Raw genomic sequence first — 447995 nt, forward strand, 5'->3', positions numbered from 1 at the left:
ACTACTACACCGGACGAATCCTGGAGATGGATGGCGGGTTGCGGATGTAATACCGCCACAAAAACCAGTGTGGGAGCGGGCTTGCTCGCTCCCACACCGGCTCGCCTATTGTCAATCGTCGCTGACAGTGATGTTCGGCATCGCCGGTGCAGCGGCCTCCTGCAACACGATCCGTGCGCCCACATGACGGGCCAATTCCTGATAGACCATGGCGATCTGGCTGTCCGGCTCGGCGATCACCGTCGGCTTGCCGTCGTCGGCCTGCTCGCGGATCAGCATCGACAACGGAAGCGAAGCCAGCAATTCGACGCCGTACTGAGTCGCCAGCTTCTCCCCGCCGCCTTCGCCGAACAGATGTTCAGCGTGCCCACAGTTCGAACAGATGTGTACCGCCATGTTTTCCACCACGCCCAACACCGGGATGTTCACCTTGCGGAACATCTCCACACCCTTGCGAGCATCCAGCAGGGCCAGGTCCTGGGGAGTGGTGACGATCACTGCGCCGGCCACCGGGACTTTCTGCGCCAGGGTCAGTTGGATATCCCCAGTGCCGGGCGGCATGTCGATCACCAGGTAATCCAGGTCGCCCCAAGCGGTTTGCGTCACCAGTTGCAGCAAGGCGCCGGACACCATCGGCCCGCGCCAGACCATCGGCGTGTTGTCGTCGGTCAGGAAGGCCATGGACATGACCTCCACGCCATGGGACTGGATCGGCACGAACCATTTCTGGTCCTTGACCTGCGGCCGGGTGCCTTCGGCAATGCCAAACATGATGCCCTGGCTCGGACCGTAGATGTCCGCATCGAGCATCCCGACCTTGGCCCCTTCACGGGCCAGGGCCAGGGCCAGGTTGGCGGCGGTGGTGGACTTGCCCACGCCGCCCTTGCCCGAGGCCACGGCAATCACATTCTTGACGTTCGCCAACCCCGGCACCTGCGCCTGGGCCTTGTGGGGGACGATCACGCTGGTGACATCGACCTTGGCGGTGCTCACACCGTCCAGGGCCTCGATAGCCATTTGCAGCATCTGCGCCCAACCGCTCTTGAACAGATCGGCAGCGTAGCCGATTTCCAGCTGGACACTGACACGATCACCCTGGATGTCGATACCGCGCACGCATCCGGCGCTGACCGGGTCCTGGTTCAGGTAGGGGTCGGTGTATTGGCGAAGGACGGCTTCCACCGTTGCGCGATTGACGGCGCTCATGGGCAACTCCGATAGCAGGACTGGAAAAACAGGTCGCTATCCTAGACCCGATTACCGATTTGTGAATACTTTTGTGGTGAGGGATTTAGCGAAACGTCGCACCGCCCCGCTGGGGTGCGAAGCAGCCCCTTGAATCTGCCAACCCGGTGTGCCTGCCCATTCGAGTCGACTGACTTGGGGGCGCTTCGCACCCCGGCGGGGATAAATCCCCTCGCCACAGTTCACACTTTAGCCACCCCGAAACCGGCCCGAAGGATGAAAAAAAGCCGCCGCCGCTTTATAGTGGCCGACCTCCGTTTCATCAAGTAGCCGAGCCCCATGTCCGAGCCACGCAAGATCCTCGTCACCAGCGCCCTGCCCTACGCCAATGGTTCGATTCACCTCGGCCATATGCTGGAGTACATCCAGACCGATATGTGGGTGCGCTTCCAGAAACATCGCGGCAACCAATGCATTTATGTCTGCGCCGACGACGCCCACGGTTCGGCCATCATGTTGCGCGCGGAAAAGGAAGGCATCACCCCGGAGCAACTGATCGCCAACGTCCAGGCCGAACACAGCGCCGACTTTGCCGAATTCCTGGTGGACTTCGACAATTTCCACTCCACTCACGCCGAAGAAAACCGTGAGCTGTCGAGCCAGATCTACCTGAAGCTGCGTGACGCCGGGCACATTGCCACCCGTTCGATCACCCAGTATTTCGACCCCGAAAAGAAAATGTTCCTCGCCGACCGTTTCATCAAGGGCACCTGCCCGAAATGCGGCACCGAGGACCAGTACGGCGACAACTGCGAAAAATGCGGCGCGACCTACGCACCCACCGATCTGAAGGACCCGAAATCGGCGATCTCCGGCGCTACCCCGGTGCTCAAGGACTCCCAGCACTTCTTCTTCAAGCTGCCGGACTTCCAGCAGATGCTGCAGACCTGGACCCGCAGCGGCACCTTGCAGGACGCCGTCGCCAACAAGATCGCCGAATGGCTCGACGCTGGCCTGCAGCAGTGGGACATCTCCCGCGATGCGCCGTATTTCGGCTTCGAGATCCCCGACGAGCCGGGCAAATACTTCTACGTCTGGCTGGACGCGCCCATCGGTTACATGGCCAGCTTCAAGAACCTCTGCAACCGCACGCCGGAACTGGACTTCGACGCGTTCTGGGGCAAGGACTCCACCGCCGAGCTGTACCACTTCATTGGCAAGGACATCGTCAACTTCCACGCCCTGTTCTGGCCCGCAATGCTCGAAGGTGCCGGCTTCCGCAAGCCGACCGGCATCAATGTCCACGGCTACCTGACCGTCAACGGTCAGAAAATGTCCAAGTCCCGCGGCACATTCATCAAGGCCCGCACCTACCTCGATCACCTGTCGCCGGAATACCTGCGCTACTACTACGCGGCCAAGCTTGGCCGTGGCGTCGACGACCTGGACCTGAACCTCGAGGACTTCGTGCAGAAGGTCAACTCGGACCTGGTGGGCAAGGTCGTCAACATTGCCAGCCGTTGTGCCGGCTTTATCCACAAGGGCAACGCCGGTGTGCTGGTAGCGGGTAATGCGGCACCGGAACTGACCGACGCGTTCCTGGCCGCAGCACCAAGCATCGCCGAAGCCTACGAGTCCCGCGACTTTGCTCGTGCCATGCGCGAGACCATGGCCCTGGCCGACCGTGCCAATGCCTGGATCGCCGATAAGGCGCCGTGGTCGCTGAACAAACAGGAAGGCAAGCAGGACGAGGTCCAGGCGATCTGCGCACTGGGCGTCAACCTGTTCCGCCAACTGGTGATTTTCCTCAAGCCGGTGCTGCCGCTGCTGGCCGCCGATGCCGAGGCGTTCCTGAACGTCGCGCCGCTGACCTGGAACGATCACCAGACCCTGTTGAGCAACCATCAGTTGAACGAGTTCAAGCCACTGATGACCCGCATCGATGCCGCCAAGGTGCAAGCCATGACCGACGCCTCCAAGGAAGACCTGGCTGCCAGCCAGACCGACACCGGCGCTGCAACCGGCAACGGCGAACTGGTCAAGGACCCGCTGTCGCCGGAAATCGAGTTCGACGCGTTTGCCGCCGTTGACCTGCGCGTAGCGCTGATCGTCAAGGCCGAGGCCGTCGAGGGCGCCGACAAGCTGCTGCGCCTGACCCTGGACATCGGTGATGAGCAACGCAACGTGTTCTCCGGCATCAAGAGCGCCTACCCGGACCCGGCCAAGCTCGAAGGCCGGTTGACGATGATGATCGCCAACCTCAAGCCTCGCAAGATGCGCTTCGGCATCTCTGAAGGCATGGTGATGGCGGCGGGCCCAGGCGGAGAGGAAATCTATCTGCTGAGCCCCGACAGCGGCGCCAAGCCGGGTCAGCGGATCAAATAAGACGACTGCGCGCCGTACCGATCCCACAGACGCTGTGCCAGCGGCTGTGGGATTTTCATATCTGGCCTGCCGGATAATGCCTAATCTTGTAACAGGTCCTTTTGTCGCCTAATACATCATGTCCGACATCCTTCTCACATTGCTCGGCACTGCCCTGATCAACAACCTGGTGTTGCATTGGCCACTGGGCGTCGATTCGCTGTTGAAGGCAGGCGGAAGACGGCAGGTCCATGCCCTGGGCCTGGCCTCGACATGCCTGATGCTGATGGTCGGCACCCTGGGTTATCTGATCGACCACTGGTTGCTGATCCCGGCTAACCTGACATCGTTGCGCCTGTTCGCCTGGCTGCCCTTGAGCATCCTGCTGATCAGGCCTTTGCTGCGTCTGCTGGCGCGTTGGCAGCCAGCATTGCCATTCGAAGGGTTGTGGCCACTGTTGCTTGGCAATGCCGGCATACTGGGTGTCACACTGATCAATAGCCTGGACGACCAGGGGTTGGCCCACGCCATCGCCTTGAGCCTGGGTGCCGGGCTGGGCTTCTGGCTGGTGCTGAGCCTGTTCGACGATTTGCGCCAGCGCACGCTCGATAACGATATTCCCCTGCCCTTTCGAGGCCTGCCTGTTCAGTTGATTGCCGCCGGGTTGATGGCGGTGGCGTTCCTTGGATTACGCGGGCTGGTCAAAACATGAATCTGATTCAACGCATCGACGCCCTGTTACCGCAAACCCAATGCGGCAAGTGCGGTCATCCGGGGTGCAAGCCCTATGCAGAAGGCATCGCCAAGGGCGAGCCGATCAACAAGTGCCCACCCGGTGCAAGCGAAACCATCGCCGCCCTGGCCGACCTGTTGAAAATACCGATACTGGAGCTGGATACCAGCCGGGGCTCGGCCCCTGCGCAAATGGCCTTTATCCGTGAGGCCGAATGCATCGGCTGCACCAAGTGCATCCAGGCCTGCCCGGTGGACGCGATTGTCGGCGCGGCAAAGCTGATGCACACCGTCCTCATCGACGAATGCACGGGCTGTGATCTTTGCGTGGCCCCCTGCCCGGTCGACTGCATTGAAATGCGACCCTTGCCGATGACCACCGTGCTGCCGATTGTCGGAGGCCTGGCCTTCAGTCCCGAGGAACAACAGGCACGTACGGCCAAGCGCAACCATGCCCGACGGCGCTTCGAACAACGCAATGCGCGCTTGCATCGTGAAGAAGAACAGCGTCAGGCCCAGCGCCTGGCCCGAACCCAGCACGCCGCCAAAAGCCAAGCTCAACCCCAGGAGCTCGATCCGGTGCAAACCGCACTGGAGCGAGTACGCGCGCAAAAAGCCGCCAGTGCCGATGCCGCGCTTAAAAAGGCCAAGGTCGACCTGGCCATGAGCCGGGCACAATTGAACAAATCCTTGAAAGCATTCGGCCATCCGCCGACCTTTGAGCAGCAATCGCAATTGATTCTGCTGCAACGCCAATACGAAGCGGCGGAGCAGGCCTTGGCGCAGCTGGAAAACACCGCGCCGTCCATCGCACCCGCCCCCGTGCCGTCGCAGGACGCTGAATTGAAACGTGCGAAGATCCAGCTGGCGATGCGGCGCGCCGAACTCAGCAAAGCCCGGGCGGCGCAAGCCTCGGACGCAGAGGTACAGGCGTTGGAACAAGCGGTAAGAATCGCCGAACGTCAGGTCGACGCCCATGTCACTTCCTGAGGCCCCGGATGAGCGCCTACGGCAAGCGATGATGCGCGTGCTGTTGGCCACGTTGCCCGGCGTGCTGGCACTGATGTGGTTTTATGGCTGGGGCGTATTACTCAACCTGTTGCTGTCCGGGATCACCGCGTTGGCAGTCGAAGCACTGGTGCTGCGCTTGCGGCATCGACCGCTCAAACCCGAGCTGAACGACGGCAGCGCGCTGGTCAGCGCCACGTTGCTGGCCCTGGCGTTGCCGGCCTACTGTCCATGGTGGCTGACGGTTACTGCGGCCGCTTGCGCCTTGTTGTTCGGCAAGCATCTCTGGGGCGGCGTCGGCAACAATCCGTTCAACCCGGCCATGCTCGGTTACGCCCTGGTGCTGGTGGCGTTTCCCGCCCACATGAGCCAATGGCCGTTGCCCCACGGCGTCGGCTTGCTTGAAAGCCTGCAACAGGTGTCAGGCATTCATTCCACACCCGATGCCTGGGCCGGCGCGACAGCGCTGGACAGCCTGCGCATCAACAACAGCCTGACTATTGACGAGTTGTTCGCCAGCAATCCGGCGTTCGGACGTTTCGGCGGGCGCGGGGCCGAGTGGATCAACCTGGCGTTCCTGGCGGGCGGCCTGTTTCTGCTGCAGCAACGTGTATTCAGCTGGCACGCGCCGGTGGGGATGCTAGCCGGCCTGTTCACCATCAGCCTGTTGTGCTGGAACGGCTCCGGCTCGGACTCTCATGGTTCACCGCTGTTTCATCTGCTGACGGGGGCGACCCTGCTGGGAGCGTTTTTCATCGTGACCGAACCGGTTTCAGGGCCCAAGGCACCGCATGCGCGCCTGCTGTTCGGCGCAGGCGTGGGTTTGCTGGTCTACCTGATCCGTATCTGGGGCGGCTACCCGGACGGCGTAGCGTTTGCGGTGTTGTTGATGAACCTCGGGGTGCCGGCGCTGGAGCGTTTCGTCGAAGCCCGGCAAGGACGGCAAGCGCCATGAGAAACCCCGGCGGCCTCGCCCTCCTGGCGCTGTTGACCGCTCTGGGTCTCGGCGCCACTTATCTCACGCAAATCGGCACTGCCGAGCGTATTGAGGTCCAGCAACAGACCCTCGCGAACAGAACGCTGCTCGAGGTGTTGCCGACCAACCTTTACGACAACCAGCCATTGTCACAACCGGTTCTGACAGACCCGGTCCCACTGGCCCATAGCACCCTGCTGGACGGTTACCTCGCGACCCGTAACGGCCAGCCCGCTGCCGTGCTGTTACGCAGTCAGGCGTTGGGCTACGAAGGCAGCATCGAACTACTGATCGCCATCGACCCGTTGGGTCGCCTGCTGGGCGTGAAAACCCTGCGCCAGGCCGAAACGCCGGGCCTGGGCGCGGCAATTGCCGGTTGGCCGAACGCCTGGTTGCAGAGTTTCAACGGCAAATCCCGTGAGGCCCCCAGCGACAGCGGCTGGGCCTTGAAAAAGGACCAGGGGCAATTCGATCAACTGGCCGGCGCGACGGTGACATCCCGGGCAGTGCTCCAGGCCGTTCACGATGCGCTGCGCTATTTCGACGAACACAAGGCATCCTTGACCAGAGGCGTTGCCCATGAATAAACAGTCACTGACCCACGGCCTTCTGCTCGTGCCTTTGGTTGGCGCCAGCAATTCATTGGTCAATGCGCTGGGCCTATGGGTGGCGTGGACGTTGATCAGCGGCGGCCATGGCTTGGCGATGGGCCTTGTGCGGCCGCGCCTGAGCGCTCATCAGCGCTTACTGACGTCCATCGTCCTGGCCGCTACCTTGACCGCCTGCGCCAGCCTCGCCGCGCAGGCCTGGCTGCTGGAATGGTACCGGCCGCTGGACCTTTACGTCGGCTGGATAGCCTTGAGCTGTGTGGCGCTGGAACACGACCGCTCTTTCATCGAGTCACGCTGGCCAGGCTATATCATGCTGGCAGGGCTGTTCGGCCTGTTGATGATCGGCTTGGGCGCCCTGCGCGAACTGATCGGCAACGGCACGCCTCTGGCCGTGCTGGCCCCGGGAGGATTCCTGCTGCTCGGCCTGTTGCTGGCGGCGCACCAGGCTTGGAGGCCTGCCAAAACCCAATCAACTCTTGAGGAAACGCCGCGCCCATGAACGCCGCAAAACGCCTGGAAATATTTCGTCGCTTTCACGAAGACAACCCCGAACCGAAAACCGAGCTGGCCTATTCCTCACCGTTCGAGCTGTTGATCGCGGTGATCCTCTCGGCACAGTCCACCGATGTCGGCGTCAACAAAGCCACGGCCAAGCTGTTTCCGGTGGCCAACACTCCAGAGACGATCCATGCCTTGGGCGTCGAGGGGCTATCGGAGTACATCAAGACCATCGGCCTGTTCAACAGCAAGGCAAAAAACGTGATCGAAACCTGCCGCCTGCTGATCGAGCGCCATGGCAGCGTCGTTCCCCAGACCCGCGAAGCGCTGGAAGCCCTTCCCGGGGTTGGCCGCAAGACCGCCAACGTGGTGCTCAATACCGCATTCCGCCAGTTGACCATGGCAGTGGATACCCACATCTTCCGCGTCAGCAACCGGACCGGCCTGGCGCCGGGCAAGAACGTGGTGGAAGTGGAGAAGAAACTGATGAAGTTCGTACCCAAGGAGTATCTTCTCGACTCCCATCACTGGCTGATCCTGCATGGGCGCTACGTTTGCCTGGCTCGCAAGCCCCGCTGCGGCAGTTGCCGGATCGAAGACTTGTGCGAATACAAGGACAAGACCTCTGACGATTGAGGCGTTATTGCTTTTATCGATCCATCGATTGAAAAAATCTTTTTTACCCGCCCGTGGTTTATCGATATAAGGAGCCCCAAAGGCAGTCTTAGCCTGGAGTCGAACCCATGAGTACTGGCAAAGAACAATTGGATGTAGAAGACGATTTCATCGCTGTTGAAACCGAAGACACCGAACCGGTGGTGGAAGTGCCCAAGACCAATCTGAGCAAGCGCCGCACCATCGACAACCTGCTGGAAGAGCGTCGCCTGCAAAAGCAGCTGGCCGATTACGATTTTGACCTCTGACACGTAAAAGCCTCCCTGGTGGAGGCTTTTTACTGAGTACGCGTGACCGAGACCTCACACCAACCCGTTACGCTGCGCCAGTTCGATCAGGTCGACCAGCGAACGGGCATTGAGCTTCAACAACAAACGGGTCTTGTAAGTACTGACGGTCTTGTTGCTCAAAAACATCCCATCCGCAATTTCCTTGTTGGTTTTTCCGCGAGCCAGTTGCTGCAGTACCATCATTTCTCGTCCGGACAAGCGATCCACCATATCGGATTCGCTGGCATTGCCAAGACTCGAACGCACAGTGTGCAACGCCTGGTTGGGAAAGTAGCTGTAGCCGGAGAGGACTGCTTTTATTGCACTCAACAGTTCAGTGAGATCCTGTTGCTTGCAGACATATCCGGCCGCCCCCGTCTGCATGCATCGCATCGAAAAATGCCCGGGTGCCTGGGAAGTCAGTACCAACACTTTCAACGGCGAGGGGTTGGCAGTCAGACGCGCTATGACCTCCAGCCCATCCAGTTTCGGAATTCCAATATCCAGGATGACAATATCAGGCGCTTGTTCCCGGGCAAGTTGTAACGCATCGACGCCGTTATCCGTTTCGGCAATAACTTCATAACCATGACGCTCCATCAGTAAACGTACAGCAAGACGAATGACGGGATGATCATCGACGATCAGCACTTTATTCATGGGCAAATCCAACTTCGCTGTTCGAATTTTTAGAGCAGGCACAATAGCCTAGTCATTTCTACCTTGGCATGCCGCGCCCCCTGGCCGCCCACACCGAAAGACGCAACCTACAGGCAACACAGAAAATTCCTACAAATTCCCGTGGAAATAATGTGCCATGAGTGGGTCAGCAGAACGCGGACTGCGCTTTCATGGCTCCCGCAGCTCTATGAATAGCGCGACTTTATCCTTGTGTAACCGTCCTTAGTACATATGCATAGAGACTCGGCCGCTCATGAAAAGTAACTGAATTATTTATCCATAAATGGCATTTTCTCCCACCCATCCAGCAGAATTCATATAAAAGAACAGAACCCTCAAATAGCAATCACAACAAGACAGCCAGCCCCTTATAGACTCAAACTCATTGAACCCTGTAATCCATTAAACCTTACCCCACTTAAACTATCGAACTGGACCACGCATGAGCGTTTACCATGAACAAGCCGTTGAAAACCATTGCAAACCCCATGACTCTCATAGCCATATTCGCAACCTTATCCGAAACCTCCGCGGCGATTTCCTTGCCGTTCCTGGATGATCAGGATCGTAAATATTATTTGTGGTTCCTGATCAGCTTTCCTTTTTATCTCCTGCTTCTTTTTTTCGTCACGCTCAACTTCAACTATCGCTCGTTGTATTCCCCTTCAGACTTTCGCAAGAACAAACACTTCGTCAAGACCATGGATGACCCGACGTGCCGCGGTAAACGCGCGTTCCGTCATCCCTACAAGATAAAGAAATGGCGGGTGCGCCGTCAGCGGGCAAAGCACGACCCACGGCGTGTGATTCTTCTCGTGTGCTCCCCTTCGGAACGACTGATCGAAGTCAATCGGGCAACAGGGTCAAAACAGGCTATGGAGCACGCAGAGAGCGTCGTGTACGTCATGTACAACCAACGACAGGACCGGCGTTGTGCCGGACGGATGAAGATCAGGAGAAAGCGCCACAGCAGAACGCAGCACAGGCAGGAAAAGCAAAAAAAACGGCCTGCTCAAGGCAGGCCGCTTTCACATCGGCAGGATCAGAACAGCTTGCGACCCTTGTTCGCCGCAATGCGCATGCGCAAGGCGTTGAGCTTGATGAACCCGGCCGCATCGGCCTGGTTGTAGGCGCCACCGTCTTCTTCGAAGGTCGCGATATTGGCATCGAACAGCGAATCGTCGGACTTGCGTCCGGTCACGATCACGTTGCCCTTGTACAGCTTCAGGCGTACGACACCGTTCACATTGACCTGGGAGGCGTCGATCATCTGTTGCAGCATCAGGCGCTCAGGGCTCCACCAGTAGCCGGTGTAGATCAGGCTGGCGTACTTGGGCATCAGCTCGTCCTTGAGGTGCGCCACTTCGCGGTCCAGCGTGATCGATTCGATTGCCCGGTGAGCGCGCAGCATGATGGTGCCGCCTGGGGTTTCATAGCAACCACGGGACTTCATGCCGACATAACGGTTCTCGACGATGTCCAGGCGACCGATGCCGTGTTCGCCACCAATGCGGTTCAGGGTCGCCAGCACGGTGGCCGGGCTCATTTCCACGCCGTCCAGTGCGACGATATCGCCGTTGCGATAGGTCAGCTCCAGGTATTGCGGGGTATCCGGGGCCTTTTCCGGGGAAACGGTCCAGCGCCACATGTCTTCTTCGTGCTCGGTCCAGGTGTCTTCCAGCACGCCACCTTCATAGGAGATGTGCAGCAGGTTGGCATCCATCGAGTACGGGGATTTCTTCTTGCCGTGACGCTCGATCGGGATCGCATGCTTCTCGGCGTAATCCATCAGTTTTTCGCGGGACAGCAAGTCCCATTCGCGCCACGGAGCAATGACTTTCACGCCGGGCTTGAGGGCATAGGCGCCCAGTTCGAAACGCACCTGGTCGTTGCCTTTGCCGGTAGCGCCATGGGAAATGGCGTCGGCGCCGGTTTCGTTGGCGATTTCGATCAGGCGCTTGGCAATCAGCGGACGGGCGATGGACGTACCGAGCAGGTACTCGCCTTCGTAAACGGTATTGGCACGGAACATCGGAAACACGAAGTCGCGGACGAACTCTTCGCGCAGGTCATCGATGTAGATCTCTTTGACGCCCATGGCCTGAGCCTTGGCGCGTGCAGGCTCGACTTCTTCGCCCTGCCCCAGGTCAGCGGTGAAGGTCACCACTTCGCAGTTATAAGTGTCCTGCAGCCACTTGAGGATCACCGAAGTGTCCAGGCCGCCGGAATACGCCAGAACGACCTTGTTTACGTCCGCCATGCCATCACTCCACGGGTTGTACGGAAAGCCGTGAAGTCTAACGTCCGGCGCAGATAATTTACAGAGGCGCGACAGCTTATGACGACGAAGCGACAGATTATGTCGACCGCGCGACGACAGCGCTTCAGGATGTCCGTGCGGTCGCAGCCGCGGCGGGCTTACCTGGAGCTGGAGCTGGAGCTGGAGCTGGAGCCGGTGCCTTGGCCGGAGCCGCAGCGGGGGCCGCCGGCTGCGGCGCCGGCGTTTCGGTGGGAGCAACGCGGGACAACTGCACCACGACCCGGCGGTTCCTGGCCCGATTGGCGGCGCTGGTGTTGGGCACCAGGGGATAACGCTCGCCATGGAAGCGCACGGTGATCTGCGACTCCTGGAAGCCATTGGCCTTGAAGAAATCCATGACCGCCAGCGCTCGGCGGCGCGACAGTTCACGATTGGTCAACCGGTTGCCACTATTATCGGAATGGCCATCGAGTTCGACGTGATTGACGCTCGGGTCAGCCTTGATGAAATCGAGCATCACCTGCAGTTGAGCCTTGGCCCGTGCATCGAGGTCGGTCCCTTCGCCAGGAAAGCCGATCTGGGTCTGCTTCACCTGCTCGAAGTTTTTTGGCAACAATTTCGCCACGCAGCCCTGGTAGTCACTGAACGCCTTGTTGAAGTGCACGGGCAGCAGCCGGACTTCCGACACATGCCCATCCCCGGTGTTGCGACGCACCACCGGGCTACGCCCCTCCATCAAACCGCTGATCAAGCGACCCGCCTGGATCTGGGAGCTGTCGAACAGCACATCGCCACTGCCGATCCTGACCGATCCCAGGTTGATGTCGCCCCGCCCCGGTTGCCACGGTGCAGCCGCCGCCAGCAGGGTAGCCGACCCGCCCCCCATCATCGGGTTATAGGCCTTGAGGCGGAATGTCGCCTGCTCGCCCGCCCGACGCACGAATTCGCCGCTGCCGAAATCGGTGATCGGCTGGCTCAGCCGGCACTCGAACTTGTCGCCTTCAACCGTCCACTCAATGCTCTCCAGACGGGTCTGGAAAGTGAGCGCCATGGCAGGAAGGCTGGCAAACACACTGAGCAAGGCTAGATAACGCTGGCGCACGGGAGGCTCCACTGGCTTTTATACGAAATTCGATACTCGCTGAGAGTATGACGCCGGCCCGAGACACTGCACGGATTCGGTTCATACCTGAAGGGGCTATCGGTAACTTGCGGCAAAACTTGATAGCGGGTGCCTGTATCGGTCTTTTCCGGTAGCATTCCCCAGAGTTTGACCCGCCTGGAAGCCCCCCAATGTCCGACCGCCTGACCCTGCTGCGTCCCGACGACTGGCATATTCATCTTCGCGATGGTGCTGTGTTGACCCATACCGTCGCCGATGTCGCGCGCACCTTCGGGCGCGCAATCATCATGCCTAACCTGGTTCCCCCGGTGCGCAATGCCAGCGAGGCCGACGGCTATCGCCAGCGTATCCTTGCCGCCCGCCCGGCCGGCAGCCGCTTCGAACCGCTGATGGTGCTGTACCTCACCGACCGTACCCAGCCCGAAGAAATCCGCGATGCCAAGGCCAGCGGCTTCGTCCATGCCGCCAAGCTGTACCCTGCCGGCGCCACGACGAACTCGGACTCCGGTGTCACCAGCATCGACAAGATATTTCCGGCGCTGGAGGCCATGGCCGAAGTCGGCATGCCCTTGCTGATCCACGGTGAAGTCACCCGCGGCGACGTCGACGTATTCGACCGCGAGAAGATCTTCATCGACGAGCACATGCGCCGCGTCGTGGAGCGCTTCCCGACACTCAAGGTCGTGTTCGAACACATCACCACCGGCGACGCCGTGCAGTTCGTCAACGAGGCCCCGGCCAACGTTGGCGCAACCATCACCGCGCATCACCTGCTGTACAACCGCAACCACATGCTGGTGGGCGGGATCCGGCCGCATTTCTATTGCCTGCCGATCCTCAAGCGCAACACACATCAGGAAGCCCTGCTCGACGCCGCCACCAGCGGCAGCGCCAAGTTTTTCCTCGGCACGGACTCGGCGCCCCACGCCCGCCATGCCAAGGAAGTGGCCTGCGGTTGCGCCGGTTGCTATACCGCCTATGCCGCCATCGAGATGTACGCCGAGGCATTCGAACAACGCAATGCGCTGGACAAGCTCGAAGGCTTCGCCAGCCTCCATGGCCCACGCTTCTATGGCCTGCCGATGAACACCGATCGTATTACCCTGGTCCGCGACGAATGGACCGCCCCCGCCAGCCTGCCCTTTGGCGAGCAGACTGTCATCCCGCTGCGCGCCGGTGAAAAACTGCGCTGGCGCCTGCTGGAGGAAAGCGCGTGAGTGAAGAGCATTTCGATGACGAACTGGACGGCAACGGCGGTTCAAGCGGCCCTCGCCACCCCATGGCTGCGCGGTTCCGCGGTTACCTGCCGGTCGTGGTCGACGTAGAGACTGGCGGTTTCAACTCTGCCACCGATGCGTTGCTGGAAATTGCCGCGACCACCATCGGCATGGACGAAAAAGGCTTTGTGTTCCCCGACCACACCTATTTCTTTCGCGTAGAACCCTTCGAAGGCGCCAACATCGAAGCCGCGGCCCTGGAATTTACCGGGATCAAACTCGATCACCCATTGCGCATGGCCGTCAGCGAAGAAACGGCTCTGACCGATATCTTCCGCGGCGTGCGCAAGGCGCTGAAGGCCAACGGTTGCAAACGCGCAATCCTGGTCGGCCATAACAGCAGCTTCGACCTCGGTTTCCTCAACGCGGCCGTCGCGCGCCTGGACATGAAGCGCAACCCGTTCCACCCGTTCTCCAGCTTCGATACCGCAACCCTGGCCGGCCTTGCGTATGGCCAGACCGTGCTGGCCAAGGCCTGCCAGGCTGCCGACATCGACTTCGACGGCCGCGAAGCCCACTCGGCCCGCTACGACACCGAGAAGACCGCCGAGCTGTTTTGCGGGATCGTCAATCGCTGGAAGGAGATGGGTGGCTGGCAGGATTTCGACGATTGAAATAGGCCCCTGTGGCGAGGGATGTATCTGTGGCGAGGGGATTTATCCCCTCACCACAAGTACTGCGTTTCAGTTTGAAACGCCCATAAAAAAACCGGCCCATCGAGAGCCGGTTTTTTTATGCCTAGTTCGCTTACAGTTTGTCGCTGTGCTCGCCCAGGTAAGCGGCAACGCCTTCAGGCGAGGCGGTCATACCCTTGTCGCCTTTTTTCCAGTTGGCAGGGCAGACTTCGCCGTGCTCTTCGTGGAATTGCAGGGCGTCGACCAGGCGGATCAGCTCTTCCATGTTACGACCCAGTGGCAGGTCGTTGACGATCTGCGAACGGACCACGCCTTTGTCGTCGATCAGGAATGCACCACGGAATGCCACGCCGCCTTCGGACTCGACGTCATAGGCTTTGGCGATTTCGTGCTTCATGTCGGCAGCCATGGTGTATTTCACCTGGCCGATACCGCCATTGTTGATCGGCGTGTTGCGCCAGGCGTTGTGGGTGAAGTGGGAGTCGATGGAAACGGCAACCACTTCAACGTTACGAGCCTTGAAGTCGTCCATGCGGTGGTCCAGAGCGATCAGCTCGGACGGGCAGACGAAGGTGAAGTCCAGCGGATAGAAGAACACCAGGCCGTATTTGCCTTTGATGGCCGAGGACAGGGTGAAGCTGTCGACGATTTCGCCGTTGCCAAGAACGGCAGGAACGGTGAAGTCAGGGGCTTGCTTGCCTACGAGTACGCTCATTGGATATCTCCTGGTGTAATAACGTGAAAAACTAAGATTCGCGTCAGCCTGTCACCCTCCGGCGACAACCCTGTGACACGAACCCGCTTCGCAAGGACCGACCATCATACACCGGGCATTTGGGCTGTCCTCAACGGTTTTTTGGCGTTATCGAAAAATCGCCAGAGTGCCACTAAAAAACCGTTCGTCAGCCCAAGGCTGCTCCAGCCCAGACACTTCAGAAACCACTTTGACAATCATTCTCGTTAACATTAAGATCCGTCTCAATTGAGTCACAACCAGCGACGGTTCTCACTTATGTATGTATGCCTCTGCACTGGCGTCACTGACGGGCAAATCCGCGAAGCGATCTATGAAGGTTGCTGCAGCTATCGTGAAGTCCGCCAGGCTACCGGCGTAGCCAGCCAATGCGGCAAATGCGCCTGCCTGGCCAAGGAAGTGGTGCGTGAAACCCTCGCCAAAGCGCAAACGGCCCAGGCGTCGATCCCCTTCCCCGTGGAATTCAGCGCCGCTTAATAACCAGCTTTTCAAAAGAACCGGACTCAGTGTCCGGTTTTTTTATGCCTGTAAATCAATTGCTTAGCTTCAAGACGCGGAACACAAACATTCTTATTCCGATTAATTTTCATTTATTATTCAATAACTTAGGTTTGACACCCGTCAGTACGCGGCTCAAACTCTGCCCCATATACAGCTACTACAGGGCAGGCCTCACCATGAAAGGCGACGTTACAGTCATCCAGCATCTCAACAAGATCCTCGCCAATGAACTGGTCGCAATCAACCAGTACTTCCTGCACGCACGCATGTACGAAGACTGGGGCCTGAACAAGCTGGGCAAGCACGAGTACCACGAGTCCATCGACGAGATGAAACACGCGGATAAACTGATCAAGCGCATCCTGTTCCTCGAAGGCCTGCCGAACGTCCAGGACCTGGGCAAACTGCACATCGGCGAACACACCCGGGAAATGCTCGAGTGCGACCTGCGTATCGAACGCACCGGCCACACCGATCTGAAGGCCGCCATTGCCCACTGCGAAAGCGTTGGCGACTTCGGCAGCCGTGAACTGCTGGAAGACATCCTCGAGTCCGAGGAAGAGCACATCGACTGGCTGGAAACCCAACTGGGCCTGATCGACAAAGTCGGTCTCGAGAACTACCTGCAATCGCAGATGGGCGAAGAATAATTTCGCCGAAGAGGAGCCACTAAAAAGCCCCGCCCTCTGACGAGAGGCGGGGCTTTTTATTGCCTGGCGACCCAGGCAGCACCGAATATCTACTGTGGGAGCGAGCCTGCTCGCGATTGCGGTGTATCAGCCGCCATCACTGTATCTGACCCGCCGCAATCGCGAGCAGGCTCGCTCCCACAAGATCCCTGTTCAACCACAGCGTGTGTGGCGAACATGAGGATCAGGCTTCGGTCTTGCTCTCTGCCGCTTTTACGACGGCATTCTTGATCGTGGTTTGCAGCGAGCCGTCAGCGGCCATCTCGGTCATGATGTCGCTACCACCGATCAGCTCACCACCCACCCACAGTTGCGGGAAGGTTGGCCAGTTGGCGTACTTCGGCAGGTTGGCACGGATTTCCGGGTTCTGCAGGATGTCCACGTAGGCGAACTTCTCGCCACATGCCATCACCGCCTGAGCGGCCTTGGCCGAGAAACCGCACTGCGGCGCATTCGGCGAGCCTTTCATGTAGAGCAGGACGGTGTTGTTGGCAATCTGGTCTTTGATCGTTTCGATGATATCCATGGAGCACCTCGGCTTAAACTTCGCGACTCAAGTCGTCGACACGGTGGCGCATTGTAACGGAAAGCCGAGCAAGGTGCTCGGTCTCCTCCAGAGACAAATTCACGCAGCCGCCACCGTCACCGGCACGCCATTGAGCGCCGCATTGCCGGACAACTCGTCCAGCTGCCGCTCATCGGTCAGGTCATTGGCGCTGGAGCCCGGCTGTTCGCTGGCAATGCCCATCTGCACACCCGGCCGGGCATGCCCCCAACCGTGGGGCAGGCTGACCACGCCTTTCATCATGTCCGGGCTGCCCTGCACTTCGACTTCGATCACCCCCACCCGTGAACTGACCTTTACTCGTTGCCCATCGCTCAGGCCACGACTGGCCAGGTCATCCGGGTGCATCAGCAATTGGTGACGCGGCTTGCCCTTCACCAGTCGATGGAAGTTATGCATCCAGGAATTGTTACTGCGCACATGCCGACGGCCAATCATCAGCAGCTCATCCGACTTGGGTGCAGGCGACGTGGAGAAACGCCCGATGTCGGCGAGAATCACCGCGGGGGCGGCTTGTATCCTTTGGTTTTCGGTCTTCAGCCGCGGTGCCAGGTTAGGCTTGAGCGCTCCCAGGTCGAGGCCATGGGGATGGTCAAACAGCGTCGCCAGGGACAGCTTGTGCGGCGAGGCATCCCCGTAAGCGCCCGCCCGCAAGCCAACGTCGATCATCTGCGCAGGTGGCATGGTCGGCTTGAGCTCCTTGCCGGTCCTCGCGGCGAAGGCCTTGGCCAGGCCGACGAAAATCTCCCAATCGTGCAGTGCGCCCTCGGGCTTGGGCAGGATGGCCCGGTTGAAACGGGTTACGTTGCGCACCGCGAACAGGTTGAACGTGGTGTCGTAATGGTCATTTTCCAGGGCGGAGGTCGAGGGCAGGATCAGGTCGGCGTAGCGTGTGGTTTCATTGATATACAGATCGACGCTGACCATGAACTCCAGCCCATCCAGTGCCTGCTCCAATTGCCGTCCGTTGGGCGTCGACAGCACCGGATTGCCGGCCACGGTGACCAATGCCCGGATCTGGCCTTCGCCCTCGGTGAGCATTTCCTCGGCCAGGGTCGACACCGGCAGTTCGCCGGCGTACTCGGGCCGCCCGGATACACGGCTTTGCCAGCGGTTGAAATGCCCGCCCGAGGTACTGGCGACCAGATCCACCGCCGGTTCGGTGCACAACGCCCCGCCAACCCGGTCCAGGTTGCCGGTCACGAGGTTGATTACTTGGATCAGCCAATGGCACAGCGTGCCGAAAGCCTGGGTCGATACCCCCATCCGTCCATAGCAGACTGCCGACGATGCGGCCGCGAAGTCCCGCGCCAACTGACGAATCTGCAAGGCAGGCACCCCACAGAGCGGGCTCATCGCCTCGGCGGTGAAGGTTGCGACAGCCTGGCGCACGTCCTCAAGGCCATCCACCGGCAGGTGACTGTCACGGGTCAGGCCTTCACTGAACAACGTGTTGAGCAGGCCGAACAGCAGCGCGGCGTCACCACCGGGACGCACGAAGAGATGCTGGCTTGCCATGGCCGCCGTTTCGCTGCGACGCGGATCGACCACCACTACTTTGCCGCCGCGGGCCTGTATCGCCTTGAGGCGCTTTTCGACGTCCGGCACGGTCATGATGCTGCCATTGGACGCCAACGGGTTGCCGCCCAGGATCAACATGAAGTCGGTGTGGTCGATGTCCGGTATCGGCAACAGCAAGCCGTGGCCGTACATCAGGTGGCTGGTCAGGTGATGGGGCAACTGGTCCACCGACGTCGCCGAGAAACGGCTACGGGTCTTCAGCAAGCCCAGGAAATAGTTGCTGTGGGTCGTCAGCCCATAGTTATGCACGCTGGGGTTGCCCTGATAGACCGCCACCGCATTCTGGCCGTGGCGCTCCTGAATGGCCGCCAGGCGTTCAGCGACCAATGCGAACGCTTCATCCCAGGCGATGGGCTGCCATTCGCTGCCAATTCGCTGCATGGGTTGACGCAAGCGATCCGGGTCGTTCTGGATATCCTGCAGGGCCACCGCCTTGGGGCAGATGTGGCCACGGCTGAAGCTGTCCAACGGATCGCCCTTGATCGAGGTGATCGCCAGGCCCTGGCCTTCGGTTTCGGTGGTTTCCAGGGTCAAGCCACAGATGGCTTCACACAGATGGCACGCACGGTGATGAAGAGTCTTGGTCATGGCCAGTCTCTGTTTTATTCGTGGCGGGCACTTTCGGCCGCGGGAACAAAACTATGGCGTGTGATCCACGTCTTTGCCAGCGAGGTTCGTCCTGTGAATTGCCGGGCATCAGGCGTACCGATGAAGTGGCATCACTGCTCGGGAGGGGGCGCCAACAGCTGGATCTCTTCGACGGTTTGCACCTGTTCCTGAGCGATGGGCGTGCCCGTCAATTCACCGATCAATCGCCAATGCTCATCGAGCCCGCCGCTGATGGTGGCCATGCGATCGATCATTCGGCGACCGGCCGCCTTGATGACTTCATCGTCGCTGCGCAACAACTCGAATGACATGGACGTCACCGAAGCGGTGAGGTGAGTCAGGGAGCGTGCCGTCAGCCCCAGCAGCTCCATCAGTTGTTGCTCTTTCGAATCCATTTCGAGGCTCCTGCGTCTAGGGATTCATTTATAACCCAGCCCCTTGCATTAGGAAATGCTTCACACTCGTCAACAGACAGGCGAATCATGAAATGACAAGTTACAAACCGACCACTGCAATGCCAGGCCCGTCCTGGCTGGTTGCCAAGCTGCGCAACGCCAGTGTACAAATGGGTCGCTGCTGTCAGGAAACCGGCTTCAAACATGTCATCCAGCCTAGTGGCCTGCGTGGCTGATTCAAGTTCAGACCGCTAGTGATGACCCCGCTGAAATCCCCAAACACCGTAGCCCTATTGGTAAGACGCGACATTTAATGTCAATATCGCGCCTTCCCCTATTTTCGTCGCCCCGTGCGGCTTTTGCCGCAGGTCTCGCCCGTTTTTCCTTAAACAAGGCTTTGAGCATCTGCGGTCCGTTACAAAAAGGTAGTCAATCATGAGCGCAAGGCACTTTCTCTCCCTGATGGATCTCACGCCCGATGAGTTGCTCGGCGTGATCCGTCGAGGCGTGGAGCTCAAAGACCTGCGTAACCGCGGCGTACTGTTCGAGCCCCTGAAGAACCGCGTACTGGGAATGATTTTCGAGAAATCATCGACCCGTACCCGTATTTCGTTCGAAGCCGGCATGATCCAGCTCGGCGGCCAGGCGATCTTCCTATCGCCCCGCGACACCCAGCTGGGCCGAGGCGAACCAATCGCTGACTGCGCCATCGTCATGTCAAGCATGCTCGACGTGATGATGATCCGTACCTTTGCCCACAGCACCCTGACCGAATTCGCCGCCCACTCCCGTGTGCCGGTGATCAATGGCCTGTCCGATGACCTGCACCCCTGCCAGTTGCTGGCCGACATGCAGACGTTCCTTGAACACCGTGGCTCGATACAGGGCAAGACCGTGGCCTGGATCGGCGACGGCAACAACATGTGCAACAGCTATATAGAAGCTGCGATGCAATTCGACTTCCAGTTGCGCATCGCCTGCCCCGAGGGCTACGACCCCAACGCCGAACTGGTCGCCAAGGCCGGAGACCGGGTGGCCATCGTCCGCGATCCGAAGCTGGCCGTGGCCGGCGCGCATCTGGTGAGCACGGACGTCTGGACCTCCATGGGCCAGGAAGAGGAAACGGCCAAGCGCCTCAAGCTGTTCGCACCGCTTCAGGTCAACCGGGCCCTGCTCGACCTGGCGGATGCCGACGTGCTGTTCATGCATTGCCTGCCGGCCCACCGTGGCGAGGAGATCAGCTTCGACCTGCTGGACGACCCGCGCTCGGTCGCCTGGGATCAGGCCGAGAATCGTCTCCATGCGCAGAAGGCCCTGCTCGAGTTCCTTGTCGAGCCGGCGTATCACCACGCATGAGTCATTCCCTGCTGTTGAGTCTGCACAACCTGGCTTGTGGTTACTTGGACCAGCGGGTGGTGCAGAATCTCAACCTGCACCTCAATGCCGGCGATATCGGCTGCCTGCTCGGCTCATCCGGGTGCGGCAAAACCACGACACTGCGGGCCATTGCCGGCTTCGAGCCGGTATACGAAGGTGAAATCCAGCTGGCCGGGGAAACCCTTTCCCGCGCCGGCTTCACCTTGGCCCCGGAAAAACGCCGTATCGGCATGGTATTCCAGGACTACGCGCTGTTTCCCCACCTGAGTGTGGCCGAGAACATCGCCTTCGGCATCCGCAAGCATCCGGACAAGGATCGCGTGGTGGAGGAAATGCTGGAGCTGGTCAACCTGAAGAACCTGGGCAAACGCTTTCCCCACGAACTGTCCGGCGGCCAGCAACAGCGTGTGGCACTGGCCCGTGCACTGGCACCGGAGCCCCAACTGCTGTTGCTCGACGAACCGTTCTCCAACCTCGACGGAGAGCTGCGTCGCAAGCTCAGTCATGAGGTGCGGGACATCCTCAAGGCGCGCGGCACCAGTGCAATTCTGGTCACCCATGACCAGGAAGAAGCCTTCGCCGTGAGCGACCATGTCGGCGTGTTCAAGGACGGTCGGCTGGAACAGTGGGACACACCCTACAACCTGTACCACGAACCGCTGACGCCCTTCGTCGCCAGTTTCATCGGCCAGGGCTATTTCATCCGTGGCCGGCTCGAAAGCCCGGAGTCGGTGCAGACCGAGCTGGGAATCCTGCGCGGCAACCGGGCTTATACCTGGCCCGTCGGCGGCGCGGTGGATGTGCTGTTGCGGCCTGACGATATCGTCTACGCACCGGACAGCCCTCTCACCGCTCAAATTGTCGGCAAAACGTTCCTGGGTGCTTCGACCTTGTACCGCCTTCAATTGCCAACGGGGGCGCAGCTGGAGTCGATCTTCCCGAGCCATGCCGATCATCAGGTCGGCGCCACTGTCGGTATCCGCGTTTCGGCTGAACACCTGGTGCTGTTCCAGGCCTCGGGAAGCACGGCCGCGCACATACCCCCGGTGGAAAGCGGAGTGCGGCGGTACAGCGCGGCTCATTGAGCCTTGGGGCAAAATATTTCCCCCCATTGCGCTCTGGTTCTTGATTGTGGGAGCGAGCCTGCTCGCGATAGCGGCCTGACAGCCGGCCAGGCTCTCCCGGCTGTACTCAATCCAGATCAGCCCAGCAACAACGTCCCACTGGCCACCAACATCGCATCCCCACCAATCTTCACCCGCTCCCCCTCCAGCCGACAGAACAGTGCCCCTCCCCTGGTCGAGCACTGATAAGCCGTCAACCCCAGCTTGCTCAGGCGTTTGGACCAGTACGGAACCAGGCTGCAATGGGTCGATCCGGTCACCGGATCCTCGTTGATACCAATCGCTGGCGCAAAGTAACGCGAGACAAAGTCATGCCGGCTACCCGGCGCGGTCACGATAGCGCCGGGCCACGGCAGTTTGGCCAGGGCCGCCATGTCCGGCTTGCAATCGAGCACTGCTTGCTCCGACTCCAGCACCACCAGCAGCACACTGGATGCCAGAACGTCCACCGCCTCGACACCCAGGGCACTCTGCACGGCCAGGGAGGCGCCCAGTTCGCTGGGTACCATGGCCGGAAAATCCAGCCACAACCGGTTACCTTCGCGACTGACGCTCAAGGGGCCGGATTTGCAGATGAAGTCCAGCCGCTGGGCAGTCTCATGATAGACCTCGAACAGCACATGAGCGCTTGCCAGCGTGGCGTGTCCGCACAACGGGACTTCGGTGGTGGGGGTGAACCAACGGATGTGCCAATACTGACCTTCGCGCACCAGGAAAGCGGTTTCAGCCAGGTTATGTTCGGCTGCAATCTTCTGCATCAAGTCATCGGCCAGCCAGGCATCAAGCCGATAGACTATCGCCGGATTACCGCCAAACGGTCGGTCGCTGAACGCATCGACTTGATGAAACGCGAGCTGCATGGCCTTCTCCTTGTAAGGATCCTTGTTGAAGCTTGAGCATGAGGCGCCTTGACACCGTCGCGCCAGTGACAGATCAAGTGAATTTTCACCCTACAGCGTAGGGCAATATCTGCTAATGGCCTGTGCGGCTAACTTGAGTGCGCAATTCAGCCAGACAAGCCATTAGCCAGAGGATCAGGCGCGACCGATATCGGCGAACGCCGCCCCGGTATGCTCCGCCAACACCCCGGGCGCCAGCTCCACCTCCAACCCCCGCCGCCCTGCGCTGACATAGATGCTGGCGAATGGCTGAGCGGAATTGTCGATGAAGGTGCGCAAGCGCTTCTTCTGTCCCAACGGACTGATACCGCCCAACAGATAACCCGTGGAGCGTTGCGCAGCCGCCGGGTCGGCCATCTCGACTTTTTTCACACCGGCGGCATGGGCCAGCGCTTTCAGATCCAGGCTGCCCGCAACGGGCACCACCGCCACCAGCAATTCACCTTTCTCACTGGCGGCCAGCAATGTCTTGAACACCTGTGCTGGATTCAACCCCAGCTTTTCCGCCGCCTCCAGGCCATAGGAGGCGGCCTTGGGATCGTGGTCGTAACTGTGGATACGATGCTCGGCGCGCACTTTTTTAAGCAGATCCAATGCGGGGGTCATGACCGCTCCTGAAGAAATCAGAAAAGAGTGGGCCGGGATTCTAAGTCATACTTCACGAATAGTTGAAAATATGACCAGAGGTTCACTTTCAATCTTTGACAGCAGCGTTTCTTGTCTATATTTTTTCGAAAGTGAAAGCCAGAACGCATGTCTCGAGTACCATCCGAGACCAGAATTACGTCCCAAGGCAATCGATATGACCGACATTCAGAACAAGAACTACATCATTGCCCTCGACCAGGGCACGACCAGCTCGCGCGCGATCATCTTCGACCGTGACGCCAATGTGGTCTGCACCGCCCAACGCGAATTCGCCCAGCATTATCCCCAGGCCGGGTGGGTCGAGCATGACCCGATGGAAATCTTCGCCACCCAGAGCGCGGTCATGGTCGAAGCCCTGGCCCAGGCCGGCCTGCATCATGATCAGGTTGCCGCCATCGGTATCACCAACCAGCGTGAAACCACGGTTGTCTGGGACAAGACCACCGGCCGTCCGGTCTATAACGCCATCGTCTGGCAATGTCGGCGCAGCACCGAAATCTGCGAACAGCTCAAGCGCGACGGCCACGAACCCTACATCAGCGAGACCACCGGCCTGGTTACCGACCCGTACTTCTCCGGCACCAAGCTCAAGTGGATCCTGGACACCGTAGAAGGCAGTCGTGAGCGGGCGCGCAACGGTGAACTGCTATTCGGCACCGTTGATAGCTGGCTGATCTGGAAATTTACCGGCGGCAAGGTCCACGTCACCGACTACACCAACGCCTCGCGCACCATGCTTTTCAACATCCACTCCCTGGAGTGGGACGCGAAGATGCTCGACATTCTCGACATCCCCCGGGAAATGTTGCCGGAAGTGAAGTCATCCTCGGAAATCTACGGCCGCACCAAGAGCGGCATCGCCATCGGCGGTATCGCCGGCGACCAGCAGGCCGCCCTCTTCGGCCAGATGTGCGTGGAGCCCGGCCAGGCGAAAAACACCTACGGCACCGGTTGCTTCCTGCTGATGAATACCGGGGACAAGGCAGTCAAATCCAATCACGGCATGCTCACCACCATCGCCTGCGGCCCCCGCGGAGAAGTGGCCTATGCCCTGGAAGGTGCCGTATTCAATGGTGGCTCCACGGTGCAATGGCTGCGCGACGAGCTGAAAATCGTCAACGACGCCCTCGATACCGAGTACTTCGCCAACAAGGTCAAGGACAGCAACGGCGTGTACCTCGTGCCCGCCTTCACCGGCCTCGGCGCGCCGTACTGGGACCCCTATGCCCGTGGCGCACTGTTCGGCCTGACGCGCGGCGTACGGGTCGATCACATCATTCGCGCGGCGCTGGAGTCGATTGCCTATCAGACTCGCGACGTGCTCGACGCCATGCAACAGGATTCAGGGGAGCGCCTCAAGGCCTTGCGCGTTGACGGCGGCGCGGTGGCGAACAACTTCCTGATGCAGTTCCAGGCCGACATCCTCGGCACCCAGGTCGAGCGCCCGAAAATGCGCGAGACCACGGCCTTGGGCGCCGCCTACCTGGCGGGCCTGGCGTGCGGCTTCTGGGGCAGCCTGGAAGAACTGCGCGGCAAAGCGGTGATCGAGCGCCGGTTCGAGCCGCAACTGGACGAACAGGCGAAGGAAAAACTTTACGCCGGCTGGAAAAAAGCCATCAGCCGCACCCGCGATTGGGAATCTCACGAAGACGCCGAATAGCCTGAAACCGGCATGAAGAAGGAGTGAAACTGGTCGGGAGTGGATTCCTGCGGCATCATGGGCAAATTTTGCATGGCAGCCCAAAGGAAGTCCCATGAATCTGCCTCCCCGTCAGCAGCAAATCCTCGAACTGGTCCGTGAACGTGGCTATGTCAGCATCGAGGAAATGGCTCAGTTGTTCGTTGTCACCCCGCAAACCATCCGCCGTGATATCAATCAGCTGGCCGAGGTGAATCTGCTGCGTCGCTACCACGGTGGCGCCGCCTATGATTCGAGCGTTGAAAACACCGCCTATGCCATGCGCGCCGATCAGATGCGTGATGAGAAACAACGCATTGCCGAAGCCATCGCCGCCCAGATCCCCGATCATGCGTCGCTGTTCATCAACATCGGCACCACCACCGAATCCATCGCCCGGGCGCTGCTCAACCACAACCAGCTGAAAATCATCACCAACAACCTGCACGTGGCTTCGATCCTCAGCGCCAAGGACGACTTCGAAGTGTTGATCGCCGGTGGCAACGTGCGCCGCGACGGCGGCGTGGTTGGCCAGGCCAGCGTCGATTTCATCAACCAGTTCAAGGTCGATTTCGCCCTGGTGGGTATCAGCGGGATCGACGAAGACGGCAGCCTGCTGGACTTCGATTACCAGGAAGTGCGCGTCTCCCAGGCGATCATCGCCAACGCCCGGCAAGTGCTGCTGGCGGCGGACTCCAGCAAGTTCGGGCGCAATGCCATGGTCCGCCTGGGACCCATCACCCTGATTGACTGTCTGGTAACCGACCAGCAACCGGTGCCGGCCTTGGTGCAGTTGCTGAGCCAGCACAAGATTCGCTTGGAAGTGGTTTAGAGGCAGCTTCAAGCTACAAGCTTTCAGCTTCAAGAGATCGCAGGCTTCGCCAGCTCCTACACCATCCCGTAGGATCTGGCGAAGCCTGCGATCTTTTTATGTTCGAAAATTTTCCTTTCGGCCATTCTCGATGAGTTTTTTCAATCGAAGTCGACTAGCTGTTGCCGTGTTAATGGGCTAGTATTTTCGCAAATGAACATTAATGTTCGAATTCAAATGTTACGAAAAGAGCCCGAGGCCAGCCGATGCCCACCTCCACGTTGCCTACGCCCCCGATCGCCGAAATCTACGACATCGCCGTCATTGGTGGCGGTATCAATGGCGTAGGGATTGCCGCGGACGCTGCCGGTCGCGGTCTTTCGGTATTCCTTTGCGAAAAGGACGACTTGGCCAGCCATACCTCCTCGGCCAGCAGCAAGCTGATCCACGGTGGGCTGCGCTACCTCGAACATTACGAGTTCCGCCTGGTGCGTGAAGCATTGGCCGAGCGCGAGGTGCTGCTGGCCAAGGCCCCGCACATCGTCAAGCAGATGCGCTTCGTACTGCCCCACCGCCCGCATCTGCGCCCGGCCTGGATGATCCGTGCCGGCCTGTTCCTCTACGATCACCTGGGCAAGCGCGAACAACTCGCCGGCTCCAAGAGCTTGAAATTCGGTACCGACAGCGCTCTGAAAAGCGAGATCACCAAGGGCTTCGAATACTCCGATTGCTGGGTCGACGATGCACGGCTGGTGGTGCTCAACGCCATGACGGCGCGGGAAAAAGGCGCGCACGTCCACACCCGGACCCGTTGCGTGAACGCCCGCCGCAGCAACGGGCTGTGGCATTTGCACCTGGAACGCGCCGACGGCAGCCTGTTTTCGATCCGTGCCAAGGCACTGGTGAATGCGGCCGGCCCATGGGTCGCCAAGTTCATTCGCGATGACCTGAAGATGGAATCGCCCTACGGCATTCGCCTGATCCAGGGCAGTCATGTGATCGTGCCGAAACTCTACGAGGGCGAACACGCGCACATCCTTCAGAATGAAGACCAGCGCATCGTGTTCACCATTCCTTACCTGAACCAGTTCACCCTGATCGGCACGACCGACCGCGAATACACCGGTGATCCGGCCAAGGTGGCGATTACCGACGGCGAAACCGATTATCTGTTGAATGTGGTCAATGCTCACTTCAAGAAACAGATCAGCCGTGACGACATCCTGCACAGTTATTCCGGTGTGCGTCCGCTGTGCAATGACGAGTCCGACAACCCATCGGCCGTGACCCGTGACTACACCCTGGCGCTTTCCGGTAGCGGCAAAGAGGCGCCCTTGCTGTCGGTGTTCGGCGGCAAGCTGACCACCTACCGCAAACTGGCTGAATCGGCCATGGCGCAACTGGCCCCCTACTTCCCCCAGATGCGGCCGAGCTGGACCGCCGACGCCCCGTTGCCCGGTGGCGAAAACATGACCACCCCGCAGGCACTCTGCTCGGCGATCCGCGACAAGTACGACTGGGTACCCACCGACCTCGCGCGCCGTTGGGCCACCACCTACGGCAGCCGTACCTGGCGCATGCTCGAAGGCGTGCACAACCTGAGCGACCTGGGCGAGCTCATCGGTGCCGGCCTCTATACCCGGGAAGTCGACTACCTGTGCAGCGACGAATGGGCCGTCGATGCCCGGGACATCCTGTGGCGCCGCAGCAAGCTGGGTCTGTTCACCACCCCTGCCGAACAGGAAAAGCTGCAGCAATACCTGGACAAAGTCGCACACAACCGCCGCAAGATCGAAGCGGCCTGATCGATAGCCTGCCCGACCGAAGCCCCTGAATCCTCCGATTCAGGGGCTTTTTACTGTCTGAAATCTCGCCACCGGCCCTGTGCGAGTCTGCTCGCGATAGCGGTGTGTCTGAATCAACAGAGGCTAGATGTGCCATCGCTATCGCGAGCAGGCTCGCTCCCACAGGGGTCGATGTGGACTCAAGGCATTCGGTTTTCCGAACGCGACCCTGCAGTCGATTCGGTTAACCGGATAATTCGCTCATAAAAAACCTGAAATAAAACGTTAATGTACTTATAAAACAATAAGTTACCACTGCTCGACTGGCCTGGCACGGGTCATGCTCTACACTCGTCGAGACGAATGTCTGGACGCCAACACAGCAGGAGCAGACAGGCATTCGAAGTACTCAGGGCCGAACCGGCTGAAATAAAAAAAACAATGTCGAGGAAACATCGATGCGTATCGTTCCCCATCTCCTGGGCGCAGCCGTTGCTGTCGCTCTGATCAGCACCCCAGCTTTCGCCGCCGAACTGACCGGCACGCTGAAAAAGATCAAAGAGTCCGGCGTCATCACGCTCGGGCATCGCGACGCTTCCATTCCGTTCTCCTACATCGCGGACGCTTCCGGCAAACCGGTCGGCTATTCCCACGACATCCAGTTGAAAGTCGTCGAAGCCCTGAAAAAAGACCTGGACATGCCCGACCTGCAGGTCAAGTACAACCTGGTCACTTCGCAAACCCGTATCCCGCTGGTACAGAACGGCACCGTGGACCTGGAATGCGGATCCACCACCAACAACGTCGAGCGTCAGCAGCAGGTTGACTTCTCCGTTGGCATCTTCGAGATCGGCACACGCCTGCTCGCCAAGAAAGATTCCAAGTACAAGGATTTCGGCGATCTGAAAGGCAAGAACGTCGTGACCACCGCAGGCACCACCTCCGAGCGCATCCTCAAGTCGATGAACGCCGACAAGCAGATGGGCATGAACGTGATTTCCGCCAAGGACCACGGCGAGTCCTTCCAGATGCTGGAATCGGGTCGTGCCGTCGCGTTCATGATGGACGACGCCCTGCTGGCCGGCGAAGCGGCCAAGGCCAAGAAGGCCTCCGACTGGGAAGTGACCGGTACGCCACAGTCCTACGAAATCTACGGCTGCATGATGCGCAAAGGCGACGAGCCGTTCAAAAAGGCAGTGGATGACGCCATCAAGGCCACCTATGCGTCGGGCGAGATCAACAAGATCTACGACAAATGGTTCACCCAGCCGATCCCACCAAAAAACCTGAACCTGAACTTCCCGATGAGCGACGAGCTCAAGGCACTGATCGCCAACCCGACCGACAAAGCGGCTGACGACAAGAAGTCCTGATTTTTCTGACTAACCTTATCTCCTGAAGGGGCCCGGCCCTTTCAGGGGATGGTCACTCCCAGCTGACAATAAGGAAACACTCGAACCGGTGGCTGTCGAGCCGGACGGGTGTGCCTGGCCTTCAAGGTCGGGCGGGAACGGAGCTTCCCCAGACGGGCATCTGTACATCGAACGATCCGAGGGGAGACCCTAATGAATTACAACTGGGACTGGGGCGTGTTCTTCAAGTCCACCGGCGTGGGCAGCGAGACTTATCTCGACTGGTACATCGCCGGCCTGGGCTGGACCATCGCCATCGCCGTCGTGGCCTGGATCATCGCCCTGCTGCTGGGCTCGATCCTGGGCGTGATGCGCACCGTACCGAACCGGCTGGTGTCGGGTATCGCCACCTGCTACGTCGAGCTTTTCCGTAACGTGCCGTTATTGGTGCAGCTATTTATCTGGTACTTCCTGGTGCCCGACCTGCTGCCGGAGAACCTGCAGGAGTGGTACAAGCAGGACCTGAACCCGACCACCTCGGCCTACCTGAGCGTCGTCGTGTGCCTGGGCCTGTTCACCGCCGCCCGTGTCTGCGAACAGGTGCGCACCGGTATCCAGGCACTGCCACGTGGCCAGGAGTCTGCCGCCCGGGCCATGGGCTTCAAGCTGCCACAAATCTACTGGAATGTGCTGCTGCCCCAGGCCTACCGGATCATCATTCCGCCACTCACCTCGGAATTCCTCAACGTCTTCAAGAACTCCTCCGTAGCCTCGCTGATCGGCCTGATGGAACTGCTCGCGCAGACCAAGCAGACCGCCGAGTTCTCGGCCAACCTGTTCGAAGCCTTCACCTTGGCGACACTGATCTATTTCACCCTGAACATGAGCCTGATGTTGCTCATGCGCATGATCGAGAAAAAAGTCGCGGTGCCCGGCCTCATTTCCGTGGGGGGTAAATAATGGAATTCGATTTCAGTGGCGTCGTTCCGGCGATTCCCGGCCTGTGGAACGGCATGGTGATGACCCTCAAGCTGATGGTCCTGGGCGTGATTGGCGGGATCGTCCTGGGCACGATCCTGGCGTTGATGCGCCTGTCCCATAACAAGTTGCTGTCCAACATTGCCGGCGCCTACGTCAACTACTTCCGCTCGATCCCGCTGCTGCTGGTGATCACCTGGTTCTACCTGGCGGTGCCGTTCGTGCTGCGCTGGATCACCGGCGAAGACACGCCAATCGGCGCGTTCGGCTCCTGCGTCGTGGCGTTCATGATGTTCGAAGCGGCGTACTTCTGCGAAATCGTGCGGGCCGGCGTGCAGTCGATCCCCAAGGGCCAGATGGGCGCCGCCCAGGCGCTGGGCATGAATTATGGCCAGACCATGCGCCTGATCATCCTGCCCCAGGCGTTTCGCAAGATGACCCCGCTGCTGCTGCAGCAGAGCATCATCCTGTTTCAGGACACCTCGCTGGTCTACACCGTCGGCCTGGTGGACTTCCTCAATGCTTCGCGAGCCAATGGCGACATCATCGGCCGCTCCAATGAGTTCCTGATCGTCGCAGGTCTCGTGTACTTCACAATCAGCTTTGCCGCCTCGCTGCTGGTCAAGCGTCTGCAAAAAAGGTTCGCCGTATGATCTCTATCAAGAACATCAACAAGTGGTATGGGGACTTCCAGGTACTGACCAATTGCAGCACCGAGGTCAGCAAAGGTGAAGTGGTGGTGGTGTGCGGTCCGTCGGGTTCGGGCAAGTCCACCCTGATCAAGTGCGTGAACGCCCTGGAGCCGTTCCAGAAAGGCGACATCGTGGTCGACGGCACCTCCATCGCCGACCCGAAGACCAACCTGCCGAAACTGCGTTCGCGGGTGGGCATGGTGTTCCAGCACTTCGAACTGTTCCCGCACCTGACCATCACCGAGAACCTGACCATCGCGCAGATCAAGGTGCTGGGCCGCAGCAAGGAAGAGGCCACCAAAAAAGGTCTGCAATTGCTCGATCGGGTCGGTCTCTCGGCCCATGCCCACAAGCATCCGGGCCAGCTCTCCGGCGGCCAGCAGCAGCGCGTGGCGATTGCCCGCGCACTGGCGATGGACCCGGTGGTGATGCTGTTCGACGAACCGACCTCGGCCCTCGACCCGGAAATGGTCAACGAAGTGCTGGACGTGATGGTGCAACTGGCCCACGAAGGCATGACCATGATGTGCGTGACCCACGAAATGGGCTTCGCCCGCAAGGTAGCGAACCGGGTGATCTTCATGGATCAGGGCCAGATCATCGAAGACTGCCCGAAGGAGGAGTTCTTCGGCGACATCAGCGCCCGCTCCGAACGTGCGCAGCACTTCCTTGAGAAAATCCTGCAGCACTGACAGCTCAGCCCACTCTCCTGTGGGAGCGAGCCTGCTCGCGAAAACGGACTGACATTCAACATCGACGTTGATTGTACCGGCCTCATCGCGAGCAGACTCGCTCCCACAAGGAGCCGGGTGTTGGTTTGTAGATTTGTGTTGTGGTTGACCCAAGGCTTCTGTGATGAAATGCGACCCCACCCTCTATCGCGCGACGCCGCCATCACTTGCCGTGAAACCCCGCCTGATCCGCCATCTGTTCCTGCCGCCGTTGATCATCGCGCTGATGATCGGCCTGGGTTACCTTGGTTTCTGGATCAGCGAGCACTACGGCATTCGCAGCCTCGCCGAGAATGGCGAGCGCCAGTTGGAGCTGCACGCCCGCGCGGTGGAAAGCGAGATCAGCAAGTACACCTACCTGCCCAGCCTGCTGGAGCTTGAATCCAGCGTCTCGCAACTGCTCGACGATCCGACACCGGAACATCGCAAAACCGTCAACGAATACCTCGAAGGCCTGAACCGCCGCAGCCGCAGCCGGGCCATCTACATAATGGACACCACCGGCCGGGTCATGGCCACCAGCAACTGGCGCGACGTCGACAGCTACCTGGGCGAAGACTTGTCCTTCCGCGCCTACTTCCAGAATGCCGTACGCGGCCAACCGGGACGCTTCTACGGCATCGGCAGTACCAACGGCGAGCCGGGCTATTACCTGGCCCATGGTCTCGAACAACAGGGCAAGATCATCGGCGTGGCTGTGGTCAAGGTAAGGCTCGAAGCCATGGAGGAGCGTTGGCAGCGGGCGCGCCTGGAGGCTTTCGTCAGTGACGAGAATGGCATCATCATCCTCTCCAGCGACCCGGCACGACGACTCAAGTCCGTGCGTCCGTTGAGTGATGACACCAAGGAACGCCTGGCCCGCAGCCTGCAGTATTATTGGTTCCCGCTGAACGAACTGATCCCCCTGGCCCGGGAGCGGTTGAGCGAAGGCATGGAAAAACTGACCTTCCCGGCCAACACCGAAGTGGCCGCCGAAAAACAGGCCATCAGTTACCTCTCGCAGACCCGGCCCCTGAACGACACGCCGTGGAACTTCACCCTGCTGACCCCTCTGGAAGACCTGCGACGCCAGTCGATCAACCAAGGCATTCTGGTGGCCGTGGCCTTCGCCCTGGTGGCGTTCCTGCTGATCGCCTGGAACGAACGGCGCAAGGTCATCGCCACCCGCCTCGCCGCACGCGAAGCCTTGCAGGAAGCCAACAGCCAGCTCGAGCGTCGGATTACCGAACGCACCACCGACCTGCGGGCCAGCAACGATCGGCTCAAGAGCCAGATCCGCGAACGCCGGCAGGCCGAAGAAACGTTGCGCCGGGCCCAGGACGAACTGGTACAGGCCGGCAAACTGGCAGCCATCGGGCAGATGTCCACCAGCATCGCCCACGAGCTAAACCAGCCGCTGGCCGCGCTGCGCACCTTGTCCGGCAACACCGTGCGCTTCCTGGAACGCGGCCAGCTGGATACCGCCAGCGCCAACCTCAAGACCATCAACGAACTGATCGATCGCATGGGTCGGATCACCGCCAGCCTGCGTTCCTTCGCCCGGCGCGGGGACGACAAGGGCCGGGCCAGCCTCGGCAAGGCCGTCGAGGCCGCCCTGCAACTGCTGGCCGGTCGCCTTGAAAGCCAGGGTATCCAGGTGCATGCCGGCTTCGATGACATCCAGGTGCAGATCGACCAGACACGCCTGGAGCAGATCCTGGTGAACCTGATCGGTAATGCCCTGGACGCCATGCAGAATCGACCCGAGCCACGGCTGTGGCTCGAAGGCCAGGCCCAGGATGGAAAATATCGCCTGCGGGTTCGGGACAATGGCCACGGCATCGACCCGGAAACGCGCAAGCATCTGTTCGAGCCTTTCTTCACCACCAAGCCCGGCGAACAAGGCCTGGGCCTGGGCCTGACGCTCTCGGCGAGCCTGGCCGCCGCCGCTGGCGGGCACCTGGATGTCGAGCACCCGGATGGCGGTGGCAGCACCTTTGTCCTCAGTTTACCGTTGGTAAGCCCTTTATCTGCCGAGCCGCTATGAACAACGACCTGAGCGTACTGATCGTCGAAGACGATCCCCATGTCCTGCTGGGCTGCCAGCAGGCCCTGGCCCTGGAAGACATTCCCTGCGTCGGCGTGGGCAGCGCCGAAGAAGCCCTGGAGCGGGTCGGCGATGACTTTGCCGGCATCGTCATCAGCGACATCCGTCTGCCGGGCATCGATGGACTGGAGCTGCTGACCCGCCTCAAGGCACGGGACCGCAGTCTGCCGGTGGTGCTGATCACCGGTCACGGCGACATCTCCATGGCGGTGGACGCGATGCAGAAAGGCGCCTACGACTTCATGGAGAAACCCTTCTCCCCCGAGCGCCTGGTGGACGTCGCCCGCCGCGCCCTGGAAAAACGCAGTCTGGCCCGAGAGGTGACTTCGCTGCGCCGGCAACTGGCCCAACGCGACTCCCTGGAGGGCAGGATCATCGGTCGCTCGCCGGCCATGCAGCATTTGCGGGAGTTGATCGCCAATGTCGCTGACACATCGGCCAACGTGCTGATCGAAGGCGAAACCGGTACCGGCAAGGAACTGGTCGCCCGTTGCCTGCATGATTTCAGCCGACGTCATGACAAACAGTTCGTCGCGCTTAACTGCGGCGGCTTGCCAGAGAACCTGTTCGAAAGCGAGATTTTCGGCCATGAGGCCAATGCCTTCACTGGTGCCGGCAAGCGGCGGATCGGCAAGATCGAGCATGCCGACGGCGGCACGCTGTTTCTCGATGAAGTGGAAAGCATGCCCCTGTCCTTGCAGATCAAGTTGTTGCGCGTGCTGCAGGAACGCACCCTCGAACGGCTGGGCTCGAACCAGAGCGTGGCCGTGGATTGCCGGGTAATCGCCGCCACCAAGTCCGACCTGGATGAACTGGGTCGGACCGGACAGTTTCGCAGCGACCTGTATTACCGTCTCAACGTGGTGACCCTGGAACTGCCACCACTGCGCGAACGGCGGGAAGACATCCTGCAGCTGTTCGAGCATTTTCTTCAGCAATCGTCCCTGCGCTTCGACCGTACGGCGCCGGAGCTGGACAACCAGACCCTGTCCAATCTGATGAGCCACGACTGGCCAGGCAACGTGCGGGAGCTGCGCAACGTCGCCGAACGCTTCGCCCTCGGCCTGCCGGCCTTCAAGAAATCCGGGGCCAGCGGCGGCAGCCAGGGCCTGGCCTTCGCCGAAGCGGTGGAAGCCTTCGAGCGCAACCTGCTGGTCGACGCCCTGCAACGCAGCGGTGGCAACCTGACCCAGGCCAGCCTGGAGCTGGGGATGGCCAAGACCACGCTGTTCGACAAAGTCAAAAAATACGGCCTGAGCCATTAATCGGGGACGATGAAACTGTGGACCTGATTTTCAAGGCGGCACTTGGCGCGGCCGTGGTGGTGATCCTGGCGATGCTCGCCAAGACTCGAAACTACTACATCGCCGGTCTGGTGCCGTTGTTTCCCACCTTCGCCCTGATCGCCCATTACATCGTCGGCAAGGGCCGCTCGGTAGATGACCTGAAGACCACCATCGTATTTGGCATGTGGTCGATCATTCCCTACTTCGTTTATCTGGCGACGTTGTACATCATGGTCGACCGCATGCGCCTCGAGGCTTCGCTGGCCGTGGCGGCCGTGGCCTGGCTGATGGCGGCAACGGTGCTGGTCAGTGTCTGGGTGAGGGTGCACGGCTGAATGTTGACGGCACCCTGTGGGAGCGAGCTTGCTCGCGATCGCGCCGGATCAGTAGCCGACGGTGAACCGCGTGCCTGAGAACTGCGGTGCTTCCACTTCATCGATCATCGCAATGGCGTAGTCGGCAAAGCTGATCCAGCTGCGCCCGGCGGCGTCAAACATCAGATGATCCTTGCCTAGCCGAAACTGGCCGGTGCGTGCGGTTTCCACGAACTCCGCCGAGGGCGAGAGGAAGGTCCAGTCCAGGTCCTGCTCCTTGCGCAGCACGTCCAGGAACAAAGCACCGGCAGTGGCTTCGGCAAGGTATTCCTCTGGAAAACCATCGCTGTCGATCACCCGGCTATTGTCCGGCAACAGCAGCGAGCCTGCGCCGCCCACCACCAGTAACCGCTTGACCCCGGCGGCCTTCAGCGGAGCGACAATCTTGTCGGCCGATACGGTGGCAAAGTGGGCAGCGCTGATCACGACATCGTGACCGTCGACTGCGGCAGTCAACGCCTCGCTGTCCAGTACGTCCAGTTGCTTGCAGGTCACCCCGGTCCTTTCCCCGATTTTCGCGGTATTACGGGCGATGGCCGTCACACTGTGACCGCGACGCAGGGCCTCTTCCAACAGTTGGCTGCCGGCACGACCGGTAGCACCGATGATTGCGATTTTGCTCATGGTGTTCTCCTGTGATTAACGATGTTTGAAAATGCTGTTGTGAATACAAAGCCTGTGGGAGCAAAGCTTGCTCGCGATACAGACGCCGCGATTTTCAGAAAGACCGTATCAAATTCATCGCGGGCAAGCCTTGCTCCCACAGACCTTGCTCCTGCATAACAAGAACAAGTCCCTCACCACTTCATCTCCCCCTTCGCCACCTTGGCACTGAGCGCCAGGGAGCTGTCTTCACCCAGGTTGGGATAACGTTGTTTCATGGCCGCGATCAGCGCAGCGGAATCCTTGGCGCGAGCGGTCTCTTCGTCGAACGCCTTGATGTACCCGGCGGTGAAGGTGACCGCGGCCAGGGAGCGGGCACTCTCGCCCAGGTAATGCCCCGGGATCACGGTGCTCGGTTGCAACCTCTCAATACCGGCCAGGGTCGCCAGCCAATCCTTATGGGATTGCGGCGTCTGGGTGTCGGCCATCCAGACGTGAATGTTCTCGGCCACCACCACACCGCCGACCACCGCCTTGATCGAAGGAATCCACAGGAAACTGCGGTCCGGTTGTGGACCGTCGAGGCCGACGATCTGCAAGCGCTGGCCTTCCAGCATCAGGCTGTCGCCCTTGAGCACTTGGGGCACGACAGCCTTGGCCGGCGCGTCGGCCTTCAGGATCGGCCCCCAGTATTTAAGCTTGCCGTCGACGGTCTGCTTGATGTGCTCGACGGTCGGTGCAGACGCCAGCACCTTGGCTTCAGGGAACGCAGCGGTCAGGGTTTCCAGGCCGAAATAGTAGTCCGGGTCGCCATGGCTGATATAAATCGCGGTCAATTGTTTGCCGCTGGCGCGGATTTTCTGCACCACCTGTTCAGCCTGGGACTTGCCGAACTGGGCATCCACCAGAATCGCCTCCTTTGCGCCGCTGACCAGCACCGAGGTCACCGGGAAAACCGCCGCCTCGCCAGGATTGTAGACGTCCAACGTAAGGTCGGCGGCCCAGGTGTGGACGGTGAAGACCAGGCCGGCGGTTGCCAGCAACAGGCGCTTGAATGGGGTGATTGCGGTCATGCTGTGCTCCGTTGTCCATGGGCCCGAGGGCAATGGAACGGAGCTTAGTCATCCGGTTCGTTCCAAAAAATGCGATGCTACGACATAGTTTGTTTCTGAAAGCGGGCAAATCATGGATCGTCTACAAGCAATGCGGGTGTTTGTCGCCGTGGTGGACCTGGGCAGCCAGTCGGCAGCGGCCGAGTATCTGGACCTGTCGCGGCCGGTGGTTTCGCGGTATCTGGCGGAGCTGGAGGATTGGGTCGGTGCCCGGCTGATGCATCGCACCACCCGCAAACTGAGCCTGACGGCCGCAGGCATAGAGACACTGCCGCGCTGCCGACAGATGCTTGAGCTGTCCAGCGACATGCAGGCGGCTGTCAGCGCGCCAGACGACGCCCCGCGGGGCATATTGCGCATCAGCGCCAGCACCTCGTTCGGCCAGGCCCAACTGGCAGCGGCGATCGCCGAGTATGTCAGCCGGTATCCGGGGGTGAGCGTCGACCTGCAAATGCTGGATCGCACCGTGAACCTGGTGGACGAGCGTATCGACCTGGCGATCCGCATGAGCAACGACCTGGACCCCAGCCTGATCGCCCGGCGCCTCACCGTCTGCCGCTCGGTGATCTGTGCCTCGCCCGGTTACCTGCGCGAATACCCGGCTCCGCAACGGGTCGAGGATCTGAGCCTGCACAATTGCCTGACCCACTCCTACGTGGGCAAGAGCCTCTGGCATTTCGAGCAGGACGGCGAGCAGGTCTCGGTGCCGGTGCAGGGTAATATCAGCGGCAACGACGCCAGCACCTTGCTACGGGCGACCATGGCCGGTGCCGGCGTGGCGATGCTGCCCAGCTACCAGGCCGGCGCCCATATCAAGAGCGGCGAACTGACCCGCCTGCTGGCCCACGCCGAACCCCGGCAGATGAACATGTACGCGGTGTACGCATCACGTCGGCACATGCCTTCAGCGCTGCGCAGCCTGGTGGATTTCCTGGTGGAGAGGTTTCCCGAGACGCCGGAGTGGGATGTGGGGTTGTAAAAAATACTTCCTCACCACTGTCCCTGTGGGAGCGAGCCTGCTCGCGATGGCGGAGTATCAGTCAACATTTGCGCAACTGACACATCGCCATCGCGAGCAGGCTCGCTCCTCACTGGGGCAATACGCCTCTCAAGTCGTGCACCTGGATTCCACCAACAGCCCGCCCCAAGGCATACTTGCCACCCTCCGCATTCCAGAATCCGAAACCGCCCCATGCGTATCCACGTCAGTTTCATCGACCGCGTCGGCATCACCCAGGAAGTCCTGGCGCTGCTGGGTGGGCGCAATCTCAATCTGGATGCGGTGGAGATGGTGCCGCCCAACGTCTACATCGACGCCCCGACCCTCAGCCCGCAGGTGCTGGACGAGCTGCGTGAGGCGCTGTTCAGCGTGCGGGGAGTGCAAGCGGTCACCGTGGTGGACATCCTGCCGGGCCAGCGTCGGCACCTGCAGCTCGATGCCCTCCTGGCGGCCATGACCGATCCAGTGCTGGCCCTCGACAGCGCCGGCAACGTGTTGCTCGCCAACCCTGCGCTGATCGCCCTGTACGGTCGGGAACCGGCCGGCGAAAGCGTGGCCGAGCTGTTCGGGGACGAGGCGCTGCTGGGCACCTTGCTGGAGAACGGCTTTCGCTTGCCGCTGCGGGAAATCACCCTCAATGGCCAGACCTGGCTGCTGGACGCCACGCCCATCACCGACGCCGGTGCGCTGCTCACGCTGTATCAGCCGAACCGCATTGGCGAACGTTTATCGGCGCTGCACCACGACCATGCCGAAGGTTTTGATGCGCTGCTCGGCGACTCCCCGGCGATCCGCACCCTCAAGGCTCGGGCGCAACGGGTTGCGGCGCTGGATGCACCACTGCTGATCCAGGGCGAAACCGGCACCGGCAAGGAGCTGGTGGCGCGGGCCTGCCATGCCATCAGCGCGCGCTATGGCGCACCGTTCCTGGCTCTGAACTGCGCCGCGCTACCGGAGAACCTGGCCGAAAGCGAACTGTTCGGCTACGCCCCCGGCGCCTTTACCGGCGCACAACGGGGGGGTAAACCAGGACTGATGGAACTGGCGAACCAGGGCACGGTGTTCCTGGACGAAATCGGTGAGATGTCGCCGTATCTGCAAGCCAAGCTGCTGCGTTTCCTCAATGACGGCAGCTTCCGCCGGGTCGGCGGCGACCGGGAAATCAAGGTCAACGTGCGGATCCTCAGCGCGACCCATCGCAACCTGGAGAAAATGGTCAACGAAGGTTCGTTCCGCGAAGACTTGTTCTATCGCCTGAACGTGCTCAACGTCGAGGTCCCGCCATTGCGTGAGCGCGGCCAGGACATCCTGCTGCTGGCCCGGCATTTCATGCAGCAGGCCTGCGCGCAGATTCAGCGCCCGGTCTGTCGCCTGGCCCCCGGCACCTATCCGGCGCTGCTGGGCAACCGCTGGCCCGGCAACGTGCGACAACTGCAAAACGTGATCTTCCGCGCCGCCGCCATCTGCGAGAGCAGCCTGGTGGACATCGGCGACCTCGACATCGCCGGCACCTCTGTCGCGCGACAAGGCGATGTGGACGTCGAAAGCCTGGAGCAAGCCGTGGAAGCCTTCGAGAAACACCTGCTCGAAAGCCTCTACGTCAACTACCCGTCCACACGCCAACTCGCCAGCCGCCTGCAAACGTCCCATACGGCGATCGCCCACCGGTTGCGCAAGTACGGGATTCCCAACAAGCCATAGGGGCTCTGGAAGGACCTCTGTGGGAGCGAGCCTGCTCGCGATAGCGGCGTGCCAGCTACAGAAATATTGGCTGATACTCCGCCATCGCGAGCAGGCTCGCTCCCACAGGGCCTGCCTCGACCAATAATCAGCTCAAAAGCGACCTCTATCTGTACTGAAAGCGCTACAGTGGAACGATATCGCTACAGGTAGCGGTAAACTGCGTCGGATAAGGCTTTGATCCCACAATCATTTTTTCCAAGCACGGAGCTGTAGCGATTTCGCTACAGAGGCAGTCGCCCAAGTCGTGCCGAATCCCCTCAAATCATTGATCCATAAGCACTTATTGATATTGGCCGCATTCTTGCTATGGGTATTAACCATATGGCCGGGCACCGTCCCGCGCCTTTCTACGTAACCAGACGATCTGGCCCCAGGAGTTCCCATGAGCGAGTTGCGTTTCACTGAAGATCACGAATGGCTGCGCGCCGAAGCCGATGGCAGCGTCACGGTCGGCATCACCGCCTTTGCGCAGAACGCTTTAGGCGATGTGGTCTATGTTCAGTTACCGGAACTGCAAACCTATGCCAAGGGTGACGAAGCCTCTACCGTGGAATCGGTGAAGGCCGCCAGCGGTGTCTACATGCCGCTGGACGGTGAAGTGCTGGAGGTCAACCCGGCCTTGGAAAGCAATCCTGAACTGGTCAACGAAGATCCGCTGGGCGAAGGCTGGTTTTTCCGTTTCAAGCCAGCCAATGCCGCTGAAGTTGGCCAACTGCTGGATCAGGACGCCTATGACCGTCTGATCAAAGCCAACGCCGAAGCCTGAGGAGCGCCACATGACCGTTAATCTGGGCACCGCCAACGAATTCATCGCCCGTCATATCGGCCCGCGGGCCAGCGACGAGCAAGCCATGCTCGAACGCCTGGGCTACGACTCCCTGGAAGCCCTGAGCGCCAGCGTCATCCCTGAAAGCATCAAGGGGACCAGCGTGCTGGAGATGGGCGACGGCCAGAGCGAAGCAGACGCCCTGGCCTCGATCAAGGCCATTGCCGCCAAGAACCAACTGTTCAAGACCTACATCGGCCAGGGTTACTACAACTGCCACACGCCGGCACCGATCCTGCGCAACCTGTTGGAAAATCCGGCCTGGTACACCGCCTACACCCCATACCAGCCGGAAATCTCCCAAGGCCGTCTCGAAGCACTGCTGAATTTCCAGACCCTGATCAGCGACCTTACCGGCCTGCCGATCGCCAACGCCTCGTTGCTGGACGAAGCCACCGCCGCCGCCGAGGCCATGACCTTCTGCAAGCGCCTGAGCAAGAACAAGGGCAGCAATGCCTTCTTCGCCTCGCGCCACTGCCACCCACAGACCCTCGACGTGCTGCGCACCCGTGCAGAGCCCCTGGGCATCGACGTGGTGGTCGGCGACGAACGCGAGCTGACCGATGCCAGCCCGTTCTTCGGCGTGCTGCTGCAATACCCGGCCAGCAACGGCGACCTGTTCGACTACCGCGAACTGACCGAGCGCTTCCACGGGGCCAACGCCCTGGTGGCGGTCGCGGCTGATCTGCTGGCCCTGACCCTGCTGACCCCGCCGGGCGAATTCGGCGCCGATGTCGCCATCGGCAGTGCCCAACGCTTCGGCGTACCGCTGGGTTTCGGCGGCCCGCACGCAGCGTATTTCTCCACTAAGGATGCCTTCAAGCGCGACATGCCAGGCCGCCTGGTCGGGGTGTCCGTGGACCGTTTCGGCAAGCCGGCCCTGCGCCTGGCGATGCAGACCCGCGAGCAACACATCCGCCGCGAGAAAGCCACGAGCAACATCTGCACCGCCCAGGTACTGCTGGCGAACATCGCCAGCATGTACGCCGTGTACCACGGTCCCAGGGGCCTGGTGCAAATCGCCAACCGCATCCATCACTTGACCGCGATTCTCGCCAAGGGCCTGGGCGCGTTGGGCGTGAGCGTCGAACAGGACAGTTTCTTCGACACCCTGACCCTGCACACCGGCGCGCAAACCGCAGCCCTGCACGACCAGGCCCGCGCCCAGCGCATCAACCTGCGCGTGGTGGACACTGAACGCCTGGGCCTGTCCCTGGACGAAACCACCTGCCAGGCCGATATCGAAACCCTGTGGGCGCTTCTGGCCAGCGACAAGCCCCTGCCGGACTTCGCCGCCCTGGCCGCCAGCGTGCAGAGCCGCATCCCCGCTGAGCTGGTGCGCCAGTCGCCGGTGCTCAGCCACCCGGTGTTCAACCGCTACCACTCCGAAACCGAGCTGATGCGCTACCTGCGCAAGCTCGCCGACAAGGACCTGGCCCTGGATCGCACCATGATCCCGCTGGGTTCCTGCACCATGAAACTCAACGCCGCCAGCGAAATGATCCCGGTGACCTGGGCCGAATTCGGCGCCCTGCACCCATTCGCCCCGGCCGAGCAGAGCGCCGGTTACCAGCAGTTGACCGATGAACTGGAAGCCATGCTTTGCGCCGCCACCGGCTACGACGCGGTGTCGCTGCAACCCAACGCTGGTTCCCAGGGTGAGTACGCCGGCCTGCTGGCGATCCGCGCCTATCACCAGAGCCGTGGCGAAGACCGTCGCGACATCTGCCTGATCCCTTCGTCGGCCCATGGCACCAACCCGGCCACCGCCAACATGGCCGGCATGCGCGTGGTGGTCACCGCATGCGATGTCCGTGGCAACGTCGACATCGAAGACCTGCGGGCCAAGGCCATCGAGCACCGCGAACACCTCGCCGCGCTGATGATCACCTACCCGTCGACCCACGGCGTGTTCGAGGAAGGCATCCGCGAAATCTGCGGCATCGTCCATGACAACGGCGGCCAGGTGTACATCGACGGCGCCAACATGAACGCCATGGTCGGCCTCTGTGCGCCGGGCAAATTCGGCGGTGACGTGTCGCACCTGAACCTGCACAAGACGTTCTGTATCCCCCACGGCGGTGGCGGCCCGGGCGTCGGCCCGATTGGCGTCAAGTCGCACCTGGCACCTTTCCTGCCGGGCCACGCCAACATGACGCGCAAGGAAGGCGCAGTGTGTGCGGCGCCATTCGGCAGCGCCAGCATCCTGCCGATCACCTGGATGTACATCCGCATGATGGGTGGCGCAGGCCTCAAGCGCGCCTCGCAATTGGCGATCCTGAATGCCAACTACATCGCCCGTCGCCTGGAAGAGCACTACCCGGTGCTCTACACCGGCAGCAACGGCCTGGTGGCCCACGAGTGCATCCTCGACCTGCGCCCACTCAAGGACAGCAGCGGCATCAGCGTCGACGACGTGGCCAAGCGCCTGATCGACTTCGGCTTCCACGCCCCGACCATGTCGTTCCCGGTAGCCGGCACGTTGATGATCGAGCCGACCGAAAGCGAATCCAGGGAAGAACTGGATCGCTTCTGCGACGCCATGATCTGCATCCGCGAAGAAATCCGCGCGGTGGAAAACGGCAGCCTGGACAAGGACGACAACCCGCTGAAAAACGCCCCGCACACCGCGGCGGAAATCGTCGGTGAGTGGACCCACCCTTACAGCCGCGAACAAGCGGTGTACCCGGTCGCGTCGTTGATCGAAAGCAAATACTGGCCACCAGTGGGCCGGGTCGACAACGTGTTCGGCGACCGCAACCTGGTCTGCGCCTGCCCGTCGATCGAAAGCTACGCTTGACTTGTAGGGGGGCGGGCTCGCCCGTCCCCCTCAACCGCCGCATCCCCCCTTGTGGGAGCGAGCCTGCTCGCGATGGCGGTGTGACAGCCAATGCAGATGTTGACTGACACTCCGTCATCGCGAGCAGGCTCGCTCCCACAGGGATCACTCTCAATCTTTCGATCTCCATAAAAAGAAACCGGAGAAACACCATGTCGTTAAGCGTGTTCGACCTGTTCAAGATCGGTATCGGCCCTTCCAGTTCCCACACGGTCGGCCCGATGCGTGCCGCTGCCCGTTTCGTCGAAGGGCTGCGTCGTGATGACCTGCTTGAGACCGTTGCCAGTGTCAGGGTCGAGCTGTACGGCTCTCTCGGCGCCACGGGCAAGGGCCATGGCAGTGACAAAGCCGTGCTGCTGGGCCTGGAGGGCGAACACCCGGACACCGTGGACACCGAAACGGTGAACGCCCGTCTGCAGGAGATTCGCAGCAACGGTCGCTTGAACCTGCTGGGCCAACACCCCATCGAATTCAATGAAAAACTGCACTTGGCGATGATTCGCAAACCGCTGCCCTTCCATCCCAATGGCATGATCTTCCGCGCCTTCGACGGTGCCGGCCTGCAAGTGCGCAGTCGCGAGTACTATTCGGTGGGTGGTGGCTTCGTCGTCGATGAAGACGCCGCCGGGGCCGACCGTATCGTCGAAGACGCCACGGTCCTGACCTTTCCATTCAAAAGCGCCAAGGATCTGCTGGGCCATTGCAGCACCTATGGTCTGTCCATCAGCCAGGTGATGCTGACCAATGAAAGCGCCTGGCGCCCCGAAGCTGAAACCCGCGCCGGCCTGCTGAAGATCTGGCAGGTGATGCAAGATTGCGTGGCGGCCGGGTGCCGCAACGAAGGGATCCTGCCGGGCGGGCTGAAGGTCAAGCGACGGGCAGCGGCACTGCACCGTCAATTGTGCAAAAACCCCGAAGCGGCGTTGCGCGACCCGCTGTCGGTGCTGGACTGGGTGAACCTGTATGCCCTGGCCGTCAACGAAGAGAACGCCTTTGGCGGGCGCGTCGTCACCGCGCCCACCAACGGCGCGGCGGGAATCATCCCGGCCGTGCTGCATTACTACATGCGCTTCATCCCCGGGGCCAGCGAGGACGGTGTGGTGCGGTTCCTGCTGACCGCCGCCGCCATTGGCATCCTGTACAAGGAAAATGCCTCCATCTCTGGTGCCGAGGTCGGTTGCCAGGGTGAAGTCGGCGTCGCCTGCTCCATGGCCGCCGGTGCCTTGTGCGAAGTCCTGGGCGGCACGGTGCAGCAAGTGGAAAACGCCGCCGAAATCGGCATGGAACACAACCTTGGCCTGACCTGCGACCCGATCGGCGGCCTGGTGCAGGTGCCCTGCATCGAACGCAACGCCATGGGCTCGGTGAAAGCCATCAACGCGGTGCGCATGGCCATGCGCGGCGACGGGCATCATTTCGTCTCCCTCGATAAAGTCATCCGCACCATGCGCCAGACCGGCGCCGACATGAAAAGCAAATACAAGGAGACCGCCCGCGGCGGTCTGGCGGTCAACATCATCGAATGCTGATACGCGTCTCTCTTCAATTTTCCAGGAGCTGATATGTCCACCGAACAACTGCTGAAGACCCCGCTGCATGCCCTGCACCTAGAACTCGGCGCCCGCATGGTGCCGTTCGCCGGCTACGACATGCCGGTGCAGTACCCATTGGGGGTCATGAAAGAGCATCAGCACACCCGCGACCAGGCCGGGCTGTTCGACGTGTCCCACATGGGTCAGATCCGCCTGACCGGTGCAAGTGCCGCCCAGGCCTTGGAAACCCTGGTGCCGGTGGACATCATCGACCTGCCGGTGGGCATGCAACGCTACGCCATGTTCACCAATGACAATGGCGGCATTCTCGACGACCTGATGGTGGCCAACCTGGGCAACGACGAGTTGTTCCTGGTGGTCAACGCAGCGTGCAAGGACCAGGATCTGGCCCATCTGCGCGCCCGCATCGGGGGCCAGTGCGACATCGAGCCGCTGTTCGAGGCCCGCGCCCTGCTCGCCCTGCAAGGGCCGGCCGCCGTCACCGTGCTGGCTCGCCTGGCACCGGACGTGGCGAAAATGACCTTCATGCAGTTCCAGCGTGTCACGCTGCTGGGTGTGGACTGCTTTGTCAGCCGTTCGGGCTACACCGGTGAAGACGGTTTCGAGATCTCCGTGCCCGCAGCCGACGCGGAAAAACTCGCCCGCGCCCTGCTGGCGGAACCGGAAGTGGCCGCCATCGGCCTCGGCGCCCGTGACTCCCTGCGCCTGGAAGCCGGTCTGTGCCTCTACGGCCACGACATGAACACCGACACCACTCCGATCGAAGCCAGCTTGCTGTGGGCCATTTCCAAGGTCCGCCGCGCCGACGGTGCCCGCGCAGGCGGCTTCCCGGGCGCCGAAACCGTGTTCGCCCAGCAACAGAATGGCGTGAGCCGTAAACGCGTCGGCCTGCTGCCTCAGGAGCGCACCCCGGTGCGCGAAGGTGCGGAAATCGTCAACGAGGCAGGCGAGATCATCGGTACGGTGTGCAGCGGCGGCTTCGGTCCGACCCTGGGCGGTCCTTTGGCGATGGGTTATCTGGACACCGCCTATATCGCCCTGGAAACCCCCGTCTGGGCCATTGTTCGTGGGAAAAAGGTGCCTTTGCTTGTAAGCAAAATGCCATTCGTTGCACAACGCTACTACCGCGGTTGATTGACTGTTTCTATAAGTAACGCGATTGCGTTATACGTGCACTAATGTGTAACGCAACCGCCATAAAAAGGTGCATTTACTTCCTATTGAATGGTGTTTATAGCGCTGCCAAACAATTGAACTAGCCTATCGATTAAGCCCAGGCCAGCGAAACGCGTAAATGGCGCAGAGCTGAGGAAAACCGGGCCCTTCAGAGGGGGTTGTTTTTTCATTCGTAGTTGGCGTAGAGTTTGGTCACTGTGTTTGCATGGGTCGCTTGGAATCGTGACCTGGGCAGTAGCCTATGAAGTTCGCTACATCCCGTTCGACGTCTCTTACTTTCCTGCAACCCAGCCCCAGTACTCTTTCAAGTGAAAGAGGCTGTCATCAATTTAAGCGTCAAAGGAAATAAGAAAATGGCTGAGCGTCAGAGCGGTACCGTCAAGTGGTTCAACGACGAAAAGGGTTTTGGTTTTATCACTCCTGAAAGCGGTCCGGATCTGTTCGTACATTTCCGTGCCATCCAGGGCAACGGCTTCAAGAGCCTGAAAGAAGGCCAGAAAGTCACCTTCGTTGCCGTGCAGGGCCAGAAAGGCATGCAGGCTGACGAGGTTGTTGCCGAAGCCTAAGCTTTCGCAACCCCAAAAGCCCCTGATTGATATCAGGGGCTTTTTTATGAGCGTAAATCCGTAGAATGGGCTTCTTTTTGCTCCGAGGCCGTCATGCCGAAACACCTGCTCACCCCTCAGGGCGACTTCCCTCCCGTCGGCCTGGGTCGTCGCCTGGCGGCGATGTTCTATGACTTTCTGCTGTGCACGGCGTTGCTGATCGTCACCAGCGGCGTCTACAAGATGATCCAGATGGGGATCATCGGTGAAGAGAAAATGCGCACCCTCACCGAAGCCGGCGCACTGGATGGCGACCCCTTGCTGTCCACCGTGCTGCTGTTCGTGCTGTTCGGTTTCTTCGCCAAGTTCTGGACCCACAATGGCCAGACCCTGGGCATGCAGGTGTGGGGCATCCGCGTACAGAACGCCGATGGCACGGCCATCAGCCTGTGGCAGGCGCTGTTGCGCTTCGTGGTGTCGATTGCCTCATGGCTGCCGGTGGGGCTGGGCTTTCTCTGGTCGTTGTTCGACAAACGCAAGCGCGGCTGGCATGACATCTACTCGGACACGCAGTTGGTACGGGTTCCCAAGAAGACCAAGTGATTCACACGTCTCGTTCCCACGCTCTGCGTGGGAATGCAGCCAAGGACGCTCCGCCTCCCAGAGCCGAACGCGGAACGTCCGTAGAGACATTCCCACGCGGAGCGTGGGAGCGAACATCAGGACTCAGGCGTTACCCGCCAGCTTCATCCGCGCCGCCTGGGTGAAGTCCAGCATGCGCTTGAGCGGGCGAATGGCCTGAGGGATCAACGCCGGGTCGACGAAGATCTCATTGGTGCCTTCCTGCAAGCTCTTGAGGGTGCGTTCCAGGGTATTCATCGCCATCCACGGGCAGTGGGCGCAGCTGCGGCAAGCTGCGCCGTTGCCGGCGGTAGGAGCTTCGATGAAGACTTTGTCCGGGCACAGCTGCTGCATTTTGTAGAAAATACCGCGGTCGGTGGCAACGATCAGCGTCTTGTTCGGCAGGCTCTGGGCCGCAGCGATCAGTTGGCTGGTGGAGCCCACGGCGTCCGCCAGTTCAATCACCGAGGTCGGTGACTCCGGGTGCACCAGGATCGCGGCGTCCGGGTACAGGGCCTTCATGTCCTCCAGTTGCTTGGACTTGAACTCCTCGTGGACGATGCAGGCGCCGTCCCAGAGCAGCATGTCGGCGCCGGTCTTGCGCTGGATATAAGTGCCCAGGTGCTTGTCCGGCCCCCATATGATCGTCTCGCCGTTGTCCATCAGACTCTCGACGATTTCCAGCGCACAGCTGGACGTTACCACCCAGTCGGCCCGGGCCTTGACCGCCGCCGATGTGTTGGCATACACCACCACGGTGCGCTCCGGGTGCTGATCGCAGAACGCCGAGAACTCGTCCACCGGGCAACCGAGGTCCAGGGAGCAGGTGGCTTCCAGGGTCGGCATCAGCACGCGTTTTTCAGGATTGAGGATCTTGGCGGTTTCGCCCATGAACCGGACCCCGGCCACCACCACGGTCTTGGCCGGATGAGCGTTGCCGAAGCGGGCCATTTCCAGGGAGTCGGACACACAGCCCCCGGTCTCTTCGGCCAGTGCCTGGATGATCGGGTCGCAGTAGAAGTGCGCGACCAGTACCGCGTCCTGAGCCTTGAGCTCGGCGGCGATGGCGGCGCGGTACCAGGCCTCTTGCTCGGCACTCAGCGGCTTGGGCTGCTTGGCGTCGAGGTGAGCCTGGACCAGGAGACGTTCGGAAATTTGCGTCATGTTCGCAAGACCTGCAGGCGCGTTTAGCGCGAAAGTCGAGTATACACCCCGGCTCCGGACCACTCGGGTACCGCCGGGAAAGTGGGTATCAATCAGGCACGGGATAGCGTGAAGCCGGCAAGGCTACAGAATATCCCGCAGATGCAAAAGATCATTCTGATCGGTGCCTGTCCGGTACGCTCCAGTGCCATTCAAACACAGCGTCGCGGGGAAGCGGATACCCAAACCAAGCTGACTGAAATGTAATCACCTGCCCCGCTTGCCTGTGTCATCTTTGCTTCACACCTGCAAGGGGACCGCCCCTGTGCATGTCGTGATTCGACGGATGGACTTTTATCGATGCAAACAAAAACTTCCCGACGCACCTTCGTAAAGGGCCTCACCGCTGGCGGCATCCTGGGAGGTCTGGGCCTGTGGCGCGCCCCCGTCTGGGCGCTGACCGGCCCAGGCCAGCCCACCGTGTTGAGCGGCACCGATTTCGACCTGTTCATTGGCGAAAGCCCGGTCAACTTCACCGGTCATCCCCGTATCGCCCAGACCATCAACGGCGGCATTCCCGGCCCGCTGCTGCGCTGGCGTGAAGGCGACACCGTGAGCCTGCGGGTACGCAATCGCTTGAAGGACACCACGTCCATCCACTGGCACGGCATCCTCCTGCCGGCCAACATGGACGGCGTGCCAGGGTTGAGCTTCAAAGGCATCGAACCCGACGGCCAGTACGTCTACCAATTCAAGGTCCGCCAGAATGGCACGTACTGGTACCACAGCCATTCCGGGCTCCAGGAGCAATCCGGGGTGTATGGCCCGCTGGTCATCGACGCCCGGGAACCCGAACCCTTCCAGTACGAACGGGACTACGTGGTGATGCTCACCGATTGGACCGACGAAGACCCCGCCGACGTCATCCGCAAACTCAAGAAACAGTCGGATTACTACAACTACAACAAACGCACCGTCGGCGACTTCATCGACGATGTCGCCAGCAAGGGCTGGGGAGCCACCGTGGCCGATCGCAAGATGTGGGCCGAGATGAAAATGAACCCCACCGACCTGGCGGACGTCAGCGGCGCGACCTACACCTACCTGATGAACGGCCAGGCGCCAGACATGAACTGGACCGGCCTGTTCAAGCCCGGCGAGCGGATTCGCCTGCGCTTCATCAACGGCTCGTCCATGACCTACTTCGATGTGCGCATCCCCGGCCTGAAAATGACGGTCGTCGCCTCCGATGGCCAGTACGTCAATCCGGTGTCAGTGGATGAGTTCCGTATCGCCGTGGCCGAAACCTATGACGTCATCATCGAGCCGACCGAGCAGGCCTATACCCTGTTTGCCCAGTCGATGGACCGCACCGGGTATGCCCGCGGCACCCTGGCGACCCGAGCCGGACTCTCGGCCCCGGTCCCACCGCTTGATCCGCGACCGCTGGTGACCATGGACGATATGGGCATGGGCGGCATGGACCATGGATCGATGCAAGACATGGATCAAAGCGAAATGTCGACCATGGATCAGGGTGACATGCCGATGATGGACCACGGCGCCATGCCAGGTATGGGCAACATGCCGTCCCATCCGCCGTCGGAGCAAGACAACCCACTGGTGGACATGCAAGCCATGAGCGTCAAGCCCAAGCTCGACGACCCCGGCATGGGCCTGCGCAACAATGGTCGCAAGGTGCTGACCTACTCGGACCTGCGCAGCACCTTCCCCGACCCGGACGGCCGCGAACCGGGTCGCACCATTGAATTGCACCTGACCGGACACATGGAGAAATTCGTCTGGTCATTCAATGGCGTGAAGTTCTCCGACGCCGAGCCGCTGCTGTTCAAGTACGGCGAACGGCTGCGCATCGTGCTGATCAACGACACCATGATGTCTCACCCCATCCATCTGCATGGCATGTGGAGTGATCTGGAGGACGAAAACGGTCAGTTCATGGTGCGCAAGCACACCCTCGACGTGCCGCCCGGCTCCAGGCGCAGCTACCGGGTCACCGCCGATGCCCTCGGACGCTGGGCGTATCACTGTCACCTGCTCTTCCACATGGAAATGGGCATGTTTCGTGAAATCCGGGTACAGGAATGAGGAGCCCGACCATGACCCGCTACATTCACTCTCCCCTCCTGTCGATGATGATCATGGCCGGCCTGACACAAGGCATGGCCACGCCTGCCTGGGCAGCCGGCAACGCTATGCCAGGCATGGATCACAGCCAGATGCAGGGCATGGAGCAGGGCCAGATGCAAGGAATGGATTCGATGCAGGACATGCAGTCGATGGAGCCACCCACGACCACCAGCCGCACGCCGATCCCCGAACTGACCGCCGCCGATCGCGCGGCGGTCTATGAGGACCACGGCGGTCATATGATGCAGGACAGCGCTCTCAATTCATTCTTTCTGATCAATCAGTTGGAGTGGCAGGACGCCGATGATGGCAGCGCCCTGAGTTGGGACGCCTCCGGCTGGATCGGCGGCGACATCGACCGGTTGTGGCTGCGCACCGAAGGCGAACGTACCAACGGCAAGACCGAAGAAGCCGAGTTCCAGGCCCTTTGGGGCCATGCCATCAGCCCTTGGTGGGACGTGGTGGCCGGCGTGCGCCAGGACTTCAAGCCGGACGAACCGCAAACCTGGGCTGCCTTGGGCATCCAAGGCATGGCGCTGTACAACTTCGAAACCCAGGCCACAGCCTACCTCGGTGAGAACGGCCAGAGCGCTGTACGCCTGGAAGGCGACTACGACATCCTGTTGACCAACCGCCTGGTCCTGCAGCCCACCGCCGAAGCCAACTTCCATGGCAAGAACGATCCGGCCCGCGCGGTAGGTTCAGGGTTAACGAACACCGAGTTGGGCTTGCGGCTGCGTTATGAAATCCGTCGCGAATTCGCCCCCTACATCGGTGTCACCTGGAACCGCGTCTATGGCAATACCGCAGACTACGCCCGTGAAGAAGGCGATGACCTTAGCGAAGCACGCCTGGTCCTGGGTGTTCGTATGTGGTTCTGACGATTGCGTCCCCCTTTCCATCCCTCTAAAAACTAGAAAACCGTTGTAGGAGTCCTTGCATGTCATTCATCAAAAACGCCGTGATCACCGTCGCGTTATCCACCGGGCTGCTGAGCAGCAGCCTGGTCCAGGCACACCCCAAGCTGCTGTCCTCCACCCCGGCCGAGGGTATGCAGGGACCGGCACCGGCGAAAATCGAGCTGCACTTTTCCGAGAGCCTGATGACCAAGTTCTCCGGCGCCAAGCTGCTGATGACCGAAATGCCCGGCATGTCAGCCCATTCGCCAATGGCCATGCCGGCCAAGGTGTCGGGCAGCGAAGATCCCAAGACCATGGTCATCATTCCGAGTACCCCGCTCACGCCGGGCACCTATCAGGTCCAATGGCGCGCGGTGTCGTCCGATACTCACCCGATCACCGGCAACGTCACGTTCAAGGTGAAGTGAGTTGAGCGACTCGGTCGACATGGATCTGATCAATATTGCTCTACGCCTGGCCCTGTATCTGGACCTGATGCTGTTGTTCGGACTCGCGGCTTTCGGCCTTTATGGTCTGCGAGACGAGGAACGAAAATCGGGCGAGGTGCTGCCTTTCGCAAGACTCCTGGCGAGCACGGCCATCATCGGCGTGCTGCTGTCCATCGCCGGCATGCTGTGCATGGTCTGGGCCATGAGCGGCGTTACGGACTGGGCCGAGTTACAGCCACACGTTGAAATGATGGTGTTGGAGACTGACATGGGCTCGAGCTGGAGCCTGCGGATCCTGGCATTGATGCTGATCATTGTCGCCGCGACGCAAAGCAGGCGCTGGCCGAGCGCCAGCCTGTGGCTGGGCACGCTGGCCGCAGGCGTGGCCCTTGCGACACTGGCCTGGGCTGGCCATGGGGCAATGGACGAAGGCGAACGGCGGAACTGGCACTTCATTGCTGACTTTTTGCACCTGTGGGCAGCGGGTGCCTGGGTCGGCGCCCTGGCGGCGTTTGTACTGCTGCTTGGCAAGGCCGAACACCGATTGTCGGTGCTGTCCCGGACCCTGATCGGCTTTGAAAACGCCGGGGCCGTGATCGTGCTGATCATCAGCGTGACCGGCGTGATGAACTACCTGTTCATTGTCGGTCCGAGCATCGACGGGCTGTTCGACAGCACCTACGGTCAGTTGCTGACACTTAAACTCGTCCTGTTTGGAGCCATGCTGGTGTTTGCCGCACTGAACCGTTTTCACCTGAGCCCGCAGCTGGAACAGGCCAGGCGAACCGGCGAACACAGTGTGGCCGTGAGAGCGTTGCGGCGCAGCATGATCCTTGAGTTCTCTGTAGCGGCGGTCATCCTGGCTTTGGTGGCCTGGTTGGGTACGTTGAGTCCGGCCATGGAATAGCAGGTGTGGGAGTATGCAAATTCTGCGTACGCCCCGAATCCGATGTGGGAGCAAGCCTGCTCGCGATAGCGGTGGGTCTGCTTGCGGCGATGTTGACTGTGCCGCCGTCTTCGCGGGCAAGCCCGGCTCCCACAGGGTCTGCTGGCGCGGGCAAATACTGCATACACCCGGAATCCATGTGGGAGCGAGCCTGCTCGCGATAGCGGTGGATCTGCTTGCGGCGATGTTGACTGTGCCGCCGTCTTCGCGGGCAAGCCCGGCTCCCACAGGAGCAGGTGGCGCTGCAAATGCTGCGTACGCCCCGAATCCAATGTGGGAGCGAGCCTGCTCGCGATAGCGGTGGGTCAGCTTGCGGCAATCTTGGCTTTACCGCCGCCATCGCGAGCAGGCTCGCTCCCACAAGGTTGATGGGCATTTAATCTTTCAATATCGCTGCCCAGTTTTCAGTTTGCCTCTACCCTCGCTTCCCGGCCTAAATGGCATTTTTATAAGCCAAGGCTTCGTTATGGAAAACGTTCGAACTTCAAGCACCCACGCCGTCTGGCTGATGGTCAGTGTGGTGTTGGTGGCGCTGAACCTGCGACCTTCGATGGCGGCGGTCGGACCGCTGTTGTCAGCCATCCGTGGCGAGGTGCCGTTGAGTTTCAGCACCGCGTCATTGTTGACCATGCTGCCGGTCATGGCGATGGGGCTGGCGATGTTCCTGGGCATGCGCATTGCCCTGCGCATCGGTGAACACCGCACCATCGTGCTCTCGCTGTTGATCATCGGCATCGCCACGGCGTCGCGCCTGTATCTGGACAGCGCCGCCGAGCTGATTATCAGTGCCGTGGTGGCCGGGGTCGGGATCGCGCTGATTCAGGCGGTGATGCCGGCGCTGATCAAATCGCGGTTCAGCGACAACGTTTCGCTATTCATGGGGCTGTATGTCACCTCGATCATGGGTGGAGCAGCACTGGCGGCGTCATTTTCACCCTTCGTCCTGACACAGACCGGCAGCTGGCGTATCGGCCTGGCGATCTGGGCGGTGCTGGCGTTGGTTGCCCTCGGTTGCTGGTATGCCCAGCGCGCGGCCGTCACACCGTTGCCCGACGCCCCGAGCCGGAACAAGGAATCGTTCTTCGCCAATGGCCGGGCCTGGCTACTGGCGATTTTCTTCGGCCTTGGCACGGCGTCTTACACCTGTGTGTTGGCCTGGCTGGCGCCGTACTACGTGGAAAAAGGCTGGAGCGAGCAGCACGCGGGCCTGTTGCTGGGGTTCCTGACGGCGATGGAAGTACTGTCCGGGCTCGTCACCCCGGCCATTGCCAACCGCAGCCAGGACAAGCGCATGGTGCTGGCTGTCCTGCTGGCCCTGATCATAGCGGGTTTCTGCGGCCTGATCTTGAGCCCGGACCGCTTCAGCCTGCTGTGGCCCTGCCTGCTGGGGCTGGGTATCGGCGGCCTGTTCCCGATGAGCCTGATCGTATCCCTCGACCACCTGGACAACCCACGCCGGGCCGGTGGCCTGACGGCGTTCGTGCAAGGCATCGGCTATCTGATCGCTGGGCTTTCACCCTTGATCGCCGGGATGATCCGCGATCAATTGGGCAGCTTCGAATGGGCCTGGTGGTCGCTCACTGCGGTCATGGCACTGATGATCCTGATGGTGTTGCGCTTCAATCCCAAGCAGTACGCGCGGCACATCAGCTAGCGGAACCAGTCGCGTCGCTGAAAAAAGGGCCGCAATGAAAGCGGCCCTGTCTTTATCCCCCCATCCATGACGGCCGACGGATTTGCCCATCATGACGTTCCAGTTCTCGAACACAGGAATAAGACCTTGATGAAACACGTCGGTTTTGCAGCCGCTCACTGGGGCATGCTTATCTGGGCAATGCTGATCACCTCGTCGTTCTTCGCAGCGGCTCAGGTCAGCCAATCGATCGATCCGATTCTGCTCACGGGCTTGCGGCTGCTGTTTTCGGCCTTGTTGTTCTTGCCGCTGTTACTGCTGAAAAACACCTCGCCCATCACCGCCAAAGGGTTGCTGGCCCACGCAGTGCTTGGCCTGTTGCTGGCGACCTACTTTGGTTCGCTGTTCGAGGCGTTGCGCTACACCTCGGCGGTCAATACCGCAACGCTGTACACACTGGTGCCATTGATGACCTTGTTCTTCGAGGTGTTCCTGCTGCCCAGTCCAAACCTCAAGACCCGCTTGCTGCCCATGCTGATCGCGGCGGCCGGCGCCGTGTTGCTGACGCTCAAGGGTACAACTCCGGGGCAGATGCCTGCGCTCTATCCGGTGATGGTCTTCGGTGCCGGTTGCGTGGCGATGGCCTTGTACTCGCCCCTTAGTCAACGGTTCAAGGCCAAGGCGCTCAAGGGGCGAGATCCGGTGGCGATGACGTTCTGGAACATGCTGTTCGGTTCGCTGTTTCTCTTGGTGTTCTGCCTGTTCAGCGGCGGCTGGCGCAGCGGCCTGCAATTGTCGATGCTGGACATCGGCTGGCTGGTGTACCTGGCCCTGTTCGGTACCCTCGCCACGTTCTGGCTGTTGCACCGGGCCATCGGGGTAATCGCACCGTCCACGGTCATTTCCTACGTATACCTCAACACGCTGTTCGTGACGCTGCTCAACTGGTTCTGGCTCAGGCAACAACCGATGGTGCTCGAAATCATCGGTGCCGGACTGGTAGGCGGGGGGATGCTGGCGCTGGTGATTTCAAGCCGTAACGCCAGAACTGTTACAGCTTGAAATCATCCCAGGCTTTGTACGAAGCGGTGCGCTACACGTATACAACCTCTAGTGCGACGCCGAACGAGGTGAAACAGGGCTCCAGCGCTCCAGCTCCCGCTCAAGGAAAGCCGCTACCGCCAGCAATCGTTCCTCCTGCCAATGTGGCCCGACAATCTGGATGCCGATGGGCATTCCAGTGGCTGCATCGGTGCCGGCGCGGATCACCACCGCCGGTGACCCGCTGAGACTGAACGGGAATACGAAGGCATAGCGGTTGCGATCCTCCAGGGATTCTCCATGATGGAACGCTACGTCTGGAAACACCGGACAGATGAACAGGTCGTGTTGCTTGAAGAACTTCGCCAACTGATAGCGGAAGGTGTCGATCGCGATCCAGTCACGCTTGACTTCATCCACGGTCAACTCCGTGGCTTCGCTCATGTCCAGCAACTTCGCGATGGCCGGGGTAAAACGGCGCTTGTTCATTGACTCGAATAGCTGTCGCCAGCCACGCCCGGCGTCGCCCCCGGTAATGAACACCCGCCACAGCACATCACAGGCCTCCTCAAGCATTGGCGGTGCCACCGGACTCACCTGCGCCACCACCTGACTCAGGCATCGTTCAACCTGCTGCAAGACCTCGTTCACCGCCGCGCTGACGGGCGTGCGGTCCGACTCCGAAAACAGTGCGACCCGCAGGCTGGCCAACGGCTCACTTTCGACAAACGGCACGTCGACGGTGTCCGGATCCTGTCCGTCGGCACCGCTGATCAGCGGTCCGAGCAGCGCCAGGTCATCGACATAGCGCCCCATCACGCCAAAAGCCGAGGTCAGATGGAATAGCCCGGAGCGGTCGTTGGGATACTGGCCAGTCAACGGCACCCGGCCCTGGGTCAGTTTCAAACCGCAAATGCCATTGAAGTGCGCGGGTATCCGCACACTGCCACAAGCATCGGAGGCCAGCCCGGCGGGCGAACAGCCGGCGGCGATCGCGGCCGCTTCACCGCCGCTGCTGCCGCCGGCGGAGCGTTGCAAATCATGGGGGTTGAGAGTGCGGCCGTAGATCAGGTTCTCGGTCTCGAAGGCCATGCACAGTTCAGGCACATTGCTGATACCCAGGATGATCGCCCCGGCCTGGCGAAGCCGGGCGACGGCCGTCGCGTCCTGCTGGCTGACGTCGCCCAGCAATTCCTCCAGTCCCCGGGACATCCTGAATCCCTGCACGTGGAGGACGTCCTTGATGGTGATGGGAATACCATGCAGCGGACCACTGATCTGACCGATGCGCGCCATCTCGTCAGCTTCGCGGGCCTGGCGCCGCAATTCCTCCACAGGCGCCAGTTGGATCAGTGCATTGATCTGCCGGTTACGCTCGGCGATCCGCTGCAGATAAAACTCCAGCAACGTGACGCTGGTCAGCACGCCACGTCGCAACAGACCGGCCATTTCCCGCAGGGTCAGCGAATCAGGGTTGAACATGCTCACGACGCCTCCTTGCTGCGCAACCATTTATTGGGCAACTGATACATGTTGCGTACCACCAGGGAGAACGCCTTGACCGCCAGCACCGGGCGCCGGTTGATAGCTTCGAGGGCCTCTTCGATCATCGTCAGGATATGGCGCAACGCATCGGGCGAGATGTTCAGCGGCGGATAGAAGCGCAGCACCGGCCGCTCGGCCTTCTCATTCATCGAGTGCCCGGCATGAATGCCGCGCTTGCTCAGTTCCATACTCATCAGGGCTTCATAGACCGAGCCACGCAAGCGCAGCCCCGTCATCAGGCCCACCCCGGGGACGTCCTCCACAATGTGCGGATAGCGCAGCGCCAGGCGTTGAAGGCCATGGCGCAGCAAACCGCCATTGATCCGTGACTGCTCCACCAGGTTGTTCTGCTCGATGTAATCGATGGCCGCAAGCGCGGAGGCGCACGCCACCGGGTGCCCGCCGTTGGTCCGCGTGTCAGGCTCGATGTCACTGAGCGGGTACTGGGTCGCCAGGCGCTTGCTGTACATGGCGCAGGCGAACGAGGTGTAGCCGCCGGTCAGGCCCTTGGAGAGGATCATGATGTCGGGCACTACGTCGTCATATTGCACCGCGAACCATTTGCCACAACGACCGAAACCGGTCTGGATTTCATCCGCCACCAACAGGGTGCCGGTGGCATCGCACAAGGCCCGCAAATTGGCCATGTAGCCCACCGGGGGCACCTGCAAGTGTGCGCCGCCGAGGATCGGTTCGACATATACCGCACACACCCCTTCGCCCACAGCCTGTTGCAGGGCAGCAAAATCACCGTAGGGCACATGGGTCACATCGGGTGCTGCAATGCCATAGCTGCGGTGATTCTGTCGTTGCCCCAGTATGCTCATCGCCGCCAGAGTCTTGCCGTGGTAGGAACCGCTCATCACCACGATCCCGCGACGGCGCGGCTGGATGCGCAACGCATAGCGCAGGCTCTGCTCGATGGCCTCAGCCCCCGAGACCATGTACTGCACGTCCCCCCACTCCCCCGGCACCAGTTGGCACAGACGTTCGGTCAATTTGTCCTGGAGCGGATGACGCCGCCCCTCCGGTACCCAGGCCATCTGGTTCAGTTGCGCCTGTACCTGCTCGCGGACCATAGGGTTGCGGTGGCCGACGATGAACACGCCGTAGCTGCACGCACAGTCGATAAAGCGCTTGCCAGTGTGGTCAGTAACGTGAATGCCATCGGCCTGTTGCTCGACGCTGGTCTTGCCCAAGCGGTAGAGCTTGGCCGCCGAGGCGCTCCAGTACCGCTGGCAATCATCCAGCAGTTGTTCATGCGGCCTGAGTAAGGACATGGCTTAAGGTCTCCTTGATGATGTTGGCAGCACGTTGGATATGTTCGGGGCGGGCGGTAATGGGGCAGCGCAGGAGCAGTTCGCGACCACGGGGCGCACTGACGTAGACACCTTGCCGGTAAAGGGCCTCGCACAGCACGCTCGGCTGCAGATCATCGGCCAGTGGCAGGCCGACCCAGCCGCCCTCGGCCACGGCGCCGAACGACGCCAGGGTCTGCGCCAGTCGCTGACCGTTCTCCAGGCATTGGCGGGGCGAGTCGTTGGCCTGCACATAATCCAGCGCGGCCAAGGCCGCCACGCAGGCCATCGGATTACCGGCCGTGGTGCTGCCATGCTTGGCCGGGCTGCTGCGTCCATAGACCTGCCAGGCCATGCGCTCGCTGCAGGTATAGGTGCCGATGGGAATCGCACTGCCCCCCAGCGCGCCACCAAGCACGACAATGTCCGGGACACAACGATAACGCTGGAAACCAAACAGCGAGCCCAGGCTGCCCAGGCAGGTCTGGGTGTCTACCGCGATCACCGGTACCGAGGCTTGCGCCGCATGGGCATGCAAGCGCTCGACCAGGGCCGGTTCAAGCAATTGCAATCGACCGTTCGCATCGACGCGGGTACTGCTATGGCAGACCGCGAAGCAATCACTCCACTCCACCAAATCCAGGTCTGCGAGATGACGAACTGCCACGCGCTTGAAGCCCAGGAAATGTTGCACGTCCAGGTCGCCTTGCGTGGCATTGAGGCAACGCCCGTAGGTCAGCGAGCCATACTCACCACCCTGGATAAACACGATGGTGTTGCCCTTCGGCTTGAGCCCCTTGCATAACTTCAAGGCGCCTTCGAATGCTTCGTCGCCGGAACTGCACACATAGGAACTGACCAATGGCTCTGGCAACAGCTCGGCCAGACGGCGGCACAAGGCAATCAGCGGCTCGGACATCAATACCCGGTTGGACAGCCCCATGATCTGCGCCTGACGGGTGACCGCGTCGATCACCGCTGGCACCTGGAAGCCGAACCCGCCGGTCAGGTCGATGATCTGCCGGCCATCGCCATCGAGGTAGGTCTCGTACTGCCCGCCAATAATGTATTTATCGCTTTTCATGGAACCCTCTCAACGGTAGCTCAGGGCATTGAAAATGCGTCGACGCTCATCGACGATGGTTTCACGACCGTGCATGACCCTACGGTTATCAATCATCACCACATCGTGGTCACGCCAACCCACCGGAACGGTGTACTGGGCAGAGATTTCGGCGATTTCGGCGAGGAACTCGGCGGGAATCACCTGACCGTCCACCGTATCGATCACTGGCGCCTCGTAGTTGAATGAAGGCCCCAGGATGCTGTTGGCAAACGCCGGGCGCTGGCTGAACGCGGAGGTGAGGATCGCCGACGTGCTGAAGGCGTAGTGCATCGAGTCATCAGCCGGGTTGAAGGAAATCTGCGTCTGCGGGTCATCACCGATGATCTGCAACAGATCCTCAATGACCACGGCCGCCGGATCCGACAAAGTCGGCGAATAATGGCAAACCAACCGGCGCCACTTTTCCCCCGCCACGGTACGGCTGTAGCGAATAGGGTTGTTTTCGAAAAAGCTGCGGCAGCCCGGGGACAGTCTCGCCAGTACCTTCTCGCCGTCGCAGATCGTGGTTTGCGAACCCTTGCGCGGCGCTTCCTGGCAATAGAACCAAGTCATGTCCGGCCAGAACGGCGAGTTGCCATTCTCGCAATGCAGGCCAACCGCCTGATGCCCGGCATCTACCAGCTGTGCGGCACCACCGACCATGACCCGCGCCGGATCCAGGCTCAGCCTGGAACTGTTCTGCTTGACGTAGGTGCTGAACATCTCGGCGTTGTGGATGCAGTTGCGAAACAGCACGACACCGTAGTGTCCCAGCAGCTCGTACAACTCGGCCTTGCCCAGACTGGCGAAGTGGTGCGACTCGACGATGGAGACGTCAGGGTTTTCAAAGTGAAAGGCAGGTGTGCTCATTGGATGCGTTCCCTTGCAGAGTGGAAAAAACAGTGGCGATATCGGCACGTTTCGGTCGGCCGGTGACGGTGTAGAGCTGCTCGATCAACGGATCATCCTTGCTCAACAACCAGAGCCGGTTCGGTCGTTCGATATCGGAGAAGCGGCCAGTCGACCAGCTCACCAGTTCATCGCTGGCCGGTGCCGATTCGACGCACAGCAACGCCACGAGACCGTGCTGCTCATCGAAGAACACCGCGGCGTCGTTCACGCCCGGGTATTTGCGATATTCCAGCTCGACCTGCTCGGGGCTGACATTGCGGCCGTTGGGCAGGCAGATCACGTTCTTCTTGCGGCCGTGCACGTAGAGGTAGCCGTCCTCGTCGAGCATCCCCAGGTCGCCGGTGTCCATCCAGCCGTCGCCGGACATGGAACACGCGCTGGGGTCCGTCCCCGAATAGCCGCTGAACAGTGAGCTGCTCTTGACCTCGATGGTCTGATCAGCGCCGATCCGCACCTGCACATGGGGAAGCGGCTTGCCGACACTGCCCAGGCGCTGCTCTTCGAAGGTGTTCATGCTGACCACCGACGCGTTTTCCGACAGCCCGTAGCCCTGGTACACCTCGATGCCTTGCTCTGCCAGATCATGCAGGGCATCAATACTCACCGCCGCGCCGCCGCAGGTGATGTGAGCGCCGGACTTCAGGTAACTCGCCAGCCGCTCCCCCGCCTCGCCGCCTTCATTCAACTGCTCCAGAAAGCGATTGATCATGACTGGCGGTACCGTCAGCGCCGTTGGCTGAACGTGCAGGATCCAGTCGACCAGACGTTGCGGCGAAGCCCCGGGTTCGCCGAGCAATGCTTCGCTCGGTGGCAGGAAATGCACGGTCCCGCCGGCCAGGAGCGGCAGGTACGCGGCGGTCACCTGCTCGAGCAGCAGGCTCAACGGTACCAGCGACAGATACCGACGATGGGCATTGGCCGGCATGCGTTCGCGCAGCGACGTCAGCACCGCGCCAACCGCCTGATTGCTCAAGCGCACGCCTTTCGGCCGGCTGGTGGTGCCTGAGGTGTGAATGATCTTGCAGATCCAGTTACCCGCATCGTCCGGAGTGTGCAACAGGGGTTGCTCGACCACCGGCTCGCCAAGGCGGCGCAGGCGACTGTCGGGAAAGTTCAGCTTCCAGCGTTGCGCCAGTGTTCGCTGCCCTGCGGCATCCACCAGGAATCCGTCGCAACGCTCGGCCAGATGCTCGGCCTGGGATTGACTGAACGCCAGCGGCAACGGGAGCGCGGTAATCCCTGCAAACAGGCAGGCCAGATCGGCCACCAGCCAGTCGCTGCTGTTGCGCGTCGCGATCCCCAACACCACTTGATCGCCGTGGGCTGGAGTGGCAAAACGTTGTTGCAGCTCAGCAGCCAGATTAAACACCCGGTGCTCCAGTTCGCCGTAGGTCAGCGCCACAGGCTCGGTACCCGACGCCCAGTCAACCGCGCAGACCGCCTGGCGATTGACCTGCAATGCCTGTTTCAACTGGTTGATAAAACTACCGCTCATGGCTGCGCCCTCGCCAACGACTCACCGGGCAACTGTGTGAACGAGGTGTTGAGAGTCGTGGCGGCGAAACGCGAGCGCTTCGGATCGACCCGAATGAAACCGGTAACAGGCTTCTTGGCGTAATAGGTGCCCCAATTCTTGCCGCCTTCATCAGCCAGACGAGTGGGGTCTGCGGTCAACAGCGGCTCGAAATCTATCTGGCAACTTTCCATCATTTGCCGGACCCGAGGAGTAACAGTGCACAACAAGTAATGCCCGCCCATGCACCAGGACAACAGCGGAATCATATTAACGAGAATCATTCCCGCCGTTAGGTGATGGGAAATCAGATTGCCGATCTCGACAATGTTCGAACGCTCGATGGTTTTCTCGAAACGTTGGGACAGGATCTCTTCAATCGGTTGTGTCAGGTATTGCTCGGAAAAGAGAATGCGGTGATCCCCAAAAGTAATCCCGGCACACGCGAGTATGCGATCTTGCTGATCCTGAGTGACCGCAAAGTATTGTGGATTCGGTTCTACCGAAGCCGCATAAGAACTGCGAAACTTGTCTTTTACTACCTCAGTAGCCTGTACCCATAATGGCGTTTTAGTTTCCGCGACACGTATTTGCATTTCGTCCTCCTCCGTCCCTGTGCAGGATGTCTATAAAAGCGAGGCGAGCATATTTAAGAAAAATCCTACAAGCCATTTAAAAAATAAATTGCTTCCGCTAATATATAAATAAACGTCTTTGTCATAAAAATCAGAGACGCTAGCCCATGGATTGCGCCAAGAAGGATCTTATGCTCAATAGTAATTTGCTTAGAAAGCTGGACATGCAAGACTTGATGGTGTTCGTCGCAGTGTACGAGCAGAGCAGTGTCACCGAGGTCTCCGAGGCCCTCTGCGTCAGCCAGTCCACCGTGAGCTATTGCCTGAAGAAGCTGCGCACCAGCTTCGAAGATGAATTATTCATTAACACCCGCAGTGGCATGCGCCCTACTAACAAGGCCACTGCGATGTACAGTCATATTGTAAAGATTCTTCAAAGCATCAATATCTGTCATTCCGGCATTCAAACCTTCGACCCCACACAGAAAGAAATAACATTCAATATTTGCGCACCGGAATATTTTGAATTATTGATTTTGCCAACATTGGTAAAGCGTTTTATTGGCAGCCAATTCCCAGTCATCATCAACATAACCAAATTCCATAAAGATATTCCCGTTGACGAACTGACGGATGGTCGTTTCGATCTGGCAATTTGTTTTGGCCCCAACTTTCATCGCAGCGCCAAAGGCTTGCGCTCGCAAGTATTACTGGAAGATGAATTGGTCTGCGTAGTCGATAGAAACGTCGACTTGCCGGACGAGGCACTCAGCCTGGAGACATTTGTAGCGTGCCAGCATGTTTTCCCGACCCCTTGGACATCCGATACCAACATGATCGACGGTTGGTTGGCCCGACAGGGCTATAGCCGGCAGATCGTCGCCCGGGCCAACAGCTACGTGGCAGCGCTCAATATGGTCACCGGGACCGACTTCGTGCTGACCCTGCCCCGACGCATTCAGGCGCTGACCTGTGACGAGACCAGGTTCAGCCATCGCAAGCCACCGGCCGGGTTGCCGAACTTTACGCTGGATATGATGTGGTGCGAGAAACCGGGCCAGGACAACGCCAACGTCTGGTTTCGCGAGCAGATCGTGAAGGTCTGCGCCGAGGACGGCTTGCTCTGAGTCACCCGGGGACCACTCGCATCCTCGCGTGGTTCCCGGACTTGCCGGCCTGGAAGTTTTCTACAGGCAAAAAAAAAATCCGGAAATCCTCACTTTCGTGGGCCTTCCAGACTTTTAAAACAGCAAAAATGGTGGGTCGTGTGGGATTCGAACCTACGACCAATTGGTTAAAAGCCAACTGCTCTACCAACTGAGCTAACGACCCGCTGTGTGGTGGCGCGTATAATACTGATTTCTAAGGACTATTCAACACCTAATTTGAAAAAAATCAAAAATAAGGGGTTGGATCGCTTACGCCCGCCGCCGCAAAGCCTTCGGCACGCAGGCGGCAGCTGTCGCATTTGCCACAGGCACGGCCCTGATCATCAGCCTGATAGCAGGAAACGGTCAGTCCATAGTTCACGCCAAGCTTCACACCAGCTCTGACGATATCGGCCTTGCTGAGATTCTGCAGCGGCGCCTGGATGCGGAAACCTTGCCCTTCCACGCCGGCCTTGGTCGCCAGGTTGGCCATGCGTTCGAAGGCCTCGACGAACTCAGGGCGGCAGTCCGGGTAGCCGGAATAATCCACCGCATTGACGCCGATGAAAATGTCACGGGCTTCCAGCACTTCGGCCCAACCCAGTGCCAGGGACAGGAATACTGTGTTACGCGCCGGCACATAGGTCACCGGTATGCCTTCACTCGGAGCTTCGGGCACAGCGATAGAGCTGTCGGTCAGGGCCGAACCACCGATGCCATTGAGGTTCAGGCCAATCACCTTGTGCTCCACCACGCCCAAGTCCCGAGCCACCCGCTCTGCCGCGTACAGTTCAGCACGATGGCGCTGGCCGTAATCGAAACTCATGGTGTAGCAGCGATAACCTTCGGCACGGGCCATGGCCACGACCGTGGCCGAATCCAGGCCGCCGGACAACAGGATGACCGCTCGTTTTTCTGCAGTGTTCGTCTGTTCAGTCATATCAGCGCCCCGGCTCGTCATTCCAAAGATATTTGTGCAGCTGCAATTGCAGGCGCACCGGCAGGTTATCCGCCACTACCCAGTCCGCCAGATCCCGCGCGTTCAAGTCGTGATGACTTGGCGACACCAGTACCTCACCGGCCCGCTGGTCGAGTCCATACTGGATCAGCTTGGACACGGCCCAGTCATAATCTTCCCGTGAACAAATAACGAACTTGACCTGATCATTGGGCGTGAGCAGTTCAATGTTCTCGTAGCGGTTACGATGCGCTTCCTTGGATCCCGGGGTTTTCAGGTCCACGACGCGACTGACACGCGGGTCGACGGCCGAGATATCCAGGGCGCCGCTGGTCTCCAGCGAGACCTCGTAACCGGCATCACACAGCTGTTTGAGCAAGGGAATGGCGTTGGGTTGTGCCAGCGGTTCGCCGCCCGTGACACAGACGTAGCGTGGGCGATAGCTGGCCACTTGCTCAAGGATGTCGTCGAGGGTTCGCAGGGTGCCGCCGCTGAAGGCGTAGGCACTGTCGCAGTATTGGCAACGCAACGGGCAACCGGTGAGGCGCACAAATACTGTGGGCAGCCCGGCCGTTCGCGTTTCACCCTGCAACGAGTAAAAAACTTCGGTGATTCTCAATGTGTCTTGCATAGTCGCCACGGGCGTAACAGCTAAACAGGCCGTCCGCCTCCGTCAGGCACTTCAAGGAACCCCGCCATCGCACAGGCTCCAAAAAGCGTATTTCAGAAAAAGGGCGTGAATTCTAACGAAAAAACCCGCGACAGGCGCGGGTTTCTTCGTTACGGGGTCAAACCGCCTTACATGCGCTGCAGATCACGCTGGGCCAACTGGGCGGCAGACGTGCCCGGATATTGGGAGACCACCTGCTGCAGGATGCCCTTGACCTTGTCGGTATGACCAAGGCGGCGCTCCACGTCAGCCAGTTTATACAATGAATCCGGCACCTTGGCATGCTTGGGATACAACTGGGAAACCTTGGCGAATGCCTGGCCGGCGCCCTGCAGGTCACCCTTGGCCAGGTTCACTTCACCCAACCAGTATTGGGCATTGCCCGCGTACTGGCTGTTGGGGTATTTGCGCAGGAAAGCGGCAAAAGCCTGGCTGGCCTTGTCGAAATCCTTGGCCTTGATCAGGTCGAAGGCAGCATCGTAATAGAGCTTTTCCTTCGCCGGATCAGCCGGTTCGCCACCGGCGGCAGGGGCTGGAGCACCCGCGCCTGCAGCGGCACCGGGGGCGTTCAAGTCGCCACCGGCAGGAGAATTCTCAGGAGTCGCGGCAGGTGCTGCACCGCTTCCTATGCGCCGATCAAGATCCTGGTAACGCTCCAGGTTTTCCTGCTTCATGCGCGATACTTCGTTTTGCAGAACTTCAATCGCGCCTTGTTGGCGTGACAGTTGATCCTGCATTTGCTGCAGTTGGTTGAACAGCTCGCCCTGTGCCGAGACAGGGGCCGAAACCCCTCCCCCGGCATAGGCGCCGTTCGTACCGTAACCTGCAGGCGGATAGCTGCTCCCGCTATTGTTATAGCCGGTGTCGTTATCGACCACAGGAACCGCAGCCCACACCGCAAGCGGTGCGAGACTGAGAGCCAGAACAGTTACAGCACGACGGCACGTTCGCATGACGAATCAGTTCTTACGCAGTTCGACGCGACGGTTTTGAGCCCAGGACTGCTCGTCGTTGCCGGTAGCAACTGGACGCTCTTCGCCGTAGGAAACCAGTTCCAGCTGAGCTGGGGAAACACCTTGCAGTACCAGGTAGCGTTGAACGGCTTTCGCACGACGCTCGCCCAGTGCCATGTTGTACTCACGAGTACCACGTTCGTCGGTGTTGCCTTCCAGAACAACGCGAGCGCCGTTTGCTTTCAGGTCTTTGGCGTGAACGTCCAGAGCGCGCATGGCTTCTGGCTTCAGGTCCGAGCTGTCGTATTCGAAGTAGAAGGTGGTGATTGCGCGCAGAGCAGCTTCTTCGCTCATGGAGCCGTCAACTGCACCAGTGTTGGCGCCGTAACCAGCGTTCGGATCAACAGCGCCTTCACCGGCGTTGTCGCCGCCTTTGGACGAGCAACCTACAGCTACAGCCATGGCCAGAGCCAGCGCAGCAAATTTACCAAACTTCAGCATTTCCATCGTGAAACTCCTAATGAACCCCAGTGTGTTAAGTAAAGCGTATTGCGCCGCGTCAGTTCAGGTAAGGGGACCAGGACGGTTCTCTGACTTCGCCTTGAGCGGTAGGAAGCGGGAGCCTCACGCGTCCATTAATGGACACGAGCATCAAGACTCCCCGGCCCTGCTGGCGGGTGGCGTAGATTACCATGGTGCCGTTGGGCGCAACAGTGGGTGACTCGTCCAGAGTGCTATCAGTGAGGATTTTTACGCTGCCGCGCTGAATATCCTGGGCTGCCACCTTGAAATTGGTGAAACCGTCCTGGCGATGGATCATCACCAGGGTCTTCTCGTCCGCCGACAGTTTAGGGTTGGCGTTGTAGTTACCGATGAAGGTCACGCGCTCGGCACCGCCGCCACTGGCACTGGTCTTGTAGATCTGCGGCTTGCCGCCACGGTCGGAGGTGAAGTAGATGGTCGAGCCATCCTTGCCCCAGAACGGTTCGGTGTTAATGCCCGGACCGTTGGTGACACGGGAGATCGAACGCGAAGCCAGGTTCATCACATAGATGTCCGGATTACCGTCCTTGGACAGTACGAACGCCAGGCGGTTACCGTCCGGCGACCAGGCTGGCGCGCCGTTCAGGCCTTCGAAGTTGGTGATCTGCTCGCGGCGACCGGTATCGATGTGCTGCACGAAAATGCGCGGACGCTTCTGCTCGAACGACACGTAGGCGATGCGCTTGCCGTCGGGAGCGAAACGCGGCGACAGGATCGGCTCGCGCGATTGCAGCAGGGTGACCGCCCGGGCGCCATCGTAGTCGGAGCGCTGCAGGGTGTAGCGAGTGTTTTTCTCGGAGAACCGCTCGGCCGTCACGTAGAGCATGCGAGTGGAGAATGCACCCTTGATGCCGGTGAGTTTCTCGAACGACTGGTCAGAGATGTAGTGCGCCATGTCACGCAGTTGGTCAGTGCTGCCCGACACACTGCCGGTCAGTACCTGCTGCTCGGTGGCGACGTTGAACAGCGCGTATTGCACCTGCAGGCGGCCGCCGGCCGGAACGATGCTGCCGACCATGATGTACTGCGCGCCCAGTGCCTTCCAGTCACGGTAGATGACTTCGCTGGCCTGGGTGGGCAGGCTGATCATGTTCTGCTTCGGAATCGGCGCGTAATAACCCGAGTTGCGCAAGTCATTGCCGATGATTTCCGCCATGTCGTCCGGCAGTACGGTTCCGCCCTGCCAGCCGAACGGTACGACGGCGATCGGAGTCGCCCGATCGCTGCCGCTGGTGACCAGAATGTTCTTTTCCTCTGCCACCGCTATCCCTGCCAGGCAGCAGATAACGACAAGCATTCCTCGAAGAAGGTTTCTCACAAGGCTAGATCCTCAGGTGTGAATGTCATCTTGAATGAACGATAGGGAGCAAAATCGCTCGGTTTCATTCCTTGCATTTCCGTCAATCGTCCGATGTTCTTGACCGCCGCGACTGCCGAAGCGTCGAACGGACCATCGCCGCTGGACTTGGACACCGTGACCGAGGTCACCGTACCGTCAGGCAACATACCGATCTGCAATACAACCGTCATACCCTGGCGCGCCGATGGCGGACGAGCCCAGCCCTCTGCCGCCCGGGCACGAATCAGATCATCGAAGCTACCGGCGACTTCATCGCCTTGCTCATCGGCCAAGGCCTGCTGGCGCTGCGGCGTGTCGGAAAGCAGATCTGCCAAGGCCTGAGCCTTTTTCTCTTCGGCAGACTTGCGCGCTGCATCCTGGGCCTTTTTCTTGGCGGCATCGGCGGCGGCTTTCTTCTTCGCATCTTCAGCGACTTTCTTCTTCGCCTCGTCAGCTTCAGCTTTCTTCTTGGCGTCTTCGGCCGCTTTCTTCTTCGCGTCCTCGACAATCTTCTTCTTGGCCTCTTCGGCGGCCGCTTTCTTGGCCTCTTCCTCAGCGGCTTTCTTGGCTTCCTCTTCGGCTTTCTTCTTGGCTATATCAGCCAATTGTTTCTCTTCTGCCTTCTTGGCCTCGGCTTTTTTCGCCTCATCGGCTTTCTTGGCCTCGTCAGCTTTTTTCGCCTCGTCGGCCTTCTTGGCTTCTTCGGCCTTTTGAGCAGCTTCCTCTTTCTTTTGTTCCGCCGCCTTTATCGCTTCCTGCTCAACCTTCTTCTGCTCCATCTGCTCGACCTCAGTCTGCCGAGCAGCGGACTTCTTCGCCTCGCCGGCCAGCTTCTGGTTGGTCTGCGTAGTGGCTTGGCTCTTCGACTTGAGCTGGTAAAGGGTCGCCTGCACGATCGGCTTGGCCGGCGGCAGTTCCGGCGTCATGGCAAAACTGACGAACAGCATGCCGAACACCAGCACGTGCAGGCCGATTGCCAGGACGCTGGGCCAGAAGTAGCTTTCCGAGGCGGACGGCTCTCGCTGTTGCTGCATCAGGGCGCCTCGGTGATCAAGCCAACATTACCGACCCCGGCTTTCTGCAGACCGCCCATCGCGCCCATCACGGCACCGTAGTCGACGGTCTTGTCACCGCGAATGAAGACCTGGGTACGTTTGCCGGCGTCATTGCCGACACGAATGATCTTGGTCACCGCATCGGTCATCTGGGGCAGGGTCATGGCCCGGTCCTGCTGCTTTTCGGTGTCGACTTCGCTGCCAAGGTTCCAGTAGTAGGTCTTGTCAGCCTTGATCGAAATGGTCAGGACTTGGGTGTTGTTGTCCTGCGGCAAGGCTTCGCTGGAAACCTTGGGCAGATCCACCTTCACGCCCTGATTGAGCATCGGCGCGGTTACCATGAAGATGACCAGCAGTACCAGCATCACGTCGATGTAGGGCACCACGTTCATCTCGGCAACCGGCTTGCGCTTGTTTCGGGCTCGAGCGATTAAAGCCATCGGGAAATACCTGCTTATTCTTCGCTGGTGTGCACTTTGCGGTGCAGGATCGCCTGGAATTCATCGGCGAAGGTGTAGTAACGGCTGATCAGCGTCTCGCTGCGGGCAGCGAAGCGGTTGTAGGCGATAACGGCCGGGATGGCCGCGAACAGGCCAATGGCGGTGGCGACCAGGGCCTCGGCGATACCCGGGGCTACGGTGGCCAGGGTGGCCTGCTGGGCGGAGGCCAGCCCACGGAAGGAGTTCATGATCCCCCATACGGTACCGAACAGGCCGATGTACGGGCTGACCGAACCGACGGTGGCCAGGAACGGCAGGCTCTGCTCGAGCTTTTCTTCCTCGCGGGAAATGGCCACGCGCATGGCACGTGCCACACCTTCCATCACTGCTTCAGGGTCGACGCCCGGCTGCTGGCGCAAACGGGAAAACTCCTTGAAACCGGCACGGAAGATCTGCTCCACCCCCGAATCCGGATCCGGGTTGCTGCCCGCCTGGCGGTAAAGCTTGGACAGGTCGATACCCGACCAGAAGCGCTCTTCAAAGCTCTCCAGGGCACGGCGACCGGCGCGCAGCAGGTTGCTGCGCTGAAAAATCATGATCCATGAGGTCACCGATGCGGCTACCAGGGTCAGCATTACCAGTTGCACCACGACGCTGGCATTGCTGACCAGGCTCCACATGGAGGTATGGTCGACGACGTTAGCTTCCACGCTTTATCTCCTGCTCTGAGTGTGTACCCGCGCCGCTCACGCCGGCAAAGGCCGTGCGTAGAGCTTCGGGAATGGCCCGGGGTTTCAAACTATGGGTGCGCACACAGGCCACCAAAAACTGCCCTTCACAGAGCAGCGCATTATCCGTAGCCCGCCTGACCTGCTGCTTGAAACGCAGGCTGACACGGTTCAATTCAATGACATCGGCACTTACCAGAAGCTCGTCGTCCAGTCGCGCCGGCGCGTGGTAGCGCGCTTCGCTGGAATGCACGACGAATAACAGGTCCTCCCCTGCCAGCGCGGATTGGGCGAAACCCAGTTCCCGCAGCCGTTCGGTTCGAGCCCGTTCCATAAACTTGAGGTAATTGACGTAGTAAACGATGCCGCCAGCATCGGTGTCCTCGTAATAAACGCGACAGCGATGTGCGAACGACTCCAGCCCGTTTTGCGCGCGCATACTCTAGTGCTTACTCCTCGGGTTGCCAATCGGCGGCAACGGTTTTTTCATTCTCGAGTGCATAGACGCTCCGGACGTCGTCTGGGACAGCACAATCCGGAAAAAAGTCGCCGCACAGAAGTCGTTCAATCGTCCACGGCATCGATGAATTCGTCTACCACCGGCATCTCGCCCATTCGTGTCGGGATGTTTAAGCCGAAGTGCAGGTAAGCATGGCGCGTCACCACCCGTCCGCGAGGGGTGCGCATGATGTAGCCCTGCTGGATCAGATACGGCTCCAGTACATCCTCGATAGTGTGGCGCTCTTCGCTGATGGCCGCGGCCAGGCTGTCCACGCCCACCGGGCCACCGTCGAACTTCTCGATCATGGTCAGCAGCAGGCGCCGGTCCTGGTGGTCGAAGCCACGCTCGTCGATATCCAACAGGTTCAACGCCAGGTCGGCAATCGGCTTGGTGATGTGACCCTTGGCCCGGACCTCGGCAAAATCCCGGACCCGGCGCAGCAAGCGGTTGGCGATCCGCGGCGTACCCCGGGCCCGACGCGCCACTTCAAACGCGCCATCCGGGTCCAGCGGCAATCCGAGGATGCCCGCCGAACGGCTGACGATCGTGGCCAGGTCCGCGTTGCTGTAGAACTCCAGGCGCTGGACGATACCGAAACGGTCGCGCAGCGGGTTGGTGAGCATGCCGGCACGGGTGGTGGCGCCCACCAGGGTGAAGGGCGGCAGATCCAGCTTGATGGAACGCGCCGCCGGACCTTCGCCAATCATGATGTCGAGCTGGAAATCTTCCATGGCCGGATACAGCACTTCCTCGACAATCGGCGACAGCCGATGGATTTCGTCGATGAACAGCACGTCATGGGGTTCGAGATTGGTCAACAATGCCGCCAGGTCGCCCGGACGCTCAAGGACCGGACCGGATGTACTCTTGATCGACACGCCCATTTCCTGGGCAATGATGTTGGCCAGGGTGGTCTTGCCCAGGCCCGGCGGGCCGAAGATCAAGGTGTGGTCCAGCGACTCGCTACGCCCCCGGGCCGCCTGGATGAACAACTCCATCTGCTCGCGCACGGTCGGCTGGCCGATGTAATCGGCCAGGCTGACGGGGCGAATCGCACGGTCCTGGACTTCCTCGCGGTCACGGGGCGCACCCGTGGCGGCGATCAGACGGTCAGCTTCAATCACTTAGATCATTCCCTTCAGGGCACGACGAATCATGTCTTCAGTACTCAAGCCTTTTTCCTTGATGGCGGAAATCGCCTTGCTGGCTTCCTGCGGCTTGTAGCCCAGGGAAATCAGCGCAGTGACCGCGTCGTTCTCGGCACTGGCCGCCGGCACCGGCGCATCCGGCTGGTTCGGCACCAGCGCGAACATGGCTGGCACCGCTTCCCAGGCCTTGAAGCGGTCCTTGAGTTCCACCAGCAGGCGTTCGGCGGTTTTCTTGCCGACACCTGGCACCTTGGTCAGGGCCGAGGTGTCCTGGGATTGCACGCAACGCACCAGTTCGTCGACTTCCAGGCTCGACATCAAGGCCAGGGCCAGTTTCGGGCCGACGCCATTGAGGCGGATCAACTCACGGAAGAAATCCCGCTCACGCTTGCCGACAAAGCCATAGAGTAACTGCGCATCCTCGCGCACGACCAAATGGGTGTGCAACGTCAGCGGCTCACCGACCGACGGCAAGCGATACAGCGTAGTCATGGGCACTTCCAGCTCATAGCCAAGACCATTTACATCCAGAATCAGATGCGGCGGCTGTTTTTCCGCCAGAGTGCCGCGCAAGCGTCCAATCACGTTTCAGATCCTTGGGCGTTGGCCAGCCGCTGGCTGGCGAATAAGAGCCCGGGCATGAAGGCCGACGACACAGGCGCTACAGACTCGGGCTGATGAATGAGTGCGCTGATGCTATCAGAGACGCAGGCGCCCGCCACGACTGCGTGCGGTTCCCAGGCCGTGAGGCAACAGGCTTGAGCGGGTATGGGCATGGCAAATGGCAATGGCCAAGGCGTCGGAGGCGTCAATCTGCGGCTTGCTGACCAGCTTCAACAGGTGCATCACCATCATTTGCACCTGCTCCTTGTTTGCCGCCCCCGTTCCGACGACCGCCTGCTTGACCTGGGTCGCGGTGTACTCGGCGATCTCCAGGCTTTCCTCGGCACCGGCAACAATCGCCGCGCCACGGGCCTGTCCCAGCTTCAAGGCAGAATCGGCGTTGCGCGCCATGAACACCTTTTCGATGCCCATGGTGACCGGACCGTAGGTCTGGATGACTTCGCGCACGCCGCGATAAACGATCTGCAGGCGCTCATGCAACTCACCTGCCCCGGTGCGGATGCAGCCGGACGCGACATACACACAGCCGCGTCCGGTGTCGCGAACCACGCCGTAGCCGGTAATGCGCGAACCGGGGTCGATGCCAAGGATTAAAGTCATAACGCCTGCGGCTTGAAGATGGAATTATTTGAACCTGTGGGAGCGAGCCTGCTCGCGATGGCGATCCTCCTGCAACTTTTTTGCAAACTGGACGACCGCTATCGCGAGCAGGCTCGCTCCCACATTCAGAACGGCGACGACGAGTCAGCCCAGCTGTTCGGCCACTGACTCCGGAATATCGGCATTGGAATAGACGTTTTGCACGTCATCCAGGTCCTCGAGCATGTCGATCAGCTTGAGCACTTTCTCGGCGCCTTCAAGATCCAGTTCGGCGCTGGTGGTCGGCTGCATGACGATTTCCGCGTCGGCCGGCTTGAACCCGGCCGCTTCCAGGGCGTTGCGCACGGCATAGAAACTGGCGAACGACGTGAACACGTCGAACGAGCCGTCTTCATGGCCAACCACGTCATCGGCGTCGGCTTCCAGGGCGGCTTCCGTCAGGGCATCTTCATCCAGGCCCGGCGCGAAGCTGATCTGCCCCTTGCGCTCGAACAGATAAGCCACCGAACCGTCGGTGCCGAGGTTGCCACCGCATTTGCTGAAGGCGTGACGCACGGCCGCCGCGGTGCGGTTACGGTTGTCGGTCATGCATTCGACCATCACCGCCACGCCACCCGGGCCATACCCTTCGTAGGTCAGCTCTTCAACGTTGTCGGCCTCGGTCGCACCAGCGCCACGGGCAATGGCCCGGTCAATGATGTCGCGGCTCATGTTGGCGCCGAGCGCCTTGTCCAGAGCCAGGCGCAGACGCGGGTTGGACCCCGGATCGCCGCCACCCTGGCGGGCCGCGACCGTCAGTTCACGGATCCACTTGGTAAAGATCTTGCCCCTCTTGGCATCCTGACGTTCTTTGCGGTGCTTGATGTTCGCCCACTTGGAATGACCTGCCATAACTCGCTCCGGTTCTTCTTGAAACGTTGCCCGCCCTGCGCTCGCGCAGTGGCAGACAAGCAGAAATATCGACACCAACGAAAAGGCGCATCCGAAGATGCGCCTTCAGGTGTCAGCCTTACTCAGCCTTTGGCTGTTCACGCAGACGGATATGCAGCTCGCGCAGCGCCTTGGCATCCACCGCCCCCGGAGCCTGGGTCATGACATCGGCCGCGCTCTGGGTTTTCGGGAATGCGATCACCTCACGAATCGACTGGGCGCCGGTCATCAGCATCACCAGGCGATCCAGACCGAAGGCCAGGCCACCGTGGGGTGGTGCACCGAACTTCAGGGCGTCGAGCAGGAAGCCGAATTTCTCTTCCTGTTCCGCTTCGTCGATGCCCAGCAGGCGGAACACCGCCTGTTGCATGTCCTTGCGGTGGATACGGATCGAACCGCCACCCAGCTCGGTACCGTTCAGGACCATGTCGTAGGCCCGCGACAAAGCGGTAGCCGGGTTGGCTTCCAGCTCTTGCGGCGTGCATTTCGGCGCGGTGAACGGGTGATGCAGGGCGGTGAAGCTGCCATCGTCGTTCTCTTCGAACATCGGGAAGTCAACGACCCACAACGGCGCCCATTCGCAAGTCAGCAGCTCGAGATCGTGACCGACCTTGATCCGCAACGCACCCAGGGCTTCGCTGACGATCTTGGCCTTGTCGGCGCCGAAGAACACGATGTCGCCATCGACCGCGCCGACGCGATCGAGGATCACATTCAGGTTGGCCTCAGGGATATTCTTGACGATTGGCGATTGCAGGCCTTCGACGCCTTTGGCGCGCTCGTTGACCTTGATGTACGCCAGGCCCTTGGCACCGTAGATGCCGACAAACTTGGTGTAGTCGTCGATCTTGCTGCGCGGCATGCTCGCCGCACCCGGCACACGCAAGGCGGCTACGCGGCATTTCGGATCGTTGGCCGGACCGCTGAAAACCTTGAATTCGACGTCCTTGAGCTGGTCGGCCACGTCCACCAGTTCCAGCGGGATACGCAGGTCCGGCTTGTCGGAACCGTAGCGGCGCATGGCCTCGTCCCAGGTCATGTGCGGGAAATCACCGAATTCCAGACCCAGCACTTCCTTGAACAGGTTGCGGATCATGCCTTCGGTCAGGCCCATGATGTCTTTTTCGTCGAGGAAGCTGGTCTCGATGTCGATCTGAGTGAACTCAGGCTGACGGTCGGCACGCAGGTCTTCATCGCGGAAGCACTTGGCGATCTGGTAGTAACGGTCGAAGCCGGCCACCATCAGCAGTTGCTTGAACAGCTGCGGCGATTGCGGCAGGGCGAAGAAGCTGCCGGGGTGGGTACGGCTCGGCACCAGGTAGTCGCGGGCGCCTTCCGGCGTGGCGCGGGTCAGGATCGGCGTCTCGACGTCGAGGAAGCCGTTCTCGTCCAGGTAGCGACGGATGCTGGTGGTCATGCGCGAACGCAGGCGCAGCTTCTCGGCCATTTCCGGACGACGCAGGTCGATGAAGCGATAGCGCAGGCGGGTTTCTTCGCCCACGTCGGAAAACTCGTTGAGCGGGAACGGCGGGGTTTCCGCTTCGTTGAGCACTTCCAGCTCATGGCCCAGCACTTCGATCATGCCGGACGCCATGTTGGCATTGCCGGCACCGGCCGGACGCAGGCGCACCTTGCCGGTGATCTTGACCACGTATTCGCTGCGCACGCGGTCGGCGGTGGCGAAGGTTTCAGCACGGTCCGGATCGAACACCACCTGGGCCAGGCCTTCACGATCACGGATATCGAGGAAAATCACCCCGCCATGGTCACGGCGACGATGGACCCATCCGCAAAGAGTAACTTCCTGACCTTCCAGGCTTTCGTTCAGTTGGCCGCAATAATGGCTGCGCATCATGGTAGTGGTTTCACTTCTCGTAATTCGACATTCGGTTGGAGGCCCTGCCCATGCAAGAACCCGCACGTATTCATCTCAGTCAGCTTTGTCGCCACCGGCGAGGTTCTTCTTGGCGCCGGTCTTGAAGTCGGTTTCATACCAGCCCGTACCGCCGAGGCGGAAGCCCGGCATGGACAGCATTTTTTTCAGTTCCGGCGCCTGGCAGGCAGGGCAGTCGACCAGCGGTGCTTCGCTGATCTTTTGGATGGCTTCCATCTGATGACCACAGGAAGCACATTGATAGTCGTACATCGGCATGGATTGTCTCGGCGATCAGGTTAATCGCGCAAAAGCTGGGCTTTGCGGCAAAGAGCGGGATTATATCCATTAAATGCAGCCTGTGCAGCCGTAGGGGCGTTCTCCATTCGTTTCCCATGTAATGGGGAAACGAATCTGGAAGCCCCCAAGGCTGCCCAAGACACCTAGCGGCCCCGCCGAGTCACTGCGGGGTCTCACGCCAGTGACGCTGCACGACCTCCATACCGGCCTCTTTCAAACTGTGCACCACGCAGACAACACGCACCAGACCGCTGAAATTGCGGACCCCGCCATGGCGCAAGTGCACCTCCCTGTCGACATGGGACAACAGCGTGTTGATGGAACAGTTGTTGAGCTGGGCCATGTCACCGAGAATTTCCCAATAGACCCGTTCCAGCCGAAGACAGGTGGCGAACCCGTTCAAACGGATGGATCGGGACAAGGGCCGGGCCAGCTGCATATCGAACCCACTGACGAACGGGTCGATAGCGATGGACTGCGCCCCCTCCCTCGGTTCTTTTCCTTGAATCATACCGTCGACACTCCTTTGCCATACGAACCTCTCAGTCAGGACAACTGGTGCCCTATGGAAGCTCAACGGAGTTGCCAGATCCAGATGACTTCTTGACCGGCAACGTAGGACAAGCCAACAGCAGACGGACGATGAATTACTCCGTCCTACACACGATGGGTTACACCAACAGCAGGCGCACTACTCATCGGAAAGCCCGATACAAGGAACCAACGACTGCGACATACGGGCGATGACGGTCACAGACCCCACCATCGCCCGCCAGAGGCTTACCGTTCGTCCAGCAGAGAGCGCAGCATCCACGCGGTCTTTTCGTGAACCTGCATGCGCTGAGTCAGCAGGTCGGCGGTCGGTTCATCGCTGACCTTGTCCAGCAGGGGGAAGATGCCACGAGCCGTACGCGTCACCGCTTCCTGACCGTCGACCAGTTGCCGGATCATGTCTTCGGCACTGGGCACACCCTCCTCTTCCTTGATGGAAGACAAGCGTGCATACACCGAATAAGCACCTGGCGCGGGAAAGCCGAGCGCACGAATGCGCTCGGCAATCAGATCCACCGCCAGCGCCAGTTCATTGTATTGCTCCTCGAACATCAGGTGCAGGGTCCGAAACATCGGCCCTGTGACGTTCCAGTGAAAGTTGTGGGTCTTGAGATACAACACGTAAGTGTCCGACAACAGACGTGAAAGCCCGTCGACGATGGACTTGCGATCTTCTTCACTGATTCCGATATCAATTGCCATGTTGGTTGATCTCCTGACGGTGATGAATTCCACAGCGTAGCGGGTGTTGTCGCCAGTAGCCTGCGACAAATCGCCAGCCCTCCTGAACCGACAAGCCAGGACGCCGGACGGTTCCGCTGCCAGAAGGATAAGCGCCCCCTTCTGTGGGAGCGAGCCCGCTCGCGATGGCGGTCTGTCAGTTGCTGAAGGTATTGCTGATCCGCCGCCATCGCGATCAGGCGTGCAGCTCTCCGGCCGACGAACAGCGCGGCACGCACCTGTTACGAGTTTGAGAAGGCCCCGGCTTTGCTGTTAAATAGGCAGTGTGTCGCTACGCCTATTTTCCCGGGTGTGGCGCATAGGCTGATTCGGGTACGTGTCCAGCGCCTCTCATTGTTCTGAAGCGAACCGTCCCCGACCAGCTCTTCCTTGTGATCCGTCTTAACCGTGAGCCAATCAAAATGTTGAAAATCGTCCACTTGCTAATGGGCGCAGCTGCCCTGCTGCTGTCCTTCATCCCTAGCCTGGGTTCCGAAGCAACACCTTACCTGCAACATCCCGATGCGCTTTACCTGGCCTTCTTCGGCCTGCTCAACCTGACCCTCGCACCTGTCATTCCTTACTGGCACAAAGGACCTCGTCATCAACTGCAAAACCTGGTCAGCGTACTGCTGGTGCTGGCCGTCGCCCTGCAAACCCTGAGCCTGCTGGCTCCGATGCCGGAAATCGGCGGTCAACCGGCCGTCCTGTTCAGTCTCACAGCGGCGCTGCTGGCCGTGGCACTGCACCTGGCCGTCAGCTTCTACAAGAAGTCGTCGCCGTCTGCCGCGCCCCAGAACTACGACATGTCCAACCGCGATACCGGCACTGTGAAGTGGTTCAACACCTCCAAGGGCTTCGGCTTTATCTCCCGCGACTCCGGCGATGACATTTTCGTGCATTTCCGGGCCATCCGCGGCGAAGGTCATCGCGTATTGGTCGAAGGCCAGCGCGTGGAGTTTTCCGTGATGCACCGCGACAAAGGCCTGCAAGCCGAAGACGTCATCGCCGCACTGCCGCGACGCTGATCCCAGGCATGAAAAAAACCGCGAGCAGCCAGGCTGCATCGCGGTTTTTTTTATGACTTGTCGCAGGCTGATCAGTAATGTGGGGGCGGCGCCTCTTCCTCGACGGATTCAAACTGCCCAGCCATTTCCTCCTGCCGCTTGAGCAATGCCGTCATCTGCAGCTGCAAACGCTCGACGACTCGCTGCTGCTCCACCAACACATCATTCAACGCCTGGATGGTGTCATCCTGAAATGCCAGGCGAGTTTCCAGATCGGTAACACGCGCCTCAAGATCCACGGTTCAACCCTCCATAAACTTGAAATCATCGGTCAGGGCCATCCGCAACCGCTCGCGAATGGCCGTCACCTGCTGTTCATTATAAGGCCGGGCCGGGTGCTTGCCCCAGACCGGCGACGGCCAGGCCGCATCCTCATGCCTGCGCACGATGACATGCATGTGTAACTGGCTGACGACGTTACCCAACGCCGCAACGTTCAATTTGTCGGCGTCAAAGGAGTCCTTGAGAATTTCGGCCAGCGCGGTGGTCTCTTTCCACAGCTGGCGTTGATCAACGTCATCGAGCTGAAACAACTCACTGATATCTTCCCGTCTTGGTACAAGAATGAACCACGGGTAATTCGAATCATTGGACAACAGCAACCGGCACAGCGGGAAATCGCCAATGGGCAGTGTGTCCTGTTGCAGTCGTGGATCTAAAACAAACACTGCCGGTACTCCTGGCTCGTTATGGGGGCTGCCCGGATTGGGCGCTTATCAGGTATTCGCAGCATACCCGCGAATAGGCGAACGTTCACTGCATACCCTTCCAGGCTTGACTGCCATGCCTGTTTTCGGGACCGATCTTCTTGAGGGCGGGCGGTTGGCGCACCCATTTGGCGCACCGGCCGCCCCGGAATCCGCGAGCAGCAGCCTCGGAATTCTTCGAAACACCAGCCTCGGGCGATTGACGAAGTTTTTTTTGCACCAAAACTGCACAAAGCGTCTACGCTAAATGCACGAAGCATCCGGGATTTACCCACCGACAGGGTGAACCGGTAACGTTTTTTGTTGTCGCGGGCTGTTTACAGGTTTCAAACACGATAGCGGTACAGCAGTCAACCCTATTTAAAACAAGGCCTTTGGGCCCCGGTTTCATGAGGTTTCACCGCGTCAAACAGAAGAGTGTGAAAAAAATGTGAACAAAATTCGGGTTTGTGCATGCTTGTTGCATTCCTCCCGGACATCGCCTTCAGGGAATCGTCGGAACGAAAACCTGCTGGCTTAAGAATAAAGTGGCAAGGTTGCCCTCAGGAGCTTCAAGCGCAGTAACGAAGGACTCTTTACGCCGACGCCGAAGAAAGACAAGCAACATTCAAGTTGCGAAACCCGATTGCGTCGGAGCAGCCCCATTACGACATGGATCGAGCCATTGGCGACATGGTCGTAAAGAAGCTGAAAGGTTGGATGGGCAAGTATCGCCAATAGGGTCGGCGTGATATAAGTTTGCGCCGGCACAAAAAGAAAGAGCCGCCCAGATAAAAAACAGGTGGGACGGCAGTACTCTTCTAAAAACCAAAGGAGCAAATCACGATGCGCGTGATGAAGTGGAGCATGATCGCACTGGCTGTATCGGCCAGCGTTTCGCAGTTCGCAGTGGCGTCTTCCCAGGACGAGTCCAAGGGCTTTTTTGAAGATCAGAGCCTGAAAGTTCTGACCCGTGCCCTGTACATGAACCGTGACTTCAAGAACAACCCCAGTACCGCTCAAAGCTATCGTGAAGAGAGCGGTCTTGCCGCTCGCGCGACTTACGAGTCCGGCTTCACCCAAGGTACTGTTGGTTTCGGTATAGACGCTCTGGCCAATGGCATGGTCAAACTGGACAGCGGCCGTGGCCGCACCGGTAATGGCATGTTCGGTTCCGATAGCGACGGCCGTCCGGAAGACACCCAATCCATCGCTGGCGGCGCGGTCAAGTTCCGTCTGTCCGACACTGTCCTGAAATATGGTAGCCAGTACGTTGCCAGCCCTGTCCTCTCCACTGACGACAGCCGCTTGCTGCCAGAAGTTGCTACTGGCACTTTGATCACCAGTAAGGAAATCAAAGGTCTGGAACTGAGCGCTGGTCACTTCACCGCGATCAGCGGGCAGAACCACATGGGTCACGACAGCATCAATGGCACCGGCCTGAAGTCCGCTGACATTGCTGGCGCAACCTACCAGTTCACTGACAATTTTGTAGCAGGTGTAGCGGCTTCCGACGTTGAAGACAACTACAAGAAGAAATACCTCAACCTGAACTACACTCTGCCGATCAACGAAGATCAGTCCCTTAACTTCGACTTCAACGGCTACGACAGCAAAGACCAAGGTCAGAAACTCAGCGGTGACGTTGATAACCGTATTTGGTCGCTCGCAGCAGCTTATAGCATTGGTGCTCATAAATTTACCCTGGCTCACCAGCGCTCCACCGGTTCCAGCGGTTATGTCTATGGCGCTGACGGTAACGGCACCATTTTCCTCGCCAACTCCATCCAGTACTCCGACTTCAACGGCGAAGACGAGCGTTCCTGGCAGGCTCGCTACGACCTGAACATGAAAACCTATGGCGTTCCTGGCCTGAGCTTCATGACCCGTTACGTCAAGGGTGACAACATTTCCACTGGTGCCGACGAAGGTAAAGAGCACGAGCTGGATTTCGAAACCAAGTACGTTATGCAAAGCGGACCAGCGAAAGACCTGTCTTTCCGTCTGCGTAGTGCGTTCTATCGTGCCAACACTTCTTACAACGGTATCAATGGCAACGACAACAACGACTTCCGCGTTATTGTCGAATATCCACTGAGCATCTTGTAATTCAGTGCTGAGTTGATAGCTACACCGCAATAAACAAAAACCGCTCACCTGATCCAGGTGAGCGGTTTTTTTATGCGCCCGATAAAAACAGGCAACGCAACCTCATAAATAGCAAGCTAACTAAATACAGCTTGACCCCAGCGACAGGTTATATCCGAGCTCGTTATCGCGCCGTCTCTTCCTGAACAACCCGAATCACCCGCTGCGGAAACGGAATATCAATACCCGCCGCTTTCAACCGGTCACGGGATTGTTCGTTGAACATGAACATTACATCCCAGTAGTCCGCCGTCTTGACCCATACCCGCAAAGACACCGTGATCGAACTGTCACCGAGTGTGGAAATCACAGCTTGAGGAGCCGGGTCGCTAAGCACCCGCTCATCCTTCGCCAGATCCAGCAACACCTGCCGGGCTTCTTGCAGATCTGCCTGGTAATCCACCCCCACATCGAACACCACTTTGCGGGTCGGCTGACGATTGGTGTTGGTGATGATGCCGTTCGACAGGTTGCCGTTAGGCACGATCACCGTCTTGTTGTCACCGGTGCGCAGCACGGTATGGAAGATCTGGATACTGTCTACCGTGCCGGCGACACCTTGGGCTTCGATCCAGTCACCGATACGGAAGGGACGGAACAGCAGGATCAGCACGCCGCCGGCGAAGTTTGCCAGGCTGCCCTGCAATGCCAAGCCGATTGCCAAGCTCGCCGCACCGATGGCGGCGACGAACGAGGTGGTTTCCACGCCGATCATCGAGGCAACGCTAATCGCCAACAGTATCTTCAGGATGACATTGACCAGGGTACTGATAAACCCTTGCAGCGCCAGGTCAGCATTACGCAGGGCCAGCAGCGCACCCAGTTTTTTCGTGACCTTGTTGATCAACCACCAGCCGATGGCCAGGGTGATGACCGCCAGCAGCACTCGGCTGCCGTACTCCATGACCATTGGTATCGCGGCCTGGGAGGTTTTGATCAAATGATCCACTTCTGCATTCAAGTCCATTCGACTCTCCTTATTACCATAAGCACGAATGTGGCGAGGGAGCCTGCCCCCTCACCACCTTATTCCTGAACAGCCTGACGTCCTGTCAGTCGCGGAAGTTATTGAACTGTAGCGGCATACCGAATTCCTTGGCGCGCAGTGCCGCGATGGCTTCCTGCAGGTCGTCGCGCTTCTTGCCGGTAACCCGCACCTGCTCGCCCTGGATGGCAGCCTGTACCTTGAGCTTGGCATCCTTGATATGAGCGACAATCTTCTTTGCCAGCTCCTTGTCGATGCCTTCCTTGAGCACCGCTTCCTGTTTCATCACCTTGCCCGAGGCATAGGCATCCTTGATCTCAAGGCATTGCACATCGATCTTGCGCTTGACCAACGCAAGCTTGAGGATTTCGATCATCGCCTCGAGCTGGAACTCGGCTTCGGCGGTCAGGTTGACGGTCAGGTCCTTCTCCTTGAACTCGAAGCTGCCCTTGCCCTTGAGGTCATAACGACGGTCGAGTTCCTTGATGGCGTTTTCAACCGCGTTGGTGGCTTCGTGCTTGTCCAGTTCGGATACCACGTCGAATGAAGGCATGTAGAGTTCTCCAATAAAAAAGGCGCCCCCGTGATAAAGGCGCGCGCTTGGCTTGTGGTTAAAATCGCGCTCATTATAACGAGTCTTTTCCAGCCGATACTGTGAGCCCCCAAGATGCCCGCACCAAACCGAGTAAAAAGCTGATGCCTACCACCTGGCATGTCCTGGGGGCCGGCAGTCTCGGCACATTATGGGCCGCGCGCCTGGCTCGGGCCGGTCTGCCGGTGCGGCTGGTGCTGCGCGATGAAGGCCGGTTGCAGGACTATCGGAGCGCCGGAGGCCTGACATTGGTGGAACAGGGCCAGCCGCAGTGCTACCCGGTACCGGGCGAAACAGCTGACGCTCCCGAGCCGATCAGGCGCCTGCTGCTGGCCTGCAAGGCCTATGACGCGGAAGCGGCGGTGGCCTCCGTGGCCCATCGCCTGGACGCCGACTCGGAACTGATCCTGTTGCAAAATGGCCTCGGCAGCCAGGACGCGGTGGCGAACCGCGCGCCCCAGGCCCGATGCATCAGCGCCTCCAGCACCGAAGGTGCGTTCCGCGACGGTGACTGGCGCGTGGTGTTCGCCGGTCACGGCTACACCTGGCTGGGTGACCCCGCCCATCCCGTGGCGCCGTTCTGGTTGGACGACCTGAGCGCCGCCGGCATCCCCCACGAATGGAGCGCGGACATCCTCACCCGGCTCTGGCGAAAACTGGCGCTCAACTGCGCGATCAACCCGCTGACCGTGCTTTATCACTGCAAGAATGGCGGCTTGCAGGAGCATCGCTGCGAAGTGGCAACGCTGTGCGCGGAACTCACCGATCTGCTCGAACGCTGCGGCCAGCCCGCTGCGGCTGAAGACTTGCAGCCGGAAGTCGAACGGGTAATCCAGGCCACGGCGGCCAACTATTCCTCGATGCACCAGGATGTCGCCAACAAGCGTCGCACCGAAATCAGCTACCTGCTCGGCCACGCCTGCAAGGTCGCCCGGCGGCACGAGCTGGCGGTACCGCACCTGGAGCAACTGCGCCAGCGGCTGATCGGTCACTTGAACAACCTCGGATTGCCCAGCGACTGAGCAGCGGCTACGCTGGCCTCGTGTTCCTTTTCAGCGACGAATCTGATGCCATTGCGCCAGCGCCTTGAAAACCTGCCAGTCGGCCAGAAACTATTGGCCGCCCTGCTGGTGTTGTTGACCACCGTGTTACTGGTCGCCAACCTGACCTTTATCAGCGCCGCCTATTACATTTCCCAGGAAAGCATGGCCCCCCAGGCCCTGCAGACCATCGGTCGGCTGATCGCCAATCCGAGCCTGATCTCCGATGCCCTGCAATCGCCGCAAAGCGCCAAGCGCCTGCTCGACGAACTCAACAGCTACGCCCCGCTGCGGGCGGCGGCGCTGTATGACGGCGAGGGCGAGCGCCTGGCGCAACTGCAACAGGGTGCGAAGCTCAAGCTGCCGGATCACTTCAGTAGCGTGCAGGCCTGGCAGGCCGGTGAGTTTCGCAGTAACCAGGTCATTACCCTTCCCCGCCCCGGTACGGCGCCAGGCCACCTGCTACTGGTCGCCAGCAGTGAACTTCCAGCGGCGTTCTACACCGGCACCCTGACCGCCAGCCTCGGCATCCTGATTTTCAGCGTGCTGCTGTGGCTGGTCATTGCCCAGCAGATCAAACGCCTGATCACCCGGCCGATTCATCAACTGGAAGAACTGTCACGCCAGGTCACCCGTGAGGAAAATTATTCCCTGCGCGCCGCCCGCGGCAACCACGACGAAATCGGCAGCCTGGCCGAGGCCTTCAACACCATGCTGTCACGGATCGAGGCCCGAGAGCAGCAGCTCAAGCGTGCCCGGGACGACTCCCAGGCGGCCTATGATCAGGCTCAGGGCCTGGCGGAAGAGACCCGGCACACCAACCGCAAACTGGAGCTCGAAGTCCAGGTGCGCAGCAAGATCGAGAAAAAGCTCACCGGCTTCCAGAACTATCTCAACAGTATCATCGACTCCATGCCGTCGGCCCTGATCGCCCTCGACGAGCAGCTCTACGTCACCCAATGGAACCAGGAGGCCAGCGCCCTTTCCGGCACCCGGTTGGACGAGGCCCTGAACCAGCCGATCTTCCTTGCGTTCGAACCCCTCAAGCCGTACCTGCCGCAGCTCAAGCAAACGGTCGAGCAGCACACGGTGGCCAAGATCGAACGCGTCACCTGGACCAAGGACGATGAAGCGCGGCACTACGCCCTGACCTTCTACCCGCTGATGGGGGGCGCCGGGCGCGGGGTGGTGATCAGGATCGATGACATCACCCAGCGCCTGTCGCTGGAAGAAATGATGGTGCAGTCGGAAAAAATGCTCTCGGTCGGCGGCCTCGCGGCGGGCATGGCCCATGAGATCAACAATCCACTGGGAGCGATCCTGCACAACGTGCAGAACATCCGTCGACGCCTGTCACCGGAACTGCCCAAGAACCTGGAACAGGCCGAGCAGCTTGGCATCGAGCTGCAGGTGGTCAATCAATACCTCCAGGGCCGGGACATCCCGCGGTTGCTCGATGGCATCCAGCAGGCCGGCACCCGGGCGGCAAAAATCGTTACCCACATGCTCAGTTTCAGCCGTCGCAGCACCCGACAAATGGCGCCCTGCGACCTGCCGGCCCTGATCGACCAGGCGGTGGAGATCGCCGGCAACGACTTCGACCTGGCGATCGGCTTCGATTTCAAGGGCCAGGCGATCATCCGTCAGTTCGACCCGAACCTGGGCCCGGTACCCGGCACAGCAAACGAATTGGAGCAGGTGCTGCTCAACCTGCTCAAGAATGCTGCCCAGGCCATCCATCAACGCCAGGACGACAGCGAGCCCGGCCGGATTATCCTGCGTACGCGACTGAACCCACCGTGGGCGGAAATCCAGGTCGAGGACAACGGCATCGGCATGAGCGAGAACGTGCGCAAACGCACCTTCGAGCCCTTCTTCACTACCAAGGAAATCGGCCAGGGCACGGGCCTGGGGCTGTCGGTGTCGTATTTCATCATCACCAACAATCACAAGGGCCAGATGGAAGTGCAGTCGGCGCCGGGCCAAGGCACCTGCTTTACCTTGCGCCTGCCCCTGGCGGGCATTTCGATGATGCCCCAAGAACACAAGCAACTGGAGCGCTGAGCATGGGCTTTCGCCTGTCGAAGATTTACACCCGCACCGGCGACAAGGGTGAAACCGGGTTGGGCGATGGTCGTCGTGTGGCTAAGGACCACCCGCGGGTCGAGGCCATCGGCGAAGTCGATAGCCTGAACAGCCAACTGGGATTGCTGCTGGCGGGGCTCGCCGATGAGGCGAGCCGATACCCGGCGCTAAGGGAGATCATCGAAGTGTTGGCGCCCTGTCAGCATCGATTGTTCGACCTCGGCGGAGAACTGGCGATGCCGGCCTATCAGGCACTGACCACAGAGGAAGTCGAGCGACTGGAAGCGGCGATCGATCTGTGGAATGAGGAGCTGGGGCCGCTGGAGAACTTCATCCTGCCCGGCGGCTCGATTCTGGTGGCCCAGGCCCACGTCTGCCGTAGCCTGGCCCGTGGCGCCGAACGCCGTTGCCAGCAATTGAACGCCGTCGAGCCGCTGGCCGGGCCAGGATTGGCCTATATCAATCGGTTATCGGATCTGTTGTTCGTGGCGGCACGGCTGATTGCCCGGCACCAGGGGGTGGCGGAGGTGCTTTGGGTGGCGGCGGCCAAGCCTGGGGAGTGATCCGTCGTCTGTGAGGACGCCATCGCGAGCAGGCTCGCTCCCATAGCTGATCGCAGGTTGAATGCGATCCCCTGTGGGAGCGAGCCTGCTCGCGATGGCGTCAGCGTTTACACCACAGAATCAAGCCTCTGGCCAGAACGCCCGAATCCCCGCCACACCTTGCGCTCCAGCCTCCCAGGCCTTCTGCCGTTCGGCAGGCCCCACCCCGCCCAACAGATACACCGGCCGGTTGAAGCCCTCGATCAGCCGCACAGCCTCCGCCCAACCCAATGGCTGGGCCTCGGGGTGAGTCTGGGTTGGTTGCACGGGCGAAAGCGTCACGAAGTCCACATCCATCTGCTGCGCCAGGGAGAGCTCCTCGGCGCTGTGGCAGGATGCCGCCAGCCAGCGGTCCTTGCCAAACGGGCGACCGGCCGCCGCATGCTTGCGCAGTTGCGCGGCGGTGACGTGCCAACCGGCGGAAGGAAAGTCCCCCAGCCATTCGAACGGTCCCTTGAGCATCAACTGAGCCTTGCCGGCACACAAACCCACCGCATCTACCGCCAGATCACGGTACTGCGGATCGTAGCCATTGGGCGCCCGCAACTGGACCAGCTTGATTCCGCCCGCGATAGCCTTTTGCATGCCCCGTAACAGGGCCGGTGTTTCAAGGCCTTCCGGGGTGATCAGGTAGTCGCCGGGCAAACGAGCCGCGGCAACGATCGGCTGGTTGGCTGCCGGAAACTCATGATTGGCAAGATCGCGTGCCGTGACCCAGGCCAGCGGTTGCCCTTCGGCACCATGGGGTTCGCCGGAGAACGCCGAGACTTCCCAGACATCCAGCAAGACCTGCTTGTCCGGGTAATCGTGACGCACCTTGATCAACGGCCGAGCGGCGTCGACCATAATCCCCAGCTCCTCATGAAGCTCCCGGGCAAGAGCCGTCTCGACGGACTCGCCAGCTTCAACCTTGCCACCGGGAAATTCCCAAAGGCCACCCTGGTGCTGGGTATCGGCACGCCGGGCGATGAGGATCTTGCCGGCGGCGTCACGAATGACCGCCGCCGCTACGTGTACTCGTTTCACCGCGCTGTTTCCTCCAGACCGGCCTGTTGCCACGCCTTGAACGCCGGCCATTGGTAAAGGGTTTCAACATAGGCCGCATCGACCTCTGGCAGTTCCACCTGATAGGTACGCAGGCGCACGGCGACCGGCGCAAAAAACGCGTCCGCCAGGCTCAGGGAGCCAAACAGGTACGGACCGGCTTCAGTCGCCACGGCACGGCACTCAGCCCACAACGCCACCATCCGCTCGACTTCCAACTGGACATCAGCCGGTACGGGCGACAGCGGCGCGTCATGGGCCAGGTCAAATGGCATGTTGCTGCGCAGTGCAAAGAAACCACTGTGCATTTGCGCACAAGCCGAACGCGCCTGTGCCCGGGCGAACACATCCTTGGGCCAAAGGCCGGCGTCGGGAAACTGTTCGGCCAGGTACTCGGCAATCGCCAGGGAGTCGGCGATGACCCCCTTTTCGGTCTGGAGCAGCGGGACCTTGGCGGTGGCCGAATACTTGAGCAGTTTCTCCCGGGTGTCGGGTTGAAAGAGCCTGACCAGCTCTTCGGTGTACTTCGCACCGGTCAAGTCCAGGGCCAGCGCGGCGCGCAGGGACCAGGAGGATATTCTCTTGTCGCCGATGATCAGGTGCAGGCTCATGTCTGGAGTCCTTTCTTGTGGTTATTCAGAAATAGTACAGGTCTGTTCCGACGCCATCGCGAGCAGGCTCGCTCCCACAAGGATATCTGCAGGCTGGCATAAGCCTGTTTCCAGCACAAATCCCCTGTGGGAGCGAGCCTGCTCGCGACAGCGCAACTCGGCCCCAAGCCTTGTTAAGTCCGGTACTCGGCGTTGATCTTCACATACTCATGGGACAGGTCGGTGGTCCAGATCGTCTCGCTGCAATCACCACGCCCCAGTTCGATGCGGATGGTGATTTCTTCCTGTTGCATCACCGCCGCCCCTTGGGCTTCGGTATAGGTTGCGGCGCGGGCGCCTTTGCTTGCGATGCAGACTTCGCCGAGAAACACGTCGATCTTGCTCACGTCCAGGTCCGGCACGCCGGCACGGCCGACGGCAGCGAGGATCCGGCCCCAGTTCGGGTCCGAGGCGAACAGCGCGGTCTTGATCAGCGGCGAGTGCGCCACGGTGTAGCCGACATCCAGGCACTCCTGATGATTGCCGCCACCGTTGACCTGCACGGTCACGAACTTGGTCGCACCTTCGCCGTCACGGACGATGGCCTGGGCCACTTCCATGCACACCTCGAACACCGCCTGCTTCAGGGCCGCAAAGAGCGGGCCGCTGGCTTCGGTGATTTCCGGAAGGTTGGCCTTGCCGGTGGCGATCAGCATGCAGCAGTCGTTGGTCGACGTATCGCCGTCGATGGTGATGCGGTTGAACGATTTGTTGGCGCCGTCGAGCATCAGGTCCTGCAGCACCTGGCGGGAAACTTTGGCGTCAGTCGCGATGTAGCCGAGCATGGTCGCCATGTTCGGCCGGATCATGCCGGCGCCCTTGCTGATGCCGGTGACAGTGACCGTCACGCCGTCGTGCTGGAACTGACGGCTCGCGCCCTTGGGCAGGGTGTCGGTGGTCATGATGCCGGTGGCGGCGGCGGCCCAGTTGTTTTCCGACAGATCATCGAGGGCGGCCTGCAGCGCCCCTTCGATCTTCTCGACCGGCAGCGGCTCACCGATCACCCCTGTGGAGTACGGCAGCACCTGGGCGGCATCGACACCGGTCAACTCGGCCAGCTTGGCGCAGGTGCGCTCGGCGGCGGCCAGGCCCGGAGCTCCGGTGCCAGCGTTGGCATTGCCAGTGTTGGTCAACAGGTAGCGCACCGCCCCCTGGACACGTTGCTTGGCCAGGATGACCGGTGCTGCGCAAAAGGCGTTGAGGGTGAACACGCCGGCAACCGTCGAACCTTCGGCACAACGCATGACCACCACGTCCTTGCGCCCGGGGCGCTTGATGCCCGCCGAGGCGATACCGAGTTCAAAACCGGCAACCGGGTGCAACGTTGGCAACGGACCAAGACCAACAGCCATGAATGCGCTCCTCAATAAATGTATGTCTGAATCAAATGGCAAAACGCCGCGACAGAGGTGGCCTGTCGCGGCGCGGGTCGTTCAGCGTTTGAGACGGGCGTTACTGGATCTGCCCGTGGCAATGCTTGTATTTCTTGCCCGAACCGCAATAACACAGCTCATTACGGCCCAGCTTCTGCTCGTTGCGCACCGGCGCGGTCGCCAGGGCGACATCCACATCGCTCCCTTCTTCCTGGGCCTGGGACACTTCCAGGCCTGGGGCCTCGGCGTGTTCGAACTGCATGCGTGCGGCCAGGGCCTCGGCTTCCTGACGCAGTCGGGCTTCCTCTTCGGCCGGGTCTTCGCGACGAACCTGAACGTGGGACAGCACGCGGATCGAGTCGCGCTTGATCGAATCCAGCAGCTCGGAGAACAAGGTGAAGGACTCACGCTTGTATTCCTGCTTCGGGTTCTTCTGGGCGTAACCGCGCAAATGGATACCGTGACGCAGGTGATCCATGGTCGACAGGTGGTCTTTCCACAGGTCGTCCAGTACCCGCAGCACGATCTGCTTCTCGAAGGAGCGCAGCGCTTCGGCACCGGCCTGATCTTCCTTCTCGTTGTACGCGGCAATCAGTTCGGCCAGCAGTTTCTCGCGCAGGGTTTCTTCGTACAGGTGGTCGTCTTCGTCGAGCCATTGCTGGATCGGCAACGACACGCCAAAGTCGCTGCGCAATGCAGCTTCCAGGCCCGCGATGTCCCACTGCTCCGGCAGCGACTGCGGTGGAATATGGGAGCTGACGGTTGCATCGAGCACTTCCTGGCGGAAGTCGGCGATGGTGTCGCCGATGTTGTCGGCAGCCAACAAACTGTTACGCATGTGATAGATCACTTTACGCTGTTCGTTGTTGACGTCGTCGAACTCGAGCAATTGCTTGCGGATATCGAAGTTGCGCCCCTCGACCTTGCGCTGGGCCTTCTCGATGGCGTTCGTCACCATGCGGTGTTCGATTGCTTCGCCTGGCTGCATGCCCAGGGCCTTCATGAAGTTTTTCACCCGGTCAGAGGCGAAGATACGCATCAGGCTGTCTTCCAGGGACAGGTAGAAGCGGCTGGAACCGGCGTCACCCTGGCGACCGGCACGGCCACGCAACTGGTTGTCGATACGGCGCGACTCATGACGCTCGGAAGCGATCACCTGCAGACCACCGGACTCAAGCACCTGCTGGTGACGCTTCTGCCAGTCGGCCTTGATCTGCGCGATCTGCTCAGGTGTCGGGTTGTCCAGGGAAGCAACTTCCACTTCCCAGTTGCCGCCCAGCAGGATGTCGGTACCACGCCCGGCCATGTTGGTGGCGATGGTCAGCGCCCCCGGGCGACCGGCCTGGGCGATGATCTCGGCTTCCTTCTCGTGGAACTTGGCGTTGAGAACCTTGTGCTCGATACCTTCCTTGTTGAGCAATGCGGACATGTGCTCGGAGGTTTCGATGGTGGCGGTACCCACCAGGATCGGACGCCCCTGGGCCATGCCGTCCTTGATGTCGTTGATGATCGCCGCGTACTTCTCTTCGGCGGTCAGGAACACCAGGTCGTTGTAGTCTTTACGCGCCAGCGGCTTGTTCGTCGGGATCACCACCACTTGCAGACCATAGATCTGGTGGAACTCGAACGCTTCGGTGTCGGCGGTACCGGTCATGCCGGACAGCTTGTTGTACAGGCGGAAGTAGTTCTGGAAGGTGGTCGAGGCCAGTGTCTGGCTCTCGGCCTGGATGTTCAGGCCTTCCTTGGCTTCGATGGCCTGGTGCAGGCCTTCGGACAGGCGACGGCCCGGCATGGTACGACCGGTGTGCTCGTCGACCAGCACGACCTGGCCGTCCTGCACAATGTATTCGACGTTGCGATGGAAGAGCTTATGGGCACGCAGACCGGCATAGACGTGGGTCAGCAGGCCCAGGTTATGAGCCGAATACAGGCTTTCGCCTTCGGCCAGCAGGCCGACGCGGGTCAGCACTTCCTCGATGTATTGGTGGCCGGCTTCGTTGAGTTCGACCTGACGGGTCTTCTCGTCAACGGTGAAGTGACCCTCCTGGGTCACTTCGCCTTCGACTTCCTCGACGTGCAGCTTAAGCTGCGGGATCAGTTTGTTGATCTCCATGTACAGCTTGGAGCTGTCCTCGGCCTGACCGGAAATGATCAGCGGGGTACGGGCTTCGTCGATGAGGATGGAGTCGACTTCGTCGATGACCGCGAAATTGAGCTCACGCTGGAATTTTTCTTCCAGGCTGAATGCCATGTTGTCGCGCAGGTAGTCGAAACCGAATTCGTTGTTGGTGCCGTAGGTGATGTCGGCAGCATAGGCGGCACGCTTCTCTTCCGGCGGCTGGAACGGCGTGACCACGCCGACGGTCAGCCCGAGGAATTCATACAGCGGGCGCATCCAGTTGGCGTCGCGGCGGGCCAGGTAGTCGTTGACCGTCACCACGTGCACGCCCTTGCCGGACAGCGCGTTGAGGTAGACGCCCAGGGTCGCCACCAGGGTCTTGCCTTCACCAGTGCGCATTTCGGCAATCTTGCCTTCGTGCAAGGTCATGCCGCCGATCAACTGGACGTCGAAGTGGCGCATGCCCATGACCCGCTTGCCGGCTTCGCGGGCCACCGCAAAGGCTTCGGGCAGGAGCTGGTCGAGGGTTTCCCCCTTGGCGATGCGGTCCTTGAATTCGGCAGTCTTGGCGCGTAACTGATCGTCCGAAAGGGCCACCATTTGCTCTTCGAAGGCATTGACGATCTGTACCGTCTTGAGCATGCGCTTGACTTCACGCTCGTTCTTGCTTCCAAAGAGTTTCTTTAACAAAGGCGCAAACATATCGGCAGGATCTTCCACACTAAAGGGATGGAGGGCGGCCCCGTGAGTCGCCCGTGCAGCCCTCATGGCCGCATGCGAACGAGCATTCTACCCGGAAACGATGGTGAGGAAAGTGGCGTTATTCCACGATGCTGGCACAGCGCTGTGACGGGGCCTTCCTAAAATAAGGGCTTTTACGCGAAGATCAACCCACAAAGCGCATAAGTTCCCTCTGTTTGTGTCAGCAAACGGCTATCGACCGGCAGGGTCGAGGCTTACCCGGCGCTTTCTGCTACCATGGCGCCTCTGTCACTCGCGGTATTCGTTCATGGCCTTCCGCCCCCTCCCAGCCAAGGCTCCAGCCGTTCTGTTGCGCGAAGCCAAACCGCTGAAAGCCATCTTCGGCCACGCCAAGCGCCTGGGTCATCTGCAACGCCTGCTGGACAGCCAGTTGCAACCCGCCGCGCGCGAACACTGCCACGTGGCGTCCTGGCGCGAAGGCAGCTTGCTGTTGATCGTTACGGATGGCCATTGGGCCACGCGCCTGCGCTACCAGCAGAAGCGCCTGTTGCGTCAATTGCAGGCGTTCGAAGAGTTTGCCAGCCTGACGCGGATTCTCTTCAAGGTACAGCCACCCACCGTACAGGTCGGGGCCAAGGGGCATACCCTGGACCTGTCCACCGACGCCGCCGAAACCATCCAGGCCACCGCGGACGGCATCAGCGACCCGAGCCTGCGGGCAGCGCTGGAGCGGTTGGCGGCCCATGCCAGGGCCAAGCCCTGACCTGAGTATCTCTGTTGGATATAAGGCCCTCTTCGCGAGCAAGCCCGCTCCCACAACTTACCGAGTTTCGTCAGGAAGAATGCGGTCATTGTGGGAGCGGGCTTGCTCGCGAAGGAAGCGACTCGGTTCTTGAGCTACCGCCGCTTGTTGCCTCCCAGCAACGACCCCATCAACCCCCGCACCAACTGCCGCCCCAATTGATTGGCCGCCTGGCGCATCGCCGATTTCAATGCCTGGCCCGCCGCCGTGCCGAGAGACTCCCCGGCCTTTTCGGTAAAGCTCGGCTCCCCGGCCGCCGGTTTGCCTGACACCACCTCGGTCTGCGGCTCCAGGCCCTTGCGTCCCATCAGCACTTCATAGGCCGATTCGCGATCTATGGGTTTATCGTAGCGCCCCTGCAACGGCGAACGGGCGATCAATCCGGCGCGCTCGGCCTCGGTCAGCGGCCCGATACGCGATTGCGGTGGCGCCACCAACACGCGCCGGACCATCTCCGGCGTACCTTTTTCCTGCAAGGTGCCCACCAGGGCCTCGCCGATGCCCAGCTCGGTAAGCACCGTCAAGGCATCGAACTGCGGGTTCGGACGGAAGCCGTCCGCCACCGCCCGCAGGGACTTCTGCTCCTTGGTGGTAAAGGCCCGCAGGCCATGCTGGATGCGCAATCCCAACTGTGCCAGGACGTCGTCTGGCAAGTCGCCCGGCGATTGCGTGACAAAGTAGACCCCGACGCCTTTGGAGCGGATCAGGCGCACCACTTGCTCCAACCGCTCCTGCAACGCCTTCGGCGTACCGGCGAACAGCAGATGCGCCTCATCGAAGAACAGCGCCAGCAACGGTTTGTCCGCATCACCACGTTCGGGCAATTGCTCGAACAGCTCGGCCAGCAGCCACAGCAGGAACGTCGCGTAGACCTTGGGCGATTCGTGGACCAGACGACTGGCGTCCAGCAAGTGAATGCGGCCGCGACCGTCGCTGTCCGGCTGCAGGATGTCTTCGAGCTGCAAGGCCGGTTCGCCGAACAAAGCATCGCCCCCCTGCTGTTCCAGGGTGGACAAGCGCCGCAACAGCGCCTGGCTGGAACCGGTGGTCATCAGGGCCGCATCGTCCCCCAATAGCGCCGGGTTGTCCTTGAGGTGGTTGAGCAGGGCCTTCAGATCCTTGAGATCCAGCAATAGCAGGCCTTCCCGATCCGCCACCTTGAACGCGGCGTATAGCGCCGCCTGCTGGCTGTCAGTCAGCTCCAGCAGGCTGCCGAGCAGCAACGGCCCCATCTCGCTCAGGGTGGTGCGCAACGGATGACCGGACTGGCCGTGAACGTCCCACAGGGTCACCGGATAGGCCCGAGGCTCATGCTTGAGCCAAGGCATGCCGGCAATACGCTCGGCGACTTTGCCCTGGGGGTTTCCGGCGGCGCCGAGTCCACACAGGTCGCCCTTGATGTCCGCCGCGAACACCGCCACGCCGGCATCGCTGAAGGCTTCGGCCAGGCGCTGCAGAGTGACGGTCTTGCCGGTTCCCGTGGCGCCTGCTATCAGGCCATGACGGTTCGCCAGGCGCATGGCCTGCTCAATGGGCTGGCCGGCGAGGTCGGCCCCGATAACGAGTTGCAGAGAGTCAGGCATGTGGTCACCTGTGATTAATTTTTGATCGAGTATGGCCGATATAAAAAGCAACAGACTTCACTGAAAACACGGTCGGATAATTCCCCAGGGAGGGAAGGAAATATCAGAACTTTCAATACGGCGCCTTTTTTCGAACTTTTCATATAAAAGCACGCCCAGAGCTATAAGACTCCGCGGAACCCCGAACCATGAACAAAAACCTGCGTTTCAGCCACAAAATCCTGATTGCCGCCGCTCTGATTGTCATAGCAGCCTTCGCTTCATTCACCGCCTACAACGATTACCTGCAACGCAACGCCATTCGCGACGACCTGGACAGCTACCTGCATGAAATGAGCGACGTCACGGCGAGCAACATTCAGACCTGGCTGAGCGGCCGTATTCTGCTGATCGAAAACCTGGCCCAGAACATCGCCGCCACTCCAGATCAGGCCAGCGTCACCCGTCTGCTGGAACAGAAAGCTCTGACCTCCACCTTCATGGCATCCTACCTGGGCGATGCCAAGGGCAGCTTCATCATACGCCCCGACGCGAAGATGCCCGATGGCTTCGATCCCCGGGTACGTCCCTGGTACAAAGGCGCCGAAAGCAGCGGCACCGCTACCCTGACCGAACCCTACATCGATGCCGCCAGCGGCGGACTGATCATATCCATCGCCAGCGCATCCAGAAACAATGGGCAAAGTGTCGGCGTGGTAGGTGGCGACCTTAGCCTGCAAACCATCATCGATAACCTCAAGACCGTGGATTTCGACGGCATGGGCTACGCCTACCTGGTCAGCGCCGACGGCAAGATCCTGGTACACCCCGACAAAGCCCTGGTCATGAAGACCCTGAACGATGCCTATCCACACAACACGCCGAAGATCAGCGACCAGATCAGCGAAGTCGAGGTCGACGGCCATACGCGCATCGTCACCTTTACCCCGATCAAGGGCTTGCCCTCGGTGAATTGGTACGTTGGTGTGTCGGTCGACAAGGATCAGGCCTACTCGATGCTCAGCAATTTCCGAACCTCGGCGGTGATCGCCACCGTCATTGCCGTGGTCTTCATCATCGCGCTGCTGAGCATGCTGATTCGTCTCCTGATCCAGCCATTGCATGTCATGACCCGGGCCATGGAGGACATCGCCGACGGCGAGGGCGACCTGACCAAACGCCTGACGATCCAGAACCAGGACGAATTCGGCATCCTGGGCACCGCATTCAATCGCTTCGTAGAGCGGATCCATGGATCGATCCGGGAAGTGTCTTCCGCCACCGAGCATGTCAACGAAGTCGCCTTGCGCGTGGTGAGCGCTTCGAACTCGTCGATGGTCAACTCCGACGAACAGTCCAGCCGAACCAACAGCGTCGCCGCAGCCATCAACCAATTGGGTGCCGCAGCCCAGGAAATCGCCCGCAATGCGGCCCAGGCCTCCCATCAAGCCAGCGATGCCCGAGGCCTGGCGGAAGACGGCCAGCAAGTGGTGGACCGCAGCATTGCCGCAATGAACCGGCTGTCCGATCTGCTGAGTACCTCAAGCAGCAACATCGAATCGCTGAACAGCAAAACCGTGAACATCGGCCAGATCCTGGAAGTGATCACCAGCATTTCCCAGCAAACCAACCTGCTGGCCCTCAACGCCGCGATCGAAGCAGCCCGGGCAGGTGAGGCCGGGCGCGGATTTGCCGTAGTGGCCGATGAGGTGCGCAACCTGGCCCATCGCACCCAGGAATCGGCGCAACAGGTGCAGACCATGATCGAGGAATTGCAGGTCGGCGCGAGGGCGTCGGTCACGACCATGAATGACAGCCAGCGTCACAGTCAGGAGAGCGTGGAGATCGCCAACCAGGCCGGAGAACGGCTGAACAGCGTGACCCAGCGCATAGGTGAAATCGACGGCATGAACCAGTCGGTGGCCACGGCCACGGAGGAACAAACGGCCGTGGTGGAGTCGATCAACGTGGACATCACCGAGATCAACACCTTGAACCAGGAAGGCGTGGAAAACCTGCAATCCACCTTGCGCGCATGCTCCGATCTTGAGCGGCAGGCGGCGCGGCTCAAACAGTTGGTAGGCAGTTTCCGTATCTAACGCACTAAAAGGCTGCTGCGGCCGCCCCCAATCCCCTGAGGGAGCGGGCTTGCTCGCGAAAGCGGTGGGTCAGTTTGAAGTGATGCCGGATGCGAAGCCGCCATCGCGAGCAGGCTCGCTCCCACCCTGGATTTACCGTGGACACACACACGCTCCGGCCCGCCCCAATCCCCTGTGGGAGCGGGCCTGCCCGCGTTGAAGGCCGATCAGGCAAGTAACATTCCACTGCCTCCACCCCACCACAACCCAACCGAACATCTATTCTTCAGGAAGGTCAACTCAGGAGAACACAGACCGGAGGGATGTTCATCGTGCATATAGCGGACATAACCATGTTCTACGCCCCTGCCAGCGGAGGCGTGCGCACTTATCTGGATGCCAAGCACCGTCGTCTGGGGGATCGGCCCGGTATCCGTCACAGTCTGCTGATTCCCGGCGCGCATTTGAGCGAGCAGGACGGGATCTACAAGGTGCCTGCCCCTGCTCTGCCCTTCGGCAAGGGCTACCGCTTCCCACTTCGCCTCGCACCCTGGCGCAACGCCCTGCGCGATCTGCAACCGGATCTGATAGAAGTCGGCGATCCCTACCTCACCGCCTGGGCCGCACTGGACGCCCGGCGCCAGCTGGACGTACCCGTGATCGGGTTCTATCACTCCGACCTGCCCTTGCTGGTGAGCAATCGTATGGGCAATTGGTTCACCCCCAACATCGAAGCCTACGTCAGCAAGTTGTACGGCAACTTCGACCGGGTCCTGGCACCGAGCCAGGTCATGGCCGACAAGCTGGCCGGATTGGGTGTGCGCAACGTCCATGTGCAGCCTTTGGGCGTGGACCTGCAGATGTTCAACCCCGGTGCCCGCGACCCGGAATTGCGCGCCGAGCTTGGCATTGCTGAAAACACACGCCTGTTGATCTTCGCCGGACGTGGTTCCAAGGAAAAGAATCTGCCGGTGTTGCTCAAATGCATGAAGCGCTTGGGCGAGCGCTACCACCTGCTGCTGGTGGGCTCGTCAATGCCCGCCATCGTGCCGGACAATGTCACCGTGATCGATGCGTTCCGCCCGGCGCCGCAAGTCGCCCGCTTGATGGCCAGCGCCGACGCCTTGCTGCATGCGGGCGATCAGGAAACCTTCGGCCTGGTGATCCTCGAAGCGATGGCCAGCGGCATTCCGGTAGTGGCGGTCGCGGCCGGCGCGTTCACCGAGATCGTCCACGAAGACTGCGGTCTGCTGTGCACGCCGAACAATCCACAGGCCATGGCCAATGCCGTGCGACAGCTCTTCTCTGAAGGTTGCCAGCGCCGCGGCCTGCTGGCCCGTCGTCATGTGGAGCGCCAGTATGCCTGGGACTCGGTGGTCAACAGCCTGCTGGGGCATTATTACGCCGTGCTAGGTGAACAGATGCCGCTACAGGCCAATGCTTGAGACGAGGTGCGTGCCAATGAATCACTCGCCCAGCGTTTTACTGGTGCTGCACGACGTGGCACCGCAAACCTGGCCCGACTACCAGCCCTTCGTCGAAGCCGTCGACGCCCTCGGTCATGTACCGATGACCTGGCTAGTAGTGCCGGACTTCCATCACACCAACGCGCTGGACGATCACCCCGGCTTCCGGCGCCTGCTCGACAGCCGGGTCGAGCGCGGCGACGAGTTGGTGCTCCACGGCTATTACCATTGTGACGACGCCCCCCCTCCCCTCCATCCCCGGGATTGGTTCATGCGCCGGGTCTACACCCATGAAGGCGAGTTCTACCAGTTGACCGAAGATGCTGCTCTCGCCCGCCTGCGCGCCGGTATCGAAACCTTTGAACGTTACCAGTGGCCGCTGGAAGGCTTCGTAGCCCCGGCCTGGCTGATGAGCGAAGGTACCCGCCGGGCCTTGTGCCAGTTGCCCTTGAGCTATACCAGCGATACCCAGCACCTTTATCGCCTGCCGGATTTCGCCCCCATCGACGCCCCGGGGCTGGTCTGGAGCGCCCGCAGCGCCTGGCGCCGTGGCTTGTCGAAGGTCATCAACGATCAACGCGAACAACGCTGGCGAAAGGAACAGGTGATTCGCCTGGGCTTGCATCCGGTAGACATGCGCCATCGGTTTTCCCGGGACTATTGGTTGCGGACCCTTGAGCGCCTGCTCGACGACGGCCGCGCACCGATGACCAAGTCCGGGTGGCTGGCCGGCCAGGGCCTGCGGCTCAGCCGCGCCGCATGAAACGGGCGCTCTGGCTGGCTGCGGCGCTGCTCACGGCGTTGTTGGTGCCGCTGCTGGTAGGTGGCGGGGAAATGTGGTCACGGGTACAGCGCTTTCCCATGACTCTGCTATTGAGCATGCTGTGCATGATCGGGCTGTGCTGGGCGCTGAACTCCGTGCGCCTGCGCCTGCTGCTGGGGGAGCAACGTGGATGCATCGGCGGACTCAAGAGCATCGGCGTGGTGATGTCCACCGAGTTCGCCATGTGCGCCACACCCGGCGGCAGCGGCGGGCCGTTGACGCTGATGGCCCTGCTGGCCCGCAACGGCGTGCGCCCGGCCCACGCCAGCGCGGTGTTCGCCATGGATCAGTTGAGCGACCTGCTGTTCTTCCTCTGCGCCCTGGTGGGCATCCTGCTGTATGCGCTGTTCCAGAATCTCAGCCAGCGCATGGAATGGATGCTGGCACTGAGCGCGTTATCGCTGTTTGGCGGGCTGATCGGCTGTGCCCTGGTGGCTCGCTACCATCGCCGGCTGATCCTGCTGGGCGCCAGGCTGCTGCGACACCTGCGCGTGAAAGCCACTACCCGGCGCCGCTGGGGGCGCAAGATCCTGAATTTTCTGGCGGCGTTTACCACGACGCTGAAGCTGCCACGACAGACACTCTTCCAGGTCTTCGGCCTGACGTGCCTGCATTGGGCCCTGCGTTATAGCGTGCTGTACCTGGCGCTGAAAGGACTGGGAGCGGATCTGCAATGGGCCTGGAGTTTCCTGGTCCAGATGCTGTCCCTCAGCGCGGGACAATTCAGTCTTCTGCCCGGCGGCGCCGGGGCGGCTGAGGTGACCTCGGCCGCATTGTTGGCGCCTATGGTTGGCAAGTCCACCGCAGCGGCGGCGATTCTGATCTGGCGGGCGGTGACCTATTACTTTTATCTGGTAGCTGGCGGGCCGGTATTCTTCCTGATGGTCGGGCGTCCGTTGATCAGGAAGCTGATGAAGCCGAGACAGGCTTGAAGCGGTCGAAGCCTAATCGGGATCGTCCTGGGGATGGGTCTGTTTCCACAGTTCGGCGGCGTCGGGAAACTCTGTGCCGTCCTCCGGGCCCAGTTCTTCGGGATCGTAGCGGCTCAGACAGCCCTCACCGAGGGTGGCTGGGGCTTTGGAGGTGGCTTTGTCCAGTGGATCGGTCATGGCGTGCCTCATAAGAGCCCGACAGGCTAATGCCCGTCAGTTAAAGATCAAGCGGCATCCACTGTGGGAGCCGAGCTTGCTCGCGATGGCGGCGGACCAGCAACATCTTGGTCGACTGACATACCACCATCGCGAGCAAGCTCGGCTCCCACCGGGTTGTGACATATTCCAGCCGGTTGCCCGGCAGGCCCGGAGGTCAGAACACCACAGTCTTGTTGCCGTGCACCAGCACACGGTCTTCGAGGTGATAACGCAAGCCTCGAGCCAGCACCATTTTCTCCACGTCACGGCCGAAACGCACCATGTCTTCGATGCTGTCGCTGTGGCTGACGCGTACCACGTCCTGTTCGATGATCGGGCCGGCGTCAAGCTCTTCAGTCACGTAGTGGCAAGTGGCGCCGATCAGCTTCACACCCCGCATCGAAGCCTGGTGGTATGGCTTGGCACCGACGAACGACGGCAGGAAGCTGTGGTGGATGTTGATCACCTTATGAGCGTATTCGCTGCACAAGGCCGGCGGCAGTATCTGCATGTAACGGGCGAGGACCACCACTTCGGCGTCGTGCTGCTTGACCAGCCGCGAGACTTCAGCGAAGGCCGGCTGCTTGTCCTGCGGGTTGACCGGTACGTGGTAGTACGGAATGCCGTGCCACTCCACCATGCTGCGCAAGTCGTCATGGTTGGAAATCACGCAGGCGATGTCGCAGTCGAGCTCATCGCTGTGCCAGCGGTGCAACAGGTCTGCCAGGCAATGGGACTCACGGCTGGCCATCAGCACCACGCGTTTTTTCTGCGCGGTATCAGTGATGCGCCAGTCCATCGCAAACTCTTCGGCGATCGGCGCGAAAGCCTCGCGAAACGCTTCGATGCCAAAGGGTAGCGAGTCCGCACGGATCTCGTGACGCATGAAAAACCAGCCGCTCTGATTGTCCGAGTGATGGCTTGCTTCAGTGATCCAACCGTTATGGGACGCCAGAAAGTTACTGACTTTAGCAACGATACCGACGCGGTCCGGGCAAGCAATCACCAGCCGAAAAGTGCGCATTAGAGAACTCCAGAACTTCGCAAAGGCGGCCATTCTAGCCATTGCGCAGCAAAACTGCAGTATTGATGACAGGACGAGCCCCTACGGACAGCGAGCGGGGCGGGTCCGGGGACAGGGCTTATATTGTGAACGGATGTGAAAGCCCGTAAGGGTATTTAACTGCAAGGCCATTTTTTGTGGCCTGACACTAAGTAATTAAATAAAAGCCTGCTTAAATGTTTACTTGATGAAACTGTCTGATTACTATTGCCACACTGTCTCCTTGTCCGCAGTGCCCTACATAAGGTAGTCCCCATGTCCTTGATCACTGAATACAACGCTACAAAACAAGCCATTGAAGAACTGCAACAGCGTCTGGCCGACCTGTCCAAAGACGATAAACTGCAAAAAGAATTGGAATTCGAAGGCAAACTGCGCACTCTGATGGGTGAATACTCCAAATCCCTGCGCGATATCACTGCCCTGCTGGATCCAGAAGCCAAATCGGGTAAAGCACCTCGTGGTGGCGCCGTGAAAACTACCGGCACCAAACGCGCTCGCAAAGTTAAGCAATACAAAAACCCGCACAACGGCGAAGTCATCGAAACCAAAGGTGGCAACCACAAGACTCTCAAAGAGTGGAAAGCCAAGTGGGGCGGCGACGTCGTTGAAGGCTGGGCAACCCTGCTGGGCTAAGCCTCGTCGGGTTTCAGCGTTCTCTACGCACAAAAAAACGCCAGCTATATGCTGGCGTTTTTCATGCCTGCGGTTTCTTCATTCACCGCCGCTCAAAGGCTTAAACGTTTGCGCAGTTGCTGGCTGTAACCTTGCCACTGCGTGAGCACCTCCCGCTGCAATGGCGTGGAAAGCGCCAGCCATTCGCCCATTGCCTCATCAAAACTTTCCAGGGTATTGGGCGCCCCCCATTGCGGTGATGACAGGCGTTGCTGACAGAACAGCCTCCAGCGCCCCTGCTCTTCGGGATTCAAGGTGTCTGGGAAGTTACGTGCGCGATATCGGAACAATAATTCCGGCAAACGTTCATCATCGAAAGGCCAGTGCTCTTGCGCCAAATCAGCCGGGTCCGCCATGCGCACTTGTTCACATAAACGGCGATCGCGATCACCGAGGAAGCCTGTGTATAACTGTTGCTCGGGGTCCTCGCTGGCAGTGAAATCCTCGCGACCATAAATAGCCTGAAGTTTATCCTGCCAAACTTGCTGGGCATTACTTAGCTGCAACGCCCGTTGCTGCAGTCCATCCATGTCCAATTGCAGCCGCTGCCGATCCTCGGCACGCAGCACCGATAGCGGCGCGACCACCGGACATTTGTTGATATGAATGAGTTTGAGAGGCACGGGCAACTCTCCCTCGAGCAGTTCGTCGCGGCGGGTATACAGACGTTGCCGCAAGATGTCCGCGTCATGGTCCAGCAACCCCTGGTGATCGAGGTGCAGGTCGCAGACAATCAGCGCATTGCGGTTCTTCGGATGCCAGGCCAGTGGCAAAACCACGCCAATGTAGTTTCGAGCTGCCGAGAAACGCCCGGACACATGCACCATTGGCTGCAACAGACGGATCTGGTCCATCACTTTCTGCTTGCTGCGCAACTGGAACAGCCAGTCGTAGAGCCTGGGCTGCTTCTGGCGGATGAGGCGTGCCAGGGCAATCGTAGCGCGCACGTCCGACAACGCATCGTGAGCCTGACCATGGTCGATGCCATTGGCGGCGGTCAGGCGCTCGAGCTTGAGAGTGACCCGGCCATCCTCTTGCGGCCAGGCAATACCATCGGGGCGCAGCGCGTAAGCCGCACGGACCAGGTCGATCAAGTCCCAGCGGCTGTTGCCACCCTGCCATTCCCGCGCATACGGGTCGAAAAAATTCCGATAAAGGCTGTAGCGGGTCATTTCATCGTCGAAACGCAGGGTGTTGTACCCGGCGCCGCAGGTACCGGGCGCGGCCAGTTGCAGGTGGACGCGGGTCATGAAATCGGCTTCGCTCAGGCCTTTTTCAGCCAGGCAGGCCGGGGTAATGCCTGTAATCGCACAAGCCGCAGGATGGGGCAGGATGTCATCGCTCGGCCGGCAATACAGGTTCACCGGTTCGTCGATTTCATTGAGCTCGAAATCGGTACGGATGCCCGCCACCTGCAAGGGCCGGTCGCAACGGGGATCGATGCCGGTGGTTTCGTAGTCGTACCAGAAGATGGAGGTCACGGGCTGTTCCTGAGCAAAAGACTGACGAAGTCTAGGGGGTCCCACCCGGCTTCGGCCAGGGGTCGACGGATTGAATCACGTCACGATCCATAAAATGACATACACAGTTGTATCGTTTGCCCGCACGAAGGCTGCTAGCATCTGCCGGGATTGAATGTTCGAACCGGCCCATCACTCAGGTTGCCCATGCTCGAGACTCCAGCACTGCAAAGGACCGCGACGCTGCCCCCGCCACTGGACACGCGGTATCAGGTCGAGACGCCCGAAGGCATCGACCTGCCACTGCGCCCGGCGGGGTTGATGCCCCGCGCTCTGGCTTTTGCCATCGACCTGGGGATACGGGGGCTGATCCTGGGCTTTCTGTTCGGCATCCTCGCATTTTTCGGTGACCTGGGTATCGGCCTCGGTTCCATCCTGCTGTTCGTCGTCAGCTGGTGGTACATGGTGCTGTTCGAGGTACTGCACCAGGGGTGCTCTCCCGGCAAGCAAATGATGGGATTGCGGGTGGTCCAGGACGACGGCCGTCCCATCGGCTGGTCCGCTTCGCTGATCCGCAACCTGCTGCGTTTCGTCGACATGCTGCCCTTCGGCTACACCTTCGGGGCGATCAGTTGTCTGCAGCATCCGGCGTTCAAACGCCTGGGCGACCTGGCGGCCGGCACGCTGGTGGTGTATCGCGAGCAACCGGTCAAGCGCCCTGCCTTGCCATCGGCACTGCCGGTACGCCCGCCCTTTGCCCTGAGCCTGAACGAGCAACGCGCGGTGCTGGGTTTCGCTGAGCGTCAGGCCGAACTTTCCCAGGCCAGGGTCAACGAACTGGCGGCCATCCTGGCGGCACCACTGAACGTCCAGCCACCGCGAGCCGTGGCCGAGCTCAATGGCATCGCCCGCGGCCTGCTGGGGCCGACATGAAGCAAAGCCTGTTCGAGAGCCGTCACCAAGGGGAATGGGAACAGCTGTCCCGGCAGCTCGATCAGCTGGAGCGCAGCCGCAATGTGCCCCAGTGCAGCGATTTTCCCCAGGCCTACCGTCGGCTCTGCCAGCATCTGGCATTGGCCCAGGCGCGGGGCTACAGCAGCCTGCTGGTCGACGCCCTGCAACAGCTTGCGCTGCGCGGTCACCAGCAGCTCTACCGTGACCGCAGCCGGCCATCGGCCAGCCTTTCAGCGTTCATCCTGGCCGGTTTTCCCCGGCTGGTCCGTGAACAATGGCGGTTCGTGCTGGCTGCCAGCCTGATGTTCCTGGGGAGCCTGGCCGGCATCGGGTTGCTGGTCTATCTGTTTCCGGACCTCGTCTACAGCGTGCTGGATGCCGAAGAGATCAGCCAGATCCGCAGCATGTACGACCCGAGCGCCGGCCATCTGGGACGCTCGATCGAACGGGCGGCCAGCGAAGACTGGGCCATGTTCGGCTACTACATCATGCACAACATCGGCATCGCTTTTCAGACGTTTGCCAGCGGCATGATGTTTGGCCTGGGCAGCGCGTTCTTCCTTTTTTTCAACGGCCTGACCATCGGCGCGGTCGCCGGGCACCTGACCCAGATCGGTTCCGGAGGCACGTTCTGGTCGTTCGTGATCGGGCATGGCGCCTTCGAACTCACCGCGATCACCCTCGCCGGTGCCGCAGGCCTGCAACTGGGTTGGGCATTGATCGCGCCGGGACGCCTCACCCGGGGCGAAGCCCTGCGGCTCGCCGCGGGCAAAAGCGTGTCGATGATCGGCGGGGTCATGCTGCTCCTGTTTCTCGCCGCGTTCATCGAAGCGTATTGGTCCTCCAGCACCGTGACACCCGTCGTCAAATATACGGTCGGCGCATTGCTGTGGCTGCTGGTGTTCAGTTACCTGCTGTTTGCCGGACGGATACGCCATGCGGCTGAGTGATGCCTCCGTCGTCATCCGTCCGCGTACCGCCTGGGAAGCCATGGACCTGGGCGTGTTGATGAGCCAGCAGCACCGACGGCTGCTGATGACCAGCTGGGCCATTATCACCCTGCCGATCTACACGCTGCTGTGCCTGCTGTTATGGGACTCACCATCCCTGGTCTTGTTGGTGTTCTGGTGGTTGAAACCGGCCTTCGACCGCTTACCACTGCACATTCTGTCCAAGGCGCTGTTTGGCGAAACGCCAACCCTGAAGCAGGCCCTGCGCCAGTGGCCGGCATTGCTCAAGCCGCAGTTGTTCGCCAGCCTGACCTGGCGGCGACTGAGCCTGAGTCGCAGCTTCCTGATGCCGGTGGTGCAACTCGAAGGACTCGCCGGGAATGCGCGAGCGCTGCGCCTGCAAGTACTACAGCAACGCAACGGACGCGCGGCGCGGTGGCTGACCGTGATCGGCATGCACCTGGAAACCGTCCTGTGGTTCGGCCTGATGGCCCTGTTCTATCTGTTCGTACCGCAACAGGTCGAACTGGACTGGGATTGGCAGAAGCTGGTCACGACGACCGAGCACGACTGGTTGTGGTTCGAGCACCTGGTCAACGTCCTGTATCCCCTGCTGCTGATCGTCTGGGAGCCGGTGTACGTCGCCTGCGGTTTCAGCCTCTACCTGAACCGGCGCACGATCCTCGAGGCCTGGGACATCGAACTGGTGTTCCGGAGACTGCGCCAGCGCCTGAGCAGCGCAGTCCCTGTGCTGATGCTGCTGGCGCTGCTCCTGCTGCCGCCGGCGCCCCCGGCCTGGGCCGACGAAGACAGCATCGCCCCCGACAGCCCGCGGTTGCTCAACCAGCCCCTCACCAGCGAGGCCTCCAGAGACAGCATCAAGGCGATCCTCGAAGCCCCACCGTTCAAGAACCCGCAAACGGTCACCCGCTATCGTTTCGGCGAGGACACCACCGAACCCACCGAAGCCAAGGAAACGCCGGGCTGGTTCAAGGCCTTGCTCCAATGGTTGGGTCGCCAGCACTACGAAGCGGCCGCCGCACTGATCCAGGTCCTGCTCTGGGCCGCTCTGGCAGGGGCGATTGCCTGGCTGGTCTGGCGCTATCGTGAAAACTTCCAGGCCCTGGGTCGACGCCAACCGATAAAACGGCCGGCCGTGGAACGACCGGCACCGCCCCGGATGTTCGGCCTGGATATTCGCGAAGAGAGCCTGCCAGACGATGTGGCGACCCGCGTCGAGCAGTTATGGAGCACTGATCCCCGTGACGCCCTGGGGCTGCTGTATCGGGCGTTGCTCAGCCGGCTGCATCATCAGTTCGGCGTCGCCTTGAAACCGGCCGATACCGAAGGCCAGGTGCTGCAGCGCGTCGAACAGCTCCGGCACGAAGACCTGCTGGCGTTCAGCAGGAACCTGACCCTGCACTGGCAGAGCGTTGCCTACGGGCATCGCACTCCGCCCCCGGATCTGCAACAGCAATTGTGCGACGGCTGGCGCGGCTTGTTCGAGACGGGAGCCTCCCGATGAACCGCCGCGCAGGATGGCTGGCCGCGATACTGATTGTCGTCGCGCTGGTGGGGGCACTGGTCATGTACCTCTACCGGAGCGCGGTGCCCTATCAGGAAACTGTCGATTACGGCCCCTCCCCCGAGGCCCAGGCCAACCCCTACCTGGCAGCCGAACATTTCCTGCGCCAGCAGGGCCTGGAGGTCGAGCACGCCAACAACCTGGACGTCCTGCCTGACCTCGAACCTCATCAGCACACCCTGTTGCTGCTGGGCGAACGGACGAACATGACGCCCCGGCAGGTCGACCAGTTGATGAACTGGACCCGTGCCGGTGGCCGCCTGCTGTTTGTTGCCGAAGCCTTGTGGGATGACAGCACCGCAAGCAGCGGCGACCTGCTGCTGGACCGCGTGCAACTGCGCCAGATCTTGAGCAAGGACCTCAAGGAGCCCCCCCCAGAGCTGATCAAGGAGCCCTACCCCAAGCTGACCAAGTTGTACCTGGAAGACGAAGAGGCACCCGCCTACGTCGGCTTCGACACCGACTTTCATCTCGAAGACCCGAAGAACCTCGCCCAGGCCTGGGCCAATAGCGCGCTGTCGACCCACATGATGCAACTGAACCACGGCCAGGGCTCGATCACGGTGATCACCGACGCCGAGCTGTGGAAGAACGATCAGATCGAACAGTACGACAACGCCTGGCTGCTCTGGTACCTGAGCGCCGATAGCACCGTCACGTTGCTGTTCAATATCGACCACGACAGCCTGCTGACCCTGCTGCTGCGTTACTTTCCCCAGGCACTGGTGGCGCTGGCGGCCCTGATTGCCCTTTGGCTCTGGCGCTCGGCGATCCGCCACGGCCCGCTGCAACAACCGGCCTCCAAGGCCCGGCGCCAGCTGGAAGAACATGTGCAGGCCAGCGCCGGGTTCCAGCTGCGGCACAACGGCCGGCAGCATCTGCTGCAAACCTTGCAACAGGACGTGCTGCGTCGGGCGCGGCATCGTCATCCCGGCTTCGAACAACTGGCCGTCGCCGAACAGTGGCAAGTGCTCGCACGGCTCAGCCGCCAATCCACGCGGGCCATCAGCCAGGCCTTGAGCCCCCGGCCGAAACAGCGCATGTCCAGCGCCGAGTTCTGCCGCCAGGTCGCCCATCTGCAAACCCTCAGGAATGCCTTATGAAATGGAAGACGCGAACGCCGACCTGGCGACGCAAAAAAAGCGTATCAATGCGCAGTTTTTGTATTACAGAACCCTTGTAAACACTGGTAGAAAAGGCAATTCACGGCTAGAGTCACCTCATGATTTGCAACTTCACGCCAGAGGTGAGGGCATGAAACTTGAGGATCGCATGATCCGCTCGATTAAGCAGCGCGCAGGCTTGGTAGTCCTGCGCGCTGACTTTTCCAAGATGGGGAGTGACTCTCAGGTCGGACGAGTGCTGGCTCGCTTTGTGGAGGATGGAATGCTCATCCGCGTGAGCAAAGGAGCGTTCGCCAAGACCCGCATCAACAAGTTCACCGGCAAGCCGACCCCAGCTGGAACATTGGAAATGATCGCGGCAGAGCTTTTCCGCAAGCTCAAGATTTCTGTGGAACCAAGCTCGCTCGTTTCGGAATACAACAGCGGCAAATCGACCCAGCTCCCTATGGGCGCGACTGTCAACACTGGACGTCGACGCATTTCGCGGAAAGTGACGGTAGGAAACAGCACCTTAACTTATGAAAAAAATTCCCGACGAGCTGAAGTCTGATATCGAGGATGCCGCCACGGCAGGACTGCTGGGAAACCTACCCGCTGTCGTAGCTGAAAAAGACCAGCACATCACCGACACATTGCGCGTTCTGGCTCAAATTCAGATCACGCACATTGCGCGACAGATAGATCGCCGGAAAGGTGATACCAAGCCCGCGTCAATCATGCTGGCTACACAATTGATCTTCGCGGGGGGTACCTGTCTTTCGAAAGCGTATGGAGATGTGTCTGGCGTGCTTCGCCCCCAACTCAAGCTTGAACTGATTCACAGACCACCGATGCTGGCCGCAGAGACACGCGAAATGGGGTATATGCTTGACCAGTTTGTCCCTCGTGAAGCACCCAACCGCTTTTCCATGACATGTATCACGGTCGCAGAGACGCTCGCTGAGAAAGTGCTGTCACTGCTGCGCCGCTGTGCCTGGCATTGGGATGGAAATCAACGCGGTGAATTTGATACTGCCTTGGTTCGCCACGTCTACGATGTCTGGCGTATCGCAGGAAGCCAGCCTGATGCTATGGAGGCTGCCTGCCAAATTTTTGGAGCTCTGGTCCAAAAGGATGTGGAGGAGTTCAAGGGACAGCATCCGGAATTCGACCAGGCTCCCTATAGGGTACTTCGACGAAGTCTGGTTTCTGCTGCAACCGACGAAGGGCTGAAGGCGAATTTCGAACAGCGTCTGAAGCCCTTGCTTTACGCCGCAGATAAGCCGGATTTCCAGACTTGTTATGTCGTTTTCGCAGCTGTCGCAGAGCGGCTGCTGAATCATGCCGCTTGAACAAAATGGTCAAGGAATGCCGACAGCGATGTAGAGACAAAAAACGCTAAAGCTGCGGTACAAAAAATCATGTTAGAAGGGCTCGGAACGTATGACTGAACAGAACGAACCTGCCGGCAGCCAGGCCCATGCCGCCCAACAGCGCCAGCGCGCCAGTCAGTTGGCCCAGGCCATCCGCACCGAATTGCACAAGGCAGTGGTCGGCCAGGCTGCGGTGATCGACGATGTGCTCACGGCGTTGATCGCCGGTGGTCACGTACTGCTCGAAGGCGTTCCGGGGTTGGGCAAGACACTGCTGGTGCGAGCCCTGGCCCGTTGCTTCAATGGCGAGTTCGCGCGCATTCAGTTCACCCCCGACCTGATGCCCAGCGATGTCACGGGGCATGCGGTCTACGACTTGCAGACCGAGCAGTTCAACTTGCGCAAGGGGCCGGTGTTTACCAACCTTCTGTTGGCGGACGAGATCAACCGCGCGCCGGCCAAGACCCAGGCCGCGTTGCTCGAAGCCATGCAGGAACGCCAGGTGACCCTCGAAGGCCGTGCCTTGTCCATCGCCCAGCCTTTCATGGTGCTGGCCACCCAGAACCCCATCGAACAGGAAGGCACCTACCCGCTGCCGGAAGCCGAGCTCGACCGTTTCATGCTCAAGGTGCGCATGGACTACCCCGACGCCGAACAGGAGATGAACATGGTGCGCCAGGTCAGCCGCTCGACCCGCGCCGACATGCTCGATGTCCAACCTTTGCGGACGGTGTTGCAGGCCAAGGACGTGCAAGCGCTGCAACGCATCGCCAGCGACCTGCCGATGGACGACCAGGTGCTCGACTATGCGGTGAGATTGGCTCGCACCACCCGCAGCTGGCCGGGGCTGAGCCTGGGTGCCGGGCCACGGGCCTCGATCGCGCTGGTGCGTTGCGCCCGGGCACGGGCGTTGCTGCGTGGCGGCGAGTTCGTGGTGCCGGATGACATCAAGGGCTGCGCCCTGGCCGTGTTGCGTCACCGGGTACGCTTGGCGCCCGAGCTGGACATCGAAGGGCTCTCGGTGGATCAGGTCTTGGCACAACTGCTGGACCAAGTACCGGCGCCGCGGTTGTGATGATGGATCTCCTGATGACGCCGCATTCTGTGGCAAGGGGATTTATCCCCGCTGGGCTGCACAGCAGCCCACTGGTTCTGCCTGGTACACCGCAAGGGGCTGCTTCGCAGCCAGCGGGGATAAATCCCCTCGCCACAATGGACCTGCTCAAGAGCATGCACCCATGAAGCCCTCCCGCCTGCTGCTGATCTGGCTGGCAGTCCTGCTGGTCCTGGGCGTGGTGCTGGGCACGTTGCAAGCGTTGGGCATCGTCGTGCCATCGGTGCTCGTGTCGATCAACTGGGGGTTGCAACTGGCCCTGCTGGTCCTGGCGATCCTCGACGCCGTGCGCCTCAAGCGCCTGCCATCGCCGCGCGTGCAGCGGCAAATGCCCGCAAGCCTGGCACTGGGTCGCTGGAGCGAAGTGCGCCTGGGGATTGCCCACGATTTTTCCCGGCTGCTCAACGTCCAGGTCTTCGATCATGTACCGGACGGCCTGGATCTCGAACACCTCCCCCTGTCGGTCGAGCTTCAACCCGACCAGCGCAGCCAGGTCGGTTACCGCCTGCGGCCCCTCAAGCGCGGCCATTTCATCTTCGAACACTGCGAAATCAGTCTACCCAGCCCATTGGGGCTGTGGACCGGCAAACGCCTGCTGGAGGCGGTCGATGAGATCCGCGTCTATCCCGATTTCGCCAGGCTCTACGACGGTCAGTTGCTGGTGGTGGACAACTGGCTCAACCAGCTCGGCGTGCGCCAGCGCCAACGGCGGGGCCAGGGGATGGAGTTCCATCAACTGCGCGAATTCCGCGAGGGCGACAGCCTGCGCCAGATCGACTGGAAGGCCACCGCCCGCCACCGCGCACCGATCGCCCGGGAATACGAGGACGAGCGCGACCAGCAGATCATCTTCATGCTCGATTGCGGCCGGCGCATGCGCAGCCAGGACGATGAGCTGTCGCATTTCGATCACGCCCTCAACGCCTGCCTGCTGCTCAGCTACACCGCGTTGCGCCAGGGTGACGCCGTGGGCCTGAGCACCTTCGCCAGCGATCCACCCCGCTACCTCGCCCCGGCCAAAGGCCAGGGCCAACTCAACGTGTTGCTCAACACCGTGTACGACCTCGACAGCAGCCAACGTCCCGCCGATTACCAGGCCGCCGTCAACGAGCTGCTGACCCGCCAGAAACGCCGGGCCCTGGTGGTGTTGGTGACCAATCTGCGGGATGAGGATGACGAAGACCTGCTGACGGCGGTCAAACGGCTGGGCCAGCAACATCGGGTACTGGTGGCGAGCCTGCGCGAAGAAGCGCTCGATCGGCTGCGCCAGACACCGGTGCAGACCTTGCCAGAGGCGCTGGCCTATTGCGGGACGGTGGAGTATTTGAATGCGCGGGCCGAGCTGCATGAGCGGATGAGCGCCCATGGTATTTCGGTACTGCAAGCCCGGCCCGGGGAGCTGGGGGCCGAGCTGGTGACGCTGTACCTGGGGTGGAAAAAAGCGGGGAATCTGTAAATTAATGTTCCACCTTGAAAGGCAACCACCGTGGTGGCAAATAGGAGTCGAGGCTGCGGAACTCCAACTCAAACTCACCGTAAGCCGCTGTCTTGGGGATAATGGACCAGGACAAGGGAGCGCCCGTCACCGGCAGTTGTTCGAACAGCGCTGGATCGAACCGTAACCCCAGAGCCTCCGGTGGAACCCCATACAAAGTGACACTCGTCTCGTTGATCAAGTTGCTATCTTTTCTGACCCTCAACTCCAGAATGCTGGTACTTGTATCCTTGATCACCATTCTCCAATTGGCCAGGTCGTCCATGTTGATCGGACGTTCGTCTAGCCGAAGCGTAAATTCCTGCACCCAGGTATCTTCCGTTGCCGATATCCTGGACTCCAACCACTCCGCCTCCCACCCCAGTGCCCCCCGCACGGACGCACTCAATGAATATCGCCCTATCCTCGGCGGTAACTCAAAGGTAATCCGCGCCTTGCCATTCGCATCGGTAACGACCGGCTCCAGCACAACGCCCTTGTAGAACCAGTGCACCCGCACGCCTTGAACCGGCTCACCGCTGGCCGCACTGACCACCGTGGCCTCGGCGCTGACTTCGTCCCCCGCAAGCCCCTCGAGGTCAGCACCGGTCAGGCTTTGAATCACGCAAGCCTCATGGACGAGATACTCAAACGATACAACCTCGGTCCCGCCGACTGCGCTGGCCGTCACGGTGCCCGGCCCGTCAACCGTCGCCACGAAACTGAAGCGTGCGACACCATAGAAGTTGGTGAACGTGATCGTGTCCTCCATGGCCGCGTCCGTGCCGCGCCAGGACACCTGTACATGTCGGGCCGGTTGACCGGTCAGTGCGTTGGTCAGGGTGATTTCAAAGGACAATGTTTCGCCCCAGTCGACCACCGTCGGGTCCTGATGCGTGGCCGCCAGGACATCCACCGGAATATGGCTGCCGAGGGAAAAAGCATTCAGCGGCGAGCGCGCCAGCAGCCGCGAGGCCGACAGTTGTAAATAGAACGCCGCATCGGTCCGGTCACCGGCCGAAAGACTCACCGGCAGGCCATCGACGGTCAATGGCCGGGGAAACCCTAACCCTACCGGTCCGAAATTCATGGCCGTATCCAGTTCATGAGCACCGCGGATCCCCAGCGTCAGCATCTGATCGAGCAACGGGCTACCCTCTGCGACCGAAAGCGTCAAGTCGAGCCTCTCCGACCGTCGAGGGAAGAAGGTCTGTTCGCCCCAACGCTGCGCGGCCCCCGGACCACCCTGTACGTTCAGGTCAAGCCAAGGATCCTCTGCATACGCGTGCACGGTGAACGTGTGCTCGACTTCGCTCGCGTCATAGGGATTGCTGACCAATGCCTGGACCTCACTGCCACCGGCTACCGTCGGCCGGTAATCGCGTTGGGCGATACCGTCGGCGCCACTCTCGGAGGTTTCACCATCGTGCCACTCCACCAAAACATCGTTGGCCGGCCTGCCCGTGAAGGCCGACACATACCGCAGGGCCAGTCGTGCGCTTTCGTTCTTGCTCAGGACCGGGTCCGTCGCGACCTCGTAAGGCGTGCCGATCACCACTTTGTTGTGGGCCAGATTAAGCCCAAAGGGCGGCGGCTGAGTGAAGGCACCAACGCCCAGGACTTCAGCGGCCCAGCTACGGGCGGCGACTTCGGTGCCAGCGCTGAAATCACACTGGTAGCGAATGCCCCCCGCCGTCATCGGCGCCGACTCAGTCAAAGGCGGGGTGATGTTCCACCCTGACGGCAGGCCTGGCGCCACAGTGGTTTCAAACAACAACCCATGCAACCCGCTCAGGTCATCCACAGGCTGGAGGGTCAGGTCGTGGATGGCACCGATGCAGGGGTACAGATCGATGGCGGCGGCCCAGGTTCTTGGTGCCTGGTCGAACATCAGCGTCATCGTCGGGGCCAGGTCCTGGGGCAGCAATCGGAATGCCAGGTCGAGCGGTTCCAGGTCAGCCGATATCACCTGCAAATCAAACACACCGCTGGAATCGGCCTCCAGCGCTTGCACGGCCCAGCTCACCCCGGCGGCGGTAACCGGGGTCGGGGTATCCATGCCGGTGATGACAATGGCACGGGCGCTCGCCGGATCGCGCCACCTCAGGGAAACCTCCTTGCCGAGCAAAGGACTGCCGGTCGTCACCGTGAGATGGAATTGAGCGTTCTGCCCCATGCGACACACCACACCCGCCCCCACCCGATCGACCGCGACGTCACCCAGTTTGAAACTCGCCGTTTTCCACGCGCTGGTCGCCAGTGTCTGGATGATGAAGTCATGCTCCGGCACCTGCCCGGTTTCACGGGGGTTGACCCGTGCATTGAGGGTGTATTGCCCGTGCACCGAAGGTCGGTCAATCACGCTGGCCCAGCCGTCCACACCGGACCAGGTCCGCTGGAGCCCCTGGGCGCTATCCCACTCCACGGGCACGCCGGTCACAGGCTGGTCCCCCTGGCTCAGCACCTGCACCATGCACCAGACATAATCGTTCTCATCGACCACCGGGACCCGGTTGGCTTCACGCACCAGGCCAATCTTGAGAGTGTGGCGCGCCAGGGACATGGCGTTGTTGACGGTAGGTTTCAGCAAACCGGCGGCGCCCAATCGCAAGCTGAAATCGCCGTCGATGCGGTCATCGCAGTCCAGCCGCCATCTCAGCGGGTTACTGTTGCCCGAGACCGGCTGCAATAGCGCCGGAGAAACCGTCACCCCCAACTCTTCAGGGGCTTTCCCATCCCATTCCAACCATACAGACCGGTTGCGCAGCGGGCTGTCGTCGGCAAGCAACACTTCCAACTGATACGACGCACCGCGATCGGGATAGCCGGTTTTTTCACCCCAAGGCGCAGCCTCCATGTTCGGAAACGCCACGCGGACATCGTTCATCGGATCCGTGGCGTGGGCCGTCACACTGAAGGTGTGCAGCGCGTTGCCTTCGGCATGGAAAGGGCTCTCGACGCTGGCCTTGACTGAAAGCGTGCCGGCGGTCTCGGGGGCAAAGTCGAACCAGGCATAGCCGCCGTTGTCGGTTTCACCGCGAAACAGCACGGTATCCCCCAGCATCCAGGACACTTCCCGTTGAGGCATGGGCAGGTCGAGGTAATACGACTTCACCTGAACGCCCAACCTGACCGATTGTTGATGCTCGATCACCGGTTGATGAGCCGGGTTCAGATGGCTTTCGACGACCAACCGATGGTGCCCCAGGGACACCGCAATCGGGTACGTCTCGGCGTGGTACTTGCTGTAGATGGACAGGTTGAACAACTGGGTTTCATCGCTGACCGGCACCGGACAGTCCACTTGCCAGGTGTCTTCGAGCAGTTGGTTTTCACCCCATCCGGGTGTAATCACCACCGCATCCAGTGGATTGTCCTGGCTCCACAGCAACGCCTCGGTTCCCGTCCAGGGGCTGTCCGGCGCGGGCCGGAAGGACAGCTGGTGACTCTTCGCGCCGGTTGCCCCATGGCACAGGTAAAGCAGGGGCTCCCCGGTCGGGGTAAACACCTGGCCGTCATTGACAATCTGGGCCAGGACCAGTGGAGCCAGTTCGAGGTGAAAATCGATCCGGGCGACAATCACGTCCAGGCGCGTGGTGGCTTCAGACGGGCTGAGGATGACGAACTCGAAGAGATCATCGCTCTCGATATCGAACTCGATCGGCGCAGTCACCGGCGTCAGGCTCAGTGCCTGGGTTTCAGGATCGGCCCCCGGGTTGTCCGAGGGTGTCAGCGCGATCTCCAGACTGTCCTCGGTGCCGCGCCGACGCAGGCTGAAAACCCCGGCCACTGTAGAGCGGTTGTCGTACAGGAAGCTCAAACGGTAGCGCGCCCCTGCCGATTGCGGTACCGGCGCAGGCACGATCTGGGCGATCCCTCCTCCGCCGTAAAGGGACATGTAGTAGATGGATTGCCCCTCCCATTCGCCTGATTTCCTATCGTGCCTCTCGGGCACGCCGGCATTGTTCCAGTGGTTATAGCCCAGATCGAAATGTCCGTTGGGGAGCACATTGGTCTTGGTGTTGACCGGTTCTCTGTTCATCTTTGCCCCCCCTTGAGCGTTGCGCTTTCGGCGGCTCTGACTTTGCCCTGGACGTACCGGGAAAACGCCGGGGCGCCCACCTTGGCGGTGTAGCGAACCTTCACGATGATGTCGTTCAAGGCCGCCAGTTGGTCCTTCTGGCGGTCCCACTCCTGGAACCAGGGGAAGGACAGCGTCCAGCGAGACACGGCGCCGGTGTTCTCGAAGATATTGCGCAGGCCCTCTTCGGGTCTCAACGCCGCCACGCCGAAATCATCCAGGCCGATGGAAATGGCCATCTGTTCACCGCTGCTGATATTGAGCAGCACATCGGCCGGCGCCAGACTGCTGTCGCCATACAGATAATCCAGCGACTCAAGGGACGCCTTGATGGCTGTTTCGCTGCCAATCTGCGTCAGCGTCGCACAGACGTTTTCAAAGGGGCCGAGCAACGTCGGCAGGGTCACGTCCACGGCGTTGATCTGGCGGCAGTAATGGTCGTGGTAATCCCGGTCGAACAGCAGTTGCGACAGTTTGAAGTTCAACGTGCCGTTGGTGATCAACCCTTCCCGCGCCTCGTCCCAGCTGGAGTAATCCGCCTGCCGGTCGCTGTTGTCATCGAACAATTGACGCAGGGATACGGTCTTGACGATTTCCAGGCGCCGTTCGTACCGCAGCAAATGATCGGCCTCCATGCGTAGCAGATCGAGGCGCAACGAGTCGCCGGCAGTCAGGCCGTAATAGTTATCCAGCCACGCATCGGTGCGGATGTGGCTGAGGCCGAATTCGGCGGTTTCCAGTTGCAGCGCGCTCTGGGCACTCAGGCAAAGGCTGACGACCTGGTCGTAGGCCTGGTAGTGCAAGGTCTTGCATTGCCCCAGGTGCCAGCGATATAGCTCGACGCGGGTGGCTCGGGTGAGCAAGAAGTCATAGAGTGCCTGGGCCTGGGCATTCATCTTGACGATTTGATCCAGATTGGCCTCGGCGGCCAACACCGCGTGTTTCTGCGCGTTGATCTGTTCGTCGATCATCGCCAGCTCCGCTGTGGCCTGGTCTCGCGCCAACCCCCAGTCTTCGCGTCGCCGCCGATAGCTTTCGGAGGTCGCGTCCTTCTCGGCATCGCTGCGCACGACCTCTGCCCCGACCTGGAACCCGTAAGCCAGGGCTCTTGGAGCACTGCCGAACTGATGGCCGCCGTTGGCCAGGCCGAACACATTGGGAAAGGCATCGATGACAGCGCCCGCCACTTGCATCGAGGTGCTCAGCGCCGTCAACAATTTAACGCTGTCGAGGGCCTCCATAACCTTGTATTCACTGCTGGAAATATTCTCGCTGTACAGCTTCGTGTAGTGGGCTTGCCGCTCCGCGGTCAAGGTGCGACTGCTGTTCAACGCAGCCAGCGTGTCCCGTAGTTGTTCAAGATTTTCTTCCTGCACGGTCCGGACGAAGGTACTCAACTCGGTCAGGTGGCGCTGTTGCAACAACTCTTGCTCGCCCCGGTCCTGTTGTTCCAGCAAGCGCATCACCTGGTTGCCGCACTCCTGCAGATATTGGGTCGCCCGCAGGGCCGTATCGAACAGCGTGCGCCAGCGAAACGCCGCAACCCGCAAAGGCCCGCCCATGGGCCGCACAGGGCCGACACCGCCGGCAGCCAGGTTGTTGAGCAGATCCGAAGGGTTGATCGTGCTGAACAACTCGATGGACAGCGGTTTGCCGTCGATGGTCAGGTTATGGCGCAGGTTGTACATGCGCTGGGCCGGTAACTCATAGAGCTGCAACACGCGCTGGCTCACCGGCAGGCGGAAACGCTCCACGCCGACAACGCCGGGATCTTCAAAAAAATGGCTCCTGACCGGCAGCGATCCCGGATCCAGCAGCAGATCCTGCTCGAACGCCCTGAGCGCGGCACTGTCTTCGAGTTCCTCGACCAGTTCCGTCAACGTGGCAGGCGTCCATTGACTGAGGGTGTGCATGTCCGGCGTGGTGCCCATCAGGTTCTTGGCGCGCAGGTATTGCAGCTTGGCGGCGGCCAGACTGTCCCGTGTCAGTTGCCGGTACAACCAGTCGCCCCAGGCCACGAGGTTGGCGACATAGTCCAGAAAAATCAGCATCTGGTAGTGCCGGGGGGTGGAATAGGCAATCGCGTCAGGGTCGGTCGGGTTGTCGGCTTCGCAGCCCACGTCCCCCTCGCTACCAGACACATTCAACGGCCGGCAACGCCAATAGCGTGGCTTCGGATCCGCCCGCTCGGCCTGTGTGTCAGCGATCGCCTGGGGATCGAAGATGAAGTGCAGCCATTGTTGGGCTTCGACGAAGCGCTCCTCGTCCTTGAGCCGGGTCGCCACCAGGTGAGGCAGGTGAAAAAACAGTTCCCAGAAGAACAACCCGTTGGCACCGTCGAACGGGCCGTTGGGTTCGTTCGAATCGTCGGGCAGCGGCGGCTCGTCGGGAAACTGGGTGTCCCAATCGAGCACGGCATCGATCGACACATTGGCGCGTGTCACCAGCTCAGCGCCGATCAGGGTGTTCAGGCGCGCGTACTTGAGCGCCAGCCCCGAGTCATTGAGGTGCAGGAATTGCCCCCCCCGCGAATCGGTCTTGTGCACGGCGGGCAGGCTGGGGTCGGTGGGAACGCCCTTCAGGTCCAGGGTGAAGGTCTTCTGGCCAAAGTCGCGAGGAGGCTCGCCAATGTTCTCCGGACCTTTGAGGATGAACGTTGCCGTCAAGTTGGCGAAGTTTTCCCGTTCGATCCCATGCCACGCAAAGGACCAGCCGCCGTTGTCCGAGTGGGTCTCGACAACGTCGGGGTCGTCATCTCCCGAGGGGTATAGCAGCGACAGGGTGAATGCCATTGGCTCGCCTGTCTTGCCGGGCGTCAACAGGGCGCAGTGCGCCTGGTAATACAAGTGCTGTTTGCCCCCTACCGTTCTCACAACCACTTTGAGGGTGAAGTTTTCCACCAGGGGATCGGCGCCACTCGACACCGTTTCCGTCATTTTGGAAAAGCCTTCGGGGGCCACTCGCTGTTGAAGGGTCTCGGGCTTGGAGAAGCGGACCATGGCCAGGTGGTCCATGAGCGGCTTTTCGTCGGCCACCTTGCGAAACAGTGCGTCGCGTGTTTCGTAAATCTCCACCGGCCGAGGTCGCGTCCCTATAAAGGCCGGCGGTGTGCGCGCATTGGTCAAGTGCACCGCCAACCGCCCCTTGGGGTACAACGGGTCCACGTCGTCGCGCAACATCACCGCCACCAGCCGACATCCCGGGCTGACGTCCTCGTTGAACGCCGACAGATTCAGCCGTATCGGCGGTGACCACTTTCCGTCCAGCGTGATGAAGGCCACCTTCAGCTCAAGCTCGTAGGGCTTTTGCAGGCCGCCGTCGCCATCGAACAAGGCCGGGCGCCATTCGGCCCAGACCAGGCACAAGCGTCCCCCCCAAAAGACCAGGCGGCTGTCGAGCACCTGCGCATCGGCGGGGATATCGACCGGTTGCCACTCGCTCCATGCCGCCGGGTTGATCGTCCCGGTGTCGGCGTCCAGCTGCACGTCGGCCTTGCGCCAGAAGTAACGGTAGGGGGCGATCCGTTCCCGGCCCACCAGGTAATAGTCGGCACGGCGGGCATCGGGCCCATCGACATAGCCGTTGAGCACATCCAGGTTGCACACTTCTTCAAAGGCGCGCAGGTATTGCTGCACGCCCGACTGCACCGAGTCGGTGGTCAGCCGGGTCTGGTTGAGGTTGTTCTCCAGCGTCCTGAATAGGCTGGTCTTGCGGATGCGCGCATAGGGGGTGATGTAGTCTTCGGGCATGCACTTGAGCAACTGGCTGGCGGCCCACAGCGGATACTGGCTGGCGATGTCCCATTCTTTCAGGTCCTTGCGGTCGAACTCCCGCTGGGTGTAGCCGGGCTCCAGCTTCTGGTAGACGGCGTGGATGTACTGCTGGAAACAACTGACCGCCTCGGCGACCCAGGTCGTCTTGACCTGATGGTTGTCCAGGGGGTCGGTGCGCAGCCACTCCAGCAGATCGTCGGCGGTCTTGATCGGTGGGTACCCCTTGCCGGCGTCATGGTCTTCGATTTCCTTGATACCCAAGGCACATTCGATCAACGCGTCGCGGCGCAGGGCGGTTGCCCGGGTGATGTCTTGCGTAGCCATTGCCCTCTCCTGTGAGTTGGGTATCGTCGCCATCCGGACAAGCTCCGTGGCGCTGGGTGGAGCGTTGTTTCAGGGGACGAATTTGATGGGGCGGAAGCCCAAATCGATGCTGCCCCTCCTGACTATCGGCTCTTCAATCTCCAGCGGTGTCGCGCTGGTGAACGTCACCTCGGTTATCCCCTCGGCATTGGTCTTGCCTGCAACGGGGAGAAGCGGATCGAGATTCCAGGTCACCGCCTCATGGGCAGCCGGGTTGCCATGTTTGTCGTACATGAGCGCCCGCAGCGTGACGTCAACGCCGACTTTTGCCTCCTGGATGATGAAATCGCCCTGCGGACGCGCCAGTTCGAAACTGGACGGATCATTGCCCAGGGTGATCGTCGCCGCTGGCTGCGGCTCGCGGGCGTCGAGCCGGTAACTGATCACGTCGCGCCCCATAGCATGACCAGCATGCACCGTGACGGTGGCCTGCCCCTGCTCATTGGTGGTGGACTTCTGCGGTTCGACACGGCACAGCGCCGCCCCCCAATACACATTGACGTGCATCTGGGGCTCCTGCCCAAGGGTCACCGTGACGGTCAGTTGCGTGGTTTCATTGCTGTTGGCAACCAGTTCGGTAGTACCCACCGTGCTTTGGACCTCGACCCGATCACCGGCGGCGTGGAGGCCGTACAAGGGTGACGTCCGGTCGGGGTCCGCCAACCGGGCCGTGACCTGATCGGCCAAGTCCCGGTAGGCGCTGAAGGACGCGTCGGGTAGCAACATGCCCATTTTCAATGTGGTCGACGCATCGAGGGTGCTCTGGAGCGAGAACTCACGCAGGCGTGTGAACAGGTCCAGGTGTTGCAGGCTGCGGATGTAACCCTGCCCGCCGTTGACACGCTTTGCGCAGGCGAGCACTTCCTCGGCACTCCAGCCGAAGAGTTCGGCCAGCAGCTCGGCGGCATGGGCCTGTACCAGCCGGAGGCCGTCGCTGGATAGGTCACCGGGCAGTTCATTGACCCGCTGCAGGTAATCGAGCAGCTGTGATTCGGGCTCCTCGCTGAGCGCGACGGCGCGGTTGTAGATTGTCAGGTAGTACAAAGCGCTGGGCGTTAAGGGAGCGCTGGCGGGTGCATTTTCAACGCCATCGCCGATGACGAGGTAAAGGGTCAGGAATTCCGCACTCAGTTTCAGCGTCTTCACGACCTCGCTGCGACCGATAAAACCGTTGAGCATGCCGAGGAACGGATCGCCGGGCTCATCCTCCTCACCGGCGCTTGACGGAACATCCGCCGTTGAGCGTCCCGCCACATAGACCAGCACCTCTTGCACCGTGCTGCCCGCCCAAGTCAGCACCGGCAACGCCAGGGGCGGGGCCAGTTCGCCAAACACCGCCAGGCTTTCCTGAACCACGCCACGCTGGCCGGCACGGCTGCTCAGCAACACTGCGACGATCTGTTCGACGGTCTGTGGATCGTCTTTACCGAGCACTCGCCGCACCACGCGCGCGACCACTTCCCGAGCATAATCCTCGTAAGCCGGGTCGGCGGATTCGCTGCGGTGAATGACCACCCCCTGCTCATCGACCAGCTCCAGCAACTGTTGGGTCCATTGCCGGTCGTTGGACAACGGCGAAACACCGCCCATGCGCAACGCGGCCTCGGTAAACAGCGCGGGCGCGAGCTGCGAACGGATCTGATCGAACAGCCGGGCCTGTGCCTCCGCAGGTTCGGTGGGCGCAAGCACGGGCTTGACGCGCGCCAGGGTCCAGGCCACGTCCAGGTTATGGTTGGCGCACCAGCGCACCCACCCCTCCAGGCACTGGATCTGGGTCAAGGCGTCCGGTGACTCCGAATCAGCGCGGGCATTGATCGCCGGCGAGCCCAGCAGCGCAGCGAGCCCGGCTTCGCCGCTCAACCGGTTGAAGATTTCCACCGCCACATTCGGCGCGATCCCTAACAACTGCGGCAGCCTGGCCATGCGGTAGAACGCGGACAACACCGACCGGCTCCGCTTGAGCGCCGTCAGGCCCTGGGCGCTGGCGATCAACGGGGCCAGGTTGAAATAGGTCGCCAGGTCGATGTTCAGGCCACCGCAGATCTGCGCGACAGTCAATGCGTCGGCCTCGGTCTGCGGCACCAGCGCGAACGCACCATCGTCCATCCGCAATGCCGGTGTGGACAGCACGTCGCGGTTGAACACCCGATCGAATTGCGACAGCTCGGTGCCCCGTCCGAAAATCGAAATGTCGCCAACGAACGCTGCGAATTCTTCCGCCGAGCAGCGGTAGTCTTCCCGCAACATCTGAAACAGTCCCAGGGCCCGAACAGTGCTGCTCGTCATCCAGTAATCGGGCGGTTCCGTGGCTGACGTGCCACCCACCCGTGCCTCGGGATTCAGCTCGGCAGCGATGATCGCTGTCAGCAGTGCATCGGTTTCATGGCTGGGCAATTGCAACGCGTTGTCCAGTCGGATCTTGCGGTTGAGCCGATCGATTCTGTCATTGAAGGTCACGTCTTCAATGAGCCCGATGATTCTATTGGTGCTGGCATCGCCGCCATAGGTGATGCTCATCGAGTCATCCGCCAACCCATTGTTGACGAACACCGAACCCGAATGTCCGGGGGTAATCACTGTATCGAGTATCAGCACATGGTCGGACAGCGAAGGGGCAAACGACTCGACCGAGAGCAAGGCCTCCAGTCCACGCTGAGTCAGTTTGGTCCGCTGGTTGAAAAACGCCGTCTGGTTCAGGTTCTGCGGCTCAATGCCTCGCGCCCCGAAGTTCTCCTTGAACCAGTCATCGGTGTCCCCCTCGGGGAAAAGCGACTCTTCCACCATGAGCTGCCGCAACACCGGGCTGAGCCGGGCCGCCTGGGTCAGGGCTGCGCCGCTGTTGCCCCCCCAGGGCAGCGCCCGCAGGAAATAGGGAAACGCTGGATCGCACAGCTGCACGACACGGCCAATGGACAGTTTCAGATCCCGGGTCCACTCATCCAGCGTGACCCACGGGTGGTGATAAGGCAGCCCGTTGGGGTAGCGTCGGCGACTCAGCATCTCATCCAGATCGACGCCCTCACTGAGGGAGTCTTCGATGGACTTTTCCAGCACGGCGCTGACCACCTCGACCGATGACACCACCCGATATGTCGTCACCGGGTCGACGCGCAGCAGTCCCAGGTCCTTGCGGCGCAGAGCGAGCGCGTAAGCATTCTCGTTTTCGGAAGGGATGAGGCGGCGCTCGGACCAGTGCTTGAGCCACACCGCATAGGCCACGGGCGAATGGATGGCTTCGATCGCGTCCGCCGGGCATTTATTACTGAAGTTGGGCTTGAACAGCTCTTCATAGGTGGGCCCCGGGACCAACGCCAGCAGGCCTTGGCGCAGGTGAGAAGGAAGCGGCTCCTGACGGGTCAGTTGATCTTCGATGAAGCCGCGCAGCACCCACGTTGCCAAGCCGTTGAGGCGCAAAGTAAGCGCCTGGGCAGCTTCGGGTTCCAGCCCGTACTCGTTCACCAGCCCGGATGCCCCTTTGCGTGCCAGGGCACACACCGAGCCACCCGCCGCGAAATACTGCCCAAGGTCGGACAGAGGCTCGGACTGTCGCCCCGCCAGGAGCTGTTCGCAAAAACGACTGGCGATTTGCGCCGGAGAATCTTTCATCGCAGTGCTCCGTTTCAAGTATTGAAGACGAAGTGGCTACAGCTCCTGGGCCACGTCAAAACGCGGGCTTTCTCCCCAGTCCGAGCCGGCCTGCCACGCCTTCACCCAGTGCGGGCCTGGCGTCAATGGCTCCCGGGGCGAGCCTGCCCAAGTGCCGTCGGCCACCGCAAGGTCCGGGGCGATCACCTGCCGGGCATCGAACCAGTGCGACACCTCAACGCGCCTGCCGCTCTCACCGGTGCCTTCGAAGAACGCCGTACCCGCGAACCACTGCCCCGCTTCCGGCGTCGTGAACGTCGGTGCCCGGGACAGCAACAGCACCTCATGGGTCGCGCTCCACCCGGAGCTGTACCCGTCGCATTCCTGCTGCACGATCAATGAATGAGGACCGGCTGGGCGCTCGATAGCCAGGGGCATCGACCAGGTCCGGTTCGCCTGCACCTGCACCCTGCCCAACACCGTGTCGGGTGCATCGCTCCAGGCCACTTCGACCCAGTCGCCGGTGTAGCCATGCCCGGAAATCGTCACCGTTGCACCGAGGTGCTGCTGCAGCGCCGGCGACTCGATGACCGGGATGGCCGGCACGGCGGTGAAGGCATGGTCGGGACTGAAATCGGAGTCCTTGTCCTTGAAGAACTGCTTGGCCCGCAGCGTATAGGTGCCCACCGGCAAGTGCGCGTCATAGAACCAGTAGCCATCGTTGCCCCTGGCCCGGACCGTCGCCAACGGCTCGTCCGCCCCGTCGAGCCACAACTCGACGGTGGCCGTGTCCAGCCCGGACACTTTGCGGGCATAGCCATCAATGACCGAAACCCGGGCAATGGCATCGCCCGGCTGGGGATGGTCGATGGTGGGCGGAAACAGGATCACCTTGAAGCTGACGGGCTCGCTGGCCTCGGAAGGAAACTCGCCGTACTGCTGGACCGCGTAAACCTTGTGATCGTCAAACGCAAGATCCTCGGTAATGGGCACCGACCATGCGTTGCCGGTGACCTCGGCTTCGCCGAGAAGGGTTTCTGATACAAAATCAAACACGCGCATCAAAGCCCCAGGGATACCACCCGTGCCCTGGATGATCGGGTTGTGTTCCACCTCTTCATCATTCACCGGTGAGGTGATGACCGGCCGCAACACGACGACCTCGAACGGTTGGGACACCTCATCCGAGGTCTGGCCGCCGAAGGACTGCGTGACCCTGGCGGTATAAGTGCCGGGCATGAAGGGCTCCTGCCGAGTGAAGCTCCAAGTGGCACCGCTCACTTGCGCGGCATAGGGGGAGTTCGGGTCCCCATCGAACTGAAGCTGCACCTGCGCACCATTCAGGCAGGTGCCGGAGAAGCGTGGGGTCAGGCCGTCCTGGCGAACCTCCACGGTGGGGACCGGGGCCCGGATGACGAATTGCCTTGAAGTGGGCTCGGAAGAGAGGTTATTGAACAACTGCCGGGCTTCGACGGAGTAAGTCCCCGGATTCCAGGCTTCGGTCGCAGCGCTTGACCACCTGTTGTTGGCAACCTCGACAGTCGGCACGGCAGGCGTCGATTCGCCCACCCGCAGCACCTCGATCTGCGCCGCAGGTTGTCCCGTCCAACTGTGACCGATACCGGAAAACACAGGTTTGCGGTCCCCGCCAACCTGAACCTCCAAGGTCGGCGTCGGCACAGGTATCGTGACCGTGAGCCTGTCGCTCCAATCCGAATGAATCCAGGCGGAACCGTCGGGGAGTTTTTGCCGGATATCCACCGAGTAGCTTCCCGGCGGCTGATCGGACCATTCCACCGCCCACTGGCCGCCACTGACGCCAGTGCTGACCTGCGGGTCGTTAACGCCGGTTTTATGAACATCCACTGTTGCGCCGGCGTGGCCGGCGCCGGAAAATCTCGCCGTGCCGGGCCTGGGGTAGGTGACTTGGATATCAAGCAGTTTCGGCGGTTTTATCTTGAACGCTCTAGGCGAACTACGACCCGAGTCCTTCCCGTTCAATGTTTGCAAGGCAGCCAGCGAGGTAGGCCCCGCCGCCACGGTCACGTCTGCACTCCAACTACCATTGTCCTGCGTGACCAGCGTGTGACCCACACTGGTTTCCGACGGATCGCGATAGACTGTCACCGTTGCACCTTTGAGTGCGTTGTTACCGCTGAGGTTAAAGGTTTGTGCCTGAATACTATTGGCGGCAGGACCTGTGATGGCCGGCGGGCGCAATACGGTATAGGTCACGGGTTCGGAAATAACGCTGGGGAAACCCGCCAACTCAAAGATTGCCACTACCGCGATAGAGCCTTCCGGGAGTACTGCATCAATAGCCGCTTCCCAAGTGTCGTTCGCAGTCACCGTCACTTCGGGCGTCAATTGAAAACCCTGATTGTCGCTCATGACCACTTTGACTTTACTTCCAGGGGCGCCAAAGCCCTTGAACTTGTCCCCAATGCCTAGAACAGCATTGGCGGCGGGTGCGGTGATGTAAGCCAGATAGATGTCTTGACTGGCTGCACGTTCGGACTCTTTGAGGCTGCCGGCCATCTTCTGATAGGCGTCCAGCGTCATGTGCCGCCCGTCTGCCGAAAGGCTGACCAGGGCTTGCCAGGTTCCGTTTACCGTCGTTATCTGTGCAACGTGGTGGACAGGGTCGATACTGGTTCGTACAAACACCGTCCCCCCGTTAAATATGCCCCCCGCCCCATAAACATAAAACCTTCGGGCGCTGACATTTCTGATTGGGGTTATAGAGGGCTTGGGAATGACATACTCTACTCGCGCTTGCGCCGTCATGTTCTTGTCGGTCGTGTCAGCTCTGTCATATATAAAGTTAAAATCTATGATTGCATGATCGACATTCCCAGCCACGGAGCGACTATGCACAAAACTGTGCCATTGTCCGTCTTGGGTCGCCCTTTTTTCTAACTCATCCCAACCAGTATCACCTGCTGAAACCAGCCCTATTTTAATGTTCCCGGAAGTCCGACCGTTGTCAGCGGCTCTAAATCGTATGGTTTCTACAGTGAACGTTTTGCCATTCCCAGACCATATGGCGTTAAGTTCCAGTTCAGCCCAATAAGCCGCACCACTACTGGCCCTTAAGGTTCTCACTGCGCGGGTTTCACCAGCGTCGGTGAGCCCGTCGGCAATGTTATCGTCGGGCTTACCTGTGGACTCGCCCTGCTCGACACCGTCATCACTTTGCATGACTACTCGCTCAACTATAAGAAAGTTTTCGGTTGGCAACATCGCCTAGGCGCTTGAGCCAGTAGATGACAGGCGTGCTCACGCCAGCACCTTGCTTTGATAGTCCCGACGAGCGACGGGAGTGAAATGCAGTGAACAAAACCGCTACGATGATGGATAGGAAACTTTTTTCTGTCCCGTCATGTTTACATCGGCCGAAGGAAATGCCTGATCATATATCCAGTTAAAATGTATGTCTGCGAAGTTTGCATTCCCTTCGACCGCAAGCGTTTTAACAAAACTGTGCCATGCACCATCCTGAATACCACTATCCGTTAAGGGATGCCACCCGGTATTGCCTCTTGAAACGAGCCCCAGCTTGATATTGCCCTTTGAGCGCCCATTGCTTTTCGCTATGTAGCTGAGAGTTTTAACAGAGAACAGTGAACCATCCGAGTTCCAGGAGTATTCCAACTTGAGTTCCGCCCAGTACTCACCTATTTGTGCTTTTATTGAAGTCTCCGTGTTCTTGCCACTCTCATTCATTTTAGTTTCCATGACCGCCTCCGTGATGCTAGGGACATCGACAGGCAACATCATCGATGATGCTTTTGAACGCAGTTAACGACGAGGCGATCTACTTGCACACCTGTCAGCTCTGACAGTGCCGACAGGCGGCTCGCACCGGGTGTAGGTAAAGATCCGGCTGACTACAGCACCTTGCGCAACGGACTACAGATCCGCCAGAATCCGCCGGCTTGTGTGCCTTGGCTGTGCCCCGTAACTTGATTCGTGTCGCTGATATCCAGCGGTCGGGTTTAGTCGCCCGGTGGTATAGAACGATGTGCACAAGCTTCATCCAGTCGGGTTCCCCTATCCCCGCACTTGATGGTGGCTGTTCGCAGGGCGCCCTCGGGCGCGCCGGGCTTCGTTTTTCCACCGGTCGACTAACCTGCGTCCAGCCGCCACCCCCTCGTTTAGTCGCGAACAGGGGTGCCAGCCCCAATCATGGAAAAACGATTGTGATCAAACCAACACCCAATCCCCCGCACACCGACCCACTGTCCGCCCACGAAACCCTCGACCCCGCCAAGCTCGACCAGGCCGCCCAACGAGCCCTCGACTACTACCTCAAGCCCGACAACGGCCAGCCCGACCCGAAAACCGCCAAGCACCTGGATTACTTCATCGTCGCCCCCGACGCCGATCCCGAAGGCATGCTCGCGCACACCTACGAAACCTTCTGCTCGGTCAGCACGCTGATTCTGGATTTATCGGAAGATCTGGAAGGTGCCCCGCGCAACCTGGCCCTGGCGATTCACCAGATGGGCGAGATGGGGGTGTTGTTGCTGGAGAGGCTGCTGGACGGCGAAGAGAAGATCCAGCGCTGAAGACCGTGAGGTCGCGACGCTCGAATGCCCTGTGAAGCACAGGGTTGATGCAGGACCTGTGGGAGCGAGCCTGCTCGCGAAGACGGCGGCATATTCAATATTAATGTGACTGGCCGACCGCTATCGCGAGCAGGCTCGCTCCCACAGGGGATCGGGCTCAGCCTGATCTTGTCCCTCTCCCGTCACTGGCTTGAAGTAAACCTGCAAAAAAGTCAGGCGGCCTCAAGCCGAAGCCGGCAAGGAGTGGAAACTGAAATATTGCTGCAGCGCGCTGACCAGTTGTCCGTATTCCGGCGGCGCTTCGTGCAAGCTGAAACCGGCGTCGAAATGCTGTGGTGTCACGTCTTCATGGCACCACAGGCAAGTGGCTTTCAGCTTGATGTCTTTCTGCGGCCCCTCATCGGCGGGGACCTTAAGGTGCAGCTCAAAATCTGCGCCGACCATCAACGGCAACGTGCTGATCAGCATCAGGCCATGTTCAGAAACGTTTCCCAGATAACCAATAAGCCTGTCGTTGACGCCGTTGAACACTTTCAAGAAGCACGGCAGATCCTGCCGATCAATTCGACGTTTTTTGTACATGTTTCGTATCGCTTTTCCCAGCCCTCAACAAGGGCCTACCCAATGCTTCGGAACGAGCCCAAGCGAGCCCGCTCTCCCCGATCCCGGTGCCAGACGCTTGCAAGCGTCTTGAGCCTGTTCCTGCCGGTCACAGGTGTTGCCTCGACATTAGAGATCTTGCTCTAGCCACGAGTTGTACAAATATAGCTCAAGCAGGGACGGAAGCCAGTCCGCAACGTTGCCGGCCATCCGCCGGGGAATATCCCTCGGCGGCTGTGCCGCGGTGACGATCAGAACGCGGTCGGGCGGATCGCCGAGGCACTGCGGGTCGGGTAATGCCCCAGGCTTTCGAGGGTTTCGAGCCGGGCACGGGCGCGGAAGGCATATTCGCTGGTGGGGTATTGCGCGATGATGAACTGATAGGTCTGCGCCGCGTCGACGAACAGTTTCTGCCGCTCCAGGCACTGGCCCCGCAGCATCGAGACTTCCGGCTGCATATAGCGACGGGCCCGGCTGGCGCGGTCGACCTGGGACAGTTCGAGCATCACCTGGTCGCAATTGCCACGGTCGTAGGCCTTGTAGGCCAGATTCATGTGATGGTTCATCGACCACCGGGTGCAGCCCGTGATGCTCAGGGCCAGGGCAATAAAAAGCACGAATCGCATGGGAAGGTTCTCCTGTCTTGAGCGCTGTATCGGCCTACCCTTAGAAATCTTCAACTCTATATGACGCCGGGCTCGCTCTTGTGGCGAGGGGATTTATCCCCTCGCCACAGATGAATTCTCATGGCCACAAGAGTGATCCAGGCCAAAGAGGCGTGAAAATCTTCGGGAATGTTCACTTCGAAAAAGAAACGAATAAGTAGTGCATATGAACAATGACTACACCCAAAGACCATAGTAGCCTTCGCTGGCGCTTGAACTTGAGGAGTCTTGCATGTCCGTCCGTCGCACCAAAATCGTCGCTACCCTTGGCCCGGCCAGTAATTCGCCGGAAGTTCTCGAACAGCTGATTCTGGCTGGCCTGGACGTTGCCCGCCTGAACTTTTCCCACGGTACTCCCGATGAGCACAAGGCTCGTGCCAAGCTGGTGCGCGACCTCGCCGCCAAGCACGGCCGCTTCGTAGCCCTGCTGGGTGACCTGCAAGGCCCCAAGATCCGTATTGCCAAATTCGCCAACAAGCGTATCGAGTTGAAGATCGGTGACACCTTCACCTTCTCCACCAGCCATCCGCTGACCGAAGGCAACCAGCAAGTGGTCGGCATCGACTACCCGGACCTGGTCAAGGACTGCGGCGTGGGCGACGAGCTGCTGCTCGATGATGGTCGCGTGGTGATGCGCGTCGACACCGCCACCGCCACCGAACTGGTCTGCACCGTGACCATTGGCGGTCCGCTGTCGGACCATAAAGGCATCAACCGTCGCGGCGGCGGCCTGACGGCACCGGCCCTGACTGAAAAAGACAAGGCCGACATCAAGCTGGCCGCGGAAATGGAAGTCGACTACCTGGCAGTGTCCTTCCCCCGTGACGCCGCCGACATGGAATACGCCCGTCAACTGCGCGACGAAGCCGGCGGCACCGCCTGGCTGGTGGCGAAGATCGAACGCGCCGAAGCCGTGGCCGACGACGAAACCCTCGACGGCCTGATCAAGGCCTCCGACGCCGTGATGGTGGCCCGTGGCGACCTCGGCGTGGAAATCGGCGACGCCGAGCTGGTGGGCATCCAGAAGAAGATCATCCTGCATGCACGCCGCCACAATAAGGCGGTGATCGTAGCGACCCAGATGATGGAGTCGATGATCCAGAACCCGATGCCGACCCGCGCCGAAGTGTCCGACGTAGCCAACGCCGTGCTCGACTACACCGACGCCGTGATGCTCTCGGCCGAAAGTGCCGCCGGCCAATACCCCCTCGAAGCGGTGCAGGCCATGGCACGCATCTGCATGGGCGCGGAAAAACACCCGACCGGCAAGACCTCCAGCCATCGCATCGGCAAGACCTTCGAGCGCTGCGACGAGAGCATCGCCCTGGCGACGATGTACACCGCCAACCACTTCCCGGGCGTAAAGGCGATCATCGCCCTGACCGAAAGTGGCTACACGCCGCTGATCATGTCGCGCATCCGTTCTTCGGTGCCGATCTACGCGTTCTCCCCGCATCGCGAAACCCAGGCCCGTGTCGCCATGTTCCGTGGCGTCTACACCGTGCCGTTCGATCCGGCCGCCCTGCAACCGGGCGAAGTCAGCCAGGCGGCGGTGGACGAGTTGGTCAAGCGCGGCGTGGTGCAGACCGGTGACTGGGTCATCCTGACCAAGGGCGACAGCTACCACACCATCGGCGGCACCAACGGGATGAAAATCCTGCACGTCGGCGACCCGATGGTCTGAGTGCCCCGCTGAAAGACAAAAGCCCTGCCATGTGAATGGCGGGGCTTTTTTTGCTTTGCCTGGACGGACGCCATCGCGAGCAGGCTCGCTCCCACAGTGGATCAGCGATGTACGCAACATTGGCATACACCACCAGACCCTGTGGGAGCGAGCCTGCTCGCGATGGCGGTGGCTCAGCCCCCGCCGTCCTCACGGGTAAGGAACACATCCGCCAGCAACTGATTGCGCGGCAAGCCGGCCAGGTAGAGGCGTTTGGCGAAGGCTTCGACCCGCTCGGGATGGCCGCAGGCCAAGGCCTGGGTTTGTCGGGAAGCCAGCCGCAGTTGCGCCAGCGCTGAAGGTGCCTCCAGCGAGGTCAGCAACTGGACGCTGAGTTGGGGGTACTTGGCGGCCAGCGCCGCCAGGGGTTTGCCCAGGTAATGCCCGCTGGCGTCATGGGCGACATGCACAAGATGAATCGGCCCCCGATGTTGCTGGCGCAGGGCTTCGCGCAAGATGCCGAACAACGGCCCCAGCCCGGTACCGGCGGCCAACAGCCACAGCGGCCTGTCGTGCCAGGCGGGATCGTAATGCAACGCACCGCCGCGCAGTTCACCCAGGCGGATCGGGTCCCCCACATTCAGGGATCGAGCCCGGTCGATAAATTGCCCGGGCTGGCGGCAATCGAGGTGAAACTCCAGGAAACGGTCCTCCTCAGGCAGGCTCGCCAGGGAATAGGGCCGGGCGACGTCGCCGAGCCACAACACCAGGTGCTGCCCGGCCTGGTAGCGCAACGCCCGTTCAGGGGTGACGCGCAAACGCAGCACGTCGGGGCCCAACCAGTCCGCCGCCACCACCTGGGCAGCCTGACCGTCACGTTGCGGATCGAACGTATGGATCTGCACATCTTCGACCACCTGGCATTGGCAGGCCAGCCGCCAGCCCTGATCGCGCTGTGTCGGGCTCAAGGCATCGGGCCGAGCGTCGCGCACATCGCCGCCGGAGCATTGCACCAGGCAGGCGTGACAACTGCCGGCGCGACAACTGTAGGGCACAGGCACCCCGGACTGATTCAACGCGTCCAGCAAGTTACTGCCCGGCGCGACCGTCCATTGCCGGCCGGCGACCGTCAGTTCAGGCATCGACATTCTCCCAGGCGGCGGCACACCGATTACGGCCGTCTCGCTTGGCACGGTACAAGGCCTGGTCGGCACGTTGCAATGCGCTGTCCAGGTCATCGTCCATCTCCAACAGCGTCATGCCCGCCGACAGGCTGAGAGCTCCCACTCGCAAACCGGTCAACTCGACGGCGGCAAACGCCAGGCGCAACCGCTCGCAACAAGCGGTCAGGCGCACGGGGTCACAGGCGGGCAGGAGCATGACGAATTCTTCGCCGCCATAGCGCGCCAGCACGTCGCCTTCGCGCAGGCAGGCCGTGGCAACGCTGGCGAAAGCCTGAAGCACCTGATCGCCGGCAGCATGGCCGTGCAGGTCGTTGATGCGCTTGAAATGGTCAAGATCGATCAAGGCCAGGCCATGGGCCATGTCCGGCTTGAGGGTGTTGAGTTCACGGGACGCCAGGCGCAGGAAATGCCGGCGATTGAACAGGCCGGTCAGTTCATCGGTCGCCACCAGGTCTTCAAGCTGGCGCATCATGCCGCGCAGGGTGTCCTGGTGCGCCTGCAAGGCAAACCGCCGTTGACGCATGCGTTGGCGCGACGTCTGGACATAGCGGGCGTAAAGCACCAGCCAGACCAGCACGATAAACAGCACGCACACCTGCAAGCCGGCCAGCGTGGGGTCGGAAAGCCGGAAAAACCAGGCGTCCCAAAGGGTGAGGCCGGTGAAACTGAAGAACACCAGCATCGCGCAACGCACAAAAGCCCGGCGGGACAGGTGGAACAGCCCGAACAGCAGGATCAGTACATAGAACACCAGGAACAGGCCCCGGGCCTGGTCCAGATGTCCCATCATCCAGGTCTGCCAGCCCAGGCCGATCAGGACTTGCGCTTCGGTGAGACTGGGGTCGGCAAAACGCAGGTTGCGACCACTGATAAACACTGCGAACAAGGCACCCTGACACAGCACCACCAAGGCGCTGCCGATGATGACGCCGCGTAACGAGTCGAGGTAATGCCCACTGAAAAATGCCAGCCACAACAATACCAGCGCCAGCGCGTATGTCGCGGCCGCCAGGGCGAAGCGTTTGAGCAGGAGACGTTGAATGGCGTTATGGGTCAATCGTTGACTCACCATGGGAAAGGAAACTGACAGGAGGCGTCCTACGCTACAGGCCAGACGCCACTTTAGTGGCGTGTAGGACAAATGACCATTCAATTCTGGAGCAGAAAAATGGCGTCAAAGCAATGGCCTATATTGACGCAGTGTTTCTTGCTCGACGTACCCCCTTGTGCTGAGGGATTTATCTGTGGCGAGGGGATTTATCCCCGCTGGGGCGCGAAGCGGCCCTAAATGATAGGTACACATTAACCTGACACACCGCAGCAGCAGCTTTTAGGTCTGCTTCGCAGCCCAGCGGGGATAAATCCCCTCGCCACAGGGGCTGCTTGCTCCCACAGGATGCCCGCCTGCGATATACTGCCGCGCCTTTTTAGCGTCGCGCCAGCATGCCCGGCGTGTCTTAAGAGGTGCCGCCCGTCGACCGATGCACCCAAACGAGCGGTACCTTATTGAATGTTCCCGTCTTAGAGAGGAGCGCGACTCATGACCGTGATCAAGCAAGACGACCTGATTCAGAGCGTTGCCGACGCCCTGCAGTTCATTTCCTATTACCACCCCGTGGACTTCATCCAGGCGATGCACGAAGCCTACCTGCGCGAAGAGTCGCCAGCGGCCCGTGACTCCATGGCGCAGATCCTGATCAACTCGCGCATGTGCGCCACCGGCCATCGGCCGATCTGTCAGGACACCGGCATCGTGACCGTGTTCGTACGAGTGGGCATGGACGTGCGCTGGGACGGTGCGACCATGAGCCTGGACGACATGATCAACGAAGGCGTGCGTCGCGCCTACAATCTGCCGGAAAACGTCTTGCGCGCTTCCATCCTCGCCGACCCGGCGGGTGCACGCAAAAACACCAAGGACAACACCCCTGCGGTCATCCACTACTCCATCGTCCCGGGCAACACCGTGGAAGTGGATGTGGCGGCCAAGGGCGGCGGCTCCGAGAACAAGTCGAAAATGGCCATGCTCAACCCGTCCGACTCCATCGTCGACTGGGTACTCAAGACCGTTCCGACCATGGGTGCCGGCTGGTGCCCACCGGGCATGCTCGGCATCGGCATCGGCGGCACCGCCGAGAAAGCCGCGGTCATGGCCAAGGAAGTGCTGATGGAATCCATCGACATTCATGAGCTCAAGGCCCGCGGTCCGCAGAACCGTATCGAAGAGATGCGCCTGGAGCTGTTCGAGAAGGTCAACCAACTGGGCATCGGTGCCCAGGGCCTGGGTGGCCTGACCACCGTGCTCGACGTGAAGATCATGGATTACCCGACCCACGCCGCCTCCCTGCCGGTGTGCATGATCCCCAACTGCGCCGCCACCCGTCACGCCCACTTCGTGCTGGACGGCACAGGCCCGGCTGAGCTGCAAGCGCCACCGCTGGATGCCTACCCGGAAATCGTCTGGGAAGCCGGCCCGTCGGCTCGTCGCGTGAACCTCGACACCCTGACCCCGGAAGAAGTGCAGAGCTGGAAGCCGGGCGAAACCGTACTGCTCAACGGCAAGATGCTCACCGGTCGCGACGCAGCGCACAAGCGCATGGTCGAGATGCTGAACAAGGGTGAAACCCTGCCGGTAGACCTCAAGGGTCGCTTCATCTATTACGTCGGCCCGGTCGACCCGGTAGGCGACGAAGTGGTTGGCCCAGCCGGTCCGACCACCGCCACGCGGATGGACAAGTTCACCCGCCAGATCCTCGAACAGACCGGCCTGCTGGGCATGATCGGTAAATCCGAGCGCGGCCCGACCGCTATCGAAGCGATCAAAGACAACAAGGCCGTCTACCTGATGGCCGTTGGCGGTGCCGCGTACCTGGTGGCTCAAGCGATCCGTAAATCCAAGGTCCTGGCATTCGCCGAACTGGGCATGGAAGCGATCTACGAGTTCGACGTCAAGGACATGCCGGTGACCGTTGCGGTCGACAGCCAGGGCGAGTCGGTGCACATCACCGGCCCGGCCATCTGGCAGAAGAAGATCAGTGACAGCCTGGCGGTAGAAGTGCAGTAACGCGCACTTTCGCACCGTAGAAAGGCCGGTGGGCGACAAGCCCACCGGCCTTTTTTTGTTGTGCTGGAACGCCTACCACTTATCGGCCTGCCCACGCACCTGTCGGATCTGACAGGTTACCCATCGGTCATCTCTTGGCATCCTCATGTTCAGCCGGGTATTCCCTGACATTGCCTAACGAGAAGATCCCCCGATGGCAGAACAAGCGCCCCTCCAGATTGTGCCCCCCACCATTGCCAACAGCGCATCCATTGCCACGATGGGCAGCCGGATCGGCCCTGTCGGCACGCAGGGGGCGGCCTCTTTCGAATTGCCCTTGCCTCTTTCCAGCGCCCGCCATCTGACACCGGCCCTGGCGTTGCACTACAACAGCCAGAGTGGCAACGGCACCTTCGGCATCGGCATGCAGTTGTCCCTCGCCAGCATCGCTCGCCGCACCAGCGAGGGCGTTCCGCACTATAGCGATGACGATGTGATGATCGACGCCGACGGGGTTGAGCGCTGGCCCGAGTTCAACGACGGCGTACCGGTCATTCGTACACTCCCAGGTCCCGGTAGCCGGGCCTGCTCGGTGGTGCGCTATTACCCCAGAATCGAAAGCGCATTCGATGTGTATGAGCTCTGGAGCCCCGACGATGGCCAGGCGCCGTTCTGGCGGGTCCAGGGCAGCAACGGCCATCTGTATTGCTACGGCAACAGCGAAGCGTCGCGCATCGCCGCCCCCGTTGCCGACACCGATCCGCAAGAGCCCGCCCGCATCGCCGAATGGTTGTTGCTCGAAGAACTTGGCCCGTCAGGCGAGCACATCTTCTATGAATACGAAGCCGATCCCGGCCCGTTCGACGGGCCCCATGACTATCGCGCCCAGCGCTACCTGCGACGGGTGTGCTACGGCAACGCCACGGCCAGCGACAGCTTCTACTGTTTCGAAGAGGACGATCCGACAAGCAGACACTGGCACTTCCATCTGCTGTTCGACTATGGACAGCGCACTCTCGATCTTGCGCAGAAACCGGCGTGGCACGTTCCTGAAGGAACCCCATGGCTACTGCGCAGCGACCCGATCCACGGCTACCGGTACGGCTTCGAAATCGGCACGCGGCGCCTGTGCCAGCAGGTACTGATGTTCCACCACTTCCCCGCCGAAGCGGGCACCGAACCGGCGCTGGTCACCCGCTTGGTGCTGGAGTACAGCGCCACCGCACTGGACTACAACTTGCTGACCGCTGCCCATTATCACGACTGGGACGCCGCAGGCCGGGTCGAATACCGTCCTCCCGTCGAACTGCACTACAACGGTTTCGAGCTCAATCCGGCACCAGAGCCGTTCTGTGAATTGCAGACGATGCCCGCCGCTGAAGACGGCAGGCACTATCACTGTGTCGACCTGTATGGCGAGGGCGTTCCGGGTTTCCTGTGTCGCTACACCCATGGCTGGTATTACCGTGAACCGGAACGCGGCGAGGACGACGACAAAATCACCTACGGTCCATGGTCACGCCTGGAGAACATGCCGGTGGCCGCCGACAACCCGACGGTGTTGCAAGTGCTGACCGACCTGACGGGCAGGGGGCGCCTCAATTGGCTCATCATCCAGCCCGGCATGAGCGGTTTCTACACCCTCAACCCGGACCGCAGTTGGTCCACTTTCACGGACTTCAAGCGTTTCCCGACGGAGTTCCTGCACCCGTCCGCGCAATTGGGCGATCTGAACGGTGACGGTTTGCGCTCCCTGGCCATGATCGGTCCCAAGAGTGTGCGGCTGTACGCCAACCTCCGCGAGGAAGGGTTTGCCCCGGGGGTGAATGTACCCCATGAACCGGACAGCGCCCTGCCCTTGTTCAGCGACCTGCACAGCGAGGTGGTGATGTTCGGTAATTTGCTGGGCAGCGACAGTACCGATCTGTGTCGCATCCGCTGCAACGAGATCAAGTGCTGGCCGAGCCTGGGCCGCGGGCGTTTCGGCGAAGGCTTTGTCATGAGTGCCCTGCCCTTCAGTTACAGCCAGTTCGACGCCGACCGGGTCCGCATCGCCGACCTGGACGGGTCCGGAGCATCGGCGCTGATCTACCTCAAGAGCGAGTGCTTCGAGATCTACCTCAACCGCGGCGGCAATGGTCTTGAACAGGCACCTGTGCAGGTGCCATGGCCCGAAGGCGTGCGGTACGACAATCTGTGCCAGGTTACCCTGGCCGACCTGCAGGGCCTGGGTTGCGCCAGCCTGATCCTGAGCAAGCCGCACATGACGCCCGACATGAAGCCCGGGCACTGGCGCTATGACTTCGTCGCGGCCCGCCCCTATCTGCTCAAGGCCATGAACAACAACATGGGTTGCAGCAGCACCCTGACCTATCGCAGCAGTGCGCAGTACTGGCTGGATGAAAAGCAGCAACGCCTGGCCAACCAGGAACCGCCAACGTGCTATCTGCCCCTGGCCCTGCCGCTGGTGGCGCACCAACAACAACTCGACGAAATCACCGGTAATTGCCTGACCCAACACTTCACTTACCTCGAAGGCGACTATGACAGCCACCACCGGGAGTTCAGGGGCTTCGGCCGGCTGTACCAGGTCGACAGCGAAGTGCCCGAAGGCCAGACGCCAACCGGCTTCACCGCACCGGTGCTGGTCAAGACCTGGTTTCACACCGGCCGCACCGTCGATCAACCCCTCAAGGACTGTTTCGCTGGCGACACCGATGCGGTGCCGCTGGGCCCGACACTGCTGACCCGTTTCCATGAAAGCGACGAAGCCAACGAGATCATCAGCCCCGACCCGGATACCGCGCGGGAAATGGCCTATGCCCTGGGCGGCCATGTACTGCGCACCGAAACCCACCCCGCCGAACCGACCGACACCGTCGGGCCTTACACCGTGACCCAACAGCGCTACCTGCTGCGCCATCCCCATGTCCACCACAAGAGCCTGCTGGTGCTGGAACTGGAGACGATCACCTGTCAATACGACGGCTTTATCGACGACCCGCAAATCCAGCACGCCCTCAACCTGAAGTGGAACCAGTTCGGCCAGCTTATCCACGGTTTCCTCGTCCACTACGCCCGACGCCTCACCGCCTTCGACCCACCGCCCTTCGACGATGATGACGAGAACGGCTGGTGGCGCGACGCCCATGACGACCAGCAACAGGTATTCCACATCGTCGAGAAACGCGCCGAGCATCTGCACCTGATCGATGACGACAGGCTGCGCCAGCGGCTGGGCCTGCCATGGCGCTCCAGGGCCAACGGGTTGCAACGTTCAAAAGGTGAGCTGCCGTTGGGGCTCAACCCCCGGCAGGTCAGCTATGAAAGCTTCATCGAACATCAGGACTCAGCGCAATGGAACGCCGCCCGGCAATTGATCGCGCTCCAGGAACAGAACTACCTGTTGGACGAACACGACGACATTGCCTTCCAGGCACTGCGCGGCCCACTGGAGGTGGCCGAATTCGACAAGCATGCGCTGCAAGCCTATGACGACCTGCCTCCCCCCTTCGACATTCGCGAGCAGTTGGAAACCATCGGCTTTGAGCCCATGAAGCTGTTTCTACCGGACGACCCGGATGAGGACGACCGCGAAAATCTCTGGTCCAGGAAAGTCGGGTTTGCGACCTACGAACCCCTCGGAGGTTTTTTCCAACTGACGACCCTGCAAGAAACCCAAAGCCACGGGGTGACCACCGTCGAACACGACCCTTACCACTTGATGACCACCGCCGTGATCTTGCCGGACGGTTGTACGACCCGGGTCGAGTACGATTACCACGCGTTATTGCCGCGCAAGATCGTCGATGCCAATGACAATATCCAGCAGGCCCTCCACGGTCCGGCGGGCGCTCCGCTGGGCGTGACCTTTCATGGCACCGAGAGCGGCGCTCCGGCAGGCTTCGACGATATTGTCACCTACCAACCGCCCGCAGACCTGACACCAGGTCATGCCATCGACCATCCGGAACTCACCCTGGGCCGGATCGCCAGTGCCGTACGCATCGACACGCTCAGTTGGATGGGGTCGCTCGATCTCGCCCTGGTACTTCCCGCGCAGCGTGACGAGTGGATCAGCGAGCGCTACCTGCTGCCCGATGGCCACATCCGTGCCTCGACGCGCACCCGCCTGGCACATCTGACCGAACGCAGCGCCGCCCAGGAACTCCTGCGGGTGCTGATACAGGCAGCGCCCCGGGAGCCGGTCCACAGCGTCATGCTGAACGCCGATCGTTACCCGGACGATCCGTTGCAACAGATCCGCATCACCATCAATGCCGTCGACGGATTCGGTCGTGCCCTGCAAAGCAAACAGCGGGTGGAACCCGGGCAAGCCTATGCTGTGGCCGAAGACGGTTCGCTGGTGTTGCAGGACGGGCAGCCGCTCCAGCACCTGGCCGAACGGCGCTGGCGTGTGAGCGAGCGGGTCGAGTACGACAACAAGGGTTTGGTGACGCGGGTCTACCGGCCCTATTTCGCCGATGCCTGGCGCTACATCAACGACGCTTCGCTGCGCGTACATGGTTATCACGACCAGCAGTTCTACGATCCGCCAGGGCGCCTGGTCAAGGTCATCAACGCCAAGGGACACGAAGCCTGGCATGTCTATCATCCCTGGTACCAATGCGACTTCGATTACAACGATACGGATCCAGGGGTCTGAAACATGCGCAGGCAAGCCACGCCATGAGCACTGTGTACTCGCGTACACCAGATCTGATCGTCGTCGATGGTCGTGGCCTGCCGGCGCGGCAGATCGTTTATTTGCGCAACCAGGTCTCGACCCCGGCCAGGGCACTGATATCCCGACGCCGCCACGACGCCGCCGGCCGACTCGTCGAGCAATGGGATGCACGCCTGTTCGAGAATGCGCCCAAACCCAACCAGGCCACCCGCCATGCCATGAACGGGCATCCTTTACGCACCGACAGCGTCGATGCGGGTTGGCGCCTGGTTCTACCGGGCCTGGCGGGTGAGGTCCTGCAGCGCTGGGACGAACGCGGCAGCCACTGGCGCACGCGGCACGATGGGCAACTGCGGCCAGTAGTACTGGAGGAGAACGGCCAAGCCGATGTGGATACCTTCACCTATGGCGACAGTACGGCGGATGCCGGTCACAACCTGCGCGGGCGCTTGTTCGAACAGACCGACCCTTCGGGCAGCCTGCACCTGGACAGCTACGGCCTGCTCGGCCGACCGCTGCGCGAAACACGCATGTTCGAGGATGGCAAAGCCTTTACCAGCCGCTACCTCTACGATCCGCTGGGCGCCGTCCTGGAGCAGACCGACGCCGGCCTGCATCGCAAACGATGGCGCTACGACCTGGCCGGACAGCTTGCACAGGCCCAATTGCAACTCGTGGGGCAGGCCGAATGGCTTCCGATCCTGGAGAGTGCGCACTACAACGCCGCAGGGCAGATTATCGAACAGCGGATCAGCAATGGCACGGTCAGCCACTGGCGCTACGATCCAGCCGATGCGCGCTTGCAGCGTCAATGGACGCTGAGTGACCAGGTGACCCTGCAGGATTTCGAATACGCGTATGACCCGGCAGGTAACATCATTCATATCCTCGATCAGGCCTTCAGGCCCAGTCATTTCGCCAACCAGCGGGTCGACGGCCATCGCGGCTTCAGCTATGACTCGCTGTATCGCCTGCTCAGCGCCAGTGGGTACGACGATGGCCCGCCATCGGACAATCCCGCCCTCCCGCAGCCGACCGACCCCAATGACCGGCGCAACTACGTACAAACCTACGAATATGATCATGGCGGCAATCTGGTCAAACTCCACCATGCACGCGACGGCGCCAGCCACACCCGCCAGATGTTCATCGACCCGCACAGCAACCGGGGCACGCGCTGGGAGCCGGGTGATCCCGCGCCGTCGTTCGATGCGCTGTACGACCGTCATGGCAACCTCCAGGCACTGCAACCCGGCCGGGACCTGGAATGGAACGCCCGTGACCAGCTGACGACCGTAACACTGGTCAAGCGTGACGCCGCCCCCGACGACGAAGAACTCTACCACTACAGCCAGGGGCTGCGGGTCTATAAACGCCACGACGCCTACGCCGGAACCACCCGTCATTTCCACGCGGTGCATTACCTGCCTGATCTGGAAATCCGCACGCGCGACTCAGGCGAGGAGTTGCACGTCATCCTGATCGCCGCCGGGCCCGTCAACGTACGCTGCCTGCACTGGGTTACCGGCAAGCCGGTCGGGATTGCCGACGACCAACTGCGCTACAGCCTGCAGGATCATCTGGGTTCGAGCCTGATGGAACTTGACCAGCAAGCCCGGTTGATCAGCCACGAAGGCTATTACCCGTTCGGCGCGACGGCATGGATGAGCGCACGATCGGCACTGGAAGTCGGGTACAAGACCCAGCGCTATTCGGGTCGCGAAATGGACGTCGGCGGTTTGTATGCCTACAACGAACGGTACTACGCACCGTGGCTGCAGCGCTGGATTGCCGCCGATCCGGCGGGAGATGTGGATGGGTTGAATCTGTATGCGTTCCTGGGCAACAACCCATTGTGCTATGTGGACAGCGGAACGAACAGAATCCAGTGGCAGATCCTGAACTATTCGGATTTCATTTCGGAACTCGGGAAGGAATCCGCAACGGCGCTGGCGCAGATCGACAACATCATCCACAAGACGAACATCGGTAAGGAGATGTTGAAAAACCTGGCGGGTGAAACCCTCGGTGCCGTGGTCGGTTTTTCAGGTGGCTACGTAGGAGCGGAAGGGTTGGGTTCAGTGGTTCCATTGCTCAATGAAATCCCTTACGCCGTTGGCCTCACCGGTGGAAATATAGGCGCCGATATCGCTGAGGTGACAGCCGAAACCAGCCTCCCGACGGCCCGCCTGTTGCGGCCGCTCATCCCGCAGACGTCGACCATGTCGATCAAGGCAATCGATAGCCGGTTAGGGCTCGCTCGGGACGACTCCATGGGCGCCTCGGTCCAGGAGTTTTCGAGTTTTTTCCTGAATCGAGTCGTAGGCTCGGTGGTACCCGGCATCAATCTGCTGAAACTGGGCGTTCGGGCACAGGAAGCCGAGGACATCAAGATGGGGCTGACCCCCATGAAAATCCAGAAGATCGATGCCATGCTCGCTGAATGGAAAAGCACCGTGGAACAGCGTTGGCGTGCGACGGACGCCTCTTTCAAAACCCTGGGTCAATCGGTGGTCTATCCAGGCGACTTGTTGCCCAACGTCAACTACATGACACCACGGCAAGCCCTGGCACCGATCCACCATTCGGTCCTGCAGAGAAAAACCCAGGTCACGCTGGACTACATCGATCGGGCGCAAACAGGCATGACCTGGTACAAAGAGATGAGCACCACGGACAATCAGTACCTGTTGAAGCAGTCCCGTACCAAGGGCACAAAAGGATGACGCAATGGGCCGGTTTGCCCCGGTGACCTGTCAGACCTGACAGGTTCGGCGCTGTCTTTTCATGGGTATATTGCCCTCTCAGTACCCGACCTCGATTAAGGATCGAAACGACGCATCCCTGGAGGCCGTCGACCGATGAGCTCCGTCCATTACCGTACTCCAAACGTCGTTGCCATCGACGGGCGCGGCTTGCCGGCACGGCAGACTGTCTATTTGCGCAGTGAGGTTGCAACCTCCGCCACCGCATTGATATCCCGCCAGCGCTATAACGCCGCCGGCCACCTGCTGGAGCAGTGGGACCCACGTCTTTTCGGCCAGGCGCCCAAAGCCAACCAGGCCAGCCTGTACACCCTGACAGGCAACTCGTTACGCTCCGACAGCGTCGATGCCGGGTGGCGCCTGGTATTACCGGGCCTGGCAGGTGAGATCCTGCAACTGTGGAATGAACGCGGCAATAATTGGCGCATCACTTACGACCCTCGATTGCGCCCGCTGCTCCTTGAGGAGCACAGCCAGGCAGAGCCCGAAACCGATACTTTCATCTACGCCGACGCCACGGCAGACGCTGATCATAACCGGCGCGGAGAATTACTTGAGCAGATCGACCCATCGGGGGTCGTGCTGTTGGACAGTTATGGCCTGTCGGGCGAGTCCTTGCGTCAGGTACGCCGCTTTGCCGACGCCACTGACTACATCACCGAGCTGACCTACGACGCCCTCGGTACACCGATAGGCCGGGCCGACGCCGGCGGCCACCGGCAGTCTCTGCAACTGGACATCTGCGGGCAGCTCAAACGGGTGGACTTGCAACTCAAGGGGCATGCTCGCGCGCAACAGATTCTGCTGGACGCCCACTACAACGCGGCCGGCCAGGTCGAGCGGCAGGACACTGCCAATGGGGTAATCACGCGCTGGACCTATGACCCGGCCAACGATCTGCTGAGCACCGTGAAGACTGGAAAACCCGACGCAGCCTTGTGCCAGAACCTTGCCTACTTCTACGACCCCGTGGGCAACGTGTTGCGCATCGATGACCTCAGCGTTGCCACTGTGTACTGCGCCAACCAGCGCGTGGACGGGCATCGCGACTTCACCTACGACTCGCTCTACCGCTTGGCCAGCGCCAGTGGCCTGGAGGGGGACATACCGCATCTGCAACCCGGGCTCCCACAACCGCTCATTCCCATCGACCCTGGACGTCGCTTCAACTACACCCAATTCTATGACTACGACACCGGTAACAATCTGACCCGTCTGCGTCATGTTCGTACAGGCAACAATCACACCCAGACGCTACGGATTTCCCCCCACAGCAACCGGGGAGTACGCTGGGCCGAAGGCGACCCTGAGCCGGTTTTCGAGACGTTGTTCGATGCTCATGGTAACCAGCTGCATTTACAACGCGGCGCACAGCCTTTGGTGTGGGATGCCCGCGACCAACTCAGTAAGGTCACACTGCTTAAACGCGACAACGGTTTGTCCGACGATGAGGAAACATACCTCTATAGCCAGGGTGAACGGGTCAGCAAGACCCGCACCCGCGCAGGCACTCGCCACGAGACACGCTACCTGCCAGGCCTTGAAATCCGCCTGGCCCCCAACGGCGAAGAACTGCACGTAATCACCTGTCTGTTGACCCACGGCCAGGTCCGTTGCCTGCACTGGGAAACCGGTCAACCCAGCGGTATCGAAGCCGATCAACTGCGCTACAGCCTCGATGACCACCTGGGTTCCAGTGCGCTGGAACTGGACCGCAACGCCGCACTGATCAGCCTGGAGCACTACTATCCTTTCGGCGGAACGGCCTGGTACGCCGCCCGCTCCGAGGTGGAAGCCGGTTACAAGACGCTCCGCTATTCAGGTCAGGAGATGGACGCCAGCGGTCTGTATTATTACGGCGCACGCTATTACGCGCCGTGGCTGCAACGCTGGGTCAGTTCGGATCCGGCGGGAGACCTGGATGGATTGAATCTTTATGGGTTCGTCGGGAACAACCCGATCATCTTCACCGATTTCAGCGGACTGATGCTGGAGACGCCCGCCCAGCGAGATGCCAGGAAAGCCCTGGCCGCGACTCAATTGCAGCGCTGGAAGACTCTTTCCCGACTGAACAGGGAGGTCGAGAAATTCATTTACATCATGAAACTGACAGCACGCAGGGCCAGCGAAGCGCAATCCCAACTGGCCAACCATCGCTCGGCGGCGGACCACGCCCAATCCGCCGCGCTACGTATCGGCGCTCACGTGGGCGCCCAGGTCGTCAGCTATGGCATGGGCGTGGCGGTGGGAATCGGGAGCGCGGCGTTGGGCAGTGCCGCAGGTCCCCCGGGCGTCATCATGGGTGCCGCGTTGGGGTTCGTGACCAGCAAAGCCGTGAGCGTTGGCCTGGACTACGCCCTGGAAAGGCTGAGCCTGAGCTCGGCTGTGAATTTCAAATCCCGCAAGCTGGACCCTGACCGAATCGTGAGGAAAGGCGAATACAGGACCATGGACTTTTCCTCCTACGCACAGATCAAAGCCCGGCACCTGATCGAAGCGACGTATGCCCCGACCCAAAAAAACGTCTTGAAGTTGGGTAAGGAAGCGACGGTCACCGGCACCAAGGCAGCCCTGAAAGCCACGGGAAATACTGCCGCCAACGAAATCGGAGCGGTGGTCAACGCCGTCGCAGGCACGATTGAAATCATTCATGAAATCGGCAAGGAGAGCCAGACCCTTTCCGAAGAAAAGCTGACCCGGGCAGATACATACATCAACGACATGATCAACGTACTGAACCTGCAAATGGACTATGTCGATACTTTATTCGACGAGGCGGGGGTTGAAGCGATCGATACCTACCGGCCATTGAGCAAGATGTTCGGCCCTTCCAACGGCATCACACGGCGAGGCCTGCGCAGGGAAATGGAGGCCACCATTGGCCAACTGAGGCAGACACAAAAAGCGCTTCGATAACCCGGCACCGGGCGCATTACGACACGCGGGCGGCATGCTATGGTGCCTGTCCCGTCCGCCCTTGAAGCGCTCACATGCTCGCAATGCCTCGCCCCTTGCGTCTTTCCGTTGCCATTGTGCTGATCCTCGCCGGTGCCGTCGGCGCCGCCACACTGGCCGTGCGCCATGCCGAGCGCCAGGCGCTGGAGGAAGATGCCAGCCGTGCGAACCAGCAACTGGCGTTGTACGCCAACTCCCTGCATACCCTGATCGATCGCTATCGCGCCCTGCCCGCCGTCCTGGCCCTGGACCCGGAGTTGCGGTCGGCCCTGGCAGGACCGGTCAGTGCGACGCAACAGAAGGCGCTGAATCGCAAACTGGAGAAAATCAACGATACCGCGCATTCCTCGACCCTGGAGTTGCTCGACCGCACCGGCCTGGCCGTGGCGGCCAGCAACTGGCGCCTGCCCAGCAGTTACGTCGGGCACAACTATGGCTTCCGGCCCTATTTCCTCCAGACCCGGACCCAGGGCACCGGGCGTTTCTATGCGGTGGGTGTGACCAGCGGCATTCCGGGTTATTTCCTGTCCAGCGCGGTGATCGGGGACAACGGCGAGTTTCTGGGGGCGATGGTGGTGAAGCTCGAATTTCCGGAGCTTGAACGTGAATGGCGCCAGGGCAGCGACACCCTGTTGGTCAGCGATGGCCGGGGCATCGTGTTCATCGCCAACCGGCCAGGCTGGCGCTATCGCCATCTGCAACCCCTGACCGACAGCGACCGTGCCGAGCTCAAGGCCACCCGCCAATACGACAAGCAACCTCTGCAACCCTTGGGCTACGAAGCGTTGCGGCGTTTTGACGACCACAGTCAGTTGGCCCGGGTCGATGCCCCTGATGGCCCGGCGGACTACCTGTGGGAGTCCCTGCCCCTGACGGCCGAAGGTTGGACCCTGCATTTGCTGCGGCGCCCGCAGATCGCTTTCGAAGATCGCCGCAACGCCGGGCTCGCCGCCGCCGGATCATGGCTGGCGCTGGTGTTCCTGCTGCTGTTCCTCAACCAGCGCTGGCGCCTGGCCAAGCTGCGTCAACGCAGCCGCGCAGAGCTCGAACGCCTGGTGGAGGAGCGGACCCGGGAGTTGCGTACCGCCCAGGAAGGACTGGTGCAGTCGGCCAAACTGGCGGCGCTGGGGCAGATGTCGGCGGCCCTGGCCCATGAAATCAACCAGCCGCTGACTGCCCAGCGCATGCAATTGGCAACCCTGCGCCTGCTGCTGGATCACGGCCGGGTCGACGATGCCTACAAGGCGCTCAAACCGGTGGACGACATGCTGACCCGCATGGCCGCTCTCACCGGTCACCTGAAAACGTTTGCCCGCAAGAGTCCCAGCGGCCTGCGCGAACGCCTGGACCTGGCGGCGGTGGTGGATCAGGCCCTGCAACTGCTGGACGCTCGCCTGCGGGACGAACAGGTCAGTACCGTGTTGCACCTGACCCGTCCGGCGTGGGTACGTGGCGATGCGATCCGCCTCGAACAGGTACTGATCAACCTGTTGCGCAATGCCCTCGATGCCATGGCCGGCCAACCCCTGAAACAGCTGGAAGTACGCCTGGAAGCCGATGAGCTACTGTGGCGCCTGACGGTCAGTGACAGCGGCACCGGGATTGCCGAGGAACACCTGGCCCAGGTCTTTGATCCGTTCTTTACCACCAAGGCGGTGGGCGATGGCCTGGGCCTGGGATTGGCGGTTTCGTTTGCCATCATCCATGAGTCCGGCGGGCGACTGACGGCAGACAATCACAAAGGTGGCGCCGTATTCTGCGTGGCGTTGCCCATCGATCAGGAGACCCGCTTGCATGCTTGACTCTGTAATGGTCGTCGATGACGAAGGCACTATCCGCAGTGCCGTCGAACAATGGCTGAGTCTGTCGGGTTTCCAGGTGCAGTTGTTCAGCCGCGCCGAGGAATGCCTGGCGGCATTGCCGGCGCATTATCCGGGGGTGATCCTCAGCGACGTGCGCATGCCCGGGCTCAGCGGCCTGGAGCTGCTGGCCGAAGTGCGCCGGCGCGACGCGGATCTGCCGGTGATCCTGCTGACCGGCCACGGCGACGTGCCGATGGCCGTGGAAGCCATGCGCGATGGGGCCTACGACTTCCTGGAGAAACCCTTCAGTCCCGAAGCCCTGCTGGGCAGCCTGCGCCGCGCCCTGGACAAGCGCTCGCTGGTGCTGGAGAACCGCCGGCTGCATGAACAGGCCGACGCCAGGGCCCGACTCGACGGGACGCTGCTAGGGGTTTCCCGGGCGCTGCAAAACCTGCGACGCCAGGTATTGGACCTGGCGGCCCTGCCGGTCAATGTATTGATCCGCGGCGAAACCGGCAGCGGCAAGGAACTGGTCGCCCGGTGCCTGCACGACTTCGGCCCCCGGGCGGACAAACCCTTCGTGGCATTGAATTGCGCCGCCATCCCCGAAGCGCTGTTCGAGGCGGAACTGTTCGGCCATGAAAGCGGGGCCTTTACCGGCGCCCAGGGCAAGCGCATCGGCAAGCTCGAGTATGCCCATGGCGGCACGCTGTTTCTCGATGAAATCGAGAGCATGCCCCTGGCCCAGCAGGTCAAGCTCCTACGGGTCTTGCAGGAGCAGAAACTCGAACGCCTGGGCTCCAACCAGAGCATTGCGGTGGACCTGCGCATCATCGCCGCGACCAAACCCGACCTGCTGGACGAAGCCCGGGCCGGGCGCTTTCGCGAAGACCTGGCTTATCGCCTGAACATCGCCGAACTGCGCCTGCCGCCGTTGCGTGAACGGCGCGAGGACATCCCCTTGCTATTCGAGCATTTCACCCACAACGCCGCCGAACGCCTGGGCCGCCCTGCCGCACCGTTGAGCGGCCCGCAATTGAGTCATCTGCTGAGCCACGACTGGCCGGGCAACGTGCGCGAACTGGCGAACGTCGCCGAGCGCCAGTTGCTGGGGCTGGATCATTCCCACACGCTGGAGACGGACCCCGGCCAGTCCCTCGCCGCCCAGCAAGAAGCCTTCGAAGCCCAGTGCCTGCGCGCTGCCCTGATGCGACACAAAGGCGATGTGAAAGCCGTGCTCGAAGAACTGCAACTGCCACGCCGCACCTTCAACGAAAAGATGCAGCGGCATGGGTTGAGTCGGGAAATGTTTTTGCAGGGCAACTGAGAGTTGTGCCGCCTGTATTGGCCCCATCGCGAGCAGGCTCGCTCCCACAGGGGATTAGGGCCGGATGCAGCTTGTTTGTCCACTGAAGATCCAGTGTGGGAGCGAGCCTGCTCGCGATGGCGGCTTCGCACTCACCCTCACTCGAACTGACCCAGCGCTTTCGCGAGCAAGCCCGCTCCCACAGGGGATTGGGGTCGCATGCAGCCTGTTTGTCCACTGAAGATCCAGTGTGGGAGCGAGCCTGCTCGCGAAGAGGCCAGTCCATGCACCGCCGAATCAGCGGATTCCCGCTTACCCTCCATCCAGGATAGGCGGATTTCCGCTCAACCCCATACGTCAAACCCCTCTAGACCGGCCCTGCGCCACATGGCACAGCTCCTGCTATAGCCCATTCAGGCTGCGTTCCTACGCGCTCCACAAAAACAATTAAACGAAGGATCCTTCAATGGATAACTCCAACGCCCTGCCCCTCGGGTCGGCTGCCGTGCCCGCCCGTGAAAGAACCACCGCCAGCCGGATCAAATCGATCTTCAGCGGTTCGGTCGGCAACATGGTCGAGTGGTATGACTGGTACGTCTACGCCGCTTTCTCGTTGTACTTCGCCAAAGTCTTCTTCCCCAAGGGTGACACCACTGCCCAATTGCTCAACACCGCCGCGATTTTCGCCGTGGGCTTCCTGATGCGTCCGATCGGCGGATGGTTGATGGGACTCTACGCCGACCGCGCCGGCCGCAAGCGGGCGTTGATGGCCTCGGTCTACCTGATGTGCTTTGGCTCGCTGATCATCGCCCTGAGCCCAGGTTATGAAACCATCGGTGTCGGTGCACCGATCCTGCTGGTCTTCGCCCGTTTGCTCCAAGGCCTGTCGGTGGGCGGCGAGTACGGCACGTCGGCGACCTACCTGAGCGAGATGGCGACCAAGGAACGTCGCGGCTTCTTCTCCAGCTTCCAATACGTGACCCTGATCTCCGGCCAGCTCATCGCCCTCGGCGTGCTGATCGTATTGCAGCAGTTCCTCACCAGCGAACAGTTGTACGCCTGGGGCTGGCGCGTTCCGTTTGCCATTGGTGCCTTGTGTGCGATCGTGGCGCTGTACCTGCGTCGTGGCATGGAAGAAACCGAGTCGTTTACCAAGAAGGAGAAGGCCAAGGAAAGCGCCATGCGCACCTTGATGCGCCATCCGAAGGAATTGATGACCGTGGTCGGCCTGACCATGGGTGGCACCCTGGCGTTCTACACTTACACCACCTACATGCAGAAATACCTGGTGAACACCGTCGGCATGAGCATTTCCGACTCCACCACGATTTCCGCCGCCACGCTGTTCCTGTTCATGTGCCTGCAACCGGTGATCGGCAGCCTGTCGGACAAGATCGGACGCCGGCCGATCCTGATTGCCTTCGGCATTCTGGGGACGCTGTGCACCGTACCGATCCTTACCGCATTGCATAACATCCAGACCTGGTGGGGAGCATTTTTCCTGATCATGGCCGCGCTGATCATCGTCAGCGGCTACACCTCGATCAACGCCGTGGTAAAAGCCGAGTTGTTCCCCACCGAAATCCGCGCCTTGGGTGTAGGTCTGCCGTATGCGCTGACCGTGTCGATCTTCGGCGGTACGGCTGAATACATTGCACTGTGGTTCAAGAGCATTGGCATGGAGACGGGCTACTACTGGTACGTGACGGCGTGCATCGCGGTTTCGTTGCTGGTGTACATCACCATGAAAGACACCCGCAAGCATTCGCGGATCGTGACGGACTGATGGGGTATCGGCAGTCACTGCTTGGGTGACTGTTATGGACTCATCGCGAGCAGGCTCGGTCCCACAGGATTTACATTGAAGCTGTGGGAGCGAGCCTGCTCGCGATAGGGGCAACTAGGTATCAACCCGACTCGGCAGCAGCCCCCTGCCTGCCATAGCGACTCTGCGCATACGCCGCCCCGGCGATCATCACAACCAGAATTCCCGCCAACACCGCCGACGAACCGACGGTGCCAATGTCCAGGCCGCCCTGTTCATGGGATTTGGTCATCAGGTCACCCAGCGTTGCCCCCAACGGAGGGGTCAGCACGAACGCGATCCAGAACAACACCATTGTCGAAATTCTGGTGAAGCACTTGAGCAGCACGACCAGGGCAATGGTCGAGCCGATCAGTAACGCAGCGCCGCCAAACCCCAGGCCCGAATCATCCGCCAGGTAGTCGGAAAGCTCCAGTGTGAGGCGACCGGCCTTGATTACAGGCCCTGGCAAGGCTGGCGTTGCGGCGGTGAAAAACAGGTCGGGAGTACATGAAAAATCTGTCGCATCCGTCCGACATCGAATTAATCGACGATTAATGCTGGCCTGGCATCCTCATCTCACTTGAATCGATACGTTCACGGCCTTTGCCGAGGTTTGTAAAGCCATGGGATGCGCAAGTCTTAATATCGAATTAATCGATTCGATTTAGCATTATTTTGCGCTTTTTAATCAAATTTGCATGAGTAGAATTAAACCCATGCAAGACACACCCCCTCAACGATTTGGAGATACGACCATGAAAACCAAACTGATCCTTGCCCTGACCCTGTCGGTACTCGCTGCCAATACCTTCGCCGCTGACGGTTTCAACCGTACCGGTTCAGCTGTTGCCGCTGATGGTTATGAGCGCACCGGTGCTGCCACCGTTGCTGCAGATGGCTTCGACCGTACCAACGGCGCCACTGTTGCTGCAGACGGCTTCGACCGTACCAACGGCGCCACTGTTGCTGCAGACGGCTTCGACCGTACCAACGGCGCCACTGTTGCTGCAGACGGCTTCGACCGTACCAACGGCGCCACTGTTGCTGCAGACGGCTTCGACCGTACCAACGGCGCCACTGTTGCTGAAGATGGCTTCGACCGTACCAACGGCGCCGCTGTTGCTGAAGACGGCTTCGATCGTACCGGTGGCGCCACTGTTGCTGAAGACGGCTTCGATCGTACCGGTGGTGCCCTCATCAGCTGATCCCCCAAAGGCGTCCTCACAGCCCGGCTTCGGCCGGGCTTAGTCATTAAAGCCCCTGGTAATCGCCATCTCTGTGCAAAAGACCTCCTTCAAAGCCCTGCGGTACTGACAAAACCGATACGGCTCGGCACTATTCTTCGAGTCCCACCCAAACCCAGGATTTGAGCACTTCCATGCCCGACGATATCTACTACTACGAACCCGCCAACGGCCATGGCCTGCCCCACGATCCGTTCAACGCCATTGTCGGCCCACGTCCTATCGGCTGGATCTCTTCCCAGGACGCCGAAGGCCGCCTGAACCTGGCACCCTACAGTTTCTTCAATGCCTTCAATTACGTCCCGCCGATCATTGGTTTTTCCAGTGTCGGGCGCAAAGACAGCCTGAACAACATCGAACAGACTGGCGAATTCGCCTGGAACCTGGCCACACGCCCGCTGGCCGAACAAATGAACCAGAGCTGCGCCATGGTCGCGCCCGAGGTCAACGAATTCGAACTGGCGGGGTTGACGCCAGCGACATCACAGGTGATCCAGGTGCCGCGGGTGGCCGAAAGCCCGGTGTCCTTCGAATGCAAGGTCACCCAGATCATTCAGTTGCAGCGAGCGGACAAGGGGTTGGTGCCGAGCTGGCTGATCCTCGGCGAAGTGGTTGCGGTGCATATTGCCAAGTGGCTATTGAAGGACGGGGTCTACGACACAGCCGCCGCCGAACCGATCTTGCGCGGTGGCGGACCGGCGGATTACTTCCAGTTGGGGCCTGAGGCGCTGTTCAAGATGCATCGCCCAAAGTAAGAACGTGCACAAGCTTCTGTGGCGAGGGGATAAATCCTTCCGCCACAGAAAGCTTTATTGGCTGAGAGGGTCATCACCAGACCAACCCACCCTCTTCGTCGACGCCCTTCAGACGTGTCACATGCACAGCGGCAGCTTCATCGGCTTTGGCAGCGGTTTCGAACGTCTGCTCCTCGAGTATCTTGTGGAAGCGCGGAGCCCCGGAGCCACCGATGGCTTTGGTCGCAATGGCTGCATGGTAGCCACCGCCCTCCCGAGGAACGACCGCAGAGACAGCTTCAAAGGTTTCAAACGCTTTACGTGCCATGTTTTTTGCGCATCCTGGCGATGAGAAATGGAGAGTTATTAAACCTTCATCCAGCCAGTTTGTGTACCGTCGCCAGTGGCGCCTGGGCTGCGGACACTTCCCTGAAGGTGTGGAAATCCAGACTGCTTACCACCAGCTCCTGCACCAGCTCAGCGAAAATCCCCATGGCCGGGGAGTTGAAGTACGCATCCATCGCCTGCTGATCGACCCAAAGCCCGGACATCAGCCACAAATCGTCGTCGCATTGCGATTGTTGCAACGCAAAGTGCAGGCAACCAGGGGCTTGGCGCGAAGGCGCGATGAGTTTACTCAGTCGTACGCCCAATAAGTTGGAGCTTCCGGCGCGGGCCCGCACAAAAGCCATGTGACTGACGGGGATCTGTGTAGACATGTTCAACCCTCCCAGGTCATCCATTGTGCAGCCGGGAACAGCTGCGACAGGATTGAAGGTTAAGCGCCGCGATGCCAGGTTCGTTAGTCGATTTCTGCCGACGCCTTGCACAATCCTGCGTAAAAGTAGTTTGCAAAGCCGAAGCGCCCCGACAGGAACCGGACATTTTGAAACGAAAGATTTCAAGCAAGTTTCGGCAGCGTTGCAACAATCCGGCGCGATGGCCAGGCAGGATCAGGCAAGCTTTCAACAGGATGTGACTACCACGACGCCTTGCACAAACATAAGCTTTGCCCATCGCTTCTATTATCCGAGGATCCTGGCATGTCGCCGCTCGACCACGCCCACGTCCCCCTGGACCCGCATCTGGAACAACAGCGCGCCGAACTGGCGTCGATCATCGACCGCAATACCCGTGAAGACGGCAGCTACGCTACCGCCATCGGCTCATTGAATCTGTCTCGCCACAGCAAGCCCCATAAATTTGCACCGGTGCTGGCGCAGCCGGCGTTGTGCATCATGGCCCAGGGCAGCAAACAGGTACGACTGGCGGACGAACTGTTCAATTACGACCCGCTTCATTACCTGGTGGTCTCGGTTTCGATGCCGTTGAGCGGATGCATCGCCGACGTTTCGCCTGAACACCCGATCCTGGCTGTGCGCCTGGACATCGACCCGGCGGAAATTACCGCGCTGATCGCCGATGCCGGCCCGCTGGGCGTGCCGACCCGCCCAGCCGGTCGTGGCCTGTATGTCGAACGCCTGGACACGTCGATGCTAGACGCAGTGCTGCGTCTGGTGCGCCTGCTGGACCACCCCAAGGACATCACCATGCTCGCGCCCCTGGTGCGACGGGAAATCCTGTACCGACTGCTGCGCAGTCCACAGGGCTACCGGCTGTACGAAATCGCCATTGCCAACAGCCAGAGCCATCGCATCGGCCAGGCGATCAAATGGCTCAACGGTCACTTCGAACAGCCGCTGCGCATCGACGAACTGGCCCGGGAAGTGAACCTCAGCGTCTCGACCCTGCATCACCGTTTCAAAGCCATGACCGCCATGAGCCCGCTGCAATATCAGAAACAGTTGCGCCTGCAGGAAGCCCGGCGGCTGATGCTGGCCGAGGGGCTGGAAGCTTCGGCGGCAGGGTATCGAGTGGGTTATGAAAGCCCTTCGCAGTTCAGCCGCGAGTACAGCCGACTGTTTGGCGCACCGCCGTTGCGGGATCTGGCGCGGTTGCGGTTGACGGTTTGATTGGGCTTTTGCATTGGCTGTGCCGGCTTCATCGCGAGCAGGCTCGCTCCCACAGGGGGGACGCATTCCAATGTGGGGAGCCTGCTCGCGATGGGGCCAGACCAAGCCCCCACTTTTCCAGATCAAGCCTCCAGCAACCGACACGCATCTGCCGGCAGGGTCACCGACACCGCGTGCCCGATGCCCAGGTCCATTCCCTGGCAAGGCGTACTCAGCGCAGTGAATGAAACCCCGGAACACTCCACCGTGGTCTCGATGGTCGCGCCAATGTCACGCACGAATGTCACCTTGCCCAGCAAGCGGTTACCCGCCGTGGCCTGGGGAGTAGACAGCTGCACGTCTTCCGGGCGCACCAGCAACTTGATCTTCTCGCCAACAATCGGGCTACGGCTGGCCGGTACGTCCAGCACATCCCCGCCCGGCAGGCCGACACGCCCGCTGCCCAGCGTGGTCGCAGGAAAAATATTACCCGAGCCGATGAAGTCGGCGACGAACTCATTGGCTGGATGCCGATAGATCTCGATCGGCGTCCCCACCTGCTGCACCCGGTGCTCGCCCAGCACCACCACGATATCGGCCATGGTCATGGCCTCGCGCTGGTCGTGGGTCACCAGGATGGTGGTGATGTTCAGCCGCTGTTGCAGCTGGCGGATTTCCACCTGCATCGACTCACGCAGCTTGGCGTCGAGGGCAGACAGCGGTTCGTCCAACAGCAGGATTTTTGGCCGTGCGGCAATCGCCCGGGCAATTGCCACGCGCTGACGCTGGCCACCAGACAGTTTCGCCACGGGCCGGTCGATCATGGCCTGGAGCTGAATCAGCTCCAGCAGCTCCACCACCCGCGCCTGCTGCTCGGCCTTGCCCACGCCGCGCAGTTTCAGTGGATAGGCGATGTTCTCGCCGACGGTCATGTGGGGAAACAACGCCAGCGATTGAAAGACCATGCCGAAGTTGCGCAGGTGCGCCGGGGTATGACCGATGTCATCGCCATCCAGGCGGATCTCACCGCCGCTAAGGCTTTCCAGGCCGGCGATCATCCGCAGCAGCGTGGTCTTGCCGCAGCCCGAAGGCCCGAGAAAACAGACCAGCTTGCCTTCCGGCAAATGCAGGTTCACATCCTTTACCGCGCAAGCCGAGCCGTAATGTTTCTCGACGTTTTCCAGTATCAGTCCAGTCATGTCTTCACCTCGAAATCAAAAGGAAACGCCGCCCTCGCCCACCAGCTTCTCCAAGGCCCAGATCAGCACGAAGTCGATCAGCACGATGAGCACGGCAAACGAAAAAACAGTGGGGTCAAGCGACGACACGGTGCGGCTGTACATCCAGATCGGCACGGTCATGACGTCGACGGTGTAGAGAAAATAGGTCACGGTGAATTCGTTGAACGAGACAATAAATGCCAGAAGCATTCCGGCGAGGATGCCCGACTTCATCAACGGCACCACCACATCGACGATGGCCCGCTGCGGTGAGGCCCCGAGCATCCGCGCGGCTTCCTCGACTTCGCTACCGATGCCGAGCATGGCGGCGGTGCAGTTCTTCACCACGAACGGCAAGGCAAGGATGACGTGGGCAATGACCAGCCTTGAGGTGGTCATCTGAAATGGCAGGCTGTCGAACACCAACAGCAAAGCCAGACCCAGCACCACCATGGGGAACACCAACGGCAGCGACATCAATTGTAGCGCCACGGCCTTGCCCCGGAACTCACAACGGGTCAGTGCATAGGCCGCCGGCACCGCGATCAGCGTGGCGAAGATCATGGTCAGGCACGCCACCAGCAAGCTGGTGCCCATGGCCTGGCCCAGGCTCAGTACATCGCTGGTATCCGGGGAGACGAAGGTCTGCCAGGCGGCCCGATACCATTGCAGGCTGTAGCTGCTTGGCGGGAAGTCCAGGTTCGCCGCGCCGCTGAAGGACATGACGATCATGGTCAGGATCGGCAATACCGCCAGCAACAGAATGAGACCCGACAGCAGCCCCGCGATCCGACCGGTTTCACCGGGCAACAGCGACTGGCGTTTTTTACTCAACGCGCTCATTGAGAAGCCTCCAGCATCCGCCGACGGCGGCCGGTGAAATATTCGGACAGGGTCATGATCAGCAGCGTGGTGACGATCAACACCACCCCCGCGGCGGATGCGGCCGGCCAGTTCATCAACGGGGCAATCTGGTCATGGACCATCACTGCCAGCATCGGCACCCGTCTCCCGCCCAACAACAGCGGTACGACGAAGCTGCTGGCGTTGTAGGCGAACACCAGGGTCGCGCCGGTGATGATGCCGGGCAGGCTCATGGGCAACACCACTTGGCGAAACACCTGGAAGCGGCTGGCGCCGAGGGTGGCGGCCGCCTCCTCATAGCTGCGGGCCACCCCGCGCATGGCGCTGGCGATGGGCAATACGGCCAGGGGGAATGCGGTCTGGACCAAGCCCATCAGCACGCCGTTCTGGTTGTACAGCAACATGATCGGTCGCTTGATCAGGCCCAGGCCCATGAGCGCCTGGTTGAGCATGCCGGCCGGGCCGAGGATCACCAGCCAGCCGTAGCTTTGCAGCAGCAGGTTGACCAGCAGCGGCAACAGCACCGCCGCCAGGAACACCCGCCGCAGCAATGGCGAGGCCAGGCGCGACATGGTGTAAGCCACAGGGATCGCCAACAGCACGGCGATCACCGCGCTGATCAGTGCCAGGCGTAAGGTCAGCAACAGGGACTTGAGGTAATAGGGCTCCAGCAATTGCCCATAACTGGCAAGGCTGAACCCACTCCACTCCGCGCCCTTGGTGCCGACGCTCATGCGCAGTACCAACAGACTGGCGGCAATCAACACGCCCAGAAACAGCATCGACGGCGACAGGAAAAACCACGCCCGCGTCGTGGGCGAAATACTCCGGCTGGAACGCATTGGCGCAACGCTCTGCGGATGAGTTAACGGTTGGTGTTCCATGGCAAGGTCTCGTCAGTGGAAAACGACAGCACAAACACAACTTTTCGGTGGGAGCGGGCTTGCTCGCGAAGGCGCCGGCACAGCCACCATCTCCCTCAACTGACCCACCGCTATCGCGAGCAGGCTCGCTCCCACACTGGATCGCGGGTAGCCTACAGATCCCGCATCCCCCTATTCCCCTGTGGGAGCGAGCCTGCTCGCGATGACGCCGGCACAGCCACCATCTCCCTCAGCTGACCCACCGCTATCGCGAGCAGGTTCGCTCCCAAACTTGGATGTCGAGCGGGCCCGGCATCCAGTTCAGGAAGAGAAAATTTCCGTGTACCGGCGGATCCACTGGTCGTGCACCGTCGCCAGGAAGGCGTTGTCGTGCATGATCGCTTTGTCGGCGATTTGCTCCGGGGTGAGGATGTACGGGCTCTTGCGCGCTTCGGCGGAGATGATGGCCTTGGCGTTGACCGGGCCGTTGAAGATGTCTTCGGCCATCTTGCCCTGCACCAGCGGGTCGAGGGAGTGGTCGATGAAGGCGTAGGCCAGGTCGGTGTCGCCCGGGCGGTTCTTGGGCATGACCGAGAGCATCAGGTCAGTGTAGAAGCCTTCCTTCATACCGAACGTTGCTCCCAGACCATAGGCCGGGTCGCGGATCTGCTTGGGGAAAAACGCCGGCGCATATAAACCGCCCATGTCCAGGGAACCGGTACGGAACAGTTCGGCGATCTGGTTCGGGTTTTCGCCCAGGGTCACCACCCGTTCCTTGAGCTCGGCGAGTTTCTTGAAGCCCGGTTCGATGTTGTGTTCGTCACCGCCGGCCAGCTTGGCGGCGATGATGATCAGGTCCATGGCCTCGGTCCAGTTCGGCGGCGGCAAGAAGATATTCGGCGCCAGGTCCGCGTCCCAAAGCGCGGCGTAACTGTCCGGTGTCTGTTGCAAGGTGCGGGTGCTGTAGACCAGGCTGTTGCACCACAACAGATAACCGATGCCATGACCACCGGCACCGGTGCGGTAATGCTCCGGCACGTCCACCAGATTGGGGATGCGGTTCAGGTCCGGCTTTTCCAACAGACCCGCCGCAGCCAGTCCCTCGGCGCCGACGCCGGCCAGGGTGATGATGTCGTACTGCGGCCGGTCGCCACCGGCCTTGAGTTTGGCGACCATTTCCGAGGTGCTGCCGGTGCGGTCGGCGATGACCTTGGCCCCGGTCTTGGCCTCGAAGGTTGCGGCGATGTTACGCAGCGCAGCCAGCCCGGTGTCGTCGGACCAGGTCAGCAGACGCAGGGTCTTGCCGACGAACCGTGTATCGCTGGCCCGGGCGCTGATGAAAGGCACGCTCATGGCGGCGGCCGCGACCGACACTACGCTTGCGGTCTTGATGAATTGACGTCTGTTCAGATCATGCTTGCCCATGGAGGACTCCCTTTGTTTTTCTAAGTATGAGGTGGCTGAAAACCGTTGCGCCCTAGCGGTTCGAGATCGATCAAAGCCCGATGCTGCAAGGAGTTTGTCGTTGTCGAAGGCCATCCTGGGGTTGCACAAAATCCCTGACTATCGAAAAAAACTCATTGAAGCCATGTCCCTGGCGCATGCCTTTTTTCGAGGCATGCGCGACCCGATAACGTGCTGTCAGACCGCCCGGATCACATGCTTGATTTCCTGGAATGCCGCCAATCCCCAGGGTCCCAACTCGCGGCCCAGACTGCTCTGCTTGTAGCCACCCCACGCCGCCTGGGGAAAGATCACCTGGGGCGCGTTGATCCACACCAGGCCCGCCTGCAAAGCGTTGGCGACCTGCTCGGCAGCGTCGAGATCACGGCTGACCACGCTGGCCACCAGGCCGAAACGGCTGTCATTGGCAAGCGCAATGGCCTGTTCCACGCCGCTGAAACGGCGCACGCACAGCACCGGTCCAAAAATCTCCTCGCACCACAGCGCACTGTCTGGGGGCACGTCGGTGAAGATCGTCGGCTGAAGAAAAAAGCCTCGCGACAGATGCGTCGGGCGCTGGCCGCCGCACACCAGCGTCGCACCCGCGCTCACGCCCCGGTCGATATGCCCCAGCACCCGTTGGTATTGCGCCTGATTGACCAACGCGCCCATTTCCACGTCCGGATCGAACGGATCGGCCACGCGAATCGCCTCGGCGCGGATCTTGAGCCGCTGCAGGAAGTCATCGGCCAGCTCATCAGCGACCAGCACCCGGCTGGTGGCCGAGCACATCTGTCCGGCATTGAAGAAGCCGCCACCACAGGCCAACTCCACGGCCAGTTCCAGATCAGCATCGGCCAACACCAGCAGAGACGATTTGCCGCCCAGCTCCAGGCTCACGCCCTTCACCGTTTCCGCCGCCCGTTGCATCACCTGCACACCCACCGCGTTGCTGCCGGTGAAGGAAATCTTCGCCACCCGCGGATCGGCGGCCAACGGCGCCCCCACGGCCAGGCCAGTCCCACAGATCAGGTTGAAGACCCCATCGGGCAAGCCGCAGTCAGCGATGATCGAGGCCAGCTCCAGCTCCGGCAACGGCGTGACCTCAGAGGGTTTGAGCACCACGCAGCAGCCGGCGGCCAGGGCCGGTGCGAGTTTCCAGGCGGTGGTGACCATCGGGAAATTCCACGGCACGATCAAGCCGACCACACCGCAAGGTTCGCGACGCAGGCGCGCGCTGAAATCATCGCTGGGCAAGGCCAGCGAACTGTCCTGCCGGATGTCCAAGCCTTCGGCCAGCTCGGCGTAATATTCGAAGGTCGCCACCACATCATCGACATCGATGGCTGCCTCGAACAGCGGCTTGCCGTTGTTGCGCGATTGCAATTGCATCAACTGCGCGCGACCGGCCTGCACGCCAGCGGCGATACGACGCAGGATCGCGCCGCGCTCGGCCCCCGTGGTTTTCGACCATGGGCCAAAGGCCTGGGTCGCGGCGTCCAGGGCTTGATCGACCGCGCGTTCATCACCGCCATGAACAGTGGTCAGCAATGCCTCGGTCGCCGGGTTGATCACCCGTAAATACTGCTCACCGCGAAACCACTGGCCGTTGATGTACAGCCCTTCCAATGCTGTGGGAAGAGTCATTGCGACACCCCGCTCATCCAACGCGCCTGATCGATTTCGATCAGCGTCGGACCTTGCCGGTCGCTGGCCGCGAGCAGTGCGGTATGCAGTTGCGCCACATCATCGACGGTTTCGGCAGCGCAGCCCAAGGCTTTGGCGACACCGATGAAGTCCGGGGTATAGATGTCCACGCCCACCGGTTCGATGGCGCGGTTGACCATGTATTTCTTGATCTCTTCGTAGCCTTGGTTATTCCACAGCAGCACAATCACCGGCACCCGCGCTTCCACGGCGCTGGCCAGCTCCGGCAGGGTGAATTGCAGGCCACCGTCACCGATCAGGCACACCACCGGGGGGCGACCATGGCCCTGGTTCTTGCCGCCAAGCCAGGCGCCAATCGCCGCCGGCAACGCATAGCCGAGGGTGCCGTAGCCGGTGGACGAGTTGAACCAGCGCCGCGGACGCTCCGGGTTGAACGTCAGGTTGCCGGTGTACACCGGTTGGGTGGAGTCGCCGACGAAGACCGCCTCAGGCAGCGTTTGCAGAACGCTGTCGAGAAAAGCGCTCTGGGCGCGGACCGCAGCGTCCCAACTGCCTTCCAGCTCGGCACGCAACCGGGTAGCACGAACAGCGCCCCAATCGTTGCTGCGCTCGGCCAAAGGTTGCCGGTTCAACTCATCGAGCAAGGCCCCGGCGGCGGTGCGGGCATCGGCCACCAGCGCCAGGCGCGGCGGATAGTTGCGCACGGTCTGGTCCGGGTCGATGTCGATGCGCAGCAGCGCACCAGGGAGCTCGAAGCCCCCGGCAAAAGTGATGTCGTAGTCGGTTTCGGCCAGCTCGGTGCCGATGGCCAGCACCACATCCGCTTCGGCCACCAATGTGCGGGTGGCCACCAGGCTCTGGGTAGAGCCGATCAACAAGGGATGACGGGACGGCAGCAAGCCCTTGGCATTGATGGTCAACGCCACCGGTGCGCCCAGACGTTCGGCCAGTTCGGTCAATTCGGCGGCGGCGTCGATGGCGCCACCGCCGGCCAGGATCAGTGGCCGTCTGGCCGAGGCCAGCATCGCCGTCATCTGTTTCACCGCACCCGGCGCAGCGCCGGCGCGATCGACGCTCACGGGCATACTGGCGAGCAAGGCATCGGCGTCTTCGACCAGCACGTCCAAGGGGATTTCGATGTGCACCGGCCGCGGCCGCCCGGCCTGGAACACGGCGAAGGCCCGGGCCAGAACGCTGGGCAATTCAGCCGCGGACATCAGCGTGTGGGAAAACGCCGCGACACCGCCCACCAGCGCAGCCTGATTCGGCAACTCATGCAACTTGCCGCGTCCGCCACCCAGCTGGCTGCGCGACTGGACGCTGGAGATCACCAGCATCGGGATCGAATCGGCGTAGGCCTGGCCCATGGCGGTGGTGATATTGGTCATGCCAGGGCCGGTGATGATGAAACACACGCCGGGTTTACCGCTGACGCGCGCGTAACCGTCGGCCATGAAGCCTGCGCCCTGTTCATGGCGCGGCGTCACGTGGCGAATGCTTGACCGGGCCAGCCCGCGATACAGCTCGACGGTGTGCACGCCGGGAATGCCGAACACCTGCTCCACGCCATAGCCTTCGAGTAACTTGACCAATACTTCGCCGCACGTTGCCATTGCCACTGCCCTTCTTTCTTGTCTTGGAATGGGCTCATTGAACGGTCAGGCCATAGCGGCAACAATGGATAAAAAGTCATACTAGCCATGTCCTCACGTCATGGCTTGGATCCAAATGAAACGACTCCCTCCGCTTCCAGCGCTGCACACGTTTCTGATCACGGCCCAATGCTGCAACTTCACCCGGGCCGCCGAACAGTTGCACATTACCCAGGGCGCGGTGAGTCGGCAGATCGCCGGATTGGAGGATCATCTGGGCTACGCGCTGTTCCAGCGCCAGGCCCGCGGCCTGACCCTCACACCTGAAGGGACGGCGTGGTTGCCACAGGTGCAGCAGGTGTTCCGCTTGATCGGCGACGCGGTGGAGCAGATCGGTGAGAAGCGCCAGACCCTGCAACTCAAGGCGCCGACCTGTGTGATGCGCTGGCTGCTGCCGCGCTTATTGCAATGGCAGAAGGAACGGCCGGATGTGCCGGTGGAGCTGACCACCACGGTCAGGCATGGCGTGGACTTCCAGCGCGAGGCCTTCGACGCAGCCGTGGTCTACGGCCCGCCACCCGACACCTCATTGGCGTGTCTGCATCTGTTCGATGAACAGCTGACGCCGGTTTGCTCCCGATCGGTACTGGACGGCCCCGTGCCGCTGCATGAACCCGCCGACCTGCAGCAACACCTGCTGTTGCATCCCACCCGCGATGCGCGCGACTGGACTGCCTGGCTGGATGCCGCCGAGATTCACGTGAGCAATGTCAGCAAGGGCCAGCATTTCGAAACCCTGGATCTGGCGATGTCCATGGCCTCACAGGGCACGGGCGTGGCGATAGGCGACTGGTCGCTGATCGGCGATGACCTGAGCGCCGGGCGGCTGGTGATGCCGTTCGAGCTGAAGGTCAGGACCGGGTTGGGTTATTACCTGGTGCTCCCGCGCAAGGCCCAGGCGTCGGAGCCGTTGCAGGAGTTGATGGGGTGGTTGGTGGAGCAGGCCCGGTCGCGGTGAAATCCTGCAGATACTCCTTTGTGGCGAAGGGATTTATCCCCTCGCCACAGGAGATCGCTACAACGTTCGAATCCTCTATCAGAGCAGATTCGGCGCCTGTACCGGTTCGACCTGCGCCCAGTGCGAGGTGTCTTCGCGATGCTCTTGCAGATAGGGCAACACCGCTCCCAGCAGCGGCTCCTTGAAAGCCTCCTGGAAACGATGGGCCAGGCCCGGGATCAACTTCAACTGACTGCCGCGGATATGCGCCGCCAGATGGACGCCGTGCATCACCGGCAATAACGGGTCGGCGGTGCCATGAACCACCAGGGTCGGCACCCGCAATTGATTGAGCAACTCGACCCGGCTCGGCTCGGCCATGATCGCCATGATCTGGCGTTGCACACCTTCGGGGTTGAACGCCCGATCATAGGCGACAGCAGCCTGATGCAGCAGCGCCTGGCGATCATCGATCACCATGGGGCTACCCAGGGCGGCCAGCAGGTCAGCCTGTTGCTCCAGCGCTACCTCACGATTCGGCGCACTGCGTCGGGACAGCAAGCGCACCAGCGTTTCGCTAGGCGCCGGCAAGCCGGCGGCACTGGAGCTGGTCATGATCAGGGTCAGGCTTTCGACCCGCTGCGGCGCCATCGCGGCCATGTGCTGGGCGATCATGCCCCCCATGCTCGCCCCCAGCAGATGAAAATTCTGCACGTGCAACGCGTCCATCAGCCCCAGGCCATCATTGGCCATGTCTGTGAGGGAGTAAGGCGCGTCAACCGTCAAGCCCAGTTTGTAGCGAAGCGCTTCGAAAGTCAGGTTGGCGCTGCCCGGCGCCTGCCGCCAGGTGGACAAGCCCACGTCCCGGTTGTCGTAGCGGATCACCCGAAAGCCCTGTTCGCACAGGGCAACCACCACTTCATCCGGCCAATGGATCAATTGCCCACCCAGCCCCATCACCAGCAACAAAGCAGGATCGGAGGCACGGCCAATGCTCTGGTAGGCCAGGCTCACCTGATCCAGATCGACCCGTTGGGTCGGAACGTTGACCTCACAGCGAGACGCCGCAATCGACGGCAGGCCGAACAACAGGACGGCCAGGAAAATAAACACACGCATGAAGAAACACCAAAACGCAGAGCCCCAGTAGAGCGTGAGTCTGATGAAGTTTGTTCAAGCGCGCTGCCACAGTTGCGTGACAGTTTGATGAAGATTACCGAGTGGTTCCTGCGGTGTGAGTTTTCTGTGGGAGCAAAGCTTGCTCGCGATGGGGCCAAGTCAGCCAACAATGATACTGGCTGGTCCGCCGCCATCGCGAGCAAGCTTTGCTCCCACAAGTTTCCTCAGCGCTCACAGGTACAGCCAAGCTCCGCAGTTACTCAGGCTAGCTGCCCCCGCAACTGTCGCGCCGCCGCCACCATGTTCACCAGCGCCGCTTCGGTTTCCGGCCACGCCCGGGTCTTCAGGCCGCAGTCGGGGTTGATCCACAGGTGCCCGGCGGGAATCCGCTTCACGGCCTTGTTCATCAAGCCGACCATCTCGGCGGTGTCCGGCACCCGCGGCGAGTGGATGTCGTAGATGCCCGGGCCGATATCGTTCGGGTAGTCGAACGCTTCGAAAGCCTCCAGCAATTCCATGTCCGAACGCGAGGTTTCAATAGTGATGACGTCGGCGTCCATGGCAGCGATGGCCTGGATCACGTCATTGAATTCGCTGTAGCACATGTGGGTATGGATCTGGGTTTCGTCACGCACACCCGATGCGCTCAAGCGGAAGGCTTCCACCGCCCAATCCAGGTATTCCTGCCATTGCCCGCGCCGCAACGGCAGACCTTCGCGGAACGCGGCCTCGTCGATCTGCACGATGCTGATCCCGGCCGCTTCCAGATCCACCACCTCGTCACGCAGGGCCAGGGCCAGTTGCTGTGCCTGGACCCGACGCGGCACGTCCTCGCGGGGAAACGACCACATCAGCATGGTCACGGGGCCGGTGAGCATGCCCTTCATGACCTTGTCGGTCAGGCTTTGCGCGTAGCGGATCCAGTCGACGGTCATGGCTTTCGGCCGGCTGATGTCGCCGTAGATGATCGCCGGTTTCACACATCGCGAACCGTAGCTCTGCACCCAGCCGAAACGGGTGAAGGCGTAGCCGTCCAGTTGCTCGGCGAAATACTCCACCATGTCGTTGCGCTCGGCTTCTCCATGGACCAGCACATCCAGACCGAGGCGCTCCTGGATCTGCACGGCGTGGCGAATTTCGGTGTGCATGGCGTCCTGATAGTCGTTGGCCGATAGTTTGCCCTGCTTGTAGGCCTGACGCGCCAGACGAATCGCCGGGGTTTGCGGGAAAGAGCCGATGGTGGTCGTTGGAAACGCCGGCAATTTCAGGCGTGCCCGCTGCTGTTCGATGCGCTGGGCAAACGGCGAACGTCGTTGGCTGTCCTGCGGCTTGATGGCCGCCAGACGCGCCTGGACCTCGGGCTTGTGGATACGCGTCGAGGCGGCGCGGCTCGCCTGCATCTCACGGCTGGTGGCCAACGCCTGTTGCACACCGGGGGCTTGCGGATCGTTCAATGCGTCACGCAACACCGCCACTTCGCCGCACTTCTGCACCGCGAAGGCCAACCAGCTCTTGAGCTCCGGGTCCAGTCGGTCTTCACGCTCCAGGTCCACCGGACTGTGCAGCAACGAGCATGACGTGCTGACCCAGAGGTTGTCACCAAAACGCTCCTGGGCCGGCCGCAACTGCGCCAGGGCCTGTTCCAGCTCGCAGCGCCAGACGTTACGGCCATTGACCAGGCCCACCGAGAGGATCTTGTAGGTCGGGAGGCGGTCCAAGACCTGGCCCAGTTGCTCCGGCGCACGCACTGCATCGATGTGCAAGCCGTCCACCGGCAGGCTCACGGCCAGGCCGAGATTGTCTTGCAGGCCACTGAAATAAGTCGCTACCAACTTCTTCAGCGGCGAATACTGGAGGATGTGATAGGCCCGCTCGAAGGCACTGCGCCAGGCCACAGGCAGGTCAAGGGTGAGGATCGGCTCGTCGATCTGCACCCATTCCACGCCTTGGGCCTTCAAGCGATTGAGGATTTCACCATAGACCGGCAGCAGGCGTTCCAGCAGGTCAAGCTTGTCGAAATCCTGTCCCTTGGCCTTGCCCAGCCACAGATAAGTCAGCGGACCGATGACCACCGGTTTGACCCGGTGCCCCAAGGCATGAGCCTCGTCCACTTCATCGAACAGTTGTTCCCAGCTCAAGGCGAAGGTCTGGTCGACGGAAAACTCCGGGACCAGGTAGTGGTAGTTGGTGTCGAACCACTTGGTCAGCTCCTGGGCATGTTGCGTCTGACCGTGGTGGGCATCGCAGCAGGCCGGCGTGGCGCCACGGGCCATGGCGAACAGGGTGTCCAGGGTCGGCCGGCCCTGAGGGTTCAGCGTGTTGTGAAATCGCGCAGGAACCGCGCCCAGGGTCAGCGTGTGGCCGAGTACCTGGTCGTACCAGGCGAAATCCCCCACCGGCAGCAGGTCGATCCCGGCGTCTTTCTGCAATTGCCAGTGCCGGGCCCGCAGTTCACGGCCGACGCTCTGCAACGCAGCCGGCGCCAGGTCGCCTTTCCAATAGGCTTCGAGGGCTTTTTTCAGTTCGCGGTCGGCGCCGATGCGGGGAAAACCGAGGGTGTGGGCCAGGGCCATGGTAAGAGTCCTCCTGTAAAAGATGACGCCATTGTCGACAGTCGACCCTACATGAGACAAACTCAACCTTTTCGTGTTGATCACAAGTTTTACTCATGGAGCAATTCCGGTGCTTGAACTCCGCCACCTCAAGACCCTGCACGCCCTGCGCGAAGCCGACAGCCTGGTAGAAGCAGCCGAACGCCTGCACCTGACCCAGTCCGCTCTTTCCCACCAGTTCAAAGAACTGGAGGAACGCCTGGGGATGCAGTTATTCGTGCGCAAGACCAAACCGGTGCGGTTCACCAGCGCCGGCCTGCGCTTGTTGCAACTGGCCGACGCCACCCTGCCATTGCTGCGCAGCGCCGAGCGAGACATTGCCCGGCTGGCCGGTGGCACCGCCGGCCGTTTGCACATGGCCATCGAATGCCACAGCTGTTTCCAGTGGCTGATGCCCACCATCGACCAGTTCCGCGATGCCTGGCCGGAAGTCGAACTGGACCTGGCCTCGGGCTTTGCTTTCGCCCCGCTGCCGGCCCTGGCCCGTGGCGACCTGGATCTGGTGGTGACGTCCGACCCACTGGAACTGGCGGGTATCACCTACGTGCCGCTGTTCACTTACGAAGCAATGCTCGCCGTGGCCAACCAGCATCGGCTGGCGGGCAAACCGTATATCGTGCCCGAAGACCTGCTCAGCGAAACCCTGATCACCTACCCAGTGGAACGGGATCGACTGGACATCTTCACCCGCTTCCTCGAGCCGGCCGACATCGAACCAGCCCAGGTCCGCACGTCCGAGCTGACGGTGATGATGATGCAACTGGTGGCCAGCGGCCGTGGCGTCTGCGGCATGCCCCACTGGGCTCTGCATGAATACAGTTCACGGGGTTACGTGAAGGCCAAGCGGCTGGGGGAGAAAGGCCTGTTCGCCACGCTGTACGCGGCGGTTCGCACCGACATGCTCGATGCACCGTACATGCGCGACTTCCTCTTGACGGCCAAGGACACTTCGTTTTCCACGTTGGATGGGGTCAGTGCCGTTCGGTGATACCGGGGCGCCGCTATCGCGAGCAGGCTCGCTCCCACAGGGGCTGCGTTGGCCTCACTGTCTGTATGCACACACATCCAAATGTGGGAGCGAGCCTGCTCGCGATGGCGCCTCAGAGCTCGCGCCACATATGGATCTTGTCGAAATACTCGTCATCCACCCGTATCGCCATCGGCTCCAGGCCGTAGAGCACGAAACCGCAGCGTTGGTAGAGCTTGAGCGCCGGATCGTTACCCGCGGTGACGGTCAATTGCACCAGGTGCAGGAAGGTATGGCGACGGGCTTCGTCAAGCGCGGCCTCCAGCAGTTGCTGGCCAAGCCCATGGTGACGATGGGCATCGACGACGTACATGCCAAACAACGTCGCCTTGTGTCGGGCTTTCTGCCGGGGTTCGAGGGCCAGGCCGACGATACCGGCCAGTTCATCCTCGACGAATGCCCCCAGCACCACATCGAACCGGCTGGTCAGGCGAGACTCCCACCAGTTCATGGGCATCGTCGCCCGCTCGCTGACGCTGGAGGTGAAAGCCTGCGGATGCAACCCATAGGCCTGGAGCATCAGCTCGCGATAAGCCGGTGCATCGCCGGCCCGCAGCCGCCGGATGCTCATGCGGCCCGCCGTTGCTCAAGCATCAGCCGCAGCGCCAGCGCGCCCAGCACAAAACCCATGAAATAACGCTGCAGCGCCAGCCAGGTGGGGTTATGAACGAACCACGAAGCAATGCCGGCAGCGAACAGTGCAATCAGCAGGTTGACGCTGAAACTGACGCTGATCTGGGTCAGCCCGAGGATCAGGCTCTGGGTGAACAGCGACCCATGCTCCGGGCTGATGAACTGGGGAAATACCGACAGGTAGAACACCGCGATCTTCGGATTCAGGGCACTGGTGAGAAAGCCCATGGTGATCAGCTTGCGCGTCGAGTCCGCGGGCAACGACTGTGCCTGGAACGGCGAACGCGCACCTGGTTTTACGGCCTGCCAGGCCAGCCACAACAGGTACAGCGCACCGACCCACTTCAGGATTTCATAGGCCATGGGCACGGCCAGGAAAACCGCTGTCAGCCCCGCCGCGGCCGCCAACACGTGCACAAAGAACCCCGCCACCACCCCCAGCAAGGAAATCACGCCGGCCTTACGGCCCTGGCAGATCGAACGGGAAATCAGATAGATCATGTTCGGGCCGGGCGTGAGGACCATCAGTAACGCGGCAGCGGCAAAAACCAGCAGGTCCGGCAAGGGAATCATGTGTCAATCCTTGAGGCTTGGGTTCGAAAGGTCTGTAGTCCGATAAAACGGCAGAATCACCTCACCTGTCAACGGAGCCAGCGGCAACCCGCCGTCACCGGCCGGGTCGATCCAGCGAACCTCTTCAATTTCGGCAGCGGGGAGAACCGCGGTGTCGATGGTCAACAGAAACACCTCAGCCTGGACAACAAAGCCCGGCTCGTTGGCGGCCGGCGCGCTGAACGGGCCCAGGTAGCGAGCCTGTGCCGGATCGATTGTCAGCCCCAGCTCTTCTTCCAGCTCCCGGGCCAGGGCCTGGACCGGTTGCTCATGGGGCTCGATCTTGCCGCCCGGCTGCATGAAGGCCCGCGTACCGCGCTTGCGCACCAGCAGGGTTCGACCGTCCGGCCCGATCAGCAGGGCGGCGGCGATGTGGATGAGGGGAGTGGTCATGGATGATCGGCCTTGGCGGAAAAATGCCGGGGGAGATTACAGACCACAGAGGCTGGAGCAAAGCCTGCCCCACTTGCACAGGCAACACCAATCCCTGTGGAAGCGAGCCTGCTCGCGAAGGCGGTGTGTCAGTCAACTGCTCAACAGCTGATACGCCGCTTTCGCGAGCAGGCTCGCTCCCACAGGGGGATTCGAGTCGCCAGTCAGGCTTGGATCACCCCAACATCGGCTTCGGCGCCGAAGGATCCAATTCTTCCTCGGGGATCTTGACGAATACGCTGTACCGGGCTCCTTCCATCGCTTCGAAGGCGATGAGTTTCTCCACCAACGGGCCGCTCAACACTTTGCCGGCATTTAGCAACAGCATGCCATTGTCGGCGTTTAGGTTACGGGCCAGGAGCATGCCGGCCGCCAGTTCACGGGTGGACATGACCTTCACCGTCGGGTCGGACAGGGTCACGTCCTCCAGGTATTCGGCACAGGCCTTGATGAAGTCCTCCACCATCCCGGGATCGTACAGCTTGCCGGCATAATTGCGGATGTAGACCAACGCCTCGTCGCTATTCATCTGCCGCTCGAGGATCAGCCCGCGTTGCAGTTCGATGAAATCCACCGCCAGTTTCAACAGCCGCGAGCCGAAGGGGATCGCCTCGCCCTTGAGGTGATCCGGGAAGCCGCTGCCGTCCCAGCGCTCCTGGTGATGAAGAATGATGCGCGCCGCGTCTTTCATCGGATCCAGGGTCATCAACAACGATTCGCTCTGCTTCGGATAGGCCCGGTACAGCTCGAGTTCGTGATGGTGCAGCATGTCTGCCGGCGTGGTCATCATGTTATCGGTCCAGCTCAGCTTGCCGATATTGTAGAGCGCGGCGGCCATGGTCAGGTCGCGGTCGGTGGACTCGTCGAGAAAGTGCAGCCGACTGTAGACCCGGATCAGCTCGATGATCTGCCGGTTGGTCTGTTTGGCCTTGGGCAGGCGCAGGTTGGCAATCAGCGAGAACACCTCGGTGCCGGTCACATAGCTGCGCTTGAGCTCCTCATAGGCCAGATCGAGCATGTCGGCGGTCTGCTGCAGCTCGGCGGTACGTGACGCCACGCGCTTTTCCAGGGTGGCGTTGAGGGTCTTGAGTTGCTGGTTCTGCTCGCGGTTCAGCGCTTCGAGGCGCTGGCGTTCGCTTTCGGAATGCTGGTGGGCCAAGGCCTGGCGCAGGGCCTGCACCAGCTCGTCATCGTTCCAGGGCTTGCTGAGGTAGCGGTAGAGCTGCCCCTCGTTGATGGCCTTGGTCATCATGTCCACGTCGGCATAGCCGGTGAGCAGGATACGCAGGGTCGATGGATAGAGCTTGCGGATTTGTGCCAGCAGCGTCGCACCGTCCATATTGGGCATGCGCGCGTCGGTCATCACCAGGTCGACCGGCCGCTCCTTGAGGATTTCCAAGGCCTTGGCACCGCTATCGGCCAGCAGGATTTCATAGGGTTGGCTACGCAACAACCGACGCAGGCTGTTGAGAATCGACTCTTCGTCATCGACCAACAGCACCGTCGGCTTCGTAACCGGAACGCCCGGCGACTGATCTTCCATCATTACCCCCTCCTATAAGACGAAAACCGTTCTACCTTACCCCCACATGACAGGCTAGTAGATTGCATGAATTTCAGCACGATTTGCCACTACTGACCGAGCGCATCCCGATCAGACGACTATGCTGTACCCCATGAAGGGCCAAGTACCGGCCAGAATACTCATGCCAGCGAAAGGGATATCAGATGTACCCACGGTTCTGTAGTCAGCATCACCTCGGTGCACGGCCATGAGCCTGCCCCTGGAGAGAGCCAATCGGCGGATCCTGATCGTCGACGACACCCTGACGATCCATGAAGATTTTCGAAAGATCCTCAGTCCCCAGGCACTCGCCGAAGACTATCTGAGCAGTGCCGAAGAGGCCCTGTTCGGCGCGCCGGTTGCGGTCACCACTCAGAGTTTCGTGCTCGACTCGGCGTTCCAGGGCATGGAAGCCCTGAACAAGGTCGAGACAGCGCTGGCCCAGGGGCAGCCCTATGCCATGGCCTTCATCGACATGCGCATGCCCCCTGGCTGGGACGGCCTGGAAACCATCGAAAGGCTGTGGCGCGCCGACCCCAAGCTGCAAGTCGCGCTGTGCACCGCTTACTCGGATTACTCCTGGGAAGACATCGCTGAGCGCCTGGAGCTGGGCGACCGCCTGCTCATCCTGAAAAAGCCCTTCGACGCCATCGAGATTCGCCAGATGGCCAGCACCCTGACCGTCAAATGGCAGATGACCGAAGACGCGGCGCTGAAGATGGATATGCTCGAACAGGCGGTGGAGAAGCGCACCCGGGAACTGGCCGACGCCAACATCATTGTGCAGAACAGCCCGACCATCCTTTATCGCCTGCGCGGCGAACCGCCCTTCCCGTTGATGTACATTTCTCACAACATCACCAAGTTCGGCCATGTCGCGGCGCAACTGGTCAACTCACCGGAATGGGCGCAAGCGCTGATCCACCCCGACGACCAGGCCAAGATCGACCAGGCCATGGTTCGCGTGCTGGATCGCGATACGGCGGGGGCTTCCATCGAGTTCCGCATGCTCACCGGCGACGGCGCGTTCCGCTGGGTGGAGAACCGTTATATCCCGGTACGCAACGAGCAGGGCCAACTGCTGGAGGTGGAGGGCATCATCCTCGACATCACCGAGCGCAAGGTGGCCGAGGAAAAAATCGCCCTGCTGGCCCGTACCGACGGCCTCACCGGGCTGGCCAACCGCGCCACGGTGATCGAGCGCCTGCACCAGGCCTTCGCCGCGGCTCGCCGGGGGGCAGCACCGTTTGCGATGTTCTACCTGGACCTGGACCATTTCAAGCGGATCAACGACACCCTGGGCCATCCCATCGGCGACCTGCTGTTGCAGGAGGTCTCCACGCGCATCAAGGGCTGTACCCGGGAAAACGACGTGGTCGCGCGCCTGGGCGGTGACGAGTTCGCAATCCTGCAACTGGATGTCCACGAACCGACCCAGTGCGCCGCTCTGGCCGCCAAGATCCGCGATACCTTGATGGCGCCCTACTCCCTGGACGGCAACGATGTGCGGATCTCCGTAAGCATCGGCATCGCGCTGTACACCCCCCAGAGCCAGAGTGCCGACAGCCTGATGGCCCAGTCCGATATGGCCCTGTATCGCTCCAAGGAAAAAGGCCGCAACCAGTACCACTTCCATAACGAGGAGATCAACCAGGAGGTGACGGACCGGGTCACCCTGACCAACGACCTGCGTCAGGCCATCGAGAACCACGAATTGCACCTGCATTACCTGCCGGAAGTCGACCTCGGCACCGGAAAAATCCTGGGTATGGGTGTGCAGGTACGCTGGAAGCACCCCGAGCGCGGCTGGCTGGAGCCGTCGGTGTTCATGCCGGCGGCCGAAAAAACCGGGCTCATCATTGCCCTCGGGCATTGGGTACTGGATCAGGCCTGCCAACAGATGCGCCAGTGGCGCGACCAGGGCATGGCGCCCCCGGTGATTGCCATCGACCTGTCCCTGGCCCAGCTCAAGACCGGGCCGGAGCTGATCTACGATGTCCTGCGTACCACGGCCCGCTGGGAGCTGGCCCCCTGGGACCTGCGTTTCGATGTCACCGAAGCCACCCTCGCCCAGACCAAGTGGACCCACAACGACGTACTGCCGCGCCTGTGTGAACTGGGGGTACAGGTGGCCATCGATGATTTCGGCACCGAATATTCCTCATTCGATTACCTCAAGACCTATCGGGTCAATCACCTCAAGCTCGCCCAGCGCCTGCTCGACAGCGCCAACGACGACCCTGACAACGCCATGACCTTGCGCGCGATCATCAACTTTGCCCGGGACGTGGGCATCGGCATCATCGCCGAGGGCGTCGAGACCCAGGAACAGCGCACCACACTGATGTCCACCGGCGGAGAGATGCAAGCCCAGGGGCACTACTTCAGCACGGTGGTGGACAGCGGCCAGGCCGCCGCGCTGCTCAAGGCCGGCACCATCATTCCCGTGGAGGATCACTGGACCCGGCCGGCGAGCCAGCTATCGGAGAGCAACCCATGAACCCCATGTCGGTACCTGCCAACCGGCGGATCCTGGTGGTGGACGATACACCGGCCATCCATCAGGACTTCCGCAAGATCCTCAGCCCCGGCAGCGGCAGCGATGATTCGCTGGACGATACCGAGAGCCTGTTGTTCGGAACGCCCCAGGTCAACCGACTGCAATTCCAGATCGACTCGGCCTATCAGGGCGAAGAAGCCCTGGAGCTGGTCAAGCGCGCCCAGGCCGAAGGCCAGCCCTATGCGCTGGTGTTCGCCGACATGCGCATGCCGCCGGGCTGGGACGGCCTGCAGACCATCGAGCGTTTGTGGCAAGCCGACCCGCGGCTGCAAATCGCCTTGTGCACAGCCTTCTCGGATTACACCTGGGAAACCATGTCCGAACGCATCGAGTTCGACGATCAACTGCTGATCCTGAAAAAACCCTTCGACACTCTGGAGATCCGCCAGATGGCCAGTGCCATGACCTGGAAATGGCAGCTGGCCCAGGATGCGGCGAGAAAAATGCGCAGCCTGGAGCGCACGATCGAGGAGCGGGTCCAGGAATTGCTCAAGGTGTCCCACTTGCTGCAATACGACGTGCTCACCGAGCTGCCCAACAGCATGCTGCTGGGTGATCGCCTGACCCAGGCCATGGCCCAGTGCCGGCGCCATGACCGGCAACTGGCAGTGATGTTCATCGGCCTGGATCGCTTCAAGCGCATCAACAATGCCCTCGGTCATCCGGTGGGCGACGAGATGCTCAAACGCGTGGCCCGCACGCTGGCGACGGTGGTGCGTGAATCCGACTCGGTGTTTCGCTACGGTTCCGATGAATTCGTGGTGGTGCTGGGAGACATCACCGACCCGCAACAGATCAAGGGCGTGGCGGAAAAACTGCTGGCGGCCATCAACTCGCCCCAACCCATCGATGGCCATGACCTGACCGTCACCGCGAGCCTGGGTGTGAGCGTGTACCCGGCCGACGGTTTCGACGCCGTGGCGCTGATCAAGAAAGCCGAGACGGCGATGCGCAACGTCAAGGAAACCGGCCCCAACGACTACCGTTTTTTCACCGAAGACATGAACCGCCGGGCCCGACAGCAACAGACCATCGAATCCGGTTTGCGGCTGGCCTTGCAACGCAAGGAGTTCGTGCTGCACTACCAGCCCAAGCTGGACTTGCGCAGCGGCAAAGTAGTCGGCGTCGAGGCACTGGTGCGCTGGAACCGGCCGGGTCACGGGCTGGTTCCACCATCGGACTTCATCCCGGTGGCCGAGGACAGCGGGCTGATCGTGCCGCTAAGCCAATGGGTACTCCAGGAAGCCTGCCAGCAGGCCTGCGCCTGGCAGGCCCAGGGCATGCGGCCGCTGTACCTGTCGGTCAACGTCTCGGCCATCGATTTTCGTCAACGCGGTTTCGTCGAAGGTATCGCCCGCACCCTCAAGGAAACGGGACTGGATCCGACACAGTTAGAACTGGAGATCACCGAAAGCGTGCTGATGCAGAACATCGATACCACCGTCGCCATCCTCAAGGCCATCAAGCAACAGGGGATCCGGCTGGCCATCGACGACTTCGGCACTGGCTATTCGAGCTTGAGCTACCTGCAGAAATTTCCGGTGGATGTGCTGAAGATCGACCAATCGTTCGTCGGTGACCTGAGCATCGACAGCAATGACGCCAAGCTGGTGAGCACCATCATCAACCTTGGCAAGGGCCTGAACCTGCACATCATCGCCGAAGGCGTAGAAACCCGCGCGCAACTGGAGTTCCTCAAGGTCCACCAGTGCGAGGAGGCCCAGGGGTACTACTTCAGCAAGGCGGTCGAGCCGCAAGCCTTTGTCCAGTGGATGGTCGAGTGGGAACGACATCCGAATCCGTTTTCGTGAAATACCCCTCAACCAAGAGATTCAAGGAAGCATCCGATGGCGTCATCTGGACTCTTAATCGCTCTCGGCCTGCTCGTGGGCTTGGGCGTGGCTGCTCACGCCGCACCACTGGACGAGCCACTCAAACCGCTGCCCCCCGTTCCGGCCCTGGACCCCAAGCGCGTCCAGTTGGGCCAACGGCTGTTCTTTGATCCCCGGCTGTCGGTCAACAACACCCTGTCCTGCGCCAGTTGCCATCGCCTGGACAAGGGCGGGGCCGACGACAAACGGCTTTCCATGGGTTTTGATGGCAAGCCGGTGGAGGTCAATACCCCTACCGTGTTCAATGCCAGCCTGAACTTCCACCAGTTCTGGGATGGCCGTGTCGATACCCTGGAAGACCAGGTGCACGCCGTGGTGACCAGCCCTACGGAAATGGGCAATACCTGGGAAGCGGTGGTCAAGCGCATCGCCGATGACCCGGGTTATGCCAAGGACTTCGCCAACGCCTATCCCGACGGCGTCACCGAACCGAATATCCAGGGCGCGCTGGCGGATTTCGAGCGCACGCTGCTGACGCCCAACTCGCGCTTCGACCAGTATCTGCTGGGCAACACCGACATCCTCACCCCCCGGGAAAAGTTCGGCTACCAACGTTTCAAGGAATACGGCTGCATCGCTTGCCACCAAGGCGTGAACATCGGCGGCAACATGTTCCAGAAGTTCGGCGTCATGGGTGACTACATCGGAGATCGGGGCAACCCCACCCGGGTCGATGAGGGTCGTTTCAACATCACCGGCGAAGAAGACGACCGTCAGGTCTTCAAGGTTCCCAGCCTGCGTAACGTGGCCGTTACCGCACCGTATTTCCACGACGGTTCCGCACCGACCCTCGAGCGTGCGGTGGAGGTGATGTTCAAATACCAGTTGGGTCGTGAACCCTTGAAGAACGACACGGAGCTGATCGTCGAATTCCTCAAGACCCTGACCGGAGAATACGAGGGCAAGCCGTTATGACTGCCCTTCGTCGCTTCGGCCTGTTCTTCATCGGCGCGCTGCTCGCCTCGGTCCTGCTGTTCATGTACGTCAATTCGAGTGCGCAGCAGGCGGCCTCGTACATTGAGTCCCGGGACCTGATCCGCCTGCTCAAGCAGCAGGACGCTATCTGGGACAACGAGGTACTCAAATCCCGGATCGCCTTGAGCCACAACTACGACCCGCTGGTTTCCCCGCTGCACGAAATGACGCGCCTGTGGCAACGCCTCGATGCCATTGAGTCGGAGCCGGGTCGCCGTGCGCCCTCGCTCTGGGAAACCCAGCGCGACGAATACCTCAAGGCCATCAAGGAAAAGACCCGCCTGGTGGAACAGTTCAAGTCCCACAACGCGGTGCTGCGCAATTCCCTGGCGTTCCTGCCCACCGCCGAAGACGATATCCAGGCCGAGTTCGCCCGGCTGTCCGACGAGGACAAACTGCAGCTGCAAAGTGTTGCCATCGACACCTACGACCTGTTGCTCAGCAGCATGGAGTTCTCTCAGCTCACCACCCGTGAAATTGCCGCCGAGGTACTGCTTGGCCTGAACCGCCTGGATGTCAACAAGGAGCGCCTGCCGGTGGGCCTGCATGACTCTATCGATATCTTGAGCCGGCACATCGCCCTGATCCTGCGCGAACAACCACGGGTCAATGAGTTGCTGGAGGGCATCGACGCCGTTCCTGTCTCCGACCATCTGGACACCATTACCCGCATGATCGATGAGGCCCAGGAAGTGGCCGCCGACACGTACCAACGCAATCATGTGTACCTGCTGGTGTTCGCCACTCTCCTGGTATTGATATTGATCTGGCTGGCCATCCGGCTGATACGCAGCGTTGCCGAGATCAAGCGCGTCAACAACGCCCTGCAAACCGCCAACGACGAACTGGAACAACGGGTCGAAGAGCGCACCCGCCAGCTCAAGGATACCCAGAGCGAATTGATGGACACCGCCCGCCAGGCCGGCATGGCGGAAATCGCCACCAATGTGCTGCATAACGTCGGTAACGTGCTCAACAGCGTGAACATCTCCGCCGACCTGGTCAGCCGCAAGTTGCGCGGCAGCAAGGCCCAGGGACTGGGCAAGGCGATGAGCCTGATCAACGAGCATCCCCATGACCTGGGGCATTTCCTCACCGAGGACGAGAAAGGCAAGCTGCTGCCCGGTTATCTCAATCAGCTGGTGGACGCCATGGCAGTCGAGCAGCAGAGCCTGATCGATGAGTTGGCCCAGTTGAGCAAGAGCGTGGACCACATCAAGGACATCGTCTCCACGCAGCAATCCTACGCCGGGGCCAACAGCGTGATGGAACCGCTGGTGATCAGCGAACTGCTTGAAGATGCCCTGCGCATGAACTCCGGTGCCCTGACCCGACACCATGTGACGGTGATCAAGGAATACGGTAACGTGCCTCGGATCATGGGCGACAAGCACCGGCTACTGCTGATCCTGATCAACCTGATCAGCAACGCCAAATACGCCATGGCCGGAGTCTCGAATCATGCGCGGAACATGACACTGAGTGCGGCGGTCGTAAATGACGAGATGTTGCAGATCAGTGTCAAGGACGAGGGCGAAGGTATCCCGGAAGAAAACATGACACGAATCTTTGCCCACGGTTTTACCACGCGCAAGGAAGGCCACGGGTTCGGCCTGCACAGCTGTGCAACGGCCGCCATCGAAATGAACGGCCGCCTCACCGCCCACAGTGAGGGACCCGGCAAGGGGGCGACGTTTGTACTGCACGTGCCCCTGAAACTCGCGGAAGACGATTCATGAACAATTTAAGTAACCGGCGCATCCTGTTGATCGACGATACGCCCGCCATTCATGAGGATTTTCGCAAAATTCTCACCCCCGAAGACGACAGCAACGCCGACCTGCAGGACATGGAAAGCGCGCTGTTCGGCGAGGCACCGAAACCGGCCGGCACGGTGTTCGAGCTCGACTCGGCTTACGGCGGCCAGGAAGGCCTGAGCAAACTGCAGGAGGCGCTTGCAAAGAGCCGTCCGTATGCCCTGGCTTTCGTCGACATGCGCATGCCCGAGGGCTGGGACGGCGCCAAGACCATAGAAGAACTGTGGAAGCGCGATCCGCAGTTGCAGGTGGTGGTCTGCACGGCCTATTCGGATTATTCCTGGGATGAACTGCTCGACCGCCTGAACGGCCACGACCGCCTGCTGATCCTGAAAAAGCCCTTCGACAACATCGAAGTCCTGCAGATGGCCAACACCCTGACCACCAAGTGGGAGATGACCTCCCGCGCGCAACTGAAAATGAACAAACTCGAAGAACTGGTGCAGCAACGCACCCAGGCCTTCAAACAAGCCAGCACCTTGCTGCAGATGGAAATCGACGAGCGCAAGATGCTGGAAACCCAGTTGGTGCAATCGGAAAAGCTCGCCTCACTGGGTCAGTTGGCAGCCGGGGTGGCCCACGAAATCAACAACCCCATCGGTTTCATTTCCTCCAACCTGGGCGCGCTGGACGGCTACTTCAGCAAGCTGGAGGAAATGCTCCTGGCCTATGGCAATGCCGAAGAAGCCATCGCTTCGCCGGAGCTGGTGATGTACTTGACCAAGCTGCGCGAGCAAGTGGAGCTGGATTTCCTTGTCGAGGACATTCCACTGCTGATCAAGGAGTCCAAGGATGGCATCGCTCGGGTCGGACAGATCGTCAAGGACCTGAAGGACTTCTCCCGCGTGGACTCCAACCAGGAATGGCAGATGGCGAACCTGCAGCAGGGCTTGGATTCGACGCTGAACATCGTGGCCAACGAAATCAAGTACAAGGCCGACGTGATCAAGGAGTACAGCCCACTGCCAGAAGTCGAATGCCTGCCGTCGCAAATCAATCAGGTGATCATGAACCTGATCGTCAACGCCGCCCAGGCCATCGGTCCCGAACGCGGCACCATCACCTTGCGCAACGGCGTCGACGGCGACACCGTGTGGATCGAAGTCGCCGACAACGGCTCGGGCATCGAACCGGAAACCCTGCAAAAAATCTTCGACCCGTTCTTTACCACCAAACCCATCGGCCAGGGCACGGGGCTTGGACTGTCGTTGTCCTATGGCATCGTGAAGAAGCACAACGGCGAGATCACCGTGCGCAGCGAAGTGGGGGTGGGGACGACGTTCCGGGTCGAGTTGCCGGTGCGGCAGATGAAGTTGGCGGGGTGACCCAGATTTATCTGTGAAAGAGCCCCTGTGGCGAGGGGATTCATCCCTGCGCCACATGAATCCCCTCGCCACAGATAAATCCCTGAGCACATGAAATCCTCTCATCACCGGTTGCCCAGCGTTTCGCCACCAGCGCAGAATGGCCCTCCGCCCCTACCCCAAGGAAACCGCATGAGCCTGTCGCTACTGAGCCGTTACGCCTTCTTTGCCGGCTGTGTACTGTTCACCCTCGCCAGCCTGCCGTTCCTCGCGCATGACTGGCTCTGGCCGATCGCACTGGTGACAGGCCTGCTGAGCCTGCTGGGGCTGTTCGACCTGCTGCAAAGCCGCCATGCCGTGCGGCGCAACTATCCGATCCTGGGCAATATCCGCTACCTGGTCGAAGGCATTCGCCCGGAGATCCGCCAGTACCTGCTCGAATCCGACAGCGATGCCCTGCCCTTCTCCCGCGCCCAGCGCTCACTGGTGTATTCCCGGGCCAAGAACGAAAGCGCCGACAAACCCTTCGGTACCTTGATCGACGTTTACCAGGCCGGTTTCGAATTCATCGGCCACTCCATGCGCCCGGCCCCGTTGAGCGACCCCGGCAGTTTTCGCGTAACGGTCGGTGGCCCGCAATGCACCCAGCCTTACTCCGCCTCGGTGTTCAACATTTCCGCCATGAGCTTCGGTTCCCTGAGTGCCAATGCTATCCGGGCGTTGAACCAGGGGGCGAAACTCGGCAACTTCGCTCACGATACCGGTGAAGGCAGCATCAGCCCCTACCACCGTGAACACGGCGGCGACCTGACCTGGGAACTGGGTAGCGGCTACTTCGGCTGTCGCACCCCGGACGGCCACTTCGACCCGGAGCGTTTCGCCACCCAGGCCCGGAACCCACAGGTGCGGATGATTGAAATCAAGATGAGCCAGGGCGCCAAACCCGGCCACGGCGGGATTCTGCCCAAGCACAAGGTCACCCGGGAAATCGCCGAAACCCGCGGCATCCGCATGGGCGAGGATTGCGTATCGCCGTCATCCCACAGCGCATTTTCCACGCCCATCGAGTTGATGCAGTTCGTACAGCAGTTGCGTGAGTTGTCCGGTGGAAAACCGGTAGGCTTCAAGTTCTGCCTGGGTCATCCATGGGAATTCATGGGAATCGCCAAGGCCATGCTGGAAACCGGCATCCTGCCCGATTTCATCGTAGTGGACGGCAAGGAAGGCGGTACGGGCGCCGCACCAGTCGAGTTCACCGATCACATCGGCGCGCCGTTGCGCGAGGGCCTGCTGTTCGTTCATAACACCCTGGTGGGCCTGAACCTGCGGGACAAGATCAAGCTCGGTGCCAGTGGCAAGATCGTCAGCGCCTTCGACATCGCCAGCGTACTGGCCATCGGTGCCGACTGGGCCAACTCTGCACGGGGCTTCATGTTCGCCATCGGCTGCATCCAATCGCAAAGCTGCCACACCAACAAATGCCCCACCGGCGTCGCCACCCAGGACACTTTGCGCCAGCGCGCCCTGGTCGTCCCGGACAAGGCCCAGCGGGTCTACAGCTTCCACCGCAACACCCTCAAGGCCCTGGCGGAAATGCTCGCCGCCGCGGGCCTCGAACACCCATCGCAGTTGCAACCCAAACACTTGGTCCGGCGGATGTCCGCGACCGAGATCAAGCTGTTCTCCCAACTGCATGTGTTTCTCAAGCCGGGGGAGTTGCTGACGGGCGAGGTCAATGGCGCGTTTTATTCGCGAATGTGGCAGATGGCGCGGGCGGACAGTTTCGAGCCTTTGGAAACGGAGGTTGCGTAACCGTTAACGAAGGGCGCAAGAGCCCCGATCAGCCGAGGTTCTGGCTCTCTTCACCTGTCAACTCTGACAGTAGACGGCCACGCCCCTGCAATTGAACATTCCCTCAGACGTTCAATTGCAGGGAAGATCCTATGTTGACGCGCCGCGATCTCGTGAGCTTCGCCTCGCTCTGTGCAGCATTGGCCTCGTTGCCCACGCCTATCCCTGCGTTTGCCCGCGACGTGAAGTCCGACGCCCCGGCTCCCTTCAGCTTTGACACATTGATCCTGCTCGCCGAAGCAATGGCGCTCAAACCCTATGTCAAGTCCACCGCCATCCCCGAGCAGTTGCTGTCGAACATTGATTACGAGGCGCTGGAGAAGATTCGATTCGACAGCACACGTGCGCTTTTTGCCCACGGGCCCGGCCTGTACCCAATCACCTTCTTCCATCTGGGAGAGTTCTTTCGTATTCCGGTCAAAATGCATGTCGTCGCCGACGGCGTCGCCCATGAAATCCCTTACGACAAATCGCTCTTCGAGATGCCCGCCGACAGCCCGGCCCAGGCGCTGGCCTCCAATATAGGATTTGCTGGCTTGCGTCTTCAGGAAAGCCGTTTGGACAAGCAAAAGGATCTTGATTGGAAGCAGAACGATTGGGCGGCGTTCGTCGGAGCCTCCTATTTTCGGGCCATTGGAGAGCAGTACCAATACGGCCTTTCAGCGCGGGGAATAGCACTGAATGTCGCGCAGGCGGGCATGGCCGAAGAATTCCCTGGCTTTACCCAATTCTGGATCGAGACACCCACCGACGACCGACAAGCCAACATGACGCTGTATGGGTTGCTTGAAGGGCCCAGTCTGTGTGGCGCCTATCGCTTTGTGTTGAGCCGCGCCAAGGGTGTGCTGATGGACGTCGAGGCCGCGCTGTTTCTACGCCAGAATATCGACCGCTTCGGCATCGCGCCGTTGACTTCAATGTATTGGTTCGGCGAAGCGACCAAGGCCGCCGCTCTCGACTGGCGTCCTGAAGTACACGACTCTGACGGATTGGCGCTATGGACAGGAGCGGGTGAACATATCTGGCGACCGCTTAACAACCCCTCACGCACCATGGCCTGCGCATTTTCCGATAATAATCCCCGAGGTTTCGGGCTGCTCCAGCGAGACCGCTCTTTCGACCATTACTTGGACGGGGTGCACTATGAACGCCGTCCCAGCTTGTGGGTCGAGCCATTGGGGGACTGGGGCAACGGCAGCGTACAGTTGGTGGAAATCCCCACCGACGATGAGATCCACGACAACATCGTCGCAATGTGGGTCCCCAAAGAGCCCGCCGAGGCCGGTAATCAATACCGTTTCAAATATCGGCTGCATTGGCTGTCCGAAGAACCCTATCCCTCCAGCCTCGCACGCTGCGTGGCTACGCGCCTGGGCAATGGAGGCCTGGCAGGCCGGCCGCGCCCCAAGGGCGTACGCAAGTTCTTCGTCGAATTCTCAGGCGCTCCGCTGGAAAAACTCGCCCCAAGCGAGAAGCCCGAAGCCGTGCTCTGGGCCTCCAGAGGGACGTTTTCGAATATTTTCTCGGGAATAGTCCCAGACGGACAAGCCGATCGCTGGTACGCGCAATTCGATTTAAGTGTCGAGCCTGGCGAGCCGGTCGAAATGCGCCTGTATCTGAGCCTCAAAGGCGAGACGCTTACCGAAACCTGGCTTTACCAGTACCACACGGCCGAGCTTCCATCAGCCGCGAAGAAGACGTATCCGGTGCCCACCTGACGTAGCCTGCGAAGGGTCCGACACCATGAACCATCTTTTTACTGCCACCCTGGCTGGTACACTGTTTGCCATGATCGGACTTGAACTCACAGGCAGCGATAACGACCTGGATAGAAATGAGAGGGTCTTTATCGAACAATTGATCAGGCAAATGACGCTCGAAGAAAAAGCCGCTCAACTGACCCAACTGGGCATGCAACTCACGGCCACTGGCCCGATGATCGACACCAAAGCCCAACACGCCCCTGACGTCGCGGCGGTTGGCTCAGTGCTCGGAGTGTATGGGGCGGAAAACACCCGCAAAGTACAGCAGCAGGCTGTGCAAGGCTCGCGCCTGCATATTCCCTTGTTGTTTTCCTTCGACGTGATCCATGGGTTTCGCACCGTCTTTCCCGTGCCGCTGGCCGAGGCATCGGCTACGTGGTTTCTCCAAGGTCAAGCTCGCTCCAGGGGAAACAGAAACCGTAGGGTTCACGCTCGATCAGGACGACTTCGCGTCACTCGATACCGATTTTCTACCGGTTGTCGAATCCGGGACATTCACGGTTTACGTCGGAGGTAGCTCCGCCACTGATAACCAGGCCAGTTTCGAAGTGACGTCAGGGGCAAGCCTGAACAAACAACGCTCGGCCATTCCACGGTTGTTGCGCGAGACGTCATTGCGTTAGCGCTCGATCATTCGAAATCGAGCGAGGCTACCGTCAAGTCTGACAATGGCCTCGCCAGATCTATCGCATCACTGGACCGAACTCACCGAACCTTGAGCCTCACCCGTAGGCTGCAACTTGAAAGTGTGGAACAGCACCGTCAGCAGCACCAGAAACGCCGGTCCTACATACAGCGCCACCCGTGTATCCGGGAAGTACGCCATCAGTCCCACCACCAGCACCAGAAAGGCCAGGGCCAGGTACGAGCTGACCGGATACAGCCACATGCGGTACTTCAGGGCGGCACGCTCGGAAGCGCTCAGGCCTTTGCGGAACTTGAGCTGGGCCAGCAGGATCATCACCCAGGTCCAGATAGCACCGAAGGTGGCGATGGAGGTTACCCAGACGAAGACTTTTTCCGGCACCAGGTAATTGAGCAACACGCCCAGCAGCAACGCGGCAATGGACAACAGCAATGCGCGGCGCGGTACACCGTTGGCCGAGGTGGTGGCGAAACCGGCCGGGGCCTGGCCGTTCTGCGCCAGGCTGTAGAGCATCCGCCCGGTGCTGAAGATGCCGCCGTTGCAGGACGACAGCGCAGCGGTGATCACCACGAAGTTGATGATGCCGGCGGCGGTCTTGATGCCCAGGCGCTCGAACGTCATCACGAAGGGGCTGCCCTGGGTGCCGATCTCGTTCCAAGGATAGATCGACAGGATCACGAACAACGCGCCGACATAGAACAGCAGGATCCGCCAGAACACCGAACCGATGGCGTTGGGAATGGTTTTCTGCGGGTTCTTCGCCTCACCGGCGGTCAGGCCGATCATCTCCACGCCCAGGTAGGCGAACATCACCATCTGCAGAGACATCAGTACACCCTGTACCCCATTGGGCAGGAACCCGTCGTGGGTCCAGAGATTGGAAATGCCCAGCGCCACGCCATCATTGCCGAACCCGAAGGCAATAATGCCCACGCCGCCAATGACCATGGCGATGATGGTCACGATCTTGATCAGGGCAAACCAGAATTCAAACTCCCCGAAGGCCTTGACCGCGATCAGGTTGATCGTACCCATGCTGAGCAGTGCGGCCAGGGCCCAGATCCAGCGGGGCACATCGGGGAACCAGATGCCCATGTACACCGCCACCGCGGTGATTTCCGCCACGCAGGTCACCAGCCACAGGAACCAATAGTTCCAGCCGGTCAGGAAACCGGCCAGCGGGCCGAGGTAATCCTGGGCATAACGGCTGAACGAACCGGCCACCGGATTGTGCACAGCCATCTCGCCGAGGGCGCGCATGATCACCAGGATCGCCAGGCCACCGATGATGTAGGACAGCATGATCGCAGGGCCGGCCATTTCGATGGCCTTGGCCGAACCGAGGAACAACCCGACACCGATGCAGGCGCCAAGCGCCATCAAGCGGATATGCCGTTCACCGAGTTCACGTTTGAGCGGACCGCCCTGAGCGGTCTCGCCAGGGGGCAGAGGATTGCCGACAGGCATAGGGATACAACTCCGTTTTGTTATTGGATTAGCCACCGGGTTCCAAGGCCACAGGCCGATGGGCCGTGCAGTATAAAAAGCCGAGGATAGAGAGTTTCACTGTAAAACCTTGGAAATTCAGGGATAAGCCACAGCAAAAGTTGGGTTTTTGGAGATGCATTGACCGGAATTACAGGGGATTTAAGAGCACCGCCCTCTGTGGCGAGGGGATTTATCCCCGCTGGGCTGCACAGCAGCCCCAAAGCAGCAGACTCAATTCTGCCTGATACACCGAGTAGTCTGGTTTTAGGGCCGCTTCGCAGCCCAGCGGGGATAACCCCCTCGCCACAGAGGTACTACACAGTCATCGGAATCTTCGCTCACACGTCTCAGCGTCTCGGAAATACCTACATGGCTAGGCTGCATTGACACCCTCTTCAAAGGAAGCAAGGAATGCATCCACGCCCCAATTCCCATCGCTTGCGCCGAGGTCGCTGTTCGGAGCAAGGGCGCGGCTACCTGGTAACGGCTGTCATTCATCGACGACGTCCAATATTCGCTGACTGGAAAGTTGGAAGATTGTTAGTAGCTGAATTTAAACGAGCCCATGACTCGGGCCAGGTCAACTCCTTGGCCTGGGTGGTGATGCCGGATCATTTCCATTGGCTGGTTCAAATCAACAATACCCCTCTGAGTCGAGTCATTGGTGCCACCAAAGCTCGATGCACACACAGCGTCAACAGTCGGACCGGGGCGTCCGGCCCGCTCTGGCAAAGCGGCTTCCACGACCATGCACTCCGCGACAATAAAGACATCCAGCCCTTCGCCCGCTACATCATTGCCAACCCGGTTCGCGCAGGGCTGGTAAGCCGAATTGGCGATTACCCGCTCTGGGATGCCATCTGGCTCTGAAGCTGTGGCGAGGGGATTTATCCCCGCTGGGGCGCGTAGCGGCCCTAAAACAGTCGACCGGATCTGCCTGATGTACCGAGGTAGTCTGGTTTTAGGGCCGCTGCGCAGCCCAGCGGGGATAAATCCCCTCGCCACAGGGGACTACGCAGATTTCGGAATTTTCGCTCATACGTCTCAGTGTCGTGGAAACACCTACATGGCTAGGCTGCATTGACACCCCCTTCAAAGGAAGCAAGGAATGCATCCACGCCCCAATTCCCATCGCTTGCGCCGAGGTCGCTGTTCGGAGCAAGGGCGCGGCTACCTGGTAACGGCTGTCATTCATCGACGACGTCCAATATTCGCTGACTGGAAAGTTGGAAGATTGTTAGTAGCTGAATTTAAACGAGCCCATGACTCGGGCCAGGTCAACTCCTTGGCCTGGGTGGTGATGCCGGATCATTTCCATTGGCTGGTTCAAATCAACAATACCCCTCTGAGTCGAGTCATTGGTGCCACCAAAGCTCGATGCACACACAGCGTCAACAGTCGGACCGGGGCGTCCGGCCCGCTCTGGCAAAGCGGCTTCCACGACCATGCACTCCGCGACAATAAAGACATCCAGCCCTTCGCCCGCTACATCATTGCCAACCCGGTTCGCGCAGGGCTGGTAAGCCGAATTGGCGATTACCCGCTCTGGGATGCCATCTGGCTCTGAAGCTGTGGCGAGGGGATTTATCCCCGCTGGGGCGCGTAGCGGCCCTAAAACAGTCGACCGGATCTGCCTGATGTACCGAGGTAGTCTGGTTTTAGGGCCGCTGCGCAGCCCAGCGGGGATAAATCCCCTCGCCACAGGGTTGCATGGTGCCTACAGGATTTCAGGGTGCCGGCCTGCCCACAATTTCCCTCCCCCACGCAAACCACCGTCTAAGCTTCAAGCAAGTCCGATCAATCTGCGTGAATGGATCAGTCGACTATGGGCGCTCTATGGCAAACCGATTCGAACAAACCTGTGGTCCCGACTGAACGTATGGAAGAAGCGCCTATACCCCAAAAAAAACGCCGCGCGCGGCATGGCTGGCGGGCGTTCTGGTTACTACTGCTGATTATTGTCGTGGTGGTCGGGCTCGCGGCAGCCAAGGAAATGCGTACCTCCAGGTTCCAGGCCAGGGAGATCAGCAAATACGCTGCCTCCCTGAGCTATTCGCTGCTACCGGGGCCCAGCGATGCCATCGTCTACCCCGGTGCCGGCCCATTCGACCGACGGTTGGGCTACAGCTCGCTGGGGGAGTTCCTGCCGCGACTGCTCAAGCGCAACTACGTGATCCAGGCCCAGACACGGTTTTCGCCGGCCTTGATGGACTACGTCGGAAAAGGCCTGTTCGTGCCCTACCCGGAAAAGATCCAGGCCGGCCTGACCATCACCGATTGCCGCGCCGCGCCGCTGTATCAGTTCAAGTACCCACAACAGCTGTATGCCAGTTTCGACGTCATCCCCCCCGTGGTCGTGCAGAGCTTGCTGTTCATCGAGAACCGCTTCCTGCTCGATCCCCGCCAGCCCCAGGCCAACCCGGCGGTGGACTGGCCGCGCTTCGGCATGGCGGCGTGGTCGCAGGTGGCCAAGCTGTTGAACCTGCCGGGACAGTCGGCCGGGGGCAGCACCCTGGCGACGCAACTGGAAAAGTACCGCCACTCTCCCGATGGCCTGACCGTCTCGGGGGGAGAAAAAATCCGCCAGATGATTTCCGCCAGCGTGCGCGCCTATCGGGCCGGTCCGCAGACCCTCGAGGCGCGGCAACGGATCGTGCGTGACTACCTCAACAGCGTGCCGCTTTCCGCCGTACCAGGGCATGGAGAGGTCCACGGCATGGCTGAAGGTCTGCGGGTCTGGTACGGCGCCGACTTCAACCGGGCCAATGAGCAGTTGTTCAGCACCGCCACCGATCCACGGAGCCTGGCGGAAAAGGGGCTGGCGCTGAGGGAGATGCTGTCGTTGATGATCGCTCAGCGCCGCCCGTCCCACTACTTGTCCAGGGGCCATGACGAACTGGCAAGCCTGACGGACAGCCACATCCGGCTGCTGACCCAGAATGGTGTGATCGACGGCGCCCTGGCCGATGCCGCCCTGGCAAGCAAAGTCAGTTATCGCGACTGGGTGCAACAACCGACGATCCAGCCCAACGAAACCAACAAAGGCATCAGCGCCGCCCGCGGTCGGCTCGCCACGTTGCTCAACCGTCCCTTGTACGACCTCGATCGTCTGGACCTGTCCGCCACCAGCACCTTGCAGAACGACCTGCAGACCCAAGCCACCGAGTACCTCAAGCGCCTGGCCGACCCGGCTTTCGCGACCGAGATCGGTCTGATGGGAGAACGCCTGCTCACCCCCACCAGCACCACCCAGGTGCGCTACAGCTTTACCCTGCTGGAACTGACCCCGGACGGTTCACGCGTGCGGGTGCAGACCGACAGCACCGACCAGCCTTTCGACATCAACGAAGGCAGCAAACTCGAACTCGGTTCCACCGCCAAGCTGCGGGTGCTCACCACCTATTTGCAGATCATTGCCGAGTTGCACGACCGCTATGGCGCTGAAACCCCGGCGACTCTGAAAAAAGTCGATGTCGCCGAACAGGATCGCCTGTCCCGCTGGGCTGTCGACTACCTGATCCAGAACAGCGACCGCAGCCTGTCGAAGATGCTTGAGGCGGCGTTGGATCGTACGTATTCCGCCAGCCCTGGCGAGGCATTTTTTACCGGCGGCGGGCTGCACACCTTCCACAACTTCCGCAGCGAAGACAATGGCCGCAACCCCAGCTTGCGTGATGCCCTGCGGGAGTCGATCAACCTGCCCTTCATCCGCCTGATGCGTGATCTGGTGCGCTACGCCACGTATGCTGGCCCCAACAATAGCGCCGAATTGCTCAAGGACGACAGTAACCCGCGGCGCCAGGAATACCTGGCCCAATTCGCTGACCGCGAAGGCACCTCGTTCCTGCTCAGGTTCTGGAAGAAGTATCAGAAGAAGGACACCAGCCAGCGCCTCGAAACCTTTCTCGACAGCATGCACCCCACCGCGATCCGCCTGGCCGCCGTGCATCGCTATTTCTTCCCCAACGACAGCCAGGACAGTTTCAACCGCTTCGTGCGCTCGCACCTCAAATCGGTCAAGAGCAACGAAAAGCTCACCGATGAACGCCTGGAACGGCTCTACCAGAGCTACGGTCCCGGCGCCTACGACCTGCCGGACCAGGGCTTTATCGCCAAGGTCCACCCGCTCGATCTATGGTTGATGGGGTACCTGCTGAACAACCCCGACGCCAAGTTCAGCCAGATCGTCAAGGCGAGTGAGTTCGAACGCCAGGAAGTCTACAGTTGGTTGTTCAAGAGTCGGCACAAGAGCGCCCGCGACAGTCGAATACGCACTATGCTCGAGATCGAAGCGTTCCTGGATATCCACCAGCGCTGGCAGAAAGTCGGCTATCCGTTCGACCATCTCGTGCCCTCGCTGGCCACGGCTATCGGCAGCTCCGGCGACCGCCCTGCCGCACTGGCGGAGCTGGTGGGCACCATTCTCAACGACGGCATCCGCCAACCGGTACTACGAGTCGACAGCCTGCACTTTGCCGTCGATACCCCCTACGAAACCCAACTGGTCAATGATCCGGATAAAGGCAAGCGCGTGATGCCGGCTGAAGTTGCCCTCGCCCTGCGCGGTGCGTTGTCCCAGGTGGTGGATGCCGGCACCGCGAAACGGGTGGCCGGCAGTTTCAAACTGGCCGACGGTACGCCGCTGGCCATGGGCGGCAAGACCGGCACCGGCGACAACCGCATCGAAGCCATCGGCGCCGGTGGACGAGTGATCAGCTCCAAGGCGATCAACCGCACGGCCACCTTCGTGTTCTACATCGGCGACAGCCATTTCGGCACCCTCACCGCCTATGTACCCGGGGCCTCGGCGCAGAATTTCAAGTTCACCTCAGCCTTGCCGGTGCAGGTGCTCAAAGGGATGGCGCCGTTTCTCACGCCCTACTTGCAGCCGGGCAGCCATACCCAGTGCACGCCGTTGGTGGCGCGCCAGGGAGCCTCGTCGCCAGGGTAGAACTACCGGATCACCCGCGGTACCGCGTCGAAGATCACCGTGAAGTCGGCGTTGAACAGGCCTGTCTGGTCGGGGAGCGGTATGGTCGAGGCATAGATGACCATCTCTGCCTGCGTACCTGGGGTGGACGTGGGGTCATCCACCACCTCTTGGGGCGTGGAAGTCAGGGTGACGTTGTTGAACCGGACAAGCAGAGGAATGGCGCTGCTACCGTTGGTCAGCGCCGGCTGACCAGCCGGGAGATAGGCATGCACCGAACCGTCGGTGTTCTTCACGTCGAAGGTCTGGCGTACCGGGGTCAGTTGACTCTTCACCGGGTCCCAATACATGACCTCATCCTTGCCGAACTCCGGATCCCTGGGCTGCACATGGAACTGCTGGGTCGGAATGTTCGCCGTGATGTGAATCGACGAGCGTGCATCATCCGCCGCCTGCGCCGGCGAAGCACTCAGGGCAACGGCGCCCAGGGCCATTGCAGCTACCTTTTTATTGAACATGCCAAATACCTTTTTTAGCTGTGAGCAACAGAGATGGGTCAAGCAGAGATCCGCGGTACCGCGTCATAGATCACGGTGAAGTCGCCGGTGTAGAAGCCTGGCCGGCGCTGGACCGGCATGGCATCGGCACGGATCGTCATCTCGACCTGGGTACCGGGCGTGGAGGACGCATCGTCCACGACTTCCCGAGGCAAGCCATCCAGACGGACTTTGTTGAACCGGACCCTCAACGGGATTCTGGTATTGCCGTTGGACAGGAACGCCGCGCCGCCCTCGATGTAGGCGTGGATCGAACCTTCAGTGTGCTTCACGTCGAAGATCTGGCGCAAAATGCCCAGGTCATCGTTCAGCGGGTTGTAATGCATGACCTCGTGCTTGCCGAACTCTGGATCCCGTGGCTGGACATGGAACTGCTGGGTTGGAATGTTCGCCTTGATATGAATGGCGGACCGCGCATCATCGGCCCCGAGCGCCAGCGAAGGACTCAGGGTCGCGGCGCCCAGGGCCATGACGGAGACAAATTGCTTGAACATGCTTGCTACCTTTTTTCATCGTTATTGTTAAAGAAGCGTCCATGCCACTACTGCTAACCCGTGGCGAGGGAGCCTGTTCCCTCACCGCAAAGGTTCTCTACTGACTCAATGTGTTCCGTTCGCCCTACGGCGCCGTGGCGTCGAACACCATGTGTACCGTGCCGTAGTAGTCGCCAGGCTTGTAGTCGTCATCGGGCTTGATGGCGGCGATTTCCAGCGGCACCTGTCGGCCCGGCCGTGCCTCGGTGGCCGAGACCACCTGGGCGGAATCCAGGGTCAGTTCGACGCCGTTGAAGCGCACGCGCAAGTCGATGCGATCAAGGCCATTGGACAGATAAGCCTCCTCCCCGAGGCGCGCGCCAATGGAGCCGTTGCTGTTCTTCACCTCGTAAATGGCCCGCAACGGGCTCAGGTCCGAGGTGATGGTGCTGAACGGCAGGCGCTGTTCCCGCTGGACCAACTGCGGGTCGAGGGGCAACACATAAAAGTCGGCCGTCGGGATGGTCACGTAGAGTTCGAAGGTTTCCCTCTCGACAGCCCCCCAGGCCGAAGTCCAGGGCATCAGCAAGGCCATCAATGCGAGGGGCCGTAGCCGTGTCTTGATCATTTTGATTTACCTCTTGCGTCAATGACGGTTCAGCGACGGTCTCCGTCAGCTCTTGATCTCGACGTTCCGGGTCTTGCTGCCTTCGATCAGGGTGAAGCGATATTCACGCCCCGCTTCCTTGTCGAACGAAAACGTCCGGCCGGTCATGACGTGATGCTTGGTGGTCGGGCGGCATTCGTTCTCTTTCTTTGCTTCGCAGTCCTTGAACTCATCGATCACCACCACGCTGTTGCCGTTGTTGCGCAGCACGTAGCGATTGGTGTTGTTATCGATCACAGTGTCGAAGCGCGTGTCCTTGGGCCGCACGAAGAACACCGTGCCGTAACCCGCCAGTACTTTGACCCCGGCCCCCACGCGCTCTTTTTTATAGGCTTCGCGCTCTTCCGCGCTGACGGCGAATTCGTCTTCCGCTTCCGGCACCACCGGTACGAAGCGCACACGGAAGTAGCGCTCCTTGTCGCGGTTGCCCATGAACAGCAACCGCGTGCCCTGCACACCGTTGGCCGGCACGATCAGGCGCGCCGGGCTGGCCATCAGGCCATCCCTGGCCTGGGCACTGGCCTGGTTCTGCAAGGGCACCTCACTGTAGGTGCCGTCCTCGTTGTAGATGATTTCCAGGATGTTCACCTTGACGAAAGCCGTCGACGTCCCGCCGTTGAACACCCGCTTCATGTACGTGGTCTTGTTGCCGTCCAGGTAGTCGTAGACCACCCCGACACCGATCTGCGGACCGGCCTCGGCCACGCCGCAGAACAGGGAAAAGCCAACCCATGCCCATAGATGTTTCATCACTTGCTTAACCTCATGCATTGAACGCAACTCACTGAAATATTCTGGCCAGCAGGCCACTAGACTTCCGAATCCCAGATCACCGTGACGCTGCCGGTGTAGGCCTTGGCGCCACTGTCCAGCATCTCCTCGACGCTGCCCCGGGCGACTTCGAAGTGCAGCATTCCCAGCCTGCGATCGACGTAAAAACCCGGCTGGAACAGCTCGGTGCCGCTGCCGTCAAGCCGCAGCGGACGTTGGTCGACCGGTTGCCCGCCGGCGTCGGTCAGGCCTTCGGGCAGCGTCACCTTGATGTCCACCGGCACGGCATGGCCGGTGCCGGTTTCCGAGATCGCGCAGGTATTGCCGCTGACGTGCTGGCATTCGAGCCTCATCTTGAAACGAGACGAGGCCGAGATATGGAAGCGCTGGTCGCGAAACAGCCGCGTCGGTTTGCTCCCGCTGTTCAACCAGGCTTGCCAGCCCTCCTGGGGCACCAGTTCCACACGGTTGCCGCCGGGGGGTACCTCGACCTTGAGGGTGTGCTCGACATCGAGTTTGAAATTGAGAGTGATCACCGATTCATTGGGGATCATCAGGTCACCGAAGTCGAAGTCCTGCCCCGGACCGATGCCATAGACCAGAGAGCCGGTGTATTGGCCGGACGACATCTTCAACGGGTTGGGGGTGCGCAGTTCGTAGGCGAAGTTCATGGAGGTGTACTCCATGCCTGGGATCAGGTAACGGGCCCTTTTGGCACAGCTCCCTTCGACCGGTGTTTTCCAGAAGAAGGAATAGGCACGGTCGTTCAAGCTCGATTGGCTGCTGGACCGACAAGGTGCAGGGGCATACTTCCAGGTGGAGCCCCACAACATCGCATGAGCGGTCCCCATGTCCACTCCCCCTCCGACCAGGTCGATCACGCTGACCGGCAGGAAATACATCGAGCCAATGCCGGCGACGCGCACCTGGACGATTTCAGTCTCGCCTGTGCCGGTATGAGTGACCTGCGCCAGACGCCAATTGGCAGGCACATGGAATATCGCCCCTTGCCGCAGATCCGCATGATTGGCCTGGATGGGCGCATTGGAATACGAGTTGATGTTCCACTGAAGGCTGTACATGCTCTCCCTGTCACAGTCTGCCGGGTAAAAGGCGCAGTACCCTGAGACCGGCGTGGTATTTCGAAAGCTATTCTCGTGGGGCTTCGAAGGATCGGGCCTGAAGACTGCGGTGATCTCCTTGCTCACGGCATGGGCCGTCGATGCGCCGGCCAATAACATCACCGAAACCACACTACGCACTGCTACTGGTAGACCTTTCATCAATCCGTCACCTTCCTTTCGCCTCAGGCTGGCCAATCCAGGCCCTTTAAACTTCCGAATCCCAGATCACCGTGACATCGCCGGCGTAATGCGTGGCGCCGGTATCGAGCATCGCTTCGACACTGCTGCGGTCCACTTCGAAATGCAGCATCCCGAGCCGGCGATCGACGTATAAGCCGGGCTGGAACAACTCGGTGCCACTGCCATCGCGCAACAACCGGCGTCGGTTGACCGGTTGCCCCGCGCCGTCCGTCACGCCATCGGGCAGGGTCACGCCGACGTTCACCTGCACCGTGTGGCCGGTATCGGTTTCGGCAATCGCACAGGTGTTGCCGCTGATGTATTGGCATTCGAGCGCCATCTTGAAACGGGATGAGGCGGAGATATGGAAGCGCTGGTCACGGAACAGGCGCGTTGGCTTGCGTCCGCTGTTGAGCCAGGCTTGCCAGCCTTCCTGAGGCACCAACTCCACGCGATTGCCACCGGGAGGAACTTCGACCTTGAGGGTGTGCTCGACAGTCAGCTTGAAATCGAACGTGAGTATCGGATCGGAGGGGATCATGATATCGCCCATGTCCAGATCCTGGCCCGGCCCAATGCTGTAGGTCAAAGAACCCGTGTACAAACCACTCGACATTTTCAAGGGGTTCGGAGTGCGCAGTTCGTAGGCAAAGTCCAGATAGTCGTAAACCAGGCTGGGGATCAGAAAACTACTCTTTTTGGAGCAAGCCGCTTCGACTCGGGTCTTCCAGAAAAACCGGTAAGTCGTCGCGTTCAGACCTCCGTGACCGGTGTATCCGCAAGGTGAAGGGGGGTTCACCCAACTGTGCCCATAACCGCCCCATAACCGGTTGTGTGCCAGCGTAAGGTCTATGCTTGGATTACCTATCAGTTCGAGCACGTTCATCGGAAGACGGTATCTCGAACCGATTCCCGAAAAGCGCACTTCAACGGTTTCAATTTCACCCGTGCCGGCATGAGTCACCTGGGCGGTACGCCAGTTGGCGGGCACCTTGAACGTCGCCCCTTGCCGGTAGTCAGTGTGATTCGCCTGAATAGGGCCGACCGAATTGAAGCGGATAGGCAACTGAATACTGAATATCTTGGTGGCCGCGCAATCCGCCGGATAGAAGGTGCAATAGCCACTGACCGGGGTGGTATTGGTAAATTGATTCAGGTTTGGCTTCGAAGCATCGGGCCTGAATATCGCGCTGATATTCTGGTTCACGGCATTGGCAGCAGGCACGCAGGCAAGCAACAGCATCGAGACCACGCTGCTCACGGCTACCGATAAGAATTTCATTTATACAACCTCATACGTCAAAGCAAATCCCTGCAAGTTTTTGGGAGAAAATTTCACAGTGGGAGCAAGGCTTGCCCGCGATGCAGGCGCCTCGGTCTTCACGCGAACGGCGTTATCGTTCATCGCGGGCAAGCCTTGCTCCCACAACTCATGAACGCTGCTTCGCCGGGTCGGCCGCGGCCAGTGAGCTATCAGCCAGGCTGTCCGGCGTGCAACGCAGGTCGCCGATCATCAATACATCGCCTTCGTTACTGGCGTTTTCCGGGTCGAGACGGAAGCGGCAGAACAGCTGGTTGTCGTAGCGCACTTCCAGGGTCGGGGATGCGGCATTCATCTCCATGGAGAAGAATCCGTCCGCTTCGCTGACACCGCGGCTGGCGTGATTGATCACGTGATGGCCCCTGAGCGGTTGCCCCTGTTCGTCCAGCAGTCGGCCGAGCACCGTCACGGTTTTCAGCACGCTGACCTTGCGGTAGTCCACGCCGCCCTTGTTCAGGTGATAACGGGTGCGTGCCGGCTCGATGCTCGCCGCCGGTGGATGCACGCCCTCGAAGTCGAAGGTCACCATGCTGTTGCGGTAGGCGGTGATCGGCACGAAGTTACGGCCCGGGTGCAATGTGGTGCTGCCGCCGGTCAAGTCGTCGGCGCGCAGGATGATGTTGTCCAGGTCGGTTTCCACGTCGACGATCATCCCCGCGCCACGGCCCTGGGGCACACCGGTGAAGACGGCTTTCTGGCCGCCGACGGCCACGGTGCTGCTCAGGTTCAGGCCGCCCGTGAGATTGTCGTTATAGGACGAACGCTGGAGGAAACCGTCGCCATAGAGCGATTCGGTGCTGAAACTGGCGATGCCGGACAGGCCCACGCCATAGGTGTCGGTCAGCGCCGTGCCGGAGACGCTCTGCAGCACATGATCCTGGAGGTCACGGCGATAGGTCAGCGACGCGTTGTTGTCCCGGTCCCCCTCGCAGGAGGTGCGGGTGCCGATGCTGCCCGACCAATACTCGCCCGGCCCGCCCAGTGCCACGCTGAAGCTCAGGTCCACGCCGCGATTGCGACGGTCGCTGGTGCTCGAGGTGCCGGGACGATCGAACACCGACAACCGCCAGTTGGCATCGCTGCCACGCAACTTGCCGCGCTGGGTCCAGCCCAGGTCCAGGCCCGCGCCCTGGACATTGCCTTCGCTATAGGCCAGGCGTCCGTTGACGGAAGATTTGTTGCTCAAACGGTGGTTGACCGACAGCGATGAGTTGCTGGTCTGGCCGACGAACACATTGCGTTGCCGAATGCGAGTGCCGTCCGGCAGGGTTTCGTAAGTGTTGCGGGTGTCCAGCCAGCTGCGGTTATGACTGGCGACGAGGCTGCCTTGGCCATAACTGTACAGGGCCTGTACGTCCATGCCGTTGCCGTACTGTTCGGTCTGGTAGACGTTGGCGTACAGGCTGGTGTGAGAGGCCAGCGTCCAGTCTATCGACGTGCCGACCTGTAGCTTGTCCTGCACCTGGCGGGCGGAACCACCGACGATGACCCGCGGGTGCAGCAGGTAGTTGACGCCAAATCCCGCGGTGGTGAACCCCGACGGCTGTTCTTCCCAGTTGCTCCAGAGCCGGGTTTCGCGACCGGCGAACAGGTTGTAGCGCCAGCGCTCCTCGGTGCTGTTCCAATTGTTTGGTTTGTAGACCAGTTCCTGGCTGGTGGCGGTGGTTTGCCCATCCTCGATCAGCCGCACTTCCACTTCATAGATACCGCCGGGCAACGGGCGAGTGTCCAGGCTCTGCAAGCCTGCGCTGACGGCCTGGGTATTGATCAGCAGGCCGCTGCGATAAATCTCCACCGAAGCCTGGCGGCTCGCGGTGACGTAAATGGGGTAGACGCTGGGCTTGGGGTTTTCGACCACCAGGCTGTCGGAGCTGCCGTACATCACGCCCAATGCGGTGTCAGGGTTGGCACCGAACGAACGGATCTGACGGTTCAAGCCATCGGAGCTGGGGGTGAAATAACCCAGTCGAAAAAAATGGCCTTCCAACTCACGTTGGGTAAAGAGCTCATGGACGGCGTGGTAGATCTTGTCGTCCGGCCCACCCAGGCGGGAAAGCTGGAGGTCCAGGGACTGGCTCCAGTTGCCCACGCTGGAACTGGCGTTGATGCCATAGCGGCCACCGGTTTCCTGTTCCTGGCCACCATTGATATTGAGTTGGTTATTGAAGATCAGGCCAAGGCTGCCGCCTTGGGGCTGGTCGTGATAGCGCAGTGCTTCGGTACTGCGCTCGACATCCCGGGTGAGGATCGACACCAGTGAATTTTCAAGACTGTAGTGCACCGCCAGCAGCCCGGCGGTGCAGTTCTTTTCACAGGCACCTAACAGTTGTCCCTGTTTGAGTGTCTGCTCCCATTGGTCCCGCTCGGCGGCTTTGATCGTGCTGTCGTGGGTGTCGGTGAATTCAAGCAGGGTAATGCGATCATCCCGCGTCAAGACCACCATGGCTTCACCGAGATACTGTTGATTGAGCTCAATACGAACAGCCAATGGCACGTCAAAGAAGTGGGCTTCAAACTCCGCCGGCAGGCCCTTGGCCTGGGACAGCAGGCTTGTCGGTGTCGTACCGGGGGCAGTCGGCGCGGCCAATGCACTCGCGCACAACAACAGCGCGAGCGCACCCGCGATGGGTGTCATCGGTAACATCAACGGACTCTCATAATCAGCGAGCTTTCGGTGTGTTTCAGGTTCAGGCCGACCGGCTGGGGAGAACCGGCCGGCCTGCTGCCGGCGAGGTGAGGCTCACCGGGCAACGAATGGCCTTACGGGCGCGGCACGGCGTCGAAGATGACGGTCATGTCGGCGGTGTACAGGCCGTTCTGGGTAGCGAGCGGCTTGGCCGGAACGATGGTCATCTCGGCCTGGGTACCCGGGGTGGAAGTTGCGTCATCGACCACTTCCTGGGACAGGGCGGTCAGGGTGACGCCATTGAAGGTCGTGGTCAGGGCGATGGCATCGCTGCCGTTGTACAGCGAAGCCGGGCCGCCTTCGATATAGGCATTGACGGAACCGTCGGTGTTCTTCACGTCATAGGTCTGACGCAGCGAAGTCAGGGTACCGCTGACCGTGTTGTAGGACATGGTTTCGTCCTTACCCCAGTTCCCGTCACGTGGCTGCACATGAAACTGCATGGTCGGGATATTCGCGGTGATGTGGATGGACGAACGTGCGTCATCGGCAGCGAAGGCCAGCGAAGAACTCAGGGCCGCGGCGGTCAGAGAAGCGACGGTTACGATTTTCATGAGCATTGTTAACACCTGTTCATAGCAATAAAGAGAGAAGGGCCGAAGTTGCACATCAATACAGCTTGGCGTGCCCCTTCAACGCCGGTGCATGATCGTCGCTCTTTAATTAAAAATAAGCAGGAAAGTTCGCAGCTTCATGTAGTAAATCGCACACGCAAAACAAAGAAAAATACGCATTTCTTGATAAGGCGTGACTTCGAATGTAAGAGCTTTCCGACACTCTCACTAGTTGCGATTAAAACCTCCCAACGCCCATCCGGTTTCGTCCCGCATCCATAAGGGATTCAGGTAAGGTCTTGTTTCACTTCAAGTATGACGCAGCTGAGATATATCTTTTAACAAAGATATATCTATAGTCGAAGATATATCTACAGTCAAAGATATATCTCGGTTCTATTTATGCAGAACAGAGAGCAGATAGATGACAGTTCCTTATTGCCCCCCCACTCGCGAACAAGACCATTGCGATGGCTTCGAACGACGCCCGCCCAGTCGTGAGCGCGGTGGGCGCGGTCCTCGGGTGTTCGCTGCCGGTGACCTGAAGTTGCTGCTGTTGGCACTGATCGCCGAAAAGCCTTGTCACGGCTATGAGCTGATTCGCCAGATCGAGGCCATGTTCGACGGCGCCTACACCCCGAGTCCCGGCGTGATCTATCCCACCCTGACCCACCTGGAAATGAGTAAGATGGTCAGCGGAGACGCCGAGGGCGGGAAAAAATGTTACAGCGCAACCGACGTCGGACGTCTATTCCTTCACGACCAGGCCGAGGCACTGGAGGGTGTGCGGATGCGCGTTGAAGCCAGCAAGCGCATCCTGCGCGAGCAGGATCGACCGGCTGAAATCCACGAAGCGGTGGGTAATCTGCGGCGTGCCCTGCAGAGACACCAGGATCGCTGGAGTCCGGAAGAAATCCTGCGGATACGCGACCTGCTCAACGACACCGCCAAAGCCATCATTGACGGCCCCGCCCGTCCCCCTGTTTCGGAGTCAAGCGATGACTGAAATCGATCCAAACACCATTCACCGTGTCAGCCACGAGATCAAGCGTCGTCGCCTGCAAGTACTGCGGGTGGTGGACCTGACACCGCGCATGCGCCGCATCACCGTCGGTGGGCCGGAACTGGCCGGGTTTGTCAGCCTGGGCACGGATGATCATGTGAAACTGTTTTTCCCCCAGAACGCCGGGGAACGGGCCGCCCTGGAAACTTTCGATCCCAGCGCCGGCAAGGCCCAGGGCACACTGCCGGAAATGCGCGACTACACCCCACGCCGCTATGACCTGGAGACCCTGGAGCTGGATCTCGATTTCGTGCTCCATGGCGACGGCCCCGCCTCGACCTGGGCGGCCCAGGCTGAGCCTGGGCAGTACCTCAACATCGGTGGGCCAAGGGGCTCGATGATCGTGCCGGACATTTTCGACAGTTACCTGCTGATCGGTGACGAAACCGCCCTGCCCGCCATCGCTCGTCGCCTCGAGGGCCTGGCACCCAACCGGCGTGCGTTGGTGGTCGTGGAAGTGGAAAACGGTGCCGAACAACAAGTGCTGCATAGCTCCGCGCAGGTCCACGTGATCTGGGTGCTGCGCGAAGGTCGCCACGACAGCCTGCTGACCACCGTCCGTCAACTGGAAGTACCTGGCGGCAAGCTGTACGCCTGGGTCGCCACCGAAAGCAAGGTGTCTCGGCAGATTCGCAAGGTGTTGCTGGAGGAGAAAGGGTTGGACCAGAACTTCGTAAAAGCGGTGGGTTATTGGAAGGCGGATGGTAGCGAGGAGGAATAATCCTCTGACAAACCCGGCCTGCCGCAGCAAGGCAGATTTATCTGTGGCGAGGGGATTTATCCCCGCTGGGCTGCGAAGCATCCCTAAACCCAGTCAACTCGGGGTGTCAGGTAGATTGAGACTTCAGTGATGGGGGCCGCTACGCAACCCAACGGGGATAAATCCCCTCGCCACAGTTCCTAGTCGCCCTTGAGAAATTTGTTAAACAGGTGCCCCGCCCCATGCTTTTCCTGATCGCCTACATCGCCAGCGTCGTGCTGATCAATTACGCCTTTTCCGCCGCACCGCACTTGGACATCATCTGGTCGGCCTGGGGTGGCCTGGTATTCATCCTGCGGGACATGGTGCAGACCCGGTTCGGCCATGGCGCCATCGCGGCAATGCTGGCGGCGCTGGTGTTGTCTTATGTCACCTCGGACCCGACCATCGCCCTGGCCAGCGCCACGGCGTTCGCGGTATCCGAGTGCATCGACTGGCTGGTGTTCACGGTCACCAAGCGTCCGTTGCATGATCGGTTGTGGATCAGCTCGGCGCTGAGCATTCCCCTCGATACCTTCATCTTCTTCGGCCTGATCGATGCCCTGACCCCACCGGTGGTGATCACCGCACTGGCCTCGAAATTCGCCGGGGTCACCGCTGTCTGGCTGATCATGGCCTGGCGTTTGCGCAAACAGGCCGTCGTCGGCTGAAGCCAAACCACGTGGTTCATGTAAAATGCCGCGCTTTCTCCCTATGGGAAGCTCGCCCGGCGCGCGACCCTCGATGATCCGCTCCTGTTTGAGGACCTTCAGATGACCCGTATCGGAACTCCCTTGTCGCCCAGCGCGACCCGCGTTTTGTTGTGTGGCAGCGGTGAGCTGGGCAAGGAAGTGGTAATCGAATTGCAGCGCCTGGGCGTGGAAGTGATCGCCGTGGATCGCTACGCCAATGCACCGGCCATGCAAGTAGCCCATCGTAGCCATGTGATCAATATGCTCGACGGTGCCGCCCTGCGTGCGGTAATCGAGGCCGAGAAGCCGCATTTCATCGTGCCGGAAATCGAAGCCATCGCTACCGCCACCCTGGTGGAACTGGAAGCCGAAGGCTTCACCGTGATCCCCACCGCCCGTGCCGCGCAACTGACCATGAACCGCGAAGGCATCCGTCGCCTGGCCGCCGAAGAGCTGGGCCTGCCGACCTCGCCGTACTTCTTCGCCGACACCGTGGAAGATTACCGCAAGGCCGTTGAAAGCCTGGGCTTCCCGTGTGTGGTCAAGCCGGTGATGAGCTCGTCGGGCAAGGGCCAGAGCCTGCTGCGCAGCAGCGATGACGTACAGAAAGCCTGGGACTACGCCCAGGAAGGCGGCCGCGCTGGCAAGGGCCGGGTCATCATTGAAGGCTTTATCGACTTCGACTACGAAATCACCTTGCTGACCGTGCGTCATGTCGGCGGTACCACCTTCTGTGCGCCGGTCGGTCACCGCCAGGAAAAAGGCGATTATCAGGAATCCTGGCAGCCCCAGGCCATGAGCCCGGCAGCGCTGGCCGAATCCGAGCGCGTCGCCAGGGCGGTGACCGAAGCCCTGGGAGGCCGTGGAATGTTCGGCGTCGAGCTGTTCATCAAGGGCGATCAGGTGTGGTTCAGCGAGGTTTCTCCGCGCCCTCACGACACCGGACTGGTGACATTGATTTCCCAGGACCTGTCGCAGTTCGCTCTGCACGCTCGCGCGATTCTCGGCCTGCCGATCCCGCTGATCCGTCAGTTCGGTCCATCGGCGTCGGCTGTGATCCTGGTGGAAGGCCAGTCGACCCAGACCGCTTTCGCCAACCTTGGCGTCGCCCTGAGCGAACCGGACACCGCGCTGCGTCTGTTTGGCAAACCGGAAGTCAACGGCCAACGCCGCCTGGGCGTTGCCCTGGCCCGCGACGAGTCCATCGAAGCCGCTCGTGCCAAGGCGACCCGGGCTTCCCAGGCGGTGAAGATCGAACTCTAAAATCCTGACTGGCGCTGTGCCCTGTGGGAGCAAGGCTTGCCCGCGATGAAGGCGATGCGGTCTTCTTGAAACCCAGTTGTCTGTATCGCGAGCAAGCTTTGCTCCCACAGGCTTTGCTCCCATAGGAAGCTTTTCTTCTACAGTGCCGGTTAAAAGAAAAAGGCGACACCCGCAAGGGTGTCGCCTTTTTCATGAGCGCAGGTTGGGCTTAATCCGGCAGTTTGTACGCGATGACATAGTCACCCTGCTTGGTACCCAGGGAACCATGACCGCCAGCAACCACCAGCACATATTGCTTGCCGTCCTTGCCGGTGTAGGTCATCGGCGTGGTCTGGGCGCCGGCGGGCAGGCGACCTTCCCACAGTTGCTTGCCGTTTTTCACGTCATAGGCACGCAGGTACTGGTCCAGGGTACCGCTCAGGAACGCCACGCCACCGGCGGTGGTGAACGTGCCGCCCAGGCTCGGTACGCCCATGCTCAGCGGAATCGGCACTGGCGAGCTGTCACGCACGGTGCCGTTCTTGTGTTTCCACAGGGTTTTGTTGTTGGTCAGGTCGACAGCGGCCACATAACCCCAGGCCGGAGCCTGGCAGGGCAGGCCCATAGGCGAGAGCAGCGCTTCGAGGATCACGCCATAGGGCGCGCCCTTGTTCGGCTGCACGCCTTCGGTTTCGCTCTTGCGTCCCGGGCCACCGGCCACTTCGGCCGCCGGTACCAGCTTCGACTTGAACGCCATGTAGCTCGGGTTGACGAAAGCGATCTGGCGCATCGGGTCAACCGAGATACCGCCCCAGTCGAACACCCCGAAGTTACCCGGGTAAACGATGGAACCCTGCAGCGACGGCGGCGTGTACATGCCGTCGTAGCGCAGCGACTTGAAGTCGATCCGGCAGAGCATCTGGTCAAACGGGGTCACGCCCCACATGTCGCGTTCCTTGAGGACCGGCGGCACGAAGTTCAGGTCGGACATCGGCTGGGTCGGCGAGGTGTGGTCACCTTCCACTGCGCCTTGCGGCACCGGGATCTCCTTGATAGGAATGATCGGCTGACCGTTGCTGCGGTCCAGCACGTAGATGCTGCCCTGCTTGGTCGAGGCCAGTACCGCCGGTTTCACGCCGTCAGCGGTCTTCATGTCCATCAGGGTCGGTTGACCGCCGACGTCCATGTCCCACAGGTCGTGATGAGTGAACTGGAAGTACCAGCGCACCTTGCCGGTGGCGATGTCCAGCGCGGTCAGGCCGGCAGAGTATTTTTCCGATTCCGGGGTACGCAGGCCACCGAACTGGTCGGGGGTCTGGTTGCCCATCGGCAGGTAGAGCATGCCGAGTTTTTCGTCGACGCTGAACATGGACCACATGTTCGGCGAATTGCGGGTGTAGGTCTGGCCCTCGGCAATCGGCGTGGTGTCGTCCGGCTTGCCGCTGTCCCAGTTCCACACCAGCTTGCCGGTGTGCACGTCGTAGGCGCGGATAACGCCGCTAGGCTCATCAGTGGAAACGTTGTCGGTGACGTGGCCGCCGATCACCACCAGGTTCTGGGTGACTGCCGGAGGCGAGGTGGAGTAGTAACCACCCGCGGTGAAGCCACCGATGTTGGCGCTCAGGTCGACCTGGCCTTTGTCACCGAAGTCTTCGCACATCTTGCCGGTGTCGGCATTGAGGGCGATCAGGCGGGTGTCGGCAGTCGGCAGGAAAATCCGGCGCGGGCATACCATGCTGACCGGCGTGGTACTGGCAGTACCGGTGGGGCTCTGCTCGGCAGAGGCGTACACGGCGTCATCGTGATAGCTCACGCCACGGCAGGTCATGTGTGCCCAACCCTTGAAGTTTTCCGCCTTCTGCGTGGAAAGCTTCGGATCGAAACGCCAGATTTCCTTACCGGTTTCAGGCTCCAGGGCAATCACCTGGCTGTGGGGGGTGCACACGTAGAGCATGCCGTTGACTTTCAGCGGAGTGTTTTCAGCGGTGGTCTCGCCCGGGTCGTTCGGCCCCGGCAAGTCGCCAGTACGATAGGTCCAGGCCGGCACCAGCTTGCTGACGTTCTGCGGCGTGATTTGCGCCAACGGCGAATAACGATCGCCATGGGCGCTACGGCCATAGGAGTTCCAGTCGCCGTCGGCCATTGCCGGTGCGGTGTTGGCCATGCCCGCTACGTTGTCGCGATCCAACTGCCCCTTGATTTCACCCGGATTGGTGAACTGGCTGGCAAGCGCCGCGACACCGGCGATAACCACAGCGGCACCCAATGCGCGGGTGCCCATGGGGGACGCGTCGGCGGTCAGCAGCGGACGGCGGAACCACGGCAACAACATGACGATGCCCAGGGCGAACAACATTGCCAGGCGCGGCACCAGTTGCCACCAATCCAGGCCCACTTCCCACAGTGCCCATACCGTACTGGCGAATAGCACCAGCGCGTACAGGCCCAGGGCCGCACGGCGGGCCATGATCAGCAGCACACCGGTCAGTGCCAGGCCGATACCGGCCAGCAGGTAGTACCACGAACCGCCAAGCGTGCTCAGCTTGACCCCGCCGGCCAACAGGGCCAGGCCCATCAATAGAAGCAGAATGCCGAGCAGGCTCGGTAGCAGACGGCCTCGATTCAAAGCACCTTCAGTGCTCATAGTGTGATTCTCCGTGATATTTAAGGAGTCCCGCGCAAGTAGTCACTTTAGATGACGATCTTGCGGAGGCATGGTTCAGTAAAAAGCTGACCCGCTATCAGCAGCCTCTTGTGGGAGCGAGCCTGCTCGCGATTGCGGTGGATCACCCAACACGCCTGTTGAATGTGACGCCGCAATCGCGAGCAGGCTCGCTCCCACATGAGGTTGCAGGGCAAGACAGCGCTATCTTTTAAAATCCTGATACGTCAGGAGAACCGTTTCAGCAAGGGGGCGCAAGAATAATGTCCTGCTACCAATAGAGAAAGCGCTTTTACCGACATGAATCTTTTCGAATCCGGTAACAGTGTTACCACTAGACTTCCAACCCATGGGCGCCTCGGATAAGGTGCGCGGCACATTCCTTTCACGCAAATACCTCCATGACCGAACAGCACAACAACCCCCTGCACGGCGTGACGCTGGAGCAGATCCTCAACGCCCTGGTGCAGCACTACGAATGGTCGGGCTTGGCCGAGCGCATCGATATCCGTTGTTTCAAGAGCGACCCGAGCATCAAGTCGAGCCTGACCTTCCTGCGCAAGACGCCATGGGCACGGGAGAAAGTCGAGCGGTTGTATATCAAGTTGATGCGTACCAAGCGGCCGGTCTGAATCATGAGCATTCGACAGCGCTTCGTATCGGTGGCAGCGCTGCTGGGCTGGGCGGGATTGAGCATCCAGCTGTATCTGATTCTGTTGGGGCGCTGGGAACTGGGCGCGAGCCTGCTGGGCGGCCTGATGAATGCCTTCAGTTTCTTCACGGTGCTGACCAACACCCTGGTGGCCGTGGTATTGACGTGCGAAGTGACCCGACGCGAATCGGCCGCACGACGCTGGTTCCTGCGGCCCGCCGTCAGCAGCGGTATCGCCGTGAGCATCGCCCTGGTCTGCCTGGCCTATAACCTGTTGCTGCGTCATCTGTGGCAACCCGAAGGCTGGCAGTTCCTAGCCGATGAGTTATTGCACGACGTAATGCCGCTGCTGTTCATCACCTATTGGTGGCGGTGCGTGCCCAAAGGCACCCTGCATCTCTGGCACATCGGGCTTTGGGTGATTTACCCCATGGTGTATTTCGCCCATGTCCTGTTGCGGGGGAGTTTTCTGGGAGCGTACCCCTACCCTTTCATCGACGTGGCAACGCTGGGTTATCCACAGGTGTTCATCAATGCCGGGGAGATATTGCTGGGGTTTATCGGGATCGCGCTGGGGGTGGTGGGATTGGATCGGTGGATGGGGCAACGGTATTAGAAGACTGCCACGTGGCGAGGGGATTTATCCCCTCGCCACAGAGGACTTGTACTCAAGACCTTCCCGACAACATCCACACCAACCCACTGGCCTTTGCCCGCTCGTGACATAAGGCCAATACGCTACGCCGTTCATCGTTGTCCATGCTGCGCCAACGAGTGATCTCGGACACGGTGCGCTGGCAGCCGGTGCAGACGTCGTCATCGTCCAGCGAGCAGATATTCACGCAGGGCGAAGGCACCGGACGTTCGGAGGTGTTCATGATTCCTGCTCTGCCAGGTCGCGGGCGTAGCGCTGTGCGTTGTGGACGTAATGCGCCGCGCTGGCCTCGAGCATTTTCTTCTGAGCCTCGGTCAATTCCCGCACGACCTTGCCAGGTGAGCCCATCACCAGCGAACCGTCAGGGATTTCCTTGTTTTCGCCGATCAACGCGTTGGCGCCAATGATGCAGTTCTTGCCGATCTTCGCGCCGTTGAGAATCACCGCATTGATGCCGATGAGGCTGTAATCCCCCACGGTGCAGCCGTGTAGCATGGCGTTATGGCCAATGGTCACGCCGGTACCTATGGTCAGTGGAAAGCCCATGTCGGTGTGCATCACCGTGCCGTCCTGCACGTTGCTGTCCTTGCCGATCAGGATCAACTCATTATCGCCGCGCAGCACGGCGTTGAACCAGACACTGGCGCCTTCTTCGAGGCGGACCTTGCCCACCAGCGTGGCGTTGGGCGCAACCCAGCTCTGTGGGTGGGTTTCGACACGGGCATCGCCCAAGCGGTATTTCATGAAGATCCTCGGGCTCAGGTATTGATGAAGCTTCTGGGTGGTTTGTGCAGATCAATGCCGGCGTCGAACAGCAGGTTCACCAACTCGACAATCATGATCGCCGTCAGGCCCCATATCTTGTACTCGCCAAAACGGTAGCTGGGCACGTACCAACTGCAGCCCTGGTAGTCGATGCGATGGGTGTGTTCGCGGGGATCCCTGCGGAAAAATTCCAACGGCACATTGAATACCGCGGCGATCTCGGCATCGTTGGCCTGATACTCGACGAAATCCGGAATCACTCCGACATAAGGCGTGACCTTGATGCCATGCAGCGAAATCAACGGGCTGAGGGGACCGATCACTTCCACCAGGCCGGGGGGCAGGCCGATTTCCTCTTCGGCTTCGCGCAGGGCGGTGAAGATCAGATCCGGGTCCTCCGGGTCGCGTCGCCCGCCGGGAAAGGCCACTTCGCCACCATGGGTCGAAAGCCCGCTGGCGCGCAAGGTCAGTACCAGCTCCGGCTCGCCACTGCGAGTGATCGGCACCAGCACCGCGGCTTCAGGGAAACGTCGGTCGGCCTGCAGGTCACGCGGAGTATGGTTGCTTACTCGATGCAGTAGCTCGTCCAGCATGAGACTTCTCGATTTATTCGCTACCTTGCATCATGCACCAATCGTTGAAGCGGCCCAACCCCCGGACCGCGTCGTGTCGCGAAACGACAACTTGCCGACACCCGCCTCGCACGCCAAGATAGGCGCAGCATTCAGGAACCCAAGCATGAAATTCTGCAGCCAGTGCGGTAACCCGGTGACCCAGCGCATACCCGAAGGCGACTCGCGCCTGCGCTTTGTCTGCGACACCTGCCACACCATCCACTACCAGAACCCCAATATCGTGGCCGGTTGCATACCGACCTGGGGCAGCAAAGTCCTGCTGTGCCGACGCGCCATCGAGCCGCGACGCGGTTATTGGACCCTGCCGGCGGGCTTCATGGAAAACGGGGAAACCGTCGAGCAGGCCGCCGAGCGCGAAACCGCCGAGGAAGCCTGCGCCCGGGTGCGAAATTTAAGCATCTATACGTTGATCGACGTACCGCACATCAGCCAGGTCCATGTATTCTTCCGCGCCGAGCTGGTGGACGAGGATTTCTCCGCCGGCCCCGAGAGCCTGGAAGTGAAGCTGTTCGAAGAAGCGGACATTCCCTGGGACGAACTGGCTTTTCGCACAGTGGGCCGTACCCTGGAATATTTTTATGCTGACCGACGAACCGAGCATTACCCGGTGCGATCCGAATCGATCCCGCCACTGGCTCAGCCTGCCAAGACCTGAAAAAACCATATCGTCACGACACTTCTAGGGATATTTCAATGCGCTGGTTGTTTGTGCTGTTCTGCTTGTCGTTCGCTGCTGCGTCCCAGGCTTCTGCGGTGGGAACCTACGACGGCAAGCCCATCGAAAAAGTGCTGGTGCTCAAATCCGCCCATCAGTTGCAATTGATCAGCGACGGCAAGCCGCTCAAGACCTACCGTATCTCTCTCGGCAGGGGCGCCAAGAAAGGCCCCAAGCTGATCGAGGGCGACAAACGCACCCCTGAAGGTTTCTACTGGATTGACTGGCGCAAGGTCAGCGATCGTTTCAACCTGTCGATGCACATTTCCTACCCCAACATCAGCGACGCCGCTCGCGCCCGACGCGAAGGCGTGGAGCCTGGGAGCATGATCATGATCCACGGCACGCCTGATTCCGAAGAAACCCCTGAACAGCTGTTCCACACCCTGGACTGGACCAATGGCTGCATTGCCATGCGCAACGTCGACATGCGCGAAGTCTGGAACCTGGTGCCGGATGGCACGATGATCGAGATCCGGCCGTAGCGTCTGTCTCTTATGCGGCAAGCGCTTGTTGAGGCATGGAGCCTTGTTGCGACATGAAAGCTTTTGTGGCGAGGGGATTCATCCCCGCTGGGCTGCGCAGCGGCCCTAAAGCCAAACAACCCGGTGCGTCAGGCAGATTGAGTCGCTTGCTTTGGGGGCCGCTGCGCGCCCCAGCGGGGATAAATCCCCTCGCCACAGGGGGGCCTCCACACATCTGTGAACACCCCCCCTGTGGGAGCGAGCCTGCTCGCGATGGCGCCGGCCCTTACGCCATCAAGCCCGTAGCTCCACCTGATCCAGCGCCTTGTCCGCCAACAGCGCGCCCAACTCAATCATCTGCGCCCCCCCCCCAGCGCCACATGCCGCCGCGAGCCGTCGAGGTCAAAGGCCAGGTCGCTGAGCATGGCATTGGCCGAAGCCAGGGTTTCGCTGAGGTTGGCTAGCAGGACTTCGGTGTCGACAGCATCGGTCACGGTGAACAACTGCAGGGAGGGCTTGGGTTCTGACGAGTTGTCCTCGGGTTTGAGGTAATGGTCCAGCGCACGATCAGCGGCTTCTTGCAGCTTTTCGGGGGCGTAGTCGCCGTAGGGGAAATTGGATGCGGGTTTGTCATTTTTCAAAGGGGAAACTCCTTGAATTAATGGAGCCCAGGACAAATCGTCCGGGCCTGTGCCCTGTGATTCTTCGGACGGTCAAACCCGGTCGCTGAATTGGCAGCGACACCCACAGGCTAGAGCCACCGCTTCCGAGGGACAACCTGAAAAACTTGTCGGAAACTTCGGTGCGTCTGACAGACGGCGCGATAGATCGCTGATGATTTCGCACAACAAAAACCCGGCTTGAGCCGGGTTCTTAAAGAAAATATCGGAGTTCAAACAAGGCCCGCGCGCTGTTCCGCCTCGTAGTGTCGGGTTTGAAAGGGCATGAGTGTCTGGACCTTCAAACCAAGCCCTTCACTCAACCCCCAGGAAAGGGCGAGCTCATCGCGGCGTTTACGAAGTGCAACGGCAGCCTGTGAAGTCACTTCCTGCTTCGGGGCCAAACGCCAGAACAACTCAAGCGCCTGAAAGACTTCCGAGACTCGGCTATCCGTTACGCACGAAAAACGGGTGAACCGCTCGAGCAAATAACCTGCGCGTCGAACCTCGATCTCATCAGAATGTTGACTCAGAAAAACCTGGGCTGCGCTTATCAAGTCCGAATGGGAATACCAGACCGCTTTGGCTGCACGCTCGAGCGCAGCGTCATTTGCGTGATTCAACGGGCTCTTGACCAATGTGTCCAAAGCGGATGAGAGGACGTGGCAGTTAGCGGGCTTCGTCATCTGGGTTCTCCAGATAGTCTTGCAAAATATGGGTCAAAACAGAGGTTGGAGGCTCTTTGTTGCCAACATATACATCAATCGCCTGCAATGCCAGTCGACGCAGCTCGGCGGTCAATATAAAGCCAGCCCTTAGCAGCGCCATGATATCGCCGACATCCTGATCCGTCGCTCTGCCCAGTTTTGAAATTGCAATATCGACAGGAGCAGCAATGCGAACATGTAGAGGAGATTCTACTGGGAACTCTTCAAGGGGAAGACTACGGACCCAATAGTCCTCATGGATCGGACCAAAGCTCGTGTTGTACTGGAGGTCGTAGTTCAGCTCCATTAATCGGCCAGACCTCTGGTCGACAAACTGCTCTGGAACCTCTGCGAGCAAAGCTCGGAGATGGAAGCCTTCTGGCAGGCTGGCCTCATGAATTTCAGCGTCGACATCAGTGGAAACACGATGATTCGTATAAAGGTGCACCGCACATCCTCCGAACACGATGACTTTGACTGCCCCAGGCTTTGCATTTTCAAACGTCAGTTCCGCTTCGACGGACTTGAACATTGAAACCAAAGCCTGCCCCAGTGCGGTTTTCGTATTCAGGCGGGGGGTGACCATATCCGGCAATTCCATATTGACCTCAGATGCTGATGTTGTTCTTCAGGATGCGAAGCTGCCACTGGTCGGTGAGTGATTGCATACATCCGAAATTGGGGGAGTCATTTCCGGGAGGACCATGAATTCTGGAAGCTAGAGCCACCGCTTCCGAGGGACAACCTGAAAAACTTGTCGGAAACTTCGGTGCGTCTGACAGACGGCGCGATAGATCGCTGATGATTTCAATCGCCTGCAAATGCCAGTAGGTGTGTATCCGTTTCTTCCGTAACGGCCACTGGCGGTTCCGCCCTTACGGCGGGTCACTTTTGGAAGAGCGCCAAAAGTAACCAAAAGCCCTTTGCCCCCACCACTGGGCACCTCGCTTACGCTCGGTGTTCCCTCACTCCGGCATTGCTCCGTGGGCCCGCCGCGAACGGCCATCCATGGCCCAGCGCGACTAACCCGGCTTCCATGCCGGGTTGCCCACTACGTAACGCCTGCGTTCGGCCCTTGTGGTTAACGGGGCGTCTAGGATCAAAAGCCAAAGCCAAAGACCAAAGCGAGGCGGCCTAGTGGCCGGCCTGACTTTTCCGGCTGTACCTGAATCCACTTGTGGGAGCAAAGCTTGCTCGCGAAGGCGACCTATCTTTTTCCGCTGTCCCCGATCAATTGTGGGAGCGAGCCTGCTCGCGATAGCGGTGGGTCAGTTTGAAAAGTGCTGCATGAACCGACGCCATCGCGAGCAGGCTCGCTCCCACAGGGGAACGCGTACGCTCAAAAAGCAGGTCGGCGGCAAGGCCGCCTTGCTTTCGCTTTGCTTTTGCTTTTGATCTTCAGGCCCCGTTAACCACGCTGGCCGAACGCAGGTATTGCGTAGTGGGTACCCCGGCATGGATGCCGGGGTAGCCGCGCTGGGCCATGGATGGCCCTTCGCGGCGGGCCCACGGAGCAATGCCGGAGTGAGGGAACACCTCGCCTTGGCGAGGTGCCGAGTGGTGGGGCACAGACCTTTTGGTTACTTTTGGCTGGGCCGGCATTCCGGGCGTTTGCCAAAAGTAACCCGCTGTAAGAGCGGAACCATAAGTCGCCGTTACCGAAGAAATGGATATACACACCATCCAACTCTCCCTCAAAACAACCGCCGGTCGGCAGAAAAAATCAGACCCAAGTCCGGTACGCAAATACCACTTCCCCGAGAGACACCCTCAGCAGCTACGGTCTCCTCCCGCCAAAACCACTCAAAGTAATACCACTTGAAATCCATTCATCAAAAGACCACCGTCATACCCACAGAACCATGAGCAACTCTCATTGACGTGGTATTCAAGTGGTATTAATTTCCAGCCCATCACCGAGCGACAACACCCCCAACAACCGCATCGGACACCCCATGAACGACATCCTTGCCCTGCGCCCCGACGACACCCAAGCCACACCGCTCTACCTGCAACTGGCCCGCAACCTGGAAGCCGCAATACACGCAGGCCAATGGAAAGCCGAACAAGCGATGCCGTCCGAACGCAGCTTGAGCGAACAACTGGGCATTTCCCGAGTCACCGCCCGCAAAGCACTGGAAGTGTTGTTCGAGCAAGGCCTGATCCGCCGCAACCAAGGCTCGGGCACGTTCATCACCCCGCGCCTGGAACAACCGCTGTCACGCCTCAGCGGCTTCAGCGAGATGTTGCGGCTCAAGGGTTTCGTGCCCGGCTCCCAGTGGCTGGAACGGGAAATCACCCCGCCCACCCACGAAGAACTGATCCGCCTGGGCCTGTCGCCCACCGACAAGGTCGCGCGGCTCAAGCGCCTGCGCAAGGCCGACGACACAGTCATGGCCATCGAAATGAGCACCCTGCCCGCCGCCATCATTCCCAAGCCCCAGGCCATTGGTGCTTCGCTCTACGAGTTTCTCGACAGCATCGGCAAACCGGTGGTGCGCGCCCTGCAGCACATCCAGGCCATCAACGCTTCGGACGAATTCGCCGCCCTGGTGGGCATCGCCCCCGGCACCGCCATGTTGTTGATGACACGGGTCGGCTACCTGGAAGACAACACCCCCATCGAAGTCACCGACACCTACTGCCGCAACGATTACTACGACTTTGTCGCCGAGCTCCGGCGCTAGCAGCACTGCCTCCCCAGACATCAGAGACTGCCTATGTCCGAAGACAACATCCTCACCGCCCATGGCTGGGTTCGCGGCCGCCTGATCCACGCCCACGGCAAGCTCGTGTCCGTCGAAGGCCAGCCTTGCGATCCGGCTGACAATGACCTGCCTTACCTGCTGCCCGGTTTCATCGACCTGCATGTCCATGGCGGTGGCGGCAAGGACATCATGGAGGGCGCCCCGGCGTTCGACACCATCGCCCGCACCCATGTGCGCTTTGGCACCACGTCGCTGCTGGCGACCACCATGACCGCACCGGGCGAAGAGATCACCCGCGTACTCCAGGCCCTCGGCGAGTTCTGTGAGCAACGGCAGAATGGCAGTGCCCGGGTACTCGGCGTACATCTGGAAGGCCCCTACATCAACCCCGGCAAATTGGGCGCGCAACCGAATTTCGCCCACACCGCGTTGATGGCCGAGGTGGAAGCCTACCTGGCCCTGGCGCCGATCCGGGTGATCACCATCGCCCCTGAAATTGCCGGCCACGATGCGCTGATCCGCTCCCTCAGTGCCCGGGGCGTGCGCATGCAGATCGGCCACACCCTGGGCAGCTACGAAGAAGGCGTCGCCGCGCTGGCCGCCGGCGCCAGCAGTTTCACCCATCTGTACAACGCCATGAGCCCGCTGCATCACCGCGAACCGGGGATTGTCGGCGCGGCGCTGGCCCACGCCCGTTATGCCGAGCTGATCCCGGACCTTCTGCACGTGCATCCGGGCGCCATGCGCGTGGCCCTGCGCTCGATCCCGTGCCTGTATTGCGTCACCGACTCCACCGCGGCCGCCGGCATGCCCGACGGCGAATACAAGCTGGGCAGCCATACCGTGACCAAATGCCTGGGTGGCGTGCGGCTGGCCGATGGCACCCTGGCGGGCAGCACCCTGACCATGGACCAGGCCCTGCGTAACCTGGTGAAAATCGGCCTGTCCATCGCCGAAGCCTCGCAACGCCTGTCCCAATTTCCTGCCGACTACCTCGGCCTGCCTGAGCGTGGACGCCTGCAACCGGGCGCCTGGGCCGACTGCGTGCGCCTTGACCGTTCCCTGACCCTGACCGACGTGATGGTCGAAGGAGAAGCCATTGACCTCCAAAATGCTTGAAGAGGCCCTCGCCGCCAGCGAAGCCGTCGAACGCCAGTTGCAGCAACTGGACCCGGCCCTGCAGGAAATCGCCGGACGCCTGCGCCGTCAGCCGCCGCAAGTGGCGATGACCATTGCCCGCGGCAGTTCCGACCACGCCGCCAGCTACTTCGCCTACCTGACCATGCAGCAATTGGGCTTGCCGGTGGCGTCGCTGCCGATGTCGGTGGTGACCATGCAGCAGGCGCCGCTCAAGGTCAGCGGTCAGGTAGCGTTCGGTTTTTCCCAGTCGGGACAGAGCCCGGACCTGGTGAACAGCCTGCGGCTGTTGCGCAGGCGCGGCGCCCTGAGCGTGGCCCTGGTCAATGCGCTCGACTCGCCCCTGGAAGCGGCGTGTGAGTTCAGCGTGCCGCTGTGTGCCGGCGTCGAAAGCAGCGTCGCCGCCACCAAGAGTTTCATCGCCACCCTCAGCGCCAGCGCACGGCTGGTGGCCCAGTGGAAGGACGATGCCCAATTGCTGGAGGCCGGAAACGTCCTGCCCGAAGGTTTGCGCGAGGCCGCCCGTCAGGATTGGAGTGTTGCCGTCGAGGCTCTGCGCACCTGCCAGCGGTTGATGGTGATCGGCCGTGGCGCCGGGTTCGCCATCGCCCAGGAAGCGGCGCTCAAGTTCAAGGAAACCTCGGCGATCCAGGCCGAAGCCTTCAGCAGCGCCGAGGTTCGCCACGGGCCGATGGCGCTGATTGATGAGAACTACCCGCTGTTGGTCTTCGCACCTCGCGGTGCCGAACAGTCCGGCGTGTTGAGCCTGGCCGCCGACATGCGCCAGCGCGGCGCCCGGGTCTTGCTGGCGGCGCCCGATGACATCGCCGAACGCGACCTGCCCCTGACTCGCGCCGAGCACCCGGCACTGGATCCGATCCTGGCGATCCAGAGCTTTTATGGAATGGCCGCTCACCTTGCCGTGGCCCGGGGGCTGAACCCTGACCAACCGCGGCACCTGAGCAAAGTCACCCGTACGCACTGACTAATGACAGCCTGATGAGAGCGCGCCATGCCCAACAATAATAAAGAGTTGACCCTCAGCGCCCCGCTCAGCGGCCCGGTGCTCACCCTCGCCAATGTCCCGGACGCCGTGTTCGCCAGCGGTGCCATGGGCGACGGGATCGCCATCGATCCGCTGAACGACACCCTCTACGCGCCCTGCGACGGCGAAGTGATCCATGTCGCCCGTACCAGCCACGCCGTGACCCTGCGGGCCGACAACGGCGCCGAACTGCTGCTGCACCTGGGGCTGGACACCGTCGAGCTGCGTGGCGACGGTTTTTCCATGCTGGTCAAGGAAGGCGCCCGGGTCAGCAACGGCCAGCCATTGCTGCGTTATGACGTGGACAAAGTGGCACGACACTGCAAGAGCCTGGTCAGCCTGTTGATCATCACCAATGGCGAGCACTTCCAGGCGCGCCCCGTCACCCTCAGGGGCGTGAAAGTCGGCGAGCCGCTGCTGCATATCGTCGCCATGGCTACAGGCGTTTCGACCGACGAACATCCGGACGCCGGCATCGAGGTCTTCGGCCAGATCCGCATCGCCCACCGCGGCGGCCTGCACGCACGCCCCGCGGCGCTGGTACGCCAGACCGCCCAGGTTTTCAACAGTCGCTCGCAGTTGCACTTCGGCGGCAAGTCGGCCTCCTGCGACAGCCTGATGGGGATGATGGGCCTTGCCATCACCGAGCAGGCAGAAGTGCAGGTCAGTTGCCGAGGCAACGATGCCGAAGCAGCACTGCAAGCGTTGCTGACGACCCTGTCCACTGCATTGACCGAAGAAGCCCACGCCGCAGCGCCTGCACTCAAACCCCATGCTCGTCCTGCCGAAGACGGCGTGCTGTACGGCGTATGCGCCGCCCCCGGCCTTGCGACGGGACCGCTGGTTCGGCTGAATGGCATTCAGTTGCCCGAGGATGCGGGCGGCCACGACGTCGAAGATCAGCGGCAGCAACTGAGCCGTGCCTTGGCCGACGTCAGCCGTGACATCCACCGGACCCTGGACCACGCCAGGGCCCGGCGCAGCAGCGACGAAGAAGCGATTTTCAGCGCCCATCTGGCGCTGCTGGAAGACCCGGCCCTGCTGGATGCCGCTCATTTGTGCATCGACCAGGGCAGCGCCGCGGCCCACGCCTGGAGCCAGTCCATAGACGCGCAATGTCGGGTACTGGAGCAACTGGGCAGTACGCTGCTGGCCGAGCGCGCCAACGATCTGCGTGACCTGCGCCAGCGGGTACTGCGGGCACTGCTGGGAGAAGCGTGGCAATTCGACGTGCCTGCCGGCGCGATTGTCGCCGCACAGGAACTGACGCCATCGGACCTGCTGCAACTCCGCACCCAAGGCGTGGCCGGCCTGTGCATGGTCGAGGGTGGCGCCACTTCCCACGTGGCTATCCTGGCCCGAGGTAAAGGGATGCCGTGCCTGGTAGCGTTGGGCGCTGCACTGTTGGAACAGGAACAGGGCCAGTCGGTGGTGCTGGACGCCGACGAAGGCCGGCTCGAACTGCGCCCCACCGCCGAGCGCATGACCCAGGTGCAACAGACACACGCTCAGCGAGCCGCTCGCCGCGCTCAACAACAAGCCCTGGCCCACACACTGGCCCGCACCGTTGATGGCGTAAGTGTCGAAGTGGCGGCCAACGTCGCCTCCAGCGCCGATGCGGCCGAGGCCCTGGCTAACGGCGCTGACGGTGTCGGGCTGCTGCGTACCGAATTCCTGTTCGTCGACCGTCACACAGCCCCGGACGAAGCAGAACAGCGTCAAAGCTACCAAGCCGTGCTCGATGCCATGGGCGATAAGCCGGTGATCATCCGCACCATCGATGTCGGCGGCGACAAACAACTGGACTACCTGCCGCTGCCGACCGAAGCCAACCCGGTGCTGGGCCTGCGGGGTATTCGCCTGGCCCAGGTGCGACCGGAACTGCTGGACCAGCAACTGCGAGCCTTGCTGCAAACCCGTCCGCTGCACCGTTGCCGGATCCTGTTGCCGATGGTTACCGAAGTCGACGAACTGCTGAACATCCGCCAGCGCCTTGATGCATTGGCCAGTGAACTGGGCCTGAGCGAACGGCCGCAACTGGGGGTGATGATCGAAGTGCCGGCGGCCGCCTTGCTGGCCGAACAACTGGCAGAGCACGCGGACTTCCTGTCCATCGGCACCAACGACCTTTCGCAGTACACCCTCGCCATGGACCGCGACCATGCCGGCCTCGCCGCCCGGGTCGATGCCCTGCACCCGGCGCTGCTGCGACTGATCGCCCAGGCTTGCGCCGGCGCGGCCCGGCATGGGCGCTGGATCGGCGTGTGCGGCGCCCTGGCCTCCGATCCTCTGGCGACGCCGGTGCTGGTGGGGCTGGGCGTGCGCGAACTGTCGGTCAGCCCGGCGCAGATCGGCGAGATCAAGGCGCGGGTACGCGACCTTGATGCCGTCAAGTGCGCCTGCCTCAGCGCCGAATTGCTGGGCCTGGGCAGTGCCGCTGCCGTGCGCCAGGCCTGTCATCAACACTGGCCCCTGGGCTGAGTACGTCGAAGAACAATAAGGGAGATCCGCCATGTACCAGCATTTCATCGAAGGATTGCAACGTCTCGGCCGGGCGCTGATGCTGCCCATCGCCATCCTGCCCATCGCCGGCCTGTTGCTGCGCCTGGGCGACACCGATCTTCTGAACATCGCCATCATCCATGATGCCGGGCAAGCCATTTTCACCAACCTGGCGATGATCTTCGCCATTGGCATCGCCGTGGGCTTCGCCCGGGACAATAACGGCACGGCGGGGCTGGCCGGGGCCATCGGTTACCTGGTGATGATCGCCACGCTGAAGGTGCTCGACGCCAGCATCAACATGGGCATGCTCGCCGGGATCATCAGTGGCCTGCTCGCGGGGGCACTGTACAACCGATTCAAGGACATCAAGCTGCCGGAGTATCTGGCGTTCTTCGGCGGCCGGCGCTTCGTGCCGATTGTCACCGGCTTCAGCGCGGTGGGCCTGGGACTGGTGTTCGGCCTGGTCTGGCCACCGATCCAGCAAGGCATCAACAGCTTCGGCGCGCTGTTGATGGAAAGCGGCAGCCTGGGAGCGTTCGTGTTCGGGGTGTTCAACCGGTTGCTGATCGTCACCGGCCTGCACCACATCCTCAATAACATGGCCTGGTTCATCTTCGGCAGCTTCACCGACCCGCACACCGGTGCGGTGGTGACCGGCGACCTGACCCGTTATTTTGCCGGCGACCCCAACGGCGGCCAGTTCATGACAGGCATGTTCCCCGTGATGCTCTTCGGCCTGCCCGCCGCCTGCCTGGCGATGTACCGCAACGCCCTGCCCCAGCGGCGCAAAGTCATGGGCGGGATCCTGCTATCCATGGCGCTGACATCGTTTCTCACCGGGGTCACCGAACCGGTGGAATTCGCCTTCATGTTCCTCGCGCCGCTGCTGTTCCTGTTGCATGCCTTGCTCACCGGGCTGTCGATGGCGATCACCGACTGGCTGAACATCCGCCTGGGCTTTACCTTCTCCGGCGGCTTCATCGACATGGTCCTGGGCTGGGGCAGATCGAACAATGGTTGGCTGGTGGTGCCGGTGGGCCTGGCCTATGCGGTGATCTACTACACCGTGTTCGACTTCTGCATCCGCCGCTTCGACCTGAAGACTCCGGGCCGTGAAGACGTCCCGAGCGCAGACAAACCGGTCATTGCCCAGAATGAACGGGCCGGGGCTTACATCGCGGCACTCGGCGGCGCCGACAACCTGATTACCGTCGGCGCCTGTACCACGCGCCTGCGACTGGACATGGTCGACCGCAGCAAGGCCTCCGATGCGCAACTCAAGGCCTTGGGCGCCATGGCCGTGGTGCGTCCCGGCAACGGCGGCAGCTTACAGGTGGTGGTTGGGCCGATGGCCGACAGCATTGCCGATGAAATCCGCCTGGGCTTGCCGATGACACGCTCAGTCGACAGGCCGTTGAGTGAACCGGTACAGGCCGAGCCGGCCACGATCAGCGCGGAGCAGGCCGGGCAATGGCTGGACGCACTGGGCGGCAAAGACAATGTACTGGCATTGGAATGCGTCGCCCATACGCGGCTACGGGTGCAGCTCGAAGATGCCCGGCGGCTATCCGAGGCTGATCTGAGGGTTCTGGGTTGCCAGGGTGTCAGCCAGATGGAGAGCGGCATCTGGCATGTACTGGTGGGCAATCGGGCTAATGCAATGAGCGAAGCACTAAGGGTGATGCTGAACAACCGCAAAACCTGTGTGCAGTCCCTCTAGCAATCTTCACTGGAGCAGTTTGTTACACGATTGGATCCAAAAATACGACTGACAGACTTTCCGTCACCTATTCTTTGAGTTCACACGGCGGACCGAGGCGCGCCCCAGCGGCGCCCTCTCGCCGCAATCGATAAGCAAACCTGTCACGTCGAAGAATAGGTAGTCATGACGTATGTGATTCGACTGGCTCCTCGTTCCAGCTGAGGCATCCAATCATGACTCGAAAAGACACGTTTATACGGGCGACGACTGTCGCGGTCGTACTGGCAGCTACTTGGCAGCCTGGCCCTCATGGGTGGGCAGCGACCCAAGGCAGTCAAGATCCGGAAACAGAGCCCTGGTACGAAGCCTGGCTTCAGGTCACGGCGAATCCGGAGGTGGATATCCGCAAGACCACGCCATCGTTGCGCTGGCGTACCGACATGGACACGCTCTACCGGGGAGATACAACGGGCCAGGGACTCAGTGCTTTCCAGGACGGGCTGCTGCCCAAAGCCGCGGGCATCCCCGAGAACGAATGGATATACAACTGGTACAACCATGCGGGCGGCTCCGCCGGGACGGTGTTCAGCAGCACAACCCGCAGTCAGTTCATCGCCCAGCACTACGCCAGCGAGTGGGTGTACGAGTTCAAGGCTCCCCATGGAATCGATCAGGAGCAATCAGGAGGTCCGTTCCCTCGCGAGGAGGAAATCAGCTATCCGGGTGGGGTCAAGGGGTACTTCATCAGCAAGGCCTGCAAGGCAACCAACCTGGCCAACTGCGTGACAAACCCGGACTACCGTGAACCCACCGGCCACGAGACGATGCAGCAGGTTGCGGCAATTGCCATCGACTGGGCTCGTCTGGAGCCTCCAGAGGGGCTGGCCTGGGTAACGACCAAGAAGTCCCTCTGGGCCGTCGGCTCTACGATAATCAACCCCGTGCAAGGTGCGGATGCACTGAGCCAGGGCCTGCAGGCCTGGAACGCTCTTGCGCCGAATCTGAGACTGGCCACCCAGCCGGAGTCTCCCTTGGCTCAATCGGTCGTCGTAGCGTTTAGCGACTATGGCGAAGCCAAGCTCTGGGCCACCGAGCAAGCCTCGAACGGCGGCTGGGTATATGAAGTCAGGCCCAACACCGTGGCGGTGGATCTATCAGGCCGAACCACCGGCGCACGTGAGGGCGCCTACGCATTCATCGGTGGCATCAAGGGCGGATTGTTGATGAATGCTCGGCGGTTCGAGAAAGGTGTGAGCGAACCGGTCGAGTGCATCGGTATCGAGAAAGAGGTTTGTCGCCTGGAGCGTCGGCATCAGTAGAGGCGATGGACTGGGTCGATGCCGGGGTCTGGAGCTGCGTTGTCTGACCGGGCCCTTCGCGAGCAAGCTAGCTCCCGCAGGGTATGCTGGGAACAGCACGAATCCCTTGTGGGAGCGAGCCTGCTCGCGAAGAGGCCGTCGCTGACTGCAACAAACCGTCCACCCAATAAAAAACCCGCTGAATCAATCAGCGGGTTTCTCATTTCCACGGGCAGAGGATCAGAAACCCTCCAACCGCCACACCTCATACGCCGGTGTCTCGTAGGGATGGCTCTGTTTCAAGGCCTCCACCACTACGCGAATCAACTCATCGGCCACCACAAGCTCCACCTTCCATTCTTCGACCTGCTCGACCTGCCCCGCTTCGCCCATGAACGGCTGGCTGCCGTCCAAGGGGCGAAACTGGCCCAGGCCCAGCACTTGCCAGGCGCAGTGGTCATAGTCGCCGATCCGTCCGCCACCGGCAGCGAATACGGCGCTTTTGACCTCTTCCACATGGCTGGCCGGGACAAAGAAGCAGAGCTTGTACACGCCTTTAGTTCACCCAGACGCGAGCGTTGCGGAACATGCGCATCCAGGGCGCGTCTTCGTTCCAGTCATCCGAACGCCACGAGTTCTGCACCGCGCGGAATACGCGCTCAGGGTGCGGCATCATGATCGTCACACGACCGTCGCGGCTGGTCAGGCCGGTGATTCCGCGCGGCGAGCCGTTCGGGTTGGCCGGATAGGTTTCGGTGACCTTGCCGTGGTTGTCGACGAACCGCAGCGACACGCAACCGGACAGGTCGGCTTCGAGCAACGCTTCTTCGCTTTCGAATTCCGCATGCCCTTCACCGTGGGCGATGGCGATCGGCATGCGCGAACCAGCCATGCCCTGCAGGAAGATCGAGTTCGACTCCTGCACCTGGACCATCGCCACGCGAGCTTCGAACTGCTCGGAACGGTTGCGCACGAAGTGCGGCCAGAACTCACTGCCCGGGATCAGCTCGTGCAGGTTGGACATCATCTGGCAACCGTTGCACACGCCGAGGGTGAAGCTGTCGGTGCGTTCGAAGAAGCCCTGGAACGCGTCGCGAGCGCGGCTGTTGAACAGCGCCGACTTGGCCCAGCCTTCACCGGCACCCAGCACGTCGCCGTAGGAGAAGCCGCCACAGGCCACCATGCCCTTGAAGTCGTTCAGGTCGACACGACCGGCCAGGATGTCACTCATGTGCACGTCGATCGCGTTGAAGCCGGCGCGGTCGAACGCCGCCGCCATTTCCACCTGGCCGTTGACGCCCTGCTCACGCAGTACCGCCACTTGCGGACGAATGCCTTTCTTGATGTAAGGCGCGGCCACATCCAGATTGACGTCGTAGCTGAGCTTGGCGCTCAGGCCCGGGTTGTCTTCTTCCAGCAGTACGTCGAATTCCTGATCGGCGCAATCGGCGTTATCCCGCAGGCGCTGGATCTGGTAGCTGGTTTCAGCCCACTGACGCTGCAACAGGCGACGCTGGCCTTCGAAGACGGTATCGCCATTGAAGGTGATGTTGACGTGGGCGTTGTTGATCGGCTGGCCGATCACCGAGACGCAATCGGCCAGGCCTGCCGCGCTGAACTGGGCGAGGATGTCCGGGGTAGCGTCCTGGCGAACCTGGATCACCGCACCCAGTTCTTCGTTGAACAGGATGGCCGGAATTTCGGCAGCGGATTCCGCCACGCTGTCGAGGGTCAGGCTCAGGCCGCAATGACCGGCGAAGGCCATTTCCATTACGGTGGTCAGCAGGCCGCCATCGGAACGGTCGTGGTAGGCCAGCAGGTGGCCGTCGGCATTGAGGCCCTGGATGACGGCGAAGAACGCCTTCAGGTCTTCGGCATCGTCAACGTCCGGCGCTTGCTTGCCGAGCTTGCCATGCACCTGGGCCAGGATCGAGGCGCCCATGCGGTTCTGACCACGACCCAGGTCGATCAGGATCAGATCGGTGGTGCCCTTGTCCATGCGCAGTTGCGGGGTCAGGGTCTGGCGGATGTCAGTGACCGGGGCGAAACCGGTCACAATCAGCGACAGCGGCGAGGTCACACTCTTGTCCACGCCGTCTTCGTTCCAGCGCGTGGCCATGGACATGGAATCCTTGCCCACCGGAATGGTGATGCCCAGTTCCGGGCACAGCTCCATGCCGACAGCCTTGACGGTGTCGTACAGCCGAGCGTCTTCACCCGGGTGCCCGGCGGCGGACATCCAGTTGGCCGACAGTTTGATGTCGGAAATCTTGCCGATGCGCGAGGCCGCGAGGTTGGTCAGCGCCTCACCGATCGCCATGCGGCCCGACGCCGGAGCGTCCAGCAGGGCCAACGGCGTGCGCTCGCCCATGGCCATGGCTTCACCGGTGTAGACGTCGAAACTGGTGGCGGTCACAGCGACGTCAGCCACCGGCACCTGCCATGGGCCGACCATCTGGTCACGGGCCACGAGGCCGGTGATGGTGCGGTCACCGATGGTGATCAGGAAGCTCTTGCTCGCCACGGCCGGGTGGTGCAGGACGCGCTCGATGGAATCGGCGATGTCGAGGGTGGACGGATCGAAATCGTCGCCCAGCTCAGTTTCGCGAACGGCCGAACGGTGCATGCGCGGGGCCTTGCCCAGCAGCACTTCCAGTGGCATGTCCACCGGGCTGTTGCCGAAGTGACTGTCGGTGACGGTCAGTTGCGGCTCGGCAGTGGCTTCGCCGACCACGGCGAACGGGCAGCGCTCACGCTCGCAGATGGCCTGGAAGCGCTCGAAGTCGGCCGGGCCGACTGCCAGGACGTAACGTTCCTGGGACTCGTTGCTCCAGATTTCATGCGGGGCCATGCCCGGCTCGTCGTTCGGAATGTTGCGCAGCTCGAAGCGGCCACCACGGCCACCGTCGTTGACCAGCTCCGGGAAGGCGTTGGACAGGCCGCCCGCGCCCACGTCGTGGATGAAGCTGATCGGGTTCTTGTCACCCAACTGCCAGCAACGGTCGATGACTTCCTGGCAACGGCGTTCCATTTCCGGGTTTTCCCGCTGCACCGAGGCGAAATCCAGGTCCGCCGAGCTGGTGCCGGTGGCCATGGAGGAAGCAGCGCCGCCGCCCAGGCCGATCAGCATCGCCGGGCCGCCGAGGACGATCAGCTTGGAACCGACCACGATCTCGCCTTTTTGCACGTGTTCGGCGCGAATGTTGCCCATGCCGCCAGCGAGCATGATCGGCTTGTGGTAGCCGCGCACTTCTTCGCCACGGGGGGTGGTGATGGATTGTTCGAAGGTACGGAAGTAGCCGGTCAGGGCCGGACGGCCGAATTCGTTGTTGAACGCAGCGCCACCCAGCGGGCCTTCGATCATGATGTCGAGGGCGTTGACGATGCGCTCAGGCTTGCCGTACGGCTTTTCCCACGGTTGTTCGAAGCCCGGGATCTGCAGGTTCGACACGGTGAAACCGGTCAGGCCGGCCTTGGGCTTGGCGCCGCGACCGGTTGCACCTTCGTCGCGGATCTCGCCACCGGAACCGGTGGACGCGCCAGGGAACGGCGCAATCGCGGTCGGATGGTTGTGGGTCTCGACCTTCATCAGGATGTGCACCGGCTCCTGGACCGCACCGTACTGGCGGGTCTCGGGATTCGGGAAGAAGCGGCCGGCAACGCTGCCGACGATCACCGAAGCGTTGTCCTTGTAAGCAGACAGAACGCCTTCGCTGTGCATCTGGTAGGTGTTCTTGATCATGCCGAACAGGCTTTTTTCCTGGCTCTGGCCGTCAATGTCCCAACTGGCGTTGAAGATCTTGTGACGGCAGTGCTCGGAGTTGGCCTGGGCAAACATCATCAGTTCGATGTCATGGGGGTTGCGCTTCAATCCCTGGAAGGCGTTGACCAGGTAATCGATCTCGTCTTCGGCCAGGGCCAGGCCCAGTTCGGCGTTGGCTTTTTCCAGCGCGGCACGGCCGCCGCCCAGCACGTCGATGGCAGTCAGTGGCTTGGGCTCGGCGTGGCTGAACAGGCCGGCGGCCTGCTCCAGGTTGCCCAGCACGACCTGGGTCATGCGGTCATGCAGGCTGTCGGCGATCAGTTGGGCCTCGGCCTCGCTGAACTCACCGGCGACATAAAAGGCAATGCCGCGCTCCAGGCGCTGGATTTTCCCCAGACCGCAATTACGGGCAATGTCGCTGGCCTTGCTCGACCACGGCGAAATGGTGCCGAAGCGCGGCAGCACCAGGAACAGGCGACCGGCCGGCTCCTGGACGGGAACGCTGGGACCGTATTTCAGAAGGCGCGCGAGCACCTGCTGTTCGTCGCCGGTCAAACCGCCGGTGACTTCGGCGAAGTGAGCGAATTCAGCATACAAGCCACTGACAGCCGAAACCTTCTGGCTCAGTTGCTCAAGGAGTTTGCTGTGGCGAAAGGCAGAAAGGGCAGGAGCGCCGCGCAGGATCAACATCTTCGGGACAGCCTCGGGAAGGGGGTGTGCTTTGAGGCCGTGCATTCTAGCCTAAACCGTCGGCAACGGCACCCGAAACGGCATCCGCGATACGGGCCGAATGTCGGTCTTTGCGTCGAAACCCTTGTTGAACGTCTGTTCCGGTGTTCGTTTCGAGATTTTTTTAATCGACCCAAAACCCGCCGCACGCCAGCCGGCTTGTGTTGCAGACATGTTTTGCAACCGCTAGCAGACTGGCCTTTCGCTGTCGAGATATGGCGGTAAGGGCCGTTTGCGTATACTGCGCAGATGTTTTCCCCAATGGCTTTGCGTCCGCGGTACGCCAAATGGCTGATCGCAACCGGACTCTTCCTGGTGCTCAGTGGCTGTGTTGAGAAACCCAACACACTGGAGCGCGTAAAGGAGGATGGCGTGCTGCGGGTGGTTACCCGAAACAGCCCTGCCACCTACTTTGAGGATCGCAACGGTGAAACCGGCTTCGAATACGAGCTGGTGAAGCGTTTCGCCGACGATTTGGGCGTGGAACTGAAAATCGAGACTGCCGACAACCTCGACGACCTGTTCAGCCAGATCGGCAAACCCAACGGCCCGGTGCTGGCGGCCGCAGGCCTGGTCAGCAGCGAGGCACGCAAGAAACAGGTGCGGTTCTCCCACTCCTACCTGGAGGTCACCCCGCAGGTCATCTACCGCAACGGCCAGTCACGCCCCACGGACGCGGCAGCCCTGGCGGGCAAGAAGATCATGGTGCTCAAGGGCAGCACCCACGCCGAGCAACTGGCGCAACTGAAACAGCAGTATCCGGGCATCGAATACGAGGAATCCGACGCCGTTGAAGTGGTCGACCTGTTGCGCATGGTCGATGAGGGCCAGATCGACCTGACCCTGGTGGATTCCAACGAAGTGGCGATGAACCAGGTGTACTTCCCCAACGTCCGCGTGGCCTTCGACCTGGGCGATGCCCGCAGTCAGAGCTGGGCGGTGGCCCCTGGAGAAGACAACAGCCTGCTCAACGAAATCAACGCCTACCTCGACAAAGTGCAGAAGAACGGCACCCTGCAACGCCTGAAAGACCGCTATTACGGACACGTCGATGTTCTCGGATACATGGGCGCCACCACCTTCGCCCAGCATTTGCAGCAACGGCTGCCCAAGTATGAGCAACACTTCAAGGCCTACGCCAAGCGGGAAAAAGTCGATTGGCGCCTGCTGGCCGCCATCGGCTATCAGGAATCGCTATGGCAACCGGCGGTCACGTCCAAGACCGGTGTGCGCGGCCTGATGATGCTGACCCAGAACACCGCCCAGGCCATGGGCGTGTCCAACCGCCTGGACCCGAAGCAAAGCATCATGGGAGGCGCCAAGTACCTGGCCTACATGAAGGAGCAACTCGACGAGAGCATCCAGGAGCCGGACCGTACCTGGTTCGCCCTCGCCGCCTATAACGTCGGTAGCGGTCATCTGGACGACGCCCGCAAGCTGGCGGCCAAGGAAGGGTTGAACCCGAACAAGTGGCTGGACGTGAAGAAGATCCTGCCGCGCCTGTCCCAGAAACAGTGGTACAGCAAGACCCGCTACGGCTACGCCCGGGGCGGCGAGCCGGTGCATTTCGTGGCGAACATCCGCCGCTACTACGACATCCTGACCTGGGTCACGCAGCCGCAGCTCGAAGGCAACCAGGTGGCCGAAGGCAACCTGCATGTGCCGGGCGTCGACAAGAGCAAGCCGAACCAGGAAACCCCGCCGCTCTGACGGCCCCACACAAACCCTGATGCGGTGATGAACCTGTGGCGAGGGGATTTATCCCCGTTGGGCTGCGCAGCAGCCTTAAAACCTGGCGCCTCGGTGTGCCAGATAGACGGGGTAGAACGCTTTGGGGCTGCTACGCAGCCCAGCGGGGATAAATCCCCTCGCCACAATGGATCGCACCCGTATCGAGTTGTGTGCTGATATCAGGCTTTTGCGGCCGCCAGGATCAGCGCCTTCATCTCCGCCACCGCCGACTTGAACCCGACAAACAAGGCATGGGCCACCAGCGCATGGCCGATGTTCAGCTCGTTGATGCCTTTGATGGCCGCCACGGCTTCGACGTTGTGGTAGTGCAGGCCATGGCCGGCGTTGACGATCAGGCCCTGTGCCAGGCCGAACGCGACACCGTCAGCCACTCGTTGCAGCTCATCGGCCACATCCGTGGGGGTTTCGGCATCCGCGTAGCGGCCGGTGTGCAGCTCAATGGCCGGGGCACCGACCCGCTTGGAGGCCTCGATCTGCCGCTCGTCGGCGTCGATGAACAACGACACTTCGGCGCCGGTTTTCGACAGCCGCTCCACTGCCGCCCGGATCCGCGCTTCCTGCCCCGCCACGTCCAGGCCGCCTTCGGTGGTCAGCTCCTGACGCGTTTCCGGTACCAGGCAAATGTGCGCCGGGCGGATACGCTCGGCGAATGCCAGCATTTCTTCGGTCACGCCCATCTCGAAATTCATACGGGTCTGCAATACGTCCTTGAGCAGCAGCACATCGCGTTCCTGGATATGGCGACGGTCCTCACGCAGGTGCACGGTGATGCCGTCGGCGCCCGCCTCTTCGGCGTCCAGTGCAGCCTTGACCGGATCCGGATAGCGGGTACCGCGGGCCTGGCGCAGGGTGGCGACATGGTCGATGTTCACGCCGAGAAGAATGCGATTGCTGGTGCTCACGAAAAGCGCTCCTTGAATGGACAGAGATTCGGCCCACAGCATACGGGTTGATCAGGGCTTGCGAAACAGCTCGCGACTGACCAGCGGCTTGCCACCCAGATGAACCGCCAAAGCCTGGCGCATCAGACGCTTGGCCGCGGACAAAGCGCCGGGCGCGCTCCAGTCGGCCTCGGCCATGGCCAGCAGCTCGACGCCGTTGAACAGACCGGGTTGCAGCAGATAGACGCGCTCCAGGCCGGCATCAACCTGCAAGCGGTAAAGGCCATCGGCGGCAATGGGCGCGCCGTTCAGGTCGGCGTCTAGAGCGAACCCGTAGCCCAGGTCATCCAGCAACCGCCACTCGAAGGATCGCAGCAGCGGCTCCAGCGGCCGGCCTTCGGCCAGGGCCAGCAGTGTCGCGGCGTAGTGATCGAAGACGGCAGGATGCGGGTCTTCGGCGGGCAACAGGCGGATCAGCAACTCATTGAGGTACAGGCCGCTGAACAACGCCTCGCCGTTGAGCCAGGCCGAGACTCCGTTGCTTTCCATGCGCCCGACATTCTTGAGCTCGCCCCGCCCCCGGAATTCGACCTCCAGGGGCACGAACGGCCGCGCCAGCGTTCCGGCCTTGCCCCGCGCGCCCCGTAACACCGCCCGCAGACGCCCTTGCGGCGTGAGGAAATCCACCAGAGCACTGCTTTCGCGGTATGCGCGCGAATGCAGGACGTAGGCGACTTGGGCGATGGGATGGGTGGGGGACATGGAGGTCGCAGTTCTCAATAAGGAAACGCAGTATTACCAACAACCAGAAACCACTGTGGGAGCGAGCCTGCTGGGAGCAAGGCTTGCCCGCGATGAACACAACGCGGTCTTCTTGAAACCGAGTCGCTTGTATCGCGAGCAAGCTTTGCTCCCACCAAGCCCGCTCCCACACAGTCCGTGGTGTACTGCCGGACGGATTACAAGTCGCCGTAACCCAGCGAACGCAGTGCCCGCTCATCATCCGACCAGCCACCCTTCACCTTTACCCACAGGTTGAGCATGATCTTGGAGTCGAACAACAACTCCATGTCCTTGCGCGCCTCGGTGCCGATGCGCTTGATGCGCTCGCCCTTGTCGCCAATGATGATTTTCTTCTGGCCGTCACGTTCGACGAGGATCAGCGCGTGGATGTGCAGGGTCTTGCCCTGTTGCTTGAACTCTTCGATTTCCACGGTGATCTGGTACGGCAGCTCGGCGCCCAGCTGGCGCATGATTTTCTCGCGCACCAGTTCCGCGGCGAGGAAACGGCTGCTGCGATCGGTAATCTGGTCTTCAGGGAAGAAGTGATCGTTTTCTGGCAGATGTTCGGCAATCACCCGCTCCAGCGCGTCCAGGTTATGGCCGTGCTGGGCCGAGATCGGGATGATCTGGGCGTTGGGCAGCTGTTCCTGCAACCAGGTCAGGTGCGGCATCAGCTCAGCTTTGTCCTCGATACGGTCGGTCTTGTTCAGCGCCACTATCAGCGGGCCGGTCACGTACTGGACGCGTTCGAGGACCATCTGGTCTTCTTCGGTCCACTTGGTACGGTCGACCACGAAGATCACCACGTCGACGTCTTTCAACGCTGCCGAAGCGGTCTTGTTCATGTAGCGGTTCAGGGCCTTTTCGCCCCCCTTGTGCATGCCCGGGGTATCGACGTAGATCGCCTGCACGTCGCCCTCGGTCTTGATACCCAGCATATTGTGGCGGGTGGTCTGGGGCTTGCGCGAGGTGATCGCCAGTTTCTGGCCCAGGATATGGTTCAGCAATGTGGACTTGCCCACGTTCGGCCGGCCAACGATGGCGACATAGCCGCAACGGGTAACGGTTGTATCAGTCATTGCCATTCTCCACGCCCAGGGCGATCAATGCTGCGGCGGCCGCCACCTGCTCGGCGATACGGCGGCTCACGCCCTGGCCACGGCTTTTTTCATTCAATAGGACCACTTCGCATTCGACGAAGAAGGTTCGGCAGTGCGGCTCGCCCTGGATGTCCACGACTTCGTAGCGCGGCAGCTCGCAACTGCGCGATTGCAGGAACTCCTGCAAACGGGTTTTCGGATCCTTGTTGGTGTCGACCAGCGTCAGGCTGTCGATTTCGGAGGTCAGCCAGGCCAGCACGCGCTCGCGAGCCTTTTCCATGCCCGAATCCAGGTAGATCGCACCAATCAGAGCTTCCAGGGCGTCGGCCAGAATCGACTCGCGCCGAAAACCGCCGCTTTTCAACTCGCCGGAGCCCAGGCGCAGGTAGTCGCCCAAATCGAAACCACGAGCCAGCACGGCCAGGGTCTCACCTTTTACCAGCCGCGCGCGCAAACGCGACAACTGGCCTTCGCGGGCCAGCGGGAAGCGCTCGAACAGTGCCTCGCCAGCGACGAAGTTGAGGATGGCATCACCGAGGAATTCCAGGCGTTCGTTATTACGCCCGGCAAAACTGCGGTGAGTGAGGGCCAGGAGCATCAGCTCCGGGTCCTTGAAGTTGTAGCCGAGCTGGCGCTCGAGGCGGCTTAGAGAAACGCTCACGGTTTACCCACGCTGAGTTCGTGGCTGGATTCCACCGCCAGGTCGGCAAGACGCCGTTGGCTTGGGACAATTAACGCTGTGTTCAAAAATGAAGTCCTGACTAACGTTGGCGCCTTGTACAGGCTCCAGAAATGCATTCGGCGCTGTGTTCAACAGCGCCGTGTGTTTACTTGATCAGGCCAACCCGCGAGAAATTCGGCAGGTGTCCGAGTTTGGGTTCCGGCCAGCTCATCCAGACCGCAAAGGCCTTGCCGACGATATTCCGGTCGGGGACCATGCCCAGCATGTCCTTGGGAATGTTCGGATCATCCCAGTAACGGCTGTCGTTGGAGTTGTCGCGGTTGTCGCCCATCATGAAATAGTGCCCGGCCGGCACGGTCCACGAATGGTCCGGCGTGGCGCGGTAGCGGCTCATTTCCTTGCGAATCAGATGCTCGACCTCGCCGAGTTTCTCCTGGTAGAGCTCGGCGCTGCCCAGGGTGCCTGGCTCGGAGCCGAGCAGTTGTTCGGCCACCAGTTCGCCATTCACGTACAAACGCTTGTCGACGGTGTAGCGAATCTTGTCGCCGGGCAAGCCGACCACGCGCTTGATGTAGTTGACGCTAGGGTCGCTGGGAAAGCGGAACACCATCACGTCGCCGCGCTGTGGATCACCCACCTCGATGATTTTCTTGTCGATCACCGGCAGGCGGATCCCGTAGGAGAACTTGTTCACCAGGATGAAATCGCCCACGTCCAGTGTCGGCTTCATCGAGCCGGACGGGATCTGGAACGGCTCCACCAGGAACGAACGCAGCACCAGCACAATGAACAGCACGGGAAAGAACGACTTGCCGTACTCGACCAGCAACGGCTCCTTGTTGAGCTTCTCGACCACCACACCATCGGGCTGGCTGACGCTGCCCTGATAAGAGGCGATAGCCGCCCGGCGCCGAGGCGCCAGGAACAACAGATCAATCAACGCCAACAGACCGCAGACAAACACGGCGATAACCAGCAACAGCGGGAAATTTAGCGACATAGGACCTAACTATCCAACCTGAGCACCGCAAGGAAGGCTTCCTGTGGAATTTCCACATTACCGACCTGCTTCATGCGTTTTTTACCGGCCTTCTGCTTTTCCAACAGCTTGCGCTTACGGCTGACGTCGCCGCCGTAGCATTTGGCCAATACGTTCTTTCTGAGTGCCTTGACGGTTGTACGCGCCACAATCTGCCCGCCAATGGCGGCCTGGATTGCCACGTCGAACATCTGCCGCGGAATCAGTTCCTTCATCTTCTCGGTCAACGCACGACCTTTGTAGTGCGCGTTGTCACGGTGCACGATCAATGCCAGGGCATCGACCTTCTCACCGTTGATCAGCACATCCAGCTTCACCAGATTAGCCGATTGGTAACGATCGAAATGATAGTCCAGCGAAGCATAGCCGCGACTGGTGGATTTCAGGCGATCGAAGAAGTCCAGCACCACTTCGTTCATCGGCAGGTCGTAGGTCACCTGGACCTGCGAGCCGAGGAACAGCATGTCATGTTGCACGCCGCGCTTCTCGATGCACAGGGTAATGACGTTGCCCAGGTGCTCCTGAGGCACAAGGATGTTGGCCCGCACGATCGGTTCGCGCATGTCTTCGATGGCCGACAGGTCTGGCAGCTTGGACGGGTTGTCGACGTAGATGGTTTCACCGTTCTTGAGCAGCAGCTCGAAGATTACCGTCGGCGCCGTGGTGATCAGGTCCAGGTCGTACTCGCGCTCCAGGCGCTCCTGGATGATTTCCATGTGCAGCATGCCCAGGAACCCGCAACGGAAGCCGAAGCCCAGGGCGTCGGAGCTTTCCGGGGTGTATTGCAGCGACGAGTCGTTCAGGGTCAGCTTCTGCAGGGCTTCGCGAAAATCCTCGAAATCGTCGGAGCTGACCGGGAACAGGCCGGCATAGACCTGGGGCTGGATACGTTTGAAACCTGGCAGCACATCGACGTCCGGTGTGGAGCTCAGGGTCAGGGTGTCACCGACCGGCGCCCCGTGGATGTCCTTGATGCCAGCGATGATGAAGCCCACTTCACCGGCCTTGAGGTCGGCGGTGGCGGTGTGTTTCGGATTGAATACACCGACGCTGTCCACCAGATGGACCTTGCCAGTGGACTTGACCAGGATCTTGTCGCCCTTCTTCACGCGGCCGTGACGCACGCGAACCAGGGACACCACACCCAGGTAGTTGTCGAACCAGGAGTCGATGATCAACGCCTGCAGCGGATCCTCGATGTTGCCGGTCGGCGCGGGAATCGTGGTCACCAGGCGCTCGAGCACTTCATCCACGCCCAGGCCGGTCTTGGCACTGCAGGTGACCGCGTCGGTAGCGTCGATGCCGATGATCTTCTCGATCTCATCCTTGACGCGTTCCGGCTCGGCCTGGGGCAGGTCGATCTTGTTCAGGACCGGCATGACTTCCAGGCCCTGTTCGATGGCCGTGTAGCAGTTGGCAACCGATTGAGCCTCGACACCCTGGCCGGCATCGACCACCAGCAACGCACCTTCACAGGCCGCCAGCGAGCGGCTGACTTCATAGGTGAAGTCGACGTGGCCCGGGGTATCAATGAAGTTCAGCTGATAAGTGACGCCGTCTTTGGCCTTGTAATAGAGAGTGACGCTGTGGGCCTTGATGGTAATCCCGCGTTCACGCTCGAGGTCCATGGAGTCCAGGACCTGGGCTTCCATCTCACGCTCGGTCAGGCCACCGCACATCTGGATGAAGCGATCAGCCAGCGTCGACTTGCCATGGTCAATGTGGGCGATGATGGAGAAATTGCGGATATGACTCAAATCACTCACGGATCAACACTCAAAAAGGCTGCAGGCAAGGCCCGCCGAAAAATAGCCGGGAATTGTACCTGATACAGCGCGCAAGCGTCACGTTCGCCTGTCGAGGATTGATGTCGCGAACATTATCATGGCAATGGGTTTATCTGTGGCGAGGGGATTTAGCGAAACGTCGCACCGCCCCGCTGGGCTGCAAAGCAGTCCCAAAACCAGGCGACGCCGGCGTGTCAGACAGATAAGGGCGACTGCTTAGGGGCTGCCTGCGCAGCCCAGCGGGGCGGTGCGACGTTTCGATAAATCCCCTCGCCACAGAGCCCCTGGGATCACCCAGCCCGGCGCAGCAGCCAGAGCCCAGCCAACGCACAGACACCCGCCGGCACCAGCACCGCGAACAGGGGCGAGAAACCGAACACCAGGCTCGATGGCCCCAGCAGATCCTGGGCAATGCGGAAGGTGAAGCCCACCAGCACGCCGGTAAACACCCGCTGACCGAGGGTTACCGAACGCAGCGGACCAAAGATGAAGGAGATGGCCATCAGCACCAGGGCGGCAGTGACCAGCGGCTGCAATACCTTGACCCAAAAAGCCAGCCAGTAGCGGCCGTTGTTCAGGCCCTGATCGGCCAGGTAGTGGATATACCCCCACAGACCGGTAATCGACAGGGATTCCGGTGCCATGACTACCGTGCTGAGCAACTGCGGGCTGATCGCCACGTCCCAACGCTCCTGCGGGGTCGCGACCACCTCGGTGTTCTTTTCATGGAACAGGGTGGTGGTGACACCGCTCAATTGCCAATGATCCTCGACAAACTGGGCGCGCTTGGCAAAGCTCGACGAAAGCATGTGACGTTGCTCGTCGAAGCGATACCGGGTCACGCCATAGAGGATTCCGTTGGGCTGGACCGAGTTGATGTGGATGAATTCGTCACCCTGGCGGTGCCACAGACCATGCTTGGCGCTTTGTGCATCGCCACCACCCTGGGCCAGGGAACGGTTGGCCTGGGCAGTGTTCTCGGTGGCCGGGGCAATGTACTCGCCGATCAGGACTCCAACCAGCATCAGCACCAGCATCGGTTTCATCACCGCCCAGACGATCCGACCGACGGAAACCCCGGCAGCACGCATGATGGTCAGTTCACTGTTGCTGGCCAGGCTGCCCAGGCCGATCAGGCAACCGATAAGCGCCGCCATCGGCAGCATGTCGTACAGGCGCCTTGGCGCGGTCAGCAATACATAGCTCGCCACGTCCGTCAGGGTATAGGTATCACTGACGTCACTCATTTCATCGATGAAGGCAAACAGGGTCGCCAGGCCAAGGATGATCCCCAGCACCGCGAGGATTGCCATGAACACGCTGCTGCCGATGTAGCGATCGAGTTTAACCACGGACCACCTCCAGCGCGCTGCGACGGCTCGCCAGCTTCAGGCGAAGCGGCTCCCAGTAGAGCAGCCCCAGGCCGATGGCCAGGAAAATCGCATGCACCCACCACAGGCCCAATGCCGGCGGGATCTTGCCTTTCTCCAGGGCACTGCGGGCGGAAATCAGGATGGTCAGGTAAGCCATATAAAGGAGAATCGCCGGGAGCAGCTTGAGGAAACGACCCTGGCGCGGATTGACCCGGGCCAGCGGAACCGCCATCAGGGTCACGATAAATACCAGCAACGGCAGCGACAGGCGCCATTGCAGCTCGGTGCGCGCACGGATGTCATCGCTGCCCAGCAGGGTCGCGGTTGGCATCGCGTCGCGGTCAGTGACCTCCTCGCTGGCCTCGGGCTTGGGCAGTAGCACGCCGTAGGTGTCGTACTTGATGGCCCGGTAGTCGGCCTGCCCCGGCTTGCCGTCATAGCGATAGCCGTTTTCGAGGATCAGGTAGCGGTTGCCGTCGGGATTGATCTCCTGGCGCCCCTTCTCGGCCACCAGCACGGAAATACCGCGATCCTTCTGACTGCTGGACGACAGGTTCTTTTGCGTGATGAAGACGCCGCCAAGGTTGACCCGGTCATCCGAAAGCTGCTCGGTGTAGGTGACGCGCGTACCGTCGCGAAGAGCCTGGAAGCGCCCCGGCACCAGGGTATCGAACTCGGTCAGGGCGTCCTGCTGGTTGATCAGCAACTGGAACTGGTTAGCGCCCTGGGGCGCCAGGCTCAGGCTCAGCCAGGCGACCACCAATGCCACCAGCGTCGCCGGGAACAGGGTAATGCGAAACAGACGTTGCTGGCTCATGCCGGTGGCCGACAGGACCGTCATTTCGCTGTCCAGGTACAGGCGACCATAGGCCAGCAAGATGCCGAGGAACAAGCCCAGCGGCAGGATCAGTTGCAGGAAACCTGGCAGGCGGAAACCCATGATCAGGAACAGGGAGCCTGGATCCAGCGCGCCGGAAGCGGCCTGGGCGAGGTACTTGATGAAGCGCCCGCTCATGATGATGACCAGCAGCACGGCACTGACCGCGCTCAGGGTCAGCAGGACTTCGCGGGATAGATATCGAAAAACGATCAAACCAGACACTCCAGGATTGTCAGGCTAGGGGCCAAACAAGCAATCGAGCCACTCGCCATCACGAGCCGCCGAAAAAAGAGCCGCATTATCCTGTGATTGGAGGCGCCTGTCACTTCGCGCGCTTTAAACCGGTGGCTGAAGCCGCAAAGATAGCTGCCCCAAGGGTTGTCAGCTTCGGGGCCCGGGGTTCAAACTGCGGCCTTTGTCGCCGGCGCGATACCGTTCACGTTGCTTCACTCAAGACGCGTGGCGCCCGACATCTTGACCATTTATTCAGGGATCCGGACATGGAACTGGTTGTAAAAAGCGTTAGCCCAGAAACGTTGAAAACCGCCACCCTGGTGGTTGCCGTCGGCGAAGCCCGCAAGCTCGGCGTCGTCGCCTCCCAGCTCGACGCCCTGTGCGGCGGCGCCATAAGTGCCGTGCTCAAGCGCGGCGACCTCGCCGGCAAGGTCGGCCAAAGCCTGTTGCTGCACAACCTGCCCAACCTCAAGGCCGAGCGCGTGCTGCTGGTGGGTGTGGGCAAGGATGCGGAACTGGGCGACCGTCCGTTTCGCAAGATCATCGCTGGCGTGCTGGGCACCCTCAAGGGCCTGGGTGGCAGCGATGCCGCACTGGCGCTGGATGAACTGGTGGTCAAGGGCCGCGACAGCTACGGCAAGACCCGCCTGCTGGCCGAAACCCTGGTGGACGGCGAATACCAGTTCGACCAGTTCAAGAGTCAGAAGGCCGAACCCCGCGCCCTGAAAAAAATCACCTTGCTGACCATCAAGGCCGCCCAGGCTGAAGTCCAGCGCGCCGTGACCCACGCCACCGCCATCGCCAACGGCATGGCCTTCACCCGCGACCTGGGCAACCTGCCGCCGAACATCTGCCACCCGACTTTCCTCGGCGAACAGGCCAAGGCCCTGGGCAAGCAATTCAAGGGCCTGAAGGTCGAAGTCTTCGACGAGAAGAAAATCAAGGACCTGGGCATGGGCTCCTTCTATTCCGTCGGCCAGGGCAGCGCCCAGCCGCCACGCCTGATCGTCATGCAATACAACGGCGGCAAGAAGTCCGAGAAGCCTTACGCGCTGGTGGGCAAGGGCATCACCTTCGACACCGGTGGCATCAGCCTCAAGCCCGGTGCCGGCATGGATGAAATGAAATACGACATGGGCGGCGCTGCCAGCGTGTTCGGCACCCTGCGCGCCGTACTCGAGCTGCAACTGCCGATCAACCTGGTGTGCATCCTCGCCTGCGCCGAGAACATGCCTAGCGGAACGGCGTCGCGCCCGGGCGACATCGTCACGACGATGAGCGGCCAGACCGTGGAAATCCTCAACACCGACGCCGAAGGCCGCCTGGTGCTGTGCGATGCCCTCACCTACTCGGAACGCTTCAAGCCGCAGGCGGTGATCGACATCGCAACCCTGACCGGCGCTTGCGTCGTTGCCCTTGGCGCCCATACCTCCGGTCTGCTGGGCAACAACGACGAACTGATCGGGCAATTGCTCAGCGCCGGTCAGCAAGCCGATGACCGCGCCTGGCAGTTGCCACTGTTCGACGAGTATCAGGAGCAACTGGACAGCCCGTTCGCTGATATTGCCAACATTGGCGGCCCGAAGGCCGGTACCATCACTGCGGCATGTTTCCTGTCACGCTTCACCAAGAACCTGAACTGGGCGCACCTGGACATCGCCGGTACGGCATGGACCAGTGGTGGCAAGGATAAAGGTGCCACCGGTCGTCCGGTTCCACTGCTGACCCAATACCTGCTGGACCGTGCCAAGGCCTGACACCAATGACTGCCGATGGCACCGTCTGCGGACGGTGTCATCGGTGGCTCAGGAACTGCAATGACCAAAGTCGACTTCTATATCCTGCCCAGCGCCGATCCGTCGGCCCGGCTGGATTTCGCCTGCAAGCTCACTGAAAAAGCCTGGCGCATGGGCCATCGCATCTACCTGCATTGCAGCGATGCCGCCCAGCGCGAAGCACTTGACGCACGCCTGTGGGCCTTCAAGGGCGAAAGCTTCGTACCCCATGGCCCGGCCGAAAGCGAACCCGAAGGACTGATCGTGCTGGGGCTGGGAGAAGACTGCGGCCAACACCAGGACCTGCTGGTCAACCTCGATCTGAAAGTGCCGGCCTTTGCTTCGCGTTTCGCCCGTGTGGCGGAAGTGGTGGTGGAGGATCCGGCCATCCGGCAAGCCGCGCGGGAGAGTTTCCGTTTCTACCGCGAACAGGGCTATCCTCTGCAAGACCACCGTTTACAGCGACTCTGAGCCTACGATGGACACTCCAAAACCACCGCAAAAGCCTCCTCACCTGCTGGATGACCTTGAGTCGATCCGCCAGTTGCTCGGCGACGACACCCTGCAACCGCCATTGCTGACCGACACGGTCGTGCATGAGCCCGTGCATGAAGAACAGATCCCCCTGCTGTTCGAGCCGATCACCGGACAGCCCGAGCCCAGGCCGGCGCCCAAGACAGAGCCCAAGGGCCCCGACGCCCTGCTGCACCTGGACAGCGAATTGCGCGCTGCCGCGCAGTTGATCATGCAGGACGTCATCGACGACTTCGCCCCGCACATCGAGACCGAGATCAGGCGCCGGCTGGATGCCAGGATGGAACGGCTGCTGAGCCAGTACGAGTAATTTTCCTGCCTCACAGCGAACACCTTGTGGGAGCCGAGCTTGCTCGCGATGGCGGCGGCACATCCAGCATTGGATGCAACTGACCCGCCGCCATCGCGAGCAAGCTCGGCCCCCACAAGGTTCAACGGTGTCCACAAACTCTGCGCCCGGCGCCTCCCGCCAGTGGCTTGCATCTGCCCCGCCCGCTATACTTCCCGGCTTTTCCTGAATAAATGCCAATAGGGTCCCGCCGCGCATGGATAAGACCTACCAGCCGCACGCCATTGAAACTTCCTGGTACAACACCTGGGAGTCCGAGAATTATTTCGCTCCGCAAGGCGCGGGCGATTCCTACACCATCATGATCCCGCCGCCGAACGTCACCGGCAGCCTGCACATGGGCCACGGCTTCAATAATGCGATCATGGACGCCCTGATCCGCTTCCGACGCATGCAGGGTCGCAACACCTTGTGGCAGCCGGGCACCGACCACGCCGGTATCGCCACTCAAATGCTGGTGGAACGCCGCCTCGAAGCCCAGGGCCAGAATCGCCACGACCTGGGCCGCGAGAAATTTCTCGAAAAAGTCTGGGAATGGAAAGACGAGTCCGGTGGCAACATCAGCCGTCAGATCCGTCGCCTCGGCTCGTCCGTGGACTGGAGCCGCGAGCGCTTCACCATGGACGATGGCCTCTCGGAAGCGGTGAAGGAAGCCTTCGTGCGTCTGCATGAAGATGGCCTGATCTACCGCGGCAAGCGCCTGGTCAACTGGGACACCAAGCTGCACACCGCCATTTCCGACCTCGAAGTGGAAAACCATGACGAGAAAGGTTTCCTGTGGAACCTGAAGTACCCGTTGGCCGACGGCGCCAAGACCGCCGAAGGCAAGGGCTACCTGATCGTCGCCACCACCCGGCCGGAAACAATGCTGGGCGACTCGGCCGTGGCGGTGAACCCGAACGACGAGCGCTACAAGGCCCTGATCGGCAAGTTCGTGGAATTGCCCCTTGTCGGTCGCCGCATTCCTATCATCGGTGACGATTATTGCGACCCCGAATTCGGCACCGGCTGCGTGAAAATCACCCCGGCCCACGATTTCAATGACTACGAAGTCGGCAAACGCCACAACCTGCCGCTGCTGAACATTTTCGACAAGAATGCCAATGTCCTGCCGGCAGCCCAGGTGTTCAACCTCGACGGCACCCTGAACGACAGTATCGACGGCCAGATTCCCGCCGAATACGCCGGTCTCGACCGCTTCGAGGCGCGCAGGCAGATCGTTGCCGCGTTCGACGCCGCCGACCTGCTGGTCAGCGTCGACGATCACGCCCTGAAAGTACCGAAAGGCGACCGCTCCGGCACCGTCATCGAGCCGTGGCTGACCGACCAATGGTACGTTTCCACCAAGCCGCTGGCCGAGCCGGCGATTGCCGCCGTAGAAGACGGCCGCATCCAGTTCGTGCCCAAGCAATACGAGAACATGTACTTTTCGTGGATGCGCGACATCCAGGACTGGTGCATCAGCCGCCAGTTGTGGTGGGGCCATCGCATTCCAGCCTGGTACGACGAATCGGGCAAGGTCTACGTCGGTCGCGACGAGGCCGAAGTCCGCGCCAAGCACAACCTCGGCCCCGACGTTGCGCTGCAGCAGGACAACGACGTACTCGACACCTGGTTCAGCTCGGGCCTGTGGACCTTCTCGACCCTCGGCTGGCCGCAACAGACCGAGTTCCTGAAGAAATTCCACTCCACCGACGTGCTGGTCACCGGTTTCGACATCATTTTCTTCTGGGTCGCCCGGATGATCATGCTGACCATGCACTTGATCAAGAACCCCGACGGCACGCCGCAGGTTCCGTTCAAGACCGTCTACGTCCACGGCCTGGTACGCGATGGCCAGGGCCAGAAGATGTCCAAGTCCAAGGGCAACGTCCTTGACCCGCTGGACATCATCGACGGCATCGATCTGGAAACCCTGGTGCAGAAACGCACCTCCGGGCTGATGCAGCCAAAACTGGCGAAGAAGATCGAGAAAGCCACCCGCGAAGAATTCGCCGATGGCATCGCCAGCTACGGCACCGACGCCCTGCGCTTCACCTTCTGCTCGCTGGCGTCCACCGGTCGCGACATCAAGTTCGACATGGGCCGCGTCGAAGGCTACCGCAACTTCTGCAACAAGATCTGGAACGCAGCTCGCTATGTGCTGGACAAGGGTGAAGACTGCGGCCAGAACGGCGAAGCCTTTGAGCTGACCCTGGCGGACCGCTGGATCATTTCGCAGCTGCAACGCACCGAGGCAGAAGTGACCCGCCAACTGGACCAATTCCGCTTCGACCTGGCCGCGCAAGCCTTGTACGAGTTCATCTGGAACCAGTATTGCGACTGGTACCTGGAGCTGTCCAAGCCAGTGCTGTGGGACGACAACGCACCGGTCGAACGCCAGCGCGGCACCCGTCGGACCCTGGTCCGGGTATTGGAAGTGGCCCTGCGCCTGGCGCACCCGTTCATGCCATTCATCACCGAGGAAATCTGGCAGCGCATCGCCCCGCTGGCAGGCGCCCAAGGCAAGACGATCATGCTGCAGCCGTGGCCGGTGGCCAACGAAAGCCGCATCGATCCGGCGGCCGAAGACGACATCGAATGGCTCAAGACCTTCATGCTCGGCCTGCGCAACATCCGCGCCGAGATGAACATCGGCCCGGGCAAGCCGCTGACCCTGTTCCTGAAGAACGCCAACGCCGAAGATCTGCGCCGCCTCAACGAAAACGAAGCGCTGCTCAAGAAACTGGCGAAGCTTGAATCAGTGACGATCCTGGCTGCCGGCGAAGAAGCGCCGCTGTCCGCTACCGCCCTGGTTGGCGAGATGGAAGTACTGGTGCCGATGGCCGGCCTGATCGACAAGGCAGCCGAACTGGCGCGCCTGGACAAGGAAATCCTGCGTCTCAAAGGCGAAGTGCAGCGAGTGGGTGGCAAGCTGTCCAATGCCGGTTTCGTCGACAAGGCTCCGGCCGAGGTCATCGAGAAGGAGCGGGCCAAACTGGCCGAGGCGGAGCAGGCCTTGGGCAAACTGGCCGAACAGCATGCGCGGATTGCCAGTCTGTAACGGCATATCGCAATGAAAAAGGGAGGCCCGCAACGGCCTCCCTTTTTCATGCCCACTCCCAAGCCCGCTCCCACATTTAATCGGCGCAAGCCTCAAGACGGTGCGGGATGTGGGACAATACCCGCCACTTTTTGAGCCACCCCCGAATCGACCCGCCCATGACCGCGCCTCGCACCCACAGACCCGCACGCCAGAAGCCCAAACCAGCCGCCGAAACCAAGGCCGTAGCGCCGCGAGAGAAAGCCAGCCTGCACCCGCGCAATCGCCACCAGGGCCGTTACGACTTCCCGGCATTGATCAAGAGCACGCCGGAGCTGGCCAGGTTCGTGATCATCAACCCCTATGGCAAGGAAAGCATCGACTTCGCCAGCCCTGAAGCTGTACGGGTGTTCAACCGGGCGCTGCTCAAATCCTTCTACGGCATTGCCCACTGGGACATCCCGGCCGACTACCTGTGTCCGCCGGTACCGGGTCGCGCGGACTATGTGCACTTCCTCGCCGACCTGCTCGCCAGCCATAACGAAGGGGAAATCCCTCGGGGGGCAGCGGTGAAGGTGCTGGACGTCGGCACCGGCGCCAACTGCGTATATCCGTTGATCGGCTACAGCGACTACCGCTGGCACTTCCTGGGTTCGGAGATCGACCCAACGGCTATCGCCTCGGCCAAGGCCATCGTCCAGGCCAACGGGTTGACGAAGGCTATCCAATTGCGCCAGCAAACCAATCGCAAGCAGATCCTGCTGGGCCTTCTCGATGACGCCGAGCAGTTCGACCTGACGATGTGTAATCCGCCGTTCCACGCCTCCCTGGAGGAAGCCACCCGCGGCAGTCAGCGTAAATGGCGCGCCCTGGGCAAGGCTGATCCGAAGCGCAAGTTGCCGGTCCTGAATTTTGGCGGTCAGGCCGCCGAACTTTGGTGCGAGGGTGGAGAAGTCCGCTTCGTAACCCAAATGATTGGTGAAAGCGCGCAGTTGGCCCGGCAGGTCCTGTGGTTCAGCACCCTGGTGTCGAAGGTCTCGAACCTGCCGCCGATTCAAGCCGCACTGAAAAAGGCCGGCGCGATGCACAGCCAGGTGGTGGAGATGTCCCAGGGACAAAAGCAGAGCCGCTTCGTGGCCTGGACCTTCCACACGGAGGCACAACAGCAGGCCTGGCGTCAGGCGCGATGGATTCGCAAGGACTGAATGGGCTGCATTGCGCCGTCCCTCTTATTCAAGACAACAAAAAACCGTGCCCGGACTGCTCCGCCGCACGGTTTTTTTTCAAGCGTCTTACTTGGCGTTGATCGAATCAACCAGGCCTTTGGCCGGAACCAGCTTGACGACTTTCTTTGCAGCGATTTCGATGGCAGCGCCAGTCGAAGGGTTGCGGCCGGTACGGGCAGGACGCTCGGTGACTTTCAGCTTGCCGATACCTGGCAAGGTGATTTCGCCGCCGCTTTCCAGCTGGTCGGCAACGATTTGGCCCAACTGGTCCAGAGCGTTACGCGCGGTGGTTTTCGGCGCGTCGATGGCTTCAGCGATGTCAGCGATCAGTTGGTCTTTGGTAAGAGCCATGTAGTGTTCCTTCCCTATCAAATTCATATGGATTGCAGAGTGCAGTGTCAGCCATCGAGCCCGATCTCTTCGGACCGGACACCCTCGGTCATCACCACGACGGGTCGGGGTAATAGATGCCGAAATCCGGGTTTGGTTCGACCTGACAAATGCTGAATGCATGCTTAACGCAGTGCCTTCGCGTAAGACCGGGCAAAACTAGCACAACGCCTGTGAAATATCCGCCCTTAGCTACCCATTTGGTCAGCTTTATTGCGCTAATTCGGTAAAAAAATGCATATGGGCCGTCGGACGGCTCCGAAATCCCCTTCGCAGCGCTCCAAAACCAGTGATTGCGGTACACTGGGCGCTTTTCGGGGGAGCGTGCCCTCCTCTCTTTCATCAGCCGAGAAGCCCATGCCGATCCGTCATTGCATCGTCCACCTGATCGACAAAAAACCCGACGGCACCCCTGCTGTGCTCCATGCCCGGGACTCCGAACTGGCAGAGTCCACGGCCATCGAAAACATGCTTGCCGATCTCAACGAGAGCTACAACGCCAAACAAGGCAAGGCCTGGGGGTTCTTTCATGCCGAGTCCGGGGCACATCCGTTCAGCGGCTGGCTGAAGGAATACCTGGACGGCGGCAAGGATTTCACCGCATTCAGTCGCGTGGCAGTGGAACACCTGCAAAAGCTGATGGAAGAGTCCAACCTCTCGGTGGGCGGCCATGTGCTGTTCGCCCATTATCAACAGGGCATGACCGACTACCTGGCCATCGCCCTGCTGCACCACAGCGAAGGCGTGGCGGTCACCGATGAGCTGGACGTCACCCCGTCCCGGCACCTGGACCTGGGCCAGTTGCACCTGGCGGCACGGATAAATGTGTCGGAATGGCAGAACAACAAGCAGTCCAGGCAATATATTTCCTTCATCAAGGGCAAGAACGGCAAGAAGGTCTCGGAGTATTTCCGCGACTTCATCGGCTGCCAGGAAGGCGTCGACGGCCCCGGCGAAACCCGCACGCTGCTCAAGGCCTTCAGCGACTTCGTCGAAAGCGAAGACCTGCCGGAAGACGATGCCCGGGAAAAGACCAAGACCCTGGTCGATTACGCCAGCAGCCAGGCGAAGCTCGGCGAACCCATGGGCCTGGAAGAACTGTCCGAACTGATCGACGAAGACCGCCCGAAAGCCTTCTATGATCACATCCGCAACAAGGACTATGGCCTGTCGCCGGAAATCCCGGCTGATAAACGCACCCTCAACCAGTTCCGCCGCTTCACCGGCCGGGCGGAAGGTTTGTCCATCAGCTTCGAAGCGCACCTGCTGGGTTCCAAGATCGAATATGACGAAGAAGCCGGTACGTTGATCATCAAGGGATTGCCGACGTCTCTGACTGACCAGCTCAAGCGGCGCAATTGATGCTCGGCGGGGTCCTGAGGAAGTTCCTGCCGATTTTGCTGGTGGTGGTGGCGTACCAGAACTGGGGCAAGATCGAGCGGCTGTTCAACCCATCGCAAATGGTCTCGCAGCAGATCCGCAGCCATGCCCGCGTTACGCTGTATGCCACCGACTGGTGCGGCTACTGCAAGGCAACGCGACGGTTCCTGGATGAGAAAGGCGTACCGTATCGCGAGTTCGATATCGAGAAAGACCCCGAAGCGCGCAAGGCCTATGAGGCGCTGGGTGGTCGGGGAATTCCGATCCTGGACGTGAATGGCACGTTGATTCGCGGGTATGAGCCCGAGACTATCCTCAAGGCCTTATCTGCGACATAGCTCTCTGCGAATCTATCCTCCCCAATCGCGAGCACGCTCGCTCCCACACCGGATCGGCGATGAATATAAATCCTGTGATCGCCGCAAACTGACTGTGGGAGCGGGCTTGCCCGCGAAGGCGTCGGTACATTCGGTATCGACATAGGCTGATACACCGCTTTCGCGAGCAAGCCCGCTCCCACCGGTTATGGGTTGCCTAGCAGGCCTCTATCCGAAATCCAAACCGCGGAAAGTGCACATGCACCACACCGCCGCGTTCGTCCTCACGGCGCAGGATCAATTCTTCGCGCCCGGCAAACAGCAACTCCCCCGCCACCGGATCAACGCCATAGTCAGTCGCGGCGACGCTCACCTGCTGCTCTTTTGCAAACCCGCTCGACTCATCGAATGGCTCATCCGGCAACGCAGCCGGCGTAGCGTTGCGGGCCGCTTCCAAGGCCTCTTCGGAACTCATCGCGCTCGATGCACCATGGCCGAAAGCCAACACCCGCGCCAGCCAGGCCGAGACGGCCGGATACGCGTCCACCAGTGGCGAAGTCACCGGCGTGCCCTTGAGAAACCATAGTGGGTGAGCCATGGCGAAGTCGGCAATCGACGGTTCCCCCAACAGGAAGTCGCCATCTTCGCGCTGCAACTGCTGCTCAAGGCGCGCCATGATCGTCGGCCACTGATGCCTGGCCTGCTCGGCAGCCAAACGCGTGGCGGCGCCGCCACTGAACAGCCCGGCGCGGTCGGCAATGAATGCTTTGATCGCCTCAGGCGACAACTTGGCGAAACGCACGGCCATCGACTCTGGCTGGAACACCAGGCTCACCCCATGCTGGAATACCACCGAATCGGCCCAGGCCGCAAAGGATGCAGCGATCATTTCCCGACCTTCGGGAAACAGCGCCGGCGTGGCCTTTTCCTGCTCCAGCCGCCGAGCAATCAGGGCCGTGTCGCAGTAGATGTCCGCGCCGATCTGCAACACCGGCGTCTTACGGTAGCCGCCCGTCAACGCCGTCAGGTCGGGCTTGGGCATCATCGGCGGGATGTGGACCGAGCGCCAGGACAAGCCTTTGAAACCCAGCAACAGGCGGGCTTTTTCGGCGAAGGGAGACGTCGGGTAATGATGAAGGATCAGCTCTGACATGAGATTTGCCAATGCAGGGAGGAAGTGCGCAAGCTTAGCGCGCCATGGACGTACGGCCTACCCACCTGATGAGGGCTCATCAGTGTGATGGATGATGCGGCGCCCCACTCGCCACCAGACATTCCTTGGCGCTTTTGCGCAGCTTTTTGATCAACCGCTCCTGGCGCAAGGCCTCGCCCTTGTCACGGCAGGCCTCGGTATAGACCAGTGCCACCGCCGGGCTGGAAAGAAAGAAACGTGCGCCCTTGCCACTCTGGTGCTTGGCGAAACGGCGCACCGGATCATCGCTGATGCCACAGTACAACGCGCCGTTGGCGGCCCGCACCAGGTAGACGAACCAGGGCTTGCCCGGCTCGGTTGCAACCTCCGCAGGCAGGTCGGCAGTGTTGTTGGCAGTCGTCACGAAATGTTCAACAGAAATGGGAATCAGGTCGCGATCTTATCAGCGACTGCCCTGAAACGCCCGAAGCCCTTTGAGCGCCTGAGCCCTGACCGCATTGCGCACCAGCGGCGTCCAGCCCAGCAGCAGGCCCTTGGTCCCCAAGGCCTGACGAGACCAGCGCCACAGATCGAAGCTGTCGTGATGCTCGCAGATCTTGCCATCGCGAAACACGAAGCGAGCCTGGATGTCATTGACCACAACGTTGCCGGTCTGGCTGAACAGGTAAGTCGCCACCCAATGCGCGCCACCGGAACGCTCATCGCTGCGCACGTTATCGAAGGTCAGGGAGAAGTCCTTGGCGCGGGTGGTGAGCATGCGCCACATATCACCGGCATCACGCCCGCGCAGCTCGCCAAACGCCGGGTCGCTGAAAACCACGTCGTCGGTGTAGCAGGCGCTCATGGCTTCGGCATCCAGGCGCTGGAAAGCCTGGTAGAACCGGTTGATCAGGGCGTTGTGGGCATCACTCATGGGCGGACTCCGAAAAGCGTTTCAATAGACTCTCCACAATAATCCGCCACTGTCGAGAACACTATCGTCATTCGCCATGAAAATAACATCAGCGAAGGTTGGTGATTTTCTCGCTGCGGACCCCGACGTACAACGCCCGGCCGGCGCCGATACCGGCGATGATCGCGCCCAGACCGATCAAGCCGAAGATCCAGCCCAGGGCTTGCCATCCGCCGGTCCAGTCATGCACCACACCCACTGCGAAAGGCCCCAGGGAGGCCAGGGTATAACCGAAGCCCTGGGCCATGCCGGAGAGGTTCGCGGCCACATGGGCGTCCCGTGAACGCAGCACGATCAGCGTGAGCGCCAGGCTGAACGTCGCCCCCTGCCCCAACCCCAGCAGGATCGCCCAACCCCACAAACCATCGAGGGGAGCATAGAGGCAACCGAACAACCCACCGAGGGTCATGACCATGACGATCACGATGGCCGGGCGCTGATCCTTGCCGCGGGTCGCCAGCCAAGGCGCCGCCAGGGAGCTGATCAACTGCACGATGACCGAACCCGACAACACCAGGCCGGCCTGGGTCGGGGTCAAGCCACGGCCGATGAGGATCGATGGCAGCCAACCGAACACGATGTAGGCCAGGGACGATTGCAACCCCATGTACAAGGTCACTTGCCAGGCCAGTGGATCGCGCAACAACCCGCGAACCCGATATGCCGCCTGGTGGACGCCTTGTTTCTGAGCGGTCTGCGGCAACCAGAACACGACAGCCAGCAAAGCCGGAACCGCCCAGAACCCAAGCCCCAGGGCCCAGCTATGGTTCAGCCGCTCGCTCAATGGCACCGTTGCACCGGCGGCCATTGCCGCGCCCAGGCACAAGGCCATGGTATAGACACCGGTCATGGCACCGGCCTGCCGGGCGAAGTCACGCTTGACGATACCCGGCAACAGCACCCCGATCACACCGATGCTCGCACCGGCCAGGACACTGCCAGCGAACAGACCAACCTGGCCGAACGAACTGCGCAGCACAATCCCGCCGGCAAGCGTCAGCAGGATCCCCAGCACCACGCGCTCGGCGCCGAAGCGCCGCGCCAGCACGGGCGCCAGTGGCGCGAACAGGCCAAGGCACAGCACCGGCAACGTGGTCAGCAAACCGGCCTGGGCGGCCGACAGGCCGAGGTTCGTCGAAACCTCGCCGAGCAGCGGCGCCATACTCGACAGCGCCGGACGCAGGTTCAATGCGACCAGGATCAACCCAAGCAGCAACAACCAGGGCCGGCACGGCAGCGGGTGGGCCTGCGGGGTCTGTTCGTCGTCGGCTTCAGCGTCGATCAGTAGTTCTTCGAGCTCGGCGGCGCGCTTTGGCGCTTGCGAGGATGGAGCGTCAAGCAGATCGCGGGACATGGAAAAACTCGGATTCAGGGTTCATTGATCAATTGTCGACAGAGGGCCTTGGCCCGCTGCGAATCTTGCTGCTCGACGGCTTCGAGAATTTCGGTATGCAGGTCGAACACGTGTTGATGGCGCGGGGCGATGTTGAGGCTCTGGCGCAGTTGCGCAGCGATCACGCTGGAAAAGTAGCGATACAACTCACTGAGCGCCGGGTTGTGCGCGGCGTCTACCAGGCGGCGATGGAACACAAGGTCGCAGGCGATGTACTGCTCCAGGTCGCCGTGATAATGCGCGCCGCTGGCGCTTAGCGCCTGGTGCAAGGCCTGCAGGTCTTCGTCGGTACGCCGCATCGCCGCCAGGCCGATGGCCTCGACTTCCAGGATGTGCCGGGTTTCCCGAGCCTGTTCCAGCGAACAGCGGGACAACACCTTGAGGGTATCCAGTGGATCGACCAGCGCCCGTACATAGCTGCCGTCGCCCTGGCGGACCTCGATCAATCCGGAAAATGCCAGTACGCGCATGGCCTCACGCACGGTATTGCGGCTGATCCCCAGCTCGGCCACCAGTTCCGGCTCGGTGGGCAGTCGCTGCCCCACAGGCCACTGGCCGTCGCTGATACGCCGACGCATCTGCTCAAGCGCCTGATCGACCAATGATCGACGGATTATTGGAGAAGTTTCTGTCATTAGAAGCGCCCTTTCATCCAATCATAGGATGAATTTTCTGACATGTTAGTCAGCTTCTTGTAGGACGGCAACCGCCTACGGTCAGTGGAGGGAAATGAAGAAAAATTTTTCGACTAGTCAAATTACCCTTTTAGGGTAATTATGGAAGCAGAGGTCCAAGGTTTCTTATGGAGAAGAACACACCTCATTACGCGCTGGCGGTGATACAGGCGGATGTCAGGCGGCTCGGGGGGAATGCGTTCACCAGCACGGCAAAAAGCAACGCATGGGCGCTCGGCCTGACGCTTTCAGATATGCAGGAGGTCATTTCCGGACTCCAGCGAAAGCAATTCCATAAATCGATGACCACCTATAACGATCATCGGCTCTGGCACGACGTCTATCACGCCAATACACATGGTCTGGAGATTTACATCAAGGTGACCTACCGCCCGAGCGGAGGTGCACCGGTAATCTCCTTCAAGGAGAAGAACGCATGAAAACCCAGCAATGCTTCAGCTGTGGCGCCCCGGAGGGGATGTTGCACTTCGAAGGACGTGGCGAAACCCTGAGCGTCAAGGGCCTGGAACGCCGAGTCGATGATCTGTCAGGTTGGGAATGCCGGATATGCGGGGAGGTCGAGCTTGATGCCCATTGCTCGGAAGGCCATGCAAAGGTGGGTGATGAGTTGGTCAACGCCGCCAGGCAGATGATCGGCGAGGAAATGAAACGCATCCGCCGCAAACTGCACCTCACGCAAAAAGAAGTCGTATCGCTTTTGTCAGGCGGAGGGCATAACGCGATTTCCCGCTACGAGCGCGGCGAGATATTGCCGCCAAAACCATTGATACTGCTGATGCGCTTGCTTGACCTCTACCCCCATCTGCTCGCAGATGCACGGAGCCTGGCGGAAGGAGCGGACTTGAGGCAATTCAAGACCCGTGTACACAAAGAGCTCGAAACCCTCACGGCGTCCTGAATACCAGGCACTAAAAAATAAACCCGGAACACAGTCCGGGTTTATTTCATTACCTGGCGTCGATCAATGCAGGATCTGGCTCAGGAACAGTTTGGTGCGGTCGTTCTGCGGGTTGTCGAAGAAGTCGTTCGGTGCCGCCTGCTCGACGATTTCACCCTTGTCCATGAAGATCACGCGGTTGGCCACGGTGCGGGCGAAGCCCATCTCGTGGGTTACGCACAACATGGTCATGCCGTCTTCGGCCAGGCCGATCATGGTGTCGAGTACTTCCTTCACCATTTCCGGGTCGAGAGCCGAGGTCGGCTCGTCGAACAGCATGATCTTCGGCTTCATGCACAGGGCACGAGCAATGGCCACACGCTGCTGCTGACCGCCGGAGAGCTGGCCCGGGTACTTGTGCGCCTGCTCTGGAATGCGCACGCGCTCCAGATAGTGCATAGCGATTTCCTCGGCCTTGCGCTTGGGCATCTTGCGCACCCACATCGGCGCCAGGGTGCAGTTCTGCAGGATGGTCAGGTGCGGGAACAGGTTGAAGTGCTGGAACACCATGCCGACTTCACGGCGGATCGCTTCGATCTGCTTGAGGTCGTTGGTCAGCTCCACGCCATCGACCACGATGCGGCCTTGCTGGTGCTCCTCCAAACGGTTCAGGCAACGGATGGTGGTGGACTTGCCGGAGCCCGACGGGCCGCACAGCACGATACGCTCGCCCTGCTTGACGTTCAGGTTGATGTCTTTCAACACGTGGAACTGGCCGTACCACTTGTTGACGCCCTGCATCTGAATAATGCCTTCAGGGCTCACAGGCTGTTTTATTGCTTCGCTCATTACAGAACTCCTAACGCTTGTGGCCAGTGTCGAGCTTGCGTTCCAGATGCATGGAATAGCGCGACATACCAAAACAGAAAATCCAGAACACCAGGGCGGCGAACACGTAGCCTTCGGTGGCCATGCCCAGCCATTTCGGGTCGGCGGCAGCTTGTTTCACGCTGTTGAGCAGGTCGAACAGGCCGATGATGATCACCAGGCTCGTGTCCTTGAACAACGCAATGAAGGTGTTGACGATACCCGGGATCACCAGCTTCAGGGCTTGCGGCAGAATCACCAGGCCCATGCTGCGCCAGTAACCCAGGCCCATCGCCGCAGCCGCTTCGTATTGCCCCTTTGGAATGGCTTGCAAACCGCCGCGTACCACTTCGGCAACATAGGCCGACTGGAACAGGATCACCCCGATGAGCGCTCGCAGCAGCTTGTCGAAGTTCATACCTTCAGGCAGGAACAGCGGCAGCATCACCGACGACATGAACAGCACCGTGATCAACGGCACGCCACGCCAGAACTCGATGAAAGTCACGCAGACCACGCGGATCGCCGGCATGTCCGACCGCCGGCCCAAGGCCAGGACGATGCCCAACGGCAGCGCGCCGGCAATGCCGACGGTGGCGATCACCAGGGTCAGCATCAGGCCGCCCCATTGGCTGGTCGCCACGTTTTTCAAGCCGAAGACGCCGCCGTGCAGCAGGATGTAGGCAATGATCGGGTACAGAACGAGAAAGCCGAGACCGTAGATCGCCTTGCGCGGGAAGCGCGAGATGAACAGCGGCGCCGCGCCGAGCACTGCCAGCCACACGGTCAGGTCTACGCGCCAGCGCAGGTCCGTCGGGTAGTAGCCGTACATGAACTGACCGAAACGCTGCTGGATGAACACCCAGCAGGCGCCGTCCTTGGTGCAGTCGGCGCGGGTAGTACCTACCCAGTTCGCATCCAGGATCGCCCAATGCAGCAGCGGTGGGATAATCAGGTAGATCAAGTAGAACGCAAACAGGGTCAGCAGCGTGTTGATCCAGCTGGAGAACATGTTGGCGCGCATCCACGCCACCACACCGATGCTACTGCTCGGAGGGGGCATGTCGGGTTTGAAAGTATGGGATGTCATGCGCGTTTCCTCACCGCTCGATCAGCGCAATGCGCTTGTTGTACCAGTTCATCAGCAGGGAAATGCTGATACTGATTGCCAGGTACACACTCATGGTGATCGCGATCACCTCGATGGCCTGGCCGGTCTGGTTCAACACCGTGCCGGCGAACAGCGACACCATTTCCGGGTAACCGATACCGGCCGCCAGGGAGGAGTTTTTCGCCAGGTTCAGGTATTGGCTGGTCAACGGCGGAATGATCACGCGCAAGGCCTGCGGGATGATTACCTTGCGCAGGGTCGGACCGTTGCGCAGCCCCAGGGAACGGGCTGCCTCGGTCTGGCCGTGGCTGACCGACTTGATGCCCGAGCGCACGATCTCGGCGATGAACGCCGCCGTGTACACGGTCAAGGCCAGGGTCAACGCCAGAAACTCCGGGATCAATACCCAGCCACCGACAAAGTTGAAACCGGCCAGTTGTGGCATTTCCCAATGCACCGGCGAATCAAACAGCAAGACGCACAATGCCGGGATCCCCAGGAACAGCGCCAGGCCCACCCAGAACTTGTGGAACGGCTCGCCAGTGGCTTCGAAACGCTTGTTCGCCCAGCGGGTCATCAGCACGATAGCAACGATTGCCAGCACCACACTGACCACGAACGGCCAGAACCCGTCGGCAATCTGCGCGGCCGGCATGTTCAGGCCCCGGCTACTGACATAGAAAGTGTCGCTGAAGTTATAGGCGGCCCGCGGCCCTGGCATGGTCAGGAAGACGGCGAAGTACCAGAACAGGATCTGCAGCAGCGGCGGGATGTTACGGAAAACCTCCACGTAAACGGTCGCCAGCTTGGAGATGATCCAGTTCTGCGACAAGCGCGCGACACCGATGATGAAGCCGAGGATAGTCGCCAGGATCACCCCGATGAAGGTCACCAGCAACGTGTTTAGCAAACCGATGACAAAGACGCGGGCATAGCTGTCCGCTTCAGTGTAATCGATCAGATGTTGAGCGATGCCGAACCCGGCACTGCGTTCCAGGAAGTCGAAACCGGACGTGATGCCCCGATGCTGGAGATTGGTCTGTGTATTGTCGAACAGGAACCAGCCCAGCGCGATAACCGTCACGACAGTGACGATCTGAAATACCCACGCACGCACTTTTGGATCGCTGAGGCCGAGCCTCTGCTTTGGTGCGCCGATTGAATTTTGCATGAAGTGCCCCGCAAAGAATGGAACAGAACATCACCCGGTGGTTGGCCCACCGGGTGACAGAACCATCAGCGCACTGGTGGTGCGTATTGGATGCCGCCAGCGTTCCACAGCGCATTCAGGCCGCGGTCGATTTCCAGCGGGGTGCCTTTGCCGAGGTTGCGCTCGAACATTTCACCGTAGTTGCCGACTTGCTTGACGATCTGCACAACCCAGTTCTTCGGCAGTTTCAGGTCCTTGCCGTATTCACCGTCAGCGCCGAGCATACGAGCGACGTCCGGGTTCTTGGTGGACTTGGCTTCGGCCTCGACGTTCTTCGAGGTCACGCCAGCTTCTTCAGCGTTGAGCATTGCGTAGCCAGTCCAGCGCACAATCGCCAGCCACTCATCGTCGCCATTGCGAACGACCGGGCCCAGTGGTTCCTTGGAAATGGTTTCCGGCAGAACCACGTAGTCTTTCGGCGAAGCCAGCTTGCTGCGCTGGGCGAACAGCTGGGATTTGTCGGAGGTCAGTACGTCGCAACGACCGGATTCCAGCGACTTGGCGCTCTCATCGGAGGTATCGAACGTGATCGGGGTGTACTTCAGGCCATTGGCACGGAAGTAGTCAGACACGTTCAGTTCGGTAGTGGTACCGGCCTGGATGCAGATGGTCGCGCCGTCCAGTTCCTTGGCGCTCTTGACACCCAGCTTGTTGTTTACCAGGAAACCGATGCCGTCGTAGTAGGTGATGAAGCCCGGAAACTTCAGGCCCATGCCCGCGTCACGGGAACTGGTCATGGTGGTGTTGCGCGAGAGCACATCGATTTCGCCGGACTGCAGCGCAGTGAAGCGCTCCTTGGCGTTCAACTGGCTGAACTTGACCTTGGTCGCATCGCCGAATACCGCGGCGGCAACGGCACGGCAGAAGTCAGCGTCGATACCGACGATCTTGCCGGTCGAATCAGGCACCGAGAAACCCGGCAGACCATCACTTACGCCGCACTGTACAAAACCTTTCTTCTGCACTGCGTCCAGGGTTGCACCCGCTTGCGCGAACCCGCTGACGCCGAGCACAGCAGCTGCGGTCACGACAGCCAGGGTGGATTTCAGTAACTTCATTCAAACCTCCAGTTTTGCTCTTGTTGTGTCGGAGCTTGAGTCCTGTCGCACCCTTTTGGGGCATTGCCGACCCTTGTTGGCTTTTTTTAGGGTCAACCGACGTCTGGACCTTCGCTATGAGTCTATTAATGAGGACGGTGCACTATTGGCGGCCATACCCACTTCTCACCAATCGGCCGAACGGGCTGTAGCCCTTCACGTTCGCGAAGCCCGTAGCGGCTATTGGCGAACATCCATCACCGGATTTCTGATATCCCATGCGTCGCGTCGAGCTGATAGTGTTACCGCGCAGCGTAAGATTCATCACTCGAGTATCCTCAAAGCAAAGCCCGTACCAGACCGCCGCGCTGGGCCTTTGAGAAATACGTCAAGACATAAAGTTGTAATTTTGCGACATCTAATTAACTGAGGAACCGGGCACGCACCGTAATCACGCACTGATTGAGCGCGCCCGCACAGATTTGGAGCACAGCCATGACCGACCCCCTGATTCTTGAGCCAAATAGCACCGCAAACGCATGTGTTATATGGCTTCACGGCCTGGGCGCCGATCGTTACGACTTTCTGCCGGTAGCCGAAATGTTGCAGCAAAGCCTGCACTCCACGCGTTTCGTTCTACCCCAGGCACCGACCCAGCCAGTAACGATCAACGGCGGTTACGCCATGCCCAGTTGGTATGACATCCGTGCATTGAGCCCGGCGCGCGCCATTGACGAGCAGCAACTTGAGGTGTCGGCAAAACGGGTCATGGACTTGATCGAAAGCCAGCGAGCCAGCGGAATAGACGCTTCGCGGATTTTCCTGGCCGGCTTTTCCCAAGGCGGTGCGGTGGTCTATCACACGGCTTTCGTGAAGTGGCAGGGGCCGTTGGGTGGTGTGATCGCGCTGTCGACCTATGCGCCGACGTTCGGTGACGAACTGCAATTATCCGCCAGCCAGCAGCGCATTCCGGTCCTGGCGCTGCACGGGCAATACGACGAAGTGGTACTCAATCCCATGGGCCGGACTGCAAAAGAGTATTTAAAGCAGCATGGTGTCACCGTGACATGGCAGGAATACCCAATGGGCCACGAAGTGTTACCCGAGGAGATTCGCGACATCGGCACCTGGCTGGCAGAACGGTTGCGCTGAATCGCCACGTCAGGCCTTTGACGAACACACTACGCCGCGCCCGTTTCTTGCATTACACTGGCCGGCGTACATTCCTTAACCAATCGATGAGATGACCGTGCTCAAAGCACTCAAGAAGATGTTCGGTAAGAGCGAGGCCGAGCAGCTCGCGCCTGGCCCCAGCGCCCCTGCCCAAGGCCCGAGCCGTACCGAAGCGCCACAACAATCGCGCCACCCCGCACCTGTTGCGCAGACGAAAAAAGAGCCGGTGACCTCGCCTGCCTCCGCTCCTGCGCCGGACAAGCCGCGCAATGAAGCCCCCAAGCCGCGCCGCGAACGTGCACAGAAACCTCCGGTCGTCGCCTGGAAGCTCGAGGACTTCGTCGTAGAGCCCCAGGAAGGCAAGACCCGCTTCCACGATTTCAAGCTGGCCCCGGAACTGATGCACGCCATCCAGGACCTGGGGTTCCCGTATTGCACGCCGATCCAGGCTCAGGTTCTGGGTTACACCCTCGCCGGCAAGGACGCTATCGGTCGCGCCCAGACCGGTACCGGCAAGACCGCCGCGTTTCTGATCTCCATCATCACCCAGCTGCTGCAGACCCCACCGCCCAAAGAGCGCTACATGGGCGAGCCGAGGGCACTGATCATCGCGCCTACCCGCGAGCTGGTTGTGCAGATCGCCAAGGACGCCGCCGACCTGACCAAATACACCGGCCTTAATGTCATGACGTTCGTCGGCGGCATGGACTTCGACAAGCAGCTCAAACACCTCGAAGCCCGCCATTGCGACATCCTGGTGGCTACACCCGGCCGCCTGCTGGACTTCAACCAGCGCGGCGACGTGCACCTGGATATGGTTGAGGTCATGGTGCTGGACGAGGCCGACCGCATGCTCGACATGGGTTTCATCCCGCAAGTGCGCCAGATCATTCGCCAGACTCCGCCGAAAAGCGAACGCCAGACCCTGCTGTTCTCCGCCACCTTCACCGAGGACGTAATGAACCTGGCCCGACAATGGACCACCGATCCGGCCGTCGTCGAGATCGAAGCCGAGAACGTCGCCAGTGAAAACGTCGAACAACATATCTACGCCGTAGCCGGTGCCGACAAGTACAAGCTGCTCTACAACCTGGTCAATGACAACGGCTGGGAACGGGTGATGGTGTTCGCCAACCGCAAGGACGAAGTACGGCGCATCGAAGAACGCCTGGTGCGCGACGGCGTCAATGCGGCCCAGTTGTCAGGCGATGTGCCCCAGCACAAGCGCATCAAGACGCTCGAAGGCTTTCGCGAAGGCAAGATTCGCGTGCTGGTGGCAACCGATGTGGCCGGTCGCGGTATTCACATTGACGGCATCAGCCATGTGATCAACTTCACCCTGCCCGAAGTGCCGGACGACTACGTGCACCGCATCGGCCGTACCGGCCGTGCAGGTGCCGAGGGCGTGTCCATCAGCTTCGCCGGCGAAGACGACTCTTATCAGTTGCCGTCCATCGAGGCGCTGCTGGGCCGCAAGATCAGCTGCGAAATGCCGCCAACCCACCTGCTGCGGCCAGTTGAGCGTAAACGTCACTGACAGTCGCCGCCCCCCCGAAAGCGCAGCCCTCGATGGCTGCGTTTTTTTTTGCCCGGGATATTGCTCGAATAAACTAAAAGTCCATAATAGACAAATTAGTTTAAATGACACCGTCCGGAGTCCCGATGTCCAGTACGCCTCATGTGATGACCCAAGCCCAGGCTCGCGCACTGCTTGGGCAAATCGATGTGCCGCAAATCCTGCGCAAACTGTTTCGCGACCTGGCGACCGGACAGGCGGTGCAGCCGGCCCAGCAATGGGTAGAATTTCCCCAGGGCGCCGGGGACTTCATCAATTATCTGGGCGTGCTGGCTGAGGATCAGGTCTATGGCATCAAGACCTCACCCTACATCGTGCGCGAGCAGGGTCCGCTGGTCACCGCCTGGACCTTGCTGATGTCGATGCGCACCGGTCAGCCGCTGTTGTTGTGCGATGCCGCCGAACTGACGACTGCTCGCACCGCAGCCACCACGGCCGTCGCCGTCGATGCCCTCGCCCACCCCCAGTCCCGGCGCCTCGCCGTTATCGGCAGCGGTGCGGTAGCGCGGGCGCATGTGCATTACGCCAAGGGTTTGCGGGACTGGAATAACATCAGCCTCTACTCGCCGGGCCTACAGAGCAAGACGGCACAGGATCGTGCACTGATCACCGGCCTGGATTCGCGCCTGGAGATTACCGACAGCCTTGCGGCGGCGGTGCATGACGCCGACGTGGTGATGCTCTGCACCTCGTCCGCCAAAACAGTGCTCGAACCGAAGATGCTGGACAAACCGGCGCTGATCACCTCAATCAGCACCAACGCGCCACGCGCCCATGAAGTGCCACCCAACAGCCTCAATGATATGGACGTGTACTGCGACTATCGTCAGACCACCCCAGGTTCGGCAGGCGAGATGCTGATCGCTGCCGAACAGCATGGCTGGGAGCCGTCGAGCATCATCGGTGACTTGCCTGGATTGCTCAGCGGACAGGTTGCGCGACCGACTCTTGAGCGCCACGTTTTCTTCCGCTCCATCGGCCTGGGGCTGGAAGATGTGGCGTTGGCGAATGCGCTTTACCAACTCCGCAACTGATACACCACACTCCCCTGCGGGAGCGAGCCTGTGGGAGCCGAGCTTGCTCGCGATGAACGAAAACACGGTCAATGGATCGAGGCGTCTTCATCGCGAGCAAGCTCGGCTCCCACACAGGCACGCTCCCACAGGGATCTGCGTATACCTCGGGATCGCGCTTCACAGGAGAGTTTCATGACCTCAGCAGATTTCATCATCATCGGCGGCGGCATTGCCGGTGCCTCCACCGGCTACTGGCTGGCCCCCCACGGCCGAGTCATTGTGCTCGAACGCGAATCCCATCCGGCCTATCACTCCACCGGCCGTTCGGCGGCGCTGTACACCGCCGCCTATGGCACCCCGCAGGTACGGGCATTGACCCAGGCCAGCCGCGATTTCTTCGACACACCGCCGGCCGGCTTCTGCGAACATCCCCTGCTCACGCCCCGAGGCGAAATGACTGTGGACTTCACCGGTGATCCGGCCGAGTTGAACAATCAATACCTCAGCGCCAAGGCCACCGTACCGCAGATGCAGTTGCTCAGCGCCGAAGAAGCCTGCGTGCGGGTGCCGATCCTTCGCCGGGAAAAAGTCCACGGGGCCATCTATGACCCCACGGCCGCCGACATCGACACGGATGCGCTGCACCAGGGCTACCTGCGCGGTATCCGCCGCAACGACGGTGAAGTGCATACCGACAGCGAGGTCCTGGACCTGATTCGCGACAACCATGGACAGTGGCAGGTGCGAACGGCCAACCGGACCTTCACCGCGCCGATTCTGATCAACGCGGCCGGTGCCTGGGCCGACCAGGTTGCGCAACTGGCCGGCGCCCGGACGCTGGGCCTGCAACCCAAGCGGCGCGCGGCTTTCATCTTCGCCGGCCCCGAAGGCCTGGACACCCATGACTGGCCGATGCTGGTGAGCCTCGACGAATCTTTCTACATGAAGCCGGATGCCGGCATGCTCCTGGGTTCGCCGGCCAATGCCGATCCGGTGGAGCCACATGATGTACAACCGGAAGAACTGGATATCGCCCTGGGGATCTACCAGATCGAAGAAGCCACCACCCTGAGCATTCGCCGCCCGACCCGCACTTGGGCCGGGTTGCGCAGCTTTGTCAACGACGGTGATCTGGTGTCCGGTTTCGACCCACAGTTACCCGGATTCTTCTGGGTCGCCGCCCAGGGCGGCTATGGCATCCAGACCTCTCCGGCGATGGGCCAGGCCAGCGCAGCGCTGGTACGCGGCGAACCACTGCCCGAAGCCCTGGCTCGCTTCGGCCTGAACAGTGCAATGCTGTCGCCGGAGCGACTTGACTGACCTTCCTGGAAGGTGACGCATCGTCACGATTGCGGCACACTCCCTGCGCCCCTGCTTCACGGGGCGCCGACGCTGCCTGGAGCCCTGTCATGACTGCCCCGCAACCCGATCCGGCAATGGACAATTTCCACACCATCGCCGACGCCATCGCCACGCTGTTCTACCCTCACGCCGAAGTGGTGCTGCACGACCTGCGCACACAGAAAGTCGACTACATCGCCAACAACCTCTCCAAGCGCGAGATCGGTGATGACTCGTCCCTGGAGGACATGCTCAGCGAGGACGTCAGCGAACGGAACATCGGTCCGTATGAAAAACTGAACTGGGACGGCCAGAAGATCCGCAGCCTCAGCAGCGTCCTGCGCGATGTCGAAGGTCGGCCGCTGGCAGTGCTGTGCATCAACCTGAATATTTCACTGTTTGAAAATGCCAAGGCCGCGCTGGACCTGTTCCTGTCGCCGGGCAAGTTGATTCCACAGCCGGACTCCCTGTTTCGCGATGACTGGCAGGAGCGCATCAACACCTTCCTGCATGCCTGGATGCGCGAGCGCCAATTGAGCCTGAACCTGCTGACCCGCGACCATAAACGCGAACTGGTGCTGGCGCTGCACGCCGAAGGCGCCTTCAAGGGCAAGAGCGCCTCCAACTACGTCGCCAATGTGCTGAACATGGGGCGGGCGACGGTGTACAAACACTTGAAGGAATTGAAGGGCTGAGGTTGCGTCGCCTGGACTGACGCCATCGCGAGCAGGCTCGCTCCCACAGGTTCGCACGGATCAAAATGTGGGAGCGAGCCTGCTCGCGATGGCAATCATTCAGTCACCATAGATATCCGACTTGAAATACTTGGCCTGAATCTTCTGATATTCACCGTTGGCCCGAATGCCGTCGATGGCCTTGTTCAGATCCGCCACCAACTGGGTATTGCCTTTGCGCACCGCAATACCAGCTCCTTCCCCAACATATTTCGGGTCCTTGAGTTCAGGACCGACAAACCCGTAGCCCTTGCCCCGGGGCATCGACAGGAAATCCTCCAGCGGGATGGTGTCGGCAAAAATCGCGTCCAGGCGGCCGGATGCCAGGTCCATGTAGATTTCTTCGTTGTTGCTGTAGCGCTTGACGATCACGCCTTTGGGTTCGAGGACTTCGGTGGCGTAGCGGTCGGTGGTGGTCGCACGCTGCACACCCACGGTCTTGCCCTTCAGGCTGGCGTACTGGTCATCCACCACGGCCCCCTCCTTCATGACCAGCCGCGAAGAAGTGAAGTAGTACTTGTGGGTGAAATCCACCGACTTCTTGCGTTCCTCGGTTATGGTCATGGACGACAGCGCCATGTCGATCTTCTTCACCTTCAACGACGGAATCAGTCCGTCGAACTCACCTTCGACCCATTCGCACTTGACCTTCATCTGCATGCACAACGCATTGCCGATGTCGTAGTCGAAACCCTCGATCTTCCCTTCCGAGGTCTTGGAAGCAAATGGCGGATAGGCCGCTTCGATGCCGATGCGCAGGGTCTTCTCTGCGGCGAACAGGCTGCCGGAGGCCAGCAGGCTCAGGGCCAGGCCAGTGACAAGGGGGAATTTCTTCATGATTGTTCTCTCGCGGGTTGTTGTTGGTTTGGCAGAGAAAAAACAGGCGTGACTAATTATGTACTTATAAATCCATACTGGACTTTAATGTACACATCGTCAATTGAAGAAATGATGGAAAGCTGATGGCCCCATCGCGAGCAGGCTCGCTCCCACAAAGGAGCGGCTGCACAGATCCGATGTGGAAGCGAGCCTGCTCGCGATGGCGGACTATCAGCTAACGAAGAAAGGTCTACTGTTTCCAGCGATCCGCCGCCGCATGATCACTGTCCCGCCCCTCGACCCAGCGCGGGCCATCCGCGGTGTTCTCCTTTTTCCAGAACGGAGCACGGGTCTTGAGGTAGTCCATGACAAAGGCGCAGGCGTCGAATGCCGCCTGGCGATGGGCGCTGGCGGCCGCGACGAAAACGATGGGCTCGCCCGGTTCCAGGGCACCGATGCGGTGCAGCACTTCCAGCTTCAGCAGTGGCCAGCGCTGCTGCGCCTCGACGGCAATCTTGCCCAGGGCTTTCTCGGTCATGCCCGGGTAGTGCTCCAGGAACATCCCGGACACATCCAGGCCGTCATTGAAGTCCCGCACGTAGCCGACAAAACTCACCACCGCGCCCACGCCGACATTGGCCGCGTGCATTGCGTTGACTTCGGCACCCGGATCGAACGGGTCGGCCTGTACACGAATCGCCATGAGTCAGCCTCCGGTCACCGTGGGGAAGAACGCGACTTCGTCACCATCCACCAGCGGTTCATCAAGCTGGCACAACTCTTCGTTGCGGGCGCACATCAGGTTCTGCTCGCTCAACACGTCGAAGCCCTGGCGATCCGCCAACAGCGCGCGAACGTCGTCGACCTTAGTGAATTTACCATCGACGCTCAAAGCGTCCATGCCCACGGCCTCGCGGTAACGGGCAAAGAACTTCACATGGATTTTCATGACGCGTCCGCCTGGAAATGACCACTCTTGCCGCCGAGCTTTTCCAGCACCCGCACCCCTTCAATGGTCATGCCCCGGTCCACGGCCTTGCACATGTCATAGATGGTCAGCGCGGCGACACTGGCGGCGGTCAGGGCTTCCATCTCCACCCCTGTCTGTCCCGAGAGCTTGCAACGGGCAACGATGCGCACCCGATCCTCCCCTTCGGCATTGAGCTCGACCTTGACGCCGGTGAGCATCAGCGGATGACAGAGCGGAATCAGATCGCTGGTTTTTTTCGCCGCCTGGATGCCGGCAATGCGTGCGACGGCGAACACATCGCCCTTGGGGTGACCGCCGCTGACGATCATCTGCAGCGTAGCAGGCAACATACGCACAAAAGCTTCGGCGGTGGCCTCACGGAACGTCACGGCCTTGTCGGTCACGTCGACCATGTTGGCGCGACCTTGGGAATCGAGATGGGTCAGCACGAGGTTACTCCTGATCAGGAGCGTCGATTGTAAACCCGTGAGTCAAATTCCGGCACGCCTGATTGTCGCACCTGCTCTTTCCTATGAGAGCCGGCTCGCTGAACTCGCTGAAGTAGAGCTTGCTGTGGGAGCAAGGCTTGCCCGCGATGAAGTTGATGCGGTCTGTCAGAAATCGCGGTGTCTTTATCGCGAGCAAGCCTTGCTCCCACAGCAGGCTCGCTCACAGGGTTATTTGTCGTGTTCAGGAACCGGGCGACCACAAGGTCGCCCGGCTTCATCAAGGGTTACAGATGGGATTCGGCGTATTCGGCCAGGATCGAGCGCGGTACGCCCTGCAGCGTGATGTGGACCCCGTTGGGGAAGTCCTTGAAGCGTTCGGTCAGGTAGGTCAGCCCGGAACTGGTCGCGGACAGGTAAGGGGTATCGATCTGCGCCAGGTTACCCAGGCACACCACTTTGGAACCGGCGCCGGCACGGGTGATGATGGTTTTCATCTGGTGCGGGGTGAGGTTCTGGCATTCGTCGATCAGGATCAGGCTCTGCTGGAAGCTGCGGCCCCGGATGTAGTTGAGGGATTTGAACTGCAACGGCACCTTGCTGAGGATGTAGTCGACGCTGCCATGGGTGCTCTCGTCATCCATATGCAAGGCTTCGAGGTTGTCGGTAATGGCCCCCAGCCAGGGCTCCATCTTTTCCGCTTCGGTGCCGGGCAGGAAGCCGATTTCCTGGTCCAGGCCCTGCACGCTGCGTGTGGCGATAATGCGCCGGTAACGCTTGCTGACCATGGTCTGCTCGATGGCGGCAGCCAAGGCCAGGATGGTCTTGCCGGAACCGGCCGCGCCGGACAGGTTGACCAGGTGGATATCCGGGTCGAGCAAGGCGAACAGGGCCAGGCTCTGGTAGATGTCACGGGGCTTCAGGCCCCAGGCTTCCTGATGCAGCAAGGGCTCCTGATGCAAATCGAGAATCAGCAGCTTGTCCTCTTCGATCTCCTTGATCCAGCCGACAAACCCTTGTTCGTCGATGATGAACTCATTGATGTGCACCGCCGGCAGGTTGTCGATCAGTTGCACCTGGTGCCAGGTGCGACCATGGTCCTGGCGGGTATCGACCTTGCTCACACGGTCCCAGAAGGAGCCGGTCATGGTGTGGTAGCCGTTGGGCAACAGCGACACGTCGTCGACCAATTGGTCGGTGCTGTAATCCTCCGCTGCAATCCCGCAGGCTCGGGCCTTGAGACGCATGTTGATGTCTTTGGTCACCAGCACCACAGCACGATCCTGGTTGCGCGCGTGCAGGTCGATCAACTGGTTGATGATGATGTTGTCGTTCAGGTGTTCGGGCAGTACAAGGTTGGGTTCGGTGCGCTTGCTCATCAGGATCGAGAGCAGGCCCTTGGGGCCGCCTTTGCCACGCTGGATCGGCACACCCAGCTCGACATCTTCGGGAGACGCATCCCCCAGGGTCTTGTCGATCAGGCGGATCGCCTGCCGGCATTCGGCCGCGACGCTGTGATGGCCGCTCTTGAGCTTATCCAGCTCCTCGAGCACGGTCATCGGAATGGCAACGTGGTGTTCTTCGAAATTCAGCAGTGCGTTTGGATCGTGGATCAATACGTTGGTATCGAGTACATAGAGGATTGGCTGGTTGGAGGAAGGGCTACGTCCGTGGTCATCCATACTCGGTCACCTTTGTGGGGGCCATTCGACGCAATACCATGACAGTGCTGCGCCTCGAGGTAGCCACCGAATTCACCCGCGAGGATTCAGGTGAACTGCACACAAACTGGGTCTTGGAAGACGCCACCTGTGTTGCAGGTTTCGGCGGTCTGACTTCTTGATACTCCAAAACCCATGACAGGAAAAAGCACTTTGACGCTTTTTTGAAGTTTATTTTTCAGAGTGACGAAAAGCCCTTGGCGTACCGCCGCTACGCCGTTAAAGTCGGAAGTCGGGTCGTCATGAATGCGCACCGCTTTTTTTCCTTTTCCCCAGTATTTCCGGGCCTTTGCGGTTTCAGCGAAAGGCCTCCTGACAATCCTCCCAACCGATTCCACTTTGCGCCGTCTGCGTGACGAGCCAGGGCATTGCTGTCTTCACCGCGTCCTGCTTGGCGTTGAAGTTGATCACTCCGTGGCGCCACAGCAGCATCAAGGTCAGCGCGCGCTGGGCACTCTGCTCGGGCTTGAGCCGATTGCTGCCATCCTGGGGATCGATATCCCACAATGCCACTTGCAGGCCCTGTTGCCTGAAAAATGCTTCAGCATCGCCACGTCGCTGGCCCTGGGGGGGACGGAACAGCGGCACATAATTCTCTGGCAGCTTGCTCTTGACCAGATCGACGCTGCGCCGTATCGAATCCTGCCAGTCCCTCCAATAGCTATGGGAGCGGAACTCCCAGCCCTGAACACCCACGCACTGTTCTGAATACAACGACTGGAGGTCGTTGGCGGACTCCTCCACCAGCCGCGCCTGGATGTCCTTGCCCAGCACGAAAAAGGTGCCGTTCATGTTCGACTTGCGCAAGTAATCCGTCAGCCACCCGGTGTTGTCTGGCACAACGTTGGCACCACTGTCGAAGGTCAGCAGGAACAGCCGGTCAGGCATGTCCTCGCCGTTGCGCTCGTAATCACCGAAACGTTCGATTTCGCTGGTGGTTTGCGGAAAAAGCGCGGCTTTTCGCAGCAACTCATCCCGGTACTGGGTATGAAAAATCTCGCTCGGCCCGGCCCATTTGAAATAGAACGAGTCTTCATCAAGGTGGAATCGGCGCGCCTCCTCACGCAAGGTCGCCATGTTCTCCACCAGGTAGCAGAAAGAAGCGTCCTGGTCACAGCTCTGCTGGGCGAAGTTGTAGCTGGTCAGTAATCTCTGCCACAACCGGGTACGCAGGGCGGTGATCGCCGCCATGTTCACCGAGCGCAGTCCCAGGTACTGCTTGAGAGCGATTTCGTCCATGGCATCGGTATCCAACAACACCCGGGCGAACATCAGGATCTCGGCCCGCGAAGCGACGTCGAACAGGGTCGGGCTGGTGAGTTGTTCCGGCCAGGTGCTGCGGTCCAGGGTGGCGATGTCGTTGGGCGCGGCAATGGCAGTGAGGCTCAAGAGCCAGACCGATAACACAAGCACGATACGCAAAAGGGATGTCTCCATAACGAAACCCGCGCGGCATCATAGCTGATCCGAATGGAAGCAAGGCCCGGGAGCTTTGTGTGGCAAGGGAATTCAGCGACACCGGAACTCTGAACCCGGAACCCTGTAGGAGCTGGCGAAGCCTGCGATCTTTTGATCTTTATCGTTCGCTCTCGACTCAATGGACAGGGGAAGATCGCAGCCTCGTTGCACTCGGCAGCTCCTACGCCGCATTCGCTCTAGGGCCACCACCGATCACCTATTACCCCGATAGCTGGAGTCCACCCGGACAACCCCCTAGAATCGCCGCACCCTTAGAAGGAGACGATTCATGCTGATGGTGATTTCCCCCGCCAAGACCCTCGATTACGAAACGCCGCCGGCCACCGAACGCTTTACCCTGCCACAGTACCTGGACCATTCCCAGGAACTGGTCGAGCAATTGCGTGAATTCTCGCCGACACAGATCAGCGAATTGATGCACGTCTCCGACAAGATCGGCGGCCTCAATGCTGCGCGATTCGGCAGCTGGACCCCGGCGTTCAGCCCGGCCAATGCAAAGCAGGCCTTACTGGCCTTCAAGGGTGACGTGTATACGGGCCTGGATGCACAGAGCTTCAGCGAAGCCGACTTCGACCAGGCCCAACGGCATCTGCGCATGCTCTCCGGTCTTTACGGCCTGCTGCGGCCGCTGGACCTGATGCAGCCCTATCGTCTGGAAATGGGCACCAGGTTGGCGAATGCCCGGGGCAAGGATCTCTATGCATTCTGGGGCAGCCGTATCAGTGAATGGCTGAACGAAGCCCTGGCCGACCAAGGCGATGACGTGCTGTTGAACCTGGCTTCCAACGAGTACTTCTCGGCGGTCAAACGCAGTGCCTTGAACGCGCGCATCATCGATACCGAATTCAAGGACCTGAAGAACGGCCAGTACAAGATCATCAGTTTCTACGCTAAAAAAGCCCGCGGCTTGATGAGCCGGTTTGTCATCCAGGAGCGCATCAACGATCCGGCACTGCTCAAACAGTTCGACGTGCAAGGCTATCGTTACAGCGCCGAACAGTCCTCACCGCAGAGACTGATTTTCCTGCGCGACCACGCCCCACAATAACGCAGCACTGCCTCCGGGCCCCTGATCAGGGGCCTCGATCAGCCCCACGCAGGTCATTGTACTTCCCCATTCGAATCGCCACTTTATTGGCGTCAATATTTAAAGCCCGTCCTGGGCTAACTATTCTTTCACTCGACAATTGTCAGTTTTTTCCGTAGTGGCACAGAAAATTTTCAACAGTAGTGGCAAAAAAGTATCTAGGCCTCTTAACTCCCCGTAACTAAAGGGCGAAATCGCAAGTGCTATCAATATGAAAGCAGTGCCATCTCGACTCATATTTCAAAAAATTTCAGAAATCGCGATGAGCGGACTGGAACTATGTCCAAATGCACGGCTCATACCACCCGTAACGATTCTCGCCGAGCGTGTACGAGATAACTTACAAAGGACGTCGACCAAAGTAACCAAGTTGTCACAGCAACTAAGCGAAACGGTCGCCCTTATAGACCCAAGATGAAAAGGACAGGAGATAAGGCAGCATCACTATCCCCTACAAGGCCAAGGCTGCGCCCCTACAACGTGCTCACCTGAGCACACAAGCTTCTGATTTTGTGGGCTTTTTGCCAGAAATCAGAAGTGAACGACCTTTGCACGAATGTTCTGGATAACGAGGACTGGCTGCATAACAGGGCAGGTCATAACAAGAAGGCCGCACTGCGCACAACTTGAGTGCAATTATTTAGACACTCGGAACTTAGTATGCCTGCACACGGCACTGTGGCGCCTGCATTCCACACTTCCGAGTGCACTATGACCGCTGAACACTATTAACTCCGGCCATTTAATGGCGTGAAAAACAGAGGTAAATGCGATGCGCATTAGCATATTTGGTTTGGGTTACGTCGGTGCAGTATGTGCCGGTTGCCTGTCTGCACGGGGCCATGATGTGGTTGGCGTGGATGTCGCCAAAGACAAGATCGATATGATCAACGCCGGCAAATCGCCTATTGTTGAACCGGGTCTTGGGGAGTTGCTGGCTCAAGGCATTCAAACAGCTCGCCTGCGTGGTACGACCAACTTCGCGGAAGCCATTCGCGATACAGACCTGTCGATGATTTGCGTCGGTACACCGAGCAAAAAGAACGGTGATCTGGAACTGAACTACATCGAGGCCGTCTGCCGCGAGATCGGTTTTGTCCTGCGCGAAAAGACCACCCGCCACACCATCGTGGTGCGCAGCACCGTATTGCCAGGCACCGTGGCAAACGTTGTCATCCCGATCCTCGAAGACTGCTCCGGCAAAAAGGCCGGTGTCGATTTCGGCGTCGCGGTCAACCCTGAATTCCTGCGTGAAAGCACCGCGATCAAGGACTACGACCAGCCACCGATGACCGTCATCGGCGAGTTCGACAAGGCCTCCGGCGACGTTCTGCAATCGCTGTACGAAGAACTCGATGCGCCGATCATCCGCAAGGACATCGCAGTCGCCGAGATGATCAAGTACACCTGCAACGTGTGGCACGCCACCAAGGTGACCTTCGCCAACGAGATCGGCAACATCGCCAAGGCGGTGGGCGTCGATGGCCGTGAAGTAATGGACGTGGTGTGCCAGGACAAGGCCCTGAATCTGTCCCAGTACTACATGCGCCCAGGTTTCGCCTTCGGTGGCTCGTGCCTGCCCAAGGACGTACGCGCCCTGACCTATCGCGCCAGCTCCCTGGACGTAGAGGCGCCGCTGCTCAACTCGCTGATGCGCAGCAACGAATCCCAGGTGCAGAACGCCTTCGACATCGTCTCCAGCCACGAAAAACGCAAAGTCGCCCTGCTGGGCCTGAGCTTCAAGGCCGGTACCGACGACCTGCGCGAAAGCCCACTGGTAGAACTGGCGGAGATGCTGATTGGCAAGGGCTACGACCTGCGCATCTACGACAGCAACGTCGAATACGCCCGTGTCCACGGCGCGAACAAGGACTACATCGAGTCGAAGATTCCTCACGTCTCGTCCTTGCTCAACTCCGACTTCGACTCGGTCATCGACAACTCCGACATCATCATCCTCGGCAACCGCGACGAGAAGTTCCGCGCGCTGACCGAAAACGTACCGGAAGGCAAGCAGGTCATCGACCTGGTCGGCTTCATGTCCAAGGCCACCAACCCGAGTGGCCGGACCGAAGGCATCTGCTGGTAAGTCTGTTTGCCGGCCGGGGCATGCCCCGGCCGGCCTTTCGCCTGCCTTAACCCATCGGGCCGCCCACAAGGCCCGCCCGAGATAGAGACGGATGCAGATTATGCACAGGCTAAAGCACGGCCTGCTTCAGGCCGCCGGTTGGCTGTTTTACTTGAGTTTATTGATGGGCATCGCCATGGCGCTGCCCACGTCCACGTTCGACTCCGAATCCAAGGATTTCATCTTCCTGATCGGCGCCGTGGGCATCTGGCGTTACTCCATGGGAGCAACGCATTTCGTGCGCGGCATGATCTTCCTGTACATCGTCTACCCACACCTGCGCCGCAAGGTCCGCAAGTTGGGCAAGGCGGCGGATCCGTCCCACGTGTACCTGATGGTCACCAGCTTCCGGATCGACGCGCTGACCACTGCCCAGGTGTACGGTTCGGTGATTCGCGAGGCCATCGAATGCGGGCTGCCCACCACCGTGGTCTGCTCCATCGTGGAAATGTCCGACGAACTGCTGGTCAAGAGCCTCTGGGCCCGCATGAACCCGCCTGAGCGGGTCAAGCTGGACTTCGTGCGCATCCCGGGCACCGGCAAGCGTGATGGCTTGGCCTACGGTTTCCGCGCCATCTCCCGCCACCTGCCGGATGATCGCGCCGTGGTCGCCGTGATCGATGGCGACACCGTGCTCGCCGAAGGCGTCGTGCGCAAGACCGTGCCGTGGTTCCAGCTGTTCGGCAACGTCGGCGGCCTGACCACCAACGAGTTCTGCGAAGTGCGTGGCGGTTACATCATGGCCGAGTGGCACAAGCTGCGTTTCGCCCAGCGTCACATCAACATGTGCTCCATGGCCCTGTCCAAGCGCGTACTGACCATGACCGGTCGCATGTCGGTGTTCCGCGCCACCGTGGTAACCAACCCGGACTTCATCGCCGACGTGGAAAGCGACTCGCTGCAACACTGGCGCCTGGGTCGCTTCAAGTTCCTTACCGGTGATGACAAGTCGAGTTGGTTCAGCCTGATGCGCCTGGGCTACGACACTTTCTACGTACCCGATGCAGCGATCAACACCGTTGAACACCCGCCGGAAAAAAGCTTCATCAAGGCCAGTCGCAAGCTGATGTTCCGCTGGTACGGCAACAATCTGCGGCAGAACTCCCGGGCACTGGGGCTGGGCTTGAAACGTCTGGGCCTGTTTACCTCGGTGGTGCTGTTCGACCAGCGAGTGTCGATGTGGACTTCGCTGCTGGGCCTGACGGTGGCGCTGATTGCCAGCTTCAAGTACGGCACCGCGTTCATCCTGGTGTACCTGCTGTGGATCGGCATCACCCGATTGATCCTGACCCTGTTGCTGTCGTGCTCCGGACACCGGATCGGCCCCGCTTACCCGGCGATTCTCTATTACAACCAGATCGTCGGCGCGATGGTGAAGATCTATGTGTTTTTCCGCCTCGATCAGCAGTCCTGGACCCGACAGCCCACTTCTCTTACCCGTGATCTCGCCAGCTTTCAACGTTGGTTCAACACCTGGTCGTCTCGGACCATGACCTTCTCTGCCGGCAGTATTTTCGTCGCCGTGCTGTTGACGATGGTCTGACCGAACTCGCCTGAATTAACTAGGAAATCGCCCCTATGAACACCGCCGTGAATGTCAACGTAGTGCATGAATCCGAAGCCCAGCGCCAACACGCCCGGGTGAAAATCCCGGCCAAGCTGCGCTTCTTCGGTCCCGACCGCACCCCCATGGAAGTCAAGGTCCTGGACCTGTCCGCCGGCGGCCTGAGCTTCAACGCCGGCCAGATGCCGCTCAAGGTGGGTGAGGCCTACAAGGGTCGCCTGCAATTCGTCATCGACAACCTTGGCCTGGCCATGGACGTGGAATTGCAGATCCGCTCCCACGAGCGCCAGACCGGCCGCACCGGTTGCCAGTTCCAGAACCTGGAACCTCGGGATATCTCGACACTGCGTCATATCATCACCTCGCATCTGGCCGGCGACATCGTCGGCGTCGGCGATGTGCTGGCGACCCTGCAACGCGACAACTTCACCAAGGCGCGCAAGCAGAAGGATGAAAGCAGCGGCATGAGCGCCCTGGGTCGCCTGCGGGCCGTGACCTTCAGCCTGGGCGTGTTCATCGTCGGCCTGGCAGCATTCGGGTTCATCTTCAAGTCGGTGTACGGCATGTACTTCGTCAGCCACGCCCAGGCAGGCCTGGTGAACGTACCGGGCATGGCGATCACCATGCCGCGCGACGGCACCGTGCAGAGCCTGGTCAAGCCTGACGGCGTGGCCGCCAAAGGCGCCCCGCTAGCGACCTTCAGCACCAGCATGCTCGACGTGCTCAAGGGCCACCTGGACGACAACCAACTGCAACCGGCCAAGGTCGAAGAGTTGTTCGGCAAGCAGATGACCGGCACCCTGACCTCCCCTTGCGATTGCATCGTGGCCCAGCAATTGGTCGCCAACGGTCAATACGCCAGCAAGGGCGACGTGATCTTCCAACTGGTTCCGCGCGGTACCGAAGCCAACGTGGAAGCACGCTTCTCCTATCGCCAGTTCGGCGAAGTGCGTCCAGGCACCTCGGTGAACTTCCAGGTCGCCGGCGAAGACGTCACCCGCACCGGCAAGATCATCAGCAGCACCAGCCTGAAAAGCGAAGACCTGTCGTCGGATATCCGTGTGCTGATCAAGCCCGACGAGCCTCTGGACAGCGCCCTGGCCGGTCGTCCCGTGGAAGTCAACAGCGACCGTGGTCCGAACCTGAACTGGCTGATCGACAAAGCCATGGCTGTCGGTAAGTAAGCGGAGGACTGCCCGTGACGACTCCACAAAACAACAACGCGCTGCACTCCCTGTGGGAGCGAGCCTGCTCGCGATGGGATCGCAGCGATGTATCTGAAGGACCGCAGCGCCTGCTTCGCGAGCAGGCTCGCTCCCACAAAGGGACGCTGTGTGCCATTGCACTGGCCGTCAGCCTGGCCGGTTGCGCCGGCCTGCCCGACCAGCGCCTGGCCAATGAGGCCCTCAAGCGTGGTGACACGGCGCTGGCGCAGCAGAACTATCAGCAACTGGCCGACCTTGGCTACAGCGAGGCTCAGGTGGGTCTGGCCGACATCCAGGTGGACAGCCGCGACCCCGAGCAGATGAAAAAGGCCGAGGCCACCTACCGCGCCGCCGCTGACATCTCGCCACGGGCCCAGGCCCGCCTGGGTCGCCTGCTGGTGGCCAAACCGGGTTCCACCGAGGCTGAAAAGCACGAAGCCGAAGGCCTGTTGAAAAAAGCCTTCGCCAGCGGTGAAGGCAATACCCTGATCCCGCTGGCAATGCTGTACCTGCAATACCCCCACAGCTTCCCGAACATCAACGCCCAACAGCAGATCAGCCAGTGGCGCAGCGCCGGCTACCCGGAAGCGGGCCTGGCGCAGATTCTGCTCTATCGCACCCAGGGCACCTACGATCAGCACCTGGACGAAGTCGAGAAGGTCTGCAAGGCCGCATTGGCCACCACCGATATCTGCTATGTCGAACTGGCCACTGTCTACCAAAAACGCGGCCAGCCGGAACAGCAGGCCGAACTGCTCAAGCAGATGCAGGCCGGTCACAGTCGTGGCGTGGTGTCAGCCCAGCGAGTGGACAGTGTTGCCCGTGTCCTGGCCGATGCCAGTCTGGGCAAGACTGATGAGAAGACCGCTCAGTCCCTGCTCGAAGACATCGCCCCCGGCTACCCGGCTGCCTGGGTCAGCCTGGCGCAGTTGCTCTACGACTTTCCCGAACTGGGCGACGTCGACAAGATGATGCAATACCTGGAAAACGGCCGCGCCGCCGACCAGCCTCGCGCCGAGCTGTTGCTGGGCAAGCTGTACTACGAAGGCAAATGGGTACCGGCCGACGCCAAGGTCGCCGAGGCACATTTCCAGAAAGCCGTCGGCCGCGAAGTAGCCGCCGATTACTACCTTGGCCAGATCTATCGCCGAGGCTACCTGGGCCGGGTGTATTCGCAAAAAGCCCTGGACCATCTGCTCAAGGCCGCCCGTAACGGCCAGAACAGCGCCGACTTCGCCATTGCCCAATTGTTTTCCCAAGGCAAGGGTACCAAGCCCAATCCGGTCAACGCCTATGTGTTCAGCCAGTTGGCCAAGGTCCAGAACACCCCGCAAGCCATCGAGCTTGCCCAGACTCTCGAAGCACAACTACCGCCGGAGCAGCTTGCCCAAGCCAAACGCCTGCTACAACAAGAGCAGGCCATTCGTGGCGTCATGAGCCCCGATACGCTGGAACTGCAAGCCCTGAAAGAAGATAACGGCGAGGAACAACTATGAAGCCTTTGAAGCTCAATCCTTTTGTGCAGGCCGGAATTGGCCTGACATTCGCACTGATGTGGTCCTGCCCGACCCTGGCGGCCCTGACCGAAAGCAAGAATTTCGGCCTGGAAGTGAAGATCACCGGCCAATCCGAAGACGACCGTGACCTGGGCACCCAGAGCGGTGGCGACGTCAATGGGGTGGGCCTGGACCTGCGTCCCTGGGTCTATGGCGAAAGCGGTAACTGGAGCGCCTACGCCATGGCCCAGGCCGTAACCTCCACTGATGTCATCGAGACCGACACCCTGCAACAGTCCGATGGCACCACCCAGCAGACTGACAGCGGCGATCGCGAAGCCAAGAAAAATTACCTGGCCATGCGTGAGTTCTGGATTGGCTACAGCGGCCTCACCCCTTATCCGGGCGAGCAGTTGAAGTTCGGGCGCCAGCGCCTGCGCAACGACGACGGCCAATGGCGCGACACCAACATCGAAGCCCTGAACTGGACCTTCGACACCACGTTGCTGCGGGCCAACCTCGGCGTCGCCGAACGTTTCAGCGAATATCGCACCGACCTCAAGGAACTGTCGCCCAAGGACAAGGACCGCCTGCACGTCTATGGCGATGTGGCTTACCAGTGGATGCCAGGTCAATGGGCCGGTATCCGTGCCCATCACACCCATGACAACGGCAGCCTCGACTACCCGACCCCGGGCGAACCCACCGACACCCTGGACAAGACCCAGAACGGCGACTTGACCTGGCTCGGTCTGGAAGCCAACAGCGACGCCTACAACTGGCGCAACACCAACACCGTCAACTACTGGGCCAGCCTTACCGGCATGACCGGCGACAGCGACACCGTCAATCCCCTCAACGCCGACGGCACACGTCCTGCGCAAGCCAAGCGCAGCGACGACCTGAACGGCTGGGCCACTGACTTGGGTATCCGGCTGCGCCTCGATCCGCAATGGCAAGTCGGTGCAGCCTATGCCCGCGCCAGCGACGAGTACCAACAGAACGGCCTGCAGAGCAACCGCTCGAACTTCACCGGCACCCGCTCGCGTGTCCACCGTTTCGGCGAGGCGTTCCGTGGCGAGATGGCCAACACCCAGAGCGCCAGCCTGTTCGGCTCCTGGCAGTTGCGCGATGAATACGACGCCAGCCTGGTGTACCACAAGTTCTGGCGTGTGGACGGCAACAAGCCGGTGGGCAGCAACGGCATCAACGCCGTACAGAACAACACCGACGACGTGACCGGCGCCATCCTCTCCACCTCGACCCTGCCGCTGCGTGACGGCGACAAGGACCTGGGCCAGGAGGTCGACCTGGTGGTCACCAAGTACTTCAAGCAAGGACTGCTGCCGGCCGCACTGAGCCAGTCCATCGACGAACCCTCGGCGCTGGTGCGCTTGCGTGGCGGCGTGTTCAAGCCAGGCGATGCCTACGGCAAAGACGTCGACTCGTACATGCATCGCGCCTTTGTCGACGTGATCTGGCGCTTCTGATGCGAATGGCCATGGGAGTGCCCGAAATGAACCGCTACCTCAGGAACAGCCAGGCGATGAAAGGTTCGATCAGCCTGTTGGTCGCAGCGATGCTGCTGGCCGGCTCGCCGGCGTTCGCCAACGTTGAACCGGCGGTCAAGCCGGGCAACGTGGTCAAGGAACTGCAACGAGCCAAGACCTACACCGTCAACAGCGCACCGACCGCGCCGCTGGAACTGGCCAAGCCGACCTTGCCCGACCTCAAAGGCTTCACCGCCGAAGCGGTCGCGGCCAAGATCGTGCGAACCAAGCCCGGCAAGATCAGCGTGCGCCGGATGATGCAGGAAAACGCCTTGAAGGACTTCATCGGCGGTGACAACAAGATGGCCGAGTGGGTGGTGCGCCAGCACGGCATCCCGCAGGCCATCTTCATCGATGACGGCTACATGAACTTCAAGGATCTGGCCAAGAAGCTGCCCAAGTACATCATCGAAACCTCGCCGGGCGTCTACCTGGCGAAGATTCCGATCGTGGTCGGCCAGAAAGGCATCCTGGAAATCGACAAACAGACCCAGGAACTGCGCCTGTCCCAGGAGGGCGGCTCGTTCCTGGTCAACGATGGCCGGATGTTCATCCGCGACACCAAGGTCACCGGCTGGCGTGAGAAGGACAACGGCCCCGCCACGTTCCGTTCGCCCAAGGAGTTCCGTCCGTTCCTGCTAGCGTGGGGCGGCACCGAGACCTACATCGTCAACACCAAGATGGCCAGCTTCGGCTACTCCAACAGTAAGTCGTACGGGGTGAGTATTTCCCAGTACACGCCGAACATGGCCAAGGTCCTCAAGCGCCCGGAACCGACCGGCTGGATCATCGGTTCCGAGTTCTCGGACATGTGGTACGGGTTCTACTGCTACGAGACCCGCGACTTTGTGGTCAAGGGCAACACCTACAAGGACAACATCGTCTACGGCATCGACCCCCACGACCGCTCCCATCGGCTGATCATCGCCGACAATACCGTCCACGGGACGAAGAAGAAGCACGGGATCATCATTTCCCGTGAGGTCAACGACAGCTTCATCTTCAACAACCGCAGCTACGACAACAAGCTCTCGGGCCTGGTGATCGACCGTAACAGCGTCAACAACATCATTGCCTACAACGAGATTTACAAGAACCACACCGACGGCATCACCCTTTACGAGAGCGCCGACAATCTGTTGTGGGACAACAAAGTGATCAGCAACCAGCGCCACGGCATCCGGATTCGTAACAGCGTAAACATCCGCCTCTACGAGAACATATCCATGGCCAACGGCCTGACCGGTATCTACGGCCACATCAAGGACCTGTCCAACACCGACCGGGACATCAAGCTCGACCCGTTCGACGCCGAGGTTTCGCTGATCGTGGTCGGTGGCGAACTGGTCGCCAACGGCAGTGGCCCGCTGTCCATCGACTCCCCCCTGAGCGTCGAGCTGTATCGCGTATCCATGCTCGCGCCGACCAAATCCAGCGGCATCAGCTTCAGCGGGATCCTGGGCGAGCGCCAGGATGAAATTCTCGACCTGCTGGTGCGCCAGCAGAAAGCCGTGCTGATCGACCCTGTCGAACGCCAGACCGAATTGCGGGACTGAGGATGACCTTTATGAACCCACAGATGATCAAACTCCTGGGCCTGTCTGCCCTGACTGCCGGCATTCTCGCCGCTGCAAGCGGCGCGCGCGCCGACGAAATCAAGGCGCCTGTCTTCACCGCAGAACCCTGCTGCAACCTGTGCCCCGCCGCTCATGATGCAAAGAACTACACCACGCGTTACCAGCAGAACTTCACCACGTTGGTACAGGCCCAGGGCGACTGGCTGTTCCGTACCCAGGAAGATCTGCGCACCGAATTCAATACCACGCCGGCCGGCTACAAGCGCATGCAACAGTTGCACGATGCGTTCAAGAAGAAAGGCGTCGAACTGGTCCTCGTTTACCAGCCGACCCGGGGCCTGGTGAATCGCAACAAGCTCAACCCCCAGGAAAAGGCCAGCTTCGACTACGAAAAAGCCCTGACCAACTACAAGGCCATGCTCGGCCGCTTCGCGCAGATGGGCTACGTGGTGCCGGACCTGTCGCCATTGACCAACGAAAGCCTGCCCGAAACCCTGCCGGCCCACGACTTCTACTTCCGTGGCGACCAGCACTGGACGCCATACGGGGCCCAGCGCACGGCGAAGATAGTCGCAGAGAAGGTCAAGCAGATCCCGGCCTTCGCCGACATTCCCAAGCGCGAATTCGAGACCAAGAGGTCCGGCCGCATGGGCAAGACCGGTACCCTGCATAACATGGCCGGGCAACTGTGCGGCACCAGCTACGCCATCCAGTACATGGACCAGTTCACCACCGAGCCTAAGGGCGAGGCTGGTGACGGCGATCTGTTCGGTGATTCCGGCAACCCGCAGATCACCCTCGTGGGTACCAGTCACAGCGGCAAGAACTACAACTTTGCCGGTTTCCTGGAGGAAGCCATCGGCGCCGACATCCTCAACGTGGCTTTTCCCGGCGGCGGTTTCGAAGGCTCAATGCTCCAATACCTGGGCAGTGAAGACTTCCAGAAGAGCCCACCGAAAATCCTGATCTGGGAATTCTCGCCGCTGTATCGCCTGGACCAGGAAACCATCTATCGCCAAATGATGGCGCTGCTGGACGACAACGGTTGTGAAGGCAAACCGGCACTGATGAGCAGCAAGACAGCCCTCAAGCCGGGCAAGAACGAATTGATGGTCAATAGCAAGAACATGGATCTGCGTAACGGCAGTCACCAGGTCGATATCCGTTTCGCCGATACCTCGGTGAAAACGTTGCAAGCCACCCTCTGGTACATGAATGGGCGCCACGAGGACATCAAGATCGAAAAACCGAACACCGCGGAAACCGATGGGCGTTTCGCTTTCCAGTTGCGCACCGATGGGGACTGGGCTTCGCAGAACCTGCTGGCCGTTGAAGTCCAGGGCCCCGAAGCCGGTACAGCGCCACAGCAAGTCGAAGCGAAAGTCTGCAAACGCAATGTCTCTCCGCAAGCCGAACAAACGGCTCAAATCGGACAATGAGGTCTCGCTTTATGACCAGGAACATGCGCAATCGAACGTTGAAGACGCTGCTGGCGCCGTCCCTGCTGACCCTGGCGATGTTCGCCGGGGCCACCCAGGCCGCGGCCCCGCTGCGCCCGCCGCAGGGTTACTTCGCACCGATCGAAAAGACCAAGGCCGGCGACTCCGCCCGAGGCTGCGATGCCGTGCCGGCGCCTTATACCGGCCCCCTGCAGTTTCGCAGCAAATACGAGGGCTCCGACAAAGCCCGTGCGACGTTGAACGTGCGATCGGAAAAAGCCTTTCGCGACAGCACCGCCGACATCACCAAGATCGAACGCGGCGTCAGCAAGCAAGTGATGCAGTTCATGCGTGACGGCCGTCCTGAGCAGTTGGAATGCACCCTGAACTGGCTGACAACCTGGGCCAAGGCCGATGCGCTGATGTCCAAGGACTTCAACCACACCGGCAAGTCCATGCGCAAATGGGCCCTGGGCAGCATGGCTTCGGCCTATGTACGCCTGAAGTTCTCCGACTCGCATCCGTTGGCGAACCATCAGGAGCAGGCGCAACTGATCGAGAGCTGGTTCAGCAAGATGGCCGATCAGGTGGTCAGCGATTGGGACAACCTGCCGCTGGACAAGACCAACAACCACTCTTACTGGGCCGCCTGGTCGGTGATGGCCACCTCGGTCGCGACCAACCGCCGCGATCTGTTCGACTGGGCCGTCAAGGAATACAAGGTCGGCGTCAACCAGATCGACGCCGACGGTTTCCTGCCCAACGAACTCAAGCGCAAGCAAAGGGCCCTGTCCTATCACAACTACGCCCTGCCGCCATTGGCGATGATCGCCAGTTTCGCCCAGGTCAATGGTGTGGATCTGCGCCAGGAAAATAACGGCGCCCTCAAGCGCCTGGGTGACCGGGTGCTGGCCGGGGTGAAAGACCCGGACATCTTCGAGGAGAAGAACGGCGAAGAACAGGACATGAAGGATCTGAAAATCGATTCGAAATTCGCCTGGCTCGAACCGTTCTGCAGCCTATACGCCTGCTCCGGGGATGTGCTGGAGCGCAAGCATGAAATGCAACCATTCAAGACTTTCCGCCTCGGCGGGGACTTGACCAAGGTGTATGACCCGGCCAGCGAAAAAGGTAGCAAAGGAAGCTGATTCACCGCTGATCGTTCCCACGCTCTGCGTGGGAATGCAGCCGGGGGCGCTCTGCGTCCCGAAAAGCCGAACGCGGAGCGTCCGTAGAGGCATTCCCACGCAGAGCGTGGGAACGATCATCACCGCCCTTTTTCATGGGGGGGTTTGGGGGGGCTCTGGCCCTTGACTGTTGATTCAACATGGAGAGATCGGGATGGTATTTTCATCCAACGTGTTCCTGTTCCTGTTCCTGCCGATCTTTCTCGGCTTGTACTACTTGAGTGGGCAACGCTATCGCAACCTGCTGCTGCTGATCGCCAGCTACGTGTTCTATGCCTGGTGGCGGGTGGACTTCCTGGCGCTGTTCGCCGCCGTGACCCTGTGGAACTACTGGATCGGCCTGAAAGTCGGTGCCGCCGGCGTGCGCACAAAGCCGGCCCAGCGCTGGCTGTTGCTCGGCGTGGCGGTGGACCTGTGCATTCTGGGCTACTTCAAGTACGCCAACTTCGGGGTCGACAGCCTCAACGCGATCATGACCAGCTTCGGTCTCGAACCTTTCATCCTGACCCACGTGCTGTTGCCGATCGGGATCTCGTTCTACATCTTCGAGTCCATCAGCTACATCATCGACGTCTACCGCGGTGACACCCCGGCGACCCGCAACCTGATCGACTTCGCAGCGTTCGTGGCGATCTTCCCGCACCTGATCGCCGGCCCCGTGCTGCGTTTCCGGGACCTGGCCGACCAGTTCAACAACCGCACCCACACCCTGGACAAGTTCTCCGAAGGCTGCACGCGCTTCATGCAAGGCTTCATCAAGAAAGTGTTCATCGCCGACACCCTGGCGGTGGTGGCCGACCATTGCTTCGCCCTGCAGAACCCGACCACCGGCGATGCCTGGCTCGGTGCCCTGGCCTACACCGCGCAGCTGTACTTCGACTTCTCCGGCTACAGCGACATGGCCATCGGCCTGGGCCTGATGATGGGCTTCCGTTTCATGGAAAACTTCAAGCAGCCCTACATCAGCCAGTCCATCACCGAGTTCTGGCGGCGCTGGCACATCAGCCTGTCGACCTGGCTGCGCGATTACCTCTACATCACCCTGGGCGGTAACCGCAAAGGCACGCTGATGACCTATCGCAACCTGTTCCTGACCATGCTGCTCGGTGGTCTGTGGCACGGCGCGAACATCACCTACGTGATCTGGGGCGCCTGGCATGGTATCTGGCTGGCCATCGAGAAGGCCGTGGGCATCAACACCACGCCACGCAGCCTCAACCCGATCCGGTGGGCACTGACCTTCCTGCTGGTGGTCATGGGCTGGGTGATCTTCCGTGCCGAGAACCTGCATGTGGCCGGTCGTATGTACGGCGCCATGTTCAGCTTCGGTGACTGGTCGCTGTCGGAACTGACCCGCGCCAACCTCACCGGCCTGCAGATCGCCACGCTGGTGGTGGCCTACATCACCCTCGCCTTTTTCGGCCTGCGTGACTTCTACACCAATCGTCCGCCGGTCAAGACCAAGCCGGAGGTCAACACCGAGGCCAACGGCCCGGCCACTGCACAACCGGGGCTGATCAAGGCCGTACCGGGCGACAACCCGGCACAGATCCACGAGCCGGGCTACACCGTGGGCGTCGAGGCCCAGGTGCAACCGGCCTACTGGGTCGCGGACTGGCCGCGCTATGTCATGCGTGCGTTGGTGCTGCTGCTGTTCATCGCTTCGATTCTCAAACTCTCGGCGCAAAGCTTCTCGCCGTTCCTTTACTTCCAGTTCTGAGGGATCTGAACATGACCCGCTCATTACGCATCTTTTACATCGCACTGTTCCTGCTGATCCTCGCGGTCCTGGGCCTGTGGTCGATGCGCAGTTTCTTCGGTTTCAGTACCAACCCCGATGCCACCGTGCTCAACGGGCGCTGGACCAAGGCCGTCGAAACCCACTACGACGACGAGTTCCCGATCAAGCGCCTGGGCACCAACATCTGGGCCGCGCTGGACTACAAGCTGTTCAACGAGGGCCGCAAAGGCGTGGTCCTCGGCCGTGACCAGTGGCTGTACAGCGACGAAGAGTTCAACCCGATCGTCAACGAAGAGCTGAACCTGCAAGGCAACTATGCGCTGGTCGAAGGCGTACGCCAGAAACTCAAGGAACAGGGCATCACTCTGGTGATGGCAATCGTGCCGGCCAAGGCGCGGCTATATCCGGAGCACTTGGGTGAAGTGAAACCAGCGAGCATTCACGCCAATCTCTATAAGGACTTCCATGCCCGTGTGGCAGCCGACAAGATCCTCGCCCCCGACCTGCTCGGCCCGCTGCAACAGGCCAAGCAAAGCGGCCAGCAAGTATTCCTGCGCACCGACACCCACTGGACCCCGGAAGGCGCCCAGGTCGCAGCCGAAAACATTGCCAAGGCCATTGCCGAGCGTGCGCCCCTGAACGGCGAGCCACAACGTTTCGTCACCGAGCCTGTGGAAAAAATCACCCACAAGGGTGACCTGCGCCAGTTCCTGCCCCTGGACCCGCTGTTCGAAAACCTGATGCCGGCCCAGGAGCCGCTGGTCAAACGCGTCACCCGCGAAGCCGACGACCAGCCGGTCGGCGACGACGCGCTGTTTGCCGACGCCCAGGTTCCCGTGGCCCTGATCGGCACCAGCTACAGCGCCAATCCCAACTGGAACTTCGTCGGTGCACTCAAGCAAGCCCTGCACAGCGACGTCGTGAACTACGCCGAAGACGGCCATGGCCCGATTCTGCCGATGCTCAGCTACCTCAAGAGCGACGCTTTCAAGAACAGCCCTCCGCAAGTGCTGATCTGGGAGTTTCCTGAACGTTATCTGCCCGTGAACAACGAAATCGGCGACGCCGACCCGCAGTGGGTCGCAGAGCTCAAACAAGCCGGTGTGCGCCAACAGAACGTTGCCGCCAACACTCAATCCGAGACGCCCGACCGGGCGCAAAACTGAAAGAGAGGTCCACCATGACTTTCAACACTACTCCTCGCCGTCTCGCCGCTCGTTCCTTCAAGGCCGTTGCCCTGGTTGCCAGCATGAGCGCCCTTTCCTTCACCGCCTTTGCCGGTGATTCGGCCCTGTACGGCCCAGTCGCGCCAAAAGGCTCGAGCTTCGTGCGTGTCTACAACGCCAGCAACAGCGAAGTCAGCGCCACCGTCGGCAGCACCAACCTCAACGACGTAGCCCCATTGGCCAGCAGTGACTTCAGCTTCATGCCCGGTGGCGACTACAGCGCCAAGGTGGGCAGCCAGACCGTTCCGGTTAAACTGGCTCCCGATCACTACTACACCCTGGTCAACAACGCGAGCGGCCAGCCGCAACTGATCGAAGAACCACCGTTCAAGAACAAGCAGAAATCCCTGGTGCGTGTGCAGAACCTCACCGACAAGGCACTGACCCTCAAGACCGCCGACGGCAAGACCGAAGTGGTGCCGAACGTCGCGGCCAAGGGCCGTGGCGAGCGTGAAATCAATCCGGTGAAAGTCAGCCTGGCGCTGTTCGAGGGCGACAAGAAAGTCGGCGACCTCAAGCCCGTGGCCCTGGAGCGTGGCGAAGCGGCCGTGCTGTACGTCACCGGCTCCGGAAGCAGCTTGTCGCCGGTCTGGGTAAAGCGTCCAGTGTCGACCCGCTGACAGATTCACTCGACTGACGCTTACACCTGCGTGGGAGCGAGCCTGCTCGCGATTGCGGTATGACATTCAACATTGATGTCGATTGATACTCAGCTTTCGCGAGCAAGCCTGCTCCCACACTGAACCGAGGCGTCATTCGGGTACGGAACAAAAACAAGAGTGAAACGACAGAACGCAGTAGCTCTATAACCATTACGCTTCAAAGGAGTAACACACATGATTCCGGTGATCTTGTCAGGTGGTAGCGGCTCACGTCTTTGGCCGCTTTCGCGCAAGCAGTTCCCTAAACAGTTCCTGGCCCTGACCGGCGAACACACCCTGTTCCAGCAGACCCTCGAACGCCTGGTGTTCGAAGGCATGGATACGCCGATTGTGGTCTGCAACAAAGACCACCGTTTCATCGTCAATGAGCAGTTGAACGGTCGCAATCTGGAAGCCCAGCGTATCCTGATGGAACCGTTCGGCCGCAACACCGCGCCAGCGGTGGCGCTGACCGCGATGATGCTGGTCAACGAAGGTCGCGACGAGTTGATGCTGGTGTTGCCGGCCGACCACGTGATCGAAGACCAGAAAGCCCTGCAACGTGCCCTGGCCCTGGCCACCGTGGCCGCCGAGCGTGGCGAAATGGTGCTGTTCGGCGTACCGGCCACCAAACCGGAAACCGGCTACGGCTACATCAAGTCGACCAACGATGCGCTGCTGCCTGAAGGTGTGAGCCGTGTATCGCATTTCGTCGAAAAACCCGATGTCAAGCGCGCCACCGAGTTCGTCGACGCCGGTGGTTACTTCTGGAACAGCGGCATGTTCCTGTTCCGCGCCAGCCGTTTCCTCGAAGAGCTGAAAAAGCACGATCCGGATATCTACGACACCTGCCTGCTGACCCTGGAACGCAGTGAACAGACAGCGGACACCATCACCTTCGACGAAGCCACCTTCGCCTGCTGCCCGGACAACTCCATCGATTACGCCGTGATGGAAAAGACCCAGCGCGCCTGCGTGGTGCCGCTGTCGGCAGGCTGGAGCGATGTCGGCTGCTGGGCGTCGCTGTGGGAAGTCAACCCCAAGGATGCCGATGGCAACGTCACCAAGGGCGACGTGGTGGTCCAGGACAGCCGCAACTGCATGATCCATGGCAACGGCAAACTGGTGTCGGTGATCGGCCTGGAAAACATCGTGGTGGTCGAAACCAAGGACGCCATGATGATTGCCCACAAGGACAAGGTCCAAGACGTCAAGAAAATGGTCAACACCCTCAATGCCCGGGGTCGCACCGAAACCCAGAACCACTGCGAAGTCTATCGTCCGTGGGGCTCTTATGACTCGGTGGACATGGGCGGGCGCTTCCAGGTCAAGCACATCTCGGTCAAGCCGGGTGCGTGTCTGTCCTTGCAGATGCACCACCACCGCGCCGAACACTGGATCGTGGTCAGTGGCACCGCCGAAGTGACCTGCGACGAGAACGTGTTCCTGCTCACCGAAAACCAGTCGACCTACATCCCGATCGCGTCGGTTCACCGCCTGCGCAACCCGGGCAAGATCCCGCTGGAAATCATTGAAGTGCAGTCCGGCAGCTACCTGGGCGAAGACGACATCGAGCGCTTCGAAGACATCTACGGTCGCTCAACCCCGATCGAACGCGGCGTGTCGGTGAAAACCATCGCGCAGTAACGATCAGCAAGACAAGAAGCCCCCATCCAGCCCACTGCGTCCCCTATCCGCAGCGGGTTGGGTGGGGGCTTTTTAGTTGCTGCATTCGTATCTCTGATACTTATCTGGATTTTGAACGGGGCAACATTCTCGCTTTTATCACATATCGATGCGCCGTTCCGAATCGTTCTGCATTATTCATATAGGACTTTCCTTTGGGAATGTAATGCAGGGAAACTATTTGAATTTTGTTATACAGCGGAAACGTCACTTCGCCCTCAGACGCATACAGTCCCTCAGACACACCCGCATGTCCAGGTTCCAGCTGGAAGTGCCACATTATTGATTTACCGGAAACGTACCCCATCCCTGGATCTTTTGCCGTGGACATTATCAGTGGAGAATGGATCTCCAGGTTCATTGTTTTTTCTATCGCGCTGTCACCGCCCTTTTTTGCAAAGGTCGCAAGCCATGGATAGCTATTCAGTATGGCCGGCGAGTCTCCGCGAAAAACCTCCTTCACCTCTGCGCGACGATATCCAGACCATTGTGCATCTATTTCCCCAAGCACACCTTGAACCTCCAAGGCCTTTTCATGATCTATGTTTCTGGCGGGTGGAATCATATTACGCCCGATATCACGCCATGCATTCACGAACGTTGCCATATCAGCAATCGAACTGTAGTGCTCAATATTCAGTTTCTGAAGCGCTATTGAGAATGAAGAGTAGTAAGGGTATTCACCTCCCTGTTGTTTATACAATGCCGGATCTTTTTCAATGACCCACTTTTTTTTGATGAGTTGCTGGGGACCAGGCCCAGGAGGAAGCGGCGGACCGCCCATGGACGGAGGCGGCGGGGGCGGCGGTGAGCCGGAAGGACGCATGGGGGGCGGAGGGGGCGCAGCACCGGTGGGTATCCTGCCATCGGTGTCGGACAGCGTGATCGGGTTGTTGCGAACCATCCGATAGAAATTCAGCCCATCGATCGACCATGCCGGATCCGGACTGGCCCAGCGCTGCAACCACGGTACATAGAAACGATAGCCGTAATAGTAAAGCCCCGTCGCATCCCGCTCCTTGCCCGAATAGCGGACCGTCTTGTAGCTGACCTCGATCACATCGTCACCAGCCAGAAATGCAGTCTCACCGAAGGGGTAGAAGTGCTCCTGGCTGATGATTCGTCCATCACGGTCAAGCTCCAGGCCGATCGAGCCCAAGTGCTCGGAAAAACCGTATCGATAGCGGTCATTGGTTCCTGAAGGCGGCGTGCTTTCCCAGTGCAAGACCCGCACGCTGCCGAGCCCGCCCTGGGCGATGATGACTTGCAGTGATTCCCCGGTGCCGCTGTCGGCGCGCAGTTCCAGTCCCGGCAGATAACGCACCTCGGCGGCCAGGATCCGGGCTCCGCTATGCAGCGTACGAAGCTTGCGCACCCGCTGACCGCCGCCATCGTAGATATAGGTCTCGCTGTCATTGAACCCCGACTCTCGCTTGATCGGCGTGACCGAGCACAGCTGGTTGCGCAGGTCCCAGGCCAGGGTCCGACTGCTCTCCAACACCAGGCAGTTACCCCGCGCATCGAACGCCGCAGCGATCTCCTCCTCTGTCGGCGGCACCCCGTTACGGTACGGCAGGCAACGATTGCTGTAGCGCGCCGCGCGCAACTGACGACCATGGTTCTGCGTCCCGACATGGGTCAGTTCCAGCAGATTGCCGCTGTCGTCGTAGCGATAGGTTTGTCGGTAGTTGCTGAACGCGGCCGGGTCGAGCCGGCCCACAGGTCCTTGACTCTGAGCACCCGCCTCCCATCCGCTGGCCTCGATCAATTGATAGAGGCTGTCGTAACGGAAACGACTGACCGGGTCGATACGCTGATTGGCGAAGTAGCGCACCGGCAGGGCCTTGTCCTCGACCCCCAGTACGTTGCCCATGGGGTCGTAGGCGTAGATCAGGTGTTGCAAAGACTGGCCGGCCCGCCGGACATGGCGCTCCATCAGCCATCCGTCTTCAGGGGCATAAGTGAGCGTGGTCTGCACGTCGTTGCCGGCCATTTCCCGTTCGATCCGACCTTCGGCGTTGTAGTCGATCTCGCTCACCAGCGATTGCCATTGGCCCTGGCCCTGCAGCAGCAATTGGCTGCTGGACAACCGGCCCTCACGGGTCAACGCCTGGCGCTGACGGTTGCCCCTGGCGTCGACCTGCTCCAGCACATCGCCCAGCGGACCAAGACGCCACGTCGACAAAGCGCCGTCACCAGGCTCAAGCAGGGATTCGCGATCAGCTTCCGATGCCGGCCAGTCCGGCATGACCCCGTCCAGGCTGAAACGTCGGCTCAGGGCCAGGCTCTGGCCAGTCAGGGCAAAGGACTCCAGCGACAAGGTGCCCGCCGGGTCATCGTGGCGCATCAATTGTCCGTACTGATTGAAGGCCTGTAGGCCGTGGCTTGGAGCGCCATATTGCATACGCTCGACGCAGGTGCGCGGTTGCCCCCCAGCATGCTCGAACACCGCCACCGGACGGAGCAAGTCGTCGAAGGCCACGTCCCGCTGCGTGCCCCGGCCATCCCAGCCCCGCAGGCTTTCTCTGGCGAGCCCGGGCAGGTCGAGCTGCCGGCCCGCATCGACACTGTTCGCAAGCAGCACGGCGCCGGACAGCGCATACACCGTCGAAAGATTGGCCGGGGTCGCCCCATCGTCCTGTTGCAGGGCCCACAGTCGCGGGTCCCATTGCTTGACCGCGCGTCCGGCCAGGTCGAAAAGGCTGCGGTTGACCCGCGATTGCGCGGGCTCTCGCTCGAGCGTGCGGCAGTAATCGACCGAACGGACCGGCAGGAACCTTGGATCCACCGCAATCAGCCTCGGCGTACCGTGATCCATGCTCATGCCCCAGGCCTCCTGATAGTCGTACGGTCTGGCCGACATCTAACAAGGGGCAATCCCTGGTGACTACTGTCAGAGATAACAGTGACGACCGATGGAGCGGAATGGATGAGATAGGCATCGCTCGTCCCCTTCGGTAGGATGGAATGACGGTAACGGAGGCTTCGAACATGCTTATCGGCGTCTTGCTGGTCATTACCTGGCTGATCCTGCTGCTGCGCTATCCGGCCAAGGCGCTGCCGGTGTCCCTGGCAGCGTTCGTCGGCCTGGGGCTGGTCGCCGCCTGGGTGGTCTGGCAGGAAAACCGTGAAACCCGGCAACTGGCGCGCCTGGAGCTGCGCATCACCTATGCTCCCGAACGCTGCCCGGCCGATCGCCCGCTGTTGCTGAACATGAACAACGGCAACGACGTCCCCTTGGTTGAACTGCGCTGGCGAATCGCGGCCTACGCCCCCGGCGATACCATCAACCTGGCCGACACGCCCTACAGCGCACCGCGCTATCGGGGACCTGGTCAATTGCAGGCGGGCAAGGACTGGCAGGATTGCCTGCCCCTGCCCCCCCTGCGACCCGGCTACCGTCCGCAGACCCTGGAGTTTCGCGCTGAGCGATTGCAGGGTAGTTTCTCCGACTGATTTCTTTCTTCCTCCGCCTTTTTCCGCACAAGGAACGCGCCATGCCCGTTGCGTTGATTACCGGATGTTCCAGCGGCATCGGCCGCGCCCTCGCCGAGGCCTTCAAGGTCGCCGGGTATCAGGTCTGGGCCAGTGCCCGCAAAGCTGAGGACGTGGCCCAACTCAGCGTCGCCGGGTTCACCGCGGTGCAACTGGACGTGAACGATGGTCCGGCCCTGGAGCAATTGAGCGAACGGATCAACCAGCAGCACGGCGGCCTCGAAGTGCTGATAAACAACGCCGGCTACGGCGCCATGGGTCCACTGCTGGACGGTGGCGTACCGGCGATGCAACGTCAGTTCGAAACCAACGTGTTCGCCATCGTCGGCGTGACCCGGGCGCTGTTTCCGGTACTGCGCCGGGCCAAGGGTCTGGTGGTGAATATCGGCAGCGTGTCCGGTGTGCTGGTGACACCCTTTGCCGGCGCTTATTGCGCCTCGAAGGCCGCGGTGCATGCCTTGAGCGATGCGCTGCGCATGGAACTGGCGCCCTTCGGCATCCGCGTGATGGAGGTGCAGCCCGGCGCCATTGCCTCGAGCTTTGCGAAGAACGCCGGACATGAAGCCGAACGATTGCTCCACGAACAATCGCCCTGGTGGCCCCTGCGCGATGGTATCCGCGCCCGGGCCAAAGCGTCCCAGGACAACCCCACACCCGCCAGCGAATTCGCCGCCGGGCTGCTCAAGGCCGTGCAACAACCCAGACCACCCCGTCTGCTGCGCCTGGGCAATGGAAGCCGGGCGCTACCGTTGATGGCGGGATTACTGCCCAAAGGGATGCTGGAGAAAGGCCTGATGAAGCGATTCGGGCTCGGTCGGTCGCTTTAATCGAAACGGCATGGTTCCGGCGAAGCCCATCGACAACTGACCCACCGCCATCGCGAGCAAGCTCGGCTCCCACAGAGATTGGCGGCGAACACCAGTCTCTCGCACATGCAGGACGCATTGTGGGAGCAAGGCTTGCCCGCGATGACGGAGGCACTGGCAACCTCTCCTGCAACTGACCCACCGCTTCGCGAGCAGGCTCGCTCACACAGAGATTGGCGGCGAACACCAGTCTCTCGCACATGCAGGACGCATTGTGGGAGCAAGGCTTGCCCGCGATGACGGAGGCACTGGCAACCTCTCCTGCAACTGACCCACCGCTTCGCGAGCAGGCTCGCTCCCACGGAGATTGGCGGCGAACACTAGTCTCTCGCACATGCAGGAAGCATTGTGGGAGCAAGGCTTGCCCGCGATGACGGCGGCACTGGCAACCTCTCCTGCAACTGACCCACCGCTTCGCGAGCAGGCTCGTTCCCACAGAGATTGGCGGTGAACACCAGTCTCTCGCACATGCAGGAAGCATTGTGGGAGCAAGGCTTGCCCGCGATGACGGAGGCACTGGCAACCTCTCCTGCAACTGACCCACCGCTTCGCGAGCAGGCTCGCTCACACAGAGATTGGCGGTGAACACTAGTCTCTCGCACATGCAGGACGCATTGTGGGAGCAAGGCTTGCCCGCGATGACGGCGGCACTGGCAACCTCTCCTGCAACTGACCCACCGCTTCGCGAGCAGGCTCGCTCCCACGGAGATTGGCGGTGAACACTAGTCTCTCGCACATGCAGGACGCATTGTGGGAGCAAGGCTTGCCCGCGATGACGGCGGCACTGGCAACCTCTCCTGCAACTGACCCACCGCTTCGCGAGCAGGCTCGCTCCCACGGAGATTGGCGGCGAACACTAGTCTCTCGCACATGCAGGACGCATTGTGGGAGCAAGGCTTGCCCGCGATGACGGAGGCACTGGCAACCTCTCCTGCAACTGACCCACCGCTTCGCGAGCAGGCTCGCTCCCACAGAGATTGGCGGCGAACACTAGTCTCTCGCACATGCAGGAAGCATTGTGGGAGCAAGGCTTGCCCGCGATGACGGCGGCACTGGCAACCGCTCCTGCAACTGACCCATCGCCATCGCGAGCAAGCTCGGCTCCCACAGAGATTGGCGGCGAACACTAGTCTCTCGCACATGCAGGAAGCATTGTGGGAGCAAGGCTTGCCCGCGATGACGGCGGCACTGGCAACCTCTCCTGCAACTGACCCACCGCTTCGCGAGCAGGCTCGTTCCCACAGAGATTGGCGGTGAACACCAGTCTCTCGCACATGCAGGAAGCATTGTGGGAGCAAGGCTTGCCCGCGATGACGGAGGCACTGGCAACCTCTCCTGCAACTGACCCACCGCCATCGCGAGCAAGCTCGGCTCCCACAGAGATTGGCGGTGAACACTAGTCTCTCGCACATGCAGGAAGCATTGTGGGAGCAAGGCTTGCCCGCGATGACGACGGCACTGGCAACCTCTCCTGCAACTGACCCACCGCCATCGCGAGCAGGCTCGCACACAGGGATTTGTGGCGTTCTCAGGCCCTCAGTTGCCGGCCCGGGGCTCGACCACCACCGTACAGGTCATCCCCGCCGCCAGCAGCACGCTGTCAGGCACTTCGTCGAGATGAATCCTTACCGGCACCCGCTGGGCCAGGCGGACCCAGTTGAAGGTCGGGTTCACCTCGGCGATCAACTCGCGACTGACCGGATTGTCACGGTCGTAGATCCCGCGGGAGATGCTTTCCACATGTCCCTTCAGCACCTCGCCACTCATCAACTGCAACTGCGCCGAGTCGCCGATCCGCACCTTGGGTAGCTTGGTTTCCTCGAAGAAGCCATACACCCAGAACGAATTCATATCGACCACCGCCATCTTCGCCTCGCCGATGCGCGCATAGTCGCCACGGTGCACGTTGAGGTTAGTGACATAGCCATCCACGGCAGCGCGAACCTCAGTGCGCGACTGGTTCAATTCAGCCGCCTCCAGTTGCGCTTGGGCTTGCTGGTAATCAGCCAGGGCCGAGTCGGCGATGTTGCTGGCGTCGTCGCGGTTTTCCCGGGAAATCACCAGGCTGTCCAGGTCGGCGCGCCGATGGGCATTGACCTTGCGCATTTCCCATGTCGCCTTGCGCGATGCCACCAGGGATTGCGCCTGCTTGACCGCGATACGGTAATGCTCGGGATCGATGCGCATCAGCAGGTCGCCCTTTTTCACCTGCTGGTTGTCATGCACTGGCACCTCCACCACCTCGCCACTGACATCGGCGGCGACGTTGATGATGTCGGCGCGTACCCGACCATCGCGGGTCCAGGGTGTATTCATGTAATGAACCCACAATGCACGACCGATCCACAGCGCAAGGGCCAGCACCAGCAGCGTCGCAAGCAGACTGAAAAACTTTTTCATTGCATCGATCTCAACGGTATACCGTCAGTGCCAGGGCACCGAACAGACAGGTAAACAGACTCAGGCGCAACAGCGCCGGGTGCCAGAAAAAGCGATACAGGTCCAGCCCCGACAAGAAACGATCCAGGGCCCAGGCCAACGCTGCGGCGAGGAAAAACATCAAGGTCAAAGTGGGCATGTACACGCCATGGAAGGCGATTTCACGAGGCATGTTGACGGTCCTGGGGCAGCGCAGCGGCGAAGGCCACCACGGGCGATTGCGGATCCAGCAGCGAAGTGCGGATGAAATGCAGGTAGCTCTTCACCCGACGCAGGGCCGAGGTATCGAAATGCGGGGCGAAGGGTTCGTCGGTGGCCTGCACGCGGCAGATGGCCTGGTCTACCGCCACCAGGGCACGCTCCAGATTGCTCTGGCTCGGCTGGCGGAACAGCCGCACCAGGGCTCGTCCCATCACGCGGATGGCCTGGCGCCACGGCTGGCTCTCGGCGTAGGCCGGGTGCACCGGCAGGATCGCCTGCTCCTTGCGCAACTCGATAATCCCATGACCGACCTCCAGCACCACGAACATCCAACGCAAAAGCTCCCGTTGCACAGCAGGTTGTCCCGCCGCCAGGCCATAGGCCTGATGCAACAGGTCGCGGGTGCGACTCTCGAAGCCCGATGCCAGCCCCTTGAGTCTGCCGCTGATGGCAAATACCACTTGCTCGCGCAGATCCTGTTCGAGCCGGCGCCACAGCCAGCGACTGTTGGGCGGCAGGATAATCGCCCCGGCGGCGGCGCACACCAGCATGCCGAGGATCATCGCCAGGTAATCGTTGATAAAGGTGTAGGGGTTGTACACCGTCAGGTTGTCGGGCACCGACCCCGTACAGAAAAAGATCAGCAATCCAAGCCCAACCCCGGCGTATTGCGGCCGCGAACTGAGAAACGAGCCGAACATGATCACCGGCGCCAGCATCACGCAGAGCAGCGGGAAACCATCGATCAGCGGGAAGATGAAAAACATCTCGACGAAGCCGACCAGCGCCCCGAGCAACGTGCCGCACGCCATCTGGAAGGCCATGCGCTTGGGGTTCGGCGTGGCGGCCGACAAGCCCACCGTGGCGGCGGCGATCATCGTCATGGTTGCGCCGCTCGGCCAGGCCGTGGCGACCCAATAGCTGCCCAGCACCAGCAGAATGAAGCCAGCGCGCAACCCCGAAGCCGCGGCGGCCAGCCAGTTGGTCTGCGATAGGAACGGCTCGTCCCAGTGTTCACGTTCGTGACGGTGTTCGGCCAGGGACGCATGGGTCAGGGCGTAACCGTGCAGATCATCGACGAAGCGATAGAGCAGTTCGTAGGCGGTGTGGAAATCCAGCCACTGCGCGTTGCTCGGTTCTGTCTCCTGGAACGCGGCCCGCAACTCACGCACCTGTGCAGGCAAGTCAGCCTTGAAGCGGGCCAAGGCCTGGGCCAGCCGCGCCGCGTCCATATCGGTCAAGGCCCGTGCGCTGAAGCCGTCCAGCAATTCGGCGAGGTTCTGCAGACCGGGCTTGATGGCGTCCACCACATGATCGATGGCGCCGGCGCGCAAGCGCTGGAGCAACTGGTGCAAGGCATTGAAGCGCGTGGTGATGCCCATGAACTCACTGTTCAGGCGGCTGAGCCGGCCGTTGCGTCGGCGCATGTGTGGGTCTTCGAATACCGTCACGCTACGCAGGCTCTCCAGGCCCACCGCTTCGGCAATGAAACGCACGTTGGCGGCTTCGAATGCATCCCGCTGGCTACGCCCGCGCAAACCATCAGTGACGAACAGTGCAAACACCCCAAAGCGCTGGTACAAGGCGTTGCGCATGGCCGCGCTGGCGGTTTGCGGCACAATAGCGGCACTGACCAGCGTGGCACAGAGAATACCCAGGGAAATCTCCAGCACCCGCCAGAGTGCCGCCATGAACGCCCCCTCCGGATGGGCCAGGGCCGGCAGGCCGATCATTGCCGCGGTGTAGCCGGCCAACACAAAGCCGTAGGCCCGGAAGTTGCGATGACGCGCCGCGCCCGCCGTGCAGACACCAACCCAGAGGGTCAGGCAGCCAAGAAACCATTCGGTGTTCTGGGCGAACAGCGCGATCAGCGCCACCATCACTGCCGAACCGGCCAATGTGCCGAGAAAGCGGTAGAAGCTCTTGGCGAACACCTGACCACTCTGCGGCTGCATGACGATGAACACAGTGATCATGGCCGTGCGCGGTTGCGGCAGCTCCAGGCGCATTGCCAGCCACAACGTCAGGAACGCAGCAAACAGCACCTTGAAGATGTAAACCCAGGTCACCCCATCGCTGCGGGCCCAGTCGAAGAAGCCACGGCGCCATTCGAGGCGATAGAGCCAGCGTAAGGGAATCATTAAAGGGGTCATGTGCAAGCAATCACCACGGTGCGTATGCAGGATCAGGCGCGGCGTCACCGCCGGCATCCAGCCCACCGCCCAGGGCCGTCACCAGATCGGCATGGGCACCGAGGCGGGCAGCCTCCACCCGCTGTTGCACCTGTTGCTGCTTGAACAACAGGCTCTGGGCGTTGAGCACATTGAGGTAATCCGTCAGCCCGCGCTGGAACGCCACCAACGCAATATCGTAGGTGCGTTGCGCGGCGGCCACGGACTCGGCAGCGAAAGCCTGCTGCTTGTCCATGGACTCGCGACGGATCAATTGGTCGGAAATGCCTTTGAGCGCGTTCACCAGTGTCTGGTTGTAGTGCGCCACGGCGGCATCATAGCCGGCCGCCGCCTCGCCCAGCTGCGAGCGCAGGCGCCCCCCGTCGAAGATCGGCAGCGTGATGGCCGGCCCGACGCTGTAGGTCAGTTTCTTGCCCGTCAGGAATTCCAGCGCACCGCCGCCCGTGGCCATGTAGCCCAGGCCTCCCACCAGATCCACATTGGGATAGAAACCGGCCCTGGCCACATCGATGCCCCTTGCCTGAGCCGCCACTTGCCAGCGACCGGCAACCACATCCGGTCGCTGGCCCAGCAGCTCGGCGGGCAACGCCGACGGCAGCTTCAAGGGTGCACCCAGGGCCAGGGCCGGTCGCTGCAGATCCGCGCCCTCTCCCGGCCCCTTGCCCGCCAGCGCCGCCAATTGATTACGACTCAAGGCGATGGCTTCGTCGAGGGCATCGAGTTGCCGATGGGTCTCGGGCAATGGTGCCTGGGCCTGGCTGACTTCGAAATGAGTGCCGATGCCACCGTCGAGACGCTTTTGCGCCAGGTTGAGAATCTGTTCCTGCTGGCGCAGGGTCGCGGCGACGATATCGCGCTGGGCATAGTGCAGCGCAAAACGGATATAGGCCTGTACGACGTTGTTCTGCAACTCCAACTGCGCCTGCCGTGCCTCGGCGACGCTGGCATGGGCCAGGTCGACTGCCCGCTCGCTGGCGTTGCGCTCCCGCCCCCACAGGTCCAGGGCGTAGCTCAGGCCCAGGCCGGCGTCGTTGTCCCAGGTGGTCGTATTGGCCAGTTCGCCAGGACCGTAGAACTGATCGGTGGGCCAGTTGTGGCGCTTGAGAGTGGCCTGGCCATTGACCTGCGGCGACTCGGCCGCCTCGGCAACACCGGCCATGGCCTTGGCCTGTCGCACCCGGGCGGCAGTCAGGGCCAGGCTCGGGCTGTCCTGCACCGCCAGGTCGATCCAGCGATCCAGTTGCGGGTCGCCATAGGCCTTCCACCACTGGCGACTGGGCCAGTGGGCATCGCGGGCGGCCTCGCGGATCGCTTCATCGGTGGCCAGTCGGTCGGCTGACAACGCCTCGCCCCGGGGTGCGATCCCTCCTGTCCCGATGCAAGCGCTGAGGGTCAACGATAAAGCCCAAACACTGAGAGTCTTCAGCTCTCTGCTGATGCAACGCGGCACTTGCGCAAGATTCCTGGGAAAGGGACAAGGAAAAGCAACGAGCGTGCATGCCGGTTAAGCGACCTGTGGGAGCGAGCCTGCTCGCGAAGGCGGCGGCACCCGCCCTATCGCAGGCAACTGACCCAACGCCTCGCGAGCAGGCTCGCTCCCACATGAGGTCCGTGCCAGACAGCCCGCCCCTACAACGCCGGCAATTCTAGGCACCCAGCCAAACGGCGATAAGCCGATCTTTCTGCGAATCTTTGTTACCGTAAACGCGATAATCCATAAGTCGGATCCCGTAGCGCCGTAACTTCGTGTCACAATTTGCCATCGCCCTAGAGAGCCCTCCATGGACACCTTGCAAAACATGCGCGCGTTCTGCTGTGTTGCCGAAGCCGGCAGTTTCACCGCCGCCGCCGTGCAGCTCGATACCACGACAGCCAACGTCTCGCGTGCGGTTTCCAACCTGGAAGCCCATCTGCAAACCCGCTTGCTCAACCGCACCACCCGCCGCATTGCCCTGACCGAAGCCGGCAAACGCTATCTGTTGCGTTGCGAACAGATCCTGGCCTATGTCGAAGAAGCCGAAGCCGAGGCCAGCGACGCCCATGCCCGACCGGCCGGGCAGTTGAAGGTCCATACCATGACCGGTATCGGCCAGCATTTCGTGATCGATGCCATTGCCCGCTATCGCAAGACCCATCCGGACGTGAACTTCGACCTCACCCTGGCCAACCGCGTGCCGGACATCCTGGATGAGGGGTACGACGTCTCCATCGTGCTGGCCAGCGAACTGCCGGATTCGGGCTTCGTTTCCCAACGCCTGGGCATCACCTACAGCATCGTCTGTGCTTCACCTGCCTACGTGAAGGCCAACGGTTGCCCACAGAAACCCAGCGAGCTGCTCAACCACGCCTGCCTGCGCCTGGTCAGCCCGGTCATTCCGCTGGAGAAATGGGTGTTCGACGGCCCGGAAGGCCAGGAAATGGTCACCATCAACCAGTCACCCTTCCTGGTGAACTCCGCCGATGCGATGAAAACCGCAATCACCAGCGGCATGGGCGTAGGTGTATTACCGGTTTATGCGGCCATCGAAGGCCTGCGCAACGGCACGCTGGTGCGGGTAATGCCCCATTACCGTTCCCAGGAATTGAATCTCTACGCCATCTACCCTTCGCGCCAGTACCTGGATGCGAAGATCAAGACCTGGGTCGAGTACCTGCGAGGCTCGCTGCCGGAAATCCTGACAGCGCACCAGGCCGAGCTGACGGCGTATGAGTTGAGCGGCAGCCTGGCGGGCGCGCGAGCCGCGAATTGAAGTCGCCGGCCCCGTCACCAGGAACGCCCCTCAGCGCTTGCCCATCGAACGACGCGTGCCGGGAGGTGCGGCACCCGGGGATTTGGTGTGACCATCCTTCACACCGTTCTTGTACCACGGCAACTGTCCTGCCCCTTTGGCCGTGCCCAGTTCACCGGGCTTGAAGGGAAACTTGAAGGCCGGGATCGCTGCTTTGCCGCTCTCGGCGCTGGAAACATCGCCATCAGGCAGGTCGGCCGGTTCGCCGTTAGGGGAAGTCATGTAAATGCCGTTCACTCAAGGTAGGCCATCAATCCGTGGCGAAGGGGTTTGCTCCTCGCCACACGGTGTGCAAGCCGGGCCTGGAGGAAGACGCGGCGGCGCCAGTATACCCGGCCGCTGCCACAACGTATCGGGCGGATTCAACCTGAAATACGTCCGACAGTAATTCAGGACAAAACTGACAAGTCTGTCAGTTAGCCGTCACCTTCCTGACCGTCTCGCAACGCTATATAAGAACCTTGAAACTCCCTTCGTCCCGGACCGGCCTCCCACATCCATGCACATCCAGAAAAGAACCGTCCTGCTCGTAGCGCCATTGGTCGCCCTGGCGGCCCTCGCCCTCTGGTTCGTCATGAAGCCCATCGCCGCCAAACCCGGGAAGCCTGCTGCCGTTCCGGTACGGGTCGTCAGCGTGGAGCAGAAGGATGTACCGCGCTTTGCCAGCGGCATCGGCACGGTGCTGTCTCTGCACAGCGTGGTGATCCGCCCGCAGATCGACGGGATCCTCACCCGGTTGCTGGTCAGGGAGGGACAACGGGTGAGCAAGGGTGATTTGTTGGCGACCATCGACGATCGTTCCATTCGCGCCAGTCTCGACCAGGCGCGGGCCCAGCTCGGCGAAAGCCAGGCGCAACTGGCGGTGGCCCAGGTCAATCTCAGGCGTTACAAATTGCTGAGCGTCGATGACGGCGTCTCGAAGCAGACCTACGATCAACAGCAGGCCCTGGTCAATCAGCTCAAGGCCACCGCCCGGGGCAATCAGGCGGCCATCGATGCCGCACAGGTGCAGTTGTCCTTCACTCAGATTCGCTCCCCAGTGACCGGTCGCGTCGGCATCCGCAACGTGGACGAAGGCAATTTCCTGCGCACCAGCGACACCGAAGGCCTGTTCACCGTGACCCAGATCGACCCGATTGCGGTGGAGTTTTCCTTGCCCCAACAGATGCTGCCCACCTTGCAACGGATGATCGCCGCGCCCGAGCAGGCGCTGGTCAAGGCCTACATCGGCGCCGATGGCACGGCAGGGGAAATGCTTGGCGAGGGCCGGCTGAGCCTCATCGACAACCAGATCAACCCCAGCACCGGTACCTTGCGGGCCAAGGCAGAGTTCAGCAACGCCGGGCAAAGGCTGTGGCCCGGGCAACTGGTTACGCTGAAAATCCAGACCGCCCTCGACAAGGGTGCCCTGGTGGTCCCCCCGACCGTGGTCCAGCGCGGGCTGGACCAGCACTTCGTATACCGGCTCAAGGGGGACAAGGTCGAGAGCGTACCGGTTGAAATGGTTTACCAGGACAGCGACATGCAGATCCTCAAGGGGGTGGATGTCGGTGATCAACTGGTGAGTGACGGCCAGTCACGCCTCAGATCGGGGACCAGCGTCCAGGTACTCACCGCCCCACCGGTTGTCGCCAAAGCCACGGAGCCGCAACCATGAAGGGTCGCGGTTCGATTTCGGCGTGGTGCATAGACCACCCGGTCGCCACGGTGCTGCTGACGTTCGCCCTGATACTTCTGGGGAGTATTGCCTTCCCGCGTCTGCCCGTCGCCCCTTTGCCGGAGGCGGAATTCCCGACGATCCAGGTCAACGCCCAACTGCCCGGCGCCAGCCCCGAAACCATGGCATCCTCGGTGGCGACGCCGCTGGAAGTGCAGTTCAGTGCAATCCCCGGCATTACGCAGATGACTTCCAGCAGCGCCCTCGGCTCGACCAATCTGATCCTGCAATTCAGCCTCGCCAAGAGCATCGACACCGCCGCCCAGGAAGTGCAGGCGGCCATCAACACCGCCGCCGGCAAACTGCCCGGCGACATGCCGAACCTGCCCACCTGGCGCAAGGTCAACCCCGCAGACAGCCCGGTGCTGATCCTCAGTATCAGTTCCAGCCTGATGCCCGGCACCGAACTGAGCGACTACGTCGAAACGCTGCTTGCCCGTCAGATCAGCCAGATCGACGGCGTAGGACAAGTCAACATCACCGGTCAACAACGCCCGGCGATCCGGGTCCAGGCCTCCGCCGACCGTCTTGCCGCCATCGGCCTGACCCTGGCCGACATCCGTACGACACTCCAGCAGGCCAGCCTCAACCTGGCCAAGGGCGCGCTGTACGGCGACTCGAGCATCTCGACCTTGTCCACCAACGATCAACTGTTCCAGCCCGAGGAATACGGCGACCTCATCGTGTCCTACAAGGACGGGGCACCGGTGCAGCTCAAGGACATCGCCAAGGTGATCAATGGCTCGGAAAATGCCTACGTCCAGGCCTGGTCCGACAACGAGCCGGGGCTCAACCTGGTGATCTTCCGACAACCGGGGGCGAACATCGTCGAAACCGTCGACCGCATCCAGGCCGCCCTGCCCACCCTGGAAGCCATGCTGCCCGCCGCGGTGCAGGTCAAGGTGCTGATCGACCGCACCAGGACCATCCGTGCCTCGCTGCACGAGGTGGAGATCACCCTGCTGATCGCAGTGCTGCTGGTCGTGGCGGTCATGGCGCTGTTCCTGCGCCAGCTCTCGGCGACGCTGATCGTCTCGGCAGTGCTGGGTGTGTCCCTGACCGCGAGCTTCGCCCTGATGTACGTGATGGGCTTCAGCCTGAACAACCTGACCCTGGTGGCCATTGTCATCTCGGTGGGCTTCGTGGTGGACGACGCGATAGTGGTGGTGGAGAACATCCACCGGCATCTCGAGGCCGGTGACGGCATGCGTGAGGCGGCGATCAAGGGCGCCGGCGAAATCGGCTTCACGGTGATCTCCATCAGCTTCTCCCTGATTGCCGCGTTCATTCCGTTGTTGTTCATGGGCGGCGTGGTCGGTCGACTGTTCAAGGAGTTTGCCCTGACGGCCACCTCGACCATCCTGATTTCCGTGGTGGTGTCCCTGACCCTGGCGCCAACGCTGGCGGCGCTGTTCATGCGCGCACCGGTACATCATGTCCATCGAGGTCCGGGCTTTGGCGAACGACTGTTGGGTGGCTATGAAAGAGGCCTGCGCAAGGCATTGGCCCATCAGAGGCTGATGATCGGCGTGTTCGGCCTGACCCTGGCCTTGGCGGTGGCAGGTTATGTGTTCATTCCCAAGGGTTTCTTTCCGGTACAGGACACCGGTCTGGTTCTGGGCACCAGCGAAGCGGCCGCCGATGTGTCGTTCCCGGACATGGTGGCCAAGCACAAGGCCCTGGCCGAAATCGTCGCCGCCGACCCGGCGGTGCAGACGTTCTCCCACTTCGTCGGCGTCTCGGGCAGCAACCAGACCATTGCCAACGGTCGTTTCTGGATCGCCCTCAAGCCCCAAGGCGAACGTGACGTCTCGGCCAGCGGCTTCATCGACCGGATCCGCCCCAAGTTGCAGAAAATTCCCGGCGTGGTGCTGTACCTGAGGGCCGGACAGGACATCAACCTCGGTTCCGGCCCCAGTCGCGCCCAGTATCAGTACGTCCTCAAGAGCAACGACGGGCCAACCCTCAATGCCTGGACCGAGAAACTCACCGACAGATTGCGCAGCAACCCGGCGTTCCGCGATATCTCCAACGACCTGCAACTGGGCGGCAGCATTACCCACATCAACATCGACCGCAGCGCGGCGGCACGCTTCGGTCTGACCGCCAGCGATGTCGACCAGGCGCTGTACGACGCGTTCGGCCAGCGGCAGATCAACGAGTTCCAGACCGAGACCAACCAGTACAACGTGATCCTGGAACTCGACACCCGGCAACGTGGCAAGGCCGAAAGCCTGGCCTACTTCTACCTGCGCTCGCCGCTGAGCGGGGAAATGGTGCCGCTATCGGCCCTGGCCCGCTTCGATCCACCCACCAACGGCCCGCTGTCCATTGCCCACGATGGCATGTTCCCGGCCGCCAACCTGTCGTTCAACCTGGCGCCAGGCGTGGCACTGGGAGACGCGGTACGCATGCTCGACCAGGCGAAGAACGACATCGGCATGCCGGCCGCAATCAGCGGCAACTTCCAGGGCGCGGCACAGGCTTTCCAGAGCTCCCTGGCCAGCCAGCCGTGGCTGATCGTCGCCGCGCTGGTGGCGGTGTATATCATTCTCGGCGTGCTCTACGAGAGCTTCGTGCATCCACTGACCATCATCTCCACCCTGCCCTCCGCCGGCCTCGGCGCCCTGATCATGCTCTGGCTGATGGGCCGGGATTTTTCGATCATGGCGCTGATCGGGCTGGTGCTGCTGATCGGCATCGTCAAGAAAAACGGCATCCTGATGATCGACTTCGCTCTTGAGGCGCAGCGCAATGGCGGACTGACACCGCAGGAGGCGATTTTCCAGGCAGGCATGACCCGGTTCCGCCCGATCATCATGACTACCCTGGCCGCCCTGCTCGGCGCCTTGCCGCTGATGCTCGGCCACGGTCCCGGCGCGGAATTGCGCCAGCCCCTGGGCATTGCGGTGGTCGGTGGCCTGCTGGTGAGCCAGGCGCTGACGCTGTTCACCACACCGGTCATATACTTGTGGCTCGAGCGGTTGTTCCATCGACCCGACCATCATCCCGGGCCTGCGCCAGCCAGGGCGCGGGCGACTACAGACTGAGGCGGGGCCATGCGCGTTCTGATCATCGAAGACGAAGAAAAAACCGCGGACTACCTGCATCGTGGCCTGACCGAACAGGGCTACATCGTGGACGTGGCCCCCGACGGCGTTGAAGGGCTGCACCTGGCCCTGGAAAGCGAATATGCAGTGATCGTGCTCGACGTGATGCTACCGGGTCTGGATGGTTTCGGCGTGCTGCGAGCCTTGCGCGCCCGCAAGCAGACACCGGTGATCATGCTCACCGCCCGGGAACGGGTCGAAGACCGCATCAAGGGCCTGCGCGATGGTGCCGACGACTACCTGGGCAAACCGTTCTCCTTCCTGGAGCTGGTGGCCCGCCTGCAAGCCCTGACCCGTCGCAGCGGCAGCCATGAACCGTTGCAGGTGAGCATCGCCGACCTGTGGATCGACCTGATCAGCCGCAAGGCCACCCGCGCCGGCCAACGTCTGGACCTGACGGCCAAGGAGTTCTCGCTGCTCAGTGTCCTGGCCCGCCGCCAGGGTGAAATCCTCTCCAAGACCGCCATCGCCGAAATGGTCTGGGACATCAATTTCGACAGCGACGCCAACGTCGTGGAGGTGGCGATCAAACGCCTGCGGGCCAAGCTAGACGGCCCCTTCGAGCAGAAGTTGCTGCACACCATTCGCGGGATGGGCTATGTGCTGGAAAATCGCAGTGAGTAACAGTATCGCGCTACGCCTCAGCGGCCTGTTCACACTGGTTGCCGCGCTGGTGTTCCTGTTGATCGGCGGCGCCTTGTACCAGCAGGTCGAAAAAGGCCTGGGCCTGTTGCCCGAAGCCGAACTCGATGCCCGCTACAGCGTGCTCGAGTCCACGGTCGGCCGTTATGGCACACCCGAGCACTGGGTGAAGATCCACAACAAACTGCGCTTGCTGGGCGAGGAAGACAAGCGCATCCACTTCTGGATCGTCAGCGGAGATCCTCACTTCGAATATGGCGATCCCGATCAGCAGATCCGGGCCTTCACCGAAGGGCCACTGGGTAAGCGTGACCTGCAACTGCCCAACAGCCACTACCCGATGAAAGTGCTGGTGAGCCAGTTTCCGGCCAAGGATCAACGACCGCCGTTGCGCTTCATGATCGGCATCGACACCGAGACGTTCTACCAGACCCAGCATCGCCTGCTGGTGGCCTTGGTGAGCCTGGCGGTTATCGGGGTGCTGCTCGCTTCCCTGCTGGGTTACTGGGTCGCACATATCGGCCTCAAGCCACTGATCAAGCTCTCCGATGAAGCCCGGCGCCTGGCCCCTCCGCGCCTGTCCGGGCGCCTGCGGCTATCGCCTTTGCCACCAGAACTGAGCCAGTTCGTCAGTTCCTTCAACACCACCCTCGATCGGGTCGAACAAGCCTATTCGCGCCTGGAATCGTTCAACGCCGACGTAGCCCATGAACTGCGCTCGCCCCTGACCAACCTCATCGGCCAGACCCAGGTGGCGCTGACTCGCGGTCGTTCGGCCGAACATTATTTCGAGGTACTGCAATCGAACCTCGAAGAACTGGAACGGCTGCGCTCGATCATCAATGACATGCTCTTCCTCGCCAGCGCCGACCAAGGCAGCAAGGCCACCACGCTGACCATCACGTCCTTGGCCGACGAAGTGGCAACCACCCTCGATTACCTGGACTTCATCCTCGAAGACGCACAGGTCCAGGTGCGAGTCAGCGGCGACGCACAGGCCAGCATCGAGATCGCCCATCTGCGCCGGGCGCTGATCAATCTGCTGAGCAACGCCGTGCAGCATACTGCGCCCGGACAAGTCATCGACGTACGTATTGAAGCCCAGGCCGACCAGGTCACCCTTGCCGTCACCAACCCCGGCGAACCCATCGCCAACGAACATCTGCCGCGGCTGTTCGAACGTTTCTACCGGGTCGACGCCTCTCGGAGCAACAGTGGCGCCAACCATGGGCTGGGGCTGGCCATTGTCAGGGCGATCGCGCTGATGCACGGCGGGGATGTTTTCGTGCATAGCGACCGCGGTGCCAATACCTTCGGCATCCGTTTGCCGACCGACCTGCCCCGAGCGAGCTGATCGTCTTTTCCAAGCCTTTGAATGCTGGGCGAAAGGCAATTAGCCCAGAATCAGGGAGCCATGGTCATCGGCTTTGGCTTTGGCTTTGGCTTTGGCTTGAACACTGATTGCCCGCTCTCTCCGATCCAAGCACAATCAGCAAAAGGCCAGCATCTGGTTAACTGCCAGCTATGCTCCCCTCGGAATGGATCGACCCTATAGACATCGGAATCATGAGCACCAGCAGTGCGACACCCGGCAGCACCCCGCTTCCGATACGTTCGGAGCGGGTACTCGTACTGGCCAGCTCACTGGTTGTCATTGCCATCCTGTGCATCGTGACCTTCCTGCTGATTCGCGAACACACCAGTGCCCGCGAAGCCGCAACACGTGCGGCCACCAATATCGTGCAGTTGATTGATGCCGATGTGCTGCGCAACGTCGAACTCTACGACGTCTCGGTGCAAGGCCTGATTGCCGCGGCCAAGCGCGAAGACCTGAAAACCGTTTCACCGCAAATCCGTCACCTGGCGATGTTCGACCGCGCCACCGCCGCGCCCTACAAAGGCGACATCTTGTTGCTGGACAAACAAGGTGACGTGATCGCTGACTCGGCCTCGGTCCAACCACGCGCCGGTAACTATGCTGAGCGCGAGTATTTCCGCTCCCACGTCCAGAACCCAAGCCCGGACATGATGATCAGCCGTCCCTTCCGAGCCAGGAGTAACGAGCACGACTGGCGTATCAGTTTCAGTCGTCGGCTGAGCGATGACCGCGGCGACTTCCTGGGCGTGGCCGAAGCTGCGATGCGCTTGAGTTACTTCAGCCAGTTGTTCAAGAGTTTGAACATCGGGCATGGGGGCACCGTCAACCTGATCAGTCGCGACGGAATCCTGCTGGCACAGGAACCGCCCCTGGCCGAGGACATCATCGGCCGGGATTTCAGCAACCGGCCGAACTTCGTGCGCATCCTGCATGACGGAAATGGCAGCTTCACCGGTATTTCCGGTTCCGACCAGAAACAGCGCCTCTACACCTTTTCCCAGGTTGGCAACTTGCCGTTGATCGTCGTGGTGGCGCTCTCCTCCGAGGAAGTTTTCGCTTCATGGCTACGCACGACGCTGATGGTCAGCGGCGCTACCGGCGCGCTGTGCATCGGTCTGCTCTGGCTCACCTGGCTGCTACGCAGGGAACTGAGACGCCGCCATCGTGCTGAACGGGAACTGGCCCAACGGGCGGCCACCGATCCACTGACGGGCCTGGCTAACCGCAGGGCCCTGGACGAGACGCTGCAAAGAGAATGGCTACGTACCTTGCGCTCGGGCCAACCACTGTCGGTACTGATGGTCGATGCCGACCACTTCAAGGCATTCAACGATCGCCATGGCCATCAACAGGGTGACGAGGTCCTGAGGACCTTGGCACGACTGATCGGTGAACGTGTCCGTCGTCCGGCCGACCTGGCCGCGCGCTATGGCGGTGAAGAGTTTTCGGTGGTGTTACCGGAAACCAACACTGCCGGGGCGTTTGCCATGGCCCAGAGCATTCGCGAGGCGGTGGAACAATTACCCCCCGTCCAGCCGGGCGAGCCCCCCATGACTGTCAGCATCGGCATCGCGACGTGGTCCCAAGGCCCGTATGGCGACCTCGAACAGCTCCTATTCGCCGCCGACAAGGCGCTATACAAGGCCAAGGCCAGCGGGCGCAATTGCGTGGTCTGCGCGATGTGATACCCCTCGCCACAAATGCTTCCCTGACAGCCATAAAAAAGGGCCACCCGAAGGCAGCCCTTAAAAAACTAGAGAGGTTTTTTGCTTACACGGCCGCAACCGGGCGCATGTAAGAGATCGGTGCGGTACTGGCGTCTTCGAACGTCACCACTTCCCAAGCATCTTTCTGCTCAATCAACTTGCGCAGCAGTTGGTTGTTCAGTGCGTGGCCGGACTTGAAGCCCTTGAACTCACCAATCAGGCTATTGCCCAGCAGGTAGAGGTCGCCGATTGCATCGAGGATCTTGTGTTTGACGAATTCGTCTTCATAGCGAAGACCATCTTCGTTCAACACGCCATCAGAATCGACCACGATCGCGTTTTCAACACTGCCGCCGAGTGCGAGGTTGTGCTTGCGCAGGTACTCGATGTCACTCATGAAACCAAAGGTACGGGCGCGGCTGACTTCTTTTACAAACGAAGTGCTGGAAAAATCCACGCTTGCACTTTGGGTGCGGTCACGGAAAACCGGGTGATCGAAATCGATCTCGAAGCTAACCTTGAAACCATCGAAAGGAACGAAAGTGGCGCGCTTGTCGCCGTCTTCCACTGTCACTTCCCGCAGGATGCGGATGAATTTCTTGGCCGCCTCCTGCTCTTCCAGGCCAGCCGATTGAATCAGGAATACGAAGGGTCCGGCGCTGCCATCCATGATCGGGACTTCGGACGCGGAGAGCTCGACGTAGGCGTTATCGATGCCCAGGCCAGCCATGGCCGAGAGCAAATGCTCCACCGTGTCCACTTTGGTGTCACCGTTGACCAGAGTGGTCGACATGGTGGTTTCACCAACATTTTCCGCGCGAGCAGGAATCTGCACCACAGGGTCGAGGTCGGCACGACAAAACACAATGCCGGTGTCGACAGGCGCGGGTTTGAGGGTCAGGTAGACCTTCTCGCCTGAGTGCAGGCCGACACCTGTGGCACGGATAATATTCTTCAGGGTGCGTTGTTTAATCATGGCATGGGCCGCTTCAGCGCAAATTGCGAACTGGTATCAACAAAGGCTGGCGATGATAGCAGACCAGACCTTTGCTGAACACCAATCACCCGAATACCCCTGATACATTTCATCAATCGGCCTGACGACGCAGGAAGGCCGGGATATCCAGGTAGTCCAGATCGTCTTGCGGATTCATCTTCGCGGCAGCCGCAGCGCCGGCCTGGGCCTGGTTGCGCATGACGGTCGGACGGTCCAGGTCGCGGTAGTTCACCGCAGGCTGTTCCTGACGAACGGGAGCTTGCTGCTGTGGCTGCGAGGCCATTGTGGTCTGGACGGTGTTGTCGATCACCTTCATCGGCTTCTCGATTTTCGCACCCAGGCCGGTAGCAACCACGGTCACGTGCAGCTCGTCACGCATGTCCGGATCGATCACGGTGCCGACCTTGACCATTGCGTGGTCGGAAGCGAACGCTTCGATGATGCTACCCACGTCGGAGTACTCGCCCAGGGACAGGTCGGGACCTGCGGTGATGTTCACCAGGATGCCGCGGGCGCCCTGCAGGTTCACATCTTCGAGCAACGGGTTGCGGATGGCCGCTTCGGTGGCTTCACGAGCACGGTTCGGACCGCTGGCGCAGCCAGTGCCCATCATCGCCATGCCCATTTCGGACATCACGGTGCGTACGTCGGCGAAGTCGACGTTGATCATGCCCGGACGCTTGATGATGTCGGAGATACCGCGAACGGCACCGGCCAGTACGTCATCGGCCTTGGCGAAAGCCGACAGCAGGCTGGCGTCCTTACCGAGGATGGTCAGCAGTTTCTCGTTGGGAATGGTGATCAACGAGTCGACGCTGTCGCTCAGCGCGCGGATGCCTTCATCGGCAATCTGCATGCGCTTGCGGCCTTCGAACGGGAACGGACGGGTCACCACCGCAACGGTGAGGATACCCATTTCCTTGGCCACTTCGGCAATGATCGGCGCAGCACCGGTACCGGTACCACCGCCCATGCCTGTGGTGATGAACACCATGTTGGTGCCGGCCAGGACTTCAGCGATGCGCTCGCGGTCTTCAAGGGCAGCCTGACGGCCAACCTCGGGATTCGCGCCGGCACCCAGGCCCTTGGTCACACCGGTACCCAACTGCAGGATGGTCCGCGCGCCAATGTTCTTCAGCGCTTGAGCATCGGTGTTGGCGCAGATGAACTCGACGCCTTCAATGTTGCTCTTGACCATGTGGTTGACAGCGTTGCCGCCGCCACCGCCGACACCGATTACTTTGATAACCGGACTGGCGGGGATGTTGTCTACGAGTTCGAACATTTTCCCTCTCCTTACATTCTCTAGTTTTTTTCGCCTACTGCATTCCAGCTGCAAGTTGTTAGCTGCAAGCTGCAAGACCGAGGTCGCAAACTTGTCGCTTGAAGCTTGCTGCTTGAAGCTTTTTAAAAATTGCCCTTTACCCAGGCCTGGAGCCGCTCGAACAGCGGAGCCTTCGGCTCGTCGCTGCTGTAGCTGTCGCGGCTGCCGATCCCCGAAAAGGAGATCCCGTCAGACTGCTTCTGCAGGCCGTACATCAACAGGCCCACGCCTGTGGAATAGATCGGGTTGCGCACCACGTCATCCAGCCCCTTGACGCCATGCGGCACGCCCAGGCGTACCGGCATGTGGAAGATTTCCTCGGCCAGTTCGACCGCGCCTTCCATCTTCGACGTGCCGCCGGTCAATACGATGCCGGCCGGGATCAGGTCTTCGTAGCCGCTGCGACGCAGCTCGGCCTGGATCAGTGTGAACAGTTCGTCGTAGCGCGGCTCGACCACCTCGGCCAACGCCTGGCGGGACAGCTCGCGCGGGGGACGGTCGCCGACGCTCGGTACCTTGATGGTTTCACCGGCACCGGCCAGTTTCGCCAGGGCGCAGGCGTAGCGGATCTTGATTTCCTCCGCGTACTGGGTCGGGGTACGCAACGCCATGGCGATGTCGTTGGTCACCTGGTCACCGGCAATCGGGATCACCGCGGTGTGGCGAATGGCGCCTTCGGTGAAGATGGCGATGTCGGTGGTGCCGCCGCCGATGTCCACCAGGCACACGCCCAGCTCTTTCTCGTCGTCGGTCAGCACCGAGTAGGCCGAAGCCAGTTGCTCAAGGATGATGTCGTCGATTTCCAGGCCGCAACGGCGCACGCATTTCTCGATGTTCTGCGCAGCATTCACGGCGCAGGTGACCACGTGGACCTTGGCTTCCAGACGCACGCCGGACATGCCCAGGGGCTCACGCACGCCTTCCTGGTTGTCGATCACGTAATCCTGCGGCAGGGTGTGCAGCACCCGCTGGTCGGCCGGAATCGCCACAGCCTGGGCCGCATCGAGCACGCGCTCGAGGTCGGCAGAGCTGACTTCACGATCACGGATCGCGACGATACCGTGGGAATTCAGGCTGCGGATGTGATTACCCGCAACGCCGACGAACGCCGAGTGGATCCGGCAACCGGCCATCAGTTGCGCTTCTTCGATGGCGCGCTGGATCGATTGCACGGTGGACTCGATGTTCACCACCACACCTTTCTTCAGGCCACGGGACGGATGGGTTCCGATCCCGACGATGACCAGCGTGCCGTCGTCCGCGACCTCGCCTACCAGCGCAACCACTTTGGAAGTGCCGATATCCAGCCCGACGATCATTTTTCCGCTTTGCACGTTTGCCATGGGTCCTGCCTCTTCTTAATTCTTCGCGACGGCGGGTTGGGCCGTCGTGGGCGCTACCGGTTCCCGCCAGCCAACAGCAAGGCCATTGGCGTAGCGCAGATCGATGCGCGCGATGTTCGTAATCTGTTCTTTGAGCGTCTTGTCGTAGATGGCGATGAAACGGCGCATCTTTTCCACCAGGTTGCCGCGACCGAGCAACAACTCGATCCCCGGCCCCGAGCTGCCCGCGCCAGTGGTCAGGAACCAGCTGCCGCGTTCGCGCAATTCCAGGCGTGCGATGGAGAAGCCCAACGGCCGCAGCATCTGGCTCAACACCTGGTATTGCTGCATCACCTGCTGCTGGGCCCGCTGCGGGCCGAACAACTGTGGCAAATGTTCGTAGTTGGCCAGTTCCCGCGGCGTGAACGCCTGGCCCTGGTTGTTCAACAGCGACTCATCGCCCCAACGGGCCACCGGCAGTTGTTCTTCCAGGCGGATCGAGACCTGGTCGGGCCACACGCGCCGGACTTCGGCATGGGCAATCCAGGGCATTTGCTCCAGTTCCGTGCGCATGCCCGCCAGGTCGATGGTGAAGAAGCTCGACGCCACGAACGGGGCGATCCGCTGCTGCACCGCCTGCTGACTGATATAGCTGAGGTCACCCTGGACGTTGATCCGGGCGATCGGCCGGTCGGCATAAGGCAGTAAACGCTGGGCGCCCTCATACGTACCAAACCCCAACGCCACCAGCAGCACCGGCCAGAACAGGCTCTTGAGAAAACCAAAGTTGGCTTTCGGCAAGCGCGCCGACATCGGCTCTTTGGCCACCATTCGGCTGGCACCCCGCGGCACCGGCTTGCGACCGGGTGCGGATGGCTGATGACGAAGCGATGCGCCTTGCATGGCTTAACCTCTTGGCTCTTGATTGCCGAAACTGGCGGCCAGGATCGACAGCACCAGTTGCTGGAAATCCAGACCGGCGGCACGGGCCGCCATCGGTACCAGGCTGTGGTCGGTCATGCCGGGCGCGGTGTTGACTTCAAGGAACCAGAACTGCCCCTCGGCGTCCTGCATCACGTCCGCCCGTCCCCAACCGGCAATACCCAGCGCCTCACAGGCCTTGGCCGTGAGGTCCATCAGTTGTTTTTCCTTGGTGCTGTCCAGCCCGCAGGGAATGCGGTACTGGGTGTCATTGGCCACGTACTTGGCGTCGTAGTCGTAGAACGTGTGGGGCGTGCCCAGCGCAATCGGCGGCAACACCTGGTCACGCAGGGTGGCGATGGTGAACTCGGGACCGGTGATCCATTGCTCGACCAACACTTGCGAATCGTAGGAACTGGCGTCTTTCCATGCCGCGGTCAACTCAGGCAGCGAATTCACTTTCGCCATGCCGATACTTGAACCTTCATGGGCCGGTTTGACGATCAAAGGGAAGCCCAGTTCCGTGGCCGCCGAAATACAGTCGGCCTCGGACGCCAGCACGGCATGACGCGGCGTCGGAATGCCGAGGCTGTGCCAGACCTGCTTGGTGCGCAGTTTGTCCATCGCCAGCGCTGAAGCCAGGATGCCGCTGCCGGTGTAGGGAATGCCCAGGCACTCCAGCAGGCCTTGCATGCTGCCGTCTTCACCACCGCGACCATGGAGAATGATGAACGCACGGTCGATCTTTTCGCTCAGCAGGCGTTGCAGGAAGTCATCGCCCACGTCGATGCCGAATGCATCGACGCCGGCGCTTTGCAGGGCGTCGAGCACGGCCCTGCCAGACTTGAGGGACACCTCGCGCTCGGCACTCTTGCCACCGAACAGCACGGCGACGCGGCCGAAGGCTTTCGGGTCAAGGGTCGAAACCAGGTTGGCGTAGGCAGCAGTCATTTCAGTTTCCCCTCGCTGGAAGCCACGGTGGCACCGGCGAACAACGGACTTTTCAACAGTTTCGGAGCCAGGCCACCGATGTCACCGGCACCTTGGCACAACAGAATGTCACCGGCGCGCAGCAGCGGCTTGACCACCGGCGCGAGGTCCACGCCGCGGTCGATGTAGATCGGGTCCAGTTGACCGCGCTGACGGATGCTGTGGCACAACTGACGGCTGTCGGCGCCCGGGATCGGCTCTTCGCCGGCCGGATAGACTTCCATCAACAGCAGCACGTTGGCGTCGGCCAGCACCTGTACGAAGTCGTCGTACAGGTCGCGGGTGCGGCTGTAGCGGTGTGGCTGGTAGACCATCACCAGGCGGCGCTCCGGCCAACCACCCCGCACGGCCTTGATCACCGCCGCGACTTCGGTCGGGTGATGGCCGTAATCATCCACCAGCATCACGTTGCCGCCGTCCACCGGCAGCTCGCCATAGACCTGGAAGCGTCGACCCACGCCCTGGAATCCGGAGAGCCCCTGGACGATAGCTTCGTCGCTGACGCCTTCATCGGTGGCAATGCAGATGGTGGCCAGGGCGTTGAGCACGTTGTGGTTGCCCGGCATGTTCACCGACACATCCAGCGGCTCGCGGTCAGGCCGCAGTACGGTAAAGAACGTCTGCATGCCCTGCTGGCGCACATTGATGGCGCGCACATCGGCTTCTTCGCCGAAACCGTAGGTCACGGTCGGGCGCTTGATCAGCGGCAGGATTTCACGCACCACCGGGTCATCCATACACACCACCGCCAAACCGTAGAACGGCAGGTTGTGGAGGAACTCGACGAAGGTCTTCTTCAACTTGTTGAAGTCTCCGTCGTAGGTCGCCATATGGTCGGCGTCAATATTGGTGACCACGGCCACCAGCGGTTGCAGATGCAGAAAGCTCGCATCACTCTCGTCGGCTTCGGCGATCAGGTAGCGGCTGGTGCCCAGCTGGGCGTTGGTACCCGCGGCATTCAGACGACCGCCGATCACGAAGGTCGGATCCAGGCCGCCAGCGGCGAACACCGAGGCGATCAGGCTGGTGGTGGTGGTCTTGCCATGGGTGCCGGCTACGGCGATACCGTGGCGATAGCGCATCAGCTCGGCCAGCATCTCGGCACGTGGCACTACCGGAATACGGCGCTCCAGGGCGGTGGCGACTTCCGGGTTGGACGTGTTCACGGCACTGGAAACCACCAGCACGTCGGCATTGGCGGCGTTCTCGGCACGGTGGCCGATGAAGATCTGGGCGCCAAAGGATTCCAGGCGCTCGGTGACCGGCGAAGACTTCAGGTCGGAACCGGAGACCTGATAGCCCAGGTTCAGCAGCACCTCGGCGATCCCGCACATCCCTACGCCGCCGATACCGACGAAGTGGATACGGCGGATACGGCGCATCTCCGGCTGCGGCATGGCTTTGCGATTCTCAACCATGAGCCACCTCCAGGCAGGTATCGACCACTTGGGCCGTTGCATCGGGTTTGGCCAGGCGGCGCGCGGCGCGGGCCATGTCTTCAAGTCGTTGCGGTTGCATCAAGACCTCTGTCAGGCGGGCGGCAAGATCCGCGGCGCCGGTCGTTCTTTGCGGCAGCAGGAAGGCAGCGCCTTCGCGGGCCAAATAATCGGCATTGCGGGTCTGGTGATCATCGATGGCGTGGGGCAAGGGCACCAGCATCGAGGGCAGACCGGCGGCAGCCAGTTCACTGATGGTCAACGCGCCTGCGCGACAGATCACCAGGTCGGCCCAGCCATAGGCTTGGGCCATGTCTTTGATGAACGGCTGCACTTGCGCCTCGACGCCTGCGGCGTGGTAGCGCTTGGCGGTCACTTCATCGTGGTGCTTGCCGGCCTGATGAAAGACTTCCGGCCGCAGTTCGGAAGCGACCTGCGACAAGGCTTCGGGCAGCAATTTGTTCAACGGTTCTGCCCCCAGGCTCCCACCCAGGACCAGCAAACGCGCTTTGCGTCCGACCAGGGTCGGGCGCGGGGTATCGAGAAACAGCTCGGTACGCACCGGATTACCGGTGGTGCGGCGGCTGCCCGACAGGGTAAAGGTGTCGGGAAAGGCTTCACAGACCCGGGCGGCCAACGGCACCAGTAACCGATTGGCGGTACCGGCGACGGCGTTCTGCTCGTGAACGATCACCGGTACGCCGGCCAGTTTCGCTGCAAGACCGCCGGGACCGGTCACATAACCGCCGAACCCGACCACGCAGACCGGCCGCAACCGACGAATGATCGCCCGCGCCTGCCAGACCGACTTGAGCAGCATCAAGGGTGCCTTGAGCAAGGACAGTTTGCCTTTGCCCCGCAGGCCGCTGGCGTTGATCCGATGCAACTCCAGGCCCGCGCCTGGAACCAGTTCGTTCTCGATACCTCGTGGCGTACCCAGCCAGTGCACGGTGTAGCCGCGCGCCTGGAATTCCCGGGCGCAGGCCAGTGCCGGGAACACGTGCCCGCCGGTGCCGCCCGCCATGATCAGCACGTTAGCGCCCATGAGTCGGCTCCTCGGCGAAGTCGCTCTCCTGGAACTCCATCTCTTCGCTGCCCAGGTGGGTCCGGCTCTCCCACTCGATTCGCAACAACAGGCCGAGACAGGCACAACAGATCACCAGGGAACTGCCGCCATAACTGAGGAACGGCAGCGTCAGGCCCTTGGTCGGCAGCAGGCCGACGTTCACACCGATATTGATCAGGAACTGACCAATCCACAGGAACGACAGTCCATAGGCCACATAAGCGGCGAAGAACTGCTTGGCCTTTTCGGCCCACAAGCCGATGTACATGCCGCGTACACAGACGAATACGAACAGGGCCACGGTGCACAACGATCCCACCACACCCAGTTCTTCGGCCAGCACCGAGAACACGAAGTCGGTGTGGGCTTCCGGCAGGTAGAACTGTTTCTGCACGCTGTTGCCCAGACCAACGCCCAGCCATTCGCCGCGCCCGAAGGCGATCAGCGCCTGGGTCAACTGATAACCGGAACCGAACTGGTCGGCCCACGGGTCGGTAAAGGTGATCAGGCGCGCCATCCGATAGGGTTGCGCCTGCACCAGCACCGTCACGGCAGCCACCGCCAACACCACCATCAGGATGAAGCGGAACAGCCCGACCCCGCCCAGGAACAGCATTGCTGCCGCAGCCCCCATCATCACCACCGTGGCGCCGAAGTCTGGCTCCATCAGCAGCAGGCCCGCCATGGGCAGCAACACGATGAACGGCTTGAAGAAACCCATCCAGCTTTCGCGCACTTCTTTCTGGCGACGCACCAGATAACCGGCGAGGAAAAGCACCACAAACACCTTGGCGATTTCCGAAGGCTGCACGTTGAAGAAGCTGAAACCGATCCAGCGCATCGAGCCGTTGACCTCGCGGCCGATACCCGGCACCAGCACCATTACCAGCAGGCCGAAGGCACCGAGCAGCATCATCCAGCCCAGGCGCTGCCAGGTGGCGATCGGCACCATCATGGTGACGACGCAGGCACCCAGGCCGATCACCAGATAAATCAGGTGCCGGATCATGTGGTACAGGGTGTTGCCGGACTGCACCGCAGCCACTTCCGAAGACGCGGAAGTGATCATCACCAGACCCAGGCCCAGCAACGCCAGGCAACCGGCGAGCATCGGGAAATCCAGGTCGATGCCACGCCCGGTGATCAGCGGCGACGGATACGGTTTGATGACGTTTCTCAGGCTCATGCCAAGCCCTCCGCAGCACGGGCGAACAGTTGCCCGCGCTCTTCGTAGTTCTTGAACATGTCGAAACTGGCACAGGCAGGTGACAGCAGGACAGCATCGCCCGGTTGAGCGAGGGCACGGCATTGCTGCACGGCTTCGTCCAGCGAACCGACGCGAACCAGCGATACACCGTCGCCGATGGCCTCGGCGATCAACTCGCGGTCACGCCCCATCAGCACCACGGCGCGGCAGTTGGCGACAACCGGATCGCGCAGATCCTTGAAGTCGGCGCCCTTGCCGTCGCCACCAGCGATCAGCACAAGCTTGCCTTCGATGTCTGCGCCCAGGCCCTCGATGGCGGCCAACGCGGCCCCCACATTGGTGGCCTTGGAGTCGTTGTACCAGGCCACGCCATCCAGGTCGCGAACCCACTGGCAGCGATGTTCCAGACCGGCGAAGCTACGCAGCGCCGACAGCATGGCGTCGAACGGCAGGCCGACCGCATGCCCGAGGGCCAGAGCCGCCAACGCGTTGGCCTGGTTGTGGGCGCCACGGATCTTCAGCTCGCGCACCGGCATCAGGTTCTGGAATTCGAAGGCCAGGTATTTCTCGCCGTTCTCTTCACGCAACCCGAAGCCCTTGAAGTCCGGTACGCCCAAGCCGAAAGACCAGCACGGCATGCCCTCGCCCAGCAGCGGACGGGTCAGCGCATCCTGGCGGTTGAACACCACTTGCCGGGCACCCCGGAAAATCCGGTGCTTGGCCAGGTGATAAGCCGGCAGGCCGCTATAGCGGTCCATGTGGTCTTCGCTGATGTTCAGCACAGTCGCCACTTCGGCGCCGAGATGATCGGTGGTCTCAAGCTGGAAGCTCGACAGCTCCATCACGTACAGCTCGATGTCATCGCTGAGCAGGTCCAGCGCCGGCGTTCCGAGGTTACCGCCGACGGCAACCCGCTTGCCGGCGGCCGCGGCCATTTCGCCCACCAGGGTGGTCACGGTACTTTTCGCATTGGACCCGCTGATGGCAATGATCGGCGCCTTGGCATTACGCGCGAACAGCTCGATATCACCGGACAGTTTCACGCCACGGGCAGCAGCGGCCTGCAGGGCAGGCGTCGCCAGGGCCAGGCCGGGGCTTACGTAGAGCTCGTCGGCGCGGCACAGGAACTCGACGTCCAGCTCGCCACATCGCACGTCCACCTGCGGATAGTCACGACGCAGCGTGGCCAGTTCGGGCGGACTCTCCCGTGTATCGGCCACGGCAAACGACACGCCCCGGCTCGCCAGGAAGCGAACCAGGGACATGCCGCTCTTGCCGAGGCCGACAACAATGCGGAAGTGGTCAGAAGCGATCAGGGACACTCGTTCTACCTCAGCTTCAGGGTGGCAAGGCCGATCAGCACCAGAATCACGGTGATGATCCAGAAACGGACGATCACGCGCGGCTCAGGCCAGCCCTTGAGTTCAAAGTGGTGGTGGATCGGCGCCATGCGGAACACCCGGCGGCCGGTCAATTTAAAGGACGCAACCTGAATGACCACTGACAAGGTCTCCATCACGAACACACCGCCCATGATGAACAGGACGATTTCCTGGCGAACGATGACGGCGATGGTGCCCAGGGCCGCGCCCAGCGCCAGCGCGCCGACGTCACCCATGAAGACCTGGGCCGGGTAGGTGTTGAACCAGAGGAAACCCAGGCCGGCGCCGATCAATGCACCGCAGAACACGATCAGTTCACCCGCTCCGGGCACGTAGGGAATCAGCAGGTATTCGGCGAACTTCACGTTGCCCGACAGATAGCAGAAGATTCCCAGTGCGCCGCCGACCATGACCGTTGGCATGATCGCCAGGCCGTCGAGGCCGTCCGTTAGGTTGACCGCGTTGCTTGAACCGACGATCACCAGATAGGTCAGCACCACGAAGCCAGCACCCAGCGGGATGCTGTAGTCCTTGAGCATCGGCAGGATCAGGGTGGTTTCCACCGGCGAGGCGGCAGTCACATAAAGGAAGATCGCCGCGCCCAGGCCGAACACCGACTGCCAGAAATACTTCCAGCGGCTCGGCAGCCCCCGGGAATTCTTCTCGATGACCTTGCGGTAATCGTCAACCCAGCCGATGGCACCGAACAGCAGGGTCACCAGCAGCACGGTCCAGACGTAGCGGTTCGCCAGGTCGGCCCAGAGCAAGGTGCTGACGCCGATGGACGACAGGATCAACGCGCCCCCCATGGTGGGGGTGCCGGATTTGGACAGATGCGATTGCGGCCCGTCGTTACGCACCGACTGGCCGATTTGCAGGTTCTGCAGGGTGCGGATCATCCACGGGCCCAGGAACAGCGACAACGACAGCGCGGTCAACACACCCAGGATCCCGCGCAGGGTCAGGTATTGAAAGACCGCGAAGCCTTTGTAGAACTGTTGCAAGTACTCCGCCAGAAGCAGCAGCATCAATGTTTCTCCGTACGGGTGCCGCACAGCGCCGCGACGACGTTTTCCATCGCTGCACTACGAGAGCCCTTGATCAATAAGGTGGTGTTCGGGTCTTGCTCGGCACCCAGGGCCTGAATCAGGTCGGCCTGAGTGGTGAAATGCTGTGCGTGCTCGCCAAACGCGGCGACTGCATGGGCCATCATCGGGCCGACGGCATACAACGCATCGACCTTGCCACGGGCATAGGCACCGACGTCGTGGTGCCCCTGTTGCGCCCAGTCTCCCAATTCGCCGATATCCCCCAGCACCAGCACGGTGCGGCCGGAAAAACCGGCAAGGATATCCACCGCCGCGCACATTGACGTCGGGTTGGCGTTATAGGTGTCGTCGATCACCCGCATGCCGTTGCCGGCCAACTGTGCGACGGTGCGGCCCTTGACCGGTTGAACCGCGTTCAAGCCGGCGACAATACCCGGAAGGGACACGCCCAACGCATGGGCGGCGGCAGCGGCGGCCAGGGCATTGGCGACGTTATGGGTGCCGAGCAGGTTCAGTTGGACCCTCGCCGAACCGACGGGACTGTGCAGGTTGAACGCCGGGCAACCACGGGCATCGCGGTCCAGGTCGCTGGCGTAGAAGTTTGCGGCGAGGTTGCTCAGGGCAAACGTCAGCACCTTGCGCTCACCCGCCCGCGCCTTCCAGATTCCGAAAGCCTTGTCGTCGAGATTCAACACGGCGACGCCATCGGCATCCAGCCCTTCGATGATCTCGCCCTTGGCCTCGACGATTTTTTCCGGGCCGCCGAACTCGCCAACATGGGCGGTTCCGGCATTATTGAGCACGGCGACGCGAGGCTTGGTCATGCCCACGGTGTAGGCGATCTCGCCGAGCCGCGAGGCACCCAGCTCGATGACGGCGGCGCTGTGCTCCGGCGCCAGTTCGAGCAGGGTCAACGGCACGCCGAGGTCATTGTTCAGATTGCCCCGGGTTGCCAGCACCGAGCCACGGGTACGCAGGATACTGGCGAGCATCTCCTTGACCGTGGTCTTGCCGCTGGAGCCGGTGACGGCCGCGATCGGGTTGCCGAATGCCGCACGGTTCAGTGCGCCGAGCTGGCCCAGGGCCTGACGGGTATCGCCGACCAGCAGCTGTGGCAACGCGCTGCTGGGGACTTCGCGCTCGACCAATGCCGCGACCGCACCTTTGGCCGCCACCTCATCCAGGTAATCGTGGCCGTCAAAACGCGGTCCGGCCAAGGCGACGAACAGTTGTCCCGGAGCAATGGCCCGGCTGTCGATGCTGACACCGTCGAAACGGGCATCGGCCGCGATGAGGCGCGCATTCAGGGCGCCGGTCAGTTCGCTGAGCTTCAAGGCCTTAAGCATGGGCCAACTCCCAGGCGGTCAAGGCGTGATCGGCCTCGACCAGGTCGGAAAACCCATGGCGCACGCCGTTGATTTCCTGGTAGTCCTCGTGCCCCTTACCGGCCAGAACCACCACATCGTCCGCCGAAGCGCTGGCGATCAACTGGGCAATCGCCTGGCCGCGACCGGCGACGAAGGTCACTTTGTCCACCGCCGAAAACCCGGCGCGGATGTCGTCGAAAATCTGCAACGGATCTTCGCTACGTGGATTGTCATCAGTGACAAGCACGCCATCGGCCAGCCGCTCCACCACCTCGGCCATCAACGGACGCTTGCCGCGATCACGGTCGCCACCGCAGCCGAACAGGCAGAGCAATTTGCCCTTGGCGTGAGGCCGCAAGGCCATCAGCACTTTTTCCAGGGCATCGGGGGTGTGGGCGTAATCGACCACCACCAGCGGTTGAGTACCGCCACCCAAACGCTGCATGCGACCGGCCGGGCCTTCGAGCTTCGGCAGGACCCTGAGGATCTCATCCAGCGCATAGTCCATCCCCAGCAAGGCGCCGATGGCGGCCAACACGTTGCTCAGGTTGAAACGCCCCAGCAAAGTGCTGCGCAGATGATGCTCGCCCTGTGGCGTGACCAGCGTGGCCCGCACGCCCTCGTCGTCGAATTGCGCCTGACGTACATAAAGGTAAGCGCCGGCATCTTCGAGGCTGTAGGTGATCAACCGGGACTCGCCCTGATTGGCCGCCAATTGCCGGCCGAACTCATCGTCGAGGTTGATGACCCGACATTTCAGGTTGTTCCAGGCAAACAGCTTGGCCTTGGCTTCGCCATAGGCCTGCATGCTGCCGTGATAGTCCAGGTGATCCCTGGACAGATTGGTCAATACGGCAATGTCGAACGCCAGGGCGGTAACGCGACCCTGATCCAGGCCATGGGAGGAGACTTCCATCGCGACAGCCTTGGCGCCGGCCTTTTTCAGGTCGGCCAGGGTCGCCTGTACGGCAATCGGATTTGGCGTGGTGTGCAGGCCGCTCACCAGCGCGCCATGGAAACCGTTGCCCAGTGTCCCGACAACGCCGCAATGCTGCCCCAGCAGGTCCAGCGCCTGGGCGACCAGTTGGGTGACGCTGGTCTTGCCGTTGGTGCCGGTCACGCCAATCAGGTTCAGGTGACGGCTCGGCTCGCCATAAAAGCGCCCGGCGATGTCGGATAGCTGCGCCGCGAGGCCCTTGACCGGAATCAGCGGCACATCGGTGATCGGAAGTACGGTCGCGCCTTCCACTTCATACGCCACGGCAGCCGCGCCGCGTTTCAAGGCATCGGCGATGTGGGCACGGCCATCGTACCGAGCGCCCGGCACGGCCAGGAACAGGTCCCCGGCACGGACGTTGCGGCTGTCCAGGGCCAGTTCGCGAATCAGCAGATCGTGACCGGCATGGGCAAAAATCTTGTTCAGGCTCAGGGACATCAGCCACGCCCTCCATCAGCTTTCAAAGGGACGACCGGTGCGGTGCTCGCCTGCTGCGTAGGCGGCAGGTTATCCGGGGTGACGTTCATCAGGCGCAGGGTGCCCGACATGACCTTGCTGAATACTGGCGCCGAGACCAGGCCACCGAAGTAGCCCGCCTTGCTTGGCTCGTCGATGACCACCACGATGGCGTAGCGCGGGTCACTCATCGGGCCGAAGCCGGCGAACAGCGAACGGTAGGAGTTTTCGGCATAGCCCTTGGTGCCCACGGAGGTCTTGCGGGCCGTACCCGATTTGCCTGCGACGTGATAGGCCGGCACCTGGGCGCGGAAGACCCCGCGCGGCGCCTCGATCACTTGCTGCAACATGCCCTGCATGGTCTTGGCGACGTTCTCGGGGATCACCTGGGTGGTCTGTGGCGGCTTGTCGATTTTGATCAGGGTCAGCGGCGCGATGCGGCCGTTGTTGGCCAACGCGGAAAACGCATGGACCAGCTGGATAGCCGTCACGGAGACACCGTAGCCGTAGGACAGGGTTGCCGTCTCGGCCTTGCGCCACTCGCGGTAGTTCGGCAGGTTGCCGACACGCTCGCCAGGGAAGCCCAGGCCCGTATCCTGGCCGAGACCGATCTTCTGCGCCAGACGATAGATCGTCTCGCCGCCGATGTCGAAGGCGATCTTGCTCATGCCCACGTTACTGGAATTGATCAGAATGCCGGTCAGGTCGAGCACCGGACCCTCGCTCCTGGACACGTCGCGAATGGTGTACTTGCCGATCTGCAAGGTCCCCGGATACACCTCGACGGTGTCGCTCGGTTTCCAGCGTCCGGTTTCCAGCGCGGCGGCCATGGAAACCGCCTTCATGGTCGAGCCGGGTTCGAACACGTCGATCATCGCGCGGTTACGCATCATCGCCGGCTGCAGGTTGCGACGGTTGTTCGGGTTGTAGGTCGGCTGGTTGACCATCGCCAGGATTTCACCAGTCTTCACATCCATGATCACCAGGCTGCCGGCCTTGGCACCATTCTCGACAATGGCATTGCGCAGCTCGCGGTTGGCCAGGTATTGCAGGCGCAGGTCAATGGACAACGCCAAGGGCTTGCCGGCCTTGGCGTTTTTGGTGACCTGGACATCCTTGATCAGCCTGCCGCGCCGATCCTTGATGACCTGACGCTTGCCCGGGACTCCGGCCAGCCATTCGTCATAGGCCAGCTCTATGCCTTCGCGCCCCCGGTCATCGATGTCGGTAAAACCGACCATGTGGGCCGTGACTTCACCGGCCGGGTAAAACCGCCGGAACTCTTCGATGCCATAGACACCCGGAATCTTCAGGTCGAGCACGCTCTGGCCCTGCTCGGGCGTCAACCCGCGCACCAGATAGATGAATTCTTTATTGGCCTGGGCTTCAAGACGTTCGGCCAGGGCCTTCGGGTCCTGCCCGAGGGCGGCGGCCAGTGCTGGCCACTTTTCCTTGGCCTGTTGCATTTCCTTGGCGTTGGCCCACAGGGTGGTCACCGGGGTGCTCACCGCCAACGGTTCGCCATTGCGGTCGGTGATCAGGCCACGGTGCGCCGGGATCGGAATATGCCGCATACTACGAGCATCGCCCTGCTCCTTGAGGAAGTCGCGGTCGACGACCTGCAGGTCGATGATACGCCAGGAAATTGCCGCCACCATGATCCCGAGCAAACCCAGGACCAGGCGGAACCGCCACGGAAACAGCGCGCCGTCGAGCTTCATCATGGCGCCACCATCTGTACTTCAGCAGCATTCGGAATACGCATCTTCAACTGTTCGGTGGCCAATACTTCGATGCGGCTGTGGGCAGTCCAGGTGCTCTGTTCCAGGATCAACCGACCCCATTCGGCCTGTGCCTTGTCGCGCACGCTCAGTTCGTTATAAAGCGTGTTGAGCAGTTGCCGGTTCCAGTGCGCGCTATAGGACACGCCGATGGCCGACACGAGCACGCCGATAAACAGCAGCAGCATGAAAAAGCTGCCGCCCGGCAGGGGCTTGGCAAAGAGCCTGCTCACCGCAACTTCTCCGCAACACGCATGACGGCGCTACGGGCGCGGGGGTTGGCCTTTAGCTCCGCCTCAGAGGCGAACTGCGCCTTGCCGTGAATCTTGATTTTCGGCACGAAGGCCTCGAAGCGCACCGGCAGGTTGCGCGGCAGATTATCGGCTTCGCCCTTGGTGAGCTTGCGCATGAACAGCTTGACGATACGGTCTTCCAGGGAATGGAAGCTGATCACCACCAGGCGACCGCCGATCTCCAGCGCGTCCAGGGCGGCATCAAGGCCAGCCTCGAGGTCGCCCAGTTCATTATTGACGTGGATGCGCAAACCCTGGAAAGCACGGGTCGCCGGGTTCTTGCCCTTCTCCCATGCCGGGTTGGCGACTTTCAACACCTCGGCCAGGTCGCCGGTGCGCTCGAATGGCCTGATGTCGCGGCGCTCCACAACGGCGCGCGCCATGCGCCCGGAGAAACGCTCTTCGCCGTACTCCTTGAAGACACGGGCGATCTCTTCCACCGGGGCAGTGTTGACGAATTCGGCGGCGCTGATTCCGCGAGACGGATCCATGCGCATGTCCAGCGGGCCATCATTGAGGAAGCTGAAGCCGCGCTCGGGATCGTCCAGCTGTGGCGAAGAGACGCCCAGGTCGAGCAGGATCCCGCTGACCTTGCCGGCCAGGCCACGCTCGGCGACCTCCGCCCCCAGCTCCGCAAAGCTGCGCTGCACAATGACAAAGCGGCCGTCTTCGGCCGCCAGCGCTTGCCCTGTGGCAATCGCTTGAGGATCCTTGTCGAATCCCAGCAGCCGGCCATCCGGACTGAGCTGGCTGAGAATCAACCGGCTGTGTCCACCGCGCCCGAACGTACCGTCCAGATAGCAGCCATCAGGACGTACGGCGAGGGCTTCAACGGCCTCGTCAAGCAGTACGGTGATGTGGTTAAAGCCGCTATTTATAGTCACAGGATCAAATCACGCAGTTCATCGGGCATGGCACCCGGTTGTTGAATAGCAGCAAGGTCGGCGGCGGAAACCGCGTTCCAGGCATCTTCGTCCCACAGTTGGAACTTGTTCAGTTGGCCCACCAGCATCGCGCGCTTGTCCAGCTTGGCGTATTCGCGAAGGCGCGGCGGAACCAGGAAACGACCACTGCCATCGAGCTCCAGGTCGACGGCATTACCGATCAGCAAACGTTGCAGGCGGCGGTTTTCTTCACGCAGCGAAGGCAGTGCGCGCAGTTTGGTTTCGATGATCTCCCACTCATCCAGCGGGTACACACATAGGCAAGGGTCAACGGCATCGATCGTGACGATCAACTGACCGGAGCTACGCGAAACGAGCTCGTCACGGTACCGGCTCGGCATGGCGAGACGGCCCTTTGCATCGAGACTGATAGCGTTGGCTCCGCGAAACACGTCAGCGTTTCTCCAAAATCGAGCGTTTTACGTCCAAAAAACCCACTTTATGCCACTTTCCTCCACTCGCGCACACTATAGGAATGCGCCCACTGCACCGTCAAGGCGCGGATTGAAGGAAAAGCCTTATAGATCGGAGATTTAGGAGCGTTTGAGGAGGGACAACAAGAATCTGACGTAGGATTTTTCACCTCAACCCGAGCAGCCACAGGAAGCTGCGCTCACAAGTTAAAGTGATTTGTTAAGAGTAAGATTTTTTTGGTCTTAGGAATTGCGCCTGCCAGTGATTTCGGCAGGAAGGGAAAAGGTGGAGAGTCGATCTGTAAGCCGGGTTCTGTCTTGAACAGTCATTCGTCTACGATGGCCATCACTGGACATCTTTAGCAACCTACCCGGTCCCAGCGCGGGCCACGCCTTGGGACCCTATTTGGTCTTGCTCCAAGTGGGGTTTACCTAGCCACGAACTGTTGCCAGCCGTGCGGTGCGCTCTTACCGCACCTTTTCACCCTTACCGGCGCCGAAACGCTTAGGCGGTTATTTTCTGTGGCACTTTCCGTAGGCTCACGCCTCCCAGGCATTACCTGGCACTTCGCCCTATGGAGCCCGGACTTTCCTCCCCCCCCTAATTCTCATAGAGGGCAGCGACTGTCCGATCGACTCTCCGCCGCGAAGGTTAACGGCAGAGCGCCTGAAGAACAAGCGCTAAAAGCCCGGCTGTCCGGTTTTACCGGGTCTTCTGCCGATCCAGCGCGACCTGATACAACACGTTCTTGCGCTCGCCGGTGATTTGCGCAGCCAGGGCGGCCGCACGCTTGAGCGGCATTTCATCAAGCAGCAGATCCAGGATGCGCATCGCTTCACTGCTGACAGCCTCCTCACTGTCTGGCGCGGTCCACCCCGCCACCAACACGACACATTCGCCACGCTGCTGGTTGCTGTCGCTCTCGACGAAAGCCCGCAACTGCGCCAGCGGCAGTCCCTTGAGGGTTTCGAAGGTCTTGGTCAGCTCACGCGCCAGGAGCGCCGGACGCTCGGGACCGAACACCAGCTCCATGTCTTGCAGGCACTCAAGGATGCGGTGCGGCGCCTCGTAGAAGATCAGGGTTCGCGGCTCTTCCTTTATAGACTCCAGACGCGCCCGACGCCCCACGGCCTTGGCCGGCAGAAAGCCTTCGAAGATGAAGCGATCCGATGGCAACCCGGCCGCGGACAATGCGGCGATCAAGGCACAGGCGCCCGGCACCGGCACCACGCTGATGCCCGCGGCGCGGGCCTGCCGCACCAAATGGTAGCCGGGGTCGGAAATCAATGGCGTGCCCGCATCGGAGATCAGCGCGACGTCATCACCCGCCAGCAAGCGCGTGATGAAACGACTGCCCTCGTCCCGCTCATTATGTTCGTGGCAAGCAGCCAGCGGCGTGGAGATACCGAAATGCTGCAGCAGTCGCTGGGAATGGCGAGTGTCTTCAGCCGCGATCAGGGCGACCTCCCGCAAGATCTTCAGCGCCCGGGCGCTGATATCGTCCAGGTTGCCGATGGGCGTCGCCACCACATAAAGCGAGCCCGTAGCGGAATTCAAAGCACCTGGAGCAGTCAAAACGCACACCTCACAATCGGTAAAACCGCCATTGTAGCGTGTGCCGGTCCCAGCCGTTCACATCATCCCCTCGCCACAGGCTCAGTGTCACTTCCTGAGTGAACGACGCTTTGTGCTGCACCACAACATTTGAACCATCTAAATTGATCGATTCACGCCACTGACATCGCGCCCCGGCCAGCGCTTGGGTACAATTCGACGCTAATTTGATCTCGTATCAGGACATTTACATGATCGCTTGCCTGCGGCTGTTCTCCGCCCTCTGCCTCGCCGCCCTTCTCGCGGCCTGCGCCAGCTCGCCCTCTTCCAGCCTTGGCGAACTCCCCCGGACCCCGGATGCCAGTATCGAGCAACTGCTCGAACAGGCCGCCCAAAGCAAGACCCCGGAAAAGGCCGCCCTGCTTCGCCTGAGCGCGGCAGACCTGGCCTACCGCCAGGGCAATGCCGGGCAGTCCGCACAGATCCTGCAACAAGTGCCACTGGCACAGCTCAAGCCCGGCCAGCAGATTTTCGCCAGCACCTTGGCGGCGGAACTGGCAATGACGCGCAATCAGCCCAAGGCAGCGCTGACCGCCCTGAGCCACCCCAGCCTGCAGCATCTGAGCGAAATGCCGGTGGATCAGCAGGTCCGCACCGGGACCGTCCACGCCCGCGCCCTTGAAGCCGATGGCCAGACCCTGGCGGCCGCAAAGGAACGCATCTTCATTGCCCCCCTGCTCGAGAACGAAGCCGCCGCCAAAAACCACGAGGCGATCTGGTCCCTGATTGCCTCGCTGCCCACCGATCAATTGCAACCGACCACCACCGACGACCTCGGTGGCTGGCTGAGCCTGGCCCGTGCCGTGAAAACCGCCGGCACCCTGGAACAGCAACAAGCGGCCATCGACCATTGGCGGGAACAGAACCCGAAGCATCCGGCCGCCCTCCAACTGCCGACGCCCCTGGTCAAGCTCAAGGCACTGGCGAGCCAGCCACTGAGCAAGATCGCCCTGCTGCTGCCCCAGAACGGGCAACTGGCCACGGTCGCCAAAGCCCTGCGTGACGGCTTCATGGCATCGCACTATCAGGCCCAGCAGGCCGGACAGAACCCACCGAGCATCCAGTTCTACGACAGCTCGAACCTGACCTCCATGGACGAGTTCTATCGCAAGGCCCAGGCCGACGGCGTGCAACTGGTGGTCGGCCCCCTGGAAAAGCCACTGGTCAAACAGATCAGTACACGTACGCAGCTGCCGATCACCACCCTGGCGCTGAACTACAGCGAAGGCGAGCAAGGCCCACCCCAGCTGTTCCAGTTTGGCCTGGCGCCCGAGGATGAAGCCCGCGAAGTCGCCCGCCGCGCCCGTGCCGACGGCTTGCATCGCGCGGCAGTCATGGTGCCGAAAGGTGAATGGGGTGATCGTGTACTGAAAGCCTTCAGCCAGGACTGGCAAGCCACCGGCGGCACCATCCTCGCCATCGAACGCGTCGACCAGCCAGTGCAACTGGCCCAGCAGATCGCCGACATGTTCCAGTTGCGCCAGAGCGAAGGTCGCGCCAGGAACCTGCAGAACACCGTAGGCACCACGGTCGCAGCCCAACCTTCCCGTCGCCAGGACATCGAATTCATCTTCCTGGCCTCGACCCCGCAGCAGGCCCAGCAGATCAAACCGACCCTGAACTTCCAGTATGCCGGGGACGTGCCGGTCTACGCGACGTCCCAGGTGTTCAGCGCCAGCGGCGACCAGAACCAGTACAACGACATGAACGGCATTCGCTTCTGCGAAACCCCGTGGCTGCTCGATGCCAACGACCCGCTGCGCAAACAGGTCACGGCCCAATGGCCACAAGCTGCCGGCAGTCTGGGCCGGCTGTATGCGATGGGGGCCGATGCCTATCGCCTGGCACCGCGCCTGGGCCAGCTCAAAACACTGCCGGACAGCCGCATCGAAGGCCTGTCAGGCAGCCTGGCAGTGTCCCGGTCCCAACGGGTTCAACGTCAATTGCCTTGGGCCGAGTTCGTCAACGGCCAGGTACAGCGCCTGCCGGACACCCAGCGCTGATGCCCGAACGATCACGCCAGCAAAGCGGACGGGATGCCGAGGGCCAGGCCCTCGCGCATCTCCAGCAGCAAGGTCTGCGCCTGGTGGCGCAGAACTGGTTGTGTAAACGCGGCGAGCTTGATCTGGTCATGCTTGACGGCGATACAGTAGTATTCATCGAAGTCCGCTACAGAAAAAATACCCAATGGGGTGGCGCGCTCGATAGCATCGACGAGCGCAAGCGCCAGAAACTGATTTTCGCCGCGCAGTATTTCCTGCAAAGCGAATCTCGCTGGGCTGATCACCCCTGCCGTTTCGACGTGGTCGCCATCGACAGCAATGCCGATCAGTTGAATTGGCTGCAAAACGCCTTCGACAGCTGAACGTCTACTTCCATGACGAACCGGGCCGGACACCCTCACTCAACTTTTGCTCTTTGCTTTGCGCGCCGCACACGTTTGTGCCGATAAGTCGCGCTACTTAAGGTCACACAGATGGACATGCAATCGCGAATTCGCCAGCTTTTTCAGGCCAGTATCGACACCAAGCAACAGGCGATGGACGTACTTGCACCCTACATCGAGCAAGCCAGCCAAGTGATGGTCAACGCCCTGCTCAACGAGGGCAAGATGCTCTCGTGTGGCAATGGTGGCTCTGCCGGAGACGCCCAGCACTTCTCGTCCGAACTGCTCAACCGCTTCGAACGCGAACGCCCGAGCCTGCCAGCCATTGCGCTGACCACCGACAGCTCGACGATCACCTCGATTGCCAACGACTACAGCTACAACGAAGTCTTCTCCAAACAGATCCGCGCACTGGGCCAACCCGGCGACGTGCTGCTGGCGATTTCCACCAGCGGCAACTCGGCCAATATTATTCAGGCGATCCAGGCCGCACATGATCGCGAAATGATTGTCGTAGCATTGACCGGGCGTGACGGCGGCGGCATGGCTTCACTGCTGCTGCCTGAAGATGTCGAGATCCGCGTACCGGCCAAAGTTACCGCACGTATCCAGGAAGTCCACCTGCTGGCGATCCACTGTCTCTGCGACTTGATCGACAGCCAAATATTCGGGAGTGAAGAATGACCCCTAATCGCCTGGGCCTTCTGGCCCTGACCCTGTGCCTCGGTATCAGCGGCTGCACATCGGTGGTTAATGCCAGCCGGGAAAAGCCGATCGAAGACGACCGCGGCACCCGCACCTTCGGCAGCAAGATCGACGACTCCCTGATCGAAACCAAAGTCGGTGTGAACATCGCCAAGGCCGACCCGGACCTGGACAATAATTCGCACATCGTCGTCACCAGCTTCAACGGTGTCGTACTGCTGGCGGGCCAGACCCCACGGGAAGACCTCAAGGCCAAGGCCGAGCAAGAGGCCAGTGCCGTACAACGGGTCAAGACCGTGCATAACGAATTGCAGGTCCTGCAACCGTCCTCACTGCTGGCGCGTCAGAACGATGCCTGGCTGACCACCAAGATCAAAACTCAGATGCTGACCGATGCCAGCATTCCCGGCTCGCGTATCAAGGTTGTGACCGAGAATGGCATCGTTTACCTGCTGGGCCTGTTGACCAAGAAGGAGGCTGCTCAGGCGACCAATCTGGTGCAGGGGGTGTCCGGGGTGCAGAAGATCGTGAAGTTGTTTGAGTATATTGACTGAGGGTAGTTGCGGTTCTTGATGCTGCTGGAAAACGGCGCTTCTTCATATAGGGAGCGCCGTTTTTTTTGATTGGTTGGTGTGTATATCCGTTTGTGCGGTGATGGCTACTTGGCGGTTCCGCCCTTACGGCGGGTCACTTTTGAAAAGGCGCCAAAAGTAACCAAAAGCGCCTCGCCCCACCACTGGGCACCTCGCCAAGGCTCGGTGTTCCCTCACTCCGGCCCTTGTGGTTAATGGGGCGCCTAAGATCAAAAGCAAAAGCAAAAGCAAAGCAAGGCGGCCTGGCAGCCGACTTGTCTCTAGGGCTGCACCTCAATCCAACTGTGGGAGCGAGCCTGCTCGCGATTGCGATGTGTCAACCAACATCAATGCTGCTGACCTGACGCCATCGCGAGCAGGCTCGCTCCCACAATTGATCGGGGACAGCCGGAAAAGACAAGTCGGCTGCCAGGTCGCCTCGCGAGCAAGCTTTGCTCCTACAAGTGGATTCAGGTTCAGCCGGAAAAGCCAGACCGCCTCGCTTTGGCTTTGGCTTTTGATCTTAGATGCCCCGTAAACCACAAGGGCCGAACGCAGGCGTTGCGCAGTGGGCATCACGGCATGGATGCCGGGATAGCCGCGCTGGGCCATGAATGGCCCTTCGCGGCGGGCCCACGGAGCAATGCCGGAGCGAGGGAACACCGAGCCTTGGCGAGGTGCCCAGTGGTGGGGCAAAGACTTTTTGGTTACTTTTGGGGCGCTTGCCAAAAGTGACCCGCCGTAAGGGCGGAACCATAAGCAGCCATTACCAAAGAAACGGATATGTACACTAATCCTTACTTCACCACCTTAAGACTAGGCCGACCACTAGGCCGCGGCGGCTCATCATCCGGTGGCGGCAGGTCATCATCCACCTCGTACTCTTCCTCGCCATCCATCGGCGTTTCCAGCTCAAACACCATGCCCTGGCCATTCTCCCGGGCATAAATCCCCAGGATCGAAGCAATAGGCACATACAGCGTGTGGGGCACACCGCCGAAGCGGCCTTCGAAGCTCACGGCATCGTTGTCCATATGCAGATGGCGTACGGCTGCCGGCGATACGTTCAGGACAATCTGCCCGTCATTGGCAAACCCCTGCGGAACCTGTACCGATGGATACTCGGCATTGACCAGCATGTGCGGGGTGCAATCATTGTCCACAATCCACTCGTAGAGCGCGCGGACCAGATAAGGTCGACTGGAGTTCATAGCGGCTCCCTAAGCCTTAGCGCATGTCGCGTTCGACACCAGACAGACTCGCCTGGAAAGTCTCACGCGCAAATTGGCGCTCCATATAATCAAGCAGCGGCTTGGCTGGCCGCGGCAATTCGATACCCAGAATCGGCAAACGCCAGAGTATGGGCAATAGGCAGCAATCCACCAGACTTTGTTCCTCACTGAGGAAAAACGGCTTATCGATGAACAGCGGCGATACGCCTGTCAGGCTTTCACGCAATTCCTTGCGCGCCACGACCCGCGCCGGCTCCTTGGTCCGCGAATCCAGGATCAGATCCACCAACCCGCACCAATCACGCTGAATGCGATGGATCAGCAGGCGGCTGTTGGCACGCGCCACAGGGTATACCGGCAGCAAGGGCGGATGCGGGTAGCGCTCATCCAGGTATTCCATCACCACCGTCGACTCCCACAATGCCAGGTCACGATCGACCAGCGTGGGCAGGCTGCCATAGGGGTTCACTTCAATCAGCTTCGGCGGCTGACGGCCAGCCTCAACGTAGATGATCTCGGCGCTGACACCCTTTTCAGCCAGTACGATACGTACCCGGTGGGAATAGTGGTCGGCGGGGTCGGAGTAACAGGCCAACCGATTGGTCACGCCCATGGCGATCCTCCTCGCTTGTTGAAATTTTAGAAAGAAAAACAAGCGCGCCCAGAGGGCGTCTCCCGTAACACCTGGCTTACCAGGCTCGTTACACCTTCAGAGACGCCCTTGGGCGCGCACGATTAACAGCAACAGCTTACAGCTTTATCAATGCACGTCTTTCCAGTATTCACGCTTGAGCAGGTAAGCGAATACGAAGAAGAACGCCAGGTACAGCAATACATACGTACCGATGCGCTGATGTTGCAGCTTCACCGGGTTGGCCGAGTAGGCCAGGAACGTCACCAGATTCTTGACCTTCTCGTCGAACTGCTCAGGCGTCAAGGCGCCACTGTTCGGCACGATGGTCAGCTGATCGCAGGCTTCATGAGTCAGGGCGGTGCCGGTCAACGGGTCGAATTGCTTCTTGCCGTTCTCGACGATCTGCACCTGTTTGCAGCCTACCACCTGACGCCCCTGCAGGCCGACCAGGACGTTCGGCATGCCGACATTCGGGAAGACCTTGTTGTTCACGCCCCATGGACGCGCAGGATCTTCATAGAACGAACGCAGGTAGCCATAGAGCCAGTCGGTACCGCGCACACGGGCGACCAGGGTCAGGTCCGGCGGCGCAGCGCCGAACCAGGTCTTGGCATCTGCCGGCTGCATGCCGACGGTCATGTGGTCCCCCAGCTTGGCGCCGGTGAACACCAGTTTCTCGAGCATCAGCTCATGGGGGATGCCCAGGTCATCGGCCACGCGCTCGTAACGCTGGAACTTGGCACTGTGGCAACCCATGCAGTAGTTGGCGAACGTACGCGCGCCGTCCTGCATGGCGGCTTTATCGGAAACGTCGATATCGACTTTTTCCAGCTCTGGACCACCGTGTTCGGCCGCGAAGGACAAGACAGGCATGGCAGCAAGAATCAGTACAGCAAATAGCTTTTTCATCAGCCAGTCACCCTTTCCGGAACCGGTTTTGTCTTCTCGAGCCTGGTATAGAACGGCATCAGAATGAAGTAGGCGAAGTACAGGAACGTACAGACCTGCGACAGCAACGTACGCTCCGGTGTTGGTGCCAGCACGCCCAGTACACCCAGGATCATGAACGAGATGCAGAACACCACGAGCCAGATCTTGCTCAGCCAGCCTTTGTAGCGCATCGACTTGACCGGGCTGCGGTCCAGCCACGGCAGGACGAACAGCACGGCGATGGCCGCGCCCATGGCGATAACACCCATCAACTTGTCCGGGATCGCCCGCAGAATCGCGTAGAACGGCGTGAAGTACCAGACCGGGGCAATGTGCTCAGGGGTCTTGAATGCGTTCGCCTGTTCAAAGTTCGGCTTCTCAAGGAAGTAGCCGCCCATCTCCGGGAAGAAGAACACGATCGAGCAGAAGATGAACAGGAACACCACTACGCCGACGATATCTTTCACGGTGTAGTACGGGTGGAAGGCGATGCCATCCAACGGTACGCCGTTTTCGTCCTTGTGCTTCTTGATGTCCACACCATCGGGGTTGTTCGAGCCGACTTCGTGCAGCGCCAGGATGTGCAGCACCACCAGGCCGAGGATCACGATCGGCAGGGCTACCACATGCAAGGCGAAGAAGCGGTTCAGGGTAATGCCCGAGATCAGGTAATCACCACGGATCCACTGGGTCAGGTCGTTACCGATGACCGGAATCGCGCCGAACAGCGAGATGATCACCTGGGCCCCCCAGTAGGACATCTGGCCCCACGGCAGCAGGTAACCCATGAAGGCCTCGGCCATCAGCGCCAGGTAGATCAACATGCCGAAGACCCATACCAGCTCACGGGGCTTCTGGTACGAACCGTAGAGCAGGCCACGGAACATGTGCAGGTAAACCACGATGAAGAACGCCGAAGCGCCAGTTGAGTGCAGCAGACGCAGGATCGAGCCGTACTCGACGTCACGCATGATGTACTCGACGGAAGCGAACGCTTCTTCAGCCGACGGGGTGTAGCTCATGGTCAGCCAGACACCGGTAACGATCTGGTTGACCAGAACGAGCAATGCCAGGGAGCCAAAGAAATAGAAGAAGTTGAAGTTTTTCGGAGCGTAGTACTTGCTGAGATGGTCTTCCCACATCTTGGTCGCGGGGAAGCGCGCATCAACCCAATCCATAAGTTTGCTCATCACGCTTTCTCCGTGTCGACGCCGATGACAATGATCTCATCCGACTCATAGGAATGCGGGGGAACTGGCAGGTTCAGAGGTGCAGGTTGCGATTTGTAGACGCGACCCGCCAGGTCGTAGTGGGAGCCGTGGCAAGGGCAGAAATAGCCCCCTACCCAGTCCTTGCCCAGATCGGCAGGGGCCACTTCGGGACGGAACGTTGGCGAGCAACCCAAGTGCGTGCAGATTCCGATCAGCAGCAGGATTTCCGGCTTGATCGAACGCACTTCAGGATTGACGTATTCCGGTTGGACCGAGTTCTTGGAAAAGGGATCGGACAGCTGGCCCTCGATCTTTTTCAGATTCCCCAGGATTTCCTCTGTACGGCGGACGATGAACACCGGCTGGCCGCGCCACTCAGCAATCATCTGCTGGCCTGGCTCGATCTTGCTGACATTCACTTTCACCGGTGCACCTGCAGCTTTCGCCTTGGCACTGGGAAACCATGACCCCACGAACGGGACCGCAGCCCCCACCGCTCCTGCAGCACCCACCACGGATGTGGCTGCTACCAGGAAGCGACGCCGGCCTGCATTCACGCCGTCATTGCTCATTCAGTCCTCTCCCATCAGCTTTGTGGCCTGTTAGATCAGGCGTCTACTAAGTAAAAATCTGAACTTATAAAAATTTTGCCGAATGGTAATGAAAACCCCCAATTCTGACAAGGTAATTACCAAGCGACCATACCGCCAAGCCTTGTAGTATAGGGGGTCTACGAATGTGGCAAGTTGTCACAGAGCATTTATTTCGCCCATAAAAAAACGCCCAGCTCCGTGAGGAACTGGGCGCCTTTTGAAAGCGGAAGCGAAAATTAACGCTTCGAGTACTGCGGACGCTTACGCGCTTTACGCAGACCGACTTTCTTACGTTCAACTTCGCGAGCGTCGCGAGTAACGAAGCCAGCTTTGCGCAGGGCGCTACGCAGGGTCTCGTCGTAGTCCATCAGAGCGCGAGTGATGCCGTGGCGGATTGCGCCAGCCTGACCACTTACACCACCACCGATAACGGTGACGTAGATGTCGAATTTTTCGACGGTCTCGGTCAGTTCCAGCGGCTGACGAACTACCATGCGGGCAGTTTCGCGGCCGAAGAAGTTATCCAGGGAGCGGTTGTTGATGGAGATGTTACCAGTGCCCGGACGCAGGAAAACGCGTGCGGTTGCAGTCTTGCGACGGCCAGTGCCGTAATTTTGAGTCGCCGACATAATGAACTATTCCGTTAAAACTTCAGTTCTTGGGGCTGCTGAGCAGTATGAGGGTGAGCAGCGCCCGCATAAACCTTCAGCTTACGATACATGTCGCGACCCAGCGGGTTCTTAGGCAGCATGCCTTTAACCGCGGTCTCGATCACGCGCTCAGGGGCTTTGGCGATCAGCTTTTCAAAGTTGATCGACTTGATGCCGCCCGGAAAACCGGAGTGGGAGTAGTACATTTTGTCAGTGGTTTTAGCGCCAGTAACACGTACTTGCTCAGCATTGATCACGACGATGTAGTCACCGGTGTCAACGTGAGGGGTGTACTCAGGCTTGTGCTTGCCACGCAGACGGCTCGCGATTTCGGTGGCCAGACGACCCAGGGTCTGACCAGCAGCGTCGACGACGAACCAGTCGCGCTGTACTGTTTCCGGTTTAGCAGTAAAAGTTTTCATTCTTTATAGCCTCAGGGGCCGCCCTGTAAATTAGACGGCGGATCTTACTGAATAGTGCGTACTTTGACAAGTCAAAGGCAGCCGGATACAGACGCTTTCGGGGGCTCGGGTCGGCGCGTCCGTTCAACGGCAAGATTCTTCGGCGGCGGCGCATCACTTCCACTGCAGAAAGAGGTGCGCAATTATGCAGATTGCGAAAAATATTTCAACCTGCTTTTATGATTGTTTTGCCCAAGGAGTACCCGATGGACTATCGCCAGCTAGGCCGTACCGATCTGAACGTGAGCGCCCTGTGCCTCGGAACCATGACCTGGGGTGAACAGAACAGCGAGGCCGAGGCTTTCGCCCAGATCGAACGCGCCAAGGGTGCCGGCATCAATTTCATCGACACCGCCGAGATGTACCCGGTCCCGCCCAAGGCCGAGACCTATGCCACCACCGAGCGCTACATCGGCAACTATTTCAAAAGCCGTGGAGACCGTGCCGACTGGATCCTGGCGAGCAAGATCGCCGGCCCCGGCAACACCATCGATTACATCCGCGACAAGCATCTCAAGCACAACCGCCGCCACATTGTCGAAGCGCTGGACGCCAGCCTCAAGCGCCTGCAAACAGACTGGATCGATCTTTACCAGTTGCACTGGCCGGAGCGCAGCACCAATTTCTTTGGGCAACTGGGCTACAAACACAAGGCTGATGAGGACTTCACCCCACTGGAGGAAACCCTCGAGGCCCTCGATGAACAGGTCCGTGCCGGCAAGATCCGCCATATAGGCCTGTCCAACGAGACGCCATGGGGCACCATGAAATTCCTCGCCCTGGCCGAAGCCCGTGGCTGGCCGCGAGCGGTGTCGATCCAGAATCCGTACAACCTGCTCAACCGCAGCTTCGAGATCGGCCTGGCGGAAGTCGCCCTTCGCGAGCAGTGCGGGCTGCTGGCCTATTCACCGCTGGCGTTCGGCTTCCTGTCGGGCAAATATGAGGGCGGTGCACGACCGGCCAAGGGCCGCCTGACGCTCTATAGCCGCTTCATGCGCTACTTCAACCCACAATCGGAAGCGGCTTGCAGCCGTTATGTGGCGCTGGCCCGTGAACACGGCCTGGATCCGGCGCAAATGGCCCTGGCGTTCGTCACGCAACAACCGTTCGTGACCAGCAACATCATCGGCGCAACCACCCTTGAACAACTGGACAGCAATATCGTCAGCTTCGACCTGAAGCTGTCGGACGAAGTGCTGGCGGGGATCGAGGCGATTCACAGGGATCAGCCGAATCCTGCTCCTTGATTGACCCATAGACCCAATCGCGAGCAGGCTCGCTCCCACAAGGGTTGCTGATCGTTCCCACGCTCTGCGTGGGAATGCATCCGGTGACGCTCCGCGTCACCAGAGCGGAACGCAGAGCGTCCCTGGCGGCGTTTCCACGCAGAGCGTGGGAACGATCACCCCAAGACCACAACGCAATCAAAGCGACCGCGCAATGATCTCCTTCATGATTTCATTGGTCCCCGCATAGATCCGCTGCACCCGCGCATCCGCCCACGCCCGGGCCACCGGATACTCCCACATGAAGCCGTAGCCGCCATGCAACTGCACGCATTCGTCGAGCACCTTGCATTGCAGGTCCGTGCCCCAGTACTTGGCCATCGCTGCCGTCGGCACGTCGAGCTTGCCCTGCAGGTGCAATTCCAGGCAGCGGTCGACAAAGACCCGGCCGATCTGGATCTCGGTGGCCATTTCCGCCAGTTTGAAGCGGGTGTTCTGGAAGTCCGCTATGGATTTACCGAAAGCCTTGCGATCGCGGGTGTAGTCCAGCGTCCACTGCAGCGCCGCTTCGGCCGAGGCCAGGCCACCGATCGCGACAGTCAGGCGCTCCTGGGGTAATTCCTGCATCAGGTAGGCAAACCCCATTCCGGCCTGACCTAGCAGGTTCTCCTTCGGCACGCGGACATCCTGGAAGAACAGTTCCGACGTGTCCTGAGCCTTCATTCCGACTTTCTCCAGGCGCTTGCCCTTCTCAAAACCAGGCGTGCCCGCTTCCACCAGGAACAGGCTGGTTCCCTTGGCGCCGGCTTTCGGATCGGTCTTGGCGACCACGATCACCAGGTCAGCGAGAAAGCCATTGGTAATGAAGGTCTTCGAACCATTGATGATGTATTCATCGCCGTCCAGTACCGCTGTGGTTTTCACTCCTTGCAGGTCGGAACCTGCCCCGGGTTCGGTCATGGCGATGGCCGTGACCATTTCGCCGGAGACCAGTTTCGGCAGGTATTTATGCTTCAACGCTTCGCTGCCGTAATGCAGGATGTATGGCGCAACGATATCGGAGTGCAGTGAAAAGCCGATACCCGTCAGCCCCAGACGGCCGATCTCCTCTATCACCACCGTACTGTAGAGAAAGTCCGCGTCGAGCCCGCCATAAGCTTGCGGCAGATGCGAACACAACATCCCCGCCTCCCCGGCCTTGTTCCAGAGTCGACGATCGACATGCCCCTGCTTCTCCCATTGGCTGTGGTACGGCACGGCCTCTTTTTCCAGGAACGTTCGCACGCTGTCGCGAAACAGTTCGTGCTCGGGACTGAACAGGGTTCTCGGGATCATGGCGCACCTTCGGTTACTGTTGGATGGGGTTATCCGACAGAGCCTAAGCCTGGGATGTGCCATAGGACACTGGACACATCCGACAAAAAATAAGACGATCCAGCCGTCTGGTGACCACTTTCCCCTATAAAAACAAGATGAAATTATGTCTATGCAACCCTCCACGCCCTTGCGGCGCGTCAGTATCCTCGCAGTCGACCGGGTTTTCGCTTTCACCCTCATGCAGGCCAAGGACTTCTTCCACCTGGCCAGCCTGCGCTACGGCAAACAACTGGGCCAGGGCCTGACACCGGCGTTTGAGATCCGCCTGGTCAGCCCTGATGGCAAACCGGTAAACAGCTTCAGCGAAGTGATCATGCCGGTGGATGGTGGCCTGGAAAACACCGATGTGATTATCCTGCCGGCGTTCTGGGATGACTTCCCCACCCTTTGCCAACGCTATCCCCAGGTCCTGCCCTGGCTGCGGGAACAGCACGCTCGCGGCGCCGTACTGTGCGGCGAGGCCACTGGCGTGTTCTGGCTTGCCGAGGCCGGGCTGCTCGATGGCAAGGAAGCCACGACCTACTGGCGCTTCTTCAACGCCTTCAGGGAGCGTTTTCCCCAAGTACACCTGAACCAGGACAAGCACCTGACCGACGCCGACAACCTGTTCTGCGCAGGCGGCACGACTTCGGTGTGCGACCTATACATCTACCTCATCGAACGCTTCTGCGGCGCCAACGTGGCCCAAGCCGTGGCGCGGGACATCCTGTATGAAGTGCAGCGCAATTATTCACCGGGCAGGATCGGTTTCGGCGGTCAGAAGCTCCACCAGGACGTGATCATCCTGCAGATCCAGCACTGGCTCGAAGAGCACTTCGCCGACAAGTTCCGTTTCGAGGACGTCGCCCGGGAACACGGCATGAGCATTCGCAATTTCATGCGCCGCTTCCAGACCGCTACAGGTGACAAACCGCTGCATTACCTGCAGCGGCTGCGCATCGAAACCGCCAAGGGTCTACTCTCCGGCAGCCGCAAGAGCATCAAGACCATCAGCTACGAAGTCGGCTACGACGACGCGAGCTTCTTCGCACGGCTGTTCCGCCAACACACAGACCTGTCGCCGAACCAGTACCGGCAGCAATTCCAGCAGGCGGCGTAAGGCTTCGGACCCCACGCCCCCCTGTGGGAGCGAGCCTGCTCGCGATGACGGCGGCACATTCAGAATCGTAGCAAGCTGACCCACCGCCATCGCGAGCAGGCTCGCTCCCACAGGGTTATGCGGTGGATCAGCCATAAAAAAGGCCTGCAATCGCAGGCCCTTTGTGTTTTCCGAATCAGCCTAAGGCTTGTGCGCCCGCGACAGGAACTCGTGGGACTGCATTTCCAGCAGGCGACTCAGGGTCCGCTGGAATTCGAACGTCAGGCGCCCCCCAGTGTAGAGGTCCTTGAGTTCGACTTCGGCCGAGATGATCAGCTTCACGTTACGGTCGTAGAACTCGTCGACCATGTTGATGAAGCGACGGGCGATGTCGTCGGTGGTAACGCTCATCTGTTCGACGCCGCTGAGCAGTACGGCGTGGAAGATCTTGCCCAGTTCGATGTAGTCGTTCTGGCTGCGTGGGCCATCGCACAGTTCACGGAAATCGAACCAGGCCACATCGTCACAGGTGCGGACTGCGCGGATCTCGCGATTCTCGATCATCAGCACATCGTTCTCGACCGCCTGGGTGCATTCCGGCGTCAAGGCGCGGAAGCTCTTGCGCAGGCTTTCTTCGGCAGCGGCATCCAGTGGGTAATGGAACAGCTCCGCCTGTTCGAGATGGCGCAAGCGATAGTCGACGCCGCTGTCGACGTTGACGATTTCGGTGTGTTCCTTGATCAACGCAATGGCCGGCAGGAAGCGCGCCCGTTGCAGACCGTCCTTGTACAAGCCGTCCGGCACGATGTTCGACGTGGCGACCAGGGTCACGCCGTTCCTGAACAGCTCTTCCATCAGGGTGCCGAGGATCATGGCATCGGTGATGTCGGACACGAAGAACTCATCGAAGCAGATCACCCGCGTTTCATTGGCGAAACGTTTGGCGATGATGGTCAATGGGTTCTTCTCGCCACCCAAGGTCTTCATCTCTTCATGCACACGCTTCATGAAGCGGTGGAAGTGCGTACGGGTCTTTTCCTTGAAAGGCAGTGCCTCGAAGAAAGTGTCCACCAGGTAGGTCTTGCCACGCCCCACACCGCCCCAGAAGTACAGGCCCCTGACCGGCGCCAGTTCCTTCTTGCCGAACAGTTTTCCCAACAAGCCCGGCTTGTTGCTCGACGCGGCGATCAGGTCGTCGTACAGGCGCTGCAAGTGCCGCACGGCCGTTTCCTGGGCTGCGTCGTGGAAGAACTCCGGGCGTTTCAGATCAGCTTGATATCGTTCTAGGGGCGTCATATTCGTTAGCAAGGCAACAAAAACGGGCCGTCACTGTAGCGACGGCCCGTAAGAATGGCAATCGGCCCTTATCGGGTCGTGCCGTTGATTTATTCCTGGGCGGGTTTCAGCGCAGCGTGCAGCGCTTCAATAGCAGCGTCTCTTGCCGCACTGTCAGCGAATACCGGGCTTTCGCCGATATACTCACCGAGCATCCAGACGCGAAAGCTGAGCTCTTCACTGTGTACTTCGTACACTTCGCCAAGTTGCAGGACTTTGGTCACTCGACCAGCCGTTTTGCCATCTTCAAAACGACTCGACAACAGCAGCTCTTCTCCATCCGCCGACAACAGGCGGAAGCGGAAACTGCCGTCGTCTTCCCGGAAGCTGACAAAGCGCGCCGCCTTGGCCGCTTTCTTCTTCGTGCCGGCCGCCACCTGAACCTGACTGACGAATGAACGCAGGCCAACGGCTTCACGCAGTTCGGCAAGGAACGGCGTCGCCACGGCCCGGGCTTTTTTCGCGCCCAACTGCAGGATGTCTTCAAGATCCGCCGGCCGCTCGATCAACTGGTGATAACGCTCGCGGGACTCACCCAACTCGCTATCGAGCAACTGGAACAGACGATTCTTCGCTTCTCCCCAGCCCAGGCCCTGCAACAGCTCGCTGCGGAACTCGGCTGACTGGGCCGGGGTGGCGAAGGCCTGGAACAGCGTAAACAGGTGCGAATTGTCCGGGTCCTTCGCCTCACCCGGTGCTCGGGAGTCGGTGACGATCCGCGAAATCGCGTCCTTCATGTCCTTGGCGCTGCTGAACAACGGAATGGTGTTGTCGTAGCTCTTGGACATCTTGCGACCATCGAGCCCCGGCAGCGTAGCGACGCTTTCTTCGATCAGCGCTTCGGGCATGGTGAAAAATTCCTTGCCCTGGCCAAACAAGTGGTTGAAGCGCTGGCCGATGTCCCGAGCCATTTCCACATGCTGGATCTGGTCGCGACCGACCGGCACCTTGTGGGCGTTGAACATCAGGATGTCAGCGGCCATCAGCACCGGATAGCTGTACAGGCCCATGGTAATGCCGGCGTCCGGGTCTTCGCCGGCCTCGACGTTCTTGTCCACCGAGGCCTTGTAGGCATGGGCGCGATTGAGCAGGCCCTTGGCGGCGACACAGGTCAACAGCCAGGTCAGTTCCGGGATCTCGGGGATATCGGACTGGCGATAAAAGGTCACGCGATCCACGTCCAGGCCACCGGCCAGCCAGGTCGCGGCGATTTCCAGCCGCGAGCGCTGGATGCGTAGCGGGTCATCGCACTTGATCAGGGCGTGGTAGTCGGCCAGGAAGTAGAACGAATCGGCATTGCTGTCGCGGCTGGCGAGAATCGCCGGGCGGATGGCGCCGGCATAGTTGCCCAGGTGCGGGGTGCCAGTGGTGGTGATGCCGGTCAGGATACGGGTACGAGTCGTCATGAATTATCGCTTGTCAGACTGCTGTCAATTCGAAAGGCGCGGCAGGAGCAGATCCTTGAGATCGGTCAGCTTGCCATGAAAAAAGTGTCCGCATTCTGCCACTTTCAGCAGCTCATGGGGGCGTTGGAGCGCATCGGACCAATCGTAGACCAGTTGGGGATCGACGACTTCATCATTTTCCGGCTGGATCACCGTCAACGCGCCGCTCTTCGCCAAAGGCGACTGCTCGTCCAGGCGCATCACCGCCGGGGCCACCATGAACAGGTGCTTGAGCGATTGCCCCTGGGCTTCGAGCCGCCCACCCAGACTGGCAGCAACGAAGCCGCCGAAGGAAAAACCGAAGAGGCTCAAGGGCAGTTGCGGGTGTTTTTCCCACAGCCATGCGGCGGCGGCCTCGGCGTCGTCCACTTCACCGGTCCCCATGTCATGGCTACCGGCACTGGCGCCGACGCCGCGATAATTGAAACGCAATGTGACCAGACCGGCATCCCGGGCCGTGCGTTGCAGGGTCGAGACCACTTTATTGAGCATGGTCCCGCCCTGCACCGGATTCGGATGGCAGATCAGCGCCAGGCCACGGGGCGCCTCGCTGTCCAGGTACAAGGCTTCCAGTTGGCCCACCGGGCCTTCGATGACTACAGGGGTTTCGCGCATAAGCAAGGGAAAGAACTCCGTGACCCCGGATAGGGTCGACTCGTCTAGCTAAAAGTCTGTGCCTGGCATGATTGCGATGTTCTTCGCGGTATACAGCGCAGGTCCGAGCCGTTAACGTAAAGCAAAGCCGTTTATAGAGGAAGGACTCGTGGAACACTCGCTCTTAGTTTGGTTGTTGCCGACTCTTGCCCTGGTTGCCGGTGTCGCCATTGGATTCCTGCTTGCCCGACTGCTGCCCAACGCAGTGCCCAACAGCACGCAACGTCAGCTGGACGACATTCAGGAACGTTTCGACAGTTATCAGAATGAGGTGGTGACCCACTTCAACGCCACCGCTTCTCTGGTGAAGAAACTCACCCAGAGCTACCAGGATGTTCAGGATCATTTGTCCGAGGGTGCCAACCGCCTGGCCCTGGACGAACAGACTCGCCAGCGCCTGCTGGCCGCCCTGCACGCCGACTCGGCGCAGGCTCCACGGGAACGCCTGACTCCACCAAGGGATCAGGAACCACCTCGGGACTACGCGCCCAAGGCACCGAATTCGCCCGGCATGCTCGATGAGCATTACGGTTTGAAGAAGTAAGCTGCACGTAATATCAAAAGCCCGCCCGATCCTGTGATCGGGCGGGCTTTTTCATGGACGCAGGTTTTCCGGTGAGGGCTGTCCGTTGAGGTCAGAACGCCAATTGAAGGCTCTGCTGACCTTCGAGGCTGAGCAGCCATTGCTTGGCAGCCAGCCCACCGGCGAAACCGGTGAGGCTGCCGGAGGTGCCGATGACACGATGGCAGGGAGCGATGATCGAGATGGGATTCCGGCCGTTGGCTGCCCCTACCGCCCGAACAGCGGTCGGCTGACCGATCTGGATGGCGATGTCGCGGTAGCTGCGGGTCTCACCGAAGGGAATGGTCAGCAGTGCCTGCCAGACCCGCTTCTGGAAATCAGTGCCGACAAAGTCCAGCTCCAGCTCGAAACGGCGCCGCTGGCCGGCGAAGTATTCCATCAGTTGACGCTCGGTTTCCTTGAGCACCGGGTGATGGATGTCTTCCTCCAAGGGGCCCAGGCGCACGCGGTTCAGCCGCTCGTTTTCCCACAGGATAGCGGCCAGTCTTGCGCCTCGGGCGACGAGGATCAGTTGGCCGACCGGCGATGGGATGGTTTTGTACCGGGGTAACATCGAGTCATTCCTTTACTGGCTGGCTTCTGTGGCAGGTTGCTTTGCGCAGCTGGACTCAGCCCAACAACCCCAGCTCCTTGGCCCTCGCCACGGCCTGGGTGCGACGCTCCACGCCGAGCTTGCTATTGATATGACTGGCGTGGGTCTTGACGGTATGCAGCGAAATGAACAACTGCTCGCTGATTTCCTGGTTGGAACAGCCCTGGGCAATCAGTTGCAGCACCGCCCGTTCCCGACTGCTGAGGCTTTCGACAGGTGCCGGGGAGTCGGCAGGTTGCGTTGATGTCGGCAGGCGTTCGAGCAGACTCTGGCACAAGGTGCTGGAGGGAGCCTGCAGCAGTTGCTCACGCAGCCATTCACGATGCTCGTCGCCCAGCAGCCATTCGAAAGGTTGCAATACACCACCGGCGGCGGCTTCGAAAGCCTGGGCGAGGGTGCTGCGGGCCTCCGGCTCACGACCGACGCTCAGCAACAAGGCGGCTTTCTGGTTGAGGGCCATCACGCAGAGCATCTGCCGGCCGGTTTGCTGGCCATGTTCAAGCAAGGCGTTGAGCCGCCCTTCCGCCAGCATCGGCTGGCCCCGGATGGACTCCAACAACGCCTGTTGCAGCTCGACGTGCAGCGGCAACTGCGGGTGGAACTCTGGCGGTGCGGCAGCCTGTCCGCCGGTGTAGGTCCGCCCCAGCCGTGCCAACCAGGCTTCGGCCAGCTCGGTGCGGCCCTGAGCCAGCCAGAGCTCGCATTTGACCAGGGTGATCATCGCCAGGTAATAAATCGGCGGAACATCCCAGATGTGCATCAGGCGTTCGGCTTCGGCCAGTTCGGCAAAGGCCCGGGCGAACTCGCCACTATTGCCTTCGATACGGGCGATCACGCAATGACCCAGCAGCACGCTGATGTCGCGGCAAGCCCGAGCTTCGGTAAGGCCGGCCTGCAACCGCGCCAATCCGGCCTGGGGCTGCATGCGCAAGGTCAGCAGAAACCCTTCGTACAGGATCAACCGCGCCCGTACCGCATAAAGCCGTTGGGGCGAGAGTTTGTGTAAACGTTGCAGGCCCTGGCGCACTTCATCCAGCGCCCGCAGGACCTCTCCCCGCGCCTGCAGGACCCGGGCGCGATCATAGTGGGCCAAGGCTTCGAACAAGGGATTGCCGACCCGCTGTGCCAGCTCCAGGGAGTCTCGGTTCAAACAACGGGCGCGCCACAGGTCACCGTCGGCAATCGCCAGGTTCGCCAATGTGGACAGGCACATCAGTCGTTGGCCGTAGCGTTTTCTCGGCAGGCTCTCCAGGGCTTCGGTGCAATAACGCACCGTGGCTTCACGATCCCCCCGGCCGCGGGCGACGATCCCACTCAGGGCCAACCATTGGGCAAGCATGGACTTTTGCGCGGTGGCCGACGGTGCCGGCAGGAAGCGGCTCAGGTGGGCGGCCAGCTCTTCGGCGGCGTCCAATTGACAGGCCAGCCCCAGCGCCCAGCTGTAAAGCACGATCAGCCTCGGGGTACTGATGAGCAGGCTGTCGGGCAAATCCATCTTCCAGCGCAGCAACATGCCGACGTTCTGCTCGGCCAGCAGCTGCTCCTCGGAGAGGGTCTGCACCAGGTTCGCCGCCACATCCAGATGCCCGGCCCGCAAAGCCTGCTCCACGGCTTCGTCGATCATGCCCTGGGCGTTGAACCAGCGACAGGCACGCAAATGCAGGGTTGCGGCCGGCACCATGGCCGGTGCGCTGGGGCGGCTGCGCAGCAGATCAGAGAACAGATGGTGATAGCGATACCAGTGACCGTGTTCGTCCAGGGGCACCAGGAATACCTGATGGGCTGCCAGGTATTGCAGGATCTCGGCGCTATCATGGGCTTCGCGCACCGCATCGCACAGCTCGCTGCAAAAGCGATCCTGTGGCGCGGTGTCGTAGAGGAACGCCTGTACCTCGGCGGGCAGGCAGTCGATGACTTCTTCGAGCAGATAATCGCGGATCAGCCCTTCCCCACCGTGCAGCGCCTGGGGCAGCCGTCCCTCGGAACCGGCTTCGGAGGCGGCCAGCAACCAGAAACGCAGCCCGGCGACCCAGCCTTCGCTGCGCAGGATGAGGTTTTCCAAGGCTTCACCGCGCAGCGAGCTACTGTGATGCTCGAGCAAGGTCAGGGCTTCGCCATGGGTCAGGCGCAGGTCCTGTTCATTCAGTTCGAGCAATTGCCGCGACAGGCGCAGGCGCGCCAGATGCCAGTTCGGGCGCTGGCGACTGGTGACCAGTACCAGCAAACCGTCAGGCAGGTGATTGAGGAAAAACTGCAAGCAACGATCCAGCACGGCGCCTTGGGCCAGGTGATAATCGTCAAGCACCAACAGCAAGGGGTTGCGGAGCGTCAGGTGACTGGTCAACTCATCCAGCAGGCCGTCGAGCCATTCTTCGAACGCAAAGGGCTGGTGGCGCTGACGCATTTTCAGCAGCCCTGCTGCCCGGCCACCCAGCTGCGGAAAAAGCGCCTGGAGCCCTTCGAGCAGCCGCTCCAGAAAGCGTCCCGGGTCATTGTCCCTGACGTTGAGCCCCAACCAGAGGTTTTGCCAATGCACCGGCAGGCTCTGGCAGAACTCCACTGCCAGGGAGCTTTTGCCGAACCCCGCCGGCGCACTGACCAACAGCAATCTGCCGCCGAGCCCCGCACTTAAACGCTCGCACAACCGCGGCCGCACGACGTGCCCGTCGGGCAACGGCGGTCGGTAGAAGCGCCCGTCCTGTACCGCGATGGCTGCGCGGGCAGAATCCGGAAGTGAAGACAGATCGGTCATGGCCGGCTCTTGTTTAAATGCAGGTGGCGGCGTTGCAGATGTCCGCAGACTAGCCGTAAACGAAGAGGTATTGAAGGGAGTGCTACAAATGGCTACAAAAAGACTACAAATCGACATCTCCTGACGACACATCCCGTGGGAGCAAGGCTTGCCCGCGATGAAGGCGCCTCGGTTCCAGGGCAAACCGCGTTAACTCCATCGCGGGCAAGCCTTGCTGCCACATTCAGGCCAAAAAACAAACGCCCCGAACCAGTCGGGGCGTTTATCCGAGGATGCGGCCTCGGGGTAAAGCGGTTTAGCGGATACCCTCCTGGCGCAGCGCATTCGGCGTGAAGTCCGCGGTGGTGGCAGTGAAGCCGAAATCGTAGGCCGATTTCTCTTCGTTCTTCATGCCCAGGGCCAGGTAGCGCCCGGATTGCAGGTCGTAGAGGGTTTCCAGGGCGTACCACGGCACTTGCTTGTCGTAGTAGTTCTCGGCATGGGCCTCGGCAACACGCCACAGTTGGCCACGACCGTCGTAATGGTCGATCACCGCCGCCTGCCAGGTGTCTTCGTCGATGAAGAAATCGCGCTTGGCATAGATGTGGCGTTGGCCTTCCTTCAGGGTCGCGGTGACATGCCAGACACGACGCAACTCATAGCGCGCCAGGTCCTGGTTGATGTGGCCAGCCTTCAGGATGTCGGCATACTTGAGTTGTGGCGAGTCGATCTTGTAGCTGTTGGCGGCTATGTACAGCTCTTTCTTGCCTTCCAGCTTCCAGTCATAGCGATCCGGCGCACCGTTGTACATGTCCAGGTTGTCGGAGGTTCGCAGGCCGTCGGCGGCGGTACCCGGCCCGTCATAGGAGACCTGTGGCGCCCGACGCACCCGACGCTGGCCGGCGTTGTAGACCCAGGCCGAACGCGGCTCCTTCACTTGGTCGAGGGTTTCGTGCACCAGCAGCACGCCACCGGCCAGGCGTGCCGGCGCGGTCACTTGCTGCTTGAAGTAGAACAGGATATTGCCGGGATTGGCCGGATCGAAATCCTTCATCTTGTCGCGGAACACGAACTGGTCGCGAAAGTACACCAGGCTGTAGGAGCCGTTGGGTTGCGGTGTGGCCTGGGTCACCAGGCGCGTCACGCTGCCGCCACGATAGCGGGTGATGTGGTTCCAGATCACCTCGACGCCGCTCTGGGGAATCGGGAACGGCACGGCCGTCTCGAAGTTTTCCAGGCCGTTGCCTCCGGATACGAGCTTGGTGTTGACCGCGTTCTTCTTGATGGAGGCGAACACCTCATCCGGCACGGTGGCGCCACGATGGGTCGGGTAGACCGGCATCTTGAAGGTTTCCGGGTAGCGCTTGAACATCGCGTACTGGCCCGGCGCTAGCTTGTCCTTGTACTGCTCGACGTTCTGCGCGGTGATGATGAACAGCGGTTTTTCGCTGGCATACGGATCGGCGAGGAACCCCTTGCTGTCCACGCTACCGGCGTTCTTCGCCATGGGTTTCCAGGCAGAAATAGAACCGTCGGCATTACCGGCCATCTCGGCGCCCATTGGCGTCAGGCTCTTGCCCAGTTTGTCGGCCTCGCCCGCAGGCACCGCGGCCATGACGCTGGCGGCCAGCAGGGACAGTCCCAGTGCGCCGGCCTGCAACAGACTCTTTGTTATTTTCATAGTGTGTCGTCCTGAATACGATGCTTAGAAGGTCACGCCGACGCTGAGCGCCAGGAAGTCGCGATCGTCCACGGTGCTGAAGTCGCCACCAAAGAAGTTGGTGTAGGCCAGGCTCGCGTTGTAGGTGTTCTGGTACTCGGCATCCAGCCCGAGGCTGACGGCCTTGCGACCTTCCTCGAAGTTGCCGCCAGGACCTGGCGAATAGCCTTTGACGTCATGGGACCAGGCCACGTTGGGCTTGAGGTTCACGCCGGCGAAGACGTCCGGGTATTCCCAAATGGCGCGCGCACGGTAGCCCCAGGAGGTGGCGGTGGTGAAGCCGTCGTTGTTGCAGTTGCTGTTGACGTTGCCGGCAGTCTGGCCGCCGCCTGCGGCGGTCGAGGCGTTGAGTGCTTCGCAGGTACCGTTTGGCAATTGACCCGGGCCGAACACGGGATCTCGACCGTAGCGGGCTTCAGATTTGCTTTCCAGACCGCCGACATGCGTCACACCAATTTCACCCACCAGGGTCAGACGACTGGCGCCCATGACCTGATCGAGGAAATGGGTAAAGGTAGTCTGGAATTGAGTGATCTCCTTGCGACGATAGCCATGCAGATCCTGGCCTGGCACCCCCGTGAGCACCGAGGCGTCAGCCAACGGCCCCCCGATCGGACGGACGCCAGCGAAAAGAATGTCAGTGGTGCTCAATTGTACCGGTGCATTCGGGCGATAGCTCAGTTCGCCGCTCCACGCCGTACCGGTAGGCAGGGTCGTGGAGAAACTCAGACCGTACAGGCGAATATCTTCCGGGTATTCAACGAAGTAATTGGAATTCCCTGCAACGATCAGAGGACGTAGCCCCGCTAATGGTCCCAGCGGGGTCGTATAGAACTGTGAAGGCGCTCCCGTGGCACTGAAAATAGGTGCGCGGCTGTGGTAGTTCATGAAGTAGGCACCGAACTCAGTATCCAGTGGTTCGAACATATACTTCATGGACGCGCCCCACTGGCCGCTGTCACGAGCGTCCCGATCAGGACCACGGCGCACCAGAACGCCTTCCTCGTTGACATCCACGCCGAATGCATCCAGCGTCGGAAGGGCTGCTCCGGGAATAGTGGAACGCTTGTTCAACACCCGCAGATTATCCGTACACCCATCGGCAATCACATCCGGCTGGGAAAAGAACGTCCCGCAGTTATCGACAACCGTCTGGTCCCACTCCAACTGATAGAACGCTTCAGCCGACAGGTTATCGGTGAGGCTCTGGGACACATAGAACATGTTGACCGGAATCAAGCCCTCCTTGATCTCGGCACCGGGACGACGGAACGCGGACACGTCGACCGGGTTGATGGAGTTGATGCCACCCTGGATAAAGGTACTTTCACCCCAACTGACGACCTGCTTGCCCAAGCGAACGGAGCCCGGTTGATCGGCAATGGCATAGTTGTGATAAACGAAAGCATCGAGTATCTGCCCGCCGGAGGACTTGGCGCCTTCCTTGCGGTTGCTGTCGCTGATGTCCTTGAACTGACGGTTCTCGTCCTTGAGTTCGAAGTCGTACCAATACTTACCCCGCACAAACACGCCGGTATCGCCGTACTTCAGCTCCAGGTCATGAATACCCTTGAAGATCTTCGAGAAGGTTTCCCCGCGCTTGAAGTTCAAGTGACCGTCATCGGAGGTCTGGGACAGGCCCCTGCCACCGTTGTTGACGCCGATCAGGTCCTTGTTGGCATTGGCCGTGGACCAGCTCGCCCCCACCGACAGGGACGAATCGAACTGGCCCTCGATTTCACCGATGTTGAAACTGACGCCGAACGCAGGCCCGGCGAGCGAAGAGGCGAGACTGACCGCCAGAGGCAATTTTGCCCGGCGCCAGAACGTGTTTGCAGAGGTCATTCGACGCTACTCCATGTTCTTTATTGTTATGGCAGGGGGGTATTTCCAAGGAACGTCTTCGGTGGCCAGCGGCAGGGTTGCGGCACTCATTCAAAGTCGCATCGCCCGTTCGTGCAGGTGCCCTATCCTTGAAAATCCTTGAGCGGACTATAGCCAGCAGGTAGTACGGCTTGATCCCTCTAAAGTGTGATTTGCAGCCCCCGACCAATCTGGAACAGTCCTTTGCCAGACCGACATCTGTCGGCACGGCAAGGATGGCTGAAATTCGCTGTTTGACAAGGCAAGCGCTTGCTTGGTGGGGCTGCCGCGCCCTTTCGGACGCGGCAGATCACCTCAAAGCGTGGACAGGAAGGTGCTGTTGTTGCTCTGCCATTCGGCAATGTCGACGCGGATGCGTTTCTTGTCGAGCTTGCCGACGCTGGTCTTGGGAATTTCCGTAACAAGGGCGATCTGGCTCGGAATCGCCCACTTGCTCAGATGTCCCTGTTCGACGAAAGGCTTGAGGTGCTCCTTGAGCTCGCGAGCCCCGACCTGATGCCCTTCGTGAATCACCAGCAAGGCAAACGGGCGCTCGCCCCACTGGGGATCGGGAATGCCCACCACTGCTACTTCGCGTACCGCCACGTGACGGCTGATGAGGTCTTCCAGGTCCAGGGACGAGACCCATTCGCCCCCCGTCTTGATCACGTCCTTGATACGGTCGCGGATGTCGATGAAGCCCATGCTGTCCAGCGTGGCGACGTCACCGGTATGCAGCCAGCCGCCGGCCCAGAGTTCGGCACCCTTCTGCGGTTCGTTGAAGTAGCCTTCGGTGAGCCAAGGCGCGCGTAGCACCAATTCGCCCTGGGTCTCGCCATCGGCCGGCAGGAACCGGCCTTCTGCGTCGACGATGGCGGCGTCCACCAAGGGGCCCGGTACACCGGCCTTGATCCGGTAGCTGACACGTTCGTCCTCGCTGCCGGCCATCAATTCCTCGTTGAGGTGGGCGCAGGATACCAACGGACCGGTTTCCGACATGCCATAGGCGGCAGTGAGCTGAATCCCCCTGGCCTTGGCGGCTTCGTACAGGCTGCGATTCAGGGCGCTACCGCCGATGACGATCTTCCAGCCGCCGAAATCGGTGCCCTGGGCACCCTTGGCATTGAGCACCATCTGCAGGATGGTCGGCACGCAATGGGAAAAGCTGACCTTCTCCTTTCGCCACAACTGAACCAGGAGCTCGGGATCGTAGCGGCCGGGGTAGACCTGCTTGAGGCCGAGCATGGTCGCCACGTACGGCAGGCCCCAGGCATGCACATGGAACATCGGCGTGATCGGCATGTACACATCATTGGTGCCCAGCAATCGCACACTGTCGATGGCCCCCATGATGGTCGCCTCGCCCAGGGAGTGCAGCACCAGTTGCCGGTGGGTGAAGTAAACGCCCTTGGGATTGCCCGTGGTGCCGGTGGTGTAGAAGGTCGTGGCGACGGAGTTTTCGTCGAAGTCCTGGAAGTCGTAGACGGGGCTGGCGGCCGCCAGCAACTGCTCGTATTCGCCCACCAGGTTGGGCAGGTCGGCAGTTTTTTCCGGCAGGTCGGTCAGCAGCAGGGTCTTCTCCACCGTGGTCAGGTGTCCGGCTATGGCCTGGTACAACCCGACGAACTCGCTATTGACCAGCACGAAGCGGTCCTCGGCGTGGTTCATGGTGTAGACAATCTGTTCCGGTGAGAGCCGCACGTTGATAGTGTGGATCACTGCACCAATCATCGGGATCGCGAACATACATTCCAGATAGCGATGGCTGTCCCAGTCCATCACCGCCACGGTATCGCCCGCCTTGACCCCGGCCTCGGTCAGCACGTTGGCCAACCGTGCCACCCGTTCGATCAGCGTCGGATAGCTGTAGCGCAACTGGTCACGGTAGACGATCTCGCGGGTTTTCTCGTAACGCACACCGGACATCAGCAGCCGCTTGATCAGCAGTGGATATTGATAAGCGCCTTCGGCGGGAGGAATAACGCGAGTCTGCAACATAAGAATCCTTTTCTGACTGCATGGTCGTGACTGGAAGTAAGCACTCTAGAGGCCTTATACACGGTTCAAATCAGCCAAAGGAATGATTTATTCAGCGCACCAATAATAGCCTTGAGCCACTCCGGGTGGATTTACAGCCATGACATGCCAAGCCTTGCCAGGACTGGATCCAAAGGCGAGCATAGGTGTCAGTCCTGTTACAAACAACGGTGGCGGATGAACCTGGCAGGGCCGTCCAGATGCCACCCTTTTCGTTGCGAATCACAATGAATACTGAACTGCCTCCCCAGCAAGCCCCTGAACTGTCGACACCGCCACTGGTGTCGATCGTGGCCCCTTGCTACAACGCCGAGCAATACCTGGAAGAAGCGATGCATAGCCTCTTTGCCCAGGATTACCCAAACGTCGAAGTGATCGTGGTCGACGACGGCTCCACCGACAACAGCCTCGCCCTGCTCCGGCAGTTGCAGCAAACCTACGACTTCCAGCTGCACTCCCAGGCGAATCGGGGTGTCAGCGCGGCGCTCAATCATGGGTTGCTGCATGCCAAGGGCACCTACGTCTCAACCCCCGATCTTGACGACGTGATGCTGCCCCACTCGATCCGGGTCAGGGCCCATTATCTCGACCAGCATCCGAACGTGGGTTGCGTCGGCGCCCTCATCATCTACATGGACAGCGAAGGACACGTCATCAAGGAACAACAGCGCGAGCATGTCCAGGTACATACCTTCGATGACATCCTGCGCGAAGCCGCCGTCATCGGCGCGCCGACTGCGCTGTATCGAATGAGCGCACTGCGTGACGCCGGATTCTATGATCCGCAGCTGCGGGTCCAGGATTTCCAGATCACCCTGCGGATCGCTCATCAGGGTTACGAAATCCATGAGCTTCCCATCTGTGTTACGCGGTATCGACGCCACCCCAATAACCTGTCGAGAAAGTACCGACTGATGCTCAAGGCGGACCTGCAAGCCATCGAACCCTATCGAGACTATCCGGCCTACGAGTCGGCCCGCACGGTGCTGGTGCACAAGGCGTTGAAGTACGCGGTGATCGAAGATCGGAAGGAGGCCTGGCAATTGCTGCGCAGTATTCCGTGGCGTCACCTGAACAAAACCAGTTTCAAGCGGTTCAAGAGGCTGCTCCGGCCACGCTTCACGACAAGGTCCCGACCATGAAATTTTTGCAGAAGCTCAAGGAGCGCAAGGTCCGCAAGCACCTCAAACGTTTGGAAAAGCTCGAAAGGTCTCCCGAAAAGATCCGTCTGCGCTATCCGAAATACCAGATCGGAGTGGGCACCTACGGCATTCCCGAAGTGACCGAATTTGGCGACGACACGGTGCTCAAGGTCGGGTCCTACACGTCTATTGCCCAAGGCGTGAAGATCCTGCTGGGCGGTGGGCATCGCATGGACTGGGTCAGCACGTTCCCGTTCCCATTGATGATCGACGAGGCCAGGCATATTCCCGGCAGCAACCCAACCAAGGGCGATGTGGTGATAGGCAGCGATTGCTGGATCTGTGCCGAGGCCATGATTCTATCCGGCGTGACTATCGGCCACGGGGCGGTGGTCGCCGCCGGAGCGGTAGTCACTCGCGATGTCGAGCCTTACGCCGTTGTCGGCGGCAACCCGTGCCGGTTCATTCGCTGGCGCTTCGAAGAGCCGGTACGACGGGCGCTGTTGGAATCGGCTTGGTGGGAATGGCCGGTGGAGGAGGTCAAGTCGGTGTCAGCATTGCTGTGCAGCGATAACATCGAGGCCTTCCTGGACTATGCCCGTCAACGTCCCTGATCGTTACCCTTTCAGGCGTAACGATCAGGGACGTTGACAGTCAATGCGCTTCGGTAAACGCCAGCTTTACACCGATGGCAACCAGTACCGCACCCATGGTCCGATCGAACCAGTGGCCCATGCGGGCGAATCCGGCGCGCACCCGCTGCTGGCTGAACAGCATGGCCACCATGCAGAACCAGGCGGCCGTTGCGACCGCCAGGTACACACCGTAACCGGCCTGGATCGCCAGCGGCGTATGAGGATTGATCACGACAGTGAACAGCGACAGGAAGAAAAGCGTCGCCTTGGGGTTCAGGCCATTGGTGACGAAGCCTGAGGTGAATGCGCCGCGGGCGGTCCGTTCGCCCACTTCCTTGTGCAGATTCTCCTCGCTCGGCTTGGCCGGTTGCGCCCGCAGCGCCTTGAAGCCGATGTACAGAAGGTACGCCGCGGCGGCCCATTTCAGCGCGTTGAACAGCACGATGGATTGCGACACGATCAGGCCGATGCCCAACAACGAATAGCCTACGTGCAGAAAAATCGCCGTGCCGACGCCCAGCGCCGTCCAGGTCCCGGCGCGGCGGCCATGGGTCACGCTTTCGCGTACCACCACGGCAAAATCCGGCCCGGGGCTGGCAACCGCCAGCAGGTGGATGAGAGCAACAGTGAGGAATTCGGTGAGATACATGGCGGCTCCTTCTAATTCAATCCCGAACTTGTGGCGAGGGAATTTATCCCCTCGCCACAAGGCTGCAATTCATCTGATAGGCTCGCCACCTTACGCCTTCGGCTTCTGACACAAAAGGTACAGTTGATGACGAACACCGTCCGCGCCGTCTTTCTCGACCCCCCGTCCCTGGATCTTGGCGACCTGGACCTGGAGGCGCTGCGCAACTGCTTCAGCACGCTGCACTTGTTTGCGCGCACTACACCGGACCAGGTGATCGAACGACTCAAGGGCGCCACCGTGGCGATCACCAACAAGGTCGTGATCGATGCCGCCGCCATGGCCGCCAGCCCCGAATTGAAGCTGATCCTGATCAGCGCCACCGGTACCAACAATGTTGACCTCACGGCCGCTCGCCATCACGGCATTACAGTGTGTAACTGCCAGGGCTACGGTACGCCATCGGTCGCCCAGCACACGATCATGCTGTTGCTGAACCTGGCGACGCGACTGGCCGATTATCAGAAGGCGGTGGGCGACGGGCGTTGGCAAGAGGCCTCACAATTCTGCCTGCTGGACTATCCCATCGTCGAACTGCAAGGCAAGACCCTGGGCCTGCTGGGCCACGGCGAACTGGGCAGTGCCGTCGGGCGACTGGCGGAAGCCTTCGGCATGCGCGTGCTGTTGGGCCAGATCCCCGGACGTCCTGCCCGTCCTGACCGCTTGCCGCTGGATCAGCTGTTGTCGCAAGTCGATGCCCTGACTCTGCACTGCCCACTCAATGAACATACCCGCCACTTCATCGGCGCGCGGGAACTGGCGACGCTCAAGCCCGGCGCTTTCGTGATCAACACCGCCCGTGGTGGCCTGATCGATGAACAGGCCCTGGCTGACGCCCTGCGCAACGGTCACCTGGGCGGCGCGGCCACCGACGTGCTGAGCGTGGAGCCGCCAACCCAGGGCAATCCGCTGCTGGCCAGCGATATTCCCCGCCTGATCATCACGCCTCACAACGCCTGGGGCAGTCGCGAGGCGCGGCAACGGATCGTTGGCCAACTGACTGAAAACGCCCAAGGCTTTTTCAGGGGTACAGCGCGACGGGTCGTCAGTTGATAAACTGCCGCACTTTTTTTCAAGGAGCAGACCATGGATCCGCGCAGTGAAGTACTGCTTCGTCAGCCCGAACTATTCCAGGGGTCGGTCCTGCTGGCCGGCCTGCCCGCCGACGACCTGCTCGGCCGCTTGCCCGACGCCCATGGCTGGTGCTGGCATGCAGGCGATCAGGCCGCACTGGACGCCCGCTTCCCCGAGCGCAGCCACTTTGGCGTAGACGCCCCTTCCCGTGGGTTCGACAGTGCGGTGGTGTTCCTGCCCAAGGCCAAGGACCTGACGGACTACATCCTCAATGCCGTGGCCTCGCGCCTGGGCGGTCGTGAAGTGTATCTGGTGGGGGAAAAGCGCAGCGGCATCGAAGGGGCTTCCAAGCAGCTCAACCCGTTCGGCAAACCGCGCAAGCTCGACAGCGCGCGGCATTGCCAGCTGTGGCAGGTCACCGTCGCCAACGCTCCAGAGGCCAAGCCCCTGGAAAGCCTGGCCCAGACTTACGAGCTGCCCCTGGAGGAAGGTCCGCTGAAGGTCATCAGCCTGCCGGGGGTGTTCAGCCACGGTCGCCTGGATCGCGGCAGTGCGCTGCTGCTCGAACACCTGGATAAATTGCCCAGCGGCCACCTGCTGGACTTCGGATGCGGAGCCGGTGTGCTCGGGGCAGCCGTCAAGCGTCGTTATCCGCACAACACCGTCACCTTGCTGGATGTGGACGCTTTCGCCGCCGCCAGCAGTCGCCTGACCTTGGCTGCCAACGGCCTGGAAGCTGAGGTGCTGACCGGTGACGGTATCGATGCCGCGCCGATGGGCCTGAACGCGATTCTGAGCAATCCGCCGTTCCATGTTGGCGTCCACACCGATTACTACGCGACGGAAAACCTGCTGCGAAAAGCGGCCAAACATCTGAAAAACGGTGGGGAATTGCGCTTGGTTGCGAACAGTTTCCTCAAATACCAGCCGCTGATCGAAGAACATCTGGGCGTGTGCACCATCAAGGCCGAGGGCCAGGGCTTTCGCATCTACCGGGCCAAGCGCGGTTGAAAGCTTTTTAAGACACAGCACTTGCCCAATCGGATTTGCCTAGGCAGAATCCGCAGCGTCCTAGGGGAGTAGTCTCCCGCGAGCACCCTGCTCGCCCGGCATACGTCAACATACTTGGTCAGCAGACCATGGCGTATGCGGCCCAAGCGTCCGGAACCGGTCGCAGGGTTTGACAAGACCTATGACACGCACACCTTACCCGGGGCGGGGAGGCTGTACGTGTCATAGCCGTGTTGACCCGCCCCTCTAGGAATCACCTGATGCTGGACTCTTTCCTCGTACCCACCACCATCGTTGCGCTGGCCGAAATCGGCGACAAGACCCAATTGCTTGCGCTCGTCCTGGCGGCTCGTTTTCGCAAACCCTGGCCGATCATCGCCGGCATTGTCGCCGCGACCCTGGCCAACCATGCGGCAGCCGGAGCCGTGGGGGCCTGGGTGGGCAGTATTTTCTCGAATGCGGTGTTGCACTGGATCCTGGCAGCGAGCTTCGCCGCCACCGCGCTGTGGACGCTGGTTCCCGACAAACTGGACGACGAAGAAGCGAGCACCGCGCGCAAGTTCGGCCCCTTCCTGACCACGCTGATCGCGTTTTTCCTGGCGGAAATCGGCGACAAGACCCAGATCGCCACCGTGATGCTCGCCGCGCAGTACCCGCAATTGTGGCTGGTGATCATCGGTACCACCGTGGGCATGCTGATTGCCAACGTGCCGGTGGTACTGGCCGGCAATTTCGCCGCCGATAAGCTGCCGCTCACCCTGATCCGCCGCCTGGCCGCCTCGGCATTCTTCATCCTGGCGATTGTGGCGGTGTACAAGGCAATGCAAAGCAGTGGCTGGGTTTAAACCGTGTGATCATTCATCGCGAGCAGGCTCGCTCCCACATTGGGCGCCGGTGTCCACAAAAAATGTGGTCACTGCAAATCCCTTGTGGGAGCGAGCCTGCTCGCGATGAGGCCAGTGGCCTCACCGCATAAGAAAGGTTACTTCTTGGCCTTCTGGTAAAGCGGCATCACCTTTGGAATCGCCGCCTGCAACGAAGCGATCCGGCTGCTGGACGCAGGGTGAGTGCTCATGAACTCCGGTGGTGCGCCTTCCGAGGCCTTGCTCATCTTGTTCCACAAGGTGATGGCGGCGTTCGGGTTGTAGCCGGCGCGAGCGGCCAGTTCGAGGCCGATCAGGTCGGCTTCGTTTTCGTTGGCACGGCTGTTGGGCAAGGTCATGCCGTAGTTGGCCACGGTATCGGCCAGCGCCAGGCTGTCCTGGCTCAGGCCGAACAAGGCACCAGCGCCCTGCTTGGCCATCTCGATGCCGTAGGCCTTGGACATTGCTTCACGACCATGCTCGCGCAGGGCGTGGGCGATTTCATGGCCCATGACCGCAGCAATTTCATCGTCGGTCAGCTTCAGCGAGTCGATCAGCCCGGTGTAGAAAATGATCTTGCCGCCGGGACCGCAGTTGGCATTGAGCTCGTCGCTCTTGATCAGGTTCACTTCCCACTTCCACTGCGCCGAGTCCGGGCGGAACACCGGGGCCTGGGCAATCAGTCGGTCGGCAATGGCCTGGACGCGCCTGGCTTCTTTGCTGGTCTTGTCCAGCACACCCTGGGTGCTCGCCTCGCCTACGGTCTTCTGATAGGACTGGGCGTACATCTGGTTGACCTCATCGGTCGACAACATGCTGAACATGTACTGTTTGCGTTCAACGCCCACAGCGCCGCCGCTGGTGGTATTAACCGATTGGCAACCGGCAAGCAACAGGCTCGTGCCGAGGACACTTGCCATCAACGTCTTGTGCATATTAAAGCTCCCTGGAAACGTGGTCGTATCCTATGCGGTGATTTGTATCGGCGCCAGATATACAACGATGGATTACAGCTATTTCGGACAGCCCCCACCTCCACTCCATTAGCGACATTCACGATTCAAAAACAGTCACCCGACGAACAACGCCTCATGCCAGGCCCTATGAACGCCGATACAAGCTTCAGACGTCATTCCCGCGTCCGGAGCCTTTATGAAATTCAAGTCGATCCAGTTTTCCGTGGCCGCCTTGGCCGGGGCCATCGTGCTCAGCGTGGTCGGGGCCCTGGTCCTGTACGCATTGTTCGCCGGGGCCCGCACCCAGGACATGGTGCAACAACGGACCAAGGCGCAGTTTGAACAACTCATTGAACAACGCCTCAGTGCCCTGGCCCGAACCCAGGCCAGCCTGATCCAACGGGAACTGGAAGCCCCATTGCAGCTCGCCAAGGGGCTTGCCACCACGAACGCGCTAATGGGCATGAAGGGCACGGACGGCAACCCGCAGTTGAAGATTGCTCGCGAGCAGATGATCAGCCTGCTGCGCGAAACCGTCGTGCGCAATCCCAAAGTCCTTGGCGCCTACATCGCCTGGGAACCGAACGCCATCGACCACGATGACGCCAACTACGTCAACAGCCCCGTCGTGGGCATGGAAACCAACGGGCGTTTCCTGCCGTGGTGGTTCCGCAATCAGGACGGCACCCTGGGCCTGGAAAAACTTGCCGACGTGACTGATCAGAAGTTGCTGTCCACCGGTATCCGCGCCAGCGAGTACTACCTGTGCTCCCAAGACAGCAGGAAAGCCTGCGTCATCGACCCGGCGCCCTACCGCGTCGGCGACACCATGACCATGCTCGCCTCGTTCATCGAGCCGATTCTCATCGATGGCAAATTCCAGGGCATCGCCGGCGCGGATCTGTCGGTGAACTTCATCCAGGACATGCTCGTGGCCGCCGATGCCAAGCTGTACAACGGCGCCGGGGAGCTGGCGTTGCTCTCCAGCAACAACCGGTTCGTAGCGTTCACGAAGGATCCGGGCAAACTTGGAGAAAAAGCCAGCGACCTGCTCGACGCCAGTGAGCTGGACAACCTGGGCAAGCTCGGTATGGGCGAGGTGCGTTATGACATCGATGAAGAGCACGGGCACATCGAAGTGTATATGCCGTTCGGCATTGGCGAGACCAACGCCCGCTGGACGCTGATGCTGCAATTGCCGCTGAATGCGGTGATGGCCGACCTGCAAGCGCTGCAGAAAGATCTGAACGACCGGCGCCAGTCCGACATTTTCGGCATGGCGATGGTGGGCCTGGCGATTGCCGGTATCGGCTTGCTGGTGATCTGGCTGGTGGGCCATGGCATTGCCCGGCCACTCAAGCAAATGGTGGCAATGCTCGATGATATCGCCCAGGGTGAAGGTGACCTGACCCGTCGCCTGGTGAGCGATCGCGCCGACGAGTTGGGGGCGATTGCCAGGGGCTTCAACACGTTCCTGAGCAAGCTGCAGGGGATGATCACCCAGGTGGTGACCTCGGTGCAGAGCGTCAGCGACTCATCGGAGCACACCGCCGACATCGCGATCCGCACCAACCAGGGCGTGCACAAGCAGATGTCGGAAATCGACCAGGTCGCCACCGCCGTACACGAGATGACCGCTACGGCTCAGGATGTGGCCCGCAACGCAACCCAGGCCGCCCAGGCCGCCAGTCACGCCGACCAGGCAGCCAGCCAGGGCATGCAGATCGTACGGGATACATCCACGTCCATCGGCGCCCTGGCCGTTGAAATCGGCAAGGCAGTGGGCGTGGTACAGACCCTGGCCAAGGACAGCGAGAACATCAACGCAATTCTCACCGCTATTCGTGGCATCGCCGAACAGACCAATCTGCTGGCGCTCAACGCCGCCATCGAAGCCGCCCGGGCCGGTGAACAGGGCCGCGGATTCGCCGTGGTGGCTGACGAAGTGCGCAACCTGGCGCAGAAAACCCAGCAGGCCACGGAAGAAATCCAGTCGATGATCCAGCAATTGCAGCAGGGTACCCGGGACGTGGTACGGGTGATGGAAGACAGCCAGCACCGCACCGATGAAAGCGTGCAACATGCGGCAAAAGCGGCCCAGGCCCTGGAAACCATCACCCAGGCGGTGTCGGTGATCAACGACATGAACACCCAGATCGCCAGCGCCGCCGAGGAACAAAGCGCCGTGGCCGATGACATCAACCGCAACGTCATCAACATCGGGCAAGTGGCGAACGAAGTGGCGGGCGGCGCGGATGAGTCCAGCGCGGCCAGTGCTGGCTTGACCAAACTGGCAGAGCAGCAGCGGCGGCTGATCAATCAGTTCAGGGTTTAACGGAGAACCCCTGGGGAGCGAGCCTGCTCGCGATAGCGGCAGTAAAGGCGCCACAGGCCTCAAGCCGGGGTCAGGCATTCCGGTCCGTTGAGTTTCGGGTCGTTGACCATGTTGGCCAGCACCCGCTCACGCAGTTGCGCCGGTTCACTTGCCAGCAACCCTTGCAAGGCATACAGGGGCGTTTCGGGATCGAGCCACAGGCGTTGACCCTCTTCGTCCAGGATCAACGGCCTGCGCTGCCCCGCCGCCGGCTGGGTGATGACCGCCGTGCTCAGCCATACCTGCTCCTGCACTGGATACGCTTCCCAGATCGCGGCAAAGCACAACGACGAGCCCTCGCCCGGCGTCAGCCAGTAGGGGCGCTTGCGCGTGCCGCCGCGCCACTCGTAAAAACCGTTGGCCGGCAACAGGCAGCGACGCAGGCGCAAGGCTTCACGGAACATCGGCTGCTCGGCCACGGTTTCAGCCCTGGCGTGGGCCGGGGTACGGGACAGATCAGTCAGCCACGCGGGCGTCAGCCCCCAGCGCGCCCGGGCCAGCTCGCGCTGCCCCTTGGCGCCGGCCCGCAGCATCAATACCGAATCGTTGGGCGAAATATTCCATTGGGCCTTCTGGTCGGCAGGAAAGCCGGGCAAGGCCGCGAAAGCGGGGTTCCAGCGAAACAGGGCATAACGTCCACACATGGGGTAACACGACTCTTGATCGAACGGCCGCCAGCCTAACAGACCAACGTGCCGGGATAGCTCTCCGGCTCATCGCCGGGCACTGGCATCGCCGCATTGTACGCGACGATCAGTTCCCGGGCGTATTGCGCCTGCTCGTCGTCCACCGTCAGCCCCAGCAGGCCCTGCATCGGCAACTCGCCCGCTCCACCCACCAGGTCACGCCCCACCAGATACGCCGTGATGCCCTCGCTGGCGAGCATGCCTTGCAGCAGCTCGCCCTCCATCAGGTTTTCAAGCTCGTAGATTCTTTGCATGGCGCCCCCATCAATCGTTTTCGCTAGAGACCTCGAGAAACCAATCCTCGCCATGCACCTGCAAGTTAAAGTTGATCGGTCGACAACACACCTGACAATCCTCGATATAGACCTGATCCCCGCCGGACAGATCCACGGTCGTCTCAACCTCTTCCCCACAATACGGACAATCATAAAGAGCGGTTTCCAGCATCGCGGTCTCCCAGGTGACTTGTGCGTATAATCGCCGGTCTATTTGCAGGGCTATTTTCGTCTGGCTTATCTTCCAGGCCGTGCCCCGTCGTTTTTTCGATCGAACCTTTAACTTACCCTAGCCGTTTCCAACAAGAGAGCATGATGGGCGAATTCGATGCCATCCGACCTTACGACGACAGCGAAGTCCCAGCAGTGCTGGCCCGGCTGCTCGGCGACAAGGCGTTTCTAGATATCCTCACCCACTTCCGCTTCCCGCGCCTGGCCGGCGCCTTCGGCTGGATACTCAAACCTCTTATAGCGCAAAGATTGCGCCGTGAGTTCGCCAGCGTGACATCGGTCGCCACTTTGCAGGATAAAGTGGAGTTCTACGTCGACCACACCATCGAGCGCGCCACAGACGGCGTGACCTACACAGGGGTGGAGCAGTTCAAGTCCGGCAGTGCCTACCTGTTCATCGCCAACCACCGAGACATCGTGATGGACCCGGCCTTCGTCAACTATGCGGTGTATCACGCCGGCCTGCCGACCCCGCGCATCGCCATTGGCGACAACCTGCTGCAGAAACCTTTTGTCAGCGACTTGATGCGCCTGAACAAGAGCTTCATCGTGCACCGCTCCATCACCGGGCGACGGGAGAAGATGGCGGCCTACCAGTTGCTGTCAGCGTATATCAACCACTCGATCCGCAACGACTGCGCCTCGATCTGGATCGCCCAGGCCGAAGGGCGGGCCAAGGACGGCGACGACCGTACCGAATCGGCCATCCTCAAGATGTTCCATATGAGCCGCAAGGACGAGCCATTCGGCGAGGTCATCCAGTCGCTGAACCTCACCCCGGTGTCGATCAGCTACGAATACGACCCGTGCGACCAGGCCAAGGCTCGCGAACTGTACATCCGCGCCACCACCGGCACCTATACCAAGGCACCGGGCGAAGATGATGTGAGCATTGCCAAGGGCATCACCGGCTACAAGGGCCGGGTGCATGTGAACTTTGCTGCGCCGATCACCGAGCTGTTCGAGGACACCAAGCAGTTGGCCCAGGAGATGGATCGGCAGATTCTCGGCGGTTATCGCCTGTTCCCGGTGCATTACCTGGCTTACGCCCAATGGGCCGACGCCGATCCGCAGTTGCAGGTGCCGAAGGCGGCCGAGGTATTCGGTGCCGATGAACTGGCCAAGGCCCAGGAAGAGTGGCAACGCCGGCTGGATGCGTGCCCGGCGGAACACCGCCCATTCCTGGTGCTGCAATATGCAACGCCGGTGCGTAATCAGTATCGGGTCAAGGCGGGGTTGGGGTTGTAAGACGACGCAGGGCCCTGTGGCGAGGGGATTTATCCCCTCGCCACAGGAGCAACTTTGCTACAGGTCAGGTCATCTCAACCGACCTGCGTGCTGATCCACGACACCAGCAACGCCAGCGCCAGGCAGCCAAAACCGAACCGGTAGAAAAACCGGTTCATGCGCTGGGTCGCCAGATCCAGCAGCGCTTCGAAGCGTTCTTCACTATTGCGATTGCCTGCTTGCAGGTTCGCTCGCGCCCGTTGTTCACGGCGGCGCGTCGCATGCAACACCCAACCGCCAGGGCAGGCAAACAACAAGGCGAACAGGTTGATCAGTTTGGCCGGGTGGAGAGCGAACAACGAAAGCAGATGCAACGACATCACAAACCTCAAGGGGAAACGAAACGGGACACGCCCGGGACCTGCGAGCAAGGCGCGGATTCTACCGAAAGCCCACTGCCCTGCCCTGTTTTTTCCGACCTGTGGGAGCAAGGCTTGCCCGCGATGAAGGCGCCTCGATCCTTGGTAAACCGCGTCAGCTTCATCGCGGGCAAGCCTTGCTCCCACAGAGCTTCGTTGCTGCGGGGCTGAGCTACGGACTCACGTTCACCGTCACGGTTTCGTCATCTGGATAAGCCACCCTGTCGCCCTCCAAACCTGCACGGACCCCGTCATGCTCCACGCCGAAAACCAGGATCGCCTATACCTCATCACGCCCAGCGACGAACAGCAGAACCTCGTCGGCAGCCTGTCCTTCAACGTACAGGACCCGCATTGGCTGGTGTATTGCGTCCTCGGCGGTCATCAACATGCCGACCTGCCGGAGACTGACCTGCTGACGGGCATCAGTATGCTGGAACTGTATTCACAGGCTGCCTAGAAAAGTCGCGAAAAAACCTGAGGGAGCGAGCCTGCTCGCTCCCTCAGGTGGGGGTCCGCCCCGGATCTTACTCAGCCAGCACCTGACCAATGGTCGGGTCCTTGAACAGTCGGGTCAGGGCGTCGCTCAACACATCGCTGACCAGCTTGGTGTTGGTGTCCTGGTTGGGCGCCATGCCGAAACGCTGGTCCAGCGAAGACCCATAACGACCGCTGTAACGGCGATTGGCGTTCTGCACATCAGAACGGAAAGTCGCACCAATGGTGGCTTCGGTCACGTACATGCCTTCCTTGGGCGATTGATACTTGAGTTCGGCCAGGGTTACGGTCAGTTGTGGTGCATTCATAGCGTTCGCGGTAGGGGTGAAGCCCAGCAAACGCACTGCGGCTTCAGCCTGGGCTTGCAGCTTGGGCAGGATCTGCGCGCCCTGTACCGTGATCACGCTGGTTTCCGGATACAGCCCGCCGCGGGTACCGAGCGTCGGCGACGGTCGACCGTCCACCACCCGTACCACCACCGGCTGGCCATGCCCCACAGGCGCCAGCTGGGCGTTGAGCCTGGGTTCCGGGTTAAGTTGTTGCGGGCTGTGGGCGCAGCCGACAAGGGTCAGACTGGTCACAGCGATCAAACCGAACAACAGGCGTTGCAACATGCTCTTCTCTCCAGAATCGGGCACTGACAGACCCGCAGTATAGCGGTGCGCCATCGCGGCGAACCAGCCGAATGAATACTGAAATTTCTGACATGTGCCGCCAATGCCGGTTCCTGTCACCCCTTTGTCACGGTCCTTACACCAGCATGTCATGGCTCGCTGTCAGGCTGTCCACAAGCTCCCCGACACGGAAATCCGGCCATGCGTCTTCTTATCTCTTTGTTCACCCCACGCCCACAGCATCGCAGCTTTGCCCTGCTGGATCGCAACGGCCGCTGCCAGGCGTTCAAGCAATGCAGCCTGCAACCCATGGGTGAAGGCTGGGTGGAAATCGAGGAAATCCGCCTCAACTGGCTGAATCAGCCTTTACCCGCGAGCGCCCGGGTACAGCCGCTTCGTAGTCGCGCGCGCAGTCGCCAGTTGTTGGCCATCTGACCGAATGGCTAATAAAAGTCATTAAACACGACCATTTTCCTGCGTTTCTTCGTTACAATCTCCCCCCGATTATAAGGACGTCTCCTGATCGGGCCTCGCAACACCGCTGATACGCCAGTTTCGGCACCCCGCATCGCCCACAGAGAGCCGCCCACACAGATCGAGTGAAGCTGGCGCGCCTGCTGTTTCCGGGCCAATCACCACTTTTCGCGAATCTGCGGAGCTGTCATTACGCTCGGTCACTGAGCTGTCTGACCGTTTTGCCTGTCATGTACTGCATGGGGCAAGCAATCCGGACACGGTGCCTGGCTGGGACAGCCCTTTTTTGAGGTTCACGTCTTCAAAAGAGCGTGAAAAAACGGGTTTTCACAACTTCACAAGAGTGTGGCGAGCAAATGAAAAGTTTTGCGTCTGAACAAGCACCATTGGCGTCTGAAACAGCCCAACGACACAGGACCGGATATCGCTCAAGAACCGGCGCCTGAAGCCTGTCCACTACGGATTTGGTTGCACGAACGGATGTCTCGGCCATAAGTCGAATTGCCTGCCCGGCGCTGAAATGAGTTCATGTGACTCTTGAGGCCAGGCGGCATGCATCCGTAGCAGTTGCAAAAAATTGCGAAGATTCGGACATGGCGATCCTGGCCATGGGTACCTGGGGCACAACCGACCTGCCCCGTCACTCCTGGCCGCTATGCCGACAATTTGGTGCTGCAGATTTTGGAGACGCGTTAAATGGCGCATAACGAAGCAGTCGATGTAGTTCTGGTAGGGGCCGGCATCATGAGTGCCACCCTGGCCGTGCTGCTCAAGGAGCTCGACCCCGCGATTTCGCTGGAAGTCGTCGAGCTGATGGATTCCGGTGCCGCGGAGAGTTCCAACCCCTGGAACAACGCCGGTACCGGCCACGCCGGTCTGTGTGAGCTGAACTACACGCCGCAGGCGGCCGATGGCAGTGTCGACATCAAGAAAGCCGTGCACATCAACACTCAGTTCGAGGTGTCGAAGCAGTTCTGGACGTACCTGACCAGGAAAGGCACGTTCGGCTCCTCCAAATCCTTTATCGCCCCGGTGCCGCACCTGAGCTTTGTGCAGGGCGAAAAAGGCGTGTCCTTCCTGAAGAAGCGCTTCGAACTGCTGAGCCAGCATCATGCCTTCGCCGACATGGAATACACCGAAGACAAAGGCAAGATGGCCGAGTGGATGCCGCTGATGATGCCGGGCCGTCCGGCCGATGAAGTCGTTGCCGCCACCCGCGTCATGAATGGTACCGACGTCAACTTCGGAGCCCTGACCAACCAACTGCTCAAGCACTTGACCAGCGCCCCCGATACCCAGGTCAAATATTGCAAGCGCGTCACCGGCCTCAAGCGCAACGGCAGCGGCTGGACCGTGAGTATCAAGGACGTCAACTCCGGCAGCAGCCGCGACGTCGATGCCAAATTCGTATTCCTGGGTGCCGGTGGCGCGGCATTGCCGCTGCTGCAAGCCTCGGGCATCGAGGAAAGCAAGGGCTTCGGTGGCTTCCCGGTCAGCGGTCAATGGCTGCGTTGCGACAACCCGGAAGTGGTCAAGCACCACCAGGCCAAGGTCTACAGCCAGGCTGCGGTGGGCTCGCCGCCCATGTCAGTGCCGCACCTGGATACCCGCGTGGTCGATGGCAAGAAATCCCTGCTGTTCGGGCCATACGCCGGCTTCACCACCAAGTTTCTCAAACACGGTTCGATCATGGACCTGCCGCTGTCGGTCCGCGCCGGCAACATCGGCCCGATGCTGGCTGTGGCCCGCGACAACATGGACCTGACCAAGTACCTGATCAGCGAAGTGATGCAATCCATGGAGCAGCGGCTGGAGTCCCTGCGGCGCTTCTACCCCGAGGCGAAAGCCGAGGACTGGCGCCTGGAAGTGGCCGGCCAACGGGTGCAGATCATCAAGAAAGACCCGAAAAAAGGTGGCGTCCTGCAGTTCGGCACCGAGCTGGTGGCAGCCAGGGACGGCACCCTTGCCGCCCTGCTTGGCGCATCGCCAGGTGCTTCGGTGACCGTTTCGATCATGCTGGACCTGATCGAGCGCTGCTTCCCGGACAAGGCCAAGGGAGCGTGGGCTGCCAAGCTCGCGGAAATTTTCCCGGCCAGGGAAAAAGTGCTGGAAACCGACGCGGCCCTGTATCGCAAGATCAACGCGCAGAACAACATCGCGCTGGAACTGGTTGAAGACAGCAAGGCTCAAAGTTACGCCTGACACTGTCTCGTTATAAATAAAAAGCCTCCGATGATGGAGGCTTTTTATTTTCCGCGCTTATTTCATGCTGAACCTGATGCGTGTTCCGCCGTGACGAACGTAATCGTCGTCATCATCAACTTCAAACAACTCTGCGACACAGACATCTTTGGGCTGTGCATCGACCCAACGACGATAAGGCATTGTCTGCTCATCTCTCACCGGAGCCTTAGCGATGTGCCCGAAACTGAAATGGCACTTGCGACGACCTTGCGTATAGGTAAAAGACTCCCGCTCGGCGCGCGATTGTGGCAGGTAATAGGTCAGCTCCTGACTTGCGCCGGGACTTACCGAAAAGCTGTGGCCTGCATTGGCCGGGTCCTGGGTCCAGGTGAAGTCGCTACCTGGAACAATCATTGCCGACGTTGCATTGAATATTTCCACATTGACGATCTCATCGAACGCATTGGAAACCGAACTTGCCAGGCAACCGAGCAAGGCCAACATCGCCCCGGCGATCCATTTGCTTTTATCTTCCATGATGAATACAGCTCCATTAAAACGATTGAATTGAAACCATTCGGCTTCAACGCAAAAGTAATGGAAATCAAACTGAAACAGAACAGTCCGAATGGTGACATAACCTTTCGGACACTTCTTAAAAGACTATGTGAACAACCAAGAGAAACGATCAAACGCCTCGAAAGACGTTAACCCGTTCCAGGCTCAACCGCGCGCTTTGTTGAACAACTCGATGTATTCCTCGGCATTACGCTGATCCTGGATCAACGCAACGAAATCGTTACCATGCTCATCCTTGCCATTGAGATCATAGCCAGCTTCGACGAAGAAGGTCAGGAAACGCTCGAAATCATCGACCCGCAGGCCACGGTAGCCCTTGATGAGTTTGTGCAACGACGGCGAGGTGGCATCGACCGGTTCGAAATTGAGGAACAGCTTGATCTGCTCATCGCCAATCTCGTCACCAATCACTTGTTTTTTGTCTTTACGCATTGCCGGCTCCAACTCGCACAATTCACGGGGCGGGCAGTTTACCCCTGGCAGGCCCCGACGCTCAACGCGGACGTACCGCTCCAGTATGTAGGTCAGCCCAGACATGGCCGTTGGCGTAGCTGAGGAACTGTACATACACGGTGTCGTTGCGCAGCAGATCGATGACCGCCTGATAATGCGTTTGTGGATAAGACAGGGTCAGGGTCTTGCTGGTCTCGTCGAAGACCGGTTTCTTCAAGCTCTTGCTTTCGCCATCGAAGCTGAGGATCACCTGATTGAGGGTGGCGCCCTTGTTCAACGGCTTGCCCTTGAGGCGCACCAGCAACGGCGAAGTCACCGGTATCGGTTGCTGGTTGGACTGACGCTGATTACCCAGTACCACCGAGTACTCGGTGACTTGCAACAATTGCTGCTGCTCAGGCTGTTCCTGGCGTACCGCCAGGTCATCGGGCGGCAGGAACTGGCTGTGCATCGGCGTGGCAACGGCCACCAGCGGCAGACTGGAAATCAGAAGCAAGGCAGCACGGCGACGGATCGATACAGTCATGACAGGCTCCGGAGTCTTGGCCCGGCACTCTAGCATGAGCATGGCCCGCAAAAATAAACGATCTGGGTCAATACATCCGCGCCAAGAGCACGGCATACTCCAAGAGCCATCAGCCTGACATTACACAGTACTCCCTGTGGTGAGGGGATAATTTCCCTCACCACAGGGAGTACTGCCGGGATTTCGGCATTACCCGTTCATTTTTGAGGAGTGCCCATGTCCTTCTCCACCCCACCTCTATTCGCCGCCTGGCGCCAAAGCTGGCGGGCCGGTTATACCCTTGAACGCCTGCGGGGCGACCTGGTGGCCGGGCTGACGGTCGGGATCATCGCCATCCCCCTGGCCATGGCCCTGGCAATCGCTGTCGGCGTCCCTCCGCAACACGGCTTGTACACAGTGCTCGTGGCCGCTCCGTTGATCGCCCTGACCGGCGGCTCGCGTTTCAACGTGAGCGGGCCGACAGCGGCATTCGTGGTGATCCTGCTGCCCATCACCCAACAATACGGGACAGGCGGCCTGCTGTTGTGCACGATGCTGGCCGGGCTGATTCTGATCGCCCTGGGACTGATGCGTGCCGGACGGCTGATCCAGTACATCCCCTACCCCGTCATCCTCGGCTTCACCGCCGGCATCGGCGTGGTCATCGCCACCTTGCAGTTGAAGGATCTGCTGGGCCTGACGACTGCCGGTCAGGCCCGGCACTACATCGAACAACTGGGCGAGCTGATCGTGGCCCTACCCAGTGCCCACCTCGGTGACAGTCTCATCGGTGCCGTGTGCCTGACCGTCCTGATCGTCTGGCCGCGCTGGGTACCGCGGGTGCCAGGCCATCTGGTCGCCCTGCTGGTCGGGGCGCTGCTGGGGCTGGCGCTGGAACGCGGTGGGTGGCCGGTGGCGACGCTGGGTGAACGCTTCAATTATGTCGTCGATGGCATCAGCCACCCCGGGATTCCACCGTTCCTGCCGAGCTTCGACTGGCCCTGGAATCTTCCTGACGGCCAGGGTCGTCCATTGGTGCTGTCCTATGACCTGATCCGCCAGTTGCTGGGCCCCGCCTTCGCCATCGCCATGCTCGGTGCCATCGAGTCGCTGTTATGCGCCGTGGTGGCAGACGGCATGACCGGCAGCAAACACGATCCCAACGCCGAACTGATGGGCCAGGGCCTGGGTAACCTGGTGGCACCACTGTTCGGCGGCATCACCGCCACCGCCGCGATTGCCCGCAGCGCCACCAATGTGCGCAGCGGCGCGTTTTCGCCCCTGGCCTCGATCATCCACAGCCTGGTGGTGCTGGTGGCGATTGTGCTGTTGGCGCCGCTGTTCAGCTATTTGCCGATGGCCGCACTGGCGGCGCTACTGGTGATGGTCGCCTGGAACATGAGCGAAGCCGGGCATACGCTGCACACCTTGCGCATCGCCCCGCGCAGCGATGTGCTGGTGTTGCTGACCTGTCTCGGCCTGACGGTGCTGTTCGACATGGTTCTGGCCGTTTCTGTCGGCCTGCTGCTGGCGGCCGGGCTGTTCATCAAGCGCATGAGCGAGCTGACCGACAGCGCCGAGCTGCCGCGGCACTTTCATCAAGCCTTACAGGACATGCCCGAACATGTGCGTTGCTACGAAATTCGCGGCCCACTGTTCTTCGGTGCGGCAGAAAAGGCCCTGGATGTGCTGCGCAGGTTTGATCCGGGGGTCCGCGTCGTGGTGGTGGAAATGAGCGCCGTGCCGATGCTCGATATGACCGCACTGGCGGCATTTGAAAATATTCTGAAGGACTACCGCAAGCACGATATCGGCCTGATCCTGGTAGCGACCACCCCGCGAGTGCGCCTGAAGCTACGCCGCGCCGGCATCCATCGCGAACAGCGCCAACTGGCGTATGTGCAGACTCTGGAGCAGGCACGGATCAAGAGTGAGCATTGGCTGGCGGCTTGTGGGAGCAAGGCTTGCCCGCGATGAAGCTGACGCGGTCTGCCTTCGAAACCGAGGCGCCTGTTTCGCGAGCAAGCTTTGCTCCCACAAAAGCCCTGCGCTCCCGCGGGGATAACCCCCCTTGCCACAGGGGGGCGGTGCGTCAGTCGAACTGCGCGCGCATCCAGGCGTGGTATTCAACCACGCCCGGCTCGCCTTCCCGGGGAGCCCAGTGGGCCAGCTCGCCTTCGCCCACGGGCCGGTAGGGGCCGGCCTTGCACTCGAACATCAGGCTGTCGGCTTCCAGCACCACCAAGCCGTGATACACGCCCGCTGGCAGGTCGACGCCGAGGCAATCGCCTCCGGCCTGTAGAATGCGCTTGTCCGTCACCGTACCGGCGTCATCAAAGATCAACACACCCAGACGCCCCCTGAGCACCAGCAAGGTTTCTGCCTTGTCGGCACTGAGGTGGCGATGGGGCGGGATGTACGTGGAAGGTTGCAACCCCACCGCCATGCGGTGGCAGGGTTCGTCCATCTGATGGAAGTTGTGGTGCTGCCGCCCACGAGGGCTGGCCGCGGCTTTCTCGGCCAGCTCATCGAACAATGTTTGATCCAGGAACCCCGGCCGAGTCATCGATCACATGCCCTTGACGGCGAAAATACCGTTGGCGTTGCGCCAGTAACCTTTGTAGTCCATGCCATAACCGAAGATGTAACGGTCGATACAGGGCAGGCCGACGAAATCGGCTTTCAGATCGGGACGGGCCTTGCGGTCGTGTTCCTTATCGATCAGCACGGCGGTGTGCACCGCGCGGGCGCCGGCATGCCGGCAGAAGTCGATGATCGCACCCAGCGTATGTCCCTCGTCGAGAATGTCGTCGATGATCAGCACGTCGCGGTCGATGAACGAGACTTCCGGCTTGGCTTTCCAGAACAGGTCACCGCCGCTGGTTTCGTTGCGATAACGGGTGGCATGCAGGTAAGAGGCCTCCAGCGGGAAGTTCAGGTAGGTCAGCAGCTTGCCGGAGAAGATCAGCCCGCCGTTCATGACACAGAACACCACCGGGTTGGAATCGGCCAGTTGGTCGTTGATTTGCGCACCGACCCGGGCAATGGCCGCTTCGACTTCGGCTTCGGTGTACAGGCAGTCAGCCTCCGCCATGATTTTACGGATGTGTTCGAGATCAGCGGACATGGCGCTCTCCAGGGGTGGCAGGTCGGAAAAGCGGGCAAAGGTACGCATCCCGCCCGGCCAGATCAAGGGTTTGTGGACTAACGTTCTGTATTGTCTATAGGACAAGCCTTCGGGATAGATTAATCTAGCCCGGTTTTTTTGCCCGCCGCCGGAGCCTTCCCCATGCCCATCCTCGAGATCCGCCATCCGCTGATCAGACACAAACTCGGCCTGATGCGTCGCGCCGATATCAGCACGAAGAACTTCCGCGAGCTCGCCCAGGAAGTCGGTGCGCTGCTCACTTACGAAGCCACCAAGGACCTGCCGCTGGAATCCTACGAGATCGACGGCTGGGCCGGTGCGGTCCAGGTGGAGAAAATCGCCGGCAAGAAGATCACCGTAGTGCCGATCCTGCGCGCCGGCATCGGCATGCTCGAAGGCGTGCTGAGCCTGATCCCGGGTGCCAAGGTCAGCGCCGTGGGCGTGGCTCGCAATGAAGAAACACTGCAGGCCCACACCTACCTGGAAAAACTGGTACCGGAAATCGACGAACGCCTGGCCATGATCATCGACCCGATGCTCGCCACCGGCGGTTCCATGGTCGCCACCATCGACCTGCTGAAAAAGGCCGGTTGCCGCGATATCCGCGCCATGGTCCTGGTCGCCGCCCCCGAAGGCATCAAGGTCGTACAGGACGCTCACCCGGACGTGACCATCTATACCGCCTCCATCGACCAGAAACTCAACGAGCATGGCTACATCATCCCGGGCCTGGGCGATGCCGGCGACAAGATCTTCGGCACCAAGCAGAAGGACGCCTGAGCATGCAGGACGAGTTCAACGATCCGCTCTGGCGCCAGGTACTGTCCGGCGCACAGATGCTGTTCGTCGCCTTCGGCGCCCTGGTGCTGATGCCGCTGATCACCGGGCTGGACCCGAACGTCGCGCTGTTTACCGCAGGTCTGGGAACGATCCTGTTCCAGATCGTCACCGGGCGGCAGGTGCCGGTGTTCCTGGCGTCGAGCTTTGCCTTCATCACCCCGATCATTCTCGCCAAGGGCCAGTTTGGCCTCGCGGCGACCATGGGCGGCGTGATGGCGGCCGGTTTCGTCTATACCTTCCTGGGCCTGGCCGTGAAGATCAAGGGCACCGGCTTCATCGACCGCATGCTGCCGCCAGTGGTCATCGGCCCGGTGATCATCTCCATCGGCCTGGCGATGGCGCCGATTGCCGCGAACATGGCGATGGGCAAGGCCGGCGACGGTACTGAACTGATTCACTACCAGACCGCGATGATGATCTCGATGCCGGCCCTGCTCACCACGCTGATCGTCGCGGTGTTCGGCAAAGGTATCTTCCGTCTGGTGCCGATCATTTCCGGCGTGCTGGTGGGCTTTGCCATGGCGTTTTTCTTCGGCGTGGTGGACACCGCCAAGATCGCTGCCGCACCGTGGTTCGCCCTGCCGGCCTTCACCGCCCCCGCGTTCAACTGGCAGGCGATCCTGTTCATCGTACCGGTGGCCCTGGCGCCGGCCATCGAGCACATCGGCGGGGTGATTGCCGTGGGCAGCGTGACCGGTCGCGACTATCTGAAAAAGCCCGGCCTGCATCGGACCCTGCTTGGTGACGGCATTGCCACCACCGCAGCCGGTCTGTTTGGCGGTCCGCCCAATACCACCTACGCCGAAGTCACCGGCGCGGTGATGCTGACCAAGAACTACAACCCGAAAATCATGACCTGGGCGGCGATCTTCGCCATCGCCCTGGCCTTCATCGGCAAGTTCGGCGCGCTGCTGCAAAGCATTCCGGTACCGGTCATGGGCGGGATTCTGTGCCTGTTGTTCGGTTCGATTGCGGCGGTGGGCATGAACACCCTGATCCGTCACAAGATCGACCTGGGCGAAGCGCGCAACCTGGTGATCGTTTCGGTGACGCTGGTGTTCGGCATCGGTGGCGTGCTGGTGGGTACCGGCACCGGCCCGGATGACTTCGGCCTCAAAGGCATTGCGCTGTGCGCCGTGGTGGCGATCGGGCTGAACCTGCTGCTGCCAGGTAACGATGGTTGGAAGCAGAAGAAGGCGGATGAACCGCTGCTCTGAGATGTTGCCTGACATGGCCCCATCGCGAGCAGGCTCGCTCCCACACTGGATCTCGGTTGGTCACAAAATCTGTGTACACAACCCACCCCATGTGGGAGCGAGCCTGCTCGCGATAGGGCCCGTGAATGTTACAACGCGATCGGCGCCCGTTCGCACAACGTGCTCAACGCCTCGGCCCATTGCGGCTGATCATTGAGACACGGCACCAGCACCAACTCCTCTCCCCCGGCCTCGCGGAACTGCTCGCGCCCGCGGTCACCGATTTCTTCCAGGGTCTCGATGCAGTCGGCCACGAACGCTGGACACATCACCAGCACCTTCTTGACCCCGCTTTTGGCCAATTCTTCCAGGCGCGCTTCGGTGTAGGGCTCGATCCACTTGGCGCGGCCGAGCCGGGACTGGAACGATACCGACCATTGACCGTCCTTGAGCCCCATCTGCCGGGCGAACAGCTCGGCCGTGCGAATGCACTGGGCGCGGTAGCACGTCGCAATGACCTCCGGCGGCGCATTCTTGCAACAGTCGGCGTCCTTGAAGCAATGGAACCCTGTCGGGTCCAGCTTGGTCAGGTGCCGTTCCGGCAAGCCATGGAAGCTCAGCAGCAGGTGATCGTAATTCTGCATCAGATAGGGCTTGGCACTGGCAACCAGAGCGTCAAGGTATTCCGGCTGATCGTAGAACGGCTGGAGAATCGAGAACTGCACGTCGAGCTTCTTTTCCCGCACGACCCGCTTGGCCTCTTCGACCACAGTGGTGATGGTGCTGTCAGCGAACTGCGGATACAACGGCGCCAGCGTGATCTTCTTGTGCCCCTGATTCGCCAGGCGCACCAGAGCCGACTCAATGGACGGCTCGCCGTAACGCATCGCCAATTCCACCGGACCTTGGGTCCACTGGGCAGCCATCGCCTGCTGCAGCCGGCGGCTGAGCACCACCAGCGGCGAACCTTCCTCCCACCAGATCGAGGCATAGGCACGGGCCGATTGCTCGGGGCGCTTGATCAGAATCAGCGACACCAGTAAACGTCGCACCGCCCAGGGCAGGTCGATGACGTACGGGTCCATCAGAAATTGATTGAGGTAGCGGCGTACATCGGCCACCGAAGTGGAGGCAGGCGAACCCAGATTCACCAGAAGCAACGCGTGATCGGTCATGCAACGTCCTATTTCAAAAGCGGCCGGACAAATCGTCCAGTGCCGCAGGCAAATCCGTGAATCGGAAAGTGAAACCCGCCGCCTGCAACCGTGCCGGCGTGGCGCGCTGGCCGCCCAGCAGCAGCGACGACAATTCTCCCAGTGCGACTTTCAATACCAGCTCCGGCATCGGCATCACGGCGGGCCGATTCAACACGTGCCCCAAGGCCTTGGCGAAATCGCGGTTACGCACCGGGTTCGGCGCACAGGCATTATAGGGACCGCTGGCGCCATCGCGGTGCAGAAGAAAATCAATAAGCGCGATTTGATCGTCGATGTGGATCCATGGCATCCATTGCCGCCCGCTACCGATACGCCCGCCCAGCGCCAGTTTGAAGGGCAATAGCAGCCGCGACAAAAAGCCGCCCTCGGCGGACAGCACCAGGCCGGTGCGGATCAGCACCACGCGTATGCCCATGGCCTCGGCCCGTTGCGCGGTTTCTTCCCAGGCGATGCACAGTTGGCTGGCGAAATCCTCGCTGACCGGCCCCGACTCCTCGGTCAATTCCCGTTCGCCGCCGTCGCCGTACCAGCCCACCGCAGAACCTGAAATCAACACGGCGGGTTTCTGTTCGCAGCGCTCCAGCCACGCCAGCAAAACTTCGGTCAGGGTGACGCGACTGCTCCACAACAACATCTTGCGCTTATGGGTCCAGGGCCGATCGGCAATCGGCGCGCCCGCGAGGTTGACCACCGCGTCCACCGGCTCGTCGATCTCATCGAGCTTGGCGATTCCCCGCACTTGCGCGCCGCAGATTTTGGCCACCTCTTCGGCTCGGCGGCTCCATACCGTCAAGCGATGTCCCTGCTCCGACCAGAGGCGGCAGAGCTGACGTCCGATCAAACCAGTACCGCCGGTCAGCAATATGTGCATGAGATGTTCCTCGCAGCGCGTTTTACCCGGCCCACTAGTCTATTTTTATAAGCAGGGATTTTTCGTATCGGACAGGGTCTGTGTTTAACAATAGGTCAACCTGTCCAAACGCGAACGGTAAAACTTATACCAAAAACCCGAATTGTACAGGTTTAAACGACGGCGTAGTCTGTACAGAAAGGTAAACGAGGCCCTCATGACTGTACCCATCGCAATCATCGGCACCGGCATCGCCGGACTCTCAGCCGCCCAGGCCCTGACGGAGGCCGGGCATATCGTTCAACTCTTCGATAAAAGCCATGGCAGCGGCGGACGCATGTCCAGCAAACGCAGCGACGCTGGCACACTGGACATGGGCGCGCAATATTTCACCGCCCGTGATCGCCGCTTCGTCACCGAAGTCCAGCGTTGGCAAGCCAACGGCTGGGCCGCGGAGTGGAACCCGCAACTCTACAACTTCCAGGACGGACAACTGACCCCCTCCCCGGACGAACAGACCCGCTGGGTCGGCACCCCACGCATGAGTGCCATCACCCGCGCCTTGCTCGGCAAATTGCATGTGCAGTTCTCCTGCCGGATCACCGAGGTCTATCGCGGCCAGGAACACTGGCACTTGCAGGACGCGGAAGGCTTCACCCATGGCCCCTTCGGCCAGGTTGTCATCGCCACGCCCGCGCCCCAGGCCACCGCATTGCTGGCGGCCGTGCCGAAACTGGCCGGGGTGGCTGCCGGGGTGAAGATGGACCCAACCTGGGCCGTTGCCCTGGCTTTCGAACAAGCGCTGGATACGCCCATGGAAGGCTGCTTCGTGCAGGACAGCCCCCTCGACTGGCTGGCGCGCAACCGCAGCAAACCGGGACGCGACAGCGATCTCGATACCTGGGTATTGCACGCCTCCAGCGACTGGAGCCGGCAGCACATCGACCTGCCCAAGGAAGCGGTGATCGAACATCTGCACGGTGCCTTCGCCGAACTGCTGCACAGCGCCATGCCCGCCCCGAGTTTCAGCGTGGCCCATCGCTGGCTCTATGCCCGCCCTGCCGGCAACCATGAATGGGGTGCCTTGGCCGATGCAGACCTGGGTCTGTACGTCTGTGGCGACTGGTGCCTGTCCGGCCGGGTCGAAGGCGCCTGGCTCAGCGGCCAGGAAGCCGCGCGACGCTTGCACGCCAGCCTCCAGTAGATTGCGCCCCCTTCGTGCTACCCGCTGCTGTCGAACGAGACGGCAGCCTGCCCGTAAATAACGCCAGCGGCCGTTCCTGTCATGCAAACCGGGTTGACTTGTACCGCGGTGGATCTATGATGAATAAAATTGTACAAACAAACACATTATGTACAAGTTTATACACCAGAGGTCCCCATGCCCGACTCAACCGCCATCCGCCCGAAAATTGCCATCAGTGCTTGTCTGATGGGAGCAGAAGTTCGCTTCAATGGCGGGCACAAGCAATCGCAGCTGTGCAGCCGTCTCCTCGCGGAGCATTTTGATTTCGTGCCGGTCTGCCCGGAAGTCGCCATCGGCCTGGGCATTCCGAGAGAACCGATCCGGTTGGTGGGTAATCCCGAGCAACCCGATGTGGTCGGTACGGTGACACAGGACCTCAACGTGACCCGCCCTTTGATCGATTACGCTCGGCAAATGGCTGCGGAACTCGATGACATTTGTGGTTACATCTTCATGCAGAAATCGCCGTCATGCGGACTGGAGCGGGTCAAAGTCTATGACCATAACGGCGTGTCACAGCCAGGTGGCGGACGCGGTGTCTACGCCCAGGCATTCTGCGACCTCCACCCGGACCTGCCGGTGGAAGAAGACGGCCGCCTCAACGATCCGGTACTGCGAGAGAATTTTCTGACCCGGGTATTCGCCTACGCTGCCTGGCAGCCGCTACGCCGCAAGGGCCTGACCCGGCGAGACCTGATCGAGTTCCACTCGCGTTATAAGTACCTGCTGATGGCTCACAACCCTGTGCAATACAAGATCCTCGGCAACCTGTTGGGCAGCATGGGCAAGACCGACCCCAATGAGCTGGGCCCGCGATACTTCAGCGCATTGATGGCCGCCCTGAAAAAATGCGCCACCCGTCGCACCCATACCAATGTGTTGCAGCACCTGAGCGGTTATCTCAAGCGCGCCATCGATGCCGAGGACAAGCAGGAAGTTCAGCATCTCATCGCCCAGTACCGCCTCGGCATCGTACCGCTGGTAGTGCCGCTGACACTGCTCAAACATCACCTTCGCCAACATCCCGATCCCTACCTGGCGCAGCAAGTCTACCTGCAACCGCACCCGGAAAATCTCAGTTTGCGGAACGCCATCTGATGAAAGGCGATACCGACTCCAGCGCTCGTGAAGACCTTGGCGCCGATTTCGCCCAGGCCCTGGCGGACGGCTGGCTTCCCATACGCGAAGTGGCGCGGAGAACCGGTGTCAACGCCGTGACGTTGCGAGCCTGGGAACGCCGCTACGGCCTGATCGTGCCGTTACGCACGCCCAAGGGACACCGGTTGTTCAACGCCGAACATGTGCAGCGAATCCAGAGCATCCTCACCTGGATCGACCGGGGCGTGACGGTCAGCAAAATCAAGCCCTTGCTCGATACTCCACAACCCTGCACCGAGCCACTGGACAGCGATTGGCAGAGTCAGCGTCACGCCCTCACCCTGGCTGTGACGCAACTGGCCGAGCGCCAGGTCGACGACGTGGTCAATCAGGCCATGGGCTTGTACCCACCCTGGATCGTGTGCGAACAATTGCTGTTGCCCTTGCTGGAGGAGTTGCAATTGCGCTGGCAGGGTCAGTTCGGCGCACAGTTGGAACGGGTGTTCCTGTACTCCTGGCTGCGCAGCAAATTCGGCAGTCGGATCTACCACAACAACCGTCAGCTCCGCGGCGCGCCGTTGCTGCTGGTCAACCATTCGGACGTTCCCCTGGAACCCGGCCTGTGGCTCACCGCCTGGCTGGCGAGCAGCGCCGATTGCCCGGTGGAGGTCTTCGACGGGCCGATACCGGCAGGCGAACTGGCCTTGGCGGTCGAACGCCTCAAGGCCCGCGGCGTACTCCTGTATTCCAGCCACGCCATGAACCTGTCCCAACTGCCCAGGCTGCTTAATGGAGTCGACTGCCCGATCATCATTGCCGGCACCGCAGCCTCGATCCATCACGCCAAATCACCCGCCGGCGGCTCGATGAAAGACATCATCTGGGCCGAAGACCCGCTATCGGCTTACCGCGAGCTGAGTCACAGAGCACTCCTTTGAAATGGAACCCCCATGCAACTGATCTGGCTGCGCAGCGACCTGCGCCTGAACGACAATACCGCGCTGGCCGCAGCTGCCGCCGCGGGGCCTTGTGTGGCGGTGTACCTGACGAGCCCGGGGCAATGGCGTGTCCACGATGACGCACCGTGCAAGATCGATTTCTGGCTTCGCAATCTGGCTTCGTTGAGCGCAGCCTTGGCCGAACTGAACATCCCCTTGCTGATCCGCCCCGCGCCGCACTGGGATCAGGCGCCGTCGGTACTGCTCACCCTGTGCCGCGAACTGAGCATCAATGCCGTTCATGTGAACGAAGAATACGGGGTAAATGAAACCCGGCGCGATGCCGAAGCAGCCCAATGCCTGAAAGCCAACGGCATCGACTTTCACAGCTATCTCGACCAGTTGCTGTTCAAGCCCGGCAGCGTACTGACCCGGACCGGCAGTTATTTCCAAGTGTTCAGCCAGTTTCGCAAAGTCTGCTACAGCCGCCTGCACCTTTCGCTGCCGAAGCTGATCCGCGCACCGTCCCGGCAGGCACCAACCAATATCCACAGCGACCCGGTGCCGACTCAGGTAGAAGGCTTTGCTCTTCCCGGCGATTCCCTGCGCGCCCTCTGGCCCGCCGGTGAAAACGAAGCCCGGCGACGCCTCGACACCTTTGTCGATCAACACCTGGACTTCTACCAGAGCGAACGGGACTTCCCGGCCAGGCCCGGTACCAGCCAGCTTTCAGCTTACCTGGTCGCTGGCGTAGTCTCGCCGCGCCAGTGCCTGCACGCAGCATTGCAAGCCAACCAGGGTGAATTCGAGAGCGGAAATGTCGGTGCTGTGACCTGGATCAATGAATTGCTCTGGCGCGAGTTCTATAAACACATTCTGGTGGGCTTTCCCCGTGTGTCCCGTCATCGTGCATTCCGCCCGGAAACCGAAGCCCTGGCTTGGCGCAATGCGCCTGAAGAACTGACTGCCTGGAAGCAGGCACGCACTGGTCTGCCGATTATCGATGCAGCCATGCGCCAGTTGCTGGAAACAGGATGGATGCACAACCGCTTACGGATGGTCGTCGCGATGTTTCTCACCAAGAATCTGCTTATCGACTGGCGCGAAGGCGAGCGCTTTTTCATGCAACACCTGATCGACGGAGACCTGGCCGCCAATAACGGTGGCTGGCAATGGAGCGCCTCCACCGGCACCGATGCGGCGCCCTGGTTCCGCATCTTCAACCCATTGAGTCAATCTGAAAAATTCGATCGTAAGGGCCTGTTTATCAAACGCTGGTTACCTGAGCTGAACGATCTTGATGAGCAACAGGTCCATAACCCTTTGGACGGGTTGTTTAACAGGGCGGACTATCCGGCTCCGATCGTCAATCTCAGCCAATCCAGGGAGCGTGCGCTGGGGGCTTTCAGGAATCTGCCAACGCGACAACAGGCCATGATTGAAAAGCCGGGCGATCAGCGAACATGAAACTATCGCTATCCGGATGCACGCCCAGCCAGACGAGATATAGTCGGACCAGGCAGAAGGACTTTGCCTGCCGTAGACGTCCCCTACCTGTCGCGGCGTGTCGCCCCGACTAAAAGGAGTATGGAATGGGTCAGAGACCACCACGACGGTATTGGCTGACGGGCGCTGGTAACGGAGTCGGCGCTTCCTTGGCCCAGGCAATACTCGAAACCGGGGCAAACCTGGCCATCAGTTCAAGCTCGGCTCAATCCTGCGAAGCGCTCTCGGCACGTTATCCGGGCCACGTACTGACGATGCCCGGCGACTTGACCGACGGCCAGACGGTACGCGACATCACTGATCGAATCGCTCAGCAGTGGGGGGCCCTGGACACGCTGATCCTGAACGCCGGCACTACCGAGTACGTCAACAGTCAGCTCCCCGACGCGTCTCTCATCGAACACATTGTGCGCAGCAACCTGATGGTCGCAAGCCTTTGCATCGAAACAGCCTCGCCATTGCTGCGTGCCGGCACCGCGCCCCTGCTGGTGGGAATCATCAGCCCGGCAACCTCCCTGTCACCGTCCCACACCGAGGGCGGCAACGGGGCAATGCGTTATCTGTTCGAATCGGCTCGCGCCTCCGAAAACATCGACATAACGCTCGTTCGACCGGACTTCGATAACGCGCTCGGGAGCCTGGCGGACTTTCCGGCCACACCAGGGTCGGCAGACGAAGCGGCCGCCTACATCCTGAGTCAGTTGGTCGAACGCCCCCATGAAGTGCTCCTCCCTGTCACGGCCCTGACCGCGCTGTGGCCGTTACCAACACCGGGCCAGACCGCACAGGCGGACATCGATCCTTGCCAGGTAAGCGCCAGGTCACCGATCAAGGGTCGACCGTGAGCGGCCCGGTTGCCTTACACTGCGCGCCATGGAAACCATCCCTCTCGCTGACCTCACTGCACCGACCGTTACGTGCTCAACGTGCGCGGCGTGCTGCTGCCAACTGGAAGTGCTGCTGATCACCGATACCGGCGTCCCGCAACGCTTCATCGCCACGGACGATTGGGGTGGGGAAGTCATGCTGCGCCTTGATGACGGCTGGTGCGCTGCGCTGGATCGCGACAGCATGAAGTGCACCATCTACGAAAAACGCCCGCTGATCTGTCGGGAGTTCGAAATGGGAGCACCGGAATGCATTGAGGAACGCCGCGGGATCACGACGGCGTATCGGTAGAGCACGAGCGCCAACTGATCCTCTGCTATCGCGAGCAGGGGTTGGAGGGACCATCGATCTGACGGCCACCTCGAAACACTAATGTGGGAGCGAGCCTGCTCGCGATAGCGGTGGTACGGTCATCATCACAGCCAATGCCCCACCGCCGTTACAAGCGGGCTCCATCAGTATCAAAGCGGCATCGTGTAGTGCAGGGCGTAGCTCTCCACGCCATCGTTGGTCGACTTGATGCCCGCATTGGAATAGTGAGTGGCGCGAATGCCCACTTCATGTCCGCCAGTGAAGCGCAGGCCGAAGCCGATGCGATCTTCGAACTGGAAAGCGGTACCGAGCTTGTTATCTTCCACCTCGGTCTTGTCGAACAGCGCAACGCCCACACCGGCCTCGATGTAAGGTTTCACGTTCTCACCGGAAAATTCATACACGAAGACGGGCGAAAACGACAGGCTATGGTTACTGGACGTCTTATCCCCTTCCCAGTAGGTGTAGGCACCGCTCCAGTAGCCGGTCAGACGACCTACGTCGCTTTGCCACCAACTCTTGTCCCAATCGAATTGCATCCCCAGACGATAAGTCATGGTCGAGTCGCTGGTCTGGCCGACCCCGAACTCCACACCCGCAGCCTGTGCGGTGTAGGTGTGCCCCAGCAATGCAGCCGCAAATGCGGCAAAGCAGAATAAGCGCTTCATTAGAAACATCCTTTTCCGACGAACATAGTTAGTTTTTTGTTACAGGCAAAGCTATAGAAATCCGCGCTAGAACAGAAGTTCAGCAGCATTTACGGAATTTTCACATTTTGCTTACAGATTGAAGCTTCGCACAAGGCCAGACGAATGCCATAGCGTCGGTAGGATATTTCTTAAATGTGTCGGATCAGCACTACTCCAGAATTGAGTTTCGCTGGCCGGCCCCTCTGCCAACAACCCACGTTCGGCCAGCAGGCGCTGAAGTTGTCGAGCCACGGCTGCGCCCGTGTCGATCAGGCTGATGTGATCCGGGATCATTTGCTTGAGCAATGGTCTGAGGAACGGATAGTGCGTGCAACCCAGGATCAGCGTATCGCAGCCGGCTGCCAGCAATGGATCAACGTAATGTTGCAGCAACTGATGCAAGGCCGGACTCTGCAAGTCACCCGCCTCAATCAGCTCCACCAGCCCGGGACACGGTTGAGTGATGACCTGTACATCGGTGGCGAAACGGTCGAGCAAGGCGGCGAACTTGGCGCTCTGCAAAGTACCAGTGGTGGCCAGTACGCCGACAATGCCACTGCGGGTAGCGGCGGCGGCCGGCTTGACCGCCGGCTCCATGCCGACGATGGGCCAGTGGGGAAAGTCGCGACGCAAATCAGCCACCGCAGCGACCGTCGCGGTGTTGCAAGCCACCACCAACGCCTTGGCACCCTGGCCGAGGAGAAAATCGGCAATGATCGCGCAGCGCTGTCGGATGTATTCCGGCGTTTTCTCGCCGTAGGGAATATGCCCGCAGTCAGCGACGTACAACAGCGATTCGTTCGGCAGCAGCCGACGAATTTCCCCCAGCACCGACAATCCGCCGACACCCGAGTCGAGCACGCCGACCGGCGCCTCACTCATGTGGGTCACCACAGACACTGCACGCCGGGTCACGCTTGACCCGCAATTCGCGGAACCGCGTACCCAAGGCATCGATCAACAACAGGCGCCCCACCAACGGCTCACCAAAACCGGCCAGCAGCTTCAAGGCTTCAAGGGCTTGCAGACTGCCCACCAAGCCCACCAACGGCCCAAGCACCCCTGCTTCGCTGCAGGTCAACTCGGCCTCGCTGCCGTGGCCGTAGAGGCAGTGATAGCAAGGGCTTTCGGGACGACGGGGATCGAACACCGAAAGCTGGCCCTCGAGACGGATCGCCGCACCGCTGACCAGCGGCTTGCCCGCCGCGACACACGCCGCGTTGACCGCCGTGCGCGTCGAGAAATTATCGGAACAGTCCAGCACCAGATCCACCGCCGCCACAGCCACGGCCAGGCTGTCTTCGTCCATGGCCGCCGGATGAGGCACCAGTCGAACCTCGGGGTTGATCGCCGCAAGGCGACGCATGGCCGAATCGACCTTGCTCAGGCCGACGCTGTCGGTGTCGTGGATGATCTGGCGTTGCAGGTTGGTCAGGTCGACCGTGTCGAAGTCTGCCAGGTGCAGCTCGCCAACGCCCGCGGCGGCCAGATAGAGCGCCACCGGCGCACCGAGGCCACCAAGACCGACGATCAACGCACGACTCTGCTTGAGGCGCAACTGGCCGCCGATGTCCACCTGTTGCAGCAGTATCTGCCGGCTGTAGCGCAACAACTCCTGATCGTTCAGCACGGCAGGCACCCCAGGCTGATGCGTTCATGGCCGCCCAGGTCCTTGCGACTGTGGACCTCGGAGAAACCCTGGATTTGCAACAGATCCCGCACCGCACCGGCCTGATCGTAACCGTGCTCGAGCATCAACCAGCCGCCCGGCGCCAGGTGATCCGGTGCCTGGACGATGATTTCGCGCAGATCATCGAGCCCATCCTGGCCCGCGACCAATGCACTGGAAGGTTCGAAACGCACGTCGCCTTCGGCCAGGTGCGGATCGGCGGCGGCAATATAAGGCGGGTTGCTGATGATCAACTCGAAACGCTCGCCATCCAAAGCACTGAACCAGTGACTGCTCAGCACCGTGACGTTGACCAGGCCCAGGCGCTGGCGATTGCGTTCGGCCAAGGCGACGGCCTCCAGCACCCGGTCGACCGCCGTGACCTTCCAGGCTTGACGCTCGCTGGCCAGGGCCAGGGCAATCGCGCCGCTGCCGGTGCCCAGATCCAGAACCCTGGCCGCAGCGGCCGGCAACAAGGCCAGCGCGGTTTCCACCAGCAACTCAGTGTCCGGACGCGGGATCAGGGTATGGGGCGCGACTTCCAGGTCGAGCTTCCAGAAGCCCTGCTGTCCCAGGATATAGGCCACCGGCTCACCGGAGCGACGCCGATGCAGATATTCGGAAAACAGCAGGGCGGCCTCGCTTGGCACGATCCGCTCGGGCCAGGTGTGCAGGAAGCTGCGGGACTTGCCCAGCGCAGCCGCCAGCAGTAACTCGGTATCCAGTTTTGGCGTGGGTGAATCCGGCAACTCGGCGGCACGTAGCAGACTGGCGATGATGGTCATGTGTTCACCTTTTATTCGCCAATCGCGGCCAGTTGATCGGCCTGATATTCGGCCAGCAGCGGTTCGATCACCGCATCGACACCGCCGGCCAGGATTTCATCCAGGGAATACAAGGTCAGGTTGACCCGGTGATCGGTGACCCGGCCCTGGGCAAAGTTGTAGGTGCGGATGCGCTCGGAACGATCCCCCGAGCCCACCAGCAACTTGCGCTCGCTGGCGATGGCACTGGCCGCGGCGCTGGTCTGCTGGTCGTTGAGCTTGGCCGACAACCAGGCCATGGCGCGGGCCCGGTTCTTGTGTTGGGAGCGCTCTTCCTGACACTCGACCACGATGCCCGAAGGCAAGTGGGTGATGCGGATCGCCGAGTCGGTCTTGTTGACATGCTGTCCGCCCGCGCCGGAGGAACGGTAGGTGTCGATCCGCAGGTCCGCCGGGTTGATCTCGATGACTTCCTGTTCGTCCGGCTCGGGCAATACCGCCACCGTGCAGGCCGAGGTATGAATGCGCCCCTGGGACTCGGTGGCCGGCACACGCTGTACACGGTGGGCGCCTGATTCGAACTTCAGCTTGCCGTAGACGTTGTCGCCTTCGACCCTGGCGATGACTTCCTTATAGCCGCCATGCTCCCCTTCGTTTTCCGACAGGATCTCCACGCGCCAGCCACGCCGCTCGGCGTAGCGCGAGTACATGCGAAACAGGTCGCCGGAGAAGATCGCCGCCTCATCGCCGCCGGTACCGGCACGGATTTCCAGGAAGACGTTCCGACCGTCGTTAGGATCCTTGGGCAGCAGCATGCGTTGCAGATTGCTTTCAAGTTCGACCAACTGCTCCTTGGCCTCGCGCACTTCCAATGCCGCCATTTCCCGCAGGTCCGGGTCGCTGTCCTTGAGCAGCGCCTGGGCACCGGCGAGGTCGTCCTGCACTTTGAGCAACTGTTTATAGGTGGCGACAATCGGCTCGACTTCCGCGTACTCCTTGGAATAGGTGCGGAATTTGTTCTGGTCGGAAATGACTTCGCCATCGCCCAGCAAGGCGGTCAGTTCTTCGAAACGGTCCTGGAGGGTGTCCAGTTTATTGAGCAGTGACGCTTTCATTGCGATTTCTTATCCGAAAAGCTATCCGGTGAACCCTCACCGAGGGCAAAGAGTTCCTGGGCCATGGCCAGTGCATCGAGGCGACCCTCGGCAGTCAGTTTCTTGAGCTGGACACTGGGGGCGTGGAGCAATTTATTGGTCAGGCCACGGGCCAGTTGCACCAGCACCTCTTCGGCGCTGCCGCCGTTGGCCAGCAGGCGCTGGGCCTTTTGCAGCTCTTCATCGCGCAAGCGCTCGCTCTGCTGACGATAGGCCTTGAGCACATCCACCGCAGCCAGCTCGCGCAGGCGCACCATGAAGTCCTCGGCGCCGATGGTGATCATTTCTTCCGCCGCCTGGGCCGCGCCCTGCCGGCTCTTGAGGTTCTCGGCGACCACTTCGTGCAGGTCATCGACGCTATAGAGGTACACGTCGTCCAGCTCGCCGACTTCCGGCTCGATGTCCCGGGGTACGGCAATGTCCACCATGAAGATCGGCTTGTGCTTGCGCAGCTTCAGGGCGCTTTCCACCGCGCCCTTGCCCAGGATCGGCAACTGGCTGGCGGTGGAACTGATGACGATGTCGCTGTGTACCAACTCGGCCGGGATATCCGAGAGCAGCACCGCGTGGGCGCCGAACTGTTCGGCCAGGGTACTGGCTCGCTCCAGGGTCCGGTTGGCGACGACGATGCGCTTGACCCCCAGGTCGTGCAGATGGCGGGCAACCAGGGTGATGGTCTCGCCGGCGCCGATCAGCAGCGCCTGGCTGCGTTGCAGATCGCTGAAAATCTGTTTTGCCAGGCTGACGGCGGCAAACGCCACGGACACAGGGTTCTCGCCAATGGCGGTGTCGGTACGTACCTGCTTGGCGGCATTGAACGTGGCCTGGAACAGCCGCCCGAGCAGCGGGCCGACCGTACCGGCTTCGCGGGCCACGGCATAGGCCGACTTCATCTGGCCGAGGATCTGCGGCTCGCCCAGCACCAGCGAATCGAGCCCGGAGGCGACGCGCATCATGTGACGAACGGCCGCATCGTCTTCATGCACATAGGCACTGGCGCGTAGCTCTTCAAGGCTCAGGTTGTGATATTCGGCCAGCCAGCGCAGCACGGCATCGACCGAAACATGATCCTGTTCTACATAGAGTTCGCTGCGATTGCAGGTAGAGAGGATCGCAGCCTCACGGCTCTCTGTAAGCCGGCAGAGCTGCTGCAGGGCCTCCACCAGCTGCTCAGGCGTAAAGGCCACGCGCTCGCGGACGTCTACTGAAGCAGTCTTGTGGTTGATACCAAGTGCAAGGAAGGCCATTCAAGGTCGCTGATGGTGACGTGAAGCCGGCAATTGTCCTACTTCGCCAGATCCAGAACAACCACTGCATCTCTATCGCCCTCCCTCGCTTCGTAAATCGACGGGGCGGTTATGTTTGACCGAAGGCTTGTGTCATGATGATCCGACCGCAGGTTAGTCGTCCTCTTCCTATATGAATAGATCTTCCGCGTTGCTCCTCGCTCTTGCCTTGCTCAGCGGCTGCCAATCCATGGCCCCCGTTTCGACGGACGGTACGCCGCCGGTCGAAGACAGCACGCAGGCACCTGAAAAACCCAAGGTCTACGGCTCGTTCAGCGAAGAAACCATCTTCAGCCTGTTGAGCGCCGAACTGGCAGGCCAGCGCAATCGCTTCGACATTGCGCTGGACAACTACGTGACCCAGGCCATCAATACCCAGGACCCGGGCATCTCAGAGCGGGCGTTCCGCATCGCCGAATACCTGGGGGCCGACCAGGCCGCGCTGGATACCGCGCTGATCTGGGCCCGCAACGCCCCGGACGACCTCGAAGCGCAACGCGCCGCCGCCGTACAACTGGCCCGCGCTGGGCGTTACGACGATTCCATGACCTATATGGAGAAAGTCCTGCAGGGCAAGGGTGATACCCACTTCGACTTCCTCGCCCTATCGGCTGCCGATACGGACCAGGAAACCCGCGGCGGCCTGATGAAGAGCTTCGACCGCTTGTTGGAACGCCATCCGAACAACGGACAGTTGATTTTCGGCAAGGCCTTGTTGCTGCAACAGGATGGCGATGCCCAGGGCGCCCTCACCCTGCTGGAAGACAACCCGCCGGAAGCCGGCGAGGTGGCGCCGATCCTGCTGCGCGCTCGACTGCTGCAAGGCTTGAACCGCGGCGACGAAGCACTGCCGTTGCTGGAAAAAAGCATCAGGAAGTATCCGGACGACAAGCGCCTGCGCCTCACCTACGCCCGCATGCTGGTGGAAAACAACCGCATGGACGATGCCAAGGTGGAGTTCTCCAGCCTGGTCCAGCAGTACCCCGAAGACGACGAATTGCGTTACTCCCTGGCACTGGTCTGCCTGGAAGCCAAGGCCTGGGACGAGGCCAGGGGCTATCTGGAAGACCTGATCGCCCGGGAAAGCCATGTCGATTCGGCGCACCTGAACCTGGGGCGCATTGCCGAAGAACGCAACGACCCGGAAAGCGCGCTGATCGAGTATGCCCAGGTCGGCCCGGGCAATGACTACCTGCCGGCACAGTTGCGCCAGGCCGATATCCTGATCGGCAATGGCAAGACTGCCGAGGCCCAGAGTCGCCTGGCCGTACAACGCGACGCCCAGCCGGACTATGGCATCCAGCTCTACCTGATTGAAGCCGAAACCCTGTCGGCCAACAATCAGGGCGACAAAGCCTGGAACGTGCTGCAACAGGCCCTGAAGCAATACCCGGACGACCTGAACCTGTTGTATACCCGAGCCATGCTGGCGGAAAAACGCAACGACCTGGCCCAGATGGAAAAAGACCTGCGCCTGATCATCCAGCGCGACCCCGACAACGCCATGGCCTTGAATGCCCTTGGCTATACCCTGTCGGACCGCACCACCCGCTATGCCGAAGCCAAGGTACTGATCGAGCAGGCCCACCAGCTCAACCCGGAAGACCCGGCGGTGCTCGACAGCCTCGGCTGGGTGAATTTCCGCCTGGGTAACCTCGACGAAGCCGAACGCCTGCTGCGCCAGGCCCTGGAGCGCTTTCCCGATCAGGAAGTCGCCGCTCACCTGGGCGAGGTCCTGTGGACCGCCGGAAAACAGCGTGAGGCCCGGCAGATCTGGAGCAAGTTCCTCAAGGACCAGCCCGACAGCCCCATCCTGCGCGGTACCATCAAACGCCTGACCGGATCAGAGACCCTTTAAGACATGTTTTTGCGCCACTTCATCGTTTTCAGCTTCATCGCCCTGCTCGCCGGCTGTGCGGGCTTCGGCGCCCGCGAATCCGTCCAGGGCCATGGAAATCCGGCCCAGTGGCGTGAACACAAGGCACAGCTGAGCGGCCTCGATGGCTGGCAGATCGACGGCAAGATCGGCATCCGCGCGCCGAAGGATTCGGGCAGCGGCACACTGTTCTGGCTGCAGCGCCAGGACTACTACGACATCCGCCTGTCCGGCCCGCTGGGACGCGGCGCAGCGCGCTTGACCGGTCGACCGGGGCAGGTTTCGCTGGAAGTCGCCAACCAGGGCCGCTACGAAGCCCCCACGCCCGAAGCCCTGCTTGAAGAGCAGTTGGGCTGGAAATTGCCGGTTTCCCACCTGACCTGGTGGGTGCGCGGGCTGCCGGCGCCGGACAGCAAAAGCCGCCTGACCCTCGACGCCGACAGCCGCCTGTCCAACCTGGAACAGGACGACTGGCAGATCGAATATCTCAGCTATGCCCAGCAGAACGGCTACTGGCTGCCCGAGCGGATCAAGCTGCACGGCAGCGACCTCGATGTCACGCTGGTGATCAAGCAATGGCAGCCGCGCAAGCTGGGGCAATGACATGACTGCTGCCCGCCTGACCCTGCCCTCCCCGGCCAAGCTCAACCTGATGCTGCACATCCTGGGTCGTCGTCCGGATGGATATCACGAGCTGCAAACGATCTTCCAGTTCCTGGACTACGGCGATGAAATCACCTTCGCAGTACGCGAGGACGGTGTCATTCGCCTGCACACCGAGTTCGAAGGCGTTCCCCACGACAGCAACCTGATCGTCAAGGCTGCAAAAAAAATCCAGGAGCAATCCGGTTGTTCGTTGGGCATCGACATCTGGATCGAAAAAATCCTGCCCATGGGCGGCGGTATCGGTGGCGGCAGCTCGAATGCGGCAACGACCCTGCTCGGGCTCAATCACCTGTGGCAGCTCGATTGGGACGTCGACCGCCTGGCGGCGCTGGGCCTGACGCTAGGGGCTGACGTGCCGGTTTTCGTGCGTGGCCACGCGGCTTTTGCCGAAGGCGTAGGGGAGAAACTCACGCCCGTCGAGCCCGAAGAACCCTGGTACCTGGTGCTGGTACCGCAAGTCTCTGTAAGTACAGCAGAAATTTTTTCAGATCCACTGTTGACACGTAACTCTCCTCCCATTAAAGTGCGCCCCGTTCCCAAGGGAAACAGTCGAAATGACTGCTTACCGGTGGTAGCAAGGCGTTACCCAGATGTTCGTAACGCATTGAATTTGTTAGGTAAATTTACCGAAGCAAAACTCACCGGAACTGGAAGTTGTGTGTTTGGGGGCTTCCCAAGCAAAGCTGAAGCTGATAAAGTCTCGGCCCTTCTGACAGAGACCCTTACAGGGTTTGTAGCGAAAGGAAGCAACGTTTCGATGTTGCATCGCAAGCTGCAAAGTCTGCTCTAAAAGGAATCGAGTGCTGGGCACTCGCAGCAACAGATACAGGGGCGTCGCCAAGCGGTAAGGCAGCAGGTTTTGATCCTGCCATGCGTTGGTTCGAATCCAGCCGCCCCTGCCATTTTCCTATACTCATCCAGGTATACCCTCAGCCTTCAGGTACTGCGCGTGTCCAAGATGATGGTCTTTACGGGGAACGCCAACCCCGATCTGGCTCGGCGTGTCGTACGTCAGCTGCATATCCCTCTCGGTGACATTTCTGTCGGTAAGTTCTCCGACGGCGAAATCACTGCCGAGATCAATGAAAACGTTCGCGGTAAAGACGTCTTCATTATTCAGCCGACTTGCGCTCCGACCAACGATAACCTGATGGAACTCGTCGTGATGGCTGATGCCTTCCGCCGTTCCTCGGCTACTCGTATCACTGCTGTTATTCCCTACTTTGGTTATGCCCGTCAGGATCGCCGTCCGCGTTCCGCGCGTGTGGCTATCAGCGCGAAAGTCGTGGCTGACATGCTCACCGTCGTCGGCATCGATCGTGTGCTCACGGTTGACCTGCATGCTGACCAGATCCAGGGTTTCTTCGATATTCCCGTGGACAACATCTACGGCTCCCCGGTCCTGGTGGATGACATTGAAGATCAGCGCTTCGAGAACCTGATGATCGTGTCCCCGGACATTGGTGGCGTCGTGCGTGCACGGGCGGTTGCCAAATCCCTGGGCGTGGATCTGGGTATCATCGACAAACGCCGTGAGAAAGCCAATCACTCCGAAGTGATGCATATCATCGGCGACGTCGAGGGGCGCACCTGTATCCTGGTTGACGACATGGTCGACACCGCAGGCACCCTGTGCCACGCGGCCAAGGCCCTGAAAGAGCATGGTGCTGCCAAGGTCTTTGCCTACTGCACACACCCTGTGCTGTCGGGTCGGGCAATCGAGAACATTGAAAATTCCGTGCTGGACGAGCTGGTGGTGACCAACACCATTCCGCTGTCCGCTGCCGCACAAGCCTGTGTACGTATCCGTCAACTGGATATCGCACCGGTGGTTGCAGAAGCGGTTCGCCGCATCAGCAATGAAGAATCGATCAGCGCGATGTTCCGCTAAGGGCCCTGCCCTTACATGACATCCCGTTGACGAAAAGCGCCCCGCCCCAACACTCATGTTGGGGCGGGGCTTTTTTGCCCATCCGCTTTGACGTCGGTCGCAGACGTCACCCGGAATGGCTATTTTGGAGATACAAAATGACTGATTTCATCCTGAACGCCCAAGCGCGTACCGACCTGGGGAAAGGTGCGAGCCGCCGCCTGCGTCGTCTCGCCAGCCAGGTTCCTGCCGTTGTATACGGTGGTGACAAGGCCCCTGAGTCCATCACCATGCTGGCCAAAGAAGTGGCCAAGCTGTTCGAAGACGAGGCTGCTTTCAGCCACGTAATCGAGCTGAACGTTGATGGCAAGAAGCAGAACGTCATCGTTAAAGCGATGCAGCGTCACCCGGCCAAGCAGTTCATCATGCACGCCGACTTCATTCGCGTCGTGGCTGGCCAGAAACTGACCGCTACCGTTCCAGTGCACTTCATCAACGAAGCTGCTCCGGTCAAGAAAGGCGGCGAAATCTCGCACGTGACTTCCGAGCTGGAAGTTTCCTGCCTGCCGAAAGACCTGCCTGAATTCATCGAAGTCGACCTGGCTGACGCAGAAGTCGGCACGATCATTCACCTGTCTGACCTCAAGGCCCCTAAAGGCGTTGAGTTCGTTGCCCTGGCACACGGTGATGACAAGGCTGTAGCCAACGTCCACGCTCCACGTGTTGCTCCAGAAGCTACCGAAGAAGGCGCAGCAGAGTAATTTCACTCTGTCGCCGGAGTGACCGGAAAACATCGCGGACTGGAACGTAGCGAGACAGCGGGCGGTAACGCGAAGTTTACTTAACGGTAGATCCGCATTGTTCGTCCACTGTCGCTACATCTGATCGCGACGTTATCCACACTCCAGGAAGGGCCCCTATCGTGACTGCCATCAAACTGATCGTTGGCCTGGGAAATCCAGGCACCGAATACGAACAGACCCGGCATAACGCAGGGGCCCTTTTTGTTGAGCGCATCGCGCACGCACAAGGCGTCAGCCTGGCGGCCGATCGCAAGTATTTCGGCCTGACCGGACGTTTCTCGCATCAAGGTCAGGATGTTCGCCTGTTGATTCCCACCACCTACATGAACCGCAGCGGCCAGGCCGTGGCGGCATTGGCCGGTTTCTTCCGCATAAAGCCTGAAGAAATCCTGGTGGCCCACGACGAACTCGATCTGCCTCCGGGCGTTGCCAAGCTCAAGCAGGGCGGCGGCCATGGCGGTCACAATGGGTTGCGCGACATCATCGCGCAGCTGGGTAATCAGAATACCTTTTACCGCCTGCGGCTTGGCATCGGCCACCCGGGCGTAGCCAGCATGGTTTCAAATTTTGTCCTGGGTCGCGCGCCTCGCGCCGAACAGGAAAAACTCGATGCCAGCATCGACTTTGCCCTCGGCGTGCTGCCGGATATCCTCGCCGGTGAATGGAACCGCGCGATGAAAAACCTGCACAGCCAGAAGGCCTGACTCTTACCGAGGGGAAACACCATGGGATTCAATTGCGGCATCGTCGGCCTGCCTAACGTCGGCAAGTCCACCCTGTTCAACGCCCTGACCAAATCCGGTATCGCGGCTGAGAACTTCCCCTTCTGCACCATCGAGCCGAACAGCGGTATCGTGCCGATGCCGGATTCGCGCCTGGACGCACTGGCGGCCATCGTCAACCCCAAGCGCATCCTGCCGACCACCATGGAGTTCGTCGACATCGCGGGCCTCGTGGCCGGTGCCTCCAAAGGTGAAGGCCTGGGCAACAAGTTCCTGGCCAACATCCGCGAAACCGACGCCATTGCCCACGTGGTGCGCTGCTTTGAAGACGAGAACGTGATTCACGTCTCCAACAGCGTCGACCCGAAGCGTGACATCGAGATCATCGACCTGGAACTGATCTTTGCCGACCTCGACAGCTGCGAGAAGCAACTGCAGAAAGTCGCCCGCAACGCCAAGGGTGGCGACAAGGACGCAGTGGTCCAGAAAGGCCTGCTGGAGCAATTGATCGCTCACTTCACCGAAGGCAAACCTGCGCGCAGCCTGATGAAGAACATGAGCACCGATGAAAAATTGGTGATCAAAGGCTTCCACCTGCTGACCACCAAACCGGTCATGTACATCGCCAACGTCGCCGAAGACGGTTTCGAGAACAACCCGCACCTGGACGTGGTCAAGGCCATCGCCGAAGAAGAAGGCGCCGTAGTGGTTCCGGTCTGCAACAAGATCGAAGCGGAAATCGCCGAGCTGGACGACGGCGAAGAGAAAGACATGTTCCTCGAAGCCCTGGGCCTTGAAGAGCCTGGCCTGAACCGTGTGATCCGCGCTGGCTATGAAATGCTTCACCTGCAGACCTACTTCACCGCCGGTGTCGAAGAAGTCCGTGCCTGGACCGTGCGTGTCGGTGCCACCGCACCGCAAGCCGCTGGCGTGATCCACACCGACTTCGAAAAAGGCTTCATCCGTGCCGAAGTGATCGCCTACAACGACTTCATTCAGTACAAGGGTGAAGCGGGCGCCAAGGAAGCCGGTAAATGGCGCCTGGAAGGCAAGGAATACATCGTCAAGGATGGCGACGTGATGCACTTCCGCTTTAACGTCTGAACCGCGCATAGTCTAAGGAGATTCCGTAGATTACCTCGGACTCCTGAAGAACCCGTGAAAGCCCCGAATTTCGGGGCTTTCTCGTTTCTATACCGAAGTCACCGCAATCGAGGTCGAAACGGAGGCGCGGCAAGACCTCATCCCTGGATGATCTAGGAATACTGCCCCACCGGCTGGACTGAAGCCGAGCGACCACTGTACTTCTGGATGGCATTGAGCAACGGCGAGGTGATCAGCGTTGAAACCAGAGCCATGATGACCAGAATTGAAAACAGCTGGGGCGGCATCAAGCCAAGGCTGTGGGCGATATTCAGCACCACTAGCTCCATGAGGGCACGCGTATTCAGCAGCGTGCCGATTTTCAAGGAGTCGGTCATTGAGAACCCCGCCAGCCTGGCGGCCAAGGTGCAACTGAGCCCCTTGCTCAAGCAAGCGCATAAGACCCACACAAAGCACCAAAGAATGTCCTGAGCAGTCACCATGGAGCCAATTTCAACTTTCATACCGGTGTAGAAGAAGAAAATCGGTACCAGGACGATGTTCACGAAAGGGCGCATCCGCAGGTTCCACTGCTCAAGCAAGGCTTTGCATTGATACAACGCGGTGCCCATCAGAAAGCCACCAACAACGGCGAACACCCCCAACCATGCGGTAATGACTGCGGTCACGAACACCCCGCCGATTATCGCGCCAAAGTGCGTATCGCTCAGCACGGCGGCATGCTGAGTATCAGCCTGCAGGCGTTTGATCAGCCAAGGACGCACATAGCGGAAGAACACCACCAGGAACAGCGCAATAGCCGCCAGTTTGAGCAGCGTCTGCGCCGCGCCTTGACCGCTGGTGAACACCACCACCGCCCCCAGGGCAATCCAGCCGATCAGGTCGTTGATCCCAGCCGCGGCAATCGCGGTCACTCCTGTCTCGCTGTTTTCCATCTTCAGCTCCAGGAGAATGCGACCAAGGATGGGCAGCGCGGTGATGGAGAAGGAGATACCGCAGATCAGCATCAACCCCAACAGATCAGGAACCGGGTAGTAGCGGGCATAGATGAAGGCGCAGAACATCCCGGTCAGATAAGGGATCGGAATGCCCAGTAAGGTGATCCAGCCCAGGGCCCGCTTGAGACGACGCTCGCGCAGCAGCTCGAAATCGAACTCCATGCCGATCTGGAACATCATCAGCACGATGCCCAACTGGGACATGACCGTCAGTACCTGTCCGGCGTTGGCATGCAGATACGCGCCGCCCTGCGGCCACAGTCCCCCCAGAAGTGCACCAAGAACGATGCCGCCAGTGATTTCACCCACAGCAAGGGGTTGACCAAAGCGCTGAGCGATTTTACCGGCAACCTGGCTGCAAAGGATGATGACGACCAACGCCGCCAACACAATGACTAGTAAGTTTTCGTGGGAATTGTTCATTACAAGATCCTAGGTAGCGAGAAGCCAAGTTCGTGCACCAGCCCGTCCAGGGCACGCTTGAACCGTTCCATGTCCAGCGTGGAGGTTTGATAGTTACTGATGGCAACGCGGATATAAACCTCGCCTTTCCACTCCAGCACGCTGGGGTAAGCCAGGTTTCGCTGCTGACAAAGAACAACCAGACGAGCCACACTTTCGGCATTGGCAGTCACAGGCCGAAAAGCGACCACCGGCATGATTTGCTGATCGGGTATCAAGCAATAAGCTGGATCGGCGCTCAGCAGCGCCCGCAAGTGCGCCGTTGCGCCGGTCATATTCCTCAGCAACTGCCGATAACCCTCCAGCCCCAGATGCTGCAGCAGGCACCACACGCCCAATGAACGAAATTGGCGAGTGCCATAGAGGTTCATCTTGAAAGTGTCGAGCTCACCACGTTCCTCCCAGTAAGGTCCGCCGGCCCAGAAACTGCTACCCAGCATCTCGCCGTTACGCACCAGCAGGCACCCGACGCCGAAGGAGGCGAACATCCACTTGCAAGGATCAAAGGTGATGGAATCCGCATCGTTCAATCCCTGCATGTGACGCCGGGCCTCGGGCAACGCCGCCAGCGCCAGCCCGGCGGCACCGTCAATGTGGAACCAGGCGTTGTAGCGGCGAGCCAGCTCGCCGATGCGCCGCAACGGATCAATCGCCCCGGTTGCAGTGGTACCCAGGACGCCGATCAGGCACATCGGCGTGTAGCCGAGCGCAACGTCATGGGCCAGTCGCTGCTCCAGTTGCTCCGGGAGCAAGGCGCCCTGCTCATCGGTGTCGATTTCCACCAGCGCATCCGCGGCAAAACCCAGCACGTCCAGGGCCTTGGCAATGGAAAAGTGTCCTTCTCGGGACATGTAGATCCGTGCCCCCGGGCCGTCGGCCCGATGCGTCTGCGGATGCTGGCGGTGCATCTGCTCGCGGGCCAACTTGAGCCCGATCAGATTGGCCAACGTACCACCCCCGGTGAATACCCCGCCGGGCAGACGCCCGACAACCGGGTCGAGGCCAAACAGCGAACGCAGGGCGTGCAGCACCTCGACCTCGACCATGGTCGCCGATGGCCCTGCACGCCAGGCCCCGGGGGTCTGATTCAGCGCACTGCCGAGGAAGTCCCCCAGCACCGCAGCAGGGTGAGGTCGCGGCGAAATATAACCGAAGTACAACGGGTGGCTGACGTTGCAGAGGCCCTGCTGCATCAGCTCCACGGCCTGCGCCAGGGTATCGTCCAGCGACTGACCGTGTTCGGGCATCGCGGTTGGATCTTGGATTCGGGCGGCAACCGAATCGCTTGCGGACCATAGGGGGAACTGCTCGGGCGCATCCTGGACGCTGGCAAACAACTCCAACACCCGCTTGCCCGCGGCGAGAATGTGCGAGTTGACGCCCAACTCCAGCGGCTCAGCAGTCATGAGCTACCCCCTGCGCCACAACCTGCAACCGAACCTGCTGCTGAATACCTTGGTGAATCTCCAGCAGTGCCTCACGACTCTCTCCCGCCAGAAGGTAATAACAGTAGTGGGGCTGAGCAGAGTCCGGCATGGCCTGCACCCAATCACCGGGACGGGCGAGCACCACCAACTCACGCAACTCCGCCAGTTGCTCAAAGATCTGCATGCCTTCGACAGCGAGCAACGTCCCGCTGGCTTCGATCACTACACCGCCAAACAACACCGCACCACACTCCCCCGCCGCTGCGGGCAATGGCATCTGTTCCAGAAGCAGGCGAATCTGAGCGGCATACACGTCGACTCCGCTCAACAGCTCAATGGTCTGCGCGGTGAAGCCGCCCCCAGGGCGCAACCCCGCTTCAAGTACCCGGGGCACGCCATGCTGATAGCGGATTTCGACGTGGGCGGCACCCTGGGTCAGGCCTAGCGCCCGCGCAGCGCGCACCGCAAGCTGACCAATCGAATGCTCCTGCTCGGCTCCCAGCGACGTGGGCCAGACAGAGGCCGATTCAGCAAAGTAAGGTCCTTGCCCGCCTTCTTTCTCCAACACCGCCAGAACCTGATCCGTACCGTCGGGCCGCAACAACAGATCGACGCTGACTTCCCGTCCTTCACAAAAGCTCTGGGCAATCAACTGGAGACTGCTATGACCGTAGGCAAAGCGATTACGGTCCTTGAGGGGATCTACATCAGTCGTCTGCTTGATCAGCTCATGCAGTGTCGCAAGGGCTTGCCGATACTGATGTTCGTCACCGACTGCAATCACGCCCTGGCTGTTCATCGAGTCGCTGAGCTTGACTACCACCCGTGACCCAAGCCGCTGGCAGACCTGCTCCCACGGGGTTTCCAGGGTCAACGGCAGCGTCGCCGGCACCGGTACGCCCTGCGTTTCCCACAACAACGCGGCCAGGTACTTATTGCGACTGCAGACAGCCGTGGCTACCGACATGCCCGGCAGGCCCAGATACTCGGATAACTGGGCGGTCGCCACTACCGTGCCCTCATTGACAGGCAACAGGGCACTGAAAGGATGTGCCGCGTGGTACTCGGCCGCGGCACTGAACAGAGCATCCGTCGGCCACAACGGCACCTGCAGTACAGCCTCGACCGCCGGGTGTTCAGCCAGAGCCCGTCCGTTGCCGATCAACACTACCCGATAACCCGCGGCGCCCAGACAATCCAGCAATCTCCGGCTGGGATAGGCATGAATAACGCCAATACGATGTGCTGACATGATATCCCTTCCTTAGAATGAGCCGGTCCGTGCACCCGGTTTGTGCTCCAGTACCGTCAGCACCTGCCCGCCAACCTGCCGCTGGGTGGCTTCGAACAAGTCGGTGGTCATGTTGTTGGTCCATAGACGACCACGCTGGGACACCTCGAACGCATCCGCAGTCTCCGAGAGCAGGCCATGTTCGATCCAATTGGCAATGAGCTCGGGGTTGACCGTGGCCAACGCACGCTCGTTGGCCTTGTCCAGGCGCAGGAACTTGGGAAACATCACCGCACCACGGTTTTCTGGACGATCCAGCGCTACCGAGCTTTTCTCGATGCTCGGCAGCCCCAGCTCGATGGCGTCCATATACTTGTTGACGTTGCTGTGCTTCATGTAGCTGAAGCCGTCCACATAACCCCGGGCCGATGAGCCTACGGCCAGCGTCTCGGCACGATGTTCACCATTGCCGCCGCCCCAGAGCAGGCGGAAGTACTCACAGACCTTTGCCTTACGGGTATAAATCTGGTCGGCGACATTGGCATAGCCAGCCTCGGCCAAGCGGTGGCGCAACTGCTCGAACAGCGCGAGCATGATTTTCTCCGAAGGCTTGGCTGGAATGCTGCCCTCTTCCATCTGGCGCTTGAACTTCGGCGGGAACGCGAAGTAGTGCAGATTGTAGTAATCGACGCTGTCAAAACCGTCGTCGATCAGTCGTGTCAGGTCACGATCCAGAGAAGCCAAGGTCTGCCCCGGCAGGTTGTACATCATGTCGACATTGATTTCATCGAAGCCGAATCGCCGTCCTTGCTCACGGACATTGGCTACATCGTCCAGAGTGGCGGCGATGTTGAAGTGCTTGCGCAACTCCGGATCGTAAGTCTGCAAGCCGAAGCTGATGCGCTGTACGCCTTCGTTCTTGAGAATCTCAAGCCGGTAGGGATCGCCCAGGGTCTTGGGCTCGCCTTCAAAGGAAATCTCGGCGTCGGCGTCGAGGCTGAAGCTCTCTCTGATAGCGTTGAAAATCCGCTGCAGTTGCTCGGGCGACAGCACAGAAGGCGAACCGCCACCGAAATACACGGCCCGCAGTTTGCTGGAGCGGCCGCGCGCGCTGGCCGCCTCAGCGCGGATGTCCTGGCACAGGGCGTTGGTGTAGCGCTCATAGACGGTAGTGTCCTTGTCGACTCGCACATGAAACGGACAGAACCGGCACATGTCCTGGCAGTACGGAATATGCACATAGAGCAGGGTTTCCACCCCTGCGGCCACCGGACTCTCGAAGACCTGGGGCAGACGCTGATGCACAGCGTCCCCCAGTAGCGGATAGAAGTAATAGGTCAGCGGATAATAGGCCTCGTACATGGAGTTTCCCCTTATCCCGCCAACACTTGATCAGCGTTTCCACTAAGCACGGCTTGCAACAGTTCGCGATCGAAGCCGGCATCGAGAATCTTCTGGCACACCGCCGAGTAGCTGCCGCATACCGGCAGATCGGAACCAAACAGCACTTTGCTATGCACCGCCGGACGCTCGTGCAGCCAGTCCACCAGTACCTCGGCCGGAACCAGAGCGGTGTCCAGATACACTCCCGGATAACGAACGGCCATTTCCAGCGCCTCGTCGTACCAGGTGGGCTTGCCGCCATGCGCAAAGATCACCTTGAGTCGCGGGAAAGTTTCCACCAGGCGACGAAAATCCCCCGGCCGGATGAACTTCTGCTCGGTGTCGCGCTGCGCAGTAAGGCCGGTGTGGAACATGATGGGCTGGCCGACCTCGGCACACATTTCATAAACCGCCATCATCGAGTCGAGGTACGGATCAAACCCATGGTCGGCGGGGTAAAACTTGTAGCCCTTGATCCCGCGCTCGAAATCCTTGTGCCATTCCTGGAGTGGATCAGCGTGGTGCAACGGATTGATATTGCCGAACGGCACAAAGAATGGATCGTTGCCACAGAAGTCCAGAATCAACTGGCTATCGATGGAAAAATTGGTTCCCGGCCCGCACTCTGCGAGGATCACCGCACGCACCGCACCGCGCTCTTGAAGATAAGCCTTCAACGCCGACGGATTGGAAAATATTTCACGAACATCGACCCCTTCCTCAAAAGGAAACTTGGTCAACAGGCCCTGAATATCGTCACGCAGCAGCGAGAACTTTCCGGCGTGAACATGGAAGTCTACGAAGTTCATTATTAATTCCCTTTAAAATGTCGAAATCACGTTCCACAGTTTCTGAGCGTCCACAGCTGGACTACGGTGCTCTACCGGCAATTGCTTCGACAGGAACTCCAACAGCGGCTCGATGTGTTCTGCCTCACGCCACTCAGCGGCCAGGTCTTCAATAGTGTGATGCTCTGCCAACAACTTTCCATCGCGGTAGTGCCGGACAATCGGGTGCAGGAAGTTCGAATCTTCAGCGCGCTTGACATTCTCCCTGGCAATGCGCGAAACATTGAACGGATTGTCAAACTTGCGCTGGCCAAACTCCAGGGTCAGGGTCATATACTCATCAGCGGCAAAGCGTTGCGCGATGTAGTCCTGGGGCAGTTCCAAGTGCCAGCTCAAGCGTTGTTGCTGCCGATCAATCAGCATCACATCCTGCAGGAAACCCGGCTGCTGCCAGAGTGCCGAAGACTGGTTGACCCGTTCGATTATGCGCTCGCATGTCGGCGCCACCTGCAACTCATGGGTCACCTGCGGTAAGGCGATACCATCGTAGCGCTCCAACAGCAGTTGGCACAGGGTGCGCACGTTGTAACGGAAGCCGTGGATGAACCCCGACATGTACTTCTTGTAGTCAAGGTACTGCATCAGGGTGCCGGCAAAATAAAGATCGGGAATATTCTGTGACTGCCAATCCGCCTGCTGCGCGGGTAGACGGCCCCGGGAGCACAACTCAGGGCGGCAAGACTCGTCAAACATCGAATCGTCGAAGCGAAATCCGGTACAGGCAATCACGCGATCGTATTCGATGACTTCCTGTTCGCCCTCGGCGTGCTGGTAACCGAAGTAGGCCTTGAACTTGTCGCCGTCGCGCTCGATGCGATGCAGTTCAACATCGAGGATCGCGTTCTGTGATTTAAGCTGGTACGTATCGAGCAGGTTGTTGTTGACCGCGCGCAAATGCCCCACGTAATGGGTCGACCAGGCCATGCGCAATGGATTCGGGCTCGCCACGTGGATCATCGCTGCATGCTCCATCAGTGCATCGGCAGTCTCGAAGCCAGAGTTACCCTTGCCCAGGATCAGCACTTTCTTGTTGGTCAGCGGCACCGGGTCGATGTCCATATCAACATAGTGCTCAGCGTGTTCGATCCCCTCGATGTCCGGCAGCCAAGGCAGATGCACGCCTGTCGCGACAATCAGCACACGGGCCCGCAGTTCCTCGCCCGTGGACAAGGTGACGATGAAGTCCTGATCGCGACGCACGTTCACCACAGCGCTATCGGTACGCACGTTAAGCTGATGTTCCTTGGCAAAACCATCCAGATAACGCGGCATGTCATCGGCATCGGGAAAATAACGTTGGCTGTAGTCGGTGAACCGAGCCGCAGTGCTTTCGCTGCTTAACAGCGAGTTCCAGTCCCAACGCAAGTTAATTTCAGGATCGGAATAACCGGTATGGACTTTATTGATTGAGATCAACTTCCTGTGTCGTGGAAATCGTTCAAATGAAGTGCCGGCGCGACGTCCGCTCTCTACAATCAAATAATCACGCCCTTGTTGCTGCAAGCAATGACCGGCCTGCAGCCCTCCCGGACCAGCGCCAATAACCAGGTATCCATACGTCTTCTTAGCGGACATTTAAACTCTCCTTATGTTTCACTTAGTGCCAGGAACAGCGCGCACGTAGACGTCCACGCTATTACGATGCGGAATAAATTAGTTTCTCAGATCAACAACAAAACTGGCCTGACGGCCACGGACTTACATCAAAGCTGAACCGGCTTGGAATTATAGATAACCAATGACCGCATGTTTCTCGCCGCTGGACCTGATCACTTGGGTGCGAGTAAAACCGGCCTCATGTAATAGCGCTTGAAACTGGGTCTCCGTGCGGTGTTGCCCACCGGTCTCCAAGAGCATCGCCAGGTCCTGCATCACTGCCGCAAACGGCTCGGCGCCTGATGCTTCCAACAAGCGATCGAGCACCAGCACTCGTCCTCCGGGATTCAACGCTTGGCGAACCCGGCGCAATAGCTGTAGAGATTGCTCGTCGTTCCAGTCAGAGAGAATGAACCCCAAGGAGTAGGCATCCGCGTGGGGCAACTCACCGGACCAGAAGTCACCCGGCACAAAGCTGACCCTGGAAGCCAACCCCACCTCACTGATCCGCGCCAGGCAATGGGGCTCCACAGCAGGCAGGTCGAATACCACTGCGCTGAGCTCGGCATGCCGTTGCGCGGCAGCGATGGCGAAGGTACCGATGCCGCCCCCCAAGTCGACCAGGCTCGATACGTCGTCCACCACCCTCAGCTTCACCAACTCTGCTGACGGCTCGCGGCTGAGGTTCCACATTGCATCATGGAATGCAGCGCCACGGTCCTCGGCCAACAGATAGTCGAAGGGGGCCGACGCGTCTTGCGCCAGTTTCGCCCATTGCGCCTGGCCGCTGCCCACGGCATCGCCTAGGTGGCGAAACAGCGGCAGAGTGTTGCTGTCAAAGTGTTCGAGCAAAGGTCCCAGGTACTGTGCCGACTGAGGATCCAACGCGCCGTGGGCGGATGCCGACAGTCGATAGCCGCCTGCCTGCTCCTCGACCAGCCCCCAGGCAACCGCGCCGCGTAAAAACCGCTCCAGTGTGGCGCCGTCCAGTCCCAGTGAGTCTGCCAGAGCGTCTGCCCCCGGCCCCGCATCAGCGCTGGCAAGCGCCCGGAAAATCCCCAGTCGATGCCCCTGCAGCAGAATTGCGCTGCCCATGAAGCCATAGAGCGCCAGGCTTACGGGATCGAGGACCTTCTCGCCCCTTGGTGGTACTACCATATCAACCTCCCTGTCCAATTGATGGAGTGATTAAACGCCCAGCTCGAAGGAGCCTTGGGCCACGACTTGCCCATTAATGATCAGATGCACCTCATGTGCGCCGGGGTAGTAACTTCTCAGCGAACTGCTTTCGATACTGTGATCGCGCTGCAGCTTCACCGTCCCCTTGACCAACTTCTGGCGCTTGCTCCACTTGAATACACGACGGTTGATCTGGCCTCGGGCGCCCGGCGCGAGAATGGCGTAGTCGATCATCAGCCCATGCTCGCAGGTGCTGTCGATCTGGATATCGCAGTCCAGAGAAATACGCTCTCCAGGTTTGATCTGCGAAGGCCCGACCTGGAAGTGCTTGATCTGCACCGGCGCGGCCATGGAATACCCAAGCAGCTCCAGCGCCCGGCTGTCACCGCGACGCGCCAAGGTTCGCAGCGAATGGCGGATGATCCAATCGGTGTGCGGCCCACGCGCCTCGACCTGCCAACGCTCCAGCACATCGAGCACAGCGCCGGGATGATCCTTGCTGATGTCATTGAGGTTGTTTGCCACTGAGCGACGTACGTACTCGCTGCGATCGCTGCGCAGAAGCTCCAATAAAGCCAGGACCGGCGCCGGGTCAACCAACAGGCTCGGCACCCGCGTGGCCCACGGCAGGCGCGGACGCGTGCCCTCGGAAACCAGCCTGCGCACATCGTTGCTGTCATCGCTGGCCCAGCCGGCCAGCACCTGCAATGTAGGCTCCGGATAGGCATCCAGATAAGGCCGGATGGCGAACTCGCCAGTGAAGTGCTGAGTCACCTTCCTGATCGCTTGCATGGCGGCATCAAAGTGCTCTAGACCGCGGGTTTCGAAAATATCCGCGATCACCCACACAGGGAACCCGGTCATGCGACCAAAGCGGGTCCCGGGGATCGGATCAAGCATCCTGACCAACACCTGGGCCGCCGACACAAACTCCAGACCCAACCCCTCCCAGAGGGCGTTAGCCATGGCCTTCACTCGTGCCTTCATCTCCAGCGGCCCCAGGTCCGCCGGCAACGAGGCGCTATAACGCTGCTGATCGAAGCCCTCTAGCAGCGCGGCAGCGCGACCGCCCAACTCGACGCCAAGCGGATGATCGAAGTAATCCTTGAAGTCCATGACATATCCCTTGAATCAACGCTGAGCGTCGAGGCTGCTCTTATCGAACGTCAGCTCGTTATATCCATTGCCAAAGCGGTAGTTGCTCCAGCGCATCCAGGTCTGCTTGCCGGTCTGGTGGTTGACCATTCGCATCTCGCTGGCCCGCCAGTAGCGGTCCAGGTAAACACCATAACCGCTGTAGGTCTGGGTTTTGAGCAACGCATTCTTACGGTCGTAGTATTCCACCTTGAGCGGCCGGTAATACTGCTTGTCGAGCCAGGTCACTTGACGGGTGTAGCCGGAGCGCGGGTACGCAGGGGTCATTTCCAGCTTGTACGCGTCCAACCCATCAACTATCTCGTCCCCCAGATACTGGTACTGGTACTTATCGAGCTCCCAGCTGGCCATGTCCTCGTATGCGAATTCACTGCCCATGAACGGGCCTGACTTGTTCTCCGAAGCAATCCGCTTGACCCGACGCAGCGACGGGAAAAACTGCCACTGATCATCCGAGGTCAGGCTATGGGCGTGGGTCAGCAAGGTGGTGCCACGCACATCCGCGGGGCTCAGAAAACGCACCAGACTCTTGTCGCCATCGGCATGTACTTCAAAGAACTGCACCGCCAACTCACGGGTACTTACCGCGCCGTAGGCATTACGCAACTCCATCTGCAGATCCGCCGACATGTCCTTCCAACCGACGTTGTGCTGGTCCGCCTGCCTCGCGATCTCCTGACCTTTCTCATCGGCCACGGCCACGCTCACATCAACGAGGCAGAACAGCATCGCCAAGTACTTCACGCTCTTCAGTCCTTTCACGCTTCTTCTCCAATGTCAGTTCAAGCAACCCCGGCAGCAGGAAAAAATCCGCCAGCAGAGCAATCACTAATGTCAGGGCGGTCACCAGCCCCATTTCCCGGTTCAAGGCGAATTCGGATGTGGCCAGGACCAGGAACCCGGCCGTCAAGGTCAGCGAGGTCACCAATAAGGCAGGCGCCGTGCTGGTGAAAGCCTCGACAACCGCTTCACCCACCGTCTGGCCGTGGGACTTGACCCGCTGCAACACCGCGTACATGAAGTGGATGGTGTCATCGACCACCACCCCCAACGTCATGGAGGCGACGATGGCCACCGAGAACCCAACCTGCCCAACGCAGATCCACCAGATCCCTAGAGCCATGGCTGCCGGAATCACGTTCGGCACCATGGACAGCAGGCCCAGCTTCCAAGAGCGGAACAACAGCATCAGCAGGACCGCGACCACCGCCGCCGAGGCGATGATCCCCCACATCATGCTTTCGATATTGCGCTGACCGATGTGGGCAAAGATCAATGTGGTGCTGGCGGCCTTGGCCTCGATTGCCGGTGTGTTGCTAGCCAGCCACGACATAGAGCGACGCTCGAAGTCGAGCATTTGCCGGGTACTCAGTTCGTGTAGCGCCACTACGCTCCGAGTGACCGTGCGACTGACATCGATCTGGTTATTCAGGTCGAGTCCATAAGGTAAGGACTGCTCGTACAGCAGCAGACTCTGCGCCGCCACCTCGGTGCTTTCCGGCAGCCGATAAGCCTCCTCGGTGCCAGTGGTCAGACTACGGTTGACTCGCTTGACCACGTCCGAGAGCGAACTGACATGGGCGACTTCCGGCTGTTGGCGCAACCAAGCGGTATAGTCCTCCACCTGAGCCAGGAAGACCGGGTCGTTGACGCCGCTGCTTGATTTGGACTTGAGCGCATACTCGATGGTGTAAAGACCGGTTAGGTTCTGCTCGGTGTAGTCATTGGCCTGACGGAAAGCCGTCTCCGGGCTGAACCAGCGCAGATACTGATCATTGAGCTCATTACGCCCGGCCAACGAGGCCAGCACCACTACCACAGGGATGCTCAGCCACATCAACCGCCGCGAGCGTGACTGCACCCAGGTGCCGAAGCGAGTCATCAGATGCTCCAGCGGATCCCCCTTGACGCCAGCCTTGAGCGGCAGCAGCGCGACCAGGCCTGGCAGCAGAAACAGAGTGAACAACCAGGCCAGGGCGATGCCGATCGAGACAATGTTGCCCAAGTCACGGAAAGGCGGGATCTCGCTGAAGTTCAGGGACAGGAACGCTACAGCAGTGGTCACGCTGGTCACAGTGACCGGTACGAGAGTTTCGTGCAGCGCCTCGCGCAATGCATCCAAGCGCGTAGCCCCCTTGCGCAGATGCATCAGGGTGACCGACAGCACATGCACCGAGTCCGCCACGGCGATCATCAGAATCACCAGTGGCGCAGACGCCGAGAGCGAAGTCAGGCTCATGCCCAGCCAGCCCGCAATACCCTCGGCGCTGGTCATGGCCAGATACACCACGGCCACTGCTGCCACTGTGGCCAGCACACTGCGCAGCATGATCAACGCGGCAATCAGGATTACCAGATAGACCCAAGGGGTCAGGTTGGCGGCGTCACCCATGGCAGCTTCCAGAAAGGCATTGTTGTACATCGCCATGCCCGTCAGATGCACTTTTATCCCGGGAAATCTGGCTTGCGCCTCCTCAGCCAGTTGGCGGGCGAAACCCACCACCTCACTGTTCTCATAAGGAGAAACCCCGGCCAGGTGGTACACCACGTTGACCGCGGCGACATTGCCGGCCTTGGACACCAGGCGACCCACCAACTGCGGCTCTGACAAGGCGATGGTGCGGATTCGCTGGCGTTGCTGCTCGTTCAAGGTGGCGGCATCACGCACCAGGTCGGCGACCTGGATGTTGTCCGCGTCGGCGTCGATATTCTGAAAGTTGCTGAGGGAGTCCACCCGCACCGAATAAGGTGTCTGCCAGGCGCGCTGGGTTATCCACTGCAGCGCCTCGAGGGACGACTGGCTGAATACCTCGCCCGACTCCGGCGCCACAACAATAAACAGGTTGTCCGACCGGTCAAAGGTGGCCTGCATCTGCTCTTGCGCCATCAACTCCGGGTTATCCGGGGCAAGATACACTCGGTAGTCGGTACTGAAGCCGAGCCGGCTCTGCCCCAGGCTTGCCAAATAGGCCAGCCCTAGAAACAGCAGCAGGAACCCCCATCGCAAGCGCACTACCGCTGACACTATCGTTCTCATCATTTTGACATCCATTCCAAAAGGGCCATGTGATCGATGGGTGCGCAAGCTATAGAAACACTTCTTTCACGTCAACAGTTGACGTGCAAACATTTAACTTGTAGTTTTTTTACGTCAAATATGGCGTCACATTAAGGAGCAAGACATGAAGCTGAACGTAATCAGCGAAGCACACCAGCCCAGCCCGGTTTCGGCTGTAGTGCTGGACGGTCGGGTTTCCCAGCCGATGTTTGGAGAGCTGGACGTGCGTCGCCTGCAACTCTCCCCCGCAGTGGATGGGCAACCGGGGGTTCAGGTGACCGGAGTCAAACAGGATCTGGCACGCTGGGCCGAAGTCCAGGGCCCCACCATGCTGGTGGCCTTTCAGTTCCAGGCCCCTGATGCCTCAGACAACGCCGATGCCCTGGCCAGGTATGTCGCTGATCGCGAACCAGCCCTGACCCGACATGGCGGGCGCGTGGTAATCAGCGCGGTCACAGAGCGCGGTGAACAGTGGTCCTTCGACGGATTCGAGATCATCGAATTCCCGTCAGCGGACACCGTGGGACAACTGATGCAAGATCCCGACTACCGCAATCGGACTGCGGCTTCCAGCGCGGTATTCGGTGGCGCCTTTGCCATGGCCCCGATCCAAGCCGCCTAAAGCTGCAATCAAGGACGATAGGATGAACGCTTTTGCGCCCGGCCCTCGCGGGCATATGCTTTTCGGCTGTTCTGAGCGGTTTCGTAACGAACCGCTGGCACTCTTGAACGAGTGTCGGCAGCGCTACGGCACCCTCGTACGATTGCCCGTCGGTTTTGGGGCCTCCTTCTGCCTGGCCTTCGACCCGGCCGATCTCGATACCATTTTCCAAGGCGAAAACTTCGGTCGCAGCGATATCGCCGCAGCCTTCGGCCCCTTGGCGGGTGGCAGCATGATCATCGCCGACGGCCAGAAGTGGAAGGAGCAGCGCAAGGCGGTCATCCCGTCGTTCGCCCTGCCGCGCCTGCGCGCGCTCGCGCAGAATGTCGACGCCCTGGCTCACGAACGCGTGGCCGACTGGGCCAATCGCGTGGACCACAACGGCGACATCGATCTGCAGCACGAAATGGTCGATTACGCCATGGACGTGTTGACCCATTTTCTCTTCGGACACCGCATCGGGGCCCAGGCTATTGCGCGCATCTCCCACGGCTGGACCCTGAGCCTGCGCTACATGAATATCCGTCTGTCCTCGCCGGTTCCGCTTCCCGATTGGTTGCCAACGCCGAACAACCGTCGGCTGCACACCGCCGCCGGGCAAATCGCCACGGTCCTGCTGGAAATCATTGCCCAGCACCGCAGCAGTAGCCCCGCATCTGCTGGCGGCTTCCTTGACGACTTGATCAACTACCGCGATGAACAAGGCCAGGCCCTCGACGATCAGCACATCCTGCGGGAAATCATGGGTGTGTTCCTGGCCGGCTTCGACACCGTCGCCTCAGCCATGATGTGGACCCTGGGCGATCTGGCCAAACACCCGGGCTGGCAGCAGGCGGTGCGCGATGAATTGAATTCAGTCGCCACCAGCAGCCGGCTCGACCTGAAAGACACGCCCGTGCTGGAACAGTGCTTTAACGAATCCATGCGCCTGTCGCCACCGCTGTGGCTAATCGATCGCAAGGCCGCTCAACCGTGCATACTCGGTGGCCAACGGGTGCCGGGAGGCACCAACATCATCATGAGTCCTTGGGTGACTCACCGTGACCCGTCCTTCTGGGAGCGGCCCCTGGACTATCACCCCGAGCATTTCGCGGCAACAGCGCCCAGCCGGCCCAAGTACGCCTTCTTCCCCTTTGGCGGCGGGCGGATGAAGTGCATTGGCATCGGCTTGGCACACTTGCAATTGAAGTCGCTGCTCCGGCAGGTGCTGACTCACTACGAGCTCAATGTGCGCCCGGAGCACTTGCCTGAAATTGAACCGGCATTCGTTCTACGGACTCGCAATGGCCTGAAGACTTCTCTGACTAGGCGCGTAGCTAATGGCGAATCCACTGCTGTCGCGATTTAGCCTGGGGCTGCTGCTGACTTGCCTGACAATCACCTTAAGCCCTTGCGCAAGCAGCACGGAGGAGCAGTACAAGCTGACACTCCAGGGCAACGGTTACGAGTCGGCACGCACATCTTTTCCAGGTCTGCAGTTCAAGTGGGACCGCCATGAATCGCTGCTCGAGCAGATGTCGTTGGACATGGAGGTAGAATTACAGTGGGCGGGACTGGACCGATACGACGCCGCGGACTTGCGCGAACTTTCGTTGTCCTACCGACCGGGGCCCTGGCAGTTGGGGGTTGGCCTGAGCCGCGTGTTTTGGGGGGTCACCGAGTCCCGGCATCTGGTCGATGTGGTGAATCAGGTTGACCTCAGATTCGACCCGGATGGCGATGCTCGCCTCTCGCAACCCATGGCCTCGGTGGGCTATCGCGGCCTGGGGCGGAACGTGACGTTATATGCCCTACCCTGCTATCGCGAGCGGCCGGACGCGCTGATCTTCGGTGAACATGGCGCGCAGGATCCTGCTTATGAGCAGGCCATCTTCACGCCACTGCGCTGCTCCGGACAGACCGATTTTGCCGTACGAGCCACCCAGGTAGCCGGCCCTGCGGATATTGGTCTCAGCTACTTTCGGGGTCACAGTCGCGAACCTTACGCGGGCCATTCCCCCGCCAGTTCCGATCCGACGTACCCCGAGGTGAACAGGTTCGCCGTCGACACTCAAGTCACCCTGGGCGCCTGGCTGCTGAAGCTCGAGGCGTTGCTTCAGGACAGTGAACACGGGATTGATCGAGCCAGTGTCTCGGGCTTCGAATATACCTGGGTCTCAGCCTTCAACGGTGCCAGTGACCTATCCCTGCTGTACGAGCACCTGACCGACACGCGCTGCGACAGCGTCATTGCATCATGTGGCGAGATGCTGGGAATCCGGTGGATCGCCAACGACGTCGCGGACACCAACCTGCTGGTGTCCTCCGTGCGGGATCGCCAGAATGGCTTATGGGGTCTGAAAGTTCAGGGCAGCCGGCGCATTGATGAGCAACTGAGCCTGCTCCTCAACAGCGGGGGGATGTACCGAGCAAGGTACCTGTCCGTTGGGCTATCCTATGCGTTTTGATCATGCTGGCAGCTCGTTTCTAGCTCTGCCCTGCTTTACGCGTGGCAACGACACACTACAGGATGGTTTTCAGGGCATGAGGCCAGCCTGAACGCGTTTTGCTCGATCGCCCACTGCATTCAGAGGTACGAATAGTGGCACGCAACAGCAATGCTGAACCCGTACTACGCAACCTGTTTTGCTTCAACTTCTATCGTGGATGGCGAGGCATTTCCGAGTTCTACAGAAAGTACCTGCCCGAGGGCATATCCGCCCAGCAGAGTTATCTTCTGGAACTCTGCAGGACGGACGAGGGCATTCTTGTGGGAGACATTGCGCATCAGCTTGAAATTGACGTCTCGGCGGTGTCCGGATTACTTAAGCGCATGGAGAGCAGCGGCCTGATCAGACGAGAAGTGCTACCCTCGAATCGACGTCAAACCTTAGTGTTCCTTACTCATCAGGGGGAAGAGCTGCGTAAGGAAGTCCATCAGTCGATGATGGTTGCTGATCGTTTGTTATCCGAAGCCATCCAGAAAGAGGACAAGCTTTCGCTGATCAGAGTGGTCGATCAGATCAGACATCTTATAGACGCCGAGTAAGCATTGGACTCCTGCTGAACCTTCCTGTTTTCCAGCCGCCTCCACGCCTCTAACACACCTGGCATGGTTATACGGGCCGGAGCCACGTTGTGCGATAGATCAGGATGACGGCGACGTTGGAACCTTACACCAGACCGAAGAAACCTACTGGTGGAGCAACATCTGACGGTTTAAATCGGTGCCGACTGTTGCGCCGCTATCGCGAGCAGGCTCGCTCCCCACAGGTTTCCATGGCTGACTAGAACAGATAGCCAATATAGATCGCCGCCCCACCACCGGCCTGCGCGCCGGCGTTCATACCCGCCATGACCACGGCTCCCTTGGCCGACTGCATCAGTTGTCGGTTGACGGTGCTGGAAGCAATGATCGATGTGGCCGGGCTGGCACTCAAGGCCACTGACAAGGCCAGCAACTTGGGATCGAGCCCGAACAACAAGGCCATGGCAGAACCACCGACTACCAGTCCACCTCCCACTTCGGTGTAGAGGCAGGGGCCGGTGATGTCATCACTTGTCAGGTCGCGTCCGGCCAAGGCATCACTGACAAAGACTTTGCCAAAGCTGGGAAACGCCTCGGCTGCGCCGGCCGCTCCTACACTCTTGCCTTTTATCTGGATATTGACCTTGCCAAAGCGCGGCAGCCGGGCACCAAAGCCGGCTCCTACCCCGACGCCACCGTAGCGGTAGCTGACGTCTTCACCTTGGGGCGAGCGCAGAATGATCGAACCACCACTGCCCGCCACCACGGCCACGGTCAGACCGCCACCGCTCGCGGTCTGGTACGCCCAACGGCTCTCATTGACCGGAATCGGGATGTTGTAGCTCATACGTTCGAAATCCTTTTATTTGAGTGAAACGCGTCGACCATGCCGAAAACAGGTTTTGGACAAGCCAGCAAACGCGAACATCAGACCGAGGCATCCCAGCAGCCCGGAAGGTCCCCACAGCGCACCCGCATCATCGATGACAGCGCTGCCGGCGGGCTGTTCGGCCAGGTAATGCACTCGTACCGACTGCCCTTGCTGATAGCCGAAGATCATTCCGCCCTGGGGATAGGAGATTGCTTCACCGCTGACGCTGGTGAAGGCGATTTCAGGATGCGAACCGCCGGCATTCAGGCGGCTGACGATGCCATTGACAGTCTGCGCGCGGGAGAGAAATTCGCGGCGATCGAGGGTGAGATTGACAGCAATGCACAACAGTCCGATGCCAATCAGGGCAAACAGCAAGCCCAGCAATATCTTCCCGACGGATGAGGAAGTGTCGTTAGCCATGGCAGGTCTCAGTATTCGTCCATGAAAGAGGGGCGTCAGGATAGCAAGAAGCTTTATCCGAGTCCGCTCATTTGCTGGCAGAAGCCATCAGTACACCAAAACAGAAAAAGGTTATGCCCGACAGCTTGCCAACGACCTGTGCCCCTCGGTTCGTGGACAGCCAGCCCCTCACACTGTTGGCCATGAGCGCATAGCCGCTATGAACCAGTACGACAAGCAAGCCATAGGAGGACACCAGCAGGAAAAACTGGCTGTAGTAGCTGTCCCCCGGCTTGATGAACTGCGGATATACCGCGAGAAAAAAGAAACCCGCCTTGGGGTTCAATAGCTGGATCGACAACGCTGCGACGAATCGTTGCCACGGACGCGACGGCGTGACGTTGAGCTCAGGGATGAAACGCCCCATGCGCCACATCTTGATCCCCAGGTACAACAGGTACAGTGCACCGACATATTTGAGAACACTGAACGCGGTGGATGACGTGGCGAGGATCAAACCGACACTGGTGGCAGAAATACCCGCCACGACAAATGCCCCCAGCGCGATACCGAAGATGCCGGGCAACGCACCGCTCCAGCCATGGCGCAAGGCGTTGGAAATCGTCAGCATCACCCCAGGGCCAGGGCTCAGTACGGTCAGGGTGGCCAGAATCAGAAACAGTCCGTAATTAATCATGAATCACTCCGAAGCAGGTGATGCTCAGAGTGGTGTGACGGGGCATTGCTGACAAACGCTTTAATTGCGCCCCTGATGTGACAAAATCAGACACATGATTTCCGACCTGCCTCCCTTGAACGCCGTTCGTGCCTTCGCCGCTGCCGCTCGCCATCAGAGTTTCAGCCGCGCGGCCGAAGAGCTGCACGTCAGCCACAGCGCTGTCAGTCGGCATATCAAGCTGCTCGAGGAACACCTGGGGGTGCTGCTTTTCGAGCGTCGCATCCGTCAATCCGTGCTTACGCCGGCCGGCCAGACGTTCTATGAACAGGTCAGCATGGCCCTTGCACAGATTGCCCACGCCGCGACCGCCCTGACCCGGAGTGCTTCGCGGCGCAAAGTGACGATCAATGTGCGGCCCTCCTTCGCGGTACGCTGGCTGATCCCACGGCTGCCGGACTTCATGGCGCAGTATCCGGATATCCACCCTGAAGTGGTCACCAGCACCCGGCCACCGGATCTGTCGCGCGAAGCATTCGACGTCGTGGTTCGCCGGGGACAGTCCGGATGGTCCACCAACGTTCAACCCCATGCGTTGCTGGAAGATGACCTGATACTGGTAGCCGCCCCGTCCCTGCTGCAAAGCCAGTCGCTGGACAGCCCCACCGATCTGCTCCAGCACACGCTGCTGACCGGCAGGACCCGCTGCAGCGACTGGCAGGACTGGGCCAAGCAGGCGGGCCTCACTCAGTTGCGAACACAACCGACTTTGCAATTCGACCACATGCACCTGGTGTTGCAAGCCGCCGTCGATGGCCTGGGGGTCGCGCTGTGTCCGACCTCATTGCTGGGCAGGGACTTATCCACAGGGCGACTGACCTGCCCGTTTCCCTCCTTGCGCCTGCCGCTGATCCGTTATTACTACGGTGTCTCCCAAGACGCAGCGGCCGAAACCCAGGTGTTTATCGACTGGATGCTGTCTCATATCCATCAGGACGCAATAACACTCTCGTCACCCGACGCTCCTGGACCTCTACAACCCGTAGGCTCCACGCCTGCCAATGGAGCTCATCGCCAATGACCGGCAGGCGATCCAGCAAACTCATGACCAGTCCTGCGAGTGTCTGGTAGTCATCGGTGGCTTGTGCCTGGAAGCCCGTTTGCTCACGAATATGACTGAGGTTCAGTGCACCGTTGATGAGATAGCCACCCTCCTGGGCCACGATGTTCGGGCCTTCGATTTCACTGGCATCGGGCAGTTCACCAGCAATGGACTCAAGGATGTCGGTCATGGTGAGCAGCCCCACGAAATCAACGAATTCGTTTACCACAAAAGCGATGTGCGTCGATTCCTTACGCATCTGCTCCAGCGCGTTGAGAATCGTAAAACTGTCCAGCAAGTTGATTGTCTTGCGGGCCATGGCTTCCAGATCTGGCTCGTGCCCCGCCAACAATTCCTTGAGCAGCTCTTTCTTGTGGACGAAGCCCAATGGCTCATCGACCTGACCATCACGAATCAACGGCAGCCTGGAGTACGACGAGTGCATCAGCCTCGTGCGGATCACGTCTGGCGCGTCGGCCAGATCGAGGTGGTCGATTTCCGCACGCGGGGTCATGACCCCGCGTATCGAGCGTTCCGCCAACTGAAGCACGCCGTTGATCATCACTCGTTCGCGTCGGTCGAACGCCGGCCCGGCTTCATTGCCAGGGAGCATGTCGGCAATCTCTTCACCCACCTCGTCGGCATCCAATGGGTGGCCACCCAACAAACGCATCACCGCATGAGCGGTACGTTGGCGCATGGGGCGCCGCCCCTGCAGGCTCTTCTTGCGGCGTGAGCGAGCCAACTGGTTGAACAGTTCGATCAGGATAGAGAAGCCTATCGCGGCGTAGAGGTAACCTTTCGGAATGTGGAAACCCAGGCCCTCTGCGGTGAGACTGAAACCGATCATCATCAGGAAGCCCAGGCAGAGCATGATGACCGTGGGATGCCCGTTGACGAATTTAGTCAGCGGCTTGCTCGCGACGATCATCAGGCCTATAGAGAAAATCACCGCGATCATCATGACCGACAGATGCTCCACCATGCCCACGGCGGTAATCACGGCATCCAGCGAAAAGACCGCATCCAGCACCACGATCTGCGCAACGATTGGCCAGAACAGCGCGTAGGCCGCGTTACCCGAGCGCTGGGCCACATGCCCTTCGAGCCGCTCATGCAACTCCATGGTTGCCTTGAACAGCAGGAACACACCCCCGAACAGCATGATCAAGTCTCGCCCCGAGAACGTCTTGTCCAAGACCTCGAACAACGGTTCGGTCAGGGTCACCATCCAGGAAATGCTGGCCAGCAAGCCAAGACGCATCAGCAGCGCCAGGGACAGGCCGATGATGCGGGCACGATCCCGCTGCTCTGGAGGGAGTTTGTCGGCCAGGATGGCGATGAAGACCAGGTTATCGATGCCGAGCACCAGCTCCAGCACGATCAGCGTCAAAAGGCCAAGCCAGGCCGTGGGGTCAACGATCCATTCCATGGAATTATTCGCTCCCTCGGAAAGAGTTTGTCAGAGGGGTGCAGCGAACGAGAGGAGAAAAGCGACTGGGGGGCTCCATGGAGGTGTTCATATCGACCTGAAAGTAATTGGGGATAAAAATCCTACAGAGTTTCAGGACGCTTCATGCGAGGCGAATTATTACAGGATCTGACAAAAAACCCTGCATCCATCACCGGTGCAGGGCTTCTTGTGCTGATTTGACATGCTTGGCCATACGCCTGGGAACGGGTACTAGCCCCCTTTGACTTTAAAGCGGCTCAACACCCGTTGCATCAGCGACGCCCGCTCCGACAGATCCTTGGCCGCCACCGCGCATTCCTGCGAGCTCGACTGGTTTTTCTGCGTCACCTCATCGATCTGTTCCAACCCGACACTGGCCTGTTGCAAGCCTGAAGCCTGCTCGCTGGAAGCCTGGTAGATCAGCGAAACCAGGCTGGACACCGCACTGGTGCCACTGACAATATTCTTGAGGGACTCGGCGGTTCGCCCCGCGATGATCATGCCGCGTTGTGTCTTGTTCGAGGAATCGGCAATCAGCGCGGCGGTCTGCTGCGCGGCCTCGGCGCTGCGGGCCGCCAGGGTGCGAACCTCGTCCGCGACCACGGCAAAACCGCGCCCGAGCTCACCGGCCCGGGCAGCCTCGATGGCAGCGTTCAACGCCAGAAGGTTGGTTTGTGCGGCAATGTTGTCGATGGTGGTGATGATCGCGGTGATGTCCTTGCCTGAACTGTCGATTTCGGCCATCGCGGCAATCAGCTCGCTCATCAACTTGTCGCTCTCTCCCGCATCGGCCCGTGATGCCTGGGATTGCTCGTCGGCCTTCTTGGCGTTGGCGGCGTTGTCCCGGGTCTGGGCAGCCATCTGGGTCATCACCGCGCTGATCTCGGTGATGGACGAGGCAGAGTTGGCCGCCCCGTCGGACAAGGACTGACTCAGATCGGTGACCTGCGCCGAGCTGCCGCTGATTCGGGTGGCACTGACCTGTACTTCGGAAATCAACTGGTTCAAGTTACCGAGCATTTTCTCCAGCGACTTGCCAAGGGTATCGTGGGGTGAAGACAGCCGGACTTCCAGGTCCAGATCGCCTTCGGAAATGCGTTCAGCCACCCTGACCTGTCGTTGCAGGCTCTCGGACATGTCGTTGAGCGCGATGGACAACTGTCCGACTTCATCCTCGGATTTCTGCACCAGGCGACGAGAGAAATCCCCCAGGCTGATCTGGGCCGCCAAGGCCGCGGCCTCGCGAATCGGCCCGACGATTTTTGCCGCAGCCAGCCAAAGGCCAACGAGGGCCAACAATGAAATACCCAGCCCTACGGACACTTGCCAGACGCTGTTGCTGATACTGCGCGATTGCAACTCCTGCTCCAGGGCAATCGCTTGGCTCATGACCACCGCTTTGGGCAAGCGAATCAGCACTGCCCACGGCTTCCCCGTGCGCCCCAGTTCAATGGGCATCAGCACTTCAATATCCTGCGTCTGCGGATTGAGCAGGCCATCGCCATGACCACGCTGGATATCGCCCAGCACCTTTTCCCAGGTATCAGGCAGCAAGGCCTTGATGGGTTGCCCGATCAGATCCGTACGCTTGCTGTCCGCGACCACCAGTCCTTGGTTACTCATGATCGAAACAGACCCCTTGCCACCATAAAGATCGGCAGACATCTGCTCGCTGAGTTTCTGGATAAAGGCGATATCGAAGTCAGCCCCGACCACCCCGTAGAACTTGCCGCCGGACACAATCGGTACCGACAAGGTGGTCAGCCAGACATTCTTGCCCTGGACCACATAAGGAATGGGGTCCAACACACTTTCCTTCAGGGTGTCGCGCGGGCCGCTGTACCAACCGCCCTTCGGCACACCATTGGGGTGACGGTCAGGGGAGTCATACTCCACCAGCGGTTGCACCGCGACATGGCCGTCCGCGCTGCGTGTCCAATAGGGTGTGAAACGTCCTGTCAGCGGATTGTTGCCATCCTGGGCATTTCGAAAAGCGTGATCCTGTCCATCCAATGCGTCCGGTTCCCAGCAGGAATACGTACCGTTGAATTCAGGGTTATCCTTGAGAACACTGAGCAATACACTGTTGATTTGATCCCGGCCCAATGCCAGTGGGCTTTGCGCGGCCTTACCAGCAGCAAAGGTGTTGGCCATGGTGCGAGCTGCATCCAGAGCGGTTTGCAGCCTGGCTTGAATGGCGTTGGCGCGGGACTCGGCCAGGTTCTGAATTTCCCGGATCGTCGACTTTTCAACCAGCGCCGTAACTTCCGTCGATACATAGTGCTCATTGGAGCGAGCACTGAAGAGCCCATAGGCAACCAGGCTGACCGATGAAACAAACAGGCATACGCCCGCCGTGACACAAATACGTGCCTGCAACGACTTGAACTTCATATTGACCCCTGCCTGATTCTATTTATTGCTACCGTCAACAACGACGGCGGCATTTCAACGTGTGCACGACGTGGCGAATAACAATCGATCACCGCTGCTTACGCCGCCTCGGACGAATGCCTTCAAGAACACGGCGATACAGCTGTTTACCAGCATTGAAACGTGGCAAGTGGGGGAAAGCATTCATCGCTCTATCCACTCGGTAGCGGAAGAGGCGTTCGAATCAGAAACCGGAGGCTTATTTCCAGGAAGGCAAAGGCGATAGGCGGAAAGAATGTAAAGCCTGCTTCTGCTATCACCCAGGATCACCCTTGAATAAAGCCGCAGAATCCATTCAAACCAACAACCACAGCAAATTAACACGGGCAATACTTCTACAACATCAACTTAGGACTTATACAAATCAGTACTTTAGTCGTAACGAGAGCACACTCGGCGACCCAACGTTCGTATCGTTTCAACTCAGCGAACGGGGAGCGCACGCTGACAGGCACCGCAATGCGCCATTTTAGTGCGACACGTTTTTAATTAGCATGCTATCGACCTAAAAAATCCCCGCCGCCAAGGTGATAGCTCAACGCCATGGTCTGAATCTTGCCTTATTTTTCGTTATAACGCGGTCCCTTACAAAGGGAACCGAGAATGGGAAGTTTCGCTACAGAGCCCGCGTACAGAGCGATCAGAGCGAATTTTCGAGGCCTTTTAAAAGAACACCTGTTTCAGCATTTGTGTAGAAACGCACAAAAAGAGTGCAAGGGTGTTCAGGGGAGTATGGGCATGCAGGCTTTTCTATCACCGGGCATCAGATTATTGGGACGTTTCGGCTTCGCCGGTAAATTCCAATTGTTGTTCTTGCTCTTCATCCTGCCACTCATGGGCAGTCTGTGGATCATCGGCCAGGACTATCGCGATCAGCTCAGCCTGATTTCCGGGGAACGTGCCGGGGTCCGCCAGTTACTGGCCCTGGACAACCTGGACAACCTGCTCACCGCCCAGCGCAACCGCGCTGCCCGTTGGCGCGCCACGGAAACCAATCGGCAACCTACGCCTGCCACGCTTGCCGCGATGGCGGCTTTCGATGCCGTACAACCGGCCCTCAACCAGGCCGCCGATGACCTGAGCACCACTTTGCAGGCCGAAGGCGCCGAAGCCGACATCCTCGCCCGCTACCAAGCCTTGCAGAACAGCCTCAAAGGTCTGGACTCGAAAAGCCTGGGCACCGTAGGTTGGTGGCCGGACGGCTATGATCGCTTCACCGCCGCCCTCAGTGCACTGCAATCCCTGCGTGAGCAGATCGTGATGGACAATCGCCTGACCCTCGCCTCCTGGCTCGAAACCTATCTGCTGACCCAGATCTCGACCCAGCAGACCCCCGAGCTGATCGAGCGGGTCGGACGCCTGGCCAGCGTCGGACAGGCCTCGGTAGTGTCGGGCCAGTTCACACTGCAGAGCCGCCTGCAATTGCGGGACCTGCGCAGCCGCATCGGCGACGCCCGGGATCAGTTGCTCAAGACCGGTGGGCTCCTGGAAGCACGCCTGCCTGGCGACCTGCAAACCTGGGCCGGTCAATATCAAGGCAGCCTCAAGCGCCTGGATGCCGAACTGAAAGTGCTCGACGACGGCGTGTTCGGCGGCTCCATCAGCCTGAAACCGGAAGACTTCGAGAAACACCTGGACGCCCTGCTGTCCGATCTGGCCGCTTTGCGCCAGCAATCCCTGGTGGCCCTGGATACACGGCTGAACCATTATCACGCTACGGCGATCCGCCAGTTCACACTGGTGGCGACGGTGCTGGGCTGCCTGCTGTTGGCGGCCCTTTACCTTTTTGTCTGCCTGCAAGCGTCCATCCGCCTCAGCGCCAGCGGCATCACCTTGCTGGCCGAAGCCCTGCGTGACGGTAACCTCAGCCTGCAAGTGCCGGTGCAAGGACGCGATGAATTGGCGGCGATCAGCACCGCCCTCAACGTCGCCGTGGTGCAACTGCGTAACAGCTTGCTGGGAGTCGACCATGAGACATCGCAGGTAAGCAATGCCGTGCGCACCCTCAACACCCATTCCAGCGGCGCCCTGGGAGAAGTCGAAGCCCAACAGATGCAGATCAGCCAAATCGCTGCCGCCGCAACGCAACTGGCCGCAACCTCTCAAGGCGTGGCAAAAAGCTGTGAACAGGCGTCCGACAGCGCCCAGCAGACCCGACGCATCGCCGCCGACAGCAGCCGTGACAGCCAACGCACGACCGCGAGCATCCAGCAACTCAACCAACGCCTCAACGAAACAGCCGCCGCCCTGGGCCGGGTAAGCGAACAGGGGCAACAGATCCAGTTGGTGGTCGACACCATCCGTGGCGTGGCCGAGCAGACCAACCTGCTGGCGCTCAACGCCGCCATCGAAGCGGCCCGCGCCGGGGAACAGGGCCGCGGTTTCGCGGTGGTTGCCGATGAGGTCCGCAGCCTGTCGCAGCGTACCCAGTCCTCCACCCAGCAGATTGCAGGCACGGTCGACAGCCTGCGCGCGACGGTCAATGAAGCTGTCAGCCTGATGGAAGCCGCCTGCGAGCAGGCACAGACCGATGCCCAAGCCGTCACCAGCCTGGGCGAGCGCCTGGGGGAAATCGCCAGCGCCGTGCAAAGCGTGACCGATACCCTGGCGCAGATCGCCACCGCAGTGGACGAACAGGCCAGCACGGCCGACGAGGTCAGCGGCAATATCCAGCAGGTCGATCAAGCCGCCATGCGCTTGCTGGATGGCGCTCGGGCGGTGAACCTGGCGGCCGATACCCTGAGCCAGGGAAGTCAGGCACTGAGTGCGAATACAGGGAGATTTCAACTCGGTTGACAGGCATTTGTGGCGAGGATGGATAAGCGGTTGAAAGCGCAGAGAAATATTTCAGATTTACGCTTGACACTTCCTCGTTACCGGCGAATAATGCGCGCCACTTGGCTACATAGCTCAGTTGGTTAGAGCATAGCATTCATAATGCTGGGGTCCGGGGTTCAAGTCCCTGTGTAGCCACCAAGTACTAAAAACGGCTTATCGAAAGATAAGCCGTTTTTTTATGCGCGAAAAAAACATCATGGCGGATACCGCCACGATTGCCTGGCTCGAAAGGCCTTTCTGTCAGCCCCCGAAGCACATTTCTCCGAATGGATGAGTGGCGCTCAACTCGCCTCAGTTCTCATGTTGCAGCTTGTCTGCCCCGGTTTCCGACGACGTCACAGATTTGAGAATCGCGACCTGGCAGGCCTCGAGAATTTCATCAGCCAATGAAGAGCCGTCGGGACAGGCGCGGGACATCACAATGGCGCCGAGTGCCTGGGCCATTATCGCCAGATGCGTTGCACGAGCCTTCTCAACGGCCTCAGGACTCAAGTTACCTTCTCCACGCAACACCGCCAGTTGGGTCTCGATACCTGCCGCAAAGATGGCGCGGACCTCCTCGTCCTTACGAGCCGCATCCGCGCACAACGCCGCCAGCGTGCAGCCTGTGGCGCGGTTATCGCGGTGCTCGCGTGAGAGATAGGCACGCACAAACTCTTGTACCGAGGCGCCGGCAGTGAGCTCCGCAGATTGCGTAATACCGCAAGCCGACGATTCAGCCATCAGATCGGACTTGGAGCGGAAGTGCTTGTAAAAGCCTCCTTGGGTAAATCCGGCAGCGGCCATCAGATCCGCGATGCCAACGCCATCATAGCCGCGCTCCCGAAAGAGCGCGGAGGCGGTTTCAACAATATGCGCGCGATTAGCCTGCGCCTGTTTCTTCGTGACTTTCATTGTCCATCCAAGCGTTGTCCAACTAGCCGCCAGTATACATTGATGTCATTCAACATCAAAACATTGACATTTTAGAGTTCGATCGCAATCATTGAGGCCAATCCCACACCAGAAGCCGGAAATCATGTCTGAGAAATCGCTTTTCGAACCCTATCTACTGGGTGACTTGACGCTCTCCAATCGCATCGTGATGGCGCCGCTGACCCGTAACCGCGCAGCCGCAGGCCTAGTCCCGAGCGATTTGAGCGCGACCTATTACGCTCAACGCGCCTCGGCCGGCCTGATCATCACTGAAGCCACCCAGATATCAGCGCAGGCACAGGGATACCAAGACACCCCGGGGCTGTACACGCATGAGCAGATCACCGGCTGGCGGACGGTGACCGACGCGGTGCATGCTGCAGGTGGACGTATCTTTGTGCAGCTTTGGCATGTTGGCCGTGTTTCGCATGTCGATCTGCAACCGGATGGCGCAGCACCCGTGGCGCCGTCTGCAATCCGGGCGCAGACGAAAACATTCGTCAACAACGGTTTCACCGACGTATCGGAGCCTCGCGCCCTGCAATCGAGCGAGCTGCCAGGCATCGTCAACGACTTTCGCCAAGCGGCGGCGAACGCCATTGCCGCGGGCTTCGACGGCGTCGAGATCCACGGAGCCAACGGCTATCTGCTTGACCAGTTCATCAAAGACAATGCCAACCAGCGCACGGATGCCTACGGCGGCTCGATAGAGAACCGCGCGCGTCTGCTGCTCGAGGTCGTCGCGGCAGTGGTCGACGAAATCGGTGCCGAGCGCACCGGCGTGCGGATTTCGCCGGTCTCCCCGGCCAATGGCGTCTCCAGCAGCGCCCCGCAACCTCAGTACGAATACATCGTCGAGCAGCTCAATGCGCTGGGGATCGTCTTGCTGCACGTAGTGGAAGGCGCCACTGGCGGCCCACGCGATGTAGCACCGTTCAACTACGACGCATTGCGTCAGCGATTCAAGCAGACCTACTTGGCCAATAACGGCTACGACCTGCAATTGGCTACCGCTGCACTCAATGAGGACAAGGCAGATCTGATTGCCTTCGGCCGTCCGTTCATCAGTAACCCAGACCTGGTTGAACGCTTGAAAACCGCTGCACCGCTGACACCTCTCGACGGTACCACGCTCTACGGTGGCGGTGCCGAAGGCTACACCGACTACCCGACAATCGCTGGTTGAAGCCTCCCAATTCATCTTCTTGCACAACACGCCCTCAGGAATTCCGACATGACAACGCTTGCGACTGTTCTGATCACAGGTGCCTCTACCGGCATCGGCGCCACCTATGCCAAACGCCTTGCCGAACGCGGCCATGACCTTGTCCTTGTCGCCCGGGACAAGGAACGCCTGGATGCGCTGGCCGCCCGCCTCCAAGCAGAACACGGCATCGCAGTTGATGTTGTGCAAGCTGACTTGACCGACCCTGCCGATCTCAGTGCAGTCGAAACCCGCCTGCGTGATGACTCGCGCATCGGCGTACTGATCAACAACGCAGGACTGGCTCAATCCGGTGCCTTCGTTCAACAGAACGCCGGGGCGATCGACCGCCTTGTCTCACTCAACGTCGTTGCCCTGACGCGTCTCGCCGCTGCGGTAGCTCCACGCTTTGCACAGTCCGGTGCGGGTTCTATCGTCAACCTGGGATCGGTGGTGGGTCTTGCGCCGGAATTCGGCATGTCGGTGTATGGCGCTACGAAGGCGTTCGTACTGTTCCTGTCCCAAGGGCTGCACCTGGAGCTGTCGCCCATGGGAGTCTATGTCCAGGCAGTATTACCAGCAGCAACCCGCACCGAAATTTGGGAGCGCGCAGGGATCGACGTCAATTCACTGAGCGAAGTGATGGATGTCGAAGAGTTGGTCGATGCAGCGCTGGTCGGTTTTGATCGCCGCGAGCTGGTCACCATCCCGCCGTTACACACCGAGGCTCGCTGGACGGCTCTGGATCAAGCGCGACAGGGGTTGCTGTCAGAGATTCGCCAGGCCCACGCCGCTGAGCGCTATCAACCGAAAGCCTGAATGTCATGGCCCTCGTTCAGCCGACGCAATGAACGCAAAGCTTCCCTGCGGCCATGCCGTGGGGGAGCGAAATGGCAGCGGCCTATCCACATCGGAATCAGCGCAATATGAAAGCACTCACCTTCAAACGCTATGGCAAGTCGCCGCAAATCGGGTTTGAGCAAGTTGCCCGCCCGACGATCGCGTCCGATGAGCTGCTGGTCGAAGTCTACGCAGCCGGGGTGAACCCGATCGACAACATGATCCCAACCGGGATTTTCAAGCCTGTCCTGAAGTTCGAATTGCCGGCCGTCATGGGCAGCGATCTCGCGGGCGTGGTCATTGAAGTCGGCAGCGCGGTCACTCGCTTCAAGGCGGGGGATGCGATATTTGCCAGTCTCTTTGACCTTGGCACCGGTTCAATCGCCGAGTTTGCAGTCGTACCCGCGGCGGTTGCCGCATTGAAGCCCGAGAACCTGGATTTCGTGCAAGCCGCATCCCTGCCAATGGTGGGGCTGACCTCCTGGCAAGCGTTGAAAGAGCGCGCCCACCTCAAGGCCGGCCAGAAACTCTTCGTCCCGGCAGGGTCAGGAGGTATTGGTACCTTCGCGATCCAACTGGCAAAACATCTGGGGGCCAAGGTAGCTACCACGACCAGCACCGCAAACATCGAGCTGGTACGTAGCCTGGGCGCAGACGAAGTGGTCGATTACAAGAAACAGGCATTTGAGCAGGTGCTCAGTGGGTGCGATGTGGTCCTCGGCACCACCCGAGGGGACGCACTTGAAAAGTCTGTTGGCATTCTCAAGCCGGGCGGCAAAATTGTTTCACTGGTCGGTCCCCTGGACAAAGCCTTTGCCAAAGCCCGGCGGCTGAACGTTCTCCTCTCGTTCGTCTTCGGCCTGATGAGCCGCAAGATCATCGCTCTGGCGAAAAAAAACCACGTGACCTATTCGTTCCTGTTCGTTCGCCCGGACGGCACTCAACTCAATGAAATTGGCAGGCTGGTCAAATCCGAGCGCATCAAGCCTGTGATTGATCGGGTCTTTGCTTTCGAGCAAGCGAAGGAAGCACTTGATTATCTGGGCCAAGGTCGAGCGAAAGGTAAGGTCGTCGTTAAGATCAAATGAGTAGATAAGCAGGCCAGAGCAGGTGCATTTCAATTGTGGCCATGGCTCACTTCCGAGCCAAGCCGTCGGCGCCCCTGGGGCCCATCCTGGGGGGGCGTCAAGTGCGTTATTGCCCCCTCAAGCCTGGGGGTATCGCTTGAACAATTTGGTCTCTTCCAACCGTGCCGCATGAGCATGCAACTCAGGAAAATCATCTGCCCTGACGACATCGGCAATCATCAGTTGAATGAAGGACCAGGCGACTGCGCTGGTAATGGCGGCCTGATCCGGCCTGTCCCGCATAGCCGGCTGCATGCACGCCAGCCGGGTTTCCCATTCCCGGCAGGCCGCCAGCAACTGCCCGACAACCCGGTCCAGCCAAGGCTGATGACGTTTTTCCTCTGGGCGTAACTGGCGTTCATAGACAATCTGCACGGTCTTTTCGCAAGCAGCCAGCGCCAATCCCAGCACCTGCAGCGAAGCGACCAGGGGCATGGCCTGTTGTGGCATCAACTTCTTGTCAGCGCAGGCCTGCGTCTCGAAGTAGTCGATGATTAGCGTCGAATCCATCAACACGTTACCGTCATCCAGCACCAGGCTGGGGGCTTTTACCACCGGATTGATCGCACGGAACGCCTCGAACGAACCGAATACCGACAGTGCGACATGCTCGAACGAGACCCCCATCAGATCAAGCGAGATGGCCACGCGGCGAACATAGGGGGAATCCAGCATGCCAATCAGCTTCATCGGTAATTCCTCCATGATGCGGGTCGATCCTGTTTTCGGGCGGTACTGCTCAGAAGCAGGTTCCCCGTCGGTTTGCACCCTGCGTCTCGCATCGCTACAGTCCGACTCTATATCCCATGCCACGGATGGAGCAACACGTGCTTACAGACCTCAGACCGAACCTTCATCGCCTGTCAGCCGTTTCGTTGCTGGCTGTCGCCCTCACCCTCGTTGCCTGTAAGGCTCCACCTTCCTCCTCCACACCCGCATTACCCGCCGCACCAGAAATCACCTCCGGCTACCGTACAGATCTGCAGGTCCGCCATGCCGACAAACACATGGCCGCCGCAGCCAACCCGTTGGCGGCCGAGGCCGGGCGGGAAATGTTGCGCCGTGGGGGCTCAGCCATTGACGCGGCGATTGCGATGCAGGCGGTTTTGACCCTGGTGGAACCGCAGTCATCCGGCATCGGCGGAGGAGCATTCATCGTGCTGTGGGATGGCAAGGCCGTGCGTACGTACGACGGACGTGAAACCGCTCCGGCCGGCGCTACTGAGCGACTGTTCCTACAGGCCGATGGCAAACCCATGCCGTTTACCGCCGCACAGATCGGTGGCCGCTCGGTCGGCACACCCGGTGTATTGCGTGCGTTGGAACTGGCCCACCGAAAACACGGGCGCTTGAAATGGGCAACGCTGTTCGATCCGGCCATCAAGCTGGCGGAGCAAGGTTTCCCAATCTCGCCCCGGTTGCACTCAATCATTGCCGGCGACCCGTCCCTGCCAGGCTCGCCAGACATGGCCGCTTACTTCCTGAACACCGACGGCAGTCCGAAAGCTGTCGGCACGTTGCTGAAAAATCCGGCATTGGCCGGCGTGCTCAAGCGCATCGCCAACGAAGGTCCCGATGCGTTGTACGAAGGACCGGTGGCCCGGGAAATCGTCGCCAAGGTGCAGGGCCACGCCAACCCCGGCAGCCTTTCGCTGAACGACCTGAAAGGCTACGCCGCCAAGGAGCGTGCACCGTTGTGCACCGACTACAGGCGTTGGCAGCTCTGCGGCATGGCCCCGCCCTCTTCTGGCGCAATCGCCGTAGCGCAGACTCTCGGGACCTTGCAGGCTTTGGAGCAGCGCGACAGCCACACCGCCCTCGCCCCTTTGAAACCCATCAAGAGCGACAACCCCGCTGGCCTCGAGCCCGCGCCGGAAGCCGTGCACCTGATCGCAGAAGCCGAACGCCTGGCCTACGCCGACCGCGCCCAGTATGTCGCCGATTCGGACTTCGTCCCTGTGCCAGTCAAGGGTCTGGTCGACCCCGGGTACCTGGCCAGCCGCGCCAATCTGATCGGCCCGCGCAGCATGGGCGTCGCTAAACCCGGTACGCCACCAGGCATCCAGGTGGCCTACGCGCCGGACCGTTCGCCGCTACGTATCTCCACCTCGCAAGTGGTGGCGGTGGACGACCAGGGCGGCGCCGTGTCCATGACAACCACGGTGGAATCGGCATTCGGCTCACATCTGATGGTCCAGGGTTTCATGCTCAACAACCAGATGACCGACTTCTCTTTCATCCCCGAAGAGAATGGACAAAAAGTCGCCAATCGCGTCGAACCCGGCAAGCGCCCACGTTCATCCATGGCACCGACGCTGATTTTCGACCGTCAGAACGGTGAGCTGCTGGCCGCTGTCGGCTCGCCGGGGGGGTCGCAGATCATCGAATATGTAGTCAAATCGGTGGTTGGCCTGCTGGACTGGAACCTGGACCCGCAAACGGCCATCAACCTGCCCAACTTCGGCAGCCGCAATGGCCCCACCGAGCTGGAAAAGGGGCAATTCAGTCCCGCGTTGATCCAGGTGCTGAAAGATAAGGGTCACACGGTCAGCGAGATCGACATGACCAGCGGCACCCAGGCGATTGTCCGGGTGCGTGACGCGCAAGGGAAAACCTCACTCGCCGGGGGGGCGGACCCTCGGCGTGAGGGCGAGGCGCTGGGGGACTGAGCAGATACCTGACTCGCTCATGACTGTTCACCCTCAGGCTGATAAATCAACAGATCGGCGGGCTGACACTGCAGGTGACTGCATATGGCCTCGAGCGTCGCCAGGCGTATGCCCTTGACCTTTCCCTGCTTCAACAGGGAGAGGTTGGCTTCCGTGATGCCGATTGCGGCGGCAAGATCCTTGGATTTGACCTTGCGCATCGCCAGCATCACATCCAGTTGGATAACGATAGGCATGAGTTCCTCACACGAAAGATCTGTTTTCTGAGTCGACTTCACTCGCCTGGGACAATATCCGGGCGATGATCGCGATACAGGCGGCCAGGAACAAGGCGACGAAGGACGGGGCGGTGATGCTTATAGTCAGTAGTCGCTCGCCAACCGGCGCGTTGATCGTGACCAGCAAGCTGAGAAACGGCTCGCACAGAAAATCCAGCAACACCCACAGCGCCACTGCGCGACCCGAGTTTCCCAGGTAAACCGCTGCTTCTCTGGAGAAATACTGCCCTTGGGCATAACGCCTGAAGAGCTGCCGCAGGTTGACCAACCCGGCCGCCAGCGCCAACAGAGGCACGCTGGACAAAAGAATCCCACCTAGACGTTGCCAGCCAGTCAACGCCATTGCCCCGCCGGGCAAACTGGACAACTGCCGCTCGGTCAGGGAAAAACCCAGGCCGTATTTTGACGCAATATCAGGAAGCAGCCAGGCAGCAGCGTTGACTGCCATCATCGCGACAATGAAAACCAGCGTGATGACAGCCATGCGCTGGCTGTACAGGGCAAGACGATTCGAACACATGTCAGGGCTCCAGTAGAGTATGGGAGCGCCAACCTTAGATATGAAATTATCGCAAAACAATAATTAATATGTAAAAAACAATAACAGCAGAATCAAGTCGACAGTTGATTGGCGAACTGGCTCACGGCATCGACCACCTTCCTCGCCCCATCCTGGATCTCGACGATCACTGTCCCCGCCTCGGCAGCCAGGGCCAGGCCCTGTTCGGCCTGGTGTTGGCCGTCTGTCATCAACGACACGGCATTGCGCGCCATGTCCTGGTTCTGGCGAACCACGCCGACGATTTCATCGGTGGCCTGACTGGTACGGGACGCCAGTTGCCGCACTTCATCGGCCACCACTGCAAAGCCTCGGCCCTGTTCGCCGGCCCGGGCGGCTTCGATAGCCGCGTTGAGTGCCAGCAGGTTGGTTTGTTCAGCGATGCCGCTGATGGTCTTGACGATCGTGCCAATCACCATGGATTGCTCGTTCAGCGCTTCGATACCTTCGCCGGCATTTTGCATGTGTCGGGCCAGGTCACGCATCACGTCTACGGCCTGGGTCACCACAGTGGTGCCGCGCTGGGCACTGTTGTCGGTTTGCAACGAGGTGCTGTAGGCGATGTTGGCAGCCTCGGCGACGGCCTTTTCCTGGTTGACCTGATCGGTGATGTTCGTGGCGAACTTCACCACTTTGTACAGTCGGTCATTGGCGTCGACCACCGGGTTGTAGGAAGCCTCCAGCCACACTTCACGGCCACTGCTGTCGAGGCGCTTGAAACGGCCGGCGACGAACTCACCACTGTTCAAGCGCTTCCAGAACTGCTGGTAGGCAGGGCTGTTGTATTCCTCCGGCTCACAGAATGTGCGGTGATGCTTGCCCTTGACCTGCGCCAGACTATAGCCCATGGCGTTGAGAAACCGATCATTGGCTGTCAGTACGTGACCATCCAGGTCAAATTCGATCACCGCCGTTGAACGCACCAACGCACCAATGAGGTTTTCATGCTCACGAGAACCTTCAATGGTGCGGGTCAGGTCATTGGAGTACATCGAGAAATAACGGACTCGTCCATCTGCCCCTTTCACGGGCTGAAGGATCGAACGCAACCAGGCTTCCTTGCCGTTGCCGCGAAGCAGGCGCACGGCACCAGAGAAATGCTCGCCACGGGTCAATCCCGACTTGAAGCGAATCTGGAATTCATTGGACTTCAAGTAGGCCGGCACCAGATCTTCTACAGCCCGACCAATGAGGTCCTGGCTCTGGTAGTGCATTTCATCGAGAAATTTCTGGTTGACCGTCTGCACCCGTCCGTCGGCATCGAGGGTCAGCGCCAGCATTTCGCGGTCCAGGCTTTCCTTCACTTGCATGAGGCTGGACAGTTCTTGGCGCAGGGCCGTCAGCTCCTGCTTCAAGCGTTGATTGAACATAGACATGCTCCGATTGGCAGGAGAATTGACAAGCTGTTCTCATGCCATCGGCGCGGCGACTTTTTTCTGAAGAGTGCCATTGGTCGACCCGGCGTTTTCCAGGACGCTGGCGAACCCTGGTCCATCTTTCACGGTCAGTGAATTGTTCTACCGTTGTCGGGGCCTCGCCGCTCCAGATACCCGTACCCATAAAATCAATCATAAGAATCGAGGTAATCACCGTGACCACCGACATCCAAGACAGCCGCTCCGCCCGCTTCGCCTTGCGCTGCTCCAGTTTTGCCGAACGCTGGTTTCCCGACTCCTGGGTCTTTGCCGCGTTGGCGGTGCTGGTGGTCGCGCTGGCGACGCAGCTCATCGGCGCCACGCCTACGGCCGCCGCCATGGCGTTCGGCGATGGTTTCTGGAGCCTGATCCCGTTCACCATGCAAATGGCCTTCGTCGTCATCGGTGGCTACGTGGTCGCCAGTTCGCCTCCCGCCGTCAGGTTGATCGATCGCCTGGCACGCATCCCAAAGAATGGGCGATCCGCGGTGGCCTGGGTGGCGCTGATTTCCATGGTCGCCTCGCTGCTCAACTGGGGCTTGTCGCTGGTCTTCGGCGGCCTGCTGGTGCGCGCGCTCGCTCGCCGCACCGATCTGAAGATGGACTATCGCGCCGCCGGTGCCGCCGCTTACCTGGGCCTCGGCGCAGTGTGGGCCTTGGGGTTATCGTCGTCGGCGGCGCAGTTGCAGGCCAACCCGGCCAGCCTGCCCCCGTCGATCCTGTCGATCACCGGCGTCATTCCATTCACCCAAACCATTTTCCTCTGGCAGTCCGGCATGTTGTTGCTGGCACTGATCGTCATTTCGCTGCTGATTGCCTACGCGACCGCTCCAGGCCCGAACAGCGCCCGTGACGCCGCCGCGTGTGGCATCGACCCCAGCTTCAGCATGCCGGCCCTGCAGCCCCGTACCCGTCCCGGGGAATGGCTGGAACACAGTCCGCTGTTGACTATTGCGCTGGTGTTGCTGGCCGCCGGCTGGCTGTCCCACGAGTTTTCGACCAAACCGGCAATCAGCGCGATTTCGGGGCTCAATACCTACAACTTCCTGTTCCTGATGCTCGGCGCATTGCTGCACTGGCGCCCGCGCAGCTTTCTCGATGCAGTGGCCCGCGCGGTACCGACCACTACCGGCGTACTGATCCAGTTCCCGCTGTACGGCTCGATCGCCGCACTGTTGACCACCGTCAAGGGCGGCGATGCCCAGACGCTCGCCCACCACATCTCGACCTTTTTCGTACAGATCGCCTCCCACGACACTTACGCCTTGTTAATGGGGGTCTACTCGGCGGTCCTGGGCTTCTTCATCCCTTCCGGTGGGGGCAAGTGGATCATCGAGGCCCCCTACGTAATGCAAGTGGCCAGTGACCTGAATTACCACCTGGGTTGGGCAGTCCAGATCTATAACGCCGCCGAAGCGTTGCCGAACCTCATCAATCCCTTCTACATGCTGCCGCTGCTGGGTGTGTTGGGGCTGAAGGCCAGGGACTTGATCGGCTTTTCCTTCGTGCAACTGCTGGTGCATACACCGTTGGTGCTGGTGCTGCTATGGGCGCTGGGCACGACATTGGTCTATTTGCCACCAGTGATGCCATAAAGCCATAAAAAAGGGCCGATATTTACATCGGCCCACTTTTTCTTCAGCTCGGTCTGTTTCAGTATGGGGGCGCCCTGTTCGAAGGGCTCAAACGCTGAAAAGGATCTGAGCATGTCTAGACTTGCAGTATTTCCCCTTGCCGCCCTGGCCCTCAGTGCCACTGTCCACGCGGCCGACATCAATGTACAGCTTGGCAGTACCGAACGCGTCACCCGCCTCTTCGCTTACCCCAACAACTGCAACGTCATCTGCTTCCGCAACTGGACGCTGGAACAGACCGTCGAGCATTACCTGACCCAAAGCGTCCAACGTGACGGCTACAGTACCGCCAAGGTCAGTGTCAAACGTGACAACGGTAAAATCTACGCCCACATCAGCGGCGTGCCGAAAGCCTATGGCCAACCGCTGAGCAAACTGCTCGATGCCGGCGACCTGGCGTACAAGGGGGCCACGAAGCTCAACGATGACAAGAAATGGGCCTACAACTGGTACTTGTTCCTGCCGCTGGGCATGGCCCTGGAAAACCGCAAGAGTGTCGAACTGTTGCACTTCCCGCCGGATTACTCCCTGACCCAGGCCCAGGACTACCTGGAATCAGCCACCACCGATCGTTGGGCCACGCTGCTGACGGTCAACGGCATCGCCGCCGACCAGACACCGGCCTACCAGACCATCATCGACATCGCCCCCATCGCGGCGCCGTCCACTGCTGGCGCGACGCTGGAGGGAGTCTACGATTACTTCAACGACTACCAGACCACCATGGTCAAGCAAGTCAGCCAGAGCGCCGGCGGGACCGCGCTGCCGATGGTGGCCTTTGGCGCCCCCGTGCGCAACTGGATCAAGACCCAGTACGGCCAGACCGTAGCGGTGCTCGGCCTGGCGACCATCTCCCCCGCCGCCGGCGTCAAGGTTCCGGTCCTTGGTTCCAACCACCCAAGCTACATCTGGTATGCCGCCGACCCGGAAAGCTACGGCGGCGACGAAGCCAAGGCAGACGCGGCAGGCTTGAAAGTCATGGGCCAGGACCTGAGCGCTGCCTGCTGGCAAGCCGGCATGGGCAGCAAGCCAAGCAGCGATCCAACCACCCAATTGAACCAGTGCACGCAGACTTGGCAAGTCACGCAAAAGGAAAAAACCTGCGAGTTGTTCTACACCTCGATTCGCAAACTGTCGCCGGAAGACGCGGCGAAAAAATGCGAGACGCCTGAAATCAAGTCGCAACTGCCGCAATTGAAGGTGCCCACGCCGTTGCCATCCGAGCCGGTATGACCTCCAAAGCCTGATGACGAGGCGTACTCACTCGCCATGAGTGCCGCTTTCCTGTGTAAGCCCTCGCTCACACGGGAAAGCGCCTTTGGCGCCTGTCAGAGTTGACAGTAGATGTCCCGCCGGTCTTGGAGGAAGCTACCCGGGTCAATCACGACCGTTGGCAGGACGCCAACGCCAGCAAGTCGGCCTGTACCGACAAGGACCGTCATGACCATCTTCGTTGCAGATAAAGCCTTTTCGCAGGACCGGGACTGCATATACCCGGAAAAAGTACTCAGCCTCCGCCAGGGTTATCCGTCTGCCCGTGATTTCGAAGTGCTACGCCCCCCCAACGGACGCGGCAATACCGTTATCGCCCGGAAAAGGTTCGCCCCCATGGAGCGGATGTGCAGGGTATCGGGGCTGCTGGTTGGCCGACGACGCCTGCACACGGTGCAGATCCTGCCGGACATACATATGTATGACCCGCACTTCGCCGGATTGCTGCTGCATTCCTGCAACCCGAATGTCTTTCTCGACATGAGCGAACTGTGGTTGTGGGCACTGACGCCCATTCACGCTGGTGACTGCCTGACGATGGACCACGCCAGTACCGAACAGAAACTCTATCGGCAGTTTGCCTGTCGGTGCGGTTCGTCCAATTGCCATGGCTGGATCACCGGCTATGACGAACCGCCCAACGAACAGGGCATGAAGTTCCTGAAACACTGGCGCCGCCGCTGTCACCGCGACTGACGCCAGTCAGATCAGGGAGCGCCCACCGGACGCAAGCGATACTGCGGCGGCAACTGCTCGAAACCGCTGATCGTGGTGTCCAGGCTTTTCCAGCGCCCGTCCTTGATGCCATAGATGCAACCATGGATCGACAGCTTCTGGCCGCGATGCCAGGCGTTCTGCACGATGCTGGTGTGGCCGACGTTGGCCACCTGCTGAATCACGTTGAGTTCGCACAGACGGTCCACGCGCTCTTCTTCGGTCGGCAGTTGCGCCAACGCTTCGCGATGCTCGTAATACAGGTCGCGAATGGAACGCAGCCAGCCATCGATCAGACCCAACTGGCGATCCTGCATCGAGGCCCGCACGCCACCACAGCCATAATGGCCGGTGACCAGGATGTGTTTGACCTTGAGCACGTCTACTGCGTACTGGATCACCGACAGGCAGTTGAGGTCGGTGTGCAGCACCACGTTGGCCACGTTGCGGTGCACGAACAGATCGCCCGGCAACATGCCGACGATCTCGTTGGCCGGCACCCGCGCATCGGAACAGCCGATCCACAGGTATTCAGGGGTTTGCTGACGAGCCAGCTTGGAGAAGAAGTCAGGATCCTCCTGCTTGATCGCATCGGCCCAGCGCGCGTTGTTATCAATCAGATCTTGTAGTTCGTTCATGCTGTCTTGCCCTCGAGAACAGTGCGAAACTTTGACATCGGAGCGGCTGTCGAGGTCACTTCGATAATGCCGTTGGAATTCTCGACACGGCTACCGGTCCATCCAGTAAGGCCCAAAGTAGGAGAGTTGCCATGAATGATTCACGACGTCCTTTCGATGCGGCGCAACCGGAGCCCATTGATGACAACGAAGACCGCATGGGTTCGATGCATGAACTGGAGTTCGATGAAGATGAGCCCAGCGCGAAGATCGGTGACGAACTGCCGGAAAACGAACGCGAACAATTGATGCCTCGTGAACGCGTTCGCGAGGCCGGCATGACCGGCGCCTCAATGGATGATCATCAACCCACCGAGGATGACATGAGCCCCGAGACGCTCATCCGCGAAGACGGCGCCCGGGATGCCCATGAGGCCGGCGGCGACGAGCAGGCCGATTGGGACCTGAGCGTGGTGGATGAAGATGACATTGGCGGGGGCGATGGATTGGACGAGGCCGAGATGGCGGATATCGACCCACTGGACGGCAAGCGCTGAGTGAATCGCAGCCCTCCAGGCTGCCTATACACCTGTGGGAGCATGGCTTGCCCGCGATGAAACCAGGACAGTCGATAGCTCGACCACTGACCCATCGCTATCGCGGGCAAGCCTTGCTCCCACAGGAGACTTCTATGCTGGCTTCAATCCACCAGCGTACAAGCCATGACCACTGCGTCTTCACGTCCACCCACGGCCGGATAGTAATCCCGCCGCCGGCCGATCTCGTTGAAGCCATAGCGCTCGTACAACCGGAACGCCGTGCGGTTACTGTCGCGCACCTCCAGGAAACATTCCCGGGCCTCGGCCTTGTACGCAATCGACATGAGATGCTCCAGCAGGCGCAAACCCAGCCCCCGCCCCTGGTTTTCCGGCTTGACGGTAATGTTGAGCAGGTGCGCCTCGTCAAGAATGATCTGCACCACGCCATGCCCCACCTGCTGCTGGCCTTCGAACATCAGCCAGATCTGGTACTTGCCCAGCCCATCGAGAAATATCCCCCGGGTCCAGGGATGGCTGTAGGCTGCATATTCGATCTTCAGCACAGCATCGAGGTCCGCCTCGGTCATCGGGCGAAACGAAACAGCATCACTCATTCGATTCTTTCCAGCGCGCCATCAGCCGGCGCATGGCTTGCCAGACTTCAGCCTTGTGCCGTGGCGTTTCCATTAACAATTCCAGACCCGGTAATGCCCAGGCCGATCCCAGCCCTTCGACCTGCAGTTCACGATTGAACGCTTGCGCGTCCGCTTCGCCGGCAAACTTCACCGCCGGCAGGCCGATCAACCACAGGCACGCGCAGGGCGCATCTTCGAGCCGCGCCGATACAAAACCCTGGACGAAATCCCGTGCAGCTTCCGGCCCCTGGTCCATCGTCCCGCGGGACAACAGCGGCCAGCGTACCGGTTCACCCACTATCTGCGGACTGTCCGGCAGGCCGGCGGCGCGCAACATGTCCTTGAGCAGCAGGTACGCGGGGTCGCGGCTCTGGAACGGTTCGCCGGTGGGCAGCTCTACCAGCAACAGGCATCGTCCGGCACGCAACAACTGCAGGGCGAAACGCGGTGGCGGGACCGGGGCGACCCTGGCCGGGGCCGGTACCTCTGGAGCGTCCTCCACCGGCTTGGCGCCGGTGCGGGTCGAGGCAAGGCTTGGCCGTGGGACTTCGATTTTCGGCCGTTCGGCCACAGGCGCTGCGGGCTCGGCCACGGTCCGGGCCACAGGCGCCGCCGCAGCCGGTGCGGGCTCTGCCGGACGGGGCATTTCCAGCAGTTCGGGCCGCGACGGGGCGGCGAACGGCAATTCGGTGCGCGGCAGCCAATTGACCACCTGCATGGCGGTCAGATAAGCGCGGCGGCGGGACTCGATAAGCAAAGGTCGGCCACTTGTGGATAACTGAAGGTGGGAGGGATTCTACCGCCGTTCGACGCGGATCGCTTCCCTGATGAGTCGATAGTTGGGCAATACAGACGACAGTCCGTCTCAGGGGTGAATCGCAACCGGCCCGATGCAGTACAATCGCCCCTTTTAATTGCCAACCCGACGGCCATTGCGATGATCGAACCCAAGCGCGTCTTGCGCGCCCTTGCTGAACACTGGGCATTGCTGGAACCTTTGTGCGAGCACTTCGACCAGGGCACCCTGAGCCTCAACGAATTGCGTTCACAACTGGCCGCCCAACAGTTGGACAGCACGCCCCAGGACATCACCAACCTGCTGGACGTGTGGATCCGCCTGGACATCCTGGTGCCGGTGGCGAAAAGCCCGAACCGCTTCGAGCTGAACGCCCAGATCCATGACTTCCTCGCCTACCTGCGACGCGAACACCGCCTGGGCCTGTGCCTGGAAATTGAAGCCTACCTGCGTCACCTCGAACGTCTGGCCGGCTACATCCAGGACGCCTTCGACGTGCGCGACGGCAACGACCTGGCGCGCCAGTTGCGCCTGCTGGACATGCGCGTGCGGGACGTGCTGAAGAAACTTGCCAACGACGAGCAGGCCCTGGTGGCCGTGGCCGAACGGGCCAAGACCAGTGATCGGCAGATCCCGCTGCGCCAGCGCTACGCTGAAGTGCTGGCGACCTGGGACGAATATGTCGAACCGATGATCCAGTTGGTGAACGCCGACGGTGCGTTCGAGCAAGGCGTGCGCAAGGTCGAGAATGTGCTGTTGCGCATGCTCACCGAGCAGCAGCGCCTCGGCCATCTGGTGGACGACGACATGCTGCTGCGTACCCACGCCCGCATTCTCGAGATGCAGACCAGCGCCCAACTGACCCTGCGCCATGCCCGTGAACTGCTCCTGCCACTGCGCGAAGAGGCCCGCCGTCACAACGCCGTGACCCGCGGTGCAGCCCTGGCCCTGGCCGCCATCCGTCGTAAAGGCATCGATGCCGTGCCGCAGGCGGCCATGCCTTTGTTCACCCGGCCGCAAAGCACTTTCCTCGGCAGCGCCAGCCAGGTTGAAGCCTATGTCTACGCCCTGGCCCGTTTCGAGCCGAAACCGGCGCGCTTCCCCAAGTCCCACAAAACCCACCAGGGCGGCGATGCCCCGCGGGCGCCGCGCACCGTGCGCGAGATGGTCGAGCGTTGCGAAGACGCCCTGCCGCTGCCGGACCTGATGGTCTGGCTGCTGGAGCAAGAGCCAGACGGCGCCACCGACGAATTGTTGTACTGGTTCTCGCGCCTGTCGCGGGAAAAACGCTTCAAGCGCGAGCGCCTGGAACGCCGCGAATACCACACTCACGAGCATCAGGTCAGCCTGCGCTCCTTCGCCCTGCTCTCGGCCCGCGACGCTGCCGAGGATTCTGCGAGCATCCCCCATGCATCTTGATCTATCCGAACTGTCCCAGCTGGCGCCGATCTTTCGCGAGCTGTTCAAGGGTTACCACGTCAGCCGCCGCGACCCGGAGCTGTACGCGCAACTGTCGAACTTCCAGGACCAGTACCGCACGCTGTTCAAGGCCCTGGGCTTCGAACTGGTGTGCGATACCCGTGGCTTCTACTACTTTGTGCCGGACCTGGCCGCTGCGGCAGTGAACAAGACCGCCCAGCGCCTGGCGCTGTTCACCTTCATTCTCGTCGAGCACCTGGCCGACCAGGGCCGCGACCCGATTGCCGTGCTCGACGGTGGCAGTCTGGGCCGCGATGAACTGCCTTCACTGCTGGAAAAATACCGCGACCTGTTCATCCAGGCCGAAGTGCAGACCCAGGAAGAGCTGGAAGAAAAAATCATGCGCCGCATGACCCAACTGGGCTTCGCCAGCGAAGACAACGGCGTGTATCGCTTCCTGCCGCCGATGCACCGTTTCCTCGACGTCTGCCTGTCGGTCCAGCAGGACCGCGACCTGGCGGCCAGTGTACACAGCGTACTGCCGTTGCCGGCACCGGTACTGATCGACGAAGACAGTGACGAGAAGCTGCTGCAAACCGACGACCCGCTCGACCTGGCGCCGTTTGAAGACGAAAGCGAAGAAGACGCACTGGCCCGCGCCATTGCCGAAGAACAGGAGACCGACGCATGAGCCAGGAACGCTACGGCATCCGCCGCTTCGCCCTTTTGAACACCGCCGGCTACAGCCTCGGGCTGTTCCCGCTGGAAGAACCGCTGTCGGTGTATGGCGCGAACAACCTCGGTAAATCCGCCTCGATCAACGCCTTGCAGTTCCCGATCCTGGCGCGCATGTCAGACATGAGCTTTGGCAAGTACAGCCTGGAACAATCCCGGCGCTTCTACTTTGCGTCGGACACCAGCTACATCCTGGTAGAAGTCGCCCTGCCCCACGGTCCTCACGTGATCGGCGTGGTCGGTCGCGGCCCCGGCGGCGGTTTCGGCCACCAGTTCTTTGCCTACGCCGGCAAACTGGACCTGGCCCATTATCAGAAAAACGACACCTGCCTGCGTCAGAAAGAACTCTTCACCAACCTGGAGCGCGAAGGCCTCAAGGCTTACGAACTCAAGCCTGATGAACTGCGGCGCCTGCTGGTGGGTGGCCACACCTCGATTCCCCTGGACTTGACGCTGATCCCGCTGCGCTCCACCAGCGAGCAGAGCCTCAAGACTTTCCGAGCGCTGTTCATCAACCTGCTGCACATGCGCGAAATCACCGCGGCCAAGCTCAAGCAGCTGTTCCTCGACGCCTTCGAGCACAGCCTGCGTTCCGGTAGCGTGGATTACATCGCCGCGTGCGAAGAAGCCTTCCGCGACGTACGACGCATGGAGCAGGACTACAACTCCCTGGTGGCCGCAGGCCCGTTGGTGGAAGCCCTGGCCAATGGCGTGAAGCAGCGCGATATCCTGCGCGGCAAATTGCATCGCCTGTCGCCACTGCTCGACTCGTTGCTGGGCACCTGGTCGGACTACGCCGGTGCACGCAAGGAAGAGCTGACCATCCAGGCCGAACACTACCGAAACGAGCAGGATTCGCTGCAGAACGACCAGCGCGGCAGCACTCAGGAGTTGATGCGCCTGGAGCGGGAAATCACCGGCATCCAGCGCTGGCTCGGTGAACTGTCAGTGCTCAAGCATCGCTTCGCCCTGGTGGATGACGTCAAAGTCCTGGAGCAACAACTGCTCGCCGCCAAGGATGCCCACGACGAACTGGCCGGCGCTCTGGCCCAGTCCCGACAGTTCAGCGCCGAAGACCTGGAGGAACGTCTGCGGGATCTGGAAAAACGTCTGAAATCGGTCAAGCAGCAACTCGATCACGCCGACAACAACAGCTACGCCCGCCTGCGGGAGGAGTTCTCGCAACAGGACGTCGAGCGCCTGATGCGCCTGTTCAATAGCGCACTGTTCAGCCTGCCGCTGGGCGAGCATGGCATAGCACTGGATGAGAACGGCGACTGGGTCAAATCCGTGGAGCTGATCCTCGACGGCTTCAAGGGCGAGCGCTTCGAAGTACCCGGCCTGTCCATCGACCTGTCCCACATCGAGCCGCCAGCCCTGCAAGCACTGGCCGACCGCGCCGCATTGCGGGACCAGAAAGAGCGCCTGGAGAAAGAACTCAAGCAACTCAAGACCCAGCAAGCCGTGGCCGCCGACCGTGCGGCGAGCAAGACCCAGACCGAAGCGCTGTACCAGCAGGTACTGGACGCGCAAAAGGCCTTGGAAGACTTCCGTCGCAGCCAGACCCTGAGCGCCGAAGAAGGCGAAAAGCTTGAGCAACTGGCACAGATGGAAGCCGCCCAGGACGAACTCAAGCGCTCCAGTGACGCGTTCACCGAGCGCGTCCAGCAGTTGTCCGCCAAGTTGCAACTGGTGGGCCGACAGATCGCCGATATGGAAGCCAAGCAGCGCACCCTCGACGACGCCTTGCGTCGCCGTCAATTGCTGCCGGCGGACCTGCCGTTCGGCACGCCATTCATGGACCCGGTCGACGACTCCATGGATAACCTGTTGCCGCTGCTCAATGACTATCAGGACAGCTGGCAAGGCTTGCTGCGGGTCGACGGCCAGATTGAGGCGCTGTATGCACAGGTGCGCCTCAAGGGCGTTGCCAAGTTCGACAGCGAAGATGACATGGAGCGCCGCCTACAGCTGCTGATCAACGCCTATGCCCACCGTACCGACGAAGCCCTGACGCTGGGCAAGGCCCGTCGTGCGGCGGTGACCGACATCGCCCGGACCCTGCGCAACATCCGTAGCGACTACGACAGCCTCGAACATCAACTGGCGTTGTTCAACCGTGAGATCAACAAGCGCCAGGTGTCCAACCTGCAGAGCTTCCGCATCGTCCTCGCACCGAACAAAGAAGCGCTCAAGCACATTGACCAGATCATCCACAGCGCCGGTCAATACGAGGAAGGCGAGACTCTCTCGGTGTTCGACCTCAGCCAGAGCGCCGAGCAGGACAACAAGAACGAAGAAGCCAAGGAATATCTGGCACGCCTGGTGGCGGCGAACCACAACCAGCTCGGCCTCAAGGATCTGTTCGAACTGGCTTTCGAGATCACCAAGGTCAACGGCCAGCCAGTGATCCACACCGACATCGACGGCGCCGCGTCAAACGGCACCACCATGACCATCAAGGCGCTGACCAACATGTACTTGTTGCTGCACTTGATGGACCGCGAGCAGGCCGGTCGCGTGCGCCTGCCGTACTACTTGGATGAAGCGGCGGACATCGATGAAAAGAACCAGGCAGCGCTGCTGGAAACCAGTCTGCAACTGGGCTTCGTACCGATCCTGGCGAGTGTTAAACCGCAGGTCTGTGCCAGCGTCGCCATCGACCTGGAAGGCGGCAGCGGCCCGAACGGTATCTACATCGACGAAGCGGACTGGAAGTACATCCGCCGTCACGATGTAGTGAAGGCCACGGTGAATGTCGAGGCCGATGAGCCGGAACTGGATCCGGTGTGAGGTAAGTCTCGAAGAATGAAAAAGGCCGCGATCCATTGGATCGCGGCCTTTTTCATTGGGATGTCTGAAACTCTTGTGGCGACCATAGCGCTGTCATCGCGAGCAGGCTCGCTCCCACAGAGGGGTCGGGTTTGATCACCTATTCAACGCCTGCAGAAAATTCCTGTGGGAGCGAGCCTGCTCGCGATGACGTCGGAACAGGCCACCACTTGACCCGCTATTTACCGAGCTTGATCTTGGGTGCCCAGGTCAGCCACTCAGCCTCGTATTTATCGAACAACGGGAAGGTCTGCTCCGGCCGCGCCGGGCTGCCCATGCTCTCGCCATCCGGTGTCGCAAAAGCGACGCCCCCCTGGATCAACGTCTCCAACGACTCGGTCCGCACCGTGGCGCCCTTGAACAGGCCGAAGTCCATGTCGAAACCGCTGGTGTTCCAGAATCGCGTACCACTGCGTACCAGCGGCGCGTATTTGGGTTCGATCAGGATGTGGATCAGCACCCGATCCGCCGTCTGGCCCAGTTCATAACCGGTGACCTTGCCCACGGTGATCTCGCGATAGGTCACTGGCACGCCCGTCTTCAACGAGCCGCGGCGGGCAGCACTCAACACCAGGCTCAAACCGGCTTCGGGCACGGCACTTTCCGGTGGGCTGGCAAGGGCGACGAAGTTCTTCTGCGGCCCGAGGTTTTTCGTCGAGGGCAGCACTTCGAGATACTGACCGGTCACCAGTGTTTCCAGGTTCGAGGTCTTGATCAGCCCCAGCTCGGGTTTGACGACCCAGAACTGGCTGCCAACCCGGGCGATACGCTCCGGCACTTCAGTGATGCGGGCAGTGAGCTGCACCGACTGCAGGTCGGCACTGAGATCAACGTCCTCGACCTTGCCCACATCCAACCCTTTGTAGCGAATCGGTGTTCCGCTGCGCAAACCGTCGGCACGATCGACTTTGATTGTCACCACGGTGCCGTTCTGTTGTGCGGCTTCGCGGTTCTCGAACAGGCGGAAGCGGGGGACACGTCTTTTCAACGGTACATTGGGCACCGGCGTTTCGAAGGCGATACCGCCAGCCATCAGGCTTTGCAGCGATTCACTCTTGACCTGGATTCCCCCCGTCAGACCTCCCGTGAGGGTAATGCCACTGGCGTTCCAGAACCGCGTCGAACCGTTGACCAGCCCTTCGTATTCCTTCTCGATGTGCACACCTACGATCAACTGCTTTTTCTTGCGGGAGAATTGGTAGCTCTGTACCGAGCCGACCTTGACCTGCTTGTAGAGGATCGGGCTGCCGACCTCCAGCGATCCGAGGTTTTCAGTCAACAGCACCAGATGCAGGCCGGGCGAACGCAAGTCCAGCGGCGGCGCCTTCGCCCTGGCTTCGAACTCACGCTGGGGGGCCGCGCCCTTGTCGCCGGGTCGCACGGCAATGTAGTTGCCCTTGACCAGCGCTTCCAGGCCGGTGATCCCCGCCAGGGAAATCGACGGCTTGACGACCCAGAACTGAGTGCCGGTTACCAGATAATCTTCGGCCAGTGGGTCCATGGTCAGTTCAGCCGTAGCGCTGGACAGGTCAGAGTCAATCTTGAGGTTCTTCAGGCTGCCGACCTGGATGCCTTTGTACATCACCGGGGTACGGCCGGCCTGCAGACCTTCAAAGTCGCTGAGCTTGACCTTCACTCGAATACCGGCAGCAGCGGCGTCAAAGTCCTCGTAAAGACGAAACGGCAGGCTGGGATCCGTGGGCGGACTGTCCTTACGGCTCTCCGGCGTGGCGAACGCAATACCACCGGCAACGATACTCGCCAGGGACTCGCTGCGGACTTTGACGCCCGAGAGATTGGCATCGATGCTGATGCCGCTGGCGTTCCAGAAGCGCGTGTGTTTACGCACCAGGCTGGCATAGGTTGGTTCGATGAAAACCTTGATCTCCACCGTGTTCTGATCTTCGGATAGCTGGTAGCTCTTCACCTGCCCAACCTGGATCTGCTTGTAGAACACCGGGCTGCCCCGATCCAGCGAACCCAACCGGTCAGCCTTGATGGTCAGGTGCAAGCCTGGCTTGGCATCCGACAGCGGCGGCTCTTGGGCCAAGGCCTTGAACTTGCGGCTGGACTCTCCTTCACCCGGGCTGATAGCTACGTAGTTACCCGATACCAGGGTTTCCAGGCCAGTGATCCCGGCCAGGCTCACGCTCGGCTTGACCAGCCAGAAACGCGTTCCGGTCTTCAGGTATTGTTCCACATCCTTGTTCATCTCAACGGTCGCGACCACCCCTTTCGAACTGCCTTCATCGTCCAGGGTGAGGGCCTTCACTTTGCCGACCGGCATGCCTTTATAGACCACCTCGGTTTTGTTGGCCTGAATACCCTCGCCGCTCTCGAAGCGTACGCTGATCTCGATCCCGGTCTCGTTATAAGCCCGCCAGCCGAGCCAGCCCCCGATGACCAAAGCAATCAGCGGCAAGACCCAGATGGCCGACCAGTTCGAGGCCGGTCGGGTTTTAGCGGTAGGCAAATCAGTCATGGTCGTTATCCGACTCCGTGTTATCCCAAATCAGTCGGGGATCGAAGGTTACTGCGGCAATCATTGTCAAAATCACTACGCTGGCAAAAGCAATCGCGCCGAGACCGGCTTCGACACTGGCGAGTCGTCCGAAATTCACTACCGCCACCAGAATCGCGATAACGAAAATATCCAGCATCGACCAGCGGCCAATGAACTCGATGAAACGATACATAAGGATGCGCTGCCTTGCAGACATGGGCTGGTGCCGCTGAACGGAAAACAACAGCAAGGCAATACCCACCAGTTTGAAGGTAGGTACCAGGATACTGGCGATGAACACCACGGCCGCAATCGGGATCATGCCGTGCTGCACCAGCTCGATGACACCGGCCATGATGGTACTGGGGGCACCATGGCCCAGCGAGTTGATCGTCATGATCGGTAGGATATTGGCCGGGATGTAGAGAATGGCGGCGGTGATCAGCAGTGCCCAGGTACGCATCAAGCTGTTGGGGCGACGGGGATGTATCCGCGCTCCGCATCGGGTACAGGCTTGTTCGTCGGCGTCGGCATCCAGCCGATTCAATTCATGGCATTCGGTACAGATCAGAATGCCTGCATCAATCGCCCGCATGGGCATCCTCTCCTGATAACGCTTGCCAGATCTGATGTGGTGACATCACCACCTCCAACCAGACCTGAACCAGCAGCAAACTGATGAAACACACCAACCCAAGGCCCACGGTGATGGCGGCCATGTCCGCCAACTTGACGATAGCTACCAACACGCCCATGAGATAGACCTCAAGCATCCCCCAATCTCGCAGGTGGTGATAAACGCGATACAACAGCAGGCCGTAGCTACGGCCGACCTTCCAGCGAATGGTCAACAATACAGCCAGCTGACAAAGCAGCTTGAGCAGCGGTACACCCATGCTGCACAGAAACACCACCACCGCAATGCCTTGCATACCGCTATCGAACAGACCGACTACGCCACTCCATACGGTGTCCTGGGAGGATTGACCGAGCAGATTGAGCTGCATGATGGGTAGAAAGTTTGCGGGCACGTACAGCAGCAGAGCTGCGATGACCAAGGCGAGACTGCGCTCGACAACATTGGGCCGGTGGGCGTAGAGCTCATATCCACAACGGGGGCATTCGGCTTTTTCGCCATGGGACAATCGAGGCTTGCGCATCAACAGGTCGCACTCATGGCATGCTACCAGTTTGTCTAAAGGCAGTTCTGACAACCGATGGGTGTCCAGCGGGTCGGGCATAAACAACTCTGGCTCAACTGAGGTGGGGGTATTCTAGTGCTCCAGCTCAAAAATAACTGTGCAAATTTATTGCGAGCTTTCGCGGGCTTTCCTGCGGGCAAAAACAAAACCCCTACCTGCGTCAGCAGATAGGGGTTTCGGAATTTAATCTTGACGATGACCTACTCTCACATGGGGAAACCCCACACTACCATCGGCGATGCATCGTTTCACTTCTGAGTTCGGGATGGGATCAGGTGGTTCCAACGCTCTATGGTCGTCAAGAAATTCTGTAGCCAGCGCGTTGCATGGGCAACGTTCCAGCGAATGGGTATGCGATAGTTTGTGTGTTGCTGCTGAGTCAGTTCGAACTTTCGGTTCGTTTCGTCTTCACACACCGCAATCTGGCGCCCTGTGCTTTTCAGCTCGGAGCAAGCAAATTGCTTGGGTGTTATATGGTCAAGCCTCACGGGCAATTAGTACAGGTTAGCTCAACGCCTCACAGCGCTTACACACCCTGCCTATCAACGTCGTAGTCTTCGACGGCCCTTCAGGGAGCTCAAGGCTCCAGTGAGATCTCATCTTGAGGCAAGTTTCCCGCTTAGATGCTTTCAGCGGTTATCTTTTCCGAACATAGCTACCCGGCAATGCCACTGGCGTGACAACCGGAACACCAGAGGTTCGTCCACTCCGGTCCTCTCGTACTAGGAGCAGCCCCTCTCAAATCTCAAACGTCCACGGCAGATAGGGACCGAACTGTCTCACGACGTTCTAAACCCAGCTCGCGTACCACTTTAAATGGCGAACAGCCATACCCTTGGGACCGGCTTCAGCCCCAGGATGTGATGAGCCGACATCGAGGTGCCAAACACCGCCGTCGATATGAACTCTTGGGCGGTATCAGCCTGTTATCCCCGGAGTACCTTTTATCCGTTGAGCGATGGCCCTTCCATACAGAACCACCGGATCACTAAGACCTACTTTCGTACCTGCTCGACGTGTCTGTCTCGCAGTCAAGCGCGCTTTTGCCTTTATACTCTACGACCGATTTCCGACCGGTCTGAGCGCACCTTCGTACTCCTCCGTTACTCTTTAGGAGGAGACCGCCCCAGTCAAACTACCCACCATACACTGTCCTCGATCCGGATAACGGACCTGAGTTAGAACCTCAAAGTTGCCAGGGTGGTATTTCAAGGATGGCTCCACGCAGACTGGCGTCCACGCTTCAAAGCCTCCCACCTATCCTACACAAGCAAATTCAAAGTCCAGTGCAAAGCTATAGTAAAGGTTCACGGGGTCTTTCCGTCTAGCCGCGGATACACTGCATCTTCACAGCGATTTCAATTTCACTGAGTCTCGGGTGGAGACAGCGCCGCCATCGTTACGCCATTCGTGCAGGTCGGAACTTACCCGACAAGGAATTTCGCTACCTTAGGACCGTTATAGTTACGGCCGCCGTTTACCGGGGCTTCGATCAAGAGCTTCGCGTTAGCTAACCCCATCAATTAACCTTCCGGCACCGGGCAGGCGTCACACCCTATACGTCCACTTTCGTGTTTGCAGAGTGCTGTGTTTTTAATAAACAGTCGCAGCGGCCTGGTATCTTCGACCGGCGTGGGCTTACGCAGCAAGTGCTTCACCCTCACCGGCGCACCTTCTCCCGAAGTTACGGTGCCATTTTGCCTAGTTCCTTCACCCGAGTTCTCTCAAGCGCCTTGGTATTCTCTACCCAACCACCTGTGTCGGTTTGGGGTACGGTTCCTGGTTATCTGAAGCTTAGAAGCTTTTCTTGGAAGCATGGCATCAACCACTTCGTCACCCAAAGGGTAACTCGTCATCAGCTCTCGGCCTTAAGATCCCGGATTTACCTAAGATCTCAGCCTACCACCTTAAACTTGGACAACCAACGCCAAGCTGGCCTAGCCTTCTCCGTCCCTCCATCGCAATAACCAGAAGTACAGGAATATTAACCTGTTTTCCATCGACTACGCTTTTCAGCCTCGCCTTAGGGACCGACTAACCCTGCGTCGATTAACGTTGCGCAGGAAACCTTGGTCTTTCGGCGTGGGTGTTTTTCACACCCATTGTCGTTACTCATGTCAGCATTCGCACTTCTGATACCTCCAGCAAGCTTCTCAACTCACCTTCACAGGCTTACAGAACGCTCCTCTACCGCATCACTTACGTGATACCCGTAGCTTCGGTGTATGGTTTGAGCCCCGTTACATCTTCCGCGCAGGCCGACTCGACTAGTGAGCTATTACGCTTTCTTTAAAGGGTGGCTGCTTCTAAGCCAACCTCCTAGCTGTCTAAGCCTTCCCACATCGTTTCCCACTTAACCATAACTTTGGGACCTTAGCTGACGGTCTGGGTTGTTTCCCTTTTCACGACGGACGTTAGCACCCGCCGTGTGTCTCCCATGCTCGGCACTTGTAGGTATTCGGAGTTTGCATCGGTTTGGTAAGTCGGGATGACCCCCTAGCCGAAACAGTGCTCTACCCCCTACAGTGATACATGAGGCGCTACCTAAATAGCTTTCGAGGAGAACCAGCTATCTCCGAGCTTGATTAGCCTTTCACTCCGATCCACAGGTCATCCGCTAACTTTTCAACGGTAGTCGGTTCGGTCCTCCAGTCAGTGTTACCTAACCTTCAACCTGCCCATGGATAGATCGCCCGGTTTCGGGTCTATTCCCAGCGACTAGACGCCCTATTAAGACTCGCTTTCGCTACGCCTCCCCTATTCGGTTAAGCTCGCCACTGAAAATAAGTCGCTGACCCATTATACAAAAGGTACGCAGTCACAGAACAAAGTCTGCTCCCACTGCTTGTACGCATACGGTTTCAGGATCTATTTCACTCCCCTCTCCGGGGTTCTTTTCGCCTTTCCCTCACGGTACTAGTTCACTATCGGTCAGTCAGTAGTATTTAGCCTTGGAGGATGGTCCCCCCATATTCAGACAAAGTTTCTCGTGCTCCGTCCTACTCGATTTCACTTCTAAGATCCTTTCGCGTACAGGGCTATCACCCACTATGGCCGCACTTTCCAGAGCGTTCCGCTAAAATCAAAGAAGCTTAAGGGCTAGTCCCCGTTCGCTCGCCACTACTAAGGGAATCTCGGTTGATTTCTTTTCCTCAGGGTACTTAGATGTTTCAGTTCCCCTGGTTCGCCTCTTGCACCTATGTATTCAGTGCAAGATAACCATCTTGTGATGGCTGGGTTCCCCCATTCAGACATCTCCGGATCACAGTCTGTTTGCCGACTCCCCGAAGCTTTTCGCAGGCTACCACGTCTTTCATCGCCTCTGACTGCCAAGGCATCCACCGTATGCGCTTCTTCACTTGACCATATAACCCCAAGCAATCTGGTTATACTGTGAAGACGACATTCGCCGAAAATTCGATCTTGCTCATGAGAGCAACTCACAAATTTTACCTTAGCCTGATCCGTTACCAGTGAAAGTAACGTTCAGTCTATCTTTCTATCACATACCCAAATTTTTAAAGAACGATCTAATCAAAAGACTAGAAATCAACATTCATCATCGCGTCGATGGAATGCTCATTTCTAAGCTTTAAACGAGGGTCACCAATCGGTAATGGTGGAGCCAAGCGGGATCGAACCGCTGACCTCCTGCGTGCAAGGCAGGCGCTCTCCCAGCTGAGCTATGGCCCCGTATCGCTACAGGGTGCACCAGTAATTGGTGGGTCTGGGCAGATTCGAACTGCCGACCTCACCCTTATCAGGGGTGCGCTCTAACCAACTGAGCTACAGACCCAATCGTCTTCTTCAATGAATCAAGCAATTCGTGTGGGAGCTCATGGAGCAGCTGCTGTCGTCGATTAAGGAGGTGATCCAGCCGCAGGTTCCCCTACGGCTACCTTGTTACGACTTCACCCCAGTCATGAATCACACCGTGGTAACCGTCCCCCCGAAGGTTAGACTAGCTACTTCTGGTGCAACCCACTCCCATGGTGTGACGGGCGGTGTGTACAAGGCCCGGGAACGTATTCACCGCGACATTCTGATTCGCGATTACTAGCGATTCCGACTTCACGCAGTCGAGTTGCAGACTGCGATCCGGACTACGATCGGTTTTATGGGA

General features: G+C 60.6%; 383 protein-coding genes, 5 tRNA genes, 3 rRNA genes, 1 other RNA gene, 5 pseudogenes and 1 riboswitch (2 of these 398 only partly in view). Of the genes and pseudogenes, 188 read left to right on the forward strand and 209 right to left on the reverse strand.

Going from position 1 to position 447995, the window contains the following annotated elements; translation table 11 throughout:
* Positions 1 to 50, forward strand: the end of a protein-coding gene (locus tag QZH45_RS23560) for an SDR family oxidoreductase (RefSeq protein ID WP_024779522.1). It extends 709 nt beyond the left edge of the window; only the last 50 of its 759 coding nucleotides appear in the window; the start codon falls outside the window, past its left edge; its stop codon occupies positions 48 to 50.
* Positions 51 to 111: 61 nt separating this feature from the next.
* Here QZH45_RS23560 and apbC read toward each other — a convergent pair whose 3' ends face one another.
* Complete coding sequence (apbC, locus tag QZH45_RS23565) at positions 112 to 1206, reverse strand: iron-sulfur cluster carrier protein ApbC (RefSeq protein WP_024779521.1); 1095 nt, start codon at positions 1204 to 1206, stop codon at positions 112 to 114.
* Positions 1207 to 1524: 318 nt separating this feature from the next.
* Between apbC and metG the strand changes: the two genes are divergently transcribed.
* From metG to QZH45_RS23605, 8 genes are all read left to right on the forward strand, one after another.
* Entirely contained in the window at positions 1525 to 3570 is a 2046-nt protein-coding gene (gene metG / locus QZH45_RS23570) for a methionine--tRNA ligase (protein ID WP_024779520.1), read from the forward strand.
* 118 nt (positions 3571 to 3688) lie between these two features.
* Complete coding sequence (locus QZH45_RS23575) at positions 3689 to 4261, forward strand: Rnf-Nqr domain containing protein (protein WP_024779519.1); 573 nt, start codon at positions 3689 to 3691, stop codon at positions 4259 to 4261.
* Positions 4258 to 5271 (forward strand): electron transport complex subunit RsxB, encoded by a 1014-nt coding sequence (gene rsxB, locus QZH45_RS23580; protein ID WP_024779518.1) that lies wholly within the window; start codon positions 4258 to 4260, stop codon positions 5269 to 5271. The genes QZH45_RS23575 and rsxB overlap by 4 nt, the downstream gene beginning before the upstream one ends.
* Positions 5258 to 6244, forward strand: a complete 987-nt coding sequence (locus tag QZH45_RS23585) for an RnfABCDGE type electron transport complex subunit D (RefSeq protein ID WP_024779517.1) — start codon at positions 5258 to 5260, stop codon at positions 6242 to 6244. The genes rsxB and QZH45_RS23585 overlap by 14 nt, the downstream gene beginning before the upstream one ends.
* The gene (locus QZH45_RS23590; RefSeq protein ID WP_024779516.1) at positions 6241 to 6852 is read left to right on the forward strand and encodes an RnfABCDGE type electron transport complex subunit G; all 612 of its coding nucleotides are present in this window, start codon (positions 6241 to 6243) and stop codon (positions 6850 to 6852) included. The genes QZH45_RS23585 and QZH45_RS23590 overlap by 4 nt, the downstream gene beginning before the upstream one ends.
* Positions 6845 to 7375, forward strand: a complete 531-nt coding sequence (locus QZH45_RS23595; protein ID WP_024779515.1) for an Rnf-Nqr domain containing protein — start codon at positions 6845 to 6847, stop codon at positions 7373 to 7375. Before QZH45_RS23590 ends, QZH45_RS23595 begins: the two co-directional genes overlap by 8 nt.
* Complete coding sequence (gene nth, locus QZH45_RS23600) at positions 7372 to 8010, forward strand: endonuclease III (protein WP_024779514.1); 639 nt, start codon at positions 7372 to 7374, stop codon at positions 8008 to 8010. Before QZH45_RS23595 ends, nth begins: the two co-directional genes overlap by 4 nt.
* Before the next feature lie 107 nt (positions 8011 to 8117).
* Positions 8118 to 8297, forward strand: coding sequence for a PA3496 family putative envelope integrity protein (locus tag QZH45_RS23605; protein ID WP_024779513.1), 180 nt, complete (start codon positions 8118 to 8120; stop codon positions 8295 to 8297).
* 54 nt (positions 8298 to 8351) lie between these two features.
* Here QZH45_RS23605 and QZH45_RS23610 read toward each other — a convergent pair whose 3' ends face one another.
* Positions 8352 to 8978 (reverse strand): response regulator transcription factor, encoded by a 627-nt coding sequence (locus QZH45_RS23610; protein ID WP_024779512.1) that lies wholly within the window; start codon positions 8976 to 8978, stop codon positions 8352 to 8354.
* Positions 8979 to 9454: 476 nt separating this feature from the next.
* Between QZH45_RS23610 and QZH45_RS23615 the strand changes: the two genes are divergently transcribed.
* A complete protein-coding gene (locus QZH45_RS23615) occupies positions 9455 to 10129 on the forward strand; it encodes a hypothetical protein (protein WP_069018312.1) in 675 nt (224 codons plus the stop codon).
* Here the strand turns inward: QZH45_RS23615 and QZH45_RS23620 are convergent.
* Together QZH45_RS23620 and QZH45_RS23625 are read right to left on the reverse strand one after the other, a co-directional pair.
* Positions 10042 to 11259 (reverse strand): argininosuccinate synthase, encoded by a 1218-nt coding sequence (locus QZH45_RS23620; protein WP_024779511.1) that lies wholly within the window; start codon positions 11257 to 11259, stop codon positions 10042 to 10044. The two genes, QZH45_RS23615 and QZH45_RS23620, sit on opposite strands and share 88 nt — an antisense overlap.
* Before the next feature lie 124 nt (positions 11260 to 11383).
* Positions 11384 to 12361: a flagellar protein MotY gene (locus QZH45_RS23625; protein WP_313923028.1), complete on the reverse strand. Its 978-nt coding sequence runs from the start codon at positions 12359 to 12361 to the stop codon at positions 11384 to 11386.
* 191 nt (positions 12362 to 12552) lie between these two features.
* On the opposite strand from QZH45_RS23625, the gene pyrC reads away from it, so the two are divergent.
* Together pyrC and rnt are read left to right on the forward strand one after the other, a co-directional pair.
* Positions 12553 to 13599 carry a dihydroorotase gene (gene pyrC, locus QZH45_RS23630; protein ID WP_055135744.1) on the forward strand — a complete coding sequence of 349 codons (1047 nt, stop codon included), beginning with the start codon at positions 12553 to 12555 and terminating at the stop codon, positions 13597 to 13599.
* Positions 13596 to 14273 (forward strand): ribonuclease T, encoded by a 678-nt coding sequence (rnt, locus tag QZH45_RS23635; protein WP_024779508.1) that lies wholly within the window; start codon positions 13596 to 13598, stop codon positions 14271 to 14273. Before pyrC ends, rnt begins: the two co-directional genes overlap by 4 nt.
* 133 nt (positions 14274 to 14406) lie before the next feature.
* On the opposite strand, the gene QZH45_RS23640 is transcribed toward rnt, so the two are convergent.
* A complete protein-coding gene (locus tag QZH45_RS23640) occupies positions 14407 to 15009 on the reverse strand; it encodes a peroxiredoxin (RefSeq protein ID WP_024779507.1) in 603 nt (200 codons plus the stop codon).
* 297 nt (positions 15010 to 15306) lie between these two features.
* On the opposite strand from QZH45_RS23640, the gene QZH45_RS23645 reads away from it, so the two are divergent.
* Both QZH45_RS23645 and bfr read left to right on the forward strand, forming a co-directional pair.
* Entirely contained in the window at positions 15307 to 15525 is a 219-nt protein-coding gene (locus QZH45_RS23645) for a bacterioferritin-associated ferredoxin (protein ID WP_024779506.1), read from the forward strand.
* Positions 15526 to 15725: 200 nt separating this feature from the next.
* Entirely contained in the window at positions 15726 to 16199 is a 474-nt protein-coding gene (gene bfr / locus QZH45_RS23650) for a bacterioferritin (protein ID WP_024779505.1), read from the forward strand.
* A gap of 223 nt (positions 16200 to 16422) precedes the next feature.
* Here the strand turns inward: bfr and grxD are convergent, their stop codons facing one another.
* The 3 genes from grxD to QZH45_RS23665 all read right to left on the reverse strand — a co-directional run bounded on the left by grxD (position 16423) and on the right by QZH45_RS23665 (position 19388).
* Positions 16423 to 16764: a Grx4 family monothiol glutaredoxin gene (gene grxD, locus QZH45_RS23655; RefSeq protein ID WP_024779504.1), complete on the reverse strand. Its 342-nt coding sequence runs from the start codon at positions 16762 to 16764 to the stop codon at positions 16423 to 16425.
* Between the two features lie 99 nt (positions 16765 to 16863).
* Positions 16864 to 18972 carry a molybdopterin oxidoreductase family protein gene (locus tag QZH45_RS23660; protein WP_024779503.1) on the reverse strand — a complete coding sequence of 703 codons (2109 nt, stop codon included), beginning with the start codon at positions 18970 to 18972 and terminating at the stop codon, positions 16864 to 16866.
* 131 nt (positions 18973 to 19103) lie between these two features.
* Complete coding sequence (locus QZH45_RS23665) at positions 19104 to 19388, reverse strand: hypothetical protein (protein WP_024779502.1); 285 nt, start codon at positions 19386 to 19388, stop codon at positions 19104 to 19106.
* Between the two features lie 435 nt (positions 19389 to 19823).
* Here QZH45_RS23665 and argF point away from each other — a divergent pair, with 435 nt between their 5' ends.
* A complete protein-coding gene (gene argF, locus QZH45_RS23670; RefSeq protein ID WP_024779501.1) occupies positions 19824 to 20744 on the forward strand; it encodes an ornithine carbamoyltransferase in 921 nt (306 codons plus the stop codon).
* On the forward strand, positions 20741 to 21850 hold the full coding sequence (locus QZH45_RS23675; protein WP_024779500.1) for an ABC transporter ATP-binding protein: 1110 nt from the start codon (positions 20741 to 20743) through the stop codon (positions 21848 to 21850). Before argF ends, QZH45_RS23675 begins: the two co-directional genes overlap by 4 nt.
* 116 nt (positions 21851 to 21966) lie before the next feature.
* Here QZH45_RS23675 and QZH45_RS23680 read toward each other — a convergent pair whose 3' ends face one another.
* Together QZH45_RS23680 and ybaK are read right to left on the reverse strand one after the other, a co-directional pair.
* Positions 21967 to 22749 carry a PhzF family phenazine biosynthesis protein gene (locus QZH45_RS23680; protein WP_024779499.1) on the reverse strand — a complete coding sequence of 261 codons (783 nt, stop codon included), beginning with the start codon at positions 22747 to 22749 and terminating at the stop codon, positions 21967 to 21969.
* Between the two features lie 174 nt (positions 22750 to 22923).
* Positions 22924 to 23394 carry a Cys-tRNA(Pro) deacylase gene (gene ybaK, locus QZH45_RS23685; RefSeq protein WP_053192359.1) on the reverse strand — a complete coding sequence of 157 codons (471 nt, stop codon included), beginning with the start codon at positions 23392 to 23394 and terminating at the stop codon, positions 22924 to 22926.
* A gap of 196 nt (positions 23395 to 23590) precedes the next feature.
* On the opposite strand from ybaK, the gene glpK reads away from it, so the two are divergent.
* From glpK to QZH45_RS23735, 10 genes are all read left to right on the forward strand, one after another.
* On the forward strand, positions 23591 to 25096 hold the full coding sequence (gene glpK / locus QZH45_RS23690; RefSeq protein WP_055135742.1) for a glycerol kinase GlpK: 1506 nt from the start codon (positions 23591 to 23593) through the stop codon (positions 25094 to 25096).
* Positions 25097 to 25190: 94 nt separating this feature from the next.
* Positions 25191 to 25946 (forward strand): DeoR/GlpR family transcriptional regulator, encoded by a 756-nt coding sequence (locus QZH45_RS23695; protein WP_053192357.1) that lies wholly within the window; start codon positions 25191 to 25193, stop codon positions 25944 to 25946.
* A 245-nt stretch (positions 25947 to 26191) separates the two neighbouring features.
* A complete protein-coding gene (glpD, locus tag QZH45_RS23700; RefSeq protein WP_024779495.1) occupies positions 26192 to 27730 on the forward strand; it encodes a glycerol-3-phosphate dehydrogenase in 1539 nt (512 codons plus the stop codon).
* 437 nt (positions 27731 to 28167) lie between these two features.
* The gene (locus QZH45_RS23705; protein WP_024779494.1) at positions 28168 to 29082 is read left to right on the forward strand and encodes a glutamate/aspartate ABC transporter substrate-binding protein; all 915 of its coding nucleotides are present in this window, start codon (positions 28168 to 28170) and stop codon (positions 29080 to 29082) included.
* Between the two features lie 192 nt (positions 29083 to 29274).
* Positions 29275 to 30021: an amino acid ABC transporter permease gene (locus tag QZH45_RS23710; RefSeq protein ID WP_024779493.1), complete on the forward strand. Its 747-nt coding sequence runs from the start codon at positions 29275 to 29277 to the stop codon at positions 30019 to 30021.
* Positions 30021 to 30692, forward strand: a complete 672-nt coding sequence (locus QZH45_RS23715) for an amino acid ABC transporter permease (RefSeq protein WP_024779492.1) — start codon at positions 30021 to 30023, stop codon at positions 30690 to 30692. Before QZH45_RS23710 ends, QZH45_RS23715 begins: the two co-directional genes overlap by 1 nt.
* The gene (locus tag QZH45_RS23720; RefSeq protein WP_024779491.1) at positions 30689 to 31423 is read left to right on the forward strand and encodes an amino acid ABC transporter ATP-binding protein; all 735 of its coding nucleotides are present in this window, start codon (positions 30689 to 30691) and stop codon (positions 31421 to 31423) included. The genes QZH45_RS23715 and QZH45_RS23720 overlap by 4 nt, the downstream gene beginning before the upstream one ends.
* Before the next feature lie 163 nt (positions 31424 to 31586).
* Complete coding sequence (locus tag QZH45_RS23725) at positions 31587 to 33488, forward strand: sensor histidine kinase (RefSeq protein WP_024779490.1); 1902 nt, start codon at positions 31587 to 31589, stop codon at positions 33486 to 33488.
* Positions 33485 to 34813 (forward strand): sigma-54-dependent transcriptional regulator, encoded by a 1329-nt coding sequence (locus QZH45_RS23730; RefSeq protein WP_024779489.1) that lies wholly within the window; start codon positions 33485 to 33487, stop codon positions 34811 to 34813. Before QZH45_RS23725 ends, QZH45_RS23730 begins: the two co-directional genes overlap by 4 nt.
* A 26-nt stretch (positions 34814 to 34839) precedes the next feature.
* Positions 34840 to 35169 (forward strand): GlpM family protein, encoded by a 330-nt coding sequence (locus QZH45_RS23735; protein WP_170167956.1) that lies wholly within the window; start codon positions 34840 to 34842, stop codon positions 35167 to 35169.
* 48 nt (positions 35170 to 35217) lie between these two features.
* Here QZH45_RS23735 and QZH45_RS23740 read toward each other — a convergent pair whose 3' ends face one another.
* Positions 35218 to 35832 carry an NAD(P)-dependent oxidoreductase gene (locus QZH45_RS23740; protein ID WP_024779487.1) on the reverse strand — a complete coding sequence of 205 codons (615 nt, stop codon included), beginning with the start codon at positions 35830 to 35832 and terminating at the stop codon, positions 35218 to 35220.
* Between the two features lie 173 nt (positions 35833 to 36005).
* Positions 36006 to 36884, reverse strand: coding sequence for an MBL fold metallo-hydrolase (locus QZH45_RS23745; protein WP_024779486.1), 879 nt, complete (start codon positions 36882 to 36884; stop codon positions 36006 to 36008).
* Between the two features lie 112 nt (positions 36885 to 36996).
* Here QZH45_RS23745 and QZH45_RS23750 point away from each other — a divergent pair, with 112 nt between their 5' ends.
* The 8 genes from QZH45_RS23750 (at position 36997) to QZH45_RS23785 (ending at position 47208) form a co-directional block, all read left to right on the forward strand.
* Complete coding sequence (locus tag QZH45_RS23750) at positions 36997 to 37902, forward strand: LysR family transcriptional regulator (RefSeq protein ID WP_033034675.1); 906 nt, start codon at positions 36997 to 36999, stop codon at positions 37900 to 37902.
* Between the two features lie 213 nt (positions 37903 to 38115).
* Complete coding sequence (locus tag QZH45_RS23755; RefSeq protein ID WP_055136153.1) at positions 38116 to 39624, forward strand: sigma-54-dependent transcriptional regulator; 1509 nt, start codon at positions 38116 to 38118, stop codon at positions 39622 to 39624.
* 424 nt (positions 39625 to 40048) lie between these two features.
* A complete protein-coding gene (gene gcvH / locus QZH45_RS23760) occupies positions 40049 to 40432 on the forward strand; it encodes a glycine cleavage system protein GcvH (protein ID WP_024779483.1) in 384 nt (127 codons plus the stop codon).
* A 10-nt stretch (positions 40433 to 40442) separates the two neighbouring features.
* On the forward strand, positions 40443 to 43292 hold the full coding sequence (gene gcvP / locus QZH45_RS23765) for an aminomethyl-transferring glycine dehydrogenase (protein WP_069018314.1): 2850 nt from the start codon (positions 40443 to 40445) through the stop codon (positions 43290 to 43292).
* Between the two features lie 191 nt (positions 43293 to 43483).
* Positions 43484 to 44860: an L-serine ammonia-lyase gene (locus tag QZH45_RS23770; RefSeq protein ID WP_024779481.1), complete on the forward strand. Its 1377-nt coding sequence runs from the start codon at positions 43484 to 43486 to the stop codon at positions 44858 to 44860.
* Positions 44861 to 44893: 33 nt separating this feature from the next.
* Entirely contained in the window at positions 44894 to 46018 is a 1125-nt protein-coding gene (gcvT, locus tag QZH45_RS23775) for a glycine cleavage system aminomethyltransferase GcvT (RefSeq protein WP_024779480.1), read from the forward strand.
* A gap of 395 nt (positions 46019 to 46413) precedes the next feature.
* Entirely contained in the window at positions 46414 to 46626 is a 213-nt protein-coding gene (locus QZH45_RS23780) for a cold-shock protein (RefSeq protein WP_024779479.1), read from the forward strand.
* Positions 46627 to 46719: 93 nt separating this feature from the next.
* Entirely contained in the window at positions 46720 to 47208 is a 489-nt protein-coding gene (locus QZH45_RS23785) for an RDD family protein (protein ID WP_055135968.1), read from the forward strand.
* A gap of 123 nt (positions 47209 to 47331) precedes the next feature.
* Here the strand turns inward: QZH45_RS23785 and nadA are convergent, their stop codons facing one another.
* Positions 47332 to 48390, reverse strand: coding sequence for a quinolinate synthase NadA (gene nadA, locus QZH45_RS23790; protein WP_024779477.1), 1059 nt, complete (start codon positions 48388 to 48390; stop codon positions 47332 to 47334).
* 339 nt (positions 48391 to 48729) lie between these two features.
* Between nadA and QZH45_RS23795 the strand changes: the two genes are divergently transcribed.
* The 6 genes from QZH45_RS23795 (at position 48730) to QZH45_RS23820 (ending at position 55509) form a co-directional block, all read left to right on the forward strand.
* The gene (locus tag QZH45_RS23795) at positions 48730 to 50478 is read left to right on the forward strand and encodes a copper resistance system multicopper oxidase (RefSeq protein ID WP_055135967.1); all 1749 of its coding nucleotides are present in this window, start codon (positions 48730 to 48732) and stop codon (positions 50476 to 50478) included.
* 11 nt (positions 50479 to 50489) lie between these two features.
* Positions 50490 to 51401, forward strand: coding sequence for a copper resistance protein B (locus tag QZH45_RS23800; protein ID WP_024779475.1), 912 nt, complete (start codon positions 50490 to 50492; stop codon positions 51399 to 51401).
* A gap of 59 nt (positions 51402 to 51460) precedes the next feature.
* Positions 51461 to 51847 carry a copper homeostasis periplasmic binding protein CopC gene (gene copC / locus QZH45_RS23805; protein ID WP_024779474.1) on the forward strand — a complete coding sequence of 129 codons (387 nt, stop codon included), beginning with the start codon at positions 51461 to 51463 and terminating at the stop codon, positions 51845 to 51847.
* Between the two features lie 19 nt (positions 51848 to 51866).
* On the forward strand, positions 51867 to 52775 hold the full coding sequence (gene copD, locus QZH45_RS23810) for a copper homeostasis membrane protein CopD (RefSeq protein ID WP_152979070.1): 909 nt from the start codon (positions 51867 to 51869) through the stop codon (positions 52773 to 52775).
* A gap of 505 nt (positions 52776 to 53280) precedes the next feature.
* The gene (locus tag QZH45_RS23815) at positions 53281 to 54468 is read left to right on the forward strand and encodes a cyanate transporter (protein WP_024779472.1); all 1188 of its coding nucleotides are present in this window, start codon (positions 53281 to 53283) and stop codon (positions 54466 to 54468) included.
* A gap of 129 nt (positions 54469 to 54597) precedes the next feature.
* A complete protein-coding gene (locus QZH45_RS23820) occupies positions 54598 to 55509 on the forward strand; it encodes a DMT family transporter (RefSeq protein ID WP_055135335.1) in 912 nt (303 codons plus the stop codon).
* A 48-nt stretch (positions 55510 to 55557) separates the two neighbouring features.
* Here the strand turns inward: QZH45_RS23820 and QZH45_RS23825 are convergent, their stop codons facing one another.
* From QZH45_RS23825 to QZH45_RS23850, 6 genes are read right to left on the reverse strand one after another with little or no spacing between them, the layout of a single operon-like run.
* Positions 55558 to 56970 carry an amidase gene (locus tag QZH45_RS23825; RefSeq protein WP_055135336.1) on the reverse strand — a complete coding sequence of 471 codons (1413 nt, stop codon included), beginning with the start codon at positions 56968 to 56970 and terminating at the stop codon, positions 55558 to 55560.
* A gap of 2 nt (positions 56971 to 56972) precedes the next feature.
* On the reverse strand, positions 56973 to 58313 hold the full coding sequence (locus QZH45_RS23830) for an aspartate aminotransferase family protein (RefSeq protein ID WP_055135337.1): 1341 nt from the start codon (positions 58311 to 58313) through the stop codon (positions 56973 to 56975).
* Positions 58291 to 59415, reverse strand: a complete 1125-nt coding sequence (locus tag QZH45_RS23835) for an aminotransferase class III-fold pyridoxal phosphate-dependent enzyme (RefSeq protein ID WP_055135338.1) — start codon at positions 59413 to 59415, stop codon at positions 58291 to 58293. Before QZH45_RS23835 ends, QZH45_RS23830 begins: the two co-directional genes overlap by 23 nt.
* A gap of 9 nt (positions 59416 to 59424) precedes the next feature.
* The gene (locus QZH45_RS23840; RefSeq protein WP_024779467.1) at positions 59425 to 60306 is read right to left on the reverse strand and encodes a TauD/TfdA family dioxygenase; all 882 of its coding nucleotides are present in this window, start codon (positions 60304 to 60306) and stop codon (positions 59425 to 59427) included.
* The gene (locus tag QZH45_RS23845) at positions 60281 to 61843 is read right to left on the reverse strand and encodes an AMP-binding protein (protein WP_055135339.1); all 1563 of its coding nucleotides are present in this window, start codon (positions 61841 to 61843) and stop codon (positions 60281 to 60283) included. Before QZH45_RS23845 ends, QZH45_RS23840 begins: the two co-directional genes overlap by 26 nt.
* A complete protein-coding gene (locus QZH45_RS23850) occupies positions 61840 to 62457 on the reverse strand; it encodes a thermostable hemolysin (RefSeq protein WP_024779465.1) in 618 nt (205 codons plus the stop codon). Before QZH45_RS23850 ends, QZH45_RS23845 begins: the two co-directional genes overlap by 4 nt.
* Positions 62458 to 62627: 170 nt before the next feature.
* Here QZH45_RS23850 and QZH45_RS23855 point away from each other — a divergent pair, with 170 nt between their 5' ends.
* Entirely contained in the window at positions 62628 to 63563 is a 936-nt protein-coding gene (locus QZH45_RS23855; protein WP_033034671.1) for a LysR family transcriptional regulator, read from the forward strand.
* Between the two features lie 129 nt (positions 63564 to 63692).
* Here the strand turns inward: QZH45_RS23855 and QZH45_RS23860 are convergent.
* From QZH45_RS23860 to QZH45_RS23945, 18 genes are all read right to left on the reverse strand, one after another.
* Positions 63693 to 63768: transfer RNA gene (locus QZH45_RS23860), tRNA-Lys, on the reverse strand.
* Positions 63769 to 63831: 63 nt separating this feature from the next.
* Positions 63832 to 64524 carry a 7-cyano-7-deazaguanine synthase QueC gene (gene queC, locus QZH45_RS23865; RefSeq protein WP_024779463.1) on the reverse strand — a complete coding sequence of 231 codons (693 nt, stop codon included), beginning with the start codon at positions 64522 to 64524 and terminating at the stop codon, positions 63832 to 63834.
* A gap of 1 nt (position 64525) precedes the next feature.
* Positions 64526 to 65173 carry a 7-carboxy-7-deazaguanine synthase QueE gene (queE, locus tag QZH45_RS23870; RefSeq protein ID WP_053192333.1) on the reverse strand — a complete coding sequence of 216 codons (648 nt, stop codon included), beginning with the start codon at positions 65171 to 65173 and terminating at the stop codon, positions 64526 to 64528.
* Between the two features lie 167 nt (positions 65174 to 65340).
* A complete protein-coding gene (gene ybgF, locus QZH45_RS23875) occupies positions 65341 to 66165 on the reverse strand; it encodes a tol-pal system protein YbgF (RefSeq protein ID WP_024779461.1) in 825 nt (274 codons plus the stop codon).
* 6 nt (positions 66166 to 66171) lie between these two features.
* Positions 66172 to 66672 carry a peptidoglycan-associated lipoprotein Pal gene (gene pal / locus QZH45_RS23880; protein ID WP_024779460.1) on the reverse strand — a complete coding sequence of 167 codons (501 nt, stop codon included), beginning with the start codon at positions 66670 to 66672 and terminating at the stop codon, positions 66172 to 66174.
* A gap of 52 nt (positions 66673 to 66724) precedes the next feature.
* Positions 66725 to 68026 carry a Tol-Pal system beta propeller repeat protein TolB gene (gene tolB / locus QZH45_RS23885; RefSeq protein ID WP_080686254.1) on the reverse strand — a complete coding sequence of 434 codons (1302 nt, stop codon included), beginning with the start codon at positions 68024 to 68026 and terminating at the stop codon, positions 66725 to 66727.
* On the reverse strand, positions 68023 to 69081 hold the full coding sequence (gene tolA / locus QZH45_RS23890; RefSeq protein WP_024779458.1) for a cell envelope integrity protein TolA: 1059 nt from the start codon (positions 69079 to 69081) through the stop codon (positions 68023 to 68025). Before tolA ends, tolB begins: the two co-directional genes overlap by 4 nt.
* A complete protein-coding gene (gene tolR / locus QZH45_RS23895; RefSeq protein ID WP_161796096.1) occupies positions 69081 to 69533 on the reverse strand; it encodes a protein TolR in 453 nt (150 codons plus the stop codon). The genes tolA and tolR overlap by 1 nt, the downstream gene beginning before the upstream one ends.
* A gap of 23 nt (positions 69534 to 69556) precedes the next feature.
* Positions 69557 to 70252 (reverse strand): protein TolQ, encoded by a 696-nt coding sequence (gene tolQ, locus QZH45_RS23900; protein WP_024779457.1) that lies wholly within the window; start codon positions 70250 to 70252, stop codon positions 69557 to 69559.
* Positions 70242 to 70709 carry a tol-pal system-associated acyl-CoA thioesterase gene (gene ybgC / locus QZH45_RS23905; RefSeq protein WP_024779456.1) on the reverse strand — a complete coding sequence of 156 codons (468 nt, stop codon included), beginning with the start codon at positions 70707 to 70709 and terminating at the stop codon, positions 70242 to 70244. Before ybgC ends, tolQ begins: the two co-directional genes overlap by 11 nt.
* A 125-nt stretch (positions 70710 to 70834) precedes the next feature.
* Positions 70835 to 71896: a Holliday junction branch migration DNA helicase RuvB gene (gene ruvB / locus QZH45_RS23910; protein WP_053192332.1), complete on the reverse strand. Its 1062-nt coding sequence runs from the start codon at positions 71894 to 71896 to the stop codon at positions 70835 to 70837.
* Positions 71897 to 72505 (reverse strand): Holliday junction branch migration protein RuvA, encoded by a 609-nt coding sequence (gene ruvA / locus QZH45_RS23915; protein ID WP_024779454.1) that lies wholly within the window; start codon positions 72503 to 72505, stop codon positions 71897 to 71899.
* 114 nt (positions 72506 to 72619) lie between these two features.
* Complete coding sequence (gene ruvC, locus QZH45_RS23920) at positions 72620 to 73144, reverse strand: crossover junction endodeoxyribonuclease RuvC (protein WP_024776477.1); 525 nt, start codon at positions 73142 to 73144, stop codon at positions 72620 to 72622.
* Positions 73145 to 73288: 144 nt separating this feature from the next.
* A complete protein-coding gene (locus QZH45_RS23925; protein WP_039591693.1) occupies positions 73289 to 74035 on the reverse strand; it encodes a YebC/PmpR family DNA-binding transcriptional regulator in 747 nt (248 codons plus the stop codon).
* Positions 74036 to 74153: 118 nt separating this feature from the next.
* Positions 74154 to 75929: an aspartate--tRNA ligase gene (aspS, locus tag QZH45_RS23930; RefSeq protein ID WP_024776475.1), complete on the reverse strand. Its 1776-nt coding sequence runs from the start codon at positions 75927 to 75929 to the stop codon at positions 74154 to 74156.
* Positions 75930 to 76004: 75 nt separating this feature from the next.
* A complete protein-coding gene (locus tag QZH45_RS23935) occupies positions 76005 to 76226 on the reverse strand; it encodes an FmdB family zinc ribbon protein (RefSeq protein WP_024776474.1) in 222 nt (73 codons plus the stop codon).
* A gap of 181 nt (positions 76227 to 76407) precedes the next feature.
* Entirely contained in the window at positions 76408 to 76758 is a 351-nt protein-coding gene (locus tag QZH45_RS23940) for a ribbon-helix-helix domain-containing protein (RefSeq protein ID WP_024776473.1), read from the reverse strand.
* Positions 76759 to 77027: 269 nt separating this feature from the next.
* Positions 77028 to 77501: a Dps family protein gene (locus QZH45_RS23945; RefSeq protein WP_024776472.1), complete on the reverse strand. Its 474-nt coding sequence runs from the start codon at positions 77499 to 77501 to the stop codon at positions 77028 to 77030.
* Positions 77502 to 77941: 440 nt separating this feature from the next.
* Here QZH45_RS23945 and QZH45_RS23950 point away from each other — a divergent pair, with 440 nt between their 5' ends.
* Complete coding sequence (locus QZH45_RS23950; RefSeq protein ID WP_024776471.1) at positions 77942 to 78547, forward strand: cold-shock protein; 606 nt, start codon at positions 77942 to 77944, stop codon at positions 78545 to 78547.
* Between the two features lie 71 nt (positions 78548 to 78618).
* On the opposite strand, the gene QZH45_RS23955 is transcribed toward QZH45_RS23950, so the two are convergent.
* Positions 78619 to 78825, reverse strand: a complete 207-nt coding sequence (locus QZH45_RS23955; RefSeq protein WP_024776470.1) for a SlyX family protein — start codon at positions 78823 to 78825, stop codon at positions 78619 to 78621.
* A 3-nt stretch (positions 78826 to 78828) separates the two neighbouring features.
* A complete protein-coding gene (locus QZH45_RS23960; RefSeq protein WP_055135340.1) occupies positions 78829 to 79254 on the reverse strand; it encodes an HIT domain-containing protein in 426 nt (141 codons plus the stop codon).
* An 864-nt stretch (positions 79255 to 80118) separates the two neighbouring features.
* On the opposite strand from QZH45_RS23960, the gene QZH45_RS23965 reads away from it, so the two are divergent.
* The gene (locus QZH45_RS23965; protein ID WP_024776468.1) at positions 80119 to 81381 is read left to right on the forward strand and encodes an OprD family porin; all 1263 of its coding nucleotides are present in this window, start codon (positions 80119 to 80121) and stop codon (positions 81379 to 81381) included.
* A 163-nt stretch (positions 81382 to 81544) separates the two neighbouring features.
* Here the strand turns inward: QZH45_RS23965 and QZH45_RS23970 are convergent, their stop codons facing one another.
* Both QZH45_RS23970 and QZH45_RS23975 read right to left on the reverse strand, forming a co-directional pair.
* The gene (locus QZH45_RS23970; RefSeq protein WP_053192327.1) at positions 81545 to 82387 is read right to left on the reverse strand and encodes a mechanosensitive ion channel family protein; all 843 of its coding nucleotides are present in this window, start codon (positions 82385 to 82387) and stop codon (positions 81545 to 81547) included.
* Positions 82388 to 82472: 85 nt separating this feature from the next.
* A complete protein-coding gene (locus QZH45_RS23975) occupies positions 82473 to 82958 on the reverse strand; it encodes a YajQ family cyclic di-GMP-binding protein (RefSeq protein WP_024776466.1) in 486 nt (161 codons plus the stop codon).
* Between the two features lie 143 nt (positions 82959 to 83101).
* Here QZH45_RS23975 and QZH45_RS23980 point away from each other — a divergent pair, with 143 nt between their 5' ends.
* From QZH45_RS23980 to QZH45_RS23990, 3 genes are read left to right on the forward strand one after another with little or no spacing between them, the layout of a single operon-like run.
* Positions 83102 to 84019, forward strand: a complete 918-nt coding sequence (locus QZH45_RS23980) for a putative 2-dehydropantoate 2-reductase (protein WP_053192498.1) — start codon at positions 83102 to 83104, stop codon at positions 84017 to 84019.
* A gap of 45 nt (positions 84020 to 84064) precedes the next feature.
* Positions 84065 to 86101, forward strand: a complete 2037-nt coding sequence (locus QZH45_RS23985) for a sensor histidine kinase (RefSeq protein WP_053192325.1) — start codon at positions 84065 to 84067, stop codon at positions 86099 to 86101.
* A gap of 2 nt (positions 86102 to 86103) precedes the next feature.
* Complete coding sequence (locus QZH45_RS23990; RefSeq protein WP_053192323.1) at positions 86104 to 86685, forward strand: cob(I)yrinic acid a,c-diamide adenosyltransferase; 582 nt, start codon at positions 86104 to 86106, stop codon at positions 86683 to 86685.
* A gap of 120 nt (positions 86686 to 86805) precedes the next feature.
* Here the strand turns inward: QZH45_RS23990 and QZH45_RS23995 are convergent, their stop codons facing one another.
* The 4 genes from QZH45_RS23995 to secA form a co-directional block, all read right to left on the reverse strand.
* Positions 86806 to 87750 carry a Nudix family hydrolase gene (locus QZH45_RS23995; protein ID WP_053192321.1) on the reverse strand — a complete coding sequence of 315 codons (945 nt, stop codon included), beginning with the start codon at positions 87748 to 87750 and terminating at the stop codon, positions 86806 to 86808.
* Positions 87747 to 88379, reverse strand: coding sequence for a glutathione S-transferase family protein (locus QZH45_RS24000; protein WP_024776508.1), 633 nt, complete (start codon positions 88377 to 88379; stop codon positions 87747 to 87749). Before QZH45_RS24000 ends, QZH45_RS23995 begins: the two co-directional genes overlap by 4 nt.
* 173 nt (positions 88380 to 88552) lie before the next feature.
* Entirely contained in the window at positions 88553 to 89770 is a 1218-nt protein-coding gene (argJ, locus tag QZH45_RS24005) for a bifunctional glutamate N-acetyltransferase/amino-acid acetyltransferase ArgJ (protein ID WP_053192319.1), read from the reverse strand.
* 100 nt (positions 89771 to 89870) lie between these two features.
* A complete protein-coding gene (gene secA / locus QZH45_RS24010) occupies positions 89871 to 92612 on the reverse strand; it encodes a preprotein translocase subunit SecA (RefSeq protein ID WP_024776506.1) in 2742 nt (913 codons plus the stop codon).
* 307 nt (positions 92613 to 92919) lie between these two features.
* Here secA and QZH45_RS24015 point away from each other — a divergent pair, with 307 nt between their 5' ends.
* Positions 92920 to 93375: a DUF721 domain-containing protein gene (locus tag QZH45_RS24015; protein ID WP_024776505.1), complete on the forward strand. Its 456-nt coding sequence runs from the start codon at positions 92920 to 92922 to the stop codon at positions 93373 to 93375.
* Between the two features lie 134 nt (positions 93376 to 93509).
* Here QZH45_RS24015 and QZH45_RS24020 read toward each other — a convergent pair whose 3' ends face one another.
* Entirely contained in the window at positions 93510 to 94997 is a 1488-nt protein-coding gene (locus QZH45_RS24020) for a helicase HerA-like domain-containing protein (RefSeq protein ID WP_055135150.1), read from the reverse strand.
* Between the two features lie 188 nt (positions 94998 to 95185).
* Between QZH45_RS24020 and QZH45_RS24025 the strand changes: the two genes are divergently transcribed.
* The 4 genes from QZH45_RS24025 (at position 95186) to QZH45_RS24040 (ending at position 100275) form a co-directional block, all read left to right on the forward strand.
* Entirely contained in the window at positions 95186 to 97075 is a 1890-nt protein-coding gene (locus QZH45_RS24025) for a methyl-accepting chemotaxis protein (RefSeq protein WP_024776503.1), read from the forward strand.
* A 302-nt stretch (positions 97076 to 97377) separates the two neighbouring features.
* Entirely contained in the window at positions 97378 to 98499 is a 1122-nt protein-coding gene (locus tag QZH45_RS24030; protein ID WP_024776502.1) for a glycosyltransferase family 4 protein, read from the forward strand.
* A 16-nt stretch (positions 98500 to 98515) separates the two neighbouring features.
* Entirely contained in the window at positions 98516 to 99283 is a 768-nt protein-coding gene (locus tag QZH45_RS24035) for a DUF2334 domain-containing protein (protein WP_024776501.1), read from the forward strand.
* Positions 99280 to 100275 carry a lysylphosphatidylglycerol synthase transmembrane domain-containing protein gene (locus QZH45_RS24040; RefSeq protein WP_055135151.1) on the forward strand — a complete coding sequence of 332 codons (996 nt, stop codon included), beginning with the start codon at positions 99280 to 99282 and terminating at the stop codon, positions 100273 to 100275. The genes QZH45_RS24035 and QZH45_RS24040 overlap by 4 nt, the downstream gene beginning before the upstream one ends.
* A 12-nt stretch (positions 100276 to 100287) precedes the next feature.
* On the opposite strand, the gene QZH45_RS24045 is transcribed toward QZH45_RS24040, so the two are convergent.
* Both QZH45_RS24045 and purU read right to left on the reverse strand, forming a co-directional pair.
* The gene (locus tag QZH45_RS24045) at positions 100288 to 100452 is read right to left on the reverse strand and encodes a hypothetical protein (protein ID WP_170167955.1); all 165 of its coding nucleotides are present in this window, start codon (positions 100450 to 100452) and stop codon (positions 100288 to 100290) included.
* 196 nt (positions 100453 to 100648) lie between these two features.
* Entirely contained in the window at positions 100649 to 101497 is an 849-nt protein-coding gene (gene purU, locus QZH45_RS24050) for a formyltetrahydrofolate deformylase (protein ID WP_024776499.1), read from the reverse strand.
* A gap of 294 nt (positions 101498 to 101791) precedes the next feature.
* On the opposite strand from purU, the gene mvaT reads away from it, so the two are divergent.
* Positions 101792 to 102172 (forward strand): histone-like nucleoid-structuring protein MvaT, encoded by a 381-nt coding sequence (gene mvaT / locus QZH45_RS24055; RefSeq protein ID WP_024776498.1) that lies wholly within the window; start codon positions 101792 to 101794, stop codon positions 102170 to 102172.
* Between the two features lie 92 nt (positions 102173 to 102264).
* On the opposite strand, the gene sbcB is transcribed toward mvaT, so the two are convergent.
* Positions 102265 to 103692, reverse strand: a complete 1428-nt coding sequence (gene sbcB / locus QZH45_RS24060) for an exodeoxyribonuclease I (RefSeq protein ID WP_055135152.1) — start codon at positions 103690 to 103692, stop codon at positions 102265 to 102267.
* A gap of 186 nt (positions 103693 to 103878) precedes the next feature.
* Between sbcB and QZH45_RS24065 the strand changes: the two genes are divergently transcribed.
* From QZH45_RS24065 to QZH45_RS24100, 8 genes are all read left to right on the forward strand, one after another.
* Positions 103879 to 104604, forward strand: coding sequence for an RDD family protein (locus QZH45_RS24065; protein ID WP_053192312.1), 726 nt, complete (start codon positions 103879 to 103881; stop codon positions 104602 to 104604).
* A complete protein-coding gene (locus tag QZH45_RS24070; protein WP_024776495.1) occupies positions 104601 to 105575 on the forward strand; it encodes a stage II sporulation protein M in 975 nt (324 codons plus the stop codon). The genes QZH45_RS24065 and QZH45_RS24070 overlap by 4 nt, the downstream gene beginning before the upstream one ends.
* Positions 105562 to 107100 carry a DUF4129 domain-containing protein gene (locus tag QZH45_RS24075; protein ID WP_053192310.1) on the forward strand — a complete coding sequence of 513 codons (1539 nt, stop codon included), beginning with the start codon at positions 105562 to 105564 and terminating at the stop codon, positions 107098 to 107100. The genes QZH45_RS24070 and QZH45_RS24075 overlap by 14 nt, the downstream gene beginning before the upstream one ends.
* The gene (locus QZH45_RS24080; RefSeq protein ID WP_053192308.1) at positions 107097 to 108263 is read left to right on the forward strand and encodes a DUF4350 domain-containing protein; all 1167 of its coding nucleotides are present in this window, start codon (positions 107097 to 107099) and stop codon (positions 108261 to 108263) included. The genes QZH45_RS24075 and QZH45_RS24080 overlap by 4 nt, the downstream gene beginning before the upstream one ends.
* Before the next feature lies 1 nt (position 108264).
* Positions 108265 to 108834 (forward strand): DUF6088 family protein, encoded by a 570-nt coding sequence (locus QZH45_RS24085; RefSeq protein WP_237140489.1) that lies wholly within the window; start codon positions 108265 to 108267, stop codon positions 108832 to 108834.
* Positions 108803 to 109615, forward strand: coding sequence for a nucleotidyl transferase AbiEii/AbiGii toxin family protein (locus QZH45_RS24090; protein WP_055135153.1), 813 nt, complete (start codon positions 108803 to 108805; stop codon positions 109613 to 109615). Before QZH45_RS24085 ends, QZH45_RS24090 begins: the two co-directional genes overlap by 32 nt.
* A 91-nt stretch (positions 109616 to 109706) precedes the next feature.
* Positions 109707 to 110711 (forward strand): AAA family ATPase, encoded by a 1005-nt coding sequence (locus tag QZH45_RS24095; RefSeq protein WP_055135154.1) that lies wholly within the window; start codon positions 109707 to 109709, stop codon positions 110709 to 110711.
* Positions 110712 to 110874: 163 nt separating this feature from the next.
* Complete coding sequence (locus QZH45_RS24100) at positions 110875 to 112206, forward strand: DUF58 domain-containing protein (RefSeq protein ID WP_055135155.1); 1332 nt, start codon at positions 110875 to 110877, stop codon at positions 112204 to 112206.
* A gap of 1 nt (position 112207) precedes the next feature.
* On the opposite strand, the gene QZH45_RS24105 is transcribed toward QZH45_RS24100, so the two are convergent.
* From QZH45_RS24105 to QZH45_RS24125, 5 genes are all read right to left on the reverse strand, one after another.
* Entirely contained in the window at positions 112208 to 116266 is a 4059-nt protein-coding gene (locus tag QZH45_RS24105; RefSeq protein ID WP_055135156.1) for a hypothetical protein, read from the reverse strand.
* Positions 116263 to 120402: a neuraminidase-like domain-containing protein gene (locus tag QZH45_RS24110; protein WP_055135157.1), complete on the reverse strand. Its 4140-nt coding sequence runs from the start codon at positions 120400 to 120402 to the stop codon at positions 116263 to 116265. The genes QZH45_RS24105 and QZH45_RS24110 overlap by 4 nt, the downstream gene beginning before the upstream one ends.
* 69 nt (positions 120403 to 120471) lie before the next feature.
* Complete coding sequence (locus QZH45_RS24115; RefSeq protein ID WP_432783575.1) at positions 120472 to 124047, reverse strand: Tc toxin subunit A; 3576 nt, start codon at positions 124045 to 124047, stop codon at positions 120472 to 120474.
* Positions 124048 to 124083: 36 nt separating this feature from the next.
* Positions 124084 to 126693: a hypothetical protein gene (locus tag QZH45_RS24120; RefSeq protein WP_155766199.1), complete on the reverse strand. Its 2610-nt coding sequence runs from the start codon at positions 126691 to 126693 to the stop codon at positions 124084 to 124086.
* A gap of 678 nt (positions 126694 to 127371) precedes the next feature.
* A complete protein-coding gene (locus tag QZH45_RS24125; protein WP_152979026.1) occupies positions 127372 to 127764 on the reverse strand; it encodes a hypothetical protein in 393 nt (130 codons plus the stop codon).
* 464 nt (positions 127765 to 128228) lie between these two features.
* Between QZH45_RS24125 and QZH45_RS24130 the strand changes: the two genes are divergently transcribed.
* Positions 128229 to 128597 (forward strand): DUF6124 family protein, encoded by a 369-nt coding sequence (locus QZH45_RS24130; RefSeq protein WP_055135160.1) that lies wholly within the window; start codon positions 128229 to 128231, stop codon positions 128595 to 128597.
* Positions 128598 to 128819: 222 nt separating this feature from the next.
* On the opposite strand, the gene QZH45_RS24135 is transcribed toward QZH45_RS24130, so the two are convergent.
* Both QZH45_RS24135 and QZH45_RS24140 read right to left on the reverse strand, forming a co-directional pair.
* Positions 128820 to 129179 carry a PilZ domain-containing protein gene (locus QZH45_RS24135; protein WP_024781022.1) on the reverse strand — a complete coding sequence of 120 codons (360 nt, stop codon included), beginning with the start codon at positions 129177 to 129179 and terminating at the stop codon, positions 128820 to 128822.
* A gap of 269 nt (positions 129180 to 129448) precedes the next feature.
* Complete coding sequence (locus tag QZH45_RS24140; RefSeq protein WP_024781023.1) at positions 129449 to 129823, reverse strand: tetratricopeptide repeat protein; 375 nt, start codon at positions 129821 to 129823, stop codon at positions 129449 to 129451.
* A gap of 271 nt (positions 129824 to 130094) precedes the next feature.
* Between QZH45_RS24140 and pyk the strand changes: the two genes are divergently transcribed.
* The gene (gene pyk, locus QZH45_RS24145) at positions 130095 to 131546 is read left to right on the forward strand and encodes a pyruvate kinase (RefSeq protein ID WP_055135161.1); all 1452 of its coding nucleotides are present in this window, start codon (positions 130095 to 130097) and stop codon (positions 131544 to 131546) included.
* A 173-nt stretch (positions 131547 to 131719) separates the two neighbouring features.
* Here the strand turns inward: pyk and QZH45_RS24150 are convergent, their stop codons facing one another.
* Both QZH45_RS24150 and QZH45_RS24155 read right to left on the reverse strand, forming a co-directional pair.
* Complete coding sequence (locus QZH45_RS24150) at positions 131720 to 132667, reverse strand: iron-sulfur-binding ferredoxin reductase (protein WP_069018318.1); 948 nt, start codon at positions 132665 to 132667, stop codon at positions 131720 to 131722.
* Positions 132660 to 133766 (reverse strand): GGDEF domain-containing protein, encoded by a 1107-nt coding sequence (locus QZH45_RS24155; RefSeq protein WP_024781026.1) that lies wholly within the window; start codon positions 133764 to 133766, stop codon positions 132660 to 132662. The genes QZH45_RS24150 and QZH45_RS24155 overlap by 8 nt, the downstream gene beginning before the upstream one ends.
* 483 nt (positions 133767 to 134249) lie before the next feature.
* Here QZH45_RS24155 and QZH45_RS24160 point away from each other — a divergent pair, with 483 nt between their 5' ends.
* The 7 genes from QZH45_RS24160 (at position 134250) to QZH45_RS24190 (ending at position 151053) form a co-directional block, all read left to right on the forward strand.
* Positions 134250 to 135773: a fumarate hydratase gene (locus tag QZH45_RS24160; protein WP_055135162.1), complete on the forward strand. Its 1524-nt coding sequence runs from the start codon at positions 134250 to 134252 to the stop codon at positions 135771 to 135773.
* Positions 135774 to 135966: 193 nt separating this feature from the next.
* Positions 135967 to 140418 carry a SpvB/TcaC N-terminal domain-containing protein gene (locus QZH45_RS24165; protein WP_055135163.1) on the forward strand — a complete coding sequence of 1484 codons (4452 nt, stop codon included), beginning with the start codon at positions 135967 to 135969 and terminating at the stop codon, positions 140416 to 140418.
* A 23-nt stretch (positions 140419 to 140441) separates the two neighbouring features.
* Complete coding sequence (locus tag QZH45_RS24170; protein WP_055135164.1) at positions 140442 to 143165, forward strand: RHS repeat domain-containing protein; 2724 nt, start codon at positions 140442 to 140444, stop codon at positions 143163 to 143165.
* Between the two features lie 135 nt (positions 143166 to 143300).
* Positions 143301 to 146120 carry an RHS repeat-associated core domain-containing protein gene (locus QZH45_RS24175; protein WP_432783577.1) on the forward strand — a complete coding sequence of 940 codons (2820 nt, stop codon included), beginning with the start codon at positions 143301 to 143303 and terminating at the stop codon, positions 146118 to 146120.
* 74 nt (positions 146121 to 146194) lie between these two features.
* The gene (locus QZH45_RS24180; protein ID WP_055135165.1) at positions 146195 to 147961 is read left to right on the forward strand and encodes a sensor histidine kinase; all 1767 of its coding nucleotides are present in this window, start codon (positions 146195 to 146197) and stop codon (positions 147959 to 147961) included.
* Positions 147954 to 149288 carry a sigma-54-dependent transcriptional regulator gene (locus QZH45_RS24185; protein WP_053192280.1) on the forward strand — a complete coding sequence of 445 codons (1335 nt, stop codon included), beginning with the start codon at positions 147954 to 147956 and terminating at the stop codon, positions 149286 to 149288. Before QZH45_RS24180 ends, QZH45_RS24185 begins: the two co-directional genes overlap by 8 nt.
* A gap of 445 nt (positions 149289 to 149733) precedes the next feature.
* A complete protein-coding gene (locus tag QZH45_RS24190) occupies positions 149734 to 151053 on the forward strand; it encodes an MFS transporter (protein ID WP_024781033.1) in 1320 nt (439 codons plus the stop codon).
* A 121-nt stretch (positions 151054 to 151174) separates the two neighbouring features.
* Here QZH45_RS24190 and QZH45_RS24195 read toward each other — a convergent pair.
* Positions 151175 to 151504: pseudogene (locus tag QZH45_RS24195) on the reverse strand (hypothetical protein); the annotation flags it as partial.
* A gap of 325 nt (positions 151505 to 151829) precedes the next feature.
* Here QZH45_RS24195 and QZH45_RS24200 point away from each other — a divergent pair.
* Positions 151830 to 152279: a heme utilization protein gene (locus QZH45_RS24200; protein ID WP_069018319.1), complete on the forward strand. Its 450-nt coding sequence runs from the start codon at positions 151830 to 151832 to the stop codon at positions 152277 to 152279.
* Between the two features lie 173 nt (positions 152280 to 152452).
* A complete protein-coding gene (locus QZH45_RS24205) occupies positions 152453 to 153073 on the forward strand; it encodes a flavin reductase family protein (RefSeq protein ID WP_024780943.1) in 621 nt (206 codons plus the stop codon).
* A 73-nt stretch (positions 153074 to 153146) separates the two neighbouring features.
* Here the strand turns inward: QZH45_RS24205 and QZH45_RS24210 are convergent, their stop codons facing one another.
* Together QZH45_RS24210 and QZH45_RS24215 are read right to left on the reverse strand one after the other, a co-directional pair.
* Entirely contained in the window at positions 153147 to 153380 is a 234-nt protein-coding gene (locus tag QZH45_RS24210) for a hypothetical protein (protein WP_024780942.1), read from the reverse strand.
* 46 nt (positions 153381 to 153426) lie between these two features.
* Positions 153427 to 153771 carry a putative quinol monooxygenase gene (locus QZH45_RS24215; protein WP_024780941.1) on the reverse strand — a complete coding sequence of 115 codons (345 nt, stop codon included), beginning with the start codon at positions 153769 to 153771 and terminating at the stop codon, positions 153427 to 153429.
* A 324-nt stretch (positions 153772 to 154095) separates the two neighbouring features.
* On the opposite strand from QZH45_RS24215, the gene QZH45_RS24220 reads away from it, so the two are divergent.
* The gene (locus QZH45_RS24220; protein WP_024780940.1) at positions 154096 to 155025 is read left to right on the forward strand and encodes an AraC family transcriptional regulator; all 930 of its coding nucleotides are present in this window, start codon (positions 154096 to 154098) and stop codon (positions 155023 to 155025) included.
* Positions 155026 to 155147: 122 nt separating this feature from the next.
* On the opposite strand, the gene QZH45_RS24225 is transcribed toward QZH45_RS24220, so the two are convergent.
* From QZH45_RS24225 to QZH45_RS24250, 6 genes are all read right to left on the reverse strand, one after another.
* The gene (locus QZH45_RS24225; protein WP_024780939.1) at positions 155148 to 156203 is read right to left on the reverse strand and encodes an ABC transporter ATP-binding protein; all 1056 of its coding nucleotides are present in this window, start codon (positions 156201 to 156203) and stop codon (positions 155148 to 155150) included.
* 15 nt (positions 156204 to 156218) lie between these two features.
* The gene (locus tag QZH45_RS24230) at positions 156219 to 157067 is read right to left on the reverse strand and encodes an ABC transporter permease (RefSeq protein WP_024780938.1); all 849 of its coding nucleotides are present in this window, start codon (positions 157065 to 157067) and stop codon (positions 156219 to 156221) included.
* Positions 157064 to 157972, reverse strand: a complete 909-nt coding sequence (locus QZH45_RS24235) for an ABC transporter permease (RefSeq protein ID WP_024780937.1) — start codon at positions 157970 to 157972, stop codon at positions 157064 to 157066. Before QZH45_RS24235 ends, QZH45_RS24230 begins: the two co-directional genes overlap by 4 nt.
* A gap of 300 nt (positions 157973 to 158272) precedes the next feature.
* Positions 158273 to 159376: an extracellular solute-binding protein gene (locus QZH45_RS24240; protein ID WP_024780936.1), complete on the reverse strand. Its 1104-nt coding sequence runs from the start codon at positions 159374 to 159376 to the stop codon at positions 158273 to 158275.
* A 216-nt stretch (positions 159377 to 159592) separates the two neighbouring features.
* Complete coding sequence (locus tag QZH45_RS24245) at positions 159593 to 161041, reverse strand: aldehyde dehydrogenase family protein (protein WP_024780935.1); 1449 nt, start codon at positions 161039 to 161041, stop codon at positions 159593 to 159595.
* The gene (locus QZH45_RS24250; protein ID WP_024780934.1) at positions 161038 to 162675 is read right to left on the reverse strand and encodes a 5-guanidino-2-oxopentanoate decarboxylase; all 1638 of its coding nucleotides are present in this window, start codon (positions 162673 to 162675) and stop codon (positions 161038 to 161040) included. Before QZH45_RS24250 ends, QZH45_RS24245 begins: the two co-directional genes overlap by 4 nt.
* Positions 162676 to 162790: 115 nt before the next feature.
* Here QZH45_RS24250 and QZH45_RS24255 point away from each other — a divergent pair, with 115 nt between their 5' ends.
* The gene (locus QZH45_RS24255) at positions 162791 to 163672 is read left to right on the forward strand and encodes a LysR substrate-binding domain-containing protein (RefSeq protein WP_053192496.1); all 882 of its coding nucleotides are present in this window, start codon (positions 162791 to 162793) and stop codon (positions 163670 to 163672) included.
* A gap of 78 nt (positions 163673 to 163750) precedes the next feature.
* Here the strand turns inward: QZH45_RS24255 and QZH45_RS24260 are convergent, their stop codons facing one another.
* Together QZH45_RS24260 and metE are read right to left on the reverse strand one after the other, a co-directional pair.
* Entirely contained in the window at positions 163751 to 164770 is a 1020-nt protein-coding gene (locus QZH45_RS24260; protein ID WP_055136250.1) for an alpha/beta fold hydrolase, read from the reverse strand.
* A 260-nt stretch (positions 164771 to 165030) separates the two neighbouring features.
* The gene (gene metE, locus QZH45_RS24265) at positions 165031 to 167343 is read right to left on the reverse strand and encodes a 5-methyltetrahydropteroyltriglutamate--homocysteine S-methyltransferase (protein ID WP_055136249.1); all 2313 of its coding nucleotides are present in this window, start codon (positions 167341 to 167343) and stop codon (positions 165031 to 165033) included.
* A 109-nt stretch (positions 167344 to 167452) separates the two neighbouring features.
* Here metE and metR point away from each other — a divergent pair, with 109 nt between their 5' ends.
* On the forward strand, positions 167453 to 168370 hold the full coding sequence (gene metR, locus QZH45_RS24270; RefSeq protein WP_024780930.1) for a transcriptional regulator MetR: 918 nt from the start codon (positions 167453 to 167455) through the stop codon (positions 168368 to 168370).
* A 112-nt stretch (positions 168371 to 168482) separates the two neighbouring features.
* Here metR and QZH45_RS24275 read toward each other — a convergent pair whose 3' ends face one another.
* The 4 genes from QZH45_RS24275 to QZH45_RS24290 all read right to left on the reverse strand — a co-directional run bounded on the left by QZH45_RS24275 (position 168483) and on the right by QZH45_RS24290 (position 171629).
* Positions 168483 to 168980 carry a GNAT family N-acetyltransferase gene (locus QZH45_RS24275; RefSeq protein WP_055136248.1) on the reverse strand — a complete coding sequence of 166 codons (498 nt, stop codon included), beginning with the start codon at positions 168978 to 168980 and terminating at the stop codon, positions 168483 to 168485.
* A complete protein-coding gene (locus tag QZH45_RS24280; protein ID WP_024780928.1) occupies positions 168977 to 169615 on the reverse strand; it encodes a LysE family translocator in 639 nt (212 codons plus the stop codon). The genes QZH45_RS24275 and QZH45_RS24280 overlap by 4 nt, the downstream gene beginning before the upstream one ends.
* Before the next feature lie 3 nt (positions 169616 to 169618).
* Positions 169619 to 170047, reverse strand: a complete 429-nt coding sequence (locus tag QZH45_RS24285) for an NUDIX hydrolase (protein ID WP_024780927.1) — start codon at positions 170045 to 170047, stop codon at positions 169619 to 169621.
* Positions 170048 to 170261: 214 nt separating this feature from the next.
* Complete coding sequence (locus QZH45_RS24290; RefSeq protein ID WP_024780926.1) at positions 170262 to 171629, reverse strand: HD domain-containing phosphohydrolase; 1368 nt, start codon at positions 171627 to 171629, stop codon at positions 170262 to 170264.
* 229 nt (positions 171630 to 171858) lie between these two features.
* Here QZH45_RS24290 and QZH45_RS24295 point away from each other — a divergent pair, with 229 nt between their 5' ends.
* The 8 genes from QZH45_RS24295 (at position 171859) to QZH45_RS24330 (ending at position 184435) form a co-directional block, all read left to right on the forward strand.
* Positions 171859 to 174150: a GGDEF/EAL domain-containing response regulator gene (locus tag QZH45_RS24295; protein WP_053192266.1), complete on the forward strand. Its 2292-nt coding sequence runs from the start codon at positions 171859 to 171861 to the stop codon at positions 174148 to 174150.
* Positions 174147 to 176021 carry a GGDEF and EAL domain-containing protein gene (locus QZH45_RS24300; RefSeq protein WP_024780924.1) on the forward strand — a complete coding sequence of 625 codons (1875 nt, stop codon included), beginning with the start codon at positions 174147 to 174149 and terminating at the stop codon, positions 176019 to 176021. Before QZH45_RS24295 ends, QZH45_RS24300 begins: the two co-directional genes overlap by 4 nt.
* A 36-nt stretch (positions 176022 to 176057) precedes the next feature.
* Entirely contained in the window at positions 176058 to 177017 is a 960-nt protein-coding gene (locus QZH45_RS24305) for a cytochrome-c peroxidase (protein WP_055136122.1), read from the forward strand.
* A complete protein-coding gene (locus QZH45_RS24310) occupies positions 177014 to 178816 on the forward strand; it encodes a DAHL domain-containing protein (RefSeq protein ID WP_024780922.1) in 1803 nt (600 codons plus the stop codon). Before QZH45_RS24305 ends, QZH45_RS24310 begins: the two co-directional genes overlap by 4 nt.
* Complete coding sequence (locus QZH45_RS24315; RefSeq protein ID WP_055136121.1) at positions 178813 to 180219, forward strand: ATP-binding protein; 1407 nt, start codon at positions 178813 to 178815, stop codon at positions 180217 to 180219. Before QZH45_RS24310 ends, QZH45_RS24315 begins: the two co-directional genes overlap by 4 nt.
* A gap of 171 nt (positions 180220 to 180390) precedes the next feature.
* On the forward strand, positions 180391 to 182010 hold the full coding sequence (locus QZH45_RS24320; RefSeq protein ID WP_024780920.1) for an FMN-binding glutamate synthase family protein: 1620 nt from the start codon (positions 180391 to 180393) through the stop codon (positions 182008 to 182010).
* A 131-nt stretch (positions 182011 to 182141) separates the two neighbouring features.
* On the forward strand, positions 182142 to 183767 hold the full coding sequence (locus QZH45_RS24325; RefSeq protein WP_055135118.1) for a glucan biosynthesis protein: 1626 nt from the start codon (positions 182142 to 182144) through the stop codon (positions 183765 to 183767).
* Positions 183768 to 184138: 371 nt separating this feature from the next.
* Positions 184139 to 184435: a fibronectin type III-like domain-contianing protein gene (locus QZH45_RS24330; RefSeq protein ID WP_081036501.1), complete on the forward strand. Its 297-nt coding sequence runs from the start codon at positions 184139 to 184141 to the stop codon at positions 184433 to 184435.
* Between the two features lie 68 nt (positions 184436 to 184503).
* Here the strand turns inward: QZH45_RS24330 and QZH45_RS24335 are convergent, their stop codons facing one another.
* The gene (locus QZH45_RS24335; RefSeq protein ID WP_024780917.1) at positions 184504 to 185925 is read right to left on the reverse strand and encodes an amino acid permease; all 1422 of its coding nucleotides are present in this window, start codon (positions 185923 to 185925) and stop codon (positions 184504 to 184506) included.
* Between the two features lie 432 nt (positions 185926 to 186357).
* Here QZH45_RS24335 and QZH45_RS24340 point away from each other — a divergent pair, with 432 nt between their 5' ends.
* The 3 genes from QZH45_RS24340 (at position 186358) to QZH45_RS24350 (ending at position 190897) form a co-directional block, all read left to right on the forward strand.
* Positions 186358 to 186816 carry an REP-associated tyrosine transposase gene (locus QZH45_RS24340; RefSeq protein ID WP_024780916.1) on the forward strand — a complete coding sequence of 153 codons (459 nt, stop codon included), beginning with the start codon at positions 186358 to 186360 and terminating at the stop codon, positions 186814 to 186816.
* Positions 186817 to 187054: 238 nt separating this feature from the next.
* A complete protein-coding gene (locus tag QZH45_RS24345; protein WP_024780916.1) occupies positions 187055 to 187513 on the forward strand; it encodes an REP-associated tyrosine transposase in 459 nt (152 codons plus the stop codon).
* A 258-nt stretch (positions 187514 to 187771) separates the two neighbouring features.
* Positions 187772 to 190897, forward strand: coding sequence for a transglycosylase domain-containing protein (locus QZH45_RS24350; protein ID WP_055136196.1), 3126 nt, complete (start codon positions 187772 to 187774; stop codon positions 190895 to 190897).
* Positions 190898 to 190899: 2 nt separating this feature from the next.
* Here the strand turns inward: QZH45_RS24350 and QZH45_RS24355 are convergent, their stop codons facing one another.
* From QZH45_RS24355 to QZH45_RS24390, 8 genes are all read right to left on the reverse strand, one after another.
* Positions 190900 to 191394 (reverse strand): CS1 type fimbrial major subunit, encoded by a 495-nt coding sequence (locus tag QZH45_RS24355; protein WP_024780914.1) that lies wholly within the window; start codon positions 191392 to 191394, stop codon positions 190900 to 190902.
* A gap of 38 nt (positions 191395 to 191432) precedes the next feature.
* Positions 191433 to 191927 carry a CS1 type fimbrial major subunit gene (locus tag QZH45_RS24360; RefSeq protein ID WP_055136197.1) on the reverse strand — a complete coding sequence of 165 codons (495 nt, stop codon included), beginning with the start codon at positions 191925 to 191927 and terminating at the stop codon, positions 191433 to 191435.
* A 124-nt stretch (positions 191928 to 192051) separates the two neighbouring features.
* A complete protein-coding gene (locus tag QZH45_RS24365) occupies positions 192052 to 192534 on the reverse strand; it encodes a CS1 type fimbrial major subunit (protein WP_024780912.1) in 483 nt (160 codons plus the stop codon).
* 45 nt (positions 192535 to 192579) lie between these two features.
* On the reverse strand, positions 192580 to 193323 hold the full coding sequence (locus tag QZH45_RS24370; RefSeq protein ID WP_024780911.1) for a pilus assembly protein: 744 nt from the start codon (positions 193321 to 193323) through the stop codon (positions 192580 to 192582).
* A gap of 59 nt (positions 193324 to 193382) precedes the next feature.
* Positions 193383 to 194627, reverse strand: a complete 1245-nt coding sequence (locus QZH45_RS24375) for a hypothetical protein (RefSeq protein ID WP_024780910.1) — start codon at positions 194625 to 194627, stop codon at positions 193383 to 193385.
* Between the two features lie 46 nt (positions 194628 to 194673).
* Positions 194674 to 195930 (reverse strand): hypothetical protein, encoded by a 1257-nt coding sequence (locus QZH45_RS24380; protein WP_024780909.1) that lies wholly within the window; start codon positions 195928 to 195930, stop codon positions 194674 to 194676.
* Between the two features lie 148 nt (positions 195931 to 196078).
* Positions 196079 to 198613, reverse strand: coding sequence for a CS1-pili formation C-terminal domain-containing protein (locus QZH45_RS24385; protein WP_432783580.1), 2535 nt, complete (start codon positions 198611 to 198613; stop codon positions 196079 to 196081).
* 116 nt (positions 198614 to 198729) lie between these two features.
* Positions 198730 to 199215: a CS1 type fimbrial major subunit gene (locus tag QZH45_RS24390; protein ID WP_024780907.1), complete on the reverse strand. Its 486-nt coding sequence runs from the start codon at positions 199213 to 199215 to the stop codon at positions 198730 to 198732.
* A gap of 418 nt (positions 199216 to 199633) precedes the next feature.
* On the opposite strand from QZH45_RS24390, the gene QZH45_RS24395 reads away from it, so the two are divergent.
* The 4 genes from QZH45_RS24395 (at position 199634) to purT (ending at position 202966) form a co-directional block, all read left to right on the forward strand.
* Entirely contained in the window at positions 199634 to 200215 is a 582-nt protein-coding gene (locus tag QZH45_RS24395) for a PadR family transcriptional regulator (protein WP_024780906.1), read from the forward strand.
* Complete coding sequence (locus QZH45_RS24400) at positions 200208 to 200993, forward strand: siderophore-interacting protein (protein ID WP_024780905.1); 786 nt, start codon at positions 200208 to 200210, stop codon at positions 200991 to 200993. Before QZH45_RS24395 ends, QZH45_RS24400 begins: the two co-directional genes overlap by 8 nt.
* Positions 200994 to 201214: 221 nt before the next feature.
* A complete protein-coding gene (locus QZH45_RS24405; protein ID WP_024780904.1) occupies positions 201215 to 201682 on the forward strand; it encodes a VUT family protein in 468 nt (155 codons plus the stop codon).
* A 102-nt stretch (positions 201683 to 201784) separates the two neighbouring features.
* Positions 201785 to 202966, forward strand: coding sequence for a formate-dependent phosphoribosylglycinamide formyltransferase (gene purT / locus QZH45_RS24410; protein WP_024780903.1), 1182 nt, complete (start codon positions 201785 to 201787; stop codon positions 202964 to 202966).
* A 208-nt stretch (positions 202967 to 203174) separates the two neighbouring features.
* Here purT and QZH45_RS24415 read toward each other — a convergent pair whose 3' ends face one another.
* Positions 203175 to 205589, reverse strand: a complete 2415-nt coding sequence (locus tag QZH45_RS24415; RefSeq protein WP_055136146.1) for a glucose/quinate/shikimate family membrane-bound PQQ-dependent dehydrogenase — start codon at positions 205587 to 205589, stop codon at positions 203175 to 203177.
* Between the two features lie 419 nt (positions 205590 to 206008).
* On the opposite strand from QZH45_RS24415, the gene QZH45_RS24420 reads away from it, so the two are divergent.
* Both QZH45_RS24420 and QZH45_RS24425 read left to right on the forward strand, forming a co-directional pair.
* Positions 206009 to 206239, forward strand: a complete 231-nt coding sequence (locus tag QZH45_RS24420) for a VF530 family DNA-binding protein (RefSeq protein WP_024780901.1) — start codon at positions 206009 to 206011, stop codon at positions 206237 to 206239.
* Between the two features lie 3 nt (positions 206240 to 206242).
* Positions 206243 to 206875 carry a Pr6Pr family membrane protein gene (locus QZH45_RS24425; RefSeq protein WP_024780900.1) on the forward strand — a complete coding sequence of 211 codons (633 nt, stop codon included), beginning with the start codon at positions 206243 to 206245 and terminating at the stop codon, positions 206873 to 206875.
* Positions 206876 to 206927: 52 nt separating this feature from the next.
* Here the strand turns inward: QZH45_RS24425 and QZH45_RS24430 are convergent, their stop codons facing one another.
* From QZH45_RS24430 to QZH45_RS24440, 3 genes are read right to left on the reverse strand one after another with little or no spacing between them, the layout of a single operon-like run.
* Entirely contained in the window at positions 206928 to 207137 is a 210-nt protein-coding gene (locus QZH45_RS24430) for a DUF1289 domain-containing protein (protein WP_024780899.1), read from the reverse strand.
* A complete protein-coding gene (locus QZH45_RS24435; protein ID WP_024780898.1) occupies positions 207134 to 207658 on the reverse strand; it encodes a gamma carbonic anhydrase family protein in 525 nt (174 codons plus the stop codon). The genes QZH45_RS24430 and QZH45_RS24435 overlap by 4 nt, the downstream gene beginning before the upstream one ends.
* A 14-nt stretch (positions 207659 to 207672) precedes the next feature.
* The gene (locus QZH45_RS24440; RefSeq protein ID WP_024780897.1) at positions 207673 to 208272 is read right to left on the reverse strand and encodes a CoA pyrophosphatase; all 600 of its coding nucleotides are present in this window, start codon (positions 208270 to 208272) and stop codon (positions 207673 to 207675) included.
* Between the two features lie 145 nt (positions 208273 to 208417).
* On the opposite strand from QZH45_RS24440, the gene QZH45_RS24445 reads away from it, so the two are divergent.
* Entirely contained in the window at positions 208418 to 208969 is a 552-nt protein-coding gene (locus QZH45_RS24445) for an NUDIX hydrolase (RefSeq protein WP_024780896.1), read from the forward strand.
* 38 nt (positions 208970 to 209007) lie between these two features.
* Complete coding sequence (locus QZH45_RS24450) at positions 209008 to 209514, forward strand: L,D-transpeptidase family protein (protein WP_024780895.1); 507 nt, start codon at positions 209008 to 209010, stop codon at positions 209512 to 209514.
* Positions 209515 to 209787: 273 nt separating this feature from the next.
* Here QZH45_RS24450 and QZH45_RS24455 read toward each other — a convergent pair.
* The 3 genes and pseudogenes from QZH45_RS24455 to QZH45_RS24465 form a co-directional block, all read right to left on the reverse strand.
* A pseudogene (locus tag QZH45_RS24455) lies at positions 209788 to 210134 on the reverse strand (DUF6124 family protein).
* Positions 210135 to 210385: 251 nt separating this feature from the next.
* Complete coding sequence (locus tag QZH45_RS24460; RefSeq protein WP_055134933.1) at positions 210386 to 210838, reverse strand: hypothetical protein; 453 nt, start codon at positions 210836 to 210838, stop codon at positions 210386 to 210388.
* Positions 210822 to 211460, reverse strand: coding sequence for a DUF6036 family nucleotidyltransferase (locus QZH45_RS24465; protein ID WP_055134934.1), 639 nt, complete (start codon positions 211458 to 211460; stop codon positions 210822 to 210824). Before QZH45_RS24465 ends, QZH45_RS24460 begins: the two co-directional genes overlap by 17 nt.
* 1354 nt (positions 211461 to 212814) lie before the next feature.
* Between QZH45_RS24465 and QZH45_RS24470 the strand changes: the two genes are divergently transcribed.
* The 6 genes from QZH45_RS24470 to QZH45_RS24495 all read left to right on the forward strand — a co-directional run bounded on the left by QZH45_RS24470 (position 212815) and on the right by QZH45_RS24495 (position 221275).
* The gene (locus tag QZH45_RS24470; protein ID WP_024777660.1) at positions 212815 to 213546 is read left to right on the forward strand and encodes a GntR family transcriptional regulator; all 732 of its coding nucleotides are present in this window, start codon (positions 212815 to 212817) and stop codon (positions 213544 to 213546) included.
* Positions 213547 to 213579: 33 nt separating this feature from the next.
* Complete coding sequence (nagA, locus tag QZH45_RS24475) at positions 213580 to 214686, forward strand: N-acetylglucosamine-6-phosphate deacetylase (RefSeq protein ID WP_024777659.1); 1107 nt, start codon at positions 213580 to 213582, stop codon at positions 214684 to 214686.
* Positions 214667 to 215689, forward strand: a complete 1023-nt coding sequence (locus QZH45_RS24480; protein ID WP_024777658.1) for an SIS domain-containing protein — start codon at positions 214667 to 214669, stop codon at positions 215687 to 215689. Before nagA ends, QZH45_RS24480 begins: the two co-directional genes overlap by 20 nt.
* 27 nt (positions 215690 to 215716) lie before the next feature.
* Positions 215717 to 218230 (forward strand): phosphoenolpyruvate--protein phosphotransferase, encoded by a 2514-nt coding sequence (ptsP, locus tag QZH45_RS24485; protein ID WP_055136156.1) that lies wholly within the window; start codon positions 215717 to 215719, stop codon positions 218228 to 218230.
* A 31-nt stretch (positions 218231 to 218261) separates the two neighbouring features.
* Positions 218262 to 219974 carry an N-acetylglucosamine-specific PTS transporter subunit IIBC gene (gene nagE / locus QZH45_RS24490; RefSeq protein WP_024777656.1) on the forward strand — a complete coding sequence of 571 codons (1713 nt, stop codon included), beginning with the start codon at positions 218262 to 218264 and terminating at the stop codon, positions 219972 to 219974.
* Positions 219975 to 220189: 215 nt separating this feature from the next.
* Positions 220190 to 221275, forward strand: a complete 1086-nt coding sequence (locus tag QZH45_RS24495) for a scabin-related ADP-ribosyltransferase (RefSeq protein WP_152980143.1) — start codon at positions 220190 to 220192, stop codon at positions 221273 to 221275.
* 219 nt (positions 221276 to 221494) lie between these two features.
* On the opposite strand, the gene QZH45_RS24500 is transcribed toward QZH45_RS24495, so the two are convergent.
* Together QZH45_RS24500 and purL are read right to left on the reverse strand one after the other, a co-directional pair.
* Positions 221495 to 221806, reverse strand: a complete 312-nt coding sequence (locus QZH45_RS24500; RefSeq protein WP_024777654.1) for a Nif3-like dinuclear metal center hexameric protein — start codon at positions 221804 to 221806, stop codon at positions 221495 to 221497.
* Positions 221807 to 221810: 4 nt separating this feature from the next.
* Positions 221811 to 225707, reverse strand: a complete 3897-nt coding sequence (purL, locus tag QZH45_RS24505) for a phosphoribosylformylglycinamidine synthase (RefSeq protein ID WP_055136158.1) — start codon at positions 225705 to 225707, stop codon at positions 221811 to 221813.
* Positions 225708 to 225995: 288 nt separating this feature from the next.
* On the opposite strand from purL, the gene mltF reads away from it, so the two are divergent.
* Complete coding sequence (gene mltF / locus QZH45_RS24510) at positions 225996 to 227456, forward strand: membrane-bound lytic murein transglycosylase MltF (protein ID WP_024777652.1); 1461 nt, start codon at positions 225996 to 225998, stop codon at positions 227454 to 227456.
* A gap of 200 nt (positions 227457 to 227656) precedes the next feature.
* Here the strand turns inward: mltF and pdxJ are convergent, their stop codons facing one another.
* The 8 genes from pdxJ to lptF all read right to left on the reverse strand — a co-directional run bounded on the left by pdxJ (position 227657) and on the right by lptF (position 236236).
* A complete protein-coding gene (pdxJ, locus tag QZH45_RS24515; protein WP_024777651.1) occupies positions 227657 to 228400 on the reverse strand; it encodes a pyridoxine 5'-phosphate synthase in 744 nt (247 codons plus the stop codon).
* A 51-nt stretch (positions 228401 to 228451) separates the two neighbouring features.
* Positions 228452 to 229141 carry a DNA repair protein RecO gene (recO, locus tag QZH45_RS24520; RefSeq protein WP_024777650.1) on the reverse strand — a complete coding sequence of 230 codons (690 nt, stop codon included), beginning with the start codon at positions 229139 to 229141 and terminating at the stop codon, positions 228452 to 228454.
* Positions 229142 to 229338: 197 nt separating this feature from the next.
* Positions 229339 to 230241 (reverse strand): GTPase Era, encoded by a 903-nt coding sequence (gene era, locus QZH45_RS24525; RefSeq protein WP_024777649.1) that lies wholly within the window; start codon positions 230239 to 230241, stop codon positions 229339 to 229341.
* Positions 230234 to 230923 carry a ribonuclease III gene (gene rnc / locus QZH45_RS24530; protein ID WP_024777648.1) on the reverse strand — a complete coding sequence of 230 codons (690 nt, stop codon included), beginning with the start codon at positions 230921 to 230923 and terminating at the stop codon, positions 230234 to 230236. The genes era and rnc overlap by 8 nt, the downstream gene beginning before the upstream one ends.
* A 166-nt stretch (positions 230924 to 231089) precedes the next feature.
* Positions 231090 to 231944 carry a signal peptidase I gene (gene lepB / locus QZH45_RS24535; protein WP_024777647.1) on the reverse strand — a complete coding sequence of 285 codons (855 nt, stop codon included), beginning with the start codon at positions 231942 to 231944 and terminating at the stop codon, positions 231090 to 231092.
* Between the two features lie 5 nt (positions 231945 to 231949).
* On the reverse strand, positions 231950 to 233749 hold the full coding sequence (lepA, locus tag QZH45_RS24540) for a translation elongation factor 4 (RefSeq protein ID WP_024777646.1): 1800 nt from the start codon (positions 233747 to 233749) through the stop codon (positions 231950 to 231952).
* A 311-nt stretch (positions 233750 to 234060) separates the two neighbouring features.
* Positions 234061 to 235122 (reverse strand): LPS export ABC transporter permease LptG, encoded by a 1062-nt coding sequence (gene lptG / locus QZH45_RS24545; protein ID WP_024777645.1) that lies wholly within the window; start codon positions 235120 to 235122, stop codon positions 234061 to 234063.
* Positions 235115 to 236236 (reverse strand): LPS export ABC transporter permease LptF, encoded by a 1122-nt coding sequence (lptF, locus tag QZH45_RS24550; RefSeq protein WP_055135180.1) that lies wholly within the window; start codon positions 236234 to 236236, stop codon positions 235115 to 235117. Before lptF ends, lptG begins: the two co-directional genes overlap by 8 nt.
* A 287-nt stretch (positions 236237 to 236523) precedes the next feature.
* On the opposite strand from lptF, the gene QZH45_RS24555 reads away from it, so the two are divergent.
* The 5 genes from QZH45_RS24555 (at position 236524) to rlmF (ending at position 243142) form a co-directional block, all read left to right on the forward strand.
* Entirely contained in the window at positions 236524 to 238014 is a 1491-nt protein-coding gene (locus QZH45_RS24555; RefSeq protein WP_024777643.1) for a leucyl aminopeptidase, read from the forward strand.
* A 60-nt stretch (positions 238015 to 238074) separates the two neighbouring features.
* A complete protein-coding gene (locus QZH45_RS24560) occupies positions 238075 to 238503 on the forward strand; it encodes a DNA polymerase III subunit chi (protein ID WP_024777642.1) in 429 nt (142 codons plus the stop codon).
* 7 nt (positions 238504 to 238510) lie between these two features.
* Positions 238511 to 238876 carry a hypothetical protein gene (locus QZH45_RS24565; protein WP_055135179.1) on the forward strand — a complete coding sequence of 122 codons (366 nt, stop codon included), beginning with the start codon at positions 238511 to 238513 and terminating at the stop codon, positions 238874 to 238876.
* A gap of 235 nt (positions 238877 to 239111) precedes the next feature.
* A complete protein-coding gene (locus QZH45_RS24570; RefSeq protein ID WP_024777640.1) occupies positions 239112 to 241958 on the forward strand; it encodes a valine--tRNA ligase in 2847 nt (948 codons plus the stop codon).
* A gap of 158 nt (positions 241959 to 242116) precedes the next feature.
* On the forward strand, positions 242117 to 243142 hold the full coding sequence (gene rlmF, locus QZH45_RS24575) for a 23S rRNA (adenine(1618)-N(6))-methyltransferase RlmF (RefSeq protein WP_024777639.1): 1026 nt from the start codon (positions 242117 to 242119) through the stop codon (positions 243140 to 243142).
* 87 nt (positions 243143 to 243229) lie between these two features.
* Here rlmF and QZH45_RS24580 read toward each other — a convergent pair whose 3' ends face one another.
* Positions 243230 to 243514 (reverse strand): HU family DNA-binding protein, encoded by a 285-nt coding sequence (locus QZH45_RS24580; protein ID WP_024777638.1) that lies wholly within the window; start codon positions 243512 to 243514, stop codon positions 243230 to 243232.
* 396 nt (positions 243515 to 243910) lie between these two features.
* Between QZH45_RS24580 and yejK the strand changes: the two genes are divergently transcribed.
* Both yejK and QZH45_RS24590 read left to right on the forward strand, forming a co-directional pair.
* Complete coding sequence (gene yejK, locus QZH45_RS24585; RefSeq protein WP_024777637.1) at positions 243911 to 244915, forward strand: nucleoid-associated protein YejK; 1005 nt, start codon at positions 243911 to 243913, stop codon at positions 244913 to 244915.
* The gene (locus tag QZH45_RS24590) at positions 244915 to 245271 is read left to right on the forward strand and encodes a glutaredoxin family protein (protein ID WP_055135178.1); all 357 of its coding nucleotides are present in this window, start codon (positions 244915 to 244917) and stop codon (positions 245269 to 245271) included. Before yejK ends, QZH45_RS24590 begins: the two co-directional genes overlap by 1 nt.
* Before the next feature lie 196 nt (positions 245272 to 245467).
* Here the strand turns inward: QZH45_RS24590 and QZH45_RS24595 are convergent, their stop codons facing one another.
* The 5 genes from QZH45_RS24595 to QZH45_RS24615 form a co-directional block, all read right to left on the reverse strand.
* Positions 245468 to 246403, reverse strand: coding sequence for a glutathione S-transferase family protein (locus tag QZH45_RS24595; RefSeq protein WP_055135996.1), 936 nt, complete (start codon positions 246401 to 246403; stop codon positions 245468 to 245470).
* Between the two features lie 79 nt (positions 246404 to 246482).
* Positions 246483 to 246806 carry a GIY-YIG nuclease family protein gene (locus QZH45_RS24600; RefSeq protein ID WP_024777634.1) on the reverse strand — a complete coding sequence of 108 codons (324 nt, stop codon included), beginning with the start codon at positions 246804 to 246806 and terminating at the stop codon, positions 246483 to 246485.
* Between the two features lie 39 nt (positions 246807 to 246845).
* Positions 246846 to 247316: a nuclear transport factor 2 family protein gene (locus QZH45_RS24605; protein ID WP_053191652.1), complete on the reverse strand. Its 471-nt coding sequence runs from the start codon at positions 247314 to 247316 to the stop codon at positions 246846 to 246848.
* 88 nt (positions 247317 to 247404) lie between these two features.
* On the reverse strand, positions 247405 to 248709 hold the full coding sequence (locus tag QZH45_RS24610) for a CynX/NimT family MFS transporter (RefSeq protein ID WP_033034269.1): 1305 nt from the start codon (positions 248707 to 248709) through the stop codon (positions 247405 to 247407).
* A 14-nt stretch (positions 248710 to 248723) separates the two neighbouring features.
* Positions 248724 to 249383, reverse strand: coding sequence for a FadR/GntR family transcriptional regulator (locus tag QZH45_RS24615; RefSeq protein ID WP_053191656.1), 660 nt, complete (start codon positions 249381 to 249383; stop codon positions 248724 to 248726).
* A 167-nt stretch (positions 249384 to 249550) separates the two neighbouring features.
* On the opposite strand from QZH45_RS24615, the gene QZH45_RS24620 reads away from it, so the two are divergent.
* Together QZH45_RS24620 and QZH45_RS24625 are read left to right on the forward strand one after the other, a co-directional pair.
* Entirely contained in the window at positions 249551 to 249862 is a 312-nt protein-coding gene (locus tag QZH45_RS24620; RefSeq protein ID WP_055135995.1) for a type II toxin-antitoxin system MqsR family toxin, read from the forward strand.
* Positions 249859 to 250341: a type II TA system antitoxin MqsA family protein gene (locus tag QZH45_RS24625; protein ID WP_055135994.1), complete on the forward strand. Its 483-nt coding sequence runs from the start codon at positions 249859 to 249861 to the stop codon at positions 250339 to 250341. The genes QZH45_RS24620 and QZH45_RS24625 overlap by 4 nt, the downstream gene beginning before the upstream one ends.
* A gap of 63 nt (positions 250342 to 250404) precedes the next feature.
* Here the strand turns inward: QZH45_RS24625 and QZH45_RS24630 are convergent, their stop codons facing one another.
* The 4 genes from QZH45_RS24630 to QZH45_RS24645 all read right to left on the reverse strand — a co-directional run bounded on the left by QZH45_RS24630 (position 250405) and on the right by QZH45_RS24645 (position 254566).
* Positions 250405 to 251169, reverse strand: a complete 765-nt coding sequence (locus tag QZH45_RS24630; RefSeq protein WP_003178331.1) for an amino acid ABC transporter ATP-binding protein — start codon at positions 251167 to 251169, stop codon at positions 250405 to 250407.
* 10 nt (positions 251170 to 251179) lie between these two features.
* Positions 251180 to 252277, reverse strand: coding sequence for an amino acid ABC transporter permease (locus tag QZH45_RS24635; RefSeq protein ID WP_024777628.1), 1098 nt, complete (start codon positions 252275 to 252277; stop codon positions 251180 to 251182).
* Between the two features lie 10 nt (positions 252278 to 252287).
* Positions 252288 to 253469 (reverse strand): amino acid ABC transporter permease, encoded by a 1182-nt coding sequence (locus QZH45_RS24640; RefSeq protein WP_024777627.1) that lies wholly within the window; start codon positions 253467 to 253469, stop codon positions 252288 to 252290.
* 65 nt (positions 253470 to 253534) lie between these two features.
* Positions 253535 to 254566 (reverse strand): amino acid ABC transporter substrate-binding protein, encoded by a 1032-nt coding sequence (locus QZH45_RS24645; RefSeq protein ID WP_024777626.1) that lies wholly within the window; start codon positions 254564 to 254566, stop codon positions 253535 to 253537.
* Between the two features lie 474 nt (positions 254567 to 255040).
* Here QZH45_RS24645 and QZH45_RS24650 point away from each other — a divergent pair, with 474 nt between their 5' ends.
* The 5 genes from QZH45_RS24650 to QZH45_RS24670 all read left to right on the forward strand — a co-directional run bounded on the left by QZH45_RS24650 (position 255041) and on the right by QZH45_RS24670 (position 260346).
* Positions 255041 to 255697 (forward strand): alpha/beta hydrolase, encoded by a 657-nt coding sequence (locus tag QZH45_RS24650; RefSeq protein ID WP_024777625.1) that lies wholly within the window; start codon positions 255041 to 255043, stop codon positions 255695 to 255697.
* Between the two features lie 91 nt (positions 255698 to 255788).
* Entirely contained in the window at positions 255789 to 257255 is a 1467-nt protein-coding gene (gene rhlB / locus QZH45_RS24655) for an ATP-dependent RNA helicase RhlB (RefSeq protein ID WP_024777624.1), read from the forward strand.
* A gap of 125 nt (positions 257256 to 257380) precedes the next feature.
* The gene (locus tag QZH45_RS24660; protein ID WP_024777623.1) at positions 257381 to 258328 is read left to right on the forward strand and encodes an ornithine cyclodeaminase family protein; all 948 of its coding nucleotides are present in this window, start codon (positions 257381 to 257383) and stop codon (positions 258326 to 258328) included.
* Between the two features lie 174 nt (positions 258329 to 258502).
* Positions 258503 to 259630 carry an NAD(P)/FAD-dependent oxidoreductase gene (locus QZH45_RS24665; RefSeq protein WP_055135455.1) on the forward strand — a complete coding sequence of 376 codons (1128 nt, stop codon included), beginning with the start codon at positions 258503 to 258505 and terminating at the stop codon, positions 259628 to 259630.
* Positions 259631 to 259719: 89 nt separating this feature from the next.
* The gene (locus QZH45_RS24670) at positions 259720 to 260346 is read left to right on the forward strand and encodes a helix-turn-helix transcriptional regulator (RefSeq protein WP_024777621.1); all 627 of its coding nucleotides are present in this window, start codon (positions 259720 to 259722) and stop codon (positions 260344 to 260346) included.
* 99 nt (positions 260347 to 260445) lie between these two features.
* Here the strand turns inward: QZH45_RS24670 and QZH45_RS24675 are convergent, their stop codons facing one another.
* From QZH45_RS24675 to QZH45_RS24705, 7 genes are all read right to left on the reverse strand, one after another.
* Entirely contained in the window at positions 260446 to 261222 is a 777-nt protein-coding gene (locus QZH45_RS24675; RefSeq protein ID WP_055135454.1) for an ABC transporter substrate-binding protein, read from the reverse strand.
* A 232-nt stretch (positions 261223 to 261454) separates the two neighbouring features.
* Entirely contained in the window at positions 261455 to 261907 is a 453-nt protein-coding gene (moaE, locus tag QZH45_RS24680; protein WP_024777619.1) for a molybdopterin synthase catalytic subunit MoaE, read from the reverse strand.
* Between the two features lie 3 nt (positions 261908 to 261910).
* Complete coding sequence (moaD, locus tag QZH45_RS24685) at positions 261911 to 262153, reverse strand: molybdopterin converting factor subunit 1 (RefSeq protein WP_024777618.1); 243 nt, start codon at positions 262151 to 262153, stop codon at positions 261911 to 261913.
* Positions 262150 to 262623: a cyclic pyranopterin monophosphate synthase MoaC gene (gene moaC / locus QZH45_RS24690; RefSeq protein WP_024777617.1), complete on the reverse strand. Its 474-nt coding sequence runs from the start codon at positions 262621 to 262623 to the stop codon at positions 262150 to 262152. Before moaC ends, moaD begins: the two co-directional genes overlap by 4 nt.
* Before the next feature lie 284 nt (positions 262624 to 262907).
* Positions 262908 to 264302 carry a PhoH family protein gene (locus QZH45_RS24695; protein ID WP_024777615.1) on the reverse strand — a complete coding sequence of 465 codons (1395 nt, stop codon included), beginning with the start codon at positions 264300 to 264302 and terminating at the stop codon, positions 262908 to 262910.
* Positions 264303 to 264388: 86 nt separating this feature from the next.
* A complete protein-coding gene (locus QZH45_RS24700) occupies positions 264389 to 264595 on the reverse strand; it encodes a hypothetical protein (protein ID WP_155514778.1) in 207 nt (68 codons plus the stop codon).
* Between the two features lie 43 nt (positions 264596 to 264638).
* Positions 264639 to 265763 (reverse strand): polysaccharide deacetylase family protein, encoded by a 1125-nt coding sequence (locus QZH45_RS24705; protein WP_024777614.1) that lies wholly within the window; start codon positions 265761 to 265763, stop codon positions 264639 to 264641.
* 325 nt (positions 265764 to 266088) lie between these two features.
* On the opposite strand from QZH45_RS24705, the gene yaaA reads away from it, so the two are divergent.
* The 13 genes from yaaA (at position 266089) to QZH45_RS24770 (ending at position 284308) form a co-directional block, all read left to right on the forward strand.
* Positions 266089 to 266868: a peroxide stress protein YaaA gene (gene yaaA, locus QZH45_RS24710; protein WP_024777613.1), complete on the forward strand. Its 780-nt coding sequence runs from the start codon at positions 266089 to 266091 to the stop codon at positions 266866 to 266868.
* An 811-nt stretch (positions 266869 to 267679) separates the two neighbouring features.
* Entirely contained in the window at positions 267680 to 268996 is a 1317-nt protein-coding gene (locus QZH45_RS24715; protein ID WP_024777612.1) for a nucleotide sugar dehydrogenase, read from the forward strand.
* A gap of 100 nt (positions 268997 to 269096) precedes the next feature.
* Positions 269097 to 270578, forward strand: coding sequence for a mannuronan synthase (gene alg8, locus QZH45_RS24720; RefSeq protein WP_392397813.1), 1482 nt, complete (start codon positions 269097 to 269099; stop codon positions 270576 to 270578).
* A 35-nt stretch (positions 270579 to 270613) separates the two neighbouring features.
* Positions 270614 to 271783 carry an alginate biosynthesis protein Alg44 gene (locus QZH45_RS24725; protein ID WP_024777610.1) on the forward strand — a complete coding sequence of 390 codons (1170 nt, stop codon included), beginning with the start codon at positions 270614 to 270616 and terminating at the stop codon, positions 271781 to 271783.
* A gap of 14 nt (positions 271784 to 271797) precedes the next feature.
* Entirely contained in the window at positions 271798 to 273300 is a 1503-nt protein-coding gene (gene algK / locus QZH45_RS24730) for an alginate biosynthesis TPR repeat lipoprotein AlgK (protein ID WP_069018323.1), read from the forward strand.
* Between the two features lie 5 nt (positions 273301 to 273305).
* Positions 273306 to 274790 (forward strand): alginate export family protein, encoded by a 1485-nt coding sequence (locus QZH45_RS24735; RefSeq protein ID WP_024777608.1) that lies wholly within the window; start codon positions 273306 to 273308, stop codon positions 274788 to 274790.
* 26 nt (positions 274791 to 274816) lie between these two features.
* Positions 274817 to 276406: a mannuronan 5-epimerase AlgG gene (gene algG / locus QZH45_RS24740; protein WP_024777607.1), complete on the forward strand. Its 1590-nt coding sequence runs from the start codon at positions 274817 to 274819 to the stop codon at positions 276404 to 276406.
* Positions 276407 to 276417: 11 nt separating this feature from the next.
* Positions 276418 to 277866 carry an alginate O-acetyltransferase gene (locus QZH45_RS24745; RefSeq protein ID WP_024777606.1) on the forward strand — a complete coding sequence of 483 codons (1449 nt, stop codon included), beginning with the start codon at positions 276418 to 276420 and terminating at the stop codon, positions 277864 to 277866.
* 23 nt (positions 277867 to 277889) lie between these two features.
* Complete coding sequence (locus QZH45_RS24750) at positions 277890 to 279014, forward strand: mannuronate-specific alginate lyase (RefSeq protein ID WP_024777605.1); 1125 nt, start codon at positions 277890 to 277892, stop codon at positions 279012 to 279014.
* Positions 279015 to 279207: 193 nt separating this feature from the next.
* Positions 279208 to 280773 (forward strand): MBOAT family O-acyltransferase, encoded by a 1566-nt coding sequence (locus tag QZH45_RS24755; RefSeq protein WP_024777604.1) that lies wholly within the window; start codon positions 279208 to 279210, stop codon positions 280771 to 280773.
* Between the two features lie 11 nt (positions 280774 to 280784).
* A complete protein-coding gene (locus tag QZH45_RS24760; RefSeq protein ID WP_024777603.1) occupies positions 280785 to 281960 on the forward strand; it encodes an alginate O-acetyltransferase in 1176 nt (391 codons plus the stop codon).
* A 14-nt stretch (positions 281961 to 281974) separates the two neighbouring features.
* Positions 281975 to 282640 carry an alginate O-acetyltransferase AlgF gene (locus tag QZH45_RS24765; RefSeq protein WP_024777602.1) on the forward strand — a complete coding sequence of 222 codons (666 nt, stop codon included), beginning with the start codon at positions 281975 to 281977 and terminating at the stop codon, positions 282638 to 282640.
* 216 nt (positions 282641 to 282856) lie between these two features.
* Positions 282857 to 284308 carry a mannose-1-phosphate guanylyltransferase/mannose-6-phosphate isomerase gene (locus tag QZH45_RS24770; RefSeq protein WP_024777601.1) on the forward strand — a complete coding sequence of 484 codons (1452 nt, stop codon included), beginning with the start codon at positions 282857 to 282859 and terminating at the stop codon, positions 284306 to 284308.
* A gap of 100 nt (positions 284309 to 284408) precedes the next feature.
* Here QZH45_RS24770 and QZH45_RS24775 read toward each other — a convergent pair whose 3' ends face one another.
* Positions 284409 to 287171 (reverse strand): RHS repeat-associated core domain-containing protein, encoded by a 2763-nt coding sequence (locus QZH45_RS24775; RefSeq protein ID WP_053191666.1) that lies wholly within the window; start codon positions 287169 to 287171, stop codon positions 284409 to 284411.
* 167 nt (positions 287172 to 287338) lie between these two features.
* Between QZH45_RS24775 and QZH45_RS24780 the strand changes: the two genes are divergently transcribed.
* Complete coding sequence (locus tag QZH45_RS24780) at positions 287339 to 287803, forward strand: hypothetical protein (protein WP_024777599.1); 465 nt, start codon at positions 287339 to 287341, stop codon at positions 287801 to 287803.
* A gap of 41 nt (positions 287804 to 287844) precedes the next feature.
* A complete protein-coding gene (locus QZH45_RS24785) occupies positions 287845 to 288669 on the forward strand; it encodes an SDR family oxidoreductase (RefSeq protein WP_053191668.1) in 825 nt (274 codons plus the stop codon).
* Between the two features lie 1575 nt (positions 288670 to 290244).
* On the opposite strand, the gene QZH45_RS24790 is transcribed toward QZH45_RS24785, so the two are convergent.
* The 4 genes from QZH45_RS24790 to QZH45_RS24805 are packed head-to-tail and all read right to left on the reverse strand — an operon-like array spanning position 290245 to position 294990.
* The gene (locus tag QZH45_RS24790) at positions 290245 to 291108 is read right to left on the reverse strand and encodes an efflux RND transporter periplasmic adaptor subunit (RefSeq protein WP_024780657.1); all 864 of its coding nucleotides are present in this window, start codon (positions 291106 to 291108) and stop codon (positions 290245 to 290247) included.
* Positions 291109 to 291118: 10 nt separating this feature from the next.
* Entirely contained in the window at positions 291119 to 291319 is a 201-nt protein-coding gene (locus QZH45_RS24795; protein WP_024780658.1) for a DUF1656 domain-containing protein, read from the reverse strand.
* Positions 291309 to 293501, reverse strand: a complete 2193-nt coding sequence (locus tag QZH45_RS24800) for an FUSC family protein (protein WP_055135910.1) — start codon at positions 293499 to 293501, stop codon at positions 291309 to 291311. Before QZH45_RS24800 ends, QZH45_RS24795 begins: the two co-directional genes overlap by 11 nt.
* A gap of 10 nt (positions 293502 to 293511) precedes the next feature.
* Positions 293512 to 294990 carry an efflux transporter outer membrane subunit gene (locus tag QZH45_RS24805; RefSeq protein WP_053194327.1) on the reverse strand — a complete coding sequence of 493 codons (1479 nt, stop codon included), beginning with the start codon at positions 294988 to 294990 and terminating at the stop codon, positions 293512 to 293514.
* 331 nt (positions 294991 to 295321) lie between these two features.
* Between QZH45_RS24805 and QZH45_RS24810 the strand changes: the two genes are divergently transcribed.
* Positions 295322 to 296290 carry a LysR family transcriptional regulator gene (locus QZH45_RS24810; protein WP_024780661.1) on the forward strand — a complete coding sequence of 323 codons (969 nt, stop codon included), beginning with the start codon at positions 295322 to 295324 and terminating at the stop codon, positions 296288 to 296290.
* 30 nt (positions 296291 to 296320) lie between these two features.
* On the opposite strand, the gene QZH45_RS24815 is transcribed toward QZH45_RS24810, so the two are convergent.
* Positions 296321 to 296551, reverse strand: coding sequence for a hypothetical protein (locus QZH45_RS24815; protein ID WP_053194328.1), 231 nt, complete (start codon positions 296549 to 296551; stop codon positions 296321 to 296323).
* A 277-nt stretch (positions 296552 to 296828) separates the two neighbouring features.
* Between QZH45_RS24815 and QZH45_RS24820 the strand changes: the two genes are divergently transcribed.
* The 5 genes from QZH45_RS24820 to QZH45_RS24840 all read left to right on the forward strand — a co-directional run bounded on the left by QZH45_RS24820 (position 296829) and on the right by QZH45_RS24840 (position 304861).
* On the forward strand, positions 296829 to 297986 hold the full coding sequence (locus tag QZH45_RS24820; protein ID WP_024780663.1) for an efflux RND transporter periplasmic adaptor subunit: 1158 nt from the start codon (positions 296829 to 296831) through the stop codon (positions 297984 to 297986).
* A complete protein-coding gene (locus tag QZH45_RS24825) occupies positions 297983 to 301096 on the forward strand; it encodes a multidrug efflux RND transporter permease subunit (RefSeq protein WP_053194329.1) in 3114 nt (1037 codons plus the stop codon). The genes QZH45_RS24820 and QZH45_RS24825 overlap by 4 nt, the downstream gene beginning before the upstream one ends.
* Positions 301097 to 301105: 9 nt before the next feature.
* The gene (locus tag QZH45_RS24830) at positions 301106 to 301780 is read left to right on the forward strand and encodes a heavy metal response regulator transcription factor (protein WP_024780665.1); all 675 of its coding nucleotides are present in this window, start codon (positions 301106 to 301108) and stop codon (positions 301778 to 301780) included.
* Positions 301755 to 303152 (forward strand): heavy metal sensor histidine kinase, encoded by a 1398-nt coding sequence (locus tag QZH45_RS24835; protein ID WP_053194330.1) that lies wholly within the window; start codon positions 301755 to 301757, stop codon positions 303150 to 303152. The genes QZH45_RS24830 and QZH45_RS24835 overlap by 26 nt, the downstream gene beginning before the upstream one ends.
* 212 nt (positions 303153 to 303364) lie before the next feature.
* Positions 303365 to 304861, forward strand: coding sequence for a sensor domain-containing diguanylate cyclase (locus QZH45_RS24840; protein WP_024781282.1), 1497 nt, complete (start codon positions 303365 to 303367; stop codon positions 304859 to 304861).
* An 85-nt stretch (positions 304862 to 304946) separates the two neighbouring features.
* Here QZH45_RS24840 and lpxC read toward each other — a convergent pair whose 3' ends face one another.
* The 18 genes from lpxC to rsmI all read right to left on the reverse strand — a co-directional run bounded on the left by lpxC (position 304947) and on the right by rsmI (position 324403).
* Positions 304947 to 305858, reverse strand: coding sequence for a UDP-3-O-acyl-N-acetylglucosamine deacetylase (lpxC, locus tag QZH45_RS24845; RefSeq protein WP_024781281.1), 912 nt, complete (start codon positions 305856 to 305858; stop codon positions 304947 to 304949).
* Between the two features lie 112 nt (positions 305859 to 305970).
* Positions 305971 to 307164 carry a cell division protein FtsZ gene (ftsZ, locus tag QZH45_RS24850; RefSeq protein WP_024781280.1) on the reverse strand — a complete coding sequence of 398 codons (1194 nt, stop codon included), beginning with the start codon at positions 307162 to 307164 and terminating at the stop codon, positions 305971 to 305973.
* A gap of 122 nt (positions 307165 to 307286) precedes the next feature.
* Positions 307287 to 308546, reverse strand: coding sequence for a cell division protein FtsA (gene ftsA / locus QZH45_RS24855; RefSeq protein WP_003205342.1), 1260 nt, complete (start codon positions 308544 to 308546; stop codon positions 307287 to 307289).
* A gap of 15 nt (positions 308547 to 308561) precedes the next feature.
* A complete protein-coding gene (locus QZH45_RS24860) occupies positions 308562 to 309428 on the reverse strand; it encodes a cell division protein FtsQ/DivIB (protein WP_024781279.1) in 867 nt (288 codons plus the stop codon).
* A gap of 3 nt (positions 309429 to 309431) precedes the next feature.
* Positions 309432 to 310397 carry a D-alanine--D-alanine ligase gene (locus tag QZH45_RS24865; RefSeq protein WP_055135909.1) on the reverse strand — a complete coding sequence of 322 codons (966 nt, stop codon included), beginning with the start codon at positions 310395 to 310397 and terminating at the stop codon, positions 309432 to 309434.
* The gene (murC, locus tag QZH45_RS24870) at positions 310394 to 311854 is read right to left on the reverse strand and encodes a UDP-N-acetylmuramate--L-alanine ligase (RefSeq protein WP_024781277.1); all 1461 of its coding nucleotides are present in this window, start codon (positions 311852 to 311854) and stop codon (positions 310394 to 310396) included. Before murC ends, QZH45_RS24865 begins: the two co-directional genes overlap by 4 nt.
* Positions 311847 to 312917, reverse strand: a complete 1071-nt coding sequence (gene murG / locus QZH45_RS24875) for an undecaprenyldiphospho-muramoylpentapeptide beta-N-acetylglucosaminyltransferase (protein ID WP_024781276.1) — start codon at positions 312915 to 312917, stop codon at positions 311847 to 311849. Before murG ends, murC begins: the two co-directional genes overlap by 8 nt.
* A complete protein-coding gene (ftsW, locus tag QZH45_RS24880) occupies positions 312907 to 314124 on the reverse strand; it encodes a putative lipid II flippase FtsW (RefSeq protein ID WP_024781275.1) in 1218 nt (405 codons plus the stop codon). The genes murG and ftsW overlap by 11 nt, the downstream gene beginning before the upstream one ends.
* Entirely contained in the window at positions 314121 to 315467 is a 1347-nt protein-coding gene (gene murD, locus QZH45_RS24885) for a UDP-N-acetylmuramoyl-L-alanine--D-glutamate ligase (RefSeq protein WP_055135908.1), read from the reverse strand. The genes ftsW and murD overlap by 4 nt, the downstream gene beginning before the upstream one ends.
* A 5-nt stretch (positions 315468 to 315472) precedes the next feature.
* Positions 315473 to 316555 carry a phospho-N-acetylmuramoyl-pentapeptide-transferase gene (gene mraY, locus QZH45_RS24890; protein WP_024781273.1) on the reverse strand — a complete coding sequence of 361 codons (1083 nt, stop codon included), beginning with the start codon at positions 316553 to 316555 and terminating at the stop codon, positions 315473 to 315475.
* Positions 316555 to 317922 carry a UDP-N-acetylmuramoyl-tripeptide--D-alanyl-D-alanine ligase gene (locus QZH45_RS24895; RefSeq protein ID WP_024781272.1) on the reverse strand — a complete coding sequence of 456 codons (1368 nt, stop codon included), beginning with the start codon at positions 317920 to 317922 and terminating at the stop codon, positions 316555 to 316557. The genes mraY and QZH45_RS24895 overlap by 1 nt, the downstream gene beginning before the upstream one ends.
* Positions 317915 to 319378 (reverse strand): UDP-N-acetylmuramoyl-L-alanyl-D-glutamate--2,6-diaminopimelate ligase, encoded by a 1464-nt coding sequence (locus QZH45_RS24900; RefSeq protein WP_069018324.1) that lies wholly within the window; start codon positions 319376 to 319378, stop codon positions 317915 to 317917. Before QZH45_RS24900 ends, QZH45_RS24895 begins: the two co-directional genes overlap by 8 nt.
* Positions 319378 to 321117, reverse strand: a complete 1740-nt coding sequence (locus QZH45_RS24905; protein ID WP_167355744.1) for a peptidoglycan D,D-transpeptidase FtsI family protein — start codon at positions 321115 to 321117, stop codon at positions 319378 to 319380. Before QZH45_RS24905 ends, QZH45_RS24900 begins: the two co-directional genes overlap by 1 nt.
* Positions 321117 to 321410, reverse strand: coding sequence for a cell division protein FtsL (ftsL, locus tag QZH45_RS24910; protein ID WP_024781269.1), 294 nt, complete (start codon positions 321408 to 321410; stop codon positions 321117 to 321119). Before ftsL ends, QZH45_RS24905 begins: the two co-directional genes overlap by 1 nt.
* Entirely contained in the window at positions 321407 to 322354 is a 948-nt protein-coding gene (rsmH, locus tag QZH45_RS24915) for a 16S rRNA (cytosine(1402)-N(4))-methyltransferase RsmH (RefSeq protein WP_024781268.1), read from the reverse strand. The genes ftsL and rsmH overlap by 4 nt, the downstream gene beginning before the upstream one ends.
* Positions 322351 to 322806, reverse strand: a complete 456-nt coding sequence (gene mraZ, locus QZH45_RS24920) for a division/cell wall cluster transcriptional repressor MraZ (protein WP_003205355.1) — start codon at positions 322804 to 322806, stop codon at positions 322351 to 322353. The genes rsmH and mraZ overlap by 4 nt, the downstream gene beginning before the upstream one ends.
* A 307-nt stretch (positions 322807 to 323113) precedes the next feature.
* Positions 323114 to 323467, reverse strand: an RNA gene (rnpB, locus tag QZH45_RS24925) — RNase P RNA component class A.
* A 63-nt stretch (positions 323468 to 323530) separates the two neighbouring features.
* Positions 323531 to 324403 carry a 16S rRNA (cytidine(1402)-2'-O)-methyltransferase gene (gene rsmI, locus QZH45_RS24930; protein WP_053194335.1) on the reverse strand — a complete coding sequence of 291 codons (873 nt, stop codon included), beginning with the start codon at positions 324401 to 324403 and terminating at the stop codon, positions 323531 to 323533.
* A gap of 230 nt (positions 324404 to 324633) precedes the next feature.
* Between rsmI and QZH45_RS24935 the strand changes: the two genes are divergently transcribed.
* The 4 genes from QZH45_RS24935 to QZH45_RS24950 all read left to right on the forward strand — a co-directional run bounded on the left by QZH45_RS24935 (position 324634) and on the right by QZH45_RS24950 (position 328087).
* Positions 324634 to 326445, forward strand: coding sequence for a penicillin-binding protein activator (locus tag QZH45_RS24935; RefSeq protein ID WP_053194336.1), 1812 nt, complete (start codon positions 324634 to 324636; stop codon positions 326443 to 326445).
* Entirely contained in the window at positions 326445 to 326807 is a 363-nt protein-coding gene (locus QZH45_RS24940; protein ID WP_024781265.1) for a YraN family protein, read from the forward strand. Before QZH45_RS24935 ends, QZH45_RS24940 begins: the two co-directional genes overlap by 1 nt.
* Before the next feature lie 111 nt (positions 326808 to 326918).
* Entirely contained in the window at positions 326919 to 327512 is a 594-nt protein-coding gene (locus QZH45_RS24945) for a phosphoheptose isomerase (RefSeq protein WP_024781264.1), read from the forward strand.
* Positions 327509 to 328087: a BON domain-containing protein gene (locus QZH45_RS24950; protein ID WP_024781263.1), complete on the forward strand. Its 579-nt coding sequence runs from the start codon at positions 327509 to 327511 to the stop codon at positions 328085 to 328087. The genes QZH45_RS24945 and QZH45_RS24950 overlap by 4 nt, the downstream gene beginning before the upstream one ends.
* Positions 328088 to 328902: 815 nt before the next feature.
* Here the strand turns inward: QZH45_RS24950 and QZH45_RS24955 are convergent.
* The 7 genes from QZH45_RS24955 to rplM form a co-directional block, all read right to left on the reverse strand.
* Entirely contained in the window at positions 328903 to 329316 is a 414-nt protein-coding gene (locus tag QZH45_RS24955; protein WP_024781105.1) for a ClpXP protease specificity-enhancing factor, read from the reverse strand.
* A 16-nt stretch (positions 329317 to 329332) separates the two neighbouring features.
* Complete coding sequence (locus QZH45_RS24960; RefSeq protein ID WP_024781106.1) at positions 329333 to 329950, reverse strand: glutathione S-transferase N-terminal domain-containing protein; 618 nt, start codon at positions 329948 to 329950, stop codon at positions 329333 to 329335.
* Positions 329951 to 330097: 147 nt separating this feature from the next.
* Positions 330098 to 330880: a cytochrome c1 gene (locus QZH45_RS24965; RefSeq protein WP_024781107.1), complete on the reverse strand. Its 783-nt coding sequence runs from the start codon at positions 330878 to 330880 to the stop codon at positions 330098 to 330100.
* Entirely contained in the window at positions 330880 to 332091 is a 1212-nt protein-coding gene (locus tag QZH45_RS24970; RefSeq protein ID WP_024781108.1) for a cytochrome b, read from the reverse strand. The genes QZH45_RS24965 and QZH45_RS24970 overlap by 1 nt, the downstream gene beginning before the upstream one ends.
* Positions 332091 to 332684: a ubiquinol-cytochrome c reductase iron-sulfur subunit gene (gene petA / locus QZH45_RS24975; RefSeq protein ID WP_024781109.1), complete on the reverse strand. Its 594-nt coding sequence runs from the start codon at positions 332682 to 332684 to the stop codon at positions 332091 to 332093. Before petA ends, QZH45_RS24970 begins: the two co-directional genes overlap by 1 nt.
* Positions 332685 to 332941: 257 nt before the next feature.
* Complete coding sequence (gene rpsI, locus QZH45_RS24980; protein WP_003228056.1) at positions 332942 to 333334, reverse strand: 30S ribosomal protein S9; 393 nt, start codon at positions 333332 to 333334, stop codon at positions 332942 to 332944.
* A 14-nt stretch (positions 333335 to 333348) separates the two neighbouring features.
* Positions 333349 to 333777, reverse strand: a complete 429-nt coding sequence (gene rplM / locus QZH45_RS24985; RefSeq protein ID WP_024781110.1) for a 50S ribosomal protein L13 — start codon at positions 333775 to 333777, stop codon at positions 333349 to 333351.
* 245 nt (positions 333778 to 334022) lie between these two features.
* Between rplM and QZH45_RS24990 the strand changes: the two genes are divergently transcribed.
* A complete protein-coding gene (locus tag QZH45_RS24990) occupies positions 334023 to 335063 on the forward strand; it encodes an NADP(H)-dependent aldo-keto reductase (protein WP_024781111.1) in 1041 nt (346 codons plus the stop codon).
* A 177-nt stretch (positions 335064 to 335240) separates the two neighbouring features.
* Here the strand turns inward: QZH45_RS24990 and QZH45_RS24995 are convergent, their stop codons facing one another.
* Positions 335241 to 336377, reverse strand: a complete 1137-nt coding sequence (locus QZH45_RS24995; protein ID WP_024778101.1) for an acyl-CoA dehydrogenase family protein — start codon at positions 336375 to 336377, stop codon at positions 335241 to 335243.
* 244 nt (positions 336378 to 336621) lie between these two features.
* On the opposite strand from QZH45_RS24995, the gene QZH45_RS25000 reads away from it, so the two are divergent.
* The gene (locus QZH45_RS25000) at positions 336622 to 337518 is read left to right on the forward strand and encodes a GlxA family transcriptional regulator (RefSeq protein WP_173668656.1); all 897 of its coding nucleotides are present in this window, start codon (positions 336622 to 336624) and stop codon (positions 337516 to 337518) included.
* A gap of 180 nt (positions 337519 to 337698) precedes the next feature.
* Here QZH45_RS25000 and zapE read toward each other — a convergent pair whose 3' ends face one another.
* The 3 genes from zapE to QZH45_RS25015 form a co-directional block, all read right to left on the reverse strand.
* The gene (zapE, locus tag QZH45_RS25005; protein ID WP_024778103.1) at positions 337699 to 338793 is read right to left on the reverse strand and encodes a cell division protein ZapE; all 1095 of its coding nucleotides are present in this window, start codon (positions 338791 to 338793) and stop codon (positions 337699 to 337701) included.
* An 89-nt stretch (positions 338794 to 338882) separates the two neighbouring features.
* On the reverse strand, positions 338883 to 340238 hold the full coding sequence (locus tag QZH45_RS25010; protein ID WP_024778104.1) for a tryptophan--tRNA ligase: 1356 nt from the start codon (positions 340236 to 340238) through the stop codon (positions 338883 to 338885).
* A gap of 24 nt (positions 340239 to 340262) precedes the next feature.
* The gene (locus QZH45_RS25015) at positions 340263 to 340892 is read right to left on the reverse strand and encodes an alpha/beta hydrolase (protein WP_024778105.1); all 630 of its coding nucleotides are present in this window, start codon (positions 340890 to 340892) and stop codon (positions 340263 to 340265) included.
* Between the two features lie 148 nt (positions 340893 to 341040).
* On the opposite strand from QZH45_RS25015, the gene QZH45_RS25020 reads away from it, so the two are divergent.
* Entirely contained in the window at positions 341041 to 341475 is a 435-nt protein-coding gene (locus QZH45_RS25020; protein ID WP_024778106.1) for a YhcB family protein, read from the forward strand.
* 91 nt (positions 341476 to 341566) lie between these two features.
* Here QZH45_RS25020 and QZH45_RS25025 read toward each other — a convergent pair whose 3' ends face one another.
* The 5 genes from QZH45_RS25025 to QZH45_RS25045 form a co-directional block, all read right to left on the reverse strand.
* The gene (locus QZH45_RS25025) at positions 341567 to 342067 is read right to left on the reverse strand and encodes a methylated-DNA--[protein]-cysteine S-methyltransferase (RefSeq protein WP_024778107.1); all 501 of its coding nucleotides are present in this window, start codon (positions 342065 to 342067) and stop codon (positions 341567 to 341569) included.
* A 55-nt stretch (positions 342068 to 342122) separates the two neighbouring features.
* Complete coding sequence (locus tag QZH45_RS25030) at positions 342123 to 344858, reverse strand: LuxR C-terminal-related transcriptional regulator (RefSeq protein ID WP_024778108.1); 2736 nt, start codon at positions 344856 to 344858, stop codon at positions 342123 to 342125.
* A 295-nt stretch (positions 344859 to 345153) separates the two neighbouring features.
* Positions 345154 to 346518: a DUF1329 domain-containing protein gene (locus QZH45_RS25035; RefSeq protein ID WP_024778109.1), complete on the reverse strand. Its 1365-nt coding sequence runs from the start codon at positions 346516 to 346518 to the stop codon at positions 345154 to 345156.
* A 24-nt stretch (positions 346519 to 346542) separates the two neighbouring features.
* Positions 346543 to 348402 (reverse strand): DUF1302 domain-containing protein, encoded by a 1860-nt coding sequence (locus QZH45_RS25040; protein WP_024778110.1) that lies wholly within the window; start codon positions 348400 to 348402, stop codon positions 346543 to 346545.
* Between the two features lie 333 nt (positions 348403 to 348735).
* Entirely contained in the window at positions 348736 to 350418 is a 1683-nt protein-coding gene (locus tag QZH45_RS25045) for a fatty acid--CoA ligase (protein WP_024778111.1), read from the reverse strand.
* Between the two features lie 266 nt (positions 350419 to 350684).
* Between QZH45_RS25045 and QZH45_RS25050 the strand changes: the two genes are divergently transcribed.
* Positions 350685 to 351599, forward strand: coding sequence for a glycosyltransferase family 2 protein (locus QZH45_RS25050; protein WP_033034356.1), 915 nt, complete (start codon positions 350685 to 350687; stop codon positions 351597 to 351599).
* A complete protein-coding gene (locus QZH45_RS25055; protein ID WP_024778113.1) occupies positions 351596 to 352213 on the forward strand; it encodes a CatB-related O-acetyltransferase in 618 nt (205 codons plus the stop codon). The genes QZH45_RS25050 and QZH45_RS25055 overlap by 4 nt, the downstream gene beginning before the upstream one ends.
* A 40-nt stretch (positions 352214 to 352253) precedes the next feature.
* Here QZH45_RS25055 and QZH45_RS25060 read toward each other — a convergent pair whose 3' ends face one another.
* Entirely contained in the window at positions 352254 to 352883 is a 630-nt protein-coding gene (locus QZH45_RS25060; RefSeq protein ID WP_024778114.1) for a LysE family translocator, read from the reverse strand.
* 126 nt (positions 352884 to 353009) lie between these two features.
* On the opposite strand from QZH45_RS25060, the gene QZH45_RS25065 reads away from it, so the two are divergent.
* From QZH45_RS25065 to QZH45_RS25075, 3 genes are all read left to right on the forward strand, one after another.
* The gene (locus QZH45_RS25065) at positions 353010 to 353975 is read left to right on the forward strand and encodes a 2-hydroxyacid dehydrogenase (RefSeq protein ID WP_055136164.1); all 966 of its coding nucleotides are present in this window, start codon (positions 353010 to 353012) and stop codon (positions 353973 to 353975) included.
* Positions 353976 to 354008: 33 nt separating this feature from the next.
* Positions 354009 to 355007: a class I SAM-dependent methyltransferase gene (locus tag QZH45_RS25070; protein ID WP_024778116.1), complete on the forward strand. Its 999-nt coding sequence runs from the start codon at positions 354009 to 354011 to the stop codon at positions 355005 to 355007.
* Positions 355008 to 355057: 50 nt separating this feature from the next.
* A riboswitch (yybP-ykoY riboswitch) is annotated at positions 355058 to 355178 on the forward strand.
* Between the two features lie 89 nt (positions 355179 to 355267).
* Positions 355268 to 355852 carry a TMEM165/GDT1 family protein gene (locus QZH45_RS25075; protein ID WP_024778117.1) on the forward strand — a complete coding sequence of 195 codons (585 nt, stop codon included), beginning with the start codon at positions 355268 to 355270 and terminating at the stop codon, positions 355850 to 355852.
* A gap of 137 nt (positions 355853 to 355989) precedes the next feature.
* Here QZH45_RS25075 and QZH45_RS25080 read toward each other — a convergent pair whose 3' ends face one another.
* Entirely contained in the window at positions 355990 to 356805 is an 816-nt protein-coding gene (locus QZH45_RS25080; RefSeq protein WP_024778118.1) for a M48 family metallopeptidase, read from the reverse strand.
* 1303 nt (positions 356806 to 358108) lie between these two features.
* Here QZH45_RS25080 and QZH45_RS25085 point away from each other — a divergent pair.
* Positions 358109 to 358303: pseudogene (locus QZH45_RS25085) on the forward strand (HAMP domain-containing protein); the annotation flags it as partial.
* A gap of 114 nt (positions 358304 to 358417) precedes the next feature.
* Positions 358418 to 359161: a methyl-accepting chemotaxis protein gene (locus tag QZH45_RS25090; protein WP_392397197.1), complete on the forward strand. Its 744-nt coding sequence runs from the start codon at positions 358418 to 358420 to the stop codon at positions 359159 to 359161.
* A gap of 59 nt (positions 359162 to 359220) precedes the next feature.
* On the opposite strand, the gene QZH45_RS25095 is transcribed toward QZH45_RS25090, so the two are convergent.
* Genes QZH45_RS25095 through QZH45_RS25105 form a run of 3 tightly spaced genes read right to left on the reverse strand, consistent with a single transcriptional unit; the run spans position 359221 to position 360333 of the window.
* Complete coding sequence (locus QZH45_RS25095) at positions 359221 to 359844, reverse strand: SOS response-associated peptidase (RefSeq protein WP_055136166.1); 624 nt, start codon at positions 359842 to 359844, stop codon at positions 359221 to 359223.
* Between the two features lie 35 nt (positions 359845 to 359879).
* Positions 359880 to 360140: a putative signal transducing protein gene (locus QZH45_RS25100; RefSeq protein ID WP_024778121.1), complete on the reverse strand. Its 261-nt coding sequence runs from the start codon at positions 360138 to 360140 to the stop codon at positions 359880 to 359882.
* Between the two features lie 10 nt (positions 360141 to 360150).
* Positions 360151 to 360333 (reverse strand): CPXCG motif-containing cysteine-rich protein, encoded by a 183-nt coding sequence (locus QZH45_RS25105; RefSeq protein WP_033034358.1) that lies wholly within the window; start codon positions 360331 to 360333, stop codon positions 360151 to 360153.
* 140 nt (positions 360334 to 360473) lie between these two features.
* Here QZH45_RS25105 and QZH45_RS25110 point away from each other — a divergent pair, with 140 nt between their 5' ends.
* Positions 360474 to 361640, forward strand: a complete 1167-nt coding sequence (locus QZH45_RS25110) for a 1-acyl-sn-glycerol-3-phosphate acyltransferase (protein WP_033034360.1) — start codon at positions 360474 to 360476, stop codon at positions 361638 to 361640.
* 74 nt (positions 361641 to 361714) lie between these two features.
* Here the strand turns inward: QZH45_RS25110 and QZH45_RS25115 are convergent, their stop codons facing one another.
* Positions 361715 to 361999 (reverse strand): hypothetical protein, encoded by a 285-nt coding sequence (locus QZH45_RS25115; RefSeq protein WP_024778124.1) that lies wholly within the window; start codon positions 361997 to 361999, stop codon positions 361715 to 361717.
* A 292-nt stretch (positions 362000 to 362291) separates the two neighbouring features.
* Between QZH45_RS25115 and QZH45_RS25120 the strand changes: the two genes are divergently transcribed.
* Positions 362292 to 362498, forward strand: a complete 207-nt coding sequence (locus QZH45_RS25120) for a hypothetical protein (RefSeq protein WP_024778125.1) — start codon at positions 362292 to 362294, stop codon at positions 362496 to 362498.
* A gap of 67 nt (positions 362499 to 362565) precedes the next feature.
* On the opposite strand, the gene QZH45_RS25125 is transcribed toward QZH45_RS25120, so the two are convergent.
* Positions 362566 to 363150, reverse strand: coding sequence for a YajG family lipoprotein (locus QZH45_RS25125; protein ID WP_024778126.1), 585 nt, complete (start codon positions 363148 to 363150; stop codon positions 362566 to 362568).
* A 201-nt stretch (positions 363151 to 363351) separates the two neighbouring features.
* On the opposite strand from QZH45_RS25125, the gene QZH45_RS25130 reads away from it, so the two are divergent.
* The gene (locus QZH45_RS25130) at positions 363352 to 363585 is read left to right on the forward strand and encodes a hypothetical protein (RefSeq protein ID WP_053191810.1); all 234 of its coding nucleotides are present in this window, start codon (positions 363352 to 363354) and stop codon (positions 363583 to 363585) included.
* Between the two features lie 735 nt (positions 363586 to 364320).
* Entirely contained in the window at positions 364321 to 365826 is a 1506-nt protein-coding gene (gene mqo / locus QZH45_RS25135) for a malate dehydrogenase (quinone) (protein WP_053191812.1), read from the forward strand.
* Positions 365827 to 365883: 57 nt separating this feature from the next.
* Here the strand turns inward: mqo and QZH45_RS25140 are convergent, their stop codons facing one another.
* The 3 genes from QZH45_RS25140 to QZH45_RS25150 form a co-directional block, all read right to left on the reverse strand.
* Positions 365884 to 366345 (reverse strand): hypothetical protein, encoded by a 462-nt coding sequence (locus QZH45_RS25140; protein ID WP_053191814.1) that lies wholly within the window; start codon positions 366343 to 366345, stop codon positions 365884 to 365886.
* A 186-nt stretch (positions 366346 to 366531) separates the two neighbouring features.
* The gene (locus QZH45_RS25145; protein WP_024778130.1) at positions 366532 to 366819 is read right to left on the reverse strand and encodes a PA4642 family protein; all 288 of its coding nucleotides are present in this window, start codon (positions 366817 to 366819) and stop codon (positions 366532 to 366534) included.
* A 61-nt stretch (positions 366820 to 366880) separates the two neighbouring features.
* Entirely contained in the window at positions 366881 to 367366 is a 486-nt protein-coding gene (locus QZH45_RS25150; RefSeq protein ID WP_024778131.1) for a hypothetical protein, read from the reverse strand.
* Between the two features lie 216 nt (positions 367367 to 367582).
* Between QZH45_RS25150 and dauA the strand changes: the two genes are divergently transcribed.
* Positions 367583 to 369322 (forward strand): C4-dicarboxylic acid transporter DauA, encoded by a 1740-nt coding sequence (gene dauA / locus QZH45_RS25155; RefSeq protein ID WP_053191816.1) that lies wholly within the window; start codon positions 367583 to 367585, stop codon positions 369320 to 369322.
* Positions 369323 to 369437: 115 nt separating this feature from the next.
* On the opposite strand, the gene QZH45_RS25160 is transcribed toward dauA, so the two are convergent.
* Both QZH45_RS25160 and QZH45_RS25165 read right to left on the reverse strand, forming a co-directional pair.
* Complete coding sequence (locus QZH45_RS25160) at positions 369438 to 369911, reverse strand: WbuC family cupin fold metalloprotein (protein WP_024778133.1); 474 nt, start codon at positions 369909 to 369911, stop codon at positions 369438 to 369440.
* 3 nt (positions 369912 to 369914) lie between these two features.
* Positions 369915 to 370472, reverse strand: coding sequence for a hypoxanthine-guanine phosphoribosyltransferase (locus tag QZH45_RS25165; RefSeq protein WP_024778134.1), 558 nt, complete (start codon positions 370470 to 370472; stop codon positions 369915 to 369917).
* Positions 370473 to 370634: 162 nt separating this feature from the next.
* Here QZH45_RS25165 and upp point away from each other — a divergent pair, with 162 nt between their 5' ends.
* Together upp and QZH45_RS25175 are read left to right on the forward strand one after the other, a co-directional pair.
* Positions 370635 to 371273: a uracil phosphoribosyltransferase gene (gene upp, locus QZH45_RS25170; RefSeq protein ID WP_024778135.1), complete on the forward strand. Its 639-nt coding sequence runs from the start codon at positions 370635 to 370637 to the stop codon at positions 371271 to 371273.
* Positions 371274 to 371275: 2 nt separating this feature from the next.
* Positions 371276 to 372550 carry a uracil-xanthine permease family protein gene (locus QZH45_RS25175; RefSeq protein WP_053191818.1) on the forward strand — a complete coding sequence of 425 codons (1275 nt, stop codon included), beginning with the start codon at positions 371276 to 371278 and terminating at the stop codon, positions 372548 to 372550.
* A 128-nt stretch (positions 372551 to 372678) separates the two neighbouring features.
* Here the strand turns inward: QZH45_RS25175 and hemH are convergent, their stop codons facing one another.
* Together hemH and QZH45_RS25185 are read right to left on the reverse strand one after the other, a co-directional pair.
* Positions 372679 to 373704 carry a ferrochelatase gene (hemH, locus tag QZH45_RS25180; RefSeq protein ID WP_024778137.1) on the reverse strand — a complete coding sequence of 342 codons (1026 nt, stop codon included), beginning with the start codon at positions 373702 to 373704 and terminating at the stop codon, positions 372679 to 372681.
* Positions 373705 to 373717: 13 nt separating this feature from the next.
* Positions 373718 to 374617: a TIGR01777 family oxidoreductase gene (locus tag QZH45_RS25185; RefSeq protein ID WP_055136194.1), complete on the reverse strand. Its 900-nt coding sequence runs from the start codon at positions 374615 to 374617 to the stop codon at positions 373718 to 373720.
* 196 nt (positions 374618 to 374813) lie between these two features.
* On the opposite strand from QZH45_RS25185, the gene QZH45_RS25190 reads away from it, so the two are divergent.
* The 6 genes from QZH45_RS25190 to QZH45_RS25215 all read left to right on the forward strand — a co-directional run bounded on the left by QZH45_RS25190 (position 374814) and on the right by QZH45_RS25215 (position 380563).
* Complete coding sequence (locus tag QZH45_RS25190; protein WP_024778139.1) at positions 374814 to 375800, forward strand: NAD(P)/FAD-dependent oxidoreductase; 987 nt, start codon at positions 374814 to 374816, stop codon at positions 375798 to 375800.
* A 177-nt stretch (positions 375801 to 375977) separates the two neighbouring features.
* Positions 375978 to 376940 carry a YbgA family protein gene (locus tag QZH45_RS25195; RefSeq protein WP_024778140.1) on the forward strand — a complete coding sequence of 321 codons (963 nt, stop codon included), beginning with the start codon at positions 375978 to 375980 and terminating at the stop codon, positions 376938 to 376940.
* Positions 376940 to 377878 (forward strand): MerR family transcriptional regulator, encoded by a 939-nt coding sequence (locus tag QZH45_RS25200; protein WP_055135138.1) that lies wholly within the window; start codon positions 376940 to 376942, stop codon positions 377876 to 377878. The genes QZH45_RS25195 and QZH45_RS25200 overlap by 1 nt, the downstream gene beginning before the upstream one ends.
* Positions 377879 to 377890: 12 nt before the next feature.
* Positions 377891 to 379345 (forward strand): deoxyribodipyrimidine photo-lyase, encoded by a 1455-nt coding sequence (phrB, locus tag QZH45_RS25205; RefSeq protein ID WP_055135139.1) that lies wholly within the window; start codon positions 377891 to 377893, stop codon positions 379343 to 379345.
* Positions 379346 to 379470: 125 nt separating this feature from the next.
* A complete protein-coding gene (locus QZH45_RS25210; protein ID WP_024778143.1) occupies positions 379471 to 380229 on the forward strand; it encodes an SDR family NAD(P)-dependent oxidoreductase in 759 nt (252 codons plus the stop codon).
* Between the two features lie 28 nt (positions 380230 to 380257).
* Positions 380258 to 380563 (forward strand): YkgJ family cysteine cluster protein, encoded by a 306-nt coding sequence (locus tag QZH45_RS25215; protein WP_024778144.1) that lies wholly within the window; start codon positions 380258 to 380260, stop codon positions 380561 to 380563.
* Between the two features lie 170 nt (positions 380564 to 380733).
* On the opposite strand, the gene QZH45_RS25220 is transcribed toward QZH45_RS25215, so the two are convergent.
* From QZH45_RS25220 to hemA, 6 genes are all read right to left on the reverse strand, one after another.
* On the reverse strand, positions 380734 to 381252 hold the full coding sequence (locus tag QZH45_RS25220) for an acyloxyacyl hydrolase (protein WP_024778145.1): 519 nt from the start codon (positions 381250 to 381252) through the stop codon (positions 380734 to 380736).
* 111 nt (positions 381253 to 381363) lie between these two features.
* On the reverse strand, positions 381364 to 382155 hold the full coding sequence (murI, locus tag QZH45_RS25225) for a glutamate racemase (protein ID WP_055135140.1): 792 nt from the start codon (positions 382153 to 382155) through the stop codon (positions 381364 to 381366).
* Positions 382148 to 382903, reverse strand: a complete 756-nt coding sequence (locus QZH45_RS25230; protein WP_053191890.1) for a molybdopterin-synthase adenylyltransferase MoeB — start codon at positions 382901 to 382903, stop codon at positions 382148 to 382150. The genes murI and QZH45_RS25230 overlap by 8 nt, the downstream gene beginning before the upstream one ends.
* Entirely contained in the window at positions 382897 to 383727 is an 831-nt protein-coding gene (gene prmC / locus QZH45_RS25235) for a peptide chain release factor N(5)-glutamine methyltransferase (RefSeq protein ID WP_055135141.1), read from the reverse strand. The genes QZH45_RS25230 and prmC overlap by 7 nt, the downstream gene beginning before the upstream one ends.
* A gap of 11 nt (positions 383728 to 383738) precedes the next feature.
* Positions 383739 to 384821, reverse strand: coding sequence for a peptide chain release factor 1 (prfA, locus tag QZH45_RS25240; protein ID WP_055135142.1), 1083 nt, complete (start codon positions 384819 to 384821; stop codon positions 383739 to 383741).
* Positions 384818 to 386107, reverse strand: coding sequence for a glutamyl-tRNA reductase (gene hemA / locus QZH45_RS25245; protein WP_024778150.1), 1290 nt, complete (start codon positions 386105 to 386107; stop codon positions 384818 to 384820). Before hemA ends, prfA begins: the two co-directional genes overlap by 4 nt.
* 172 nt (positions 386108 to 386279) lie before the next feature.
* Between hemA and QZH45_RS25250 the strand changes: the two genes are divergently transcribed.
* The 8 genes from QZH45_RS25250 (at position 386280) to ychF (ending at position 393187) form a co-directional block, all read left to right on the forward strand.
* On the forward strand, positions 386280 to 388004 hold the full coding sequence (locus tag QZH45_RS25250) for a tetratricopeptide repeat protein (protein WP_055135143.1): 1725 nt from the start codon (positions 386280 to 386282) through the stop codon (positions 388002 to 388004).
* A gap of 3 nt (positions 388005 to 388007) precedes the next feature.
* Positions 388008 to 388625, forward strand: coding sequence for a lipoprotein insertase outer membrane protein LolB (gene lolB / locus QZH45_RS25255; RefSeq protein WP_024778152.1), 618 nt, complete (start codon positions 388008 to 388010; stop codon positions 388623 to 388625).
* Between the two features lies 1 nt (position 388626).
* Positions 388627 to 389478: a 4-(cytidine 5'-diphospho)-2-C-methyl-D-erythritol kinase gene (gene ispE, locus QZH45_RS25260; RefSeq protein ID WP_024778153.1), complete on the forward strand. Its 852-nt coding sequence runs from the start codon at positions 388627 to 388629 to the stop codon at positions 389476 to 389478.
* Between the two features lie 37 nt (positions 389479 to 389515).
* A tRNA-Gln gene (locus QZH45_RS25265) sits at positions 389516 to 389590 on the forward strand.
* A 47-nt stretch (positions 389591 to 389637) separates the two neighbouring features.
* On the forward strand, positions 389638 to 390579 hold the full coding sequence (locus tag QZH45_RS25270) for a ribose-phosphate pyrophosphokinase (protein WP_003205529.1): 942 nt from the start codon (positions 389638 to 389640) through the stop codon (positions 390577 to 390579).
* Positions 390580 to 390716: 137 nt separating this feature from the next.
* Positions 390717 to 391319, forward strand: coding sequence for a 50S ribosomal protein L25/general stress protein Ctc (locus tag QZH45_RS25275; RefSeq protein WP_024778154.1), 603 nt, complete (start codon positions 390717 to 390719; stop codon positions 391317 to 391319).
* Between the two features lie 161 nt (positions 391320 to 391480).
* Positions 391481 to 392065, forward strand: a complete 585-nt coding sequence (gene pth / locus QZH45_RS25280) for an aminoacyl-tRNA hydrolase (RefSeq protein WP_024778155.1) — start codon at positions 391481 to 391483, stop codon at positions 392063 to 392065.
* Positions 392066 to 392086: 21 nt separating this feature from the next.
* A complete protein-coding gene (gene ychF, locus QZH45_RS25285; protein ID WP_024778156.1) occupies positions 392087 to 393187 on the forward strand; it encodes a redox-regulated ATPase YchF in 1101 nt (366 codons plus the stop codon).
* Positions 393188 to 393339: 152 nt separating this feature from the next.
* Here ychF and QZH45_RS25290 read toward each other — a convergent pair whose 3' ends face one another.
* From QZH45_RS25290 to QZH45_RS25335, 10 genes are all read right to left on the reverse strand, one after another.
* Positions 393340 to 394608 (reverse strand): cation:proton antiporter, encoded by a 1269-nt coding sequence (locus QZH45_RS25290; protein WP_055135144.1) that lies wholly within the window; start codon positions 394606 to 394608, stop codon positions 393340 to 393342.
* Positions 394608 to 396053, reverse strand: coding sequence for a pyridoxal phosphate-dependent decarboxylase family protein (locus tag QZH45_RS25295; protein ID WP_053191830.1), 1446 nt, complete (start codon positions 396051 to 396053; stop codon positions 394608 to 394610). The genes QZH45_RS25290 and QZH45_RS25295 overlap by 1 nt, the downstream gene beginning before the upstream one ends.
* Positions 396043 to 397326, reverse strand: a complete 1284-nt coding sequence (locus QZH45_RS25300) for an ATP-grasp domain-containing protein (protein ID WP_024778159.1) — start codon at positions 397324 to 397326, stop codon at positions 396043 to 396045. The genes QZH45_RS25295 and QZH45_RS25300 overlap by 11 nt, the downstream gene beginning before the upstream one ends.
* Before the next feature lie 12 nt (positions 397327 to 397338).
* Positions 397339 to 398667 carry a coproporphyrinogen-III oxidase family protein gene (locus QZH45_RS25305; protein ID WP_432783586.1) on the reverse strand — a complete coding sequence of 443 codons (1329 nt, stop codon included), beginning with the start codon at positions 398665 to 398667 and terminating at the stop codon, positions 397339 to 397341.
* Between the two features lie 11 nt (positions 398668 to 398678).
* The gene (locus tag QZH45_RS25310) at positions 398679 to 399497 is read right to left on the reverse strand and encodes an amidohydrolase family protein (protein WP_024778161.1); all 819 of its coding nucleotides are present in this window, start codon (positions 399495 to 399497) and stop codon (positions 398679 to 398681) included.
* Between the two features lie 12 nt (positions 399498 to 399509).
* Positions 399510 to 401111 carry an NAD(P)-binding domain-containing protein gene (locus QZH45_RS25315; RefSeq protein ID WP_024778162.1) on the reverse strand — a complete coding sequence of 534 codons (1602 nt, stop codon included), beginning with the start codon at positions 401109 to 401111 and terminating at the stop codon, positions 399510 to 399512.
* Between the two features lie 150 nt (positions 401112 to 401261).
* A complete protein-coding gene (locus QZH45_RS25320) occupies positions 401262 to 402290 on the reverse strand; it encodes a methyltransferase (RefSeq protein WP_024778163.1) in 1029 nt (342 codons plus the stop codon).
* A 30-nt stretch (positions 402291 to 402320) separates the two neighbouring features.
* Complete coding sequence (locus tag QZH45_RS25325; RefSeq protein ID WP_024778164.1) at positions 402321 to 403427, reverse strand: hypothetical protein; 1107 nt, start codon at positions 403425 to 403427, stop codon at positions 402321 to 402323.
* A gap of 15 nt (positions 403428 to 403442) precedes the next feature.
* On the reverse strand, positions 403443 to 404228 hold the full coding sequence (locus QZH45_RS25330; RefSeq protein ID WP_033034363.1) for an outer membrane lipoprotein-sorting protein: 786 nt from the start codon (positions 404226 to 404228) through the stop codon (positions 403443 to 403445).
* Positions 404176 to 406506, reverse strand: coding sequence for an efflux RND transporter permease subunit (locus tag QZH45_RS25335; RefSeq protein WP_160321679.1), 2331 nt, complete (start codon positions 406504 to 406506; stop codon positions 404176 to 404178). Before QZH45_RS25335 ends, QZH45_RS25330 begins: the two co-directional genes overlap by 53 nt.
* Positions 406507 to 406648: 142 nt before the next feature.
* On the opposite strand from QZH45_RS25335, the gene QZH45_RS25340 reads away from it, so the two are divergent.
* The 4 genes from QZH45_RS25340 (at position 406649) to QZH45_RS25355 (ending at position 410213) form a co-directional block, all read left to right on the forward strand.
* Positions 406649 to 407146 (forward strand): DUF1330 domain-containing protein, encoded by a 498-nt coding sequence (locus QZH45_RS25340; RefSeq protein WP_053191843.1) that lies wholly within the window; start codon positions 406649 to 406651, stop codon positions 407144 to 407146.
* A 22-nt stretch (positions 407147 to 407168) separates the two neighbouring features.
* Positions 407169 to 408533 carry a cytochrome P450 gene (locus QZH45_RS25345; protein WP_024778168.1) on the forward strand — a complete coding sequence of 455 codons (1365 nt, stop codon included), beginning with the start codon at positions 407169 to 407171 and terminating at the stop codon, positions 408531 to 408533.
* Positions 408505 to 409632, forward strand: a complete 1128-nt coding sequence (locus tag QZH45_RS25350; RefSeq protein WP_055135145.1) for a hypothetical protein — start codon at positions 408505 to 408507, stop codon at positions 409630 to 409632. The genes QZH45_RS25345 and QZH45_RS25350 overlap by 29 nt, the downstream gene beginning before the upstream one ends.
* A gap of 134 nt (positions 409633 to 409766) precedes the next feature.
* The gene (locus QZH45_RS25355) at positions 409767 to 410213 is read left to right on the forward strand and encodes a MarR family winged helix-turn-helix transcriptional regulator (RefSeq protein ID WP_024778170.1); all 447 of its coding nucleotides are present in this window, start codon (positions 409767 to 409769) and stop codon (positions 410211 to 410213) included.
* 238 nt (positions 410214 to 410451) lie between these two features.
* On the opposite strand, the gene QZH45_RS25360 is transcribed toward QZH45_RS25355, so the two are convergent.
* The 3 genes from QZH45_RS25360 to QZH45_RS25370 form a co-directional block, all read right to left on the reverse strand.
* Positions 410452 to 411039, reverse strand: a complete 588-nt coding sequence (locus QZH45_RS25360; protein WP_024778171.1) for a hypothetical protein — start codon at positions 411037 to 411039, stop codon at positions 410452 to 410454.
* Between the two features lie 15 nt (positions 411040 to 411054).
* Positions 411055 to 411486 carry a DUF3592 domain-containing protein gene (locus QZH45_RS25365; protein WP_081036504.1) on the reverse strand — a complete coding sequence of 144 codons (432 nt, stop codon included), beginning with the start codon at positions 411484 to 411486 and terminating at the stop codon, positions 411055 to 411057.
* A 67-nt stretch (positions 411487 to 411553) separates the two neighbouring features.
* On the reverse strand, positions 411554 to 412162 hold the full coding sequence (locus QZH45_RS25370; protein WP_053191847.1) for a LysE family translocator: 609 nt from the start codon (positions 412160 to 412162) through the stop codon (positions 411554 to 411556).
* A 94-nt stretch (positions 412163 to 412256) separates the two neighbouring features.
* Between QZH45_RS25370 and gcvA the strand changes: the two genes are divergently transcribed.
* Entirely contained in the window at positions 412257 to 413222 is a 966-nt protein-coding gene (gene gcvA, locus QZH45_RS25375) for a transcriptional regulator GcvA (RefSeq protein ID WP_081036505.1), read from the forward strand.
* Here the strand turns inward: gcvA and QZH45_RS25380 are convergent.
* The 3 genes and pseudogenes from QZH45_RS25380 to QZH45_RS25390 all read right to left on the reverse strand — a co-directional run.
* Positions 413104 to 414675 carry a TerC family protein gene (locus QZH45_RS25380; RefSeq protein ID WP_055135147.1) on the reverse strand — a complete coding sequence of 524 codons (1572 nt, stop codon included), beginning with the start codon at positions 414673 to 414675 and terminating at the stop codon, positions 413104 to 413106. The two genes, gcvA and QZH45_RS25380, sit on opposite strands and share 119 nt — an antisense overlap.
* 252 nt (positions 414676 to 414927) lie before the next feature.
* Complete coding sequence (locus QZH45_RS25385) at positions 414928 to 415833, reverse strand: methyl-accepting chemotaxis protein (protein WP_418323283.1); 906 nt, start codon at positions 415831 to 415833, stop codon at positions 414928 to 414930.
* Positions 415828 to 417090 (reverse strand): annotated as a pseudogene (locus QZH45_RS25390) (PDC sensor domain-containing protein); the annotation flags it as partial. The gene QZH45_RS25385 and the pseudogene QZH45_RS25390, both read right to left, overlap by 6 nt.
* 777 nt (positions 417091 to 417867) lie before the next feature.
* Between QZH45_RS25390 and QZH45_RS25395 the strand changes: the two are divergent.
* Positions 417868 to 419925, forward strand: coding sequence for a methyl-accepting chemotaxis protein (locus tag QZH45_RS25395; RefSeq protein ID WP_024778177.1), 2058 nt, complete (start codon positions 417868 to 417870; stop codon positions 419923 to 419925).
* A 103-nt stretch (positions 419926 to 420028) separates the two neighbouring features.
* Positions 420029 to 420105, forward strand: a tRNA-Met gene (locus QZH45_RS25400).
* A 153-nt stretch (positions 420106 to 420258) separates the two neighbouring features.
* Here the strand turns inward: QZH45_RS25400 and QZH45_RS25405 are convergent.
* A complete protein-coding gene (locus tag QZH45_RS25405) occupies positions 420259 to 420861 on the reverse strand; it encodes a TetR/AcrR family transcriptional regulator (protein WP_024778178.1) in 603 nt (200 codons plus the stop codon).
* A gap of 124 nt (positions 420862 to 420985) precedes the next feature.
* On the opposite strand from QZH45_RS25405, the gene QZH45_RS25410 reads away from it, so the two are divergent.
* The 3 genes from QZH45_RS25410 (at position 420986) to QZH45_RS25420 (ending at position 424014) form a co-directional block, all read left to right on the forward strand.
* Positions 420986 to 422068 carry an alkene reductase gene (locus QZH45_RS25410; RefSeq protein WP_024778179.1) on the forward strand — a complete coding sequence of 361 codons (1083 nt, stop codon included), beginning with the start codon at positions 420986 to 420988 and terminating at the stop codon, positions 422066 to 422068.
* A gap of 48 nt (positions 422069 to 422116) precedes the next feature.
* A complete protein-coding gene (locus QZH45_RS25415) occupies positions 422117 to 422905 on the forward strand; it encodes an SDR family NAD(P)-dependent oxidoreductase (RefSeq protein WP_024778180.1) in 789 nt (262 codons plus the stop codon).
* 107 nt (positions 422906 to 423012) lie between these two features.
* Complete coding sequence (locus QZH45_RS25420) at positions 423013 to 424014, forward strand: NADP-dependent oxidoreductase (RefSeq protein WP_024778181.1); 1002 nt, start codon at positions 423013 to 423015, stop codon at positions 424012 to 424014.
* Between the two features lie 117 nt (positions 424015 to 424131).
* Here the strand turns inward: QZH45_RS25420 and QZH45_RS25425 are convergent, their stop codons facing one another.
* Positions 424132 to 424743, reverse strand: a complete 612-nt coding sequence (locus tag QZH45_RS25425) for a glutathione S-transferase (RefSeq protein ID WP_024778182.1) — start codon at positions 424741 to 424743, stop codon at positions 424132 to 424134.
* 125 nt (positions 424744 to 424868) lie between these two features.
* Between QZH45_RS25425 and ggt the strand changes: the two genes are divergently transcribed.
* Positions 424869 to 426722, forward strand: coding sequence for a gamma-glutamyltransferase (gene ggt / locus QZH45_RS25430; RefSeq protein ID WP_050593840.1), 1854 nt, complete (start codon positions 424869 to 424871; stop codon positions 426720 to 426722).
* Positions 426723 to 426739: 17 nt separating this feature from the next.
* On the opposite strand, the gene QZH45_RS25435 is transcribed toward ggt, so the two are convergent.
* The 4 genes and pseudogenes from QZH45_RS25435 to QZH45_RS25450 all read right to left on the reverse strand — a co-directional run.
* Entirely contained in the window at positions 426740 to 426958 is a 219-nt protein-coding gene (locus QZH45_RS25435; RefSeq protein WP_024778184.1) for a helix-turn-helix domain-containing protein, read from the reverse strand.
* Positions 426959 to 426965: 7 nt separating this feature from the next.
* Positions 426966 to 427520, reverse strand: coding sequence for a DUF2975 domain-containing protein (locus tag QZH45_RS25440; RefSeq protein WP_024778185.1), 555 nt, complete (start codon positions 427518 to 427520; stop codon positions 426966 to 426968).
* Positions 427521 to 427612: 92 nt separating this feature from the next.
* On the reverse strand, positions 427613 to 428044 hold the full coding sequence (locus QZH45_RS25445; protein WP_392397200.1) for a methyl-accepting chemotaxis protein: 432 nt from the start codon (positions 428042 to 428044) through the stop codon (positions 427613 to 427615).
* 108 nt (positions 428045 to 428152) lie between these two features.
* A pseudogene (locus QZH45_RS25450) lies at positions 428153 to 428935 on the reverse strand (PAS domain-containing protein); the annotation flags it as partial.
* A gap of 215 nt (positions 428936 to 429150) precedes the next feature.
* Here QZH45_RS25450 and QZH45_RS25455 point away from each other — a divergent pair.
* The 3 genes from QZH45_RS25455 (at position 429151) to QZH45_RS25465 (ending at position 432576) form a co-directional block, all read left to right on the forward strand.
* Positions 429151 to 430569, forward strand: coding sequence for a short-chain fatty acid transporter (locus QZH45_RS25455; protein WP_055135149.1), 1419 nt, complete (start codon positions 429151 to 429153; stop codon positions 430567 to 430569).
* A 111-nt stretch (positions 430570 to 430680) separates the two neighbouring features.
* Positions 430681 to 431841 (forward strand): hypothetical protein, encoded by a 1161-nt coding sequence (locus QZH45_RS25460; RefSeq protein WP_053191878.1) that lies wholly within the window; start codon positions 430681 to 430683, stop codon positions 431839 to 431841.
* Between the two features lie 207 nt (positions 431842 to 432048).
* On the forward strand, positions 432049 to 432576 hold the full coding sequence (locus tag QZH45_RS25465; RefSeq protein ID WP_024778189.1) for a hypothetical protein: 528 nt from the start codon (positions 432049 to 432051) through the stop codon (positions 432574 to 432576).
* 11 nt (positions 432577 to 432587) lie between these two features.
* On the opposite strand, the gene can is transcribed toward QZH45_RS25465, so the two are convergent.
* Positions 432588 to 433232 carry a carbonate dehydratase gene (gene can / locus QZH45_RS25470; RefSeq protein ID WP_024778190.1) on the reverse strand — a complete coding sequence of 215 codons (645 nt, stop codon included), beginning with the start codon at positions 433230 to 433232 and terminating at the stop codon, positions 432588 to 432590.
* A gap of 131 nt (positions 433233 to 433363) precedes the next feature.
* On the opposite strand from can, the gene QZH45_RS25475 reads away from it, so the two are divergent.
* Positions 433364 to 433768: a hypothetical protein gene (locus QZH45_RS25475; RefSeq protein WP_024778191.1), complete on the forward strand. Its 405-nt coding sequence runs from the start codon at positions 433364 to 433366 to the stop codon at positions 433766 to 433768.
* Between the two features lie 143 nt (positions 433769 to 433911).
* Here the strand turns inward: QZH45_RS25475 and rimI are convergent, their stop codons facing one another.
* Positions 433912 to 434364: a ribosomal protein S18-alanine N-acetyltransferase gene (gene rimI, locus QZH45_RS25480; RefSeq protein WP_003205585.1), complete on the reverse strand. Its 453-nt coding sequence runs from the start codon at positions 434362 to 434364 to the stop codon at positions 433912 to 433914.
* The gene (locus QZH45_RS25485) at positions 434357 to 435142 is read right to left on the reverse strand and encodes an energy transducer TonB (protein ID WP_080686212.1); all 786 of its coding nucleotides are present in this window, start codon (positions 435140 to 435142) and stop codon (positions 434357 to 434359) included. The genes rimI and QZH45_RS25485 overlap by 8 nt, the downstream gene beginning before the upstream one ends.
* A gap of 180 nt (positions 435143 to 435322) precedes the next feature.
* Here QZH45_RS25485 and mksB point away from each other — a divergent pair, with 180 nt between their 5' ends.
* Genes mksB through mksF form a run of 3 tightly spaced genes read left to right on the forward strand, consistent with a single transcriptional unit; the run spans position 435323 to position 440128 of the window.
* A complete protein-coding gene (gene mksB, locus QZH45_RS25490) occupies positions 435323 to 436600 on the forward strand; it encodes an Mks condensin complex protein MksB (RefSeq protein ID WP_024778193.1) in 1278 nt (425 codons plus the stop codon).
* The gene (gene mksE / locus QZH45_RS25495; RefSeq protein WP_024778194.1) at positions 436590 to 437291 is read left to right on the forward strand and encodes an Mks condensin complex protein MksE; all 702 of its coding nucleotides are present in this window, start codon (positions 436590 to 436592) and stop codon (positions 437289 to 437291) included. The genes mksB and mksE overlap by 11 nt, the downstream gene beginning before the upstream one ends.
* A complete protein-coding gene (mksF, locus tag QZH45_RS25500) occupies positions 437288 to 440128 on the forward strand; it encodes an Mks condensin complex protein MksF (RefSeq protein ID WP_024778195.1) in 2841 nt (946 codons plus the stop codon). Before mksE ends, mksF begins: the two co-directional genes overlap by 4 nt.
* A gap of 217 nt (positions 440129 to 440345) precedes the next feature.
* Here the strand turns inward: mksF and QZH45_RS25505 are convergent, their stop codons facing one another.
* From QZH45_RS25505 to QZH45_RS25540, 8 genes are all read right to left on the reverse strand, one after another.
* The gene (locus tag QZH45_RS25505) at positions 440346 to 442649 is read right to left on the reverse strand and encodes a PqiB family protein (RefSeq protein WP_024778196.1); all 2304 of its coding nucleotides are present in this window, start codon (positions 442647 to 442649) and stop codon (positions 440346 to 440348) included.
* Positions 442642 to 443265, reverse strand: a complete 624-nt coding sequence (locus tag QZH45_RS25510; RefSeq protein ID WP_024778197.1) for a paraquat-inducible protein A — start codon at positions 443263 to 443265, stop codon at positions 442642 to 442644. The genes QZH45_RS25505 and QZH45_RS25510 overlap by 8 nt, the downstream gene beginning before the upstream one ends.
* Positions 443252 to 443911, reverse strand: a complete 660-nt coding sequence (locus QZH45_RS25515) for a paraquat-inducible protein A (RefSeq protein WP_024778198.1) — start codon at positions 443909 to 443911, stop codon at positions 443252 to 443254. The genes QZH45_RS25510 and QZH45_RS25515 overlap by 14 nt, the downstream gene beginning before the upstream one ends.
* Before the next feature lie 148 nt (positions 443912 to 444059).
* Positions 444060 to 444175: ribosomal RNA gene (gene rrf / locus QZH45_RS25520) — 5S ribosomal RNA — on the reverse strand.
* A gap of 170 nt (positions 444176 to 444345) precedes the next feature.
* Positions 444346 to 447237, reverse strand: a 23S ribosomal RNA gene (locus QZH45_RS25525).
* A gap of 252 nt (positions 447238 to 447489) precedes the next feature.
* A tRNA-Ala gene (locus tag QZH45_RS25530) sits at positions 447490 to 447565 on the reverse strand.
* A 26-nt stretch (positions 447566 to 447591) separates the two neighbouring features.
* A tRNA-Ile gene (locus QZH45_RS25535) sits at positions 447592 to 447668 on the reverse strand.
* A 65-nt stretch (positions 447669 to 447733) separates the two neighbouring features.
* Positions 447734 to 447995: ribosomal RNA gene (locus QZH45_RS25540) — 16S ribosomal RNA — on the reverse strand; it runs 1275 nt beyond the window's last position.
* The 16S, 23S and 5S rRNA genes sit together here with 2 tRNA genes alongside, the layout of an rRNA operon.

This window comes from Pseudomonas corrugata (assembly GCF_050920615.1).
Classification (GTDB): Bacteria; Pseudomonadota; Gammaproteobacteria; order Pseudomonadales; family Pseudomonadaceae; genus Aquipseudomonas; species Aquipseudomonas corrugata.

Excerpts from the sequence above, each read along its gene's own strand:
- gcvA (WP_081036505.1), top strand. The coding sequence starts at position 412,257 with ATGATTTCCGACCTGCCTCCCTTGAACGCCGTTCGTGCCTTCGCCGCT.
- QZH45_RS23985 (WP_053192325.1), top strand. The coding sequence starts at position 84,065 with ATGCCATTGCGCCAGCGCCTTGAAAACCTGCCAGTCGGCCAGAAACTA.
- lolB (WP_024778152.1), top strand. The coding sequence starts at position 388,008 with ATGTTTTTGCGCCACTTCATCGTTTTCAGCTTCATCGCCCTGCTCGCC.
- QZH45_RS24750 (WP_024777605.1), top strand. The coding sequence starts at position 277,890 with ATGCGCAATCGAACGTTGAAGACGCTGCTGGCGCCGTCCCTGCTGACC.
- pal (WP_024779460.1), bottom strand. The coding sequence starts at position 66,672 with ATGGAAATGCTGAAGTTTGGTAAATTTGCTGCGCTGGCTCTGGCCATG.
- QZH45_RS25095 (WP_055136166.1), bottom strand. The coding sequence starts at position 359,844 with ATGTGTGGACGTTATGCCCTGTTTCGCTGGAACCCCGCTTTCGCGGCC.
- gcvT (WP_024779480.1), top strand. The coding sequence starts at position 44,894 with ATGTCCACCGAACAACTGCTGAAGACCCCGCTGCATGCCCTGCACCTA.
- QZH45_RS23645 (WP_024779506.1), top strand. The coding sequence starts at position 15,307 with ATGTATGTATGCCTCTGCACTGGCGTCACTGACGGGCAAATCCGCGAA.
- QZH45_RS24015 (WP_024776505.1), top strand. The coding sequence starts at position 92,920 with ATGGCCTTCCGCCCCCTCCCAGCCAAGGCTCCAGCCGTTCTGTTGCGC.
- QZH45_RS24565 (WP_055135179.1), top strand. The coding sequence starts at position 238,511 with ATGGACACTCCAAAACCACCGCAAAAGCCTCCTCACCTGCTGGATGAC.
- QZH45_RS25510 (WP_024778197.1), bottom strand. The coding sequence starts at position 443,265 with ATGCGGGCGATTGATGCAGGCATTCTGATCTGTACCGAATGCCATGAA.
- QZH45_RS24030 (WP_024776502.1), top strand. The coding sequence starts at position 97,378 with ATGTTCATCGTGCATATAGCGGACATAACCATGTTCTACGCCCCTGCC.
- QZH45_RS23845 (WP_055135339.1), bottom strand. The coding sequence starts at position 61,843 with ATGAGCGGTAGTTTTATCAACCAGTTGAAACAGGCATTGCAGGTCAAT.
- QZH45_RS25385 (WP_418323283.1), bottom strand. The coding sequence starts at position 415,833 with ATGTCCGAGAGCCTGCAACGACAGGTCAGGGTGGCTGAACGCATTTCC.
- QZH45_RS25110 (WP_033034360.1), top strand. The coding sequence starts at position 360,474 with ATGATGGGCGAATTCGATGCCATCCGACCTTACGACGACAGCGAAGTC.
- glpD (WP_024779495.1), top strand. The coding sequence starts at position 26,192 with ATGCCCACCTCCACGTTGCCTACGCCCCCGATCGCCGAAATCTACGAC.
- QZH45_RS24665 (WP_055135455.1), top strand. The coding sequence starts at position 258,503 with ATGACCTCAGCAGATTTCATCATCATCGGCGGCGGCATTGCCGGTGCC.
- QZH45_RS24400 (WP_024780905.1), top strand. The coding sequence starts at position 200,208 with ATGACTGAAATCGATCCAAACACCATTCACCGTGTCAGCCACGAGATC.
- QZH45_RS23935 (WP_024776474.1), bottom strand. The coding sequence starts at position 76,226 with ATGCCGATGTACGACTATCAATGTGCTTCCTGTGGTCATCAGATGGAA.
- QZH45_RS24275 (WP_055136248.1), bottom strand. The coding sequence starts at position 168,980 with ATGAGCATCCGGCGGCTGCGGGCCGGCGATGCACCGGCTTATCGCGAG.
- QZH45_RS24345 (WP_024780916.1), top strand. The coding sequence starts at position 187,055 with ATGCATCCACGCCCCAATTCCCATCGCTTGCGCCGAGGTCGCTGTTCG.
- ychF (WP_024778156.1), top strand. The coding sequence starts at position 392,087 with ATGGGATTCAATTGCGGCATCGTCGGCCTGCCTAACGTCGGCAAGTCC.
- QZH45_RS25065 (WP_055136164.1), top strand. The coding sequence starts at position 353,010 with ATGACGAACACCGTCCGCGCCGTCTTTCTCGACCCCCCGTCCCTGGAT.
- QZH45_RS24170 (WP_055135164.1), top strand. The coding sequence starts at position 140,442 with ATGAGCACTGTGTACTCGCGTACACCAGATCTGATCGTCGTCGATGGT.
- QZH45_RS25080 (WP_024778118.1), bottom strand. The coding sequence starts at position 356,805 with ATGCACAAGACGTTGATGGCAAGTGTCCTCGGCACGAGCCTGTTGCTT.
- QZH45_RS24405 (WP_024780904.1), top strand. The coding sequence starts at position 201,215 with ATGCTTTTCCTGATCGCCTACATCGCCAGCGTCGTGCTGATCAATTAC.
- QZH45_RS25335 (WP_160321679.1), bottom strand. The coding sequence starts at position 406,506 with ATGATGAGAACGATAGTGTCAGCGGTAGTGCGCTTGCGATGGGGGTTC.
- QZH45_RS23795 (WP_055135967.1), top strand. The coding sequence starts at position 48,730 with ATGCAAACAAAAACTTCCCGACGCACCTTCGTAAAGGGCCTCACCGCT.
- QZH45_RS23740 (WP_024779487.1), bottom strand. The coding sequence starts at position 35,832 with ATGAGCAAAATCGCAATCATCGGTGCTACCGGTCGTGCCGGCAGCCAA.
- QZH45_RS25345 (WP_024778168.1), top strand. The coding sequence starts at position 407,169 with ATGAACGCTTTTGCGCCCGGCCCTCGCGGGCATATGCTTTTCGGCTGT.
- QZH45_RS24965 (WP_024781107.1), bottom strand. The coding sequence starts at position 330,880 with ATGAAAAAGCTATTTGCTGTACTGATTCTTGCTGCCATGCCTGTCTTG.
- QZH45_RS24780 (WP_024777599.1), top strand. The coding sequence starts at position 287,339 with ATGCTTATCGGCGTCTTGCTGGTCATTACCTGGCTGATCCTGCTGCTG.
- QZH45_RS24035 (WP_024776501.1), top strand. The coding sequence starts at position 98,516 with ATGAATCACTCGCCCAGCGTTTTACTGGTGCTGCACGACGTGGCACCG.
- QZH45_RS23605 (WP_024779513.1), top strand. The coding sequence starts at position 8,118 with ATGAGTACTGGCAAAGAACAATTGGATGTAGAAGACGATTTCATCGCT.
- QZH45_RS24840 (WP_024781282.1), top strand. The coding sequence starts at position 303,365 with ATGAGCACCAGCAGTGCGACACCCGGCAGCACCCCGCTTCCGATACGT.
- QZH45_RS25405 (WP_024778178.1), bottom strand. The coding sequence starts at position 420,861 with ATGAAAGTCACGAAGAAACAGGCGCAGGCTAATCGCGCGCATATTGTT.
- QZH45_RS24670 (WP_024777621.1), top strand. The coding sequence starts at position 259,720 with ATGACTGCCCCGCAACCCGATCCGGCAATGGACAATTTCCACACCATC.
- QZH45_RS24760 (WP_024777603.1), top strand. The coding sequence starts at position 280,785 with ATGACCCGCTCATTACGCATCTTTTACATCGCACTGTTCCTGCTGATC.
- QZH45_RS25040 (WP_024778110.1), bottom strand. The coding sequence starts at position 348,402 with ATGACCTCTGCAAACACGTTCTGGCGCCGGGCAAAATTGCCTCTGGCG.
- QZH45_RS24040 (WP_055135151.1), top strand. The coding sequence starts at position 99,280 with ATGAAACGGGCGCTCTGGCTGGCTGCGGCGCTGCTCACGGCGTTGTTG.
- QZH45_RS24090 (WP_055135153.1), top strand. The coding sequence starts at position 108,803 with ATGAAAAAAATTCCCGACGAGCTGAAGTCTGATATCGAGGATGCCGCC.
- hemA (WP_024778150.1), bottom strand. The coding sequence starts at position 386,107 with ATGGCCTTCCTTGCACTTGGTATCAACCACAAGACTGCTTCAGTAGAC.
- QZH45_RS24610 (WP_033034269.1), bottom strand. The coding sequence starts at position 248,709 with ATGTCCCGCGATCTGCTTGACGCTCCATCCTCGCAAGCGCCAAAGCGC.
- QZH45_RS24180 (WP_055135165.1), top strand. The coding sequence starts at position 146,195 with ATGCTCGCAATGCCTCGCCCCTTGCGTCTTTCCGTTGCCATTGTGCTG.
- QZH45_RS24755 (WP_024777604.1), top strand. The coding sequence starts at position 279,208 with ATGGTATTTTCATCCAACGTGTTCCTGTTCCTGTTCCTGCCGATCTTT.
- purU (WP_024776499.1), bottom strand. The coding sequence starts at position 101,497 with ATGCGCACTTTTCGGCTGGTGATTGCTTGCCCGGACCGCGTCGGTATC.
- QZH45_RS23705 (WP_024779494.1), top strand. The coding sequence starts at position 28,168 with ATGCGTATCGTTCCCCATCTCCTGGGCGCAGCCGTTGCTGTCGCTCTG.
- QZH45_RS24355 (WP_024780914.1), bottom strand. The coding sequence starts at position 191,394 with ATGTTCAATAAAAAGGTAGCTGCAATGGCCCTGGGCGCCGTTGCCCTG.
- QZH45_RS24175 (WP_432783577.1), top strand. The coding sequence starts at position 143,301 with ATGAGCTCCGTCCATTACCGTACTCCAAACGTCGTTGCCATCGACGGG.
- dauA (WP_053191816.1), top strand. The coding sequence starts at position 367,583 with ATGTCCTTCTCCACCCCACCTCTATTCGCCGCCTGGCGCCAAAGCTGG.
- QZH45_RS25050 (WP_033034356.1), top strand. The coding sequence starts at position 350,685 with ATGAATACTGAACTGCCTCCCCAGCAAGCCCCTGAACTGTCGACACCG.
- QZH45_RS24770 (WP_024777601.1), top strand. The coding sequence starts at position 282,857 with ATGATTCCGGTGATCTTGTCAGGTGGTAGCGGCTCACGTCTTTGGCCG.
- QZH45_RS24810 (WP_024780661.1), top strand. The coding sequence starts at position 295,322 with ATGGACACCTTGCAAAACATGCGCGCGTTCTGCTGTGTTGCCGAAGCC.
- QZH45_RS24205 (WP_024780943.1), top strand. The coding sequence starts at position 152,453 with ATGCCCGACGATATCTACTACTACGAACCCGCCAACGGCCATGGCCTG.
- QZH45_RS24990 (WP_024781111.1), top strand. The coding sequence starts at position 334,023 with ATGGACTATCGCCAGCTAGGCCGTACCGATCTGAACGTGAGCGCCCTG.
- QZH45_RS25295 (WP_053191830.1), bottom strand. The coding sequence starts at position 396,053 with ATGACTGCTGAGCCGCTGGAGTTGGGCGTCAACTCGCACATTCTCGCC.
- QZH45_RS23945 (WP_024776472.1), bottom strand. The coding sequence starts at position 77,501 with ATGGCAATTGATATCGGAATCAGTGAAGAAGATCGCAAGTCCATCGTC.
- QZH45_RS25115 (WP_024778124.1), bottom strand. The coding sequence starts at position 361,999 with ATGTCGTTGCATCTGCTTTCGTTGTTCGCTCTCCACCCGGCCAAACTG.
- QZH45_RS24940 (WP_024781265.1), top strand. The coding sequence starts at position 326,445 with ATGCCCGAACGATCACGCCAGCAAAGCGGACGGGATGCCGAGGGCCAG.
- ggt (WP_050593840.1), top strand. The coding sequence starts at position 424,869 with ATGGAGCAACACGTGCTTACAGACCTCAGACCGAACCTTCATCGCCTG.
- QZH45_RS24380 (WP_024780909.1), bottom strand. The coding sequence starts at position 195,930 with ATGAAATTCTTATCGGTAGCCGTGAGCAGCGTGGTCTCGATGCTGTTG.
- aspS (WP_024776475.1), bottom strand. The coding sequence starts at position 75,929 with ATGATGCGCAGCCATTATTGCGGCCAACTGAACGAAAGCCTGGAAGGT.
- QZH45_RS25395 (WP_024778177.1), top strand. The coding sequence starts at position 417,868 with ATGCAGGCTTTTCTATCACCGGGCATCAGATTATTGGGACGTTTCGGC.
- copC (WP_024779474.1), top strand. The coding sequence starts at position 51,461 with ATGTCATTCATCAAAAACGCCGTGATCACCGTCGCGTTATCCACCGGG.
- QZH45_RS23835 (WP_055135338.1), bottom strand. The coding sequence starts at position 59,415 with ATGAAAAGCGATAAATACATTATTGGCGGGCAGTACGAGACCTACCTC.
- secA (WP_024776506.1), bottom strand. The coding sequence starts at position 92,612 with ATGTTTGCGCCTTTGTTAAAGAAACTCTTTGGAAGCAAGAACGAGCGT.
- QZH45_RS25145 (WP_024778130.1), bottom strand. The coding sequence starts at position 366,819 with ATGCGTAAAGACAAAAAACAAGTGATTGGTGACGAGATTGGCGATGAG.
- QZH45_RS24045 (WP_170167955.1), bottom strand. The coding sequence starts at position 100,452 with ATGACCGATCCACTGGACAAAGCCACCTCCAAAGCCCCAGCCACCCTC.
- QZH45_RS24095 (WP_055135154.1), top strand. The coding sequence starts at position 109,707 with ATGACTGAACAGAACGAACCTGCCGGCAGCCAGGCCCATGCCGCCCAA.
- QZH45_RS25365 (WP_081036504.1), bottom strand. The coding sequence starts at position 411,486 with ATGGCTAACGACACTTCCTCATCCGTCGGGAAGATATTGCTGGGCTTG.
- QZH45_RS25475 (WP_024778191.1), top strand. The coding sequence starts at position 433,364 with ATGAATGATTCACGACGTCCTTTCGATGCGGCGCAACCGGAGCCCATT.
- QZH45_RS24960 (WP_024781106.1), bottom strand. The coding sequence starts at position 329,950 with ATGGGCGTGACCAATCGGTTGGCCTGTTACTCCGACCCCGCCGACCAC.
- QZH45_RS23830 (WP_055135337.1), bottom strand. The coding sequence starts at position 58,313 with ATGTCCTTACTCAGGCCGCATGAACAACTGCTGGATGATTGCCAGCGG.
- QZH45_RS23755 (WP_055136153.1), top strand. The coding sequence starts at position 38,116 with ATGCGTATCCACGTCAGTTTCATCGACCGCGTCGGCATCACCCAGGAA.
- QZH45_RS25370 (WP_053191847.1), bottom strand. The coding sequence starts at position 412,162 with ATGATTAATTACGGACTGTTTCTGATTCTGGCCACCCTGACCGTACTG.
- QZH45_RS25320 (WP_024778163.1), bottom strand. The coding sequence starts at position 402,290 with ATGGTAGTACCACCAAGGGGCGAGAAGGTCCTCGATCCCGTAAGCCTG.
- QZH45_RS24830 (WP_024780665.1), top strand. The coding sequence starts at position 301,106 with ATGCGCGTTCTGATCATCGAAGACGAAGAAAAAACCGCGGACTACCTG.
- QZH45_RS25125 (WP_024778126.1), bottom strand. The coding sequence starts at position 363,150 with ATGTTGCAACGCCTGTTGTTCGGTTTGATCGCTGTGACCAGTCTGACC.
- glpK (WP_055135742.1), top strand. The coding sequence starts at position 23,591 with ATGACCGACATTCAGAACAAGAACTACATCATTGCCCTCGACCAGGGC.
- argF (WP_024779501.1), top strand. The coding sequence starts at position 19,824 with ATGAGCGCAAGGCACTTTCTCTCCCTGATGGATCTCACGCCCGATGAG.
- QZH45_RS25030 (WP_024778108.1), bottom strand. The coding sequence starts at position 344,858 with ATGACCGATCTGTCTTCACTTCCGGATTCTGCCCGCGCAGCCATCGCG.
- QZH45_RS23780 (WP_024779479.1), top strand. The coding sequence starts at position 46,414 with ATGGCTGAGCGTCAGAGCGGTACCGTCAAGTGGTTCAACGACGAAAAG.
- QZH45_RS24785 (WP_053191668.1), top strand. The coding sequence starts at position 287,845 with ATGCCCGTTGCGTTGATTACCGGATGTTCCAGCGGCATCGGCCGCGCC.
- QZH45_RS24835 (WP_053194330.1), top strand. The coding sequence starts at position 301,755 with ATGTGCTGGAAAATCGCAGTGAGTAACAGTATCGCGCTACGCCTCAGC.
- QZH45_RS23850 (WP_024779465.1), bottom strand. The coding sequence starts at position 62,457 with ATGCAAATACGTGTCGCGGAAACTAAAACGCCATTATGGGTACAGGCT.
- QZH45_RS24995 (WP_024778101.1), bottom strand. The coding sequence starts at position 336,377 with ATGATCCCGAGAACCCTGTTCAGTCCCGAGCACGAACTGTTTCGCGAC.
- QZH45_RS24570 (WP_024777640.1), top strand. The coding sequence starts at position 239,112 with ATGGATAAGACCTACCAGCCGCACGCCATTGAAACTTCCTGGTACAAC.
- QZH45_RS24160 (WP_055135162.1), top strand. The coding sequence starts at position 134,250 with ATGACCGTGATCAAGCAAGACGACCTGATTCAGAGCGTTGCCGACGCC.
- QZH45_RS23725 (WP_024779490.1), top strand. The coding sequence starts at position 31,587 with ATGAAATGCGACCCCACCCTCTATCGCGCGACGCCGCCATCACTTGCC.
- yaaA (WP_024777613.1), top strand. The coding sequence starts at position 266,089 with ATGCTGATGGTGATTTCCCCCGCCAAGACCCTCGATTACGAAACGCCG.
- QZH45_RS25105 (WP_033034358.1), bottom strand. The coding sequence starts at position 360,333 with ATGCTGGAAACCGCTCTTTATGATTGTCCGTATTGTGGGGAAGAGGTT.
- purT (WP_024780903.1), top strand. The coding sequence starts at position 201,785 with ATGACCCGTATCGGAACTCCCTTGTCGCCCAGCGCGACCCGCGTTTTG.
- QZH45_RS25090 (WP_392397197.1), top strand. The coding sequence starts at position 358,418 with ATGTCGGAAATCGACCAGGTCGCCACCGCCGTACACGAGATGACCGCT.
- QZH45_RS23610 (WP_024779512.1), bottom strand. The coding sequence starts at position 8,978 with ATGAATAAAGTGCTGATCGTCGATGATCATCCCGTCATTCGTCTTGCT.
- prmC (WP_055135141.1), bottom strand. The coding sequence starts at position 383,727 with ATGACCATCATCGCCAGTCTGCTACGTGCCGCCGAGTTGCCGGATTCA.
- QZH45_RS25100 (WP_024778121.1), bottom strand. The coding sequence starts at position 360,140 with ATGCAAAGAATCTACGAGCTTGAAAACCTGATGGAGGGCGAGCTGCTG.
- QZH45_RS23965 (WP_024776468.1), top strand. The coding sequence starts at position 80,119 with ATGCGCGTGATGAAGTGGAGCATGATCGCACTGGCTGTATCGGCCAGC.
- QZH45_RS24295 (WP_053192266.1), top strand. The coding sequence starts at position 171,859 with ATGAGCCTGCCCCTGGAGAGAGCCAATCGGCGGATCCTGATCGTCGAC.
- QZH45_RS24100 (WP_055135155.1), top strand. The coding sequence starts at position 110,875 with ATGAAGCCCTCCCGCCTGCTGCTGATCTGGCTGGCAGTCCTGCTGGTC.
- QZH45_RS24260 (WP_055136250.1), bottom strand. The coding sequence starts at position 164,770 with ATGCGTGTGTTTATTTTCCTGGCCGTCCTGTTGTTCGGCCTGCCGTCG.
- QZH45_RS24675 (WP_055135454.1), bottom strand. The coding sequence starts at position 261,222 with ATGAAGAAATTCCCCCTTGTCACTGGCCTGGCCCTGAGCCTGCTGGCC.
- QZH45_RS23715 (WP_024779492.1), top strand. The coding sequence starts at position 30,021 with ATGGAATTCGATTTCAGTGGCGTCGTTCCGGCGATTCCCGGCCTGTGG.
- QZH45_RS25165 (WP_024778134.1), bottom strand. The coding sequence starts at position 370,472 with ATGTCCGCTGATCTCGAACACATCCGTAAAATCATGGCGGAGGCTGAC.
- QZH45_RS24320 (WP_024780920.1), top strand. The coding sequence starts at position 180,391 with ATGAGCCTGTCGCTACTGAGCCGTTACGCCTTCTTTGCCGGCTGTGTA.
- QZH45_RS24240 (WP_024780936.1), bottom strand. The coding sequence starts at position 159,376 with ATGGGCAAGCATGATCTGAACAGACGTCAATTCATCAAGACCGCAAGC.
- QZH45_RS23585 (WP_024779517.1), top strand. The coding sequence starts at position 5,258 with ATGTCACTTCCTGAGGCCCCGGATGAGCGCCTACGGCAAGCGATGATG.
- QZH45_RS24370 (WP_024780911.1), bottom strand. The coding sequence starts at position 193,323 with ATGAAACATCTATGGGCATGGGTTGGCTTTTCCCTGTTCTGCGGCGTG.
- mraY (WP_024781273.1), bottom strand. The coding sequence starts at position 316,555 with ATGCTGCTGCTTCTGGCGGAGTACTTGCAACAGTTCTACAAAGGCTTC.
- QZH45_RS25460 (WP_053191878.1), top strand. The coding sequence starts at position 430,681 with ATGTCTAGACTTGCAGTATTTCCCCTTGCCGCCCTGGCCCTCAGTGCC.
- QZH45_RS25380 (WP_055135147.1), bottom strand. The coding sequence starts at position 414,675 with ATGGAATGGATCGTTGACCCCACGGCCTGGCTTGGCCTTTTGACGCTG.
- QZH45_RS25315 (WP_024778162.1), bottom strand. The coding sequence starts at position 401,111 with ATGTCCGCTAAGAAGACGTATGGATACCTGGTTATTGGCGCTGGTCCG.
- QZH45_RS24315 (WP_055136121.1), top strand. The coding sequence starts at position 178,813 with ATGAACAATTTAAGTAACCGGCGCATCCTGTTGATCGACGATACGCCC.
- QZH45_RS24250 (WP_024780934.1), bottom strand. The coding sequence starts at position 162,675 with ATGGCAACGTGCGGCGAAGTATTGGTCAAGTTACTCGAAGGCTATGGC.
- QZH45_RS24795 (WP_024780658.1), bottom strand. The coding sequence starts at position 291,319 with ATGCCTCGTGAAATCGCCTTCCATGGCGTGTACATGCCCACTTTGACC.
- ybgF (WP_024779461.1), bottom strand. The coding sequence starts at position 66,165 with ATGCGAACGTGCCGTCGTGCTGTAACTGTTCTGGCTCTCAGTCTCGCA.
- QZH45_RS23720 (WP_024779491.1), top strand. The coding sequence starts at position 30,689 with ATGATCTCTATCAAGAACATCAACAAGTGGTATGGGGACTTCCAGGTA.
- QZH45_RS24595 (WP_055135996.1), bottom strand. The coding sequence starts at position 246,403 with ATGTCAGAGCTGATCCTTCATCATTACCCGACGTCTCCCTTCGCCGAA.
- QZH45_RS24230 (WP_024780938.1), bottom strand. The coding sequence starts at position 157,067 with ATGAGCGCGTTGAGTAAAAAACGCCAGTCGCTGTTGCCCGGTGAAACC.
- QZH45_RS24280 (WP_024780928.1), bottom strand. The coding sequence starts at position 169,615 with ATGATTCCCTTGCCGGACCTGCTGGTTTTTGCCGCTGCCGCGTTACTG.
- QZH45_RS25025 (WP_024778107.1), bottom strand. The coding sequence starts at position 342,067 with ATGTTACCCCGGTACAAAACCATCCCATCGCCGGTCGGCCAACTGATC.
- recO (WP_024777650.1), bottom strand. The coding sequence starts at position 229,141 with ATGTCCCCCACCCATCCCATCGCCCAAGTCGCCTACGTCCTGCATTCG.
- gcvP (WP_069018314.1), top strand. The coding sequence starts at position 40,443 with ATGACCGTTAATCTGGGCACCGCCAACGAATTCATCGCCCGTCATATC.
- QZH45_RS25420 (WP_024778181.1), top strand. The coding sequence starts at position 423,013 with ATGAAAGCACTCACCTTCAAACGCTATGGCAAGTCGCCGCAAATCGGG.
- QZH45_RS24290 (WP_024780926.1), bottom strand. The coding sequence starts at position 171,629 with ATGGAAGATCAGTCGCCGGGCGTTCCGGTTACGAAGCCGACGGTGCTG.
- QZH45_RS24495 (WP_152980143.1), top strand. The coding sequence starts at position 220,190 with ATGACTCGAAAAGACACGTTTATACGGGCGACGACTGTCGCGGTCGTA.
- mltF (WP_024777652.1), top strand. The coding sequence starts at position 225,996 with ATGTTTTCCCCAATGGCTTTGCGTCCGCGGTACGCCAAATGGCTGATC.
- QZH45_RS24590 (WP_055135178.1), top strand. The coding sequence starts at position 244,915 with ATGCTCGGCGGGGTCCTGAGGAAGTTCCTGCCGATTTTGCTGGTGGTG.
- QZH45_RS24790 (WP_024780657.1), bottom strand. The coding sequence starts at position 291,108 with ATGAAAAAGTTTTTCAGTCTGCTTGCGACGCTGCTGGTGCTGGCCCTT.
- nagE (WP_024777656.1), top strand. The coding sequence starts at position 218,262 with ATGTACCAGCATTTCATCGAAGGATTGCAACGTCTCGGCCGGGCGCTG.
- QZH45_RS25215 (WP_024778144.1), top strand. The coding sequence starts at position 380,258 with ATGGAAACCATCCCTCTCGCTGACCTCACTGCACCGACCGTTACGTGC.
- yejK (WP_024777637.1), top strand. The coding sequence starts at position 243,911 with ATGCCGATCCGTCATTGCATCGTCCACCTGATCGACAAAAAACCCGAC.
- QZH45_RS24605 (WP_053191652.1), bottom strand. The coding sequence starts at position 247,316 with ATGAGTGATGCCCACAACGCCCTGATCAACCGGTTCTACCAGGCTTTC.
- QZH45_RS24125 (WP_152979026.1), bottom strand. The coding sequence starts at position 127,764 with ATGGAAACTAAAATGAATGAGAGTGGCAAGAACACGGAGACTTCAATA.
- QZH45_RS23980 (WP_053192498.1), top strand. The coding sequence starts at position 83,102 with ATGCCTACCACCTGGCATGTCCTGGGGGCCGGCAGTCTCGGCACATTA.
- QZH45_RS25130 (WP_053191810.1), top strand. The coding sequence starts at position 363,352 with ATGCGTCTTCTTATCTCTTTGTTCACCCCACGCCCACAGCATCGCAGC.
- nth (WP_024779514.1), top strand. The coding sequence starts at position 7,372 with ATGAACGCCGCAAAACGCCTGGAAATATTTCGTCGCTTTCACGAAGAC.
- QZH45_RS25175 (WP_053191818.1), top strand. The coding sequence starts at position 371,276 with ATGCAGGACGAGTTCAACGATCCGCTCTGGCGCCAGGTACTGTCCGGC.
- QZH45_RS25220 (WP_024778145.1), bottom strand. The coding sequence starts at position 381,252 with ATGAAGCGCTTATTCTGCTTTGCCGCATTTGCGGCTGCATTGCTGGGG.
- upp (WP_024778135.1), top strand. The coding sequence starts at position 370,635 with ATGCCCATCCTCGAGATCCGCCATCCGCTGATCAGACACAAACTCGGC.
- QZH45_RS23675 (WP_024779500.1), top strand. The coding sequence starts at position 20,741 with ATGAGTCATTCCCTGCTGTTGAGTCTGCACAACCTGGCTTGTGGTTAC.
- QZH45_RS24645 (WP_024777626.1), bottom strand. The coding sequence starts at position 254,566 with ATGAAGTTACTGAAATCCACCCTGGCTGTCGTGACCGCAGCTGCTGTG.
- QZH45_RS23665 (WP_024779502.1), bottom strand. The coding sequence starts at position 19,388 with ATGGATTCGAAAGAGCAACAACTGATGGAGCTGCTGGGGCTGACGGCA.
- lepB (WP_024777647.1), bottom strand. The coding sequence starts at position 231,944 with ATGTCGCTAAATTTCCCGCTGTTGCTGGTTATCGCCGTGTTTGTCTGC.
- QZH45_RS24820 (WP_024780663.1), top strand. The coding sequence starts at position 296,829 with ATGCACATCCAGAAAAGAACCGTCCTGCTCGTAGCGCCATTGGTCGCC.
- mksB (WP_024778193.1), top strand. The coding sequence starts at position 435,323 with ATGATCGAACCCAAGCGCGTCTTGCGCGCCCTTGCTGAACACTGGGCA.
- QZH45_RS24245 (WP_024780935.1), bottom strand. The coding sequence starts at position 161,041 with ATGACTCTTCCCACAGCATTGGAAGGGCTGTACATCAACGGCCAGTGG.
- QZH45_RS24420 (WP_024780901.1), top strand. The coding sequence starts at position 206,009 with ATGACCGAACAGCACAACAACCCCCTGCACGGCGTGACGCTGGAGCAG.
- QZH45_RS25015 (WP_024778105.1), bottom strand. The coding sequence starts at position 340,892 with ATGCGCGAAACCCCTGTAGTCATCGAAGGCCCGGTGGGCCAACTGGAA.
- QZH45_RS25350 (WP_055135145.1), top strand. The coding sequence starts at position 408,505 with ATGGCGAATCCACTGCTGTCGCGATTTAGCCTGGGGCTGCTGCTGACT.
- ftsA (WP_003205342.1), bottom strand. The coding sequence starts at position 308,546 with ATGGCAAACGTGCAAAGCGGAAAAATGATCGTCGGGCTGGATATCGGC.
- QZH45_RS25505 (WP_024778196.1), bottom strand. The coding sequence starts at position 442,649 with ATGACTGATTTGCCTACCGCTAAAACCCGACCGGCCTCGAACTGGTCG.
- QZH45_RS23815 (WP_024779472.1), top strand. The coding sequence starts at position 53,281 with ATGGAAAACGTTCGAACTTCAAGCACCCACGCCGTCTGGCTGATGGTC.
- QZH45_RS24460 (WP_055134933.1), bottom strand. The coding sequence starts at position 210,838 with ATGACGAAGCCCGCTAACTGCCACGTCCTCTCATCCGCTTTGGACACA.
- murC (WP_024781277.1), bottom strand. The coding sequence starts at position 311,854 with ATGGTTGAGAATCGCAAAGCCATGCCGCAGCCGGAGATGCGCCGTATC.
- QZH45_RS24860 (WP_024781279.1), bottom strand. The coding sequence starts at position 309,428 with ATGCAAGGCGCATCGCTTCGTCATCAGCCATCCGCACCCGGTCGCAAG.
- rlmF (WP_024777639.1), top strand. The coding sequence starts at position 242,117 with ATGACCGCGCCTCGCACCCACAGACCCGCACGCCAGAAGCCCAAACCA.
- QZH45_RS24115 (WP_432783575.1), bottom strand. The coding sequence starts at position 124,047 with ATGAAAGATTCTCCGGCGCAAATCGCCAGTCGTTTTTGCGAACAGCTC.
- QZH45_RS24065 (WP_053192312.1), top strand. The coding sequence starts at position 103,879 with ATGCTCGAGACTCCAGCACTGCAAAGGACCGCGACGCTGCCCCCGCCA.
- can (WP_024778190.1), bottom strand. The coding sequence starts at position 433,232 with ATGAACGAACTACAAGATCTGATTGATAACAACGCGCGCTGGGCCGAT.
- QZH45_RS25045 (WP_024778111.1), bottom strand. The coding sequence starts at position 350,418 with ATGTTGCAGACTCGCGTTATTCCTCCCGCCGAAGGCGCTTATCAATAT.
- QZH45_RS24560 (WP_024777642.1), top strand. The coding sequence starts at position 238,075 with ATGACCAAAGTCGACTTCTATATCCTGCCCAGCGCCGATCCGTCGGCC.
- QZH45_RS25465 (WP_024778189.1), top strand. The coding sequence starts at position 432,049 with ATGACCATCTTCGTTGCAGATAAAGCCTTTTCGCAGGACCGGGACTGC.
- QZH45_RS24140 (WP_024781023.1), bottom strand. The coding sequence starts at position 129,823 with ATGCGATTCGTGCTTTTTATTGCCCTGGCCCTGAGCATCACGGGCTGC.
- QZH45_RS24815 (WP_053194328.1), bottom strand. The coding sequence starts at position 296,551 with ATGACTTCCCCTAACGGCGAACCGGCCGACCTGCCTGATGGCGATGTT.
- QZH45_RS24825 (WP_053194329.1), top strand. The coding sequence starts at position 297,983 with ATGAAGGGTCGCGGTTCGATTTCGGCGTGGTGCATAGACCACCCGGTC.
- QZH45_RS24105 (WP_055135156.1), bottom strand. The coding sequence starts at position 116,266 with ATGAACAGAGAACCGGTCAACACCAAGACCAATGTGCTCCCCAACGGA.
- QZH45_RS23825 (WP_055135336.1), bottom strand. The coding sequence starts at position 56,970 with ATGTTCAACCCTGATTCGCTGACCCTGCGGGAAATGGCCGGTCTGTTG.
- mksF (WP_024778195.1), top strand. The coding sequence starts at position 437,288 with ATGAGCCAGGAACGCTACGGCATCCGCCGCTTCGCCCTTTTGAACACC.
- QZH45_RS23695 (WP_053192357.1), top strand. The coding sequence starts at position 25,191 with ATGAATCTGCCTCCCCGTCAGCAGCAAATCCTCGAACTGGTCCGTGAA.
- QZH45_RS24470 (WP_024777660.1), top strand. The coding sequence starts at position 212,815 with ATGAACGACATCCTTGCCCTGCGCCCCGACGACACCCAAGCCACACCG.
- QZH45_RS23595 (WP_024779515.1), top strand. The coding sequence starts at position 6,845 with ATGAATAAACAGTCACTGACCCACGGCCTTCTGCTCGTGCCTTTGGTT.
- QZH45_RS25515 (WP_024778198.1), bottom strand. The coding sequence starts at position 443,911 with ATGCCCGACCCGCTGGACACCCATCGGTTGTCAGAACTGCCTTTAGAC.
- QZH45_RS24630 (WP_003178331.1), bottom strand. The coding sequence starts at position 251,169 with ATGAGCGAAGCAATAAAACAGCCTGTGAGCCCTGAAGGCATTATTCAG.
- QZH45_RS25310 (WP_024778161.1), bottom strand. The coding sequence starts at position 399,497 with ATGAACTTCGTAGACTTCCATGTTCACGCCGGAAAGTTCTCGCTGCTG.
- QZH45_RS24350 (WP_055136196.1), top strand. The coding sequence starts at position 187,772 with ATGGGCGCTCTATGGCAAACCGATTCGAACAAACCTGTGGTCCCGACT.
- QZH45_RS24440 (WP_024780897.1), bottom strand. The coding sequence starts at position 208,272 with ATGCTGGACGAGCTACTGCATCGAGTAAGCAACCATACTCCGCGTGAC.
- QZH45_RS25190 (WP_024778139.1), top strand. The coding sequence starts at position 374,814 with ATGACTGTACCCATCGCAATCATCGGCACCGGCATCGCCGGACTCTCA.
- QZH45_RS24225 (WP_024780939.1), bottom strand. The coding sequence starts at position 156,203 with ATGACTGGACTGATACTGGAAAACGTCGAGAAACATTACGGCTCGGCT.
- QZH45_RS24300 (WP_024780924.1), top strand. The coding sequence starts at position 174,147 with ATGAACCCCATGTCGGTACCTGCCAACCGGCGGATCCTGGTGGTGGAC.
- QZH45_RS24025 (WP_024776503.1), top strand. The coding sequence starts at position 95,186 with ATGAACAAAAACCTGCGTTTCAGCCACAAAATCCTGATTGCCGCCGCT.
- QZH45_RS23745 (WP_024779486.1), bottom strand. The coding sequence starts at position 36,884 with ATGACCGCAATCACCCCATTCAAGCGCCTGTTGCTGGCAACCGCCGGC.
- QZH45_RS23840 (WP_024779467.1), bottom strand. The coding sequence starts at position 60,306 with ATGAGCACACCTGCCTTTCACTTTGAAAACCCTGACGTCTCCATCGTC.
- rimI (WP_003205585.1), bottom strand. The coding sequence starts at position 434,364 with ATGAGTGATGCTGTTTCGTTTCGCCCGATGACCGAGGCGGACCTCGAT.
- QZH45_RS24725 (WP_024777610.1), top strand. The coding sequence starts at position 270,614 with ATGAACACCGCCGTGAATGTCAACGTAGTGCATGAATCCGAAGCCCAG.
- QZH45_RS25410 (WP_024778179.1), top strand. The coding sequence starts at position 420,986 with ATGTCTGAGAAATCGCTTTTCGAACCCTATCTACTGGGTGACTTGACG.
- QZH45_RS24620 (WP_055135995.1), top strand. The coding sequence starts at position 249,551 with ATGGAGAAGAACACACCTCATTACGCGCTGGCGGTGATACAGGCGGAT.
- QZH45_RS25445 (WP_392397200.1), bottom strand. The coding sequence starts at position 428,044 with ATGCGTGACCTGGCCCGACACATGCAAAATGCCGGCGAAGGTATCGAA.
- gcvH (WP_024779483.1), top strand. The coding sequence starts at position 40,049 with ATGAGCGAGTTGCGTTTCACTGAAGATCACGAATGGCTGCGCGCCGAA.
- QZH45_RS24235 (WP_024780937.1), bottom strand. The coding sequence starts at position 157,972 with ATGGAACACCAACCGTTAACTCATCCGCAGAGCGTTGCGCCAATGCGT.
- QZH45_RS24650 (WP_024777625.1), top strand. The coding sequence starts at position 255,041 with ATGACCGACCCCCTGATTCTTGAGCCAAATAGCACCGCAAACGCATGT.
- QZH45_RS25340 (WP_053191843.1), top strand. The coding sequence starts at position 406,649 with ATGAAGCTGAACGTAATCAGCGAAGCACACCAGCCCAGCCCGGTTTCG.
- QZH45_RS24950 (WP_024781263.1), top strand. The coding sequence starts at position 327,509 with ATGACCCCTAATCGCCTGGGCCTTCTGGCCCTGACCCTGTGCCTCGGT.
- QZH45_RS24325 (WP_055135118.1), top strand. The coding sequence starts at position 182,142 with ATGTTGACGCGCCGCGATCTCGTGAGCTTCGCCTCGCTCTGTGCAGCA.
- nadA (WP_024779477.1), bottom strand. The coding sequence starts at position 48,390 with ATGACGCAAATTTCCGAACGTCTCCTGGTCCAGGCTCACCTCGACGCC.
- QZH45_RS24375 (WP_024780910.1), bottom strand. The coding sequence starts at position 194,627 with ATGAAAGGTCTACCAGTAGCAGTGCGTAGTGTGGTTTCGGTGATGTTA.
- QZH45_RS23925 (WP_039591693.1), bottom strand. The coding sequence starts at position 74,035 with ATGGCAGGTCATTCCAAGTGGGCGAACATCAAGCACCGCAAAGAACGT.
- QZH45_RS25300 (WP_024778159.1), bottom strand. The coding sequence starts at position 397,326 with ATGTCAGCACATCGTATTGGCGTTATTCATGCCTATCCCAGCCGGAGA.
- ptsP (WP_055136156.1), top strand. The coding sequence starts at position 215,717 with ATGCCCAACAATAATAAAGAGTTGACCCTCAGCGCCCCGCTCAGCGGC.
- hemH (WP_024778137.1), bottom strand. The coding sequence starts at position 373,704 with ATGACCGATCACGCGTTGCTTCTGGTGAATCTGGGTTCGCCTGCCTCC.
- QZH45_RS24365 (WP_024780912.1), bottom strand. The coding sequence starts at position 192,534 with ATGATCAAGACACGGCTACGGCCCCTCGCATTGATGGCCTTGCTGATG.
- QZH45_RS24390 (WP_024780907.1), bottom strand. The coding sequence starts at position 199,215 with ATGCTCATGAAAATCGTAACCGTCGCTTCTCTGACCGCCGCGGCCCTG.
- rplM (WP_024781110.1), bottom strand. The coding sequence starts at position 333,777 with ATGAAAACTTTTACTGCTAAACCGGAAACAGTACAGCGCGACTGGTTC.
- QZH45_RS24695 (WP_024777615.1), bottom strand. The coding sequence starts at position 264,302 with ATGGATGACCACGGACGTAGCCCTTCCTCCAACCAGCCAATCCTCTAT.
- QZH45_RS25200 (WP_055135138.1), top strand. The coding sequence starts at position 376,940 with ATGAAAGGCGATACCGACTCCAGCGCTCGTGAAGACCTTGGCGCCGAT.
- QZH45_RS23820 (WP_055135335.1), top strand. The coding sequence starts at position 54,598 with ATGAAACACGTCGGTTTTGCAGCCGCTCACTGGGGCATGCTTATCTGG.
- zapE (WP_024778103.1), bottom strand. The coding sequence starts at position 338,793 with ATGACGCCCCTAGAACGATATCAAGCTGATCTGAAACGCCCGGAGTTC.
- ftsZ (WP_024781280.1), bottom strand. The coding sequence starts at position 307,164 with ATGTTCGAACTCGTAGACAACATCCCCGCCAGTCCGGTTATCAAAGTA.
- QZH45_RS25290 (WP_055135144.1), bottom strand. The coding sequence starts at position 394,608 with ATGAACAATTCCCACGAAAACTTACTAGTCATTGTGTTGGCGGCGTTG.
- QZH45_RS24465 (WP_055134934.1), bottom strand. The coding sequence starts at position 211,460 with ATGGAATTGCCGGATATGGTCACCCCCCGCCTGAATACGAAAACCGCA.
- QZH45_RS23990 (WP_053192323.1), top strand. The coding sequence starts at position 86,104 with ATGGGCTTTCGCCTGTCGAAGATTTACACCCGCACCGGCGACAAGGGT.
- QZH45_RS24935 (WP_053194336.1), top strand. The coding sequence starts at position 324,634 with ATGATCGCTTGCCTGCGGCTGTTCTCCGCCCTCTGCCTCGCCGCCCTT.
- QZH45_RS24085 (WP_237140489.1), top strand. The coding sequence starts at position 108,265 with ATGGAAGACGCGAACGCCGACCTGGCGACGCAAAAAAAGCGTATCAAT.
- QZH45_RS24555 (WP_024777643.1), top strand. The coding sequence starts at position 236,524 with ATGGAACTGGTTGTAAAAAGCGTTAGCCCAGAAACGTTGAAAACCGCC.
- QZH45_RS25070 (WP_024778116.1), top strand. The coding sequence starts at position 354,009 with ATGGATCCGCGCAGTGAAGTACTGCTTCGTCAGCCCGAACTATTCCAG.
- QZH45_RS24970 (WP_024781108.1), bottom strand. The coding sequence starts at position 332,091 with ATGAGCAAACTTATGGATTGGGTTGATGCGCGCTTCCCCGCGACCAAG.
- QZH45_RS23800 (WP_024779475.1), top strand. The coding sequence starts at position 50,490 with ATGACCCGCTACATTCACTCTCCCCTCCTGTCGATGATGATCATGGCC.
- QZH45_RS24285 (WP_024780927.1), bottom strand. The coding sequence starts at position 170,047 with ATGACCACTCCCCTCATCCACATCGCCGCCGCCCTGCTGATCGGGCCG.
- QZH45_RS24020 (WP_055135150.1), bottom strand. The coding sequence starts at position 94,997 with ATGCCTGACTCTCTGCAACTCGTTATCGGGGCCGACCTCGCCGGCCAG.
- QZH45_RS25305 (WP_432783586.1), bottom strand. The coding sequence starts at position 398,667 with ATGTACGAGGCCTATTATCCGCTGACCTATTACTTCTATCCGCTACTG.
- QZH45_RS23855 (WP_033034671.1), top strand. The coding sequence starts at position 62,628 with ATGCTCAATAGTAATTTGCTTAGAAAGCTGGACATGCAAGACTTGATG.
- pyrC (WP_055135744.1), top strand. The coding sequence starts at position 12,553 with ATGTCCGACCGCCTGACCCTGCTGCGTCCCGACGACTGGCATATTCAT.
- ruvC (WP_024776477.1), bottom strand. The coding sequence starts at position 73,144 with ATGACTTTAATCCTTGGCATCGACCCCGGTTCGCGCATTACCGGCTAC.
- QZH45_RS25435 (WP_024778184.1), bottom strand. The coding sequence starts at position 426,958 with ATGCCTATCGTTATCCAACTGGATGTGATGCTGGCGATGCGCAAGGTC.
- QZH45_RS25360 (WP_024778171.1), bottom strand. The coding sequence starts at position 411,039 with ATGAGCTACAACATCCCGATTCCGGTCAATGAGAGCCGTTGGGCGTAC.
- QZH45_RS23950 (WP_024776471.1), top strand. The coding sequence starts at position 77,942 with ATGTTGAAAATCGTCCACTTGCTAATGGGCGCAGCTGCCCTGCTGCTG.
- QZH45_RS25325 (WP_024778164.1), bottom strand. The coding sequence starts at position 403,427 with ATGGACTTCAAGGATTACTTCGATCATCCGCTTGGCGTCGAGTTGGGC.
- QZH45_RS24800 (WP_055135910.1), bottom strand. The coding sequence starts at position 293,501 with ATGACCCCTTTAATGATTCCCTTACGCTGGCTCTATCGCCTCGAATGG.
- QZH45_RS24070 (WP_024776495.1), top strand. The coding sequence starts at position 104,601 with ATGAAGCAAAGCCTGTTCGAGAGCCGTCACCAAGGGGAATGGGAACAG.
- QZH45_RS24435 (WP_024780898.1), bottom strand. The coding sequence starts at position 207,658 with ATGAAATACCGCTTGGGCGATGCCCGTGTCGAAACCCACCCACAGAGC.
- alg8 (WP_392397813.1), top strand. The coding sequence starts at position 269,097 with ATGCACAGGCTAAAGCACGGCCTGCTTCAGGCCGCCGGTTGGCTGTTT.
- QZH45_RS24660 (WP_024777623.1), top strand. The coding sequence starts at position 257,381 with ATGTCCAGTACGCCTCATGTGATGACCCAAGCCCAGGCTCGCGCACTG.
- ispE (WP_024778153.1), top strand. The coding sequence starts at position 388,627 with ATGACTGCTGCCCGCCTGACCCTGCCCTCCCCGGCCAAGCTCAACCTG.
- QZH45_RS25185 (WP_055136194.1), bottom strand. The coding sequence starts at position 374,617 with ATGCACATATTGCTGACCGGCGGTACTGGTTTGATCGGACGTCAGCTC.
- QZH45_RS25250 (WP_055135143.1), top strand. The coding sequence starts at position 386,280 with ATGAATAGATCTTCCGCGTTGCTCCTCGCTCTTGCCTTGCTCAGCGGC.
- QZH45_RS24430 (WP_024780899.1), bottom strand. The coding sequence starts at position 207,137 with ATGAACACCTCCGAACGTCCGGTGCCTTCGCCCTGCGTGAATATCTGC.
- metG (WP_024779520.1), top strand. The coding sequence starts at position 1,525 with ATGTCCGAGCCACGCAAGATCCTCGTCACCAGCGCCCTGCCCTACGCC.
- QZH45_RS24110 (WP_055135157.1), bottom strand. The coding sequence starts at position 120,402 with ATGGCTACGCAAGACATCACCCGGGCAACCGCCCTGCGCCGCGACGCG.
- tolA (WP_024779458.1), bottom strand. The coding sequence starts at position 69,081 with ATGCAGCAACAGCGAGAGCCGTCCGCCTCGGAAAGCTACTTCTGGCCC.
- QZH45_RS24255 (WP_053192496.1), top strand. The coding sequence starts at position 162,791 with ATGAAACGACTCCCTCCGCTTCCAGCGCTGCACACGTTTCTGATCACG.
- nagA (WP_024777659.1), top strand. The coding sequence starts at position 213,580 with ATGTCCGAAGACAACATCCTCACCGCCCATGGCTGGGTTCGCGGCCGC.
- QZH45_RS24395 (WP_024780906.1), top strand. The coding sequence starts at position 199,634 with ATGACAGTTCCTTATTGCCCCCCCACTCGCGAACAAGACCATTGCGAT.
- mksE (WP_024778194.1), top strand. The coding sequence starts at position 436,590 with ATGCATCTTGATCTATCCGAACTGTCCCAGCTGGCGCCGATCTTTCGC.
- QZH45_RS24330 (WP_081036501.1), top strand. The coding sequence starts at position 184,139 with ATGGGTTTCGCACCGTCTTTCCCGTGCCGCTGGCCGAGGCATCGGCTA.
- QZH45_RS23660 (WP_024779503.1), bottom strand. The coding sequence starts at position 18,972 with ATGACCAAGACTCTTCATCACCGTGCGTGCCATCTGTGTGAAGCCATC.
- QZH45_RS23615 (WP_069018312.1), top strand. The coding sequence starts at position 9,455 with ATGAACAAGCCGTTGAAAACCATTGCAAACCCCATGACTCTCATAGCC.
- prfA (WP_055135142.1), bottom strand. The coding sequence starts at position 384,821 with ATGAAAGCGTCACTGCTCAATAAACTGGACACCCTCCAGGACCGTTTC.
- moaE (WP_024777619.1), bottom strand. The coding sequence starts at position 261,907 with ATGGCGATTCGTGTACAGGCCGACCCGTTCGATCCGGGTGCCGAAGTC.
- QZH45_RS24425 (WP_024780900.1), top strand. The coding sequence starts at position 206,243 with ATGAGCATTCGACAGCGCTTCGTATCGGTGGCAGCGCTGCTGGGCTGG.
- QZH45_RS23575 (WP_024779519.1), top strand. The coding sequence starts at position 3,689 with ATGTCCGACATCCTTCTCACATTGCTCGGCACTGCCCTGATCAACAAC.
- QZH45_RS24200 (WP_069018319.1), top strand. The coding sequence starts at position 151,830 with ATGAAAACCAAACTGATCCTTGCCCTGACCCTGTCGGTACTCGCTGCC.
- QZH45_RS24335 (WP_024780917.1), bottom strand. The coding sequence starts at position 185,925 with ATGCCTGTCGGCAATCCTCTGCCCCCTGGCGAGACCGCTCAGGGCGGT.
- QZH45_RS25210 (WP_024778143.1), top strand. The coding sequence starts at position 379,471 with ATGGGTCAGAGACCACCACGACGGTATTGGCTGACGGGCGCTGGTAAC.
- QZH45_RS23770 (WP_024779481.1), top strand. The coding sequence starts at position 43,484 with ATGTCGTTAAGCGTGTTCGACCTGTTCAAGATCGGTATCGGCCCTTCC.
- rsxB (WP_024779518.1), top strand. The coding sequence starts at position 4,258 with ATGAATCTGATTCAACGCATCGACGCCCTGTTACCGCAAACCCAATGC.
- QZH45_RS24625 (WP_055135994.1), top strand. The coding sequence starts at position 249,859 with ATGAAAACCCAGCAATGCTTCAGCTGTGGCGCCCCGGAGGGGATGTTG.
- QZH45_RS24360 (WP_055136197.1), bottom strand. The coding sequence starts at position 191,927 with ATGTTCAAGCAATTTGTCTCCGTCATGGCCCTGGGCGCCGCGACCCTG.
- ybgC (WP_024779456.1), bottom strand. The coding sequence starts at position 70,709 with ATGCGCGCGCAAAACGGGCTGGAGTCGTTCGCACATCGCTGTCGCGTT.
- QZH45_RS24310 (WP_024780922.1), top strand. The coding sequence starts at position 177,014 with ATGACTGCCCTTCGTCGCTTCGGCCTGTTCTTCATCGGCGCGCTGCTC.
- QZH45_RS23680 (WP_024779499.1), bottom strand. The coding sequence starts at position 22,749 with ATGCAGCTCGCGTTTCATCAAGTCGATGCGTTCAGCGACCGACCGTTT.
- QZH45_RS24895 (WP_024781272.1), bottom strand. The coding sequence starts at position 317,922 with ATGCTTAAGGCCTTGAAGCTCAGCGAACTGACCGGCGCCCTGAATGCG.
- QZH45_RS24190 (WP_024781033.1), top strand. The coding sequence starts at position 149,734 with ATGGATAACTCCAACGCCCTGCCCCTCGGGTCGGCTGCCGTGCCCGCC.
- QZH45_RS24305 (WP_055136122.1), top strand. The coding sequence starts at position 176,058 with ATGGCGTCATCTGGACTCTTAATCGCTCTCGGCCTGCTCGTGGGCTTG.
- QZH45_RS25055 (WP_024778113.1), top strand. The coding sequence starts at position 351,596 with ATGAAATTTTTGCAGAAGCTCAAGGAGCGCAAGGTCCGCAAGCACCTC.
- QZH45_RS25140 (WP_053191814.1), bottom strand. The coding sequence starts at position 366,345 with ATGGAAGATAAAAGCAAATGGATCGCCGGGGCGATGTTGGCCTTGCTC.
- QZH45_RS24640 (WP_024777627.1), bottom strand. The coding sequence starts at position 253,469 with ATGCAAAATTCAATCGGCGCACCAAAGCAGAGGCTCGGCCTCAGCGAT.
- QZH45_RS23940 (WP_024776473.1), bottom strand. The coding sequence starts at position 76,758 with ATGATTCAAGGAAAAGAACCGAGGGAGGGGGCGCAGTCCATCGCTATC.
- bfr (WP_024779505.1), top strand. The coding sequence starts at position 15,726 with ATGAAAGGCGACGTTACAGTCATCCAGCATCTCAACAAGATCCTCGCC.
- QZH45_RS24450 (WP_024780895.1), top strand. The coding sequence starts at position 209,008 with ATGCGCTGGTTGTTTGTGCTGTTCTGCTTGTCGTTCGCTGCTGCGTCC.
- QZH45_RS24185 (WP_053192280.1), top strand. The coding sequence starts at position 147,954 with ATGCTTGACTCTGTAATGGTCGTCGATGACGAAGGCACTATCCGCAGT.
- moaD (WP_024777618.1), bottom strand. The coding sequence starts at position 262,153 with ATGAAAATCCATGTGAAGTTCTTTGCCCGTTACCGCGAGGCCGTGGGC.
- QZH45_RS25010 (WP_024778104.1), bottom strand. The coding sequence starts at position 340,238 with ATGACGACTCGTACCCGTATCCTGACCGGCATCACCACCACTGGCACC.
- QZH45_RS24905 (WP_167355744.1), bottom strand. The coding sequence starts at position 321,117 with ATGAAGCTCGACGGCGCGCTGTTTCCGTGGCGGTTCCGCCTGGTCCTG.
- QZH45_RS23590 (WP_024779516.1), top strand. The coding sequence starts at position 6,241 with ATGAGAAACCCCGGCGGCCTCGCCCTCCTGGCGCTGTTGACCGCTCTG.
- purL (WP_055136158.1), bottom strand. The coding sequence starts at position 225,707 with ATGTTGATCCTGCGCGGCGCTCCTGCCCTTTCTGCCTTTCGCCACAGC.
- QZH45_RS24220 (WP_024780940.1), top strand. The coding sequence starts at position 154,096 with ATGTCGCCGCTCGACCACGCCCACGTCCCCCTGGACCCGCATCTGGAA.
- QZH45_RS23620 (WP_024779511.1), bottom strand. The coding sequence starts at position 11,259 with ATGGCGGACGTAAACAAGGTCGTTCTGGCGTATTCCGGCGGCCTGGAC.
- QZH45_RS25075 (WP_024778117.1), top strand. The coding sequence starts at position 355,268 with ATGCTGGACTCTTTCCTCGTACCCACCACCATCGTTGCGCTGGCCGAA.
- QZH45_RS24135 (WP_024781022.1), bottom strand. The coding sequence starts at position 129,179 with ATGTACAAAAAACGTCGAATTGATCGGCAGGATCTGCCGTGCTTCTTG.
- mvaT (WP_024776498.1), top strand. The coding sequence starts at position 101,792 with ATGTCCTTGATCACTGAATACAACGCTACAAAACAAGCCATTGAAGAA.
- QZH45_RS24765 (WP_024777602.1), top strand. The coding sequence starts at position 281,975 with ATGACTTTCAACACTACTCCTCGCCGTCTCGCCGCTCGTTCCTTCAAG.
- QZH45_RS25060 (WP_024778114.1), bottom strand. The coding sequence starts at position 352,883 with ATGTATCTCACCGAATTCCTCACTGTTGCTCTCATCCACCTGCTGGCG.
- QZH45_RS24340 (WP_024780916.1), top strand. The coding sequence starts at position 186,358 with ATGCATCCACGCCCCAATTCCCATCGCTTGCGCCGAGGTCGCTGTTCG.
- QZH45_RS24900 (WP_069018324.1), bottom strand. The coding sequence starts at position 319,378 with ATGTCCCTGAGCCTGAACAAGATTTTTGCCCATGCCGGTCACGATCTG.
- QZH45_RS25195 (WP_024778140.1), top strand. The coding sequence starts at position 375,978 with ATGCCCGACTCAACCGCCATCCGCCCGAAAATTGCCATCAGTGCTTGT.
- algG (WP_024777607.1), top strand. The coding sequence starts at position 274,817 with ATGAACCGCTACCTCAGGAACAGCCAGGCGATGAAAGGTTCGATCAGC.
- QZH45_RS25440 (WP_024778185.1), bottom strand. The coding sequence starts at position 427,520 with ATGTGTTCGAATCGTCTTGCCCTGTACAGCCAGCGCATGGCTGTCATC.
- QZH45_RS25150 (WP_024778131.1), bottom strand. The coding sequence starts at position 367,366 with ATGACTGTATCGATCCGTCGCCGTGCTGCCTTGCTTCTGATTTCCAGT.
- QZH45_RS24000 (WP_024776508.1), bottom strand. The coding sequence starts at position 88,379 with ATGAGCCTGCACCTGATCATCGGCGACAAGAGAATATCCTCCTGGTCC.
- QZH45_RS25035 (WP_024778109.1), bottom strand. The coding sequence starts at position 346,518 with ATGAAAATAACAAAGAGTCTGTTGCAGGCCGGCGCACTGGGACTGTCC.
- QZH45_RS24415 (WP_055136146.1), bottom strand. The coding sequence starts at position 205,589 with ATGAGCACTGAAGGTGCTTTGAATCGAGGCCGTCTGCTACCGAGCCTG.
- era (WP_024777649.1), bottom strand. The coding sequence starts at position 230,241 with ATGACTGATACAACCGTTACCCGTTGCGGCTATGTCGCCATCGTTGGC.
- QZH45_RS23730 (WP_024779489.1), top strand. The coding sequence starts at position 33,485 with ATGAACAACGACCTGAGCGTACTGATCGTCGAAGACGATCCCCATGTC.
- QZH45_RS23640 (WP_024779507.1), bottom strand. The coding sequence starts at position 15,009 with ATGAGCGTACTCGTAGGCAAGCAAGCCCCTGACTTCACCGTTCCTGCC.
- QZH45_RS25275 (WP_024778154.1), top strand. The coding sequence starts at position 390,717 with ATGACTGATTTCATCCTGAACGCCCAAGCGCGTACCGACCTGGGGAAA.
- murI (WP_055135140.1), bottom strand. The coding sequence starts at position 382,155 with ATGAGTGAGGCGCCGGTCGGCGTGCTCGACTCGGGTGTCGGCGGATTG.
- rpsI (WP_003228056.1), bottom strand. The coding sequence starts at position 333,334 with ATGTCGGCGACTCAAAATTACGGCACTGGCCGTCGCAAGACTGCAACC.
- pyk (WP_055135161.1), top strand. The coding sequence starts at position 130,095 with ATGTCCGTCCGTCGCACCAAAATCGTCGCTACCCTTGGCCCGGCCAGT.
- QZH45_RS24215 (WP_024780941.1), bottom strand. The coding sequence starts at position 153,771 with ATGTCTACACAGATCCCCGTCAGTCACATGGCTTTTGTGCGGGCCCGC.
- QZH45_RS25415 (WP_024778180.1), top strand. The coding sequence starts at position 422,117 with ATGACAACGCTTGCGACTGTTCTGATCACAGGTGCCTCTACCGGCATC.
- QZH45_RS24865 (WP_055135909.1), bottom strand. The coding sequence starts at position 310,397 with ATGACTGCTGCCTACGCCAACCTGGTTTCGACCCTTGACCCGAAAGCC.
- argJ (WP_053192319.1), bottom strand. The coding sequence starts at position 89,770 with ATGGCTGTTGGTCTTGGTCCGTTGCCAACGTTGCACCCGGTTGCCGGT.
- rhlB (WP_024777624.1), top strand. The coding sequence starts at position 255,789 with ATGACCGTGCTCAAAGCACTCAAGAAGATGTTCGGTAAGAGCGAGGCC.
- metE (WP_055136249.1), bottom strand. The coding sequence starts at position 167,343 with ATGGCCCTGGCCCACACCCTCGGTTTTCCCCGCATCGGCGCCGACCGC.
- QZH45_RS25160 (WP_024778133.1), bottom strand. The coding sequence starts at position 369,911 with ATGACTCGGCCGGGGTTCCTGGATCAAACATTGTTCGATGAGCTGGCC.
- QZH45_RS24580 (WP_024777638.1), bottom strand. The coding sequence starts at position 243,514 with ATGGCTCTTACCAAAGACCAACTGATCGCTGACATCGCTGAAGCCATC.
- QZH45_RS24165 (WP_055135163.1), top strand. The coding sequence starts at position 135,967 with ATGGCAGAACAAGCGCCCCTCCAGATTGTGCCCCCCACCATTGCCAAC.
- QZH45_RS24445 (WP_024780896.1), top strand. The coding sequence starts at position 208,418 with ATGAAATTCTGCAGCCAGTGCGGTAACCCGGTGACCCAGCGCATACCC.
- mqo (WP_053191812.1), top strand. The coding sequence starts at position 364,321 with ATGGCGCATAACGAAGCAGTCGATGTAGTTCTGGTAGGGGCCGGCATC.
- QZH45_RS23785 (WP_055135968.1), top strand. The coding sequence starts at position 46,720 with ATGCCGAAACACCTGCTCACCCCTCAGGGCGACTTCCCTCCCGTCGGC.
- lpxC (WP_024781281.1), bottom strand. The coding sequence starts at position 305,858 with ATGATTAAACAACGCACCCTGAAGAATATTATCCGTGCCACAGGTGTC.
- QZH45_RS25425 (WP_024778182.1), bottom strand. The coding sequence starts at position 424,743 with ATGAAGCTGATTGGCATGCTGGATTCCCCCTATGTTCGCCGCGTGGCC.
- apbC (WP_024779521.1), bottom strand. The coding sequence starts at position 1,206 with ATGAGCGCCGTCAATCGCGCAACGGTGGAAGCCGTCCTTCGCCAATAC.
- QZH45_RS24745 (WP_024777606.1), top strand. The coding sequence starts at position 276,418 with ATGAACCCACAGATGATCAAACTCCTGGGCCTGTCTGCCCTGACTGCC.
- QZH45_RS24715 (WP_024777612.1), top strand. The coding sequence starts at position 267,680 with ATGCGCATTAGCATATTTGGTTTGGGTTACGTCGGTGCAGTATGTGCC.
- QZH45_RS24150 (WP_069018318.1), bottom strand. The coding sequence starts at position 132,667 with ATGCCTGAACTGACGGTCGCCGGCCGGCAATGGACGGTCGCGCCGGGC.
- QZH45_RS24615 (WP_053191656.1), bottom strand. The coding sequence starts at position 249,383 with ATGACAGAAACTTCTCCAATAATCCGTCGATCATTGGTCGATCAGGCG.
- QZH45_RS25120 (WP_024778125.1), top strand. The coding sequence starts at position 362,292 with ATGCTCCACGCCGAAAACCAGGATCGCCTATACCTCATCACGCCCAGC.
- ftsW (WP_024781275.1), bottom strand. The coding sequence starts at position 314,124 with ATGAGCCTGAGAAACGTCATCAAACCGTATCCGTCGCCGCTGATCACC.
- grxD (WP_024779504.1), bottom strand. The coding sequence starts at position 16,764 with ATGGATATCATCGAAACGATCAAAGACCAGATTGCCAACAACACCGTC.
- QZH45_RS24955 (WP_024781105.1), bottom strand. The coding sequence starts at position 329,316 with ATGAACTCCAGTCGACCTTATCTGGTCCGCGCGCTCTACGAGTGGATT.
- QZH45_RS23710 (WP_024779493.1), top strand. The coding sequence starts at position 29,275 with ATGAATTACAACTGGGACTGGGGCGTGTTCTTCAAGTCCACCGGCGTG.
- QZH45_RS23975 (WP_024776466.1), bottom strand. The coding sequence starts at position 82,958 with ATGCCTTCATTCGACGTGGTATCCGAACTGGACAAGCACGAAGCCACC.
- QZH45_RS24075 (WP_053192310.1), top strand. The coding sequence starts at position 105,562 with ATGCGGCTGAGTGATGCCTCCGTCGTCATCCGTCCGCGTACCGCCTGG.
- queE (WP_053192333.1), bottom strand. The coding sequence starts at position 65,173 with ATGCAAGACACATTGAGAATCACCGAAGTTTTTTACTCGTTGCAGGGT.
- QZH45_RS24635 (WP_024777628.1), bottom strand. The coding sequence starts at position 252,277 with ATGACATCCCATACTTTCAAACCCGACATGCCCCCTCCGAGCAGTAGC.
- QZH45_RS24210 (WP_024780942.1), bottom strand. The coding sequence starts at position 153,380 with ATGGCACGTAAAGCGTTTGAAACCTTTGAAGCTGTCTCTGCGGTCGTT.
- murG (WP_024781276.1), bottom strand. The coding sequence starts at position 312,917 with ATGGGCGCTAACGTGCTGATCATGGCGGGCGGCACCGGCGGGCACGTG.
- queC (WP_024779463.1), bottom strand. The coding sequence starts at position 64,524 with ATGACTGAACAGACGAACACTGCAGAAAAACGAGCGGTCATCCTGTTG.
- QZH45_RS24080 (WP_053192308.1), top strand. The coding sequence starts at position 107,097 with ATGAACCGCCGCGCAGGATGGCTGGCCGCGATACTGATTGTCGTCGCG.
- QZH45_RS23970 (WP_053192327.1), bottom strand. The coding sequence starts at position 82,387 with ATGGACTTGAATGCAGAAGTGGATCATTTGATCAAAACCTCCCAGGCC.
- ybaK (WP_053192359.1), bottom strand. The coding sequence starts at position 23,394 with ATGACCCCCGCATTGGATCTGCTTAAAAAAGTGCGCGCCGAGCATCGT.
- QZH45_RS24945 (WP_024781264.1), top strand. The coding sequence starts at position 326,919 with ATGGACATGCAATCGCGAATTCGCCAGCTTTTTCAGGCCAGTATCGAC.
- QZH45_RS24775 (WP_053191666.1), bottom strand. The coding sequence starts at position 287,171 with ATGAGCATGGATCACGGTACGCCGAGGCTGATTGCGGTGGATCCAAGG.
- QZH45_RS23750 (WP_033034675.1), top strand. The coding sequence starts at position 36,997 with ATGGATCGTCTACAAGCAATGCGGGTGTTTGTCGCCGTGGTGGACCTG.
- petA (WP_024781109.1), bottom strand. The coding sequence starts at position 332,684 with ATGAGCAATGACGGCGTGAATGCAGGCCGGCGTCGCTTCCTGGTAGCA.
- copD (WP_152979070.1), top strand. The coding sequence starts at position 51,867 with ATGGATCTGATCAATATTGCTCTACGCCTGGCCCTGTATCTGGACCTG.
- QZH45_RS24385 (WP_432783580.1), bottom strand. The coding sequence starts at position 198,613 with ATGTTACCGATGACACCCATCGCGGGTGCGCTCGCGCTGTTGTTGTGC.
- phrB (WP_055135139.1), top strand. The coding sequence starts at position 377,891 with ATGCAACTGATCTGGCTGCGCAGCGACCTGCGCCTGAACGACAATACC.